Here is a 452,480-nt window from a genome sequence, read left to right as displayed (position 1 = left end):
TCACGCTGACGCTCTGCGGCATGGCCGGCCGGCCCTGCGACCAGCAGGAGCTGGACCTGGCCCGCAAGCTCGACGCCGAGCTGGGCCAGCCCGCCGAACGCGCCGGCTCCGCCCCCGCCTACCGCGACCTGCTGCGCTCGCGCGACCGGCTGGCCGGCCAGCTCACGGCGGCGATGGCCAGGATCGCCAGGCTGGAGACCAAGCTCAGCTACCGCGAGCGCGAGCTGGTCAGGGCCCGCTCCAAACTGCGCAGGACGCAGCGCAAGGCGACGGCCTACCGCAGGACGCTCGGCTACCGGCTGTCGCGCCGCCTGTCCCGCCCCCGCCGGATGGCCCGCCGGGTCATGCGGCTGCTGTCCGGCTGAGGAAGGGAGCATCCGTGCCGGTCCTATCCGTGATCGTGCCGTTCTACGACGTCGAGAAATACCTCACGCCGTGCCTCGACTCGCTGGAGGCGCAGACCCTGCGGGACATCGAGGTGATCTGCGTGGACGACGGCAGCCGCGACGGCGGCCCGGACCTCGTGGCCGCCCGCGCCGAGCGGGACGGCCGCTTCCGCCTGATCCGGCAGGACAACCTGGGCGTCGGCCGGGCCCGCAACATCGGGGTGAGCCAGGCGAGCGGCCGCTACCTGGCGTTCGTCGACGGCGACGACACCGTGCCGCGCGGGGCCTTCCAGCGCCTGGTGTCGTCGCTGGAGTCCACCGGCTCGGACCTGGCGTGCGGCAACGTCATGCGGCTGCACCGCAACCTGCTCGTCCCGTCGTGGGCGCACAAGGAGCCGTTCGCCGAACCGGCCGAACGCACCCACATCACCCGGCGCCCGCTGCTGGTGCGCGACCGCATGTTGTGGAACAAGGTCTACCGCCGCGCCGCCTGGGACCGCCTGGACCTGCGCTTCCCCGAGCGGATGTACGAGGACCAGCCGGTCGCCATGCGCGCCCACGTGGGCGCGCGCTCGGTCGACGTGCTGCACAAGGTCGTCTACCACTGGCGGCAGCGCGACGAGCCCGGCTCCTCCATCACCCAGCGCCGCCTGGAGCCGGACAACCTGCGCGACCGCCTGCTGTCGGTGCTGGAGACCGCCGCGCTGCTCGACGCGGAGGCGCCTCGGCTGCGGCCCGAGTTCGACCGCGACACGCTGGCCATCGACATGACCGTCGCGGTCGAGGCCATCGCCCGGCTGGGCCCCGCCGCCGACCCGTCCCTCGTGGAGCTGGCCGTACGGTATCTCGACGGGGTGTCGCGGGCCGCGCTGCGCGAGCTGCCGTTCGCCCACCGTCTCCAGGTGCACCTGCTGCACCGGCGCCGCCTGGACGAGCTGGCGGGCGTGGCCGCGCAGGCGCGCGACGGCCGCCTGCAACCGCGCGTCAGCTCCGCCGGGCTGCTGCGCAAGCGCTGGTACGGCCGGCACCCGGCGCTGCCCGGGCACCTGTCGGAGGTCTCCGGCGAGCTGGAGGCGACCGCCAGGCTGGTGGAGCTGGAGTGGCGCGACGGCGTGCTGCACGGCTCCGGCCGGGCCGGCATCGGCAGGTTCGACGCGGGCGAGCTGGGCCGGATGCGCGTGACGGTGTGGCTGGAGGAGCGCCGCACCGGCGACCGGGTGCCGCTGGCCGAGCAGAGCGCCGCGCCCGTCTGGGAGAGCGCGCCCCAGCCGGACGGCGGGTCGGTGCCGGAGCACGTCTTCCCGTTCCGGTTCGCCTTCGACCCGGCGGCGCTCAGCGCCGCGCAACTGCGCAGGCACGGACACTGGGACCTGTACGTGCGGCTCAAGGGCGCGGGGTTGCGCCTGGAGGGCAAGGTGCGCGGCGACCGCAGGCTCACCCCGTCGGCCCCGCCGCCCCGGCGCAGGTCAGGCGTGTGGCTGGTGCCGGTGCTCAGCTTCCGCGGCGCGTGGGGGCTGCGGCTGCGCGAGGCCGAGGCGGTGATCGGGGAGTGCCGCGTCGACGGCGGCGACCTGGTGTTCGCCGGGGAGCTGGCCGACGTCGGCGACGGCGAGCCGGTGATCAGGCTGGTGCGCAGGAGCGACGGCGAGGAGATGTACTTCCCGGTGACGCTGGCCGGGCGTGACTTCCGCGCCCGGGTGCCTCTCGCGGGCATCGACGAGGTCGTCGGTGACGTGACGTGGTGGGAGGTCGTCGTCGACCAGGGCCGGGCGATCCGCACGCTGGTGCGGACCCGGAGCCGCCCGCCGGCGGACGTGCCCGGCAGGCGCTTCCTGGTGGACCGGGGCGACGACGGCTGCCTGCTCCTGCTGGAGCACTAGGACAGGATGCCCGCCAGGCACTCCGCGACCCGGTCCTGGTCGGCGTCGCCCAGGCCCGGGAAGAGCGGCAGCGACAGCTCCTCGGCGTAGTAGGTCTCGGCGTTCGGGCACAGCCCGCGCCGGTAGCCGAGGTCGGCGAACACCGGGTGCCAGTAGGCCGGCAGGTAGTTGACCTGCACGCCGATCCCGGCCGCGCGCATCCGCTCGTACACCTCGCGCCTGCGCCCGTCGCCGACGCGCACCGGGTAGAGGTGCCAGCTCGGCGACACGTACGGGCGCTCGGCGGGCAGGGTGAGCCCCGGAACGCCGGCCAGCAGCCGGTTGTAGCGGGCGACCAGCTCGGCCCGCCGGGCGCGGAAGGTGCCCAGCCGGCCGAGCTGGCTGGTGCCGAGCGCGCACAGCACGTCGGGCAGCCGGTAGTTGAGCCCGAACGCGTGCACCTCCTGGTGCCAGCCGCCCTCGCCCGGGTCGCGCTGCTCGGCCGGGTCGCGGACGAGGCCGTGGTTGCGGAAGCGGGCGGCGGCGGCGAACAGCTCGGGGTCGGCCGCCGCGACGGCCCCGCCCTCGGCCGTCGTCACGGTCTTCGTCGGGAAGAACGAGAACGTCGTCAGATCGGCGAGCGAGCCCACCGGCCGGTCCTTGTAGGTGGAGCCGATGGAGTGGGCCGCGTCGCCGATGAGCACCGCCCCGGCCGCCGACGCCACCCCGCGCAGCTCGTCGTAGTCGGCCGGATGGCCCGCGTAGTCGACCGCGGTGATCGCCCTGGTGCGGCCCGTCACCAGGCTCGCGGCGGCGTCGGGGTCGAGGTTGCCGGTGTCGGGCTGCACGTCGGCGAAGCGCACCCGGGCGCCGCGCAGCGCGGCGGTGGCGGCCGTGGCCACGAACGTCAGCGGCGAGGTGACGACCTCGTCGCCCGGCCCGACGCCGGCGGCCGCGTAGGCCACGTGCAGGGCGGCGGTGCCCGACGTGACCGCCAGGCACGGCACCCCGCCCGTCCACCGGGCCAGCGCCGACTCGAAGCGCGCCACGGCCGGGCCGGTGGTCAGCCAGTCGCCGCGCAGCACCTCGGTCACCGCCAGGATGTCGGACTCGTCGACCGACTGCCGTCCGTAGGGGAGCATCAGGCCGACACCATCGCCCGCAGGTCGTCGACCGACAGCCAGCGGTCGTTGGCGTCGGAGCGGTAGGCGAACCCCTCAGGCAGCACCTCGCCGCCGACCGGCGGGACGTAGCCCCAGGTCGCGATCGTCGGCTGCACCACGTAGCGGTCGGCCAGGCGCAGCGCGCGGCGGCCGTCGTCGGGGCCGATCATCTCCTCGTGCAGCTTCTCGCCGGGCCTGATGCCGATCTCGTAGATCGGGCTGCCGGGCGCGAGCGCGTCGGCCAGGTCGACGATCCGCATGCTGGGGATGCGCGGCACGTAGAGCTCGCCGCCCTGCATCAGGTCGAAGGAGTCGACGACGAACTCCACGGCCTGGTCGAGCGTGATCCAGAACCGGGTCATCCGCTTGTCGGTGATCGGCAGGCTGGCGCCCTGGCGGGCCAGCTTCAGGAAGAACGGCACCACGGACCCGCGGCTGCCGACGACGTTGCCGTAGCGGACCACGGCGAAGCGGGTCTCGTGCCCGGCGGCGTAGTGGTTGGCCGACACGAACAGCTTGTCGGCGACCAGCTTCGTGGCGCCGTAGAGGTTGATGGGGCTGGACGCCTTGTCGGTGGACAGCGCCACGACCTTGCGCACGCCGCAGTCGATGGCCGCCTCCACGACGTTCTGCGAGCCGGCGACGTTGGTGCGGACGTATTCGAACGGGTTGTACTCGGCGGTGTCGACCTGTTTGAGCGCGGCCGCGTGGACCACGTACTCCACGCCGTGCATGGCGCGGGCCAGGCGCTCGCGGTCGCGCACGTCGCCGATGAAGTAGCGCAGCCGCTCGTCCTCGCCGAGCGCCTGGCGGAGCTCGTACTGCTTGAGCTCGTCGCGCGAGAACACCACCAGTCTGCGCACGCCGACGTGGCCGAGCGCGTGGCGGATGAAGGCCTTCCCGAACGAGCCCGTGCCTCCGGTGATCAACATTGACGATCCACTGAGAATGCTCAAGCGGTCCCCCTTACGTCGGCCGGTAGCATAGCGCGACCAGCAAGTCACCGACGGTAACAGGGGGAATCGTTGAGGATTGTCGGAATCATTCAGGCGCGGATGGGATCGACCCGGTTGCCGGGGAAGGTGCTGCGGGATCTCGGCGGGCGCACGGTGCTGGGCTGGGTGGTCCGGGCGGCGCGCGCGTCGTGCGCGGTCGACGACCTCGTGGTGGCGACCACGACGCTGGCCGAGGACGACGCCGTGGCGGCCGAGTGCGCGGCCCTCGGCGTGGCGTGCCACCGGGGGCCGGTGGACGACGTGCTCACCCGGTTCGCGCAGGCGCTGGAGGGGCGGGAAGGGGAGGCGGTCATGCGGTTCACCGCCGACTGCCCGCTGCTCGACCCGGCGGTGATCAGGGAGGCGGCGCTGGTCTACCGGGCGCTCGGCGGCGCGCTCGACTATCTCAGCACCGGGCTGTCCGGCACGCTACCGCGCGGCCTCGACGTGGAGATCGCCGGGCTGGCGGCGCTGCGCCGCGCCGACCGGGAGGCGACCGCCTACCACCGCACGCACGTGACGTCCTACATCTACGCGGAGCCGGGCGACTTCCGGCTGCTCGGCCTGGCCTACCCGCCGGGGGCGGGCGATCTGCGGGTCACGCTCGACACCGAGGACGACTGGCGGCTCATCGCGCGCGTGGTGGCCGCGCTGGGCGACCGGTGCGTGCCGTTCCGCGAGCTGGTCGGCTGGCTGCGCGAGCGGCCCGAGGTGTGCCGGCTCAACGCGCACGTGGAGCAGAAGGAGCTGCAGGACGCATGACGGCCGTCGGCGTTCGCTGTGATGCCGGCGCCGCGATCGGCGTCGGCCACCTGGTGCGGTGCGTGGCACTGGCCGAGGAGCTGCGCTCGCGCGGCGTGCCGGTGACGTTCCTGGGCGAGGTGACCGGGACGGAGTGGGCCGCGGCGCAACTGCGCGAGCGCGGGCTGCCGTCGGTGCCCGCGCTCCGCGAGCCGCACCGGCTGGCGGCCCAGGCGCGGGAGCTGGGGATCGACGTGATGGTCCTCGACTCGTACACGCTGCCGCCCGGCACCGGGGCGGCGCTGCGCGAGGCGGGGATGGCGGTGCTGGCGATCGTCGACGGCGACCCGCGCGGGCAGGAGGCCGACCTCTACCTGGACCAGAACCTGGGGGCCGAGCGCCACCCGTTCGACGGGGAGCGGCTGGCCGGGAGCGCGTACGTGCTGCTGCGCGACAGCGTGCGCCGCTGCCGCCGGACGCCCCGCGAGGGCGGGCCGCCCCGGGTGCTGTGCTTCTTCGGCGGGACCGACAGCGCGGGCGTCGCGCCGAGGTGGACGAAGGCGCTGCTGTCGACCGGGGCGCCGTTCGAGGCGACCGTGATCAGCCCGGAGCCGTTCGAGGCCGGCGAGTCGGTGGCCGTCGTGCCGCCCACCGACCGGCTGCCCGAGCTGATGGCGCGGGCCGACCTCGTGGTGACCGCCGCCGGGTCGGCCGCCTGGGAGCTGCTGCACCTGGGCGTGCCCACGGCGCTGACCTGGGTGGCGGCCAACCAGCTCATCGGTTACGAGGAACTGGTGGCGGGCGGGCTGGCCGCCGGGCTGGGGCCAGAGCCCGGCGCCGCCGCCGTCGACACGCTGGCCCGCCTGCTCACCGACCCCGAGCTGCGCGAGGAGTACGGGAGCCGGGGGCACGACCTGGTCGACGGGCGGGGCCGCGAGAGGGTCGCCGACGCGCTGCTGCGGCTCAGACCAGATCCCACGTGAGCGGCGTGCCGAGCGGCGCGTCGCGGGTGAAGCGGCGGCCCATCACCTGCGGCGCGAGCTCCGGGGGCAGCCCGCCGGCGGGCCGGATCGAGCGCACGTTCTGCTCGGTCACCGGCTCGCCCGCCCGCACGTCCCGCACCACGTACAGCGACCTGCGGAAGCGCAGCCCCTCGCGCTCGGAGGGGCGCGGGCCGATGACGGCGGCGCCGAGCGACTGCCAGGCCCGCTCGCTTTCCACCACCAGGGCTGCCAGTTCGTGCGGCTCCAGCGAGAACGCGGCGTCGACGCCGCCGCCCACCCGGCTCAGCGTGACGTGCTTCTCGATCAGGCACGCGCCGAGCGCGACCCCGGCCAGCGCGGCGCCCAGCCCCGGCGTGTGGTCGGAGACGCCGACGACCGTCCCGGTGATCGCGGCCAGCAGCGGCAGCGCCCGCAGGTTGCTGTCGGCGGGCGAGGCCGGGTAGGAGGCCGTGCACGACAGCACCGCGAGCTGGCCGCACCCGGCGTCGCGGGCCGCCTCGACGGCGTCGTGGATCTCGCCGATCGACGCCATCCCGGTCGAGATGATCAGCGGCTTGCCCGTCGAGGCGGCCAGCCTGATCAGCGGCAGGTCCACGATCTCCGACGAGGCGATCTTGTACGCGGGCGCGTCGAGCTTCTCCAGCAGCTCGATCGCCGTGCGGTCGAACGGCGAGGAGAACGGGATCAGCCCCCGCTCGCGCGCCCTGGTGAAGATCGGCTCGTGCCACTCCCACGGCGTGTGGGCGCGCTCGTAGAGCCGGTAGAGCCGCTCGCCGCCCCACAGCTCGTGGCCGGAGCCGATGCGGAAGGCCGGGCCGTCGGCGTCGACGGTGATCGTGTCGGGCCGGTAGGTCTGCAGCTTGAGCGCGTGGGCGCCGGCCCGCGCCACCGCGTCGACGATCGACAGCGCGCGCTCCAGGCTGCCGTCGTGGTTGCCGGACATCTCGGCGATGACGAACGGCGGCTCGCCCGGCCCGACGGCCCGCTCGGCGATCTTGATCATGCCTGGTCCTCCCTGGTCAGCTCGATGGCGATGACGTCGCGGCGCAGCCCCTCGGCCTCCAGCCCGAAGACGCCCACCTCGGCGAAGCCGAACCGCCGGTGCAGCCGCCTGACCGGCTCGTTGGAGGCCAGCACCTCGCCGCGCAGCCGGGTCAGGCCGAGCGGCCCGAAGGCGTGCGCGATGGCGGCCCGCTCCAGCCCGATCCAGGCGGCCAGCAGCGTGCCCGACCGCTCCAGCCCGTCGAGGTCGAGGTAGAAGGCCCAGCTCGCGGTGCGCGAACCGTCGCCGAGCCCCGAATAGGTCACCACTCCGGCGGGCTCGCCGTCGTGGTCGTAGACGAGCACCCGCCGCGCCGGGTCGTCCTTGACCCGGGCCCACCAGCGGGCGTGCTCGGCCGGGCTGATCTCGTGGGTGGTGAAGCTGGACGCCCGGACCTTCGGATGGTTGCGCCAGCGGCGCAGCACGGGCAGCTCGTGCTCGTGGACGCTCCTCAGCATCCTTCCCCCTACACAACGTGCCGGATCACTTGCACAACGTAGCGTAAAGACCCGATCAGGGCAGCGACAGCCCGGGCATGCTGCCCTCAGCCACCGAAAGGAGTGCTCGACAATGATCCCCCTGCTCAGCGTCGTCGTCCCGATCCACAACGTGGAGCCGTACCTGGCGGAGTGCCTGGAGTCGCTGGCCGCCCAGACGCTGACGGACTTCGAGGTCCTCTGCGTCGACGACGGCTCGCTCGACGGCAGCCGCCGGGTCGCCGAGGAGTTCGCCGCCCGCGATCCCCGGTTCGTGCTGCTGCGCCAGCCCAACCAGGGGCCGGGACCGGCCCGCAACCTCGGCGTGCGGCACGCCCGCGGCCCCTATCTGGCCTTCGCCGACGGTGACGACGTCGTGCCGCCGCGCGCGTACGAGCTGCTGGTCTCCTCGCTGCGGGAGACCGGCTCCGACCTGGCGTGCGGGGCGGTGCTGCGGCTGGCCGACGGCGAGCTGACGCCGTCGACGATGCACGAGAAGGTGTTCAGGCGGCGGGTGCTGTGCACGCACGTCATGGACCGGCGCTCGCTGGCCCGCGACCGCACGGTCTGGAACAAGGTCTACCGGACGGCGTTCTGGCGCGAGCGCGGGCTGGAGTTCCCCGCCGGGATCTACGAGGACGTGCCCGTGGCCATCCGCGCGCACGTGCTGGCCACCAGCGTCGACGTGCTCGACGACGTCGTCTACCACTGGCGCAGGCGCGACGGCGGCGAGGACTCGATCACCCAGCGGCGCACCGAGCTGCCCAACCTGACCGAGCGGCTGGGCGCCATCCGCTCGGTGCGTGCCTTCCTGGACGAGACCGCGCCGGAGCTGAAGGCCACCTTCGACGACCTGGTGCTGGAGAAGGACATCGTCTTCCTCTTCCAGGCGCTGGAGGACGCCGCCGACGGCGACAGCGGGCCGGCGCTGGAGGTGGCCAGGCAGTGGCTGGCCGAGCTGGGCCCCGACGTGATCGCGGCGGCGCCCTCGCTGCGGCGGCTCGAACTCCACCTGGTCGAGCGCGGGCTGGTCAAGGAGCTGCGGCAGGTGCGCGAGTTCAGGCGGGCCTCGGCCGAGGGCACCCGGGTGGTGCCGCGCGGCTGGCGCAACACCGGCTGGTACGGCGACTACCCGTACTTCCGCGACCGCAGGCTGGCGATCCCCGACGAGGTGTACGACGCGCGGCAGGAGCTCAAGCTGGTGGCGCGGGTCGACGAGTGCGGCTGGACCGGCCGGGAGTATCTGCTGCGCGGCCAGGTGGCCATCCACCGCGTCGAGCGCAAGCCGGGCCGCGTCAGCCTGGTGCTGAGCGACGGCCGCCGCAAGGTGCCGCTGACCGCCAAGCGCGTCGGCGGGCAGGGCCTGGTGGCCACGATCGACCCGCGCGCGCTGGAGGGCGGCGGGCCCACCTGGCGGCTCCAGGCGCGCACCGAGACGCGCGGGCTGGTGCTGAAGGGGTGGTTCCGCGAGGGGGAGAGCGGCCCCACCTGGCGCCTTTCGGTGGCGGAAGGGTCAAGAAGAGGCATGGACATTCCCCAGTAGTTCCAGAGAGTAATTGCTCAAACACGGCTCGTCGTCATGCTGTAGTCCATGAGGACCTATTCGCTCGATGACGTCCACGCGACACGCAAGCGGAGAGACTCCTGGTGGACCGTGTACTTCGTGGACCCGGTCGCCTGCCGGGTCGCGCTCGCGGTCGCCAACCGCACGCGGATCACGCCCAACGAACTCACCGTGACGTCGCTGGTCCTCGGCATGATCTCTGCCGCGTGCCTGGCGACGGACCGGCTGGTCGCCGGGGCGGTTCTGTTCTATCTGAGTTTCATGATCGACTGCGTCGACGGGAAGATCGCCAGGCTCAAGGGCACGGGGACGCCCTTCGGGCTCTGGCTCGACTACGTCGGCGACCGCGTCAGGGTGGTCTGCTGCGCCGCCGGACTCGCCTACGGGCAGTTCGCGCTCACGGGGGATGTGAGCTGGGTGGTGCTGGGCGCGGTGGTGGCCGTGCTCGACCTCTTCCGGTACGTCAACGCGCCGCAGATGAAGCGGGTCCGCGAGGTCATCAGGGAGGGGCGGGCCGATCTCCAGGCGGATCTCCAGGCTGAAGTGCAGCCTGGGCTGGTGCCGGCGCCCAGGGGAGGGCGGACCGGCGGCAGGATGCCGTACTCGCTGCGGCGGCTCAACAGGTTCCTGGCCCGGCGCCGGGTGCGGTCGCACCTCATCAGCGGCATCGAGTTTCACGCCGCGGTGTTCGTGATCGCGCCTCTCGCCGGGGCCGGGGCGCTGATCCCGGTGGCGGTGGTCGCCAGCGTCCTGCTTCTCGCCAACGAGATCTTCCTTGTCTACCGGATGTGGCTCTTCGCGCGCAGGCACCCCGTGCCCCAGGAGAGCCGAGAGCACGTTCTCGTCTAAATTTCGGGGGTTAGTACGAAATGTCAGACCGGCCAGTATTCGTGATCGGCTGCCCGCGCTCCGGCACCACGATGCTCCAGCTCATGCTCCACTCGCACCCGCGCCTCGCGGTGCCGCCGGAGACGCGCTTCGTCATGCCCGTCTACTACAAGCGGCGCGCGTTCGGCGACCTCCGGGACGCCGAGCGGCGGCGCGCGCTGGCCGAGTGGATCGCGAGCGACCGCAGCACCAAGTTCCGCGAGCTCAAGATCGACCGCGACGCCTTCGTCCGCCAGGTCGTGGACGGCCCCGGCTCGCTCGGCTCCGTGCTCGGCACCGCCTTCCGCATGTACGCCGAGCGGTTCGGCAAGGCCCGCTGGGGCGACAAGCGGCCCAGCTACGTCAAGCACACCGACCTGCTGCTCAGGCTCTTCCCCGACGCCCAGTTCATCCACCTGATCAGGGACGGCCGCGACTGCGTGGCCTCGCTGAAGGAGATGCCCTGGTACACGCTGGACTCCTTCCACGCGGTCTCCACCTGGGCCGAGGCCATCGACCACGGCGACAAGCTGCGCCGGACGCTGCCCGACGACAGCTACTTCGAGCTGCGTTACGAGGACCTCACCGACGACCCGGTGACCGAGCTGAAGAAGCTCTGCGCGTTCCTGGAGGAGGACTTCTCGCCCGCCATGGTGTCGCCGCGCGAGGCGGCCAGCGTGGCGGTGCCGGTGCACAAGGTGTGGCACAGCAACACGCACGGCGAGGTCACCAGGAGCCGGGTCGGGAGCTGGGCCAAGCGCCTGGACGGCTGGGAGATCTCGCTCTGCGAGCAGGTGCTCGGCGAGCGGCTGGAGGCCCAGGGCTACGAGCTGACCGGCGCCGCCCCGGCGGCCAAGGAGCACGTGTCGGCCTGCAACAAGACGATGCAGCGCCGCCGCAACAGCCGGATGCGCAAGGCCATGCGCGACCGCTTCAACCGGCTGCGCGAGCCCAGCCCGGTGGCCGCCCTGCTGACCACCGGCCAGCGCGCCCTGGCCGGCGTCCCGCAGCAGCGCAGCGAGTCGCCGGAGCTGGCCGAGCGCACCGGCTGACCGCCCGCGCCGCTGCTCACCGGCCGGATCTTCACCGGTCGATGGGGGTGAAGGCCGGCTGGACTTCACCGGTCGATGGGGGCGAAGGCTGGATCTTCACCGGTCGATGTGGGTGAAGAGCGCTTCCCAGCGGTCGAGCACCGGGTCGAGGCGGAAGTCCTCGGCCCGCTGCCGGGCGGCGGCGCCCAGCCGCCGCCGCTCCGGCGCCGAGCCGATGAGCCGGCCCAGCTCGGCCGCGAAGGCGTCCACGTCCGTCGGCGGGACCAGCGCCGACGCGACCGAGCGCACCCCGCCCGACACGTCGAACGCCACCGCCGGCACCCCGTGCGCGGCCGACTCCAGCAGCACGATCGGCAGCCCCTCGTGCTCGCTCGTGAGGGCGACCAGCGAGGCGTCCCGGTATTCGGCCGGCATCCGCGCGGCTGGCACCCGCCCGCGGAACACCACCCGGTCCGCCACCCCTTCCCGCGCCGCGTGCGCCCGCAGCCGCTCCAGCTCGCCCCCGTCGCCGATCAGGTGCAGCTCCCACGACGGCGGCGCCCCCGACCTGGCGAACGCGGTGATCAGCCGGTCGAACCGCTTGACCCCCTCCAGCCGCCCGACCCCCAGCACCCGGGGCGACGACAGCGGCGACACGGCGTCCGGCCAGGCGGCCAGCGGGTTCGGCAGCGTCCAGGTGTTGGGCAGCAGCGCGTTCTCCGCGAACAGCCACGCATCGTCGTCGCTCAGGAACACCGCCTGGTCCAGACGCGGGTAGTGCTTCCTGATCGAGCCCAGGTGCCAGCAGCCGCGGGCGTGCTCGTACGAGCCGTGATACTGGCCGATCGGACGCAGTGAGCCGGGCAGCAGCCGTGACAGCCGGGTCACCACGCCGGGCGAGGTGAGCACGGCGAAGCCGGGCCGCATCGGGCCGAGCAGCTCGCGCAGCCGGCGGTCGGCGCGCAGCCGGGCCAGGCGTCCCTGCGGCCCGACCGGGGTGCGGCTGATCAGGTGCTGCCGGTAGCGGGGGCGCTCGACGTAGCGGAACGGGGCGTCGGCCCGGTGCAGCCCGACGACGTGCACCTCGTGCCCGCGCCCGGCCAGGCCCTGGGCCAGCGTGTGCGTCACCTGCTGGATGCCGCCCAGCGTGTCGGCGTCCAGGCAGGCGAAGACGACGTTCACCGGGCACCCGCCGCGAAGAAGTCCGCGACGATCCGGGCGGAGGCGTCGCCGCGCTCGTCGGCGCACCACAGCTCGCGGAAGGCGGCGTAGCGGCCGGCGTGGGCGGCGTGCACGGCGGGCAGGTCGCGCAGCGCCGCGACGAGGTCCGCGGTCGTCGTCACGCACGGGCCGGGGGCGATCGACGGCAGGTCGTGGTAGACGCCGCGCTCCGACAGCCGGTAGTCGTCCCAGTCGTCGATGAAGAACAGCATCGGCTTGCCGGTCAGCGCGTAGTCGCACATCACCGACGAGTAGTCCGTCAGCAGGGCGTCGGAGGCCAGCATCAGGTCGTTGATCTCCGGGTACGAGCCGGCCGGGCGGACGAAGTGCCGCAGCCGCTCCGGCGGTTTGTAACGTTCCACCGGATGCGTCCGCAGGATCAGCACCCACTCGTCCGCCAGCTCCCTGGCCATCAGGTCCAGGTCCACCCGGACCGACCGGCCGCTGCCCTTGGCACGGTCGCGGTAGGTGGGCGCGTACAGCAGCACCTTCTTGCCGGGCGGGATCTCCAGCCGCTCGCGCACCCCGTCGGCGCACGCCCCGCGCACCAGCGCGTCGCAGCGCGGCGTGCCGCAGCGGTAGACGCGGCCGGTGTAGCCGTTGGAGGGCAGGAAGCAGCGCGAGAACTCGGCGCTCGGCGACACGAGCGCGTCCCACCGGGCGACCGCCCGCCGCCACTGGGCGCGCGGCCCGTCGAAGTCGCCGCGCAGGTCCGGCGCGTCGAAGCCGATCGACTTGATGCCCTGCCCGTGCCACGTCTGCAGGTAGCGGGTGCGGCGCGGCTTGGGATAATCGAGCGGGAAGCCGTGGCTGTCGACCCAGTAGCCGGCCCTGGCCATCGTCCAGACGTAGGCCCAGCTTCCGCGCCTGACCAGCCGCACGTCGGGCGGGAAGTTGCCGCGCCCCCTGGCCACCGACCACACCGCCTCGATCGGCAGGCCGCTGCGGCGCAGCTCCTCGTAGATGGCGCGCGGGCTGCCCGTGTAGCCCTTGCCGACGTCGGCCTCGAACAGCGCCAGGTCCCTGCGCTGCGGCACCACCTTGATCAGGGCCTTGTAGACGCGCAGCTTCAGCTTCGGCGTGCTCAGCCGCTTCAGCAGCCTGCGCCTGATCCGGCGCAGCAGCGACCGGGCGGAGACGGCCCGCACGCACAGGTACGCCGCGTAGCCCTCGGCCTTGACCGTGCCGCCGGGCAGCTCGATCGGCTTCATCGCCGGGTCGACCAGCAGCCGGTCGGTGGTGGTGTGGCCGTCGGCGACCCGGGTGAACCCGATGCGCGGCTCGCACCGGCCCCTGGGTGTGAAGACGATCTGGCTCACGTACGCGCACTCGCCCGACGGCTGCGGGCTGATCGGCACCTTCTCGCCGCCCAACCGCAGGAACGCCTTCCACTCCACCGGCAGCACGCCGAACGGGTCGTAGGTGTGCACGGTCATCCGGACCCGGTCGCCGTCCTGGCCGATCTCGGTCACCTCGTGCCGCAGCCGGCTGGCCGAGTACGGCAGCTCGGCCAGCCGCAGGTCCGTGATGTCCATGCCCGGCGTGGCCGTCGTGCCCCAGTACGTCCGGCCGCCGACCTGCACGGCGGCCCGCGGCGGCGCCCCCGCTCCGGTGAGCGACCCGGCGGCGATGCGCAGGTCGTCCACCCGGTCGTCGAGGATGAGCCGGCAGCAGACCCGGTCCATCGGCTCCACCCGGTCGAACACCTCGGGCGCGATCTCCTCCAGGTACGGCCGGACGACCGCGGCGAACTCCTTGACCCACACCCGGTCCATCGTGGGCAGCGGGTTCAGGTAGACGCGCAGGTCCTGGCGCAGGAACCGGTACTGGCGGGCGGGCACCAGGTCGGCGGCGCCGTGCTCGCGCAGGATGTCGTCGCTCAGCCGGGCGGCGACGACCCGGTGGCGCACGTTGTCCATGTCCTTGATGCTCAGCGAGATCGACGTGCCGCCGCGCGCCCGGTGCCAGTGGTAGACCACCCACGGCACGACGGCGAAGCGTCGCGCCAGCGCGTACAGCTCGGTGGCGAACACGTGGTCCTCGTAGTGGATGTCCTCCGGGAAGCGCAGCAGGTTGTCACGCAGGAAGCGCACGTCGTAGAGCTTGTTGGTGCTGAAGGAGTCCAGGAACAGCTCGGGCTCCTCGCGGATGCCCTCGACGACCCGCCGCCGGGCGAACAGCGTCGGATAGTACGGCTTGAGCCGGCCGCTGGACTCGTACAGCCGGGAGATCTGGCCGGACACGAAGTCGGCCCCGGTCCGCTCGATCTCGGTCAGCAGGCTCTTGCAGGCGTGCCGGGGCAGCTCGTCGTCGCTGTCGAGGAACATCACGTACGGCGCGGCGGCGGCGTCGAGGCCGTCGTTCCTGGGGGCGCCGCAGCCGCCGCTGTTGACCTCGCGGCGCAGGTAGCGGACGCGGGGATCGGCTCTCATCAGCTCGGCGGCCACGCGGGGCGTGCCGTCGGTGCTGGCGTCGTCGGAGATGATCACTTCCAGGTCGCGCAGCGACTGCCGCAGCACGGAACGCACCGCCCTGGGCAGGCGGGCCGCGTCGTTGTAGGTGATCACGACAACGGTGCAAGCCGGCATGCCATCCCCCCGAGTGTCACGACGTGGGGGTAGGCATGCCCGCAGGATTCTGGATGTGTCCGGACTTGATGGGGTTTTTGCCTAAAATCACCGCATAAGGCGACGAATCGCCCAGACGATCAGCGCCAGCACGGCCAGCGCGCCCAGGACCGGCGCCACCCGCTTGATCAGCGGCGCCCCGGCGACCTCCAGCAGGTCGAGCGCCTCCTCGTCCGCGCTCAGCGCCGTCCGCGCCGTCCCCGCGGGCCTGGCCGGGCTCTCCACCGCCTCCTCCGGGACGGCGGCCAGATGCCGCTCACCCGGCCCGGGAGCCTGAGGTTCCGGAGACTCGGCGATCTCCGGGGCCGCCGGCTCGGTGAGCAGGTCGGCCAGGTTGGCGGCGAACCGGTCGATGAGCTTGCCGCCCACCTCCGCCATCACGCCGCGCCCGAACTGCGCCGGCCGCCCCGTGACGTTGAACGACGTCTCCACCGCGACCGACGTCGAGCCGTCGCCCGGCGTCAGCCGCGCCTTGACCGTCGCCGACGCCGTGCCCGAGCCGCGCGCCTCCTTGCCCGACGCCCGCAGGGTCAGCGTGTGCGCGTCCTTGTCCACGTCCTCGAACCGGGCGGTGCCCCGGTAGGTGACGGTGATCGGCCCGACCTTGACCTTCATCCTGCCGGTGAACTCTTCGCCCTCGAAGATGTCCAGCGTCGCCCCCGGCAGGCACGGCGCGACCCGCTCGACGTCGAGCAGCACCGCCCACGCCTGCTCGACGGGGACCGGGACCGTGAACTCGTGCTCGAACCGCATCGCCATCGATCCGCTCCTTCCCGACTGGTTGCGAGCGTACGTCCCGTGGGGGCGACCCGGAAGGGCGTCGCCCCCACGGGACGCGGGCTCAGGGAGCCCCGGCGGCCGTGCGGACCGCGCGATGCGTCAGCACCCTGGCCAGGTGCCGCCGGTAGTCCGGCTGGGCGTGCAGGTCGGCCGGCGGCGCCGTGCCCTCCGCCGCCTCCCCGCACGCCTGCCGTACCTGGTCGCCCAGCTCGGCGCCCTGGAGCGCCGACTCGGCGGCGCGGGCCCGCAGCGGCGTCGGCGCCATGTTGGCCAGCCCGATCCTGGCCTCCTGGATCGCGCCGTTCGTGCGACGGACCGCGACGGCCACGCCGACGATCGGCCACGCCTGCGCCGTGCGATGGAACTTCTCGTAGTGGAAGCCCCACCCGTCACCCAGCTTGGGGATCTTCACGCCGGTCAGGATCTCGCCCGGCAGCAGCGCCGACTCCAGGTAGTCGACGAAGAACCGGGCCGCCGGGATCTCCCGCTCGCCGCCGGCCGAGCGCGCGACGAACACGCCGTCCAGCGCCAGCACCACGGCCGGCAGGTCGCCCGCCGGGTCCGCGTGCGCCAGCGAGCCGCCGAACGTCCCGCGGTGCCGCACCGCCGGATCGGCCACCGTGGCCGTCGCGAGCGCCACCAGCGGGCAGCCCTCGCGCACCACCGGCGAGCGCATGACCTCGTCGTGCGTGGTCATGGCGCCGACGAACACGTGGTCGCCCCGGTCGTGCGCGCCCGCCAGCTCCGGCAGCCGCGCCACGTCGACCAGCTTGGACGGGTACGCCAGCCGCAGCCGCAGCAACGGCAGCAGCGACTGCCCGCCGGCCAGGACCTTCGTGTCCTCGTCCGAGGCCAGCTCCCGGAACGCCTGGTCCAGCGAGTCCGGGCGGACGTAGTCGAACTGGGCCGGGATCATGACCGCGCTCCTTCCAGCGCCCGCCAGACGCGCTCGGGCGTGCACGGCATCGCCACGTCATGGATGCCGTGCGGGCGCAGCGCGTCCACGACGGCGTTGACCACGGCCGGGGTCGAGGCGATGCAGCCCGCCTCGCCCACGCCCTTGGCGCCCAGCGGGTTGCCGGTCGCCGGGGTCTCGGTCCGGTCGGTGACGAAGTCCGGCAGGTCGGCCGCCGACGGCAGCAGGTAGTCGGCCAGCGTGCTGGTCAGCAGGTTGCCGTCCGCGTCGTACACCGCCTCCTCGAACAGCGCCTGCCCGATCCCCTGGGCGATGCCGCCGTGCACCTGGCCCTCGACGATGAGCGGGTTCACCACCTTGCCGACGTCGTCCACGGCCACGTACGAGCGGATTCTCGTCAGGCCCGTCTCGGTGTCGACCTCGACCGCGCACAGGTGGGTGCCGTGCGGGAAGGAGTAGTTGTCCGGGTCGTAGGTCGCCTCGGAGTCCAGCCGCGCCTCCACCCCGTCGGGCAGGTCGTGCGCGGTGAACGCGGCGAAGGCCAGCTCCTGGATCGTCGCGCGCGCGTCGGTGCCGCGCACCGTGAACGCGCCCCCGGCGAACTCCAGGTCGTCCGGCGCGCACTCCAGCACGTGGGCGGCCAGCTTGCGGGCCTTCTCCCTGACCTTCTCGCACGCCTGGAGCACCGCCACGCCGCCGATCACCAGCGACCGCGAGCCGTAGGTGTCCATGCCCTTGTGCGCGATGGCCGTGTCGCCGTGGATGACCGTGATGTCGTCGAACGGCACGCCCAGCGCGTCGGCCGCGATCTGGCTCCATGCCGTCACGTGCCCCTGGCCGTGCGGCGACGTGCCCGTGATCACCTCCACCTTGCCGGTCGGCAGCATGCGTACCGCGCCGTGCTCCCAGCCGCCCGCCGCGTACCGCGCCTCCTTCAGCAGCCGCGACGGGGCCAGCCCGCACATCTCCGTGTACGTGCTGACGCCGATGCCTAGCTGCACCGGGTCCCCCCGGTCCCGCCGGTCGGCCTGTTCGGCGCGCAGCTTGTCGTAGCCGAACAGCGCCATCGCCTTGTCCGTGGCCGCCTCGTAGTTGCCGGAGTCGTAGGTCAGGCCGGAGATCGTCGTGTACGGGAACTCCTCGTGCCTGATCCAGTTGCGCCGCCGCACCTCCAGCGGGTCGGCCTTGAGCTCGGCGGCCAGCTCGTCCATGATCCGCTCGATGCCGAACGTCGCCTCGGGCCGGCCCGCGCCCCGGTAGGCGTCCGTGGGCATCTTCGTGGTGAACACGCCCGTGCAGCCGAACTCGTAGGCGTCCATCTTGTAGATCGCGTTGAACATCGACGCGCCCAGCAGCGGGACGCCGGGCGTGAGCAGCATCAGGTACGCGCCCATGTCGGCCAGCAGCTCCACGCGCAGGCCGCGGATCCGGCCGTCGGCGTCGGCCGCGAGCTTGACGCGCTGCACCTGGCCGCGGCCGTGATGCACGGTCAGGTTGCCCTCGGAGCGAGACTCGTTCCACTTGACCGGCCTGCCGAGCCGGCGGGTGAGCAGCAGGCAGAGCACCTCCTCGGCGGTGACCTGCAGCTTCGAGCCGAACCCGCCGCCCACGTCCGGGGCGATCACACGGATCTTGTGCTCCGGGATGCCGGTGGTCAGTGCCAGCATCACCCGCAGCACGTGCGGGATCTGCGTCGCCGTCCAGACCGTGTACGAGTCGCCGTCCGTGCTGGCCAGCACCGCCCTCGGCTCCATCGCCGCCGGGATGAGCCGCTGCTGGTGGTAGGTGCGCTCGATGACGATCGGGGCGTCGTGGAAGGCCGCGTCGACGTCGCCCGAGGTGACCTTCATCGTGTACGCCTGGTTGCCCGACTCGTGCACCTTCGGGCTGTCCGGCGCCAGCGCCTCCTCCAGGTCGACCACGGCCGGCAGCGGCTCGTAGTCGACCTCGATCGCCTCCAGCGCGTCGGCCGCCAGGTAGCGGTCGGTGGCGACCACGCACGCCACCGCCTCGCCCACGTAGCGGACCTCCGACACGGCCATCGGCGGATGGTCCGGGATCACGATGTCCTCGGTCACCGGCCACGCGCACGGCAGGCTGCCCTGCTCGGCCGCCAGGTCCTGGCCGCAGAACGCCGCCACCACCCCGGTCATCCCGCGCGCCCCGGACACGTCGACCCGGGTGATCCGCGCGTGCGCCATCGGGCTGCGCAGGAACGCCACGTGCAGCGTCCCCGGCGGGCGCAGGTTGTCGGTCCACTGGGTGCGGCCCGTCAGCAGCCGCGCGTCCTCCTTGCGCCTCCTGGCCCTGCCGACCTCGGTCATGACGTCCTCACCGCCCGCCCCATCTCCTGGGCGCCCCGCCTGACCGCGCGGACGATGTTGCAGTAGCCGGTGCACCGGCACAGGTTGCCCTCCAGGCCCTCCCGGATGGCCTCCTCCGACGGCTCGGGCGTCTCCCTGAGCAGGTCGATCGCCGCCATGACCATGCCGGGCGTGCAGTAGCCGCACTGCAGCGCGTGTTCCTCGTGGAAGGCCCGCTGCATCGGGTGCATCGACCCGTTCGCGCCCAGACCCTCGATCGTGACGACCTCACAGCCGTCGGCCTGCACGGCGAGCACCGAGCAGCTCTTGGCGCTCTTGCCGTCCAGCATCACGGTGCAGGCGCCGCAGTTGCTGGTGTCGCAGCCGACCGGCGTGCCGGTCCTGCCCAGCCGTTCTCGGAGCAGATGGACGAGGAGGAGCCGCGGCTCGACCTCCTCCTCGTACGTGATCCCGTCGACGGTGACGGTGATACGGGGCATACGTCCTCCCTCGGAGCAGGGGGAAAGGCGGACAACGCCAACGTACGCCCGGGTATGTCCCGGTCAAGGGTTACTTACCGCGAACCGCCCTCGCCACGATCGCCACCAGCCCCGCGAACGCCAGCCCCACCACCATCACCGGCAGCAGGACCAGCGAATCCGTGATCGAACCCGTCAGCACCAGGATGCCGAGCACCACGAACAACGACCCGCTCAGCAGCGCCATCCAGTCGGTCCGGTGCAGCCTGCGCGGCCTGTCGAGATCACGCCCCACGGCGCACCTCCAGGTCTCCCACGCCGCCCTTCAGGTTCAGCACGATCGTCGGCGCCTTGCCCTCCGGCTCCACCTCGGGCTCCAGCACCTTGTCGAACTGGACGTCCACGCCGCCACGCAGCGACTGGTCCAGCTTGATGTCACCGATCCGGTTGAACGCGCGCACCTCGACCCGTGCCGTCGGCGGCACGATCACCGCCAGCTCGCCCACCGCGATCGACGCGTCGAACGTCACCTTCGCCCCCGGCTCCAGCCGCAGCTCCGACAGGTCCAGCTTGCCGTCGCCCACTCCCGCGTCGTACACCCGGTTCGACTCCGCCGGGTTCGTCACATGCCATACGGACTCGCCGACCTTGGCCGGCAGGCCGCCGAACATCATGCCCACCCCGATCAGCAGCGTCACCAGCGTGCCCGCCGCCACCAGGCCCGCGCCCCGGCCCCACCAGGCCGCGATCAGCAGGCCGGCGCCGATGGTCACCAGCACCGCGCCCGCGACCAGCGTGGGCTGCACGCCCGAGGGTGATGCGGCCTGCACCGCCACGAGGATCCCTCCAATGATCGTTGCCAGCGCCATGGTGATGGCGCCGATGTACGACTTCGGCCGCCGCTCCCGCGGCACCGGCCGGCGGTACAGCGCCGGGTCGTAGGGCGAGTAGCCGCCGCCGCGCCGCGCCGGGTCGAGCGGCTGGTAGGAGCCGTAGCGCGACTCGTACGGGCCGTGCGGGGCGAACGGCTCCCCGTACGCGGGGTGCGCCGCCGTCCGCCGCCCCGGGTCGGTCGTGGGGTGCTCGGCTCGGGGTCGCGCCGCCGTCGGCACCGCGTACGCCGCCGTCTTGGCGAACGGCGCCTCGTCCTCCAGCAGCCGCCGCGCCTCCGGATCCCGCCGGGCCCGCCGCTCCTCGGTGTTCGCCGCGCGCTCCTCCCGAGCCTCCTCGGCGGGCGCGCTCTCCGTAGCGGGGGCGACCGGCGCGGCCGTCTCCTCGGGGAGGTCGGCCCGTACCGTCTCGGCGGCGGGCGCCTCCTGCTCGGACGGGACGTCCTCCTCGACGGCGGGCGCGCTCTTCACGGAGGGGGCGTCCGCCGGGGGAGCGGCGGCGGCCGGGCGGGGGGAGTCGTCGGACGTGGCGAGGCCGTCCGGGCGCGGACGGCGGTTGAGGCGCTCGGGCATGGAGCGGGCGAGCGCCAGCAGGTCGACGCCGCTGGTGTGCGCAGCCAGCAGGGCGATGGCCAGGAACAGCCCGACGACCAGCGTCCCGGCGCCGAGCCAGACGGTGGAGAGGTTGAGCACGAGCCCGAGCGCGAGCACGGCCGTCAGCAGCGCCAGCACCGTGTCGGCGTCGAAGTCGCGGCGGGTCCACTGCTCGATGATCCCCGGCTTCCCGTTGGGCTCCTTCATCAGCATGAACGCCGCAATGTACAGGATGAACCCGATCCCGGATCCGAACATCAGCACCGCGAAGCCGACCCGGAACACGACCGGGTCGACGCCGGTGTGCCGGCCCAGGCCGGCGCACACTCCCATGAGGAATCGTCCCTCGTTGCTGCGGCGCAGCGTGGCAGGGGGAGCGGCCGGTTCCCTGGGCGGTGCTTCTGTCATGCCACCATCGTCGCTCACCTGCGAAGGCGGTCGCATCGGGGAGACCCCTGACCCGACCCGGGGGTTGTTCCCTGATGCCCGCGATGCCCGCGACGTGTGACTATGGCGATGTTATGGCTGACCAGAAGACTCTCGCCGAGCCGGGCCCGGGCGCCGACGCGCCGTATCGCAGGATGACACGTCCCTTGGAGGGCCGTCTCGTCAGCGGTGTCGCCCACGGGCTCGCCACGCAGCTCAAGCTCGATCCCGTGGTGATCAGGCTGATGTTCGTGCTGCTCAGCGTCGTGGAGGGGGTCGGGGTGGTCGCGTACGCGGTGCTCTGGATGCTCACGCCGCAGCAGCCGAACGAGGGCCGCCCGGTGCCGGCCCGTGACTGGAGCCAGCTTGCCGCGTTCGCCGCGATCGGGGTGGCGTTGCTGGCGTTCGGCTGGTTGACGGGCGCGTCGCAGGGCGGGATCGGCATGCTGCCGTTCGCGGTGGGCGGCATCGGCACGATCATCCTGTGGCAGCAGGCCGATCCGGAGCGCCGCAAGCACTGGGTGAGCGGGGCGACCCGGAGCATCAGGAAGAACCGGGTGCGTACGCTGCTGGGCGTGCTGCTGGTGATCGTCGGCGCGATCGGGTTCCTGCTGGTGGAGGGGCAGTTCCAGCAGGCGCGGCCGGGGCTGATGTTCACGGCGGTGGTGGTCGGCGGGCTCGCGGTGATCGCGGCCCCGTGGCTGGCCGGGCTGTGGAAGGAGCTGCAGCTCGAACGGCGCGAGCGCATCCGGCAGGAGGAGCGCGCCGAGGTGGCGGCGATGGTGCACGACTCGGTGCTGCACACGCTGACGCTCATCCAGCGGGTCGCGCACGATCCGCGCGAGGTGGCCAGGCTGGCCCGCTCGCAGGAGCGCGAGCTGCGCAACTGGCTGTACCAGCCGGCCCAGGACGCGGACGCGACGCTGGCGGCGGCGGTGCGCCGGATCGCGGCCGAGGAGGAGGACGCGCACGGCGTGCCGATCGAGGTGGTGTGCGTGGGCGACATCGACCTCGACGCGCAGGGCAGGCTGGGCGCGATGCTCAAGGCGGCCAGGCAGGCGATGGTCAACGCGGCCAAATACTCTGAGAGTCCGTCCATTTCCGTCTATGCGGAGGTGGAGGGTGAAGAGACGACGATTTTCGTGAAGGATCGCGGTAAGGGGTTCGAGCTCGATGCGGTGCCGCTGGACCGGATGGGCATCAGGGAGTCCATCATCGGCAGAATGGAACGCCACGGCGGCACGGCGCGCGTTCGGACCGAGCCGGGTGAGGGCACGGAAGTGATGTTGACCATGAAGGTGGAAAAGCCATGACGCGCGTGCTGATCGTCGACGACCATCGGCTGTTCCGCTCGGGGGTGCGGGCCGAGCTGGGCGACTCGATCGAGGTCGTGGGCGAGGCCGAGGACGTCGACACGGCGGTCAAGGCGATCGCCGACCTGCAGCCGGACGTGGTGCTCCTGGACGTGCACATGCCCGGCGGGGGCGGCCAGGAGGTGCTGCGCCGGGTGCTGGGCGCGGGCTCCCAGGTGCGTTTCCTCGCCCTCTCGGTCTCCGACGCGGCCGAGGACGTGATCGGCGTGATCCGGGGCGGCGCCCGGGGTTACGTCACCAAGAACATCAGCGGCAAGGAGCTCACCGACGCGATCCGGCGGGTGGCCGACGGCGACGCGGTGTTCTCGCCGAGGCTGGCGGGCTTCGTGCTGGACGCCTTCGCCTCGTCGGAGGCGCCGTCCATCGACCCGGAGCTCGACTCGCTCACCCAGCGGGAGCGGGAGGTGCTGCGGCTCATCGCGCGCGGCTACGCGTACAAGGAGATCGCCAAGGAGCTGTTCATCTCCGTGAAGACGGTCGAGACGCACGTGTCGTCGGTGCTGCGCAAGCTGCAGCTGTCCAACCGTCACGAGCTCTCCCGCTGGGCGACGGCGCGCCGCCTGGTGTGACAGCCCGCCGCGACGCTGGTGTCGCGGCCCGCCGCGTGCGACATTGCCAAGTATGGGCAGGGACGTGCCGGTGGTGGTGTTCAGCCGGGAGGACCGGCGGGCGTACCGGGAGAAGGTGCGCCGATGCCTCGACGTGTTCGCGCAGCTGCTGCGCGAGTCGCGCTTCGAGGACGACCGGCCGCTGGCCGGGCTGGAGATCGAGCTCAACATCGTGGACGCCGACGGCGAGGCGGCCATGCGCAACGCCGAGGTGCTGGCGGCGATCGAGCGGCCCGACTGGGCCACGGAGCTGGGCCAGTTCAACGTCGAGATCAACGTCGAGCCGCAGGACCTGGGCGGTGACGGGGCGCGGCGGCTGGAGGACGACGTGCGCGCCCGGCTCAACCACGCCGAGGAGCGCGCCAGGTCGCGGGGCGGGCACCTGGTGCTGATCGGCATCCTGCCGACGCTGCGTGAGCAGGACATCGGCGAGGGCACGCTGTCGGCCAACCCGCGCTACCGGCTGCTGAACGAGCAGATCTTCGCGGCCCGGGGTGAGGATCTGCACCTGTGCATCGAGGGCGTCGAGCGGCTCGACACCCACGCCGACAGCCTGGCGCCCGAGGCGGCCTGCACGAGCGTGCAACTGCACCTCCAGGTGAGCCCGGCGGAGTTCGCGGCGCACTGGAACGCGGCCCAGGCGATCGCGGGCCCGCAGGTGGCGGTGGCGGCGAACGCGCCCTACCTGTTCGGCAGGGAGCTGCACCGCGAGACCAGGATCGCGCTGTTCGAGCAGGCCACCGACACCCGGCCGGACGAGCTGAAGGCGCAGGGGGTGCGGCCGCGCGTGTGGTTCGGCGAGCGGTGGATCACGAGCGTGTTCGACCTGTTCGAGGAGAACGTCCGCTACTACCCGGCGCTGCTGCCGCTGTGCGAGGAGGAGGACCCGCGCGCGGAGCTGGCGGCGGGCCGCGTCCCGGCGCTGCACGAGCTGACCCTGCACAACGGCACCGTCTACCGGTGGAACCGGCCGGTGTACGCGGTGGTGGACGGCACGCCGCACCTGCGGGTGGAGAACCGGGTGCTGCCCGCCGGGCCGACGGTGCTCGACATCGCGGCCAACGCCGCCTTCTACTACGGCCTGATGCGCGTCCTGCCGCACGCCGAGCGGCCGATCTGGAGCCGGATGTCGTTCGCCGCCGCCGAGGACAACCTGACCGCCGCCGCCCGCCACGGCCTGGACGCCCGCCTCTACTGGCCCGGCGTGGGCGAGGTCCCCGCGGCCGAGCTGATCCTGCGCAGGCTGCTGCCGATGGCCCGCGAGGGGCTGGCGCGGAGGGGCGTGGACGAGGCGGTGGCCGGCCGGCTGCTGGACGTCATCGAGGGCCGCTGCCTCACCGGCCGCACGGGCGCGACCTGGCAGGTGGACAAGGTGCGGGCGCTCGGCGGCGACCGGCACGAGGCGCTGCGCAGGATGACGCTGGAGTACATCGAGCGCATGCACACGAATGATCCCGTGCACACCTGGGCAGTCTGAGCGTCGTGACCTCCTCCCGCCGGCTGCTGCCCCTGGCGCTGATCGCCGTCCTGCTCACCGCCTGCGGCGTCCTCGACGTGCCCTCCCGTGACACGCGCGGCGCCGACTCCTTCGCCGACGACGTGCTCGGGGCCAGGACGCTGACCGAGGAGTTCTGGAAGCAGCAGTTCGCCGCCGCCGGGCGCACCTACAGGCCGGTGACCGGCTTCGTCCCCTACTCGGCGGGCGGCGGCCCGAGCTGCGGCGGCGAGCCCGCCGTGCCCGCCAACGCCTTCTACTGCCCGATCGGCCACTTCATCGCCTTCGACCAGGACTGGATGGCGGGCCTGTGGAGCGAGATGGGCGACGGCTCGGTCTACCTGATCATCCCGCACGAGTTCGGCCACGCCGTGCAGGCGCAGCTCCGCACCGAGTTCCAGCTCAACATCCAGGCCGAGCTGCAGGCCGACTGCTACGCGGGCGGCACGCTGAAAGCGCTGATCGACTCCGGCGCGCTGACGGCCGAGCCGGGTGACGAGGACGAGCTGCTGCTCAACCTGGCCGCCGCCGGCGACCCCACCGACGACTGGCTCGACCCGGCCGCCCACGGCACCGCCGAACAGCGCCAGCGCTCCTTCGCCACGGGTTACACGCGCGGCGTGGGGGCCTGCTGAGGTTGTACGCGCGTGTCAACCCAGAGGATGATGCGACCGATCATGCGCGCGGCATAGCGTTGGCCCATGCCATTGGAGGAGATCGGCTGGCTGCGCAGGGGCGCCTGCAAGTCCAGCGACCCCGAGCTGTTCTTCCCGCTCGCGCCCTCACCCGTCCAGGAGGCGCGGGCCAAGGCCGTCTGCGCGTCCTGCAAGGTCCTGGCCGAGTGCCGCTCCTATGCGCTGAAGGCCGGCGAGGCCGACGGCATCTGGGGCGGCATGACCCCGGAGGAGCGCCGCCGCACCCGCTTCCCGGCGGGCTGGCGCAACTCCGCGGCCTCCTGACGCCACGTAGCCTCTAAGGGTGCTGCTTCGCTCGATCGCCGTGCTCGCTGCGGCCAACGTCCTCAACAACAAGGTCGCGCCACGGCTGGGGCCGCTCACCTCGGCCGCCGCGACGGCCGCGTTAGTCGCGATGGCCCGCAGCTCCGGCGTGTCGTGGCGGGAGCTCGGCTTCGAGCGCGGCCGTCGCGGCGCGCTCGTCGGCGGCGCGCTCGCGGCCTCCGTCGTGGCGGTCTACTCGGCCGGCATCAGCATGCGCCGCACCCGCCCGTTCTTCCACGACGAGCGGGCGCTCTCGCTCTCCCGCGCCCGCGTCCTGGAGGAGGCGCTGGTCCAGGTGCCGTTCGGCACGGTCCTGCTGGAGGAGGTCGGCTTCCGCGGCGCCCTCTACGGGATGCTGCGCCGCTCTCACGGCACCGCCACGGCCACCGCGGTGTCGTCGGCGCTGTTCGGGCTCTGGCACATCCTGCCCGCGATCGACATGGCCCGCGCCAACCCGGCGCTCGGCGCGCTGGCCGCTGGGGAGTCGCCCGCCCACCTCGACACGGCCCGGGTGGTGGCGGGCAGCGTGCTGTCGACGGCCGTGGCCGGGGTGCTGTTCAGCGAGCTGCGGCGGCACAACGGCCTGCTCGCCCCCGCCATGCTGCACCTGGCGACCAACTCGCTGGGCTACCTGTTCGCCCGCCTCGCGGCCCACCGCACAGGCCACGGTGATCAGGGGTCGCTACCCTTCGCTCATGGTGACGCATGAGCGGGAGATCACGGCTCCCATCGACCTGTGCCTGCCGGACGGTCGGCTCGACCCGGCGGCGGTCGGCTGGACCCGGCGGCCGCTCCACCGGGCCAACCTGCGCGGCTGGGGCCGCACCAAACGCTGGGAATACTGGGGGATCGTCACTCCCACTCACGTGATCGGCGTGGTCGCCTCCTCGCTCGACTACGCGGGCGTGCACGGCCTGTACGTGCTCGACCGGGGCACCGGCCAGGAGACGGCCAAGGACGTGGTGGTGCCGCTGGCCCGCAACACCGCCATGCCGGAGTGCAGCGGCGAGGGCGTCGCGTCGGCGCGGGCGGCGGCGCTGCGGATCGACATCCGCCAGCGGCCCGACGGCACCTCGCTGCGCGGCGTGGCCCCGGGCATCGAGGTCGACCTGGAGATCCCGCTGCCCGACGGGCACGAGGCGCTCGGCGTGGTGGTGCCGTGGAGCCCCACGCGGTTCCAGTACACGCTCAAGGACGTGGGCAGGCCGGTGCGGGGGCGGCTGCGGCTGGTCTCCGGCGAGTACGAGGTGCGCGAGCAGGACTCGTTCGCGGTGCTCGACCACGGCCGGGGGCGCTGGCCGTACTCGGTGGTGTGGAACTGGGCGGCGGGCAGCGCGCCCGGGCGGGCGATCCAGCTCGGCGGCAAGTGGACCGACGGCACCGGCATGACGGAGAACGCGCTGTTCGTCGACGGCCGGCTGCACAAGATCGGCGAGGAGCTGGCCTGGCACTACGACCGCGACGACTGGATGCGGCCGTGGCGGATCACCGGGGCGCGGGTGGAGGCGGAGTTCACGCCGTTCCACGAGAAGGTCGCGCGCACCGAGCTGGGCGTCGTCGGGTCGGAGACGCACCAGTGCTTCGGCCACTTCAGCGGCCGGGCGCAGGCCGACGACGGCGCGTGGATCGAGCTCGACGGCCTGACCGGGTGGGCCGAGGAGGCCCGGCAGCGGTGGTGAGGCGCAGCGCGGCAGGCGCAGCGCCGCGCTGACCGCCCGCACCAGGTCCTCCGGCAGCACTAGCCCCGATTTCCGGGGCTGACCTGCGGCTACGGCGTCACGCCGTCGGCACCACCTGGAAGCCCTCCGCGTAGTGCCCCTCGGGGAACCCCGCCTCCTTCCCCCAGGCGGCGAAGCGGCTCTTCACGAAGTCGGCGAACCCCTCGACGTGCGCCACCTGGCTCACGTGCGACTGCAGCGCCGCCAGCTTGCGGTCGACGGTGGCCGTGATGTCCACGTAGTGGTTGGGCGTGGAGCCGCCCGTCAGCCACACCTCGCGCACCGTCCACGCCTCCAGGCCCTCCTCGGTGAACAGCTCGGGGAAGGCGTACGGGTTGCGCGCGTCGGGATAGACGGCGTCCAGCGTGGCGCCGCCGACCGCGCGATGGTCGGGGTGGCTCGGCGCGACGAACTGGTAGTTGCGGTCGGGGTGATGCGTGATGACCAGGTCGGGCCGCACCTGCCTGATGACGCGGGCGATGTCGCGGCGCAGCTCCAGCGACGGCACCACGGTGCCGTCGGCATAACCGAGAAAGCGCAGGTCCGTGACGCCGACGCACTTGGCCGCCGCCGTCTGCTCCGTGCGGCGGAGCTCGGCCATGCCCGAGTTGTCCAGCGTGCGCTCGTTGCCGCCCGCGTCACCGTCGGTGACCAGCAGGTACGTGACCTCCACCCCGGCGTCGGCGAACAGCGCCACGGTCCCGGCGGCCCCGAAGTCGGCGTCGTCCGGATGCGCGGACACGACGAGGATCCGGTCGATCTCGTTCTCGGCCAGCATGCGGTCCCCTTTCTGATCGTCGTACGGGACAACCGACGCCCGGCTACCCGCATTCCGTGCGCCGATTGTCGGTGGCGCGTCTTAACCTAGGTGGGTGCCGACCCACGTCTCTGTTGACCACCCCTTGCTCGATGGCCTCAACCCGCAGCAGCGCGAGGCCGTGATCCACCATGGCAGCCCCCTGCTGATCGTGGCGGGGGCGGGATCGGGAAAGACGCGGGTGCTCACCCACCGCATCGCCTACCTGCTGGCCGAGCGCGACGTCCATCCGGGCGAGATCCTGGCGATCACCTTCACCAACAAGGCCGCCAAGGAGATGAAGGAGCGCATCGACAAGCTCGTCGGGCCGCGCTCGCGGGCGATGTGGGTGATGACCTTCCACAGCGCGTGCATGCGCATCCTGCGGCGCGAGGCCAAGCGGCTCGGCTTCCCCTCCAGCTTCTCCATCTACGACCAGGCCGACTCCCAGCGCCTCATGGCCATGGTCTGCCGCGAGATGGAGCTCGACCCCAAGCGCTATCCGCCCCGCTCGTTCTCCGCCCAGGTCAGCAACTTCAAGAACGAGCTGATCGACTACGAGACCGCGATCGAGCGCGCCGGCTCCCACCTGGAGAAGACGCTCGCCCAGGCCTACAAGAGCTACCAGCTCAAGCTCACCGAGGCCGGCGCGATGGACTTCGACGACATCATCATGAACACGGTGACGCTCTTCCAGCTCTTCCCCGAGGTGGCCGAGCACTACCGGATGCGCTTCCGCCACGTCCTCGTCGACGAGTACCAGGACACCAACCACGCCCAGTACATCCTGATCAGGGAGCTGGTCGGCCACCCCGAGGTGCGCACCGCCGACGGCGACGTGGTGCGGGCCGGGGCCGACATGTCCGAGCTGTGCGTGGTCGGCGACGCCGACCAGTCGATCTACGCCTTCCGCGGCGCGACGATCCGCAACATCCTGGAGTTCGAGCGCGACTATCCGAACGCGCGCACCATCCTGCTGGAGCAGAACTACCGCTCCACCCAGAACATCCTGGCCGCCGCCAACGCGGTCATCTCGCGCAACGAGTCGCGCAAGCCCAAGAACCTCTGGTCCGACCAGGGCGACGGCCCCAAGATCGTCGGTTACGTGGCCGACAACGAGCACGACGAGGCCGTCTTCGTCGCCCAGGAGGTCGACCGGCTCAGCGACGAGGAGGGCGTCAAGGCCGGCGACGTCGCGGTCTTCTACCGCACCAACGCCGCCTCCCGCGTGTTCGAGGAGATCTTCATCCGCACCGGCCTGCCCTACAAGGTCGTCGGCGGCGTGCGCTTCTACGAGCGCAAGGAGGTCAAGGACCTGCTGGCCTACCTGCGGCTGCTGGCCAACCCGCTCGACGTGGTGTCGCTGCGGCGCATCCTCAACGTGCCCAAGCGCGGCATCGGCGATCGGGCCGAGGCCATGGTCGAGGCGTTCGCGGCCCGCGAGCGGATCCCGTTCTGGGACGCGCTGCGGCGGGCCGACGAGGCGCCGGGCATGGCGACCCGCTCACTCAACGCGATCAGGGAGTTCGTCGCGCTCGTCGAGGAGCTGATCGTCAAGGGCGAGGGCATGCCGCCGTCGGCGCTGGCCGAGGAGGTGCTGGTGGCCACCGGCTACCGCGCCGAGCTGGAGGCGTCCGAAGACCCGCAGGACGAGTCGCGGCTGGAGAACCTCAACGAGCTGATCTCCGTGGCCTCCGAGTTCGAGGAGGCCAACCCGGAGGGCACGCTGGTGGAGTTCCTGGAGCAGGTGTCGCTGGTGGCCGACGCCGACCAGATCCCCGACGCCGACGGCGGGCAGGGTGTCGTGACGCTCATGACCCTGCACACGGCCAAGGGCCTGGAGTTCCCCGTGGTGTTCCTGACGGCGATGGAGGACGGCGTCTTCCCGCACATCCGCTCGCTCGGCGAGCCGAAGGAGCTGGAGGAGGAGCGCCGCCTGGCCTACGTCGGCATCACCCGGGCCCAGCAGCGCCTCTACATCACCCGCGCCGCCGTGCGCAGTTCGTGGGGGGCGCCGTCGTTCAACCCGGCCTCCCGCTTCGTCAGCGAGGTGCCGGGCACGCTCATCGAGTGGCGTACGGATCCGAGCAAGTCGGCGTGGAGCGCGGCGACGCGCCGTGAGCCCACGCCCGCCGCCGCGCCGAAGAAGAGCGGCGGACGCGCGGTCCCGACGCTCAACCCCGGCGACCGGGTCACGCACGACGCCTTCGGGCTCGGCACGGTGGTGACGGTCGACGGGGTGGGCGACAGGACCAAGGTCAAGATCGACTTCGGCTCCGGCGGCGAGAAGACGCTGCTGCTGGCCTACGCGCCGCTGGAGAAGCTCTAGCCGAGACGGTCAGAGGGCGCTGCCCTGCTTCCACTGGGTCCAGTTGAGCTGCCAGTAGCTCCAGCCGTTGCGCCAGTCGAGCTTGCGCTTGGTGCCGGTGATCTTCACGACGTCACCGCGCTGGGCGATGTCGTAGAACCACTTGGCCCCGGCCGGGGTGGCGCGCACGCAGCCGTGGCTCTGGTTGGAGCGGCCGAGGAACTGGTAGTCGCCGTAGCTCTGGTGGACGTACTCGCCGCTGTCGGAGATGCGGACCGCCCACGGGATCTGCTCCTTGTAGTAGCGCGGGTCCTTGGGGTCGGTCACGCCCATCCACGACGAGGTCATGGTCTCCACGGCCTTCTTGCCCATGGTCAGGTGGACGCCGCTGGTGGTCAGGTAGACGTCGACGCCGTTCCTGATCAGCCCGCCCCGGCCGGCGCTGATCGGGATCTTCTTGGCCAGCCTGCCGTTGCGGTAGACCTTCATCACGTGCTTGCGGGTGTCGACGACGGAGATGTTCTGCGCGCCGACGGCGAAGCGGCGGCTGACGTTCCTGGCCGCCTGGTTGCCCGGGATCTCGCTGAGCAGGGCCTTGAAGAGCACCTTCTGGTTGGGCTTCCAGTAGGTCTTGGTGCGGTAGACGACCTTGTTGTCGGCGATCCACCGCCAGGCGCCCTCGACGGGCTTGTCGGCCTCGACCCGCAGCACCGACTCGGCCGCCGCGCGGTCGCGCACCTTGCGGTCGAAGGTCACGATGATGGGGAAGCCGACGCCCACCTTCTCCGACTTCTCGCCGAGCGGGGTGATGTCGGCGATGCCGAGCTTGACCTTCTTCGGCGCGGCGGCCTGGGCGGGCATCGCCGGCGCCACGCAGAGGGCCGCGGCGACCAGGGCGGTCACGGCCGGCATCCGGGGGAAGAGCTTCACAGGTCGTACTCCTGGACTATGTGCTTGACGCGTTCCGTAGGTGTGACAGCTGAGGCTCGTGTTTCGCCGTCCAGGAGGGCGTCACGATGTCATAACGGTTCAATTTTGTACATTCCGGTGGCCGGCCGTGGGGGTGCCACGGCCGGCCTCAGGACCTACTTGGTGGCGATGCCGTTGAGCTTGCCGAACTCCTCGACGGTCTCCTCGCCGCCCTCCTCCAGGTCCGTGGTGACCTGGTCGGCCGTCGGCGCCTTGATCGTGAGCTTGCCGCCCCAGCCGGTGAAGCGGGTGTCGACGCTCAGGCTCCCGCTGTCCATGGCCAGCGCGACCGCCGAGAACGTCGTCACCAGGCGCGTGGGCAGGCCCTTGGCGTCCACGGTGAGCCGCCAGTTGATCGGCGTCTTCAGCGTCTTGGCCGTGTCCTTCGCCCCCATCCTGGAAGCGCGGAACCACGCCGACGCCTTGCGCAGCTCACCGACGGTGATCTTGCCGGTGTAGCCGCCCGAGGTCGCCTTGGCGTTCTTGAACAGCGCCTTGAGCGTGGCCGGCTCCGCGATGTTCACGGGCTGGCCCAGCACGCCGAGAATGCCCGCGGGCGGGCCGTTCGGGGCCTTGTACCAGGTCTCGCCCTCCGGCAGCACGGTCGACCAGATGCCGCCCGACAGGTAGGACGTGGTGCCGATCCTGATCGTGCGCTCCGACTTGGTCATCGCCGCGATCAGCGAGTCCTCCTCGGCGTCCAGGTCACTGGCGTTGATGGCCAGCTTGCCGGTGATGTCGGACGCGGCGATGCCCGACCGGCCGAACGCGAAGCTGCCGTGACGCCTGAGGAAGACGGCGCGCTGGCCGTCCTCGATCACGGTGGTGCGCTCGGTGAACTTCACGCCCTTGCCCGGGGCGACGTGCTTCTTGACCGCCGTCACCGGGTTCTTGGGCGCAGCGGCCTGGGCGGGCGTCGCCGTCACGAGGGCGGCGGCCGACGCCAATGCCAGGCCGGTGATGATGCGCTTCATGCGGATTCCTCTCGATTCCTGTAATCGTTCGTGCAGGGGCCCGGCGGGTCTCAGTCCTTGGACTTGGGAGCGACCTTGCCGGCGGGCGGCGCCTTGATCGTCACCTTCGCGCCCCAGCCCCTGTAGGTGGTGTCCTGCTTGATCGTGATGTCCTGCCAGACACCGACCAGCCCCTCGCCGGAGTAGGAGGAGGTCAGGCGCTGCGGAACGCCGCTCCCGCTGACCGTCAGCCGCCACGACACCTTGGTGTCGCCCTCCATGTAGACCGGGATGCTGGTGCGGAACCAGGGCGAGACCTTCTTCAACTGGTCGAACGTGATCGTGCCCTGGTAGCCGTTCGACGTCCGCTTGGCCTTGGCGAGCAGCCTCTTCAGCGTGGCCGGCTCCACGGGGTTGATCGGCTGGGCGAACCAGCTGCTCACCGCCGCGTGGTCCGACTTGCGCCACGTCTTGCCTGCCGGCAGGTCCTCCTCGTACGGCCCGCCCGACACGTACGCCGTCTTGCCGACCACGATCGTGCGGTCGTTCTTGAACAACTCGCCCGGCTTCTTCGAGTCGTACGTCGTCGACAGGTCGGCTGCCGCGATCTTGCCCTTGCCGAACATGAACCGGCCCTTGCGCTTCATGAACGGCTCGGAGCCGTCTTCGCGTACGAGCGTGGTGGTGTCGGTGAAGCTGACGCCCTTGCCCGCGACGAGCTGCTTCTTGACCGCCGTGACGGGGTCCTTGGGCGCCGCCTGGGCGGGGGCGGCCACGGCGAGCGCGGCGGCCGAGGCCAGCGCGACGCCGGTGATGAGAGTTCTCATGAGGGTGCCGTTTCTTGGTGAGGGGTACGGGCGGGCCCTCTCGGGAAGGGCCCGCCGGACGTCACTCCGCCGCGACCGTGCCGGCGGGCGGAGCCTTGATCGACACCTTGGCGCCCCACCCTCGGTACGTGGTGTCCATCCTGAGCGTGCCGAGCATGCCCCTGACCATCCCGCCGGCCGGGTAGGAGGTGACCAGCCGCTTCGGCAGGCCGTCAGGCCCGACGGTGAGCTTCCAGGTCACCTCGGTCGCGCCCGCGCGCCACAGCGGGACGCTCTGGTTGAACCAGGGCGAGACCTTGCCCAGCTCGTCGAACGTGATCGTGCCCTGGTAGCCGCCCGCCGTGCGCTTGGCCTTGGCCAGCAGCTTCTTCAGCGTGGCGGGCTCGGCCGGGTTGATCGGCTGGGCCCAGTTGTTGCTCAGCGCCGCGCTGTCGGACCTGAGCCACTTCTTCCCCTCCGGCAGCTGCTTGTCGTAGTAGCGGCCGGACAGGTAGGCGGACTTGCCGATCAGGATCGTCCGATCGTTCTGGAAGGAGTCCAGCCCTCGCTGGAGGGTCTCCTTCGGGTACGTGGACGCCATGTCGGTCGCGGCCACCTTGCCCTTGCCGAACATGAAGCGGCCCGTGCGCTTCAGGTACGGCTCGGGGCCCTCGTCGCGCACGTACGTGGTGGTGTCGGTGAAGCTGACGCCCTTGCCCGCGACGAGCTGCTTCTTGACCGCCGTGACGGGGTCCTTGGGCGCCGCCTGCGCGGGGGCGGCCACGGCGAGCGCGGCGGCCGAGGCCAGCGCGACGCCGGTGATGAGGCCCTTCACGCGGTTTACCGCTGGTCCAGCGAGTGGAGGCCCTTGCCGGGTAGCTCCGACGGCAGTTCGGTGTCCTTGCCCAGGTCGTGGAGGTCGACCCACTGCGACTCCGGCGGCGCGACGACCTTGACCTTGCCGCCCCAGCCCGTGTAGCGGCTCTCGGTGACGGCCCTGGTCTTGCCGAGCAGGCCGAAGTCCAGCGTGTAGTCGCTGACGACGCGCTTGATCAGGCCCTTGGAGTCGACGTCCAGCAGGTAGGAGATCTTGATCTTGCCGACGTTGCCGGTGATCCTGGCGCCGGTGAGCTTGCCCAGCTCCTTGGCCGTCAGCGAGCCGGCGTAGTCGCCCTTGACGACCTTGGCCTTGGCGACCAGGGCCTTGAGCAGCTTGGCGTCGAAGACGTCGATGACCTGCTCGGTGCCCGCGGTCTGGACGCCCTCGTAGCGCACCCACTTCTTGCCCTCGGGCAGCTCCTCGCTGAAGAGCCCGCCCTGCATGTAGGTGTCGCCGCCGACGCTGATGGCGCGCGAGTTGGAGATGCCGCGCAGCATCTCGGCCATCTCCGCCGAGGCGCCCTTCGGGATCTTGACGCGGGTCGTGAGGTCGGAGGCGACCACTCCGGACTTGCCGAATTCGAGCACGCCGGTGGTCTTGCCGCTTCTGCTCTCTTTACCGTCGGTGAACGTCCGGTTCGTTTCTGAAACCCGAACGCCGTGGCCCGGCTTGAGCTGCTTCTGCAGCGCCTTGACCGGGTTGACGGGCGCGGCCTGCGCTGGTGCCGCCGTGACCAGCGTCGACATGGCGGCCACGGCCAGCCCGGCAATGATTCGCTTCATTGCGATCCTTTGACGTCGAGTTATTGAGGGGTATGGATCATGTCAATTGAAGATCACAGGTATATCTCGGCGAAACTGGTTATTTACGTCGAATCGGTGCACTTTCCGTGCAGCGTGCGCATCGGGGAAGTGAGATCACCGTCACATCGCGGGATATCTGCTACCCGATGACCTGGTCAGGTCAAGGTTGGGGCTAGGCTTCACTGGCGGAAAACGCCCGGCACGCACGGGGTGGACCGGGCCGTCGAACATCAGTCGGAAATGAGCAAGGACGGACCCTCGTGGACCTGTTCGAACATCAGGCGAAGGAGCTCTTCGCGGACTACGGCATCCCGGTGCCTCGCGGCATCGTCGCCCACACCGTGGAGGAAGTGCGGGCGGCAGCAGAGCAGCTGACCGGCCGTGTCGTCGTCAAGGCCCAGGTAAAGACCGGCGGACGCGGTAAGGCCGGCGGCGTGAAGGTGGCCGACGACGCCGCCGACGCCGTCGAGAAGGCCACCGCGATCCTCGGCATGGATATCAAGGGCCACACGGTCCACAAGGTGCTCGTGGAGGAGGCCAGCGCGATCGCGGAGGAGTACTACTTCTCGTTCCTGCTCGACCGCGCCAACCGCACCTTCCTCGCGATCTGCTCGGCCGCGGGCGGCATGGACATCGAGGAGGTCGCCCACAGCACGCCCGAGAAGGTCGCCAAGGTCCCCGTCTCGGCGCTGACCGGCGTCGACCGGGCCAAGGCGCGCGACATCGCGATCGCCGGCGGCCTGCCGGAGAAGGCCCTCGACGGCGCCGCCGAGCTCATCGAGAAGCTCTGGTGCGCGTTCGTCGACGAGGACGCCACGCTGGTCGAGGTCAACCCGATGATCCTCGCGGCCGACGGGCAGGTGAAGGCGCTCGACGGCAAGGTCACGCTCGACGACAACGCCACCTTCCGCCAGGCCGACCATGAGGCCTTCGCCGACAAGGCGGCCGAGGACCCCCTGGAGGCCAAGGCCAAGGAGAAGGACCTCAACTACGTCAAGCTCGACGGCGACGTCGGCATCATCGGCAACGGCGCCGGCCTGGTCATGTCCACGCTCGACGTGGTCGCCTACGCCGGTGAGGCGTTCCCGGGCAAGCCGTCCCCGGCCAACTTCCTCGACATCGGCGGCGGCGCGTCCGCCGAGGTCATGGCGGCCGGCCTGGAGATCATCATGTCCGACCCGTCGGTCAAGTCGATCTTCGTGAACGTCTTCGGCGGCATCACCGCCTGCGACGCCGTCGCCAACGGCATCGTGTCGGCGTTCAAGCTCCTCGAAAGCCGCGGCGAGGCCGTCACGCACCCGCTGGTGGTCCGCCTCGACGGCAACAACGCCCAGCTCGGGCGGCAGATCCTGGCCGACGCCGCACTCCCGCGCGTCGAGCTGGTAGACACGATGGACGACGCGGCCAAGCGGGCCGCCGAGCTCGCTGCGGCAGGTGTGTGACACATGGCTATCTGGCTGACCGAGAACAGCAAGATCATCGTTCAGGGCATGACCGGCGGCGAGGGCACCAAGCACACCCGCCGCATGCTCGCCTCCGGCGCCCGCGTCGTGGGCGGCGTCAACGCCCGCAAGGCCGGCACCACGCACGAGGGCCTGCCCGTGTTCGGCACGGTCAAGGAGGCCATCGAGAAGACCCGCGCCGACGTGTCGGTCGTCTTCGTGCCCCCGGCGTTCACCAAGGACGCCGTCAAGGAGGCCATCGACGCCGAGATCCCGCTCTGCGTCGTCATCACCGAGGGCGTGCCGGTCCACGACTCCACCGAGTTCTGGGCGTACGCGGTCGCCAAGGGCAACAAGACCCGCATCATCGGCCCCAACTGCCCCGGCATCGCCTCGCCCGGCGCCTCCAACGCCGGCATCATCCCGGCCGACATCACCACCTCGGGCCGCATCGGCCTGGTGTCCAAGTCCGGCACGCTGACCTACCAGCTCATGTACGAGCTGCGTGACTTCGGCTTCTCCACGGCCGTGGGCATCGGCGGCGACCCGGTCATCGGGACCACCCACATCGATGCCCTCCAGGCGTTCCAGGAGGACCCGGGCACCGACGCGATCGTCATGATCGGCGAGATCGGCGGCGACGCCGAGGAGCGCGCGGCGGCCTACATCGAGGAGCACGTCACCAAGCCGGTCGTCGCCTACGTCGCGGGCTTCACCGCCCCCGAGGGCAAGACCATGGGCCACGCGGGCGCCATCGTGTCCGGCTCCGCGGGCACCGCCCAGGCCAAGAAGGAGGCCCTGGAGAAGGTCGGCGTCCGCGTCGGCAAGACCCCCTCCGAGACCGCTCGGCTGATGCGGGAGATCATGCAGTCCCGCTGAACTGCTTTCACGGCCGAAGCCCCGCGCGGTTGAGCGCGGGGCTTCGGCTGTTCCGGGGCGCTCACGGCCGGTCGGTGACACGCCGGCCGGTCGGGCCCGCGAGGGCGCCCCGGCCGCCCTGTCCGGGGCTTTGGGGTCTCTTGATCTTGCCCTCGACGACTATTGATCTTGAAACGGCGCACAAACTGGGCGGGGGCGGCGCGTCAACCAAGCGCTGGTCGGGAAAGATTGAGAAAATCGCTTGTTGTGACGGCGATACTCGACCAGCTGCGGACCGCCCCCCGGTCGGTTCTCGGCAAGCTCCCCGGGGTCTCGAGTGACGATGACGAGACGCGCCGGCCACTGCCTGTGTCCGGGATGCTGGCCGCCGCGTGCACGCTGGGCGTCGGGCTGGCCGTGCTCACGACGCTCACGCTGGTCGGCTGGATCGCCGCGCCACGCGGCACGCTGGGCGACGGGCTGCCCGGGGTGTTCCGCACGGCGGCGCAGATCTGGCTGGCGGCCCACCATGCCGGGTTCGCCATCCCTGGCGGCCGGGTGGGGCTGCTGCCGATCGGCCTGATGGTGCTGCCCGCCGTGCTGCTGTACAAGGCGGGCCGGTGGATGGCCCGCGACGCCGACCTGCGGCTGCGGCTGCCGGCGCGGCTGCCGAAGAACAGCCCGCGCGAGAAGGCCGCGGCCCGGCGCCGTGCCCAGCTGCTGCTGGTGGCGCAGGCCGGTGTGTCGCTGGCGGCCCCGTACGCGCTGCTGGCGGGTCTGATCGCGCTCGTCACCAGCAACGAGATCACCCAGCCGTTCATCGGCGAGGCGCTGCTGAGCCACTTCCTGCTGGCGTTCGTGGTGGGCGCGGTGGCCACGGCGCGGACGATCGGGCCGTGGCGGGCGATGCTGCGGCTGCTGCCGGAGCGGGTGCGGGCGCTGACGGTCGGCACGGCGGTGGCCACGGCGCTGCTCGTGCTGTTCGGGCTGGGCCTGGTGCTGGTCGCCGTGGCCCTCAACTTCGACCAGGTGCGCCAGCTGTCGGACGTGCTGTCGCCGGGGGTCGTGGGCGGGCTGCTGCTCCTGCTGGTGCAGGCGCTCTACCTGTTCAACGTGGTCATCTGGGCGTCGTCGTACATCGCCGGGCCGGGCTTCGCCATCGGCGCCGACACGCTGGTGGCGCCCACGGGCGTGCAGCTCGGCACGGTGCCGAGCCTGCCGCTGCTGGGCGCGCTGCCGGAGAGCGGGCCGGTGCCCGCGTGGATGATGGCGGTGATCGCGCTGCCGTTCGCGGCGGGCGCGGTGGCGGGCGTGGTCGTGGCCAGGATGTCGCCTTCTCCCGCGTACGAGGCCGCGCCGCTGTGGGGTTTCCTGACGGGCGTCACGTCCGGGCTGGTGGCGGGGCTGCTGGCGGCGCTGTCCGGGGGCCCGATCGGCGGCGGCCGGCTGACGGCCGTCGGGCCGTCGCCGTGGGAGGTGGCGCTGTCGGTCGCGCTGGAGGTCGGCGTGGCGGCGGGCATCTCCGCCGGGGTGACGAACCTGCTGCTGCTCAACCGCAAGGCCCGCGCGCCGCTGGACAAGGCGGCGGCGCCGGTGCGCAAGGCGGGGGCGGCGATCGCCCGGGCGGCGAGCAAGGTGGGGCTGGCCGAGGCCGACGCCCGCCCGCTGCCCGGTCACTGGATGGACGCCACGGAGGCCGACACCCAGCCGATCCCGGTCATCCGTGACGACTGGCAGGACGAGCACGCCTCGGCCGCGGCCGAGACGCTCTCGCAGGCGCGCCCGCGCCCGCCGATGGACCAGGCGGCGCCGGCGCGTCAGGACATCGTGGACGAGTCCGACGACCGGGGCGGCCACGTCATCTACGTCGACCCCTACGCCTGGGACCGCGACTAGGGCGTCGTGCCCAGGATCTCCAGCACGTCGGAGGGCAGCTTCTTCTCCGCCGCCTCCCTGAACTGCACGTAGCACTCGCCCTGGGAGGACACGGTGCCCGCGCCCTTCAGGCATTCCTGGTAGGCGGAGTGCTCGTCCATCAGATAGAGCTGCATGGCCGTGGCTCCGGCCGACAGCAGCAGTGCGACGGTCGAGACGGCGATGCCGCCCGCTGCCGCGCCTGTGGGCTTGCCCGCGTTTCGCAGCAGCGGGAGTGCGCGAATCCCCGCCACGAGCGCGAACACCGCCAGAACCAGGCCCGCCGCGGGCAGCATGATCGTCATCGCCAGCGCGGCGATGGACAACCAGATCGCCCGGCGTCCCGCGGACTCCGCGGGCTGCTGACCGGCTGGTGCTTGCACCGGTGTCGACACCTGACCTCCTCTGCGTCACCGTGACCGGGAACAGATACGCTGGCAGCCCCAACCCGGAATCCTCATGGGAGTGTGCGTGTCCAAGGCTGCGCGGCTCGTCGTCCTCGTCTCCGGCTCTGGAACAAACCTACAGGCCCTCCTGGACGCTTCCGCCGATCCGTCTTACGGAGCCCGGGTCGTGGCCGTCGGTGCGGACCGGGATGGCATCGAAGGACTGGCTAGAGCATCTCGCGCAGGTATACCCACTTTTGTCCGAAAGTTGGGCGATTACCCGTCCCGGGCCGCGTGGGATGCCGCGCTCGCGGCGGAGATCGCCGCCCACAAGCCGGACCTGGTCGTCTCGGCCGGCTTCATGAAGATCGTCGGAGCTCCCACCCTGGAGGAGTTCCCGCTGCTCAACACCCACCCCGCGCTGCTGCCGGCCTTCCCCGGCGCCCACGGGGTGCGTGACGCGCTGGCCCACGGGGTCAAGGTGACGGGATGCACGGTGATGCTGGCCGACGCCGGCGTCGACACCGGGCCGATCGTCGCGCAGGAGGCCGTGCCCGTGCTGCCCGCCGACGACGAGGCGACCCTGCACGAGCGCATCAAGACCGCCGAGCGCCGCCTGCTCGTCGACGTCGTCGGCCGGATGGCCCGCGAGGGCTGGACGGTCAGCGGACGCAGCGTCCGCATCGGTAACCCATCAGGAGGGGAAAGCACGTGACTCGCATCGCCATCCGGCGCGCTCTCATCGCCGTCTACGACAAGTCGGGGCTGGAGGAGCTGGCCAGAGCCCTGGACGGGGCGGGGGTGGAGATCGTCTCGACGGGCGGCACGGCGGCGGCCATCGCCTCCTACGGGATTCCGGTCACCAAGGTCGAGCAGCTCACCGGCTTCCCCGAGTGCCTCGACGGGCGGGTCAAGACCCTGCACCCGCGCGTGCACGCCGGCATGCTGGCCGACCTCAACAAGCCGCACCACGTGGCGCAGCTCGACGAGCTGGAGATCGACCCGTTCCAGCTCGTGGTGGTCAACCTCTACCCGTTCCAGCAGACGGTCGCCTCGGGCGCGTCCGACGCGGAGTGCGTGGAGCAGATCGACATCGGCGGGCCCGCGATGATCCGCGGCGCGGCCAAGAACCACAGCACCTGCGCGGTCGTGGTCGACCCCGCCGCCTACGGCGACGTGCTGGCCGCGCTCGACCATGGCGGCTTCACACTCACCGAGCGCCGCCGGCTGGCGGGCGCCGCCTACGCCCACACCGCCGCCTACGACGTGGCCGTGGCGTCCTGGTTCGCCAACGGCTACGCCGAGCAGGAGACCTGGCCGCAGTTCATGGGCGCCACCTGGGAGCGCAAGAGCGCGCTGCGCTACGGCGAGAACCCGCACCAGGCCGCGGCCCTCTACAGCGCGGGCGGCGACGGCCTGGCCAACGCCGAGCAGCTGCACGGCAAGGAGATGTCCTACAACAACTACCTCGACGCCGACGCCGCCTGGCGCGCGGCCTGGGACTTCACCGGCCCGTGCGTCGCCATCATCAAGCACCAGAACCCGTGCGGCATCGCCGTCGGCGCCGACGTGGCCGAGGCCCACCGCAAGGCGCACGCCTGCGACCCCGTCTCCGCCTATGGCGGCGTGATCGCGGTCAACGGCGCGGTCACCGCCGAGCTGGCCAGGCAGATCGCCGAGGTGTTCACCGAGGTCGTGGTGGCGCCCTCCTACGAGCCCGAGGCGCTGGCCGTGCTGACGCAGAAGAAGAACATCCGCCTGCTGGTCTGCCCGAGCGGCCCGGTCAACCCGGCCGAGTTCCGCCGCATCGACGGCGGGCTGCTGGTGCAGCAGGTCGACCGGATCGACGCGGCCGGCGACGACCCGGCGACCTGGCAGCTCAAGGCGGGCGAGCCGGTGTCGCCGGCGGTGATGGCCGACCTGGTGTTCGCCTGGCGGGCGGCGCGTTCGGTCAAGTCCAACGCGATTCTGCTGGCCAGTGACCTGGCCACGGTGGGCGTCGGCATGGGCCAGGTCAACCGGGTCGACTCGTGCCGGCTGGCGGTGTCGCGCGCGGGGGAGCGGGCGGCGGGCTCGGTGGCCGCGTCCGACGCGTTCTTCCCGTTCGCCGACGGGCCGCAGGTGCTCATCGAGGCGGGCGTCAAGGCCATCGTCGAGCCGGGCGGCTCGGTGCGTGACCAGGAGGTCATCGAGGCCGTGGAGAAAGCGGGCGTGGCGCTCTACTTCACCGGCACGCGGCACTTCTTCCACTGATGCCGCAAGGGTGGCCCGCCGGGGCGGGTCACCCAAAAGCGGGTCAAGCATCCGCATGGTGCGGTTAATCTGAGGGCTTCCGCCGCGTGATTGCTCCCCGGAGTCCCTTATGACACTGCTCGACGCATCCCTGCAGGCCCTCATCGCCGTGAACGGGTTCGCGACCAGCCCCTTCGTGCTCATCCTGCTCGCGTTCATCGGCGCCTACCTGGGCGGGCGGGTCGTCGAGCTCATCCCGTTCACCCGCCGGATCATCGAGCGGCGTGAGGCTCAGCTCGCCGAGCGCGAGTAGTCCCAGGCCAGTTTGGCGGCGCCGGCCAGCCCGGCCCGCACTCCCAGGGTGGTCGGCCGGACCCGCACCGCCCTGACGAACGCCAGCCCGCCGACGTCGTCGAGGGCCCGCGCCAGCGGCTCGAACAGCACCGGCCCGGCGCCCGACACCCCGCCGCCGACGACCACGGTGCTCACCTCGGCGGCGGCGGCCGTGGAGGCGATCATCCCGGCCAGCGCCGCGGCCCCCCGCTCGAAGGCGGCCACGGCGACCGGATCGCCGTCCGCCGCGTCGCGGGCCAGCATCCGCGCGTCCGGGCGCGCCGCCTTTGGGTGCTCCGCGCCGGGGCGCCAGCCGTTCTCCAGGGCCCAGCGGGTCATGTTGGGGCCGCTGGCGTAGCGCTCGACGCAGCCGCGCCCGCCGCACTCGCAGCGCTCGCCGTACGGGTCGACCGTCATGTGGCCGACGTGCCCGGCGTTGCCGGTGGGGCCGAGCAGCGGCCGCCCGCCGATGACGAGGCCGCCGCCGATGCCGGTGGAGACGACCACGCCCAGCAGCGCCGAGCTGCCGCGCCCGGCGCCGAGCCAGTGCTCGCCGAGCGCCATGCACTGGGCGTCGCCGGCGAGCACGGTGGGCAGCCCGGTCAGCGCCCGCACCTCGTCGCGCAGCGGGAAGCGCCGCCAGCTCGGCATGTTCACCGGGCTGACGGTGCCGCGGTCGAGCGGCCCGGCGCAGCCGATCCCCACGGCGACCGGCGCGGGCCCGTCGCCGGTCACCTCGTCGACGAGCCCGCCGAGCGCGGCCATGACCTGCTCGCGGGGCGTGGGCCGGGTGGCGGAACGCAGCACGGCGCCCTCCTCGTCCACCAGCGCGGCGGCGAGCTTGGTGCCTCCGATGTCGATGGCGAGTACGTACGTCATCGGCGTGCGGGCGGGCGGGGGTGAGCGGACATGACCACCTCTCGGGGGAGCGCGCAATTCCGGCGAAGGTCACCATATGCCGTCCAAAGTCCGATGACAACGATGTCATTCGGGTCGTGGACGCCCGGCAGCCGGAGCGTGGAAGGATTGACCGCATGAGCGCAGTGAGACTCGACGGCAAGGCGACGGCAGCGAAGATCAAGGCGGACCTGGCGGCCCGGGTGACCGCGCTCAAGGAGCGTGGCATCACGCCCGGCCTCGGCACCGTGCTGGTCGGCGACGACCCCGGCAGCCAGATCTACGTGGCGGGCAAGCACCGCGACTGCGCCGAGGTCGGCATCTCCTCCATCCGTGTCGACCTGCCCGCGACCGCCACCCAGGCCGACGTCGAGGCCGCCATCGACGAGCTCAACGCCTCGCCCTCCTGCACCGGCTACATCGTCCAGCTCCCGCTGCCCAAGCACCTCGACACGATGGCGCTGCTGGAGCGGATGGACCCGGCCAAGGACGCCGACGGCCTCCACCCGGTCAACCTGGGCCGCCTGGTCCACATGGTCGACGCGCCGCTCCCGTGCACGCCCCACGGCATCGTCCTGCTCCTGCAGCAGTACGGGGTCCCGATCAAGGGTGCCGAGGTCGCCGTGGTCGGCCGCGGCATCACCGTGGGCCGCTCGCTCGGCCTGCTGCTGACCCGCCGCAGCGAGAACGCGACCGTGACCCTCTGCCACACCGGCACCCAGGACCTGGCCGCGCACGTGCGCCGCGCCGACATCGTGGTGGCCGCGGCCGGCGTGCCCGACCTCATCACCGCCGACATGGTCAAGCCGGGCGCCGCCGTGCTCGACGTCGGCGTCTCCCGCGTCAACGGCAAGATCGCCGGTGACGTGGCGGCCGACGTGGACGACGTCGCCGGCTTCCTCACGCCCAACCCGGGCGGGGTCGGCCCGATGACCCGCGCCCTCCTGCTGTCCAACGTGGTGGAGGCCGCCGAGCGCACATCCGTCATCTGACGGACGCCACGGGCCGCCCACCGGCCCAGGATGGTCCTCAAAGCTCCTACCAGGGCATACGCCGGTAGGGAGGGAGGACCATGGAGCTCGAAGGACTGGTCGCCGCCGTCACCGGCGGCGCCGCCGGTCTCGGCGCCGCCATCGTCGACGGCCTGCGCGCACGCGGCGCCCAGGTCGTCTACGGCGACCTTCGCGACGACCGCCCGCCGTCGGCCGGCGCCCTCTACCACCCCCTGGACGTACGCGACCGCGACTCCTGGGACGACTTCGCCGAGACCGTCCGCGCCACCCACGGCCGGCTCGACATCCTCGTCAACAACGCCGGCGTCAGCGCCCGCAGCGGCCTGCTCGACACCGCCGACGACGACTGGGACCGGGTCCTGCGCACCAACCTGTGGGCGCCGTGGACCGGCATCCGCGCCTTCGCCGCCGAGCTGACCGCCAGCCCGCACGCCAGCGTCGTCAACATCGGCTCCGTCTACGGCCAGGTGCCGCCGCCCGGCCCGCCCTCGCCGCCCTCCTCCGTGGCCTATCAGGTCAGCAAGGCCGGGCTGCACATGCTCACCAGGACCGCGGCCGTCGAGCTGGCCGGCCGCGGCATCCGCGTCAACGCCGTGCTGCCCGGCGTGTTCGTCACGCCGCTGCTGCGGCAGCTCTCCGACGACCAGCTCAGGCCCCGGATCGAACGCGCCCCGATGGCCCGCCCGGGCGACCCCGCCGACGTGGCCGAGGCGGTCGCCTACCTGGCCTCGCCCCGCGCGTCGTTCGTCACCGGCGTCCTGCTGCCGGTCGACGGCGGCTACACCGCCTCATGACCCCCCGAGAAGTGAGAGGTCGCGATGAGCGACAACAGCACCCTGAACCGGACCGGCGGCTCCATGCGCGCCGTCGTCGCCGGCTCCTTCGGCAACATCATGGAGAACTACGACAACCTGGTGTACGGCTACACCGCCGCCACACTGGGCAAGCTGTTCTTCCCCGAATCGGACGGCCTCGTCGGCACCCTCTACACGTTCGCGGTGTTCGCCGTCGGCTTCCTCATGCGCCCGCTCGGCGCGATCACGTTCGGGCACGTCGGCGACAAGTTCGGCCGCCGGATCGCGCTGGTGGTCAGCGTGCTCCTGATGGGCGCGGCCACCACGCTGATCGGCCTGCTGCCCACGTACGAGAGCATCGGCGTGCTCGCGCCGCTGCTGCTGGTGGTCCTGCGGATGGTGCAGGGCTTCTCGGTGGCGGGCGAGTGGGCGGGCTCGGCGGCCTTCCTCGTCGAGTACGCCCCGGCGCGGCGGCGCGGCTTCTTCGGCAGCTTCAACCAGGTCTCCACGGCGGCCGGCTTCCTGCTCGCCTCCGGCGTGGTGGCGCTCAACTCCACGATCTTCACCGAGGAGCAGGTGCTCGCCTGGGCGTGGCGGATCCCGTTCCTGCTGTCGGCGCTGACGGCCGTGGCCGCGCTCTGGCTCCGATACGGCCTGGACGAGACGCCGGCGTTCGCCGAGGAGCAGGAGAAGGGCGCGACGGCCAAGAGCCCGCTCAAGGAGGGGCTGCGCACCGAGTTCCCGAGCATCCTGCGCGGGTTCGGCTTCACCATGCTGTGGACGGTCGCGTACTTCTTCTTCCTCACCTACCTGCCGACCTGGCTGGCGGACGTGGCCGGGGTGGACCCGGGCGTGGCGCGGGCCTCCAACATCGTCGGGCTGGTCGTGCTGACCGTGTGCATCGCCTCGTTCGGCGCGCTGTCGGACCGGGTGGGGCGCAAGCCGCTGCTCATCGCGGCAGCCGCCGGGTTCCTGGTGCTGAGCTGGCCGGTCATGCTGCTGCTGCAGCACGGCGGCACGTTCGGCGTGTTCGCCGGGCAGATCGTCATCGCGGTCGTCCTGGCCATGTTCTCGGGACCCGGCCCGGCGGCGCTGTCGGAGATGTTCCCGACGAAGCTGCGGTATTCGACGATGTCCATCGGCTACAACTTCGCGGTCATGGCGTTCGGCGGCACGGCGCCGTTCGTGGCCACGGGCGCGATCCAGCTCACCGGGTCCGACATGTCGCCCGTGGTGCTGCCGATCGTCTCCGCGTTCGTCACGCTCCTCGTCGTGATCGGCATGCGGGAGACCGCCCACCGGCGCCTGCACTAGGAGGGAACCGACCATGAACCCACCCGTCGTCGCGGTCCAGGGCACCTACGAGGAGATGGGCGCCGAGCTAGGCCGCCGCACCGCCGGCCTGGTCGAACAGAGCCTCGGCACCTACCTGCGCCGCTTCCGCGACCAGGCCGGACTCGGCGACGCCGACGTGCGCCGCTGGGGCGCCACCTACCTGGAGGTCGCCAGGGACTACGACCCCCGCATCGCGCGGATGCTCGAAGGGCTCGCCGCCGGCGCGGGCCGGCCGGTCGAGCACATCACCGCGCTCAACGCGCGCACCGAGATGCTGTACGGGACCGGCTACCGGGACGAGGGATGCACCTCGGTCGCGGCCATCGGCAAGCACACACGCGACGGCCACACGCTGCTCGCGCAGAACTGGGACTGGCACCCGGAGCAGGGCCCGGTCACCTTCCTGCTGGCGACCCGCGACACCGACGGGTTCGCGGTGCTGACGCTGGCCGAGGCCGGGATGCTGGCCAAGTCGGGACTCAACTCGGCGGGGCTCGGCGTGTGCGCGAACCTGCTGGTCTCCGACCGCGACACCGGCGGCGCCGGGGTGCCGTACCACTATCTGCTGCGCGGCGTGCTGCAGTCGCGCACGATGAGCGAGGCGCACCGCAAGGCGCTGGACGTGACGCGGATCTCCTCCGGCAACCTGCTCATCGCCGACGCCGGAGGCGAGGCGATCGACCTGGAGGTGGCGCCGGGCGTGTTCGGCGCGCTGCTGCCGGAGGGCGGGCTGATCACGCACTCCAACCACTTCCAGTGCCCGCTGCCGCTGACCGACAGGAAGGCGGCCGCCTCGGCGCTCACGCTGCTGCGGCCGGCGCGGGCCCGTCACCTGCTGGAGGACGCCGCCGCCGCGCGCACGCTGGAACCGCGCGACCTCGTGGCGGCGCTGCGCGACCACTACTCCCACCCCGACAGCATCTGCCGGCACGCCGACCCGGACGTCTCGGCCGCCGAGGTGGTGACGACCGTCTACTCGGTGCTGATGGACCTGAACCGGCGGGAGCTCAGCATCGCGCCGGAGCCGCCCTGTTCGCACCCGTACGAGCGGTGGCGGCTGGACGACGTGTTCGAGCCCGGCGCCGTACCCGAGATCTGCTTCCCTGAGGAGGGCCATGCCTGAGAGCACGATCTGCCTGACGTTCGACTTCGACGCCATCTCGCTCTGGCTGGCGCGCGGGATGACGTCGCCGGGGCCGGTCTCGCGCGGCGAGTTCGGCGCGCACGCGATGCCGCGCATCCTCAAGGCGCTGGCCAGGCGCGGGATCACCGCGACGTTCTTCGTCCCCGGCCACACCGTCGACACCTATCCGGCCGAGTGCGCCGCCATCGCCGAGGCCGGGCACGAGATCGCCCTGCACGGCTACGCGCACGAGCCGGTGTCGAAGCTCGACCGGGCCGGCGAGCTCGCGGCGGCGGTGCGGGCCCGCGACTCCATCAGGAGGGTCACCGGCTACGAGCCCACCGGCAACCGGACGCCGAGCTGGGACTTCACCGCCTCGACCGTGGACGTGCTGCTGGAGCTGGGCTGCGAGTACGACTCCAGCCTGATGGGCACCGACTACACGCCCTACTACGCCAGGCGCGGCGACGTGGCCGACCCCGCCGGGCCGTACCGGTTCGGGGAGCCGACGCCGCTGGTCGAGCTGCCCGTTTCCTGGTCGCTGGACGACTACCCGCAGTTCGAGTATCTGCGGACGGACACGGCGATCATGCCGGGGCTGCGCGATCCGGGCACGGTGTTCGGCAACTTCCTGGACGACGTGGACTACATGATCCGGGAGGAGCCGGGCGGCGTGTGCGTGCTGACGTTCCACCCGCAGGTGATCGGCCGGGGGCACCGGATGATCGGGCTGGAGCGCTTCCTCGACGCCTGCCTGGAACGGCCGCTGGCCTTCCGCACCTGCCAGGAGGTCGCCCGCGCCTTCCGCGCCGGGGACGGCTCGTGAGGTTCGCCGGCCGTACGGTGCTCGTGCTGGGCGCGGCGGGCGGGATCGGCGCGGCGGCCTGCGCGGCGCTGTCGCGCGAGGGCGCGCGGGTCGTCACCGCCGACGCGCCCGGGGCCGGCGCCGCGCTGGCCGCCGACCTGGCCGAGCCGGGCGCCGCCGCGGCCGTGGTGCGGGAGGCGTGGCGGTCCCACGGCCCGCTGGACGCGCTGCTGCACGTGGCGGGGGTGTTCCCGGCGCGGCGGGCGCTGGAGTCGACCGAGGAGCTGTTCGACCGGATCATGGCCGTCAACACCCGCTCGGCGCTGATGGCCGCCACCACGCTGGCCGGCCTGTGCGCGGGCCGCCCGGCCGCCGTCGTGTTCACCAGCTCGGGCGGCGCGGGCCGCCCGCGCCCCGGCACCACCGTCTACGCCGCATCCAAGGCCGCGCTGGAGGCCGTGACCCGCGGCCTCGCGCTGGAGCTGGGCCCGCTGGGCGTCCGGGTCAACGCCGTCGCCCCGGGCTTCGTCGACGTGGGCTCCGCGCTGAACCCGGTCCCGGCCGCCTACGTCGAGGCCGTCGCCGCCGGCAGCCCGGCCGGCCGGGTCGCCGGGCCCGGCGACATCGTGCCCAGCCTGCTGTGGCTCTGCTCCGGCGAGTCGGCCTGGGTCAACGGGCACGTGCTGGCCGCCGACGGCGGCGCCGGGCTCGGCTCGCCCGCCGCGCCGTCATGGCTGAGCTGAGCCGGCGCTGTCATGGCCGGGCTGAGTCGGCGCGGAAGGCGTGCTGCGCCAGCTCCACCGGCGCGATCACCCGGCTGCGGCCGTCCTGCACCTGGTGGACGAGGTGCGCGTGGGCCAGCGAGGCGTCCCACGTGTCGTCCGGATAGGCCAGCGCCCGCTGGCCGCGCCCGCCGAAGTAGTACGGGCCCGCCGCACCCCGGTGCACGCCCTCGCGCAGCGAGCGCACCACCGCCCCGAAGTCCCACGGCCTGCCGACCTCCGACCAGGCCCCGGCCAGCATGTGGATCATGTCGTAGTGGATGGCCGCGCTGCCGCTGCCCGGCTCGTCCCCGTAGGCGTGCCGGTAGCGGCGCATGAACCTGGCGCTCACCGGGTCCCCGTACGTGCCGATGACCGTGGACCACAGCAGACCCTCGGCCAGCCCCTCCATCCGCTCCTCGAACCGGGGGATCGTCGGCGTCCACACCGTGTAGACCAGCGACCGGCTGCCCGACCCGCGCAGCTCCTCCAGGAACCGGCGCAGCTCGTCCTCCACGTACGTGCACACCAGCACGGCCGCCGGCTCGATCGCCTGGATGCCGGCCACCACCTCGGGCCACGGCACCCGCGTGTCGGCGATCGGCACCATCGCGGCCAGGTCCCAGCCGCGCGCCCCGGCCAGCTCGTCCAGCTCGGCGGCCCGGCGCGGGTCGTGGTCGTCCTCGCGCACCAGCGCCACCAGCCGCCGGTTGTCCGGCCGCCACTGCCCGGAGGTGTCGAGCAGATCCAACGTCCGGACGAACCCGGACAAGTACGCCGTCTCGGTGGCACACACCTGGAACGTCTGCCCGAGCATGCCGGGATTGTCGTGCACGTGCTCGGTGATCGACGGCGACACCATCGCGTGCATCAGCGGCGCCCGGTACTCGGCCGCCAGGGTGATCGCGCCCAGGTGGTAGCGCGGGCTCACGTTGCCCAGCGTGATGGCGTCCACGTCGTGCGAGCGCAGGTACTCCACCGCGCGCAGCAGGTCGCCGTCCGTGTCGCCGGACACCTCGATCGCCAGGTGGTCGATCCGCCGCCCGCCCACGCCGCCGCGCGCGTTGACCTCCTCCACGGCGATCGCCGCGCCCCGCCGCATCGCCAGCGCGTCGAACCGCCTCGGCCCGTCGAGCGGGTAGATCGCGCCCAGCCGGATCGGCCGCCTGACGGACCCGCCGCCCGGCCTTGGCGCCGGCTCGGCCTGGGCACACCCGCCGGTCACCCGGCCCACCGCCGTGACCGCGAACCCCTCCGGCCCGGAGAACGGCGCCAGCAGCGCCTCCTCGTCCACGGCCAGCGCCGCCGCCGCCGTCCGCGTCGGCGCGCCCAGCTTGACCAGGATCCGCTCGACATGCGTGGCCACGGTACGGGCTCCGCACCCGACGCGCTCGGCCGCCTCCGGGTTCGTCATGCCGACGGCCACGCAGGTCAGCACCTCGTGCTCGCGCTCCGTCAGCCCCCACGGCGCCTCGCACCGCCGCGCCTCCAGCCCGGTCACGGTGCCGCGCCCGGTGACGGACACCTCGACGCTCACCCGGTACAGTCGCCGGTCCGCGCCCCGCCAGTAGTAGCGCAGCACCCCCGGCCCCTCGTCGGCGGCCCGCATCGCATGCTGGACCAGAGGACGATTACGCGCGAAGAACCCGGCGGCGCCGGTCACGACCCGCTTCCCGGGTTCGACCACGAGCCTGGCCCGGAACTCCGGCTCCGCCTCCAGACGTCTCTCCATTTCGTGACGATACCGGCCAAATCCCACAAACCGCCACCGCCTGGGCTCAGGGGTGGAAGTCGGGGTCGACGCTCACCTGGATGTCCAGCAGCAGAGGGTCGGGGCGGGTGCGCAGGGCCGGGATCACCTCGTCCAGCGTCGCCGTCAGCGCGGCGTGGTCGTCGATCCGCCTGGCCTCGCAGCCGAGCGCCCTGGCCAGGCCGCTCACGCTCACCTCGTCGAAGGCCGGCCAGGGGGCCTTGCCGCCCTGCTTGTCGGCCAGCCGGTCCATGATCGCGTATCGGCCGTTGGCGAGCACCACGAACAGCGCGCCCACCCGGTAGTGGGCGGCACTCCACAGGGCCTGCACGCCGTAGAGGGCCGAGCCGTCGCCGGCGACCGCCACGACCGGCCGGTCCGGCAGCGCCATCCGCAGCCCGACGGCGGCGGGCAGCGCGAACCCGAGCCCGCCCATCGCCGCCGACACGAACCCGAGCGGGTTGCGCGCCGGCATCAGCCGGTGCAGGTCGGGCCGAGACGACGGGGTCTCCTCGACGAGCACCACGTCCCAGGGCAGCCGGGCGGCGAGCTCCGCCAGCACGTGGGCGGGCCGCAACGGCCGCCCGCCCGGGGGCGGACCGGGCGCGTCGGCGCGCGGGCGGCGGACGGCCGTCACGGGCCGGGCGGGCACCAGGCCGAGCAGGGCGGCGCAGGCGGCGGCCGGTGCGGCCAGGCAGGCCAGGTCGGCCGGGCTGCGGTGCGCCTCCTCGGGGTCGTCGGTGACGAGCGCGACCAGGGTGCCCGGCTCCACCAGGGGCCCGGGCGCGTACGGGTACTGCCGGAACACCGGCGCCCCCACGGCGAGCACCACGTCGTGCCCGGCGAGCGCGGCCCGCAGGCGCGGCCGGTCGGCCGGCAGCACGCCCGCGTACTGCGGATGGTCCTGCGGGAACCCGGCCCGCGCGCCGAACGACTCCTGCCACACCGGGCACCCGAGCCGCTCCGCCAGCGCGACCAGCGGCTCCCACGCGCGCACCCCCGCCCCTGCCACGATCGCGGGGGAGCGCGCCCCGGCCAGCAGCGCGGCCAGCGGCCCCACGTCACCGGCCGCCTCCGCCCGCACCAGCCGCGCGGGCGCCGCGGGGGTCTCGCTCTCGTACGGCGCCGCCCAGTCGTCCATCGGCACCACGACCAGCGCCGGCCCCCGGTACGTGACGGCCCGGTGGCAGGCGGCGGCCACGGCCCCGGGCACGTCCTGCGCCCGGACCGGCTGGTCGACGTGCACCGGGTAGTCGCCGGCCAGCCCCGCCAGCCGCCCGGCCAGGAACGGCTCCAGCGCCAGGTGCCGCCGGTCCTGCTGCCCGACGAGGATGACGAGCGGCACCCGGTTCACCCGGGCGGTGGCGATGGCGCCGACGGCGTTGCCCAGCCCGGCCGTGGTGTGCAGCACGGCCAGCGCGGGCGCGTCGTGCCCGATGGCCCAGCCGGTGGCCATCCCGACCACCGACCCCTCGTGCAGCGCGAGCGTGAAGGTGAGGTCGTCGGGCAGCCCGGTCAGCAGCGACACCTCGGTCGAGCCCGGATTGCAGAAGATCGTCGTCAGCCCGGTGCGGCGCAGCACCTCGAACGTGGCGTCCCTGACCGTCGTCATCCCCTGGCCGCCTGGATCCGCGCGTACACGTGCCCGCGCAGCTCGCCGAACCTGGGCAGCGACCGGGTGCTGAGCTGGTCCCGGTCGGGCGGCAGGTCGATCTTCAGGTCCTCGGTGACGACCGTCGGCGACGACGACAGCACGATCACCCGCTGTCCCAGGTAGACGGCCTCGTCGATGTCGTGCGTGACGAACAGCGTGGTCACCTCCAGGTCCCGCCACAGGCGCAGGATCAGGTCCTCCAGGTCCGCGCGGGTCTGCGCGTCGACGGCCGCGAACGGCTCGTCCATCAGCATCACCTGAGGCTCGTACGCCACCGCGCGGGCGATCGCCACCCGCTGCTGCATGCCGCCGGACAGCTGCCACGGGTGCGCCTGCGCGGCGTCGGCCAGCCCCACCGACTCCAGCGACTGCGTGACCAGCTCCCGGCGCCTCGGCGCGGGCACCTTCTTCTCCTTCAACGGCAACTCCACGTTCTGCCACACGGTCATCCACGGGAACAGGCTGCGGCCGTACTCCTGGAAGACCACCGCCATGCGCGGCGGCGGCCCGGTGACGGGCACCCCGTCCAGCCGCACCTCGCCGGTGCTCGCCGGGAGCAGCCCGGCGACCATGCGCAGCAGCGTCGTCTTGCCGCACCCGGACGGCCCCACCACGCACACCAGCTCCCCGGCCGCCACCTCGAACGTCAGCGACCGGATCGCCTCGACGCTGCGTCCCGGGCTCTCGTACGTCTTTCCCAGCCGGTCGATCTCAAGCACGCGCGGCTCCGCTGCCGTAGTACCAGGACAGGACCCACCGCTCCAGGCGGCGGAAGAGCAGCGAGAGGCCCAGCCCGAGCAGCCCGAGCAGCAGGATGCCGCTCCACATCTCGGCGATCTGGAACTGCCGCTGGAACAGCACGATCGTGAACCCGAGCCCGCTGGAGCTGGCGAACATCTCGCTGATGACCATGAGGATGATGCCGATCGACAGGGCCTGCCGCAGCCCGGCCATGATCTGCGGGCCGGCCCCGGGCAGCACGAACCGGCGCAGCCTCGACCCGCCGCGCACCCCGTACATCCGGCAGGTGTCGGCGAGCACCCCGTCCAGCGCGCGCACGCCCTCGACGGTGTTGAGCAGGACGGGCCACACGCAGCCGGAGACGATGACGAGCACCTTCATCGGCGTGTCGATGCCCGCCAGCAGCATGATCAACGGGACCAGCACCGGCGGCGGGATCGCCCGGAAGAACTCCAGCACCGGCTCCAGCGTGGCCCGCAGCCTCGGCGACAGCCCGATCGGCACGCCCAGCCCGATCCCCAGCAGCGCCGCCAGCGCGTAACCCGCCAGCAGCCGTCCCACACTGGGCAGCACGTCGCCGGTCAGCCGCTCGGAGAGCCACGTCTCGGCGAACGCCACCGCGACCCGGTCCGGGCTCGGCAGGTAGAACGACCCGCCGCTGACCGCCCACCAGACCAGCACCAGCAGCGCGGGCACCCCGAGCAGCCTGACGACCCTCACCCGGCCACCTCCCCGCGCACGGCCGGATGCCAGGCGAGCACCCGGCGTTCCAGCAGCCGTACGGCGGTGTTGACGCCGATGCCGATCAGCCCGGCGACGACGACGAGCGCGTACACGGTGGAGACCGCGCCGCTGCTCTGCGCCACCTGGATCTGCGCGCCCAGCCCGGGGCTGCCGATCACCAGCTCCGCGGTGACCGCCAGGATGAACGCCACCGCCGCCGCCAGCCTGAGCCCCGTCATCACGTACGGCAGCGCGGTCGGCCACACCAGGTGCCGCACCCGCGACCAGGCCGACAGCCCGTAGGCGCGCGCGGTGTCGTCGGCGACCGCATCGACCGCCGCGACCCCGTACAGCACCTGGATGAGCACCTGCCAGAACGACGCGTACACCACGAGCAGCAACGTCGACCCGAGCGACGGCCCGAACAGCAGCGTCGCCAGCGGCACCAGCGCCACCGACGGGATCGGCCGCAGGAACTCCACGGTCGAGCTCGTCGCCGCCCGCAGCCCAGGCACGACGCCGATCACCACCCCGGCCGCCACCGCCAGCGCGAACGCCAGCGCCAGCCCGGCCGCCCAGCCGCGCATCGTCTCGCCCAGCGCCACCCACAGCCCGGCCGTGGCCAGCTCGCCGGCGAGCGTGCGCAGAATCTCCGAAGCCGGAGGCAGGAACCGCTCGTCGACCAGCCCGAGCCGGGGCGCCGCCTCCAGCACGGCCAGCAGCCCGGCCGGCCCGAGCAGCCCGAGCAGCCCGTGGTGCGGTCGGCTCACGGCACCAGCTCCGAGACGTCGATCTCGGCGTTCAGCACGCCGTCGGCCAGCGCCAGGTCCGCGATCGTCTGCACCGACGCGCGGTTCACCTCGGCGGGCCACTTCGGCAGGTAGATCTTCTCGATCACCTCGGGCGCGATCTTCGTGTACGTCGACAGCACCTGTCGCACCTCGTCCGGATGCGTGTCGGCGTACTCCAGCGACTTGCGCATCGCCGCGGTGAACCGCTTGGTCAGGTCAGGGTCGGTCCGGCTCGTGGTGAAGTACATGGCCACGGTCAGCGCGTCGGCGGCGTCGGCGAAGTTCCACGCCACCGGGCGGGCGCCCTGGCTGATCGCCTGGCTCACGAACGGCTCCACCACCCAGATGGCGTCCACCCTGTCGTTCTCCAGCGCGGCCGGGGCGTCGGGGAAGGGCAGCTCGACGAACTCGATGCCGTTCGGGTCGCCGCCGTCCTTGCGCACCGAGGCGCGGATCGTGGTGTCGCCGATGTTCTTCAACTGGTTGACCGAGACCTTCTTGCCCGCCAGGTCCTTGGCCGACCTGATCGGACTGCCCGGCTTGACCAGCACCGCGCTGAAGTCCTTGCCCGGCTCGCCGGTCGAGGAGACGCCGTTGGCCACCACCCTGATGTCGAGCCCCTGCTGCTTGGCCGTCAGCAGCGAGGTGGTGTTGGCGAAGGCGAACTGGAACTGCCCGCTCACCGCGCCCGTGATGCTCGCCGCCCCGCCCTGGACCGGGGTGATCGTCAGGTCGATGTCCTGCTCGTCGAAGAACCCCTTGGCCCTGCCCAGGTGGATCGGCGCGGTGTCGACGATCGCGATGACCCCGGCGTTGACCTTGTCCTTGCCCGTGCCCTCGCCCGTGCCCTCGCCCGGCGGGGCCTGGGGTCCGCCGCACGCGGCGGCCAGTAACAGGACGAGGGGGACCGCGAGAGCGAGACGCACGATGTTCTCCCGATTGTCTGTTCGCTATGCGCACATTTATTCTCTGGTCGAACACCCCCCGCTACGCGGGAACATACGCGCTCACCGCCCCATGTCAAGGGATCTCCGATGGCTGATCACGTCCAGTCGCTGGCCCGTGGGCTCGCCGTCATCCGCGCCTTCAGCGCCGTCTCGCCCGCGCTGACCTTGAGCGACGTGGCGCGGGCCACCGGGCTCACGCGGGCGGCGGCCCGGCGCTTTTTGCTGACATTGACGGATTTGGGATACGTGCGGAACGACGGCCGGCTGTTCTCCCTCACCCCCCGCGTCCTGGAGCTCGGGTACGCGTACCTCTCCAGCCTGTCGCTCCCCGAAGTCGCCGCGCCCCACCTGGAACGCCTCGCCGCCGACGTCCACGAATCGGCGTCCGTGGCCGTGCTCGACGGCGAGGACGTCGTGTACGTGGCCCGCGTCGCCACCGCCCGCATCATGCGCGTCACCATCAGCATCGGAACCCGCTTCCCCGCCTACTGCACCTCGATGGGCCGCGTCCTCCTCGCCGCCCTGCCCCCGGCCGCCCTCGACGCCTACCTCACCCGCGCCCGCCTGCGACCCCTCACCGCCCGCACCATCACCCGGCCACCGGCCCTCCGCGCCGAGCTCGACCTCGTACGCGCCCAGGGCTGGGCCATGGTGGACCAGGAGCTGGAGGAAGGGCTCCGCTCCCTGGCCGTCCCCATCCGCGACCGATCGGGCACGACGGTGGCGGCGGTGAACGTGTCCACCCACGCCAGCCGGATGACCCTGGCCCAGGCCCGCCGCGACCTCCTGCCCCGCCTCCAGGCCACCGCCACCCACATCGAAGCCGACCTCACCCCGTCCTGACCCCCCTGACGGCAAGGTCCTCGCCCGGGAGCGCGCTTCGCGCGGGGGCGGCTCGGGCTGTGTCGCCGGGGGGAGCCGAGCGCCCCCCTTGCCGGTGGCCTCCGGCCCCCGGACCCCCGAGCGTGGCGCGGCGACCGAGCACGAGGGAGGCTGAAGGCCTACCTGACAGGTACATGCGCCGGCCTTGGCATCTCGCCGGGGATCGTGGTGGGCCGCCTCCAGCATGACGGCCTCTGGCCTGCGCGGCAGGGCAACGGGTTGAAGCGAAAAGTGAACCTGGAGAGCGACTTCTGAGCAGGTGACCCTGCTGACCGCGGGGGTGTCAGCTCCAGGTGGCCGTGTCCGGGTCGATGCCGCAGGCTCGTGCGTTGGCGTCGATGATGTCGCGCAGCCAGCAGGCCAGCCCCGGCTCGAGGTCGTCGTAGTAGTCCGCGAACCCCGGCTCCTCGGCCTGCTTCCTGCCCAGGCAGACCTGCATCGCGTGCGTGCAGTCGAAGTACGCGCCGATGGACGCCCGGTGCCGTTCGGCCAGGGCGTTGGCCTCGGCGCTTCCCGGCGTGACGCCGGCGCGTTTGGCGGCGGCCAGGTCGTGCTCCAGCGCCGCCTTGGAGTCGGCGACCCGTTGCCAGTCCTCGGGGGTCCTGCCGGCGGCGCGTTCGGCGTACTGGACCCATTGGGGTGTGTCGCCCCAGCGGTCGCGGGCGCCGGCGATCCAGGACGGCTCCCAGCGCCGGCCGAAGATCGCGACCTGCTCCTCCGCGGAGAGCAGGATGCCGGCGTTCGCGGCTTCGATCATGCGGTCGACCGCGTCGACCATCGTCCGGAGGCGGGAGATGCGGTCGAGGAGCTGGGCGCGCTGCTGTTTCAGCGGCACGGTCATGTCGGCCGAGGGGGCGTCGAGGAGTTCGCCGATGTCTTCGAGGGGCAGGCCGAGCTCGCGGTAGATGAGCACGCGGTGGATGCGGGCGATGTCGGCCGCCGAGTAGAGCCGGTAGCCGCCGGAGGTGCGCCCGGACGGGCTGACGAGCCCGATCGCGTCCCAGTGGTGCAGGGTGCGGACGGTGACTCCCGCGTGGGAGGCCGTGGCCCCGACGGTCAGCCCGCCGTCGCCCGCGGCTTCGTCCGTCGCGCTGCTGGTCACGCCGTCGAGTCTGCCATGCGTGCCCGGCCGGCGTGCCTCCCGGGGGCGCGCTCAGCGTTGCCCGGCGTTGCGGGCGCGCCACTGGTCCATGGCCTGCCGGTGGGCGTCGGTGACGAGGTGGAGGAAGTCCGCGGAGGCCTCGAACCGGGCGCCCGCCGGGGTGGTGGTCCCGAGAATCGCGCCGCCGCGCCGTGACGCGGCGATCAGGATCTCGTTCATCTCCAGGGCCGCCTGGATGGACCGCAGCCACATGTCCTCGTCCATGACGTAGCGCTCGCGCCGCCCGCCGGGGTCGCGTTCGCGCCTGAGCATGCCCTGCTGTTCGAGGAAGGTGACGGCGTGCGAGATCGACGCGGGGCTGACGCGCAGCCGCTGGACCAGGTCGGCGGCGGTGAGGCTGCCCGAGTCGGTGACGTACAGGCTGGCCAGCACCCTGGCCGCCATCTTCGGCAGCCCCTGCTGGGCGAGCAGGTCGGTGAAGGAGCGGGTGAAGTCCTCGACCGCCTGCGGGTCGCGTCCGTGGCCGCTTTCGGGGACGGGCGGCGGGGGAGGCTGGGTCCGCTTGCGCCGGCGGGCGCGCACCTGGGTGGCCTCCTGCGCCCGGTCGGCCCCGTAGCCGTCGGGGCCGCCGTTGCGGGTGACCTCCCGCATGATCGTCGAGGCGGGCCGCCCCAGCCGCCGGCCGATCTCCGCGTATCCGAGCCCTTCGGCCAGCCATGCGGCGATGTTCTCCCGGTCCTGGCCGGTCAGTCTGCCTCCGGGCATCGGTGCTCGGCTCCCCTCGGTCGGCGTGCGCGTGACTCTGCTGCACAGTATGCGTTCACCCGCACCTCATTGCAATACCAGCATACCTTCCTCCTTTGCGTTCAGTGTCATACTCATTGCAAAGAAGACTCAGTAACTCCCAAACTACCAGCGAGAAAGGCGCGACTTTGCATGTTGACGGAACTCTGAACGCAATGTACTGTCGCAGTCGTTCAGAGATTTCCGAACACAAACTGAGAGCGAGAACCCTCATGGAGAACGGCACCCGAGGCTTCACCAAGACGGGGCTGAGCAGGCTGCACGACGTGCTGGCGCGGCATGTCGAGTCCGGGCGGATCCCCGGCCTCGTCGCCCTCGTCAGCCGTGGTGACGAGACGCATGTCGAGACGATCGGGACGATGCGTCACGACGGCGGCGCGCCGATGCGCCGCGACACGATCTTCCGGATGGCGTCCACGTCCAAGCCGGTCTCGATGGCGGCGGCGATGATCCTGATCGACGAGTGCAGGCTGCGTTTCGACGACCCGGTGCAGGAGTGGCTGCCCGAGCTGGCCGACCGTCAGGTGCTGAGGCGCTACGACAGCCCGCTGGACGACACCGTGCCGGCGCGGCGGCCGATCACCGTACGGGACGTGCTGACGTCCACGTTCGGGCTCGGCATGGACATGACGTCGCTGGGCACGCCGATCATGAACGAGATCTTCGGTCGTGGCCTCACGCCCAACCTGCCGGAGCCGATGCCCGAGCCCGACGAGTTCATGCGCCGCCTGGGCGAGCTGCCGCTGATGCACCAGCCCGGCGAGCGCTGGCAGTACCACATCAGCAACGACCTGATCGGCGTGCTGGTGGCCAGGGTCACCGGTCAGCCGTTCGAGACGTTCCTGCGCGAGCGCCTCTTCGGGCCGCTGGGCATGACCGACACCGGGTTCCACGTCCCCGCCGACCAGATCGACCGCCTGCCCACCCTGTACGCGCCCGATCCCCAGTCGGGCGAGTTCCTGGTGTGGGACGAGGCCGAAGGCGGGCGCTGGAGCCAGTCGCCGGCGTTCCCGAGCGGCGGCGGCGGCCTCGTCTCGACCGTCGACGACTACCACGCCTACTTCCGCATGCTGCTCAACGGCGGCACCCACCGCGGCGAGCGGATCCTGTCGCGGCCCGCCGTGGAGCTGATGACCACCAACCGCCTCACGCCCGAGCAGCAGGCCGCCCGCCATGCCATGGCGACCGACAACGTCCACATCTCCCACGGCCAGGGCCAGCACGGCGGCTGGGGCCTCGGGATGGCGGTGCGCACCTTCCGCGGCGACTACGCGCCCGTCGGCCAGTTCGGCTGGGACGGCGGCAGCGGCACCTCCAGCTACGCCGACCCCGCCAACCAGCTCACCGGCCTGCTCCTCACCCAGGTCGGCGCGTCGGTCCCGGACCCGATGCGGCTCATGCACGACTTCTGGACCACGCTCTACCAGGCCCTCGACAACTGACCACCGGATCGGAGACGACCACCATGTCCATCACCCTCGCCGAACAGGACCAGCTCACCCTGCGCACCGCCGCCTACGGCGCCGTCTCGCTGATGGCCGCCGCCTCCGGCAAGCCGCACAAGGCCGCCACCCAGGGCTCCGTCGCCCTGTCCTCGGCCACCGGCCTGGTCGGCCACGTGCTCGCCGACACCTCCACGGCCGTCAACCTGTACGGCAAGTCCGTGGCCGCGCTCGCCGACCACGTGCTGCCCGCCCTGACGGAGGCCATGGCCCTGCTCAAGCGGCAGGCCCCGGCCGAGGCCGGCAACTTCCGCACCACCGTCCTCCTCGCCGTCGACACGGCCGCCCGCGCCCACAACGGCGACCCCAGCCCCATCAGCGCCGACATGGCCCGCAAGATCACCGAAGCCCTCGACGCCGAGTGACCTCGCGCCGGTCCGCGCGGCATCGGCGAAAGTACTGTGGAGATCGTGGTGTCCTTTACTACCTAACCGGATATGGGGGTAAGGATGAACGATCGTCACGATTGGCTGGGCAGCACCGCGCGCTACGTGGCGCCGCGCATGCCGGGGGAGCCTGACGCCTGGAGCGAGGAGCTGGCCGAGCACGGCCGGCGCGGCTCCCAGAGGCTCCGTGAAGCGGGCGAGGCCGAGCCTCCCGGCTTCGTGGCCGCCGCACTCGGCCTCGCCGACGGCGAGCGGGCAGTGGTACGGCGGCGCGTCATGCTGGAGGAGGACCGGCCGGTCGAGCTCACCGACTCCTATTACCCCCGGTCCGTCGCGGCGGGCACGGGGCTCGCGGAGCCCCGGAAGATCCGGGGCGGCGCCCCGACGCTGCTGGCCGAGCTCGGTTACGTGGCCGACGAGGTGGTCGAGGACCTTTCCGTGAGGCGGGCGGAGCCGGACGAGGCGCACGAGCTGGCGCTGCCGGCCGGCGCCCTGGTGATCCAGCTCGTCCGGGTCAGCTCGACCGCGGACGGCGTGCCGTACGACGTCTCCGTGATGACGATGCGGCCCGAGGGGCGTCACTTCCGCTACCGGCTGAAGGCGGGCTGAGCGGTGGCGACCAAGGAGGACGGGCGCCCGAGGCATCAGCAGATCGCGGCGGAGATCCGGGCGCGGGTCATGTCAGGGGACCTGGTGCCTGGCACCCGCCTGCCGACGACGCAACAGCTCATGTCCACCTACGACGTCACGAACCAGACGGTTCAGCGGGCGTTGGGCGTGCTCAAGGACGAGGGGTTCCTGATAGGTCGTGCCGGAGTCGGGGTGTACGTGCGGGACGATTCGGTCCTCGCCCTCGAACCCGCCGCCTACCACCGGCCGCCCGCCGACGGCATGCCGTACCCCTGGACGAGCGAGGCCGAGGCGCGAGGCCGGCGTGGCGCGATCCGGATCCTGGAGGTGGCGACCGTGCGGCCGCCGGTCGAGGTGGCCCGGCTGTGGGGCGAGCGGGTGTCGATGCGGCGCCTGCTGTTGCTGCTCGATCAGCAGCCGACCGAGCTGGCCTGGATCTACCATCCGCTGGAGATCGCCGACGGTACTCCCCTCGTCGGGCGGCGCAAGATCCCCGGGGGCACCGCACGGGTCCTCGCCGACCTGGGGCTGCCACCGGTCGAGTGGGCGGACCGGGTCTCGGCGCGGCTGCCCACGACCGAGGAGCTGGAGCTGCTGCACCTGCCCGACGACGTGCCCGTGCTGCGGACGTTCCGGACGGTGTACGCGGACGGCGGGCGGCCGGTCGAGGTGCAGGTGCTCGTCAAGGGCGGCCACCGGTACGAGCTGGCTTACCGAAATGCTTACCCCCTTAGGGAGTAAAGAAGTATGGTGGGGCTCCCCTGCGGATGATCGGAGAAGCGCCATGCGCCGTTCGTACGTCCCCTGGGGAGTGAGCCGGATGGCTCCCTTCCCAGTGATCGAGGCCGCCAAGCACGGGTCCAACGTCGAGCGGCCGACGGCCACCGCGCCGCCCATGCCCGACGGCGACGGGAGCGGCAGCGGTCACGGCAAGCAGGACTCCACGACCGACTGGGTGTCCGACTGATGCCGGTGCTGGTGGTGTCCTGCGTGGACGACCCCACGGCCGACCTGGTGCTGGCCGAGCTGCGCGACCGGGAGGTCCCGGTGGTGCGGTTCGACCCCGGCGCCGACTTCCCCCACGAGCTGACCCTGTCGGCCTCGGTCGGCGACACCGGCCTGGCCGGCTCGATCGAGACCGCGACGCGCAGGCTCGACCTGCTCGGCGTGCAGGCGGTCTACTGGCGTCACCCCACGCCCTACCGGCCGCCGCGACATCTGGACGAGCACACCGGCCGGTGGGTGGCCGACCAGTCACGCTTCGGGCTGGGCGGCGTCCTCGCCGCGCTGCCGGGGGCCCGCTACCTCAACCACCCCTGGCGCAACCGGGACGCCGAGCACAAGCCGGTCCAGCTCGCCACCGCCGTGACCGCCGGGCTCAGGGTGCCGCGGACGCTGGTGACCAACAGCCTCGACAGCGTCCGGTCGTTCGCGTCCGCGGTGGGCGACGTGGTCTACAAGCCGCTGTGGTCGACCCCGTACCAGAACGCGGATGGTGAGGCGCGGACCATCTGGGCGGACGTGATCGACCCCGGGACGCTCGACGAGCGGGTGGGCGGCGCCGCGCACCTGTTCCAGGAGCGGGTGCGCAAGGTCGCCGACGTCCGGGTGACGATGGTGGGCGAGCGGGCCTTCGCCGTCCGCATCGACGGCGCGCCCCGGCTCGACTGGCGGCAGGACTACCCGTCCCTGACCTACACGCCGGTGGACGCGCCGCCCACGATCGTGCGGGGGATGCGCGCCTACCTCGACGCGTTCCGGCTGGACTTCGGCGCGTTCGACTTCTCCCTGACGCCTGACGGCGACTGGGTGTTCCTGGAGTGCAATCCGAACGGCCAATGGGGCTGGTTCGGCCCGGACATCTCGCGGCCGATAGCTCACGCGATAGCCGATCACCTCACGACAGCGGAAGCGCGGCGATGAGCTCATCCGCGGCGCGGCACAGGCAGGCGCTGGCCGGACTCCTGGCCTCGGAGAAGGGCGTCGCGGATCGGCGCTGGATCGAGGCGGTCGCCGCCGTGCCGCGTGAGCTGTTCCTCGGCGACGCCGTCTTCCACCCGGACGACGGCGCGCAGGGCACGCTCTGGCGTCCGGTCCGGCGCGACCGGACGGATCCCGAGACCTGGTCGCGCATGGCCTACGCGGATCGGAGCTGGGTGACGCAGGTCGACGGCGTCCTGGCCGAGGACGCCACACTGGCGCTGCCCGGGGCGCCGACCTCCTCTTCGACGCTGCCCAGCCTGGTGGTGAAGATGCTGGAACGGGCCGAGATCGCCGAGGGGGACCGGGTGCTGGAGATCGGCACCGGCACGGGCTACTCCACCGGCCTGCTGTGTGAGCGCCTCGGCGCAGGTCAGGTGACGTCGGTCGAGTTCGACCCGGCGGTGGCGGCCCGTGCCAGGGCGGCCCTCGAATCCGCCGGGCACGCGCCGACCCTGATCGTCGGTGACGGGCTGACGGCCTACGACAGGGACGCCGTGTACGACCGCCTGATCGCCACCTGCTCGGTGCGCTACATCCCCGCGCCCTGGATCTGGCAGGTACGGGACGGCGGCACCATCACGACCCCGTTGTCCGGATGGCTGGGAGGCACGGTCCTGGCGCATCTCACGGTGGAGCCCGGCGGGGCCGGCGGGCGGTTCCTGCCTGATGAGCTGTCGTTCATGTTCGCCAGGCCGCACGACCGGCCCTCACGCGCCCACTACCTGCTCCGCCTCGGCGAGCAGTGCGAGACGCGGATCGCCCCGGCCGTGCTGGACGATCCGGCCGCCCGGTTCGTGGCCCAGCTGGGAGTTCCGTCCGCCGAACTGCTGGGCGCCGGGGACCACGTCGTGCTCCTGGACGTGGCCACCGGCTCCCAGGCCACGACCGAGCCCGCGCCCGGAGGCGGCTGGAGGGTGCGCCAGCACGGCCCCCTGCGCCTGTGGGACGCCGCCGAGGACGCGATCGAGACCTGGCGGGAGGCGGGGAGCCCGCCCGTCTCGGCGTTCGGGCTCACCGTCACCCCGCAGGGCCAGCGGGTGTGGCTCGGTGATCCGGGCGGGCCGTCGTGGAGCCTGCCGGCGTGAGCCGCCGGAAAATGCCCAAGCCGCTGTCCTTTACTCAGGGAGTCAGGTGAATATCAGGCGCCCGAATGGTGGGCGAGAAAGGTGCGGGCCGCCTGGCGGATGGCGGCGATGACCGGGCGGTCGCGTTCGGTCTGCAACCAGGCCAGCGCGGACGTACTCGGAGAAAGATCCACCACGTCGAGATAACGCACCCCGGGCCGTGGATAGAAATCGCGCGCGGCGGCGGGCAGAAAGCCGGCGGCCTCGCCGCGGGCGACGGCGAGAAGCAGCGCCTCCATGTCGGGGACGACGGGTCCGAAGCGCACCGGGCGGCCGTCCGGGCGCGGGTTCACCGCCCAGAAGTCGCGCCAGACGCGCGGCACCTCGGCCGGCATGTCGACGAAGGTGTGCTCGCCGAGCTGGGCGAGGGTGAGCCGGGGTTCGGCGGCCAGCGGGTCGTCGGCGGGCAGGCAGACCACGCGGGGTTCGGTGGCCAGGACCTGGAGGCCGATGCCGGGCGGCGCGGGCGGCCGGGAGAAGACGACGTCGACGTCGCCGCGGATGAGCGCGCCGAGGTGGTCGGCGAAGTTGAGGGTGGAAAGCCGCACGTCGATGCCCGGGTAGTGGTCGTGGAGCCGGTCGAGGATGGCGCGGGTGTGGGGCATCGCGGCCTCCGCGCCGACGGTGCCGATGGCCAGCCGCCCGGTGACGGCCACGGCGTGCTCGCCGGCCTCCCGGCGCAGCGCGTCCAGGGCGGTGACGGCGGCCCGGATCGCCGGCAGCAGGCTCCTCCCGGTGGTGGTGAGCTCGACGCTGCGGCTGGTGCGTTCGATCAGCCGGACTCGCAGCCGGTGTTCGAGGGCCTTGATCTGCTTGCTGAACGCGGGCTGTGTCATGAACAGCCGAGCCGCCGCCCTGCCGAAGTGCAGCTCTTCGGCGAGGACGAGCAGTAATCGCAGTTGGTGCGGGCTCGGGTCGCCGCCACTCGTTCCGGTGGACGGCTCCTTGTGCGCCTCTCTGGAACGGACAATCCCCCGGGGCTTCCCCCGGCACGGCGAAACCGCGCTCGGTAAAGAATCCATATACCGGATGCTATCAATGAAAATTCGATGGGAATCGAATTTTTCTTTGCCGTCAGGGCCCGCCGGACGAGCATGGAACCCGGCTCGTCCGGAGCCAGTTGTCAAACGATCGGCAAGGAGCACAATGAGGATCTGGAACAGGCTCGCCGTCGTGATCACCCTGCTGGCGGCGGGGCTCGTCGGCGCGCAGGGCGCGGCCCTGGCCACGCCCACGCCGGCCGACACGGGGAAGGCGGGGAAGACGCAATACTGCAACATCGTCGTGGGCAAGGCGCCCAAGGGGGAGCTGTCGCCGATCCTGTCGAGGTCGTGCGGCACCGACCCGGAGGCGGCCCGGACCGACGTCAGCATCCAGGCGCGCACGCTGCTGATGGAGTGGAACGAGCACGCCTTCAACGACCCGCCCACGACGGTCGGCCGCATCTACGGCGACTACGGCCCCTGTGACTCCGACGGCTACCGGGTGCGGGCGGAGGGCTTCTGGGCCAACCGCATCTCCGGGTTCGTCACCTGGAACCGGTGCAGCGTCGCCACTGGCTACGACCTGGTGAACGTCTCGGGTGACCAGCAGACCTGGAACGGCACCGCCAACGCCTGCGAGTGCGTGGACGTCGGCTTCGTCGGCTACTACATGAACGACCGCATCGAGTCGTTCTGGATCCGCCGGGGCTGACCCGACGGGCTCACCGGGGCGTCCGCCTGCCAGGCGGGCGCCCTAGGAGCGGTGGCGGTAGCGGTCCGTGGCTTCGCGGGTGGCGCGGATGGCCGCGTCGGCCCGGTCGTAGGTCCGCTGGGCCAGTCCCACGAAGATGCAGTCCACGATGAGGAGCTGGCTGATGCGGCTGGCCAGGGCGCCGGGCCGGAACGCCGTCTCGCGTCCGGCCGACACCAGCGTGTGGTCGGCCACCCCGGCCAGCGAGGAGCGCGGGTTGTTGGTGATCGCGACCACCAGCGCCCCCGCGTCGGCCGCCGTGCGGGCGGGCACGAGGACGTCGGGCGTCTCCCCGCTGCAACTGATGGCCACCACCACGTCGCCGCCGCGCAGCAGCGCGGCGCTGGTCAGCGCCAGGTGCGCGTCGCTGAACGGGTGGCTGGACAGCCCGATCCGCAGCAGCTTCTGCGACATGTCGGCGGCCACCAGCCCGGACGCGGCGACGCCGTACACGTCGACGCGGCGCGCGCCGGCGATGGCCGTGACGACCTCGCCGAGGCCGTCCGGGTCGAGCTGGGCGGCGGTGTCGGCGAGCGCCTCCGACTCGGCGCGGGCGACCTTGGCGATCACGTCGGTCAGCGGGTCGTCGGGGCCGAGATCGCCGGGGACGAGCCGTTCCGGCTCCTTGGCGACGGCGGCGGCCAGGGCGAAGCGCATCTGGGAGTAGCCGCTGAAGCCCAGGGCGCGGGCGGTCCGGACGATGGTGGCCTCGCTCGTCCCCGACACCACGCTGAACTCGGTGATCGTGCTCCTGACGACCAGGCCGGGGTCGTCGAGGATGATGCGGGCGATCGACTGGGCGGCGGGGGTGAGTGAGGGCAGCACGGCCCGTACGGCCGCGACCGGGCTGGCCGGCTCGCCGTCGACGGTGCCGGTCACGAGGTGAGCCATTCGGCCGCCGCCTGGGCCGAGACGCGGGAGATGCCGTGGGTGGCCAGGTGGACGGCGCCGGCGGGGGCGTCGGGGATGCCGGTGTCGACCACGATCACGTCGGGGCGCTCCTGGACGGCCTGGGCGATGCGGTCGCGGACCCACGGGTGGCGGGCGGCGTCGTGCACGACGAGGACGACGGGGCGCCGGTCGGCGCTGGAGCCGAGGCCGACCTTGGCGGCGAGCCCGGCGCCGAGGCGGGGGAGCGGGCCGTCGGGCTCCATCTGGACCCGGGTGGTGCCGGGGAGCAGGGCGGTCAGGGCGGCGGTGATGCCGGTGGGGGTGGCGGGGTCGACGGCCTGGTTGAAGCGCGTGTTGACCTCGACGACCAGGGGCGGGCTGGTGAGGGTGACGGTTCCGGTCGGGGTCAGCGCCGCCCGGGCGGCCTCCAGCCCGGCGTCGGTGGCCGGTTCGGCGAGCGCGGCCTGGCGGGCGGGGGCCTGGGCGGCGTACCAGTCGGACAGGGCGGCGACCCGGCCGGCGGCCTCGGCGAGCCGTTCCTCGGCCAGTTGCCCGGTCTTGACGGCCTCGACGATGGCGTCGCGGAGCTCGTACAGGCTGTCCTCGGTGACGTGGCCGGCGCAGATGGCGTCGACGCCGGCGGCGAGGGAGCGGACGGCGATCTCGCCGGCGGTGAAGCGCGCGGCCACGGCCTTCATCTCGATGGCGTCGGTGACGAGCAGGCCGTCGAAGCCGAGCTCGCCCCGCAGCAGGTCGGTGAGGACGGCGCGGCTGAGCGTGGCGGGCAGGTCGGGGTCGAGTGCGGGGATCAGCAGGTGGCCGCACATGATCGAGCGCACTCCGGCGGCCACGGCGGCGCGGAACGGCGGCAGGTCGCGTTCGGCGAGCTCGTCGCGCGTGGCGTGCACGGTGGGCAGGGCCAGGTGGGAGTCGGTGGTGGTGTCGCCGTGGCCGGGGAAGTGCTTGGCGCAGGCGGCGACGCCGGCGCCCTGGACGCCGTCGACGTAGGCGACGGTGTGGCGGGCGACCAGGTCGGGGTCGGGGCCGAAGGACCGGATGCCGATGACCGGATTGGCCGGGTTGGCGTTCACGTCGGCGGCGGGGGCGTAGTCGAGCGTGACGTCGGACCGGGCCAGCAGGCGGCCGATCTCGCGGCCGACCCGCTCGGTGAGCGCCACGTCGTCGGCGACGCCGAGCGCCCGGTTGCCGGGGAAGGAGCTGCCGGTGGCGACCTCGAACCGGGTCACGGCGCCGCCTTCCTCGTCGACGGCGACGACGGCGGCCGGGTTCGCGGCGCGGATCTCGGCGACGACCTGCGGTCGCGGATCGTTGCGCGCGAACAGCACGACGCCGCCGAGGCCCTGGCCCAGCGCTCGGCGCATCCAGTCGGGAACGGTGGTTCCCTCGTAGCCGGGCTGAAGCACTGCCATGGCCAGTCGGTACAGGTCAGCGGTCATGCGGCATTTTCCTTCACAGTTGTTGATCTGAAGGTAATTTTCTGTCATCGTCGCCCCAGACACAACCACTTCCGAGAGGCCACCCCCCATGCCCAGCAGACGGACTCTCCTGAAGGGCCTCGCCCTCGCCGCCGCCGCTTCCGCCGTGCCGCTGCCCGCGTTCGCGGCCACGGACTACGTGCCACCGCTGCGCCAGATGCGCGGCATGTGGATCGCCTCCGTGGTCAACATCAACTGGCCCTCCAAGCAGGGCCTGAGCGTCGAGGAGCAGAAGGCCGAATACCTCGCCTGGCTCGACCTGGCCGTCGAGCGCAAGCTCAACTCGGTGTTCGTGCAGATCAGGCCGACCGCCGACGCGTTCTGGCCGTCGCCGTTCGAGCCGTGGTCGCACTGGCTGACCGGCACCCAGGGACAGGACCCCGGCTACGACCCGCTCGGCTTCGCCGTAGAGGAGACCCACAAGCGCGGCCTGGCCTTCCACGCCTGGTTCAACCCGTACCGGGTGTCGATGCAGGCCGACCCGGCCAAGCTGCACCCCGACCACCCCGGCCGCAAGCACCCCGACTGGATCCTGCCGTTCGGCGGCAAGCTCTACTACAACCCGGGCATGCCCGAGGTGCGCAAGTTCTGCCAGGACGCGATGCTCGACGCGCTGGCCCGCTACGACATCGACGGCCTGCACTTCGACGACTACTTCTACCCGACCAACAGCACGGCCTTCGACGACAGCGCCGCGTTCGCCCAGTACGGCGGCGGCTTCCCCGACCTGGCGAGCTGGCGGCGGCACAACGTCGACCTCATGGTCTCGGAGATGCAGCAGCGGGTCCGCGAGGTCAAGCCGGAGGTCGCCTGGGGCATCAGCCCGTCGGGCATCTGGCGCAACAAGGGCACCGACCCGCTCGGCTCGGAGACCAACGGCGGCCAGTCGTACGACAACCTGCACGCCGACACCCGCGGCTGGGTGAAGAAGGGCTGGCTGGACTACATCGCGCCGCAGCTCTACTGGTACATCGGCCAGCCCCCGGCCGACTACTCCAAGCTGGTGCCGTGGTGGTCCGACGTGGCGAGCGGGACCGGCACGCTGCTGTGGATCGGCCAGGCCGCCTACAAGGCCGGCGACCCCGCGCAGGCGCCCGAGTGGCAGGACCCGAAGGAGCTGTCCGACCACCTCACGCTCAACCGGAACCACCCGGAGATCAGCGGCGACATCTGGTACAACGCCAACGACCTGCGCGCCGACCGGGTCACCTCGATCAGCACCGCCGTGACCGACCACTACACGCGCCCCGCGCTCGCCCCGGTCCTGCCGAGGCTGGCCGACGGCGCCGCGCCGCGCCGCCCGGTGGTGGCCTACGCGCTGCGCCGCCACGGCGGGGTCGAGGTGCGGGCGGTGGCGACGGGCCGGGACGAGCCGTTCCAGTTCGCCATCTTCCGGTTCCCGGAGCGGGCCTCCGCCTCGGCGTTCGGCGACGCCCGCCACCTGGTGGCCGTCGTGCCGGGCGACCGGCAGGTGCGCTGGGTCGACCCCGAGGGCAAGCGCGGCGACCACTACTACGCGGTGGCGGTCGACCGGGCCAACCGGACCAGCGAGCCCAGCCGCGGCTTCCGGGTGGTCTGACGCCATGCGGGTTCTCGGCCTCATCTCCGGCACGTCCCACGACGGCATCGACAGCGCCCTCGTGGACTGGTCGCTCGACGGCGGCGTGCTCACTGGCGCCCTCGTCGAGCTCGGGGAGAGGCCGTACCCGCCCGAACTGCGAGCGCGCATCGCGGCCGCGCTGCCGCCCGGCCGCGTCGACTTCGGCGAGGTCTGCGCGCTCGACACGCTCATCGGCCAGGCGTTCGCCGAGGTGGCCGCCGGCGCGCCGGCGGCCGACCTGGTCTGCTCGCACGGCCAGACGCTCTTCCACTGGGTGGAGGACGGCCGCGTGCGCGGCACGCTCCAGCTCGGCCAGCCCGCCTGGATCGCCGAGCGCACCGGCGTGCCGGTGGTCTCGGACGTACGGGCGCGCGACGTGGCGGCAGGCGGCCAGGGCGCGCCCCTGGTGTCGTACCTGGACCTGCTGCTCATGGCCGGGCTGCCGGGCCGCACCGGGGCGCTGAACCTGGGCGGCATCGCCAACCTGACCGTGCGCGACCCGGCCATCGCCTACGACACCGGCCCCGCCTGCGCGCTCATCGACGCCGCCGCGCCCCCGTACGACAGGGACGGGAAGCTGGGCGCGGCGGGCACGGTGGACGAGAACCTGCTGCGCGAGCTGCTCGCCGAGCCGTACTACCGGCTGGAACCGCCCAAGTCCACCGGCAAGGAGCTGTTCACTCCCGGCTACGTCAAGGCCGCGCTGCCGCAGGCGGACCTGGTGGCGACGCTGACCGCGCTGACCGCCGAGACGGTGGCGGCCGAGGTGCGCCGGCACCGGCTCGACACCGTGATCGTCTCCGGCGGCGGGGCGCGCAACCCCACGCTGATGGGCATGCTCCGCGCCCGCGCGTCGCAGGCCGAGTTCGTCACCAGCGACGAGCTCGGCGTGCCGGCCGACGGCAAGGAGGCGATCGCCTTCTCGCTGTTCGGCTGGCTCACCGCGCACGGCCTGCCCGCCACCGTGCCCAGCTGCACCGGCGCCACCGGCGCGCGGGTGCTGGGCACGATCACGCCGGGTTCCGATCCGCTGACGCTGCCGGAACCCCTCGCCGAAGCCCCGGTCGCGATCCGGTTCTCAGGAAGCCCTGCGCCCCGCCGCTGACGGCTCGGTGGCGGCGCCCGACCGCTGTGGTGGCACCACAGGGGTCGGCCGCACCAGGCCCAGCGCCACGACCTCGTTGGCGAGGCGGGTGCGCCGGTTGGTGCCTTCGGGGATCCTGAACTTCTGATACAGCCGCAGCAGGTGCTGCTTGACCGCGGCTTCGGTCACGACCAGGTCGTCGGCGATCTCCCGTGCGGTGGCCGGGGCGACGAACGCCTCGTCCGACAGCGCCGGCCGGCAGAGCGAGGTCAGCACGTCGACCTCGCGCCTGGTCAGCTCGGGCGCCGCGGCCCTGCGCAGCTCGACCTCGGGGGCGAAGTCCTCACGGGGGACTCCGCCGATGCGCCCGCGCGCCGCGCCGAAGGAGACGACGTCGCCGTCGTCGAGCACCCTCCGGGCGATCGGCCTGCCGTTCACCCGCGTGCCGTTGCGGGACAGGCCCAGGTCAACGACATACAGGTAGGGTCCTCGCCTGACGAACTCGGCATGGAGCCGAGACACGCTGGGGTCGCTGAGCCGGATGTCCACACCCCGGCCCCTCCCCACGGTCGTGATCTCGGGGCGCAACGGGACCACCTCGCCGGTGTCCTCGATGCGTATGAACGGCCCCTCCACGGCAGTTCCTCCCCAGGTAGCCCGCCGTAACTATTACTACAGCTCCGGCTTACCCATACGTGGCGATGCGGAATCTCCTTTGCCGAAAGGAGAATCGCGCGTGAAATTGGTCTGGACCTCTGCGGACGGTTTTGCCTGCTCACGGGTAGACTTCGAGCGGAGATAAGCGGAGGAAACACTCATGGCGGACAAGCCCACCAAAGGTCTTGCCGATGTCGTCGCCGCGTCCACAGCGCTCAGCGACATCGACGGGAAGGCCGGTCGCCTCTTCTATCGCGGATACGACATCCACGACCTGGCCGGCCGCGCGACGTTCGAAGAGACCGCACACCTGCTGCAACGCGGCAAGCTGCCCACCCGGGCCGAGCTCGACGCGTACACGGCGGAGCTGGTGCGGGGCCGCGAGCTGGGCGGCCTGGTCTCGGCGAACATCTCCGAGATCGCCGAGAAGCAGAAACCGATGGAGGCGCTGCGCACCCTCGTCTCGCTCGCCGGGGCCGACGACCCCGACAAGGACTCCAGCAGCCCCGAGGCGAACCTGCGCAAGGCCGCCCGCCTCACCGCGCAGCAGGGCCTGCTCATCGCCCGCTACCACGCGGCGCGCACCGGCGCCCAGGCGATCGAGGCCGATCCTTCGCTCAGCATCGCCGCGAACTTCCTGCTCCAGGTCACCGGCCGCACCCCCGACCAGCGCGCGGTCGAGATCTTCGACGAGTGCCTGGTGCTGCACGCCGACCACACCATGAACGCCTCGACGTTCGCCGCCCGGGTGTGCGCCGCGACGCTTTCGGACATGCACTCCGCCATCGTCGCCGCCATCGGCACGCTCAAGGGCCCGCTGCACGGCGGCGCCAACGAGCAGGTCATGAAGACGCTGGAGTCCATCGAGCCGTCCGGCGTCGCCCAGGCCGTCCGCGACAAGCTCGCCGCCGGCGAGAAGATCATGGGCTTCGGGCACCGCGTCTACAAGACGGAGGACCCGCGGGCGACCCACCTGCGGCGGATGTCGGAAGAACTGGCCGCCTCGACCGGCGACGACACTTACTATCGGATGTCCAAGGAGATGGAAGAGGTCGTCTTCGAGTCGAAGGGGCTCTACCCCAACGTCGACTTCTACGCCGCTTCGGTCTACCACTACCTTGGGATCCCGACCGACCTGTTCACCCCCGTCTTCTCGATCAGCCGCATGTCCGGCTGGACGGCGCACGTCATCGAGCAGCATGCCGACAACCGCCTGATCCGCCCGGACAGCGAATACATCGGCGAGACGGACCAGAAATGGAAGCCGATCGACGAGCGATGAGCGACGTCAGTTGAGCGACACGAGGCGCGAGAACTGGGGGCCGTACCCGCTGATCCTGGCGGGTGCGGCCGTCGGCGTGGGGCTGGTCTTCCTCGTGGACCCGCGGTGGGGCGGGTTCGCGCTGGGCGCCGTCGTCATGGTCGGCGCCGCGCTGCGGTTCGCCGGCTACGGCGGGCCGCTGGCCGTGCGCAGCAAGAAGACCGACGTGATCACGCTGGGACTGTTCGGGTTCGTCCTCGTGCTGACCTCGCTGTTGCTCTACAACAACGAGCTCAAAGCGTTGATCCTGTCCCTTTTCGCACGTTGACGAGGCCGTCCGATAGCCTCAACGCATCCATTCATTGAAGGGGAACCATTCGCATGCCCAAGATCAAGGTGGAGGGCCCCGTCGTCGAGCTTGACGGCGACGAGATGACCCGGATCATCTGGCAGTTCATCAAGGACCAGCTGATCCTTCCCTATCTCGATGTCGACCTGAAGTACTACGACCTCGGCATCGAGCACCGCGACGCCACGGACGACCAGGTCACGATCGACGCGGCCAACGCCATCAACAAGTACGGCGTCGGCGTGAAGTGCGCCACCATCACCCCCGACGAGGCTCGGGTGGAGGAGTTCGGGCTCAAGAAGATGTGGAAGTCCCCGAACGGGACCATCCGCAACATCCTCGGCGGCGTCATCTTCCGCGAGCCGATCATCATGTCCAACGTGCCGCGGCTCGTCCCCGGCTGGACCAAGCCGATCGTCGTCGGCCGTCACGCCTTCGGCGACCAGTATCGCGCCACCGACCTCAAGATCCCCGGCGAGGGCACGCTGACCCTCACCTACACGCCGAAGGACGGCTCCGAGCCGATCGAGCTCGACGTGTACGACTTCCCGGGCGGCGGCGTCGCCATGGCCATGTACAACCTGGACGAGTCGATCCGCGACTTCGCCCGCGCCTCCATGCGCTACGGCCTGGCCCGCAACTACCCGGTCTACCTGTCGACCAAGAACACCATCCTCAAGGCGTACGACGGCCGCTTCAAGGACATCTTCGCCGAGGTCTACGAGAGCGAGTTCAAGGCCGACTTCGAGAAGGCCGGGCTCACCTACGAGCACCGCCTCATCGACGACATGGTCGCCGCCTCGCTCAAGTGGGAGGGCGGCTACGTCTGGGCGTGCAAGAACTACGACGGCGACGTCCAGTCCGACACGGTCGCGCAGGGCTTCGGCTCGCTCGGCCTGATGACCTCGGTCCTGATGTCCCCCGACGGCCGCACCGTCGAGGCCGAGGCCGCCCACGGCACCGTCACCCGGCACTACCGCCAGCACCAGCAGGGCAAGCCCACCTCCACGAACCCGATCGCCTCGATCTTCGCGTGGACCCGTGGCCTGGCCCACCGCGGCAAGCTGGACAACACCCCGGCGGTGACGGAGTTCGCGAACAAGCTGGAGCAGGTCTGCATCGAGACCGTCGAGGGCGGCCAGATGACCAAGGACCTCGCGCTCCTCGTCGGCGGCGACGCCAAGTGGCTGACCACCCAGGACTTCCTGGCGGCGCTGGACGAGAACCTGAAGAAGAAGATGGCCTGACCATCGCACGTGAAGGGGCCGCCTCCGGGCGGCCCTTTTCGCATGTCGAGACCATCTCTTGGCGCAGTGCAGGGTACGAGCCTCCCGTAACAGTCGTGCACGCATCGGGGGGTTCGAATGCGACTGCGTTTCATCAGTGGCGTGGGTGTGGTCGCAGTCGCTGCGATCGTGGCCGGATGCGGCTCGGAGCCCGTCGCCCAGGTCAAGGACACCAAGGCGGAGGCCGCCGCCAAGCTGCAGAAGACCAAGGCGGCCAAGGTCGCCGCCGCCGCGAAGGCCAAGGCCAACGAGCTCGGCCAGATCCCGGTCCTCATGTGGCACCGCATCGTCGACAAGCCCGCCACCACCGACGACCGCACCCCGGCGCAGTTCCGCGCCGACCTCGAACGGCTGGTCAAGGACGGGTACGTGCCCATCACCGCGGCCGAGATGGTCACCGGGAAGATCGACATCCCGGCGGGCAAGCACCCGGTGGTGCTCACGTTCGACGACTCCTCGCCCTCCCAGCTCACGCTGGACGGCACCGGCGCGCCCAAGCCCGGCACCGCGGTCGCGATCCTCCAGGAGGTCGCCGCCAAGCACCCCGGCTTCCGCCCCGTCGCCACCTTCTACGTCACCCGCGACATGTTCGGCAAGACCGGCCGCGAGGAGCAGGCCCAGATGCTCCTGTGGCTGAAGAACAACGGCTTCGACATCGGCAACCACACCCGCGACCACCACAACCTGCGCGGGCGCACGCACAAGCAGGTCGAGGAGCAGATCGGCTCCATCGGCAAGGAGATCGCCGCGCTGGCGCAGGTCAAGCCGGTCACGATCGCCCTGCCGTACGGCAACCAGCCGAACAAGAAGGAGTGGGCCGCGCGCGGCGACGGCTACAAGCACGCGGGCGTCTTCCTGGCCGGCTACACGCCCTCCGCCTCGCCGTTCAGCCGCTCGTTCGAGCCGCTGGGCATCCCGCGCATCAGGGCCATGGACAAGAAGGGCGACTGCGCCCAGTTCTGCTCGACGGCCTGGCTCGACTGGCTCAAGGCCAACCCGGACATGCGTTACACCTCGGATGGCGACGTGTCGACCGTGGCGTACCCCAAGTTCAAGGCGCCGTTCCTGCGCCAGCTGTTCAAGACGTACGCCCTGCCGTACTGACGTCGCCGATCTCGACGATCAGGTTCGCCGGGTTCAGGAGCTCGTCGGTGACGCCCGGCACGGTGATGGAGAGGCGGCCGGCGTCACCGGTGGCCAGGTCGAGCACGTGGTAGGCGTCCTCGTTCCAGGGGCCGGTCGCCCGGAGGACGAGGGTGTCCTCGTCCTCCCAGCGCACGATCTCCTCGGCCCGCCATCCGGCGGGCAGGCGCGGCGTCACGGTCCTGGTGGCCGCGCGCGTCGCCGGATCGATCAGCACCACGGCGCGGGCGGCCCTGCCGTGCCGTGTCACCTCGTCCGGGACCACCGCCAGCGCGCGCCCGGACGGGGACGGCGCGGCGCCGTCCAGGTTGCCGGGCAGCTCGGCCCGCCGCACCGCCTCGCCTTCCGGCGAGTGGACGGTGTACGTGACGGCCGTGAGATGACCGGGCGCGCGGCTGTTCCTCGACGTGGCCAGCACGACGCCCTCGGCGGTCCAGCCGGCCACCCGGCCTGGGCCCTTCAGCCGGCGCGTTCTGCCGCGCTCGACGTCGACGATCAGTGAGGCGTCCCGGACGAGCAGGTGGCGGCCGTCGCGGAAGAAGGCAGGGTGGCCCTCCTTCCTGACCCGGATCCGCTTGACGGTCCCGGCGGTCAGATCCCTGAGGGTCAGGTGACGGTCCCGCAGGTACGCCAGCCGCCTGCCGTCCCGGCTGAGCGTGATCCCGTCGTCGCCGGCGCCGGCGCCGGGCACCCACCAGCGCTCGCCGGTCGTGGTCACCAGGGTCCAGTGCCGGCAGGCCGCCGTGGGCTCGTCGCAGACGGGCCGGTACGCGTACCGCACGGGCGCGGGCAGCGGGCCGCGCAGCTCCTGCACCGGACGGACGTCCTGCCCGGACTCCGGCCGGAGGAACGTGACGGGGCCTCGGGCCCACAGCGGCGTGAGCAGCCAGGCCACGGCCAGGACGGCGGCGGCGACCACCGCGGCGAGCCTCATGCGATCCTGCCCGGGACCGAGCCGGCGGGCAGGTCCTCGACGGGTTCGCTCCTGCCGGTGTCCAGGGCGACCAGGAAGTGGCCGGCGTCGGCGAGCTCGATCAGCAGGCGCCCGTCCTCGGCCCAGCCCAGCGGGACCGGCGGCTCCTCGTGCTCGGGGAGGCGCAGCGGGGCCCGGTCGCTGACCAGGCCGGTGCGCGGGTTCATGGTCAGCACCTCGTCGTCGGTCACGAGCGCCAGCCTCCGCCCGTCGGGGGAGGCCAGCGGCCGCAGCGTGGGGTCGAAGGCGGCCCGGGTGCGGACCTCGCCCCGCGGGCCGAGCGTCAGCAGCTCGGTGTCGGGGGCGACGGTGAACGCGCGGCGGCCGGTGGTGGCGATCATCCCGTAGGGGCCGAGCCCCAGCACGCGGCGGACCTCCGGCAGGTGGACCCGCTCTCCGGTGGCCGAGTCGACGACCTCCGTCCCGCCGCCGTCGGTCGTCAGGCTCACGTAGCGGCCGTCGCGGGACAGCGTCGGCTCCGGGAGGTCCGTCGGCGACACCGGCTCCGTGAGCGGGTGCAGCAGGTCGCCCCGCAGCCCGGCGAGCATCATCCGGCCGGTGTCGCGGTCCAGGTAGACGGCGCGGCTCCCGTCGCCGCTGAGCGCGAACGGCGCCCCCTCGTCGTCGCGCGCCTCGGGCAGCAGGATGCCGTAACCGGTCGCGTCGTACAGGTGCCAGCCGGGGGCGTCCTGCGCGGGGGTCGCGAAGACGGCGTGTGCGAGCACGTCCCGGGACCCTTTACCGGTGAACGGAACCGGCGGGCCGGGGTTCCCGTACGGCAGGAGGGCGAGGCCGCCGGCGAGCAGCAGCGCCGTCACCGCCGGCCAGGGGCGGGCGCGCGGGCGCGGCGCCGCCGCCGAGGTGTCCACCGCGGCCAGGATTACCGTCAGGAGCGGCAGGCCGTACATGATCGCGAGCCGCACCACCTCCGCCGAGCCGGACAGGCGGGGCAGGCCGCTGCCCGGCGCGGTCCACAGCGCCACGACGACGCCGGACGCGGCCAGGTGACGCGCCGCGCCGGCGCGCAGCGCCGCCCCGGCCCGGTCGCCGGGCCGCGCCCGCAGCCGCGTGAGGAGCGCGTGGACGGCGAGCACGACGGCGAGCGTGACGACCGCCCAGAACCGCTGCTCGATCGGCACCTCGTGCCGGAACGAGCGCAGCACGGCCGCCAGGGCGACCGCCGAGGCGATCACGGCGGCGGCCCGCCACATGAGCGTGAGCGACTGCGGCAGGACCTCCAGCACGCCGCCGCCGTCGCGCGCCAGGAACGCGGCGGCGGCGAGCATGCCGACGAACCAGCCGGCCGCCACCGAATGGAGAACGCTGAGAAAGGAGTTTTCGCCGGCGAAAGCGAAGACTATGCACGCGCCGATTCCCGCCACCGTGTAACGGTCGCGTACGGCGAGGTAATGGCAGATCCGGTCGAGGTCGGCCGGATTCGCCTCGATCGCGGCGTGACGTGCGAAGAATTCGGCCCGCTCCCCGGAAACGCGGGGATTCCGCATGGCCAGCGCGCCCCCGACCGCCGTCGCCAGAAGAAATGTCGTCAGCAACTGCCGTTCACCACCCGGGAAAAGTAGCAGAATGCACTTTCGGCTGACAGGGGGATCAATAATGGGAAAACGGGTCAGGTGGGCGGGAATCTGGGTGCCGCTCGCGGCGGTGGCGGTTGGCGCGATCTGGTTCAGCGGGCTGGTGACGCCGCTCCTGGTCCAGAAGGCGAGCAGCGTGAGCGAAGTGGGCAGCGCCTTGTCGACCCTCGACGACCACGGCCGGCGGTTCCGCTCCGGCATCGACGCGTCGCCGACCATCGTCAACGAGGGCTGGCTGCCCGTCACGATCACCGGCGTCGGGCTGCGGGGCCCCGGACTGGACCTCCTCGCGATCAAGGAAGGCGATGGCCGCCCGTTCCCGTACACCGTCCCGGGGCGCGGCAGCGTGCGGCTGGATCTCAAGCTGGAGGTGACCGACTGCGCGGCCGCCGTCATCGCCGAGGAGCCGGCCGCGATCGTGTTCCGGGTCGAGCACTGGTGGGCAAGCGTGACCACCGACGTGGTGCCGCCCGGGAACTCGCTCGGCGAACCCTGGCAACTCCGGGCCGTACATCGGGCCTGCTATGACTAGATGTAGTGGTATGAATACTATGGGCGACATGGAGTTGTTTCCGGCTATGCCGCTTGAGGAGTGGGCCGACACCAAGGAGACCATCCACCGCTTCGCCCAGATCGTGGGCAAGGTGCGGCTGGTCTCGGCGACCCGGCGTAACCACTGGTGGTCGATCCCGTTCCACCTCACCGGACGGGGGCTCACCACCCGGCCGATGGGCGGGATGGGGGAGCTGCCGCTGTTCTGCATCGACTTCGACTTCGTCAGGCACCGGCTCGTCGTGGACGTGCTCGACGGGCGCAGCGCCGAGTTCAGCCTGGTGGGGCAGTCCGTGGCGTCGTTCTACGAGGAGCTGTTCGCGACGCTGGACCGGTTCGGCATCCGGCCCGACATCCTGGCGGTGCCGTTCGACCTGGGCGACAGCACGCCGTTCGCCGAGGACACCGCGCACGCCTCCTACGACCCCGCGCTCGCCAACCGCTACTGGCGCGTCCTGTCACAGGTCGCGCAGGTGCTCGACCGCTTCGCCGCCGGGTTCTGCGGCAAGACCAGCCCGGTGCACCACTTCTGGCACACCTTCGACATCGCGGTCACCCGGTTCACCGGCAAGATCGTGGGCGCCTCCCCCGACGTCGACCCCGTCACCCGGGAGGCGTACAGCTGGGAGGTCATCAGCTCCGGCTTCTGGTTCGGCGACGACGAGCGGCCCTGGCCGGCGTTCTACTCCTACACCGCGCCCGAGCCCGACGGGCTGGAACGGGAGCCGCTGCGGCCGGAGCGGGCCGAATGGCTCCCGGCCCGGGGCAGCCACCTGGCGGTGCTGCGCTACGACGACGTCCGGGCCGCCGACGACCCGGTGTCGACCGTGCTGGACTTCTTCGAAAGCGCCTACCAGGCCGGGGCGAAGCTGACCCGCCTGCCCGAGGACGAGCTGGCCAGCCCCGGCGGCGTCACTGACCCGTGCCTCGACACACCGTGAGGATCTCCCGGCCCCGCTCCGGCGTGATCAGCGGCGCGATGCGCGGATCGGCCAGCAGGCTCACCGGGGCGACGTGGTCGTCCGTCAGCGGCCGCCACAGCGCCAGCGCCTCCTTCAGCCGGGGCCAGGCGTCCGCCGCCGACCAGTCGACGGCCCGCACCGCCGCGTCGAACTCCGGCACGCCGTAGCGGAGCGGGGCCTGGCCCGCCGCCCCGATCAGCTCCTTGACCGGGCCGGCGCCCCGCTGGCGGAGACCGTCGAGCGTGGAGCTCCGCCACTGCGGCGTCCGCGCGTGCTCGGCACGCAACAGCGGCAGGATCTCGCCGCTCAGCAGGACGGGGTCGGCCTCCCAGCCGGCCGGGCCCGCTCGACGCTGGCGTCCCACTCGCGCCGGGTCTCGCAGTCGGGCCGGTCCAGGCTGTGGAAGCCCGCGTAGAAGTCGTACATCTGCGCGTGGAAGGAGGCGTGCCGCACCGGGCCCATCGCCGTCCACGAGAACTCGTCGTAGGCCGCCCACTCGCCGTGCTCGTCGACGTCGTCCGGATCGAGGAAGACGACGCCGGCGTCGGCCTCCAGCGACACCAGCAGCGACCGGGCGAGCAGGTCGTCCTCGTCCTCGCCGATCAGGTGCGGCTCCAGGTCGCGCAGCCAGCCGATCTCCCCGGTGCCGCGCAGCCGCCACACGAACGGGCCCGCGTGCGTCCAGCCGTCGGTGACCAGAAGGAACTCCCGGTACGACGGCGGCAGCGTGCGCCCCAGCCGGGCCTCCAGGGCGGCCACCTCGGCCTCGGAGGCCGGATCGAACCCCAGCCAGGAGGGCGCGGCGGGGTCGGCGGGAGGGTTGGCGATCCGCCATTCGTCGCTCCACCGCTCCAGGAAGGGCTTCCAGCCGTGACGGTCCATGAGCGGCATCCCAGCAGATGGCGCCGACATTCCTGACGTCACGAAGCCTTAACAGTTCTCTGGAAACTTCCTGGGCGTCGTAAAGTTTGCGTCGTCGGGCTTTGTGCACACGTGGGGAAGACGAATGCCGCAGATGTCGCCGCTGGTCGCCGGTGATCCCACCCAGCTGGGATCGTTCCGGCTGTCCGGGCGCATCGGCGAGGGCGGCCAGGGCGTCGTCTACCTGGGCGTCAACGACGCGGGGGAGCAGGCGGCGGTCAAGCTGCTGCACGTGAAGTTCAGCGGCGACACGGTCGCCAGGTCGCGCTTCGCGCGGGAGCTGAAGGCGGCGCAGCGGGTGGCGTCGTTCTGCACGGCGCGGGTGATGGAGGCCGACCTCGACGGCGACACCCCGTACATCGCCAGCGAGTACATCGACGGGCGGCCGCTGCGCGAGCTCGTCGAGAGCGACGGGCCGCTGCGCGGGACCGTGCTGGACCGGCTGGCCATCGGCACCGCGACCGCGCTGGTCGCGATCCACCACGCCTCGATCGTGCACCGCGACCTCAAGCCCGACAACGTGCTGATCGCCTCCGACGGGCCGCGCGTGGTCGACTTCGGCATCGCCCGGATCATCGACTCGACGGGGACCATCACCAGCCGGGCCATCGGGACCCCCGCCTACATGGCGCCCGAGCAGATCGCCGGCGACGACGTCGGGCCTTACACGGACGTGTTCGCCTGGGGGGCGACGATCGCGTTCGCGGCCACCGGGCAGTCGGTGTTCGACGGCAACTCCATCGCGACGGTGCTCAACAAGATCCTCAACCACGAGGTGGACGTGGGGATGCTGCCCGAGCCGCTGCGCGGGGTGGTGCGGTCGGCGCTGGCCAAGTCGCCGGGCGAGCGGCCGTCGGCGGACCAGATCCTGCTGCGGCTGCTCGGGCAGCCGGAGCACGTGGGGGCGTCCACGGACGTGCTCAACCGGGGCGTGCAGGTGGCCAGCGACGACACGACGCCGTTCATGCGCGTGTCACGCACCACGGGCGTCACGGCCGCGCCGGCGAGCGCCGTGCGGACATCCGGTACGAGCCACGCCGGCGCGGCGCCGTCGGGGGAGGTCGCGTACCACGGGGCCGAAAGTGCTGGGGTGGCCGAGAGTCCGCCGCGCCCGGAGGGCGGGGGGACGGGCAGTGGCGCGTTCCAGCTCCCCGTGGACGGCGGGGCGCCGGCGCGGGGCAGGCGCGGGGCCCGGTGGGCGATGCTGGCCGGTGCGCTGGTGCTGGTGGCGGCGGCCGTCGCGGCGGTCGTGTGGAAGGGCTGGCCGGTGGCGCTGGGCGAGCTGGGCCCCGACCCGGCCGAGGGCAGCGGCAAGCCGCCGGAGGCGTACGCGTCGGTGATGGACAAGGTCGGCAGGACCGGCAAGATCGTGATCGGGGTGAAGGCCGACCTGCCGGGGATCGGGCTGCTGCGTGACGGCGGGTTCGAGGGGTTCGACGTGGACCTGGCCAGGGAGATCGCGGCCAAGCTCGGCGCGAAGCAGACGGAGTTCGTGGCGGTCTCGCGGGGGAGCAGGGCGCGGGAGCTGGCCGAGGGCGGCGTGGACCTGGTGGTGGCGACCTATTCGATCTCCGATGCCGACGACGTGACGTTCGCCGGACCGTACTACCTGGCCTACCAGGACGTGCTGGTGCGCAAGGGGCGGATCGCCGCCCTGTCCGACCTGAAGGGCAAGAGGGTCTGCGGGATCAACAGCCCGACGGTCGGCATGGTGCAGGACAAGGTGGAGGTCGAGTCGGTGCCGGCGGGCAACTACGCCGAGTGCATGGACCTGCTGCGCAGCGGCGCGATCGACGCGGTGCCCGGCGAGGACCTGATCCTGGCCGGGTTCGCCGCGCGCGAGAGCCAGCGCTACAAGGTGCTGGGCGCGAGGCTCGACGACCCGGAGCGCTACGCGGTCGGCCTCAGGAAGGGCGACGTCAGGACGTGCAAGGCGATCAACGGAGTGATCGCCGACCTGTACCGGACCAAGGCGATCCACAAGCTGCTGGGCCGCCATTTCGGCACCGTGGACTTCGCCACGCAGTCGAAGGTGCCCGCGATGAATGACTGCGGATGACGACCGGGTAGAGTCCGAAAGTCAATGAATCGACCCGGGAGTTAGGGGAAGGCCATGGCCACGCCCGTCAAGGTGACCGTAACCGGAGCAGCCGGTCAGATCGGCTACGCGCTGCTGTTCCGCATCGCGTCGGGCCAGCTGCTGGGCCCGGACGTCCCGGTGAAGCTGAGCCTGCTGGAGATCCCGCAGGCGGTCAAGGCGGCCGAGGGCACCGCCATGGAGCTCGACGACTGCGCGTTCCCGCTGCTGTCGGGGATCGAGATCAGCGACGACCCCAACGTGGCGTTCGCCGGCGCCAACATCGCGCTGCTGGTCGGCGCCATGCCGCGTAAGGCGGGCATGGAGCGCGGCGACCTGCTCGGCGCCAACGGCGGCATCTTCGGCCCGCAGGGCAAGGCGATCAACGACCACGCCGCCGACGACATCAAGGTGCTGGTGGTCGGCAACCCGGCCAACACCAACGCGCTCATCGCCCAGCAGAACGCTCCCGACGTGCCGGCCGAGCGCTTCACGGCGATGACCCGCCTCGACCACAACCGCGCGCTGTCGCAGCTCGCGGCCAAGCTGCAGGTGCCGGTCTCCGACATCCGCAACATGACGATCTGGGGCAACCACTCCGCGACGCAGTACCCCGACCTCTTCCACGCCGAGGTGGGCGGCAAGGTCGCGGCGGAGCAGGTCGACGGCGAGTGGCTGCGCGAGACGTTCATCCCGACAGTGGCCAAGCGCGGTGCGGCGATCATCGAGGCGCGCGGCGCCTCGTCGGCGGCGTCGGCCGCCAACGCCGCGATCGACCACGTGCACGACTGGGTCAACGGCACCGAGTGGACGTCGGCGGCCGTGGTGTCCGACGGCTCCTACGGGGTGCCGGAGGGGCTCATCTCGTCGTTCCCGGTGCGTTCGACGGGCGGGCGTTACGAGATCATCCAGGGGCTGGAGATCGACGCGTTCTCGCGTGAGCGGATCGACGCCTCGGTGCGCGAGCTGGCCGAGGAGCGCGACGCGGTGCGCGAGCTGGGCCTGATCTGAGCAGCCCGGCCTGACCTGATCTGTCGCGAAGGCGCGCGCCCCGGATGACGGGGTGCGCGCCTTTGTCGTGCTCGTGCCGGTCGTGCTCGTGCTCGTGCCGTCAGGGTGGCGCGTGACAGGGGGACGGCGAGCCGGCCTTGACGGGCTCGGGCGTGGCGAAGACCACGCCCGCGGCGGCGGCCAGGCTGCCCAGCATGACGAGGACGACCGCGAGCGCCTTCGTCACCCTTGGTGAAATGCTCCTCACATTTCGGTATCACAGCACATATTGCGCCGCGACAGGAGTCATTTGCCGGAAAGCGCCGCCCAGGCGTCGGCGACCATCTCGCGCAGCGTCGTGTGCTCGGGCTTCCAGCCCAGCTCGCCCTGGATCTTGTCCGACGAGGCGACCAGCACCGCCGGGTCGCCGGCCCGCCGCGGCCCGACGACGGCCGGGATCTCGTGGCCGGTGACCTCGCGGCAGACCTCGATCACCTCGTTCACCGTGAACCCGCTGCCGCTGCCCAGGTTGTAGATCTTGTGCTCGCCCTCCGCGCAGGCGTCGAGCGCCAGCAGGTGGGCCCGCGCCAGGTCGCGGACGTGCACGTAGTCGCGCACGCCGGTGCCGTCGGCCGTCGGGTAGTCGTCGCCGAACACGGTGATCGACTCGCGCTCGCCCGTCGCCACCTTGAGCACGTTGGGGATGAGGTGCGTCTCGATCGCGTGGCGCTCGCGGAAGCGGCCGTAGGCGCCGGCGACGTTGAAGTAGCGCAGGCTCACCGCGCCCAGCCCGCGCAGCGCGGCGAACGCGGTCAGCGTCGTGTCGACGGCCAGCTTGGAGGCCCCGTACGGGTTGGTGGGCCGCGTCGGCGCGCTCTCCACGATCGGCGAGCGCTCCGGCTCCCCGTAGGTCGCCGCCGTCGAGGAGAACACGATCTTGCGCACGTCACGCTCACGCATGGCCTCCAGCAGCGCCAGCGTGCCGCCCAGGTTGTGCGCCCAGTAGAGCCCCGGCTTCTCCACCGACTCGCCGACCAGCGACTTGGCGGCGAAGTGGAGCACCGCGTCCGCCCCGTCGAGCGCGTCGCCGGCCTCGGTGATCGACGCACGGACGAACCGCGCCCCGTCGGGCACCGCGTCCTCGTGCCCGGTGGACAGGTCGTCGAGCACGGTCACCTCGTGCCCCGCCTCGACGAGCTGGGCCGCGACGACGCTGCCGACGTATCCGGCGCCTCCGGTGACCAGCAGCCTCATGTTCACTCCCGTTGAAATATGTTTGATTTTGTACGGCTTGCCGTTCAGCATACGCGGGAAAGCCGCCGAGTACGCTGCCAAACACCATGTTTGACACCGTCGCGGCGAACATCGCCCTGGTCCTGCTCTTCATCCTGGTGGGCGGGTTCTTCGCCGCAGCCGAGATGGCCATGGTCTCCCTGCGCGAGAGCCAGGTCCGCAAGCTGTCGCACAAGGGCCGCCGCGGCGAGCGCGTCGCCAAGCTCGCCCGCGACCCCAACCGCTTCCTGTCCGCCGTGCAGATCGGCGTGACCGTCGCCACCATGCTGTCGGCCGCGTTCGGCGCCGACCGGCTCGGCATGCAGCTCACCCCCGTGCTCGAAGGCTGGGGCGTGCCCGCCGCCATCGCCCCCGTGCTCGCGCTGGTGCTGGTGACGCTGGCCATCTCGTACGTGTCCCTAGTGCTCGGAGAGCTGGCCCCCAAACGCCTGGCCCTGCAACGCGCCGAGGGCCTGTCGCTCGTCGTAGCGCCGTTCCTGGACCGCATCGCGGCGCTGTCGAGGCCCGTCATCTGGATGCTGTCGAAGTCCACCGACGGCGTCGTCCGGCTGCTCGGCGGCAACCCGAAGGCCGACCGGGAGGAGGTCACCACCGAGGAGCTGCGCGACATGGTGGTCGGGCACGCCGAGCTGACCCCCGACGAGCGCAAGCTGATCGCCGAGGTGTTCGCCGCGGGCAAGAGGCAGCTGCGCGAGGTCATGCTGCCGCGCACCGAGGTGGAGTTCATGGAGGCCGACACCCCGCTGGCCGAGGCCGCGGTGCTGGCCGCCGGGCTGCCGCACTCCCGCTTCCCGGTCTACCGCGAGTCCTACGACGAGGTCATCGGGTTCGTGCACGTCAGGGACCTGCTGGACCCGGTGCTGACCGGCCGCACCGAGCCGCTGAGCGAGCTGGTGCCGATCCGGCCGGCCAAGTTCGTGCCCGCCTCCAAGCGGCTGCTCACCACGCTGGGCGAGATGCGCGACGAGGGGCAGCACATGGTCATCGTGATCGACGAGTACGGCGGCACGGCGGGCATCGTCACGATGGAGGACCTGGTCGAGGAGCTGATCGGCGACATCAGGGACGAGTACGACGTCGAGGACGACACGGTCGTGCTGCCCGCCGGGGAGATCGAGATCGACGGCCTGACCAACCTGAACGACTTCGGCACCGAGACGGGCATCAGGCTGCCCGACGGCCCGTACGAGACGCTGGGCGGGTTCGTCATGGCGATGCTGGGCCACGTGCCGGAGCTGGGCGAGCGGGTCGAGGTGCACGGTTTCGAACTGACGGTCACGGAACTCGACGGCAGGCGTATCGCGCGGGTAAGGGTGAAGCGCCGCTCGCTGGTCGAGTCGCCGCCCGAACCTGATTCCTGACACAATTGCCTGCTATGGCCAGACCTCGTGTACTCTCCGGCATCCAGCCCACCGCGGACTCCTTCCACCTGGGCAACTACCTGGGTGCGGTCCGGCAGTGGGTCACCTTGCAGGAGACCCACGACGCCTTCTACTGCGTGGTTGACCTCCACGCCATCACCGTGCAGACCGAGCCCGCCGCGCTGCGCCGCCGCACCCGCGTCGCGGCCGCCCAGCTCCTCGCCGCCGGGCTCGACCCCGAGCGCGCCACGGTCTTCGTGCAGTCGCACGTCCGCGAGCACAGCGAGCTCGCCTGGATCCTCAACTGCCAGACGGGCATGGGCGAGGCCGCCCGCATGACGCAGTTCAAGGACAAGTCGGCCAAGTACGGCGAGAGCGCGGCCAGCGTCGGGCTGTTCACCTACCCGATCCTCCAGGCGGCCGACATCCTGCTCTACCAGGCCAACAGCGTGCCGGTGGGCGCCGACCAGAAGCAGCACCTGGAGCTCACCCGCGACCTGGGTCAGCGCTTCAACCACCGCTTCGGCGACACGTTCACGATCCCGGAGCCGTACATCCTCAAGGAGGTCGAGAAGATCACCGACCTCCAGGACCCGTCGGCGAAGATGTCGAAGTCCTCCTCCAGCCCGGCCGGCATCCTGGACGTGCTGGAGCAGCCGGGGCCGCTGCGCAAGAAGGTCATGCGCGCGGTCACCGACACCGGGTCGGAGGTGCTGTTCGACGAGGAGAACAAGCCGGGCATCTCCAACCTGCTGCGGATCCAGTCGGCGCTGACCGGCGTGCCGATCCCCGACCTGGTGGCCCGCTACGAGGGACAGGGCTACGGGACGTTCAAGAAGGACGTCGCCGAGGCCGTGGTCGAGGCGTTCACCCCGATCCGCGAGCGCACCGAGAAGCTGCTGGGCGACGAGGCCGAGCTGGACAAGCTGCTGGCGGCCGGCGCCGAGCGGGCCCGCGCGGTGGCCCGGCGGACGATGGCCGAGGTCCGCGACCGGGTGGGCTTCCTGCCGACGCTCTGAGCCGACGGCCGCGCCGAGGCCGTCCGCTCACCACGTTCACCACGCTCACCGGCTGAGCCGGGTCGCCGCGTAAGCGGGGGCCGCCTGGGCAGGAGTGCAGGGTGATCGTGAGTGAGCGGGTGGCGGCCGCCAAGGCGCGCGGGCGGCGCACGGTGGAGAGCTGGCGGGTGCGGCGGCCGTCGGTCGACCACCTGATCAGGACCGTCCAGCGCTACCAGGCCACGTTCGGCGACCGGCTGGCCGGGGCGGTGACGTACTTCGCGTTCCTGTCGTTCTTCCCGCTGATCGCGCTGGCGTTCGCGCTGCTCGGGTACGTGATGTCCGTCGACGAGGCGGTCACCCAGGCGCTGGAGGCGGCGATCGCCGAGCGGCTGCCCGGCGTGTCGGAGGAGCTCGACCTGTCGGGCATCGGGGAGGCCAGGGCGACCGCCGGGATCATCGGCCTGCTGGGCCTGCTCTATGCCGGGCTGGGGGCGGTGGACGCGCTGCGGGGGGCGCTGCGCGAGGTGACGATGGCGACCTCGCCGCCGCTGAACTTCTTCCTCGGCAAGCTGCGCGACCTGGTCTCGCTGCTCATGCTCGGGGTGACGCTGATCGTGTCGGTGCTGGCGGGCGGGCTGGCCACGCAGGCGACGCGGAACGTGGCCAACTTCCTGTTCGGCGACAGCTCGCCGGTGGTCACGGCGGCGACCGGCGTGGTGGGCGTGCTGGGCAGCGTGGCCGCCGACTGGGTGCTGTTCGTGATCGTGCTCGGCTGGGTGGCGCGGCCCGTCCAGCCGTTCCGGGTGATCGCCCGGGGCGCGCTGCTCGGCGCGATCGGGTTCGGCCTGCTCAAGCAGCTCGCCTCGCTGCTGCTCGCGCAGACGCTGAGCAACCCGCTGTACGGCGCGTTCGCGGTCATGGTCGGCTTGCTGATCTGGATCAACTTCTCGGCCCGGCTCGTCCTGTACGTGGCCGCGTGGACGGCCACGGCGGGAGGCGCCCCGCCGCCCGAGCCGACGCCGATGCCGTTCAGGACGGGCCGGACGTCACAGGCGTGAGCGCCGCCTGCGCCGGATGCCGTAGCCGAGCCAGAGCAGCCCGAACAGCAGCCCGCCGCCGATCACCAGCGAGCCGACCGTGCGCGTGGTGCCGGTCTGCTTGGCGGCGGCGTTGTCCAGCAGGGGCGGCGGTGGCGCGGCGCTGGGCGTGGCGCTCGGGGTGGTCACCGGGGCGGCCTGGGCCGGCGGCTGGTCGGGCAGCGGGTCGACGAGCTGCCCCACCGGGCTGACCTTGCCCCGGGCGGCGAACCCCCAGTCGAGCAGGGCGGCCACCTCATCCCAGAAGTAGCCCTTGTGCCGCATGACGACCACGATGATCGTGTGGCCGTCGCGGGTGGCCGCGCCGACGAAGCTGCCGTGGGCCTTGGAGGTCCAGCCGTTCTTGACGCCGATCATGCCCTTGTAGCGCCAGAGCAGCTTGTTGTGGTTGCTGATCTGGTAGGGCTTCTTCGGCGCGGGGAACGTGGCGGTCTTTGTGCTGATATATCGCCGGAAGTCAGCGTTCGCCAGCCCGGCCCGCGCGATGAGCGCCAGATCGTACGCCGAGCTGCTCTGCCCCGGCTTGTCCAGCCCGCTGGGCGTCATGGCGACCGTGTCGTTCGCCTGGAGGCGCTTGGCCTCGGCGTTCATGTCGGCCATGGTCTTGGCCAGGCCGCCGTTGGTCTCGGCCAGCGCCATCGCCGCGTCGTTGCCCGAGGACATCATCAGCGCCCTGAACAGGTCCTCGACCTCGTAGATCGGCTTGGGCTGCAGGCCGACCGCGCTGCCCTCCTGGTTGACGGCGTTGCGGCTGGGCTTGACCTTGAGGTTCTTGTCCAGCTTGGGGATGAGCGTGACCGCGGTGAGCATCTTGAGCGTGCTGGCCGGCAGGAAGCGGCCGTGGGCGTTCCTGGCCGCGAGCACCTGGCCGGTCTCCTGGTCGGCGATGAGGAACGAGGTCGCCTTGGTCTTGGGCGGCGCCCGGAAGTCGCCCGGCCTGACCAGCCCCTTGGCGCCCAGCGCGTCACCGCCCACCGGTGAGGTGGTCGGGTCGGCCTGGGCGGGACCTGCGAGGATGACCCCGAGACCGACCGCTGCGATGAGTGCCGTGACAGGCATCCGTTTCGTCCACATGGCAATCTCAGCGTAGCTTCGAGTTGTATCCCATGTGCCGACACATCCCCCGAAGATCGGCCCACGACGCTAGAGAGATGGTCATGTCACGAAAGATCGCCGGATTCCTCGTCGCGCTCGCCGCGTTCATGGTCTTCGAGTGGATCAACCTGGGATTCAACCTGCAGGACGGCCACGACACCGGCTTCTACGTGGTGCACGGCATCCTGATCGCGGTCAACATCATCCTGGCGGTCGTGCTGGGGATCATCGGCCTGCGGGGGCTCGGCAAAGCGCCGTCCTCGTGGCGGCGTGCAGCTCGTCGGCCTGACGACGGGAGCCGGCGATCGTCGTGAAGCCCATCTTGCCGTGCTCGGGGATGGCGCCGAGCAGGTGGAAGACGTTCCCGGTGCCGGTCGCGGCGTCGAAGCCGAGGCCGAGCCGTTCGGCGGTGCGCAGCACCTCGCCGGGGGTGCGGCCGCGCAGGCAGTCGGCCGAGCAGTTGTCGGTGGCCGTGTAGTACGTGGGCCGGCCGCCGGCCATCAGCAGGCCGGTGCCCGGGTCGTACCGGGCTCCGGTGACGAGCTGGGCCGCCCCGTACGGATGGGTGGTGCCGCCGATCCGCAGGTTGATCTCGCACAGCAGGGCCGCGTAGCCGGCGTCGGTCTTCATGGCGAAGAAGTCCATGCCGAACAGCCCGACCGCGCCCTTGCTGGCCAGGATGGCGGCGATCCGGTCGGCCGAGGCGCCCACCTCGGCGCGGTACTCCGGCGCGGCCGGGAACGTGCAGCCCTGGTAGACGTCGTTGTTGGCGCCGCCGAGCACCTGGTCGTGGGTGGCCAGCACCTCGTGGTGCCCGCCGGGCGAGATGCGGGCCAGCGCGCTGGGGAAGTACAGCGGCCGGTGCTCGATGAACTCCTCGACCACGGCGCCGCGCTCGGCGATCTTGGCGGTGAACGTCTCCCAGGTCTCGCCCGCGGCGGAGAAGCTGGTCGCGGCGCGGTCGCCTTTGGGCAGGATGGCGTTGCCGAGCCCTGAATAGCCGTCGTTCAGCTTGAGGATGACGCGCTCGCCGGGCAGCGACTCGATGGCGTCCTCCAGCTCGGCGAGCGTGTGCAGGTCGCCGAAGCCGCGCGCCATGGGCACGCCCGCCATCGAGCCGAGCTCGCGCGAGCCGCTCTTGGAGCCGTAGTAGGCCAGCGCCGTGGCCGGGCCGTAGAGGGGCACGTTGAGTGACGAGGCGAGCTCCTCCTCCAGCTCGCTCAGCACGAACGGAACGATGAAGGCGTCGTCGTCGATCGTGGACCGCAGCCGGTCCATGACGTCGGGACGCGACAGTAACGTCCTGGTGAGCGGTTGCGCGTGCGGCTCGTCGAGGGTGATGAGCTCCAGCCGCTTGGCGGCCTCCTCCGGGTCGGGCAGGAAGCCGAGGTAGTAGGCGACGATCTCCGGGTCGATCGGCGCGGACGACAGGTAGACCACCTTGACCCCGGGCTCGCGCAGGGTCAGCAGCAGGAAGAGCAGGCGCTCCTCGTAGCACCGCGCTCCCGTGATGCGGCGGAGCTCGTCCTGCGGCAGGGAGAGCGAGGGTACGACCACCAGGGTCCCCTCGCCCGGCTCGAAGATGCTCAACCTGGCATACTTCTCCCCGAACGGGATATTAGTGATCATATTGCGAGTGAAACACGCATTCTTCTCAAATGCAGCAATCGCCGGAGTGTCATGACCATGACAGAAGGTGACAGCATTCGTCATGGCGGAGCACGTTTGGGATGCCCGGCTCGGGGTCAGGATTTAATGATCCCTTGTGACTATTTTCGGGCCACGCCGGATGGTCACAGTCCGTGACGACCCGTGGTTACGGGCATGCAGGCGGCTAACTTTTGGTGTAGTTGTCGGCGCGAACGCTCACGAGAGCGATAAAGTCGAAGCATCGCCGGGCCCGTGGCTGACCGCCGTGTTCCCGGCTGAAGCCGCCCTCTTCGGGAGACGGCGGAGAGTCGCGCCCCCGTGTCGATGAGCTGCTCGGAACGGACAGCCGCCACTGAGGGACAAATGACGAAAGACGGCGCTATTAGGCCGTGCGGCGTTGGGCAGTGGTGATCGCACGGCATGGGACGGGATGGTGACTGATGCAGGGACGTGAGCTTCGAGGGGAACTCGACGCGTTCCTGGCGGGGATCGAGCAGGACCTGGTGGCCTTCCGCCGTGATCTGCACATGCACCCCGAGCTGGCCTTCGCCGAATACCGCACGACGCAGCGGATCGCCGAGCGGCTCAGCGCCGCCGGGCTGGTCCCCTCGGTGCTGCCCCGCGGCACCGGGCTGATCTGCGACGTGGGCCGGGGCGACGGCCCGACAGTGGCACTGCGCGCCGACATCGACGCGCTCCCGCTCCAGGACGAGAAGGAGCTGCCCTACCGCTCCACCGTGCCCGGCTCCTGCCACGCGTGCGGGCACGACGTGCACACCACGGTCCTGCTCGGCACCTCGCTCTTCCTGGCCCAGCAGGCCGCCGCCGGGCTGCTGCCCGGCCGGGTGCGCCTGATCTTCCAGCCCGCCGAGGAGCTGCCCGGCGGCGCCCTGGAGGTCATGGCGCAGGGCGGCATCAGCGGCGTCGACCGCATCTTCGGCCTGCACTGCGACCCGCGCGTGGACGTCGGCCAGATCGGCCTCAAGTCGGGCCCGATCACCTCGGCCTGCGACAAGCTGACGATCCGGGTCTCCGGCCCCGGCGGCCACACCGCCAGGCCGCACCTCACCGCCGACCTGGTCTTCGCGCTCGCCAAGATCCTCACCGAGCTGCCCGCCGCGCTGTCGCGCCGGGTCGACCCGCGCTCCTCGCTCAGCCTCGTGTGGGGCCGCGTGTCGGCGGGCTCGGCCGCCAACGCCATCCCCGACGACGGCGTGGCCGAGGGCACCGTGCGCTGCCTCGACGAGAACGCCTGGCACGCCGCCCCCGACCTGATCAAGTCGCTGCTGGAGTCGGTCGCCGGCGCCTACGGCGTCGAGGCGACGATGGACTACACGCGCGGCGTGCCGCCCGTGGTCAACGACGACGGCTGCGTGGAGATGCTGACCGAGGCGGCCCAGCGGGCGCTCGGCCAGGGCGCGGTGGTGCCCACCCAGCAGTCGCTCGGCGGCGAGGACTTCGCCTGGTACCTGGAGTCGATCCCCGGCGCGTTCGCCAGGCTCGGCACCCGCTCCCCGGAGTCCGGCATCACCTACGACATCCACCAGGGCACGTTCGACGTGGACGAGCGGGCCATCGCCATGGGCGTGCGCCTCATGGCGACGACCGCGCTCACCGCCCTGTTCGAGGGCACCCGCCTCCCGGCCGCGGACGAGATCACCTCAGCCCTGGCCTGAGGCGGGCCGTCACGGCAGCCGGCCGAAGACCACCGGCAGCTTCACCGACGAACGGCCCGGCGACACTGTGACCCTGGTGCCCGCCGGGTAACGCAGCGTGTAGTCGTGGTCCGTCGAGATGATCACCACGCCGATCCGGTGCCCCTTCTTGAACAGGTGGTCCTGCGGCTGGAGATCCCACGTGAAGCCGTACTCGCGGCCCGGCCTGACGGGCTCGCTGCGGTCCTCCCGGTGCCGGTTGCGCACGTCCAGCCACCCCCGCGTGACGATCTTGTACGGGGTCACCGCCGTGCCCAGTGTGCGCAGGGCGGTGCAGCCGGTGTCACCCGGGACGCCCTGGCCGTAGCAGAGCGTCTCCCCGGTCGGCACCAGCCTGCCGTCGGGCCGCGTGTCCGTCCCGTAGTCGACCAGCAGGGCGGTCAGGTACGGCGTGGCGCCGTCGCGCATCGAGGCCCGCACCGAGATCGTCGGCGTGCCCGAGATCCGCACGTCGGCGGGCAGCGGGGCCGTCAGGTAGGCCAGCCGGTTCGGGTCCGCCGCGGGCGCGGTCCCGGCCAGGTCCTCGGCCGTGCGGGTCTTCTGGTCGGTGTACGACTCGCGCGGCGACCAGGGGCGGGGCAGCAGGCCGAGCTTGCCGCCCGAGCCCATCCACAGCCGCACCGGGTGGGCGCCCGGCAGCGGCCAGGAGGCGTGCCGCCCCCACTGCCCGGCGGCGATCTCCACGTCGGCCTGCGGCTCCCGCATGACGCCGCTGTCGAGCCCGTACAGCCAGTGGTCGAACCAGCCGTGGAGCTGGCGCAGCCACTCGGCGGTGCGCAGGCTGAACGGGTTCATGTGGGTGCCCTGGTGCAGCCAGATCTTGCGCGGCACGTTCCGCTCGGCCAGGGCCTGCCACCACTGGGCGGCCTGCTTGGTCTTGACGTTCCAGTCGTTGAGCCCGTGCACCAGGAAGACGCTGGCCCGTACCTTGTCCACGTCGTTGAGGTAGTTGCGGGCGTCCCAGAACGGGCTGTAGTCGCCGCTGACGCGGTCCTGGGCCGCCGCCAGGCCGTCGATCACCGGGCCGCACACCGCCTGGCCGTCCTGCCTGGTCAGCACGAACTTGGCGAGCACGTCGGCGTCCTCGCCCTGGAAGCCGCCGGGGGCGAGCACGCCGCCGTTGGCCCGGTAGTAGTCGTACCAGGAGGAGATCGCGGCGATGGGCACGATCGTCTCCAGGCCCTCGACGCCGGTCGCGGCGACGGCGTTGGGCAGGGTGCCGTTGTAGGAGACGCCGATCATGCCGACCTTGCCGGTGGACCAGGTGGCCTCGACCGGGGCGCCGTTCGCGTCGAAGCCCTTGGCGCGGCCGTTGAGCCAGTCGATGGCGGCCTTCGGCCCGGCGGTCTCGTTGCGGTCTCCGGTGGTCGGGCAGCCGGTGGCCCGGCCGCTGCCCACGTTCTCGACCAGGGCTATGGCGTAGCCGCGGGGCAGGAAGTAGTTGTCGTAGTAGCCGGCGAACGGCTCACTGGCGAGCTTGTCCGCGTGCGAGCGCAGCGTGGGCAGCGGGTTGCCGTCCTCGTCCACGTCGACGGGGTGGTTGGGGACGTCGTTGACGCCGGAGAAGTACGGGCTGGCCTCCATGATCACGGGGACCTTGAGCCCCTGGTCGGTCTCCTTGGGACGCAGGATGTCGACGGCGACCCGGTCGGGCCGGCCGTCGTGGTCACTGTCGGTGCCTTCGACCTCGACGAAGACGGTCTGCTTGACGGCGTCCGCGCGGGAGAAGACCGGTTGGGTGGCGTTCCCCTCCACGCTGATGGCGGGGGTGTCCGCCGCGACGGGCCCGCTGGTCAGTCCCAGGACGAGGACCGCGGCCAGCGGCACGGCGATGGCCTTCCAAGGGTGCATGGCAGAGCTCCAGACGACTTTTCCGCCGGTTGGCGGGAATCCCTGCCATGATCGATCGGCGGTCACCGGCTGGCGAGGCCCAAAATTCGGCAAAGCTTGCCGGCCGCCACCTGAGCGGACGGGCCCGGAAATCAGGTCACGGACGCGCTTGATGTCGATAACGGAGCGGTTGCGACCCTGTGTGCTGGTTTGGTATGCCCTGGTCAACCAACTATCTTCCGTGCAGGGTTGCCGTACGTTTCTTCGCGCCTGCGATGAAGTTCGACGGCGGGGAAATGGAAGGGAGTCGCCTTGCTCAGCAAGCGATTCGGCAGGTTGGCGACCGGCACGCTGGCCGGTGCCATGCTCATGGCGGCCGCGGCTTGTGGTGGTGGCAGCACGGGCGGGGAGACCACGGCGAGCACGTCGCCCGGCACGGAGACCAACGCTCCGGCGGCGAGCGGCCTGAAGGTCGGCCTCGCGTTCGACATCGGCGGTCGCGGTGACAAGTCGTTCAACGACGCCGCCTACGCCGGCCTGGAGAAGGCCAAGGCCGAGCTCGGCGCCGACATCAAGGAACTGAGCCCCGCCGCCGACGGCTCCAACCGCGCCGAGCTGCTGACCCAGCTCGTCGACGCGGGCTACAACCCGATCATCGGCGTGGGCTTCGCCTACGGCGAGGACATCAAGAAGGCCGCCGAGGAGAACCCGGACGTGCAGTTCGCGGTCGTCGACTCGGCTTCGAACGCGGCCAACGTCACCGGCCTGCTGTTCGCCGAGGAGCAGGGCTCCTACCTGGCGGGCGTCGCCGCGGCGACCAAGGCCAAGAGCGGTCACGTCGGCTTCGTCGGCGGCGTCGAGAACGACCTGATCAAGAAGTTCGAGGCGGGCTTCGTGGCCGGCGTCAAGTCGGTCAAGGCCGACGCCAAGATCGACGTCAAGTACCTGACGCCCGACGGCGACTTCACCGGCTTCCGCGCCCCCGACAAGGGCAAGGTCGCGGCCGAGAAGATGTTCCAGGACGGCGCCGAGGTCGTCTACCACGCCGCCGGTGACTCCGGCCTGGGCGTGTTCCAGGCGGCGGCCGCGGCCAAGAAGAAGGCCATCGGCGTCGACTCCGACCAGCGCCAGACCGTCACCGAGCCCGAGCTGCAGGAGGTCATCATGACCTCCATGCTCAAGCGCGTGGACGTCGGCGTCTTCGAGTACATCAAGGCGTTCCAGGGCGGCGCCAAGGGCGGCACCGACATCGTCTACGACCTCAAGGTCGACGGCGTGGGCCTGTCCACCACCGGTGGCGAGATCGACGACATCCAGGACAAGATCGACGCTGCCAAGAAGGACATCGTCGACGGCAAGATCACGGTTCCGGCCAAGCCGTAACCTGGGTAGGAACCATCGACCGAGGGCCCGAGTCCCGAGACCCGGGCCCTCGGGCATATCTGCCAGGCTCTAGGAGAAACCGAATGAGCGGCCGATGAACGCCGAGACGCCCGCCGTACAACTGGAGGGCATCACCAAGCGCTTCCCCGGCGTGGTGGCCAACCACGACATCTGCATCACCGTCCAACCCGGCACGGTGCACGCGATCGTCGGGGAGAACGGCGCCGGCAAGTCGACCCTGATGAAGATCCTGTACGGGATGCAGAAGCCGGACGAGGGCACCATCAAGGTCAACGGCCGGGAGGTGGCCTTCCGCACCCCGAGCGACGCCATCGACGCCGGTATCGGCATGGTGCACCAGCACTTCATGCTGGCCGACAACTTCACCGTGCTGGAGAACATCGTCCTGGGCGCCGAGCCGCGCAAGGGCGGCGTCATGCTCGACACGGGCCGGGCGCGGGCGCGGATCAACCAGCTCGCCGAGAGCCACGGGCTGCGCGTCGACCCCGACCGGCTGGTCGAGGACCTCGGCGTCGGCGACCGCCAGCGGGTGGAGATCCTCAAGGTCCTCTACCGGGGCGCGCGCATCCTCATCCTCGACGAGCCGACCGCGGTGCTCGTGCCGCAGGAGGTCGAGGAGCTCTTCGAGAACCTGCGCGAGTTCACGGCCGGCGGCCTCACCGTCATCTTCATCTCCCACAAGCTCGACGAGGTGCTCAGCATCGCCGACGCGATCACCGTGATCCGGCGCGGCACCACCGTCGCCAGCGTCGACCCGGCCGACGTGACCGCCCGGCAGCTCGCCGAGCTCATGGTCGGCAGCGAGCTGCCCACGCCCGAGACCCGCGAGTCCACGGTGACCGACACGGTCGCGCTGCGCGTGTCCCACCTGACCCTGGAGGCCGACGGGCGGGCGCTCCTGGACGACGTGTCGTTCGACATCCGCAAGGGCGAGATCCTCGGCATCGCCGGGGTCGAGGGCAACGGCCAGTCCGAGCTCATCGAGGCCATCATGGGCATGCGCCCGGTGAGCGGCGCCGTCGAGCTCGCCGAGCAGGACATCTCCGCCTGGTCCACGCTCAGGCGGCGCGAGGCCGGCATCGGCTACATCCCGGAGGACCGCCACCGGCAGGGTCTGCTGCTGGAGGCGTCGCTCTGGGAGAACCGGGTGCTCGGCCACCAGACCAGGCGGCCGTCCCGCTCCGGCATCTGGATCAACCGGCGGGCCGCCAGGTCCGACACCCAGCGCATCGTCGACACGTACGACGTCCGCACGCCCGGCGTCGACACGCTGGCGCTCGCGCTGTCGGGCGGCAACCAGCAGAAGCTCATCGTCGGCCGCGAGATGAGCGGCGAGCCGAAGTTCCTCATCGCCGCCCACCCCACCCGCGGCGTCGACGTGGGCGCGCAGGCCGCCATCTGGGACCACCTGCGCGAGGCCCGCGCGGCCGGGCTGGCCGTGCTGCTCATCTCGGCGGACCTCGACGAGCTGATCGGGCTGTCCGACACGCTGCAGGTCATCTACCGGGGGCGGCTCGTGGCCCGCCTCGACCCGTCCGACGTGACCCCGGAACGGCTGGGCGGATACATGACCGGCGCCATCACCGGCACGAAGGAGACGTGATGCCCGCAGGGCTCTATCGGGCATTGCTCACCGTGGCGGGCGCGATCATCGCCATCCTGGTGGCCATCGGCATCAGCAGCGTGGCGATCGTCGCGGCCGGGGCGAACCCCGGCGACGCGCTCGCCGCGTTCTTCGACTTCGGCGCGCGGGAAAGCTCGGTGTCCAACAGCATCGCCCGGATGCTGAACCGGGCGGTGCCGCTGTTCCTGGCCGGTCTGGCGGTGGCCGTCGGCTTCCGCATGAACCTCTTCAACATCGGCGTCGAGGGCCAGTACCGGATCGCGGCCGTCTGCGCCGCCTACGTCGGCTCGACGTTCGTGGCTCCCGCCCCGATCCAGATCACGGTGATCATCGTGGTGGCGGCGGCCGTCGGCGGCTTCTACGCGCTGATCCCGGCCGTGATGAAGGTGACCCGGGGGGTGAACGAGGTCATCTCCACGATCATGCTGAACTACATCGCGATCAACCTGGCGGCCTTCCTCGTCCGCGGCCCCTTCGCCGGCGAGCGCGCCAAGGGGCAGCTCACCACGACCACCCCGGTCCTGCCCGAGTCGGCCTGGTTCCCGAACATGAACTGGCTGCTGGAGGCAATCGGGCTGCCCGCGCCACGCGGCGGCGGCGTGTGGGGCTTCCTGCTCGTGGCCGTCGTCGTCGGCGTGGCCCTCTGGGTGGTGCTGGAGCGGACCAAGTTCGGCTTCGACGTCAAGGCCAGCGGCCTGAACCCGACGGCCGCGTTCGCCTCCGGCATCGGCCCGAAGCGGATGGTCATCTCCGCGATGGTGCTCTCGGGCGGCATCGCCGGCCTGATCGGCCTGCCCGAGATCCTCGGCGACCAGCACGCCTTCGGCACCAACTTCACCCCCGGCCTCGGCTACCTCGGCATCGCGGTCGCGCTGCTGGGCCGTAACAGCCCCTGGGGCATCGCGGTGGCCGCGCTCCTGTTCGCCTTCCTGGACCGGGCCCAGGGGCCGCTGCAGTTCGCCGAGGTGCCGCCCTCCGTGATCACGATCATGCAGGGCACCATCGTGCTCCTCGTGGTCATCGCCAACGAGATCACCAGCAGGATCGCGCTGCGGCGCGAGGAACGGCGCGCGGCGCGAGAGCTCGGAAAGGTGAGCGCATGACCACCCTCGCCGGATCGAGCAGGATCCGCAAATACCACCTGGCGCTGATCGGCGTCGCGCTGCTGCTCATGCTGATGTCGCTGGTCCGGATCATCGCCGGGACCGACGACATCACCTCCTCCGGCGTGATCGGGGCGGCGCTGCTGTTCTCGGTGCCGATCGGGCTGGCCGGGCTCGGCGGGCTCTGGGCCGAGCGGGCGGGCGTGGTCAACATCGGCCTCGAAGGCATGATGGTGCTCGGCACCTGGTTCGCCGGCTGGGCCGGCTACCAGTGGGGTCCGGTGGCCGCGCTGCTGGCCGGGCTGATCGCGGGCGCGCTCGGCGGCCTGCTGCACGCCATCGCGACCGTCACGTTCGGCGTCGACCACATCATCAGCGGCGTCGCCATCAACCTGCTCGGGCCGGGCGTCACCCGCTTCCTGTCGGAGGTCCTCTACAAGGAGGGCTCCCCGGCCAACCAGGCGGGCGCCGGCATCACCACCTCGCCGCCGGTCTCGGGGGAGGCGTGGGAGTTCAGCCTGCCCCTGCTGTCCGACGGGCCCGACTGGCTGGGCTCGCTGGAGAAGACGCACTGGTTCCTGCTCTCCGACGTGGCCGGCATCCTGCGCGGGCTCACCCACGACGTCAACGTGCTGGTGATCCTGGCCGTGCTGATGCTGCCGCTGACGTTCTTCGTGCTCTGGCGCACCGCGTTCGGGCTCCGGCTGCGCTCGGCGGGCGAGAACCCGTGGGCGGCCGAGTCGCTGGGCGTGAACGTCCTGCGGATCAAGTACCTGGCCGTGGTCATCTCCGGCGCGTTCGCCGGGCTGGGCGGCGTGTTCCTGGTGTTCGTCAGCGACAAGTACGTCGAGGGGCAGTCGGCGGGCCGTGGCTTCATCGGCCTGGCCGCCATGATCTTCGGCAACTGGCGGCCGGGCGGGCTGGCCACGGGCGCGGCCCTGTTCGGCTACGCCGACGCCCTCCAGCTCCGCAGCCAGGGCGCGGTCACCTCGTTCCTGCTGTTCGGCGCGATCCTGCTGCTGATCTACCTGGTCGTCAGGGCCCGCCGGATGCTGACGGCCGGGCAGTCCGCCCGCGAGTACACGACGATGGCGGCCGCCGCGGCCGGCATGGTCGTGCTGATCTGGCTGTGGCTGACCGTCGACAGGCTGCCGAACGAGTTCGTGTTCATCACGCCGCACGTGCTCACCCTGCTCGTGCTCCTGGTGGCGTCGCAGCGGCTGCGCATGCCCAAGGCCGACGGCGTGATCTATCGACGGGGGGAGCAGCATTGAGCATCGACTGGGAGGCGCTGCGCGCGGAGGCCGCGGAGGCCATGCGCCACGCCTACGCGCCCTACTCCAAGTTCCCCGTGGGCGCCGCCGCCCTGGTGGACGACGGGCGGATCGTCACGGGCTGCAACGTGGAGAACGCCTCCTACGGGGTGGGCCTGTGCGCGGAGTGCGGGCTGGTGTCGGCGCTCCAGGCGTCCGGCGGGGGCAGGCTGGTGGCCTTCACCTGCGTGGACGGCCACGGCGAGCTGCTCATGCCGTGCGGGCGCTGCCGGCAGCTCCTGTACGAGTTCGGCGGTGACGACCTGCTGGTCGAGACCGTCGACGGGCCGCTGCCGATGGCGCGGATCCTGCCGTACGCGTTCGGCCCCGTCGACCTGTCCAGGATGGCGTGATGGACGCGATCGAGGTCATCGTCGCCAAGCGCGACGGCGGCGAGCTGAGCGCGGCCCAGATCGACTGGGTGATCGACGCCTACGTGCGCGGTGAGGTCGCCGACGAGCAGATGTCGGCGCTGGCCATGGCGATCCTGCTCAACGGCATGAACCGGCGCGAGATCGCCGGCTGGACGCAGGCCATGATCCGCTCCGGCGAGCGCATGGACTGGTCGGAGCTGGACCGGCCGACGGCCGACAAGCACTCCACGGGCGGCGTCGGCGACAAGATCACGCTGCCGCTGGCGCCGCTGGTCGCCGCCTGCGGCGCGTACGTCCCGCAGCTTTCGGGCCGCGGCCTCGGCCACACCGGCGGCACGCTGGACAAGCTGGAGTCGATCCCGGGCTGGCGGGCGTCGCTGTCCAACGACGAGATGCTCGGCGTGCTGCGCGCGGCCGGCGCGGTGATCTGCGCCGCCGGCTCCGGGCTGGCCCCCGCCGACAAGAAGCTGTACGCGCTGCGCGACGTCACCGGCACGGTCGAGTCCATCCCGCTCATCGCCTCGTCGATCATGTCGAAGAAGATCGCCGAGGGCACCGGGTCGCTGGTGCTCGACGTCAAGGTGGGCTCGGGCGCGTTCATGAAGACGCCGGAGCGGGCCCGCGAGCTGGCCGAGACCATGGTGGCGCTGGGCACCGACGCGGGCGTGCGCACGGTCGCGCTGCTGACCGCGATGGACCGGCCGCTGGGCCGGGCCGTGGGCAACGCCCTGGAGGTCGAGGAGTCGGTCGAGGTCCTGGCGGGCGGCGGGCCGTCCGACGTCGTGGAGCTGACCGTACGGCTGGCCAGGGAGATGCTGGAGGCCGCCGGGGTGTCGGGCAAGGACCCTGCCGACGCGCTGCGTGACGGGTCGGCCATGGACGCCTGGCGGACGATGATCGGCGCCCAGGGTGGCGACCCGGACGCGCTGCTGCCGCGCGCGGCCGAGACGATGACGGTGGACGCCCCGGAGTCGGGGGTGCTCACCCGGCTCGACGCCTACGCGGTCGGGCTGGCGGCCTGGCGGCTCGGCGCGGGCCGGGCGCGCAAGGAGGACCCGGTGTCGCCGGGTGCGGGCATCACGCTGCACGCCAAGCCGGGCGACCTGGTCAGGGCGGGGCAGCCGCTGCTCACGCTGCACGCCGACGAGACGAGCCGCTTCGAGCGGGCGCTGGAGGCGCTGCGCGGCGGCTACGAGGTCGGACCGGCCGCGGGGGAGACCCTGCCGCTGATCATCGACCGGATCACCGCCTAGACGGACACCACGGGCGCGTCGTCGAAGATCGAGGAGAGGACGGCGCGCTGGGTGGGGAGGGCTGCCGCGTGCCGGGCGCGGCCCTCCTCGGTGATGCACACGAACACGCCGCGCCGGTCGGAGTCGCACGCGCCGCGGCTGACGAGCGCGGACTTCTCCAGCCTGGCCACCACGCGAGAGAGCGCGCTCTGGCTCAGGTGGACCTCGTCGCACAGCTCCTGGATGCGCAGCTTTCTGTCGTGGTGGACCATCCGGTCGAGCACCTCGAACTCGCTGGGCCCCAGGCCGTGCTTGTCGCCCAGCTCCCGCTCCAGCATGCACATCGCCTTGGCGTGTTTCGCCAGGACGTAATGCCAGGTGCCGACCACGTGCGCCTCGTCCATGACGCGGAGATTACCACTAGGCGAAAAATGATGCAATGGAATTAAATGCGCTTGCATTAGATGCGAGTGCATGTAATCTTTCCGTCCATGTCCTCTTCCTCCACCCGGTGGAGCGCGCTCGCCGTGCTCTGCGCAGTGATCTTCCTTGACGCCCTGGACGTGTCGATGGTCGGCGTGGCGCTGCCCTCCATCCAGCACGAGCTGGGGCTCTCCACCTCTTCTCTGCAGTGGGTTGTCAGCGGCTACGTGCTCGGATACGGCGGTCTTCTTCTGCTCGGGGGCAGGACCGCCGATCTGCTGGGGCGGCGCAGGGTGTTCCTGGTCGCACTGGCGGTCTTCGCCGTGGCGTCGCTGCTGGGTGGCCTGGTGAACGACGGGGCGCTGCTCATCGCCGCCCGCTTCATCAAGGGCGTCGGCGCGGCCTTCACCGCCCCGGCCGCGTTGTCGATCATCACTACCACGTTCCCGGAAGGACCGCTGCGCAACAAGGCACTGAGCATCTTCACCGCCTGCGGCGCCAGCGGCTACTCGCTCGGCCTGGTGTTCTCCGGACTGCTCACCCAGCTCGACTGGCGCCTCACGATGCTGATGCCGGTGCCCGTCGCCGTCATCGCGCTGATCGCCGCGATCAAGGTGCTGCCGCGCAACGCCGAGGAGCGCGCCGACGGCGGGCACGACCTCATCGGCGCCGTGCTGATCACCGCCTCGATGCTGCTGCTCGTCTTCACCGTGGTCCAGGCGCCGGAAGCCGGCTGGTCCTCCGTCCGCACGATCGGCTCGCTCGTCGCCGTCGCCGCCCTGCTCGGCCTGTTCGTGCTCACCGAGCTCAGGCTCAAGCACCCGCTCGTCCGCCTCGGCATCCTCCGCTCCGGGCCGCTCGTGCGGGCCAACCTCGGCCTCGTCGTCCTCATGGGCTCGTACGTGGCCTTCCAGTTCGTCGCCATGCAGTACTTCCAGAACCTGCTCGGCTGGTCCGCGCTCGGCACCGCGCTGGCGTTCCTGCCGGCGGGCCTGCTCGTGGCCGTCACCTCGACCAAGATGGGCGACTTCGCCGACCGGTTCGGCACCGGCAAGCTCATCGTCGTCGGCGCGGCAGCGCTGGCCGGCGGCTACGCGATGTTCCTCGGCATCTCCCGCACGCCCGGCCTCTTCACCCTGGTCATCCCCGGCATGCTGCTGCTCGGCATCGCGTTCGCGCTGTCGTTCCCGGCGCTCAACATCCAGGCCACCAACGGCGTCTCCGACGACGAGCAGGGTCTCGCCTCCGGGCTGCTCAACACCTCCGGCCAGGTCGGCGGCGCGATCGTGCTGGCCGTGGTGACCGCGGTGCTCACCTCCGGCGGCGGCGAGATCTCCATCGGCTCGCTGCGCGCGGCCATCCTCGTGTCCCTGGTGCTCGCCGTCGCCGGACTGGCCCTTTCGGCCGCCGGACTGCGCGACCGCAAGCGGGCCGCCGCCGTGCCCGAGGCGAAAGCGTACGAGGTGGTGTGACCCGGACATTCGCCTGACGTCGGCCCATGCCGATCCGTTATCGGTGCGAGCTTCGCGTGGCCGTCCCCGGGAATCTTGGTGGCATGAACGCGTCACCGGGATTGAGGGCGGCCGCGGCGTGCGTGTGCGGGCTGATGCTCGTGGCGTGCGGCGCGCGGGGCACGGGGACGGCCACGGTGGAGCCGCCGTCGAGCCAGGGGAGCTCGGCGACGGCCACGTCCGCCACGGCCGACCTGCCGACCAGCACCTCCGAGGTGGCCGTCGACCGCGCCGGGGCCCAGCCCGCGCTCGTCACCGGGGTGCGCGCCGGGCGCCACGACGGGTTCGACCGGGTGGTCGTCGACTTCGCCGGCTCGCTGCCCGGCTACACCGCCCAGTGGGCCGACGAGCTCGTCCAGGACGGCTCCGGCACCCCCATCGACCTGGGCGGCGGGCTGGCCCTGCACCTGCTGCTCACCCCCGCCGACGCGCACACCGAGGACGGCACGCCCACCTGGATCGACGGGCCCGACGCCGGGTCGCTGGAGGCCGTCACCCGCATCGTCAAGACCGGCGACTTCGAAGGCCGCGTCGGCATCGCGCTGATCATGCCGGGGCGCACGGCGTTCCGCGTGAAGGAATACTCCGGGCCCAGCCGCCTGGTCGTGGACGTGCGACACTGACCTCGTGGTGAGAAAGATCGAAGGACCCACCCGGATCCCGGTGCCCGGCGGCAAGACCATCGACGAGCACGTCGGCCGCGTCAACAGCGGCGACGAGGCCGTCTCCATCGCGCACATGGTCGCCCCGCCCGGCTGGGACGAGCCCGCCCAGACGCCCGCCTTCACCGAATACACCGTCGTCCTGCGCGGCACCGTCCGCGTCGAGCACGACGGCGGCGTTACCGAGGTGACGGCCGGGCAGACGCTCGTGACCGAGCCGGGCGAGAGGATCCGCTACAGCACCGGCGACGAGGGCGCCGAATACATCGCGGTCTGTCTGCCCGCCTTCAGCCCCGAGTCCGTCAACCGCGACTCCTAGCCCCATATCATGGGCGGATGAGCCCCACGTACGAGGAGATCCGGCGCGCGCCCAAGGTGCTGCTGCACGACCATCTCGACGGTGGTCTCCGGGCTGAGACCATCGTGGAGCTGGCGCGCGAGAGCGGTTACGACCGGCTGCCGGCCGACGACCCTGACGAGCTGCGGCGCTGGTTCGAGGAGGCGGCCGACTCCGGGTCGCTGGAGCGCTACCTGGAGACGTTCGCCCACACCGTCGGCGTCATGCAGACCCGCGAGTCGCTGGTGCGGGTGGCCGCCGAGTGCGCGGCCGACCTGGCCGACGACGGCGTCGTCTACGCCGAGGTGCGCTTCGCGCCCGAGCAGCACACCACCCGCGGGCTGAGCCTCGACCAGGTCGTCCAGGCCGTCCTTGACGGGTTCCGGCAGGGCTCCGAAGGGCGCGGCATCCGCATCGGCACGCTGCTGACCGCGATGCGCCACCAGGCCCGCTCGATGGAGATCGCCGAGCTGGCCGTGCGCTACCGCGACGTGGGCGTGGCCGGGTTCGACATCGCCGGCGCCGAGGCGGGCTACCCGCCCACGCGCCACCTCGACGCGTTCGAATACCTCCAGCGGGAGAACGCGCACTTCACCATCCACGCCGGCGAGGCGTTCGGGCTGCCGTCGATCTGGCAGGCCATCCAGTGGTGCGGCGCCGACCGGCTCGGCCACGGCGTGCGCATCATCGACGACATCACCGTGGCCGGCGACGGCTCCGCCAAGCTCGGCAGGCTGGCCGCCTACGTGCGCGACAAGCGCATCCCGCTGGAGATGTGCCCCACCTCCAACCTGCAGACCGGGGCCGCCGACTCCATCGCCGAGCACCCGATCGGGCTGCTGCGCCGGCTCCACTTCCGCGTCACGGTCAACACCGACAACCGGCTGATGAGCTCCACGACCGTCTCGCGGGAGTTCGCCAAGCTGGTCGAGGCGTTCGACTACGGGTGGGACGACCTGCAGTGGTTCACGGTCAACGCGATGAAGTCCGCGTTCCTGCCGTTCGACGAGCGGCTGGCGCTGATCAACGGCGTGATCAAGCCCGGTTTCGCGCGGCTGAAGTGGCAGCCGTGAAAGAGGTCTTCCGGTCCAAGACCGCGTTCGTGCTCGGCTGGGTGTGGGTGGCGTTCGTCGCCTTCAACGTGTGGGACCTGACCGCCCGCTACAACGGCAAGGCGTCGATGGTGGCGCTGGCCGTGCTGGGCGTGCTCACCGCGCTCGTCTACGTCGTCGCCATCCGGCCCGCCACCGTGTTCACCGAGCAGGGGCTGGTCGGGCGCAACCCGCTGCGCACGACGGTGGTGCCGTGGGCGTCGGTGCGGGAGGTCACGGTCTCCCACTCGATCAACGTCGACCACGGCGAGGGCCGCGTGCTGCGGCTGTGGACCCCGATGAGCTCGGCCCGCGAGCGCGCCAGGGCCCAGCGCCGTGGCCAGGCGGTCAAGCAGCGCGGCCGGTTCAGGACCGAGCCGACGCTGACCAAGGGCGAGCAGGCCGCCGCCCAGGCGTTCTCCGGCAAGACGCACGCCGACTGGGTGGGCGAGCAGATCAGCGACCGCGCCGACAAGGCCAGGATCCGCAACGAGGAGCCCGGCCCCGCCCGCGCCACCTGGGCCTACGACTCGCTGGCGATCGGCGTCGTGGCCCTGGTGCTGGTCGTCGCCGCCCTGCTCGTGCCCTGACCGGCCGCGCTCACCGCCTGCGCCGGTTGACGAAGCGTTCCATGCCCGCCCGGGCGATCCCGGAGTCCTCGACCTGGCGGGCGGCCCGCGTCTCGGCGGTGTAGGCGCGCTCGACCTCCTCCAGCGACGGGCGCAGCAGCCTGAGGTGCACCTCGGTGGCCGTGCCGGGCAGAGTCCAGCGGTGCACCAGGCCGATCGCCGTGTCGACCAGCGTGTCCGCCTCGACGACCTCGTCCAGCAGGCCGAGCGAGTGGGCCTCGGCCGCGCTCAGCCGCGCCGAGCCGAGCACCAGCCCCAGCGCCCGGCCGCCGACCAGACGGCGCAGCAGATAGCTGGCGCCGTTGGAGATCGACAGCCCGATGTGGTTCTCCGGCAGGAAGAACTCGGCCGACGGCGTGCCCAGCCGGGCGTCGAAGCAGAGCGTCCACTCCGCCGCGCCGCCCACGGCCAGCCCGTTGACGGCCGCCACCACCGGCACCCTGGTCTCCAGCACGGCCCTGGTCAGGTCGTGGAAGAGCTCGACCTCGTCGATCAGCGACAGCCCGACGGCCTGGTCGATGTCCTCGCCCGCCGAGAACGCCCGCCCGGCGCCGGTGACGACGACGCCCCGGGCCGCCTTGCCGTCGCCGTGCTCGCGCACCGCCGCGGCGAGCTGCCGCCGCATGCCGGCGGTCAGCGCGTTGAGCTTCCCGGGCCGCTGGAGGGTGATCACCGCCACCTCGTCCCGTACGGTCACGTCGATCATGCTCGCTCCTTGTCCGACGGCAGGGTTACACGGAACGCGCCCGTCCGCTGGTCGGGGCGCATCAGGTGGCGCTTCTCGATCCGCGCCGAAGGGGTCAGCCGGAAGCCGTCGACGAACTCGACGAACGCCGGCACCTTGAACGGGGCCAGCCGCCGCGCGGCGTGCTCGGCCACGCTCGCCGCGGTCGGCCCGCTCGCCTCGTAGCCCGGCCTGAGCTGGACGAACGCCTTGGGCAGCTCGCCGAACAGCTCGTCGGGCACCGGCACCAGGGCGACGTTCAGCACCGCCGGGTGCTCGCCCAGCACCCGCTCGACCTCGGCGCAGGAGATGTTCTCGCCGCCCCGGCGCACCATGTCCTTCAGCCGCCCGGCGTGCCGGATCTGCCCGTCGGGGTTGCGCACGCCCAGGTCGCCGGTGTGGTACCAGCCGCCGCGGAAGGCGTGCGCGGTGGCCTCCGGGTGATTCCAGTAGCCGGTCATCATCGGCTCGCCGCGCACCAGGATCTCGCCCGTCTCCTCGTCGAGCGTGACCTCCTTGCCGGGCGGCGGCAGGCCCATCGAGCCGGTGCCGACCTGGTCGCGGGCGTCCGGGGCGGACAGCAGGTCAGGGCCGCTCTCGGTGGACCCGTACAGCTCCCGCCAGGGCGCCCCCCAGCGCTCCTCGAAGGCGGCGTGCAGGCGCGGGGCGATGCCCGAGCACAGCACGAGGCGCATCCTGTTGTGCCGGTCCAGCGGGTCGGGCGGCTGCTTGTACATGAGCAGGGGCATCGTGCCCAGCACGTACGTGAGCGTCGCGCCGTGCTCGCGGGCCGAGCGCCAGAAGCCGGAGGCGGAGAAGCGGGGGAGGACGACCTGCGGGATGCCGCCCATCAGGCACAGCAGCGTCGTCCACTGGGGGTCCATGTAGGAGTACGCCTGGGCGATCAGCATCACGTCGTCGTCGCGCAGGTCGACCAGGTCGGCGACGACCCGGGCGGTGCGTAACCAGTAGGCGTGGGTGAGCATGCAGGCCTTGGGGAAGCCGGTGGTCCCCGACGTGTACTGAAAATTCGCCACATCGTTCGGGCTGGGCGATATTTCGGGGGTGGGGTGGGAGCCGGTGAGCGCGTCCAGGGTGTGCACCACGTGGCCGCCGCGCGAGACGTGCCCGGCGTGCTCCGCGCTGGTCACGGTGGCGACGGCGCCCGAGTCACGCAGCACGTGCTCCAGGTCGGCCGCCCGGTAGCGGACGTTGACCGGGACGGTGACGGCCCCGGCCTTGAGGACGGCCAGCCAGCTCAGCGGCCAGCCCGGGACGTTGTCCAGCATGACGGCGACCCGGTCGCCGGGCCGTACGCCGGTGGCGGCCAGGGCCCCGGCCAGGCGGTCGCTCTCCGCGTCCACCTGGGCGAAGCTCAGCGAGACGTCGGGGAAGCGGAGGAACTCGCGGTCACCGAAGCGGGCGGCGGCCCACCGGACCAGGGCGGGGACGGTGTCGGGAACATCGGAGCGACGGTCAGCCATGCGGCGGCTCCCAGGGGAAGTCGGGCAGCAGGGAGAAGTCGGGCAGCAGGGACAGTCCGGGTGTGCGGACGGCGGCCAGGCCGATCGCCACGAACTCGGCGCACACCTGCTCCAGCGTGGAGTCGCCGTCGGGGCGGTACCACTCGCTGGTGCCGGTGCACATCGACATCAGGGCCAGGCGGGTCAGCTTCTGGTCGGCGACCCGGAACACGCCCGCCGCGACGCCGTCGGCCAGCGCCTGCCGCCAGAAGTCCTCGTACGCGTCGCGGAGGGCGATGATCTCGTCGTGGGCGGCGCCGCCGGGGGTGAGCGAGCGCAGTTCGCCGTCCATGACCCGGGTCGTCATGGGGTTGAGCGCGTGGATGGCGGTCAGGGAGCCGATGAGCAGCGCCAGCCGTTCGGCCGGGCCGCCGACGCCGGCCAGGAGGCGGCGGGTGGCGTCGATGAGGCCCCGGTGCCCGGCCTCCATCAGGCCGGCGAGCAGGGCTTCCTTGCTGGAGACGTGGTGGTAGACGCCGGCGTTGGTGAGGTTGACGGCCCTGGCCAGGTCCCTGACGCTCGTGGCGGCGTAGCCCTGCTCGGCGAACAGCCGCACGGCCGCCGCCCTGATCCGCAGGCCGGCGTCGACATCCCGGGCAGTCTTCATGGGACCTACCGAACGTTCGGTTACGGTGATATTTCGCAGCATAACCTGTAGGGGTGGACTCTGACACCGTGTGAGGTCGTATATCTGGAGAGGTCATGTTCAGCATCGGAGACTTCGCCAGGCTCGGGCTCGTGTCGGTGCGCATGCTGCGGCACTACGACGCGATCGGGCTGCTGCGGCCCGCCCACGTGGACCCGGCCACCGGATACCGCTCCTACCAGGCCGCCCAGCTCGCGCGGCTCAACCGGCTCGTCGCGCTCAAGGACCTCGGCTTCACGCTGGAGCAGGTCAAGGCGATCCTCGACGACAAGGTGAGCACCGAAGAACTGCACGGGATGGTCCGGCTGCGCCGCGCCGAGCTGGAGGCGCGCATCAGCGCCGACCTGGCCAGGCTGCGCGGCGTCGAGTCGAGACTGCGCAGCATCGAGACCGAGGGCCGCATGGGGAGCGTCGAGGTCATCGTCAAGGAGGTGGCCCCGGTCCGGGTCGCCCAGCTCAGCGGCGTGGCCGCCAGTTACGGGCCCGAGCATGTCGGGCCCGTCATCCAGCCGCTCTACCAGGAGCTCTGCGACCGGCTGGAGGCCGCCGGGCTGCCGATCGCCGGCCCGGGCATCGCCCACTACCAGGCCCGCGAGGACGGGACGGTGCTGACGCACGCCGCCTTCCCCGTCGCGGCCGGGCCCGGCGAGCACGACGGGCTCCAGGTCGTGGACCTGCCCCGGCTGCCGGCCGCCGCGACGGTCATCCATCATGGTTCGATGGACCAGGTCGGCACCACCTACCAGGAGCTGGCCCACTGGATCGAGGACAACGGCCACCGCGCGCTCGACCTGGGCCGCGAGGTCTACCTGCACAGCCCGGACGACCTGGCCGAGTGGGTGACGGAACTGCAGATCGGGATCGAACCACATGGACCTGGACGGCCACCGCGCTGAGCTGACCGGCTACTGCTACCGGATGCTCGGCTCGGTGTACGAGGCCGAGGACGCGGTGCAGGAGACGCTGGCCAAGGCGTGGCGCGGCCGTGACCGGTTCGACCCGCTCCGGGGGTCGCTGCGGGCATGGCTGTTCCGCATCGCCACGAACGTCTGCCTCGACATGCTGCGCGGCAGCCGTCGCCGGGCCCTCGCCGCCGGCCTCGGCCCGGCCGCCGAGCCCGGCGCGCCCCTGGGGGAGCCGCTGCCGATCGAGTCGTGGGTCTATCCGGTGCCCGACCGGCTGCTGGACCCGGCCGAGCTGGCGGTGTCGCGGGAGAGCGTGCGGCTGGCGTTCGTGGCGGCGTTGCAGCACCTGCCGCCCCGGCAGCGGGCCGTGCTGATCCTGCGCGACGTGCTGGGCTGGTCGGCGGCCGAGGTGTCCGGCCTGCTCGGCGCCGGCGTCGCGGCGGTCAACAGCGCCCTCCAGCGGGCCCGCGCCGCGCTGCCCCTCACCGCGCCGGGCGACGACGCCGTGGACGAGAAGCTGCTCGCCCGCTACGTCGACGCCTTCGAGCGCTACGACGTCGAGACGCTGGTCGCGCTGCTGCACGAGGACGCCACCTCGTCGATGCCGCCGTTCGCCTGGTGGCTGCGCGGGCGCGAGGACGTCCGCCGGGTGCTGGCCGCCGCCGGGGCGCCCTGCGAGGGCTCGCGCCTGGTGCGCACCGCCGCCAACGGGCGGCCCGCGTACGGGCAGTATCTGGAGGGCCGGCCGTTCGCGCTCGTGCTCGTCGAGACGTCGGGCGGCCTGATCACCGGCATCACCACGTACCTGGACCCTGGGCTGTTCCCCTTCTTCGGACTCGCCGATGAGTTCCGGGGCGCCGATTCGTAGTAATGGGTGAAGGAGGAAAACATGCCAGAGATCATCGAGTGTCCCGAGCGTCACTACCTCGGGATCCGCAAGACCATCACCATGACGACCTTCCACCTGGTCGCCGACCGGATCGGCGAGCTGTACGGCCGGCTGGCCGAGCGGGGCACGCCGCCCGCCGGCGGGCCGTTCTTCCGCTACCTGGTCATCGACCTGGACGGCGACCTGGTGGTGGAGGCCGGGGTGCCGGTGCACGAGCCGGTGGCGGGCGAGGGCGAGTTCGTCGCCGGGGTGCTCCCGGCGGGCCGTTACGTCCGTACCACCCACGTCGGCCACCCCGACGGCCTCATGGCCGTCACCGGCGAGCTGCTGGACTGGGCGCGTGAGCGGGGGCTGCGCTTCGCCATGAGCGAGGAGCCGGACGGCGAGCACTGGGACAGCCGCCTGGAGCTCTACCACACGAACCCGGAGGAGCAGCCCGACATGAACAAGTGGGAGACCGAGCTGCAGTTCAGACTGGCCTGACGGAAGGCCCTCCGGGGGTCGTTCACCAGTGCCGGTGCACGGCCGCCTTGGCGCCGGTCACCAGGGTGGCCGGTGGCACGTCGTCGGCCACGACGGCGCCGGCGGCCACCACGGCGTCGCGGCCGATGCTGACGCCGGGCAGGATGGTGGCGCCGGCGCCGATCCACACGTTGTCCGCCACGTGGATGGGGCCGCCGGTCAGCCAGTGCCGCCGCTCCTCGGGGTCGACGGGGTGGCCGACGGTGATGAGCGTGGCCCTGGGGCCGATCATCACGCCGTGGCCGAGCCGGATGCCGGCGTAGTCGAGGAACGTGCAGTTCTGGTTGATGAACACGCGTTCGGCGAGGTCGAGGTTGAGGCCGTGGTCGGTGTAGAAAGGCGGATAAATCGTGACCCGCTCCGGCAGGGGCTTGCCCAAGAGCCGTTCGAACAGCTCCGCCTTGCCGGCCTCGTCCTCGAAGGGCAGCACGTTCAGCCGGGAGGTCAGCTCGGTGGCGCACCGGACCCGCTCGGCCATCGCCAGGAACTCGGGGCTGTGGACGCGCATCAGCCGGTCACCGGGCACGGCGCACCTCCTCGTGCGTCGCAGCGGCCCAGGACGGCAGCCAGGCGGGCTCGGGCGGCCCCGGCAGGCTCGCGAGGTGGGCGATGATCCCGTGCAGTCCCGGGTGCGGATTGGCCCGGGGGAGGATGAGCGAGAGCGGGTACACGAGGGCCGGGCCGGCGATGGGGATGCGGCGCAGGTCGTGGCCCGCCGGCCACACGTACCGGTCGCGCACCCCGACGAGGGTGGCCACGTCGGCGGAGTCGGCGAGGGTGTCGAGCAGCACCTCGTCGCCGAAGTGCGGGCCCGCCGCGTCGATCCGCAGGTCGAACGCGGTGGCGAGCTCGTCGTAGAACTCCGACCACTCGCTGCGCGGCGCGATGCCGGGCATCCAGATCCGGTGCTTGCGCAGTTGCGCAGGCGTGAGCCGGCGGGCGGCGGCCAGCGGGTGACGCGGGCCGGTGAGGAGCTGCAGCGGCGAGGAGAACGCGTAGATCATGCGCAGGTCGCGCGGCAGCGCGGCCGGGTCGGTGACGGTGCGGAACGAGGCGTCCACCTCGCCGGCCTCGACGGCGGCGGCGGCCGCGCGCGGGTCGTCGACCCGGAGCGTCACCACGTCGAGGTCGGTCCCGGGGCGGGCGCGCCAGTAGTCGTGCAGGACGACGGCCTGCGCGCTGCGCCTGCCGAGGACGTCGATCCGCAGGGCGCGCGAGCCCGGCCTGACTGCGGCGACGGCGCGGTCGATCCCGGCGACGACGCCGCGCGCGTGCGGGAGGAACGCCTGGCCGTCGAGCGTCAGCTCGACCCCGCGCGGGGTGCGGGCGAACAGCCGGACCCCCAGCTCGCGCTCCAGGGCGGCGATCCGTTTGGAGACCGCCTGCTGGCTCACGCCCAGCTCGTCGGCGGCCTGCTGCACCTGCCCGAGCTCGGCCGCCCGGACGAACGATCGCCATGCCTCGGTGTCCACGCGGACACCCTAGGGGCGCACAACCGATGGTTGTGTCCGGCTGTGCACCGGTTGTGCGCGCCCGGGGTCACAGGCCCAGCGCCTCCGCCACGTCGGTCTTCAGGGCGGCGAGGTCGCGATCGGCCTCGGCGCGGGCCTCGGCGACCTCGCCGGTCACCGGGACCACCACCTCCAGGTAGCACTTGAGCTTCGGCTCGGTGCCCGACGGGCGGACCACCACGCGGGCGTCGCCTGACAGCGTGAACCGGAGCCCGTCCGTCGGCGGCAGCCCGCCGTCGCCCCGGCTCAGGTCGTCGACCCGCGTCACCGTACGGCCGCCGAGCTCGGACGGGGGCGCGGCGCGCAGGCGGGACATGGCGCCGGCGATCAGCGACAGGTCGTCCACCCGGACGGAGAGCTGCGAGGTGGCGTGCAGCCCGTAGCGGCGGGCCTGGTCGTCGAGCAGGTCCAGCAGCGTACGGCCGGCGCGCTTGGCCTCGGCGGCGACGGCGGCGACGGTGAGGGCGGCGCCGATGCCGTCCTTGTCGCGCACCGGCAGCCCCTCGGCCGAGCCGACGCTGTAGCCGATCGCCTCCTCGTAGCCGAAGACCAGGCCGGGACCCGCCTTGATGATCCACTTGAAGCCCGTCAGCGTCTCGCCGTAGCGGACGCCGTGGGCGTGGGCGATCTTGGACAGCAGGGTCGAGGAGACGATCGTGGTCGCCACCATGCGGTCGCCGGTGGTGTGGGTGATGACGTGCTCGGCGAGCAGGCCGCCCACCTCGTCGCCGGTCAGCATGCGGAACGCGCCGTCGCCGAGCGGCACGGCCACGGCGCAGCGGTCGGCGTCGGGGTCGTTGGCCAGCACCAGGTCGGAGCCCAGCTTTCGGGCCAGTGCGACGGCCAGGTCCATCGCGCCCGGCTCCTCCGGGTTGGGGAACGCCACGGTGGGGAAGTCCGGGTCGGGGTTGCGCTGCTCCTCGACGGCCATCGGGGTCTCGAACCCGGCCGCGAGGAAGGCGCCGGTCAGCGTGGCGGAGCCGACGCCGTGCAGCGGCGTGTAGGCCACGCGCAGGTCGCGGGCGTCGCCGAGGGGCAGCGCCACGACCGCGTCGATGTAGTCGTCGACGATGGAGTCGCCCAGCTCCGTCAGCGAGCCGGGGCCGTGCAGCGGCAGCTCGTCCACCGGGCCCACGGCGTCGATGGCGGCGGAGATCTCGCTGTCGATCGGCGGCACGATCTGGGAGCCGTCGCCCCAGTAGACCTTGTAGCCGTTGTCGCGCGGCGGGTTGTGGCTGGCGGTGACGGTGACGCCGGCGTCGGCGTCGAGGTGGCGCACGGCGAAGGCGAGCACCGGCGTGGGCAGCGGGCCGGGCAGCAGCGAGGCGTGCAGCCCGGCGCCGGTGAGCACGGCCGCCGTGTCGCGGGCGAACACGTCGGACTTGTGGCGGGCGTCGTAGCCGATCACCACGTGCTTGCCGGGGCCGAGCACCCGGGCGAGCCCGGCGGCGGCGCGCATGACCGTGACCCGGTTCATCCGGTTGGGGCCGGCGCCGAGCTCGCCGCGCAGCCCGGCGGTGCCGAACTCCAGCTTGGCGTCGAACCGGTCGCGCAGCGCCGCGGTGTCGCCGCGCTCCAGCAGGGCCGACAGCTCGGCGCGCGTGTCGGGGTCGGGGTCCTGCGCCAGCCAGGCGCGGGCCCGATCGGTGAGGCTCACAGCCGGTCGACCACCTTGGCCAGCAGCTCGCCCATCCGGGTGGCGGTGGCGCGGCCGACCTCCAGGACCTCCTCGTGGTCGAGCGGGTCGCCCGCCAGCCCGGCCCCGGGGTTGGTGACGAGGGAGACGCCGAGCACGTCCAGCCCGGCCTCGCGGGCCGCGATGGCCTCCAGCACGGTGGACATGCCGATCATGTCGCCGCCCAGCGTGCGCAGCATGCGGATCTCGGCGGGCGTCTCGTAGGTGGGGCCGCGGAAGGCCACGTAGACGCCCTCGTCGAGGCTCGGGTCGATCTCGCGGACCAGCTCGCGCAGCCGCTTGGAGTAGACCTCGGTCAGGTCGAGGAACGTGGTGCCGGTGATCGGGTTGACGCCGGTCAGGTTGATGTGGTCGCTGATCAGGACGGGGTCGCCGACCTTCTGCGTCTCGGGCCGCAGGCCGCCCGCCGCGTTGGTCAGCACGACCGTGCGCACCCCGGCCGCCGCGGCGGTGCGGACGCCGTGCACGACGGAGTCGACGCCGCGGCCCTCGTACAGGTGGCTGCGGCCGAGGAAGACCAGCGCGTGGCGGCCGCCGTCGGTGCGGATGACGCGGATCTTGCCGCCGTGCCCGGCCACGGCGGGCGCCGAGAAGCCGGGCAGGTCGGTGAACGGGATCTCGGCGACCGTCGCGCCGATCGCGTCGGCGGCCGGCACCCAGCCGGAGCCCATCACGAGGGCCACGTCGAAGGTGTCGAGACCGGCCGCGGCCTTCAGCGCCGCGGCGGCCTCCCCGGCCAGGGTGTACGGGTCGTTAGTCACCCTTAGTAGTTTAGGAGGAGCCTGTCCAGGACCCGCACCCCGAACTGCAGGGCCTCGACCGGGACCCGCTCGTCCACGCCGTGGAACATCGAGGCGAAGTCCATGTCCGCGGGCAGCCGCAGCGGCACGAACCCGAACCCGCGCACTCCCAGGTCGGCGAAGAACGTCTTGTTGTCGGTGCCGCCCGACATGCAGTAGGGCACCGCGCGGGCAGTCGGGTCCTCGGCCTTGAGCGCCTCGATCATCGACTCGACCAGGGCGCCGTCGAACGTGGTCTCCAGCGCGATGTCGTGGTGCACGAACTCGCGGCGCACCTTCGGCCCGATGAGCGTGTCGATGGTCTTGAAGAAGTCGTCCTCGTGGCCCGGCAGGAAGCGCCCGTCGACCACGGCGGTGGCCTGGCCGGGGATGACGTTCGACTTGTAGCCGGCGTCGAGCTGGGTCGGGTTGGCGGTGTGGTTGAGCGTGGCGCCGACGAACCGGACGAGCGGCCCGATCTTGTCCAGGATGGGCGCCGGGTCCGTCTCGTCGAACGGCAGCCCGAACGCGTCGGCGACCTCGGTGAGGAAGCGGCGCACGGTCGGCGTGAGCGTGATCGGCCAGTCGTGGGCGCCGATCCTGGCCACGGCCTTGGCGATCTCGGTGACCGCGTTGTCGGAGTTGAGCATGGAGCCGTGCCCGGCGGTGCCGTCGGCGATCAGCTTCATCCAGGCCAGGCCCTTCTGGGCGGTCTCGATGAGGTAGAGCCGCAGCGACGGGTCGACCTCCAGCGAGTAGCCGCCGACCTCGCTGATCGCCTCGGTGACGCCCTCGAACAGCTCGGGGTGGTGCTTCGTCAGGTGCTTGGCGCCGTAGACGCCGCCGGCCTCCTCGTCGGCGACCCAGGCGAACACCAGGTCGCGGCGCGGCTTGCGGCCCTCGCGCTTGAGCTGGCGCAGCACGGCCAGCATCATCGCGTCCATGTCCTTCATGTCGACCGCGCCCCGGCCCCAGATGTAGCCGTCGCGCATTTCGCCGGCGAACGGGTCGACGGTCCAGTCGGCCGCGTTGGCGGGCACCACGTCGAGGTGGCCATGCACGAGCAGGGCCGGGAGCGACGGGTCGGAGCCCTCGACGCGGGTGATCACGTTGCCCCGGCCGGGGGCGCTCTCGATGTAGGTGGCCTCGACGCCGACCTCGGCCAGCCTCGCCATCACCACCTCGGCCGCGGCCCGCTCGCCGGGGCCGGAGCCGTCCCCGTAGTTGCTGCTGTCGACGCGGATGAGCTCCACGCAGAGGTCGGCTACCTCGTGCTCGGCAGGGGTCATGGTGTTCTCTCCAAGGTGAGCAGGCCGGACTTGTGCAGATGCCCGCGCTTGTAGGCGCGGGTTATGAGAGTGACATTGACGTCGGTGACCTCGTCGAGCAACCCGACGACGCCCGACAGGAACCGGTACAGGTCGGCCTCGTGCGCGGTGGCGACCTGGACGATCAGCGCGTGCGTCCCGGTGGTGGCGGCGCAGTAGCGCACGTTGGGGTGCGCGGCCAGCGTCTGCCCGACCCGGTCCAGCCCGTACGGCCGGACCTTGAGCCAGAGCTGGGCCTCGACGGCCAGGCCGATCAGCGCGGGCTCGACCTCGGCCCGGGGGAGCAGCACCCGCCGTTCGAGCAGGGAGGCGACGCGGCGCCGGGCGGTGGGCACGGACAGGTCGAGCCGGTCGGCGATCGTGGTGAACGCGATCCGCCCGTCGGCGGCCAGCAGTTCGGCGATCTCCTGCTCCAGCGGGGACAGGCCGTCCTCGTCGGGCAGGCACTCGGCGGGCGGCGGGGGCCGCAGCTCGGCGACCTCCTGTTCGGTGAGGTAGGGCGCGTGCCATTCAGCGACGGTGCGGAAGGTGTGCAGGACGACCTGGGTCTGCGTCTGGGCGACGCCGTCGATGGCGCTGATCTGCGCGGACAGGATGTCGTGCAGGTCCTCGCGGGAGGGGGCGACGAGCTCGCTGCCGACGTCGGTGGCGCCGGTCAGGGAGTAGACGGACCGGGTGTCGGGCCGGGCGGCGAGGGCTTCGGCGACCTTGCGCGCCATGCCGGGGCGCACCTGGGCGTGCAGGTGGACGGGACGGCCGTGACCCGAGCGCAGGTCGTCGTAGATGGCGGTGACGCGCACCACGCCCTCGGCCAGGAGCCGTTGCAGGCGGCGGGCGACGGTCCGTTCGTGCTCGCCGATCGCCCGGCCGATCTCGCCCCAGGGGGCGCGGGGGCTGACCTGGAGTGCGGCGATCAGCCGCCGGTCGAGAACATCCACAGAGAGCCTTATCTGTGTCGGGTTCGTAAATATATGGCGAGATATTTGACTGTTTCGGTCGTCCGAATGCACAGTAGGCCATCTCCGCTCTGTTCAGCAAAGGAGCCCACGTGGCGACCTCCCCCCTTGCCTCATCGCCCATCGGCATTCCGAAGAGCCGCGTCCGCCAGTTGTTCGCCGCCAGCGTCGGCAACGTCGTCGAGTGGTACGACTGGTACGCGTACTCGTTCCTGGCGGTGTACTTCTCGCAACAGATCTTCCCCGACAGCGGCAACCCCCTGGTCCCGGTGCTCAGTGCGTTCGCCGTGTTCGCGGTCGGCTTCTTCATGCGCCCGCTGGGAGGCCTGCTGGTGGGCGCGTTCGCCGACCGGTTCGGCCGCAAGGCGGCGATGACGTTCACGATCATCCTGATGGGCGTCGGGTCGCTGATCCTGGCCGTGACGCCCACGTACGCGCAGGCCGGGGTGCTCGCGCCGATCATCCTCACGCTGGCGCGGCTGATCCAGGGCCTGTCGGTGGGCGGCGAGTTCGCCGCCGCCACCACGTTCCTCGTCGAGTCGGCGCCGCCCGGCCGCCGCGGCCTGTTCTCCAGCTTCCAGTACGTGAGCACCACGATCGGCCAGCTCCTCGCCTCCGGCCTGGCCGCGCTGCTCGCCACGCTGCTCGCCGAATCGGCCATGGACTCCTACGGCTGGCGCATCCCGTTCCTGTTCGGCGCGCTGATCAGCCTCGTCGGCCTGTGGATCCGCAAGGGCGCCGAGGAGACCAGCACCGTCGCCACCGACATCCAGGAAGGCCGGGCCGAGCGGCCCAAGCTCTTCGAGTTCCTGGTGCGCTACCCGAGCAAGGCCGCGCTCATCGTCGGCATCACGATCGCCGGCACCGTCGCCTACTACACGTGGACCACGTTCCTGCCGACCTACGCCCAGCAGAACGTGAACTTCGACAAGGCCGACTCGCTCACCGTGGGCACGATCTCGCTGGTCTTCTTCATGGTGCTGCAGCCGCTGCTCGGCATGCTGTCGGACAAGGTCGGGCGCAAGCCGATGCTGATCACCTTCGGCCTCGGGTTCACGATCCTGCCGGTGCCGCTGCTCGGCCTGCTGACCGACGAGTTCGCCAGCCTGCTGGTCATCCAGCTCATCGGCATGGTCTTCCTCGGCTGCTTCACCTCGATCTCGGCCGCGGTGAACTCCGAGCTGTTCCCGACCCGGGTCCGGGCGGCCGGCGCGGGCTTCCCGTACTCGCTGACCGTGGCGATCTTCGGCGGCACGGCGCCGCTGATCGGCACCGCGATGAAGGACGCCGACGCCTCCTACCTGTTCCCCTGGTACATGTCCGCGCTCGCGCTGATCTCCACGCTGGTGTACGTGTTCGCGCTGAAGGAGACGAAGGACCAGCCGCTCAGCTAGGCGAGCTCTTGCAGGGCCGGCCGCGCAGCTCTTTGACGTAGTCGTCGGGCGCGCCGGCCCGCTCGGCGGCGTCGGCCAGCACGCCGAGATAACGCGCCGACGGCAGGCCGCCCTCGTAGCCGTCGAGCACGTAGACCCAGGCCACGACCTCGCCGTCGAGCGTCTGCACCCGCAGCCGCACCTTGTGGAACAGGCCCCGCGAGGCGCCCTCCCACTGGTCGAGCGAGGTCTCGTCGAACTCCGGCACGTCATAGAGGACGACGAAGACGTGGTCTTCCGGGTCCTCCACGATGGTGGCGATCGCGCCTTCCCAGCCGAAGATCTCCCCGCCGAAGGTCAGACGCCAGCCGGGCAGCCAGCCCACGCCCCGCACCGGGGAGTGAGGGGCGCGCATGGCCATCTGCTCCGGGTCCATGTTGCTGCCGTAGGCGGCGTAAACAGGCACAGCAGCCAAGAGTAGCGCGCGGTGGCCCGCCCCGTTCGTCAGCAGCTCAGGCGATGCGGGACAATGGGAACGTGACGAGGATTGCGATCATCGGTGGCGGACCAGGCGGCTACGAGGCGGCGCTGGTGGCCGCGCAGCTAGGCGCGCAAGTCACGATGGTCGAGCAGGACGGCCCCGGCGGCGCCTGCGTGCTGACCGACTGCGTGCCCTCCAAGACGCTGATCGCCACCTCCGTCCGCAAGCAGGCGCTGCTCGACGCGCCGTCGCTGGGCGTCGCCTACACCGGCGGCGCCGACGGCGACATCGGCGCGGCGCACGTCGACCTGCCGCTGGTCAACAAACGCGTCAAGGAGCTCGCCCAGGCGCAGTCGGCCGACATCGCCACCCGCGTCCAGGCCGAGGGCGTCGAGATCATCAAGGCCCGCGGCCGGCTCGTCGACCCGCAGGTGGTCAAGGCCGGCGACCGCACCATCCGCGCCGACGTGGTCCTGATCGCCACCGGCGCCACCCCGCGCATCCTGCCGGGCGCCGAGCCCGACGGCGAGCGCATCCTCAACTGGCGCCAGCTCTACGACCTCGACAAGCTGCCCGAGCACCTGATCGTCATCGGGTCCGGCGTCACCGGGGCCGAGTTCGCCGGCGCCTACCGCTCGCTCGGGGCCGAGGTCACGCTGGTCTCCAGCCGCGACCGCATGATGCCCAACGAGGACGCCGACGGCGCCGAGGTGCTCGAAGAGGTCTACCGCCGCCGCGGCATGAACGTCATGGGCCGCACCCGCGCCTCCTCCGTCAAGCGCACCGCCGACGGCGTCGTCGTCACCCTGGAGGACGGCCGCACCGCCGAGGGCTCCCACGCGCTCATGACCGTCGGCATGGTGCCCAACACCGGCGGCATCGGCCTGGAGGAGGCCGGCGTCCAGCTCGACCGGGGCGGGTTCGTCAAGGTCGACAAGGTCTCGCGCACCTCCGCGCCCGGCGTCTACGCGGCCGGCGACTGCACCGGCGTGCTCATGCTCGCCTCCGTCGCCGCCATGCAGGGCCGCATCGCCGTGTGGCACGCGCTCGGCGAGGCCGTGCAGCCGCTCCGGCTGGCCACGGTGGCCTCCAACATCTTCACCGACCCTGAGATCGCCGCCGTCGGCGTCGCCCAGCGGGCGATCGAAGCCGGTGAGATCGAGGCGAACGTGGTCAAGCTGCCGCTGGCGACCAACGCGCGGGCCAAGATGTCGGGCTTCAACGACGGCTTCATCAAGCTGTTCTGCCGCCCGCACACCGGCATCGTGCTCGGCGGCGTCGTCGTGGCGCCCCGGGCCTCGGAGCTGATCCTGGCCGTGTCGGTGGCGGTGCAGCAGCGCCTGACGGTCGGGCAGCTCGCCCACACGTTCGCCGTCTACCCGTCGCTGTCGGGCTCGATCACCGAGGCGGCGCGCCGGCTCATGCAGCCCGAGGCGTCCATCGGCATCTGACCCCCGGCCCCCGAAGCCTGGATGAATGACGCCATAGGGGGGAATGTCCAGGTCACAGTCTCTGCGCAGGCAGGGGCGGAAGACTTCGGGGGGAGTCATGACTTATCAGAGCAGGCCCGTGACGGGCTGGGTGGGCTGGGTGTGGTTCGCCGGCCTTCTGATGATCATGTCGGGGGTGTTCAACATCATCGGCGGGCTGTCGGCGGTCATCAACGACGACGTCTACGTGCGCACGCCGCTGCGGCTGCTGCTGTTCGACGTGTCCACCTGGGGATGGCTGCACCTGCTCTTCGGCATCGTGCTGTTCTTCGCCGGGCTGGCGGTGACCGTCGGGCAGACGTGGGCGCGGGTGGTCGCCGTGGTGCTGGTCATGCTGAACGCGATGACCCAGCTCACCTGGATCGGCGTGAACCCGTGGTGGTCGCTGGCCGTCATCGCGGTCGACGTGCTGGTCATCTACGCGCTGATCGTGCACGGCCGCGAGGCCAAGGAGATCTGACCTGCGTGGTTCACGGCCATCGTAAGGCGCCCTGAAGGGAAGCGTAAGCGGCGTCCGGCAGACTTCAGGTGTCACAAGGAAACGCGACACGGACCTGGAGAACAGCCATCATGCGCAAGCTCATCAGCTCGACCTACATGTCCCTCGACGGCGCCATCGAGGACCCCTCCTTCACCATGCCGTACTTCGACGAGGAGGCCGGCGCGCTCGCCGGTGAGCAGACCGCGGCGGCTGACGCGTTGCTCATGGGCCGGCGCACCTACGAGGGCTTCGCCGCGACGTGGCCCGAGCGGGACGAGAGCGACCCGGAGACGGGCGCCGCCTACTTCAACAACGTCAAGAAGTACGTGGCCTCGACCACCCTCACCGACCCGGCCTGGAAGAACACCGAGGTGCTGCAGGGCGACCTGGTCGAGGCGGTCACCGCGCTGAAGGCCCAGGAGGGCGGCGACATCCTCATGTACGGCTACGGCGAGGTCACCCACGCCCTGGTCAAGGCCGGGCTGGTGGACGAGGTCCGGCTCTGGATCCACCCGGTGTTCGAGGGCGGGCCGTCGCTGTCCGCGCCGCTGAGCGACGTCCGCACGACGTTCGAGCTGATCGACACCAAGGTGATGAAGAGCGGTGTGATCGTCGCCACCTACCGGCCGGTCGCCAAGTAGCGTTTCAGCACCCCGGCCAGCGGCCGCTCGGCCAGCACGTGGATCGCGTACGCGACCAGGCCCATCAGCGCGATCGTGCCGCCCAGCAGGACGTACGGCGGCACGCGGTCACCGAGCCCGGTGAAGATCACGAAGCCGACGTGCGCGTGGACGAGGTAGAGCGGGTACGTCAGCGCGCCCGGCACGGCGAACCAGGGGCGGCCCAGCGGCCGGGTGACGCGCAGCGCGATCAGTGTCATCACCACGAAGATCGCGACGATGACGGTCACCACGACGACCGGCGCGATCTCCGTGCCGTAGCGTTCGCCGACCTTGCCGGCGAAGGCGACGCCCCGGTGGAGCGCGTTGCCCAGGCAGAGCCCGATGATCAGGCCGAGCTGCGGCGTCAGGCCGTCGCGGTAGACCAGGCACAGGGCCATGCCGGCGATGAAGTAGTGCGCGAACTCCGACTGCACCACCAGGTCGGCGACCCCGGGCAGCACGCCGGCCTGCACCAGGAACGTGAGCGCCAGCCAGCCCCACAGCATCGCCGTCACCCGGCCCCGCGTCACGCCGAACCAGGTCAGGGCGAGGATGAGCGCGTAGAACCTGATCTCGGCCCACAGCGTCCAGTAGACGACGTCGACGTTCGGGATGTCGGGCAGGGCGTTGAACATCGTCAGGTTGGCGGCGTACTGGACGAACGTGACGGGGAACTGCCCCTGGGAGAGGGTCGCCGAGACGACGGCGGTGATCGTGACGGCGACCCAGTAGGCGGGGTAGAGGCGGACGATCCGCGACACCAGGAACGCCCGGGGGCCGCGGTCCCAGGCGTTGAGCAGCACCACGAAGCCGCTGATCATGAAGAACAGGTCCACGCCGAGGTAGCCGTACCTGGCGACCTCGCCGGCGGCGGGGAACGCGAGCGGGCTGTCGCCGCTCTCCGGGCCGGAGAAGACGTAGTGGTAGACGACCACCGCGACGGCCGCGCTGATGCGCAGCGCGTCGATCTCGTACAGCCGGTCACGCCTGGCCTGCTCACGGTGGAGACGGTGACGTCCGTGACCGGCGGCCGGGTGGTTCGTGAGGGGCACGATGACCTCGTGGGGACGGGCGTGGGACGCCGGGTGGGCTGCCGGTGATCAAGCACACCAGCCGGCGCCCCCTCGGGTCTTTCCCGCACGCGCCCGGAACCGGGGTACAGCAGGTGGTAAGGCCGCCGGGCAGCCCGCACCACCGAGGTCGTCGCGTGCCTGGTCAGGCCCCCTGCGGCGAGCAGAGCTGGGCGCGCAGCGTGCGGGTGGCCCAGCGCTCCCAGCGCTCGCGCGGCCAGCCGCGCTCGCGCACGAGCAGCAGGTAGAGCTCCGGGCTGAGCAGCGCGTAGAGCACGTCGGCGGCCTCGTCCGCGGGCACGTCCGCCCGCGCTCCCGGCTTGCCGGTCAGCGCCTCGGCCGCCTTCCGGTGGACGGCGTGGCGGGGGTTCGCCTCGCCGGGCCAGAGGGCGGCGACCTCCGGATCGCTCGCGACCGCCCCGGCGAGGACCTTGCCGATCGGGGCGACCCGCTCCAGGATCGCGGTGGTGCCGGTGACGTAGGCGGCCAGCAGGTCGTCGGCGGTGGCGGCGGCCAGCGCCTCGGTGAACCACGGCCGGTCCATCGTGGTCACGGGCTCGTCGTCGCCCGCGATCGTCACGTCGACCAGCTCTTTCAGCAGGGTGCGCTTGTTGCCGAAGACGAAGTAGATCGTCTGCACCGCGACCCCGGCCAGGGCCGCGACGTCCTGGAGGTTCGTCGCGCCGTAGCCGTCCCGCGCGAACAGCTCCAGGGCGGCCTCCAGGATGCGCCGGCGCGTCTCCTGCGCCTTCTGCGTCCGCTTGCTCACGCGCTTGACATCGCTCATGGCTAGAGTTTATCTCTAGATTCAGTCACTAGAAGTCAACTCTAGAGAGAAGGTCCAGCCATGCCGGTCATCGCTGTCACCCGATTCCAGGCCGACCCCGCCGACGCCGAGCGGCTCCGGGCCCGGCACGCCGACCTCGTCGCCGCCACCCGGGCGGTCGTCCCCGGGCTCACCGAGGCGCGCCTCGGCCGGCTCGACGACGGGACGTGGGTCGGCGTCTGGCGCTGGGAGTCCGCCGAGAGCCTGCGGGCCGCCCGCGAGGCGGTGCCCAGCACCCCCGAGGCCGTCGCCGGCTTCGCGCTCACCCGCAACGTCACGGCGGAGGTGATCGAGATCCTGGACGAGCACTGACCCGCCCGGCCCCGCGCCCGGCGGGGGCGCGGTCAGAGGGCTGACAGGCTCGCGGCCAGGTATTCGCCCAGCTCTTCGATCCGGGTGTCGGGCAGCCGGCTGGACGGCCCGGAGATCCCGGCCGCGCCGATCAGGTTGCCCCGGATGCGGGCGGGCACCGCCACGCACCGCACCCCGTCGAAGGTCTCGTCCCGATCCACGGCGTAGCCGGCCTTGCGCGACTCCTCCACGCGGCGCCGCAGCTCGGCCGGGGTCTTCGAGGCCCATTCGGTCCCGCTGGCGTACGACAGCCGGGCCAGGTGGGCGTCGAGACGTTCAACCCGTGCGGGCCGTGGCTGCTCACGGCGGACGAGGCGGGCGACGTCAGCGGCCTGGGCATGTGGCTGGACGTCAACGGCGTCCGGCGGCAGACCGGCTCGACGTCGGACATGCTCTTCGACCCCGTCCACGTGGTCCGCTACCTGAGCCAGTTCATGGTCCTCGAACCCGGCGACCTCATCAACACGGGGACCCCGGCGGGCGTCGGCCTGGGCTTCGACCCGCCGGTCTACCTGCGGCCCGGCGACCGCATGGAGCTCGGCATCGACGGCCTCGGCCGCCAGACCCAGGCCGTCGTCGCCGCCCCCTGACCCCGCCCCCAGGAGCGGGCCTCATGTCTGCTCCTGGAGGCGGCGCCTGGTGAAGTGGGCGCGGCAGTGGGCGCAGCAGAAGCCGTACGTGGTCCCGTCGATCTCGGTGACGACGGCCTCCCCGGCCGGTACGCGGGCGCCGCAGACCGGGTCGACGAACATGCCCTCCGGCGCCTCCTCGGGGCGCCGGGACTTCGCCCGGTCGATCAGGTCCAGCAAGTCGGTGGAGCGGCGGACCTTCCCGGCCAATCCGTAGCCGCCGTCGGGCACCCCGATCACGTGGACCAGCGCACGCGGCTCCCGGAAGAGGCGTTCCGGGTCGCCCTCCGCCTCGCCCAGCCTGCGGGTGATCTCCCGTACGAGGTGCTCGCCGATCTCCTTGGCCCAGGCGGCGACGTACACGTTGACGACGTAGCAGGGCGGATCCGCCCGCGGCGCCGCCGCCTCGTGGACGACGACGTCGCTGAGCGACTCGTACAGCCTGATCACGCCGGGGTCGGCGCCGGGATCGCTGTCGTCGCCGGTGAGGATCTTGCGCGAGGTCAGCTGCTCGGCGAGGCGGCGGCGCTCGTCCGGGCCGAAGACCCCGCTGGGCACGAAGAGTTCGATGAACAGCATGGGAGCCTCGATTCCGCCGGTGCCCGGCGGTGGGTTCGGATGCGGGCGTGCCCGAGCATGCCGAGGCGTCCTGTCATCGGACGTGCAGATCCCTGTCAGCCCGGCACGCCGGTCACGCCCGCGTACGTGCCCCGGCGCGCCCGGCCGGTCGTCTCGTACTCCAGGAGCAGCAGCCCGCTCGGCGTGGCCTCGTGGTGGACCAGGCGCAGGCCCGACGTGGCGTCGTCCCGCGCCCCGGGGCCGCCCGCCAGGAGGCGGCGGCCGGTCCTGAGCACGGTGGGCGCGACCGCCAGTCGCAGCGCGTCGACCAGGCCCGCCGACAGCAGCGCGTCACCCAGGCGGGCGCTGCCGTGAATTTGGAGCTCCCGGCCGGGACGGGCCTTGAGCTCGGCGACCGTCCGTACGGGATCGCCTCTGAGCACGGTCGTGGGGTGCCAGGCGCCCTCGGCGAGGGTGCTGGACACGACGTACTTCGGCAGCGTGTTCATGCGCTCGGCGAACGGGTCGCCCGGGTCGGTGATCTTCGGCCAGTCGCGGACGAACGCCTCGTACGTACGCCGTCCGAGCAGCAGCCCGTCGGCCAGATCGAGCCGGTCGGAGGTGTAGCGGACGAACGCCGCGTCGAGATGGGGCACCAGCCAGCCGCCGAGGGTGAAACCGTCGCTGGTGTCCTCGTCGGGGGAGCCCGGCCCCTGGCTGACGCCGTCGAGCGTGACGAACTCCGTCAGGACGAGCCTCATCGCGGCCCCCCTGCCTCGGCGAAGCCCGCCAGCTGGGCCGTGACCGTGCCCCAGCCGTCGGCGAAGCCGAGCTTCTCGTGCAGGGCGCGGGCCTCGGGGTCGCGGTGGCGGACGAGCAGCCGGTAGGCCGTGCCGTCCGGGTGGTCGCCGAACGTGATTGTGGCGGTCATCGGGATCGGGTCGGGGTTCGCGGGGCGCCAGGTGCTGTCGATCGCGTTGGTGAACACGATCCGCTCGAGCTCGTCCACGGCGAGGAAGCAGGCGTCGAGATGCGGGACGAACTCGGCCCCGTCCTCGCTCAGCCGCGTCACGAACGCCCCCCCGGGCCGCACGTCCAGCCGGTGCACCCGGCAGCGGGCCGGAGCCGGGACCCACCACTGCTCAAGCTGGGACGGGTCGGTCCACGCCCGCCACACGGTCGCGCGGGGGGCGCGGATGACCCGCTCCAGGGCGAGGTCAAGATCGGGGTCGAGCTTCATCAGAGGTCCTCCTCTTGGTCGGTCCGGTCTGCTTGGTCCCGCACGAACCGTTCGAGGCGGTCGGTGTGCTCCTCCCAGATCCGGCGCTGCTCGGCGAGCCAGTCGTCGAGCAGGGAGAGCTGCCCGCGATTGAGCACGCAGGTGCGTACCCGGCCGGACTTGACCGTGCTGATCAGGCCGTTCGCCTCGAGTGTGCGGATGTGCTTCATGAACGAGGGGAGGGTCATCGGGAACGCGGCGGCGAGGTCGCCGACGCTCGCGGGCCCGCGCCCCAGCCGCCGGACGACGGCGCGCCGGGTCGGGTCGGCGAGCGCTACGAGCACCCCGTCCAACTGGGCCGAATACTGTGCCACACGGCTAAGTATTGCCCTGGTTCAATGGTTAGTGCAAGGGCTAAGTGTTGTGGCCGTCGCCCGGTTTGCCGGGTCGCATCGGGGGTGGTCAGGGCGTTCTGGTGGCGGGGGCTCCGTGGCGGAACCTGGCCTTCTTCATCTGGTTGCCGCAGTAGTTCATCGAGCACCAGCGCCGGCTGCGGCCCTGGCTCGTGTCGACATACAGGCCGCCGCAGTCCGGGTTCTCGCACGTCTTGACCCGGCCGCGCTCCTCGCCGCCGAGGATGACGACCGCGTCGGCGGCGACCAGGCCGAGACTCGCCTCGACGTGGTTGTCGGCGTCGCTGAGCCAGCGCATCCCCGTGCGTGTGAGCGCGGGGTAGGCCCGTGCCTCGCGGGCGAGGGTGTTGAGCAGGGTCAGGTCGGCCCGCTTGATCGCGGCTCCCCGGGCGACGTCGGTGCCGGCGCGGTGGATGGCCTCGCGCAGCCGCCGGGCCAGGGCCAGGTCCGACGGGGTGGCCCGGTGGCTGCTCAGCCGCAGGTCGTTCGCGGCGAGCCAGTCGTCCAGGCGCCCGGGGTCGGGAAGGCGCTCGACCGGCACGCCGCCGCGGTCGCTGAGCGTGGCAGTGAACCGGAACGCCAGGCGCTCGTTGTCCAGCCGGAACGCGGGCTCGCGCTTCCCTGTCGGCGTGCTCATGGAACCACCTTAGCCGGTTCGCGCTGTCCCGTCGGTGCGCGCCTGGAACTGTCTGAGCGAGTTCCTGCCTCCCTCGTCGGCGTGCTCTCCAGAACCAGATCAGCCGGTTCCACGAACGGTCGGAGCCTGTAGTGTGGAACCGGTTGAGATGGTTCCAGTCGGGAAGGTGATGGAGATGGCCGATGTGACAGTGGTGGGCACGGGAGGCATGGGCGCGGCGATCGCCCGCAACCTCATCGGGGCCGGGCACCGGGTGGCGGTGTGGAATCGCGACCGGCGCAGGACGGCCCCGCTGGTCGAGGCGGGCGCCGTCGAGGTGGGGCACCCGGGGCAGGTGTTGCTCTCCTCACCCGTGGTGTTCTCGGTGCTCGCCGACGACGCGGCCGTACGCGAGGTGTTCCTCGACAGCGGCGCGCTGGAGGCGGCTCCGGCGGGCGTGGTCCACGTGAACCTCGCCACGATCAGCCCCGCCCTCGCCGAGGACGCCGCCGGGCGGCACGACGAGCACGGCGTCGGGTACGTGGCGGCGCCGATGTTCGGCGGGGTCGCGGTCGCCGAGGCCGCCAGGCTCAACGTCGTCACCGCGGGCGACCCCGGCCTGATCGACCGGGTGCGGCCGCTGCTGGACGCGATCAGCGCCCGCGTGTGGCAGGTCGGGACCGAGCCGAGACAGGCGAACGTGGTCAAGGTCGCCGGCCAGGTGCTGATCGCCTCGGCGATCCAGTCGCTGTCCGAGGCGGTGGCGATCGCCGAACGGGGCGGGGTGGACGCTGCGACCGTGGTGGACCTGTTCACCGCCACGATCACGCCCGGTCCCGTCTACACGAACTACGGCCGGCTCATCGCCGCCGGGACGTTCCAGCCGGCCGGGTTCACCCCGGTGCTCGGCCGCAAGGACGTCGACCTCGCCCGCGCCCAGGCCGCCGCCACGGGGTTGCGCCTGCCGGTCGGCGACCTGCTCTCGGCGCTCCTGACCGAGGCGATCGAGGTCGGGCACGAGCGGGACGACTGGGCCTCACTGGCCGACGTGCAACGCCACCGCGACCTGCCAGAGCCCGCCGCCGCCCGCTGACCACACGGCCGGGCCGGGGTCCTTCGGGGTCCTTGGGGTTTTCCCGGCCCTCCGGTCCACCCGGCCCTCCGGTCCACCCGGCCCTCCGGTCCACCCGGCCCTCCGGTCCACCCGGTCTTCCCGGCCCTTCGGGTCTTTCGGGTCCTTCGGTCGCCGGGCGCTTGACCGGCGACCTCCCGTTGAGGCCCCCGAGGGACCCCGCCCGCGTCGGAGAGCTGACGATGACGTGGGCCGGAGCCTGCCACCACCAGGACCGAGACCCCTGGCTGGGGCCTGCGGCTTGGGTGTCTACGGCCGGGGATCTACGGCTGGAGGTCGCGCTGATACCAGGTGCCGGTCTTGCCGCTGAGATCGCCCGGTCCGGCCGGGCCGACCGGGACGAACCCCGCCTTGGTCAACACCCTCTGGGACGCAACGTTGTCGTGCGAGCTGGCCGCCCGCAGCGTGCGCAGCCCGTGCCGGGTTGCGGCGATCCGGCACAGCTCCCGGACGGTCGCGGTCGCCACGCCGCGACCGGCGACCTGCTGCGCGACCCGATAGCCGAGTGTGGCGGTGCCGTCCTCGAAGTCGTACAGGTTGAACCGGCCCAGCACCTGGCCGTCATCGGCGACGAGCACGTAGAAGGCGCTGATGCCGGCCTCCTGCTCGGCCAGCAAGGCGCTGTGCCGGTCGGCGAACCGGTCGAAGTACTCGTCGCCGCGATCCGGGACCGACAGGGCGAACCAGGCACGGTTCGCCAGCTCGAAGGCCAGGACCGCCGAGGCGTGATCGGCATGCAACTGCTCCAGCTCGGGCACCGCCCAACCCTACCCAGACCGTGCGGTACCAGCCCTGATCCCCGTATGTGCCGGTACGCCCGGGACGCGGCTCACACCGCAGGCAGGGACGGGTCGGGGGTCCAGGGGGCAGGTGCGGTGATGGACCACCGTTCGTGGTCGCGCCAGGCGCCGTCGATGTAGAGGTATTCGGGCGACAGCCCTTCATAACGGAAGCCCAGGCGCTGGGCGAGGGCCAGGGACGCCTTGTTGCCCGGCTGGATGTTGGCCTCCAGCCGGTGCAGTCGCAGCTCGGTGAAGGCGTACCGCAGCGCCGCCTTGAGCCCTTCGGTCATGTACCCCTTCCCGGCGTACGGAACAAAGGCCGCATACCCAAGGGATGCGCCCTGGTAGCGGCCCCGGATGATCGAGTTGATGTTGACCGTGCCGGCCGTCTCCCCGTTCTCCCGGACGCGGATCAGGAGGCCCACGTTCGTGCCGTCATCGAAGCGGCGCATCCACGTTTGGAAGTCCTCGGGGGTGGCGGGCAACTGCATGTAGGGCCCGTGCAGCTCGGCGCTGGCCTGCACGAGGGAGCAGAACTCGTCCTGGTCGGAGAGGGTGAGCGGGCGCAGTTCCACCCGCGATGGCATTTCGGACATGTGGCAACGTTAGGGCGTGCCCGGGGGTTTCCGCTCCCGGTTGCGCGCCCCTTCTGGCCATCCACCCTCGCCCTGGTGACCGGACCTCGCGCCTCCGGGGCTGTGCTTCGGCCCCGCGCTCCTGCGCGGTGCCCTCGACCCCGGCCCCCTGGCCCTCGGTCTCCTGTCTCCGGTCTCCGGCTCCCTGGTCTCCGGCTCCCTGGTCTCCGGCTCCCCGGTCTCCGGCTCCCCGGTCCCCGGTCTCCGGCTCCCCGGTCCCCGGTCCCCGGTCCCCGGTCCCCGGTGTCGGGCTTCCGGTCCCCGGCCCGCCTCCTCCGGCTTGCGCCTCCGGCTTGCGCCTCCGGCTTGCGCCTCCAGGGTCAAGCGCCCTCCGCCCGGCACTCCCCACCGCCCAACTCCCCGCCCTGCGCAACCCCCGGGGGGTGCAGGGGGCCGGAAGGCCCCTTGCCAGGGGGTGTGGGGGGCTGGGCCCCCCACTGAGAGGAGCCCGAGCAGGCGAACGCGCGGAGCGCGCCACGGGCGAGGCCCTTGCCGTGAGCGAGTTGGGATGGACAGTAAACGAATTACCCGTTGACCTTTGTTGGTATGGACAGCAAACTAATTCAGGAGTTTCGCACCCCTTGAAGGAGCATCCATGCCCTATCGCCCGCCCCTGGTCGCGCATGAGTACTTCGTGGCCGACCCGCCCGAGCTGCCGGTCCGCGCGCACGGCGAGGGAGGGCTGTCCGCGTTGACCGCCGCCGAGCTGGTGGCCGCCGACGGCGCGGGGGTGATGCTGAAGGCGGTCACCACGGCAGAGGAGACGCTGGTCGTGCAGGTGGGCGTGGCCGGTGAGGGCGTGATCCGGGTGCGGCTGAGCGAGGACGCCGATGCCCGGCCCCGGTCGGAGCGGGCGATCGCGCTGGTGCGGCCGGGCACGTTCGCGGGGGCGCGGGCGGAGAGCACGGCCGACGGGCGGATCGTGGTGGACGCGGGGTCGCTGCGGGCGGAGATCCGGTTGGCGCCGTGGGAGCTGCGGTTCACGGATGCCGCCGGGGTCACGCTGGTCGAGCAGGACCGGGGCCATGTGGACATCAGCGGACGGATGCGGACGCTGCCGTTCGGGCGGTCGTTGGCGGGCGGCGGGCCGGTGGCCTATCACGAGAGTTTCGTCGCCGCGCCCGATGAGGCGTTCGCCGGGTTCGGGGAGTCGTTCGCGCGGCTGGACAAGCGCGGGCAGCGGCCGGTGATGTGGAACTTCGACGCGTTCGGCGCCGAGTCGCAGCGCGCCTACAAGAACGTGCCGCTCTATCTGTCGAGCCGGGGCTACGGGGTGCTGGTGGACAGCGGCGCGCCGACGGAGTTCGACGTGTGCCAGTCGACGCACAGCGCGGTGCAGATCGTGGTGCCGGACGACGTGCTGGACTACTACGTGATCGCCGGGCCGACGCCACCGGAGGTGCTGGAGCGCTACGACCGGCTGACGTGCCGGCCGGAGCTGCCGCCGAAGTGGGCGTTCGGCACCTGGATCTCCTCGGGCTTCTGCGTCGACAGCCAGGAGCGGGTGCTGGCCAGGGCGCGGACGATCCGGGAGCGCGGGATCCCGTGTGACGTGCTGCATCTGGACACCTACTGGCAGGCCGACGGGCACTGGTCGGATCTGCGCTGGGACCCGGTGAACTTTCCGGATCCGGCGGCGATGCTGGCGGAGCTGGACGGGATGGGGTTCAAGGTCTGTCTGTGGATGAACCCGTACATCTCCCACCTGAGCCCCACGTTCGCAGAAGCCGCTAACGCGGGATATTTCCTGAAAAATGGGGCGGGGGAGGCGTACGTCGCCGACACCTGGCACGGGTCGTTCCCCGCCTGCGGCATCCTCGACCTGACCCGCCCCGCCGCGAAACGCTGGTTCCAGGACCGGCTCCGGGCGCTGTTGCGCCAGGGCGTGCAGGCGTTCAAGACGGACTTCGCCGAGGGCGTGCCCGCCGACGCCGTCGCCTACAACGGCATGACCGGCACCGACCTGCACAACGTCTACACGCTGCTGTTCAACGACGCGGTCGCCGAGGTGACCCGGGAGGTGCACGGGCACGGCCTGGTGTGGGCGCGCTCGTCGTTCCTGGGCGGGCAGCGGCACAGCGCCCAGTGGAGCGGTGACACGTACACGAGCTATGCGGCGATGGGCAGCACGATCCGGGGCGGGCTGGCGCACGGGCTGTCCGGGGTGCCGTTCTGGAGTCATGACGCGGGCGGGTTCACCGGGAGGCCGAGCGACGACCTGTTCGTGCGGTGGACGCAGTTCGGCGCGCTGTCACCGCTGGTGCGGCTGCACGGCACGACGACGCGGGAGCCGTGGGAGTTCCCGGCCGTCGAGGAGCAGGCGGTCGACGCGCTGAGGCTGCGTTACCGGCTGATGCCGTACCTCTACTCGGCGGCCGTCGAGGCGGCGCGGACGGGAGCGCCGATGATGCGCGCGCTCTGCGTCGACCACCCGGAGGACCCGGTCGCCTGGCAGGCCGATCTGGAGTACCTGCTGGGGCGGGACCTGCTGGTCGCGCCGATGACCTCGCCCGGCGGCACGCGGGACGTCTACCTGCCGGAGGGCGAGTGGGTGGACTACTGGACCGGCGAGACGCACGGCGGCGGGCGGTACGTGCGCGTGACCAAGCCGCTGGAGCAGATCCCGCTGTACGTGCGGCGCGGCGCGCTCGTCCCGGTCGCCGAACCGGGCGAGACCGTGACGACGCCGGACACGATCACGCTGGTCGCCTTCGGGGGCGGCGACTGCCGTATGCGGATCCACGACACCGACGGCGAGACCGCCGTCGTGGCCACCCGGGACGGCGACACGCTGCGCGTGACCGTCACCGGGCCGAAACAGGTCGCCGCCGTCGAGTTCGCCCCGGTGGCGGGTGCTCCCGGCCGGGCCGTCATCACCCAGGAGGGACCATGATCAGGAAGACTGGCGTGGCGGCGCTGGTGGCCGTGACGCTCGCGCTGTCGGCGTGCGGCGGCGGCGGTGAGCCGGCGGCCGAGCCGGGTCAGCCGCGCGTGCTCAAGCTCTGGCACTACGAGGCCGCCGAGAGCGCGATGGGCAAGGCGTGGGCCGAGGCGATCAAGAAGTTCGAGGCCACCCACCCGGGCGTGAAGGTGCGGTTCGAGGAGAAGAGCTTCGAGCAGATCCAGAAGACGGCGAGCATGGTGCTCAACTCCGACGAGGCGCCCGACCTCATGGAGTACAACAAGGGCAACGCCACCGCCGGCCTGCTGTCCAAGCAGGGCCTCATCGCCGACATGAGCGAGGAGGTGACCAAACGCGGCTGGGACAAGCTGCTGCCGGGCGGCCTGGCGACCACCGCCCGCTACGACGACCGGGGCGTGATGGGCTCCGGCAACTGGTACGGGCTGCCCAACTACGGCGAGTTCGTGATGGTCTACTACAACAAGGACCTGTTCGAGAAGCACAAGGTCGAGGTCCCGGCGACGTACGAGGAGTTCACGGCCGCGCTGGACGCCTTCGTCAAGGCCGGCGTGACCCCGGTGTCGCTGGCGGGCGCCGAGTACCCGGCCCAGCAGATCGTCTACCAGCTCGCCCTCAGCAAGGCGGACCGCGCCTGGGTCGACGCGTACCAGTCCTACCAGGGCAAGGTCGACTTCCAGGGCCCGGAGCTGACGTACGGGGCCACGACGTTCGCCGACTGGGTGAAGAAGGGGTACGTCGACGAGAAGGCGTCCGGGCTGAAGGCCGAGGACATGGGCGTGGCGTTCATGAAGGGCGACTTCCCGATCATGATCAGCGGGAGCTGGTGGTACGGCCGGGTCGCCGAGGAGGCCAAGGGGTTCGAGTGGGGCCACTTCCTGTTCCCCGGCTCGACGATGGCGCCCGGCTCCAGCGGCAACCTGTGGGTGGTGCCGGAGAAGTCGGAGAACAAGGACCTGGCCTACGACTTCATCGACATCACGATGAGCAAGGAGATCCAGAACCTGCTCGGCAACTCGGGCGGCGTCCCGGTCGCGGCCGACCCGGCGGCGATCACCGACCCGAAGAGCAAGGAGCTCATCGAGACGTTCAACAAGCTGACGGCGGCCGACGGGCTGGCCTTCTACCCGGACTGGCCCGCGCCCGGCTACTACGACGTCCTGGTCGCCGGCACGCAGCAGCTCATCAACGGCGCCAAGTCGCCGGCCGAGGTGCTGACCGAGATCGCCGGGCCGTACGAGGACAACCTCGCCGACCTCGGCAACTGAATGAGAAGAAGAGGCTACTGGCTCTACCTGGCGCCCAGCCTGCTGCTGTTCCTGGGCGTCATCGTGGTGCCGTTCCTGATGAACCTGGGCGTGAGCTTCACCCGCTGGTCGGGGGTGGGCACGCCCAGGTGGGTCGGCCTGGACAACTACGCCAGGCTGCTGGAGGACGAGCGCTTCTGGCTCTCGTTCCAGAACAACGTCGCGCTCATCGTCGCCATGGCGATCGTGCCCACGGTGATCGGCCTGGTGCTGGCCGCCGCGCTGTTCGACTACGTCGGCAAGCGGTTCGGGACGCGGACGGCGGCGGCGCTGCGGGCCATGTACTACCTGCCGCAGGTGCTGCCGGTCGCGGTGGCGGGCGTGGTGTGGGGCTGGATGCTGCACCCGTCGTACGGGGCGGTCAACCGGGCGTTCGGGCTGGAGCTCGACTGGCTGGGCGATCCCGATCTGGCGCTGGCGACGGTGATGGCGGTCATGGTCTGGTTCCAGCTCGGTTACCCGGTGGTGATCTTCATGGCGGGGTTGCAGCGCGTGGACCCGGCCTACTACGAGGCGGCCGAGCTCGACGGGGCGTCCTGGTGGCGCCGGGTGTGGCACATCACGGTGCCGCAGATCCGGCCGGAGATCTTCGTGGTGCTGCTGACGTGCACGATCGCCGCGCTGAAGGTGTTCGGGCCGATCTTCGTGCTCACGCGCGGCGGGCCGGGCAACGCCACGATGGTGCCGTCGTACTTCTCGTACCTGAACTTCTTCCAGAAGAGCAACGTCGGGTACGGGTCGGCCATCGCCACGGTGCTGGCGCTGATCATCGTCGTGGTGACGTTCCTGTTCCTGCGCGTGCAGGAGCGTGAGCGATGAGGGGGCCGGGGCGCTGGGCGGTGCTCGCGGCGCTGGTCGTGCTGGCCGTGGTCATGGTGTTCCCGTTCCTGGTCGTGGCGCTCAACGCGGTCAAGTCCCCGGAGGAGTACAGCTCGGAGGGGCCGCTGAGCCTGCCCGGCGGCCTGTACCTCCAGGGCGTCGTGGACTTCTGGGAGCGGGTGGACTTCGGCGAGAAGCTCGTCAACAGCCTGCTGATCAGCGGTTCGGTGGCGGTGCTGGCGGTGGTGCTGTCGGTGCTCAACGCGTACGCGCTCGGCATCGGGCGGGTGCGCGGCCGGCTGTCGATCCTGGTGCTGTTCCTGGTGGCGAACACGCTGCCGCAGGAGGCGCTCGCCTACCCGCTCTACTACCTGGCCAAGGAGCTCGGGCTCTACGACACCCGGCTGTCGATGATCATCATCTTCACCGTGATCCAGGCGGCCTTCGGGACGTACCTGCTCAGCGCGGTGCTGGGCCAGTTCCCGAAGGAGATCCTGGAGGCGGCGGAGATCGACGGCGCGGGGCGGTTCCGGGCTCTGACCCGGATCGTGGTGCCGATCAGCCGGCCGACGCTGAGCGTGCTGATGATCTTCTTCTTCATCTGGACGTGGAACGAGTTCTTCCTGCCGCTGATCTTCCTGATCTCCAACGACAACCAGACGGTGCCGGTGGCGCTCGGCGTGCTGCAGGGGGAGCGGTACATGGACGCGACCATGTCCAGCGCCTCGGCCCTGCTGGGCATCGTCCCGGCCGTCGCGTTCTTCCTGATCTTCCAGCGCACGCTCACCCGAGGCATCACGGTCGGCGCCGTGAAGTGAGCCTCCCTTTCCCGAGGAGACACCCTCCATGTCCTTACGGTTACTCACCGCGGCCGTGCTGGCCGCCTCGCTGCTCACCGCGCCGGCCGCGCACGCGACGGCCGAGCCCGCCTTCCGCGACCCGGGTCTGCCGCTGGAGCAGCGGGTGGCCGACCTGCTCGGCCGGCTCACGCTGCCGGAGAAACTCGGCATGCTGCACCAGTCGCAGCCGGCCATCCCCAGGCTGGGCATCCCGTACCACAAGAACGGGACCGAGGCGCTGCACGGCGTCGCCTGGTCCAACCACCGCGACGACAACTGGAACATGAAGCTCGCCAGCGGGACCGTGTTCCCGCAGGCCGTGGGCCTGGCCAGCACCTGGGACCCGGCGCTGGTCAAGCGGGTCGGCGACGCCGTGGGCGACGAGGCGCGCGGCCACAACGCGCTCGACCCGGTCCTGTGGGGGCTGCAACTGTGGGCGCCCGTCGTGGACCCGCTGCGCGACCCGCGCGCCGGCCGCAACGAGGAGGGCTATTCGGAGGACCCGCTGCTCAGCGGCACGATGGCCACCGCCTACGGCAAGGGCCTCCAGGGTGACGACCCGTTCTACCTCAAGACCGCGCCCGTGCTGAAGCACTACCTGGGCTACAACAACGAGACCGACCGCAGCCTGACCTCGTCCAACCTGACGCCCCGGCTCAAGCGCGAGTACTACGAGCAGCCGTTCAGGCAGGTGATCTCGGCCGACGCCGCGACCGGCGTGATGGCCTCCTACAACCTGGTCAACGGCCGCCCCAACCACGTCAACCGGGACCTGAACGAGGTCGTCCGCTCCTGGACGGACCGGACGCTCTACAACGTGAGCGACGCATGGGGGCCGCACGCGCTCACCGACCCGGAGAAGTACTTCGACGACAAGCCGGAGGCGTTCGCCGCCGTGCTCAAGTCGGGCCAGGACAGCTTCACCATCGACGGCGCCGACTCCGGGCCGCTGGTCGAGAACCTGACGATCGCGCTGGAGCGGGGCCTCATCACCGAGGCCGACGTGGACCGGGCGGTGGGGCACGCGCTGTCGGTGCGGTTCCGGCTCGGCCACTTCGACCCGGACGGCGGCCCGTACCGGGACATCGGTCCTGAGGTGATCGACAGCGCCGAGCACCGGCGGCTGAACCGGGAGGCCGCGGGCAAGGCGGCGGTGCTCCTGCGCAACTCCGGCGTGCTGCCGCTGCGCGACCCCGGCTCGGCGGCCGTGGTGGGCCCGCTGGCCGGCAAGCTGTACGGCGACTGGTACGCGGGCAGCATGCCGTACCAGGTGACGCCGCTCGACGGGATCAAGGAGCGCGTCAAGGACGTGACCACCGCCCAGGGCCTGGAGCGGATCGCCCTCAAGCACCTCGCCTCCGGCAAGTACGTCACCGCCACGGCGGGCAACACCGCGCTGGCCGACACCACGCCCACGGCCGCCTCGCAGTGGGACCTGACCGACTGGGTGAGCGGCGTCTCCACGCTGCGCAACGCGGGCAACGGCAAGCTGCTCGGCGGCAACTGGCGCTCGCTCGACACCGACGACGACGAGCCCAACGGCTGGTACGTCCAGCAGCAGTTCGCGCTGGAGAAGCAGGCCGACGGCAGCCATCTCGTCCGTTACGCCGGGTTCGAGAGTGTGGAGAGCTGGTACGGGCTGCGCGACCCGTACGTGACCGTCAACGCCGACGGGACGCTCGGCCTGGCCCCCAAGGCGCAGGCGGCGCGCTTCGCCAAGGAGGTCGTCTCCGACGGCGTCGCCGAGGCCGCCGAGCAGGCCCGCAAGGCCGACGTGGCCGTGGTGGTCGTCGGCAGCCACCCGTGGGTGCACGGCCGCGAGTTCCACGACCGCGACGACCTCCGGCTCGGCGAGGGGCAGCTCCGGCTCGTCAAGGCCGTGCGCGCGGCCAACCCGAGGACGGTCGTGGTGCTGGAGACCAGCTACCCGGTGATCGTGGACGCCCCGACGCTGCTGTGGACCACGCACGCCGGCGCCGAGACCGGGCACGCCGTGGCCGACGTGCTCTTCGGCGACGTCAACCCGGCCGGGCGGCTCACCCAGACCTGGTACGCCACCGACGACCTGCCGAGCATCCTGGACTACGACCTGGCCAAGACCGGCATGACGTACCTGTATCACCGGGGCGGCGAGCTCTACCCGTTCGGCCACGGCCTCAGCTACACCACGTTCGGCTACCAGGGGCTGCGGGTGCGCGGTGACGAGGTGAGCGTCAAGGTGACCAACACCGGCGACGTGGCGGGCGAGGAGGTCGTCCAGCTCTACACCCGCCAGCGCGTGTCGCGGTTCGACCAGCCGGTCAAGCGGCTGCGCGGCTTCGAGCGGATCGCGCTGGCGCCGGGCGAGTCGCGTACCGTCACCTTCCGGCTCGCGCGGGCGGACCTGGCCGTGTGGGATCACACGCGGGAGCGGTGGGCCGTCGAGTCCGCCACCCACGACGTGCTGGTCGGCTCCTCGTCCGACCGGATCCGCCAGCGGGCCACGCTGCGCGTCAAGGGGGAGACGATCCCGCCGAGGGACCTGTCGCGGACGACCCGGGCGATGAACTTCGACGACTACTCGGGCGTCGCGTTCGCCGACGAGAACAAGGTCGCCGGTGACGTCGTCGCGGGCTCCTCCGGCGACTGGATCTCCTTCACCGACGCCGTGTACGGGGGCGCGCTGACGGCCGGCGTCGCGTCGGTCGCGGGCGGCTCGATCGAGGTCCGGCGCGGCTCCCCGGCCGGCGCTCTGCTCGCCACCGTCACGGTCCCGGCGACGGGCGGCGTGTACGCGTGGGGCACGGCCACGGCGTCGCTCAAGGCGGGGAAGGGCGATCTGTACCTGGTGTTCCAGGGTGACGTCCGATTGCGGGACGTGGCGTTTAAGTTCGTTGATTAACCAAACTATTGACCTCGATCGCCGCCTGTGTGAGCCTCTGTGGTAGCTCATGCGCGCGAGGCGCGGCGACGGTCAGGGTCCTGCAACCTGGTTCGTGCATGGCGCTCTGTCTGTTCGTCCTCGGGTGCGCTTCCGGCGTGCCCGGAAAGGGAGAGCCGCTCATGCGAAAGGCACTGCTCAGCCTGATCGCGATCACCGCCGTGCTGATGGTCACGGCGGTGGTCCGGATGGCGCCGGTCTCCGCCGTCTCGGCGGACCCGTACACCTACAAGAACGTCAGGATCGACGGCGGCGGGTTCGTGCCCGGCGTCCTGTTCAACCCCGGCGAACGCGACCTGATCTACGCCCGCACCGACATCGGCGGCGCCTACCGCTGGAACCAGTCCACCAGGTCGTGGAAGCCGCTGCTCGACTGGGTCGGCTGGGACAGGTGGGGCTGGAACGGCGTGGTCAGCATGGCCGCCGACCCGGTCGACACCGACCGCGTCTACGCCGCCGTCGGCATGTACACCAACGACTGGGACCCCGGCAACGGGGCCGTCCTCCGCTCCACCGACAAGGGCGATTCCTGGCAGGCCGCCGAGCTGCCGTTCAAGCTCGGCGGCAACATGCCCGGGCGCGGCATGGGCGAGGCGCTGGCCGTCGACCCGAACAAGAACAGCGTCCTGTACCTCGGCACGCCCAACGGCAACGGCCTGTGGCGCAGCACCGACCACGGCGCGACCTGGGCGAAGGTGGCGAGCTTCCCCAACCCCGGCGACTACGCCCAGGACCCGGACGACCCCAACGGCTACCTCAGCCACCGGCCCGGCGTCGTCTGGGTGACCTACGACCCGCGCTCCTCGTCGCCGGGCAGCGCCACCCGGACGATCTACGTGGGCGTCGCCGACAAGGACAACACCGTCTACCGCACCACCGACGCCGGGGCCACCTGGGAGCGGCTGGCCGGGCAGCCGACCGGCTACATCGCGCACAAGGGCGTGCTCGACACCGAGAACGGCCACCTGTTCATCGCCACCAGCGACACCGGCGGCCCGTACGACGGCGCCAAGGGCGACGTGTGGCGGTACGCGACCGCGACCGGCACGTGGACGCAGGTCAGCCCGGTGCCGTCGGCGAGCGCCGACGACTACTTCGGCTACAGCGGCCTCACCCTCGACAGGCAGAACCCGGGCACGCTCATGGTCGCCACGCAGATCTCCTGGTGGCCCGACGTGATCTTTTTCAGGAGCACCGACTCGGGCGCCACCTGGACCCGCGTGTGGGACTGGACCTCGTACCCGAACCGCAGTTTCCGCTACAAGATGGACATCGCCGAGGTGCCGTGGCTGACGTTCGGCACCAACCCGCAGCCGCCGGAGGTCACGCCCAAGCTCGGCTGGATGACCGAATCGCTGGAGATCGACCCGTTCGACTCCGACAGGATGATGTACGGCACCGGCGCGACCATCTACGGCACCGAGGACCTCACCCGGTGGGACTCCGGCGGCCAGTTCACGATCAGGCCGATGGTCCGGGGCCTCGAGGAGACCGCGGTCCTCGACCTGGTCAGCCCGCCGACCGGCGCGCCGCTGGTCAGCGCGCTGGGCGACATCGGCGGCTTCCGCCACACGGACCTGGACGCGGTGCCGCCGATGATGTTCACCTCGCCCGGGTTCACCTCGACCACCAGCCTCGACTACGCCGAGAAGAACCCGGCCGTCATGGTCAGGGCCGGCAACTTCACCGACGCCGACCGGCCGAACGACAGCCACGTCGCCTTCTCGACCGACGGCGGCGCGAACTGGTTCCAGGGCGGCGAGCCGGGCGGGATCGACGAGGGCGGCACGGTCGCGGCGGCGGCCGACGGCTCCCGGTTCGTGTGGGCGCCCAAGGGCGTCGCCCCGCACTACTCCGTCGGCTACGGCACCTCCTGGCAGCAGGCGCGTGGCCTGCCGACGGGCGCGATCGTCGAGTCGGACCGGGTGAACCCGATGAAGTTCTACGGCTTCAGCGCCGGCCGCTTCTACGTCAGCACCGACGGCGGCGCGAGCTTCACCGCCACGGCCGCGACCGGGCTGCCCGCCGAGGGCAACACCCATTTCAAGGCGCTGCCGGGCAGGGAGGGCGACGTCTGGCTCGCCGGCGGGACGGGCCTGTTCCACTCGACCGACAGCGGCGCCTCGTTCACCAAGCTGCCCGGCATCACGTCGGCGGTGAACGTCGGCTTCGGCAAGGCCGCGCCCGGCGCCACCTACCAGGCCCTGTACGCGGTGGCGACCGTCAGCGGCGTCACGGGCCTCTACCGGTCCGACGACGCGGGCTCGTCCTGGGTGCGCATCAACGACGACGAGCACCAGTGGGGCAACATGGGCGAGGCCCTGACGGGCGACCCGCGCGTGTACGGGCGCGTCTACCTGGGCACCAACGGCCGGGGCATCATCTACGGCGACCGCACCGGCCCCGAGCCGACGATCACCCCCACGGCCACGGTCACCCCCACGGCCACGGTCACCCCCACGGCGACGGTCACCCCCACGGCGACGGTCACCCCCACGGCGACGGTCACCCCGACCACCGACAAGGCGTGCACCGCCACCTACCAGCCCGGCAACCAGTGGCCGGGCGGCTTCCAGGCGGGCGTGACGGTCAAGAACACCGGCGCCTCGGCCGTCTCCGGCTGGAAGGTCACCTGGACGTTCCCCGGCGACCAGCGCATCACCCAGCTCTGGAACGGCTCCCACACCCAGACGGGCGCCGCGGTGAGCGTGACCGACGCCGGTTACAACGGCGCCGTCCAGCCGGGCGCGAGCACGTCGTTCGGCTTCACCGGCGGCCACTCCGGGAGCAACACCCCGCCGGCCACGCTCACCTGCACGGCGAGCTGACCTGAGCGCGAGGGGGCGGTGCCCGGGCCGCCCCCTCGCACTCAGCCCTTGATCGCCCCCACGATCACGCCCTTGGTGAAGTGGCGCTGCACGAACGGGTAGATGACCAGCGCCGGGACCACCGCGATCACCACGATCGCCATCTTGATCGCCAGCGTCGGGGGAGCGTCGTGCCCCATGCCGCTCACGCCCAGCGTCGCGGTGGGCAGCGGGTTGGAGTCGACCACGTACTGCCGCAGGATGAGCGCCAGCGGCCACTTGCGCGTGTCGTCGATGTAGAGCATCGCGTTGAACCACGCGTTCCAGTAGCCGACCGCGTAGAACAGGCCGACGACCGCCGTGACCGCCTTGGACATGGGCAGCACGATCCGCCACAGGATGCGGAACTCGCCGGCCCCGTCGATCCGCGCGCTGTCCATGATCTCGCCGGGGATGTTCATGAAGAACGCCCGCAGCACCACGACGTTGAACGCGGACACGGCCGTCGGCAGGATGAGCGACCAGTAGCTGTCCTTCAGCCCGAGCCCGCTGACCATCAGGTAGACGGGGATGATGCCGGGGAAGAACACGAACATCAGCAGCACGCTGAACAGCAGCGGCCGGTGCGCGAACGAGCCGGGCCGCGACAGCGAGTACGCGCCCAGCACGCTGACGCCCAGGCTGATGGCGGTGCCGCCGACGGTCACGAGCGTGCTCACCAGGACGGCCCGGCTGACCACCGAGTCCGAAAATATTTGGATATAGGCGTCGAAATGGATGCCTTCGGGCACCAGGACCAGCCCGCCCACCCGGTTCACGGTCGCCGCCGAGCTCAGGCTCGTCAGCACGATCGTGTAGAGCGGGAACAGCACGGCCAGCACGATCAGCGTGAGCAGCGTGCCCTTGCCGACCCGGCCCGCGGGGGAGGGCGCCTCCTCCCACGCCGCCAGCCCGGCGGGCTTCCTGCGCCGCCTCGTCGCCAAGAGCGTCATGACTTCGAATACACCCCTCGCTCGCCGAACGCGTGGGCCACCCGGTTCGCCGCCAGGATCAGCAGCAGCCCGACCAGCCCCTTGAACAACCCGGCGGCCGCGCCGTACCCGAGGTCGCCGGTGCGCAGGCCGGACCAGTAGACGAAGGTGTCGAACACCTCCGACGCCTCGCTCCCGACGGCGCTGCGCTGCAGCATGAACTGCTCGAACCCGACGTTCAGCGCGTCGCCCAGGCGCAGGATCAGCAGCAGGATGATGACCGGGCGCAGCCCGGGCAGCGTGATGTGCCACATCCGGCGCCACCGCTTGGCGCCGTCGACCGCCGCGGCCTCGTACAGGCTCGGGCTGATCGTGCTGAGCGCGGCCAGGAAGATGATCGCGCCCCAGCCCGCGTCCTTCCAGATCGTCTGGGAGGTCAGCAGCAGGATGAACGTGTCGGAGTTCGTCATCCAGTCGACGCCCTCGTGGCCCCGCTCGCGCAGGAGCTGCGACAGCAGCCCGGCCCCGCCGAACATCTGCTGGAAGATGGCCACGACCAGCACCCAGGAGAAGAAGTACGGCATGTAGACGACGCCCTGCACGAACGCCCGCAGCCGGGCCGAGACCACGCTGTTGAGCAGCAGCGCCAGCATGATCGGCACCGGGAAGTAGAAAACGAGCTGGAACGCGGTGATCGCCAGCGTGTTCACCATCGCGCGCAGGAACTGCGGATCCTCGAAGAGCAGCGCGAAGTTCGTGAACCCGATGACCGGGCTGCCCAGGATGCCGTCGGTGTAGGGGTTGTAGTCCTGGAAGGCGATGACGTTGCCGAGCGCCGGGATCCACCAGAAGGCCAGGACGACCAGCAGCATCGGCAGGTTCATCAGGACCAGCGGCCAGTCCCTGCGCAGCTTGGCCCGCCAGGTCAGCTCCTTGCCGGGCTTGGCGGCCCGCCCCCGGCGCGGCGTGGCGGCGGTCGCGGAGATCACAGCCTGCCGTTCTCCCGGGCGACCTTGCTGTAGAACTCCCTGGCCTCGTTGCCGCCCTGGTCCTGCCATTCCTTCACGATCTGCTTCCACTCGGAGACCGGCCGCTTGCCTCGGTAGATCTCGTTGAGCTTGTCCTCGGTCGGCTGCGCGAGCGCGGCCATCTTCGACGGCACCTCGACGCGGATGCCGACGAACGGGTCGTTCTCCAGGTGCTTCGAGGCGGCGCTCTGCCACTCCCACATCGCCTGGACGTAGCCGGGGTACTGGCTCTGCGAGGTGGCGCCGGGCCGGCCCGACAGGAACAGGTAGGTGGGCGCGACCTCCTTGCGCCCGAGCGCGGTGGGCGCGACCTTGCCGTCCTTGACGTCGTAGTGCTTGCCCTCGACGCCGTTGTTGACCAGCTCGTACTCCTGCGTGCCGAACGGCGCCGAGCACCAGTTGGCCAGCGCGAGCAGCTCGCGGGTGCGCGCGTCGCCGAGGCCCTTCTTGATGAAGGTGAACATGCCGGCGGGCTCGTTGCGCCACACCATGACCTTGCCGCCCGGCTTGGCCGGGTAGGGGGCGACCGCCCGCATGTCGAACTTGGGGTTGTCCGGCAGGAAGCGGCCCAGCGCCTCGTGCCAGGAGCCGGGGCCGTCCTTGTAGATGACGAGCTGGCCGCTGCCGAAGGGCGCCTTCTGGTCGGCGTCCTTGTTGGCCACGACGTCCGGGTGCACCCAGCCGCTCTCGAAGAGCTTGGTGACGAACTCGACCGAGGCGGCGAACTCGTCGGTCTCGTACTTGTAGAGCAGTTTGCCGCCGACGTTGCGCCACTCGCGCGGGGAGTTGAAGGCGCGCTGGATCTCCTGGTCGACGGCGCCGAACGCCCAGCGCTTCTTCTTCGGGTCGGTCAGCTCCTTGCCGAGCACGAGCAGGTCGTCGGCGCTCTTGGGCTGCGCCAGGCCAAGCTCGTCGAGGATGTCCTGGCGGACGAACGTGGCGAGCGCGTACGGGTCGTTCTGCCACGGGATGCCCTGGAGGACGCCGCCGAACACGCCGTAGTGCCAGGCGGCGGTGTCGTAGTTGGCCAGCAGCGGGAACTCCTTGGCCTTGTCCCCGGCCAGGTAGGGCGACAGGTCGGCGAAGAGCTTGTTGGCGGCCTCGGTGAAGTGCGCGATCGTGATGAGGTTCCAGCCGGGGATCTGCATCATGTCGGGGACGTCGCCGCTGGCCAGGAGGGTGTTCAATTTCTGTACGTACGTGTTGCCGTCGGAGATGTTGAACCGGACGGTGCCGCCGAGCCGTTCGTTGACGGTCTCGTAGTAGGAGTTGTCGCCGAGCCCCGGAGGGACCGTGCCCCACAGCGGCGTCATCGCCGTCACCTCCTTGCCGCTGGTCAGCGGCGTGGCCGTGACCGCCCGCACCATCTGGGCCGGCCGGGTGAGGAAGCCTGGGTAGACGAACTCGGAGCCGGGCAGGTCGGGCGTGAGGCCGGGGATCTCGAACGGGATCCGGTTCGGCACCAGGCTCTTGAGCTTGTCCGCGGCCACGGCCGTGCCTTTGGACAGCTCGCGCTTCTCCGCGCAGCCGGTGGTCGCCGCCAGGACGCCCGCACCTACCAGGCCGAGAAACCCGCGACGGGTCGTCTGAGGTGACATGGCTCGGTCCCTTCTCTGAGTGGGGGATGGCCTCGAGAAAATTAGTTGGTATTTCGACCAAACAAATTAGTAGACTGTGACCGTACCCACAAGGGAGCGTCACGGTCACAGGTTGGTGAAGGGAGCCCGCGATGCGGCATGCTGGGGTCACTTCTCGGCGGGAACGGGGCTGATATTGATCACATCCACGACCGGCCCGCAGCCGGCCGACTTCGCGGACGTCCGGGCCACCAACCTCGCGGTCGTGCTGCGCTTCGTGCGCGAGCACGCGCCGTGCTCCCGGGCCGACATCGCGGCGTCGACGGGGCTGAACAAGGCCACCGTGTCCAGCCTGGTCGCCGACCTCATCGACCGGCGGCTGGTGCGCGAGACCGGCCTGACGGAGAACCGCGTGGGCAGGCCCGCCACGATGCTCGTGCTCGACGGCTCGCCCTACGCCGCGATCGGCGTCGAGATCAACGTCGACTACGTCACCGCCGTGGCCACCGGGCTGGCCGGGGAGCGGCTGCTCACCTGGCGGCGCTCGTTCGGCGCCGGTGACTCGGTCAACCAGGGCGTGGCCGCCGTCGCCGCGATCGTCCGGCGGGTGATCAACCGGATGGCCAAGGAGGAGCGGCAGGTCCTCGGGCTCGCCGTCGGCCTGCCCGGCCTCGTCGACGTGCAGGGCACCGTGCGCATCGCGCCCAACCTCGGCTGGTACGACGCCGACATCGGCGGCGACCTGGCCAAGGCGCTGCGCGATCCCGGGTTCGCCATCCAGGTCGACAACGACGCCAACCTGGCCGCCCTGGCCGAGCAGCGGTTCGGCGCCCACGCCGGGGCCGCCGACCTGATCTACCTGACCGGCGAGATCGGCGTCGGCGCGGGCGTCATCCTCGACGGCCGGCTGCGGCGCGGCGCGCTCGGCTACAGCGGCGAGCTCGGCCACGTCCAGCTCGACCCGGACGGCCCGGAGTGCCGCTGCGGGCGGCGCGGCTGCCTGGAGGCGGTGGCCGGCATCGGCGCCGTGCTGCGCCGGCGGGACCCCTCACCGGCCGAGATCGAGGTGGAGATCGAGGAGGTCGTGCGCTCGGCCCGCGCGGGCGACGACAGCACGCTGACCCTGCTCGCCTCCGTCGGCGCCGGGCTCGGCCGGGGCGTGTCGATCATCGCCAACCTGCTCAACCCGGAGGTCGTCATCCTCGGCGGCTACTACGTGCCGCTCGCGCCGTGGCTGCTGCCCGCCGTGCACGCCGAGGTCGCCGACCGGGCGATCGCGCCGCAGGCCGGCGGCGTGCGGGTGGTGGCCTCGACGCTCGGGCACGACGCCGCCGCGCTGGGCGGCGCCGCCCGCGTGCTCGACTCGGTGGATTCGGGAAGATTGCCCGGAGGAATCTCGCGAAACTCTTGACCCGGGTTCGCGGCGACGTGCACCCTTCATGAAACTCCACGAAACATCTCCGAAACGCCCCCGGCCGGTCATCGAAGCGCTTCGACACCCCCTCAGAGGATGGCCATGCACGAACCCTTCCGCGACCCCGAGCTCCCCCTCCCCGACCGGATCGCCGACCTGTCGAGCAGGCTCACTCCGGCCGAGAAGGTGGGCCTGCTGCACCAGTACCAGGCGCCCGTCGAGCGGCTGGGCGTCGGCCCGTTCCGCACCGGCACCGAGGCGCTGCACGGCCTGGCCTGGCTCGGGCCCGCCACCGTGTTCCCGCAGGCGATCGGGCTGGCCTCCACCTGGGACCCGGAGCTGGTCCGCCGGGTCGGCGAGGCGACCGGCGACGAGGTGCTGGCCTTCCACCACAAGGACCCGACCGGCGCCGGGCGCAACGTGTGGGCCCCGGTCGTCAACCCGCTGCGCGACCCGCGCTGGGGGCGCAACGAGGAGGGCTACTCCGAGGACCCCTGGCTGACCGGTCTCATGGGCGCGGCGTACGCCCACGGCCTTCGTGGGAGCGCTCCCGTACTGAAGACGGCGCCCACGCTCAAGCACTTCCTCGCCTACAACAACGAGACCGACCGCTGCGAGACCTCCAGCAACCTCCCGCCCCGCGTGCTGCACGAGTACGAGCTGCCCGCCTTCCGCCCCGCGCTCGAACAGGGCGCCGCCGTCGCCGTCATGCCCTCCTACAACCTCGTCAACGGCCGCCCCGCCCACCTCAGCCCGCTGATCAACGAACTGCTGCGCGCCTGGGCGCCCGACGACCTGCTCGTCGTCAGCGACGCCTACGCCCCCGGCAACCTGTACGGCCTCCAGGGCTACCACGACACCCCCGCCGAGGCGTACGCGCACGCCGTCCGCGCCGGGCTCGACAGCTTCACCCAGGACGACGACCGCGCCGAGGCCACCCTCGGCCACCTGCGCGACGCCCTCGACCAGGGGCTGCTCACCGAGGACGACATCGACACCGCCGTGCGGCACGCCCTGTCGATCCGGTTCCGGCTCGGCGAGTTCGACCCCGCGACCCCGTACGACGACATCACCGAAGAGGTCGTCAACTGCCCCGCGCACCAGGAGCTCGCCCGCGAGGCGGCCCGGCGCTCGATCGTGCTGCTCGACAACGACGGGCTGCTGCCGCTGCGCGACGTCACCACCGTCGCCGTCATCGGGCAGCTCGGCGACACCGTCCTGGAGGACTGGTACAGCGGCACCCTCCCGTACGCCGTCACCGCCCGGGGCGGGGTCGCCGAACGGTGCACGACCGTGTTCTGCGAAGGCGTCGACCGGGTCACGCTCACCGCCGAGGCCGGGCCCGTGACCGCCGACCCCGCCGGCGGGCCGCTCAGCCTCGGCAGCGCGGAGGCCGACACGTTCGACGTGTTCGACTGGGGCGGCGGCGCCTACGCCCTGCGCGCCGTGGCCACCGGCCGGTTCGTGTCCGTGGCCGACGGCGTGCTCGTCAACGACCAGCCGGGGCCCAACGGGTGGGAGGTGCGCCAGACGTTCCGCATGGAGGAGCGCCCGCGCGGCTCGCTCGCCCTGCGCCACATCTCCACCGGCTGCTACGTCGGCGCCGCCGACGACGGCACCCTGCGCCTCGTCGACGACGCCGACCAGGCCGTCTGGCTCGTCATGGACGTCATCAGGGACGGCGCCCGGCAGGCCGCCGACCTGGCCGCCGCCGCCGACGTGGCCGTCGTCGTCGTGGGCGACCACCCCCTCGTCAACGGCCGCGAGACCGAGGACCGCACCACCCTCGCCCTCGCCCCAGCCCAGGACGCCGTCGTCCGCGCCGTGCGCGCCGCCAACCCGCGCACCGTCATGGTCGTCACCAGCGGCTACCCGCTCACCTGGACCGCCACCGGGCTGCCCGCCGTCCTCTGGTCCGCCCACGGCGGCCAGGAGTACGGCCATGCCCTCGCCGACGTGCTCTTCGGCGACGCCGACCCCGAAGGCCGGCTCACCCAGACCTGGTACCGCTCCGAACAGGAGCTCCCCGACCTGCTCGACTACGACATCATCACCGCCGACGCCACCTACCTCTACTTCCGCGGCACCCCCCGCTACCCCTTCGGCCACGGCCTCAGCTACGCCGCCTTCGACTACAGCGGCCTGCGCGTCACCCTGACGGAAGACACGGTCACCGGCGAGGTCACCGTCACCAACACCGGCGACCGGCCCGGCGCCGAAGTCGTCCAGTTCTACACCCACCAGCAGCGCTCCCGCGTCAAGCAGCCGCTGCGCCGCCTGCGCGGCTTCGAACGCGTCCGCCTCGCCCCCGGCGAGAGCCGCACCGTCCGCCTCACCCTGCCCGTGACCGAGCTCGCCTTCTGGGACGTCACCCGCAGCCGCTTCGTCGTCGAGACCGCCCCGCACCAGCTCATGGTCGGCCGCAGCGCCACCGACCTGCGGCTCAGCGCCCGCTTCGAGGTCACCGGCGAGAGCGTCCCGCCCCGCCGCGGCCTCCTGCGCGCCGTCGACCACGACTCCTACGACGCCGTCACCTTCACCGACGCCGCCCGCGAGAACGGCGAAGCCGTACGCGCCGAGACCGAAGGCGCCTGGATCCTCTTCCGCCAGGTCGACCTCACCGGCGCCGCCTCCTGCCTCGCCGTCGCCGGCAGCACCGAAGGCGGCGTCATCACCCTGCGCCTCGGCGACCCCCTCTACGGCAAGTCCCTCGCCACCTTCCCCGTGCCCCGCACCGGCCGCCACGACCAGCACGCCATCGCCGCCTCCCTTGCGGGCGTGCGCGGCGTGCACGATCTTTATGTCGTGTTCGAGAACGACGGCATCACGCTGGCCCAGCTCGACCTCGGAGCCGGCGCTTGAGCGGGCGCACGGTCACGATCGCCGAAGTCGCCCGGCACGCCGGCGTGGCCGTCAGCACCGTCTCCTACGTGCTCAGCGGCAAACGCACCATCTCCGCCGACACCCGGCGCCGCGTCCTCGACAGCATCAACGCCCTCGGCTACCACCCCCACGCCGGAGCCCGCGCCCTCGCCAGCAAACGCGCCAACGTGATCGCCCTCGTCCTGCCGCTGCGCGCCGGCATGCACGTGCCCGTCCTCATGCGCTTCGCCAGCGCCGTCGTCACCGCCGCCCGCGGCTACGACCACGACGTGCTCCTCCTCACCGCCGACGAAGGCACCGACGGCATCCGCCGCGTCGCCGCCAGCGCCCTCGTCGACGCCTTCGTCCTCATGGACGTCGAACTCGACGACCGCCGCGTCCCCCTCCTGCGCGACCTCGCCGAACCCAGCGTCCTCATCGGCTTCCCCGCCTCACCCGCCGGCCTCACCTGCGTCGACCTCGACTTCGCCGCCGCCGGCGAACGCTGCGTCGCCCACCTCGCCGAACGCGGCCACACCCAGATCGCCCTCCTCGGCGCCCCCGCCGTCGTCTACGAACGCGGCACCGGCTTCGCCCGCCGCACCCGCGAAGGCTTCCTCGCCGCCCTCACCGTCCACCACGTCACCGGCGTCGCCCTGCCCTGCGAGGAGACCTTCGACGAGGTGTACGAGACCGTCCGCACGCTCCTGACCGACCGGCCCGGCCTCTCCGGCCTCGTCGTCCACAACGAAGCCGCCGTCGGCCACGTCCTCAGCGCCCTGCGCCAGCTCGGCAAACGCGTCCCCCACGACGTCGCCGTGGTCGCCATCTGCCCCGACGACGTCGCCGAACGCGCCAGCCCGCCGCTCACCTCCGTCCTCATCCCCGCCGAGGAGGTCGGCCGCGAAGCGGTGCGCCTCGTCATGGACAAACTCACCGGCAAGCCCGCCCCCCAAGCCACCCTCCTCCCCCCACACCTGGCCCTCCGCGCCAGCACCTAGCCCCCAGGCCCCCTCCCTTTGAGACGCCCGCCGTAGCGGGACCTCGCCTTCCGGGGGCGTGCGCCGTCATGGGCGCGGCCCTTCCGGGACGGGCCTTGGCTGTCTCGACCCCGCCGTACGCCGCTTTCCTCCCACCGCCTCCCTCCCCGAAAGGAAATCCGCCGTAGCGGGACCTCGCCTTCTCGGGGGCGTGCGCCGTCCCCTCCTCGGAGAGGTTGCGCCTCCCTCCCCGAAAGGACGCCCGCCGTAGCGGGGCCTCCGGAGAGGCGGTGGGGTCGCTTCCTGTGGAGGGAGTGCGCCGTTGTCGGGGCTCGTGGGGCCGTTAAAGGATCAAAAAAGCCCCGAAAGCTCCCAGCAACACGGCGGGCACCGCTGGGGACAGCCAGGTGTGCCAGGCGGGGGGCCGGGAGGCGAGGGGCAGGGTGGGCCAGTGGGTGAGGGTGGCGGCCGTGGCGGCGGCGAGGGTGGCGGCGCCGAGGGCCCAGGTGAACGGGGGGACGGGACCCCAGGCGCCGGCGCGGTGGCCGAGCCAGAGGAACAGGGCCGCCCAGAGGATGCGGCTGACGGCGGAGACCCGGTCGAGGGCGGGGTTGCGGAAGGCGGAGTAGAGCAGCCCGAGCCCGATGAAGGGGAAGACGAGGGCGAAGAGGAGTTCGCGGATCGGGGGCCCGTCGCCGCCGTCGGGCGGGGTGACGCCGAGGAGGCGCCGGCCGAGGTCGTCGACGTCCTTGCTGGTGTTGCCGAGGACGACCACGCCGCGCCCGCTCGCGGGGTCGAAGCCCGCGTAGGTGCTGTGCCCGCCGGTGGCGCCGTTGTGCCAGGTGATCTGGCGGTCGCCGTAGGCGGTGGTGAACCAGCCGTAGCCGATGCGCCGGTGCTCGCCGGCGGGGAAGCGGGGCTTGGCGGCGTCGGCGCCGGGGGCGGTGCCCGCCATGACGGCCTGGACGAGGCGGGCGATGTCGTGGGAGGTGGACCAGACGGCTCCGCCCGCGCCGGCGTGGCCGTGGTCGCGCCAGGGGTCCATCGGCTGGCCGTACTGGCTCCGGCCGTGCGCGTGCCCGGCGGGGAGCGGTTCGCCGGGCTGGAGGACGACGGTGGAGGTCATGCCGAGCGGCCGGAGGAGCCGGTCGCGCAGCAGGGTCTCGTAGTCGGTGCGGGCGTGTTCGGCGAGGGCGAGGCCGAGGAGCGAGACGCCGAGGTTGGAGTAGGACACCTCGCCCCGGCCGGAGGCGGAGACGGCGGCGGCGTCGGCGAGTGCCTGCTGGGGCCCGGCGGCCGCGTAGGGGTCGGCGCCGCCGAAGACGTACAGGTAGGAGCGGAGGAAGCCGGCCGGGGTGGTGCGCACGCTGGGCACTCCGGCGCGGTGGGAGGACAGTTCGGCGAGGGTGGCGGAGCCGACGGCGGGGTCGGAGAACGGGACGGCGGGCAGCAGGTCGCGGACGGGGGTGTCGGGGGAGAGGCCGAGGTCGGCGAGCAGCATCCCGGTCATGGTCTTGGTGATGGAGCCCAGTTCGTAGGCGGTGCCGGGGCCGACGGGGCGGGGGTCGGGGCCGCCGGTGTCGCCGACTCCGGCGTGGCGGACGCGGCCGTTCTCGATGAGGGCCACCGACAGGCCCTGGTATCCGGCGTCGCCGGCGGCGCGGCGTACCTGCTGGGCGAGGGCGGGATCGCCGGTCGTGGCGGGGCTCAGGGCGGGCGGGCGGGGGGCGATGAGCAGGGCGAGCGCGGCCACGACCAGGGCGGAGAGGACAGCTACTCGCTTCATATTTCCGATAATACGTAATTCCGAAGTTCGGTGCGAAGGCGCCGGAAACGCGAAGGGCGCGCCCCCCGAAGGGGACGCGCCCGGAAAGGGTCGTGCGGGCTGTTACCAGTCGCCTCCGCCGAAGTCTCCGCCACCGAAGTCTCCGCCGAAGTCGCTCCAGCCGCCACCGCCCATGTCGCCGCCGAAGTCGCCGCCGCCCGCGTCGGCCATGCCCTCGGCATAGCCGGCGCCGTAGCCGCCCATGCCCCAGCCGCCCATCATGCTGCCCATCATGGTGCCGATGAACATGCCGGTCATGATGTCGCCGAAGCCGCCGTAGTAGCCGTAGGCGTAGGGCTGGTAGGCCGGGCCCGCGTCGTAGTAGGGGCGGCGCTGGCCGTTGACCATGACCTCGCGCATCTGCGGGTCGAAGCCGCGCTCGACGGCCTCGGCGTCGGCGGCGCAGGCGGGCACGTCACGCGCCACCCCGCCCTGCGGCGCCCAGCGCACGTCGCGCACCGACGGGCCGTGCTGCGGGTTGAAGAAGCAGGGCGCCCGGCGCTCGGGCACCGGCTGGTTGTTGACCCGGGCCTTCACCACGGCCAGCGCGTAGCGGCCGTCCTCCAGCGTCTGGGTCACCTCGCGCACCTGGTCGGGCCGCTCCACCGCGTTGAGCTGCGTCTTGGCCTTCTCGTAGGAGTCGAGAGCCTGCTGCCACTCCTGGATGTGGCTGCCGCCCTGGCCGGCGAGCGTGACGTCGGTGTCGAGCGCGGTGATCTCCTCGCCGAGCTTGGTGACGTCCTCCTCGACGGTCTGCTTGACCGCGGCCAGGTCCTTGGCGTCCTGGATGGCCTGCTTCTTCTTCTTGTTGCGCGAGTAGAGGAAGTAGCCGCCGCCGCCGGCGAGCGCGAGCACGCCCAGCGTGGCGAGCACGCCGGTGCCGCCGCCGCTGCCGCCGACCGGGCCGGAGGTGAGCGCGGAGGAGCGCTTGTTGGTGGCCAGCAGGTTGACCCGCTCGACGAAGTCCTTCATGCCGTCGGACAGGTTGTCGTGGTTGCGGGTGGACAGGTTGGCGGCCTGCCCGGTGTAGCGGCTGAAGTTGGACGCGGCGAACAGCGACTTGCCGTCGAGCACCGCGATCGTCACCTCGCCGCTCTTGGCCGCGGACACGGCCTCGCCGAGCTGCTTCAGATAAGGGCCGGCGGCGGCGTTGGAGGCCAGCGTGCCGTCGGGCAGGGCGGCCACGTAGATGCTGCTCTTGGAGTCCTTCAGCGCCTCGCGGATCGCCGACTGCTCGTCGGAGGTCAGCGGTGAGCCGGACTGCACGAAGAGCGGATCTTTCTGGTCCTTCCAGTGGGCCAGCACGGATTGGGCGTCAGGGGGCGCGGCGGCCGCGTTGGCGGCAGGGGACAGCGCGAGAACAACGAGTAGACCGGCGATCAGAGCCGCGATCGCGGCCCCTGCACGGCGCAGCGAATGGGTCATTGGCAGCAAGCCTCCTTCGCCCATGAGGACGAACGGGCGGTCGGCAAAGTTCCTCACTGCGCACGTTACCCGCCCGGCGCGCTCCGGGCGCGCCCCGGTGCGGGCATCCTGGCGGGTCCGGACGCCCGCGCCGCGAATCTTTGCCCTCGATCTCGGCGCCGGTGACGCTCAGGCGTCCTTGATCTCGCAGATGACGGCCCCGGAGGTGATCGTCTGGCCGACGGCGGCGGAGAGCCCGGTGATGACGCCGGATTTGTGCGCGGTCAGCGGCTGCTCCATCTTCATGGCCTCCAGCACCACCACGGTGTCGCCCTCGGCCACGGTGTCGCCGTCGGCGGCCACGACCTTGACGATCGTGCCCTGCATCGGCGTGACGAGGGAGTCGCCGCCGGCGGCGGCCGTGCGGGCGCCGCCCCCGGCCCGCCTGGGCTTCTTGTTCGCCGAGGGCGTAGCGACGCCCGCGCCGAGCCCGGCCGGCAGCACGACCTCCAGGCGCTTGCCGCCGACCTCGACCGTCACCGTCTCCCGCGACACCGGCTCGGCCGTCTCGGGGGCGCCGGCGTAGGGCGGGATCGTGTTGTCGAACTCGGTCTCGATCCACCGGGTGTGGACGGCGAACGGCTCGCCCGTGAAGGCCGGGTCGGTCACGACCGCCCGGTGGAACGGCAGCACGGTCGGCATCCCGTCGATCTCGAACTCGGCCAGCGCCCGGCGCGCGCGCTCCAGCGCCTCCCGGCGGGTGCGGCCGGTCACGATCAGCTTGGCCACCAGCGAGTCGAACGTCTGGGGCACGGTCATCCCGGCCTCGTAGCCGGAGTCGAGCCGTACGCCGGGACCCGACGGCGCGCGCATCGCGGTGAGCGTGCCGGGCGTCGGCAGGAAGTTGCGGCCCGCGTCCTCGGCGTTGACGCGGAACTCGATGGAGTGGCCGCGCAGCTCCGGGTCGCCGTAGCCGATCGGCTCGCCGTCGGCGATGCGGAACATCTCGCGCACCAGGTCGATGCCCGCGACCTCTTCCGACACCGGGTGCTCGACCTGGAGCCGGGTGTTGATCTCCAGGAACGAGATCGTGCCGTCCTCGCCGACGAGGAACTCGCAGGTGCCGGCCCCGACGTAGCCGGCCTCCTTGAGGATGGCCTTGGAGCTGGAGTAGAGGATGTCGACCTGCTCCTGGGTGAGGAACGGCGCGGGGGCCTCCTCCACCAGCTTCTGGTGGCGGCGCTGCAGGGAGCAGTCGCGGGTGCTGACCACGACCACGTTGCCCTCGCGGTCGGCCAGGCACTGGGTCTCGACGTGGCGCGGCCGGTCGAGGTAGCGCTCGACGAAGCACTCGCCCCGGCCGAAGGACGCCACGGCCTCGCGGACGGCCGACTCGTACAGCTCGGCCACCTCCTCCAGGCGGCGGGCGACCTTGATGCCGCGCCCGCCGCCGCCGTAGGCGGCCTTGATGGCGATCGGCAGCCCGTGCTCCTCGGCGAACGCGACGACCTCGGCGGCCCCCGAGACCGGGTCCTTGGTGCCGGCGACGAGCGGCGCGCCGACCTTCTGGGCGATGTGCCTGGCCTGCACCTTGTCGCCGAGCGCGGCGATGGCGGCGGGCGGCGGCCCGATCCAGGTGAGCCCGGCGTCGATGACCGCCTGGGCGAAGTCGGCGTTCTCGGCCAGGAAGCCGTAGCCGGGGTGCACGGCGTCGGCGCCGGAGCGCTCGGCGACCGCCAGCAGCTTGCCGATGTCGAGGTAGGTCTCGGCGGGGGACGCGCTGCCCAGGGAGTAGGCCTCGTCGGCGACCCTGACGTGCAGGGAGTCGAGGTCCTGGTCGGCGTAGACGGCCACGCTCCCGATGCCGGAGTCCTTGCATGCCCGTGCCACTCGTACGGCGATCTCGCCGCGGTTGGCGATCAGAACCTTGTGCACCGACGTCCGTCCTTCCTGGCTCGTACTCATCGGAGTTTAAAGCGCCCATCCCGGACGGACCCCCGCTGCCCCGGACGGGCCGAACAATCCTCCGGACGACCATAGCCGCTCGGCATAACCGGGGCGATCAGCGATTCACGCGTCTATGGTGAGGGCGCTTCCATGTCGATCCAGGAGGTACGCATGAGCCAGAGCATGCTCGGGGGCGATCCTGCGGAAATGCAGGCCATGGCCACCCAGTTCACGCAGCAGGCGGAGGCCGTCCGCGCCACGATGACGGCGCTGGACCGCGAGGCGTCCAAGGTCGGCACCGCCTGGACCGGCCCCGGCGCCCAGCGGTTCCAGGGCGCCTGGCAGAACTACCGTGCCGCCTTCCAGCGCATGTCCGAAGAGCTCAACGAGGCGTCCCGGGTCATCAACACCTACCGGGGCAACATCGAGTCGGCGACCCGCTGACGGGGGGAGCCCCGGTCCGGGCCGGGGCTTCTGCCTGATCGACAGGGCAGGCTACTCTTTTCGGACATGATTGCCCGCGCCTTTCTGGCCTGCCTGCTGGCCCTTCAGCTCGGCGTGGCTCCCGCGGCGGCGGCGACCGCCGACGAGTGCCGGCCGAAGCGGGGCACCCAGCAGCTTCCCGGCGCCGAGCCCTGGGCGCAGAAGCGGCTCGACCCCAAGCGCGTGTGGCCGCTGTCGACCGGCGCGGGCGTCCGGGTGGCGATCATCGACAGCGGCGTCGAGCTGAACCATCCGCAGCTCCGCCTGGCGGGCCGGGCCGACCTCACCAACACCGGCATCCGCGACTGCATCGGGCACGGCACCGCGGTCGCGGGCATCATCGGCGCCGTGTACGTCGAGGGTGTGCCCTTCCACGGCATGGCGCCGGCCGCGCAACTGCTGTCGTACAAGCAGACCAACACCGAGCGCGACGGCGACCCCGACCTGATGGTCAAGGCGATCAGGTCGGCCGCCGACGAGGGCGCCGACGTCATCAACATCTCCTCGGCCACCACCGACTTCCCCGCGCTGCGGGACGCGGTGGCGTACGCGCTGGCCAAGGACGTGGTGATCGTGGCGGCGGCCGGCAACAAGCGGGCCGAGGACGGCACCCCGATCCCGGCCTATCCGGCGTCGTACGAGGGCGTGCTGGCCGTCGGGGCGGCCGGGCAGTCGGGGGCGCTGTCGGAGTTCTCCAACGACAAGACGCCGGTCTCCGTGCTGGGTCCGGGCGAGAGCATCACCTCCACCTGGCCGGGCAAGGCCTACAACCTGGAGCTGGAGGGCACCAGCTACGCGGTGCCGTACGTGGCGGGGGTGGTGGCGCTGGTGCGGGCCAGGTTCCCGACGCTCGACCAGGACCAGGTGCGGCGGCGCGTCATCGCCACGGCCGACCTGGGCACGGGCACCACGACGGCGGGGATGGTCAACCCCATACAGGCGGTCAGCGCCGTGCTGCCGTTCGAGCCGGCCAACGCGCCCGTGGTGGCGCCGCCGCCGCCCGCGCCGCTCCCGCCGGGCGCGGTGGCCGCGGTGCCGCCCGTCGACCACGCCGCGCGGAGCCTCGGGCTGATCGTCGCGGGGTCGGCGCTGGGTCTCGTGCTGCTCGTCGCGGTCGCGCGGGCGCTCGTCCCGATGGGCCGCCGCCGGGGCTGGCGCCCCGGCCGCACCGACTGACGCAGGCCCCGCCGCGGCTCCTACTGCGTCAGCAAGGAAACAAGACCATGAATTGTTGGGTACGGCCCGAAACCTATGTGGCGTATGTGACCAATCTGGTTGAATATAACTAGATCTTGCTTTTTGCCGTGGAAAGGTTTGGGCATGCACCCATTGCGCCCTGGTGATCCCGAGCGGATCGGTGATTACAGCATCCTCGGGCTGCTGGGAGAGGGGCCGCGCGGGGAGACCTTCCTCGGGCGGGAATCCGATGACGCCCCCATCCGGGCCATCAAGCTGCTCCCCGGCGTGCCCGAACCGGCACCCGACGCCCTCGCGCCCTACCTGGCCGCCCAGCGGGTCTCCAGCTCGTACGTGGCGCGGGTGCTCGACGCCGGTTACCTGGCGGACCGCCCGTACATCGTCCGCGAGCACGTCGAGGGCAAGAGCCTGGCCGAGACCGTCGAGGCCGATGGGCCGCTGGCCGGCGACGCGCTGGAGCGGGTGGCCGTCGGCGTGCTGACCGCGCTGTCGGCCGTGCACCTGGCGGGGCTGACCCACCGCTCGCTCAGGCCGCACAACGTGATCCTCGCAGCCGAGGGGCCGAGGGTGACCGACGTGACCGTGGGCGACCCCGTGGGCGAGCCCGGCTACCAGGCCCCCGAGCAGCTCACCGGCCTGCAGTACGGGCCGTACGCCGACGTGTTCGCCTGGGCCGCGACGATGACGTTCGCGGCCACCGGCAAGCCGCCGTTCGCCGACCGCGACGCCGTGCTGACCGGCGAGCCCGAGGTGGGCGTCGGGGACGAGGCGCTGCGCCGCGTCCTGCTGTCGGCGCTGGCCAAGGACGTCAGCCAGCGGCCGACCACGTACAGCGCGCTCATGCAGGTGCTCGGCGACCCCGGCGCGGGCCGCCAGCAGGCGCCGGACCAGACCGCCATCGAGGGCGTGCCCGTCCCCGGGGTGGCGCTCCAGGGCGTCCCGATCCCGGCCGTGCCGCTCCCGGGCATGCAGCCGATGGTGCCCCCGCAGGGCGGCCCCGGCCAGCCGGTGCAGGGCCCGCCCATGCAGCACCCGACCATGCAGGGGCCCCCGATGCAGGGCTCGCCCGTGCCGGGCGTCCAGCAGGCGGAGCCGATGTGGGGCCCGCCCGAGCCGGGCGGTCAGCCGCAGCAGCCGCCCCAGCCGCAGCAGATCCGGCTGGAGGCCGTGCAGCCCAGGGGCTCGCAGGGGCCGCGCAGGAAGTTCCCGATGGGCCTGGTCGCCGGGGTGGGCGCGGTCGCGCTCGTCTCCGCGATCGGCCTGTGGGGCGCCAACCGGTACGTCGAGTACCAGCAGGTCGGCACCACCGTGGCCGCCCAGGCGAACGCCGACGGCATCCCGGTGCCCAACAGCGCGTCCGCGGCCCCGGTTCCGCAGGGCACCGCGCCTGACGGCGGCCCGGTCCCGCAGCAGCCGCAGCCGACGGTCACCGTGCCGTGGGGCGCCACGCCCGACGTGGACGAGGCCGGGGTGGCCCCGCTGGTGCTGCCGACCGAGTGGCCGACGACCACCGCGGGCGTGCCCGAGCTGACCTCGGTGCCGACGACGCCCACGGCGATGCCGACGCAGCCGGTCGTGGTGCCCACGGTCACGCAGCAGCCGACGGCGGCCCCGACCGCCGAGGCCGAGCCGACGCCGACCAAGAGGAAGAAGAAGCCGCAGCCGACGGCGACCGTCACCAAGACGGAGAAGCCGACGGAGCAGCCCTCGGAGCAGCCGACGGAGAAGCCGTCCGAGAAGCCGACCGAGCAGCCCTCGGAGCAGCCGACCGAGAAGCCGACCGAGAAGCCGACCGAGAAGCCGACGGAGAAGCCCTCCGAGAAGCCCACGGAGAAGCCGACGCAGGCCCCGGAGCCGAAGCCCACGCCGACCAAGCCGAAGCCGACGCCCACCCAGCCGAAGCCCACCCCGACCCAGCCCAAGCCCACGCCGACGCAGCCCAAGGCGACGGCCAAGCAGGCGGCCCCGGTGAAGAACCCGTACACGCCCACCCAGGTGTGCGGCTCGGGCTTCGTCGTCCAGCGCTCCAGCTCCTTCTCCGGCGGCGCCACGTACCAGCTCTGGAACAACAGCACCGGCCAGAACTGCGTGGTCACCATGAAGACGGTGGACGTGGGCAAGTCCACCCCCGTGAGCGCCACCCTGGAGGTCCAGAACGGCCCCAGCAAGACCGACTCGGGCAGCTTCGAGTACTACGCGGGACCGGTGAAGCTGCCGGCCGCCGGGAAGTGCGTGCGCTACTCCGGCAGCGTGGGCTCCGGCTCGACGAGCGCGGGCTGGGCCAACTGCGGCTGACGACGCCTTGACGAAAGGGCCCGGACGATCACGTCCGGGCCCTTTTCGCTGTCCGTTCCCTAGTAGCCGACGTACCCGCTGCCGTTCTTGGTGCCGACGACGCCGGGCACGTTCGACACCGACCCGTAGCGCGAGATCGCGTAGCGGACGCCCGCGATGATGTTGTCCACCGGGTCGTAGATGTTGCCGTGCCCCGGCAGCTTGTAGGCGTTGAACGTCGGGTCGATGGTCTGCATCAGGCCCTTGGACGGGGTGCCCTTGTCCGCGTTCGAGTCCCAGTTGTTGATCGCGTGGGGGTTGCCGCCGGACTCGTGCCGGATGATCATCCAGATGTCGCTGGCGTTCATCTTCGACACCGGCACGCCGTGCTGCTTGAGGATGGCGATGGCCTCCTCGATCCACTGCTTGACCTGGCCCGTCGGGGCCGGGCCGCCGCCGGGGGGAGGCGGGCCGCTCGGTCCGTAGCCGCCGAAGCCGCCGCCCCCGCCGCCGCCACCGTTGCCGCCGCCCTGCAGGGCCGTGCGGTCCTGCCGCGGGTTGTAGCCGGGCTCGGGCTGCCAGTCGATCTTCCTGCCGTCCTGCGGCGTGAACTCCTGGGTGACGATCTCGGGGATGCCGCGGAAGGTCTGGGCGCGGTCGCCCAGGAAGGCGTCGATGTCGGTCTTCGCCTTGGTCAGCGCCGTGTTGGCCGAGGTCACGTGCGGCCGCGCGTCGGTGATCGCCTGGTTCACCAGCCCGCGCAGCGCCGTGTCCTTGGCCTGCTCGGTGGCGTCCGGGTTCTCCTTCGTGTACGTGGACGCGCTGGCTGACAGGTCGCGGATGACGGCGGCGATCTCCGTACGCGCCTCGCGCAGCGCCGTGGCGGCCGCGTCCAGCGACCCGGCGGCGTTGGCCAGGGCCGTCTGCAGCTCGTGGGCCGCCCGGCCGTACTTGCGCATGTAGGTGTCGAACTGGTCGGCCGAGCGGCCCCGCCAGGCGTTGTCGACGACCTGGACGGCGCCGCCGAGCGCTCCGCCGAACTCGTTGATGTCGCCGGCCAGGGCCCGCCACTTCTCGGCCACCTTGTTGATCGCCGCGGGGTCGCCGGTGACCTTGGTGAGCATGGCGTCGAGCTCCTCGCCGCCCGGCAGGTGGGAGACGCTCATGAGGTGGCCCGGTGTGCCTTGGCGATGTTGGTCTCCACGTTGCTCAGCCCGGCCTCGGTGTCGCGCAGCTTCCTGCGGGCCTGGTCCATCTCGTCGAGCAGCGTGGACCAGACGCCGTTGGCGCAGCCGGCCAGCGCGGCGGAGCCCTCCAGGTCGCCGAAGGCGCTCGCGCTGATCGGCGTGCGGTTGTTGCGGACCCGGCCGTCCTCCTCGTAGGTGACCTCGCCGGGATTGTTCTCGGTCAAGGTCTCCCGGTAGTGGCTGGTGGCCGTGCTGATGGCCGTGCGGCACCGGTCGAGCGCGGAGAAGTGCATCTCCAGGTCGGTCATGATCCCCCTTCTCGGATGGCCTGCTCGTCGCCCAGGAACGCGGTCTGCATCAGGCGCGCGCCCAGGCGGCGGTCCACGAAATGGCCGCGGCCGGGCGGGAGCGTCTGCGGCCGGACGTTGCCGAACAGGTAGCCCTCGTCCTTGTTGCCCGACAGCAGCAGCGCCGGCGTGGCCATGTCCTTCATGCGCTGGATGACCGGGTCGAACATGGCCCGGCCGGCGCCGCCCATCTGGCGCGACAGCACCACGTGCAGGCCGATGTCGCGGGCCTGGGGCAGCAGGTCGACCAGGGGCGCCAGCGGGTTGGCCGAGGTGGCGACCAGGTCGTAGTCGTCGACGAACACGTACAGGTCGGAGCCCTGCCACCAGCTGCGGTCGCGCAGTTGCTGCGGCGTCAGGTCGGCCGGGGGCAGGCGGCTCATCAGCGCTTCCCTGGCGTCCTTGATGAGGTCGGCGGCGGCGGCGCTGGAGGCGGCGTAGCCGATGCGGTGCGGGGTCGCCGCCGAGTCCAGCAGGGCCCTGCGGTAGTCGATGACGATCATCATGGCCTGGCTGGGCTGCTTCCTGCTCACCAGTCCTTCGGCGATCAGGCGCAGCAGGTTCGACTTGCCGCTCTCGTTCTCGCCGAACACGACGAAGTGCGGGTCGGCGTCGAAGTCGAGCGTGACCGGCATGAGCGTGGCCTCGTCGATGCCGATGGGGATGCGCTCCTCGTCGGCGGGCAGCGCGGCCAGCGGCAGCACGGCGGGCAGCAGCCGCACCCGGGGCGCCACCGGGCCCTTCCAGGAGTCGCGCACGGCCTGGACGAGCCCGCGCGCGCCATCGGCGAGCGACGCGGGGTCCTGCACGGCGTCGATCCTGGGCAGCGCCGACAGGAAGTGGAAGCCGTCCTTGGTCAGGCCGCGTCCCGGCGCCCCCTCGGGCACGGCGAGCGCCTTCTTCCTGCTGACCTCCGACTCGTACGCGTCGCCGAGGCGGAGCTCGACCTTGGTGCCGAACAGGTCGCGGATGCCGGGCCGGAACTCCGACCACTTGTTGGAGGCGGCGATCACGTGGATGCCGTAGCCGAGCCCGCGCGCCGCGATGTCGGTGATGACCGGTTCGAGCGAGTCGAACTCCTGGCGGAGCGTCAGCCAGCCGTCGACGACGAGGAAGACGTCGCCCCAGCCGTCGCCCTCGATCGTGCCTTCGGCGCACAGCTGGCGGTAGGCGGCGATGGACTCGATGCCGTGCTCGCCGAAGTCGCGCTCGCGCTGTTCCAGGATGGAGCCGACCTCCGCCACGGTACGGCGCACCCGGTCGCCGTCGAGACGGGCGGCGACGCCGCCGACGTGCGGCAGGCCCTCCAGCGACGACAGCGAGCCGCCGCCGAAGTCCAGGCAGTAGAACTGCACCTCGCGCGGCGTGTGCATGAGCGCCATGCTCGACACCAGGGTGCGCAGCACGGTGCTCTTGCCGCTGCGGGTGCCGCCGGCGACGCCGACGTGCCCGGCGCCGCCGGACAGGTCCAGCCAGAACGGGTCGCGGCGCTGCTCGAACGGCTTGTCCACGATGCCGACGACGGCGTGCAGCTTGCCCCGGCCCTGCCAGCCGGCCGTGGTCAGGCCGTGGTCGGCGGTGACGGACAGCGGCGGCAGCAGGTGGGCCAGCGTGGGCGGCTCCGCCAGCGGCGGCAGCCAGATGCGGTGGGCGGCGGGCCCGTGGCCGGTGAGCCGGCCGACCACGACGTCGAGCAGGCTGCGCTGGTTGCCGGCGGCCGGTTCGTCGTCCGGCTCGGGCTCGCCCGTCTGGACGGGCGTGGTGACCTCGGGCAGCGGGACGTGGGCGGGGCCGTACTCGACGACCTCGCGCACCGGCACCTGGCCGTCGGCGGTGGCCGCCTGGACGGGGTCGGCGTGGTGCGCGCCCGACACGTACGCGGCCTTGAACCTGGTCATGCCGGTGGTGTCGTACTTGAGGTAGCCGTTGCCCGGCGCGGACGGCAGCTCGTAGGCGTCGGCGACGCCCAGCACGACGCGGCTCTCCATGGCCGAGAACGTGCGCAGGCCGATCCGGTACGACAGGTGGGTGTCGAGGCCGCGCAGCCGTCCCTCCTCCAGCCGCTGGGAGGCCAGGAGGAGGTGCACGCCGAGCGAGCGGCCGAGCCGGCCGATCATCACGAACAGGTCGATGAACTCGGGCTTGGCGGCCAGCAGCTCGCTGAACTCGTCGAGCACGATGAACAGCGTCGGCATCGGCCGCAGGTCGGCGCCCTGTTCGCGGGCGCGCTCGTAGTCGCGCAGCGAGGCGTAGTTGCCGGCCGCGCGCAGCAGCTCCTGGCGGCGCACCATCTCGCCGTGGAGCGCGTCGTACATGCGGTCGACGAGCGGGAGCTCGTCCTCCAGGTTGGTGATGACGGCCGAGACGTGCGAGAGCGTGTCGAGGCCGAGGAACGTGGCGCCGCCCTTGAAGTCGACGAGCACGAAGTTGAGGATCTCCGACGAGTGCGTGATCGCCAGGCCGAGCACCATGGTGCGGAGCAGCTCCGACTTGCCGGAGCCGGTCGCGCCGATGACCAGGCCGTGCGGGCCCATGCCGCCCTGCGCCGACTCCTTGATGTCGAGCTCGACCACGCGGCCGTCGACGCCGAGGCCGATCGGCACCCGCAGCCGGTTGCGGCCCGCCCTGGGCTGCCAGGTGACGGCCGGCTGCAGATGGGCGGGGTCGCCGACGCCGAGCAGGTCGGTCAGCGTGGTGTTGGTGCTCAGCAGGTCCTGCGTCTCGCCGCCGGAGGCCGTCGAGGCGCGCAGCGGCGCGAGCTGCCTGGCCAGGCCCTCGGCGCGGGCGTAGTCGAGGCTGTCGGGGTCGCCGAGCCGGTTCGTGGACCGCTTGCCCGCGTGGTCGATCTTGACCATGTGGAAGCCGTCGGGCTGGACGTCCAGGCGCAGCGTGTTGCTCTCGCCCGCCGGGCCCGCCGACTCGGACAGGTCGATGACCGTGACGCCCTGGATGGCGTCGACGCCGAGCTGGGAGTCGTGCGGCACGTGCCCGCCGTCGACGATCACCACGTGGTACGGCAGCGCGTCCGAGGCGGCGCCGGGCCGGAAGCGGGCGCGCTCCTTCAGCTCGTCGCCGACGAGCTGGTCCAGCCGTTCCATGCTCTCGGCCATCAGCCGGACGTGCCCGGCGGCGTCCACCTCCTCCGGGTGCAGCGCGTGCGGCAGCCACTTCACCCAGTCCCAGTGCGGCATCCACTCGCGGCTGGCGCACACCATCACCCGCATGTCGTCGGGGGAGTGGAAGGTGGCGAGCTGGGCGATCACCGCCCGGACCATGGCGCGCACGGCCCTGGGGTCGCCGGTGAGGTTGATCCTGGCGAACGAGTGGAGGGCGACGGCGACCGGGAGTCCCGACACCGTGGAGTGGGCGCGGACGAAGCGGCGCAGCGCGCCCGCCGTCAGCGCGTCGAGGTCCTCGACCGGCGCGGAGTCGGGCGGCACGAGCTGGACGGCGAGCTTCTGCACGCCGGTGCCGAGCCGGACCGTGCCGAAGTCGTCGTCGCGCGGCCTGCGCTCCCACAGGCGCGGCCCCATCGCCACCCACCACAGCGTGTCGGGGGCCGGGCCGCTCCACTCCAGCGCCTCGCGCTGTTGCAGCGCGGCCTTGCGGACCTTCTTGCGGACCTGGGCGAGGTAGCGGAAGTAGTCGCGGCGCAGGCCGTTGAGCCGGTTCTTGCGCTCTCCGGCGTTGCGGCCGAACTGGCCGAGCGTCATGCCCAGCATCGAGACGGCGAACAGGCCGCTGGCCACGTACATGAGAGGGCTGGAGTTGCCTCCGGCGGTGAACATCAGGGCCATGGCCGCGCCGCCGGCGAGCATGGGGACGTACATGAGCACGCCCATCAGCCCCGCCGGCTGCACCTCGGGGATCTCAGGCGGCGACTCCAGCAGGATCTCCCCGCGGGGTGGCTGGGGAGTGGGGCGGCGCTCAGGACGCCTGACAACGACGATGCTCATTGACGGCTCACTCGCGAGACAACCCTCCTGTCACCTGAAACACTTTCTTACCAGAAGCATTGTCCCTATATGTTCGGCATGTCAGGACTTGCCGGTTAAACCCTGGAGTACGGCCTGTGACATCGCTCGCCCCTCAGCCGGCCTCGCACGCGCCGCGGCAGCAGCACCAGCCCATGCCGCACGCGCCACTGCCGCCGCTGTGCCATGTGACGATCATCGCGCCGCGCCGCCGGGTCGATCTGGCGCTGCCCGCCGACATCCCGCTGCCCCACGTGCTGCCCGGGCTGCTCCGCGCGGTCGGCGAGGGCGGCGGCGAGGTGGTCGGCGGTCCCGGCTGGGTGCTCCAGCGGCTCGGCGGCACCCCGTTCGACCTCGGACAGACGCTCGCCGCGCTCGGCGTGCTCAACGGCGAGGTGCTCTACCTGCGGCCCCGCGAGTCGACGCTGCCGCCCGCGCTGTACGACGACGTGGCCGACGTGGTCGCCACCGGCGTCAAGGGCAGCAGCGGCCGGTGGGAGGCGAGCCACACCCGGGCCATGGGCGCGGGCGCGGCGGCCGTCCTGCTCGCGCTCGGCGCGCCCGCGCTCGTCCTGGCCGGCGGCCCGCCGCTCGGCCTGACCGTGGTCGCGGGCATGCTCGCGGTGCTCCTGATCGGCGTCAGCGCGGCCCTGTCGCGCGCTGTCGGCGACTCCGGCGCCGGCGCTTGGATCGGCTACGCCGCCCTGCCGTACGCCTTCCTCGCGGGCCTGTACGGCCTCGCGAGCGGCTCCACGCTGGCCGGGCTCGGCGCGCCGCACCTGCTGGCGGCGTTCGCCTGCACCGCGCTGGTGGCCACGATCGGCGGCGCCGTCGTGTCGGACGGCGTGGCGGGCTTCCTCGGCACGGCCGTGGCGGCGGTCGCGGGCACGGCCGCCGCGGCGGTGGTCATGGTGTTCGAGCTGCCCGCAGCGGGCGTCGCGGCGATGACCGTGACGATCCTGATGTCGCTCAGCCCGCTCATCCCCACCCTGTCGTTCCGCATCGCCCGGGTGCCGCTGCCCGCCCTGCCGACGAACTCCGAGGAGCTGCGCGCCGACAACCAGCGGCTCGACAGCGACGGCGTGCTCGCCCGCACCGCCCAGGCGGGCCGGTACGCCACCGGCATGGTCATCGGCATCACCATGACCGCCATCGGCGCGCTGATCCCGCTGGCGGCCACGCCGGGCTGGCTGGCCACCTCGATGGCCGCCGTGCTCTGCCTGGTGCTGCTGCTGCGCGCCCGCGTCTTCCACGGCCTCGGCCAGCGGCTCTGGCTGCTGGGCGCCGGGCTCGGCGGGCTGGTGCTGGGCGCCGTCTCGCTGAGCGCCGGGGCCGGCACGGTGGCCGCCGCCGCGGTGGTGATGGGGCTGCTCTGGCTCGCCCTGCTCGTCGTCGGGCTCGGCGTGTGGCTGCCGTCCGGAAGGCTCTCGCCGTTCTGGGCCCGGGCCGGGGACGTGGTGGACGTCATTCTGCTGATCGCGATGTTCCCGCTGTCGCTCGGCGTGCTGGACGTCTACACATGGATTCGCGGCCTGGCCGGTTAGTAGTCTTTCGCCGTTAAGTGGGGCTCTTGTGACGTATGGGGTGCACGGATGAGCGAGCTGAACTTCGACAGCCTGGACGTCGACCAGGTCATCAGGAACGCGGACCTGCAGATGGCCCGCGTGGCCGAGCTCCAGCAGGAGATGGCCAAGGTGGTCGGCCGCGCCGAGGACGAGGACGGCCTGGTCAAGGTGGAGATCGGCGGCCCCGGCCTGCAGGAGCTGCACCTGCACCCGAAGGCCATGCGCCTCACGTCGGGCGAGCTCGCCGAGCGCATCAAGGAGACCATCGCCGCGGCCACCGCCGACCACCGGCGCCAGATGACCGAGGCGATGGAGGCGCTCTTCGGCGCGGAGAACCCCCTGCGCTTCGCCGACGACCCCGAAGGCGCCCTGGAGCAGGCTCGGCAGGCCGAAGCCGTCTACAACAAGACCTTCGAGGACGTCATGGGCGAGCTCGCCAGGATCCACCAGCGCGTCGAGGAATGACCCCCGGGGCAGGGGGTCAGCCCAGTCTCTCCGGCCCCGCCTCCTGGGCGGGGGCGAAGACGTGGCCCTCGGGCTCGTAGAACTCCCGGTTGCGCTCCTGGCCCTCGTTGCCGCCCGCTCCGGCCATCCCGCCGGGCGGGAAGCCCATGAAGCCGTGACCCGTGGCCGCCGGGCCGCCGCGCAGCACGGCCGGGCTCGCCGTCGCCGCCGAACCGCCCGTGCCGTACCACATGCCGGGGCCCTGCTGGCTGCCGATCGGGTTGACGGTGGCGGTCGGCGTCGGCGTGGTGGGCGTGTGCGTGAGCAGGTTCGGCGTGGTGGTGCCGTGCGGGGACGGCGTGGTGGGGGTCTCGGCCAGCTCGGTCCGGGGCTCGCCGCCGATCACCGGGGGAGCGGGCTCCTGCTCGCCCTCCTGGCCCTGGGGATCGGTGGGCTGCTGCTGTTCCGGCTGCTGCTGCCCAGGGGTGTCGCCGGGGCCCGGCTGCTGGCCGTCGGGGCCGCCCGAGCCCTGGTCGCCGTCCGGGCCCGGGCCCTTGCCCGGGTCGGTGGGGCCGGCGCCGTCGCCGGGGCCGGTCGTGTCCCGCGGGGACGTGGGGGAGCCGCCCGGCTGGTCGCCACCCTGCGGGCCGCCGCCGGACGAGGACCCCTGGCCGCTCCCGGAGCCCGAACCGAAATTGCCGCCGCCACCGTCGTTGCCGCCGCCGCCGTTCCAGTGCACGGTCGTGCCGGACGGGGTACGGGTCCCGCTGCCGGGGTCCAGAGGCGCCTGCTTGGTGAGGTTCACCTCCAGCGGGGTGATCTCCGGAAGCTCGAAGGCCAGGCCCTCGGCGATGCTTGAGTTGACCTCGGTGATCTTCCGGTTGAGCTCGGCGAGCTGCCTTCTGGCTTCCTCGTCCGGGTCGAAGTTGTTGCGGTTCTGCGACGGGTCGCCGGTCATCCCGCCGCCGGCGCCCTCGTTGAACGACGAGCCGCCGGTCCCGCCGCTGCTGCCACCGCCGTCGCCGGTCCCGCCGCTCGACCCGCCGCTGCTGCCGCCGCTCGACCCGCCGGTGCTGGAGCCGCCCGTCCCGGCGTTCTGCTCGGCGGTGGCCGGCAGCGCGGTGACGCTGGCCTGGTACTCCCTGATGTGCTGGGCGTAGACGCGCATCGGGCCGCCGGTGTCGTTCATGGCCTTGCCCAGCGCGCCCGCGCTCGCGTGCAGCAGGCGCAGCGCGCCCAGGACGGTCTGGCTGGCGTTGTCGCCGTGCCACACCTCGTTCAGCTCCTCGGCGGCCTTCAGGATGGCGCTCTGCACGCCGGCCTCGCCCAGCAGGAGCTTGCCCGCCTCGATGTAGCTCTCCCCGGCCCGGTCGACGGCCTCGGGATCGGCCTTGCTCAGCCAGCCCGCGACCGTGTCCCTGCTGACCTCGGAGCCGGGCTCGACCGGACCGAGGTCAGCCTTGACCCGGATCGGCTTCCACGCATCGCCCATCGATCATCCCTGCCGATTCTCACGCACTGCTGTCGAGGTGACCGCGCTCGTAGTTGTCAATGGCCTTCTCGACGGCCAACGCCCACTCCTCGATGCAGTCGAGGAAATCGGAGTAGCTGCCGCTGAAGACCTCGTACGCCTTGGCGGTGTTGACGCCGAAGCCGGAGGCCACCTCCCACGGGCCGGTCTCGGCGGACCCGACGTTGCTCAGCCCGGCCACGTTGCCGATCGTGCCCGGCCCGCTCCAGGTGGCGCTCATCGAGGCCGGCGCGTTGCCGCGCAGCGTCTCCAGCTGCCTGCGCAGCCGCGAGAGCACGGACCTGACCTCGTCGTGCTTGATGTCCGGACCCCGCCCGTCGGGCTCCATGCCGGGGAAGTTGGGGGCGAGCTCCAGCGACGGCGACTGCCCGCCATCCGGATCACTCATGCCTTCGCCTTGCCTTTCCCGTCGATGAGGTGGTTCGTCGTGGGCACGTCACTGCGGAAGTCGTCCTCGTCCCCGAGCAGGTACGTGGTCCGCTCGCGCTCCTGGCGGTCCTGGCCCGCGGCGGCGCCGCCGGGCGGGATCATCGGGAACATCGGGGAGCCGTTGCCGAGGCCGCGCATCCCGGCCGTGCTCGCGGCGCCGGCCGGGGCGGCGCCGCCTCCGTAGGCGGAGCCGATGCCGCCGTTCTGGCCGGACGGGTAGCCGGTGCCGGGCAGGCCGTTGACGTTGTTCGGGTAGCCGGGCAGGTTCCGGTCGCCGATGCCGGCCAGCGAGGTGGTCGCGTCGTTCGCGCCCAGGCCGTTGCCGTCGCCGACGTCGGCGCCGGGGATCTGAGGGCCGTTCGGGAGCCCGGCGTTCACGGTCGAGGACCCGGAGTTCACGCCGCTGCCGGGCAGGCCGGGGCCGCCGGGCAGGCCGGAGCCGTCGCCGGGGAAGCCGGGAGCGCCAGGCACGGATCCGCCGGGGAAGGATTCGCCCGGCAGGTTGTCGCCGATCCCGGGGATCTGGTGCTGCCCCGGGTCGAACAGGCCGTCCTGGCCGGGGCCCCCCAGCCCGTCCGGGCCCAGCCCCGACGGGTCGAAGGGCTGGTTCATCCCGTTGGGCAGGCCGCCGCCCGGCAGCCTGGCCTGGTTGAACGGGATGACCGGCGCGTCCGTGGTCAGCCTGTCGAACTGCGGGATCTCGGTCCGCAGGTGTGCCGGGAAGACGTTGTTGTTGATCGCGGTGGCCTCGGTCAGCTCGCGCAGATGCTTCTTGGCCCGCTTCATGTTCTTCTCCGCCTCGGACTCGCCGAACAGCTTCTCGCCGAGGCCGTAGACCAGTCCGCCGCCGGTGCCGATGATGCCGCCCTGGGGGCCGCCGAACTTCAGGCCGATCTGGCCGCCCTGGACACCCCGTTCGAGGATCGACGGGTTGTCGGCGTTGTCCGGGATGGCCTCGCCCCGGAACCGCTCCAGCGTGGCCGCGTGCATGTTCAGCGCGGGCGCGATGCCGGACGGGTTGACGGGGCAGAGCTGCTGCGGGTGCTCGCTGATCGTGCGCGACACGTCGGCGGCCGACTCGCGCAGCCGGCGCAGCGCCGTGCGCACCACCTTGGAGTCCTCGCTGTCGGTCCAGCTCGTCTCCAGCGTGCGCATGTGCTTGTCGAGCACGCCGACCAGGTTGTCCAGCCGATCCTTGGCCGTGTAGAACTCGGTGGCCGCCTCGCGCAGCAGCTCCGGCTTGTTGCCGTTGAGCGCCTCGCGCAGCGCCTCCAGCGTGGTGATCTCCTCCTCGGAGGGCACGAACTGGTACTGGATCTCGCTCTGGTAGTCGACCATCAGGCCTCGGCCGTCCGCTTCGCGCCCTCACCGGCCTGTTCGGCGTTGTCGTAGCCGCGCAACGCCTGGGTGAGCAGCTCGATCATGCTCTCCACCTGCGTCGTGATGTTGTCGTACGACAGCTTGACGGCGCCGATGCCCCGGGTCGTGCTGTTCTGGAATGCCATGGCCGCCGTCCACGGTCCGGTGAGGGCCTTGTCGTCGGAACTGAGCCTGACGACCGCCCCGCCCTCGGCCAGCACGGGCTGGACCTCGCCTTTTCCGCGTTCGGGACGCAACAGTGCGAGGGCTTCGATCAGGTCGGTCCTGGCGGCCTTGATCGCACTTCTACTCAGGTTCACGCCACCGCGGTCGGTGCCCATGCTTTCCCTCCGGTGTCAGCCAGCGGCCGTCGGCTCCTACCTGCCGTCGAAGATCTTGGAGTTGATCATGTCGACCTCGTGCATGTTCATCTTCGTGATGTCGATGTTGGTCTTCAGCAGGTCCACGAACTGCGACATGTCGTTCGCCTCGCGGTTCCACACCTGCCGGACCTCGTCGAACACGGTCTTGGCCGCACCCTGCCAGATCGCGCTCTTCTGCAGCAGCGCGGTCTCCAGCTCGTCGAGCACGGTGACCATCTCGTTGTGCGCCTTGGCGAAGGCCTCCTCGCCGCGGCCGAGGCCCGCGTAGTTGACAAGGGTCCTGTCGAAAGCGTCTTCTGCGGCCATCGCGGCCTCCAGTTCTGTGAGTAGGGGGTCAGCGGGGCGGCTGAGCGCTGATGAGGTTGGCGATGTGGTTCATCGCCTGCTGGCGCTCTTCGTTGAAGGCGGCGACGTTCTTGTTGGTCGTCCCGATGTTCGCGGCCAGCCGCTGCAGGCTCTGGAGGACGACGTCCATCCGCTCGTGCCACTTGATGAGGACGGCGGAAAAGGCGGCCTCCGACTGTCCGGCCCAGGAGACCTTGAGCTCGGCGCCCGCCGTGTCGAGGTTCCGCTGGACGGTGCGCAGCCGGGTGGCGGCCTCCTCGATGAGGTTGACGGCCGCGATGAGGTCGGACGCGCTTACTTGGGTCTGCGGCTCGGCGCCCACAGTGTCCCTCCCTTACCAGTTCGGCTGACTTGGGGCGTCAATCTGCTGTCGGCCCCTTGGTCACATTAGAGAACTATCGTCCCTAGAGTCGCACATGATCAAGTGAAAATCCCATATCCGTCAGGTGGATTCGTGGTGTATTCGCAGGACGTGCACGTTTGGGGCCATGACTGGGGAGATGGGGCTCTTGCCCGAAAAGCTGTACGGACCTGCGGGGCTGGCGTAGCGTATGGGGGCGATGTGACAAGGGGGGCTTGTGGCTGAACCGGATTCCTTCTCGGAGACTCTGCAAGGGCTGGGTGGCGCGGGGCTCCACCCCAGGACCAACGACCCCAAGTTCGTCATGCAGTACACCCGTGTCCGGGACATGGGCACCAACGTGGCGAGCTTCGGTCAGGACCTGACCGAGATGAGCAGCAAGACGCGGGCCATCGACATCACGGAGTTCTCCTTCGGGGTCATCGGCGGCGGGCTCAACGTCGCGCACCGCGCGGTTCGCGACCACGCCGCGGACGCCCTCAAGCAGGGCAAAGAGGTCCTGGAGTCGTGGCGGACCGCGATCAACACCGCCGCCGACAACGGCGAGACGGCCGACAAGGCCAGCAAGCCGCCCAAGCCGAAGGACGACGAGTTCAAGCTGCCCGGCGGGGGCATGAAGCCCATGGGCGGGGCCGGCGAGCTGCCGTCGGGCCTCGGCCCCGGCGGCATGGATCCCCTGGACGGCCTGAAGCCGGACGACCTGAACAAGGACGCTCTCGACGGCCTGGACAAGGACGCTCTCGACGACCTGAACAAGGATGCCCTCGACGGCCTGGACAAGGACGGCCTCGACGACATCAAGAAGCCGGACGACGTCCTGAAGCCCGACGACCTGGACGACCTCGAACGGCCGGGCCCCGACATGCCGGACCGGCCCGACATGAACCTCCCGCAGCAGCCCGACCCCGGCGGTGGCAACCCGCCCGACCTGAACGGGCTGAACCAGCCCACGGGCACCGACCTGGCCGGCGCCGACCCGCGCGTGCCCGGCCTGCCCAACTCCGGCCTCCCCAACTCCGGCCTGCCGAACCTGTCCGGCGGCCCCGACCCGCGCGCCGCGATGCCGCGCACGGGCTCCGGCTTTCCGGAGGGCTTCAGCTCGGGCATGTCCTCGGGCGGCTCTGGCGGGCTCCCGGGCGGGCCGGGCAGCATCGCCCGCGCGCTCAACACCGGGATGCCCCTCTACCCGCCGCCCATGGGAGGCGGCGCCGCGCCGTCCCGCGACGAGCAGGACCGCGAGAAGGGCCCGCTGCTCCCCGAGGACGAGGGCGTCTGGGGAGACGACGAGGACATCGCGCCGGCAGTGATCGGTGGAGAAGGGTAGCTGAGCTGATGGCCTACGAAAACGATCACAGGCTCATGATCTCGGCCGTGGCCGCCGTGGGCGCCGCCTCGGTGGTCCTGCCGTACGCCCGCCCGATCGGGATGTTGATGTCCCTGCTCATCTCCGATCCCGCCGAGCAGGATCGAGGGGGCGACCAGTGGCTCGACAAGACCCCTGTGGACGTGGGGCCGGCGGTGGTGGGGCCCGTGGCAGCCGGCAGCAAGCAGGTCCCCGACGGGCGGAGCGCGCACGCGAACGGGGTCACCGACCTCGCCTACGTGCGGGCCGAGCTGAAGCGGCTGGGCAAGGAGATCGGCGAGAACGAGGGCTGGGAGGGCCGGGCGTACACGTCGTTCACCGAGAAGATCAACGTGCTCGACGGGCACCTGGCCAAGCTGGACCAGAACCGGGTGTCCGCCGGCAACGCGCTCAAGTGCTCGGCCGCGTGCTACCACGTCCTGACGCTGGTCTGTGACGCCATCGGCCTGATCCTGCTGGCGCTGGCGGGCTACGTGGCGATCATGCGGCCGACGCCGCCCCCGGCCAACGCGACGGCGGAGGCGACCGCGATCAGCATCGTCGCGCGGTTGCACTTCATGCTGCAGGGGATCATGACCAAGCACCGGAAGCTCATCTACAAGGCCACGCTCATCTTCGGCGCCCTGGCCGTCGGCTACAACCAGTTCTCCCAGGACCTGCCCGGCCTGCAGGCCCTTCCCTCGGAGAAGCCGAACCTGATGGAGGCCAGCGTCCTCTGGGACGCGTCCAAGTCCGACCTGATCGACAACCCGCAGGCGGAGTTCGACCCGAACAAGATCGAGTCGCCCATGCCGGACTTCGGCTTCTGATCAGCCCGCAGCCGTGCCCACGGGCGTGAGCGCGGCCGCCGGGTCCAGCGGCGGTCCCTGGGGGATGCCGTGCATGAGGCTCGCCGGCACCGGCGCCACGTCGGCCGCGTCGTAGCCGAGCCTGCCGAGCACCTCGGCCGACGGCACCGGGTAGCGGATGCCCTGGTCGGTGATCAGCGACAGCGAGGCGTTCACCGCGCCGAGCTGCCCCTCGCCGGGCAGCAGCCCGGCGACCACCGCGCTGCCCGGCGGGAGCAGGACCTGGTCGAAGCGGTCCTGGTTGCCGGGGGTCGGCGGCGCCGGGATCGTCATCGTGCTGCCGACCGTCACCTTCGCCTTCACCGAGCCGGCCTGCGTGTCGGCGTGGACGAGGCAGAGCGGCACCGAGGCGGGCACGTTGATCGCGCGCGGCATGGTCGCGGGCAGGGTCGGGTCGAGCACGGTCTTCTTCGACGGTGACGCGTTGGCCGACGCGGCGTCGATGGGGATCTCCCTGGCGGCCCTGTTCCCGTACGCCTTCTTGCTGGCCGGGTCCTCCAGCAGGAGCCTGGCCTGCACGGCGGAGATCTGCGCCAGCCCGTCGGGGTACAGCACGTACCAGCGTGCGGCCGTGCCCTGCGCGGCCGGGACCGTGAACACCTGCCCGACCGCGGCGGTGACCTTGCCGCCCGAGCGCACCTTCCGGCCGCGGTAGGGCACGTCGGGGCCGTCGAAGTCGCGGCCGACGGGCAGCGCGTTGAGCCAGGCCGGGGGCACCTTCCTGGGCTGGGCGTCGAGCGCGCGCACGCCGTGCGCGGCCACCCGCATGCGGCGGTTGTTCCAGATCACCCAGTTCTGCCGGCCGTCGGTGACGACCAGGGCGTCGCCGCCGACCGGCCGCCCGCCGACGTCCTTGCCGCCCACGAGCGTCGTGTACGACTTCTGCCCGCCCGAGCCGGCGGGGCCGTCGACCACGCACACCGACCAGGGCGCCTTGACGAGCTTCTCCCGCACCGGCAGCGAGTCGGGGGCGCCCGAGATGCCGACCATCGGCCCGCGCGCGAAGTCGGCCAGCGAGGCCGAGGTCACGCTGCGGGTGGTGACCTCGCCGGAGCCGAGGATGAGCCGGGCCGAGGCGTAGTTCGCCACCGGCAGCAGCCGCCGCTGCTGCTGGCTGTAGACGTACGCGGCGCCGCTCTCCTCCTCGATGAGGAGCTGTCCCGGGTCGGTGAGCTTGGTGGCGTTGCCCGGGCTCACCAGCCCCCAGATCCCGAACACGGCCAGCACCAGCACGCCCACGAGGATGCCGCTGAACGTGGCCACGTTCTGGCGGCGCATGGGGGACTCCGGAACGTCAGGCTCGCCCTGCAGCAGCGCCATGCCGAGCCGCTGCTGCATCAGCCGGTGAGCTTGGTGGAGATCCTTGTTGGTCTGCATGCTGGGCCCGCGTATCCCCTCATCGGTACCTTTGGTCTCCAATATCCCAGCTTGCACACAGGCGTCGCACCTCACTCCCGCCGATTACTGTGACCTCCGTGGAACCAGCCAGCCCCTTCGAGGAACAGCTCTGGGCGGCGCACGAGGCCGGCCGGATCGACCTGTGCCTGAGCCTCCTGCGCGACGCCGACTTCGCGATGCCGATCTCCGCCGCCGCGGCGGCCGGCGCCGAACCGCCCCGGTGGGCCACCTACACCGGCCCCGACCGCGTGTGGATGCTCGCCTACACCTCCGTCGAGGCCATGCGGGCGGCCGGCGTCGCCACCGAGCACTGGCGGGTCAGTTCGCTCCCCGAGATGGCCGCCGCCTGGCCCGACCCGCGCTGGGGGCTGGCGGTCAACGCGGGCCTGCCGGTGTGGTTCCCGCTGGAGTCGGGCACCGTGGCCCGGCTGGCCGTGCCCACGCTCGCCCAGGACCTCCTGATCGCGCCGGGGTCGGGCGTGCCCGTCATGCAGAAGGTCCTCGGCCCGGGCGACCTGGACGACCTGCTGAGCGGCAACAGCGCGCGGGTGTCGGGCTACTGCCACCACGCCCTGGACGTCTCGCACATCGCCACGCCCACCGTGCTCGCCGAAGCGCTCGGCGCGACGGACAAGCTGACGCCCGAGGGCTCGCTCAACCTGCTGCGCTGGCGTCCGGCCGGCCTCAACCTCTACCGCACCCCGTACGGCGGCCTCGACGAGGAGGGACGTGACGCGGTGGCGGGCTGGGTCGTCGAGGAGCCGCCGTTCGCCGGGATGGGCCTGGTGCCCAATCCCGCGCTGCTCGTGCGCGAGTACAAGATCTACGGGGTCGGGCTGCCGCACGGGGCGGAGATCTGGGAGCTGACCGACGCCGGCACCGAGCACCGGCGCGCGCTCTACCACGGCGACCTGCGGCGCTGGCTGCTGACGGTGGCGGTGACGCCGTGAGCTGGCACCACTACCGCGCGCGCTGGCAGGGCGAGGACTTCGAGGCCAGCCCGGAGCCGCACTCGCTCGAACTGTGGATCAGGCTGCGCAGCGCCGAGCCGCGTGAGGGGTTCGAGGAGGTGGAGCCCGGCTGCCACGTGCTGCCGGTGCCGGCGGAGGAGTGCGAGGCGCTGCACTTCGTCATCACCGTGTGCGAGTGGCGCGGCGAGCCGTTCCACGTGCACGCCGAACGCGACGGCGAGCTGCTGCTGGAGTACGCGGGCGCGTCCGCGCCCCGGGCCGTCGAGCTGGGGCTGGACCGGATCGAACGCGGCGTCTACCGCCGCTGGGTGCCGCGCGCCGAGGCGGCCGATCTTCGTGAGGAGGCCGTGCCCCTCGACGAGATTGTCTAGCCGGGCTCTTGTTACTTGGTATTCATGTGACAGAAACTATCCATACAGTGCGATGTGTCGCATGTGGCGCTATTGGGTGGGAGTGTCATGGAGGCAGCGAGCCGCTCGGCTGCGGGGATGCAGGCATACGCCGACGAACTCAGGACGATGTTCATGCGCTTGCAGGACGAGGGCATGGAGCTGCACACGCGGGCCAAGGAGCTGCGCGTGACCGAGAAGTCGCCCGACGGCCTCGTCAGCGTGACCGTCGGCTCCCGGGGTGAGCTCGTCGGCCTCGACCTCGACCCGCGCGTCTACCGCCGCCCCGACGCCCGCCACCTGGCCGACACCATCGTGGAGACCACCCGCCGGGCCGAGGCGCGGCTGCGCGACAGCATCGTGGAGATCTTCGCGCCCGTCGTGCCGCCCGAGCAGATGCGGGCCCACATCGACGGCGACGTCGAGGCGATCTTCCAGGTGTTCGCGGGTGAGGAGGGAGAGGCCCGATGAACATGTGGGACGAGTCCTCCGTCGTCAAGTCCGTCGTCGACCGCGGCATCACCGAGTGGAAGACGATGGCCGGCGAGCAGGAGCGCGAGTGCGCCGACCTGATCGCCGAGGTGCAGAAGTGCCTGGACGCCCAGCCGTGGGGCACCGGCACCGAAGGCAAGGCCTTCCTCACCTCCCACGTGGGCGTCAACGGCGGACCCGAGACGATCAGCAAGTGCAAGAAGCTCCTCAAGGAGATCGCCGACGCCGGTGACGCCGTCCGCATCGTCGTCGACAACACCCTCCAGGCGCACGCCGACATGGCGGCCGACCTGCGCCGCCAAAAAGCGATGATCGCGGAGGTGTGAGGGCGACGGACTGAACGGGAACATCCGTGACGACTGGTGGCAATGTCCACGTCCAGGGGCCCAGCGGCCTGCCCGCCCAGCACATCGCGGTGCGGATCGACCGGGACACCGAGCCCGTGTGGGAGACCGAGGTCTTCCCCGACTGGCTGAACTACTTCCTGCTGCCCATGCTGTCGGCCGGCCAGATGTGGCCGAGGGCCAGCGAGAAGGGCATGTCGGCGCTGGCCGTCGCGTACGAGAAGCTGGCCGAGGGCACCGACAAGCACGCCGTCGCCGCCGGCACCGCCGCGCGCACCATCGTCGACGGCATGTACGCGCCGCCGACCGCCGAGTTCGTCAACCGGGCCAAGTTCCTGTACGGCGAGAGCGCCGGGCTGGCCGGCGTGCACAAGAACTGCTGCGGCCACGCCTCACACGCGAGCGACTTCGCCGTCGAGACCCAGTACTCCAAGATCTCGATCAACGTCGCCTTCTGGATCACGGTCGTCGCCATCGCCATCGCGGTCTACGTCTCGTTCTTCACCGCAGGGTCCGGCGCCCGGCTGATCGGGCCGTACTCGGCGGCCTGCCGCGCGGCCGTCAGCCGCATCCTGGCCCGCCTGGCCGCCGTCGGCGGGCGCAAGGCCGCCGCCGGACAGCTCGGCCGGGTCACGACGCTCAGCGGGGCCACCGGCAAGATCGTGCTCGCCCGGCTGCTGGCCAGCCCCCTCGGCCGCGAGCTCACCGAGGAGATGGGCGAAGAGGGCTTCATCGACTGGCTCACCCAGCGGATCCAGATCGACAAGGGCACCCGCAAGTTCTTCGACTGGGCGCGGTTCAAGGCCTCGCTGATCGGCGCCGGAGCCGGCGCGTGGATCGGCACGAAGGTCGCCGGGCCCCTCTCCCGCGTCACCCGGCGCGTGGGCGGCTTCGCCGGGAGGGCGCTCAACACCGGCCTCAACAACATGATCGCCTCGCCGCTCGGCAGCTTCGTCGCCAACGCCGCCGTCTACGGGCGGATGGAGAACCCGTTCACCGCCGAGGCGATGGTGGGCGGGTTCCTCGGCGGCGTCGGCCGCACCGGCACCATCAGCCCGTTCAACCCGGACGTCCTGTCCGCCCTGACCCACCCGACCAGCGCCCTGGCCTCCGCGCAGGACGCCGCCGCCCGCTCCGACGCGGCCCGCTCCGGCGGCACCCCGCCCGGGGGCGACCCCGGCAGCAACACCACGTCGTCCAACGGTCCCGCCAACGGCCCCGCCGGCCCCGCCCCGGCCGGGCCCGCGCCCTCGGCGCCGAACTCCACCACCACGCGGGGCGGCGCCCCGGCCGGGTCGTCCGCCGCGGACGGCGCCCGCTCCTCCGGCTCCGACACCGACACGCGGACCAACCGCTCGCAGGACGACAACGTGGCGGGCCGCCGCGGGCCCGCCACGCCCGACGCCGACTCCCGTACCCGCTCCTCGCAGCCCGCCCCCGACGAGGACCGGGAGGAGGAGCGGCAGCAGGAGCCCGCCGCGAACACGGCCCCGGCGCCCACCGCGACCCCGGCCTCCACCACCTCGACCACCTCCACAGCGGCTCCGGCGTCCACCGACGACACGACCCCCGCCCCTGACGAGGCCCCCGCTCCCGACGCGGCGCCCACCCCCGACGAGGCCCCCGCCCCGGACCCCGCCTCCGCCCCCGAGGCTGCCTCCGCCCCCGAGGCTGCCTCCGCCCCCGAGGCTGCCTCCACCCCCGAGGCCGCCTCCACCCCCGAGGCCGCGCCCGCCGCCGAGGAGCGGGTGCCGGTCAAGGACGCGATCCCGGCCCCCGCCAACGCGCCCGCGCACGTCACCGGCGCGCACACCGCCCTACTCGACGCGGCCGAGACGAGCTTCCCCACCATGCTCGCCACCCGAGGCGGCGACCTGGTCCTCAGCAGGGACAACGGCGAGCTGGTGATCCCCGCCTCCACGGTGAACGCCGTGCGGACCATCCTGGAGGAGCGCGCCGCGCAGGGCGTCGACCAGGCCCGCCTGCGCATGGACGCGACCCTGCTCCTGGTCCAGGCCGCGAGCAGGCCCAGCATCGACACCGCCCCGCAAGCCCGGACGAACGAGGACGGACCCCAGGCGGCACGCCCCACCCGGAGCAAGCCCGGCACCGTCACCTCGCGCGCCCTGCCCGGCACCCGCTTCGTCCCGGACGGCCGCACGGACGGCACCACGCTGACCGACGCCGAGGTGAAGGCGGGCGTGGACGCGCTGCGCCCCCACCATTTCCGCACCGAGGGCGTCACGGGCTGGAGCTGGTCCGCCGACGGCTCCACGCTGCTCGTGCGCACCCGCCAGGGCATCCACCACTTCCGCCCGGTGATCGGCCGCCTCGACTCGTCCCTCATGGGCCGCACCGAGGTCAACGCCGGAACCAGCAGCGCCGAGGCGCACGTCGTCCACCTCGCCCGCGGCATGGCCGCCGACCAGGTGGCGCGCACCATGCTGCACGAGATCACCGACACCCTGCACCACCTGCATGCCCCGGAGAAGCAGGGCGTGGTGCGCCGGATGCTGACACGCGGCAGGATGCGCGAGACGCAGGACCTGTGCGTGGCCGCCCGGATGAACGAGCTCGGCTACCTCGTCGAGCAGTGGCAGCAGGCCACCAACCCCCGAGAGCAGCGGAGGCTCGTCGCCGACATCGACGGGGTGATGGCCGACCTGGCCACGCGCGGCCACGCCGCGCCCCCGCTGCCCTTCACGCCCACCCCGGCCGAGCAGCCGCCGCGTGTGCCCGGCGTCCCCGACGGCACCCCCGACCTCCTGGAGATCCGCCGCCTGGTCGACTTCTTCCACCAGGCGGAGGACAACCTGACGCAGCAGGTCGCGTCCAAGAAGAAGACCGCCCAGGAGGCGCGGAACAAGGCCAAGGAGTCCGCCGAGGCGGCGAAGAAGGCCCGCAAGCAGCGCGACCAGGGCAAGCAGGTGCGCGTGCGCAAGGCCCTGGCCGAGGCGCAGAGCCACCGGGCCAAGGAGGCCAGGCACCTGCGGATGGCCGAGCGTTACGAGAGGACGCTGACCGCCGCCCAGGCGGCCGAGCGCGCGTACCGTACGCTGCGGGTGGACCCCAGCCAGGAGAACCTGGCGAAGGCCAGGCAGGCCCACCGGGCCTACCTGGTCGCCCGCGCCGCCACCCAGCCGGCCGCCGCCAGCCGGACCACCGCGATGCCCACGTCCCGGATCGCTCACCTGACCAAGCTCACCGAGGCGGTCAACGAGCTGCTGGAGGGCAAGGGCGTCAGCCACCGCTACTCCACCAACGAGCTCGAGACCGCGATCCGGCAGAACTTCCACAAGGTGCTGAGCGAGGACGGCCTCGTGCTGCGGCCCGGTGTCGGCAAGGACGCGGCCGAGGTGCGGCTCAAGCTCACGCTCAGCGACCTCGTCGAGGTGTTCGAGCCGTCCGTGATCGCCTCGGAGATCATGGTCGGCATGTTCGTCCTGGGCGGCCGGACGATCAACGGCACCGCGGCCAACAGCGGCGGCCTGGCGCCGAACTTCGACACCGGCATCCTGACGCCGATGCTGCCCGAGGACTCGTTCCTGCAGACGGCCAACCAGTTCCTGGGTGCGGGATTCGGCGTCAGCGCCGGCCGCAGCGCGAGCGTCACCGGCGGCGCCGGCCCCGCCTTCCAGTCGGGCTCCGTCGTCGACAACCGCAGCGAGTCGATGCTGTACGAGGGCACGGCCACCTGGACGGCGGAGATCCGCGTGCCCGGCTCGCGCACCTGGGAGGGCCGCGTCACCGTGAGCTCCGGCGCTTCCGCCGACGCCGCCGGCCAGCGGGTGTGGTTCACGCACCCGCACGTCGAGCCGCCGCCCCGGAACGTCACCAGGATCGACCCCGACAAGCGCGACCCCGAGCTCCCGAACGTCACCGTCACCGGCATGACCGGTCTCGAAGGCGCCCTCGACATGGTCGCCGACCACCTCGGCGGCGACTACGCCACGGTCGGCTCCATCGCGCACCACAACCTGCGCACGACCCTCGTCGACGAGCTGCCGATGGCGCTGCGCGAGGCGGTCAACGGCGGGTTCAGCCGGCCCCTCACCGTCGGGGGACGCACCGACGTGCGCATCAGGGTCGACACCAGGATCGTCCAGGTCCCCGACAGCCCGCTGGTGGGCCAGCCCAGCTCGGACGAGTGGGAGGAGGAGGTGCTCATCGACTTCGCCAACGTCCCCGGCGGGGCTTCGGCGGGCGGCTCCACCGGCCTCAGCGCCTCCGCCAAGCTCAAGATCCACCGGCTTGAGGACCTGGACGTCCTGGGGCCCCTGGGCGAGTTCGAGCCTTCCATCAACCCCAAGGCCGAAACCGGAAGATCGGCCTCGCACTCCCACTCGTCTACCGCCAACCAGCAGGCCATCCACCCGAGCGTGCACCGCAAGAAGGGCCCGCGGCAGTCGTACAAGCTCATGCTGGTCCACTCGATCACCGTCGAGCGCCCCGGCCAGGCCCCCGTCACCCTCCCGGACGTCGACAGCACCGCGCTGGTCGCCATGCAGGAGTCGGCCGCCTACCGGTTCGGCCTGCCCGTCGACGAGGGCGCGCTCCTCCGCAAGGACGGCAAGGTGGTGATCGGGGTCGACGGCATCCCGGTGCTGCGCGGCGACCCCATCCCCGAGGTGCCCGAAGGCCGCACGGCCGGGCTGCCCCCCACGATGGGCGACCAGCCCGGCCAGCTCCGCGGCGCCGGTCCGGCCCTCGTCCAGGAGGTCCTCGGGATGGACGAGGTCGCCCAGGACGTCCTGAGCGACCTCGGCGAGCGCGGCGTGGTGCCGAAGATCGTGAACGGCGAGTTCGTGTTCTCGGACAACGAGCTGGAGCTCGCGAGCCAGATCCACAACCTGCGCGAGGTCCTCACCCAGCTGTCGGCCCGGCGCATGCAGGCCGGCTACGACCAGGCGGCGCAGGACGGCCTGCACTTCGACCTGGTACGGCACCGCCCCAACCGCACCTCCGAGCACTACACCGTCCACATCCAGCTCAAGCAGGACTTCAACGACTTCACCTACATCGGCTACACCGACGCGGAGGCGGTGGTCTACCTCGACATCGGCTCCGACACCTCCGGGCGCGGCTTCAACCGGTCCAGGACGTACCCCGGCAAGGTCGGGCTCGCCGAGAGCGACGCGCCCGGGGAGGGCCAGAACGGCTTCGGCCACGAGGTCAACGGCAGCTACAGCCGTGGATACAACCGGAACGTCGGCTCCAGCCACGGCGGCACGCAGAACATCGTGACGCTGGGCGAGAGCGGCGACATCGTCGGCGTGTACACCATGCGGCACCGCGTGATCGTCGAGCTGGAGCACAACGGCAAGCGCGAGCAGATCTCCTCCCGCAAGGGCGAGGCCAAGCTCGTCATCGCCGCCGACCTCATGCCCGCGAAGAACGCGAAGACGGCGCCGGTGGGCAAGCTGTCCGCCAAGGTGCTGGCGCGGACCAAGATGCTGCACCTCGACCCCGGCAACGCGCTGGCCGCCGCCCGGGAGGCGCTGCCGAGGGCCATGCGCAGCGACTCGCCCGCCTTCCACCACTTCGCGGGCCTGGTCAACATGCGCAACCTCGCCGGGCACCGCGAGTGGGAGGCCGACGCGTACGGCAGCGAGACCGGCATCCGCACCCGCGGCATCACCACCCGCTCCTCCCTGTCCGTGAAGGGCGAGTACGGCGACGCCGAGGTGGTCGGCGTCGTCGACCACGTCAGCGGCGACATCAAGTTCGGCATGGGCAGCGCGGGCGTCAGCTACGGCGGATCCGTGAGCCGGAACACGAGCCTGTCCGCGAGCGGGACCGACCACGACGACGGCGGCACCACCAACGACGGCGGCAAGCTGTCGCTCCCCTCCGTCTCCAAGTCGACGTCCACCTCGATCTCGCAGCTCGACATCTGGGGCACCGAGGAACTCACGATCGAGACCGGCCGGCACTACGTCATCCGCGCCGACGTCGACTTCACGTACACCGGCAACGAGACCGTCCCCGACGGGGTCGCGCTCGGAGTCACCCGCCCGGCCCACAGCCGCGGCGCCGCCCTGCTGACGATCCCCGAGTACGACGCCCTGCTCCTGTACTCCGACGACGACCTCGACCTGCCGCTGCACCTCGTGGCCGACGCGGTCGAGCGGTTCATCAACGGCAGCCTCACCCTGGACCGGACCCTCGCCACCGCGCTCCTCACGCGCTACACCAAGGCCCTGGCCGACGCCCGCGCCGCCGGGGAGGACCTCGGCCTGGCCGAACAGCACACCTCACACGCCCTCCTCACGGCGCTCAGGAAAGTCGTCGAACCGCAGCAGCCGGCCAAGCAGCGGCGCAAGGGCAAGGGGCAGACGGCGCAGAGCGGGCCCAGCGGGAGCCAGTCCGCGCAGAACCAGAGCACGCCGCAGCGTGAGCGGCGCATGCCCATGCACAAGCAGCTCGCCCGCATGCTGTCGCGAGCCAGGGAGCTCATCCAGCAGAGCCGCGAAGTCGTGCTGGCCCGGCCGTACCAGAACGGGATGGGACTCAGCCTCATGGAGTCCCTCACCGCCGAGGACAAGAGCGGCAAACGCGTACAGCTCCGCGACGAAGTCCTCAACATGCTCGAAGAGGTCGCGCCCGAGGTGCTGAAGGCCGCCCCCACCCTGCGCAGGGAAGTGGCGGTCGACTTCGCCCGCACCCGCACCGAGATCCGCGTCAACGACATGTGGAGCCGGAACGGCTACAGCAAGACCTACAACGCGCTCGGCGACCTGGCCAGCGGGGTCGCCGAGGAGGTCACGGTCAGGGTGCGGATGGTGCCCAAGCACGGCGCCGACCGCGCCGAGCTGATCGGCCACACCGACGCCGCCGGCGCCATCAAGCAGTACTACCGCTACACCGACGTCACCGAGTCCGAAGGGTTCAACGGCTCCCACGCCTTCGGCGCCGACGTCAGCGGCAAGGAGGAGACCGACGCCGGCGGCGTCAGCGTCTCGACCGACCTCACGCGATCCTTCGGCGGGACGCGCGGCCGGCAGACCGTGCGGCTCCAGCGCATCTCCCTGTTCCGCGGCCTCGACCGGGTGCGGCAGGAGATGGACCTCGTCGTCGAGATCGAACGCAGACCGCTGCCCGGCGGCAAGGCCCGCTCGGTCGCCCAGAAGGCGAGCGGCGCCGTCAGCCGCAAGACCCGCAAGGTGGAGCGCACGTACAAGGCGGTCGTGGTGCGCCGCATCCCCACCGGCATGATCCGCCCCGCCGACGCGACGGTGACGGAGGCCCCGCCGGTCATCGACCCCCGCCGCGCCGAACTGCCCCTCGGGTACTTCCCGGAGTCGCTGTTCACCGACGCCGGCAAGCCGACGCTGCTGGAGGTCGTCAGGGGCCAGCTGGAGAAGATGGTCGGCCGCGCCACCGTGGCCGCGCGCATGGGCGAACTGACCAGCCGCCTGTCCGTGGACGCGCTGATCAGCGTGTTCGAGCGCATGTCCAGGCCCGGCGGCGAGGTCGTCGTGCCCCTGGGCCGGCAGGGCGCCCGCAACCAGGGCGTCGACGTGACCATCGAGGCGCACACCTCCGACATGCAGGTCTACAGCGGCCCGTTCACGGGCGAGAAGGGCGAGGTCGACCGCGAGGCGACCAGCATGAGCGTGACCGTGGGCCGCGGCCGCTTCGCCCCCATGAGCGGAGGCGCCAACGGCGGCATCGTCCCCGAGGCGGGGATCGGCCTCGGCGCGTCCCTGGGCGAGCAGTCCGCGGAGAGCGTCACCGACAGCAGCGGCGGCCGCGTCGAACGCAGCGAGTTCCGCAACGGGGAGCTCTACACCGTCCGCCTCCGCGTCGACTACGACCTCACCTTCCAGCACGTACGCCGCCTGCCCGGCGGCCCGCCCACCCCCATCGGCGACGCCGTCACCATGCGGCACGCCACCGGCGGCGAGATCTTCGTGACCCTCTTCGGCGAGGAGATCAACGAGATGCGGGCGCGCATGGAAGCGGGCATCCGCGTCGCCCCGCCGTCCTCCGTCCGCGAGACGTTCCGCGCCACGGGCACCCGCCAGGGGCTGATCCCGCAGCTCACCGACGCCCGCCTGGAAGCGCGCGACCGCGGCGCCGTCGCCGTCGTCACCGTGACCGAGAACGGGGTCCCGCGCCGCTACTACGCCCACCCCGACGGCACCGTACGCAGCGAGACCTTCGACGGCGGGTTCGCCGAGGCGTTCGCCACCCTGCCCCCCGACGTGCTCGCCCTCGCCGAGAGCACCGGCCTCGACCTGCGCGCCGTCTTCGACACCTCGCAGGACCCGGGCACGTTCACCGACCAGGTGCTCAAGGCCCTGGAGAACGACGGACACAAACGCCCCGCCGAGCCCAAGCCCGTCTACCCCTACGAGGCGTCCGCCGCCGCGGAGAACCCGGCCGCCGCGGCCGGCACGCCCGGCGGCGGCTCCGCCACCTCACCCTCGTCCGGCAGCACGCCCTCCACCGGCTCCGGCACCTCTGTGACCTCGCCCGAGCTCCCCGCCACGCCCCTCGACGCCGCCGCCCGGCCCGACGGGACCGAGGACCTCTCCCTGACCGAGATCCAGGCCCAGAACGTGTCGCTGACCGACTTCGGCGGCGCCGTCCGCAGCCTCACCTGGTCCGGCGACACGCTCCAGGTCGAACTGCCGTCCGGCGCCGTCCACCACGTGCGCGTGACCGTCGGCGACCCCGGCCAGGGCCTGACCGGCCGTACGCACCTCCGCGCCGGCACCACCGCCGACGAAGCGCACGTCATGGTCCTCGCCCCGCGCCTCCACCCGGACGTCGTGTCGTCCGTCCTGGTGCACGAGATCACCCACCTCGCCCAGGACGGCGCCGCCCGCGCCGCCGGCCGGCCCCAGGGCGTCGTCCGCTCCTTCCTCGCCGCCCTCTCCTCTAGTGGCGAGCCGGTCGTCGACCACTGCCTGACGCCGCGCCTCAACGAGCACGCCCACCTGTCCCGCAAGTGGCACGCCGCCACCGACACGCCGACCCGAGACCGCCTCGCCCAGGCGATCGACGCCGTCGCCGCCGACCTCACCCGCCGCGGCCACACCCCGCCCCCGGCGCCCTGGGCCGGCGCCCCCCAACCCCGCAGCCGGATAGCGAGCCTCCTCAACTGGGGCGCCACCACCGCGTCCGCCCCCGCCCCCGCCAGCCTGGCGACGCTTCCGCTGACGGCCGTCGTCCGCGCGGTCGAGCGAGGCGCGGCGATCGCCGGCGCCCGCGCCCGCCACCACGGCGACGGCCGGATCACCCTGGAGATCCCCGGCCGCCCCCCGACCGACCTCCAGATCCGCCCCGCGACCCCGACCCCCCACATCCCCGGCGCCCCCACCCCGAACGGCACCCGGGGCCCTGCAACCGCCCCGAACGCCTCCCAGGACCCTGCAACCGCCCCGAACGGCTCCCGAACCCCCGGAGCCGACTCGAACGGCACCCAGGCCCCCGCAGCCTCCCCGAACGACACCCGGACCTCCGGAGCCAGCACGAACGGCACCCAGGTCCCCGGAGTCGGTACGAACGGCTCCCAAGCCCCCGCAACCGCCCAGAACGGCTCCCGGACCCCCGGGGACATGTCGAGCAACCCCTTGGTCATCGAGCTCGACCCGTACGCCACGGTGGACGTCAGCGAGCGCGCCGCGGCAGCCATCGCGGCCGGGGCGGCGGCCCGGGCCGCCGGCGACCCTCGGATGGCCGCCCACTTCCAGGCCGTCGCCCAGCTCGCCGAAGCCGCACGCCAGGTCCGCACCTCCATCCCCGCCGAGCGCTCAGCCCGTATCGACACCCTGCTCACCCTCGCCGCACGCGCCGACATCAGCTACGCGATCCCGCCCAGCCTCTCCGCCGAGCTGATCGCCCTGATGAAGGACACGCCCAAACGCCACCGCAGCGAGAAGTGGCGCCCCTACCGCAAGCTCACGAACGTCACCGGCTGGTACCCCGACTGGGAGGAATGCGACTGCCGCGACGACGAGCCGTGCCAGTGTGCCCCCACCCCCGTGGCGACGGCATGATGGGACCCCGGGATCTCCGAGACTTCCGGGACCGGGACCTCGGGGATCGGGACTTCCGGGACCGGGACCCCCGGGATCGGGACTTCCGGGATCGGGACCTCGGGGATCAGGACCTCCGGGACCGGGACCTCCGGGACCGTGGCCCCCGGAACCCGCGGGACGAAAGGACGGCGATGGCATTCGCGGTGGCACGCACCAGGGACGAGGCGCACCTCTACCTCGACCTGCACCCGTGCGAGACGTGCGGTTCTGCGGAAACCACCTGGGACAGCGGCCTGACCACGGTCGACGGCACGCTGGTCAGCCGCTACGCCGGTGACTGCGGCGAGTGCGGCACGAGCCGCGAGTTCCTCTTCGGCCTGCCGGAACGCCCGATCCCGCCCGACGGCTATCCGACGTTCGGCGCGGCCGAGCCCTCCGAACTCCTAGACGCCGGCGAATGGCTCTGGGTCGCCGACCTCACGGCCGGCCACGTGCCCGCCGACGACCGGGCCGAAGCCCACCGCGCCCTGTCCATCGCGGCCGCCGCCGTCGGCGAGGCCATCAAGTTCGTCCCGCCCGGCCAGGACGAGGTGCCCGACGACGCGTTCTGGTCCGAGCGCGGCCTGGAGATGCGCGCCGCCGAACCCGGCCGCTTCCACCTCGACCGCCTCCTCATCGTCCGCGACACCTACCGCGACCTGGCGGCCCAGCATGCCTGACTACGCCCGCTCCCTGGTTGAGGCATACGTCTACCTCGACATCACCAGCCCCGGAGCCGAACGCGCCGTCACCGAGCAGGACGACGACTGGCTCGTCCGCGCGGGCGACGCCGAGGTCGTCGTCCCCTTCGTCTCGGAAGAAGAGGCCCGCCTCGAGGACGCCACCTTCGGTCTGGGCCTCTCCGAGCTGATCGACCTGGGCCAATGGGTCCTCATCGCCGCCACGTACGCGGACCGCGCACTGGAAGGCGGCCTCCTCTACTCCGCCGACACCACCGTCGACGAGCGCTACCACGATGTCGTCGCCGACTGGCGCTTCGCCGCCGACGCCGTCGCCGAGGCGCTCAAGTTCGTCCGCTCCGACGGCACTCCGCCCCCGCCGGAGGCGTTCTGGACCGACATGGGCAGAGCGGCGTACGAGGACAACCCCGAACGCTTCACGTACGAGGCCCTGGCGGACGACCTCGCCTACTACCGCGACAGCCTGACCAACTTCCAACGCCTCCACCAACCCCCCGACCAGTAACCCGCCCCCCACCTCCCCACCGCCCGACCTCCGCCTTGGGCCCTGCTACGGTTCTTCGCCTTGGGCCTCCGCCTCGGGCCGTGCTGCGGTTCTTCGCCTTGGGCCGTGCTGCGGTTCTTCGCCTTGGGCCTCCGCCTCGGGCCGTGCTGCGGTCCTTCGCCACGGCCCTTTGCCCCTGCCCCCCTGTCACGGGCCCGCCACCGGACACGCTGTCACTGGACGCCCTGCCAGCGGGTGTGGCCTTCTGGCGGGACGCTGCCATTGGCCGAGCTTCCCGTGCGCTGGCCGCGCCCCGGCCCCTTGACCGACGCCCCGTCAGTGGACGGGCCTGCGCCGCCACGCGGCCCATGGGGGTGGGCCTCCACCACGCGGCCCACGGGGTGGGCCTCCACCACGCGGCCCACGGGGTGGGCCTCCACCACGCGGCCCACGGGGTGGGCCTCCACCACGCGGCCCACGGGGTGAGCCTCCACCACGCGGCCCACAGGGTGAGCCCCCACCACGCCGCCAACGGGGTAAGCCCCGACCGGGCGGCTGCCAACGTGGCGGCAACGGGCGCGCTGCCGCGGCTGGCCGGCAAGCGGCCTCAGCCCCAAGCCGACCGCAGCGAAGCGGAGCCCTGACGGCAGGGACCCGCCGCAACCTACGCCCCGTCCGGGACCGCGGCCTGGATGGGGGTGACGGTGCCCGTTGTGACGAGAAGCCCGCGCCCCGGCGGGCCGCCCGATACGCCACGCGGCAGGCGGATCGTGAACAGGTCACCGTCAGCCTGACTCTGCACCGACAGGAGAAGACCGGTCCGCCCCTTGCGAGCTTCGGCGGCGAAACCGCGATAGGCCACGGTCAGGTCACTGGTGGTGCCCGCTATGAGGAGACCGTGGTCCCCGTCCCTGCCGGACCGGAGCTGATCCTCCAGGGCAGTGCCCAGCGGGCTGTCCGGGTTGATCAGCTCGGCATCGTCGACCAGGAGAACGTAGTGACGCAGATCGGCGACCAGCTCCTGGAGGTCGGTGGCGTTGCCGTCCAGGATGGCCACGGCGGCGTCGAGGTCACGCAGAGGGCTGCGCCTCGGCGCGACGGCGATCACCGGCGTCCCCGCACGGATCAGCGACTGAGCCGCCGTCACCAGGACTGACGATCGCCCTGACCGCGCGGGCCCGGCGATCACCGCCGCCGGCCCGTACGCCATCAGGTCGAGGCCCAGGGGCGCGAGCGCGTCACCGCCTGCTCCCATCAGCGCCCAGAGCGGCGACGGCGGGCTGAACGCCGGATCCAGCGCCAGCGCCTGGCCGGCGGTGATGCGCAGTGGCAGGGCGTCCACCCGCAGAGGCGGCTCGCCTTCCCAATGCCATGTTGCCGGCCCCGCCGGCCCGCCGCGCTTGTGAGCCGGACTGGAACGCCGCGAACCTTCCGACCGCCTCGGTGAGGACGGCCCGGATGAGGAAGTGCCCCCGTGCACCGAAGTCTCGTCGGGGTCGTGCTGGTCCGCGGAGTGGGTGGGTGCGGGGGCGTCGCTCTGAGCCGCAGGGTGCGGCGTCGTGCCGAGGCCAGGGTCGGCTGAGGGGTGCGCTGGTGTGCCGAGGCCGGGCTGGAGGGTCGCGTACCGATCGGGCGGGGGCGAGGTGCCGAAAGGGGAGCCCATGACCGAATCGGCGGTCGGGATGGGGGTGGAGCGGGCGAGGGACTGGAGGGTGGCCACCTGGGCGGGGCCCGCGGGGTCGGGAGTGAGGAGGGCGATCTGGTGCTCGACGATGCCGTGTTCGCCCATGGACAGGGCTCGGCCCGGAGGCATGGACGAGGGCAGGCCCTTCAGGGGGAAGCCCGCCAGGCCGTAGTCGGAGGGATCGGAGAGGCGCAGGAGAAGGCGGTCGTCGAAGACCGTCGACACCTGGCCGAGCAGGGACGAACGGTCACCGGTGACCACGCCGCGCAGGCCCACCGCCGGGCCCTCGCGGAGAAGCTGGAGGAGGGACTCGAGGAGGCGGCCGTAGTCGTAGTTCTCGAACGCCGCAACGTAGCCCTCCCAGCGGTCCAGCATGAGCACCAGCCACGGCAGCCGATGTCCGGCTTGCCGGTATTCGGCCAGCGAGGCGTGACCCGCCTCGGCGAGGAGCTGCTGGCGGCGGCCCACTTCCGTACGCAGGCGCGTGAGCAGGCGTTCGACCCGATCCAGTTGGTCACGGGTGACGACGGCGCCGCAGTGTGGCATCGCGACCAGGGGGAGCAGGGCGCCGGAGCCGCAGTCGACGGCGTGGACGTGGACGTCCGACGGGAGGGTGTAGGCGGCGATGGCGCCCGCGATGGTGCGCAGGGCCGTCGATCTGCCGCTGCGCGGTGCGCCCGCGATGAGCAGGTGGCCGCCGTGCGCCAGGTCGAGCGTGAGCGGGCATCGGTCCTGTGCCCAGGGACGGTCCGTCATGCCGAAGGGCAGCGGCTCGACCTCACCGGCCGGCAGGCTGCCCGGCGAGCGGGACCCGTACGGCTCCACGAAGGTGACCGGGGGAGCGTCGGGTGACCCGTTCGACGGGGTCCCGCCGGGTGCTCCCCCGGGTGTGGCCTGGCTGGACGGGATGCCGCCGGCCGGGTCGGCAACCGGGTACGCCGTGGCCGGGCCGTCGTTCGTGGTCCCGTTCGGCGGGGTGGCGGTGCCGTACGGCATTCCGCGTGCAGGAGCGTTGCCCGGCGGACGCACGTTCGGGGACGGGGTGGGGAGGGCAGCTTCGGCACCGGGCACGGCAGCCTGGCCGTCGAGTGCGGCGGCGGGAGACCCGCCTGGTCCATGGGGGGAGTCGGGCTGCGCGGAGGGGAGGTCGGGGACCGGGGTCAGGTGGGGGCCGGCGGTCGGCAGGGTGAGGACGATCTGGGCGGGCAGGGGCTCCAGCCAGGGGCGGGGCTGCTCCGGCACGCCTGCCAGGCGGGCGGCCTCGATCATGGCGTCGGCCAGGATCGACAGGTCCGTGACCGCCGACTCCTCCGTGGGCTGCGGAGGAGCGGGCAGGGCGCGGCCCAGGGAACGCCAGTCGACGTCCACGACCCTGACGCGGGCGGGGGTGCGCTGCGGCGCCCAGGTGGGGCCGGTGAGGCCGGGATGCGAGGGAGGGCCCGGCACGCCGGTGTGCGGGCCGGTTGAGGGGGCGGGGAGAGGCTCGGGGGCGCGGCCGCCTACGCGAGCCGTCTGGACGGCCGTGGCGGGGCCCGCGCCGGACTTCACGTAGCAGCGGCCGGGGGTGGACTTGGAGATGTGGGCCGCGTCGGGCAGGTCGATCACGTCGGACGACTCCGCGGGCTCCGTGACGCGCAGGGCGATGCGGAGGGAGGTGTTGGCCTGGATGTCGGCCGTCACCACGCCGGCCGGGCGCTGCGTGGCCAGGATCAGGTGGATGCCCAGCGAACGCCCTCTGCGCGCGATGTCAACCAATCCCGTGACGAAGTCGGGCAACTCCGACACCAGGGCCGCGAACTCGTCGATGATGAGCACCAGCCGGGGCAGCGGATGGCCGGTGTAGTCCTCGATGTCCTTGGCCCCGGCGGCGAGGAGCAGGCGCTCGCGGCGGCGGATCTCGGCGCCGAGCGACTCCAGGGCCCGCTGGGTGAGGTGGCCGTCGAGGTCGCTGACCATGCCGACCGTGTGGGGCAGCCGGGTGCACTCCTTGAACGCGGCGCCGCCCTTGTAGTCGATGAGCACGAACGTCAGCTGGTCGGGGCGGTTGGCGACGGCCAGCGAGCAGATGAGGGACTGCAGGAGCTCCGACTTGCCCGCGCCGGTGGTGCCCGCGACGAGGCCGTGCGGGCCGTCGAGGCTGAGGTCGATCGCGAACGGGCCGTCGGGGCCGGTGCCGATCAGCGCGCGGGTGGTGCCCTGGTCGAGCCAGCGGCTGCTCACCTCGCGGCCGGTGGGGGCGCGCAGGCCGAGCAGGTCGAGCAGGCGTACGGACTGCGGGAGCTGGGCGGCGCCGTCTTCCCTGCTCACGTCGCGGATCGGCGCCAGCGCCCTGGCCAGGCGGTCGCACCAGGAGGGTGAGACCCGGTCGGCCAGGACGGGGCCGATCACGTCGAGGCCGCCGCCGCGCAGGTGCACGCGGCCGTCCGGAGCGCACGCGGCGACCGTGGCGCACTCCTCCGGCAGCAGCCGCTCGTCGTCGTCGAGAGCCAGCGTGTAGACGCCCGCCCGGGGGCCCTGGCGCAGGACCTGCGGCATGCTGGGCAGGCCGCGCAGGGCCTGCGCGCCGTCGAGGACGACCAGCACGTCGTACGGGCGCACGTCGTAGGTGGAGAAGGCCGGGGGCTCCGGGCCGCCCAGGTCGTCCCAGCCGGTGGGGATCTTGCCGAGCTCCGGGATGGCGGTGTTCTGGCGTTCGTCGATGAGCGCGGCCAGCTCGCTGACGCGGTGGGCGGCGGACTCGGGGTCGGCGCCGATCAGCGCCACGCAGTCCTCGCCGCCGCGCGGCGCGCAGTGGGGCAGCCAGCGCGCCCAGCCCCAGCGGCGCTCGCCATCGGCATGCGCGGAGATGATCACGATGGCCAGGTCGCGCGGGCTGTGCAGGGTGGCGGCCTGGCCGATGAGCCATCCGGCCAGGCCGGTGGCCGTGTCGCGGGGGCCGGTGACCCCGGCGACGCCGAGCCGCCGCATGGCCAGCGCCACCGGCACCGCGCGGCAGATCGGCGGCTCGATCGGGCCGCCCTGCTCCTCGGCGAGGTCGAGGTTGGCCGGGAGGTCGGCGAGGCCGACCCTGAGCCGGAGCGCGTCGTCGTCGTGGACGCGGCGCTCCCACAGCCGCCGCCGTGGGCCGATGGCGGTGAGCAGCACCTGAGCCGGATCCGGGGCGTCGGACCTGCGCAGCAGCTCGTCCTCGGCTCTGGCCCGCTCGACGGCCTCGTCGTAGGCGTCCAGGCGCTCCTTGTACTCCTTGATCGCCTGGCGGTGCTGCTTCTTGCCGTGGCGGCGGTCGCTCCACCACTGGCCGACCATGATGACCGGGGTCATCAGGGCGAACAGCAGGAAATACCACTGCTTGAGGACGTAGGCCAGCGTCAGGCCGATGACCATCGGGAGGAACGCGGCCAGCAACTGCAGGCGCATGCCCTCGGTGCGCGACGGCTCCTTCGGGCGCTTGAACGTACGGCGGAGCTCGGGACGGGTCAGGCGGGGCGGCCGGTTGTAGGCCACGCCGCCTTCGAGCCGGGGGGTGAGATGGGCGTCGCGGGGCTCGATGGCGGTCAGCGTGAACAGCGACGAGCCGCACGACAGCAGCGCGTCCTCCGGCCACTCGACGGCGTCGGTGAGCGGACGGGAGGCCAGCTCGGGGGAGTCGTCGAACGATTCGGCGGCGAGCTCGGCCGCCTCGCGTTCGGCGACCCGGGCGGTGAGCTCGGCGACCTCGTCGGCCCAGCGGCCCTTGAGCTTGAGGCGCGGCGCCTGGCCGGGAGTGGCGCGGGGCGCGCGCTCGGCGGTGATGGCGTCGGGGGTGACGCGGATCGTCACCGACTCGGGGGCCAGCGCCGGGTCGGCCACCGTGATCGCGCACAGGGGATCGGAGCCGATGACGTGCACGCCGAGGCCCAGGCGGTGCACCGCGCCGGCGGCCGGGCCGCCCACCACGCGCACCTCTGCCACGCCACCCGGCTCCTCGACGATCGTGGCGCGGGCGAGGAGGGGGTCGAGGGTGACCTTGTCGCCGTCGTGCAGCACCGCCTTGGCGGGGGCGCGCGGGTCGAGCGGGCGGCCGTTGCGCCACAGGGTGAGGGCCTGGCCACGCGGCTGGGTGGTGCCGTGCACGCTGCGGGGCGGGGAGGCGCGGACGTCCCAGGCGACGCCGTCCTCGGGGTGGGGCGTGCCGGGGGCCGGGGAGCCGTGGCCTCCGGCGGGACGCTCGCGGTCTGGTGACGCCCAGTCGTCGCCCTGGCCGGTGAGCCCCTGAGCGTCGCCGTGATCGTCCGAAGCGGCCCACCGCCCCTGACCGGTGCCGCCGCCGGAGCCGGACGGCCGCCACCCGGAACCGCCGCCGGAGCCGGACGGCCGCCACCCGGAACCGCCGCCGGAGGCGGACGGCCGCCACCCGGAGCCGTCGCGACCCGAGCGACGCCCCGCAGGCCCGTCGCCGGACGCTATGGGAGCGCCGAACGGCGGGCCGCCCGAAGGGGACGGCCCGGGCCCGGAGGGACGGTGGCGGCCATCGGACCCGTTGCCCGGGGCGGACCCGTCGCCGAAGGGGGGACCGGCGGGCCCGTCGAGGCCGGACGGTCCTGGGTCGGGAGGACGGCGGCGTTGGGAGGGGACGCGGGCGACGGGGCTGGGAGGCCCGGCCGATGACATGCCGTAGGGAGCCCGGGCACGGGGCAGCCGGACCACCTGGGCAAGCGGCTGATGATCGGCGAGCGCCTCGCTCACTCCGGCCACGGTGGTGTCGTCGTCGCCGTCGATCACGACGTCACGGTCGCCCTGCTCGCCGAGCACGGTGAGCATGATCCGCATGGTTGCCGTCTCCTCGGTCGGACCTCGGCGCCAACGTAGCGCCCGCAGCGAGGCTAGGCCCGCAGGTTGACGGCAATGGCATGGAACGCGGTTCTGTGGAAAACCCCGAAGGGATGCACGGAACCTGTGGATGACCAGGGAAAACACCTGCGCGGCGGCCAGCGGAGAAAGATGCCCGAATATGCGCGGAAGATCCCGATCGAATCACCCCCGACATGCCCAACTATTAGGGGATAAATCCCAAAAACCAAGTGAATAATGTGCCGCATGTTACTCATGTGACTCTTATCCATAAAAAGCAGCCACCGTCAACTCGCTAGAAACAATAAGCATCGATTACCCGGAGTTGACACAACGCCCCCTGCGAATCAAGCATGGTTCCTCGCATTCCACCCACGCCCTTGACCAAGGGCTGCACATAATGGCGTGAATTCCCTCAAATCATCATGGGAGCCGCATGAGGACCAGTGAAAAACCCGCCGTCAACGCGGCCGGGTTGTCGGGCCCGGCCTCGCGCAAGCTTCCGGTGCCTCCTCGCGAGCGCAAGCCCGCGCTGGCGGCTCTCGCCCTGCTCCTCATCCTGGGCGGAGCGCTCGCCACGACGCTGCTCGTGCTGCGCAGCGGCGACCGGGTGTCGGCGATCAGGGTCGTGCAACAGATAGGCGCCGGCCAGCGGTTCACCCCGCAGGCCCTTGAGGAGGTCCAGATCGCCGACACCGGCATCGCGTACGTGAGCTGGTCACAACGGCAGAAGGTGCTCGAGTCCTTCGCGGCCGTGACGATCCTGCCCGGCACGCTGCTGACCAGCGACATGGGCATGGAGGCCAGCGACGAGCTCGGCCCCGGCAAGGCCCTGGTCGGCCTGGCGCTCAAGCCCGGTCAGATGCCACAGGGCCTGGAGAAGGGCGACCGGGTCCAGGTCGTCCACGTGCCGGGCGACGAGGGCGAGGCCCGGGTCCTGGCGCAGAACGCGCTGGTCCAGAACGTGGGCGAGAAGGGCGGCGTCACGGTGATCGTCGAGACCGGGGTCTCGCCGGCGGTCCTCCAGTACGCCTCCACCGGCCAGATCGCGGTCGCCGAGTTGCCGGGGGCACGCTGACGTGGCGCTGATCGTGCTGGCCGCCGACAAGGGCGCGCCGGGGGTGACCACCGCGGCCACGGCCCTGGCCGCGGTGTGGCCCCGTCCCGTGCTGCTGGCCGAGTGCGACCCGGCCGGCGGTGACCTGGCCTATCGGCTGCCCGCCGCCGACGGGGGCGTGCTCAACCCGGGCCGCGGCCTGCTCACGCTGGGCGCGACGGCCCGGCGCGGCCTGGAGCCCGCGCAGATCCACGCCCACACGCAGAAGATCATTGGAGGGCTCGACGTGCTGGTCGGCATCACCCACGGCGAGCAGGCGGCCGGTCTCACCTGGCTGTGGGGGCCGCTGGGCCGGACACTGGCCGCGATCCCCAACGCCGACGTGATCGCCGACTGCGGCCGGCTGGGCGCGCACCCGCAGCTCGGCGACCTGCTGGCCGAGGCCGACCAGGTCGTGCTGCTCACCAGAGCCACCCTCGACCACGTCGCCCACCTGCGCGAACGCCTGTCGATCAGCAAGGCGCACGGCGTCGTGGTGATCGCCGATCCGCGCAGCTACCGTTCCTCCATCGACGACGTACGCCGGATCGTGGGCCCGTACGTCGGCTTCGTCCACGGCCTGGCGTACGACCCGAAGGGCGCCGAGCTGCTGCGCGGCCAGTGGGGCGGCAGGCTCGACCGCTCGCTGCTCGTCCGCACGGCCCGCGACCTCGCGGGACGGCTGGTGAGCCGATGATCGACCACGCCCTCGTCAAGAGGTTCCGCCAGGAGGTCGGCGACCGGCTCGCCCACCAGCGCAGGCTCGACCAGGCCAACGGCCTGCCGGCGATGACCGGCGAGGACGAGCGCCAGTTCGCCAGGGCGCTGATCTCGCAGGTGCTGGAGGAGCACGCGCGCAGCGAGATCGGCCTCGGCCGCACCCCGCCCACGGTCGAGGAGGAGGAGGGTCTGGCGGCCGGAATCCATGCCGCGCTGTTCGGCGTGGGCCGCCTGCAGCCGCTGCTCGACGACCCCGAGGTCGAGAACATCGACATCAACGGCTGCGACAAGGTCTTCGTCGGTTATGCCGACGGCCAGGAGGTCGCGCACGAGCCGGTGGCCGAGTCGGACGAGGAGCTGATCGAGCTCATCCAGATCCTGGCCGCCTACTCGGGCCTGTCGAGCCGCCCGTTCGACACCGCCAACCCGCAGCTCGACCTGCGCCTGCCCGACGGGTCCCGGTTGAGCGCGGTGATGGACGTGACAGTACGGCCGGCGGTGTCGATCCGCCGTGCGCGTTTGGGCAAAGTCTTTCTTTCGGATTTGGTCGGAAATAACACCATAAGCCCAGAAGTAGGCCGTTTTCTGACTGCGGCGGTGCGCGCCCGTAAGAACATCATGATCGCCGGTTCGACCAATGCCGGAAAGACGACGCTCCTGCGCGCCCTCGCCAACGAGATCCCGCCCGCCGAACGCCTCGTCACCGTCGAACGCGCCCTGGAGCTCGGCCTCGACCAGTTCCCCGACCTCCACCCGAACGTCGTCGCCTGCGAGCAGCGCCTGCCCAACTCCGAGGGCCAGGGCGAGATCAGCATGGCCGAGCTCGTCCGCCGCTCCCTCCGCATGAACCCCAGCCGCGTCATCGTCGGCGAGGTCCTCGGCGACGAGATCGTCACCATGCTCAACGCCATGACGCAGGGCAACGACGGCTCCCTGTCGACCATCCACGCCAACTCCAGCATGGAGGTCTTCAACCGCATCGCCACCTACGCGCTCCAGGCCAGCGAACGGCTGCCCATCGACGCCACCCACATGCTCATCGCGGGCGCCATCGACTTCGTCGTCTTCATCGAGAAGCGCAACGACTATCACCGCGGCGGCAGCCTGCGCCGCTACGTCTCCAGCATCCGCGAGGTCAACGGTTGCGACGGACGCGTACTGTCCAGCGAGATCTTCGTGCCCGGCCCGGACGGGGCGGCCGTCCCGCACGCCCCCGTCTCGTGCCTGGAGGAGCTCGCCGCCCACGGCTACCAACCGGGAGGCTGGTGACGCGTGCTCACCTTCGACCCGCTCGCCCTCCTGTCCGGCGCGCTCGCCGGCGGCGGCCTGTTCCTGCTGTTCCTCTCCCTGTACGGGATGCGGCCCCGGCCCTCGCAGCCCAGACGCCGCCTGATCCAGGTGCTGACCACCCGTGCGGCCGTCGCCGCCATCGCCGCGGCGCTGGTCATGGTGGTCACCGGCTGGGTGGTCGTCGCGGTCGGCGCGGTGCTGCTGGTGTTCGCCTGGCGCGGGCTGTCCGGCGGCGCGGCCGAGGAACGGGCCGCCATGCGCCGCCTGGAGGGCCTGGCCGCCTGGACCGAGTCGCTGCGCGACACCATCGCCGGCGCGGCGGGCCTGGAGCAGGCCATCCCCTCGTCCATCAGGGCCGCCGCCCCGACGCTCCGCCCCCACCTGCGCGCGCTGGTCGACCGCCTGCACACCCGGATGGCGCTGCCCGAGGCGCTCGGCCTGTTCGCCGACGAGCTCGACGACCCGTCGGCCGACCTCGTGGTCGCGGCCCTCATCCTCAACTCCCGGCTGCGCGGCCCCGGCCTGCGCGACGTGCTCGGCGCGCTCGCCGTCTCCGCCCGCGAGGAGCTCGACATGCGCCGCCGCGTCGAGGCCGAACGCCGCGCCACCCGCCGCAGCGTCCAGATCGTGGTGATCACCGCGCTCGTCTTCGCGGGCCTGCTGGTGGTCTTCAACCCGTCGTACGTGGGCGAGTACGACAGCTACCTGGGCCAGGCGGTGCTCGTCGTCGTCGCCGGGCTGTTCGGCGCCGGGTTCGCCTGGATGCGGCGGCTGGCCAGGTTCGACAAGCCGACGCGGCTGCTCATGGGAGGCGACCATGCCTGAGGCGCTGCCGATCCGAGGGGTGGCTGGGGGCGGTCATGGTTGAGACCGTGCTGGCCGGGGGTGTCGCGGGGCTGGGCCTGTTCGTGCTGCTGCGGGCGCTGTTCCCGGCCCGGCCCGGGCTGGTGGCGCGGCTGCTGGCGCTCGACGCCGTCCGCGAGGACGCCGAGTCGCCGCGCATCCAGCTCGTGCTGCCCGACGAGGAGGTCAGCGCCTTCCGCCGGGGGCTCGGCGTCCGGCTCGCCCGCCTCTACGGGGCGCGCGGCTGGGAGGTCCGCTCGATCAGGGCCGACCTGGCGCTGGTCGGGCGCTCGTTCGAAGGCTTCCTGGCGACCAAGGCGCTGCTGGCGGTCAGCGGGCTGCTGGCGTTCCCGGTGCTGTTCGGCTGGCTGGTGCTGATGGGCTGGGGCGCCTCGCCGGCGATCCCGTTCTGGGTGGCGCTGATCGCGGCCGTGGTCTTCTTCTTCCTGCCCGATCTGCAGATCCGGCGGGACGCCGCGGCCCGGCGGCGCGACTTCCGGCACGTCGTCGGCGCGTTCCTGGATCTGGTCTCGATGAACCTGGCCGGCGGCCGGGGCGTCCCCGAGGCGCTCATGATGGCCGTATCGGTCAGCGGCGAGCAACCCAACTGGGCGATCGGCCGCATCCGTGACGCGCTGAGCGGCGCCAGGATCGTCGGCATCACCCCGTGGCAGGCGCTCGGCCAGCTCGGCGAGGAGATCAACATCGACGAGCTGCGCGACCTGTCGGCGGCCCTCGGGCTGGTGGCCGACGACGGGGCCAAGGTGCGCGCCTCCCTGACGGCCCGCGCCGCCACCCTGCGCCGCCGCGAGCTCGCGGAGATCGAAGGGCGGGCGGGGGAGCGCTCGCAGTCGATGCTCGTCGCCCAACTCCTGCTCTGCGCGGGGTTCGTGATCTTTCTCAGTTTTCCGGCCGCTATGAAGATGTTGGGGTCCTGAATGAAGAATCATCCGTGGATCGTCTATCTGGTGGCGCTCCTCAGCGTGCGGATCCACCGGGCACGCACCGCCCCCAGTCGTGGCGCCTCCGCCGTCGAGTGGGTCATCATCACCGCGATCATCGCCGGGGTCGCCCTCGGCCTGGCGACCCTGATCAGGCAACTGGTCGAGAGCAAGCAGAGCGAGATCCAGGGCTCCTTCGGCGGCGGCGAAGGAGACACATGACCGGCCCGCCCGCTCCCGGACGCCGGCCCGCCCCGCCCTCCAGGTGGCGGCGGCGCATGGCGTCCGGTGGGCGGGAGCGGGGGGCTTCGGTGGTGGAGCTGGCGCTGCTGATGCCGGTGGTGCTCGCCGTCGTGCTGCTCATCGTGCAGGTGGCGCTCTGGTTTCACGGGCGGCAGGTGGCGGAGGCGGCGGCCAGGGAGGGGGCCCGCGTGGCCCGTTCCGCGCCCGCCGACTCCGGCGGGTGGGAGGCCGAGGCGCAGGCGAAGGCTCGCGAGGTGGTGGCGGCGATCGGGCCGCGGCTGCTGAGCGGCGCGCAGGCGACCACGGCCGAACGGCAGCCGGACGAGCGCCACGTGACCGTGACCGGCAGCGCCGTCCAGGTCATCCCGCTGCTGCCGGAGCTGGCGTTCACGATCACCGCCACGTCGGGCGGTCCGATCGAGTGCTTCCGTCCCGACGACGGCGGAGATGACTGCGGTTGACCCTCTCCCGGCGGACGGAAGCGGGCTCCCGTGGGCCGGGACCCCCTGGCTGTGCGTCACGCCGGGTCCAGCCCGTACGAGGTCGTCCGGAACACCCGCTGAAGGAGGAGGCCGTGCCGCGAAACCCGCAGGGGCGGAGGTCCCTGGTGCGCGAGCGTGGGTCGATGGCCGTCGAGACCGTGATGCTGGCGCCGGTCTTCCTGCTGTTCCTGCTGTTCCTGGCGGGCGCGGGGCGGCTGGTGGAGGCGCAGGGCGAGGTGAACGGCGCGGCCAGGGACGCCGCCCGGGCCGCGTCGGTGCAGCGCACCCTCCAGGGGGCCGAGTCGGCGGCCGAGGCGGTCGTCACCCAGGCGTTGCGCGACGGCTGCACCGGTCCGGCCGTCTCGCTCGACGGCTCGCGGTGGGAGGAGGGCGGGCAGGTGGTCGCCGAGGTGACGTGCGAGCTCGACCTGGCGTTCCTCGGCTTCGGCGGGAGCCAGCGGATGACCGGCACGTCGGTGGTGCCGCTGGAGCAGTTCAGGAGGGTCGAGTGAGGGACGGGGAGCGCGGCTCGATGTCGGTGTTCACGGTGCTGTTCTCGGTGGTGGTGTTCCTGCTCGCCGGGCTGCTCGTGGACGGCGGGGCGGCGATCAACGCCCGGCTGCGCGCCGCCGACGTCGCCGAGCAGGCCGCGCGGGCCGGGGCGGACCGGATCGACGTCGAGCACCTGCGTTCCACCGGCCAGGTGCGGTTGCTGGGCGAGGCGGAGGTGTGCGGGCGGGCCGACGAGGTGATCGGCGCGCACGGCGGCACCGGGGTGACCTCGGGGAGCTGCGCCGTCGGGCAGGGGCAGGCCGACGTGACGGTGACCGTACGGGTCCGGTGGACGGCCTTCTTCCTGGGGGCGATCGGGTTCCCGGGGTCGGATATGGAGGCCGAGGCGACGGCCGCCCCCGAGGCGCGGTGAGCCAGACCGAATCACGCCGGTCGGTGGATGCGGGGCCGGAGAGACGTGACGCTGGAATGGAGAAGGGAGAGGCGATGCCCAGGCGAGGCCCCGCACGACCGGCGCACCCCACCGGCGGGCCCCACCAGCCCGGCGGCGGCCACCAACCGCCCACGGGCGGGTCACGGCCGGCCGGAGGCGGGTACCCGCCGCCCGAGGCCGGGTCGCGCCAGCCCGGTGGGCAGTACGCGCCGTACGAAGGTGGGTCGCGCCAGCCCGGTGGAGAGTACGGGCCGTACGAGGGCGGGTCGCGCCAGCCCGGTGGGCAGTACGGGCAGCCCGAGGCCGGGTCGCGCCAACCTCGTGGAGAGTACGCGCCGCCCACGGGTGGGTATCCGCCGCATGGCGGGGGGCGGCAGTACTTGGCGCCCAATGACGGGGCCCCGGAGGACAGGCAGCGCCAGGCGGCGACCACGGGCCGGGCAGGGCAAGGGCAGGCGGGGCGGATTCACGCGCGGCGCAGCGCCGGTGACGTGCTCGCCGGGCTCGGGGCGTTGCTGGTGCTGCTGGCGCTCGTCGGCGGGGTGCCGTACGCGCTGCTGACGTTCGTGGGCCCGCCGATCGCGCCCGAGCTGCTCGATCTCGACCTGCTGACCAGCCGGGTGGGGCCGAGCACGGTGATGGCGCTGCTGGTGGCGTTCGTCTGGCTGGCCTGGCTGCAGCTGTTCGTGTGCGTCGTGGTCGAGGTGTACGCGGGCGTGCGGCGTGTGGGGATGCCGGCCCGGGTGCCGCTGTCAGGAGGCACGCAGGCGCTGGCGAACAAGCTGGTGTCGGCGGTGCTGCTGCTGTTCACGGCGGGGGCGGTGGTGGTGCCGATCGCCAGGATGGCCGCGCCGCCGCCGGTCCCGCAGCCGATGACCACGGTGGCCTACACCGCGCCGGTCGTGGAGAAGGAGGTGGTCGACACGCAGCGGACGAAGAAGGTGTACGTGGTGCAGCCGCCGCACGGCCGCCATCACGAGAGCCTGTGGGAGATCGCCGAGAAGTGCCTGGGCGACGGCCGCCGCTACCCGGAGATCTTCCGGCTGAACCAGCACAAGGAGCAGCCCGACGGCGCCAAGCTGCGGATGGCCGATCTGATCAGGCCGGGCTGGGTGCTGGACATGCCGGACGACGCGAAGAACACCCATGTGGTCCCGGCGAGCCAGGCCAGGGCGCAGACGCTCAAGGAGCATCCTGCCAAGCCCGGCGGTGACGGCGGCGACCGGGAGGTGGTGCGGGACCGCGTCGAACGGGAGAGCACCCAGGAGCAGGCCCCCAGGAACGCCCAGCCGCCGACCGAGGAGCGCGACGCGGAGACCCAGCCCCAGCAGGAGCAGGGCCTGGAGCTGGTCGATTTTCTCGCCGGGTCGTCGCTGGCCGCGGCCGGGCTGCTGATGGTGCTGGCCAGGCGGCGGCGGGAGCAGCTCTGGCGGCGCCTGTTCGGCCGCCGCCTGGCCCGGCCGCGTGGTGACGCCGCCGAGGCCGAGATGGCGCTGCGGCTGGGCGCCGACGCGCCGGGGGCGCGCATCCTCGACGTGGGCCTGCGCCTGCTGGGCGCCGAGCTGGCCGCGCAGGGGCGGACGCCGCCGACGGTGTACGCCGCCCACCTGTCCGCGCGGTCGCTCGACCTGTGGATCCACCCGCCGGACGCCGACCCGCCGGAGCCCTGGACGGCCGACGACGGCGGTCAGGTGTGGCGGCTGGCGGCGCACGAGGGCCGCCTGCTGGACGATCATCCGGGCGGAGCTCCGTACCCGGGGCTGGTGTCGATCGGCACGGACGGGAGCGGCCGGGTGCTGGTCGACCTGGAGGCGGCGCAGGGTCTGATCAACGTGCGGGGCCCGCATACGACGGCGGCGCTGGCGGCGCTGGCCGTGGAGCTGGCGACCAACCGGTGGTCCGACCGGATGCGGATCACGCTCGTCGGGTTCGGCGAGGAGCTGACGGCGATCGCGCCCGACCGGATCAGGGCGGTGGGCGGGCTGGCGGAGGTGCTGCCGGAGCTGGAGGCGACGGCGGCGCCGCGCCGGGAGGTGCTGACGGGCCGGGTCTCGGGCCGCCCGCGTGACGCCCACTACCTGCTGTCGGCGGTGGCGCCGACGCACGAGGAGGCGCGCAGGCTGGCGCTGCTGGCCCGCGACGACACGGCCGGCTACGTGGTGACCGGCGACGTGCCGCATGCCACCTGGACCTGGGAGATCACCGAGGACGGCCGGGCCAAGCTGCCCGAGCTGGGCTTCGAGGTGACGGCGCAACTTCTGCCGCGCCGCCACTACCGGGCGCTGGTGGAGCTGTTCCGCACCGCCGACCGGTTCGACGGCGAGGCGATCCCGGAGGCGGAGCCGCTGGACGACCTGCGCCCGCCGGCGGTGGAGATCAGGATGCTCGGCCCGCTGGAGATCGTCGGCCCGGAGCCGCTGGAGGAGGGCCGGATGGCGCTCGCCGCGGAGTTGCTCGTCTACCTGGCGACGCATCCGGGCGGGGTGCATCCCGTGGTGCTCGGCGGCGTGCTGTGGCCGCGCGGCGTGCAGTCCATGGTCCGGGACGCGACGATCGCCCGGGTGATGAGCTGGCTGGGCCCGGAGCACCTGCGTGCCGACGAGTCGGGCAGGCTCACGCTGGGGCCGGGCGTGCGGACGGACTGGGCGGTCTTCCGCGAGCTGGTGCGCCGCTCCCACCACGATCCGGCGGCCCGCGCCGTGCTGCTCGAACGGGCGCTGAGCCTGGTCAGGGGACCGCTGCTGAGCGGGCGGGCGCACGGCCGCTATGCCTGGCTGGCGGGCGACGAGCTGGAGTACGACGTGGCGGCCGAGGTGGCCGACGCGGCGCACCGGCTCTGCGAGCTGCGGCTGGCCGACGGCAAGGCCGACGCGGCGATCGCCGCCGTGCGGGCCGCGCTGCTGCTGGCGGCCGATGACGAGGGCCTCTGGCGTGACCTGCTGCGGGCCACGCATGCCACCGGTGACCTGTCGCGGCTGCGGGCCGTGGTCGAGGGGCTGACCAGGCGGTCGGCGTTCCATCCGCACGGTGGCGGGATGGCCCCGGAAACCGAGGCGCTGATCGACGAGCTGTTGCCGTCGTGGCGCCTCCGCGTCGTCAGGGAGTCGACGGCATGAGACGTATCGCGATCCTTCTGGCACTGGCGGCGGCGGCCGGGTGCGGCCAGGCCGAGCGGCCCTACACGCCGCGGCAGGCGCCGGTGCAGGCGACGGGCGAGGCCACGGAGCAGGCCACCCCCAGTGGGAGCGAGCCGCCCGCGACGGTCGGCGTGGGCGACGAGCTGGAGGTGCGGGTGGCGTGGCCGGACAAGGTCGACCAGCTCGTCCGGCTCTTCCCGGAGTTCTACGCCGACTCGTGGGCGGCCGTCGTGTCCGGCGGTGACCGCTACCTGCGGCACGTCGAGCCGGCGCTGATCCCCGACTCGGTCGAGTGGGTGGCGGGGTTCACCGGCAAGGGCCAGTCGGTGAAGGGCGTCGTGCGGCTGTACGACCTGAAGACGACCGTCATGGGCAAGGGCGCGCAGGTCGACGTGTGCGTGGACGAGACGCGGATGACGATCGTCTCGGCCGGCACGGGCAAGGCGATCTCGCCGCAGCCCGACTCCAGCCGCGCCCCCTACCTGCAGACCATGCTCGCCCACCGGGGCGACGACGGCGTGTGGCGCATCAGGCAGTTCAGCAACAGCAAGGAAGGGTGCAGCCCATGAAAGGCCTGCTCTCGGTGATCGTCGCCGGATCGCTGCTGTTCGCCGGCAGCGCCGATCCGCCGCGCGACAACACGAAAGCCGAAGGATTCCAGAAGGGCAAAACGGCCGGAGTCGTCCTGGAACACTCCAAGATCCACATCACCGGCGACGTGAAGGGCGGCAAGAGCGACGGCTACCAGCTCAAGAGCCCGTGCTGGTACGAGCCGGGCATGAACGCGGAGGAGATGTACGCGTTCATGAAGGACGCCGAGGCCAATTTGTCCAGGATCAAGGAGGACGAGGCGGGCTTCAACGCCTTCGTCAAGCAGTTCAAGGACAAGGTCGGCCAGCCGGGGCTGTGGTGGTCGCCGGCCTACAACGCGGCCGATCCCCGGGGCGCGGCGTGCTGGGCGGGGCTGGAGCTGTTCGTGTTCGTGCCGCCGGACACGACGCCGCCGAGCGGCATCACGTTCCGGGAGCTGGCGGAGATCGCGCGGGCGGCGCTGACGGTGCCGGAGGGCAAGGTCGAGCTGAGCCCCGACGCGAAGAGCTACGTGAACCTGCCCACGTTCGTCTGGCTCGAGGGCGTCGGTGAGCCGCGCCGCTCGGTCACGGCGACGCTGCCCGGCGTGATGAGCGCGACCGTGGTGGCCACGCTGGACGACATCAAGATCGACGCCGGTACGGGCTCGGACCGGGCGGAGGTGCGCCAGTCGGGCTGCGGCGCCGCGGGCAGGCCCTACACCGAGGGCGCGGAGTTCACCTGCGGCGTGCGGTATCTGCGTGCCTCGATCGACCGGCCGCGTGAGGTGTACGAGCTGACCGTGACCAGCGTGTGGCCGGTCGAGGTGAGCGGCGGCGTGGCGGTCCAGTTCGACCCGATCGAGGTGTCGGCGAGCAGGGACGTGCCGGTGGGCGAGGTGCAGAGCAACGTCAGGCCCTAGGCGATGACGGCGGCGAGCGGCGCCAGCTCGGGCTGCTCGGCCGCCTCGGCCAGCACCTCCTTGAGCACGGTGTCGTGGGTGGGCCCGGCCGTGGCCAGCAGGTCGCGGCCGGCCTGGGTGACCTCGGTGTAGATGCCCCGGCGGTCGTCCTCGCACAGGTAGCGCGACAGCAGGCCCCGGTTCTCCAGGCGGGTCACCAGGCGGGTGGTGGCGCTCTGGCTGAGCACGACGGCGCGGGCGAGCTGCTGCATGCGCATGTGCCAGCCGTCCTGGCGGGCGAGCACGTCGAGCACCGTGTACTCGCTCACGCTCAGCCCGTGCTCCTTCTGCAGCGCCTTCTCCAGCCGGTCCTCGATCTTGGCGTGCAGCGCGGCCAGGGTGCGCCAGCCCTGGGCGCGTGCCTCCACGGCGTCGTCGGCGATGGGCATGTGACACCCTCCTCGGCATTCTTGTATGGTCAGTTAGTCGGCGTGTGCAAATAATGCCTACGCTCACTAACGTCGTCTGAGGAGAATTCTATGCCTCTCGCCCTGTTCGCCCTCGCGATCAGCGCCTTCGGCATCGGCACCACCGAGTTCATCATCAACGGCCTGCTCCCCGAGCTGGCCGGGGACTTCGGCGTGACGATCCCGGCCGCCGGGCTGCTCGTGTCCGGTTACGCGCTGGGCGTGGCCGTGGGCGGGCCGCCGCTGACCATGCTCGGCGGCCGGTTGTCACGCAAGACCATGCTGCTGGCGCTGATGGTGCTGTTCATCGCCGGCAACCTGCTGTCCGCGCTCGCGCCCTCGTACGGGACGCTCATGGTGGGCCGGTTCCTGGCGGCCTTCGCCCACGGCGCGTACTTCGGGGTCGGGTCCGTGGTGGCCGCCGACCTGGTCGCGCCGCGCAAGCGGGCCAGCGCGATCGCGCTGATGTTCACCGGGCTCACGCTGGCCAACGTGCTCGGGGTGCCGCTCGGCACCTGGATCGGGCAGGCGTTCGGCTGGCGGGCCACGTTCTGGGTCGTGGTCGTGATCGGCGTCGTCGGGCTGGCCGGGGTGCTCGCCCTGGTGCCTGCCCAGCCGAGGCCCACCGGCGGGGTGCTCAGGGAGCTGGCGACCTTCCGCAAGGGCGGGGTGTGGCTGGCGCTGGCGATGACCGTGTTCGGGTTCGCGCCGGTGTTCGCGGTGATCACGTTCATCTCGCCGATCATGACCGGGGTGGGCGGGTTCTCCCCGGGCGCCGTGCCGATCGTGATGGCGCTGTTCGGCGTCGGCCTGGTGATCGGCAACCTCATCGGCGGGCGGCTCGCCGACCGGGCCGTCATGCCCAGCATCTACGGCTCGGTGGCGCTGCTCACGCTGCTGGCCGTGGTCGTGGCGCTGGTGGCGGGCCACCAGGTCGCCTTCGTCGTGGCGATCACGCTGTTCGGCGTGGCGGCCTTCGCCACCGTGCCGCCGCTGCAGACGCGCGTCCTCGACGCGGCGGCCGGCGCGCCGACGCTGGCCTCGGCGGCCAACATCGGCGCGTTCAACCTGGGCAACGCGATCGGCTCGTTCGCGGCCGGGCTCACGATCGACGCCGGTCTCGGCTACACCGCCCCCGCCTGGACCGCGGCGGGGCTCGGTGTCGTGGGGCTCGGCGTGGCCGCGCTGGCGGGGCTGCAGGCGCGTCAGCGGGCGGCGGACTCGTGGGCGAGCAGCCACTCCTTGACGGGCACCCCGTAGTAGTAGCCGCCGAACCCGCCCGTCGACGGCAGCACCCGGTGGCACGGCACGAACGGCGCGATCAGGTTCTGCGCGCACGCCCCGCCCGCCGCGCGGGCCGCCGTGCGCGGCAGCCCGGCCCGCTCGGCCAGCTCCGCGTACGACACCGTGGTACCCGCCTTGACCTCGCGCAGCGCCCGGTGCAGCTCCTTGCGCCGGGGCGAGCCCGGCTGCTCGACCGGGACGTCGTCCAGCGCGTCGAGGTCGCCGGCGAAGTAGGCGCGCACGGCCTGGGAGATCGGGCCCAGGTCGTCCACCACGTCCAGGCCCTCCGCCTGGAGCTCGGGCTTGAGCCGGACGAACATCTCCTTGGGGTCGGCGGTGAAGCCGGCGGCGACCACGACGCCCTCGCGGGCCAGCACGGACAGCTCGCCGGTCGGGGTGGGCAGGATCTGAGCGTTGATCATGAGTGACTCCAGAGGTGCAGGGCGGCGTAGGCCCGCCAGGGCCGCCACCGTTCGAGATGGTCCTTGGGGATGCCGAGGGCGGCCATGCGCTTGTCGAGCACGAGGTCGCCGGTCGGCCACGCGTCGGGGTCGCGCAGCGCCCGCAGCGCCACGTAGCTGGCGGTCCACGGGCCGATGCCGGGCACGGCGAGCAGTTCCTTGACCGCCTCGGCCGGCTCCTGGCCGCCGTCGAGGTCGATCAGGCCGTCGTCCACGCGGGCGGCGAGCTCGGTCAGCGTGGTGATGCGCCGCCCGGTCAGCCCGAGCCCGGTCAGATCGGCGCCGCGCAGCTCGGCCGGGCCGGGGAAGAGGCGGCCGTCCCCCGCGCGGGCGACGATCCGGCCGAGCAGGGTACGGGCGCCCGCCACGGAGATCTGCTGGCCCACGACCGCGCGCACGGCCAGCTCGAACCCGTCGAACGCGCCCGGCACCCGCAGCCCCGGCCGCGCCGCGACGAGCGGGGCCAGCGACGTCTGGCCGAGCGCCCCGGCGATGGCGTCGGGGTCGGCGTCGAGGTCGAGCAGCCGCCGGCACCGCGCCACCAGCCTGGCGAGCTGCCGGGTGTCGTCCACGGCCACGTCGAGGGCGAAGTGGCCGTCCTCCGGGGTGAGCGTGACCGTGCCCCCGGGCACGTTGCGCGTGTAGGAGGCGGCGTCGGCCACCTCCAGGCCGGGGATCGCCCGGGAGGCCAGGAACGCGAACACCCCGTCCACGTCGTACGGTTCGCGCCGGTGCAGCCGCAGCCGGAGCGAGGCGTCCTTCGGCACGCCCCGGCCCGCCGCCGTGGCGCGAAGCTCGCTCGGCGTGAACCCGTACGTCTCCCGCATCGTCGCGTTGAACTGGCGGACGCTGCCGAACCCGGCGGCGAACGCCACCTCGGTCACCGGCAGCGCCGTCTCGGTGAGCAGCTGCTTGGCCAGCAGCAGCCGCTTGGTCCTGGCGACCGCCAGCGGCCCGGCGCCGAGCTCGGCGACGAACAGCCGGTGCAGGTGCCGCTCGGTGATGTGCAGCCGCCTGGCCAGCCCGGCCACGCCGTCCTCGTCGGCGGCCCCGTCGTCGATCAGCCGCAGTGCCCGCCCGATCAGGTCGCCCCGCAGGTCCCAGCCGGGGTCGCCGGGCGACAGCTCCGGCCGGCACCGCTTGCACGGCCGGAACCCCGCCGCCTCGGCGGACGCGGCGTGCCGGTAGAACCGCACGTTCCGCGACGCGGGCGTGCGGGCCGGGCAGATCGGCCGGCAGTACACGCCGGTCGTCTTCACCGCCGTGTAGAACCGTCCGTCGAACCGGGCGTCCCTGGCGGAGACGGCCCGGTAGCAGGAGTCGAAGTCGAGCTCTGGTGCTGACATGCCTCCGAGGCTATGCGCTGGTCACAGGTGTCGACTGGCGGAAATCAGACGTTACCGTGAACGCCCAGGTCAGCGCCGGGGCCGATGCGGCGCAACGGCGAGAGCATGATCGGCAGCCAGCTCAGCGCCATGACGATCCCGCCCGTCCAGAGCGCCGCCCGCACCCCCCACAGCTCGCCGATCAGGCCGGCGAGCAGCCCGCCGAGGCCGAGCGCGCCCATGAGCAGCAGCCGGACCGTGGCCGTCATGCGGCCCAGCATGCCGTCCGGCGTGACCTGCTGGCGCAGGCTGACCAGCAGCACGTTGTTCACCCCGGTGCGGAACGTCAGGACGAACCAGGCGGCCGCCGCCGCCCACAGCCACGGGCCCCGGTCGAGCAGCGGGACGACGAGCGCGGCCGGGGCGGTGGCCAGGCTGACGAGCCAGGCGCCCCGGCCGGTGCCGAGGCGGCGGCCGACGAGATGCGCCGAGGACGAGCCCGCCAGCACCCCGGCCCCGCCCACCGCCAGGAACGCGCCGAGCACCCACTCGGGCTGAGCCAGCCGGTCCACGATCAGCACCGGGAGCAGCACCGAGCAGAGCGGGAAGGCCACGTTCACCATCGCGCCCTGCGCCACCACGCCGACGAGCACCGGACTGCCGAACAGGAACCGCACCCCTTCGGCGATCTGCGGCACGAGCGGCTGCCGCGCCGGGGGAGCGGCCGGGGCCGGTTCGGGGACGCGGCGCAGCCACAGGGCCGACCACAGGTAGGACAGCGCGTCGAGCAGGATCGCCACGGGCGCGCCCGCCGCCTGGACCAGCACCCCCGCGACGCCGCGACCGGCGACGTCCATGCCCGCCGAGGTGCCGACCAGCATCGAGTTGGCCGCCGTCAGCCGCTCGCGCCCCACCAGGGCGGGCACCAGGCTGAACGAGGCCACGTCGAAGGCCAGCGACCCGGCCCCCACCAGGGCGGCGACCGCGTAGAGCTGGCCCATGCCGAGCCACCCGGCCCACCAGGCGACGGGCACCGACAGCAGGACGCAGGCGCGGGCCAGGTCGGCGGCGACCATCACCGGCCGCCGCCGCACCCGGTCCACCCAGGCGCCCGCGGGCAGTCCCAGCACCAGCACGGTCAGCGTGCCCACCGCGCTGAGCAGCCCGACCTCACCGGCGCCCGCGCCCAGCACGGTGACGGCGAGCAGCGGCAGCGCCACGTAGGTGATCTGGCTGCCGAACTGGCTGACCGCCGCTGCCACGTAGAGCCCGCGGAACCCCGGCTCGTTCAGCACACTTGTCGTCATGCCGGTCAACATGCTGAAATTTCGCCCGATGTCGCCACGGATTAAGTGAGCAGCGAATCCACCATGACCCTCGACCTCACGTTCACCGCCCGCGACCTGGCGAACATCCGCTTCGCCGTGTCCCCGCTGGGCGAGGCCGTGGCCAGCGTCCGCGTGGTGAAGAACCCGGCCGCCCACTCCCTGCTGCGCCCCTGGGCCGAGGAGGTGCGCGGCAGGCTGGCCGGGGTGGACTGGGGCCTGCTGTCCGATCTGGTGCCCGTGCCGACGATCGCGATCCCGGGCTTCACCTGCACTCCGCCGTCGACCTCGGTCCCCGCCCTGGAGGTGGAGCTGGCCACGATGCGGGCCGCCGCGGCGCGCGTACGGTCGGATCTCGACAGCGTGCCGGTGCCGCGCACCGGGCGGATCGCCGCGCTGTACGCCGACCCGGAGCGCGGGCTGGAGCGCCTGGCGGGCGAGGTGGCCGCCTACTGGGAGGCCGCGATCGCGCCGTACTGGCCGAGGATCAGGGCGCTGCTGGAGGGCGAGATCCTCTACCGGGCCGGGCAGCTCGCCGAAGGCGGCGCCCGCCGCATGCTCGCCGACCTGGACGAGGCCGTGGCGTGGCGCGACGGCACGCTGGCGCTGGCCCACCGCCACGTGTCGGGGCCGAGGTCACTGCGGGGACTGGGGCTGCTGCTGGTGCCGTGCGTGTTCGCCTGGCCGAGAGTCCTGTCGGTCACCACGCCGCCCTACCAGCCGACCGTCCGTTACGCGCCGCGCGGCATCGCCACGCTGTGGGAGCGCCGCACGCCGGAGCCGCCCGAGGCGCTGGCGGCCGTGCTCGGCCGCACGCGCGCCCGCCTGCTCGCCGAGCTCGACCGGCCGGCGTCCACCCGCGACCTCGCGCTGCGGACCGGGCTCTCCGAGCCCGGCGCCAACCAGCACCTCACGGCCCTGCGCCGCGCGGGCCTGTGCACCGCGCACCGCACCGGCCGGTACGTGCTGTACGCGCGGACGGAGATCGGCGAGGCGCTCCTCGGTCACTTGGACGAGACGCCGACCCCCAGGTCGAACTCGCGGTAGACGCGCGCCCAGAAGCCGTCGCGCAGCCACACGCGCGCCTCCGGGTAGGGCCGCAGCGAGTGGCCGAGCTCCTTCTCCGCCTCGATGAGCAGCTCGGTGTCGATCACCGTCGGCAGGATGGGGCCGGGGAGCAGGTCGCGGATGTTGTCGCGGCCCCGGGTGAGGATCCACTTCTGCGCCACGTGCTCGCCCACGTCCTCCACGCGCGGGCGGCTGGGCCCGAGCTTGGCCACCTGGCCGGGTTTGACGTGCGGCTTGACCGGCGCGCGGCCGGCGAACACCTGGGCGGGCGAGGGCGCGGCCGCCGGCGGGGTGACCGCGACGGGCTGGGGAGCACGGCTGAAAAAGGGCCTCAGGAAATCAGCGCTGATCACTTCCACGGTGTCGGACTCCCAGACCAGGCGCTCGGCCTGGTTGGTCCCATAAGGCGGCTCGACCCCCCATAGGTGGATCCGCACGCCGTACGCCTGGGCGGCCTCCACCGCGGGCACCATGTCCTCGTCGCCGGCCAGCAGGATGGTGTCGGTCACCGCGTGGTGCCTGGCCAGCGCCTCCAGATCGCTCCTGATCTGCGCGTCGACGCCTTTCTGCTGGCCACGGGCGTTCAGGTTGCCAAGCCGCACCTTGACCCAGGGGAGCTGGGCGATGACCCGCTGGTCGACCGTGGGAACCCGGTCGCGGGCCGCGTCATACCAATAGATCCGCAGAAGCTCCCCGGAAATACGTTCCTCTGCATGTTTCTGTAGACTCTGGATGAGCTCATCGGCCGCCACTCGATATTCCTTGCGCTCCTTGGCGCCGAGCAGCACTTCACCTGCGGCAGCGTAGAGATAACCGACATCCACAAGGACGGCGTACTTGGCTGCCACAGGATGCGGCATGAGGTCTGGGATGGCCATGATGTCCTCCAGGCCGCGGCGTTAGTTGATCGGCTGACTATATACGCCTACTTTCTCTAGATAGTCCCAACTCCCGGAGAACTTGACACCCGATTCCCGGGATCTATCTAGGGTTGGGCGCTCATCCGCCAAGCCGACTTCCCCGGCGCCGGGGGGTTACGCATGCTTCTCGCGGGGTTGCGCCAGGATTGTGCTGCCGGGGTCACGGAGGGTGCCGGCCGGGCGTGGCGGGTGGCGAGGACGGCCACGAGCGCGGCGATCTCCTCGGGCGTGGCGTCGCCGCGCACGACGCGCAGGTGGCCGCTCACAGCGGGATGTTCCCGTGCTTCTTGGGCGGCAGGCTGGCGCGCTTGTTGCGCAGCGCCCGCAGCGCCCTGACGATGTGCGCCCGGGTCTCCGACGGCCGGATGACGGCGTCCACGTAGCCGCGTTCGGCGGCGATGTACGGGTTGGCCAGCGTGTCCTCGTACTCGGTGACCCGCCGGGCCCGTTCGGCGTCGGCGTCGTCGGAGGCGGCCAGCTCGCGCCGGTAGAGGATGTTGACGGCGCCCTGCGCGCCCATGACCGCGATCTGCGCGGTGGGCCAGGCCAGATTGACGTCGGCGCCCAGGTGCTTGGAGCCCATGACGTCGTACGCGCCGCCGTAGGCCTTGCGGGTGATGACGGTGACCAGGGGGACGGTGGCCTCGGCGTAGGCGAACAGGAGCTTGGCGCCGCGGCGGATGATTCCGTTCCATTCCTGATCGGTTCCGGGGAGGAAACCCGGTACATCAACAAAAGTCAGGATCGGAATATTGAAAGCATCACATGTTCGAATAAATCGTGCGGCCTTCTCGGATGCGTTGATATCCAGGCATCCGGCGAAATGCATGGGCTGGTTGGCCACCACGCCCACCGGCCGCCCGTCGACGCGCCCGTACCCGACCACCACGTTCGGCGCGAACAGCTCGTGGACCTCCAGGAACTCCCCGTCGTCCAGCACGTGCTCGATGACCCGGCGCATGTCGTACGGCTGGTTCGCGGAGTCGGGGATGATGACGTCCAGCTCCGGATCGGGGTCCAGGTCCTCGGCCGCCTCGAAGCCCGGCGCCTCGTCGAGGTTGTTGGAGGGCAGGTAGGACAGCAGCGCCTTGACGTAGTCCAGCGCGTCGTGCTCGTCCGCCGCCTGGTAGTGGGCCACGCCCGACTTGGTGTTGTGCGCGTGGGCGCCGCCGAGCTCCTCGAACGTGACCTCCTCCCCGGTGACCGTCTTGATGACGTCCGGCCCGGTGATGAACATGTGCGAGGTCTGGTCCACCATGACCACGAAGTCCGTCAGCGCGGGGGAGTAGACGTGGCCCCCGGCCGCGGCGCCCATGATGAGCGAGATCTGCGGGATCACCCCGGAGGCGTGCACGTTGCGCTTGAAGATCTCCGCGTAGAGGCCGAGCGCGACCACGCCCTCCTGGATGCGCGCGCCGCCGCCCTCGTTGATGCCGATGATCGGGCAGCCGATCTTGAGCGCCAGGTCCAGCACCTTGACGATCTTCTCGCCGTACACCTCGCCGAGCGAGCCGCCGAACACGGTCACGTCCTGCGAGAAGACGCACACCTGCCGCCCGTCGATCGTGCCGTGCCCGGTGATGACGCCGTCGCCGTAGGGCCGGCGCTTCTCCAGGCCGAACATCGTCGAGCGGTGCCTGGCGAACTCGTCGAACTCCACGAACGAGCCCTCGTCCAGCAGCGCCAGCACCCGTTCGCGGGCCGTCATCTTGCCCTTGGCGTGCTGCTTGTCGACCGCTGCCGCGGACCCGGCGTGCACGGCCTCGTCCAGCCGTCGCTCCAGGTCGGCGATCTTCCCAGCGGTGGTGTGAATATCCGGCATGTCTGGCAAGGGTTCGGCAGCTGTCATGCGCGCAAGATTAATCCCTGCTCATAGAGTGGATCCATGTCGGACGCGGTACGCACCACGGCCCTGTTCAAGCGCTACGGCCCTCAGGTGGCGGTGGCCGGGGTCGATCTGGTCGTTCCCGCCGGCAGTTTCGCCGGGCTCGTCGGGCCCAACGGCGCGGGCAAGACGACGACGCTCAGCATGATCACCGGGCTGCTCCGCCCCGACGGCGGCGAGGCGCACGTTGACGGACACCACGTGTGGCGCGACCCGCTCCAGGTCAAGGCCCGCATCGGCGTGCTCCCCGAGGGGCTGCGGCTGTTCGAGCGGCTGTCCGGCCGCGAGCTGCTCCTCTACAACGGCCGCCTACGGGGCATCCCCAAGGCCGAGGTCGAGCGCCGCGCCGACGAGCTCCTCCAGGTGATGGACCTGACCGCCGCCGCGGGCAAGCTCGTTGTCGACTACTCCACCGGCATGCGCAAGAAGATCGGCCTGGCCGCCGCGCTGCTGCACAACCCGTCGGTGCTCTTCCTGGACGAGCCGTTCGAGGGCGTCGACCCGGTCAGCGCCAACACGCTCACCGAGGTGCTGCGCCGCTTCACCGCCTCCGGCTCCACCGTCATCTTCTCCAGCCACGTGATGGACCTGGTCGAGCGGCTGTGCGACTGGGTCTCGGTGATGAGCGGCGGCCACATCGTCGCCCAGGGCCCGATCGGCGACGTGCGCGCCGGGCGCAGCCTCAACCAGGCGTTCCTCGACCTGGTCGGCGGGCCGCAGGCGGCCGCGGGCGAGGGCCTGGGCTGGCTCGGCTCAGGAGAGCGCCGGTGAGCCTCACCCACACCGTCGCGCTGTTCGCCGGGCTCAAGCTGCGCCTCATCACCGGCAACCTGCGCGGCGACACCGCCCGCCAGGTCGGCTTCGCGTTCACGCTCATCCTCGCCCTGGGCGCCGCGGCAGGCGGCTTCGCCCTGGTCAGCCTGCTGCGGCTGGCCTCTCCCGACCTCGCGGTCGCGGTCGTCACGCTGCTCTACACCGCACTGCTCTTCGGCTGGATGGTCGTGCCGCTGCTGGCGTTCGGGCTGGACGACACGCTCGACCCGGCGCGGCTGTCGCTGTTCCCGCTGCGCACCCGCGAGCTGGCCGTGGGCATGTTCACCGCCTCGGCGACCGGCGTGTGGCCGGCCGCCACGCTGATCGTGACCGCCGGGGCGCTGGTGGGGCTGGCCGGCGGCGTCGGCGGCGTGCTCGTCGGCCTGCTCGCGGTGCTCGCCCACTTCGCGCTCTGCCTGGTCGCCTCCCGGCTGGTCACCACCGCGCTGTCGGGCGCGCTGCGCTCCCGGCGCGGCCGTGACGCGCTCGCCGTCGCCGCCATCGCCGTCGTCCTGCTCTTCCAGCTTCCCAACCTGCTGATGAACCGCGGCTTCGGCGACCCGCAGGGGATGCTCCTCGACATGGCGGGCGCGCTGCGGTGGACCCCGTCGGGGCTGGCCGCCCACGCCATCGCCGGCGGCGGGCTCGCCGGGCTCGCCGAGGTGGCCGTCCTGGCCGCCCTGACCGTGGCCGCCGGCTGGCTGTGGATCAAGGCGCTGGGCCGCGCGCTCGTCACCGCCGACTCCTCGACCCAGGCCGCCTCGGTGCGCCGCGACAGCGGGCTCGCCGACCGGTTCCTGCCCGACGGGCCGCTCGCCGCCGTCGTGACCAAGGAGCTGAAGTACGTCCGCCGCGACCCGCGCTACCGCATCCTCTGGTTCGCCGCCGTCGCGGTCGTCCTGGTGATGGCGTTCTCCTTCACCGGCCAGGGCATGAGCGGCCCCGCGCTGCCCATCGGCATGACCGCGTTCTGCGGCATGATGATCGCCGTCCAGCTCGGCAACGCCTACGGGATCGACGGCCGCTCGCTGTGGATGAACACGGTGGCCTTCGGCGCGCAACGCCAGTTCGACCTCGACCTGGCGGGCCGTCACCTGGCCAACGCGCTGATCGCGGTGCCGGTGCTGGCGCTCGTCGCCGTCGCCGCCGCGCTGTTCGCCGGGGAGCCGGGGACGATCGGCTGGGCGCTGGCGGCCGGCGCCGGCGTGCTCGGCGTCGGGTTCGGCGTCGGCTCGGTGACCAGCGTGCTCATCCCCTACACGGTGCCCGAGCGGATGAACGCCTTCACCGGCGCCGCGCCCGGGCAGGGCGGCCAGGCGTTCGGCTGCGCCCTGCTCGCCTTCGCCGGCGTGGGCCTGCTGTCGGCGCCGTTCGCCGTCGCCGTCGCGTTCGCCGGCCCGTGGGTGCTCGCCTTCGCCCCGGCGTACGGGCTCGCGATCGAGACGCTCGGCCGCCGCCTCGGCGCCAAGATCGGGTTCGCCCGGATGCCCGAGCTGCTGGCCGCCGTGTCCCGTCCCACGTGAGCAGTGGTCTAGTCCATTAAGTGAGACCGGTCTGCGCGTGTTCAGAGCGACTCGATACCCTTCGAAGCATGATTGACCAGGGGCTTGAGCACCGCAGCGCCGCCGTGACCGAGATGCCGGACGAGCTGCGCCGCGATGTGCGGCTGCTCGGCAAGCTGCTCGGCCAGGTGATCGCCGAGCAGGGCGGCGAGGACCTGCTGGCCGACGTCGAACGCCTGCGCAAGGCTGTCATCGCCGCCCGCCGCGGCGAGGTGTCCGGCGACGAGATCGCCGCCTTGGCGGCGGGATGGGAGATCGACCGCGCGGTCCAGGTCGCCCGCGCCTTCACCTGCTACTTCCACCTGGCCAACCTGGCCGAGGAGCACTACCGCATCCGCATCCTGCGCCAGCGCGACACCGAGGACGCGGTGCAGCGCGAATCGCTGGCCCAGGCCGTGGCGGAGCTCGGCCGCGACCGGGTCGCCGAGCTGGTCGAGGGCCTGGAGCTGCATCCTGTCCTGACCGCCCACCCGACCGAGGCGCGCCGCCGCGCCGTCGTCACCGCCATCCAGCGCGTCAGCGGCCAGCTCACCGAGTACAACGCGCCCGGCCGCGGCGCCTCCGAGCGCGCGGAGCTGGAGCGCCGCCTGCTGGAGGAGATCGACCTGCTGTGGCGCACCGCCCAGCTCCGCAACACCAAGCTCGACCCGCTCGACGAGGTGCGCACCGCGATGGCCGCCTTCGACGAGACCCTGTTCCGCATGGTGCCGCAGGTCTACCGCTCGCTCGACGCCGCGCTGAGCGAGGCCACCGGCACCGAGCCGCCGCTGGCGAGGCCCTTCATCCGCTACGGGAGCTGGATCGGCGGCGACCGCGACGGCAACCCGAACGTCACCTCCAAGGTCACCCGCGACACCATCCAGATCCAGTCGGAGCACGTGCTCAACGCGCTGGAGACGGCCTGCACGCGCATCGCGCGCACGCTGACCGCCTCCGCCCAGTTCGCCCCGGCCTCGGCCGGCTTGCGCGCCGGGCTGGCCGCCGCCGTCGACGCGCACCCCGAGCTCGTCTCCGAGCTGGCGACCCGGTCGCCGTCGGAGCCGCACCGGCAGTGGCTGCTGTTCGTCGCCGCGCGCATCGCCGCGACCCGCCGCCGTGACCTGGATCTGGCCTACCGCACCCCCGCCGAGCTGCTGGCCGACCTCCGGCTGGCCCAGGAGTCGCTGGCCGAGCACGCCGTACGGCAGGCGTACGGGGAGTTGCAGCACCTGATCTGGCAGGTCGAGACGTTCGGCTTCCACCTGGCCGAGCTGGAGGTGCGCCAGCACTCCCAGGTGCACGCGGCCGCGCTGGAGGAGCTGCGGGCGGGCGGCGAGCTGTCGGAGCGCACCGAGGAGGTGCTGGCCACGATCCGGGTCATCGCCTGGATCCAGGAGCGGTTCGGCGTCACGGCGTGCTCGCGCTACGTCGTGTCGTTCACCCGCTCGGCCGACGACATCGCCGCCGTGCACGAGCTCGCCTCCTACGCGCTGGGCGGGCGGTCCGTGGTGCTGGACGTGGTGCCGCTGTTCGAGTCGGGCCAGGACCTGGCCAACTCGCCTGCCGTGCTGGCGGGCATGCTGGAGATCCCGCAGGTCCAGGAGCGGCTGGCGGCCACCGGGCGGCGCATGGAGATCATGCTCGGCTACTCCGACTCGGCCAAGGAGCTCGGCCCGGCCGCCGCGACCCTGCGCCTGTACGAGGCGCAGGAGCAGCTCACCGCGTGGGCGGCGGCCAACGACGTCAAGCTGCGGATGTTCCACGGCCGGGGCGGCGCGCTCGGCCGGGGCGGCGGCCCCGCCAACCGGGCGGTGCTGGCCCAGGCGCCGGGCTCGGTCGCGGGCCGGTTCAAGGTGACGGAGCAGGGCGAGGTCATCTTCGCCCGCTACGGCCACATCGCGATCGCCCGCCGCCACATGGAGCAGGTCGCCAACGCCGTCATCATGGCCTCCTCGCCGTCGGTCGGCTCGCGCACCGCCGCCGCGGCCGACCGGTTCCGGCCGCTCGCCGAGCGGGTCGCCACCGCCTCCGAGCAGGCCTACCGCGCGCTCACCGAGGCGCCGGGCTTCCCCGAGTGGTTCGCGCTGGTCAGCCCGCTGGAGGAAATCGGCTCGCTGCGGCTCGGCTCGCGTCCGGCCCGCCGGGGGCTGGGCGCGCCGCGCTCGCTCGACGACCTTCGGGCCATCCCGTGGGTGTTCGCCTGGGCGCAGACGCGGGTCAACCTGCCCGGCTGGTACGGGCTCGGCACCGGCCTGGCCGCGGCCGACTCCCTGTCCGACCTCCAGGCCGCCTACGCCGAATGGCCGCTGTTCAACGCGATGCTGGACAACGCCGAGATGTCGCTGGCCAAGACCGACAGGTCCATCGCCGCCCGCTACCTGGCCCTGGGCGGGCGCAAGGACTTCGCCGACCAGGTCCTGGAGGAGTACGACCGGACCAGGGAGCTGGTGCTGAAGGTCACCGGCCACACCCGGCTGCTGGAGAACCGCAAGGTGCTCTCCCGGGCCGTGCAGCTCCGCGACCCGTACGTGGACGCCCTGTCGCACCTGCAGTTGCGGGCGCTGACGGCGCTGCGCACCGGCAACCCGACCGACCGCGAGCGCGAGCGGCTGTCAACGCTGCTGCTGCTCTCGGTCAACGGCGTCGCCGCCGGGCTGCAGAACACGGGCTGACCCCAGCACGCCCAGCACGATGAGGAGCTGGCCCAAAATGTAGGTGGTCATCAGCACGGTGCTCCGGCCGGGAAAGCCCATCCCGGCCACACCGAGCCCGACGAGGAAGTCGGAGAAGGCGAACAGCGCCCCGCCGAGCCCGGCGACGAGGCCGAGCCCGCCGGCGAAGGCCGCCATCGTCATCAGGGCCAGCCCGTAGCCGAGCACGGGCGCGGCCAGGGCGCCCAGCGGCTCCCACAGCACCATCGCGGCGGCCACCCACACCAGCAGGTAGGCCGCCGCTCCCCAGCGCGGGCGCGACCCCTCGCGGACGAACACCACGATGTAGCAGATCTGCATCACCAGGAACGCCGTCATCCCGGCGATGAAGGCGGCCTGCCCCTCGATGAGCAGGGCGACGTCGCCGGCCGCGGCGAACAGCAGCCCGACGGCAAGCAGCCGGCGTCCCGGCGCCCGCCGGATGACGTACGCGGCCAGCACCGGGCAGAGCAGCGGCTTGGTCGCCCACTCCAGCCATTCGATCCCCAGGGTCACGGAGAACACGTTGGCCACGGCCAGCACGCCGAAGATAATGAGCACGCCTCACCTTAGCGCCCGGCGCAACGCCTGGTCAGGCGGCGATCGGGGCGGGCGGCTCGAAGGCCACGGCGTCACGCACCGCGGCGTACAGACGCCAGTTGAGCGATCCCCGGCGGGACACCACGGTCACCCCGACCCCCTGCGTGAGCAGCCAGACCGCCAGCTCGGTGAAGAACCCGTCGCCCGAGCCGATCACCACCCGGTCGAATCGCTGCCCGAGACGGTCCACGTACGCGGTCTCGACCAGGGCCCGGTCGGCGCCGTCGGGGCCGGATCTGACGAGCAGTTGCACGCCGCGGAACGCGATCCCGGCCTGGACCAGCGCCTTGTGGTTGACCGCCACGATGAACTGGTCCATCGGCCCGATCGGCACGATCGACCGGTACAGCGCCATCACGGCGGCGACCTCGGCGGTGGTCGGCAGGCTCGTCGCGGTCAGGTTCTCTATGTCCAGCAGGTGCACCGCCCTGCCTCGACACCACGTGGTGGGCTTCACGGCATCTGGCCCTTCCGTTACGTATGTCCAGTGAAGCATGTGTTGATGGAATCGACCAGCATTGGTTCTGACGTTGTGTGACATGGGTAGGTTTTTGCCACGTCGTCGTTGAGGAGAGCTTGTGGACAGGGACGTCCAGGTGACCGCGGCGGACATCGCCAGGCTGGGCGACGTCGGCCGCGCCGCCGTGAGCAACTGGCGCCGCCGCCACGACGACTTCCCGCAGCCCGTCGGCGGCACCACCGCCAGCCCCACCTTCTCCCTGAAGGAGATCAAGGACTGGCTGCGCGCCCACACCGAGGCCAGGCCGCTGCCCAGGCGCGAGTGGTTCTGGCAGGAGCTGCGCGCCGGCGTCGCCGAGGACGAGCTGCCCGCCCTGATCGCCGACCTCGGCTCGTTCCTGCTGCGCGCCCGCCGGGGCGAGGCCCGCCCCGAGAACGACGCCCAGCGCGGGCTGGCCGAGCTCGCCGCGGTGACCGGCCCCGAGGAGACCTTCCAGTTCCTGTACGAGCGCTACGCCGAGTCGCAGCGCGCCAGCCTCACGCCCAAACCGGTCGCCGATCTGATCGCGGCACTTCTGCCCGCCTCCGCCCGCCGCGTCCTCGACCCGGCCTGCGGCTGGGGCATGCTGCTGCGCGCCGTGCGCGAGCGGTCCGCCGGGCAGCTCCTCGGCCAGGACCTGAGCGAGGCCACGGCCCGCCTGACGGCGATCTCGCTGGCCTTCGGCCCCGGCGACGCCGACATCCGGGCGGGCGACTCGCTGCGCGCCGACGCGTTCCCCGGCGCCGCTGTCGACGCCGTCGTCTGCAACCCGCCCTTCAACGACCGCAACTGGGGCTACGAGGAGCTCACCGCCGACGCCCGCTGGGAGTACGGCCTGCCGCCGCGCACCGAGCCCGAGCTCGCCTGGGTCCAGCACGCGCTGGCCCACCTGGTGCCGGGCGGGTTCGCGGTGCTGCTCATGCCGCCCGCGGCGGCCGGTCGCCGGTCGGGCCGGCGCATCAGGGCGCAGCTTTTGCGCCGGGGCGCGCTCCGCGCGGTGATCGCCCTGCCCGTGGGCAGCGTGCCGAACATGTCCGTCGGCCTCACGCTCTGGGTGCTGTGCCGGCCCGGCGGATCGGCGCCGCCCGGGGCCGTCCTGATGGTCGACACCTCCGCCCGGCAGGGCGACTTCGCCACGACGGCGCTGGCCGCCTGGGAACGCTTCCGCCACGGTGACGGCGGCGACGAGCCCGGCGTGAGCCGCGCCGTGCCGGTCATCGACCTGCTCAACGACGAGGTCGACCTGCTGCCCGGCCGCTACCTGCCTGCCACGCCGTCCGGCCTGTCGCCGGAGCGGATCGTGCGCAGCCGCGACCGCCTGCACGAGACGCTCGCCGACACGCTCGCGCTGCTCCCCGGCATCGAGCCGGCCCCCTCAGGCCGCGACCGCCCGCTCGTCCCGGTGGCCGAGCTCGAACGCCGCAACCTGCTCACCGTCCACCAGCAGGCCCCCGCCCGCCCCGGCGAGACCCCCGCCGTCCCCGCCGAGGCCCCCGTCCTCACGGCCGAGGACGTCGTACGCCGCCGCGCCGCCACCGGCCCGCCCGGCTCGGTGCGCAAGGAGCTCCGCACCCGCCCCGGCGACGTGCTCGTGCCGCAGGTCGTCAGGACGCCGGTGGCGGTCGTGGTCTCCGGCGGCGGCGACGTCATCGGCACCCAGCTCCACCTGCTGCGCCCCGACCCGGAGCGGCTGGACCCGCACTTCCTGGCCGGGTTCCTCACCGCCCAGGGCAACCTGCGCCACTACGCCTCGATGTCCTCGACCCACCGGGTGGACGTCCGGCGCGCCGAGATCCCGCTGCTCCCCATCGAGGAGCAGCGGGCGTACGGCAGGGCGTTCCGGCACCTGCAGACGCTGACCGCGTCGCTCAGGCAGCTCGCCGAGCACGGCGCCGACCTGGTGCAGGACACCCTCGACGGGCTGACCGGCGGCCTGGTGCTGCTGTCGGCCGACGACCCGGCCTGGCGCGAGCCGGACTGATCAGCCGGACTGATCACAGGGCTTCGAAGAAGGCCCGGATGTCGTCCGTCAGGGCCTCGGTCGCGGTGTGGGCCGTGTAGTGGCCGTGCGCGGGGGCGGGCAGCGTCTTCCAGGAGACGATGTTCGCGTGGTCGCGCTCGGCGAAGCGCCGGATCGACTTGAAGTCGCCCTCGGCCATGGCCAGGCCGAGCGGCACGGTGGTGGGCTCCGTGACGGGCTCCATGCGGGCGTTCTCCCAGTACAGGCGCAGGGCGGAGGCCGCGGTGCCGGTGAACCAGTGGATGGCGGCGTTCGTCAGCACGAAGTCGTCGTCCAGGTCCTCGTCGAAGAGCTGGGCGAGCCAGCCGACCAGGCCGGCGGGGGAGTCGGTGACGGCGTGGGCCAGCGTCTGCGGCTGCTGCGACTGCAGGACGTTGAAGGCGCCCTTCTCCTTCCAGAACCAGTCGAGGACGGCCAGCCCGGCCTGGTCCTCCTCCGACAGGTCGGCGAACTCGGCGGGGTCGCCGGAGGGGAAGGAGAAGACCTGCGTGACGTGCACGCCGACGACGTGCTCCGGGTCGACGCGGCCGACCTCGGGGGAGATCATCGAGCCGGCGTCGTTGCCGGCCGCGCCGTAGCGGGTGTAGCCGAGGCGGGCCATCAGCTCGGCCCAGGCGGCGGCGATGCGCCGGTTGTTCCAGCCGAGCTCCTTGGTCGGGCCGGAGAAGCCGTAGCCGGGCAGCGACGGGATGACCAGGTGGAAGTGGCGCGACAGCGGCTCGACGGCGTCGAGGTATTCGGCGATCGAGCCCGGCCAGCCGTGGGTGAGGATCAGCGGCAGCGCGTCGGGGTTGCCGGAGCGCACGTGCAGGAAGTGGATGTCCTGGCCGTCGATCTCGGTGACGTACTGGGGGAGGGCGTTGAGCCTGGCCTCGACGGCGCGCCAGTCGAAGCCGTCGCGCCAGCGGGTGACCAGGCGCCGGACGCGCTCGACGGCGACGCCCTGCTCGGCGCCGGGGATCTCGTCGGCGAAGCGGGTCAGCCGCAGCCGGGCGGCCAGGTCGTCGAGGTCGGCCTGGGGGATCTCGATGCGGTAGGGGTGGATCACGGCGACCTCCAGAGCGGGAACGGTTCGTTCTGTTCCAACTATAGCAGAACGGAACAGTTCATTCCACTCTGTTGGCGTCCGCGTAGACGTTGCACCGCTCGCCGCGCAGGAACCCGACCAGCGTCATGCCGAACTCCCTGGCCAGGTCCACCGCCAGCGACGAGGGCGCCGACACCGCGCACACCGCCGGCAGGCCCGCGGCCAGGGCCTTCTGCATGATCTCGTAGCTGGCCCGGCCGCTCACCATGAGGACGTGGCCGGACAGCGGCAGCCGCCCGTTCATCGCCGCCCAGCCCACCAGCTTGTCCACCGCGTTGTGCCGGCCCACGTCCTCGCGCACCACGACCGTCTCGCCCTCGGCGGTGAACAGCCCGGCCGCGTGCAGGCCGCCCGTCTTGCCGAACACCCCCTGCCCGGCCCGCAACGCGCCCGGCAGCCCGTACAGGACCTCGGGAGTGAGCCGCAGGTCGCCGAGCGGGAGCGGGCGGCAACGGCCGCGCAGCGCGTCGAGGCTCGCCGAGCCGCACACGCCGCACGCGCTGGAGGTGAGGAAGTGGCGCTCCAGCGCGGGCAGCTCGGGCATCGGCCCGCGCAGCCGCACGGTGACCGTGTTGTAGCGGGCCTCGGGCGGCAGGTCCTCGTCGGTGCAGTAGGCGATCGAGGCGATGCCGTCGTCGTGCGCCAGCCCCTCGCCGTGCAGGAACCCGGCGGCCAGCTCGAAGTCGTGGCCCGGCGTGCGCATGGTGATGGCGATCGTCCGGCGCGTGCCGCCCGCGGCCGTCAGGCGGATCTCCAGCGGCTCCTCGGTCGCCAGGTCGTCGCGCCGCTCCACCGCCGAGCCGCCCGTCAGCTCGCGCACGCGCACCCGCCTGCTCGGGCCCGGCCGGGTCACAGCGGGCGCACCGTGACGAGCGCGTTGTAGTCGGGGATGCGGGCCTGCGGGGAGCGCCGCGCCTCGTCCAGCAGCACGTTGCCCTCCGGCCAGTGGACCTGGAGGTTGCCCGGCATCAGCGGCGCCCGCAGCACCTTGCCCCGGTAGGCGCGCTCGCCCGAGCGCAGCTCGACGGGCGCGCCGTCGGGCAGGCCGAGCCGGTCGGCGTCGTACTCGCTCATCAGCACAGCTTCGCGCATCGCGCCGTTGAAGCCGTCGAGGCGCTCGTGGACCATGCTGTTGAACTGCTTGCCGCGCCGCGTCGCCACCATGAACGCGCCGTCGGGGCGCTGCAGCGCGGGCGGCTCGACGGGGGAGAAGCGGGCCAGGCCGTCGGGCGTGGGGAAGCGGCCGCCGGGGCACAGGTGGGCGCCGCCGTACTGGACGCTGTCGCCGAAGCGCTTGAGGCCGGCGATGCCCTCGTAGAACGGGACGGCCCGCTCGATCTCGGCGCGGATCTGCGGGGTGCCGGTGAAGCGCACGTTCGCCGCGATGCCGGGCCGGGTGCGGGCGGCCAGCTCGGTGAAGATCTTCCACTCCGGCCACGCCTCGCCGATCCGCGGCCCCTCCACCTCCGGCGAGAAGATGATCCGCCGCTCGGTCGAGGTCTCCGTCACGCCGCCCGTCATCTCGTAGCGGGTCTGCGCGGGCAGCAGCAGCACGTCGCCCTCGGCGGGCACCAGCATCTGCGACGACAGCACGATGTCGACGTGCACCCGCAGCTTGAGCCGCGCCAGGGCCTCCCGGCAGTAGGCGGGGTCGGGCAGCACCTCCAGGAAGTTGCCGCCGGAGGAGACGAGCGCGTCCAGCTCGCCCGCGTGGGCCGCGTCGATCATGTCGGTCGCGGTCAGTCCCGGCGTGGCGGGCACCTCGAACCCCCACATGCCGGTGAACTTGGCGGCGTTGGCCTCGGTGATCGGCAGCCCGCCCGGCAGCCCGGTCGCGTACGCCCCCATCTCGGCCCCGCCCTGCACCCCGCTGTGGCCGCGGATCGGCATCAGCCCGCACCCCTCACGCCCGACGAACCCGCGCGCCAGCGCCAGGTTGACGATCGCGCGCACGTTGTCCTCGCCGTAGGAGTGCTGCGTGATGCCCATCGACCACACCAGCACCGCCGACCTGGCCTCGGCCAGCAGCTCGGCCATGCGCCGCATGTCGGCGCGGGTCGAGCCGGACAGCGCCTCCAGCGTCTCCCACGACTGCCCGGCCACCGCCTCCCGCACGGCCTCGAACCCGGTGGTGTGCCGCGCCACGAACTCCTCGTCCACCGCGCCGGCCTCGATCAGATGCTTGAGCACCCCGTTGAGGAACCCGATGTCGCCGCCCACGTTCACGCCGAAGAAGTCATCGGTGATCTTCGTCCCGAACACCGCCGACTCGGCGTTGGACGGCACCCAGTAGCGTTCCATCCCCGGCTCGCGGTAGGCGTTGACCATCGCGATCCGGGTGCCGGCCTTCTTGGCGTGGTAGAGGTACTTCATCGCCACGGGCTGGTTGTTCGACGGGTTGGAGCCGATGAAGACGATCAGGTCGGAGCCGATCCAGTCCGTGTAGGAGCAGGTCGTGGCCGCCGCCCCGATCGCCTCCTTGAGCGCCACGGTCGAGGGCGAGTGGCAGATGCGGGCGGCGTTGTCGATGTTGTTGGTGCCGAGCGCCCGCACCGCCTTCTGGGCCGCGTAGTAGTTCTCGTTCGGCATGCCGCGGCTGGTCAGGTAGGCGCCGAAGCGGGCGTCGCGCAGCCCGCCGGCGGCCACGCGCAGCGCCTCGTCCCAGGAGACGCGGGTGAAGCCGGGCTCGCCGGCGCGCCGCAGCATCGGGTAGGGGAGCCGGCCCAGCTCGCGCAGCTCGGCGCTCTTCCTGCCGCTGAGCTCCGAGACGTCGCGCAGGAGCGACACGTCCAGCGCGGGCATCGTGTTGAGCGGCAGCAGCCGCAGCCTGATGTTGCACAGGTGGATCTCCGGCATGGTCCAGTCGCGCATGCCCTTGGTGCCCAGGGCGCAGCCGTCGCAGGTGCCCTGGTTGAGGATCCGCCACGCGTAGCGCCGGTTGCCCTTGACCGCCCGGAACGCCTTGACCAGCTCAAGGTAGTTGTTCGGCTTGCGCAGCCCCAGCCCGAACGGCCGCCACGAGGCCCAGTTGCGCGGATCCAGTCTCCTCATGCCCCCATCTTCTCCCCGGCACGGCCATGCCCCCGACCACGGCAAGATGGACGGGTGTCTCGTTACTCCGACCTCGACCGGCCGCCGCTCTCCGAGCAGGCGCTCAACCGAGCCCTGCTGCGGCCCGGCTCCCTGTGGACCGGCGTCACCGTCGTCGACAGCACCGGCTCCACCAACGCCGACCTGGCCAGGGCCGCCCGGGATGGCGCCGAGGAGGGGCGGGTGCTGGTCGCCGAGGAGCAGACCGCCGGGCGGGGCAGGCTCGGCCGCGCCTGGGGCGCCCCGGCCCGCGCGGGCCTGACCTTCTCCATCCTGCTCAGGCCCACCGTGCCGGTCGCCGCCTTCGGCTGGCTGCCGCTGCTGTTCGGGGTGGCCGCCGCGTCGGCGGTGCGCCGCCTGGCCGAGGTCGACGTGCGCCTGAAGTGGCCCAACGACCTGCTCATCGGCGAGCGCAAGCTGGCCGGGGTGCTCGCCGAGCGGTCCGGTGACGCCGTCGTCATCGGCATGGGCCTGAACGTCCTGCTCACACGGGACGAGCTGCCCGTGGAGACGGGCACGTCGCTGGCCGTCGAGGAGGCCGCCTGCCTCGACCGCGACCCGCTGCTGCGGGCGACGCTCCGGGAGATCGACGTCCACTACCGCGAGTGGACCGAGGCGGGCGGCGACGCCGACGCGTGCGGGCTGCGCGCCGCCTACCAGGCGTCCTGCGCGACGATCGGCCGCCGCGTGCGCGTCGAGCTGCCCGGCGGCGGCGCGCTCACCGGCCTGGCCACCGGCGTCGACACCGCCGGGCAGCTCCAGGTCGACACCGGCGCCGAGACCGCCGCGCTGAGCGCCGGCGACGTCGTGCACGTTCGGCCCGCGGCATAGCCGCCGGGGGCGGGGTGGTGGCAGCATGTCCGCATGACCATCCCCGACCATCACCTGACACAGGGTGAGCGGCGCGTGCGGTCCTTCCACCCTCACTGGAAGCGGCTGATCGTGCCTTTTGTCGCGCTCGTGCTCATCGCCGCGGCCACGGGCGCGGCGCTGTACTTCATCCCGGGCACCTGGGAGTACGCCTTCCACGCCCGCGTCGCGGTCGGCGTCATCGCCCTCCTCCTGCTGGTGATCTGGTCGTTCGTGCCCTACCTGCAGTGGAAGAACACCGGTTACGTGCTCACCACGCACCGCTTCTCGATCAGCACCGGCGTGCTGAACAAGTCGACGGACGAGATCCCCATGGCCAAGGTCAACACGGTCAGCTCCGACCAGACGTTCGCCGAGCGGCTGCTCGGCTGCGGCACGCTGGTCGTCGAGTCGGCCGGTGACCGGGGCCAGATCGTGCTGCGTGACATCCCGCGCATCCAGGACGTCCGCATGGATCTGTTCCGCCTGGTGGAGGACGCCTCCGACGGTGAGGTCGACGAGCGTTAGCCTCCTGGGCGCGCATCCCTTGCGGAGATCATCCTCCTGACACAAGATGGCTGCCATGCCGTACGAAGTGCAGGGCGTCATCGCCACAGGCAAGGGCCGGGAAGTGGCCATCGAAACGGTGCTGGTGCCGGACCCGGGGCCCGGCGAGGCGGTGGTGAACGTGCAGGCGTGCGGCGTCTGCCACACCGACCTCCACTATCGGGAGGGCGGCATCAGCGACGACTTCCCGTTCCTGCTGGGCCATGAGGCGGCGGGCGTGGTCGAGGCCGTCGGCGAGGGCGTCACCGGGCTGGAGCCGGGCGACTTCGTGATCCTCAACTGGCGTGCCGTGTGCGGCCAGTGCCGGGCGTGCCTGCGCGGCAGGCCGTGGTACTGCTTCAACACGCACAACGCCGCGCAGAAGATGACGCTCACCGACGGCACCGAGCTGTCCCCCGCGCTGGGCATCGGCGCGTTCCTGGAGAAGACGCTGGTGGCCGCCGGGCAGTGCACCAAGGTCTCCGCCGAGGCGCCCGCGTCGGTGGCCGGGCTGCTGGGCTGCGGCGTGATGGCCGGCATCGGCGCGGCGATCAACACCGGCGGCGTGACCCGCGGCGACAGCGTGGCCGTGATCGGCTGCGGCGGGGTCGGCGACGCGGCCGTGCTCGGCGCCTCGCTGGCCGGCGCCGCCAAGATCATCGCGGTGGACGTGGACGACCGCAAGCTGGAGTGGGCGCGCGGCTTCGGTGCCACCGACACGGTCAACTCGCGCGAGAGCGACCCGGTCGAGGCGATCCGCGACCTGACCGGCGGGTTCGGCGCCGACGTGGTGATCGAGGCGGTCGGCCGCCCCGAGACCTACAAGCAGGCGTTCTACGCCCGCGACCTGGCCGGCACCGTGGTGCTCGTCGGCGTGCCGACGCCGGAGATGACGCTGGAGCTGCCGCTGCTCGACGTGTTCGGCCGGGGCGGGGCGCTGAAGTCCTCCTGGTACGGCGACTGCCTGCCGAGCCGCGACTTCCCGATGCTCATCGACCTGTTCCTGCAGCACCGGCTGCCGCTCGACCGGTTCGTCACCGAGACCATCGGCCTCGACCAGGTCGAGGAGGCGTTCGCCAAGATGCACCGCGGCGACGTGCTGCGCTCGGTGGTGATCCTCTAGATGCTCGACAGGGTCATCACCTCAGGCACGTTCTCGCTCGACGGCGGCACCTGGGACGTCGACAACAACGTCTGGCTGGTCGGCGACGCCCGCGAGGTCGTCGTCATCGACGCCGCTCACGACGCCAGGGCCATCGCCGACCGGGTCGGCGACCGGACGGTCCGGGCCATCGTCTGCACCCACGCGCACAACGACCACGTCAACGCCGCCAAGGAGCTGAGCGACCTCACGGGCGCGCCGATCCGGCTGCACCCGGCCGATCAGGTCCTGTGGTCGCAGGTCTACGGGGACGAGGTCACGTACACGCCGCTGGGCGACGGCGAGAAGATCGAGGCCGGCGGGATCGCGCTGCAGGTCGTCCACACGCCGGGGCACGCGCCCGGCGCGGTCTGCCTGTACGCGCCCGAGCTGTGCGTGCTGTTCAGCGGCGACACGCTGTTCAAGGGCGGGCCGGGGGCGACCGGGCGTTCGCACTCGTCGTTCGGCACGATCATCGAGTCGATCCGCGACCGCCTGCTGACGCTGCCGCCCGAGACCGTCGTCCACACCGGGCACGGCGACTCCACCTCGATCGGCGTCGAGGCCCCTCACCTGCAGGAATGGATCACGCGGGGCCACTGAGGTGTGGCTTACCTAACATAGGCAAGCCTTACCGCGGTGGGCTATCTTAGGTGTGCCTTACCTACCCACCCCTGAGAGGCTCCCCGCGGATGTACGTGTGTGTTTGTCGTGCTGTGACCGAAAACGAGGTCCACGACTGCATCGCCGCGGGCGCGCGGAGTGCGAAACAGGTTCGCGACACCACGGGCGCCGGGGGCGACTGTGCCTCTTGCGTACGGAAGATCTGTGCGATCCTGAAGCGGTCTGAGGAACTGACCACCGCATAGCACAAGGGGCCCGTTCATGCAGGGCGACAAGCAGATCATCGAGCTGCTCAACGAGCAGCTCACGGCGGAGCTCACGGCGATCAACCAGTATTTCCTGCACGCCAAGATGCAGGAGAACTGGGGATACACCAAGCTCGCCGAGCACACCCGCGAAGAGTCGATCGACGAGATGCGCCACGCCGAGCGCCTCACCGACCGCATCCTCTTCCTCGAAGGACTGCCCAACTACCAGCGGCTCGGCACGCTGCACATCGGGCAGACCGTCCGCGAGCAGTTGCAGGCGGACCTGGAGGTCGAGCTGTCGGTGGTGCAGCGGCTGCGGCCGGCCATCCAGCTCATGCGCGAGAAGGGCGACATCACCTCGGCGCGGATCTTCGAGGACATCCTCGCCGACGAGGAGCAGCACATCGACTACCTCGAAACCGAGCTCGGCCTGATGCAGACCCTGGGCGACCAGCTCTACCTGGCCCGCTACGCCGAGCCGCCGTCCGTCGACGACTGAGCCCGCCGCGTCCGATCGCCCGCCGCGCCGACGGCGGGCGCGCGCGTTTCTGGCCGCCAACTTTCGCCGCGGGGAACCACGGGGGCGTAACCCTTTTACCCACGGCAATCGCGGTAATTTAATCATGACTAACCGATATTTAGCCGCGTTTGCCCAGGTCAATGGATAGGTCAACGACGAGTCAAACCGCGCGCTGTGCCCGGGAAACGATCGCTTAAGGTCCTACGATCGCTCCATGACCTGCGTACTTCTCGCCGAGGATGACACCTCGATTTCCGAGCCGCTCGCGCGCGCCCTGCGCCGCGAGGGCTATCAGGTTGAGGTGAGCCCCGACGGCCCGCAGGCCCTGGAGAGGGCTCTGTCGGGGGGCATCGACCTCATCGTTCTCGACCTTGGCCTGCCCGAGATGGACGGCCTGGAGGTGGCCCGGCGGATCCGTGCCGAAGGGCACGGCACCCCGGTGCTGATCCTCACCGCCCGCGTCGACGAGGTCGACACCGTCGTCGGCCTCGACGCCGGCGCCGACGACTACGTCACCAAGCCGTTCCGGCTCGCCGAGCTGCTCGCCCGGGTGCGGGCGCTGCTGCGCCGCGGCACCTCCGAGACCCCGGTCGTGCAGGGCGTCCGCATCGACGCCGACTCCCGCCGCGCCTGGATGGGCGAGAAGGAGCTGCACCTGACCACGAAGGAGTTCGACCTGCTCAGGGTTCTGGTCCGCGACGCCGGAAAGGTGGTGACGCGCGAGCAGATCATGCGCGAGGTATGGGACACCAACTGGTGGGGCTCCACCAAGACACTCGACATGCACATCTCGTGGCTGCGCCGCAAGCTCGGCGACGACGCGGCCAAGCCCCGCTACATCACCACCGTCCGGGGAGTCGGCTTCCGCTTCGAACGCGAGTAGGCATGCGCCGACGCCTGCTCACCTCAACCCTGGTGGTGGCGGTCATCGCCGTCCTGCTGCTAGGGGTTCCCCTCGGCATCGTGGTCAGCCGGCTGATCGTCGACGAGGCGGCCCAGCAGCTCAGGTCGGAGGCGACCCGTCTGGTCGGGGAGGTCGAATACGCCCGTATCCAAGAGACCCCGCTCGACCCCAAGCAGCTGGAGCAGAAATACCCCGACCGCTACATCCAGATATTCGAGCGCGGAAATCCGCCCAAGGCCACGATCGTCGGCTCGCAGCCGTCGTCCGGGGAGCAGATGACCGAGGACGCGGAGTCCGACAGCGGCATCTTCGTCCGGGTGAGCCGCGACCGCGCCCAGGTCGAGCAGGACGTCTACGCCCGCCTGCTGCTGATCGTGGCGCTGGCCGTCGCGGCTCTCGCCGTGGCCGTGGGCCTGGCCATCGTGCAGTCACGCCGCCTCACGCTGCCGCTGCAGGACCTGGCCAAGATCGCCGAACGGCTCGGCTCGGGTGACGCCCGGCCGAGCAAGCACCGCTACGGCATCCCCGAGCTCGACCAGGTGGCCCAGGTGCTCGACCGCAGCGCCACGCGCATCTCCGACCTGCTCACCCGCGAACGCGAGTTCGCCACCGACGCCTCCCACCAGCTCCGCACCCCGCTCACCGGCCTCACCATGCGCCTGGAGGAGATCGTCGCCGCCTCCGACCAGCCCGAGGTGGTGCGCGAGGAGGGCGAGGCCGCCATCGTGCAGGCCGAGCGCCTCACGGCGGTCATCGACGAGCTGCTGGCAGCCGCGCGCCGCCAGCGGCACGCCCAGGCCGAGCCGATCTCCATCGACGAGGTGCTCATCCAGCAGGTGACCGAGTGGCAGCCGGTCTTCCGCGGCGTGGGCCGCACGCTCGTCCTCGCCGGCTCGCGCGACCTCAAGGCGCTGGCCACGACCGGCGGTTTCGGCCAGGTCATCGCGACCCTGCTGGAGAACTCCCTGCGCCACGGCGGCGGCACCGTAACGGTCACCACGACCAGTGGTGACAGCTCCGTGGTGGTCGAGGTGGCCGACGAGGGGCCCGGCATCTCCGACGAGATCGCACCCAAGATCTTCGAGCGCAACGTGAGCGGCGGCGGGGGCACCGGCCTCGGCCTGACGCTCGCCCGCGCGCTGGCCGCCGCCGACGGCGGCCGGCTGGAGCTGGTGCGGCGTCGCCCGGCGGCCTTCGCCGTCTTCCTGCGGCTGGCCGAGGACAACGGCCGCAACCGCGTCGTCAGCGGTCCTGCCTGAGTCGGTGGTCCCGCCCTGAGTCAGCGGTCCTGCCTGATCCCCGTGTCGGGCAGCTCCGCGGGGATCGGCTCGGTGGCCTCCAGGAACACCCACTTCTTGTACGACCAGTAGCGGAACAGCGTGCCCAGGCCGACGCCGATGATGTTGGCGATGTTGGCGCTGACCGGGTCGTCCAGGTGCAGCGTGTAGGTGGTGAAGCCGATCACCAGCACGCCGAACAGCAGCGCGATGCCGTTGAGCAGGAAGAACAGGAAGTATTCGCGCCCCAGCCCGCTCTGCTCGCGGTGGCGGAACGTCCAGAACCGGTTGCCCAGATAGGCGAACGAGGTGGAGATCGCCGTGGCGAACACCTTGGACGTCATCGGCCCGAGGTCGATCGCCAGCAGGAACAGGTTGTACATGCCCGTGTCGATCACGAAGGCGGCGGCACCGACGGTGCCGAACTTGGTCAGCTCATGGACCAGGGCGGCGAAACGCTGGTACAGGCCTTTGGCGAACTGCAGCACGCTCCTGCTCGCCCTTCCTTTTCGGCAGGCATGACGACTTCAGCGTACCGGTTGTCACAACGCCGGACGCGCCGCCCGGCAGGCGAGCTGGAGCGCCAACCTTTGCTGGGGATCGTCCAGGTCCGCGTGGAGCAGAGCTTCTATGCGGCGGATGTTGCGGCTCACGGCGTTTCGGTGCATGTGCAATTCCTCGGCGGCGCGGGCCGGGGAGCCGTGATGGTCCAGGTAGGCGCGCAGGATGCCGATCAGGTGGGCCGGGCGGTCGCCCTTGAGGTCGAGGATGGGCTGCAGCAGCTCCCTGACGGCCTGGTGGGCGGCGTCGGAGGCGTACCACTCCTCCAGCATGCGGTCCAGCCCGGCCAGGTCGTACACGGCGAGCGGGGCCGGGCTGCGCCTGAGCGCCGTGCGCGCCTCGGCGGCCGAGGTGCGCAGGCCGAGCAGGCCCCGGTGCGCGGTGCTCACGCCGCAGCGCAGCTCGGCGCCCGCCGGGCGGACCCGCTCCAGCAGGCGGGCCGCGTCGCGGGCGGCCTCGCGCAGGCCCGCCCGGCCCTGGTCGCGGGGGAGCGAGCGGACGACGACCAGCGCGTCACCGGCCAGCGCGCCGTTCCACTCCGGGCCGACGATCTCGCGGGCCGCCCGCACGGCCCTGGCCGCCACCGCGTCGAGCAGGGCGTAGCGTTGCGGGCCCTCCTCCATCATCGGTTCGAGGCGCAGCACCACGTGCCAGTCGTCGACCGGCAGCCCCAGCGCGCGGGCGCGTGGGGCCAGCTCCTGGGCCTGCTTCTCCGGCGCGACCAGCAGCTCGGTGAGCAGTTGCGCCCGCGACCTGCCCGCCGGCTCGTCGGCAGGTCCGGCGGCGGCCGCCAGCTCGGCGAAGCGCGCCACGACCTCCACTGCCGTGCCCAGGTGGCCGCCGGGGGCGTCGGCGCCCTCCTCCGGGAGCGGGACGCCGAGGGCCCCGGTCGCCGCCTCGGCGATGCGCTCCGGGGCGCCGCCCGCCCGCAGGATGGCGCGTACGGCGGTGACGGTCCTGGCCAGAGCGTCGGAGGCGTCGCCCGCGACGGCGCGCTCCAGGCCGACGACCAGCGCGGCCAGGTCGCCTCCGGCGGCGTACACCCCGATCCCGCTCCGCTCGGCCAGCGTGGCGGCGCTGCGGCCGGCTTCCGCGACGTCCGGCCCGGTGAGCACCAGCGCGGCGGCGCGGGCGGCGGCGGCGTCGCGCAGCGCGACGTCGAGGCGGTAGGAGCCCGCCTCGCGGGAGGCGGCGGCGGTGAGGACGGCGATCGACCCGGCGGGCAGGCGGGCCACCTCGCGCAGGTCCTCCACGAGCCGCACCCCGGAGAAGGGACCGGCCGGGACAGGCCCGGCCAACCTCTGCAAATCCTCCAGTACGTGTGCCACCCGCACACGATAGCCCCATAAAGGTGCCCCCAGCACACCACTGCTGACCTGCGATTTCGTACCGTGAACAGGTGGACATCGGAACCGGGCTGCTGCCCGCGTTCGCCAGAGGGTGCGCCGTGCTCGGCTCGGGCGGCGGCGGCCCCGTCGCGATCGCGCGGGCGGCGGCCATGCAGGCGCTGGAGGACCACGGCCCCGTCGCCGTCGTGCGGCCCGGCGACCTGGCCCCGGACACGCTCGTCATGCCCGTCGGCACGGCCGGCTCGTCGGCGGTGATGTCGGAGCGGATCTGCGGCGTCAACGAGCCCGTCCACCTGCGGGCCAAGGTCGAGGAGCTGTTCGGCGCGCCCGTCGGCGCCGTCATGGCCAGCGAGATCGGCGGCGCCAACGGCTGCCTGGCCGTCGCCTGGGCCGCCGTCACCGGGCTGCCGCTGGTCGACGCCGACGGCATGAGCCGCGCCTTCCCCGGCATGGACCAGACGGTCATGGAGCTGCACGGCGTCCCGCCCACGCCCGCCGTGGTGTGCGACGAGCGCGGGCGCACCGTCGTCATCGAGAACGTGACGGGCCGCTGGCTGGAACGGCTGGTCAGGGCCTCGCTGGAGGCGTTCGGCGGCCAGGTCGCCACCAGCGAGTACATCCTGCGCGGCGGCCAGGTCGCCGCCTGCACGGCCGTCGGCTCCGTCACCCGCGCGCTGCGGCTCGGGACCTCCCTCCCCGAGCCGCTCATCACCGGCAAGGTGGCGGAGACGTCCGGGACCATCCTCATCGAGGGCCTGGGCCGCGACCTGGGCCGGCTCGCCAGGATCGAGGCGGGCAGCGAGTTCCACGCGGTCATCGAGGACGGCGCGCCGCTGGCCCTGGTCCCCGACGTGATCGCGCTGCTCGACACCCGCACCGAGGAGGTGCTGCGGGTCGAGCAGATCCGCTACGGCCTGCGCGTCAGCGTCGTCACCGTCCCCTGCGACCCGATCTGGCACACCCCCGCCGGCCTGCGCCTCGCGGGCCCCGCGGCCTTCGGCCTGGCGGGGCTGACCGGCGAGGGGAGGCCGTCATGAGCCCCGGGGTCGAGCGGCGGCAGGTCGGCATGGTGCGGGCCGGGGTGGACGTCGGGCCGACCAACACCGACGCCGCCCTGCTCGACGACGCCGGGCGCGTGCTCGCCACCGCCAAGGTGGCCTCCGTCCCCGACGACCCGGTGGCCTGTGTACGCGCCGCGCTCGGGGCGCTGCCTCCGCACGAGTCCGCCCAGGTCGCGGTGGGCCTGCGCGGCGCGGCCACCGCCGTGACCCGGCGGCGCGGCCTGCGCCGGGTGGCGGTGCTGCGCATCAGCGGCGAGTCCGGCCGGGCCGTACGTCCCCTGTCGGGCTGGCCGGAGGACCTGCGCGCGGCCGTCAGCGCCGGGACGGCCACCGTCGCCGGAGGCGGCGGCCTGGACCGCGAGGACTGGACCCCGCTGGACCGCGACGCCGTGGCCCGCTTCGCCGCCTCGGCGGCGGGCGCCGCCGAGGCCGTCGCAGTCACCGGCCTGTTCTCCCCGCTGGACGGCCGCCAGGAGCGGGAGGCCGCCGAGATCATCCGGGCCGAGGCCGGCGACCTGCCGATCTCGCTCTCCGCCGAGCTCGGCTCGATCGGCCTGCTGGAACGCGAGAACGCCACCGTGCTGGACGCCGCCCTCTCGGGCTTCGCCGGGGCCGTCGCCGAGGGGCTGGCCGAGACCCTGTCGGGCCTGTGCCCCGGCGCGGCGGTGTTCGTGACGCGCGGCGACGGCACGCTGATGAGCCTGGAGCACCTGGCCAGGCATCCCGGACTGAGCCTGGGCAGCGGCCCCGCCAGCGTGCTGCGCGGCGCGGGCGTGCTCGCCGGCCTGCACGACGCCGTGGTCGCCGACGTGGGCGCGGCCCGCGTCCGCGTCGGCGTGCTGGCCGGCGGCTTCCCCGAGGAGGCGGTGCGCGGGGCCGGGATCGGCGGCGTGCCCGTGGGCCTGCGCATCCCCGGCCTGATCCGGGTGCCGCGCCCGATCGACCCCCCCGAGCTGGCCGAGGCCGTCGACCGGCTGCAGCCCGGCCCGGCGCGGCTCCCGCTCGTCGTGGTCGGCGGCGGCGCGCACGCCGTCCCCGGCGGCCTGCACCCCGCGCACGGGCTGTGCGCCGGCGCCATCGGCGCGGCCGTCAGCCCCGTCGGCGGCCAGTACGAGCGGATCGTCCGGCTGCCCGGCGCCGCCGCTCGTGAGGCCGTCGCCGAGGAGGCCAGGGCCGCCGCCGTGCGCGCCGGGGCCGACCCGCGCGACGTGGCGCTGGTCGAGGTGGACGAGACCCCGCTCGACTACCTGCCCGGCTCCTTCGTCAGGCTCCGCGCCCGCGCGGCCGGCCGCCCCTCGCATCTGTGAACCCCCCTGAGAAAGGCGAGCACGTGACCACCGACTCCGACTATCCCCTTGAGCGGGTGCCGCAGAGCGCGCGTTACCCGTGGTTCAACGTGGCCGTGCAGCGGTTCGGCCAGCTCTCCGACCTGACGCAGTTCCTGCTCGGCGCGACCCTCGGCGCCGGCCTGTCGTTCTGGGGGGCGTTCTGGGCGTTCACCCTCGGGTCGGTCATCCTGGAGGTCGTCTGCATCTTCGTCGGCATCGCCGGCATGCGCGAGGGCCTGTCGACGTCCATGCTGGCCCGGTGGACCGGCTTCGGCCGCTACGGGTCCACGCTGATCGGGATCGTCATCACGCTGAGCCTGTTCGGCTGGTTCGGCGTGCAGACCGCGGTGTTCGCGGCCGGGCTGCACTCGATCATGTCGTGGCTGCCGCTGTGGGCGTGGTCGCTGATCGCCGGGATCGGCGTGACGCTGCTGGTCATCCGCGGGTTCAAGGCCATGGGGATGACCGCGTTCATCACCGTGCCGGCGTTCCTCGGGCTGGCCGGGTGGGCGATGTGGGTGGAGATCTCCCGCCACGACCTGGGCACGCTGGTGGCCTCCCCGCCGTTCGGCGAGCCCATCAGCATCGCCACCGGCGCCACCATCGTGGCCGGCTCGTACATCGTCGGCGCCGTCACCACGCCCGACATGACCAGGTTCAACCGCAACACCGGCGACGTGGTCAAGCAGACGCTCGTCGGCATCTCGCTCGGCGAGTACGTGCTCGGCCTCGCGGGCGTGCTGCTGGCCTACGCGGTCAAGACGTCGGACGTGATCGCGATCATCACGGCGTCGTCCGGCGTGGTCGGCGTCATCGTGCTCATCTCCGCCACCGTCAAGATCAACAACTGGAACCTGTACTCCTCCACGCTCGGCCTGCTCAACGCCGTCGAGACCACGACCGGCGTGCGGCTGAACCGGGTCACGGTCACGATCGGCGTCGGCGTCCTCGGCAGCGTGCTCGCCGCCCTCGGCATCCTGGAGCGGTTCACCGACTTCCTGCTGATCCTCGGCGTCATCACGCCGCCGATCGCCGGGATCATGGTCGCCGAGTACTTCGCGGTGCGCCGCTGGCGGCCGGTGCTCGACGCCTCACGCGCCGCCGGGCGGCTGCCCGACACCGAGCCCGCCTGGGTGCCCGCCACGCTCGTCATCTGGGCCGCCGCCGCGCTGTTCGGCTGGCTCAGCGAGCACTACCAGTGGATCGGCATCCCCGCGCTCAACTCCCTCCTGCTCGCCGGACTGGCCTACGTCGTCGCCGGCCGGCTCGGCCTGGTCCGCGCCAGCCGTGAACAGCCCGTCCTCGCCTAGAAAGTCCCGTACATGCGCATCGGCATCGACGTCGGCGGCACCAACACCGACGCCGCCCTCATCGGCGACGGCGGCCAGGTGCTCGCCACCGTCAAGTCCCCCACCACCGAAGACGTCACCGGCGGCGTCGCCGCGGCCATCGCCGGGCTCGGCGCCACCGAGGCGTCGGCCGTGATGATCGGCACCACCCACTTCGTCAACGCCCTCGTCGAGGCCGCCCGGCTGGAGCCCGTCGCCGCCGTCCGGCTCGGCCTGCCCGCCACGGCCGCGCTCCCGCCCCTGGTCGACTGGCCCGACCGGCTGCGCGAGGCCGTCGAGGGCGCCGTCTACCTGTGCCACGGCGGCCACGAGTACGACGGCACGCCCATCTCCGCCCTCGACCCCGGCGAGCTCCGGCGGGTCGCCGCCGACATCCGGGCCCGCGGCCTGCGCACGGTCGCGATCTCCTCGGTGTTCTCCCCGGTCAGCGCCGACTCCGAGCGGCAGGCCGCCGACATCCTGGCCGCCGAGCTGGGCCCCGGAGTGCACCTGTCGCTGTCCCACGAGATCGGCAGGGTCGGCCTGCTGGCCAGGGAGAACGCCACCATCGTGAACGCCGCCCTGCGCCCGCTCGCCGGCCGTACGGTCGCGGCGTTCGCCGAGGCGCTGGCGGTGGCGGGCATCCGGGCGCCGCTGTTCCTGTCGCAGAACGACGGCACGCTCATGGACGTGGACCACGCCCGCCGCTACCCGGTGGCCACGTTCGCCTCCGGGCCGACGAACTCCATGCGCGGAGCCGCGTACCTCTCGGGGCTGACCGACTGCGCGGTCGTCGACATCGGCGGCACCACCACGGACGTCGGCATCCTGAACGGCGGGTTCCCGCGCGAGGCCGCGGGCGAGGCGCTGGTCGCCGAGGTGCGCACCAACTTCCGCATCCCGGACGTGCTGTCCATCGGCATCGGCGGCGGCTCGATCGTCGCCCCCGACGGCAGCGTGGGCCCGCGCAGCGTCGGCTACCGGCTCACCGCCGAGGCGCTGGTGTTCGGCGGCGGCACGCTGACCGCGACCGACCTGGCCGTGGCCGCCGGGCAGGCCGTCGTCGGCGACCCCGCCCGCGTCACCGGCGTGGACCACGAACGCCCGCTGAAGAGCATCGCCGAGCGCGTCGCCGAAGCGGTGGACCGCATGCGCACCAGCGCCGCCCCGCTGCCCGTCGTCCTCGTGGGCGGCGGCAGCATCCTCGTCGGCGAGCTGCCCGGCTTCGCCGACGTGCGCCGCCCCGACCACTACGAGGTGGCCAACGCCGTCGGCGCGGCCATCGCCCAGGTCGGCGGCGAGGTCGACCGGGTGTTCTCGGGCCCGCGCGAGAGCGTGCTGGCCGAGGCCAAGAACGAGGCGGTCGCGCGGGCGGAGCGCGCCGGGGCGCGTGCGGGCAGCGTGCGGATCGTGGACGTGGAAGAGCTGCCGCTCGCCTACCTGCCGGGTGACGCCACCCGGGTCAGGATCAAGGCCGTCGGCGACCTGGACCTGGAGAAGATCGATGCGTGAGATCGGGATCGACCGGCTCGACGACCTGGCGCGCGGCGCCGGCATCCTCGGCACCGGCGGCGGCGGCGACCCGTACGTGGGCAAGCTGCTGGCCCGCGAGGCCATCCGCAGGCACGGCCCGGTGACCGTGTACGACATCGACGAGGTGCCCGCCGACGCCACCGTCGTCGCCGTGTCCGGGATGGGCGCACCGACCGTGCTGCTGGAGAAGCTGCCCGCCGGCACCGAGGAGCTGACCGCGCTGCGCGCCCTCGAAGCCGTGCTCGGCCGCCCCGCCACGCACATCGTGCCCATCGAGATCGGCGGCGTGAACTCGATGATCCCCATCGCGGCCGCCGCCCAGGCCGGGCTGCCGCTCGTCGACGGCGACGCGATGGGCCGGGCCTTCCCCGAGGCCCAGATGGTGCTGCCCACCCTCATGGGCGTGCCCAACACGCCGATGGCCGTCGCCGACGACAAGGGCAACACGCTCGTCGTCGACACCGTGTCCAACCAGTGGGCCGAACGCATCACCCGGGCCGCCTGCGTGCAGATGGGCTGCCAGGTCTCCTGCGCCGACACCGTGCTGCGCGGCGACCAGCTCCGCGACGGCCTGGTCCCCGCCACGCTGACGCTCGCCGAGAACCTCGGCAAGGCCGTGCGAAGGGCCCGCGCCGCCAACGCCGACCCGGTGCGCGCCGCCCTGGACGTGCTCGGCGGCGTCAAGCTGTTCACCGGCAAGGTCGTCGACGTCGAACGCCGCACCACCGGCGGCTTCGCCCGGGGCAACGCCCGCCTGGAGGGCACGGGCACGCTGGAGCTCAGCTTCCAGAACGAGCACCTGCTCGCCCGCCGCGACGGCGAGATCGTGGCGACCACCCCGGACCTGATCTGCGTCCTCGACACCGACTCCGGCGAGCCCGTCACGACCGAGGCCATGCGCTACGGGTTGCGCGTCACGGTCATCGCCGCGCCGTGCGACCCGCGCTGGGCCTCGCCCGCCGGGCTGGAGCTCGCGGGCCCCCGCTACTTCGGCTACGACTGCGACTACCTGCCCCTTCGGGGTAGGTATGCTCAAGTCACGTGAACGCATACAGTCCCATCGGCCCCGTGGTCGGCATCGTCGGCGCGGGACAGCTCGCCAGGATGACCCAGCAGGCCGCCATCGCGCTCGGGGTGGAGCTCCGGGTGCTGGCCAACGCCCCCGGCGAGAGCGCCGCCCGGGTCATCGTCGACACCCGCATCGGCGACTACCGTGACCTGGCCGACCTGCGGGAGTTCGGCAAGGGCTGCGACGCGATCACGTTCGACCACGAGCACGTGCCCACCGAGCACATCCGGGCGCTGGCCGCCGGCGGCCTCCAGGTCCACCCCGGCGCCGACGCGCTCGTCCACGCCCAGGACAAGGCCGTCATGCGCGAGCGGCTGACCGCCGTCGGCGCGCCCTGCCCGGCGTGGGCCCGCGTGTCCGACGCCGCCGAGGCCGTCGCGTTCGCCCAGGAGCACGGCTGGCCGTTCGTGCTCAAGGCGATCCGGGGCGGCTACGACGGGCGCGGCGTGTGGGTGTGCCGCACCGAGGCCGACGTGACCGAGGCGTTCGCGGCCGGGGTGCCGCTGATGGCCGAGGCGTTCGTCCCGTTCGAGCGGGAGCTGGCCGTGCTCGTCGCCCGCTCCCCGCACGGGCAGGGCGTCAGCTACCCGGTCGTCGAGACCGTGCAGCAGGACGGCATCTGCGTCGAGGTGCTCGCTCCCGCCCCCGGGCTCGACCCGGAGGAGGCCGCCCAGGCGCAGCGGGTCGCGCTCAACATCGCCCACGAGCTCGGCGTGACCGGGCTGCTGGCCGTCGAGATGTTCCAGACGGCCGGCGGGCTGGTCGTCAACGAGCTGGCCATGCGGCCGCACAACAGCGGCCACTGGACCATCGAGGGCGCCCGCACGTCGCAGTTCGAGCAGCACCTGCGGGCGGTGCTGGACCTGCCGCTCGGCTCGCCGTCGATGACCGCGCCCGTGGTCGTGATGGCCAACCTGCTCGGCGGCGACGACCCCGACCTGTTCAAGCGGTACGAGCACGTCATGGCGCACGACCCCGGCGTGAAGGTGCACTTCTACGGCAAGGAAGTGCGTCCCGGGCGCAAGATCGGGCACGTCACGGTCACGGGCGACGACCTCGACTCCTGCCGCGCCCGCGCCCGCCACGCCGCCGTCCACCTCACCACCGGGGAGTACGCATGATCGGCATCGTCATGGGAAGCGACTCCGACTGGCCGGTGATGAAGCTGGCCGCGGAGGCCGTCGCCGAGTTCGGGGTGCCGTTCGAGGCCGACGTCGTGTCGGCCCACCGGATGCCCGCGGAGATGATCGACTACGGCACGCAGGCGGCGTCCCGCGGCATCCAGGTGATCATCGCCGGGGCCGGCGGGGCCGCCCACCTGCCCGGCATGCTCGCCTCCGTGACGCCGCTGCCCGTCATCGGGGTGCCGGTGCCGCTGAAGTACCTCGACGGGATGGACTCGCTGCTGTCCATCGTGCAGATGCCCGCCGGGGTGCCCGTCGCCACCGTGGCGGTCGGCGGCGCCCGCAACGCCGGGCTGCTGGCCGTACGCATCCTGGCCGCCTCCGACGCGGGGCTGCGGGAGCGGATGGTGACCTTCCAGGAGACGCTGAAGGAGCAGGCGCACGCCAAGGGCGCGCGGCTGCGCGCCGAGGCGGCGTCGCTCGCAGAGACGCGGCCGCTCTCGTAGGGCCGCGTCACACCACGTGTCCGGCGCGCTGCGTGAGTGGCGCGCCGGAGGTCTCAGGGGCGGCCGAGAGCCCGGTAGTGCCAGCCCGCCGAGCGCCACGCCTCGGCGTTGAGCGCGTTGCGCCCGTCGACGATCCTGCGCGTGGCCACGACCGAGCCGAGCTCCTCCGGGTCGAGGGCCACGAACTCGTCCCACTCGGTCAGCAACAGCACGACGTGCGCCCCGCGCACCGCCTCCACCGCCGACGCGCCGTAGTTGAGCTCCGGGTGCGCCTTGCGCGCGTTGTCCAGCGCGATCGGGTCGTAGACCGTGACCTGGCCGCCCTGGTGCCCGATCGTCACGGCGACGTCCAGCGCCGGTGAGTCGCGGATGTCGTCGGAGTTCGGCTTGAAGGCCGCGCCGAGCACACCCACCGTGCAGCCCCGGAACGAGCCGCCGGCCAGCTCCCTGGCCAGGTCCACCATCCGAGCCCGGCGGCGCATGTTGATCGCGTCGACCTCGCGCAGGAACGTCAGCGCCTGGTCCGCGCCCAGCTCGCCGGCCCGCGCCATGAACGCCCTGATGTCCTTGGGCAGGCAGCCGCCGCCGAAGCCGAGCCCCGGGTTGAGGTAGCGCCCGCCGATGCGGTCGTCGTACGACAGGGCCAGCGAGAGCTGCTGCACGTCGGCGTGGGCGGCCTCGCACACCTCGGCCATCGCGTTGATGAAGGAGATCTTGGTGGCCAGGAAGGAGTTGGCCGCCGTCTTGACGAGCTCGGCCGTGGGGAAGTCGGTGACGACCATCGGCACCTCGCCCAGCGGCTCGTACACCTCGCGCAGCATCTTCTCGGCCCGCTCGCTGCGTACGCCGATCACGATCCGGTCGGGGTGGAGCGTGTCCTGGACCGCGAAGCCCTCGCGCAGGAACTCGGGGTTCCAGGCCAGCTCGGCCTGGGTCCCGGCCGGGGCCAGCAGGGCGAGCTTGTCGGCCAGCCGTCCCGCGGTGCCCACCGGCACGGTCGACTTGCCGACCACCAGGCACTCACGGTCGAGGTAGGGGGCCAGCGACTCGATCGCGGCGTCCGTGTAGGACACGTCGGCGGCGTACTCGCCGCGTTTCTGCGGGGTGCCGACGCACACGAAGTGCACGTCGCCGAAAGCGCCCACCTCCTCGTAGGAGGTGGTGAACCGAAGCCGGCCGGATTCGAGCCCCCGGCGCAGCACCGGCTCCAGGCCGGGCTCGTGGATCGGGAGCTCACCGTTGTTGAGACGGCGGATCTTGTCGGCGTCGATGTCGAGGCCGAGGACGTCGTATCCGAGATCAGCCATGCAGGCCGCATGGGTGATGCCCAGGTAACCGGTCCCGATCACCGTGAGGCGATATGGCACGAGTGAACTCCTTTCGATCGCCGTGGCATGCTACCGGCTCTTGGCTACCCCCTTCGTGCCACCTGGGCATACCCCGCAAACCGTACCGACTGGTAACAAGATGCTCGGACGTCCTAGTATCTCTGTATGGACTTTCCTCTGTACGCGCCCGCCGAAGAGCACGACATGCTCAGGGACACGGTCAGGGCCCTCGCCGACGAGAAGATCGCCCCGCGTGCCGCCGAGGCGGACGAGAACGAGGAGTTCCCCTGGGACGTCTACAAAGCCCTGGTCGCCGCCGACCTGCACGCCGTCCACGTACCTGAGTCCTACGGCGGAGCCGGGGCCGACGCCCTCGCCGCGGTCATCGTCATCGAGGAGGTCGCCCGCGCGTGCGCCTCCTCCTCGCTGATCCCCGCCGTCAACAAGCTCGGCACCGTCCCGCTGCTGCTGTCGGCGTCGGAGGAACTGAAGTCCGCCTACCTCCGCCCCGTCGCCACCGGCGAGGCGATGTTCTCGTACGCGCTCTCCGAGCCGGAAGCCGGATCCGACGCCGCCGCCATGAAGACCCGCGCCGTCAAGGACGGTGACCACTACGTCCTCAACGGCACCAAGATGTGGATCACCAATGCCGGCGTGTCCGAGTACTACACCGTCATGGCCGTGACCGACCCGTCCGCCGGGGCGCGCGGAATCTCCGCCTTCGTCGTGGAGAAGTCCGACGAAGGCGTCTCCTTCGGTCCGAAGGAGCGCAAGCTCGGCATCAAGGCGTCACCCACCCGCCAGGTCATCCTCGAGAACGTCCGCATCCCCGAATCCCGCATGATCGACGAGCCCGGGACCGGCTTCAAGACCGCACTGGCCACCCTCGACCACACGCGCGTCACCATCGCCGCCCAGGCGCTCGGCATCGCCCAGGGAGCCCTCGACTACGCCGTGGGGTACGTCAAGGAGCGCAAGCAGTTCGGCCGGCCCGTGGCGGACTTCCAGGGGCTGCAGTTCATGCTGGCCGACATGGCGATGAAGCTGGAGGCCGCCCGGCAGCTCACCTACCACGCGGCGGCCAAGTCCGAGCTCGCCATGCACGGCAAGCCGCAGAAGGACCTCACGTTCCTGTCCAGCGCCGCCAAGTGCGCGGCCTCGGACGCCGCCATGGAGATCACCACCGACGCGGTGCAGATGCTGGGCGGGTACGGGTACACGAAGGACTTCCCGGTGGAACGCATGATGCGCGACGCCAAGATCACCCAGATCTACGAGGGGACGAACCAGATCCAGCGCATGGTCATGGCTCGGCAGCTTCTGAAGTAGGCGCCCAAAGGCAGGGCCTTCGTCGGCGAGGCGCTTCGCGCCCCTGGCCTCAGCCGTTCACATTGGGGGGTACGGCCCCCCCAACCCCAGGCCGCCGATGCGTCACGCGGGGCGGTCCCTTTGGCGTTCGCCCGTGCCGCGGAATCAGGTGCTTGTGAGGTCCCAAGCGCGGGGTGCGCCTTCTCTGCGGACTCGCGCTGGTGGCTGGCGACGTAGGCATCCAGGTGCGCATCGGCGGCGGCCTGCCGCTGGGGGTCGGCCAGCTCGGGGTACAGCCGGTGCGCTTCCGCCTTGACCTCACGCCAGTCGCGTCCTGGGCTCATCGGTTGTCCTTTCTCGTACCAGCGCGATCATCCCGAAGCGTGGCGGATTCGGGGCCGCTCTCGCAGGTTTTGAGGAGCCATCACGACGACTGGCCCCGACGTTCTGGCTGCGTGGTGCTGGTTTAGGTTGGGCGGGTGGGGACTTATGGGGATCTGCCGGCTGAGCTGGTGACCGAGCGGTTGCGGTTGCGGGCCTGGGCGCCGTCGGATGCCGAGGGCTACCACGGGTTGTGGCTGGAGCGGGATCCCCGGGTGCCGCCGGCGCGGCGGGTCGACGACGAGGGGCGGCCGACGGTCGAGGACCTCCGCGGCCGGATCGTGGACGATCCGCGGGGAGCGGAGCCCGGGCTAGGGCTGTTCCCGGTCGAGCTGCGGGACACCGGGGAGTTCATCGGGTACTGCGGGCTGATCGTCGGCCAGGCGTCCTTCGACGAACCCGAGATCGCGTACGAGCTGGCGCGGCGGGCGCACGGTCATGGGTACGCGACGGAAGCCGCCCGTGCGGTCCTGGAAGTCGCGGTCCGGACGGGGCGGCGACGGCTCTGGGCGACCGTGCGGGAGTGGAACGCGCCCTCGTTCCGCGTCCTTGAGAAGCTCGGGTTCCACCCCAGTGGCCGCGTCACCGAGGACGCCGAGCACGGCGACTCGATCTGGATGACGCGCGCACTCGACCCGAGCGTCTCAGGCCTTCCGGCGGCGCCGTGGAGGCGCGGAAGACGGTTCCGGGTTGCGGCGCAGGACGGTTGACCGTTGACCACCCTGTGAAAGGCACGCTGCCGGCCCGGCGGAGGTCCGGTCCGCGGCGGTCAAGGCGCTCGCCACGCTGCCGGGAGGGCCGCAGCCTGGCGCCGGTACGTCGGCGAGCAGCGTCAGGAGCCGGTGCGGCGTCGGCCCGTGCCCGTGTCGTCGCGGGTTCCGCGCCTGCCCGCCGTCTTCCTCGGGAGGGACGGCCGGCGGGCCGGTGGGGGCGGCGGGCCGGCGCCGGGAACCGGAGGCGGGACGGAGTCGCGCGTGGCCGTCCTGGGCTGGATGACCCGGCGTCGCTGCGGCGCCGTCCTGTGTCCCCTCGGGGGTCCCGGCCTGGGCGCCGGCCGCAGGGAGTGGGGCAGTGATGGGTCGCCACGGCCGGCCTTGCCGCGATCGGGCGGGGGCGGCAGGGCCGCCGGCCTGGCAGTGGCCCGGGCGTGGCCGAGCCGGGCGGCCTCTTCGGTGGGCCAGTCCCAGTGGTGCCCGGCGATCAGCGTGTCGCCCCGGTAGTCCCCGGCGATCGTCCGGAAGATCAGCGGCGGCTCCTGGTAGGGGTCGACGACCAGGCCGAGCCAGGTGGTGATGACGATGCGCCTGGCGTCGTCGTCGCCGAGCTCGGTGAAGGCGATGTGGCAGTAGTCCGGCCTGAGGCGGAGCCGCTCCCATTCCTCCCGCTCGATGCGGCGGCCGTCGCGGTCGTAGTAGCGCATGCCGATCACCTTCCGTCCGGCTCCCATCTCTCGGGATCTTCCCGGCCTCTACATATGCTTATAGCTAACGTGAAAATCAAATTGCAAGTTGGCGGCCGAGGGCAGGCATGGGGGCGCTTCGCGGGTCGGGTTGCCGAATGCGGATCGGCCTGTTAAATAAGGCTTAGCACTCTCACCTGAAGAGTGCTAAGCAGTCGCCCGGCTCGACAGCCGTGGTCGCCGTGAACGCGAAGGAGACAAGGCAGGCGCTCAGCCGAGGAGGGGGTGGTCTCATGGACGGGAAAGGGGCCCGCCGGCCGGGCCGGCGTCCGCATGGCGCTCGGCGCGGGTGCAGACCCGCCGCTCGCTGACGCACTCGTCTGATGCGTCCTCCTGACGCGCCCGGCTGAGACGGCCGTCGGGGGACGCCCGGCGCACGGCGCCGTCCCGGGCCCCGCAAGCTCCGCGAGCTCCGCAAGCTCCGCAAGCTCCGCGGGTTCCGCAAGCTCCGCGGGTTCCGCAAGCTCCGCGGGTTCCGCAAGCTCCGCGGGCTCCGCAAGCTCCGCAGGTTCCGCAAGCTCCGCGAGCTCGGGACTTCTCTTCGTCCGCAGAGGCACACAACTTCCGGGGGCAGGTTCCTCATGCCGTCATTTCTCGGTCTCCTCGGTCGTGACATGGCAGTCGACCTGGGCACGGCCAACACGCTCGTCTACGTCCGCGACCGGGGCATCGTCCTCGACGAGCCGTCGGTGGTGGCGCTGAACACCAGAACCGGGAAGATCGCCGCGGTGGGCAGCGAGGCGAAACGGATGATCGGCCGCACGCCCGGCCACATCATCGCCATCCGCCCGCTCGCCGACGGGGTCATCACCGAGCTCGAAGTGACCGAGCAGATGCTCCGCTACTTCATCAAGAAGGTGCACCGCCGCCGCTACCTCACCCAGCCCCGCCTGGTCGTCGCCGTGCCCAGCGGCGTCACCGGCGTCGAGCAGCGCGCCGTCAAGGAGGCCGGCTACCAGGCGGGCGCCAGGAGCGTCTACATCATCGAGGAGCCGATGGCCGCGGCCATCGGCGCGGGGCTTCCGGTGCACGAGGCCAGCGGCAGCATGGTCGTCGACATCGGCGGCGGCACCACCGAGGTCGCCGTGATCTCGCTGGGCGGCATCGTCACCGCGCGCTCGCTGCGCGTCGGCGGCGACGAGCTCGACGAGGCGATCAGCGCGCATGTCAAGAAGGTCCACGCGCTGCTGCTCGGCGCCCGCACGGCCGAGGAGGTCAAGACCGCGATCGGGTCGGCCTGCCTGCCCGAGGCGGAGAGCCGGTTCACCGTCAGGGGCCGCGACCTGGTCACCGGGCTGCCCAAGTCGATCGAGGTCACCGGCAAGGAGATCTACGAGGCGATCGACGAGCCGGTGCACATGATCATCGATGCTGTCCAGGCCACGCTGGACGAGTGCCCGCCCGAGCTCGCCGGCGACCTGGTGACGAACGGCATCGTGCTGACCGGGGGCGGCGCCCTGCTGCGCGGCCTGACGCGGCGGCTGGCCGAGGCCACCGGCATGCCCGTCCGGGTGGCCGACAACCCCCTCCACTCGGTCGCGCTGGGCTCGGGCCGGTGCGTGGAGGACTTCGACCGCCTCCAGAGCGTCCTGATCCCCGAGCCCCGGCACTAGGGAGGAAGCATGCGAGCCGTCCGTCGTACGCGCGTCGTCCTGGCCCTGCTGCTGGCCGCCGGGTCGGGGCTGATGACGCTTGACGTCCGCGGCGGGGCGGGGGCGCTGCGCGAATGGGCCGCGTCCGTGGCCGGACCGGCCGAACGGCTGCTCACCCCGTCAGGATCGGCCGCCGAGGGGGCGGCGAGCCTGCGCCTGACCGCGCGGCAGTGGTCGGAGCGCGCGCTCGGCGACAGGAGGATCGCGGCCGGCGCGGTGCGGAACGCCTGGCCCGGGTTGCGGCTCGCCACCGGGCAGGTCATCGCGTACGGCACGCACGGCGACAACGTCACCGTCGACGTGGGCACCAGGGACGGCGTCCGGGCGGGTCAGATGGTCCTCAACGCCGACGGCCTGGTCGGCCGGGTGCTGCGGGCCGGGCACGCGGCGTCCACCGTACGGCTGGCCGTCGACCCCACCACCAGCGTGGGCGTGCGGGTCGCCGGCTCGCGGGAGGCCGGGATCGTCACCGGCCAGGCGGGCAGGAACGGCCCGCTCCGGTTGAAGCTGCTCGCGGCGGACGCCACGCTGCGGCCGGGACAGCGGGTCGAGACGCTCGGCTCGGCCGGGTCCGGGCCGTACCTGGCGGGCGTCCCCGTCGGCACGGTCCTGCGCGTGGGCCCCCGCACCGACCCGCTCGTCACGACGGCCGAGGTGCGGCCGTCGGTCAGGTTCACCGCGCTCGACGTGGTGGGCGTGGTGACCGGAGGCGGCCGTGCGGACTAGCCCCGCCGCCGTCCTCGCCGTTGCCGTCGCCGTCGTCGCCGCGCCGCTGGTGCAGGTGAGCGTGGTGCAGCGGCTGCCGCTGCCCGGGCAGGCCGTGCCCGACCTGGTCCTGGCCGCCGTCGTGGTGGTGGCCGTGGCCCGCGGGCGGCTGCCCGGCCTGCTCGCCGGGTTCGGCGCCGGGCTGGTGGCCGATCTGGTGCCGCCCGCCGACGGCGTGGCCGGCCGGTCGGCGCTCGTGCTGTGCCTGGTCGGTCACGCCTGCGGCCGGACCGGGCGGCTGCCCGTACCGGCCGTGCTCTGCCTGGGCGTGGCGGGCGGCTCGCTCGCCACCGCCGGCCTGAACGTGCTGCTGCGCGACCCGAGGGCCTGGCCCGAGGCGGCCGAGCTGCCGTTCGCCCTCCCGTACACCCTGCTGTCCGCCCTGCTCGCCTGGCTCGCCGTCACCTGGTGGCGCGCGGCCGCCGCGTCACGGAGATCGACCCATGCGCTCCCGGCTCGTCTTGGTGCACCTGCTCGTGACCTCTCTGTTCTGCGTCCTGCTCGGCCGGTTGTGGCAGGTGCAGGTCGTCGACGGCCACCGCTACGCCCGCGCCGCGGCGGCGGATCACGAGCGCCACGTGGTCGTCCCGGCGGTGCGTGGACGCATCGTCGATGACCGGGGCCGGCCGCTCGTGCGCAACCGCACCGCCCTGCGGGTGTCGGTGGACAGAACCGTCCTGGACGGCCTGCCCGACGACGGCCGCGAGGTGCTGCGGCGGCTGGCCCGCCTGCTCGGCGTGCCGCGCGAGGAGCTGGCCGCCAGGCTCAGGCTCTGCGGCGACAGCCCGGTCAAGGGCTGCTGGGGAGGCTCCCCGTACGAGCCGGTCCCGGTGACCGGGAGCGTGAGCGAGAAGCTGGCGCTGCGGATCGCCGAGCGGGCCGACGAGTTCCCCGGGGTCGTCGCCGAGCCGCTGCCGGCCAGGGACTACCCGAACGGCACGCTGGCCGCGCACGTCCTCGGCTACGTGGGGGCCGGCGACCGCTCGCCCGCCGCCTCCGCCCCGGCCGGCAAGGACGGACTGGAGGCCGTCTACGACGCGGAGCTGCGCGGTACGCCGGGCCGCCGCGAGATCGTCGTCGACAGCGCGGGCCGGGTCGTGCGGACGCTGCGCGAGCGGCCGGCCGTCCCCGGGGCGACGCTCGTGACCAGCATCGACGCGCGGGTGCAGGGCGTGACCGAGCGGGCGTTGCGCCGCGCGGTCGAGGGCGCGAGGAAGCGGGGGCGGGTGGCCGACTCCGCGGCGGCGGTGGTGCTGGAGGCCCGTACCGGGCGCGTCGTCGCGCTGGCGAGCCTGCCCGGCTACGATCCGGCGGTCTGGGTGGGCGGCATCGAGCCCCGCGACTACACGCGGCTGACCGCCGAAGATCGCGGCAGCCCGCTGCTGTCGCGGGCCGTACAGGGGCAGTGGGCGCCGGCGTCCACCTGGAAGGTCGTCTCCACGGCGGCGGCCGTCAAGGCGGGCCGCCCGCTGCGGGGGACCTACGACTGCCCCGGCTCCTACCGGGTCGGCGACCGGGACTTCCGCAACTACCAGGGCGTCGACCACGGCCGGATCGACCTGCACCGGGCGCTCGTGGTGTCGTGCGACACGATCTACTACCGCTTCGCCGACGAGATGTGGCGCGGGAGCCGGGGCGAGCACCCGATGCGGCGCATGGCCCGCGCGTTCGGGTTCGGCAGGGAAACCGGGATCGACCTGCCGGGCGAGGCAGCGGGACAGCTGGGGGAGGCCGTTTGGAGCCGTCCTGGCGACGCCGCCAACTTCTCCATCGGGCAGGGCCAGGTGCTGGTCACCCCGCTCCAGCTCGCCCGCGCCTACGCCGCCCTGGCCAACGGCGGCACCCTGTTCAGTCCCCGGGTCGGGAAGCAGGTCGTGGCCGGCGACGGCCGGGTGCTGCGCGAGATCGTCCCGCCGGTCGAGGGCCGCCTGCCCCTCGACCGCGCCACGCTCGCCTACCTGCGCGATGCGCTGGCGGGCGTGCCGAGGTCGGGGACGGCGGCCGCCGCGTTCGCCGGATTCCCGCTGGACCGGCGGCCGATCGCCGGCAAGACCGGCACCGCCGAGGTGTTCGGCAGGCAGGACACCTCGTGGTTCGCCTCCTTCGACCGCCGCTACGCGGTCGTCGTCATGGTCTCCCAGGGCGGCAACGGCGGAGAGACCGCCGCCCCGGCCGCCCGGGAGATCTGGTCGGGCATCTACCGATTGGACCGGGAATGAAGTGGTTGCGCGCCCTCGACTGGCGGATCTGCCTGCCCGCGGTGGCCCTGTGCGCGATCGGGGTGCTGCTGGTGTGGTCCTCGACCCGCGCGGCGTTCCCCGCCGACCCTCACGGCCATCTCGTGCGCCAGATCGGCTACGGCTGCTTCGGGCTGGCGCTGATGGCGGCCCTGGCGGGCGCCGGCCCGTGGACCCTGCGGGCCTGGACCTGGCCGGTCTTCCTCGCCTCCTGCCTCGCCCTGGCCGCCGTGCTCAGCCCGCTCGGCGTCACGGTCAACGGATCGCGCTCGTGGCTGGGCCTCGGCGCCCTCCAGTTCCAGCCCTCCGAGGCGGCCAAGCCGGCGCTGGTCCTGGCGCTGGCGGCGCTGCTCGCCCTGCCGCCGGAGGCGGACCGGCGCGCACGTGACCTGCGGCTGCCCGCGGCGCTCGGCGTGACCGCGATCCCGCTCGGGCTCGTCATGCTCCAGCCCGACCTCGGCACCGCGCTGATCATGGCCGCGACCGCGCTGGGCATGCTCGTCATCGCCGGGTTCCGGTGGCGCTGGATCGCCCTGCTCGTGCTCGGCGCGGTCACCGCCGCGGCGCTGGCCTGGTGGCTCGACCTGCTCAAACCTCACCAGGTGCGGCGGCTGCTGGTCTTCGCCGACCCGGGGGCCGACCCGCAGGGCGCCGGCTACAACGTCATCCAGGCGCTGGAGACCGTCGGCTCCGGCGGGCTGCTCGGGCGCGGCCTCTTCCACGGCGACCAGACCGGCGGGCGCTTCGTGCCCGAGCAGCACACCGACTTCATCTTCACCGTCGCCGGAGAGGAGCTCGGCTTCGCCGGGGCGGCGCTGGTCCTGGTGCTGCTGTGGGCCGTCCTGTGGCGGGGGCTGCGCCTGGCCGCGCAGGCGGCCACGCCGTACGACCGGCTGGTGGCCGGGGGGATCGTGTGCTGGCTGGCCGTCCAGACGGGGGTGAACGTCGCGATGGTGCTCGGGCTGGCGCCGGTCGTCGGCGTTCCGCTGCCGCTGGTGTCCTACGGAGGGTCGTCGGTCGTGGCCTGCCTGGCCGCGCTCGGCATCCTCATGGCGGTCACCTCCGGCACGCCGGCCGTCTCGGGCGCGTCGCCCGCCTCCGGCGCGCCGGCGGTCCTGGACGCGCCCGCCGTCACGGCCAGGAGACCGGCGGGCGCGCGGCCGTCGCCGTGGCCCGCGCCGCGCCCCTACCGCCGGCCCGCCACGCGGACGGCCAGGCCCAGAGCCCGGCTCCGGTCGCGCACCGACTGAACGGGAGCGCCCGGGGCGACGTGACAGATGTCATCTCGAGGCGTGACATCCCCATGCGCTCACCTGCGGTTCCGGCACTACTGACACCTGTGCGGCTCCTTCAGAGTGGTCCTCATGGATACCCCCACTCCGTACCGACGGAGCTCACCCGTGCACGGCGCCCCGAAGTGGATCTCCTGGCTGTTGCGGCGCTGGCCGACGGCGCTGGCGCTGGCGGCGACCGCGCTGACGTTCGGCGGGTCGTCGACCGGCGACGGCATCGCCGGTCTCGCCCACGCCCTCATGCTCCTCCCGCTGCTCTACCTGGTGGTGGCCAAGCTGCGACGGCGCGCGGCGACCTGGCCCGGGCTGGGGATCGGCATCGTCGGCGTCGTCGGGCTGCGGGCGCTGGACGTGATCCAGCCCGCCGCCGTCATCACCGCGATCGCGCTGGTCGTGCTGGTGTGGGGCGCGGTGGACGGGCAGCTCCGGCGCGACGGGACGTTCCAGGTCCAGGCGCTGGGCATGCTGGTGTTCGGCGGGCTGGCGCTGGCCGGGCTCGCGGTCGACCCGGATCTGGGCCGCTACCTCGTGGCCGCCGGCTGGCTCTTCCACGGGGTCTGGGACTTCGTCCACCTGAAGATGGACAAGGTCGTGGCCCGCTCGTTCGCCGAGTGGTGCGGGGTGGTGGACGTGGCCATCGCGGCCCAGCTCGTCCTGATGTTGTGACCGGGCGGAATAGCGCCGCCCCAAGCGGGGGATGCCACGGGGCATGGGTCGAACCTTGATCATCCTGCGACGGGCGGCGTGCGTCGCCACGCTCGCCCTCCTGTTCCTCCCGGCCGTCGCCGCCCTCCCGGCGTCGGCCGAGCCCCGTAAGCGCTCGACCGCCGAGGCGTCTGCCCGGCGGATGCTGGCCCAGCTCAAGGTCGCCCGGCCGTTATCCATCCGCGGCTACAGCCGCAAGCGGTTCCAGCCCCGGTGGGCCCACCACAAGGGCACGTGCAGCGTACGGGAGACGGTCCTGGCCCGTGACGGGCGACGCGTCCGCCGCAACGCCGCCTGTCACCCGGTCAAGGGCCGCTGGTACAGCCCGTACGACGGCAAGTGGCTCAAGAGCGAGAAGTACGTGGACGTCGACCACGTCGTGCCGCTCTCCTACGCCTGGCGCTCCGGGGCCAAGCGGTGGAGCCAGGCCAAGCGCCGCGCCTTCGCCAACGACCTGCGCCGCCCCGAACTGCTCACGGTCAGCCACTCCTCCAACATCGCCAAGGGCGGCCAGGGCCCGCAGAGCTGGCGCCCGCCGCGGCGCGCGTACTGGTGCCGGTACGCGACCTCGTGGATCACCGTGAAGCGGCACTACCGGCTCTTCGTGACCCGCAACGAGCGCACGGCCCTGCTCAACATGCTCCGCACCTGCTGAGCCGCGCAAAATACAGAAGCACAGTTCTCAGAACTGTGCTTCTGTATGTGTGAGGGGCGGGGCTCCGGCTTCACGGATGGGCTCGTCGTGGCCGCCCAGGGCATTCGGTCAGGGGCCGCGGTGGCGGGTGACGGCGGCGGTGGTGCGGTCGACGTCGCCGGCCGCGATCGCCTCGACCAGCTCGGCGTGGATCTCGGCCCGTTCGTCCAGGTAGCCGTCGGGGTGGGTGGCTCCGGCGCCGGTGGACAGGTCGGCGATGCACCGCGTCATGCTCTGGTAGACGGCCTTGGCCAGCGGGTTCGGGCTGATCTGGGCGATGCGCTCGTGCAGGGCCCAGTTGGCGCGCAGGAAGCGTTCGGCGTCGCCTGTCGACTTCCTGAGCCGCGCCACGAGCCGGCGCAGCGCCGTGACGTCGGCGGACGTGCGGTGGCGGGCGGCGTCGGCGGCGATCAGGGGCTCCAGCGACTCGCGTACGGCGATCGCGTCGGCCACGGTGGTGGGCTCGCGGCGGACGGTGAGCAGGGTGTGCCGGAGCCGGACGACGGGGTTGGGTTCGGCGACGAACAGGCCGCCGCCCCGGCCGGGGCGGATGTGGACGCTGCCTCGGTCGCTGAGGAGGCGCACCGCCTCGCTGATGGTGGCGCGGCCGAACCCGGAGCGGTCGCGGAACTCCTCCATGGTGCCGATCAGGTCACCGGGCCCGAGACCCCGTTCGGTGATCATGGCTTCGATGTCGGCGGCGAGGGCTTCGGCCCGCGTCAATGGGGAAACCACCGGACAAAAGTAGCAGATCGCGCTACGCTCCAGCGTTGACAAACCTTCGAAAGGTACGGGTGTTTTGATGCCGAGCGATCCGTTACTCCAGCAGGTGCTGAACGGCGTCGACGGGACCGACGATCGGGTCAACGAGATCGTCTCGTCGCTGATCTCCCACCTGCACGCCTTCGTCGCCGAGGTGCGCCCCACCGAGCGGGAATGGCTCGCCGGGCTGGACTTCCTGGCCGAGACCGGGCAGCGGTGGTGCGGGCCGCACCGCAACGAGTTCATCCTGCTGTCGGACATGCTGGGCCTGACCACCGCCGTCGACGACGTGAACCACGCCGGCCCCGAGGGCATGACGCCCTCCTCGGTGCAGGGCCCGTTCCACTCGCCGGCCCCGGTGCGCGAGCTCGGCGACTGGATCGCCACCGGCCCGGAGCGCGAGCGCGGCACCCCGGCCGTGGTGCACGGCCGGGTGCTCGGCACCGACGGCACGCCCGTGCCGGGCGCGCTCGTGGACGTCTGGCAGGCCGATGACGCCGGCCTGTACGACAGCCAGGACGAGGAGCAGGAGCTGGGCAACCTGCGCGCCCTGCTGACCGCCGGCCCCGACGGCGGCTACTGGTTCCGCACGATCCGGCCCAGCAGCTACCCGGTGCCGGTCGACGGCACCGCGGGCCGGCTGCTCCGGGCGATCGGACGGCACCCGATGCGCCCCGCGCACGTGCACCTCCAGGTGTCGGCGCCCGGCTATCGGACGCTGACCACGCACGTGTTCCTGGCGGGCGACCCGTACCTCGACTCCGACGCCGCCTACGCGGTCAAGCCCGAGCTGGTCCGTGAGCCGGTGCGGCGGGAGGGCCCGGACGAGCGGTGGGGGATGGACACGCCGTTCGAGGAGCTGGAGTTCGACGTGCGGCTGGTGCGCGAGGAGGCGCGGTGAAACTCGCCGGAGTGATCATCAACGGGCGGCCGTGGGTGGCCCGCCTGGACGGCGACCTGGACAAGGGCCTCGACGGCGCCGAGGTGCGGCCGATCGACGAGGTGGACGCGTTCTGGGCCGACACCGCGCGCTCGCTCGCCGCCGAGCCCGGCGCGCCCGTGGCGGCCGGTGAGGTGGAGTTCGTCCCGCCGGTGCCGGCCGGCGCCCGGGTCATCTGCGTCGGGCTGAACTACCGGGCCCACGCCGCCGAGGGCGCGTTCGCCGTACCGGAGCACCCGACGCTGTTCGGGCGCTGGACCGCGTCGCTGAGCGTCGGCGGGGTGCCCGCGCCGGTGCCCGCCGACGAGGCCGGGCTCGACTGGGAGGGCGAGATCGCCGCGTACGTCGGCGCGCCCCTGCGCGAGGCCGACGCCGACACCGCGCGGGCAGCCGTCCTCGGCTACTCGGCCTTCAACGACCTCACCGCCCGGCGCGCCCAGAAGCTGACCACGCAGTGGACGCTCGGCAAGAACGGCGACCGCACCGGCCCGCTCGGCCCGCTGGTCACCGCCGACGAGGTCGGCGACCTGCGTGACGGGCTGCGGCTGCGCACCCGCGTCAACGGCACGCTGGTGCAGGACGGCAACACCAAGGACATGATCTTCGAGGTGGGCGAGGTGCTGTCGCTGATCAGCCGCACCCTCACCCTCCGCCCCGGCGACGTGCTCGCGACCGGCACCCCCGAGGGCGTCGGTTACGTACGCACGCCGCCCTGGCTGCTCGGCCCCGGCGACGTCGTCGAGGTCGACGTCGAGCGCCTGGGGGTCCTGCGCACGCCCATCGTCGGCTCCTCAGCGAAGGAAACCCCGTGACGGAAACCGAGGTCGTCATCGCGGGCGGCGGGCTCGTCGGCCTGACGCTCGCCCACGAGCTGGGCTCGCGCGGCATCGGCTGCGTGCTCGTGGAGCCGCGTACGGAGGCCGGGAACGGCTCGCCGCGCTGCAAGCAGATCAACCCGAGGTCGATGGAGATCTTCCGCAGGCTCGGCGTGGCGGCGGACATCCGGGACAACGCGCGGCTGCCGTTCGGCTGGGCGGACTCGGCGGTGTTCTGCGCCAGCCTGACCGGGCACCGTATCGAGCGCTTCGACGGCATCTTCGGCCTGACGGACGTGCGGCGCGACGAGCTGGCCGAGCCGGCGCAGTGGTGCGGGCAGAACCGGGTGGAGGAGGCGCTGCGCGCCACCCTGGCCCGCCGCCCCACGGTCGAGGCCCGCTGGGGCCGCAGCGTGACCCGGGTCGAACAGGAGGCGGGCGGCGTCACCGCCGAGACCGTCGACGAGCACGGCCGCCGCGAGCTGGTCCGGGGCCGCTACCTGGTCGGCGCCGACGGCGGGCGCGGCGTCGTCCGGGGCGAGCTGGGCATCCGGCTGTCCGGCGAGACCCACGCCGTGCGCAACGTGCAGGCGGTCTTCCACGCGCCAGGGCTGACCGAGGCGCACCCGCACGGTCGCGCCGTGCAGTACTGGGTGGTCAATCCCGAGGTCAGCGGCCTGATGGGCCCGCTCGACACCGAGGGCGCCTGGTGGGCGATCATCATCGGCGCCCCGGAGGACCCGGACCCGGCGTGGGTGGAGCGGGCGCTGCACACGATGATCGGCCGCGAGCATCCCGTGGACGTGCGCCTTCTCGACCCCTGGACGGCCCGCATGCTGGTGGCCGACCGCTACCGGGAGGGCCGCTGCTTCCTGGCCGGTGACGCCGCCCACCTCAACCCGCCGTGGGGCGGCTTCGGCGCCAACACCGGCATCGGCGACGCCGTCGACCTCGGCTGGAAGCTGGCCGCCGAGCTGCGCGGCTGGGCCGGAGCCGGGCTGCTCGACAGCTACGAGGCCGAGCGCCGCCCGATGGCCGAGCGCACGATCGCCGAGGCCGCCGCGAACATGCGCGTCCTCACCGGCGAGCTGGCCAGGCCCGGCCTCGACGACGACTCCGACGAGGGCGCGCAGGCCAGGCTCAAGGCCGCCGAGCTCATCAGGCAGACCAAGGCCAACGAGACGTACACGCTCGGCTTCGTGCTCGGCGCCCGCTACGCGGGCTCGCCGCTGATCGCCGCCGATGACGGGCCCGCCCCCGTGTCGAGCACGTCCGTCTACCGCCCGTCCGGCGCGCCCGGCTCGCGGCTGCCGCACTTCTGGCAGTCCCGCGACCGGTCGCTGTACGACGCGCTCGGCCCCGGCTTCACGCTGCTGGAGATCGCCACCGACCCCGCGGACGCCGCCTGGGAGGAGGCCGCCGCCGCGCGCGGCATTCCCTTCACCCGCCACCACCTGCACCGCCCCGACCTCCTGGAGCTGTACGGCGCCCGCTATGTCCTGGTCCGGCCGGATCACCACATCGCCTGGCGCGGCGACACCCCTCCCGACCCCGGAACCCTCCTGGATCACGCCCGAGGTGCCTGAGAGAGGTTAGATCGTCTTCGCCCGGGATAAAGGAACGCCCGACAACCGGCATGGAGGTGTGCATGAGGAGCAGACGCAACGCGGTGGCGGCCGCCGCTCTGGCCGCCGTCGTGGGCCTGACCGGGGCGTGCGGCAACGGTGACGGGGACGGCGACGACGATCCGGACATCGTCAACACTCAGGTCCCGGACGACGGCAACGATCAGGAGGGCGACGGCGACTGAGCGTCCCATGACCGCGGGAATCGCCGGAGTGGGGGTTCGGGACGTGGGGCCCGGCTGTTAGGGTCGGTCCCCTTCCCCCCATGAACGAGTAAAGATTCCTGCATCGGAGGGTCATGAGGACTGTAGGAAAGGCCGCCGTCGTGGTGTCCGCCCTGGCCACGGCGGTGGCGCTCGCCCCCGTGGCGCAGGCCCAGGCCGCGCCCGCGTTCGTCGCCTACCACGGCGCGACGCCGAGCCAGCAGACGGCGAACTTCACCAAGCTGCGCGACCAGGGCTACCACCCGGTGACGGTGAACGTCTCCGAGGGGCCCCGCTACGCGGCCGTGTGGCAGAAGGGCTCGTCGCCGGGCTGGCTGATGTACCAGGGGATGTCGGCGAGCGGCCTCCAGTCGCGCTTCGACGCGGCGCTGGCGAAGGGCTACCAGCCCATCTCGATCTCCGGCACCGGTTCGGGGAGCGACGCGGTGTTCGCCGCCGTCTTCGAGAAGAAGGGCGGAAAGTTCTTCGCCAGGCACGGGCTGGACGACGCGCAGTTCGCCGCCGCCAACCGCAAGGCCGCCGACGACGGCTACGTGCTGTCGTCCGTCGACGTGTACGGCACCGCCGGCGACCGGCGTTACGTGGCGGTGTGGACGGTCAACCCGGGCGGGAGCTGGTACTTCAGCTACGGCAAGTCGGCCGCGGCGCACCGGGCCGAGTTCGACAAGCGGGTCGGCGCGGGCTACCGGCCGACCAGCGTGGCCGTGGGCCCCGACGGCACCTACGCGGCAGCGTGGCGCAAGGACGGGCTGAAGTCGTGGGCCCACTACATCGGGATGACCGCCTCCGGCTATCAGTCGCGCTTCGACCAGCTCAACGCCAAGGGCCTCTACCCCGTCCAGGTCAACGCCGAGAACGGCGTCTACACGGCCGTCTGGATCAAGAACTGATCAACCGTACGTCGCCGGTCGAGCTCCTGGCCACGATGGTGTGCCGGGAGCCGCCGGCGCTCTTGAGCTCGGACCGGACCCGGCCGTGGGTGCTGCTGGCGGTCACGGCGTAGTCGCCGCGCGGCACGGTCGCCGTCACCCGCCCGTGCTGTGACCTGACGTCCAGCCCGGCGGGCCGCTCGGCGAACGTCAGGTTGATCGTGCCCGTGGTGGTGCGCGCCTCGACGTCCGCCGAGCGCAGGCGGGTGCCGGCGATCACCTCGTGGTCGCCCCGCAGCTTCAGCCGCCCCGAGGCGTCGTAGACCCTGATCGGCCCCGAGGTGGACACGTCCACGTCCTGCGGCAGGTCGCGCAGGATCACGCCGTCGTCGCCGCCCCGGACGACCAGCCGCACCCCGGGCGGCACCCGTACGTGATAGCGGGCGCCGCAGTCGCCGAACACCACCGTGCAGTCGACGTCGAGGCGCAGGGTGCCGTCGGCGAGCCGCCAGGAGTTGTTGCCGTCGTCGGCGGCCTTGCCGCGCAGCCACCGGTCGACCTGGACGCCGGTGCCGGCGGCCGGCAGGACGCGCAGGCCGCCGATCGGCGCCTCGATCGTGAGCGTGGTCCCGGAGTGGGGGAAGGCGCGTGCGGAGTGGACCTCGTCCGCGTCCAGGCTCACGCCGCATCCCGTCAGACCGGTGAGCACGAGCGCCGCCGCTGCCGTGATTCGCTTCATGGCTCGATCGTGGCGTGGCCGCCCTGGCGGGGAGATCGGCCTTTCGGCCGATGGCCGTCGGTCAAAGAGCCGAAAGTGCCGGGGGAGGGGCGGTCAGGCTCTCCAGTAGTAGCGGTGGAGGCGGCCGACCTCGGCGTAGCCGGCCCGGAGGAAGGCGGCGGCCGTCGGGGCGTTGGCCACGTCGGTGGCGGCGACGACGCGCTCGACGCCGGCTTCGGCGAGCGTGCGGGTGCCGTGGGCGAGCAGGTCGTCGACGTAGCCGTGGCCCCGGTGCTCGGGCACGACGCCGATGTAGGCGATGGAGTGGTCGTCCGGCGCCACCAGCCCCACGGGCGAGTCGCCGGCGTAGCCGATCACGAACCAGCCGGGCTTGGCCTTGCGGCTCATCAGGTCGTCGTACATCCACCGGGCCTCGTGCTCGGCGCCGGAGGTGGCCAGCTCGACCCGGGTGTCATGGTCGAGCGAGCCTTCGGAGATGCGGATCAGCACGTCGAGCACCTCGGCTTCGCCGAGGTCGCGCGCGGGGCGGTAGCGCAGCCTGCCGGGCTCCTCGGGCAGGTCGCTGCCGGCCCGCCATTCGAGCATCAGCCGCTCGACCTCCAGTGCGAACCCGGCCCCGAGCAGCGCCTCGTGCTCTACGGCCCGGTCGACGACGGGGGTGAGGCCGGGCGGCAGCGCGATGTCGTGAATGATCTTGTTCAGCTTGAGGGCCGCCAGCCCGCGCCGCAGCAGCCGGGAGGCCGCCTCCGGGTCGGGGCCCGGCTCGAACTGCCAGGTGATCACCGGCTCGGCGCCGGGGAACGGCGCCCAGAACGCCAGGCGCGCGCGCCCGTCCACGAAGCACCACTCCGGCCTGGTCCTGCCCTCCTCGAAAGCGGAGACGAGCTGGGAACGAGCAGGCTCGGGGAAATCGTCGAACAAGTGCCGGCCTCCACACCGCGGGAACGATGCGGACATCGTCTCGCACCGGCGCGTCCCGCCGTCACGCGGCGGTGGTCAACGCCGCCTGCGCCTCTTCCCGGGACGGGCTCGTCTCGAAGTGCCGGTCCAGGTTGGTGATCGTGAGCAGGTGGCTGATCATCCCGGGGGCCAGCACCAGGATCATCCGCCCGCGCGTGCGCCGTACGTGGTTGTGCGTGGCCACCAGCACCCCGAGCCCCACCGAGTCGCAGAACGGGACCGAGGTCAGATCGATGACGAGCTTGACCGGCTCGGAGCCGGACAGTGCCTGTTCGAGCTCGGCCCGCACCCGTGGAGCGCCGTAGACGTCGAGGTCACCGGCGATGTGCAGCACAGTGCAGGGTTCCTCCCGCCAACTCCTGACCACCATGGGGCTAGCGTGCCCCGATTAGAGGTTGTTATTACTATTTCTTGCATATGTTCTGAGTAGCGGTCTCCGTGACAGGGGTTGCGCTGGGCTTCGCCGAAGGCTTGGCCGTGGACTTGGGCTTGGCCACCTTGAGCTGATCGCGCCCCAGGATGACCTCGATGCCCTTGATGTCCACCTGGCGCAGCTCCGCCCCCGGGATCGCCGCCGCGACCGTGCGCGCCGCCTCCGCCTGATCCGCGCCGTGGCGCACGACCGTCTTCTCGTGGTCCTTGCGCGTCGTGTTGCCCGCCGCGTCGGGGACCTTGAAGCCGTACGCGATCAGCGCCGTCCGGGTGCGCGCGCCGATGCCGGAGATCAGCGTGCCGTTGAGCACCTTGAGCGAGATCTGCTGCGGCGGGACCGACGCCTTCGCCGACGGCTTGGCGGACGGCTTGGCCGACGGCGTCGGCTCGCCGGGGTCACGGTCGGCCTCGATGTTGCGGAACAGGTCGCGGGCCGCCGCCTTGTCCCACAGCACCGCCGACTCCCCGGTGGGCGTCTTGAAGTCGACGTCGTCCAGCGGCACGTCCACGAACTGCACGTTGTCCAGCTTGACGTCACGCAGCTGGGTGGCCAGCCCCAGCAGGCCGTCGTCCGGGTCGACCTTGATGGTGCCGAGCGTGGTGTTGACGAACGTGGCCAGCTTGGCCGGGTTGGCCAGCGTGCCCGCGCTCAGCGCCCGGTCGAGCAGCGCCGAGATGACCTGCTGCTGGCGGTCGATGCGGTCGAGGTCGGACCGGGCGGTGGCCCGGGTGCGCGCGTAGCCGAGCGCCTGCGCGCCCTTGAGCTCGTGGGTGCCCGCCGCCAGGTTGAGGCCCGTCTTCGGGTCGTTGATCGGCACCGGCGTGCACACGGTCACGCCGCCGAGCGAGTCGACCACGTCCACGAAGCCGAGCACGTTGACCTCGATGTAGCGGTGGATCTCCAGGCCGGTGGCCTGCCGCACGGTCTGCAGCGCCAGCTTCGGGCCGCCGAACTGGTAGGCCGAGTTGATCTTGTGTTCGCCCTTGCCGGGAATCGTCGTCCAGGTGTCGCGCGGCAGGCTCACCACCGTGACCTTGCTGTGGTCCTCCGACAGGTGGATGAGCATCATCGTGTCGGTGCGCTGACCGGACTCGCGGCCCAGCTTGAGCTCGTTCTGCTTCTTGCGGGTCAGGTCGTCGCGCTTGTCGACGCCGACCAGCAGGATGTTCTCGGCCCCGCGCGGCGCGGTCTGCGTGACGCCCGCGTCGACCGAGCCGATCGTGCGCGGCGTCGCCCACACCACCCCGGTGCCGACCAGCACTCCCGTCGACAGCAGCCCGGCGATGATCGCGTTGCGCCGCCGCGCTCTGGCGCTCTTGCGCGGCCTGCGCGGGCGGCCGGGTGCGAGCCTGACGCCGCCGTAGGCGTCGCCGCCCACGTGCACACCGGCGTCCTCCTCGCTCGGGTCGCGCATTGCCGTCCCCCTCTGTGGCGCACGGAGGATCGGGCCATCGATTGCCCTCCTCCCCTGCCCGTACAGTAGCGTGAGCCCCGCCATGAAGCAGTTCCCCGACTCGCCGCACGCGCCAGCGGAGACGCGTGGCTGGCCGCCCATCTCCGTCGTCATGCCGGTCCTCAACGAGGAACGGCACCTACGCGAAGCCGTCCACCAGGTGCTCGCCCAGCACTACCCGGGTGAGATCGAGGTCGTCCTCGCCGTAGGCCCCTCCCACGACCGGACCCAGGAGGTCGCCGACGCCATCGCCGCGTCCGACCGCCGGGTCACCGTCGTGCCCAACCCCACAGGCCGCACCCCCAACGCGCTCAACGCCGCCATCGGAGCCTCGCGCAACGGCATCATCGCCAGAGTCGACGGGCACGCCATGCTGCCCCCCGACTACCTGCGTGTCGCCGTCGAGACGCTGGCCGAGACGGGCGCCGACAACGTCGGCGGCGTCATGGCCGCCGAGGGCGTCAGCCCGTTCGAGCAGGCGGTCGCCTGCGCCATGACCTCCAAGATCGGTGTCGGCGCCGCCGCCTTCCACGTGGGCGGCACGGCGGGTCCCGCCGACACCGTCTACCTGGGAGTCTTCCGGCGCAGCGCGCTCGACCGGGTCGGCGGCTACGACGAGCACTTCCAGCGGGCCCAGGACTGGGAGATGAACCACCGCATCCGCCAGACCGGCGGCCTGGTGTGGTTCCAGCCGCGGATGCGCGTCTCCTACCGGCCCAGGCCCAACGTCAAGGCGCTGGCCAAGCAGTACTTCCACTACGGCCGATGGCGCCGGGTCGTCGCCCGCACCCACGAGGGCACGATCAACCTGCGCTACCTGGCGCCCCCGGCCGCCGTGCTGGCGATGCTGCTCGGGCTCGTCGTCTCGCCGTTCTTCCCGCTCGGGCTCGTCATCCCGGGCGGCTACGTGCTGGCGATCGTGGCCGGGTCGGTGCTGACCGGCAGCGGGCTGCCCGCGGCGGCCAAGCTCAGGCTCCCGATCGTCTACGCGACCATGCACCTGTCGTGGGGCTGGGGTTTCCTCACCAGCCCACGCAAACTGGCCCGCCCGCCCCGCTGACCGCCGCCGCCCGCCCCGCTCAGGGGCGGGCGCCCGACACCAGCGCGTCGAGCAGCGCGCCCTCGTCCTGGGAGCTCACGCAGGCGACCCGGACCCCGGCCCACTCCGCGGCCAGCGACCTGGCCAGCTCGGCGGTGGCCGCGCGCACCGGCGCGTGCAGGGGCCCCGCGCCCGGGGCGGTCCGCAGCACCAGCCGGCCGCCGCTCTCGCGCAGCGCCGGATAGGCGGCCCGCGCCACGTTCCACGGACCCAGGTAGGCGGCGGCCTCGTCGCCGTCGCGCGCCGGCACGCCCAGATGCACGACGGCGTCCACGGCCGCCACGTCCGCCAGCGCCTTGGCGACCGACTCCGGGTCGGCGACCCGTACCTCCTCGCGCGGGAAGGACCGCACCCGCGCGCCGTACTCGGCCGCCAGCGGGAGGTCGCCGCCGAAGACCACCACCGACAGCCCCACCAGGCCGTCGCGGCGGCCCGGCACGGCCGCGGGCGGCGCCGACGGCGCCAGCAGCCGCTCGGCGATGGCCAGGTCGATCGGGTGGGTGACCTTCATGTTCCGCTCGCTGCCCGCCACCAGGAAGATCGGCACGTCCGGCAGGTAGCGCAGCACCACGCCGCAGTCGTCGGTCGCCGGCCGGTCGCCGAAGCCCGGGTCGGCGAACGCCAGCTCGTACGCCTTCCTGATCACCGACAGGCGGAACCCCTGGGGCGTCTGCGCCCGCCGCAGCCGCGAGCGGTCCAGCACGTCGCCGACCACCTCGCCGCCGTCGCCAGGCGTGGCCACGAGCACCGTGTCGGAGCTCGGGATGACCACCTCCACGGCCTCGCGCGTCTCCAGGGCCCTGACACAGTCGGTGATGATCCGGGGCTCCAGCAGCGGGCGCACGGCGTCGTGCAGGAGCACGTTGCACTCCTGGGTCCCCAGCGCCTGGAGTGCCCGCCAGGTGCTCTCGGTGCGGCTCGCCCCGCCGTCGACGACCTGGGTCACCTTGCCGAACCCGGCGCGCCGCACCAGCTCGCGCACCTGCCCGCCGAACCCGGGCGTCATCAGCACCACGACCTCGTCGACCTCGGCCGACGCGTCGAACACCGCGATCGTGTGCTCCAGGATCGTCCGCCCGGCGAGCTCGATGAGCTGTTTGGGCGTGTCGCGCCCCACCCGCTGTCCGACGCCGCCCGCCAGCACCACCGCGACAGTGCGCAGCCGAGAATTCATACTTCGAGGGTAACGGTCCTGTTCCGTGATATCACGTTGCGCGATCGCTACGCTGAGTCCACGCACTCCCTCTGAGAACGGGAGGACCTGCGCTTTGCCCGACTCACTGACCCGAGTGAGCACCACCACCTCCGTGGTGCTGCTCGCCACGACACCGGCGTGCAGGCTCTCCTGCGACGGCGGCACCCTGCTCGACCGGCTGCACGACCAGCTCGCCACGCTTCCCGTGCGCGAGGTCCAGGTCGTCACCGCCGGCGGCGGGCTCGGCGCCGACCTGCGAGGCGTGGCGAAGATCGCCCGCGTCTCGTCCGGCGCCCTCGCCGTCGTGCCCGCCGACCTCGTCGCCCACACCGAGTCGCTGGCCCTGCTGCTGGAGCATCCCGCGCGCGACACCCGCGCGCTCGTCTCCCACGGCGCGGCCGGCGGCCCCATGCGGCCTCCCGTACGGATGGAGGGCGGCCGCATCGTGGCCGCCGGCAGCTCCTTCCACACGGTCCCCGAGGCCAACGCCACGTTCGCCGGCGTGCTCCAGGCGGGCGAGGCCGACCTGGCCACGCTCGCCGACCTGGCCGAGGAGCTGGCCGAGCTGGCCGACGCCGGCCGGCTCGGCCCCGTCACCCCGGTGGAGGCCGTCGACCTGCTGCTCGTCGGCCTCGTCCGGTCGGGCGTCGCCGTGCGCGGGGCCACGCTCGGCGAGCTGCACTGCGACCGCGTCACCGGCCAGGGCTCCGCCGACGCCGCCGTCCAGCGGCTGGCCGAGGTGGACGAGGCCAAGGTCAGGCTCGACACCTCGGTCAAGGGCGACGACGGCTTCTTCACCACGTTCTTCGTCTCGTCGTGGACCCGCCACCTGATCAAGCCGGCCGCCGCCGCCAAGCTCACCCCCAACGCCGTCACGGGCATCTCGGTCGGCCTGGCGGTGCTGGCGGCGATCTGGTTCTCGGCGGGCTCGCCGGGCGGGCGGCTGGCCGGGGCGGTGCTGGTCTACCTGTCGTTCGCGCTCGACTGCCTCGACGGGCAGCTGGCCCGCTACACGCGCGGCTTCACGCCGCTCGGCGCGTGGGCCGACGGGATGGCCGACCGCCTCAAGGAGTACGTCGTCTACGTCGGCCTGGCCTTCGGCTACGTCGCCGCCCAGCCGTTCCCGAGCGGCAACCCCGGCGGGATCTGGTTCCTCGCCGTGGGGGCGATGATCCTGCAGTCGGTACGGCACGCCATCCACTACTCCTACGCCGGGGCGGTGGCCGACGCCCGCCGGGTCGGCGCGCTGTGGGCCAGACCGGTGCGCTCGCTGCTGGAGCCCGCCGACGCGGGCCGCAGGCGCGAGCCCCGGCAGGGCGTGCTCAAGATGGCCAAGCGGATGGAACGCGAGAGCGTCCTCCACTGGCTCCGGAAGATGATCGTGCTGCCGATCGGCGAGCGGATGGCGCTCATCGCCGTCACCGCGGCGCTGTTCGACGCCCGGGTGACGTTCGTGGCGCTGATCGGCTGGGGGAGCGTCGCGGCGCTCTACCAGCTGGCCGGCCGGATGGTGAGGTCGGCGGAATGATCGCGGTGCACATGACCCCGGTGCCGGGCAGCAAGGTCGTCACCTACCGGGACGACGGGCCCCTCTCGCGCGGCATGGGCCTGCTCGTGGCCGGGCAGCTCCCGCCGCTGCCGCCGCTGATCGCCGGGGCGTTCGTCACCGGCGTGCTGCTGCTCATCGGCGTGGCGGCCTCCGACGGGCTCGCGGTGTTCGCGCCCGCCGTGACGCTGCTGCTGGCCGGGCCGGGCAGCTCCCACCCGCACGACGGCAGGCTCGACTGGCTCGCGCCGCCCATCCTGCGGGCCATCGAATACTCCTTCATCGCCGCCTGCGGGTTCTCCCACGGGGTGCCGCCGGTGCTGATCTTTCTGCTGCTCGGCGCCATCGCCTTCCACCACTACGACCTGGTCTACCGGCTGCGGCAGCACGTCTACCCGCCGCCGTGGCTGTCGAGCCTGGGGCTGGGCTGGGAGGGCCGCACGCTGCTGATCGGGCTGGCCGCGCTGGCCGGGTGGGTGCCCGCCGGGTTCGCGCTGCTCGCGCTCTATCTGTGGGGGGCGTTCGGGTGGGAGAGTCTCACGTGCTGGCTCGCCGCGCCGCGATCCGGGGTGGAAGCCGCGGATGCGGGAACGCAAGACTAACGGCGGATTACCCGCACAGGGCCTAAAGCCAACTAACCTTTGGGCCTAGTAGTCATGCTCGACTGAGGAGTGCACGTTGCTGGGAATGGTGCTGGCCGCTGGAGCCGGACGTCGCCTGCGGCCGTACACCGACACGCTGCCGAAGGCGCTCGTGCCGGTCGACGGTGAGACCACGATCATGGACATCTCGCTGCGCAACCTCGCCGAGGTGGGGCTGCGCGAGGTCGTGGTCGTCATCGGTTACGCCGCGCAGGCCGTCCACGATCGCAAGCGTGAGCTGGAGGAGCGCCACGGCGTCGAGCTCACCCTCGTGCACAACGACAAGGCCGAGGAGTGGAACAACGCCTACTCCCTGTGGTGCGCCCGCGATTACTTCAAGCAGGGCGCGCTGCTGGTCAACGGCGACACCGTGCACCCCGTCTCGGTGGAGAAGACGCTGCTGGCCGCGCCGGAGACCAGCGAGATCCTGCTGGCCGTCGACGACGTCAAGAAGCTCGCCGACGAGGAGATGAAGGTGACGCTCTCCCCGGAGGGCTCGCTGCGCCGCATCACCAAGCTGATGGACCCGTCCGACGCCTACGGCGAGTACATCGGCGCCACCCTGATCCGCCCGGGCGCCGCCGCCAAGCTGGCCGACGCGCTCCAGGCCACCTTCGAGCGCGACCCGCAGCTCTACTACGAGGACGGCTACCAGGAGATGGTCGAGCGGGGCGAGCAGATCCACGTCGCCCCGATCGGCGAGGTCGACTGGGTCGAGGTGGACAACCACGACGACCTGGCCAAGGCCCGCACCATAGCCACCCGCTACTGAGGGGGCCGGATGCCGCTTCTCGCGAGGATGCTGCCCGCGCCGCTGACCATGGACGTCCGGCGCGGTGCGGTGGCGCAGCTCGGCGCGCTGCTCGCCGACAGCCGGGTGGCCACCTCCGGCCGGGTCGCGGTCGCCGTCGGCCCCGGCCAGGGCGACCACATCGAAAGCCTGATAGCGCCGACGCTGGACGAGGCCGAGGTGTTCCGCGTCTCCGACGGGAGCGTCGACGCCGCCGTCTCACTCGGCGCCGACCTGCGCAAGGGCGCCTACGAGGTGGTCGTGGGCGTCGGCGGCGGCAAGACCATCGACACGACGAAGTACGCCGCCTCGCTGGCCGGCATCCCGATGGTCGCCGTCGCCACCAACCTCTCCCACGACGGCATCTGCTCGCCGACGGCGTCGCTGCTGTACGAGGGCGGCAAGGGCACGTTCGGCGTGCCGATGCCGCTGGCGATCCTGGTCGACCTGGACTTCGTGCACAGCGCGCCGAAGTCGCTGGTGCGGGCGGGCGTGGGCGACGTGGTGAGCAACCTGTCGGCGATCGAGGACTGGCAGCTCGGCAACGTCGAGCGGGGCGAGCCTCTCGACGGGCTGGCCTGCTCGATGGCGCGCACGGCCGCCGAGGCGCTGATCGGGCGGACGGACTCCATCGAGTCGGACGCGTTCCTGACCGTTCTGGCCGAATCGCTGATTCTGTCGGGCATGTCGATGGTGGTCGCGGGCTCATCTCGGCCCGCGAGCGGTGGAGACCATGAAATCATGCATGCCGTGGACCAGCTCTTCCCCGGCACCTCCAACCACGGCGAGCTCGCCGGGATCGGCACGGCCTTCTGCTATTTCCTGCGGGAGGACGAGGCGCGGCTCCGGCAGGTCACCGAGTGCCTGCGCCGGCACGAGCTGCCGGTCTCGCCCGGCGACATCGGGCTGACCAACGAGCAGTTCGTCCAGGCCGTGGTGCTGGCCCCGGCCACCCGCCCCGGCCGTTACACGATCCTGGAGCACCTGCGCCTGCCCGAGTCCGAGATTCGCGATCGAGTGGAGGACTATGTCCGGGCCTTCGGTAGCTGAGCTGCGGCGGGTCGCTCAGCCCGCGGGCCATCTGGAGCGCCGCAACGGCGAGCACTGGGCCGGCGTGCTCTACATGCGCCGGCTGTCGATCTACGCCACCTGGGCGCTGAGCAAGACGCCGGTCACGCCCAACCAGCTCACCTGGGTGATGACGGTGGCCGGGGTCGTGGCGGGCGTGGTGCTGGCCCTGCCCGGGCTGTGGGCGGCCGTGTTCGCCGCCCTGCTCGTGCAGGTCTACCTGCTGCTCGACTGCTCCGACGGCGAGCTGGCCCGCTGGACCGGCAAGACCTCGCTGGCGGGCGTCTACCTCGACCGGGTGGGCGCCTACTTCACCGAGGCCGCGCTGCTGGCGGGGCTGGGCTGGCGGGCGTCGCAGGTGCTGCCCGACTGGTACACGGTGATGGGGTTCGCGGCCGCGCTGGGCGCGATCCTCATCAAGGCCGAGACCGATCTGGTGGAGGTGGCGCGGGCCAAGGGCGGGCTGCCGGCGGCGAGCGACGCCTCCGGCACGCAGTTCCGCTCGGGGCTGCTGGGGCTGGGCCGCAGGGTGCTGGCGGCCACGAAGTTCCACCGGATCGTGCAGCCGATCGAGCTGTCGCTGCTCGCGCTGGCCACCGCGGTGGTCGACGTGGTGACCGGCGACCTGACCGCCACCCGGGTGCTCGTCGTGGCCTGTGTGGTGGCGGCCGCGCTCCAGACCGTGCTCCATCTGATCAGCATCATGGCGTCGAGGCGGCTGGCGTGATCACATCCCGGAACCGGCAAGGCTCCCCGTCCGTCGTATTGATCGGACGTCCGCGGTTCGGTGGGGGTTCACTACCGGTTCCGATACGCTTAGCTCCACCAATATCAGGAAATAGGCAGACCAGCAGACTCGGTGATCATGAAAGAATGCTCCGCTCGTGCTCTCAACGCGTCAGGACGATGATTCGTTGAAGATCTCGTGCGTCATCCTCACCATGGGCAACCGGGTCGCGGAGCTGAACCGGGCGGTCGAGTCCGCGCTCAACCAGGTCGACGGCGACGTCGAGGTGGTGATCGTGGGCAACGGCGCCGACGTGCCCGAGGTGTCGGCGACGCCACCCGTTGGCTCGTCCGCGACCGTGAAGACGATCCGGCTCGACCAGAACACCGGCATCCCGGCAGGCCGTAACCGCGGCGTCGAGGAGTGCTCCGGCGACGTGGTGCTGTTCCTCGACGACGACGGCTGGTACGCCAGCCAGAAAGTCGTGGCGCACGTGCGCGACCGCTTCGCCACCGAGCCCGACCTGGCCGTGATCTCCTTCCGGGTGATGGACCCGGACGGCGGCATCGGCCAGCGCCGGCACGTGCCCAGGCTGCGGGCCGGCGACCCCGAGCGGTCCTCGCCGGTCACCACGTTCCTGGGCGGCGCCTCGGCGATCAGGCGCTCGGCCTTCCTCCAGGTGGGCGGGCTGCCCGAGCGCTTCTTCTACGCGCACGAGGAGACCGACCTGGCCTGGCGGCTGCTCGGCGAGGGCTACCGGATCGAGTACGACGCCGACACGGTCATGTATCACCCGCAGGTGCCGCCGACGCGCCACGCCGACTTCTACCGGCTCAACGCGCGCAACCGGGTGTGGCTGGCCCGGCGCAACCTGCCGTGGCCGCTGGCGGTCCTCTACCTGCTCGACTGGATCGTGCTGACGCTGATCCGCGAGCGGCGCTCGACGGTCGCGCTCAAAGCGTGGTTCACCGGCTTCTTCGAGGGGCTGCGCACCTCGGCGGGCGAGCGCCGGCCGATGGCCTGGCGCACCGCCTGGCGCATGGTCAAGCTCGGCCGCCCGCCGATCGTCTGACGCCCAGGCCCGCCCACGGGCCTGACGCCCGGCCTGCCGGTCGGCCGTGCGGTCACGGCAGGGCTTGGGCGTCGTCCAGGCTGACCGTGGCGTGCGCGGCCGTCGCGGTCAGCAGCGGGCGCCTGGGCAGCCCCAGCTCGCTGAGCTCCTTGGCGATGGGGTGGTTGCCGAGCCGGATGAGCGCCCCGCCCGGCCTGACCCGCACGCCCCGCGCCCGGAACCGCCACGGCACCCGCCGGGTGACGCCGTCGCGGTGCGTGAAGGCGTCCAGCGCGAGCCCGGGGCCGAGCACCGGGACCCCCGGCCGCACCAGCAGGTCCAGCACGAGCCTGCCGTCCTTGCGCAGGATGCAGCGCTTGTAGGGGGAGGACAGGCGCAGGTCGATCTCGGCCAGCTCCTTCGGGAAGCCCCACAGCGCCCGCCCGGCCTCCAGCGTGAAGCGCCCGTCGACCGGCAGCCAGTGCACGAACAGCCCCGCCCGCCCGGTGTCGGGCCGCCGGATCACGAACGCCATGCCGAACTCGTGATAGGCGTCGAGATCCCCGTCGCGGTAGTCGGCGAACAGCAGCACGCACACGGCCTTGCCGGGCAGGACCTCGGCCGCGTCCAGCCCGGAGTACGCGATCACCGCCCGGGCCGCGTCGGCCCGCACGGCGTAGGCGGCGGCGCACACCGCCACGTCGCGGATCCGGACAGGCATGCCCACCGTCCGGCCCTGGATCAGATGCGATGCCATGCTCCCCAGTCAATCAACAGCCGGCTGTCGGCACCATTCGGCGTACGCGTTTCTAGACGGCGGGGGAGGGCTTCTCCCCGGAGGCGGCGGCCAGCGGGCGGGAGCGCACGGCCACGCCCGCCCAGCCCTCCATCCGGGCCACGAACGCGGCGGCGTGGTCGGGCCAGTGGTGGCGGGCCAGCGCCCGCGCGTGCCCGGCCGCGCCGAGGGCCAGCCGCCGCACCGGGTCCTCCTTGAGGTCGAGGACGGCGTCCAGGACGGCCTCCACGTCCAGCGGTACGACGAAGCCGCACCCGGTCTCCTCGACCGGCCCCGCCCCCGGCGAGGTCGTGATGACGGGCAGCCCGCGGCCCATGTAGTCGAGGATCTTCGTCGGCGTCACGCCGGGCCCCGCGGACAGGGACAGGCCCGCCAGGGCGCCCTCGGCCATCCGCAGCGCGTGGCGGTTGGGCACGTACCCGAACCAGTCGAGCAGGCCGACCCGCTGCGCGTCACGCAGCAGCGGCCGCACGCCCGGGGCGGCGGCGCCGATCAGGTCCAGCCGGATGCCGTGCGGGACGAGCCGCTCGGCCAGCGCGACGAGCTCGCTGACGCCGCGGTCCGCCGCGAGCAGGCCGAGGTGCACCACCCTGGTGTCGCCGGGAGGGGGAGGGCTGGGCGACACCAGGGTGGCTTCGGGCACCACGGCGGAGGTGACGACGTGGTGCCGGCGGCCGGCCCGCGCGAGCCGCGCGCCGGAGACCTCCTCGCGCACGTCCCAGACGACGGGCGGGCGGCGGTACGGCAACGCGCGCAGCAGCCGCTGCTCGTGGACGATCAGCAGGTCCGCGCCCCTTACGCCGCGTCTGAGCGCGGCGCGCGCCCGGCCGTAGGCGGCGTGGCGTGCCACGTCGAGCGCGGTGAGCCCGGCGGCCGGCGTCACGTTGTAGTACGTGAACGGCGCGACGTAGGTCACCTCGTGGCCCGCGTCGAGCAGCGCCCGGATCTGCCGGTGCATGATCCGGGCGTCCTCGGGATGGTGGACGGTCGTGGCAACGCATACCCGCATGCGTCGATGCTCAATGCCTACCAGGGCATTGGCGTAAATGCGGGTGAAACGGTCGCTTAACTCCTGGACCTGGATGGGCGGCGGTAGAGCCAGGTGAGGCGCGGCTCCAGCACCCACTTGAAGACCGTGCGGGTCTCCGGCAGGCAGAGCACGATCGCCAGCGCGAAGCAGCTGAAGCTGATCGCCAGCACGCCCAGCGGCCCGTGCAGCCACGGGAACTCCAGCCAGCCCATCTCCTTGGCGATGAGCACCGGGATGCCGTGGAGCAGGTAGCAGTAGAGGGTGCGGGTGCCGAGGTCGGTGTACCAGGTCTCGCGGCGCGGCACCAGCGCCAGCACCGCCAGGCACAGCGCCAGCGCGCACAGCAGCAGCCCGGTGCGCACCCCCAGGCCCATGTACCAGGACAGGTCCATCTTCTCGTAGCTGTTCTTGTAGTAGAACGGCGCGAGCGGCGCCTTCGGCGCGATGTAGATGGCCACGGCGGCGGCAGCGGCGATCACGAACCCGGACAGGATCTTGATCCAGCGGCGGTTGAGCAGCTCGAAGTGCTCCGGCTGCATGACGAGCCCGATGACGAAGAACGGCATCAGGCCGAAGAACCGGTCCATGCTGAAGTCGCCCGAGATCTCCGAGAACCCGGCGAACAGGTAGATGGCGATCGCCACCGGCACGGGATACTTCATCCGCTTCCACACCGGTGTGGACAGCCGCCAGAACAGCAGCGCCAGCAGGTACCAGTTGAGCCAGGCCGGATCGATGATCGTCAGGCTCCACTTCTGGCCCAGTGCGAAGCGCAGTGCGGCATAGCCGACCTCGACGATCACGTACGGCACCAGGAAGGTGTCGACGAGCTTGTTCGTCTTCGCGTTGGAGTTCCAGAAGTTTCTGGACAGGTAGCCGCTGATGACCACGAACAGCGGCATGTGGAAGGTGTAGATGAAGATGTACGCGGCGCGGGCCGAGTCGGCGCTGAGCGTCGGCACCAGGGAGTGACCGATGGGCACCAGCGCGATCAGGATGAACTTGACGTTGTCCAGATAGGGATCGCGCTTGCGCTTGGGCTGCTCCTCGGGAGCGGGCTCCGCGGCGACCTCCCGGAGACTCTGCGGCGGCTCGCCGCGAGGGTCGGTCCGCTCACTCCAGAAGGCCTCCTCCGGCAGCGGCCATCGGGCGCCTGTGTTGGCGGGCCCGTCGTTCGCGGCCGTGACCGGGGGAGAGTGCTTGGTGTCAGACACAGGGGAGTCGCTCAGCTTCGCTCGGGGCCGGGGAACACGACAGACGACACGCGTGACGCGCCTTCACGGCGCGGGCGAGCCCAGTCGCCGACCCGAACCACGATATCCCGGTCCGGACGGTCCTGTCCTCCGGCGAGCCGGGTACACAGGCAACTTGGAGGGTCACACACAGACGTTCTTCTGCTCCGATGCCTTGATCGTGGAGTTCTCCACGCTCTCGGAAAGCTTGGTCACCTTGACCGCCTTGAAGTCGGCTCCCACGATCAGCTGGACGACCGGGGCCCGCTTGGCCGTGGGCGTCGCCGCGCCGGTGGTCTGGGCCCCGGTGTAGGGCTCGGTGGTGGTCGCCCTGACCTTGCCCGCCTTGGCCTGGGGCGCGGGCGTGAGCTCGTCCGCCAGCGCGTCGGCGTAGTCCGCTCCGGTGGCCGCCGTCTTCGGGTAGTGCACCTCGGTCTTGGCCAGGCTCTGGCCGTCGGGCGACTGGTAGTTGCCGAGCTGGACGACCTTGAAGCCCTGCTTGGTGAGCTGGTCGGCGACCTCGCGGGCCTTGCCCGGCGTGGTGGTGCCGTTGAGCACCTGGACCTGCACCTGCTCGGGCTTGAGCGCGAGCTTGGGCTTGGCGCTGACCGTCGGCTTGGGCTCGGCCTCCTCGATCTGCGTGTCGTTGATGATCGACTGGAACAGCTCGTTGGCGTCGGGCTGCTTCCACACCACGCGGTTCTCGTCCTCGGGGTCGGGGATCCACGGGATCGTGGTGAACTTGACGTCCTTGGCGGTCAGCTCCCTGGCGCTCATCGCGATGTCGATGAGCTTCTGCGGGTTGTTGGCCAGCTCGGGGTCCATCGTGACCGACTTGGCCGCCGCAGTGACGAACGAGGTGAGCTTGCCCGGGTCGGTGAGCAGGTCACCGCTCGTGGCCTTGGCGACGACCTTGCTGAGGAAGATCTGCTGGCGCTTGATGCGCTGGATGTCGCTGTTGTCGCCGTACTTGCGCAGCCGTACGTAACCCAGCGCTTGCTCGCCCATGAGCAGGCTCTTGCCGGGCGGCAGCTTCAGCTTGGAGTCCCTGTCGTCGACGCCGGACTTGAGGCAGATCTCGATGCCGCCCAGCGCGTCGACGATGTTCTTGAACCCGCTGAAGTCGACCTCGACGAAGTGGTTGATGCGGATGCCGGTGAGGGTCTCCAGCGTGGCGATCGTGCAGGCGATGCCGCCGGAGTTGTAAGCCGAGTTGATCATCGCCCGCTGGGGCGGCATCTCCTGCTTGGTCGTCTCGTTCTTGCACTTGGGGATCGTCACCATCGAGTCGCGCGGGAAGCTGATCAACCGCGCGGCGTCCCGGTTGGGGGAGATGTGCATGACGATGATGGTGTCGGTGCGCTTGCCGCCGGCGTCGGCGGTGCGGGCCAGCTCCTGGCCGTATCGGGCGTTGCCCTCGCCGGCGCGGGTGTCGGAGCCGACGAGCAGGACGTTCAGCGCGCCGGTGTCGCGGGGGCGCTCGGTGAGGATGTCGTCCTTGACGGCCTTCTGGTTGATGCTGCCGAAGGCGTCGCGGTAGACGGTGTAGCCGGTCAGGGAGCCGGCCACCATGACCGTGGTGGCGGCGATGCTCACCCAGGCGAGCATCCGCATCTTGTTGCCGCCGTTGCCGCGCCCCCTGCCCCGGTGGCCGCGCGGCGGATCCTCGGGCGGCGGCGGTGGGGCCGCCGCGGCCTGCCTGCGGGCCATGCGGCTTCCGGGCTGCGTCGAGGCGACCCTGCGGTCCTGCACGGACGCGCTCCTGTAGTCACTCATGCGCCCCCTAGCCTCGTCCTGGCTTGGTCGTACTGCGCCACGAGACTAGGTCACGTTCGGCGTGCCCGGGGCCATGACCGCGCGAAACGGCCGTGACACGGGCGTGATGTTTACCGGCCAAAGCATACTCAGAGGTGGACATTTCGGGGAATATTCTTTAGGAACTCTGAGGATTCCTCCAGGTTAGCGCCGCCGCCAAACAGGCGAGCGGCACGACCGGCAACACGTAGCGGTAGTCGAACTCCGCCACGGCCGGCGGTGTGACCAACAACACAACCGCTGCCGCCCACGGGGCAAGCCAAGGCGCCGGGCGCGTCGCGGCGCACGCCCCCGACCACCTCCTGCGCGCCGCCACGGCAGGCGGGACCAGCAGGATCACCAGCAGCGCGGTGCCGGGCAGCCGGGCCACGTCCTGGTAGGCGCGCATCCAGCCCGCGTACGGCTCGGCGACCCGGGTGCCGATCTCGCCCCCCTCGTAACGCCGGGCGAGCTCCGCGCCGTGCCGCGCCGGATAGCGGCCGGGCGGAGGCGGCGAGACCGACGGGAACTGGTAGTAGCCGTAGATCTCCTGGTCGGGGTAGACCGGGCGGCCCCACACGAACGAGCGGCCCAGCTCCGACAGCACCGAGCCCGCGTAGTCGAGCGGCTGCGAGCGGACGGCCAGCAGCGCGAACCTGCCCGCCAGCGCGTCCGTCTCCCGCGCGAACGTGATGCCAGGCAGCCTGACCAGCGGCGCGTCCTTGGCCCAGATGTACTCCTGCGACGGCGGCCGCTGCTCCGGCGGCCGGGGATCGCACAGCACCCGCAGGTCCGGCGGCGGGTCCATCCGCTCGCAGTCGGCGAACGACATCGTCCGGGCATAGAGGAAGACGCCGTTCGCCCCCACGATGCCGATCCGCTGGTAGGTGGCGTAGAACCAGGCCCCGTACGCCACGACCGGCACCAGCGCCGCCGCCAGCATCACCACGGCCGGGCGGACCTGCCGCCGCAGCAGGAGCCAGCCCGCCAGCAGCGCGATCAGCGGCAGCCCGACGGTCCTGGTCAGCGTCGCCGCGGCCAGCAGCAGGCCGATCGTGACCACCTTCGGCCGGTCGGCCAGCGCCAGCACGACCGCGAGCACGACGAGGAACATGAACAGCGTGTCGGAGACCAGCAGGTGCTCCAGCTCCACCTGGTAGGCGTCGAGCAGCACCGGCGCCGAGGCCAGCACCGCTGCCCACCGCCGCACCCGCCGCGCCGCCGCCCAGTAGACCAGCGCGCCCGTCGCCAGCCCCAGCAGGTGCTGCACCGCGACCACCGCGCCGAAGGAGTGGAACGGCTCCAGCAGCTTGACGAACATCGAGTAACCGGCGGGACGCACCAGGTCCGGGCGCGGATGGAAGACGGTGACGATGTAGGTGTAGGAGTCGGGGAACCACAGCGCCGGGCGGAAGCCCAGCATCGCGACCACCCTGAGCAGCGCCCCGGCGGCCAGCACCGCGAGGAACCACCGGTGACGCCGCACGAACCGCCCCGCCACCCGCACGACCTCCCGCATGTCCGGCACGCCGGTACGCTACCGGGCTTCCACCTGCGGGGCGTCATCGTGATGCCGTCGAGGTGATGCCGTCGTGATGTTGGATACGCTCGCTGGTCGATGGAACTCGCCCGGACGCGCGCCCCGGCGGCGGGCCGGGTGCTCGCCGTGGTCACCGTGCTGCCCGCGCTCGCCGTGGCCGGGTGGCTGCTGGCCGGACTGGGGCTGCTCCTCGCTGACGGCTACCGGCCGCTGCCCGCGTTCCTGATCGGGCTGCCGGTCGCCGCGGCGCTGTGCTGGGCAGGGGCGCGACGGGCGGCGCCGCTCACCGCCACCGCCGGGCAGACGGCCGCCGTGCTCGCCGTGGCGCTCGGGTCCGGGGTGTTCAACGCCGTCCTGCACAGTGAGCAGCTGCTCGTCCGGCGCGACCCGGCCACCTACGCGCAGTACGCCGTGTGGCTGGCCCGGCACGGCTCGCTGCCCATCGACCCGCGGGCGGAGGCGTTCGGCGGGCCGGACCCGGCGCTGGTGTTCGACAGCATCGGCTTCTACCGCGGCGACGGGACGGTGGTGCCGCAGTTCATGCCGGGGCCGCCGCTGCTGTACGCGCTGGGGGAGTGGCTGGGCGGCATGCTGCTGACGCCCGCCGTGCTGGGGGCGCTGGCGGTGCTCGTGGTCGGCGGGCTGGCCGCGCGCCTGGTCGGCGGCTGGTGGGCGCCCGTGGCGGCGCTCGCGTTCGCGGTCAGCATGCCGGTGCTCTACACGTCGCGGGCCACGTTCAGCGAGATCCCGTCGGTGATCCTGCTGTTCGGCGGGCTGGCGCTGGTGCACGACGCGCTGGAGCGGGAGCGGCGGGCGCTCGCGGCGCTGGCCGGGCTGGTGTTCGGGCTGAGCGTGCTGGTCCGGGTCGACGGGCTGCGCGACGTGCTGCCCGCGCTCGCGTTCGCCGGGCTGCTCATCGCGCTGCGGCGGCTTCCCGGCCGCACCGGGCGGCTCGCCCGCGGCTCGGGGGCGGGGCTGCCGCTGCTCGCCGGGCTGCTGGCCGGGGCCGGCGCCGGGCTGCTCGCCGCCTACGTGCTGTCCCGCCCCTACCTGAACTATCTGTCGCGTTCGGTCGAGCCGCTGCTGCTGATCTGCGCCGCCGTGCTGCTGCTCACCGCCGCCGCGACGGCCGCCGCGCCCGCCCTGGCCCGGGTACGGCTGCCGCGCCGGCTGCCGGAGGCCGGGGCCGCGCTGGTCGTGCTGGTCATGGCGGGCCTGGCCGTACGCCCCTGGGTGCAGACCGTGCGCCGCGAGCCCGACAACGTCGACGACCGGCGGACCTTCGTCTTCATCGAGCAGATCCAGAAGGCCAACGGCCTGCCGCCCGACGGCTCCCGCCTCTACTTCGAGAACTCGCTGCACTGGGTGGGGTGGTACATCGGCGTCCCGGCGGTCGTGCTGGCCACGCTGGCCGCGGCGGTGCTGCTGCGCCGGCTGCTGCGCGGCCGGGAGACCGCCTGGCTGCTGCCGCTGGCGGTGATCGGCTGGACGACCCTGACGACGCTGCTGCGGCCGGAGATCACCCCCGACCACCCGTGGGCGGCCCGCCGCCTGGTGCCCGTGGTGATCCCCGGCCTGGTCCTGCTGGCCGTGTGGGGCGCCCCATGGCTGGCCCGGCGCTTCCCCCGGCGCTTCCCCCGACGCTGGGCCGCCCCGGTGCTCGCGCTGCTGGTGCTCGCGCCGCCGGTCTTCACGTCGATCGGCACCGCGTTCACCCCGGTCGAGCGCGGCGAGGCGGCGGCTGTGGCGCGGATGTGCGCGCGCATCCCGGACGACGCCTCCGTGGTGATCGTGGAGCGGGTCACCGGCGACCGGTTCACCCAGGTCGTGCGCGGCATGTGCGGGGCGCCCGCCGCCAAGGCGGACGAGGCGTCCGAGGACGACGTGCGCCGCGTGCTCGCCCGGGTGCGCGCGGCCGGCCGCACCCCCGTCGTGCTGGCCGCCGAGGCCGGCCAGGTCGCGCCCTACGGCACGCCCGAGCAGGTCATGGCCCTGGTGACGCGGCAGGACGAGCGCTCGCTGACCAGCCGCCCGGACGGCACCTGGTCGCTCCGCGTCAACGTCTGGATGGCGATCCCTTGACCTGATGTGGACCCGCGTTTCTGCGGGGCAGAGTACCCTCGACGCACGTGAGCACGCCTGAGACCCCCCAGAGTGGAAACGCCGTGGAAGAAGCGCCATACGTCACGATCGTCCTGCCCTGCTACAACGAGCAGGACCACGTCATCGACGAGGTCGAGCGCATCACCAAGGCCATGGACTCCAGCGGCTACACCTATGAGCTCGTCGCCGTCGACGACTGCTCGACCGACGAGACGCTGGCCAGGCTGCGTGAGGCCGCGCCCGGCTACCCGCACCTGCGCATCCGCGCCTTCCACCGCAACGGCGGCTCCGGCACCGTGCGGCGGATCGGCACGCAGGAGGCCAGGGGCGAGATCGTCGTCTGGACCGACGCCGACATGACCTACCCCAACGAGCGCATCCCCGAGCTGGTGCAGCTCCTGGAGAAGGACCAGACGATCGACCAGGTGGTCGGCGCGCGCACCAGCGAGGAAGGCTCGCACAAGCTGCTGCGCGTCCCGGCCAAATGGGTGATCCGCAAGGTGGCCGAGATGCTCGCCGGGCAGAAGATCCCCGACCTCAACTCCGGGCTGCGCGCCTTCCGCAAGTCGGTGGCCAGGCCCTACCTGCGGCTGCTGCCGCCCGGGTTCTCCTGCGTCACGACGATCACGCTGTCGTTCCTGATGAACCAGCACGACGTCCACTACGTGCCGATCGACTACGCCAAGCGGGCGGGCAAGTCGAAGTTCAGCTTCGTGTCCGACGCCTACCGCTACATCCTCCAGGTGCTGCGGATGATCATGTACTTCAACCCGCTCAAGGTGCTCATGCCGCCCGCGCTCTGGCTGGTCGGCATCGGCATCGCCAAGGGCGTGTGGGACATGATCGACACTCCCTTCTACCTGCCGTCCAACACGGTGATGATCTTTCTGTCCGGCCTGCTCATCGGCTCGGTGGCACTGCTGGCCGACCTGATCGTGCGGTCGCGGGGCGACTAGCGTGCGCATCGCGATCGTCGGCCCCACCTACCCGTACAAGGGCGGCGGGGCCCAGCACACCACCGAGCTGGCCCACCGGCTCGCGGCGCTCGGCCACGACGTGGTCATCGAGTCGTGGCGGGCGCAGTACCCGTCGTTCCTCTACCCGGGGCAGCAGACGATCTCCGCCCCCGAGGGCGTCCCGTACCCGAACACGCGGCGTGACCTCGACTGGCGGCGGCCGGACGGGTGGGTCGCCGCCGGGCGGCGGCTCCGCTCGGCCGACCTGGTGATCCTCGCCGTGCTCAGCCCGGTGCAGGTCCCCGCCTACCTCGGGATCCTGTACGGCATCCGCCGCAAGGCCCGGACCGTCGCGCTCTGCCACAACGTGCTGCCGCACGAGCGCAAGCCGTACGACCAGCCGCTGATGAAGGCGCTGCTCAAGCGGGTCGACGGGGTGCTGACGCACTCCGAGGAGCAGGCGGGGCTGGCCCGCGGGCTCACCGGCGGCCCGGTGCGCGTGGCCGCGCTGCCGCCGCACCTGCCCTCCACCCACGCCGGGCGCTCCGACGAGGTGCACCGGCGGCTGCTGTTCTTCGGCATCGTCCGCCCGTACAAGGGGCTCGACCTGCTGCTGCGGGCGCTGCCCGAGGGGATCGGGCTGACCGTCGCCGGGGAGTTCTGGAGCGGGCTCGACGACACCCGGGCGCTGATCGACGAGCTGGGCCTGGCCGACCGGGTCGACCTGCGGCCCGGTTACGTGGCCGCCGACGACGTGCCGAAGCTGTTCGCCGAGGCGGACGCGCTCGTGCTGCCCTACCGCAACGCGACGGCCAGCCAGAACGTGTGGCTCGGGCACGAGCACGGCGTGCCCGTGATCGCCACCCGGGTCGGCGCGCTGGCCGACCACGTGACCGACGGCGTCGACGGGCTGCTGGTCGAGCCGGGCGACGTCGGGGCGCTGCGGGCGGCGATCGAGCGCTTCTACGCCTCCGGCGAGCCCGAAAGGTTGCGGTCGGGGGTCAAGGCCGTCGACCCGGCGCCGTTCTGGTCGGCGTACACCGCGACGCTCCTCGACGCCTGACGGCCCAGCAGGAATGCCAGCCCGGCCGCCGTCGCGTCGGCCAGCGTGAACGCCAGCCGCGACACCACGGCCACCGCTAGCGCCGCGCCGGTGCCGATGATCGGCTGCAGCACGAGCACCAGCGCGCCCTCGCGCACCCCGACCCCGGCCGGCACCACGAACGTGAGCAGCCCGGTCGCCCAGGCGAACGCGTAGGCGCCGGTCGCGATCACGTAGAGGTCCCACCGGCCCGCGAGCAGCCAGGTGTGAAGCCCGTACACCAGCCAGCCCAGCGTGGTCCACGCCACCGCGACCAGCACCGTGCGACCGGGCAGCACGCTGTCGAGCGTGTCGCGGCGCGCCACCCGCAACGCCAGGTTGAGCCCCCACGTCAGCACCTTCGGGTGCAGGCACACGACGATGACCGGCACGAGCAGCAACAGGTACCACGCCTGGCGCACCGCCTCCTGCGACGCCAGCGTGGCCGCCGCGATCGCCAGGCCCACCCCCAGGTTGATCACCAGCGCCAGCGAGATGCACGCGAACGTCCGGCGCGGCGGGCTCCCGTGGTCACGGCCGAGCTCCATCATCGCCGCGTACGCCCACACCGCGCCCGGGATGTACTTGCCGAGCTGCCCGACGAACATGATCCGCCCCGCCACCCGCACCGGCAGCGGCGACCCCAGCCCGGCCAGCACCTGCCGCCAGGCCAGCAGCATGCAGAACTGCCCGGCCAGCACCGCGCCGAACGCCCCCGCCACCGCCCACGGCGAGATCCCCGCCACGGCGTCACGGGTCGCGTCCCAGTTGCTCGCCAGGCCGTAGCCGAGAAAGCCGAGTGCGACCAGGGCCAGCACAACGCGCAGCAGTCGGCGGATCACCCGCCCAAGGCTACTTCAGCAACGGTGCCCGAGATAGAGCCCACGACCGCCGTGACCAGCACGTCCTCGAAGCGCCCCGGCCGGCGATTCCCCGGCGGGCCGCCGTACCGAAGCCCGTTCGACGGCCGGGGGCGGCGAGCGCGGGTACTGTTGGGCGGCGTGGGAAAGCAACGGGTCGCGCAGCTGGAATACTCCGAGTTCCAGTCCGCGATGCTCGACGAGGCGAAGCGCAGGCGCAAGGCCGCGAAGATCATCGCGGTGCTTGAGCACTTCCACGGACCGCTCGGCGGGCTGACCGTGGGCGACGTGGGCTGCTCGGCCGGGTTCATCGCCGACGAACTCGCCGCGGCAGGGGCCGGGCACACGCTCGGCATCGACATCGACGTGCCGGGGCTGCGCAAGGCCGCCGACCGGTTCGGCGAACGGGTCGCCTTCGTGTGCGGCGACGGCACCGCGCTGCCGTTCCCCGACGGGTCGCTCGACGTGCTCGTGTTCAACCACATCTACGAACACGTGGTCGACCCCGACGCCGTGGTCGCCGAGATGCACCGGGTGCTCTCCGACGACGGCGTCCTCTACCTGGGGCTGGGCAACCGGCTCGGCATCATGGAGCCGCACTACAAGCTGCCGTTCCTGTCCTACCTGCCGCCCGCGCTCGCCGACCGCTACGTGCGCGCCTTCGGGAAGGCCGACCACTACTACGAGCGCTTCCGCACCCGGCGCGGGCTGCGCCGCATGCTGCGCGCCTTCCACGTGTGGGACTACACGTTCCCGGTGCTGGCCACGCCCGGCCGCTTCGCCGGAGGTGAGCTGTTCCCCGGCGCCCTGGGGCGTCTCGCCCAGACCGTGCTGGCCCGTACGCCCCGGGCGGTGCTGCGGCTGCTGCTGCCGCTCGTGCCCACCTACCTCTGGGTCGCCACCAAGCGCCCCCGCCTCCCGGCCGGCGCCCCCCTCCCGCAGCCCCCGGAGCGGATCCCCCCACTGTGACCCGCCCCAACGACCCCACCCCCGCTCCCCGGCCCGTCCCCCCCACCACGGGCACCCGTTCGGGAGAGGGCGCCCCTTCGGGTGAAGCACGACCCCTCACGGATGCGAAATCCCCCGAGGACGCGACGCCCCCTGCGGGCACCCGCCCCTCGGGGGAGGCGGAGGCGCGGCCCCGCCCGGATGCGGACCCCCTCCGGGACGGAGAGCCCTCCACGGGCGCTCGCCCTCTCGGGGAAGCGCGGCCCCGCGCCGACGTGGGACCCAGCGGGGATGCGGAGCCCCCTGCGGGCACCCGCCGCCTTGGCGGGGGCGCTGTCTTCTCGGAGGGCCGTCCCCTCGGGGAGGGGAAGCCCTGCCCCGAGGAGGAGCCCTCCCGGGCCCTGGGGGAGGCGGGATCGTCCTCGGACGAGCGCCCCCTTGAGGAGGCGGAGCCCTCCGGGGACACCCCGTCCCTTGGAGAGAGCGTGCCCTCCCCGGAGGGGCGCCGCGTGGGGAAGGGGCGGCCGTCCGGCGAGGGCCAGTCCCGTTGGGAGGGGGAGCCCTCTGCGGGCGCCCGCCCCCTCGGGGAGGCGCGGCCTCGCGCCGAGGCGGGACCTGGCGGAGAGGCGGAGCCCTCCGGGACTGCCCCGTCCCCCGGAGAGGGCGCGTCCTCCCCGAAGGGCCAGTCAGGTTGGGAGGGGGAGCTCTCCGGGGAGGGGTCAGGGCGTCCGGGCCGGAAGGGGCGGGGGCTCAAGAGGGCGGTGCGGCTGGGGTTCCTGGGGGTGGCGCTCGGGTTCGGCGGATGGGCCGTGGCGTCGCAGTGGGACGCCGTGGCGGCGGGGTTCGCCGCGCTGAGCTGGCCGATGCTGGGCGGGGCGCTGGTGGCCGTGGTGGGCGCGCTCGTGGGGGCGATGCTGACGTGGCGGACGCTGCTGGCCGACCTGGGGTCGAGGCTGCCGCTGCGCCCGGCGGCGAAGGTGTTCTTCGTGGGCCAGCTGGGCAAGTACATCCCCGGCGCGGTGTGGCCGATGCTGGCGCAGATGGAGATGGGCCGCGACCTGGGGGTGCCGAGGGCGCGCAGCGCGGCGGCGTTCTTCCTGATGATGCCGATCCAGCTGGCGACGGGCCTGCTGGTGACGCTGGTGACGCTCGGGTGGGACCGGTTCGGGTGGCTGCTGCTCCTGGTGCCGGTGCTGCTGGTGCTGCTGGAGCCCCGGGTGATCAACGGGGTGATCGGCTTCGGGCTGCGGAGGTTGCGGCGGGAGCCGTTGGAGCGGCCGTTGACTCGGCGGGGGATGCTGGCGGCGCTGGGCTGGGCGGTGGCGGGGTGGACCTGCTACGGGGTGCACCTGTATTTCATCACTCCGGATGTCGGCCTGGTGTTCGCCGTCGGGGCGTTCGCGTTGTCGTGGTGCCTGGGCATCATGACGTTCGTGGTGCCGGCGGGGGCGGGGGTGCGGGAGGCCGCGATGGTGGTGGCGCTGGCTCCGGTGATGGACAGCGGGCGGGCGATCGCGGTGGCGCTGTGCTCGCGCGTGGTGATCGTTCTGGGCGATCTGATCTGTGCCGGGCTGGCGGGAATCGCTGCACGGCGGGACTCAGTGTGATTTGGGCCACGATTTAGGGGACGCTGGTCATAAGCTGAACGAAGAGGGGGACGTGGAGTCCCGACGTTGATCTTGAGGGGAGAAGATCTACGTAATGCCTCGAGTGCTCGTCGACGCGGCGGCGGTCCCGGCCGACCGTGGCGCGCTGATCAGGTACGTGGACGGTCTGGTGTCGGCTCTCGACCGGGCGGGAGCCGATCTTGCGGTGGTCTGTCAGCGGGCCGACGCCGAACGCTACACCCGGCTCGCGCCTTCCGCCCGGATCATCCCGGGCCCGGTCTCCATCACCAACAGGGCCGCGCGGCTCGCGTGGGAGCAGACGGGCCTGCCGCTGCTGGCCCGCCAGGCGGGGGCCGAGGTGATCCACGCTCCTTATTACTCGATACCGCTCCGGTCGGGCCTGCGGACGGTCGTCACGGTGCACGACGTCTCCTGGTTCACCGAGCCCGACCAGCACAGCGCGGTGAAGGCGTCGTTCTTCCGGTCGGCGACGCGCACCGCCGTGCGGCACGCCAACCGGGTGATCGTGCCGTCGAAGGCGACGCGGGACGAGCTGGTGCGGGTGCTGGCCGCCGACCCGACACGCATCGACGTCGCCTACCACGGGGTCGACCAGGCGCTGTTCCATCCTCCGACGGAAGCGGAGGTGCGGCGGGCGGCCAGCCGGTTCGGCCTGCACGGCCAGTCGTACGTGGCGTTCCTGGGGGCGCTCGACCCGCGCAAGAACGTGCCGAACCTGGTGCGGGGCTTCGCCGCCGCGGTGGCGGGCCTGGCGGATCCACCGGCGCTGGTGCTGGGCGGCGGCGTGCACGAGGACGACGTCGACGCCGCCTGCCGGGAGGTGGAGGCCACGGTCAAGGTGGTGCGGCCGGGCTTCCTGCGGGCGCCCGACCTGCCGGGGTTCCTCGGCGGGGCGCTCGTGGTGGCGTTCCCGTCCAGCAGTGAGGGGTTCGGGCTGCCGGTGCTGGAGGCGATGGCCTGCGGCGCGCCGGTGCTGACCACCCAGCGCACCTCGCTGCCCGAGGTCGGCGGCGACGCGGTCGCCTACACTGAGCCGGACGCCGACAGCATCGCCTCCGCGCTGGCCCAGCTCCTGGCCGCGCCGGAGCGGCGAGCGCAGCTTCGGGAGGCGGGTCTGGCCAGGGCCAGGGAGTTCACCTGGGAGGCCTCCGCGGAGGCGCACCTCAGCTCTTATCAACGCGCAGTCGAATAGTTGGGTACCCTCGCACAGTTATGGAGAGCTCTTTGCCAGATCTAGAGGCGATCCTCCTGGTCGGGGGACAGGGCACGCGCCTGCGTCCGCTCACGCTGGGCACGCCGAAGCCGCTGCTGCCGACCGCCGGAGTGCCGTTCCTGGCCCACCAGCTGGCGCGGGCGCGCTCGTTCGGGGTGCGCCGGATCGTCTTCGCGACCTCGTACAAGGCGTCGATGTTCGAGCCGGTGTTCGGCGACGGGTCGGCCCTGGGGCTCTCGCTGGAGTACATGACGGAGGAGACGCCGCTGGGCACGGGCGGCGCGATCCGCAACGCCGCCGAGGCGCTGTCGTCACCGCCCGACGCGCCGGTGCTCATCCTCAACGGCGACATCCTGTCCGGCCATGACATCGGCGACCAGGTGCGGGCGCATCTGGCGCGGGAGGCGGCCGTGACGCTCCACCTGACCGAGGTGGAGGATCCGACGAGGTTCGGCTGCGTGCCCACGGACGGCGACGGGCGGGTGACCGCGTTCCTGGAGAAGACTCCCAACCCGGTCACCAACCGGATCAACGCGGGCTGTTACGTGTTCACCCGGTCGGTGATCGACCAGATCCCGCGTGACGAGGTGGTGTCGGTCGAGCGGGAGACGTTCCCGGGGCTCATCGAGTCGGGGCGGCTCGTGCTGGGTTACGCCGACCGCACATACTGGCTCGACGTGGGCACGCCGAGCGCGTACGTGCAGGGGTCGCGTGACCTGGTGCTCGGCAGGCTGGCGTCGCCGGCGCTGCCGGGGCCGGCGGGCGAGTGGCTGGCGCTCGACGGCGCGCTGGTGTCGCCGGAGGCGAAGGTGCAGGGCGGCACCGCGGTCGGCGCCCGCACGGTGGTCGAGGCGGGCGCGACGGTCGTCGGGTCGGTGCTGGCCGACGACTGCGTGGTCGAGGCGGGCGCGATCGTGACCGACTCGGTGCTGGGGCAGGGCGCGCGGGTGTGCGCCGGCACGGTGGTGCGTGACGCCGTCATCGGCGACGGGGCCGTGGTGGGGCCGGGCAACGAGCTGCAGGCCGGGGTGCGCATCTGGCCGGGCATCGAGCTGCCGGAGCGCGCGGTCCGCTATTCGAGTGACGTCTGACCTGCTCGTTCCGTGCCGCAGACTGGATGGGTGAGGGAGCGTAGCTGGGCGCCCGCCGGGCCGCTCGACGTGGGCCTGGCGCTGGCGGCGCACAAGCGCGGCGGGGGCGACCCGGCCTGGTGCCGGACCCCCGACGGGGCCGTGTGGCGCACCTCCCGCACCCCTGACGGGCCGGTCACGCTGCGGGTGACGGTGGCTGGGGGCCAGGTGCACGGGCGGGCGTGGGGGCCGGGCACGGAGTGGGCGCTGGAGTCGCTGCCCGGCCTCGTGGGCGCCGACGACGACCTGTCGGGTTTCACCGCGCGGCATCCGGTCCTGGTCGAGGCCATGCGCGCGCACGCGGGCGTGCGCATCGGCCGTACGGGCCGCGTCATGGAGGCGCTGGTCCCGGCGGTGCTGGAGCAGAAGGTCGTCGGCCAGGAGGCGTGGCGCGCCTGGCGCTACCTGCTGCGCCACTTCGGCGAACCGGCCCCGGGCCCCGCGCCCGACGGGATGCGGGTGGCGCCCGAGCCGCAGGTGTGGCGCGAGATCCCGTCCTGGCACTGGCACCGGGCCGGGGCCGAGGCGGTGCGCGCCCGCACGATCGCCACCGCCGCCTGGCACGCCGCCAAGCTGGAGGCCGCCGCCACCAGCGAGGAGCTCGACCGGCTGCTGCGCGCACTGCCGGGCATCGGCGTGTGGACCTCCGCCGAGGTGCGCCAGCGGGTGTTCGGCGACCCGGACGCCGTCAGCGTGGGCGACTTCCACCTGGCCAAGATCGTGGGCTACGCGCTGACCGGGGAGAAGACGGACGACCCGGGCATGCTGCGGCTGCTGGAGCCCTACCGGGGCCACCGGCACCGGGCGGCGATGCTCATCACGCTCACCGGCCGCCGCCCGCCGGCCCGCGGCCCGAGGATGGCCGCGCGCGACTATCGGTCCTTCTAGAAGCCCTGGGTGCGGTACGAGAACTCAGCGCGTCGTAGTGTGCCGCTATGAGTCTTGTCAGTGATTCCGCGTTCCGCCGCGCGCTCGCCCGTGCCCGTGACGGCAAGGCGCTCGACGCCGCCGAGGCCACCGTGCTGCTGCAGGCACGCGGCGACCACCTGGACACCCTGCTCGACCACGCCGCCCGCGTACGGGACGCGGGGCTCGCCGCCGCCGGCCGCCCGGGGGTGATCACGTACAGCAGGAAGGTGTTCATCCCGCTGACCAGACTGTGCCGGGACCGGTGCGGCTACTGCACGTTCGCCACCGCGCCGCACAAGCTGGAGGCGCCGTTCCTCAGCCCGGACGAGGTGCTGGAGATCTCCCGGCAGGGCGCGGCGATGGGCTGCAAGGAGGCGTTGTTCACGCTCGGCGACCGGCCGGAGGACCGGTGGCACCAGGCGCGCGAGTGGCTCGACGCGCACGGCTACGACGACACGCTGTCGTACGTGCGCGCGATGGCGGTGCGGGTGCTGGAGGAGACCGGGCTGCTGCCGCACCTGAACCCGGGCGTGCTGAGCTGGCGTGACCTGCAACGGCTCAAGCCGGTGGCGCCGTCGATGGGCATGATGCTGGAGACGACCTCGCGGCGGCTGTTCGAGGAGAAGGGGCAGCCGCACTACGGCTCGCCCGACAAGGACCCGGCGGTGCGGCTGCGGGTGCTGGAGGACGCCGGGCGCAGCAACGTGCCGTTCACCACCGGCATCCTGATCGGCATCGGCGAGACCGTCGAGGACCGGGCCGAGTCGCTGTTCGCGATCCGGAAGGTGGCGCGCGAGTACGGCGGCGTCCAGGAGGTCATCGTGCAGAACTTCCGCGCCAAGCCGGACACGGCGATGCGCGGGCTGCCGGACGCCGACCTGGAGGAGCTGGCCGCGACCATCGCCGTCGCCCGGCTCGTGCTGGGCCCGCGGGCGCGGGTGCAGGCGCCGCCGAACCTGGTCGACGCCGAGTACGCGCTGATGATCCGCGCGGGCATCGACGACTGGGGCGGCGTGTCGCCGCTCACCCCCGACCACGTCAACCCCGAGCGCCCCTGGCCGCAGATCGACGAGCTGGCCGCCAGGACCGCCGAGGCGGGGTTCCGGCTGCGCGAGCGGCTGACGGTCTACCCGGAGTACGTCAGGGCCGGGGAGCCGTGGCTGGACCCCCGCGTCATGGCGCACGTGGCCGCGCTGGCCGACCCGGAGACCGGCCTGGCCAGGCAGGACGCGGTGCCACGCGGGCTGCCGTGGCAGGAGCCCGACGGCGGGTTCGCCCCCACGGGCCGGGTGGACCTGCACGTCGAGGTGGACACCACGGGCCGGACCGGCGACCGGCGCGACGACTTCGACCACGTCTACGGCGACTGGGAGGCGCTGCGCGAGCGGCTGCCGGCCGCCGCCGGGCGCGGCGCCGTGCCGGGCGACGTCAGGGAGGCGCTGCGGGCCGCCGAGCGCGACCCGGCGGGGCTGACCGACGAGCAGGCGGTGGCGCTGCTGTCGGCCGACGGCGACGCGCTGGAGGAACTGGCCGGGATCGCCGACGAGCTGCGCCGCCAGGCCGTGGGCGACGACGTGACGTACGTGGTCAACCGCAACATCAACTTCACGAACGTGTGTTACACCGGCTGCCGGTTCTGCGCGTTCGCCCAGCGCCGCACCGACGCCGACGCCTACACGCTGAGCCTGGAGCAGGTCGCCGACCGGGCCGAGGAAGGCTGGCTGGCCGGGGCCACCGAGGTGTGCATGCAGGGCGGCATCCACCCCGACCTGCCCGGCACCGCGTACTTCGACCTGGCCAGGGCGGTCAAGGAGCGCACGCCCGGCATGCACGTGCACGCGTTCTCCCCGATGGAGGTCATCAACGGCGCAAGCCGGACGAACCTCTCCATCGAGGACTGGCTGCACGCCGCCAAGGAGGCCGGGGTCGACTCCCTGCCCGGGACCGCCGCCGAGATCCTCGACGACGACGTGCGCTGGGTGCTGACCAAGGGCAAGCTGCCCGCCAAGGAGTGGATCGAGGTCATCACCACCGCGCACCGCGTCGGCATCCCGACGACCTCGACCATGATGTACGGGCACGTGGACGACCACCTGCACTGGGTCAGGCACATCAAGCTGATCCGGCGGCTGCAGGAGGAGACCGGGGGGTTCTCCGAGTTCGTGCTGCTGCCGTTCGTGCACACCAGCGCGCCGATCTACCTGGCCGGGGTCGCCAGGCCCGGCCCGACCGCCCGCGAGAACCGGGCCGTGCACGCCCTGGCCAGGATCCTGCTGCACGGCGCCATCGCCAACATCCAGTGCTCGTGGGTCAAGCTCCAGGACGACCTGTGCCGCCAGGTGCTCCAGGGCGGCGTGAACGACCTCGGCGGCACCCTCATGGAGGAGACGATCAGCCGGATGGCCGGCTCGGAGAACGGCTCGTACAAGACCATCAGCGAGCTGCGCGCGATGGCGGAGGTCACCGGCCGGCCGGTCAGGCAGCGCACCACCGAGTACGGCGTGCCGAGCGCGGAGCGGCTGGCCGCCTCGGCCGCCAGCGACGGCGTGTGCCAGAGCGTCAGGCGGGTCCTGCCGCTGGCCTAGATATAACAAGTTCTATCGCCTCTTGCGCCGGTCGTGGGAGGCGCTGGGACAATCGACACCCCCCTTCAAGTGAGGTGCACCGTGCGGTTAGGGCGACACCGCGCCGCGCTGTCTCCCAGGCAGAGACGGAGGAAGGCGCTCCAACGCGGCATGCTGGCCGGCCTGGCGGCCGTGGCCGTGCTGGCCGGCGGAATCGTCCTGGTGTCCGGCGGCACGGGCGCGCTGTGCACCGCGCGAGAGCCTGTTCTGGTCGACGTGGCGGCGGCGGTGGACGTGGCGCCCGCCGTGATGGAGGCGGCGGGGCGGTTCAACGGCACGCGGGCGAGCGTGGGCGGGCGCTGCGTGCTGGTCCAGGTGACCGAGCAGCCGCCCGCCACCGTGCTGCGCACGCTGATCGGCGACCGGGCGGGCGTGCTGCGCGAGCGGCCCGACGGCTGGATCACCGACTCGTCGGCGTGGATCCGGCTGGCCCGCAAGCAGGGCGCGCGGTCGCTGCCGGCGGGCGAGCGGGTGGTGGCGACCTCGCCGCTGGTGTTCGCCACCCGGTCGTCGCTGGCCGAGCGCTTCGCGGTGGGCAACACCGAGATGAACTGGCGGATGGTGTTCCCGCCGACGCTGCGCGGCCGGCTGACGCCGACCGAGGAGGAGCCCGACGTCGTACGGGTGCCGGACCCGTCGCTGGCCGGGGCCGGGATCGCCACGGTGGCGGCGGCCCGCGACGTCGTCGGCGCCGGGCCGGAGGCCGACAAGGCGCTGACGGCGTTCGTGCGGTGGGCCCAGGCCGGGTCCGCGCCCGACTACCGCAGCATGCTGGAGGCCGTCGACGACCGCACGTTCTGGAAGCGGCCGGTCGTCATCGTGCCGGAGCAGTCGGTGCGCGAGCACACAGGCCGGGGCCCGTCCGCCGACCCGGTCGTCGCCCTGCACCCGCGCGAGGGCACGATCACGCTCGACTACCCGTACGTGGTGACCGCGACCGACCCGGCCGTCGCGGAGGCGTCCGCCGCCTTCGCCGCCTGGCTGGGCGAGCCGCAGGCGCAGGAGATCGTCCGGCGGGCCGGGTTCCGCTCGGGCGACGGCTCGCAGGGGCCGCTCGCGCCCGGCCCGGACGCCACGCCCCGGGTGCGGCCGTCGGTGTCGCCGGAGGACATCGACGAGGCGCTGCTGGCCTGGAGCAGGCTGGCCCCGCCGACGAACATCCTCGTGCTCAGCGACACCTCCAAGCACATGGCCGAGCCCCTGGGCGACACCACCCGCGTCGAGGTGGCGCTGGCCGCCGCCAGGACCGGCCTGGCGCTCTTCCCGAACTCGACGCACATGGGCCTGTGGGAGTTCGCCGACCGGCTCGGCGGCAGCGAGGACCACCGGGAGCTGGTGAGCCTGGGGCCGATCGACCGGCCCGAGAGCGGCCAGGTGGTCAGGCGCAGCCGGCTGAACGAGCTCACCGGCACGATCACCGCCCACCCCAAGCGCGGCAGCTCGCTGTACGAGGCGATCCTGGACGGCTTCCGCGAGGTGGGCGAGGCGTACCGGGAGGACATGAACAACACGCTGCTGGTGATCACCGCGGGCAGGGACGACGGCGGCGGGGTCTCCCAGGCGGAGCTGCTGGCCGAGCTGCGCGAGGAGTGGGACGCGGACCGGCCGGTGCAGATCGTCGTCATCGCCTTCGGCAAGGACGTCGACCGCGCCGGGCTGACGGCCGTCACCTCGGCCACCAACGGCTCCCTGCACGTGGCCCAGGAGCCGGGCGAGATCATCGACGTGTTCCTCGCCGCCCTGGCCCGGCGCCTGTGCCACCCGACCTGCCGGCCGGGGGCGTGACGAACCCGGGGCATGGAGAAGGGGGCGCCCAGGTGGGCGGGCGCCCCCTTCGGTCATTTCAGGTCAGACCCTGCCCCATAGGGCGGGGACGTTGGGCGGCTCCCAGCCGTTGATCGCGGTGTGCGGCTGGAGGCAGCGGTAGGTGGCGCCGCCGTAGGTGACGGTCGAGCCTGCGGTGTACGCGGTGCCCGCGGTCCAGGTGCCGCCCGGAGGGTTGGTGGGCGTGTCGGTCGGCGTCGGGGTCGGGGTCGGGGTGGGCGTGGGCGTCGGGGTGCCGGGGCCGCCGCCGCCGACCTGGAGGTCGATGCAGGCGTAGAAGGCCATGGCGGTGTCGGCGATGTTCCAGATGGCCAGCACCTTCTGCCGGCCGGGGAACTGGCTCAGGTTCACAGTGTGTGACACCTGCGCCGGGGGACGCCGGCCGCCGTCGTTGAAGACGGCCACCCGGGTGCCACCGACGTAGTACTCCCACGTGCTGGTGGCGTGCTGGACGGTGAGCCGCCAGTTGAAGTTGACGCTGGTGCCCACCGAGGTGACGGGCCACGGCTTGCTCTCATCGCTGAGCTGGGCGAACCGCCCGACTCCGCCGTGGCAGTTGCGCTGGCCCTTGGGGCCTTCGACGCTCTGCGGCTCGTAGATGATGTCGCCGCAGTTGGCGACGCGCCCCTGGGCGCAGTGGGCCTGGCGGCTGGGCGGCGAGTTGACGTACCCGTGGGCCAGGGCCGGTGAGGTGTTGAAGACCACCGTGGCGACCGCAATCGCCACGACGGAGAGTAACTGGAGCAACCTCTTCATCTAGTGGCTCCTCTACTTGGGGGGATGGCCCAAATGTAAAGGAAAGTTTCCTAACGGTAAACCGTTACGTGACTGGGGCACGAAATATCAGTCAGCGGGACACGATGAAGTCCAGCGCGTCACGCGGCGCCCGGTCCCGCGGTGGCGCGGCGGCATGGCCCACCGCCACACAGCCCATCGGGTCCCACTCCTCCGGCAGATCCAGCACCTTCCGCACCACCGGACGGCAGAACATCGTCGACGACACCCACGCCGACCCCAGCCCCTCCACCGCGAGCTGGACCAGGAAGTTCTCCACGCCCGCGCCCATCGCCACCACGAACATCTCCCGCTCCGCGGCGTTGCGCCGCTCGTCGCGGTAGGTGTGCGAGCCCTCCATCACCAGACACGGCACCACCAGATAAGGGGCGTTGCGCAACACGTCACCCCGCCTGATCCGCTTGGCGATCGACTGCTCGGAGAAGCCGTCGCCGCGCAGGTCCTCGATCCACGCCTCCCGCATCGCGTCCACCAGCCGCAGCCGCGTCTGCGCCGACTCCACCAGCACGAACCGCCACGGCGTCGTGTGATGCGGCGCCGGCGCCGCGATCCCCGCGGCCACCGCCCGCCGCACCGCCTCCGGATCCACCGGCCGGTCACCGAACTCCCGGATCGTCCGGCGCGCGAACACCACGTCCCGCGACCCGTACCGGAACAGGTCCTCGTCCGCCGGACGCACCAGCGGGCGCACCCCCGGCCCGTCCTCCTCCGTCACCAGATGCCCCAGCCCCCGCACGATCGCCACCGGGACGCCGTCCAGCTTGCCCTTGACCAGCTCCGCGGCGGCCGCGATCTCGTCCACCAGCGCCGTCACCGTCGCACTCAGCGGATTTCCGTACGCGTCCCGCGAACCCCGGAAGTCGGCCGTCGTCACCACGCCCGCCGACCCGATCGCCACGTCCGTCAGCCCCTGCCGCCACGGCCTGCCGAACGTGTCGGACACGATCACCCCGACCCGGCCGCCCAGCCCCGCCCGGATCCGCCGCGCCGACGCGTCCGGATCCTCCGGCAGCAGCAGCACCGTCCCCGGGTCGGTGTTGGACGCGTCCACCCCGGCGGCGGCCATCACGAAACCGTGGCGCGTCTGGGAGATCACCGTGTCGCCGCGCCTCGCGACGACCCGGTCCGTCTCGTCCTCGATCGCCTTCGCCCGGTCCGGCGCCTCCCTGACCCTTCCCTCGGCCTTGCTCACGATCTTGGACGTGACGACGACGATGTCCCCGTCCCGCACCCCGGGGACGAGCGCCGCGATGTCGTCCCCCGGCCGCACCTCCCCGATCCCCACCACAGGCACCACCTCGACCCGCCCGCCCGCGGCCCCCTCCCAAGAGGAAGGCGCATTCTCTACGGCGGGTGCGGGGCCGCCCGTCCCGGAAGCAGCCACACCCCCTGCGGTGGGTGCGGGGGAGGCGCCCTGTGCTCCTTCTTCCGGAGAGAGCGTGCCCGGTGCGGGGGTTGCCTGGGGCTGCGTGGGGTGGGTCATGAGGTGAGCTCCTGGGCGAGGTCGAGGGCGGCGCGGGCGAGGGCGGCCGTGGCCGCGGGGTCGGACATGAGCAGGGGCCGGGCCTCGACGCGTACGCCGTCGAGGGCGACGCCGGCGTCCTCCGGCGCGACCAGCCAGCCGTCGAGCAGGTCGGACCCGTACAGGGAGAGGACCGCCTGGGCGCTGGTCTCGACGCCGATGGCGGTCAGGCAGGCGTCGGCCATGCCGCGCACGGGGGCGCCGCCGATGATGGGGGAGACGCCCACGACGGTCTTGGGGAGCAGGGCGTCGCGGATGCCCGGCACCTGGAGGATGGTGCCGATGCTGACGACGGGGTTGGACGGCGGCAGGATGACCACGTCGGCGTCGGCGATCGCCTCGAGGACGCCGGGGGCGGGCTTGGCCGACTCGACGCCGACGAGGGCGATCGACTCGGCGGGGACGGAGGCGCGTAGGCGCACCCACCATTCCTGGAAGTGGACGGCGCGCCGGCCGCGCTCGTCGTCGATGACCACGTGGGTCTCGCACCGGTCGTCGGTCATGGGCAGCAGCCGTACGCCGGGCTGCCAGCGGGCGCACAGCGCCTCGGTGATCTGGGAGAGCGGGTAGCCGGCTTCGAGCATCTGGGAGCGCACGATGTGGGTGGCGAAGTCGCGGTCGCCCAGCCCGAACCATTGGGGCTCGACCCCGTAGGCGGCCAGCTCCTCCTTGACGACGTGGGTCTCGTCGGCGCGTCCCCAGCCTTGTTGCTCGTCGATGCCGCCGCCGAGGGTGTACATGACGGTGTCGAGGTCGGGGCAGACGCGCAGGCCGAAAAGGGTGATGTCGTCGCCGGTGTTGCCGATGACGGTGATCTGGTCGGCGGGCGCGGTCGCGCGGAGTCCGCGCAGGAAGCGGGCGCCGCCGATGCCGCCGGCGAGGGTCACGATGTGCATGCGGAACAGTCTTCCACCCCCCGTCCCGGGACCGTTTTTCCCCTTTTCTTGACGGCCCGCAAAACCCTGATATGCGGGGAAAAGAGCGACTATTGAGATCTACGAGCTTCCTGGGACTCCCGCCGGACAAGTCGGTGATGTGGCAAACTCCCTTCGGGCTAAAGGGTCCGATGGGGGTACTTGTGAGCAACTTTGACGTCGCCAGGCTGAAGGAGCCGGCCGCCTGGATCATGCTGGCCGCCGGTGGCCTGGACATCCTGCTGACCATCGGCCGGATTCTGATCGGCTCGACCAGCGCGGACTTCACCGAGCGCGCCTACATGCACTTCTCCGGCCTGACCAGCCCGGTGATCACGGCCTTGCTGCTCGGCGCGGTGCTGCTGCTGACCAAGGTCGGCCCGCCGTCGGCCAAGGCCAAGCCCGTCGCGTACATCGCGGCCGGGGCGCTGGCCGCGGCGGCGGTGTTCGGCGCGCTGTCGCTGCTGCTCGGCCTGTTCGCGGGCAACACCGCGCGTTCGACCGTGGAGTTCCTGCTGACGGGCGTGCCGATGCTGGCGCTGACGGCCCTCGCGCTGGTGTACCTGCTGCCGCAGGTCATGCCGGAGCGCCGCCCGGCGGCCCCGTACGGTCAGGGCTTCCCCCAGCAGGGGTACGGCCAGCAGGGCCAGTTCCCGCAGGGCCAGTTCCAGCAGCCCGGTTACGGCCAGCAGGGCTTCCCGCAGCAGGGTTACGCCCAGCAGCCTCCGTCGCAGGGCGGCCAGGAGTACGGCCAGCCGGACTACGGCCAGCAGCCCGCCCCCCAGCAGGCCCAGGCGGACTACGCGCAGCCCCAGCAGGCGATGCCGCAGCCCAACCAGCAGCCCGCCCCGCAGCCCAACCAGCAGCCCGCGCCGCAGCAGGGGTACGGGCAGCAGCCGCCGAGCTACGGCGGCCAGCCGGAGCAGCCCCCGTACCAGCAGCAGTCCTACAGCCCGCAGCCGCCGTCCGGCGCGCAGGAGCAGCCGCAGCAGGACGCCTACCAGCCGCCGGTCCAGCAGCCCCAGCCCCAGCAGGCCGCCCAGCAGTATCCCCAGCCCCGGGCGGCCCTGCCCGCGGCCCCGTCCGACCAGCAGCAGGACTCCGGCGGCTACGGCCAGCCCGCCCAGGACCCGTACAGCCCCCAGTACGCCCAGGACGCGCCCCAGTACGCCCAGGAGACCCCGCAGTACGGCCAGGACCAGCACTACAGCCAGGACCCCTACGCCGCGCAGGCGCAGGAGGCGCCGCAGTACAGCCAGGACCCGTACAGCCCGCCCGCCCAGGACCAGCAGTACGCCACCCCGGCCGCGGACCCGTACGCCCAGCCCGCCCAGGAGCAGTACGCCCCGCCCCCCACCGAGGCGTTCCCCCCGGCGCAGAACCCGTACGCCCCGCAGCAGCCCGCGCACGCGGCCTACACGCCGTCGGAGACGATGCCGGACTCGGGCTACCAGCCCCCGTCGGAGTATCAGCCGGCCCCGTACGTGCCGGCCGACAGCCAGCCGAACGTGCACAACCAGCCCAACCCGTACGCCCCGTCGTACCCGTCGGGCGAGACCGCGCCCAGCGTGCCGTACCCGGACCAGCAGCAGCCCTACTACGACCGCCAGTCGGCGTTCGACCAGCAGAACCAGCAGGCCCAGCAGAGCCCGGGCCAGCAGCACGGCCAGGGCGGCCAGCCGTTCACCGGCTATTCGGGCCACGAGTTCGGGGCGCCGCAGCACGAGCCGGACCCGCCGGTGGACCCGCGCTCCCAGCAGCTCCTGGACGCCTACCAGCAGGCCGATTCCTACCAGTCGGGCGTGGGCACCGCGCCTGACCTGCGCGTCCCGGAGTACGGCCAGCCGCAGCGGCACGACGACGTGTTCGGCCACCCGCAGCAGCCGCAGGCCGCCTACGAGCCGCAGCAGGGCCAGTATCAGCAGCCCGGCTGGGGCCAGCAGCCGGCGGATTCGACGATCCGCCTGGACCAGCAGGCGATCCGCGGTGACGCGCTGGGGGACCAGCCGCGCCAGGGTGACGATCCGATCGACCCGACCGCCATATACACCCCGAATGAGCCACGCAGGTAAGGAACCGGCAAACGACGGCTAGAGAAGAGGTGGCCCGGAGGGCGGGGCTCATCCCGCCCTGATACGGTTCCGACCGCTGACAGCGTTGAACACGCCCGGCGCAAACCGGGCGCGAACATCTGATGCCAGGCACGACCGGGGCGAGAGCTGGTCTTCCCCCGGATACCGGCATGCCGCTTGACGCCACGTACGGCACACGCGTGTAATTACAACCATGTTGTTACGCCTTCCCGTGGGTGGGTACAAGGAAGGCGTTCCATGGGGGGCTCCATTGCGGGCGGGCGGCAGGGAGGTGTGCAGTGACCGATCTGGTCATCGCACAGGATCAGCTTGACGCTGAAGAACTCGGCTGGCAGGAGCGCGCACTCTGCGCGCAGACGGATCCAGAGGCGTTCTTCCCGGAAAAGGGCGGCTCCACCCGAGAGGCCAAGAAGGTGTGCCGATCGTGCGAAGTGCGTGCGGAGTGCCTGGAATACGCACTCGAGCACGACGAGCGCTTCGGCATCTGGGGTGGGCTGTCCGAGCGGGAGCGCAGACGGATCAAGCGCCAGGCCGTTTAGGGATAGATGTGGAAAGGGTCACGCGGTCACCCGTGTGACCCTTTTCCGTATCCGTGGGCGGTGCGACCGGTAAGGTGGCGGCGTTTGATCACCGCCCAATGGAGCCGCATGTCCCGTCCCTTCGTCACCGTGATCGTCGTCGCACACGACGGCGGGCGCTGGCTCGGGGAGACCTTGAAGGCCCTGGCGAGCCAGAGCTACCGCCCGGACCGGGTGGTGGGCGCCGACAACGGCAGCCGCGACGGCTCGGCCGACCTGCTCACGCAGGCGCTCGGCTCCGCCAACGTGCTCAGGCTGCCCCGTTCGGCGAGCTTCGGCGACGCCGTGGCCGAGGTGCTCGGCAAGCTGCCCCCGGGCGTCGACGGCGAGTGGCTGTGGCTGCTGCACGACGACTGCGCCCCCGACCGCCGCGCCCTGGAGGCGCTGCTGCGCGCCGCCGACGAGGACCGCAAGGCGGCGGTGCTCGGCCCGAAGCTGCGTGACTGGCTGGACCGGCGGCTGCTGCTGGAGATCGGCGTGACCGTCGGCCGCACCGGCCGCCGCGACACCGGGCTGGAGGCCCGCGAGTTCGACCAGGGCCAGCACGACGGCACCCGCGAGGTCATGGCGGTGTCCACCGCCGGCATGCTGATCAGGCGCGACGTGTGGGAGGCGACCGGCGGGCTGGACCCGTTCCTGCCGATCTTCCGCGACGACCTCGACCTGTGCTGGCGGGTGCGCAACGCCGGGCACCGGGTGCTGGCCGTCACCGAGGCCGTGGCCTGGCACGCCGAGGCGTCGGCCCGCCGCAGACGGCGCATGACGGTCAGCGGCGACCACCCGCGCAGGCTCGACCGGCGCAACGGCATCTTCGTCGTGATGGCGAACCTGCCGTTCCTGGCGATGCTGTGGGCGCTGCTGCGCAACGTGGCGGGCTCGCTGACGCGCACGGTGCTGTTCGTGCTGGGCAAGCAGCCGGCGAACGCCCTGGACGAGCTGGTCGCGCTCGGCTCGGTCCTGGCGCACCCGATGCGGCTGGCCAAGGCTCGGCGGGCCAGGCGCGAAGGCCGCAAGAAGGGCTACAAACGCATCGGCCGCCTGCTCACGCCGCGCGGCGCGGGCCTGCGCCGCCTCACCGACATGGTGCAGAGCTTCCTGGCGGGCGAGGGGCCGGTCGACTCGGCGGGCCGGCACCACCACGCCGCCCCGGAGGAGGAGGTGATCGCGCCCGCGCCGGCGCCGCAGGGCAACCCGGTCAAGCGCTTCCTCGGCCGGCCCGGCGTGCTGCTGGTGTTCGGGCTCACGCTGGTCGCGCTGGTGGCCGAGCGGTCGCTGCTGGGGGCCGGACGGCTCGGCGGCGGCGCGCTCGTGCCGGTGACCGGCGGCGCGGGCGACCTGTGGGCGTTCTACACGGGCGGCTTCCACGACCTCGGGCCCGGCTCGGCCGACTGGGCGCCGCCGTACGTGGCGGTGCTCGCGGCGCTGTCCACGCTCGCCTTCGGGCAGACCTCGACGGCCGTGTCGGTGCTGCTGCTCGGCTCGGTGCCGCTGGCGGGCGCCTCGGCCTACCTGGCGTCGCGGCGGCTGGTGCCGGACGCCACCGAGTCGGGCGTCGGCGTCCGCGTGTGGGTGGCCGCCACGTACGCGCTGCTGCCGGTCGCGACCGGCGCGGTCGCGTCGGGACGGCTGGGCACGGCGGCGGTGCTGGTGCTGCTGCCGGCCTGCGCGGTGCTCGCCGCCCACCTGCTCGGCCCCGACGCGCGCCGATCGCGCCGGGCGGCGTGGGGGTTCGGGCTGGTGCTGGCGGTGGGCGCGGCGTTCGTGCCGCTGCTGCTGCCGATGGCCCTGGTGCTCGGTGTGCTCGCCGTGGTGCTCTTCCGCACGGTACGGCCCGGCGTCCTCGTGCCGGTGGCCATCGCGCTGGGCGTGCCGGTGGCGCTGCTGCTGCCCTGGCTGGGCGGGATGGTGCTGGACCCGGGCAGGTTCCTGCTGGAGGCCGGGCTGCACGACCCGGCACTGGTGAGCCCGGCGCTCGGCGCCCGCGACCTGCTGACGCTCAGCCCCGGCGGGCCCGGCCTGCCGCCGTTCTGGGTGACGGGCGGGCTGCTGGCGGTGGCGTTGGGCGCGCTGTTCGTCCACCGCGCCCGCGCCGGGCGGCGGGCGAAGCCGGACCCCCAGGCCGAGCGCGGCCGGATCGTCGTGCTGTCCGGCTGGGGGATCGCGCTGTTCGCGCTGGTGATCGCCCTGGTCGCGGGCCGGGTCGGCGTGGCGGGCGCGCCCGCGTGGCCGGGCGTGCCGCTGGCCGTCGCCGGGGCCGCGCTGATCGTGCTCGCCGCGCTCAGCGCCCCCCGCCTGGACGCCGCCCGCGCCCGGGGCGGCCCGCGCAGGATCGCCGCCTGGCTGGTGGCGGCGGTGGCGTTCAGCACGCCGCTGCTGGCCGCCGGGCACTGGATCGTCCAGGGCGTACGCGGGCCGCTCGACGGCGACGCGCGCGATCCGCTGCCCGCCCTGGCCGTCATGAACTCCCGCCACGGCGAGCGCACCCTGCTCATCCGGGGCGCCGAGTTCACCGTGCTGCGCGGGCGCACCCCGCTGATCGGCGAGGCGGAGCTGCCCGTCGCCTCCCCCGAGCGCGCCAAGGTGGCGGCCGCGGCGCAGGGCCTCGCGGGCGGGCGCGGCGGCAACGACGCCGAGGTCCTGGCCCAGCACGGCGTGGCGATGGTGGCGGTGGCGCCGCCGGTCGAGCCCGGGCTCGTCAGGACCCTCGACTCGCAGCCCTCGCTCCAGCGCATGAGCCTGTCCGACAGCGGCGGCCTGTGGCGGATCGCCGAACCCCTCACGCCGGTTCCCGCCCGGCCCGCGCACTTCATGCACACGCCCTGGCTGTGGCTCCAGGGCGCGCTGGTGCTGGTCGCGGTCGTGATGGCCGCGCCCGGCCGGCGCGAGCCCGCCGAGGAAGCCGCCCGCACCCCCGACCCGGCCCTGGCGGGCGTCTCATGACGGCGATCCTGCGCCACCGGTTCGCGCCGCTCGCCGCCGTCCTGGCCGCCCTCCTGGCCCTGTACGGGATCGCGTACGTGACCGAGCCCGCCCCGGCCGGACGCGCGGCTGCCAAGCCCGAGCGGGTGGGCGTCGAGTCGGCGACCGCGGTCTGCCCCGGCGTCAAGGGCGCCGACGTGGCGGTCTACCTGCCCGGGACGATGTCACGCGAGACCATGAAGGACGCCGAGCCGTACACCGTGACCGGGCCCGGCGGCCTGGAGGCGGGCTTCGTCACCCGCGCGCTCTCGGGCGCCCGGCGCGGGCTGGCCGGGGTGCGGTGCGCCGAGCCGGCCGCCGAGACCTGGCTGGTCGGGCCGGGCCCGGCCAACGCCGAGGTCACGCTGCACCTGACGAACGCCGCCAAGACGCCCGCCATGGCCGACGTCCAGGTGTGGGCGGCCGAAGGGCTGGTGTCCGGCGAGGCGGGCCTCGGCCTGGAGGTCGCGCCCGGCAAGAGCCGGAAGATCGACCTGCGCGACCTGGCGCCGTCCGCCGACGTGATGGCGGTCAGCGTGACCTCCCTGGTGGGCCGGGTGGCCGTGGCCGCGAGCGCCGCGCCGGAGACGGGCGGCGCCGACTGGCTGCCGGCCGCCGCCGCGCCCGCCACGAAGGTCGTCGTGCCCGGCATCCCCGGCGGAGGCGGCCGGAGGGAGCTGCTGGTCGCGGCACCCGGCGAGGCCGACGCGACCGTGCGCATCACCGCCGTGACCGAGGGCTCCCGCTACGCGATGAAGGGCCGCGAGAGCGTCGACGTGCCCGCGGGCGGGGTGCTGGCGATCGACGTCACCACCGGCATCGGCGGCGAGTCGGCCGGGCTGGTGCTCGACTCGACCGCCCCCGTCGTCGCCGGCGTGGTGATCACCGGGACCGGCGGGCGGCAGGACGTCGCCTACACCGCCGGGACGCCGCCGCTCGACCTGGGCAGCGCCGTCGCGGCCAACGGCACGGGCTCGCGGCTGCTGCTGACCGCGCCGGGCGCGGCCGGCCGGGTGCGGGTGCAGATCGTGCCGGCACGCGGCGAGCCGGGCAGCCCCGCCGAGGTCGAGGTCCCCGCCGGGCGCACCACGAGCGTGCCGCTGAAGGTCAAGGGCGTGTTCGGCGTCGTCGTGACCCCGGTCTCCGGGCAGGTCTACGGCGGCCGGGTCATCGAGGAGCGGCAGCGCGCCGGCCTGCTCGTCACCGCCCAGCCGCTGGCCCAGGCCCGGACGTGGACGATGCTGCCGCCCCTCGCCGACACCCCGCTCGCCGTGCTGCCCTGACCGGGCTCAGCGCTCGTCGTAGCCCGGGTCGACCGTCTCGGGCGACAGCCCGAGCAGCGTCGCCACCTGCTCGACCACGGTGTCGTGCACCAGCGCGCCGAGCGTCTCGCGGTCGCGGGCCCGCGCCTCCAGCGGACGCCGGTAGACCACCACCGAGGCCGGGTCCTGGCCCTTGGCCGTGTCGGCCCGGCCGAACGGGATCGGACCGCCGCCGAACCCCGGCCCGTCGCTCAGCTCGCTCAGCGGCGGCACGTCCTCCACCGCGAACTCCACCGCCGCGAGCTGCCTGCCCCACTTGGGCCGCAACCGGTCGACGGCGTCGAGCACCAGGTCGTCGAAGCGTTCGGAACGGGCCCGGGACATGGGCACGTACGAGGGCGCGAGCGGCCCGCGCAGACCACGACCGTGCCGGTCACGACGCCTGGGACCGCGCTTGAGAGTCACACGGCAAGTCTAAAGGCAGGCCCCATCGGGGCATGTGGGTGGAAAGGCTGCGACAGGTGTCCGAATTGTGGCGACACGCTCGTTAAGAGCGCTCAGGTAGTGGCGCCTCGCACTCTTACCAGATACGGTCCCTCCGTGAGCCCCGTCCGCCGCTGTTCCCGCACTGCTTGCAGTCAGCCTGCCGTCTTCACGCTCACGTACGTATACGCCGACTCGACCGCTGTACTAGGCCCTCTGGCGACGTACGCCGAGCCACACTGTTATGACCTGTGCGCCGAACACGCCGAGCGGCTGACCGCCCCCCGAGGCTGGGAGGTCGTGCGGCTGCCGACCGACGGCGCTTCCCCCAGCTCCGACGACCTTGAAGCGCTGGCCAACGCGGTGCGTGAGGCGGCCAGGCCCAGTGCCGCGCGCGGCGTCGAGCCGGTCGGCGACGCCGTCGAGGTCGGCCGGCGGGGCCACCTCCGCATCCTGCGCTCCACCCAGCCCAACCGCGATCGCTGACGCGCCGCCTGCCGTCGCGCCGGGTACAGTCGAGGCACCTGTCCGCGGCCGATTCGTAGGAGCTCCGATTAATCGCAAGTTCTCCCTGGTCGCCTTCGACCTGGACGACACGCTGGCGGTGTCCAAGTCCCGCATCGACGACCGCATGGCGGGGCTGCTGGCCCGGCTGCTCGACCTGGTCGACGTGTGCGTGATCTCGGGCGGGCAATATTCCCAGTTCCAGGCGCAGGTGCTGCGCCACCTGCCGATCGACGACGCCCAGCGCGCCAGGCTGCACCTGATGCCGACCTGCGGCACGCGCTACTACCGCTGGCAGAACTCCGACTGGCAGCTCGTCTACGCCGAGGACTTCACCGCCCCCCAGAAGGCGGAGATCATCGAGGCGCTCACCCGCAGCGCCAAGGAGCTGGGCCTGTGGGCCGATGACCCCTGGGGGGAGATCATCGAGGACCGCGGCAGCCAGATCACCTTCTCCGCGCTCGGCCAGCAGGCCCCGCCCGCCGCCAAGTACGCCTGGGACCCCGACGGCGCCAAGCGCCGCCTGCTGTGCGCGCACGTGTCGGAGCGGCTGCCCGGCCTGGAGGTGCGCAGCGGCGGCTCGACCTCCGTCGACATCACCCACAAGGGCGTCGACAAGGCCTACGGCATCGGCCGGCTCCTCGACGCCCTGGGGCTGACGATCGACGACGTGCTGTTCGTCGGCGACCGGCTCGACGAGGGCGGCAACGACTACCCGGTCAAGGCGATGGGCGTGGAGTGCGTGGCGGTCGAGGGCTGGGAGCAGACGGCGGCGTTCGTCGAGGACTATCTCGGCATCGAGACTCGATGAACCGGCGGCCGAAAGGCCGCGCAATCCACCGGACCAGTGGTGCCGTGATGTTACGGTCGGTTTTGGCGATGGCGAGCGAGATAGGTGAACGAGTGAAGATCGACGACTGGCTGCTGGAGATCCTGGCCTGCCCGGCGTGCAAGTCACCGTTGCGTGTCGAGAGCGACTCCGAAGAGCTCGGCTGCACCGGCTGCGGCCTGATCTATCCGGTCCGGGATGACATCCCCGTGCTGCTCGTCGACGAGGCCAGGAAGCCGTGACCTGGGAGCCGGAGCGGCTCGACGACCAGCGGCACCTGAGCGAGGGCGACCCGGGCGGCATGCTGCTCGCGGTGGCCGCCTCGGCGGCGCAGGTGCGCACCGGGCTCCGGTGCGCCGTCGAGTCCGGCGTCGACCGGCTGGCCGGTGACCTCAGGCCGCGCGCGGTCGTGGTCACGGGCATGGGCAGCTCCGCGCTCGCGGGCGACATGCTGGCCGCGGTCTGCGGCAACAGCGCCCCGCTGCCCGTCGTGACGCTGCGCTCCTACCAGCTGCCCGGCTGGGTGGGGGCCACCGACCTGGTGGTCGCGATCTCCTGGTCGGGCGAGACGGAGGAGACGCTCTCGGTGGCCGCCGAGGCGGTGCGCCGGGGCTGCGCGCTGCTGGCGCTGGGCGCGCCGGGGTCGCCGCTGGAGGCGCTGGCCACGCAGGCGGGCGCTGTCTACGTGCCGCTGCCGGTGGCCGGGCGCGACCGGGCCGACCTGTGGCTGGTGACGATCCCGCTGGTCGTGGCCGCCGCCGCGCTGGGGCTGGCGCGGGCCGACGAGGAGCTGTACGAGCGGGTGGCGGTGATGCTGGAGGGCATCTCGCACCGGTGCCGGCCGTCGAGCGAGTCGTTCATCAACCCGGGCAAGTCGCTGGCCCTCGACCTGGCCGAGAGCGTGCCGGTGATCTGGGGCTCGTCGCGGCCGGCCGCCGTGGCCGCCTACCGGCTGGCCTGCCGGCTCAACACCGACGCCGGTTATCCGGCGATCTCCGGCGAGCTGCCGGAGGCCGCGCACAACCAGGTGGCCGTTCTCGACGGGCCGCTGGCCGGGCGCGACATCTTCTCCGACGACGACACCGGCCGTACGGTCCGGCTGGTCGTGCTGCGCGACACCGAGGAGCACCCTCGGGTGGCCGAGACGCGGGAGGCGGTGCTGCGGCTCGCGCAGGACCGGGGCGTGCCGGTGAGCGAGCTGGCCGCCGAGGGCGCGCACCCGCTGGAGCGGATGGCCTCGCTGGTCGGGCTGGCCGATTACGCGGCCACGTACCTGGCGCTCGGTTATGGAATCGATCCGACTACTGTTGCACCCATTGCCGAGCTGAAGTCCAGGATCACCCAATAGGATCCCGGTTCGGGATATGTAGTGATCGTATGACTGGAGAAGACCGGTGAGTGCAGGCGGCGGGACGAAAGCGATTGTTGCGGCCTTGGTCGCGAACCTCTCCATCGCGACGGCGAAGTTCGTGGCAGCGGTGTTCACCGGTTCGTCGTCGATGCTGGCCGAGGGCATTCACTCGGTGGCCGACTCGGGCAACCAGGCGTTGCTGCTGCTGGGCGGCAAGCGGGCGCAGCGGGAGAGGGACCAGAAGCACCCGTTCGGCTACGGCCGCGAGCGCTATTTCTACGCGTTCGTGGTGGCCGTGGTGCTGTTCGCGATCGGCGCGCTGTTCTCGCTGTACGAGGGTTTCCACAAGCTGTCCGACCCGCACGCGGTGGAGTCGCCGCAGTGGGCGTTCGGCGTGCTGATCTTCGCGATCATCGCCGAGGCGTTCTCGTTCCGCACCGCGATCAAGGAGTCCAACGCGGTGCGCGGCAACCAGTCGTGGATGGCGTTCATCCGCCGGTCCAAGTCGCCGGAGCTGCCGGTCATCGTGCTGGAGGACCTCGGCGCGCTGCTCGGCCTGATCTTCGCGCTGTTCGGCGTCACCATGGCGGTCATCACGGGCGACGGGCGCTGGGACGCCGTCGGCACGCTGATGATCGGTGTGCTGCTCGCCGTCATCTCGGTCGTGCTGGCCATCGAGACCAAGTCGCTGCTGGTCGGCGAGGGCGCCGCGCCGGAGATGGAGACCCAGATCCGGGCCGCCCTGGACGCCACGCCCCAGGTCGACCGCGTGATCCACATGCGGACGCTGCACATCGGCCCGGAGGAGCTGCTGGTGGCCGCGAAGATCGCGGTCACCCACAACGACACGGCGGCCGAGGTCGCCGCGGGCATCGACGAGGCCGAGCGGCGCATCCGCGAGGCCGTGCCGATCGCCCGGGTCATCTACCTGGAGCCCGACCTGGACCGGGCGCCGAGCAACGCCTGACCGGGCTCACTCGTGGCCGGTGCGGCAGGACGTGCCGGCGTCGGACATGTCGAACAGGCAGCGGCCCTTCTTGTCCAGCGTGACGACCTTCTTCACGCTCCGGAACTGCTTGAGCGTCGCGTCGATCGTGCGCAGGATGCGCGCGTCGCCGCCGACGCCGTTGCCCCAGACGGTCCGGCAGAAGCGGAGGGTCGCCGTACCCCTCTTGATCGTGAGAGAGAAGTCGGCGCCGCAGTCGGAGCGGCCGCGGATCTGCTTGCCCAGCTCGGAGCGGAGGCCGCGGCGGTGCTCGGCGGCGGTCGGGCCCTTGATGAGCTGCTCGACGGCGAACCGGGCGACGCCCGAGTGGGGCGCGATCCGCTTGACCGCGACGACCTTGCCGGGGAAGCCGTGCCCCGTGGAGAAGTAGACCTTGACGGTGGTGCCGGGCGCCTGCACCGGCGACAACGCGAGCACGGTGGCCATCAGGAGCTCTTTCATGTCCTCTATGACGTCCGCCCGGAGCCCGGGGTTCGCAGCAGCCGCAGGGCCTTCTCCTTCTCGAAGTCCAGCGCCCGGCGCGGCACCTGGATGCGGCCGATCCGTACGCCGAGGTCGCGGACGGCGGCGGCGACGGCGGGCTCGCTGAGCGCGCGCAGGGCGAAGGCCAGCTCGGCGGGGGAGACGTCGAAGCGTTTCTCCAGCTCCACGCCCTGGGCGACGGCGGCGAGCTCCTCGGGGCCGAAGCGGCGGTGCGCGCCCTGCTCGCGCACGGGAGGCAGCAGGCCGAGCGCCTCCCGGTAGCGGAGCATCCTGGGAGACATGCCGAGCCGTCTCGCGGCTTCCGTGATGCGCATCCTTACATTCTTACGTCAGGTTAGCTCTCTGTGAGATGCGATCGGGGCGGGGAGACGCCTAAACTCGTCGCGACAACATTGTGATGCGAGGGGAACCCCGATGGACTTCAAGGTCGCCGACCTTTCACTTGCCGACTTCGGCCGCAAGGAGATCCGGCTCGCCGAGCACGAGATGCCCGGCCTCATGGCGATCCGCAAGGAATACTCGGCCTCCCAGCCCCTTCGCGGCGCGAAGATCATGGGCTCGCTGCACATGACGATCCAGACCGCCGTCCTCATCGAGACCCTGGTCGCGCTCGGCGCCGAGGTCCGCTGGGTGAGCTGCAACATCTTCTCCACCCAGGACCACGCCGCCGCGGCCGTCGTCGTCGGCCCCGACGGCACGCCCGAGGACCCCAAGGGCGTCCCGGTCTTCGCCTGGAAGGGCGAGACGCTGGAGGAGTACTGGTGGTGCACCGAGCAGGCGCTCACCTGGCCCGGCGGTGACACGCCCAACATGATCCTCGACGACGGCGGCGACGCCACGCTCCTCGTCCACAAGGGCGCCGAGTACGAGAAGGCCGGCGCCGTTCCCCCCGCCACCGCCGACGACCCGGAGGAGTGGCACGTCATCATCGACCTGCTCACCCGCACGGTCGGCGACGACAAGCGCTGGACGAAGATCGCCGAGAGCATCAAGGGCGTCACCGAGGAGACCACCACCGGCGTGCACCGCCTGTACGAGATGCACAAGAACGGCCAGCTGCTGTTCCCGGCGATCAACGTCAACGACTCGGTCACCAAGTCCAAGTTCGACAACAAGTACGGCTGCCGCCACTCGGTCATCGACGGCCTCAACCGCGCCACCGACGTGCTCATCGGCGGCAAGGTCGCGGTGGTCTGCGGCTACGGCGACGTCGGCAAGGGCTGCGCGGACGCGCTGCGCGGCCAGGGCGCCCGCGTCATCGTCACCGAGATCGACCCGATCTGCGCCCTTCAGGCGGCGATGGACGGCTTCCAGGTCACCACGCTGGAGGAGGTCGTCGGCATCGCCGACATCTTCGTCACCACCACCGGCAACTTCAACATCATCCGGGCCGACCACATGGCCCAGATGAAGCACCAGGCCATCGTGTCCAACATCGGCCACTTCGACAACGAGATCGACATGGCCGGCCTGGCCAAGACCCCCGGCATCGAGAAGCGCAACATCAAGCCGCAGGTCGACGAGTGGGTGTTCGCCGACGGCCACTCGATCATCGTGCTGGCCGAGGGCCGCCTGATGAACCTGGGCTGCGCCACCGGCCACCCCTCGTTCGTCATGTCCAACTCCTTCACCAACCAGGTGATCGCGCAGATCGAGCTGTTCACCAAGACGGCCGAATACCCGATCGGCGTCTACACGCTGCCCAAGCACCTCGACGAGAAGGTGGCCCGGCTGCACCTCGACGCGCTGGGTGTCAAGCTCACCGAGCTGACCAAGGAGCAGGCCGCCTACATCGGCGTCCACGTGGAGGGCCCGTACAAGAGCGACCACTACCGCTACTGACAGCAAGCCCCGGAGGAGCCGGTGCGCGGTGCGCGCCGGCTCCTCCGTCGTAAGGAGAGTCGATGGACCTGGGGGAGAGCGGGGAGCGGCAGATCAGCTGGGCCGCCCGCGCGATGCCGGTGCTGACCGCCATCGGGGAGCGGTTCGCGGCCGAGCGGCCGCTCGCCGGGCTGCGGATCGCGGCCTGCCTGCACGTCACCGCCGAGACGGCGGTGCTGATGGGGGCGCTCAAGGCGGGCGGGGCCGAGATCGCGCTGGCCGCCTCCAACCCGCTGTCGACGCAGGACGACGTGGCCGAGGCGCTGCGCTCCTACGGCGTGGCCGTGCACGCGCGGGCGGGCGTCGACAGGGCCGCCTACTACCGGCACATCCACCGGGCCCTCGACCTCGCCCCCGACCTGGTGCTCGACGACGGCTGCGACCTGGTCAACATCCTGCACACCGAGCGGACCGACCTGCTCGACGGGGTGAGCGGCGGCTGCGAGGAGACCACCACCGGGATCATCAGGCTCCGGCAGATGGCCGCCGAGCAGGCGTTGCGGTTCCCGGTCGTGGCGGTGAACGACACCCGCACCAAGCGCATGTTCGACAATCGGTACGGCACCGGGCAGTCGACGCTCGACGGGATCATGCGGGCCACCAACACCATGCTGGCCGGGCGCACGGTCGTGGTGGCCGGGTTCGGCTACTGCGGGCGCGGCGTGGCGGAGCGGGCCAAGGGGCTCGGCGCGCGGGTGATCGTGACGGAGATCGACGCGGTCAAGGCCCTCGACGCCACCCTCCAGGGGTACGAGGTGCGCCCGATGGAGCAGGCGGCCGTGACGGGCGACCTGTTCATCACCGTGACGGGCAACCGCGACGTGATCCGGGCCGAGCACCTGGCGGCGATGAAGGACGGCGCGATCCTGGCCAACGCCGGGCACTTCGACGTGGAGATCGACGTGCGGGCGCTGGACGAGCTGGCCGAGGAGGTGCACCGGGCGGTGCGCCCCAACACCGACGAGTACGTGCTGCCCGGCGGGCGCAGGCTGCTGCTGCTGGCCGAGGGCCGGCTGGTCAACCTGACCGCCGCCGAGGGGCATCCGGCCGCCGTGATGGACATGTCGTTCTCCGCGCAGGCCCTGGCCGTCGCCTGGCTCGCCCGGGAGCGGGCCGGGCTCCCGCCGGGCGTGTACGACGTGCCGGAGGACATCGACCAGGAGGTGGCGCGGCTCAAGCTGGCGGCGGCCGGGATCGCCATCGACGAGCTGACCGGTGACCAGGAGACCTACCTGCACTCCTGGCGCTCGGGCTCCTAGCCGGCCTGCATCTCCCGCATCCGGCCGATCTCGGCCGTCTGGGTGACGGCGACGTCGTTGGCCAGCTCCTCGATCTTGATGTGCGAGCCGCCGGTCAGCACGCGCTCGGACATCTGGATCGCGCCCTGGTGGTGAGCGATCATCAGCCGCAGGAACAGGGCGTCGAACTCCTTGCCGGTGGCCGCCTTGAGCTGGTCGAGCTGCTCGGGCGTGGCCATGCCGGGCATGCCCGCGTGGGCCGCGTGGTGGTCGGGGACGCGCTGGCCCTGCTCCTGGAGCCAGGTGCGCATCCACTGGATCTCCGGGCCCTGGGTGTCGGCAATGCGCGAGGCCAGGCTCTTGAGCTTGGCCGACTCCGCCCGGCTGGGGGCCAGGACCGCCATGTCGAGCGCCTGCTGGTGGTGGACGATCATGTCCTGGACGTAGGTGACGTCGGGGGCGTTCGCGCTCGGCGCGGGGACGGCGGTGGCGGCCTCGGAGGGGGACAGGGTCCTGGCCTCCTCGCCGGGACGGCCCGGCGCGATCACGGGGGCGGTGGAGTCCGCCCGGGGCGGCTGCGGCTCGGCGCCGGAGGTGCAGCCCGACAGGGCGATCCCCGACAGGACGATCAGCGTGCCCGTGGCGACGACGTTGAGCGCGGCGCGCACCCAGCCTCCTGACTGATTTCGGTCGGAACTGCGGATTCTAGATCGTAAGAATGATCGTTATAAGAGGGCAAACCGGCATATCTTTTGACATCTTGCGCGCTGGTCGGCGCGGCCGTCAGGGGTGACGATTTCATTCATTTATGTCCCCTTTATAGGAGGATAGGTGTTGGCATCCCGACGAGCCCTCACACTGGTGGGAGCGGTGATCGCGTTGGCGATGGCCGGCCTTCCCGCGCAGGCGGCTGACATCCCGGCTCCCGGCGAGATCGTCATGAGCCCCAACATCGCGCACGTCACGAACGTGCCCAAGCCCGAAGCCCTGGCTGACATCAACACCGACATGGCCTTCCAGGGCGACTACGCCTACGTCGGCAACTACTACGGCTTCTCCATCTACGACATCCGCAAGCCGAAGCGGACCTCGCTGGTCAGCTCCGTGGTCTGCCCCGGCGGCCAGATGGACGTGTCGGTCCACGGTAACCTGCTCTTCGGCTCCGTCGACTCCTCGCGCAGCGACGACTCCTGCAGCAGCACGGGCCAGAGCGCCTCGATCAAGGAGTCGTGGGAGGGCGTCCGGATCTTCGACATCAGCGACAAGGCCAACCCGCGCTACATCAAGTCGGTCGAGACCAACTGCGGCTCCCACACGCACACGCTGGTGCCCGACCGCCGGGGCCGCAACGTCTACATCTACGTCTCCTCCTACAGCCCGAACGCGAACTTCCCCGACTGCCAGCCGCCGCACGACCTGATCTCGATCATCAAGGTGCCGCTGCGCGACCCGGCCGCCGCGTCGGTCATCTCGGCGCCGAACCTGTTCCCCGACGGCGGCTTCCCCGGCGTGCCCGGCCAGTACCCCGACGGCAAGTCCGCCACCACCGGCTGCCACGACATCACCGCCTATCCGGAGAAGGGCATCGCCGCCGGAGCCTGCATGGGCGAGGGCATCCTGATGGACATCCGCGACCCCGAACGCCCCCGCGTGACCGCCACCGTCAGGGACGAGACGAACTTCGCCTTCTGGCACTCGGCCACGTTCAACAACAGCGGCACCAAGGTCGTCTTCACCGACGAGCTCGGCGGCGGCTCCCGCGCCACCTGCAACCCGGAGATCGGCCCGACCCGCGGCGCCAACGCCTACTACGACATCGTCCGAGGCCAGCTCGTGTTCAAGAGCTACTTCAAGATCGCCAGGCACCAGGACGCGACCGAGAACTGCGTGGCGCACAACGGCTCGCTGATCCCGGTCAAGGGCAAGGACATCATGGTCCAGGCCTGGTACCAGGGCGGCATCTCGGTGGTCGACTTCACCGACTCGGCCAACCCGCAGGAGATCGCCTTCTTCGAGCGCGGGCCTGACAACACCGCGCCGCCGCTGTCCGGCGGGTTCTGGTCGGCGTACTACTACAACGGCTACATCTACGGCTCCGACTTCAACCTGGGCCTCGACGTGCTCAAGATCAACGACCCGCGGACCAACCGGGCGAACGGCGTACGGTTCGACGACCTGAACGCGCAGACGCAGGAGTCGTACCGGGAGCGGGGGCACCACCACTAGCCCTGACATTTCCTGACATAGTGGGGGACCTCTCGATCATCGTGCACCTGGGAGGTCCCTCCGTGACGTCCAGACCCGTCCGCGCCCTGGCGCTGGCAGGAGCGGCGCTGATCTTGACGTCGTCACCGGTCCACGCGGCCGACGACGTCCGGACCAGCGCCAACGTCGAACACGTGGCCAACGTGCCCAAACAGGCCCCGTTCGCGTCACGGCAGGCGAAGCAGAGCGACCTCGCCTTCCAGGGCCACTACGCCTACCAGGGCAACTATCACGGCTTCACCGTCTACGACATCGCGAACCCGGCCAAGCCGAAGGTCGTCAGCCGGGTCTCCTGCTACGGCGCCCAGGGCGACATCACGGTCAAGGACGACCTGCTCTTCCTGTCGGTGGACGAATCGGTCGCCGGCGATTCCTGCCGCACCACCGGCGCCTCCGCCACCGAGAAGGGCGCCTGGGAAGGCATCCGCATCTTCGACATCAGCTCCAAGAAGCGGCCGAAGTACATCAAGTCCATCGAGACCGCCTGCGGCTCCCACACCCACACGCTGGTGCCGGGAACGTCCGAGGACACCGTCTACCTGTACGTCTCCTCGTACGGGCCCGGCGACATCTTCCCCGACTGCAAGCCGCCCCACGACCGGATCTCCATCGTCAAGGTGCCGCTCAAGAAGCCCGAATCCGCCAGGATCGTCGCCAGGCCGGTGCTGTTCCCCGACGGCGGCAACGAGCGCGGCGACGGCGCCACCACCAGCGGCTGCCACGACATCACCGTCTACCCGTCCAGGAACCTGGCCACCGGGGCCTGCATGGGCGACGGCGTGCTGATGGACATCTCCGACCGCGAACGCCCGAAGGTCACCGCCCGGGTCACCGACGCGAACTTCGCCTTCTGGCACTCGGCCACCTTCAACAACAGCGGCACCAAGGTCGTCTTCACCGACGAGCTCGGCGGCGGCTCGACGGCCACCTGCCTCAAGAGCACCGGGCCGGAGCGCGGGGCCAACGCCGTCTACGACATCACCGGCGGCAAGCTCGTCCACCGCAGCTACTACAAGATCCCGCGCGAGCAGGGCAGGTCCGAGAACTGCGTCGCCCACAACGGCTCGCTCGTCCCCGTCAAGGGCCGGGACATCATGGTCCAGGGCTGGTACCAGGGCGGCGTGTCCGTCTGGGACTTCACCGACTCGGCCCGGCCGCAGGAGATCGGCTACTTCGACCGGGGCCCGTTCAAGCCGCGCGACATGGCGGGCTCCTGGTCGGCGTACTACTACAACGGGCACGTCTACAGCAGCGACATCCAGCTCGGCCTGGACGTGCTGCGCATCCGCGACCCGCGCACCGACCCGGCAGCCGGGGTCCGGCTCACGTCGCTCAACGCCCAGACGCAGTACGCCTACTGAGTAGGCCTACTGGGCACGCCTACTGAGGCGGGACGAACCCGCCCGGCGTGCTCCCGGGCGGCTCCCCGGCGCCCGCTGGGGGCGGGTAGGGCGCGGGCGGGCCCGTGGGAGGTGCCGGGGGCCGGGCGGGCGGGAACGGCGCGTACGGGGCCGTACCGGGCTGCCATGCCGGGACCGGCGGGCTCTGGGGGCCGAGACGCTGGGCGAGCCGGGCCTGGTCGCGGCGGCGGCGCTCGGCCAGGACGGCGCTGAGGTAGGCGTGCGGCGGGACGCCCGCCGGCGCCGCCGGCGAGACGTACGCGGCCGTCTGGGTCGCGATCCGCACCCCCATCTCGTGCTGCACCTGCGGCGACAGCTCGTGCCAGCGCATCAGGTACTGCCGGGCGGCGGCGGCCACCTCCACGGGAAGCTGCGACAGCTCCAGGGAGGCCGCCCACGCGGCCAGCGGCGGCGGCATGACGATGGCCTGGCTCGCGTCACGCGGCCCGCGCTCGGAGATCACGATGGTGCCCGCGAACAGGTCGCCCAGCCGTTTGCCCCGCTGCGAGATCAGCGAGGTGATCAGCGCCGGGGCGCCGGAGAACATCCAGAACTCCATCACGCCCGCCAGCCCGCGGAACAGCGCCTGCCGGAACCGCTCGGGGCTGCCGTCGTCGCTCACCACGCGCAGCCCGAGCGCCAGCTTGCCCAGGCTGCGCCCCCGGCTGACGGTCTCGAAGATCACCGGATAGCCGACCAGGACCAGCACCAGCATCGCGATCGCCACGGCGCCGAACATCGCCGGGTCGGAGACGATCGCGAACGCCTCCAGCAGCACGAACGCGACGACCAGCACGGTGACCTGGACGAGCATGTCGATGAGCAGCGCCAGGAACCGCGAGGGCATCTGCGCCACCCGCACTTCGAGGACGACGGCGTCACCGGTCACAACCTCCGACATATGTGGAGCCTAACGGCAATGGGCAGCCGCCAGACCAGCCACAATGGTCGGGTGGACATCGACGCCTTCGTCACCGCGCACCGCCCGGTCTGGGAGCGGCTCGATCAGCTGATCAAGCGCCGCTCCTCGCTGACAGGGGCGGAGGTCGACGAGCTGGTGGACCTCTACCAGCGGGTGTCGACCCACCTGTCGATCGTCCGCTCGTCCACGCCCGACGCGATGCTGGCCGGGCGGCTGTCGGCGCTGGTGGCGCGGGCGCGCTCGGCCGTCACGGGCACCCGCACCCCGGCCTGGCGGGAGCTGGTCCGCTTCTTCACCGTGTCGTTCCCGGTGGTCGCCTACCGGACGCGCTGGTGGTGGCTGGGCACGTCGCTGGCGTTCCTGGCGGTCTCGTGGGTGATCGGCGCCTGGGTGGCGGCCAACTTCGACGTGCAGGCCGCGATCGCCTCCCCGGAGGAGATCACGCAGCTCGTCGAGCACGACTTCGCCGACTACTACTCGGAGCACCCGGCCGCGTCGTTCGCCAGCCGCGTGTGGATCAACAACGCGTGGGTGTCGCTCCAGGTCATCGTGTACGCGATCTTCCTCGGCATCCCGATCCCGCTGGTGCTGTTCCAGAACGCGGCCAACGTCGCCATCTCCGGCGGCCTCATGGCCTCGCGCGACAAGCTGGACATCTTCTTCGGCCTGATCACCCCGCACGGCCTGCTGGAGCTGACCGCGGTGTTCCTCGCGGCGGCGGCCGGCATGCGGCTGGGCTGGGCCGTCATCGACCCGGGCCACCGCAGGCGGGCCGAGGTCATGGCCGAGCAGGGCCGCGCCGTGATGGCGGTGGCGCTCGGCCTGGTGGCGGTGCTGTTCGTGTCGGGGCTGATCGAGGCGTTCGTCACCCCGTCCGGGCTGCCGACCGCCGCCCGCGTCGGCATCGGGGTGCTCGCCGAGCTCGTCTTCCTCGCGTACGTGATCTTCTTCGGCAGGCGGGCGGCCCGCGAGGGCGAGACGGGCGACCTCGAACGGGCCCCGGACGTGGCCCCGAGCGCCTGACCTCCTCCTACAGGCGTCCGGCGGCCTTCAGCGCGAGGTAGTGGTCGGCCAGGGCCGGGGCGATGTCGTCGGGCAGCGCGTCGACCACCTCGACGCCGTGGCGGCGCAGCCGGGCCGTGATGCGGCGCCGTTCGAGCAGGGCGCGCTCGGCCGCCGCCGCGTCGTACGCCTCCTCGGCGGTGCCGCGCCGGGCGGCCATGGCGGCGACCAGCGGGTCGGAGACGCCGGCCACCAGCACCAGGTGGCGCGAGGAGAGCTGCGGCAGCACCGGCATCAGCCCCTCGTCCAGCGCGGCCGAGTTGAGGTCGGTGAGCAGCACCACCAGGCAGCGGCGCTTGGCCCGCGCCAGGATCGCGGCCACCATGCCCTGCGAGTCGGCCTCGATGAGCTCGGCCTCGATCGGCGCCATCGCGTTGACCAGCGACGACAGCAGCTCGGTGCGGGACGCGCCGGTCACCCAGGAGCGCACCGCCCGGTCGTAGGCCAGGAAGTCCACCTGGTCACCGGCCCGGGCGGCGAGCGCGGCCAGGAGCAGCGCGGCGTCCATCGACCAGTCGAGGCGCGGCCAGCCGGGCGCCGGGCGCGGGTCGGGCCGCGCCAGCAGGCCGCCGCCCTCGGTGGCGGCTCCGGCCAGCGGGATCGGCGCCTCGCCCACGCGGCCGGCGGAGGTGCGGCCGGTGTCGAGCACGATCAGCACGCGGCGGTCGCGTTCGGGACGCCAGGTGCGCACGACCACGTCGTGGCGGCGCGCGGTGGCCCGCCAGTCGATCGAGCGCACGTCGTCGCCCACCACGTACTCGCGCAGCGAGTCGAACTCGGTGCCCTGCCCGCGCACCAGCGCGGGGTGCCGGCCGTCGAGCTCGCGCAGCCTGGCCAGGCGCGACGGCAGGTGCTTGCGCGACAGGAACGGCGGCAGCACCCGCACCGACCAGGGCGAGCTGTGACTGGCCTGCCGGGCGGCCAGCCCGAGCGGGCCGAGCGAGCGCACGGTCACCGAGACCGACTCGCGGTCGCCGCGCCTGGCCGGGTCGAGCGTCACGACGAGCCTGCGCCGCTCGCCCGGCGGCACGTCCAGCTTGAGCACGCGCGGCGTCGCCCCGGCGGAGGGCGGCCAGGCGTCACGCAGCACGCCGCGCACCCGCCTGCGGCCCGGGTTCTCCACGACCAGCTCGACCGTGGCCCGCGCGCCCAGCCGTACCAGCCGCTCGCCCGAACGGTGCAGGCGCAGCGGACGCACCGCGCCCGCCAGCGCCAGGTCCGCGACGATCGCGGCGGCCAGCAGCAGGCACACCCCGGCCACGGCGGGCCCCGGCGACGGCGCCAGCAGCACCGCCACGATCCCGAGCGCCGCGAGCAGGCCGGCGCGCCCCGTGAGAGCCATCAGCGCGGGACCGGCACCGACGCCAGGATGCCGTCGAGCAGGCCGTCGGCGGTCGCGCCCTCCAGCTCGGCCTCGGGCCGGAGCTGCACGCGGTGCCGCAGCGCGGGCCTGGCCAGCGCCTTGACGTCGTCGGGCGTCACGTACGCGCGCCCCGACAGCCACGCCCACGCCCGCGAGGCCGCCAGCAGCGCGGTCGCGCCACGAGGCGAGACGCCGAGCTGCAGCGACGGCGAGTTACGGGTGGCACGGGCCACGTCGACGATGTAGCCGAGCACCTCGGGCGCCACGTGCACGGCCGAGACCGCCTCGCGGCCCGCCGCCAGGTCGGCCGCCGTCGCCACCGGCTTGACGTGCGACAGGTCGCGCGGGTCGAAGCCGAGCGCGTGCCGCTCCAGCACCGCGATCTCCTGCTCGCGCGGCGGCAGCGGCACCGTCAGCTTCACCAGGAACCGGTCGAGCTGCGCCTCGGGAAGCTGGTAGGTGCCCTCGTACTCGACCGGGTTCTGCGTCGCGCACACCACGAACGGGTCGGGCAGCGGCCGGGCCGTGCCCTCCACGCTCACCTGGCGCTCCTCCATCGCCTCCAGCAGCGCCGCCTGCGTCTTGGGCGGCGTGCGGTTGATCTCGTCGGCGAGCAGCAGGTTCGTGAACACCGGCCCCTCGCGGAACTCGAACTCCGCCGTCTTCGTGTCGTAGATCAGCGAACCCGTCACGTCGCCCGGCATCAGGTCCGGCGTGAACTGCACCCGCTTGAAGTCCAGCGACAGCGCCGCCGACAGCGTGCGCACCATGAGCGTCTTGGCCACGCCCGGCACGCCTTCCAGCAGCACGTGCCCCCGGCACAGCAGCGCGATGACCATCCCGGTCACCACCGCGTCCTGCCCGACCACGGCCTTGGACACCTCGGCGCGCAGCGCCCCCAGCGCCTCCCTGGCCGAGTCCGCGGAACCGGTCACGCGGGCGGTCTCCTCAAAGTTCACGGACCTTCCTTTCGATGGAATCCAAGTATCCGGCCAGCGCGACCAGCTCCGCGTCGCCGGTGGGCGGCGGCCCGTACAGCGCGCCGCCGACCTCCCGCGCGTCCAGCCCGGTCCGTACGGCCAGCGCGGCGACGACCTCCTGCGGCCCGGCCCCCGAGGCCAGCCCGAGCCGGGGCGTCAGCCGGTCGATCGTGCCCGCACGCAGCGAGTCGGCGGCCCTGGCCCTGGCCCGCCTGGCGCGGTAGAGGCGCCCGCGGCCCTCGACCGTCTCCGACGCGCGCACCACCACGGGCAGCCGCTCGGTCACGACCGGGCCGAGCCGCCTGCCCCGCCAGAACGCCACCACCAGCACCGTGAGGCAGGCCATCAGCACGGCCCACGGGATGCTCGGCGGCATCAGGTCGTACACCGAGTCGCCCTCGGGCCCGGCCAGGTCGCCCGTGCCGGGGTCGTCCGGGGGGACCAGCCAGGTGACGGGCTTGCCGGTGGCGAGCAGGTTGAGCGCCAGGGCGGCGTTGCCGTCCTCGGCCAGGCGCTGGTTGGTCATGAACTCGCCGCTGCCGACGACCGTGGTGGTGCCGCTGCCGTTGGGGAAGCTGATCAGCGTCCAGCCGTCGCCCGCCGGGTAGCAGCCGGTGGTGCCGCGCGGGGCGGAGTAGGCGATGCCGCCGAGGTGGACGCTGCCCGCGGCCACGGCGGCCGGCAGCGAGCACTCGGGCTCGCGCGAGCGCTGCCTGGCCGCGCCGACCGGCTTCACGCCGGCCATCTCCGCCGCCCCGAACGGGTCGCCGACGATCAGGCGGTCGCCCCGGAAGACGGCGAGGTCGTCCGGAGACGTGCGCAGGCGGTCGGTGACGACCAGCGTGCGGTCGCCGCCCAGGGCTGCGGCGGCCTCGACGGAGTCGACCCGGTCGACGGTGACGCCGCGCCCGCGCAGCAGCTCGGCCAGGGCCTTGGAGCCCTGCAGCGACGTGTCGGCGGGGTCGAGCGGCCGGGCGGCCTCCTGCTCGGGACCGAGCAGGACGGTGCCGGCGGCGACGAGCACGATGAGCGCCCCGAGCAGCGCGACCCAGCGCCCGCCACGCCACCGGGCCTTCGCGGTGGGCGTGGTGGGGCGCGACTCCACCGCCTGCGCGGTCATGACAGGCCGCCCAGCGGCACCGGACGGGCGGCGCGCAGCCGCTCGTCGAGGCTCGTCATCGTGTCGTAGGTCTCCCGGACGCCCGGGACGCCGCCGTAGGTGACGTCGTCGAAGGAACGCGCCGCCGCGGCCAGCTCGCCGGCGAAGGCGGGCATGGCCCGGCCGGCCTCGGCCGCGAGCTCGTCCGCCGTGCGGCCGGGCATGCCGTCGACCAGCGCCCGCTCCTCCAGGTCACGGGCGATGGCGCGCAGCCGCTCCTGGATGGCGGCGGTCCACTCGCCCTCGGCGGCCAGCCGCTCCGCGGCCGTGCGGTGCTCGGCGGCGGTGAGCGCCTGCTCGCCGAACAGCGCGCCGGGGGCCTGCGCGTTGCGCCTGCTGGTGCGGCGCAGGTGGTAGGCGACCAGCGCGGCCACCGCGACCAGGATCAGGCCGATCAGCACGGCCGCGATGACGCCGCCGGCCGAGCCGCCGCCCGCTGCCGCGTCCATCAGGTCGCCGACGAACTGCATGAAGTAGCGGTAGAGCCGGTCGAGCAGCGGCTCGTCGGCGTACTGCGGATCGAGGAGCTCGCGCGCCGCCTCCCCGGCGGCCTCCTCCCGGCCGACCGGGCTCACGGCCTGGCGGAGTGGGACGGGTGCCAGAGGTCGTCGGCGGAGTCGTGCACCCAGCCCTGGCGCTGCTGCTCGATCGCGGCCGTCTGCAGCACGAGGTCGAACGCCTCGGCGCGCATCCGCCGGTCGGCGTAGAGCAGGCCGGCCACGCCCGCCTCGAACGGGTAGGTGATCATGGCGCCGACGGTGGCGCCGACGGCGATCAGCACGGCGGCGGCCACGACGGTCCACACCCCGCCGCCGCCCAGCATGCCGAGCACGGTGCCGACCAGGGTGAACGGGATGTTGAGCACCGTCGCCACCATGCCGACCACGAACGTGGTGAGCAGCAGGATGCCGAAGACCCGCCAGAAGTCGCCGGTCACCAGGCCCCACGAGCGCCGCATCGCCTCGACCGGGCCCCGGCCCTCCAGCACCACGGCGGCCGGCGCGAAGGCGAAGCGGGTGCGGAAGAACAGCGCGTAGCCGAGGTAGAGCAGGAGCAGCAGGAGGAAGAGCAGGATGAGGCCGCCGGCCGATTCGGGCGTGCCGCCGAAGCCGCCGGCGACGAGCGCCACGACCAGGAGCACGATCAGCGCCAGCGGCGCGAGCATGATCAGGGTCATCAGGCCGACCACGCCGAACAGGGCGGGCATCCGGCTCCTGGTCGCCTGCCAGGCCTCTCCGGCGGTCATCTTGCCGCCGAAGACGGCCCGGCCGAGGATGCGGGTGAGCACGCCGGTCAGCACGGTGACGACGACGAAGCTGACCAGGTAGGAGACGATCGTGCCGCCGTACTGGCCGACGAAGCCGCCAGTGATGTCGGCGGGGCCGGTCACCGACCGGGGGTCCTGGATGGCCGCGCCCATGCTCTCGAGCATGATCGCCTGGCCCACGGCCAGCGGCACCGAGCCCACCAGCGCGCCGATCGCCGACAGGCCGAGCACCGCCTTGGGGTTGGACCTGATCAGCTTGATCGTGCCGTCGTAGAGGTCGCCCAGGCGCAGCGGGCGCAGCGGGATGATGCCGGGGCGCATCGCCTGCGGGTGGGGCCCGTAAGGGGCGTAGGGTGCCTGACCGTAACCTTGGGGAGGCGGCGGGAACGGGGCGCCGGGAGGCGGAGGGATCTGTTGCTGTCCGGGGGCGGTCCACGGAGAAGCCGGAGGCGCGCCGTAGGGCGGGGGCTGCTCCGCGGCCCAGCCTCGGGGCGTCTCGGGAGTGGGACCGTGACCGTCTGACATATCCCAATCCTGGCATGCTGGGCGGGTCGGTGGTGTCGGGGCGTCGATTCGTGCCACGGATATCGCGCAGGGATGGCCGAAGGACGCTCCGTTACCGCAGACTGAAGATTGCGGTCGCGGGGGCGAGCTTGAAACATCGCCTTAACCGGTGTCATGTCCCACACATGAGCCGACCAAGGGTAACCTTCAGCGATCGTGCTGATATGTCCCAGAATGCGTAGAACGAATGAGGGGCCATGAAAGGTCGCGTGCTGGTCGTCGACGACGATGCCGCTCTCGCCGAGATGCTGGGCATCGTGTTGCGCGGTGAGGGCTTCGAACCATCCTTTGTCAGCGACGGCGACAAGGCGCTGGACGCGTTCCGCGACACGCGCCCTGACCTCGTCCTGCTCGACCTGATGCTGCCCGGGGCCGACGGCATCGACGTCGCGCGCAGGATCAGGGCGGAGTCCGGGGTGCCGATCGTCATGCTCACCGCCAAGAGCGACACGATCGACGTCGTGCTCGGCCTGGAGTCCGGCGCCGACGACTACATCGTCAAGCCGTTCAAGCCGAAGGAGCTGGTGGCCCGGGTCCGCGCGCGGCTGCGCCGCACCGACGAGCCGACGCCGGAGATCCTCCAGATCGGCGACATCACCATCGACGTGGCCGGCCACTCGGTCAAGCGCGGCGACGAGACCATCAACCTGACCCCGCTGGAGTTCGACCTGCTGGTCGCCCTGGCCCGCAAGCCGCGCCAGGTCTTCACCCGCGAGGTGCTGCTGGAGCAGGTCTGGGGCTACCGCCACGCCGCCGACACGCGGCTGGTCAACGTGCACGTGCAGCGGCTCCGGGCCAAGATCGAGAAGGACCCCGAGCACCCCGAGATCGTGGTGACGGTTCGCGGCGTCGGCTACAAAGCCGGCCCCGCCTGACCTGCCCTGACGCCCCCGCCATGCCCCCGACGACGACCAGGCGCACGCGCCGCCGGACACTCCGCCAGATCCTCGGCGGAGTCCGCCGGCGGGCCAGGCGTGCGGCGGGCAGGGCGCGGCGGATCTGGCGCCGCTCCCTGCAGCTCCAGGTCGTCACCAGCACGCTCGTCATCTCGGTGATCGTGGTGGTGGTCCTCGGCACGTTCCTGTCGGACCAGATCAACAACTCGGTGATCGAACGCCGCCAGCAGTCGGCCGCCAGCGACGCCTCGGCCGACCGGCTGCGCATCGCCGACGCGCTCAGCCGGCACGAGGACGACCAGTCCAAGCCCGCCGAAGCCGGCAAGACCGTGCCGCCCGACCCGCTCGACGAGGTGATGGACGCCATCATCGGCTCCGGCGGCGACGGCTCGAAGAAGCGCTACGAGGTGCTGATCCTCAACGTCGCCGAGCCCGGCCAGTCACGCGCCTCCGGCAACGTCACGCCCGCCGACGTGCCCCCGGCGCTGCGCCAGAAGCTGCAGCGGCAGGTGGAGAAGTTCATCGACACGCCGCAGCGCTTCACCGACCGCATCCAGTTCGCCGGCGAGACCCAGCCCCGCCAGACGCTCGTCATCGGCGCCGTCATCAGCGCCTACGGCGGCTACGAGGTCTACCACTTCTTCCCGTTCACCGACGAAGAGCAGATGCTGTCCAACGTCCGGCTGGCCATCGTCGTGGTCGGCTTCGGGCTGGTGCTGCTGCTGGCCGCGATCGCATACCTGGTCACCAGGCAGGTCGTCAGCCCGGTCCGGCTGGCCCGCCAGGCCGCCGAGCGGCTGGCCGCCGGCAAGCTCGACGAGCGGCTCAAGGTGCGCGGCGAGGACGACCTGGCCCGGCTGGCGACCTCGTTCAACGAGATGGCCGCCAACCTGGCGCTCAAGATCCACCAGCTTGAGGAGCTCTCGCAGGTCCAGCGGCAGTTCGTCTCCGACGTCTCGCACGAGCTGCGCACCCCGCTGACCACCGTCCGGATGGCCGCCGACCTGCTGTACGACGCCCGCGAGGACTTCGAGCCGATGGCCTCACGCTCGGCCGAGCTCATGCAGGCCCAGCTCGAACGCTTCGAGTCGATGCTCGCCGACCTGCTGGAGATCAGCCGCTACGACGCCGGCGCCGCCACCCTCGACCTCGACTCCGTCGACCTGCGCGACGTGGTGCTGCGCGCCATCGCCGACTCCGAGGCGCTCGCCGAACGCCACAGCACCCGCTTCGAGCTGCGGCTGCCCAACGAGCCGTGCATGGCCGAGATCGACAACCGCCGGGTCGAGCGCATCCTGCGCAACCTGCTGTTCAACGCCATCGAGCACGGCGAGGGCCGCGACATCGTCGTCACCGTCGGCGCCGACCGCGACGCCGTGGCCGTCGCCGTGCGCGACCACGGCATCGGGCTGAAGGGCGGCGAGGACACGCTGGTCTTCGACCGCTTCTGGCGGGCCGACCCGTCCCGGGCCAGGACCATCGGCGGCACCGGGCTCGGCCTGGCCATCTCCCGCGAGGACGCCACGCTGCACGGCGGCTGGCTCCAGGCGTGGGGACAGCCGGGCGAGGGCTCGCAGTTCCGGCTCACGCTGCCGCGCCGCGCCGGGATCGACCTGAAGGGCTCACCGCTGCCGCTCGTGCCGCCCGAGATCGAGATGCGCCGCACCTGGCGGGGCCAGATGACCCCCGTGCTGCTGCCCGCGACCGGCGACGGGGGCGCGCATGGCGAGAGCTAACCGGCTGTGCGCCGCGGCCGCCGCCGCGGTGCTGGCCCTGTCGGGCTGCGCCGTCATCCCCGTGGGCGGGCCGTTCCCCATCGAGGAGGCGGGCAGCGGCGACTCCGTGACCGTGCCCTTCCAGCGCCTCGTCGCCGTCGAGCCCCAGCGCGGCTGGAGCGCCCAGCAGGTCGTCGAGGGGCTCCAGGCCGCCATGGCCGCCTACGCCGACGACCCCGGCATCCTGCCCAAGTACCTGACCGAGGAGGCCCGGCGGGTCTGGAAGGCCGACGGCCCCGTGACGGTGGTCGACAACGGCTTCCGCTTCGACGACGTCGTCGAGAACAAGGAGAAGAAGGAGACCATCGTCACGATCCTCGGCACCAAGATCGCCCAGATCAACGAGGACGACACGTACGTGCCCGTCGACCCCGCCGACGACAACAAGGTCAGCCGGGCGATCACCCTGGTCAAGGACCGCAACGGCGACTACCGGGTCAACCTGCTCCCCCAGGGCCTCCTGCTCACCGACGCCGACGTGCGGCGCGCGTACCGGCCGACGAACCTCTACTACCTCAACGGCACCGCCGCCGGCACGCACGAGCCCGACCGGCTCGTGGCCGACCGCGTACGGCTGCGCATCAAGGCGACGGAGAGCTTCGCCGAGACCGTCGTCGAACGCGTCATCCAGGGCCCCACCAGCGCGTTGCAGGGCGCGGTCGGCAACGAGTTCCCCGCCGGGGCGCGGGTGCTGTCGATCAGGTCCAGCGAGGACCGCGTGATCATCAACCTGGCCGGCCCGTTCCGGCCCTCCGACACCTTCCGCGAGGGCCTGGAGGCCCAGCTCAGGGCCAGCCTCAGCGTCAACGGCCTGGCCAACGGCCGCAGCCTGGAGATCCAGGTCGAGGGCGAGCCGTTCTTCTCCACCGGGCCGCTCATCGTGCCCGCCAACCTGCCCGAGCGCTGGCTGGCGGTCGAGGACCGGCAGGTCTTCTACACCAGCAAGGGCGCCGTCCACCTGCTCGGCAACGACGGCGAGGGCCGCCCGCTCGCCGGGCCGGCCGGGCAGCCGGGGGAGACCTACTCCGGGTTCGCCGTGTCCAAGGACCGCGACCGCGTCGCCGCCCGCTCCACCGAGGGCGGCATCTGGGTCACCCGGCACGCCGCCGACGGCCGCTGGCAGCAGTCCATCCCCGGCGAGAAGCTGACCGACCCGTCCTGGCACCGCGACGGCTCGCTGTGGACGTACGACCAGCAGAGCGGCAGCGTGCTGCGCTCCTACCCTTCCGTCAGCCGCGGCCCCGAGCACGTCGCCGCCCCCGCACTCCAGGGGCTCGACGTCACCTCGCTGCGGATGTCGCGCGACGGCGTACGGGTCGCCGTGCTGGTCGGCAAGAAGCAGGTCCAGGTCGGCGCGCTGGCCGGCGGCGGCGCGGGCGCGATGCTGAGCAACTTCCAGACGCTCATCTCGGCCGAGGGCGAGGACGAGATCCGCGACATCGCCTGGAGCGACGGCGAGCACCTGCTCGTGCTCGTGCGCACCAAGGCCGGGCAGGTCGTCAAGGAGATCAACGTGGGCGACGGCGAGACCCTCCAGCTCCCCACGACCAGCAAGCCCCTCGAACACCTCGCCGCCCAGGGCGACGTCATCCTGGCCACCACCGAGGACGGCAACGAGATCCTGGAGTACGGGCGCGACAAGCAGACCTGGGCGCCCAAGCCCGCCACCGCCGTCGAGAAGCCGATCTTCGCCCTGGGCTGACCCCGGCCGGGTTGTCGGCGCCGCCCGGCATCATGGCGGCGTGCCCGGTCCTGTGCTCGGTCCTGTGCTTGATCTCGTCCTGCCCCGCCCGTGCCTGGGGTGCGGCGCCGCCGGGGCGCGGCTGTGCGAGGGCTGCCTCGGCCGCCTGGCCGACCCCGCCCGCCGCACGCCCGACCCCGCCCCGGCCGGGCTGCCCGCCTGCTGGTCGGCGGGCCCTTACACGGGGGTGCTGCGGACGGCGCTCGTCGCCTGCAAGGAACGCGGCGAGGCGTCCCTGGCGGGCGCCCTGGCGGACCTGCTGGCCTTCACCGCTCTCACCGCTCTTACCGCGTCGGGCGACGCGGCCGTCACGGTGGTGCCGGTGCCCAGCGCGCGGCGGGCGGTCAAGGGGAGGGGGCACGACGTGGTGGGGGCGCTCGCCGCGCCCGTCGTGCGGCAGTTGCGCGCTCACGGGGTCGCCGCCACGCTGTGGCCGGGGCTCGGGCAGGTCCGGCGCGTGGCCGATCAGGCGGGCCTGAGCTCCACGGAGCGGGCCGCCAACCTCGCGGCCTCACTGGGTGTCCGGCGCGCCGCCGGGACGCCGCCAGCGGCGCCTGTGCTGCTCGTGGACGACATCGTCACCACCGGGGCCACCCTCGCCGAGGCCGCCAGGGCGCTGCGGGCCGCCGGGCTCCGGGCGCCGCTCGCCGTCACCGTCGGCGCGACACGCCGTTCTACCCGCCCTCACATGGCGACACGCCGAAGAGTTTCGGAATGACTACGATTACCGTCGGTAAAGAAAGATCCAAGTCTGCCGCCTGCCCCGGGGGCCACATGTCCGTAACCCTCCGCGCGAGGTAGGCAGCTCAGGCGCCCGATGTCCCAGACCCGCAAGGGCTGCCGGGAGCCCTAACCGGCCATCCGTCACGCCCGTAACACCGTACGAAAATCACAGAAAGTGATCATTTGCCCGAGCCTCCGGCTGACATTCGCCGCCGATCCGGATAGCGTCTGAACATGGCACCCGTTCGGGTCCGTGGTTGCGCAGAGCCGGGAGTCCCGGCTCTGCTAGCCGATGCCAGCCGCAGGCAAAACGGTCCACGTAAGGCGACTCTTTGTCGACCGATCACGGTGCGGCTTAGGGGTAAGTCCTGCCTCCCCGGGGGTCCAGATGTCCCCCGTCAGGAGAGAAGGGCAGTAGTGGCGACAGAGCTGCGAAATCCTCAGCAGGCGAATGTGGGGTCGAAGACCAGGTCGGCCGGGCGGGTGCCGCCCGAGTTCCCGGTGACGAGTCGGCGGAAGAGGGTAACGGTGACAGAGAGGCAGACAGAAGACCCCGCCCGGCAAGCACGTCGTCGTCGGGCGCTCTTTCTCAGTCGTTAGACCGAAGGGGGGCTGTTGCATGGACATCATCGTCAAGGGCCGGCACACAGGAGTGAGTGAGCGGTTCCGCGACCACGTGACGACCAAGCTGGCCAGGATCGAGCGTCTGGACAACAAACTCATCCGAGTCGATGTGGAGGTGTCGAAGGAGCGCAACCCGCGCCTCGCCGACCAGCGTGAGCGCGTCGAGCTCACCATTCACTCGCGAGGGCCCGCCATCCGCGCCGAGGCCTCCGCCGACGACCGATTCGCCGCCCTCGACCTCGCCATGGACAAGCTGGAAGGCCGCCTCCGGCGCCTCGCCGACCGGCGCAAGGTGCACCACGGCAACCACGCCCAGCCCTCCGTGGCGGAGATCACCGCGACGCTGCCCGACCTGCCCGCCCCACCGCGGCAGCAGCCTGCCGCCCCCGCGCAACCCGAGCCCGAGGAAGACCGGCTGCCCGACGACGAGCAGTACGACGACATCGTCCCCATCGAGATGGACGGCGACGGGCCGCTCATCGTGAGGGAGAAGTTCCACAAGGCGGAACCCATGACCATCGATCAGGCTCTGCTGGAGATGGAGCTGGTCGGCCACGACTTCTACCTGTTCCGTGACAAGGAGAGCGGCCAGCCGTGCGTCGTCTACAACCGGCGCGGCTACAACTACGGCGTGTTGCGGCTCGTAGAACCCTGATCGCGGGCCGAAAGATCTTCTCGACCACCCGAGGACCGCGGGACCCGTGTCATCATGGCGGTCCGACGGCTCTGGCCCCCCGACGAGGAGGAGACGTGAGCGAGCTCAGTCAGGCGCAGGTGAGCGAGCGAAACGCGCGCACAGCGGTCGCGAGGCGGATCAGGGAGGCTTCGTGACGGAGTCCGGCGAGGCCCGCCCCGCAGACGGCGAGCCGATCCGCGTGCTGATCGTGGACGACCACGAGCTGATCCGGCGGAGCCTGGCCCTCGCGCTGGCCGCGGAGCCCGACATCGAGGTGGTCGGCGAAGCGAGCGACGGGCAGGAGGCGGTCGAACTGGCCGACCGTCTCATGCCCGACGTGGCGCTGATGGACGTCCGCATGCCCCGCCAGGACGGCATCGAGGCCACCAAGGGCATCAAGGCCTCGGTGCCGAGCACCCGCATCATCATGCTGACCGTCAGCGACGAGGAGGAGGACCTCTTCGAGGCCATCAAGGCCGGCGCGACGGGCTACCTGCTCAAGGACGTCCAGATCAACGACGTCCCGGCGGCGGTGCGCGGCGTGCACGAAGGACAGTCGTTAATCAACCCGGCGATGGCGGCCAAGCTCATCAGCGAGTTCGCGAACATGAGCCGCAAGGAGACCGAACGGCCGCCCCAGCTCCCGGTGCCCCGGCTGACCGAGCGCGAGATGGAAGTCCTGCGCCTGGTGGCCAAGGGCATGAACAACCGCGAGATCGCCAAGCAGCTGTTCATCTCCGAAAACACCGTGAAGAACCACGTACGCAACATCCTGGACAAACTGCAGCTGCACTCGCGCATGGAAGCCGTCGTCTACGCGGTGCGCGAGCGCATGCTGGAGATCACCTGAGGCATCCGGGCCGCCTCCACCCGGGCGGGAAGCAGGGCCCCAGGCGGGCGCACCCCCTGACGGCCGGGCACGACACCGGTGGAGGCGCCCGGGCCGCACGCGACCCGGGCCCCTCCACCCGCGCCCCGGCCTGAGGAGCCCCATGCCCGCCTGCCCCCGCCCCGCCGCTTCCCTGAGGTCCGAGGTTTCGGCCTGTGGAGCCGCCGTTGCGCCCGTGCCGGGCCTTCCCGGCCGAGCCGCGGCAGCCGCCCTGGTGGTTCCTGTGGCGGCCGCTCTGGTGGCGCTCACCGCCTGCTCCGCCGCCAACCCTCCGTCCCCGGTGGGGACCTCGGAGTCGGCGGGGTCGTCCGGTGCCACCGTGCCGGGTGGCGGCCCCGTCCGTTCCCCTGGGGAGGGCCGCAGCCTGTCCGGTACGGCCGCGGACGGGACGGAGCTGGCCGCCTGCCGGGACGGGGAGTGCGAGGTCGTGGTGAAGGCCGGGGACGCCCTCGACCTGGACGGGCGGCACGGCGTGGACCGGCTCACCGTCGCATCCCTGGACGGAGACGGAGACGGAGACGGCGACGGCCGCGGAGACGGCAACGGGGGCGGCGACGGCGACGGCGGGGTGCGGATCGAGTTGCGGGGGTCGTCGGGGTCGCTGAGCGTGCAGGGCGCGGGCGTCAGCCTGAGCAGCGTCTGCGACGGCGGCCAGTGCCGCGACGTGGGCGCGCTGACCGTACGGCCGGACGCGCCCGCCAGGATCAACGGCCTGCGGCTGCGCCTGGGCGCCCGGACCGCCGACGGCGCGGTCCTCGTGCTGTCGCCGCGCTGACGGCCGCCGTCACGGCAGGATCGGAAAGCGGCCCGAGAGGCCGGAGACGCGCAGCAGCCGCGTCATGAACGGGCGCAGCCCGGTCAGGGTGAGCGTGATGCCACGGGCCTTGGCGCGGCTCTGCGTGCCGATGAGCACGGCGAGCCCGCCGGCGTCGCAGAAAGTCACCTGGGACATGTCGAGAACGAGCACGCCGGTGCTGTGGTCGAGCGCGTTGAACAGGCGCTGACGCAGCGCCGGGCTGGTGAACAGGTCGATCTCACCGGACAGGCGCAGGACGGTGGGAGCGGACGAGCCGGCGCCGGCAATGGGGGCCGTGTTGATGGGGGCTGTGTTGATCGATGCTGTGTTGATCGATGCCGTGTTGATCGATGTTGTGTCGAGAAGCTGCATGGTGTCTCCGTTCGGAGATGCGAGATGGGATGAGCTGCCGGGAGCCGGAGAGCGGTTCGTCGCCCGGTCGGGCGATGCGCTCCATCCGGCTCTGAGGACGGCGCGGGCCTTCGTGGTGGCCCCTCAGCGGACGGGCCGGTGGAACCCTGGTCTGCCGCAGCGCGTGGGACGGTCGTGGCGGCGGCGTGCGCCGAGGTCCGGCGCGGGATGAGAAGTGAGCGTCGGCGTCATGCTCGCCTGCCCTGTCCGGTCCCGCGGGGCGGGACCGATCGCGGTGCTTCGCCGGGGGCGTCGCCGACCTGGGTGCCAGCGCGCGAGATGTCCTCGGTGCCTCCAGACTATCCCACGGTTCGGGAACCGGCCGTTTCCGGGCGCCGGCGGCCCCGATCAGGCGCCGCCGGTCATCGTCAGCAGCGGGGCGAGCTCCGGGGGGTCGGTGCGCTCGACGCGGACGGCGTCGCAGCCCACCCATTCGGCCGCCGACCACAGGGCGTCGCGCAGCGCGTCGACCCACTTGGCGCTGGTCAGGCCGGGCTCCAGGCTGAGCTGGCGGGCGACCAGGGTGGAGCCTTCGCGGGCCGGGTCGACCCGGCCGATCAGGCGGCCCCCGGCCAGCACCGGCATGGTGAAGTAGCCGTGCACCCGCTTGTGCTTGGGCACGTACAGCTCCAGCTGGTAGTTGAAGCCGAAGACGCGCTCGGTGCGGCCCCGGTGCCAGATGAGCGAGTCGAACGGCGACACGAGCGTGGTGCGGTGGCGGCCACGGGTCTCGGACTCCAGGAGGGCGGGGTCGGCCCAGGCGTTGGGGGACCCGGCGGCGGCCTTGGGGGCGGCGGGCCAGCCCGCGACGCGTACGGGGACCAGGCCGGCGGCGCCGCTGCGCAGGGCCTCGTCGAGGATGGCGCTGTGGCGGCCGGTGAGGCGGAGGAAGTCGATCAGGTCGCCGCGGGTCGCGACGCCGAGCGAGCGGCCGGCGACGGCGGCCAGGCGGGTGATGCACTCCTCGTCGGTGAGGTCCTGGTCGAGGAGCTCGGCGGGGACGACGCGCTCGGCGACGTCGTAGACGCGGCGCCAGCCGACCCGGCGGGCGCAGACGAGCTCGCCGATGTCGAGCAGCCACTCCAGGCCGATCTTGGACTCGGACCAGTCCCACCAGGGGCCGCCGTTCTTGGCGCCGCCGACGTCGCTGGTGGTCAGCGGGCCGGAGTCGCGGGCCTGCTGGAGCAGCTTGTCGACGTGGTCGGGCACCTCGTGCCAGCGGAAGCGGCGCTCACGGTAGGCGCGGCGGCGGAACGCGAACAGCGGCCAGTGCTCGATGGGCAGGATGCACGCGGCATGGCACCAGTATTCGAAGCTCTGGGCGGGATTGTGCCAGTATGCCCGCTCGACGGTCTGCCGGCCGACCGCGCCGAGGCGGGCGTAGGCGACCAGTTCGTGGGAGCGGGCGAGCACCGAGATCGTGTCGAGCTGGATGGCGCCGAGCCGCCGCAGCATCGCGTGCGGTCCGCCCCGGCGCGCGTCCGCGCCCACGAAGCCCTGGGCACGCAGGATGAGCCGGCGCGCCTCGTCGGGGGTCAAGGCGGTCATCGGGGCGATTCCGTACGGCGAAGCATGCCGGAATGCTAGCGAGGGGCACCGACAGAACGTTCGATGCCCGGTGCGGGGGCGGATCGGCCCGAGGGAGGGGCCTCGGGCGTCAGCGGTGGTCTTCGGCGCGCATGCCCACCCGGGGGGCGTCGATCACGACGTCGGTGAAGATGTCGAACACCAGGGCGAGGATGCCTCCCACCACGAAGAGCCCGACGCCGACCCACACGATCGGCCAGTTGGCGGCGGTGAGACCGAAGCCGCCCACGATGGTGCCCACGAGCATCACCGTCACGGCGAGCCACGAGGACGCGCGGCCGCCGTGGCTGCCGAGGTTCTCCGTGTGCTCCGACTTCTTCCCCTCAACCATGACAAATCCTTCCTTTGCCGGAAATCCCGTTAATCGGTGCGAACCGGCTGTCAACCGGCATACTCTCTGCCTGACCCCCATTCTCCCAGACGTGGTCCGCGCCCTTGTCGTCACGGTGGCTGTGTCTGGTTGCAGAACCGCCTACGATGGCAACCGGGGAAGTTTGTCTCGGCCTCTCCTCCTGGCGGCGCCGCCGGGGTAGACCTGCGAGGAGCTTTACATAAAGTGGCAGCCATTCTCGACAAGATCCTACGTGCCGGCGAGGGCAAGACTCTGCGCAAGCTCAAGCGGATCGCAGACCAGGTCAACTCCATCGAGGACGACTTCACGAGCCTGTCCGACGCGGAGTTGCGCGCGATGACGGACGAGTTCAAGCAGCGCTACGCCGAGGGCGAGTCCCTTGACGATCTGCTTCCCGAAGCGTTCGCGACCGTACGCGAGGCGGCCCGCCGCGTGCTCGGTCAGCGGCACTTCGACGTGCAGATCATGGGCGGCGCTGCCCTGCACATGGGCAACATCTCCGAGATGAAGACGGGTGAGGGCAAGACCCTGACCTGTACTCTGCCCGCCTATCTCAACGCCATCTCCGGCAAAGGCGTGCACGTCATCACGGTCAACGACTACCTGGTCAAGGTCGGCGCCGAGAACATGGGGCGCGTCTACCGCTTCCTCGGCCTCGAGGTCGGCATGATCCTCTCCGGCCAGCAGCCCGACGAGCGCCGCAAGCAGTACCAGGCGGACATCACGTACGGCACCAACAACGAGTTCGGCTTCGACTACCTGCGCGACAACATGGCCTGGTCGCTCGACGAGTGCGTCCAGCGCGGCCACAACTACGCGATCGTCGACGAGGTCGACTCCATCCTCATCGACGAGGCCCGTACACCGCTGATCATCTCCGGCCCCGGCGAGCAGTCCGGCAAGTGGTACGCCGAGTTTGCCAAGATCGTTCCGCGCCTCCGCAAGGGCGTCGAGGCCAAGAACCCCGGCGAGGAGAGCACCGGCGACTACATCGTCGACGAGAAGAAGCGCACCGTCGGCGTGCTGGAGGACGGCGTCGCCAAGGTCGAGGACTGGCTCGGCATCGACAACCTCTACAAGCCCGAGCACACCCACCTCGTCGGCTTCCTCAACAACGCGCTCAAGGCCAAGGAGCTCTTCAAGAAGGACAAGGACTACATCGTCTCCGACGGCGAGGTCCTGATCGTCGACGAGTTCACCGGCCGCATCCTGCACGGCCGCCGCTACAACGAGGGCATGCACCAGGCCATCGAGGCCAAGGAAGGCGTCAAGGTCAAGGACGAGAACCAGACCCTGGCGACCGTCACCCTGCAGAACTACTTCCGCCTGTACGACAAGCTCGCCGGCATGACGGGCACCGCCGTCACCGAGGCCAACGAGTTCCACCAGACGTACAAGCTCGGCGTGGTGCCCATCCCCACCAACCGGCCGATGATCCGCAAGGACCAGCCGGACGTCGTCTACAAGACCGAGGACGCCAAGTTCAACGCGGTCGTCGACGACATCAAGGAGCGCCACGAGGCCGGCCAGCCCGTCCTCGTCGGCACCACCTCCGTCGAGAAGTCCGAGCGGCTGTCCAAGGCGCTCAAGCGCCGCGGCGTCCCGCACGAGGTCCTCAACGCCAAGAACCACGCGCGTGAGGCCGCGATCGTCGCCGAGGCCGGCCGCAAGGGCGCCGTCACCGTCGCCACCAACATGGCCGGTCGAGGCACCGACATCATGCTCGGCGGCAACCCCGAGTTCCGCGCCGACGCCGAGCTGCGCCAGCGCGGCCTCGACCCGCTCGAGACCCCCGAGGAATACGAGAAGGCCTGGCCCGAGGCGCTGGAGAAGGCCAAGGCCCAGGTCAAGGCCGAACACGACGAGGTCAGCGAGCTCGGCGGCCTGTACGTGCTCGGCACCGAACGCCACGAGTCGCGCCGCATCGACAACCAGCTCCGCGGCCGCTCCGGCCGCCAGGGCGACCCCGGCGAGTCGCGCTTCTACCTGTCGCTCGGCGACGACCTGATGCGCCTGTTCAACTCGGCCCGGGTCGAGATGATCATGACGCGCCTCAACATCCCCGACGACCAGCCGATCGAGTCCGGCATCGTCTCCAAGGCCATCGCCTCCGCCCAGCACCAGGTCGAGCAGCAGAACTTCGAGATCCGCAAGGAAGTTCTCAAGTACGACGAGGTGATGAACCGGCAGCGCAAGGTCATCTACGCCGAGCGCCACCGCGTCCTCGAAGGCGCCGACCTGCACGAGCAGGTGCGCGGCTTCATCGGCGACGTCATCGACGGCTACGTCGCCGGCGCCACCGCCGAGGGCTTCGCCGAGGAGTGGGACCTCGACAAGCTGTGGAAGGCCTTCGCCGGCCTCTACCCGGTCTCGCTCAAGCTCGAGGACCTGGTCGAGGAGGTCGGCTCCCGCGAGGAGCTCACCGCCGACATCATCAGCGAGCGGATCAAGGCCGACGCGCTGGAGGCGTACGCCAGGCGCGAGGAGGAGTGGGGCGCCGAGGCGACCCGCGACCTGGAGCGCCGCGTCATCCTCTCCGTCCTCGACCGCAAGTGGCGCGAGCACCTCTACGAGATGGACTACCTGCGCGAAGGCATCGGCATGCGGGCCTACGCGCAGAAGGACCCGCAGATCGAGTATCAGCGCGAGGGCTTCGAGATGTTCGCCGCGATGCTCGAAGGCATCAAGGAGGACTCGGTCGGGTTCCTGTTCAACCTTGAGGTGGAGGTTCAGGAGAACCCCATCGTCGAGGAGGTCGAGGACCCGATGATGACCGAGACCCGGTCCATCATCGCCCGCGGGCTCCGCGGCCCCGAGCGTCCGGCCGAGCTGGAGTACACGGCGCCGGGCGAGCAGGGTGACGTCGAGCGCACCCGGGTCAGCACCGCCGCCGAGCGCGCCGCCTACGGCAACGTCGAGCGCAACGCGCCGTGCCCCTGCGGGTCCGGCAAGAAGTACAAGCGCTGCCACGGCGACCCGAAGAACGCCGCCTGACCCACGACCCCGAGCAGCCCCCGCCCCTCCCGGGCGGGGGCTGCTCCGCGTCCGGGCCACCCCGAAGGCCCGACGCCACCCCGGCCCCCGCCACCGGGCGTCCCGCGCGCCCCAGGCGTCAGGGGCCCAAGGCCCCGGCCCTCCGGCCCCGGCCCCCGGGCGTCCCGCGCGCCCAGGGGTCAGCCGCCCAAGGCCCCGGCCCTCCGGCCTCGGCCTCCCAGCCCTCCGCCCCCGCCCCCGCCCCCGGCCGCCCGGCCCCACGGGCTCCAAGGCCCCAGGTGCCCGGTCGGCCGGGTGTCAGGGCCCCCGGTGACCGGGTGCCGAGCCGCCCCGAGCCCCGAGCGTCCGGCCCTGGGCGTCCAGGGTCCCGGCCTCTGGGGGCCGGGTGTTGAGCGTTCGGGGCCCCGAGCGCCCGGGCCCGTGTTCGGGCTCCCGAGCGTCCGGTTTCCGAGCGTCCAGGCCGCGTGTCCCGGCCCCCGGGGGCGGGTTCCGGGCGGTGAGGCTCCCTGGGGTCGGGTTCCCACGGGCGGACCCTGCGGTGGCTCCCCTTCGGGCGCCACCTGCGGGCCGGGCCCTCGCGGGGTCGGGTCCTGCGGGGGGTCGGGTCCTGCGGGGTCGGATCCTGTGGGCCGGGCCCCGCAGGCCCTCCCCCCGTGGGCCGGGCCCGGAGGGGAGCGCCCGCCTCTGGTTCGGAGAGGTGGGGCCGCGGCAGGGGGTGGCTCAGGGGCGGTGCGGTCGCAAGCTGCCCCGGGGCGCCGGGTGGGGTCAGGCGGTTTCGAAGTCGGTGCAGAGCCATTGGACGCCGCGCCGTTCCAGGCGGAGGGCGAGGACGCGGGCGCGGTCGCCGCAGTGGACGAGCAGGCACATCTCGATGGCCCCGTCCCGGGGCTCCTTGACGTGGGGGACGCCGACGAACGGCGGCCGGGGGGAGTCGATCATGCGGCCGGCCCGGACCAGTTCGCGGTAGGCGCGGTCGGTGAGGCGGTCGATGAGGGTCTCGGGCGGCCGGCGGCCGGCGAGGACCTCGGCGAGGGCCTGGCCGAGCTGCCGGAGCCGCCGCTCGTCGGGCAGGGCGCCGGGGGCGCCCCAGACCAGGGTGGTGAGGGCGAGCGATCCGTGGGTGTCGTGCGAGGGCATGGGTCCTCCATCAAGGGGGGCGACAGATCGGTACTAGGAGGTTTCGGCGCGGCCGGCAGATACATCGGCCGCCAACTTGTCCGGAGCGTGTCCGGGTATGGGGCGGCGGGCGTAGAAGGTCGCGGGAAGCTGGAGCGGTGCCGCAGCCTTTTCGGGTCAGGCCGGGGGCCGGTCGGGGGTGTCCTCAACTTCGCGGCCGGGGGTGGGGAGCGACAGGGCGCGGATGAGGAAGGTGAACAGCGCGTAGTAGACGACGGCGTAGGCGAGCCCGGCCAGGATGATCAGGTCGATCCGGTGCGTGTTGGACTTGCTGGCGTTGAGGAGCAGGTCGATGGCGCCGCCGGAGAAGGTGAAGCCGAGGCGGGCGCCGAGCTCGGCCATGAGGGCCATCGACAGGCCGGTGAGCACGGCATGCACGGCGAACAGGGCGGGCGCGACGAAGATGAACGCGAATTCCAAGGGTTCGGTGATGCCGGTGATGAACGAGGTGAGCCCGGCGGAGAGCATGATGCCGCCGACGGCCGCGCGGCGGTGGGGGAGGGCGGCGCGCCACATGGCGACGGCGGCGCCGAGCAGGCCGAACATCATGATGGGGAAGAAGCCGGTCATGAAGATGCCGGCGCCCTGCTCCCCGGCGAAGTAGCAGTTCAGGTCGCCTGCCGCGTCGCGGGTGGCGCCGTGCTGGCCCGCGCGGCATTCGGGGAGCGTGAACCAGACGATGGTGTTGAGCACGTGGTGCAGGCCGAAGGGGATGAGCAGCCGGTTGGCGAGGCCGTAGATGCCGGCTCCGGCGGTGCCGTGGGCGGAGAGCCAGTCGCCGGCGACGGCCAGCCAGTCGGCGACGGGCCGCCACAGGATGCCGAGGACGACGCCGAGCAGGAGGGCGGCGACGGCGGTGATGATGGGGACGAACCGCCGCCCGCCGAAGAAGGCCAGCCAGGATGGGAGCTTGATGCGGTAGAACCGCTCCCACAGGAGGGCGGCGGCCAGGCCGATGAGGATGCCGCCGAGGACGCCGGTGGGGTTGGCGGCGGCCAGGTCGAGGGCGGGGGCGGTGGCGCCGTCGCGCACGGTGGTGATCATGACCCGGTCGTAGACGGCGCCGCTGCCCGCCTGGAAGAACAGGGTCTTGGTGACGCGGTCGAAGACGAGGTAGCCGACGAGGGCGGCCAGGGCGGTGGAGCCGTCGGCCTTGCGGGCGAAGCCGATCGCGACGCCGATGGCGAACAGCAGCGGCAGGTTGTCGAAGAGCGCGCCGCCCGCCGCGGCGAGCACGTTCGCGACGGGGAGCAGCCAGGGCCAGGCGCCGCCGAGCCCGTCCTTGCCGAGCAGGTCGTCCTGGCCGAAGCGGAACAGCAGGCCGGCGGCGGGCAGGACGGCGATGGGCATCATGAGCGAGCGGCCGACGCGTTGCAGCACCGCGAACGCCGAGCCGCCCTTGCTGGTCATGCATCCCCCCGCACGTCACGGGGGTCGGTCGGTTCCTACCACATGGGAGGGCCGGGAAAACGGCGCCAGGGGGCGCGGGGAAACGGAGCCAGGGGGCGCGCGGAGATCGCCGCTAGGGGGCGCGGGGCTCGCCGGAGTCGACGTCGGGTTCCGGCTCGCGGCCGGGGGTCATGATGTCGAGTTTGCGGATGAGGAAGCTGAACACGACGTAGTAGACGACGCCGTAGACGACGCCGAGCAGGAGGATGCCGGGCACGTTCTGGGTGTTGGACTTGCTGGCGTTGAGCAGCATGTCGAGCAGCCCCGCGGAGAAGCCGAAGCCGAGCTGCCCGCCGATGAGCGTGGTGAGGGCCATGGCGAGGCCGGTGAGCACGGCGTGCACGACGAGCAGCACGGGGGCGACGAAGATGAACGCGAACTCGATGGGCTCGGTGATGCCGGTGACGAACGAGGCGAGGGCGGCGGTCAGCATGATGCCGCCCACGGCCGTGCGCCGGTGCGCCGGAGCGGCCCGCCACATGGCGAGCGCGGCGGCGGGCAGCGCGAACATCATGACGGGGAAGAACCCGGCCATGAACTCCCCGGCGGTGGGGTCGCCGGCGAAGTAGCAGTTCCAGTCGCCGCCGAGGGCGCGCCCGCCGACGTCGCACTGGGGCACCACGTGCCAGACGATGGAGTTGGCGAAGTGGTGCAGCCCGAGCGGGATGAGCAGCCGGTTGATCAGCCCGTAGATGCCGGTGCCGAGCGGCCCGAGCGTGGTGAGCGCCTCGCCGGCGTGGCCGATCCACTCGCCGAGTATGGGCCACACCCAGCCGATGACCACGCCGAGCACCAGCGCGGCCAGCGTGGTGATGATGGGGACGAAGCGCCGCCCGCCGAAGAAGGCGAGCCAGGAGGGCAGCTTGATCCGGTGGAAGCGCTGCCACAGCAGGGCGGTGACCAGGCCCATGAGGATGCCGCCGAGCACCTTGGTGGGGTTCTGCAGGCCGAAGTTGATGACCTCGGCGACGCCCTGGTCCTGGGCCTCCCGGATGATCACGGTGTCGCGGATGCCGGAGCCGGCGAACATCACCTTGGTGACCCGGTCGAAGACCAGGTAGCCGACGACGGCGGCCAGGCCAGTGGTGCCGTCGGCCTTGCGGGCGAAGCCGATGGCCACGCCGACGGCGAAGAGCATCGGCAGGTTCTCCAGCAGGGCGTCGCCGGCGGCCTCCATGACGAGGGCGACGTCGTTCATCCAGGCGAGCCCGGCGACGTCGGCCAGGCCGCCGGGTTCGGCGCCGTTGGAGCCCAGCATGTCGGACTGGCCGAAGCGGACCATCAGCGCGGCCACGGGGAGGGCGGCGATGGGCAGCATGAGCGAACGGCCCATCCGCTGGAGCACGTTCATCACGCGTGCTAACGGCGAAGGCCGGGCGGCGGTGGTCTCGTTCACCGGGCGTCCCTCCGGGTCGGGCCCTCAACCCCGTCTTGCGGGCATTTCCAGAATGGTGCGGAGCTGGTAGCGGTCGGCGCGGTAGGTGGAGACGCCGAGCTCGGCGCAGACGCCGCCGGAGAACGAGCGCCGTTGCAGCAGCAGGACGGCGCCGCCGCGGGCCAGCTTGAGCAGGTCGGCGTCGCTCGGGTCGGCGATGCCGCCGTCGATGGTGAGCTCGCCGGCGTCCATGACGAGGCCGTAGCGGCTCTCCAGCAGCTCGTAGAGCGAGCGGCCGGACAGGTCGTGCTCGGCGAGGTCGGGGGCGAGCTTGACCGGGATGTGCGCCCGTTCGATGGACAGCGGCTCGCCGTCGGCGGTGCGCAGCCGTTCGATGAAGTGGACCTCCTCGCCCGGCTGGATGCCGAGCTCCTTGGCCAGGTGGGCGCTGGCGCGCACGACGCGCCGGTCGAGGTCGCGCGAGCCGGGCACCATGCCGCGGGCGCGCATGTCCTCGGTGAAGGAGGTGAGCTGGAGCGCCAGCTCGATCTTGGGCCGGGCGACGAACGTGCCCTTGCCCGGCACCCGGTGCAGGCGCCCTTCGGACACGAGATGGTCGACGGCCTGCCGCACGGTCATGCGGGACAGGCCGAACCGCTGGCAGAGCTCGCGCTCGGACGGGATCGCGGCGCCGATGCTGAGCTCGTCGCTGTCGATGAGGTCGAGCAGGATCTCGCGCAGCTGGAAGTACTTGGGCACCGGGCTGTCCGGATCGATGTGTGCCACGGATCCTCCCCTCGATCTGACCTGGGTCATGGGCTATGGTTCGTACTGGTCTAGTCCGGACTAGACCACCACATGACGCAAAACAGGGTCAAGTCCGAACGGTAACAGTTGAGGGATGAACACGAGATGACCACCAAGATGCGCAGCGAGATCGCCGAGCAGCCCGAGGCGCTGCGGGCCACGCTCGACTCCCTGCTCCCCAGGGTCGGCGAGGTGAAGGCGCTGGGCGAGCAGACCCGCCAGCTGCTGTTCATCGCGCGTGGCACCTCCGACAACGCCGCCGTCTACGGCCGCTACCTGGTCGAGTCGCACGCCGGCAGGCTGTCCGCGCTCGCGGCGCCGTCGATCGCGACGACGTACAAGCGCAAGCTCGACCTCGACGGCGTGCTGGCCGTCGCCATCTCCCAGTCGGGGCGCACCGAGGAGATCGTCGAGACGCTGGCCTGGGCGAAGGACTGCGGCGCCCGTACCGTCGGGGTCACGAACGGCGGCGAGGACAGCCCGCTGGCGCAGGCGGCCGACCTGGCGCTGTGCACGCTCGCGGGCGAGGAGAAGGCCGTTCCGGCGACCAAGACCTACACCACGCAGCTCGCCGCGCTGGCCGTGCTGGCGCTGGGCCTGGGCGCCGAGGTGGACGCCGACGAACTGCGGCGGGTGCCGGAGGCGGTGGAGAAGCTGATCTCCGAGCCGGGCGACCTGGACGCGGTCGTGGAGGGGCTGGCGGACAAGCCCGGCGTGGTGGTGTCGGGGCGCGGCATGGCGTTCTCGACGGCGCTGGAGACCGCGCTCAAGCTCAAGGAGGCCTGCTACCTGCACGCGATGGGCCTGTCGTACGCCGACCTGCTGCACGGGCCGATCGCGGTGGTCGACGCCGACACCCCGGCGCTGCTGGTGGCGGCGGAGAACAGCCCGACGCTGCAGGGCACGGTGGCGCTGGCCGAGCGCGTCGTGGCGGCGGGCGCGGCGGCGTTCACGATCGGCGGCGGCGAGGGCCTGGCGCGGGCGGGCACGGCCGCGCTGAACGGCCCCGACCTGCCGGAGTGGCTGGCGCCGATGGGTCTCATCGTTCCCGGGCAGCTGCTGACCGAGGCGCTGGCCAGGCGGCTGGGCATCGACCCCGACGCGCCGCGCGGGCTCAACAAGGTGACCCAGACGGACTGATCACGCAGCGTCGTTTAGCCTGGTCGCAGAGTCATGACGAGGAGGGCCGGATGGCGGCGGACGTGAACGCGATCATCGCCGGTCTAGGCGGTGCCGACAACATCATCGAGATCGAGCCCTGCATCACCCGGCTGCGCACGGAGGTCGCCGACGCCACGAAGGTGGACCAGGCCGCGCTCAGGGCGGCCGGCGTCCACGGTGTCATGGCCGCCGGCAACGTGGTGCAGGTCGTCGTAGGGCCGGAGGCCGACACCATCGCCAGCGACATCGAGGACATCATCGGCTAAGAGGGCGAGACCATGACGACTGTTCTCGCCCCGGTCGAGGGGGCGGCTGTGGGACTGGCGGCGGTGCCGGACCCCGTCTTCTCGGCAGGCATGGTGGGGCCGGGAACGGCGATCGACCCGTTGCGGGGCCCGGGGAAGGCTGTTGCCCCCATAGCTGGGAAAATCATGAAACTGCACCCGCATGCGTACGTCATCGTAGGAGATGACGGCAAAGGCGTGCTGGTGCATCTGGGCATCGACACGGTGCAGCTCAAGGGAAAGGGATTCCAGTTGCTGGCCGCCGAAGGCGACAGGGTGAGCGCCGGGCAGCCCGTGGTGTCCTGGGATCCGGCCGCCGTCGAGGCGGGCGGGCGTTCGCCCGTCTGCCCGGTGGTGGCTCTCGACGCGGTCGCCGGAGCGGTGACGGACGTGGCACGGGGCGCCGTGCACGCGGGCGACGAGCTTTTTCGATGGACGTAGCAAGAGGGAAGGAAGGGTTCATGGGCGAGCGCAAGGCGACCGTGGCGGCGGAGGTGGGGCTGCATGCCCGGCCCGCGGCCACGTTCGTGCAGACGGCGATGAAAGCCCCGATGGACATCCGCGTCGCCAAGGTCACGGGCGGCGAGCCGGTCAACGGCAAGAGCATCCTGCAGATCATGGCGCTGGACGTCCGGCAGGGGGAGACCATCGTGATCACGGCCGAGGGCGAGGGTGCCGAGGAGGTTCTCGACCAGCTCGCCAGCATCGCCTCCACGCCGTGAACCTGCGGGGGGTGGGGGTCAGCCCGGGCATCGGGCACGGCCCCGCGTACCTCCTGACCGCCCGTGTGCCCGAACCCCCCGAGGGCGCCACACACGCGGGAGACGCGGATCAGGAGAAGGAGCGCGCGGTCATGGCGCTCGCGCAGGTCGCGGGCGAGCTTGAGGCGCGCGGTGACCGGGCGGGCGGCGAGGCCCGCGAGATCCTCAAGGCACAGGCCCTGATGGCGGAGGACCCCGGGCTGGTCGTGAAGATCAGGTCGCTGATCGACCGGGGTACGGCCGCCCCCAGGGCCGTGCACGAGGCTTTCACCAAATATCGGGACGTGCTGGAGGGGGTCGGCGGCTACCTGGGTGAGCGGGCGGCCGACCTCGACGACCTCAGGGACCGGGTGATCGCCCAGCTCACCGGCCAGGAGCTGCCCGGCCTGCCGCCGCCGGGCGACACGCCGTACGTGCTGGTCGCGCATGATCTGGCGCCCGCCGACACCGCGCTGCTGTCCGGCCACGCGGTGGCCGCGTTCGTCACCGAGGAGGGCGGGCCGACCAGCCACACCGCGATCATGGCCAGGGCGCTGGGCGTGCCCGCCGTCGTGGCCTGCGCGGGCGCGACGACCCTGCGTCCCGGCGTCGAGGTGCTGGTCGACGGCACCTCAGGAGAGGTACGGGCGCGGCCGACGGAGTCCGACGTGGCCAGGGCGGAGAGCGTCGACACCGCCAGGCAGGCCGCCATCGACCGGGTCACCGGCCCCGGGCGGACGAAGGACGGCCACCCGGTGCCGCTCCTGGCGAACGTCGGCGGTCCGGCCGACCTCGAAGCGGCGCGCTCCTGCGGCGCCGAGGGCGTCGGCCTCTACCGCACCGAGTTCCTCTTCCTGGGCCGCGCCGAGCCCCCGGGCGCCGAGGAGCAGGAGCGCGCCTACCGGGCGGCGCTGGAGGCGTTCCCCGGCGGGCCGGTGATCGTGCGGACGCTCGACGCGGGCGCCGACAAGCCGCTGGCGTTCCTGCCGCCCGGCTCGGCCGAGCCGAACCCGGCGCTGGGCGAGCGCGGGCTGCGCCTGCTGCGGGCCCACCCGGAGGTGCTGGAGACGCAGCTCGACGCGCTGGCCACGGCGGGCGCGGGAAGCGGTGGGCGGCTGCGGGTGATGGCGCCGATGGTGACGACGGCCGAGGAGGCCCGGTGGTTCGCCGCCGCGTGCCGGGCCGCCGACCTGCCGGAGGCGGGCGTCATGATCGAGGTCCCGGCGGCGGCGCTGCGCGCCCGCGACCTGGTGGCCGAGGTGGACTTCGTCTCGGCCGGGACCAACGACCTGGCCCAGTACGCCTTCGCCGCCGACCGCGAGCTCGGCGCGCTGAGCGAGCTGCACGACCCGTGGCAGCCGGCGCTGCTCGACCTGCTCGCCGGCATCCTGGCCGCCGCGGCGCAGGCGGGCAAGCCGGGCGGCGTGTGCGGCGAGGCGGCGGCCGACCCGGGGCTGGCCTGCGTGCTGGCGGGGCTCGGCGCGGCGTCCCTGTCGATGGGGCCCGCCGCGCTGCCCGCCGTACGGGCCGCGCTGGCGTACCACACGCTGGAGCAGTGCCGTGCGGCGGCGGAGTCGGCCAGGGCGGCGACGACGGCGGCCGGGGCGCGAGCGGCGGCCCGCGCCCACCTGACGGAGCTGGAGGCGCTGGGGCTGTAGCAACTTTTGGCCGTCGTCCGGCACGGGCACGTCGCCGCGTGGATACGGTGGTGTTCATGGTTCGACGGATCGGTGCGGCAAGCGTCCTGACGATCGCCCTGGCGGCGTGCAGCGGCGGCGGCGGGGCGGCGACCGCGGCGTCGCCGGCCCAGCAGCCCGCCCAGGAGTCCGCCAAGCCGCCCGCGACCGGCGGCGAGCCCGCCACCTCCGCGCCGCCGTCCGCCCAGGACCCGGTCAAGCGGGTCCTGGCGGGCCTGAGCACCGAGCAGAAGGTCGGCCAGCTCTTCATGCCCGTCCTGTACGGCACCGCCGCCGACACCGTCTCCGGCGAGAACCAGGCCCGCTACGGCGCCCAGACGCCCGCCAAGGTGATCCGCAAATACCATCTCGGCGGCGTCATCCTGTTCCCCGCCAACGTCAGGAGCACGGCCCAGGTCGTCGAGCTGACCAACGGCATGCAGCGCGCGTCCGGGCTGCCGCTGCTCGTCGGCACCGACCAGGAGAACGGCCTGGTGTCGCGGATGTCGGCGCTGATGACGCGCTTCCCCGGGGCCTCGCAGATCGGCGCGACCGGCGACACCAGCCTGTCGCGGGCCGTGGCCAGGGCCACCGGCGAGGAGCTGCGCGCCCTCGGCGTCAACCTCGACTTCGCGCCCGTCGCCGACGTCAACATCGACCCGAAGAACCCGGTCATCGGCCCGCGCGCCTTCGGCGACGACCCGGCGAAGGTGGCCAAGATGGTCGGCGCCGCCGTCAAAGGGTTCGGCGACGCGAAGGTGGCCTCCACCGCCAAGCACTTCCCTGGCCACGGCGACACCCGGATCGACAGCCACACCGGCCTGCCGGTGATCAAGCACACCCGCGCGCAGTGGGAGCGCCTGGACGCGCCGCCGTTCCGGGCGGCCATCGCGGCCGGGGTCGACGCGGTGATGAGCGCGCACATCGTCTTCCCCAAGCTCGACCCGTCGGGCGACCCGGCGACGCTGTCCAAGCCGATCCTGACCGGGCTGCTCAGGAAGGAGCTCGGCTTCAAGGGCGTCATCTCCACCGACGCGCTCAACATGGAGGGCGTGCGCAAGAAGTACGGCGACGGGGAGGTGGCGGTCCGCGCCGTCCTGGCCGGCGCCGACCTGCTGCTGATGCCGTACGACCTGCCGAAGGCCTACGGCGCCGTGCTGGCGGCGGTCAAGGACGGGCGGATCTCGCAGCAGCGGCTCGACCAGTCGGTCACCCGGCTGCTCAAGCTCAAGCAGGCCCGCGGCCTGCTCCAGGAGGCGCCGGTGGCGTCGGCGAAGCGGGCGGCCCAGGTGCTGCGTTCGCCGGAGCACCGCAAGCTGGCCGCCCGCGTCATCCGTTAGTGCTCGCCGTGCAGGCCGCTCGCCACGTACATGGCGGCGAGCATGGCGAACAGGTAGGCCTGCAGGAACTGGATGAACATCTCGAACGCGGTCAGCAGGATCGTCATGAGCACGCCGACCACGCCGATCCCGGCGCCGAGCGGCGTGAGCCTCTCGAACAGGAACCAGAAGCCCACGGCGCTGAAGAACGCCAGCAGGATGTGGCCGGCGAACATGTTCGCGAACAGCCGGATGAGGTGCGTGAACAGTGACAGGAAGAACACCTCGGCGAGGATGAGCGGCGCGTACAGCGGATAGGCCCAGCCGGGCAGCCCCGGCAGGATCACGATGCCCTTGAGGTAGCCGATCAGGCCGTGGTGCCGGACGCCGAGGTAGATCTTGATGCCGTACACGAGCAGCGCCAGCGTCGCCGGGAACGCGATGTGCGCGGCGACGGGGAACTGGACGAACGGGATGACGCCCATGAGGTTCCAGGCCATCACGGTCAGGAACAGGCTGAGCAGGAAGCCCATCCACCGGTCGGCGTCCTTGCCCAGGTTGGGCCGGGCCACCTGGTCGCGGACGAACTCGTAGACGTACTCGCCGTAGCTCTGCCAGCCGCGTGGCACGAGTTTGGGCCGGGCGAAGGCGGCCCATGACAGGGCGATGACGAGGACCGAGCAGAGCAGGGCGACCAGGACGGGTTTGGTGAGCCAGGCCGGTCCGCCGGCGAAGATCGGCGGGAGGTCGAAGAGCTCGGGTCCGGGAGCTCTGAACCGGTCGGGGGAGGTGATCAGGATCGTCGTTCGCAACGGCGGTCCCTTCAGGGATCGGACAGGAATCTCACGATAAACAGGTGATTTGGTGATCCCTAACAGGGGGTTTATAACCGGCGAAACGCCCTGTGCGAGGCTCTACGCTGGAGTGCCGGACTGCCACGAGGAGGCGAATGTGGTCGCAGGTGTGCTGATCGACTGGGGCGGGGTGCTCACGACCAGCCTGACCGACTCCATCGCCAGGTGGATCGAGGCCGACCGCATCGACGGCGACCACTACCGTCAGGTCATGCGCGAGCTCGTCGAGGCCGCCTACGACGGCCAGGAGGAGAACGTCATCCACGCCCTGGAGCGCGGCGAGCTCGACGGATCGGCGTTCGAGCGCGACCTGGCGGCCCGGCTGCTGACCCTCGACGGCGCGCCGCCGGAGGCCGAGGGCCTGCTGGAGCGCATGTTCGCGGGCTTCGAACGCGTCGAGGCCATGTACGACATGCTGGCCGAGGTCAGGAAGGCCGGGCTGAAGACCTGCCTGCTGTCCAACTCGTGGTCCAACACCTACCCGCGCGACGGCTGGGACGAGGTGTTCGACGCGATCGTGATCTCCGGCGAGGTCGGCATGCGCAAGCCCGAGCCGCGCATCTTCGAGCACGCGCTCGGCGCGATCGGCCTGCCGGGGGAGTCGTGCGTGTTCATCGACGACATCGAGGCCAACATCGCGGCGGCGCGTACCCTGGGGATCACCGGAATCCACCACCGCGACGCGGACACGACCATCCGGGAACTCGAGTCCCTCCTCCGGCTGCCTCTGCGGCGGGCATGATGGGACCCTCGCACGCTGTGAAAGGTTCGTGATGCGCGTCTACCTGCCGTGCACCCTGCCCGCGCTGGCCAGGGCCGCCGAGGCCGGGGAGCTGGCCCCGGCCCCGCTGACCGGCTACGCGGTGACCCCCGCGCTGACCGAGTGGTACGCCTCGGGCGACACCGAGGAGCTCGAGTACGTGGCGCTCACCGAGGCGGCCCGCGCCTCGCTGCGCATGCTGGCCGCCGACCACGCCGACGGCGTGGCCGTCCCGGCGCGGCGGGTGGTCGTCGCGGCCGAGGTCGACGGGCCCGTGCCGCACAACGGCGCCGACCTCCAGGAGAAGGCCCGGGTCCGGCTGACCGAGCCGATCCCGCTGGCCAAGGTGGCCGCCGTGCACATCGACGACCTGTACGCGGTGCCCGACATCGAGGCGGCGATCGCCGCGCTGCCGGCGGCCGACAAGGGCGACGACGACGCCCGTTTCACGGTCGACGGCGCGGAGGCGCACGAGCTCATGTGGTACGCCACGCAGGAGATCCCGGACCTGCTGGCCGGATAAGCTGGACATGATGACCAAGCACATTGTCTGGGACTGGAACGGCACGCTCTTCCACGACATCGACGCCGTCGTCGGCGCGACCAACGAGCTCTTCCGGCCGTACGAGCTTCCCCCGCTGACGGCCGACGGGTTCCGCGCCGTCTACACCCGGCCCATCTGGGTGGCCTACGAGCGGATGCTCGGCCGCCCGCTGTCGGAGGGCGAGTGGGAGCGGCTCGACGTCGGCTTCCACGACCACTACTTCCGGCTGGCCGCGGAGTGCGGGCTGGCCGAGGGCGCGGAGCTGGCGCTGAGCGGCTGGACGGGCACGCAGTCGCTGTGCTCGATGGCCCCGCACGACCACCTGGTGCCGAAGGTCGACTCGTTCGGCATCAGCCGCCACTTCACCCGCATCGACGGCCTGATCGGGGTGACCGGAGGGGAGAAGGCGGCGCACATGGCCGCCCACATCCGGTCGGCCGGGGTCGACCCGCGCGAGGTGCTGGTGATCGGCGACAGCGTCGACGACGGCGTGGCCGCCCGCCACGTGGGCGCCCGCGCGGTGCTCTACACCGGCGGCATGTCCACCAGGGCCGAGCTGGAGTCGACCGGGTTCCCGGTCGTCGACACGCTCGCCGAAGCCATGGATCATGCCTGATTCGACCGGTCACCCGCCGCCCGAGGGGGCGGTGGCCCTACTCTGGGGGCGGTTCGCAGTCAGGAGGCCGCCATCAACCGCCTAGTTCTCTGGAACGTCGACCTGACCCTGGTCGACGTCGCGATCGTGACGCGCGACGCCTACGCCGAGGCGTTCCGCGCGGTCACCGGGCGTCCGCTGGTCAAGCTGGTGCCGCCGATGGGCCGGCCCGACTCCGAGATCGTCTTCGAGACGCTCGCGGTCAACGGCGTCGAGGCCGAGGACGACCACCTGCCGCGCTTCCTGGCCGCGCTGGCCTCGGCCTTCGCCGACCGGCGCAAGCGGCTGCCCAAGGAGGGCAAGGTGATGCCCGGGGCCAAGGACGCGCTCAGGTCCGTGGCCCGGCTCGACGGGGTGATCCAGACCGTGCTCACCGGCACGATCAAGAGCAACGCGGTGCTCAAGCTCCAGGCGTTCGGCCTGGACCGCTACGTGGACTTCGAGCTCGGCGGCTACGGCGAGGAGGTCTACCCCAAGGCGTCCCTGCTGCAGGTCGCGCAAGGCCGGGCCAAGCAGCGGCTCGGCGTCCCGTTCACGCCGGCCAACACGGTGCTGATCGGCGACTCGGCCCGGGACGTGCAGGCGGCCAGGATCGGCGGGGCCGCGATGATCGCGGTGGCGTCGGGCCGGTCGACGGCCGCCGAGCTGCGCGAGGCCGGGGCCGACGTGGTGCTGCCAGACCTGTCCGACGCCGCCGAGGTGGTGGCCGCCGTGGCGGCGCTCACCACCCCGCTCGACCGCAAGGCGGGCTGATCAGCCCAGCTCGGCGAGGAAGCGGGCCGCGACAGGGGCCGCCACCGCCGAGCCGGCGCCGCCGCCCTCCACGATGACGGCGAAGGCCAGGTCGTCCTTGTAGCCGATGAACCACGAGTGCGCGGGCGGCTCCTTGCCCGACCCGTACTCGGCGGTGCCGGTCTTGCCGGCGGTCCCGCCGGGGAAGCGCACGGCGTGGGCGGTGCCCTCGGTGACGACGGCGGGCATGAGCGTGCGCAGCGCGCTCACCACGTCGGCGTCGAGCTTGCGGGGCCGCAGGTCGCCGGGCGCGATGTCGGCGCCGACCAGCCGAGGCGGGCGCCAGGCGCCGTCGGCGACGGCGGCGGCGACCGAGGCCATGTTGAGCGGGCTGGCCAGCACCCGGCCCTGCCCGATGGAGGCGGAGGCCAGGTCGGTGGCGTCCTTGGGGGTGGGGAAGTCGGCCTTGACCGCCGGGACGCCCGGCTTGATGGGGGCGCCGAAGCCGAAGCTGGCGGCGACCTCGGCGAGCCGTTCGGCGCCCAGGTCGCCGACGACCATCGCGCCGAACGTGGTGTTGCACGAGTGCGCGAAGGCGTCGCGGAAGGCGAGCGTGCCGTAGTCCTTGAAGCCGGCGTTGTGGAAGGGGAAGCCGCCGATGTTCTGCTCGGCCGGGCAGCTCACCCGCTCGCCCGGCCGGACCCCGTCGGCGACCAGCGCGGAGGCGGTGACGACCTTGAACGTCGAGCCCGGCGGGTACTTGCCGAGCAGCGCCCGGTTGAACCCGCCCGGCTTGTTGACCGCGGCCAGGATCTCGCCGGTCGAGGCGCGCACGGCCACCAGCGAGGCGGGCTTGTCCACGCCTTCCAGGGCGTCGGCGCCGGCCCGGTGCACCTTCAGGTCGAGGGTGGTCCTGATCGGCTTCCACGTGGGCGGGTCGAGCAGGTTCTTGACGACCTCGCCGTTCTCGACCAGCTCGATCCGGTCGCTGTCGCGCTCGGCGAACCAGTCGGGGTAGGTCTGCGCCAGGCCCGCGACGAGTTGCTGCACCGAGCCCGGCGCGTCCGGGGTGTCGATGCGGGTGCCGTCGGCGGCCTGCACCTCCAGGCCCTTGACCCGCTCGGTGACCAGCCGCACCGCGCGGTCGCGGGTCAGCGAGGGGTGCAGGGTGGCCGGGGTCCAGTCGATCTTCCAGGTGCGGTCGCGCTCGACGAACTTCAGGTCGCCGAAGTACTTCCAGTCGACGGCGCCGCTGAAGGTGGCGCCGAAGCTGACCTCGCCGGTGTCGGCGCCGTCGGCGGCGAAGACCCCGCCGGTCGTGATCCGGTGGAAGGTCTGCCGCTCGGCCTTGACGGCGGCGCTGAACTGCCGGTGCCGCTGCTCGAAGTCGGCCGGCGGGTCGGCGACCAGCTCGCGCATGGCCCGGTAGTCCCCCGCGGACCAGGCCGACAGGTAGGCGTCGGCGACCTGCTCCGGCGATCCGGTCGTGCGCAGGACCCAGAACGTGCCGGTCGCCGCGACGACCGGGACGAGCGCCCCGGCGACCCAGGGCCAGCGCCGCCTCCGTCTGGGCGGGTTCTCCGGCCGGAGATGTGCGTACATTGCCCCCGTTTGTGAAGCCATGCGTCAGAGGACAGCAGAGCCCCGGCCTGGCTGTCCAATACTGATATGACCGGTTCATCGATATGGATTTGGCTATAGTCACTGCTCATGGACCTGGTCCGGCACTTGCGTTACTTCACCGTGGTCGCGGAGGAGCTGCACTTCGGCAACGCCGCGATCCGGCTCGGCATGGCCCAGCCCCCGCTCAGCCAGCGGATCAAGCGACTGGAGGAGGAGCTCGGCGTGCGGCTGTTCGACCGCTCGGCCCGGCAGGTCAGGCTCACCGAGGCGGGCCGGCTGCTGCTCGGCGAGGCCAGGGAGATCGTCGCCCGCGTCGACCGGCTGCACGAGGTGGTCCGCCACGGCCAGGCCGCCGTCCTCAAGGTCGGCGTCCCGCCCGACCTGGCCGCCGCCGTCCTGGCCGCCCTCGTCGAGGGCTTCCGCGAGAGCAACCCGGAGGTACGCCTCGCGCCCGCCGAGATCTGGACCGCCGACCAGGTCGGCGCGCTGGCCGAAGGCGTGATCGACGTGGGCGTGGTCCGCCACCCGGTCACCGCCCCCGGCCTGCACTTCGGCCAGACGCTGGTGCAGGCGCAGGGCGTGCTGCTGGCCGCCGGCGACCCGCTCGCCGGATCGGGCGAGCTGCACCTGGCCGACCTGGCCGGCCGCGAGCTGCTCATGCCGCCCCGGGAGGGCGAGCCCGGCGCCCACGCCGAGCTGCTGGCCGAGTGCCGCCGCCACGGCTACGTGCCCGCGCAGGTCCACCAGGGCGCCGGGCTCGGCCTGGTGATGGCCGGGGCCGCCGTCGCGTTCGGGCCCAAGGCGGACGTGGCGGGGCTGGCCTGGCGTCCGCTGCTAGGCTCGCCCATCGCCTACCGGGTCTCCACCGCCTGGCGGGCGGCCACGGCGACGGTGACCGACTTCTCCGCCGTGGCCGTACGGATCTTGAAGGAGCGCGCCGGGATGACCGACGAGGACGCCACGCCCGTGCGGCGGGTCAGCCGCAGGCCGGGGATGCTGGCATGAGCGGTCCGGACCTGGAGGCGGTGTTCCGCGCGGCGGGCGTGCGCGGCTGGCTGCTGGCCACCGACGTCGACACCGGCCGGGAGATCGGTCACGGGGCCGACGAGCCGGTGCCCACCGCGTCGATCTTCAAGGTGCCGCTCATGGTGGAGTTCTGCCGGCAGGCCGACGCGGGGCTGCTCGACCCGGCCGGCCGCGTCACCGTGACCGGCCGCGACCGCGTCTCCGGGCCCACCGGACTGTCCGCGATGCTCGACGACGTCACGATCTCGCTGCGCGACCTGGCCTACCTGATGATCGCCGTCAGCGACAACACCGCCGCCGACGCGCTGCTCGCCCGGGTCGGCAGGGAGGCGGTCAACGCCATGCTCGACGGGTTCGGCCTGACCGGCACCCGGGTGCTGCAGAGCGCCGGGGAGATCAACACGAGCATGGCCGACGACGCCGGGCACGGCTGGCCGTACCTCGAACCCGACGACCTGGCCCGGCTGCGCGTGCTCGACCCGGCCCGCACCAACCGCAGCACCGCGCGCGAGCTGACCCGGCTGTTCGGGCTGATCTGGAGGGACGAGGCGGCCTCGCCCGGCTCCTGCGCGTGGATGCGCGGCGTGCTCAACCTCCAGGTGTGGCCGCACCGGCTGGCGTCCGGGTTCCCGTACGACGACGTGGCGGTCAGCGGCAAGACCGGGACGCTGCCGACGCTGCGCGGCGAGGCGGGCGTGGTCGAGTACCCCGACGGCGGGCGCTACGCGGTGGCCGTGATCACCCGCTCCTACTCCACCGCGCTCAACCAGCCGCGCGCCGACGCGGTGATCGGCACGGCCGCGCGTATGGCGGTGGACCACCTGAGGAGATAGCAAGTTATGTGGGAGGTCGGGTATGACTTTCCGCCTACCGGCCGACAGGATGGGGCACATGGTTGCTGAAGGTGCACTGCTCTGGGAACCCACCGACGAGACCACCGGGCGGGCGCGGCTGACGCGCTATCTGGAGTCGGTGGGCCGCGCCGGTGAGCCCTACGAGGACGTGTGGCGCTGGTCGGTCGAGCGGCCGGAGGAGTTCTGGACGTCGATCTGGGACTACTTCGAGGTCATCGGGGAGCGTGGCGACGGGCCCGTCATCTCCGGAACGATGCCCGGCGCCGAATGGTTCACCGGAAGCACGCTCAACTACGCCGAGAACGCGCTGCGCCGCACCGACGGCGTGGCCGTGGTGTTCGTCTCCGAGGACGGCGCCCGGCAGGAGATCAGCTACGCCGAGCTGCGCGAGGAGGTGGCGCGGGTGCGCGCCGGGCTGGTCCGGCTCGGCGTCGGGCGCGGCGACCGGGTGGCCGGCTACCTGCCGAACATCCCGCAGGCGCTGATCGCGTTCCTGGCCACCGCCTCGCTGGGGGCGATCTGGTCGGCCGGGTCGCCCGACTTCGGCGTGCCCAGCGTGGTCGACCGGTTCAAGCAGATCGAGCCCAAGGTGCTCATCGCGGTCGACGGCTACCACTACAACGGCAAGACCTACGACCGCTCGGCCGCCGTCAACGAGATCGCCGCCGCGCTGCCCGGCCTGCGCGCCACCGTGTGGATCCCGTACCTGGCCGCCGTGGACGAGGGGCGCGCGCCGCAGCAGGCCGAGCCCGCGCCCGGCCACGACGAGGAGCTGCCGCGCGGCGAGGTGATCGGCTGGGAGGGGCTGCGCGCGCAGAGCGCGCCGCTGGAGTTCGAGCGCGTGCCGTTCGGCCACCCGCTGTGGATCCTCTACTCCAGCGGCACCACCGGGCTGCCCAAGCCGATCGTGCACGGGCACGGCGGCGTGGTGCTGGAGCACCTGAAGTCGCTCACCTTCCACCAGGACCTGGGGGAGGGCGACGTGTTCTTCTGGTACACCACCACGGGCTGGATGATGTGGAACTACCTCATCGGCGCCCTGCTGGTCGGGGCCACGCCGGTGCTCTACGACGGCGCGGCCACGCATCCCTCGCCCGCCGCGCTGTGGCGCATCGCCGCCACCGAAGGGGTGACCTACTTCGGCGTGGGCGCGCCGTACATCATGGCCTCGCTGAAGGCGGGCCTGACGCCCGAAGGGCTGGAGCGGCTGCGTGGCATCGGCTCGACCGGGTCGCCGCTGCCGCCCGAAGGGTTCGCCTGGGTGGCGGAGAAGCTGCCCGGGGTGCCGCTCGGGTCGTTCTCCGGCGGCACCGACGTGTGCACCGGGTTCGTCGGCGCGACCGTGCTGCACCCGATCCGGGCGGGCGTCATCCCGTGCCGGTCGCTGGGCGCCCGGGTCGAGTCCTTCGACCCCTCGGGCAAGCCGGTCTTCGGCGAGGTCGGGGAGCTGGTGCTGACCGCGCCGATGCCGTCGATGCCGGTGATGTTCTGGAACGACCCGACCGGCGAGCGCTACCGCGACAGCTACTTCGACGTCTACCCCGGCGTGTGGCGCCACGGCGACTGGATCAAGCTGGAGCGTGACGGGAGCTGCGTCATCTACGGCCGCTCCGACTCCACCCTCAACCGGGGCGGCGTCCGGATGGGCACCAGCGAGTTCTACCGGGTCGTCGAGCGCTTCGACCGGATCGTCGACAGCCTCGTCATCGACACCGGCCAGCTCGGCCGCGAGGGCCGGCTGCTCCTGTACGTGACCCTCGCCGAGGGCGCCGAGCTGACCCCCGACTTCGAGCAGGAGCTGCGCACGACGCTGCGCCGCGAGCTGTCGCCCCGGCACGTGCCCGACGAGATCCACGCGGTGCCCGGCATCCCCCGCACCCTGTCGGGCAAGAAGCTGGAGGTCCCGGTGCGCAAGATCCTGCTCGGCACCCCGGTCGAGGAGGCCGCCAACCCGGACGCGATGGCCAACCCGGAGGTGCTGCGCTACTTCACGCCCTGAGCGGGCGCAGCGCCCGGCTCCAGGAGACGAGCTGGTCCAGCATGACGGTGACGCGCTCCTCCTGGTGGGCCGCGGGCCTGAACTCGGAGAGGTTCTCGAAGTCGGCGAACAGCGAGAGCGTCACCTGGGCCTGGACGGTGGCGACCTGGAGCTGGCCGAGCACCTGCCGCAGGTGCTCGGCCGCCCGCACGCCCCCGTCGACGCCGTAGCTGACGAACGCCGCCGCCTTGTCGGCCCACTCGGCATAGAGGAAGTCGATCGCGTTCTTCAGCACGCCGCTGGTCGAGCGGTTGTATTCAGGCGTCACGAAGACGAAGCCGTCGAAGCGGGCGATCCGCTCCGACCACGCCAGCGTGTGCGGGTTCTCGTAGCTGCCCGCCGCTGCGGGCTGCGGCTCGTCCAGGTGCGGCAGCGCGTGCTCGTGCAGGTCGACGAGCTCGAACCGGGCGTCGTCACGCTTGGCGGCCAGGTCGTGCACCCAGCGGGCGACGTTCTCGCCGTTGCGTCCGGGACGGGTGCTGCCGATCACGATGCCGATGTCGATCATGAGTTCTCCAGGGTGATGAGGATCTTGCCACGGGTGCGACCGGCCTCGGCCCTGCGGTGCAGCTCGGTCAGGCCGGTCAGGGGATGGGTCTCGGCGATCTCGACGACGAGCTCGCCCTTGTCGATCAGGCCGGCGAGCTCGGTGAGCTGACCGGCGTCGGCGCGGCCGATGAAGTGGCGCGCGTTCGGCGCGTCGACCGGGGTGGCGATCGTGATGACGGTCCGGCCCAGCGGCGCCAGCGCCGCGGCCTGCTCCGGCGGCACGGCGGCCAGGTTGAGCACCACGTCCATGCCGCCGGGCAGCGGCGTGGTGGTGTAGTCGACCACCTCGTCGGCGCCCAGCCGGCGAACGGCCTCGGCGCTGCGCGGGCTCGCGGTGGCGATCACGGTCGCGCCCGCGAGCTTGGCGAGCTGGACGGCGAACAGGCCGACCCCGCCGCCCGCGCCGTTGACCAGCACGCGGGCGCCGCTTCCCGCCTGCCCGGCTCCCGCCTGTCCGATGCCCGCCTGCTCGTGGATCGCCTGCCACGCCGTCAGCCCGGCCACCGGGATCGCCGCCGCGTGCGCGAGCGGGATCGAGCGCGGCGCCGGGGCCAGCAGGTCCGCGGGGGCGACCACGTACTCGGCGGCGGCCCCCGCGACCAGCCCGATGACCGGGTCACCCACCTCCAGGGCGGTGACGCCGGGGCCGAGCGCGGCCACGGTGCCCGCCACGTCCCAGCCCAGCGTGTGCGGCAGCGTGATGCCCAGCGCCTCGTGCAGGTACCCGGACCGCAGGCCCGCGTCCGACGGGTTGAACGAGGTCGCGACCTGCCGCACGAGCACCTCGCCCGGGCCGGGCGACGGCACGGGGAGCTCGTCGTAGCGGATGACGTCCGGGCCGCCGTAGGCGTGCACCCGGGCGGCCCGCATGGTTCGGCTCACGTGGAGCTCCTTTCGGTTGATGCAACCGTAGGAGGCTCAGACGCGACATCCAATGCGTGAGTGACTGGCTTTTATACGCGATCGTCTCGCGGGGTAGACTCCGCTCATGGACGTGCTCAGTGACGTGATCGCCGGCATGCGGGTCGGGCTGCCCAACTCCACGCGGATCGCCTGGCACGCGCCGTGGGGCCAGCGCTTCGCCTCCGGGCCCGGCTCGGCCGGGTTCCACGTGATCCTGGAGGGCTCCTGCTGGGTGATCCCCGACAAGGGCGAGCCCTTCCCTCTGGGCGTCGGCGACGTGATCTTCTTCCCGCGCGGCGACGGCTACGCGCTGGCCGACTCGCCCACCACGCCCATCACCCACACCGCCTGCGACCCGGGCGACGAGGCCCAGCTCTACGCCTCGGCCTCCGTCGGCGGGCCCGGGGCGGTCACGGTGACGCTCTGCGGCGGCTACCGGCTCGACGAGTCGCGCTCCCACCCGATCCTGCTCAACCTGCCCGGCCTGATCCACCTGCCCGCCCGGCTGGGCCACCATCCCGAGCTGCGCACCGCCGTCAGCCTGCTGGCCAGCGAGGTCGCCGATCCGCGCCTGGGCGCCGACACCGTCGTGGCGTCCCTGCTCGACATGCTGCTGCTCTACATCCTGCGCGCGCACATCGAGGCCGACCCCGAGCGGTGCGAGTCCCACGGCTGGGCGGCGGCGCTCGCCGACCCCGCCGTCAGCGTCGCGCTCGACGCCATCCACCGCGACCCGGCCCACCCGTGGACCGTGCAGTCGCTGGCCGCGCGGGCCGGGCTGTCGCGGGCCGCCTTCTCACGCCGCTTCTCCATGCTGGTCGGGCAGCCGCCGCTGGGCTATCTCACCTGGTGGCGGCTCTCCACCGCCGCCCGGCTGCTCCGCTCGTCCGACGCGCCGCTGAGCGAGGTGGCCACCCGGGTCGGGTACGGGTCCGAATTCGCCTTTGCGAACGCGTTCAAAAGGGAGCACGGCATGGCCCCGGGAAAGTACCGCCGCCTGAGTTGCCCGCTCCCGCAATCCCGATAATGGGGTGTTCTTCAGTTTGATCGCGGAAGTGGGAAAATATGCGTAATTGGCCGTTCTTCAATCTTTCAGTCACCACCCCCAGGATCGAACTGCGCTTCCCATCGCTCGAGGATCTCGACGAACTCGCCGAGCGCGCCGCCGAGGGCGTCCACGAGGCCGGCGTCATGCCGTTCGTCCACCCGTGGAGCGAGGCCGCGCCCGCCGACCGGGCCCGCTCCACCGTCCAGTACCACTTCCGCCAGTGGGCCGCGCTCACCCCCGACGACTGGTCGCTCAACTTCGTGGCCGTGTACGAAGGCCAGGTCGTCGGCACGCAGGGCATCATGGGCGCCGACTTCCCCGTCCTGCGCGAGGTGAAGTCCGGCTCCTGGCTCGGCCACCGCTTCCAGGGCATGGGCATCGGCACCGAGATGCGCGCCGCGATCCTGCACCTGGCCTTCGAAGGGCTCGGCGCCGCCCACGCCACCACCGAGGCGTTCGCCGACAACCCGTCGTCCCTGGCCGTGACCGGCAAGCTGGGCTACCACGACGACGGCGTCACCCTCTACAAGCGGCAGGGCAAGCCGGTCGTCTCCCGCAGGTTCCGGCTCCCCAGGGCCGACTGGACCCCGGTGCCCGGCATCGAGATCCACCACCTGGAGCCCTGCCTGCCCCTGCTCGGCCTCTAACCGGCGCGGGCCAGCCGCAGCGCGAGCGCCGGGCACATGCCGACCGCGCGGCTGGCCTCCTTCACCATCCAGCCCGGCACCGTCCGGAACGACGGGAAGCCGTAGTCGTCCAGCTCCACGAACTCCGGCAGCAGGTGCGCGCACAGGCCGTGGCCCTGGCAGCGGGTCCAGTCCACGTCCAGGCGATACTCGGGCTCGTCCTCCGGCTCCGGCAGCGGCAGCACGCCACGCACCGGCCGGCCGCACGAACCGTGCTCCAGGTGCAGGGCGATGTCGCTCTCGAACGCGTCCAGCGACGACAGCACGAACCTGGCCGTGCCGTCCGGATGGAAGCACGCGCCCCGCCTCTCGACCGAGCGCACCGAACGCCGTACCGCGTCGATCGAGCCCGTGCCCTCCACCAGGGCGCCGAGCGCCCGCGCCACGTCCGGGAGGCCGAGCCGGCACGGGCCGCACTGGCCCGACGACTGCGCGGCCAGGTACGCGGCGACCCGGGCGGCCTCGCCGACCGGGCAGGTCGACTCGCCGAGCGGCACCACGATGCCGGCGCCGAGGCTGCCGCCCGCCAGCTTCATGCCCTCGCGCGAGACGACGGCGGAGACCGCGGTCTCCGCGTCCAGCCAGGCGCCGTGGTAGCCGCCGATCAGCACCCCGTCGCCGATCTCCGCCTCGCACAGGTCGAGCACGTCGATCAGCGGCGTGCCGGTCGGCGCCTCCACGACCGCCGCCGTCGCCGCCCCGCCGCTCACGCTGAGCAGCACGGTGCCTGGCTCCCTGCTGGTGCCCGTCTTGGCGTACTGCTCGGGGCCGAGCTCGGCGAGCACGGCGAGCTGGGCGAACGTCTCGGTGTTGGACAGCAGCGTGGGCAGCCCGTCGACGCCGCTCTCGCTGGCCCGCCGCTTGCGGCCGGGCGGCACCGGGTCCATGCCGTTGACCGCCCGCACCAGCGCGCCGCCCTCGCCGGAGATGAACCGCTCCCGCAGGCCGACGACCCTGATGCCGATGCGGCTCTCGGCCGCGCCCGCCACGTTGGCGGCGCGCCGCTCGGCGACGGCGGCCGTGATCGACGCCTCCGCGACCTCGCCCTCGACCGTGGCGACCACCACCTCGCGGGCGTTCAGCGCCTCGGCCGCGAGCACCGCGCCGTCGAGCACCAGGTGCGGGTTGCGGACCAGCAGCATCGCGTCCTTGGAGCTGGCGGGCTCGCCCTCGGCGCCGTTGACCAGCACCACGCTCTCCCGCCCGCGGCGGGCGTCGGCGACCGCCCGCAGCTTGCGCGCGAACGGGAACGCCGCGCCGCCCCGCCCGCGCATGTCCACCTCCTCCACCTGGGCGATGATGTCGTCGAGGGTGCGCGGCACCTGGTCGCCGTGGAGCGTGCGGTGCGCCGGCAGGTCGAGCCGCCGGGTGTGGTCGAGGCCGGCGGTGAGCCGGGCCGGTCCCATGCGCAGCACGCGCGGCACCGAATGCGGGATCAAGGCCACTCCTGCTCTGTCCTGTGCGGGTTCATCCCGCTTCCCGGTACTTCCGCCGGGCCTCGGCGAGGCTCACCGGCGCGTCCATCCGCTCGGCCGGCTCGGCCGGAGCGGCACTGACCGCGGGCGCGTCCACCTGCTCGGCCATCAGCGGCGGCCGCAGCATGGTGGCCAGCAGCCGCACGAGCAGGGCCGACGCCACGGCCGCCAGGCTGGCCATGTACGACCAGGCCACCCAGCTCGCCGCCCACCGGCCCGCCGTCAGCCCGTGCAGGATGGCGACCGGCCACGACACGTACGCCGTGGCGTGCATCAGCCGCCACATCCACGGCCTGCCGGTCACCGCGAACCGGCCCCGGGCGATCCCCGTCACCACGACGACGATCATCAGGTCGAAGGCCAGCGTGCCCAGGCCCACCCAGATCCCCGCCATCGGGATCAGCAGCGCGGCCGGCGGCACGTGCCCCAGCGAGACCATCAGCGCCACGTGCGTGAGCAGGAACGCCGTGCCTGCGAACGCCGCCGCCCGGTGGGCGAGCTGTGCGCGGACCCGGTTCGCCGGCGACAGGAACACGCGCTCGGTGGTGAGCAGCCCGAGCGCCACCGTCGCCGTCAGCGACACCAGCGCGAACACGCCGGCGAAGTACTCAAGGAAGGCCACCCCGCGGCCGAGCAGCTCGATCCCGCGTTCCGTCATGGTCAGGGCGATCCCCGACAGCAGGACGGCGGCGATCGACGCGCTCACCCCGAGCCGGACGTTCCTGGCGTCCAGGCCGCCCGGGGCGTGCCGCGGCTGTCTTCTGTGGAGCATCGGTTCCCTCCAAGGTCGGGTGAGGGTGCGACTCGGGAGGGTCGCCGGGTCAGCAGCGCCGGCCGCGGTTGATGCAGTTGACGGCGAACGACATCAGGCGGTCGGGCATCACGTTCACGAAGTCCGCGTGGTCCGTGACCGGGTTGTGCAACTGTTCGGGGAAGGCGTCCACGGCGAACGAGCGGCCCGGCGGCACCGAGTACGTCAGCGTCATCCGCAACTGCGGGACCGCCCTGGTGCCCTGCGGGCAGGCGCCGCCCTGGTCGGGGAAGACGATGTGGTCGCGATGGTTGGCGCTGTCGGTGTTCTGGCCGTCCCAGCAGCTCGGGAAGTCCAGGATGCGGGCCACCTGGCTGCCGCGCGGGCACAGCGGGTACTTGTCCGGGCTGATCCGGTTGGTGAAGCCGGTGCAGCTCCAGCCTGCGCGGGCGTTGGCGCCGCCGTTCGTCGCAGCCTTGGCGTCGCCCATGATGATCCGCAGGAAGCGGGGCATGGCCGTCACGCGGGAGGTCGCGTTGCCGCGGAACTGCAGCGTCACCGAGCGCGGCCGCAGCACCTGGCCCACGTTGCCGTCCGGGTCGTCGGCGTTGGTGTCCACCTGGCGGTTGCGGAGCACCGGCCAGTAGTAGGTGGACTTGTCGCCCAGGCGGCAGGTGGTGCCGGACGCCTCCAGGCTCTCGTCGGTCGAGAAGGCGTCGGCCGACAGGTTGCCCACGTAGTCGTGCAGGTGGTGGGCGCCGTTGCGGACTCCGGGGGCGACGATGAAGTTGTCCGGGTTGTGGTGACCTTCGCCGTTTGTCCCGCAGCGGGAGACGAACGAGCCTCGCGAGCCGGTCCGGCCGATGCGCGCGTCGCCCTGGGACGGCGGGACCTGCCGGATGTCGACGAAGTCGGCGGGGAAGGGGCCGACGTCGGTGCAGCCGCTCTCCTCACCGGTGGGGGAGGGGGAGGGCGACGGGGACTCGGTGGGCTCCTCGGTGGGCTGGCCGGTGGGCTGCTGGGTGGGGGTGCGGGTGGGGCGGCCCCGGCGGCCGAAGGTCTCGGCGGTGGGCTCCTCGACGGGCTCCAGAGCCGGCGCGACGCCCCCGCCCTGGACGAACACGTCGCCGTCGTCCTGCTGCTGCCCCCGGTCCTGGTCCCGGTCCTGGTCCCGGTCCTGGTTCTGGTCCTGGTCCTGAGGGGCTTGCGGGTCCTGGGGTTCCTGCGGGTCCTGGGGGGCCTGGTCGTCGGGGTCCTGCGGCACCTGCTCCTCGGGTTCCTGCGGGTCCTGGTCCTGGCGCTGGTCCGGGGGTCGCTGATTGTCGACCTCGCACTGGTCCGCGCTGGCTGGTGGCGCGCTGCCGATGACGGCCGCGGACACCAGCCCGCCGGCCACCATGGCCAGGGCGGACATGGCCGCGGCCATGCGTCTGGATCTCAAGGTTGTCTCCTTGGGTCGGCCGCCGCGGGGGCGGGTGCTGCGGGTACGGGCGTCGGGGGTTCGGGCAGCTCGTCGAAGTCGACGAGCCCGGTGGACTCCAGCAGCGTCATGTGGCGCATGACCACCGTCACCGCCGTCTGGGCGAACTTCCTGATCTCCGTGTTGCGGGTGCCGGCTCGGACGTCCGCCACGACGGCGAACACCTTGCCGTGCGCGGCGCGCAGCAGCCTGGCGAAGTCCCGGTCGAACGCCGGACCGGTCTCGGCGGCCAGTTGCGCCATCCACCGTTGCTGGTCCGGGCTCGGCCGGTCGGGCAGCGGCACGGCGAGCCGTGCCGCCAACCGGCGGACCTGGGCGTCGAGCTTCTTGTGGTCCTCCACGAGGTGCGCTCCGACGTCCTTGACCCGCGCGGAGTCGCCTCGTTGCTGGGCCCACTGCCCGACGGGGATCTCCCAGAGACCCGCCTGCCGTACCTTGACCAGGAAGTCGCGGTCGGCCGGCCCGAGGGGGCCGGCGGCCGTCTGGGTGACCTCGGTCAGGACGGCGGTGTTCGCCTGCGGCATGATCAGCAGAATCGTGAGCGATGCCGCGAGTGCGAAGCCGCCGAACATCACTACTTCGCCGCGCAAAAGCCTGTGCATGGTCGAAGGTACGCGGTCTTTTCCCGACTGGTTCAGCTATGCCCAGAGATAGTTAGAAATGACTGGAGTTATCGGAGTGGCTGCCACGGTGATAACGAAGGTGTAAAGATGTGCCCCGTGCTAGGTCACCTCGACGGCAGGTTCGAGAGTGCGGATGCCGAGGCCGAGCACCGCATCGCGGTGCTTTACCAAGAGTTCGGCGGCCCTCTACTGCGCCACGTACGCAAGTCGACCGGTAACGATCTTCAATGGGCCGAGGACGTGGTGCAGGAGACGATCGTCCGAGCTTGGCGTAACTCGGCAAGACTGCAATGGGAACCGGGCCTCATCTGGGCGTGGCTGCTGACAGTAGCCCGCAGAATCGTCATCGACGGACGTCGGCGCAGGAGCGTGAGACCTCACGAGGTCGAGCCGCCTGAGGTCGACATGCTCGCGGTGCCGGACGGCTCCGAGCGCGCGTTGTCGGCCATCGTGGTCGCCGATGCGCTCCGTAGCCTTTCGGACGAACACCGTGAAGTCATTGAACAGACCTACCTTCGGGACCGTACGATAAGTGAAGCGGCGGAGATTCTGGGGATCCCGCCGGGCACGGTGAAGTCCCGGCTCTACTACGGCATCCGGGCGCTCCGTGAACTTTTGCGGGACAAGGGGGTAGCCGGCTGATGCATGACGGGGTGGCCGCCTACGTTCTCGGCGTCCTCGACGACGAGGAGCACGAGGCGTTCGAGCGTCACCTCGACGTGTGCGCACGGTGCCAGGCCGAGCTGGTCGAGCTCGCCGGGGTTCCCGACCGGCTCGACGAGCTCAAACGCGAGCCCTCCGCCTCATCCGGAGACGATCCGCCGATGTCGATGTCGCGTTGACGTATTTCCCCTTTTCGGGTGATATCGGTACGGCGAGGCGTACGCCCGGTCACCCAGGACCGGGCGGTCAGGGGAGGTGTTCGGTGGGCATCGGCGAAGATGCGGCCGCCCCTCGCGACCGCCAGTTCGGTGAGGAGGGCGGCCGCCTGTCCTACGGCGGCTACCTGCGCCTGCCCGAGCTGCTCGACCAGCAGCGCCCCGAGTCGCAGGCGCCCGACGAGCTGCTGTTCATCACCATCCACCAGGTCTACGAGCTGTGGTTCAAGCTGCTCCTGCACGAGCTGGAGGTGGCCAGGACCGCCATGTTCGACGGTGAGCTGTGGCGGGCTCGGCACCAGTTCAAGCGGGTGCACGCGGTGGAACGGGTGCTGATCGAGCAGGTCGAGGTCCTGGAGACGATGACGCCCCAGGACTTCCTGGCGTTCCGGTCCAAGCTGGCGCCGGCCAGCGGGTTCCAGTCCGTGCAGTTCCGCGAGCTGGAGTTCCTGTCAGGCGCCAAGGACGCCCGCTACCTCGCGCGGCTCCGCGACGCCGACGACACCGAAATCGCCCGGCTGAGACGGCGACTGGAGGAGCCCACGCTGTGGGATGCTTATCTGACCGCCCTCTCCCAGCGTGGCCTGCCGGTCTCCGACGATGACGAGATCATGGGCTCGCTGCTGGCCGTGGCGAGGGACCGCCGGTCGTACGACGACCTGTGGCAACTGGCCGAAGACCTGCTGACGCATGACGAGACCACCGCACAGTGGCGCATGCGTCACGTGCAGATGGTCGAACGGCAGATCGGCACGAAATCGGGCACCGGCGGCTCGACGGGCGCACCCTACCTGCGGGGACGCGTCCGACTGCACTACTTCCCGCAGCTGTGGGAACTCAGAGCCTGGCTGTGAGAAGTCCAGGCGAACCCTCACAAAGGAGTGAGAGCGAAATGCCGCTCGACGAGGCCAAGGATGAGCTGCTCCAAAGAGCCGCGCAACGGTGCGCGGTGAGCAGCGATCATGTGAGCCCCGATGAGGCACTGTCCTTCCTGCGCGTCTACTACCGGCACGTCGCGCCGGAGGACCTGCTCGATCGCAACCCCGTCGACGTGTACGGCCCGGCGATGTCCCAGCGCCAGCTCGCCGAGACGCGCCCCCAGGGCAGAGCCGTCGTCCGTGCCTACACCCCCACCCTGGACGAGAACGGGTGGGACCCGGGCCACTCCGTCGTGGAGGTCGTCACCGACGACATGCCGTTCCTCGTCGACTCCGTGACCATGGAGCTCGACCGGCACGGCATCGGCATGCATCTGGTGGTCCACCCGCAGATGCGGGTGCGCCGCGACATGACGGGCAGGATGCTCGGCCGCGGCCAGGAGGACGTCACCGGCCAGATGCTGGTCGAGTCCTGGATGCACATCGAGATCGACAGGCAGCCGGACCCCGAGGTCCTGCGGAGCCTGGAGGCCGACCTGCAGCGGGTGCTCACCGACGTGCGCCACGCGGTCGAGGACTTCGCCAAGATGCGCGCGCTGGCCGTGCAGACCGCCGAGGACCTGAGCGTCAACCCGCCGCCGCTGGAGCCCGCCGAGGTCGAGGACAGCCTCGACCTGCTGCGCTGGCTCGCCGACGGGCACTTCACCTTCCTCGGCTACCGCGAGTACCGGCTGGAGGAGACCGAGCAGGGCGAGGCGCTGCGCGCGCTGCCCGGCGCCGCGCTCGGCATCCTGCGCCACGACAAGATCGGCTCGGAGAGCTTCTCGGTGCTGCCGCCCGAGGTGCGCGCCAAGGCCCGCGAGAAGCAGCTCCTGATCATCACCAAGGCCAACTCGCGCGCCACCGTCCACCGCGCCGCCTACCTGGACTACATCGGCGTCAAGCTGTTCTCGCCCGACGGCGAGGTGATCGGCGAGCGCCGCTTCCTCGGCCTGTTCACGCACGTCGCCTACAACGAGTCGATCTCGCGCATCCCGGTGCTGCGCCGCAAGCTCGCCGACGTGCTGCAACTGGCCGGGCTGACCCCCGACAGCCACGACGGCAAGGACCTCATCGAGATCCTGGAGACGTTCCCGCGTGACGAGCTGTTCCAGACCTCGATCGACCAGCTCCTGCCGATCGCGATGGGCGTGCTGCGGCTGCGCGAGCGCAAGCAGGTCAAGCTGTTCCTGCGCCGCGACGACTACGGGCGCTACATCTCCTGCCTGATCTACCTGCCGCGCGACCGCTACACCACGGACGTGCGGCTGCGGATGCAGGAGGTGCTGCTCAAGGCGCTGGGCGGGCGGACGCTGGACTACAGCGCGATGATCGGCGAGTCGGCGCTGGCCCGGCTGCACGTGGTGATCCGCGGCGAGCGCGGCAAGCAGCTCCCGCCGCCGGGCGTGGACGTGGAGGAGCTGGAGGCGCGGCTGGCCGCGATCACCCGCTCGTGGACCGACGACCTGGGCTCGGCGCTGCTGGAGCTGACCTCCGAGGAGGAGGCCCCGGCCCTCCTGAAGCGCTACCAGTCCGCCTTCCCCGAGGGTTACAAGGCCGACTTCCCGCCCAAGATGGCGGTCAACGACCTGCGCCGCCTGGAGCAGGTCGCCGCCGACGGCGAGATCGAGATCAACCTGTACGAGCCGTACGATGCGGCCGAGGGCGAGCGGCGCCTGAAGATCTACAAGGTCGGCTCGCCGATCTCCCTGTCCCAGGTGCTGCCGCTCATCCAGCGCCTCGGCGTCGAGGTCGTCGACGAGCGGCCGTACGAGATCGACCGCGACAACGACCCGCGCACCAAGAACGCCTGGATCTACGACTTCGGGCTGCGCTACACGCCCTCTCCCGAGGTCGACCGCGACGCGTTCAAGCAGCTCTTCCAGGACGGGCTCATGGCCCTGTGGCGGGGCGACGTGCAGGCCGACAACTTCAACGCGCTCATCCTGAAGGCCGGGCTGACCTGGGAGCAGGTCGAGATCCTGCGCGTCTACGCGCAGTACCTGCGCCAGGCGGGCAGCACCTTCTCCCAGCGCTACATGGAGCGGGTGGTGCTGGGCAACATCCGGCTGGCCCGGCTGCTGGTCAAGCTGTTCGAGGCCCGGCTGGACCCGCGGCGCACCGACGAGTCCCGGTTCGACCTGGCCGAGGCGCTGCACGAGGAGATCCTGGGCGCGCTCGACGAGGTCGCCTCGCTCGACGAGGACCGGATCCTGCGCGCGTACCTGGAGATGATCCAGGCGACGCTGCGCACCAACTACTTCCAGACGGTCGACGGGCGGCGCAAGCCGTACATCTCGCTGAAGGTCGACCCGCAGGCGATCAGCGTGCTGCCGCTGCCCCGGCCGAAGTTCGAGATCTTCGTCTACTCGCCCCGCGTGGAGGGCGTGCACCTGCGGTTCGGGAAGGTGGCCCGGGGCGGGCTGCGCTGGTCGGACCGGATGGAGGACTTCCGGACGGAGATCCTCGGCCTGGTCAAGGCCCAGATGGTGAAGAACACCGTGATCGTCCCGACCGGCTCCAAGGGCGGCTTCGTCGTCAAGCGGCCGCCCGTGGGCGGGTCGCGCGAGGAGCTGCTCGCCGAGGGCGTCGCCTGCTACCGGATGTTCATCTCCGGCCTGCTCGACGTCACCGACAACCTCGTCGACGGCAAGGTCGTGCCCCCGCCGGACGTCGTCCGGCACGACGGCGACGACACCTACCTGGTCGTGGCCGCCGACAAGGGCACCGCGACGTTCTCCGACATCGCCAACGGCGTCGCCAAGGAGTACGGCTTCTGGCTCGGCGACGCCTTCGCCTCCGGCGGCTCGATCGGCTACGACCACAAGGCCATGGGCATCACCGCCCGGGGCGCCTGGGAATCGGTCAAGTACCACTTCCGCACCACCGGCGTGGACGTGCAGACGACCGACTTCACCGTGGCCGGCATCGGCGACATGTCGGGCGACGTGTTCGGCAACGGCATGCTGCTGTCGCAGCACATCCGGCTGGTGGCCGCCTTCGACCACCGCCACGTCTTCGTCGACCCCGACCCCGACGCCGCCCGCTCCTACGCCGAGCGGCGCCGCCTGTTCGAGCTGCCCCGCAGCTCCTGGGCCGACTACGACCCCGAGCTGATCTCGGCGGGCGGCGGCGTCTTCCCGCGCACCGCCAAGTCCGTCCAGATCACCCCGCAGATGCGCGAGGCGCTCGGCATCCCCGCCGACGTCACCTCGCTGGCGCCCAACGACCTCATCAGCGCCATCCTGCGCGCCCCCGTCGACCTGCTGTGGAACGGCGGCATCGGCACGTACGTCAAGGCGTCGTCCGAGTCGAACGCCGACGTCGGCGACAAGGCCAACGACCCGCTGCGCGTCGACGCCGCCGACCTGCGCTGCAAGGTCATCGGCGAGGGCGGCAACCTGGGCTTCACCCAGCTCGCCCGCATAGAGTTCGCGCTCAACGGCGGCCTGGTCAACACCGACTTCATCGACAACTCTGCCGGGGTCGACACCTCCGACCACGAGGTCAACATCAAGATCCTGCTCGACCAGGTCGTCCGCGACGGCGAGCTGACCGACAAGCAGCGCAACCAGGTGTTCACGTCCATGACGGACGAGGTCGCCGAGCTGGTGCTGCGCGACAACCACGCGCAGAACGTGGTGCTGGCCGCCGCCCGCGCCCAGTCGGTCGAGATGCTCCACATCCACGCCCGCTACCTGCGCCGCCTGGAGCGGGACGGGCTGGTCAACCGGGAGCTGGAGTTCCTGCCGTCGGACAAGGTGCTCGCCGAGCGCCGCCAGGCCAGGGAGGGGCTGACCGCTCCCGAGTTCTCGGTGCTGCTCGCCTACACCAAACTGGTGGCCGACGCCGAGCTGCTCGGCAGCGACCTGCCGGACGACCCGTATCTCGCCTCCTGGCTCGTGTCGTACTTCCCGTCGGCGCTGCGCGACCGGTTCAGGACGTACATGGACGTGCACCCGCTGCGGCGCGAGATCATCACCACCGGCGTGGTGAACGAGCTCGTCAACTCGATGGGCACCACGTTCATGTTCCGCGTCGGGGAGGAGACGGGCGCGTCCACGCCGGACATCGCCCGCGCCTACCTGGTCGCCCGCGAGGTCTTCGACTTCGCCAGCTTCTACCGGCAGATCGACGCCCTGGACAACCAGGTCGACAACGCCACCCAGCTCGCCATGCTCCTGGAGGCGCGCAAGCTCGCCGAGCGCGGCACCCGGTGGCTGCTCACCAACCGGCGGCCCCCGCTGGACCTGGCGGGCTCGATCGGCTTCTTCGTCAAGGGCGTCAACGGGCTGCTCACCCACATGCCCAAGCTGCTGACCGGGCCCGACCTGGCCGCCTTCGAGGAGCGCCGCGACTCGTTCGTGGCGCGGGGCGTCCCGGCCGACCTCGCCGAGCGGGTCGCGGCCATGGTGCCCGCCTACTCGACGTTCGACCTGGTCGAGGTCGCGTCCGTGACCGGGCGGCCGGTCAACGAGGTGGCCGAGGTCTACTGGGACCTGGCCGACCGCCTCCAGCTCGCCCGGCTGCGCGAGCGGGTCATCGCGCTGCCCCGCGACAACCGGTGGAACGCGATGGCGCGGGCCGCCCTGCGCGACGACCTGTACGCGGCGCACGCCTCGCTCACCCGTGACGTGCTGGCCCACAGCACGCCGGGGCTGCCTCCGGAAGAGCGGCTGGCCCGCTGGTCGGAGGCCAACTCGGCGGCGGTCGGACGCTCGCGGCAGACGCTGTCGGAGATCTGGGAGAGCGACAACTTCGACCTGGCCACCCTGTCGGTCGCGCTGCGCGCCATCCGCACGCTCGTCTCGGCCAGCAGCCTGCCCCGCGCGGAGGCGTAGCCCGGCGACCCGGCGTGGGCGTCTCCTCCGGGGGCGCCTGCGCCGGCGTCAGCCTGCCTGCTGGATGCGCACCAGGTTGCCCGCCGGGTCGCGGAAGGCGCAGTCGCGCATCCCGTACGGCTGGTCGGTCGGCTCCTGCACCACCTCGGCCCCGCCGGCGGCCACCCGCTCGAACGTGCCGTCCAGGTCGGGCGTGGCCAGCAGGATCCACCCGTACGTGCCCTTGGCCATCATCTCCGCGATCGTGCGGCGCTCGTCCTCGGTCACGCCAGGATCGGCGGCCGGCGGCGCCAGCAGGATGGACGTGCCCGGCTGCCCGGCCGGCCCCACCGTGATCCAGCGCATCCGCCCCTGCCCGACGTCGGAACGCACCTCGAAGCCGAGCGCGTCACGCCAGAAGGCCAGCGAGGCGTCCGGATCGTCATGCGGCAGGAAACTGGAGTGAATCGTGATGTCCATGACGGTTACGGTAGTTGCGGCTCGGTCATCGACGCCCCCCGATTCCTGACCGGTCTGGTCACCTGTTTCGCCACGCACGACGGCATGCCCTCCGTCGCGCCCCCCGCCTGCCGCCTGTAGACGCTTGGCGGCACGCCCACGAGCTGGGCGAAGTGGCTGCTGAACGTGCCCAGCGACGAGCAGCCGACCGCGAAGCACACCTCCGTGACGCTCAGCTCGCCGCGCCGAAGCAGGGCCATCGCCCGCTCGATCCGGCGCGTCATCAGGTAGGAGTACGGAGACTCGCCGTACGCCTGGCGGAACCGGCGGCTCAGGTGCCCGGCCGACATGTGCGCGCCCCTGGCCAGCGCCTCCACGTTCAGCGGCTGGGCGTACTCGCGGTCGATCCGGTCCTTGACCCGGCGCAGCCGCGTCAGGTCGTCCTGGACCCGCACCGGGGCGGCGAGGTCGGCGCGCCCCCAGCCGGGGCGGCACACTACGCCGTCTCCCACAGGTAGCCGTCCGGGTCGGCGAAGGCACCCGCGTCGGCGCCGACCACGAGCCGGTGCGAACCGGAGCCGTCGGGGGACACGCCGGCGACCTTCGCCAGCCCCTTGCGCTTGTACAGCGCCAGCTTGACCGGGCTCGAACCGGCGGCGAACTCGACGTACTTGCTGCCGAAGCTCTTGCCCACGGTGAGGCCGCGCTCCACGTAGAACCGCTTGCTCTCGGCCATGTCGGCCACGCCCAGCAGCAGCACGAACTCGTCGACCTGCCGGGCGGCCGGGCCGGTGTCCTTCTTCGACGACGACGCCACCTGCCAGACCGTCCCGTCGGGGGCCCGCAGCACGCCGCCGTAGCCCCACAGCGACTTGGCCGCCGGCTTCAGGGCCGTCGCTCCCGCCTCCACGGCGGCGTCGAAGAAGGCGTTCACGTTGGCGGGCTGGGAGACGACGAGCGACAGCGTGAAGCCGCGGAAGCCGGTCGCCGGCGCCTCCGAGGGCCGCAGGCGAAGCTGCTCGCACGGGCCGAAGGCGGCGGAGTAGAACTTCTCGGCGGCGGCGAGGTCGTCCACCTCAAGGGTGACGGAGTCGATGGATGTCATGTCGCCGACGCTAGTGGCGGGCCCCGCCCGGAGGCTTCTCGATTCCTGACCGGTACGGGGACCGCGCCGCGTCAGTCGCCGCCGGCGCGGACCAGGGAGCCGTCGTGGGCGATGACCTCGGCGGCCTTGCGGGTCGTGGAGGCCGGGACGGAGGTGACGTACTGGTGCACCTCGGAGAGGCGGAGGGTGCGGCGGACGACGGGGGCGGAGATGGCCCAGCGGGCGGAGGACGGGACCGGGATGTAGTCGTCCTCGGCCGTCTTCGTGGTCGTCGTGGTGGTGCGCGAGAGCGCGTACTGGATCAGGGCGCCGCCGTCGGCGGTGCGCAGGCCGTAGACGGGGAAGTCGTTGGCCGTGAAGATCGAGTCGTAGCTGAAGCCGTTCTTCTTGGCCTTCTCGCGGTCGGCGGTGATCTGGGCGGCGACCTCGGTGGTGTGGGGGCCCGCGGCGATGAGGCCGGCGGCCACGCCGTCGCCGCCCGTCTCGGCGACGGTGGCGTGCAGGGGGCCCAGGTATTGCGGGCTGACGGTGATGGCCTTGTCGTCGGCGGGGATCGCCGTGGCGTAGCCGTCGGGGTCGAGCGCGACGGGCGGCAGCTCCCGGCCGGGCAGGAGCCGGGCGGCGGCGCCGAGCCGCCAGTCGCCGGCCTTGGCGAAGGTCAGCATCGTGGGGTGGCCGTCGCGGGTGGCCACCACACTGAACCAGGGCGCCCGCTCGCCTGCCGGGAAGCGGGGCACGTACAGCGTGGGGGAGCCCCAGGCGCGGGTCGGCGGCTTGCCGGAGGTCGACAGGAACGCGGCGGCGGTGAGCCGCGCCTCGGCGTCGCGGGTCAGCTCCATGTCGAGCCGCTGGTCACCGGCGGCGCGCAGCAGGTTGTCGGTGGCGGTGAAGGTGGCGAACACCTCGGCCGCCTCCTCCGGCGTCACGGCGGTGACGGGCGCCGTCGGGGACGCCGTGGGCGAGGGCGTGGGCGTGGCGCCGCGGGGCGTGGCCGCCGGGCCGGGAGCCGGGGCGGCAGCGCTGGAACAGCCGGCCGCCCCCGTCAGCAAGGCGACGGTGAGTGCCAGCGCCTTCAGCCGACCGTGTACACGCACCTCGCCATGTTATTCGGGCACGCGAGGGTCGCGTACCCTAGGGAGACGTGGCAGTCATCGATCCGGCAGAAGAGATCAACGAGCTCGCGGGCACGCTGCGCAGCATCCAGGACGTGCTCGACCTCGACGGCATGCGCAAGCAGATCGAGGAGCTGGAGGAGCAGGTGGCCGCCCCCGACCTGTGGGACGAGCCCGACAAGGCGCAGAAGGTCACCAGCCGGCTCTCCCACATGCAGGGCGAGCTCAACCGCGTCGAGGGGCTGGTGCGCCGCCTCGACGACCTGTCGGTGCTCTTCGAGCTGGCGGCCGAGGAGAGCGACGACGACACGCGGGCCGAGGCCGACCGCGAGCTCGCCTCGCTGCGCTCCGACATCGGCGCGCTGGAGGTGCGCACGCTGCTGTCGGGCGAGTACGACGCGCGTGAGGCCCTGGTGACGATCAACTCCCAGGCCGGCGGCGTCGACGCGGCCGACTGGGCCGAGATGCTGCTGCGCATGTACCTGCGCTGGGCCGAGCGGAAGAACTACTCCACCGAGGTCTACGAGACCTCCTACGCCGAAGAGGCCGGGATCAAGTCGGCCACGTTCGCCGTCAAGGCCCCCTACGCCTACGGCACGCTGCGCGGCGAGCACGGCACCCACCGGCTGGTGCGCATCAGCCCGTTCGACAACCAGGGCCGCCGGCAGACGTCGTTCGCCGGCGTGGACGTGGTGCCGGTCGTGGAGCAGACCGACCACATCGACATCAACGAGGACGAGATCCGCGTCGACGTCTACCGCTCGTCGGGCCCCGGCGGCCAGGGCGTCAACACGACCGACTCGGCCGTCCGCATCACCCACCTGCCGTCCGGCATCGTGGTCTCCTGCCAGAACGAGCGTTCGCAGCTCCAGAACCGCGCCACGGCGATGAACGTGCTGCAGGCCAAGCTGCTGGAGCGCAAGCGCCAGGAGGAGGCCGAGAAGATGTCGGAGCTGCGCGGCGCCACGACCACGTCATGGGGCACCCAGATCCGCAACTACGTGCTGCACCCGTACCAGATCGTGAAGGACCTGCGCACGGGCACGGAGGCGGGAAACCCGTCGGCGGTGCTCGACGGCGACCTCGACGGCTTCATCGAGTCGGAGATCCGCTGGATGCGCCGCCAGGAGTCAGAGCCCGCCTAGGTGGCGCAGGGCCAGGGCCGCGAACAGCAGCACGACCAGCAGCGTGACGATGAGGGCGGGTGACAGCCCGGCGAAGCCGTGGCCGTGCATCCGCTCCCGGTTGGCGCGGCACAGAGCGCACCGGCCCTCGATGACTGGGTGGGCGCACTGCGCGCATACGAGGTGTTGGCAACTCATGTCAGCCCCAAGTCTAGCCGCACAATCGTTTTGTTTCCGTTATGGACGTTCCATGCCAGTCTTCCCCCTAGACTGTGCTCTGGCCAATCGGAACGTCGATCATCGGTAAAGATGGGCGTCCCCGATCGGCGTGCGGCGGGAAGTGGGCATGTGCCACCCTCGCTCCGTCCTGACCCCTAGACTGGCATGCCGTGATGCTCTCGTGATCCATTTCGATAATGTCACCAAGGTCTACGCGAACCAGAACCGGCCCGCTCTCGACCACGTCTCCGTCGACGTGGACAAGGGCGAGTTCGTGTTCCTCGTCGGCCCTTCGGGGTCAGGCAAGTCCACGTTCCTGCGACTGATCCTCAAGGAGGAGCGGCCCAACTCCGGCGCGATCCACGTCGCCGGCAAGGACCTGGCCCGCCTCTCCAACTTCAAGGTGCCGCACCTGCGCCGCCGCATCGGCTGCGTCTTCCAGGACTTCAGGCTGCTGCCCAACAAGAACGTCTACGAGAACGTGGCGTTCGCCCTCGAGGTCATCGGCAAGCCCCGGCGGTTCATCCGCAAGGTCGTGCCGGAGGTCATCGAGCTCGTCGGCCTGGAGGGCAAGGCCCACCGGATGCCCGACGAGCTCTCCGGTGGCGAGCAGCAGCGCGTCGCCATGGCCCGCGCGTTCGTCAACCGCCCGATGATCCTGCTGGCGGACGAGCCCACGGGCAACATCGACCCCGCGACGAGCATCGGCATCATGAAGGTGCTCGACCGGATCAACAGGACCGGCACCACGGTCGTCATGGCCACGCACGACGCGGCCATCGTCGACTCCATGCGCAAGCGTGTCGTGGAGCTGGAGGACGGCAAGATCGTCCGCGACCAGTCGCGTGGCGTCTACGGCCAGGCGTACTGAGCAGGGAGCAGCTGACACATCATGCGGGCGAACTTCATCTTCTCCGAGGTCTGGATCGGCCTCCGTCGCAATCTGACCATGACGATCGCGGTCATCATCACCGTGGCTGTCGGCATGGCGATGCTGGGCGTCGGCTTGATGATCAACGCCCAGGTCACGATGATGCAGGGCTACTGGTACGACAAGGTCGAGGTGTCGGTCTTCCTCTGCGCCAAGAACAGCCAGATACCCGCCTGCAACGGCAAGGCCATCACCGACGCCCAGACGAAGGCGCTGGAGCAGCAGATCAAGGCCATGCCCGGCGTCGAGAAGGTCTACTTCGAGGACCAGGCCAAGGCCTACGAGAACTTCCAGGACTCCGCCGCCAACAACCCGCTGATCAACGCGACCAAGGTCGAGGACATGCCGACCTCGTTCCGCGTCAAGCTGGCCGATCCCGACAAGTATCAACCGGTGATCGACGCCTTGAACGGCCAGCCGGGCGTCGCCCAGGCGATGAACCAGAAAGAGCTGATCGAGAAGTTCTTCGTGATGCTCGACAAACTACGTGGCGGCGCGCTGGCGGTCGCCATCATCCTGGTACTCGCGGCGGCCCTGCTGATCGGCAACACGGTGCGGCTGTCGGCGTTCAACCGGCGGCGCGAAACGGGCATCATGCGGCTGGTCGGCGCCTCCAACCTCTACATCCAGCTCCCCTTCGTCATGGAGGGCATGATCGCCGGCCTGGTCGGCGGCGTGTTCGCGGCCGTGATGCTGATCGTGGCCAAGGTCTTCCTGTTCGAGGAGATCGGCCGCTACCTGGCGCTCGGGGCGCAGATCGGCTGGAACGACGTCGCCTCCGTGATCACCCTGACCATGGTCATCGGCGTGCTGATCTGTGTGCTGGCGTCGTTCGTCACGCTCCGCCGCTACCTCAGGGTCTGACGAAACGCCGGTAAGGTCGAAGCATGCCACGTGAGACCGGGCGGAAGGTCATCGCCCAGAACAAGCGTGCCCGGCACGACTACCACGTCGAGGACACCTTCGAGGCGGGGCTCGTGCTGCAGGGCACCGAGGTGAAGTCGCTGCGTGAGGGCCGCGCCTCGCTCGTCGACGGCTACGCCACGATCGACAACGGCGAAGCGTGGCTGATGAACGTCCACATCCCCGAATACACCCAGGGGACGTGGACCAACCACGCCGCCCGCCGCAAGCGCAAGCTGCTGCTGCACCGCAAGGAGATCGACAAGCTCGCCGCCAAGACCAAGGAGGGCGGGCTCACGATCGTGCCGCTGTCGCTGTACTTCAAGGACGGCCGCGCCAAGATCGAGATCGGCCTGGCGCGCGGAAAGAAGGACTGGGACAAGCGGCAGACGCTGGCCGAGCAGCAGGCCAAGCGGGAGATGGCCCGGGCGCTCCGGCACCGCAACCGATGAGCCGAGCCCGCCGTACACTCGCCGCGACCGTCACGCTGGCGGTCGCGAGCATGACGCTGACCGGCTGTTTCGAGGAGGCGTCACCGCACGACGCGGTGCGCGACTTCCTGGTGGGCTGGCAGGCCGGCGACTACGAGCTGGCCGCCGGCCGCACCGACGCCGATCCGGCCGCGGTGAGCAAGGCGCTGTCCGAGGTCAAGCTGCAGCTCGACGCCGCCTCGTTCCGGTTCAGGATCAAGAGCGTGAAGGTGACCGGCGAGGAGTCGCAGGCCGACTTCGCCGCGGAGGTCGACCTGGGCGACAACAACCCGCTGTGGACCTACGACGGCGTGCTGCCGCTGCACCTCGTCGACGGGGCCTGGAAGGTGCGCTGGTCGCCGTCCGTGCTGCACCCGCAGCTCCAGGAGGGGCAGCGGTTCGCGGTCAAGACCGAGCCGCGCTCGCGCCAGCCCGTCCTCGACCGGGACGGCAACGCGCTGCAGGAGCAGACCTTCCTGTACGTGGCGGGCGTGGTGCCGTCGCAGCTCGGCGACCGCGCCGAAGAGGTCGTCAAGCAGCTCTCCCAGGTCACCGGCTACGCCGAGGACCGGCTGCTGAGCCGGATCCGCTCGGCGCCGCCGAACGTGACCGTGCCGCTCGTGACGTTCGGCCGCACCCGCTACCTGTCGATCAAGGCCAAGCTCGACGCGATCCCCGAGATCTCGACCGTGCCGCAGGAGCAGCCGGTCGACCCGGACGATCCCAAGCAGATCGTCGGCAAGGTCAGCGCGCTCACCCCGGAGACCGAGCAGAAGCTCGGCGGCCCGCAGCGGGCCGGCGACTCCATCGGGCAGAGCGGCCTCCAGCAGGCCTACCAGGCCTACCTCACCGGCTCCACCAGCACCCGGGTCATCACGCTCGACCTCAAGTCCGGCCGGGAGATGGCCTCGCTGAAGGAGTGGCCGGGCAGGCAGAACGTCTCCGTCGAAACCACGATCGACAGCTCCGTGCAGGCCGCGGCCGAGCACGCGGTGTCGGCCACCCGGACGAGCGCGATCGTGGCGGTCAACTCGCGCACCGGCGAGATCCTCGCGGTCGGCGCCAAGGGCATGCACCAGGAGAAGGACGCGCTGGCGGGCCGGTTCCCGGCGGGCACCGCGTTCTCCATCGTGGCCGCCGACGCGCTCGTCAACGCCGGCGTGCGCACCACGCAGCGGCTGCCGTGCCCGCCCGAGCGGTCGGTCGGCGGGGCGCGGTTCGCCAACACCAGCCAGATGACCGGGGCCACGCCGACGTTCCAGGAGAACTTCGCCAAGGGCTGCGTCACCGCGCTCGCCTCGCTGGCCCGCCGGGTGAACGCCACCGACCTGGCCAAGAGCGCCGAGGACTTCGGCATCGGCCGGCCCTGGCAGCTTCCGCTCAAGTCGTTCAGCGGTGAGCTGCCCAAGCTGGCCAGCGACGCCGACAAGGCCAGGGCCATCGCCGGGCAGAGCGTGCTCGTGAGCCCGCTCAGCATGGCGCTGGTCGCGGGCGCGGTCGCCTCCGGCACCTGGCATCCGCCGGTCCTGGTCACCAAGCCCAGCTCGCCCGACCCCACGGCCGAGATGACGCCGCAGCCGCCGCTCCAGCCGGTGCCCGTCGACCCGGCCGTGCGCAAGGCGCTGGTGTCGATGATGAAGGCGGGAGCCCAGGGCACCCCGGCGCAGGCGGGACGCGGCCGCGTCTACGGGGTCCGCGCGACGGCCGCCGACAAGGACAAGCAACTGGGCTGGTTCGTCGGCTGGCAGGGCGAGATCGCCATCGCGGCGCTGACCAGGAACTACGACCCGTCGGCCGTGGCCGGCAGCTTCTTCGCAGCACTCAATGACTCTCCGTGATTTGTTGTGACACAGAGCAACCATTGGGCGGTGCGGCTGCGTCTTACAGGATGACTGTGCCCGCTCGGGGGGTTGCGGGTTCAGTCGCCGTGATGGGACAGGACTTCATCTCGGGGGAAGTCCTGCCGTCCGGACCGGCTCGACCCTGCCGGTCGACCCCCGGGAACGCGAGCAGCTGTGCCACGTTCCCGGGGGTTTCGGCATGCCGGGAATTGAGTTGGCATCCTCGGTGTTGTGAGAGGTATCGTCGTCATGCGCGATCTCCTCGGGTTCCATCCGAGGGCTCGTGTTGACAACTGCACAGGGGGTGACTGGCTTCGACTTCGACTTTGCAAGTCAGGTGAAGCGGGCCGAGGACTGCGGACATAACCTCGTTAATCCTGTGACCGCAAACAACAAGTGCCAATTCCAAGCGCACTGAGGTCAGCCAGGGTTCCCTGGCTCTCGCTGCCTAAGTAGCGAAACCTCTGTCAGCCCGGGAGCGCCTTCGGCCCGGGATCTGGCATCGCTAGAAGGCTCAACCGATCAACCCGGCCACGGGGGTGATCGGGAAACCAAACAGTGGCTGAGCCCGTCGGCGACTCGCCTGCGTGATCGCCGGGGCTGAGAAAAGCACAGCAGGCTGCGCCCGGAGAAGCCCTGCCTTGGGGTTGAAGGACGCGGGTTCGATTCCCGCCACCTCCACATCTGTGGTCTCGCCCTCCGCGCCTTCGGGCGCGGGGGGCGAGTCTGTTGTGACGGCTCCCGCTTCGGCGGGGGCCGTTTTTTCGTTGGTACGGGTGCCGCTTTTGTCGGGTGTTTGCCTGACATGCCATGCGCGCGGTGGGTCGTAGGCTCGCGGACTGCCATGCCTGGAGAACGGGCGCGTGCCGAGCCCTGCGAGAGGTCGTCGAGTGTCCACCCCCTTCCCGCCACCTCCCGGACCGATGCCCGCCCGGCCGCCGGGGCCGTCCGGGTGGCAGCCCGGCGGTCCGCAGCCGAACCCGCAGGGGCCGCCGTACGGGCCGGCCGGGCCTGGGGGACCGTGGCCGCCTCGGGCGCCCCGGCGCAAGGGCGGTGGGCCGGGGCCGCTGGTCGTGGTGCTGGCCGTGGTGGGGGTCGTGGTCGTGGTCGGCGGGCTGGCCGGGGGGTGGCTGCTGCTCAACCAGGACGGCGGCGAGCCGCGGGGCAGGGTGGGGGCCGTGGACGACGACCGGCGGGAGCGGACCCGGTCGCCGTCGCCCGTGGCCGAGGCGGTGAAGCTGCGGGCGGTCACCGGGGACCAGGTCTGCGCCTTCGTCCCGGACGCCCTGCGCAAGAGCCTGGTCGCCGACGGCAGGTACGCGAGCGAGGACGCCTCGACGCAGGCGGCCACCGAACACGAGAAGCGGGCCGCGTGCGCGTGGCGCAACAGCAAGATGGACGTCGGCGGCGGCGTCATCGGCTACCGCCACCTGAGCATCACCGTGGCAGCCCGCGCCGCCGACGGCCGCGACGCGCTCGCGTACGCCAAGGAGCGCTTCGGCAAGGACAAGGAGGCCGCCGGGCGGCGGGTGAACGTCCGCGACGGCAAGCGGGTCGACGGCCGGACGTCCGGCTCGGCGTTCGGCGAGATCAAGGAGCTGACGTACGGCGACGCCTCCTACAGCCAGTCGTCCATCGGGCACGGCGGGCTGAAGGCCGAGGTGTTCGTCCGGCAGGGGCCGTGGCTGATCGAGGTCGAGTACGGCGGCGACAACCGGACCGGGGACAAGTACCCCGAAGGCGACGAGGTGCGCGCGGCGGCGAACAAGGTCGCCGGGCTGGTCGCCGCCGAGATGGCCAAGGACGCCGGCCGGGTGAAGCTCACCGGCCCGTGCGCGATCCTGGCCGCCCGCGACCTGGAGGCCGCGTTCTTCCCGGCCGCCGAGGGCCCGGCCGTCGGCGGGAGCGACGGCAGGATCAAGCAGACCACCTGTACGTGGACCGTCGCCGAGCGGGTCGAGCACGAGCCCGGCCAGGAGTACGCCGCCCGGGGCGGCCGGTTGGGCGTCCACGTGACCGAGTGGGGCGGCGGCGACACGGGGGCGGCGTTCCAGTTCGACAGGGACGCCAGGAAGTACGACCGCTACCGGGCCAAGGGCGGCATCGGCGACGACGTCACCCACACCACCTACGAGCCCCGGCAGCAGGTCGCCGGGCTCGGCGACCGGGCGTTCGCGGTGGTCTCCGCGACGACCGACCCGAAGGACCCGGAGAAGCCGCCCCGGATGGAGCTGCTGATCAAGGTGCTGGCCGGTGATCGTACGGTCGAGTTCACGTTCCGGGGGACGACGACGGGCGGCGGCGTGGTCGACGCGGACGGCTACCGGGAGCCGGTCTTCGACCCGGCGGTGGCGCGCAAGGGGCTGGAGAAGCTGGCCAGGTCGTTCATGGCCGGTGCCGGATGATGCCCGCGACCCCGGGCATCGCCTGCACCGTGCGCCTGACCTGCTCGGCGACGGCGGGATCGGTGAGGACGACATGGAAGAACTCAGGGTGGGTGAGGTCCAGGTCCCTGAGGAGCACCCGGTCGGCGTTCTTGGTCGCGTGTTCGCTGCTCTCCAGGTAAATGGCGCCCACGCCGTCGATGGCCCGGAGAGCTTGGTAGACGGCGGTCCTTTCCTGAACGGTGGTGTCGCGATCCTTGCACGCGTCCTCCCCGGAGAGCGCCAGGCAGAGGCGGATGCCGAGGTCGGCCTTGTCGGCCCAGAAGCTTGCCCCGTTCACGTGCACGCTGGTCACTCCGGGGAGCGCTTCCAGGCGGTCCGTCCGGACGCCGGGTGTGGTGAGGTTCGCGCGGTACGACTCCGGCATGTCATCCACGCGAATCTCGGCGGTCCAGGCATCGCCGCTCTCCTTGAGCCTCTGATACATCTCCGGCTGGGATTCGAAGCGCACGTCTGACACTTCCGGCATGTCGCGGAGAGCCTGTTCGATCACGCGGCGCTCGGCCTCGGTGGGGGCGCCCTTCTCGCACGGTTCGGCGGTGGGGATGGACGAGCACAGGAAGACCGCGATGGTGCCCGTCGTCGGCCAGGGGCCGGCCGGGGGCGGGAGGGGGCCGTCCGGCGGGCGGAGGAGGGCCCAGGTTCCGATGCCGAGCCCGGCCGTGAGGAGGGCGAGGCCGGCCACGATAGCGGGAAGTTTCCGGCGGGACATGGCGAGATCATTGCAGACTTGACTTATCCGTGTATTGGGCGAAACGTCACTCCTGTCACACTTTGCTGATCTACGGTGTGTCGCATCTCTGGTTCCGGATGTGTGAGGAGATGTGATGTTCCGTCGAGCTCTGGGGGCTCTGGTCGCCGCGGGGGCACTGGTCCTGATGGCGGCTCCCGCGTCGGCGGCCGGGGCACAGCCGCTGCCACGGGCGCACGCGCACAACGACTACGAGCACGAGCGCCCCCTGCTGGACGCCCTCGACCACGGGTTCACCAGTGTCGAGGCGGACATCTACCTGGTGGACGGGGAACTGCTCGTCGGGCACGACCCGGAGGACCTGCGTCCCGGCCGCACCCTCCAGGCGCTCTACCTCGACCCGCTGGCCCGGCGCGTACGGGACAACCACGGGCACGTCTACCCGCGCAGCCGGCAGCAGCTCCAGCTCCTCGTGGACATCAAGAACAACGGCGCCGCCACCTACACCGAGCTCGACCAGGTGCTGCGCTCCTACCGCAAGATGCTGACCACCTACCACAAGGGCAAGGTGAAGCCCGGCGCGGTGACGGTCGTGATCAGCGGGGACCGGCCGCGTGAGCTGATGGCGGGCCAGGAGCGGCGGTCGGCGTTCTACGACGGCCGCCTGTCGGACCTGGGCCAGGGCGGCGCGTCGCTGGTCCCGCTGATCAGCGACAACTGGACCAACCACTTCACCTGGCGCGGCGAGGGCCCGATGCCGGAGGCGGAGCGGGCCAAGCTGCGTGACATCGTGGCGACGGCCCACCGGGACGGGCAGCGGGTCCGCTTCTGGGCGACGCCGGACGTGGCCGGTCCCGCCAGGGACGCGCTCTGGCGCGAGCTGATCGCGGCGGACGTGGACCACGTCAACACCGACGACCTGGCCGGGCTGCAGCGGTTCCTGCTGGAGCACGACGGCGAGCGCGCGGCGGCCTGACGAGGCGGTTAATTCGTCGCGTAGGTGTGGATGATCCGGTAAGTTCCGGATCAGGCTGACCGCGGGACTCCGGTGCGACTTCCGGAAACCGCCTTTACCGCGATGCTTCGCAGCTCGTGCCCTCATTCCCCGGTCAGCCCCACCGTCATCCGGGGGCCTCATGGACACCTATGCCGACCTGATCGAGTGCGAGGACGTGCTGCTCTTCGCCAACGCGGCGATCACCGCCACCGGGCAGCGCGAGTTCCACGGCGGGGCGGGCGAGCAGCGGCTCTCGCTCGACTTCCTGCACCGCTACGTGCACGGCAACTATCCCGGCCTCTACGCGGCCACGCTGGCGCTCGACGTCAACGACCACAACGCCGCCCTGATCATCGCCACCGTGCTCAGGGAGCGCAGCGCCGCCGACGGGCGGCTGATCGCCCGGCGGCTGGCCCGGATGAGCCCGCCCCGCGTCTACCGGCTGTTCAGGCAGCTCCAGCGCGACGGCGTGAACAACCGGCGCACCAGGGCCATCGTGCGCGACTGGCTGCTCGCCCGCCCCGACCTGGCCTTCGACGCGGTCAAGTACCGCTCGGCGGTCAAGGCGGCGGTGCGGCACGCGCACCTGACGCCGCCGGGCGAGCTGGGCGACTTCCTGTTCGCGCCGCGCCGCCGCGCCCGCTTCCAGACGCCGGTGCTGGAGGCGTGGCGGCGGGCGCACTACGACAAGAACGCCCTGTACGAGCTGCCGTACACGGTCGCGGAGGGCTTCGCCGCCCGGCACGGGATCAGCCGGGCGGTGTTCCTGGAGCGGATCGCGCCCCGGCTGACGAGGCTGGAGCGGCTGCGGCTGACCGGCGCGGCACGCGGGAGCGGCGTCGAGACCGGCGCCGACCTGGCCGCGCTGCCGCTGGTCCGCGCGGCCTCGTACGTGCTGTCGCTGCCCGTGGACGAGCGGCGGCAGCACGTCGCGGCGCTGCGCGCGGGCGCGCGGCGGGTCGCGGGGGCGCGGGCGGGCACGTGGGGGAGCGTCACGGCGGTGCTGGACGACAGCTTCTCCTCCTACGGCTCGCCGGTGAAGCGGCGCCGGCCGCTCGCGGTCGCGCTGGCCTGCCACTACCTGCTGGAGGCGCTGGCCTCCCGCTACACCGGGCTGTGGCTGTCGGAGCGGGCCGAGCCCGTGGCCGCGCGGCCGGCCGGGGCGACGCCGCTGGGGCTGCGCGTCCTCGACGCGCTGGAGACGCGGCCCGACCGGCTGGTGATCGTCTCCGACGGCTGGGACAACGCGCCGCCCGGGCTGGCCGCCGAGGTGCTGCGCGTGTGGCGGCGCAAGCTCGACCCCGCGGGCGAGGTACGGGTCGCGCACCTCAACCCGGTGTACGACGCCGACCGGTTCGACGTGCGGCGGCTCTCGCCCCTGGTGCCGACGGCCGGGATCCGCGACGCCGAGGACCTGCCCGCGCTGGTCGAGCTGGCCCGCTTCGCCGAGGGGCGCACCGGGCTGGGCGAGCTGCGGGCGTACCTGGAGGAGCGGGCATGCTCGATCTGACCGGGCTGGTCACCATGCCCGCCCAGACCTGGGGCAGCGTGCGGCTGGTGCCGCTGGTGCGGCCCGAGCCGATCGTGGACCTGCGGCTGCACGCCCGGGTGTACGGCGACGAGCTGTCCATGGCGCTCCTGCCGGATCGGACCGTCTACACCGCGTACGTGCCGCACGCGTTCGTGGCGTCGTGGACCGGCGACGGCACGCCCGCCGCGGCCTACGGGACGCAGCTCGGCGAGCCGCTGCGGCACGTGCCCATCAGGACGCACCGCCGCCTGGTCCAGCGGGAGGCGAAGAACCGGCTGCGCATCCTGCCTCTGCACCTGGCCCTGGAGGGTTACCTCGCGCTGCACTACGACCTGCCGGGGATCGCCTGGGAGGAGTGGACCCGGGCGGCGGTCGCCGGCGGGCTCTCGCCGCGCGTCGAGGCCGCCTATTCCGGGGCGCACGTGCGCGGGCTGGACGACGCGCTGCGGGTCTTCGAGTTCCACGCGGGGCAGTGCGGGCTGCTCCTGTACGTGGGCGACACGCTGGCCAGCGCGTTCGTGACGCCGCACCCGGAGGACTACCGGGCGCTGCACCCGACGCTGATCCGCGACCTGTACGGCGAGTTGATCTACGAGTACGCCCTGCACTACCCGGTGCGCGACTTCCGCGCGGCCATCGACGACAGCCGGGTGGACACGCTCGCCGACCTGCGGCGGGAGGCCGAGCGGCAGGGGGAGGAGTGGGCCGCGTTCCACGACTCCGTCATGGCCGGGGGCCTGCGGGCGCCGAACGTGCAGGACGTCTACCGGCTGGGGCGCTTCACGCTCCAGCGGTTCCTGCCCGTCTTCGACCGGTTCGCCGAGAACCACATCGGCGAGATGATCACCGACGACCAGGGCCGGACGGCGTACCTGAAGACGTTCCGGCTCTCGCAGGCGCAGGTCAGGCGGGGCTACCTGCTGAGCAGACTGGCCGAGAACCAGTGGAGCCTGCCGGGCACCGCCGCCGTGCTCGGCGTCACGACCGGTGAGCTGCGCGCGCGGATGGACAGGGCGGGGTTCGGCCACCTGCTGCGACCGGAGTCCAGAGTCGGCGGACATATCCGGACCTGACTACTCTGTCTGCGGTGAGCGGCGATCGGGTCATCGGCGGGTACACGCTGCGGCGCGTGCTGGGCCGGGGCGGCATGGGTGAGGTGCACTTGGCCGTCACGCCCACCGGCGGCTTGGCGGCCGTGAAGCTGATCCACCCCTCGCTGGCCGGGGACCCGGCCTTCCGCCGCAGGTTCGAGCGGGAGGTCGCCGCCGCCCGGCGGGTGGCGCGGTTCTGCACGGCTCCGGTGCTCGACGCGGGCATCGACGGGGACGTCGCCTATCTCGTCACCGAATACGTCAAGGGCCCCGACCTGGCCCGGGCCGTACGGGAACAGGGGCCGCTGTCCGGCGGCAACCTCGACGCGCTGGCCGTGGGCATCGCGACCGCGCTCAGCGCCATCCACGCCGCCGGGGTCGTCCACCGCGACCTCAAGCCGTCCAACGTGCTGCTCTCGCCGCTCGGGCCCAAGGTGATCGACTTCGGCATCGCGCAGCTCGCCGGCTCCGACGGCCAGGCCAGCCAGGCGATCCTCGGGACGCCCGCGTACATGGCCCCCGAGCAGGCGCGCGGCGAGCCGGTCACGCCCGCCACCGACGTGTACGCGTGGGGCGGCGTGATCGCGTTCGCCGGGACGGGACGGGCCCCGTTCGGCGAGGGCGCGCCCGGCGAGGTGCTGTACCGGATCGTCGCCGAGGAGCCCCGGCTCGACGGACTGGACGAGGGCATCCGCGACCTGGTGGCGCGGGCGCTGGCCAAGGACCCGCGCGAGCGGCCCACCGTCCAGGGGCTCCTCGCGGGGCTCCTCGGCGGCACGGACGTCAGCGCCGCCTCGGCCACCCAGGTCGTCGAACGCACCTGGACGAACCCGGCGCCCCACGTCCCCGAGCGGGGACGGCGCCGATGGGGCTGGGCGGTCGCGGGGGTTGCCGGGATCGCCGTGCTGGCCGTCGCCGCGGTGCTCGGGCTGCGGGGGACGCAGGCCGCGACCTGGCCGTACGAGGCGGGCTTCGGCTCGTGGGAGGTCGGCGCGTCCGAGGGCGGGAACGTGCGCCTCGACGGCTCCGCGTACGAGCTGACCGTCAAGGACGGGTGGCGGCTGTGGAAGTCGGCGCCCAGGCCCGAGCCGGACGGCGGCGTGGTCGTGAGCGCGAAGGCGGCCCTGGAGGAGGGACGCGGCGAGTACGGCGTGTGGTGCCGCGGCGACGGCGGCGACCGCTACGAGTTCGCCGTGAGCGGGTCGGGCGAGGTCGCCATCGTCAAGCGCCGCGCCGGGCGGGAGGGCGCCGTCCTGTACGGTCCCCTGCGGGTGAGGACGGGCCAGGCGAACCGCGTCGTGGCCGAGTGCGCCGGAAGCGGGGACGAGGTGAAGCTGCGCATGTGGCTGAACGAGAGCCTCGTCGCCGAGGCCGCCGACGCCGACGACCCCTACGGGCCGGGCAGCGCCGGGGTGCACGCGGCGCCCGGCGCGGGGGCGGCGGTGCGGGTGCGGTTCGAGTCGTTCGCGCTGCGGCCCGCGCAGGGGTGAGCGGCGTGCGGTTCCGGGTGCTGGGCCCGCTGCGGGTCGAGGACGGGCAGGGGCCTGGCCCGGCCAAGCACCGGGCGCTGCTGGCGGCCCTGCTGCTGTCGGCGGGCCGGGCGGTGCCGGTCGAGCGGCTGGTGAGCGTGCTGTGGGGCGATCAGCCGCCGCAGTCGGCGGACCCGGTGCTCAGGGTGTACGTCAGCGCGCTGCGCAAGATCGTCGACGGGATCACCACGGTGCCCGGCGGCTACCTGATCGCGGCGGATCCGGACGAGGTGGACTGCCACCGGTTCGAGCGGCTGGTCGGGCAGGCCAGGAAGGCGCGTGACGCGGGCGCCGTCGCCGAGGCGGCCGGCACGTTCCGGGAGGCGCTCGGGCTGTGGCGGGGGCAGGCGCTCGCGGACGTCGACAGCGCCGAGCTGCGCCGGGCGCACGGGGTGCCGCTCGAGGAGCTGCGGCTGACCGCCGTGGAGGAACGGGTCGAGCTGGACCTGCGGCTCGGGCGGGGCGCCGAGGTCGTCGGCGAGCTGCGGGCGCTGGTCAACGCGCATCCGCTGCGCGAGCGGGCCTGGGCGCATCTGCTGGCGGCGCTGCACCAGGCGGGCCGCCGTTCGGAGGCGCTGGCCGCCTACCAGGAGGCGCGCCGGATCCTGGTGGACGACCTGGGGCTGGAGCCGGGGGCCGAGCTGCGGGAGGCGCACGAGCGGGTGCTGCGGGGGGAGGTGGCCGCCGTTCCGGTGGCGGAGCGGCGGGTCCCGCTCAACGAGACGCCGCCCGATATTTCGGACTTTACGGGGAGAGCGGACGTACTCGCCTGGATTCTCCGCGCCGCCACCCCGGAAGGCGGCGGCGGGGCGCCCGTGCTGCTGGTGGTGCACGGGCCGCCCGGGTCCGGGAAGTCGGCGGTGGCGGTGCGGGCCGCGTCCCGCATGGACCTGCCCGACGGGCGGCTGTACGCCGTGCTGGGCGGCCGCGCGCCCGGCGCCGTGCTGGAGGACCTGCTGCGGTCCCTCGGCTGCCCCGACGGGAGCGTGCCGCCCACCCTCGGCGAACGGGTGCGGCTCTACCGGCGGCTCACCTCCGGGCGGCGGCTGCTGCTCGTGCTCGACGACGCCGCCGACGAGACCCAGGTACGTCCCCTGCTCCCCACCGGGGCGGGCAGCGTGACCCTGGTGACGAGCCGGTCGCCGCTCGCCGGGCTGGAGGCCGCCAGGGCGTACGAGCTGGGGGTGCTGGCCCCGGACGAGGCGCTGGACATGCTCGCCGGGGTGGCCGGGCGCGACCGGGTGGCCGCCGAGCCCGAGGCGGCGCGGGAGATCGTCCGGCTGTGCGGCGGGCTGCCGCTGGCGCTGCGGATCGCCGGGTCGCGGCTGGCCAGGAAGACCGGGTGGACGGTGGCGCACCTGGCCGGGCGGCTCGGGGACGAACGGCGCAGACTGGACGAGCTCAGCGCCGGTGACCTCGCCGTGCGGGGCAGCCTGGCGGTGGGGTATCGCGGGCTGGCCGAGCCGGAGCGGCGGCTGCTGCGGGAGCTGGGGGCGTGGACGGGGCCGGACTTCGCGGACTGGGCTCCGGGGGCCGATCTGGAGCCGCTGGCCGAGGCCGGGCTGCTGCAGTCGCTCGGGCTGGACGAGGCCGGGCAGGAGCGTTACGGGTGGCACGACCTGACCCGGCTCTACGCCGTGGAGCGGCTGGCCGAGGCGGGCGGGCCCGGCCCGGTGCTGCGCGCCCGCGCCGCCGAGGTGCTCGACCGCGCCAGGCGTGCCCGGTCCGCCCTCCTCCCCGCCGAACCGGGGTCCGGCCGGACCCTGGTCTCCACCCCCGACGACCCGCCCACCCCGAGACCCGCGCCCGCCTCCGGCGACCCACTCACCCCAAGACCTCCGTCGGCCCCCCGCGACCCATTCACCCCAAGACCCGCGTCCGCCCCCGACGACCCATTCACCCCAAGACCCGCGTCCGCCCCCGACGACCCATTCACCCCAAGACCTGCGTCCGCCCGTGATGAGCAGGCGAGCCGGGGGCCGGTGGCCGCCCCGTACGGGGTGTTCCCCCTCAGCGGGGAGGGGGCGCGGTGGGAGGAGGCCGGGGCCGGGTGGGGGCCGGTGGCCGCCCCGTACGCGCCCTCCGGGGCGTTTCCCCTCAGCGGAGAGGGGGCGCGGCGGGAGGAGACGGCGCGGGGGACGGCGTGGTTGCGGCGGGAGGCGCGGTGGCTGGCGGCGGAACGGCGGTTCCTGGCCGCGGCCGTGGGGGACTTTCACCGGGCCGGGCTGCACGAGGCGGCGTGGCGGCTGGCCTTCTATCTGACGCCGCTGTTCGAGCTGGGCGGGCACCACGACGACTGGCACGCCACCACCGCGACCGGGCTGGACGCGGCGCGGGCGGCGGGGCACCGGCAGGGCGAGGCGCTGCTGCTGCGCGGCCTGGCGGACCTGCACCGGGTGGAGGGCAGGGCCGATGCCGCGGCGGCGGCGCTGAGGGCGGCGCAGCCGCTGGTGGAGGGGCTGGAGCTGGCCCGCGTGACGCTCCGGCTCGGCCTGGTGGAGCCGCGCAGGCCCGAGGCCGAGGGGGTGCTGCGCCGCGCGCTGACGGTGTTCGAGCAGGCGGGCGACCTGCGCGGCCGGGCCGACGCGCTGCGCGGGCTGGGCGCGCTGCTGGACGATCAGGCCATGCTGGAGCGGAGCCTGGCCGGCTACGAGGAGCTGGGCGACCCGCGCGGGGCGGCCGAGGCGCGGCTGGACCTGGCCAGGCTGCACCTGAAGGCGGGCCGCTACGCGGAGGCGCGCGAGCACGCGGAGCTGCGCATCGCGGCGAACCGGCGGCTCGGCGACCGCCTGCCGGAGGCCGCCGGGCTGCTCGTGCTGGCAGCGGTCGCGAGGGCGGCGGGCGTGCCGGAGTCGGCGGCCGAGCCGGCCAGGCAGGCGGCGGAGACGTACACGGCGTACGGGGACCGGCGCAACGCCGCGGCGGCCCTGCTCGTCCTGGCGCGCACGTACCTGGAACTCGACCGCAACGACAGGGCGGTTGATGCGTTGATGCGTGCTATGGGAGAGTTTGACGTTCTCGGCGACCGGCAGGGCCGCGCCGAGGCCGAACACTTGGCGCGGGAGGCGCGCCGGCGCCTATAGCGGGCTATGCGGATCCTGAAGGTCGCAACGTTAGCTTGTCGAGCCAAGAGTCGAACCCCCGAAAGGTGACCATGGACATGCGCAGGACGATCGCGCTCGTGGCGGCGGCCGTCGCGCTGGCGGGCTGCGGGATGCTCCCGGCCCAGCCGGGCAGCGGCGGCGGTGGCGAGGAGAAGCAGCAGACGGCCGCCACCGCGCAGCAGGAGGGCGCCGCGCCCGCCGAGGAGCCCACCCCCGAGCAGCCCGGCGAGCAGCCCGCCGACCAGCCCGCCGACCAGCAGAGCGCGCCGCCGCAGAGCGGGAAGGCCATCGCCACCCACGAGACCGACGTGTCCGGCGCGGGCGACACCGGCCGGGCCCGCGTCGAGATCACCGCGCTCAAGCGTCAGGGCAGGACGGTCACGCTCAACTGGACCGTCACCGCCGTCGAGGGCAAGGTCAACATGCACAACGGCATGGCCGAGACCCCGTCGGAGTTCTCGGTCTCCGGCGTGTCGCTCATCGACCCGGTCAACGCCAAGCGCTACCGCGTCGCCCGCAACAACTCCGGCCCCGGCGCGGAGTGCGTCTGCTCCGAGACCCAGGGCGGCTTCCTGAAGGCGGGCGACAAGACCTCCCTGTACGCGGTCTTCGCCGCGCCGCCCGCCGACGTGACGAAGGTCAACGTCGAGATGCCGATGATCGGCGTGCTGACCGATGTTCCGATCTCTTAGCCTGGCGCTCGCCCTGGCGCTGTCGCCCACGCCGCCACCCGAGTCGGCGGTCGGCGCCGTGGAGGACCTGGTGATGCCGGTGGAGGACATCATCGGCGCCGTGGAGTCGCTCGACGGCACCGAGAGCGAGACCCAGCAGGGCACCCAGGTCACGGTGGCGCTGACCAGCGACGTGCTGTTCGCGCTGGACAAGTGGGCGCTGACCGGCAAGGCCAGGCAGCGGCTCAAGCAGGTCGCCGAGCAGATCAACGCCGAGGGCGCGGGCGGCGTCGTCAAGATCGAGGGGCACACGGACGACCAGGGCTCCGACTCCTACAACCGGACGCTCTCCACCCGCCGTGCCCAGGCCGTCCAGCAGGCCATGCGCGGGCTGCTCACCGGCACGGGCGTGTCGCTCCAGGCGCAGGGCTTCGGCGAGAGCCGCCCCAAGCTGCCGAACCTCGTCGACGGCGAGCCCGTACCGGCGAACCGCGCCAAGAACCGCCGCGTCGAGATCGTCTACGACGTCAAGGAATCTGGATGAGCGCGTCGCCGAGCGGCGTGCGGCTGTAGAGGACGGACCGGCCGCTGCGGGTGCGGCCGACCAGCCCGGCCCGGCGCAGGACCGCCAGGTGGTCGCCGACGCCGCCGAGCGTCATCGAGAGCTGGGCGACGAGCTGGCTGGTGCTCGCCGGGCTGTCGAGCGCGGTGAGCACCGCCGCCCGGCCCCGCCCCAGCAGCCCGGCCAGGCCGTCGGAGGCGGGCTCGGGGCTCTCCCACAGCGCCGCCGCGCCGAGCGCCGGGTAGGTGAGCCCGTACGCGCGCGGCGGGTCGAGGTAGACGTACGTGGCTCCGAACGCGCTGGGGATCAGCACGAGCCCGACGCCGCTCGGCCGGTGCTGGGCGCCGCCGCGCCGGCCGAGCAGGACGCGCCCGTCCTTGGTCACCATCTCGATGCCGAGCCGGTCGAACACGCCTGCCCAGCCGTATACGGCGAGCCTGCCCGCGCGCTGGACGACGTCGCGTTCGAGCAGGGCGCGCAGCCGGGGCCATTCGGGGGCGAGCAGACCCTGCCAGAGGGCGTCGAGCGCGTCGGCGACCCGTGCGGCCACGTCCGGGACGTCCAGCGCGGGGTCCAGAGGCCGGCCCCGGTGGCTGAGCCGCAGGTCGGCGGCGGCCCGTTCGTCCGGCGTGCGGCGGACGGCCCGCAGCTCGTCGGCGAAGGCGGTGCCGAGCCCGTCGGGCGGCCGGCAGTAGAAGTCCGGGATGTAGTCGGTCATCCCGTGCAGCCTGGCCAGGGCGCGCAGCACCGGGTCGGCCGCCAGCAGCCGCTCGTAGCGGTCGCGGACCCGCGTCGTCCACAGGGAGATGCCCGGCTGCGACGGATGCCCGGCGAACACCCCGAGCACGCCGACGACCTGCGCCATCGGCGACAGCCCGAACCGGACCCTGGCCAGGTCCTCGGGGGTGCATTCGAGGTAGCCCATGAATGGTTTCGCCTCCTGGCGAAACAGTAGCCCGCCCGTCCCGTACCGGCCAAGGTCTGCGGTCATGCAGACCTATCGGGACGTGTTCGCCGTGCGCGAGTTCAGGACCCTGTTCGCGGGGTCCACGCTGGGGGTGGCGGGCGGCACGGTGACCATGCTGGCCGTGTCCACGCTCGTCTACGCGCACACCGGGTCGCCGTTCCTGGCGGCGGTGGCCTACCTGGCGGGGTTCCTGCCGCAGGCCGTGGGGGCGCTCACGCTCGGCCGGCTGGCCGACCGGCTGCCGCCCCGGCCGCTGCTGGCCGGGTGGGAGCTGGTGCGGGCCTGCGGGCTGGCCGTGGTGGCGCTGGGCGCGCTGCCCGTGTGGGCGACGCTGGGGCTGCTCATGGCGATGGGGCTGTTCGACGCCGTGCGCTCGGCGGCGTCCAACGCGCTGGTCGCCGACCTGCTGCCGGGCAACGGGTACGTGCTGGGCCGGTCGGTCATGAACATCGCCGTCGGCGCCATGCAGATCGCCGGGTTCGGCGGCGGGGCGCTGCTGCTCACGCTGATCGGGCCGCACGGGGCCGTCTGGACCGGCGCGGCGACGTCGCTGGCCGCTGTGGCGCTCTACCGGTTCGGGCTGCGGGCCAGGCCGGCGCGGGCCGGGGCCCGGCGGTCCGTCGCCGGGGCGCGGCGGCTGCTCGGCGACCGGGACGTGCGCGGGCTGCTGCTGGCCCAGTGGGTGCCGAACGGGCTGATCGTCGGCGCCGAGGCGCTGTTCGTGCCGTACGCGGGGGAGTCGGCCGGCGTGCTGTTCGTGGCGGCGGCGGGCGGGATGCTGGCCGGCGACGTGGTGGTGGGCCGCTGGACCACGCCGGCGTCCCGGCTGCGGCTGGGGGTGCCGCTGTACGTGCTGCTGGCCGTGCCGTACCTGTTCCTCGCGCTGCGGCCGGCGGTGTGGGTGGCGGCGGGGCTGGTGGCGGTGGCGTCGTTCGGGTTCGCCGGGCACCTCGGCACGCAGGAGCGCTACCTGACGGCGCTGCCCGAGGAGATGCGCGGGCAGGGGCTCGGGCTGGCCGGGAGCGGCATGCAGACCGGGCAGGCCCTCGCCGCGTCGCTCACCGGCACGGTCGCCGAAGGGGTGCCGGTGCCGGTCACCATGGCGCTGGCGGGCGTGGCGTCGCTGGCGGCGACCGGCCTGCTGGCGCGCCACCTCGGGGCGCGCGGGTTCAGTCGGCTGCGAGCTCGCCGAGCGTCACCGTGACCGTCTGCGGGGCGCCGCCGCCCCTGGTCAGCTCGATCCGTACCTTGTCGCCCGGCTTGTAGGTGGTGAGCGCCTCGGTGAGGGCCGCCATCGTGGGCGTCTCGGTGTCGTTGACGCCGGTGATCACGTCCCCCTCCTGGATGCCGGCCTTCTCCGCGCCGCTGTTCCTGACCAGCGACACGACGCCCACACCCGCGGGCCGGCCGTTCTCGCCGATGACCGTGCTGCCACGGACGCCGAGCGCCGCCCGATGGCTGTTGATCACCTTGCCGTGCTTGATGATCTGGGCGGCGATGTCCGTGGCGGTGTTGCTCGGGATGGCGAACCCGATGCCCGGCGCCGCCCCGCCGCCCAGGCTCGGATCGGTGGCCGCCAGCGTCGGGATGCCGATCACCTGGCCCGACAGGTCCACCAGCGCGCCGCCGCTGTTGCCCGGGTTGATCGCCGCCGACGTCTGGACCGCCCCGGCGATCGTGGCGCCCGGCGAGCCCGGGTTCTCCGGCTCGCTGACGGTACGGCCCAGCGCCGACACGATGCCGTTCGTCACGCTGCCCGACAGGCCCAGCGGGTTGCCCATGGCAAGCACGAGCTGCCCCACCCGGAGCTTGGCCGAGTCGCCGAACCTGGCCGGCTGCAGCCCCTGCGGATCGTCCACCTTGATCACCGCCAGGTCGCCGGCCGGGAACGCCTTGACCAGCCTGGCCCGCCGGGTCGCGCCGCCGGTGGCGAGCGTGACGTCCATCTGCTTGGCGTCGCCCACGACGTGGGCGTTGGTGACGATGTGGCCCTCGGCGTCGTAGACGACGCCGGAGCCGAGGCCGGTGCTCGTGTTGATCTGCACGATCGACGGCAGCACCTCCGCGATGACGCGCTCGTACGCGGTCTCCAGCGACTGCGCGTGCGAGGTGGGCGACGCGGGCGGTGGATGCGAAGCGGTGTCCGTGTGCGTGGCCGACGGCGGCGCCGGGGTGCCCGGCGACTGCGCGCCCGGCGGAGGTATCTGGCCACAGCCCGCGACCAGCGTCAACGCGGTGAGTGCCGGCAAGATCCGCTGCATGGAGCACTACTGCCCGGCTCAGCCGGAAAGATACGCCTCCCGGACATTTCGCCTGCTCAGCTTGCCTGTGGGCGTACGCGGCAGCGACTCCCGGTACTCGACCGCGCGCGGGTGCTTCAGCCTGGCCAGCCGGGGGCCGCAGTGGCGCAGCAGCTCCGCCGTCAGCTCGCCGTCGCAGGTGACGCCCGGCGCCGGCTGCACCAGCGCCACCACCTTCTGCCCCCACTCCGGGTCGGGCACCCCGATGACCGCCACGTCCGCCACCGCCGGATGCTCCAGCAGCGCCGCCTCCACCTCCGCCGGATAGATGTTGACGCCGCCCGAGATGATCAGATCCGTCCTGCGGTCCAGCAGGAACAGGTAGCCCTCCTCGTCCACGTAGCCGATGTCGCCCGGCGTGTAGTCGCGACCCCGCATCGCCTGCGCCGTCTTGCCCGGATCGCCGTGATACTCGAACCGGTTGATGCCGCCGATGTACACCAGGCCCGGCTGCCCCGGCGGCACCTCCTCGCCGTCCTCGCCGACGATCGTGAACGCCATCCCGTCCAGCGCCCGGCCCACCGTGCCCGGCCTGGCCAGCCACTCCTGCGACGACACCATCGTGGCCACCGCCGCCTCCGTCGAGCCGTAGTACTCCCACAGCACCGGGCCCAGCCAGTCGATCATCGCCTGCTTGGTCGCGGGCGGGCACGGGGCGGCGCCGTGGTACAGATGCGTGAGCGACGACAGGTCGTACGACTCCCGGTCCGGCACGGCCAGCAGCCGGTGGAACATCGTCGGCACCATGAACGCGTTCGTCACCCGGTGCCGCTCGATCAGCCGCAGCGCCTGCGCCGCCTCGAACCGCTCCGGCGCCACGATCGCGTGCCCGAACTGCAGCGCCATCATCGCCTGGCCGTACGGGGCCGAATGGTAGAGCTGCGAGCAGACCAGGTGCACGCCGTCCTGCGGCAGGCCGAAATGCCGCCAGCTCTTGCGCATGAGGATCGGGTACAGGTCCTCCGGCGTCAGATCCAGCAGCCTGCGGCGCACGCCCTTCGGCCTGCCGGTCGTGCCGGACGTGTAGAGCATCATCGACCCGGCGCGGCGGTGCGCCGGAGGCTCGGCCGGGCGGCCCTCGGCCAGGTCGTCCACCGTGAGCCGGTCCGGTGCGACCACGACCTTGGCCCGGGAGTCGGCCACGATGTAGGCGATCTCGTCGTCGGTGTAATGCCAGTTGACCGGGACCAGGTAGGCGCCCGTCTGGTACGTGGCGAGCATCATGGTCAGCGCGTCGAGCCCGTTCTTCAGCACGGTCACCACCGCGTCGCCGTGGCCCACGCCCTTGTCCACCAGGCCGTGCGAGGCCCGGTTCACCCGGGCATGCAACTCTCCGTACGTGACGGTCCCGTGGCCGGTGCTGTCGCTGTCGCCGAGTAGGGCGGGCCGTCCTGGGTCGTTCGCCGCGATCTCATAGAAGCCCCTCATATCTGGCGACATTACAGAATTTAGTTCTGCAAACGGAATAGCGGAAATTTCGGCTTCCGGGGTGACGTAGCCTCGTCCCATGGCGGACGTCGGCGACCAGGACCACACCAACGATGCTCCCACCGCTCCCTTCCGCAAGATCGTCGTCCCCCCGCCGGACGACCCCGCGGCGGACGACACGATCATCACCACGGACTGGCGCGCCCTCTCGCCCACCCCCGGCCCCGTCCAGCGAGCCCTGACCCAACCCCCACCCGACCAGGCGCACCCCCCGGCACCGGGCCCCCACGGCGCCCCGGCCCCCCAAGGAGCCCCGGGAACCGTTCCCCCCGTACACCCCGGAGGGCCCGCCCCCACGCCCGGCGCGCCCGTGCCCGGAGGGGTCGCGCCCGCTGGGGGCGCGCGCGTGCCTGGGGGGATGGCCGCCACACCGGGTGAAGGCGCCACCGGTGGAGGCCCCGCCGCCTCGGGCGAGCGGGCGCCCGCGCCCGGGGAACCTATGCCCGGGTGGTCCGGCCCCGCGCCCGTACCTGGGGGCCCCGCGTCCCTGCCCGGAGGGGCCGCGTCCCTGCCCGGAGGGGCCGCGCCCCTGCCCGGAGGGGGTGCTCCTGGAGGGGGCTTTCCCCTGCAGGGCCCACCGCGGGTGGGGTTGCCGCCGGAGCCCAAGGGTGGGCTGGTGAGCCGGATCGGGGATGTGCCGATCAAGGTGATCTACCTGGTCGCCGCCGTGGTGGCGACCGTGGCGGCGGTGTTGCTGGTGTTCGTGGTGTTCTCGGGCGATGTGCCGGAGGAGCCGGCGGTCGAGGAGGTGGTGCCGGTCGTGCCGGTGCCGTCCGCGAGCGGGAGCGTGAGCGGGTCCCCGACGGCGACCGGGACCACGGCGGGGGCGGCGGTGCCGGCGAGGCGGGCATTCCCGAAGCTGGGCGGGAAGGCGAGCGGGACGATCATCGACCGGAGCGGCGGCATCGGCTACCCCCGCCTGGGCGGGCCGTGGGGCGCGCGGGATTTCCCGCCGTTCGCGGTGGCGCAGCGGGTGGGGAAGGCGACGGTGCCGCAGACGCTGGTCGCGTCGATTCCGGAGCCGGAAAGGCGTACTGGGCGGATATGAAGACGTTGGCGGCGAAAGTTCGTCCACTCTAGGCCAGAAGCATCCTCTAGAATATGGTTCTGGCATCGATGGGACCTGCCTGGAGGATGAGCACATGGCGATCGGGTTGAGCGAGGAGCACGAGGCGCTCCGCGAGTCGGTGACCGGCTGGGCCGAGCGGAACATTCCGGCCGAGCTGCTGCGCGCCGGGGGCGAGGGGCGGCCCGCGTTCTGGCCGGGGCTCGCCGAGCAGGGGCTGCTCGGCCTGCACCTGCCCGAGGAGGCCGGCGGCTCCGGCTACGGCCTGCTGGAGGCCGCCGTGGCCGTGGAGGCGCTGGCCGAGCGGATGGCGCCCGGCCCGTACGTGCCGACGGTGCTGGCGAGCGCGGTGATCCACGCCTCGAAGCGGCACGAGCTGCTGCCGGGGCTGGCCGACGGCACGCTGACCGGCGCGCTCGCCCTGGGCGGGCAGCTGACGGGGACGCCGTCGGACGACGGCACGCTGGTCGTCGGCGGCACGGCCGAGCCGGTGCTCGGCGGTTCGCTGGCGGACGTGCTGGTGCTGCCGGTGTCGACGGCCGACGGCGAGGTGTGGGTGGCGCTCGACGCCGCCTCGGCCACGGTGACCGAGGTCAAGTCGCTGGACCTGACCCGCCCGGTGGCGAAGGTGGAGCTGGACGGCGTGAGCGTGCCCGCCGACCGCGTGCTGGAGGGCGTGTCGGGCTCGGACGTGCGCGACCTGGCCGCCGTCCTGCTGGGCGCGGAGGCCGCCGGCGTGGCGTCCTGGTGCGTCACGGCCGCCGCCGACTACGCCAAGGTGCGCGTCCAGTTCGGCAGGCCGATCGGCCAGTTCCAGGGCATCAAGCACAAGCTGTCGCGGATGCTGGTCGCGCTGGAGCAGGCCCGCGCCACCGTGTGGGACGCGACGCGCGCCACCGGCAAGGAGCTGGAGTACGCGGCCGCGATCGCCGGGGTGATGGCCCCGGACGCCGCCGTGCAGTGCGCCAAGGACGCGATCCAGACGTTCGGCGGCATCGGCTACACCTTCGAGCACGACGCCCACCTCTACTACCGCCGCGCGCTCACCCTGCGCGCCCTGCTGGGCCCGTCGGCCGAGTGGGCGGCCCGGGTGACGGACCTGGCGCTGCAGGGCGTCTCGCGGGAGATGGAGATCGACCTGCCGGAGGACGCCGAGCCGATGCGCGAGGCGATCCGGGCGGAGATCGCGGAGATCGCCGCACTGGAGGGCCAGGAGCAGAAGCGGGCGCTGGCCGACCGCGGGTTCGTCATGTCGCACCTGCCGAGGCCGTGGGGCCGGGGCGCCTCGCCGCTGGAGCAGGTGCTGATCGCGCAGGAGCTCAAGGCCGCCAAGGTCAGGCTGCCCGCGATGATCATCGGCGCCTGGGTGGTGCCGTCGGTGGCCGCGTACGGCACGCCGGAGCAGCAGCAGCGCTTCCTGCCCAAGACGCTCAGCGGCGAGATGATCTGGTGCCAGCTCTTCTCCGAGCCGGGCGCGGGCTCCGACCTGGCGGCGCTGCAGATGAAGGCCGAGCAGGTCGAGGGCGGCTGGAAGCTGAACGGCCAGAAGATCTGGACGTCGGTCGCGCACGTCGCCGAGTGGGGCATCTGCATCGCCCGCAACTCCTCGGAGGGCACCAAGCACGAGGGCATCACGTACTTCCTGGTGGACATGAAGTCGCCGGGCGTCACGGTGCGCCCGCTGACGGAGATGACCGGCGAGAACCTGTTCAACGAGGTCTTCCTGGACGACGTGTTCGTGCCGGACGACCTGGTCGTGGGCGAGGTCGGCGACGGCTGGAAGGTGGCGCGCAACACGCTGTCGAACGAGCGCGTCTCGCTCTCGTCGGGCTCCGGCGGCACCGGCGCGTCCGTGCCGGACCTGCTGGGCCTGGCCGGGCGGCTGGGCCGCGAGCTCACGCCGGTCGAGCGGCACGAGCTGGCCGGGGTGATCTGCGAGGGCCACTCGATCAACGCGCTGTCGCTGCGGGTGACGCTCAAGCAGCTCGCCGGGTCGGAGCCGGGGGCCGACGCGTCGGTGCGCAAGCTGCTGTCGACCTCGCACGCCCAGCACGTCTCCGAGGCGGCGGTGAGCCTGCTCGGCGCTCAGGCGGTGACGGCGGCCGACATGAAGCTCGGCGACGCCGGCTACTGGAACCGCGCGGTGCTGGCCACCCGGGCGATGACGATCTACGGCGGCACGACCGAGGTGCAGCTCAACATCATCGGTGAGCGCATGCTGGGCCTGCCTCGGGATCCCGAGCCCGGCAAGTAACCGGCTACCCTCCCTCCTCGTGGGGAGGCTCGAACGGATGGGACCCGCGCTCCTGGGCGCGGGTCTCGCCGTGCTGGCGCTGGGGCCGGCGCTCGGGTGGGGGTTCGTGCTCCGGTACGACCTGGTGTTCGTGCCGGATCCGCCGCTGCTGCCCGACTCCGGGGGGTTCCCCCGGGCGGTGCCGAGCGATCTCGTGGCGGCGCTGCTGTCGCGGGTCCTGCCCGCGGAGCTGGTCCAGAAGGGGCTGCTGGTCGCGATCTTCGTGCTGGCGGCGAGCGGCGCGGCGGCGCTGGTGCCGCCGGAGCGCCGGATCGGGCGGCTGGTCGCGGCCGTCTTCTACGCGTGGAACGTCTACCTGGCCCAGCGGCTCCTGCTCGGCCAGTGGGCGCTGCTGCTGGGGGTGGCGGCGCTGCCCTGGGCGGTCCGGGCCGTCGGCGCCACCGCGGGCGAGCGGTGGCACGGACGCGGGCGCGGGTGGTGGCGCGGAGGGTGGCGCCAGTGGTGGCGGCTCGTCGGGGCGCTGGTGCCGGCGGCGGTGGGCGGGTTCCAGGCGATGCTGGTGACCGCGCTGACGCTGGCGCCGATCGCGGTCGCGCGGCGGCGGGCGGCCGTGACGGGGGTGGCGCTCGGCGTGCTCAGCCTGCCGTGGCTGGTGCCCGCGCTGACCTCGGGCGCGGTGACGGACCCGGCGGGGGTCGACGCGTTCGCGGCGCGGGCCGACGGGCCGTTCGGGGTGCTGGGGAGCCTGCTGTCGCTCGGCGGCATCTGGAACGCCGAGGCCGGGGTGCCGGGCCAGGAGTCGTGGTGGCTCGCCGCCGGACGGCTGGCGCTCGCGCTGACCGGCCTGTACGGGTACGCCAGGATGCGCGCGGAGGAACGGCCGCAGTGGTGGGGCGGGCTGGCCGTGGCCGCCGGGGCGGGGTTCGGGGTCGCGTGCCTGGGGGCGTTCGCGCCGGGGGTGCTGAAGTGGCTGATCGGGGCGTGGGCGGGGTTCGGGCCGCTGCGTGACGGCCAGGCGTACCTGGCGCCGCTGGTCCTGGTGGCGGCCGTGGGCCTGGGCTCGCTGCTGCGGTCGGGCGCCCCGGCCGTGGTCGGGCTGCTGGCGCCGGTGCTGGTGCTGCCGACGTTCGCGTGGGGGGCGTCGGGCCGGATGGAGGCGGTGGCGTACCCGCAGGAGTGGCGGGCGGTGCAGCGGATCGTGAACGCCGACCCGGCGCCGGGCGCGCTGCTGTCGCTGCCGTGGGGCGCGCACCGGGCGTTCGCCTGGAACGGCGGGCGGGTGATGCTCGACCCGGCCGCCAAGATGTTCGCGCGCCGGGTGGTCCGGGACGACACGCTGCTGGTCGGACTGCCGGACGGGAGGCGGTTGCGGGTGCGGGGCGAGGACCCGCGCAACAGGCTGTCGCCCGCCGGTGTCAGGTACGTGCTCGTGGCCGGGACCGAGAACCGGTTCCCCTTCGATCGGCGCGGCTGGACGCCCGTGCACCAGGGCCGGGAGCTGACGCTATGGCGCCGCTGACCGGCTCATTCACGTCTTACTTGAGGGTAACTTATTACATCACGGTTTGACGATACCTATGGATTCGTCCCGTAACACGTTCTAGTGTCGGCACACATCGTACCGATGTGGAGGGAGCGCTCTGTGTTGCGAATTCTCGCGGCATTGGCCATTGGAGCCCTGCTGGCGGTCGGCGCGTCGGTCGCGGTGGTCAACGTAGCGTCGCCGGCCCCGACCCCGCCGAACCAGCCGCTCTACAACTACGGCACCAGGTAGTCCTTCCCGCCTGACAAGGCCTTACCAGCGGAGCACCGGGCGTGGCTTCGCCATGCCCGCATGCCCGCCGTCGAGGAGTGATGGTGGTCTTCACCGGTGAGGACGCCGACCAGGCACATGCGGTCGTCCGCGGCGAGGGGCCGCTCGCCGGGGTGCGGATCGCCATGCTCAACTTCCGCGAGCCCCGGCAGACGACCGCGGGCGGCGCGGAGGAGTACGCCTGGCAGGTCAGCCGCCACCTGCTGACCCAGGGCGCCTCGGTGGTGTTCGTGACCGGACGGCAGCGCGGCCAGCGCCGGGCCGAGACGCGCGAGGGCATCGCGCTGCGCCGGATGGGCAACCCGTACCTGGTCTACCTGCTGGTGCCGCTCTGGCTGCTGCTGCACCGGCGGCGCTTCGACGCGGTGATCGACTCGATGAACGGCATCCCGTTCTTCGCCCCGCTCGTGATGCCGCGCCGCACGCCGGTGGTGTGCCTGGTGCACCACGTGCACGACCGGCAGTTCGCCGCGTTCCTGCCCCGCTGGCTGGCGGTGATCGGCTGTTTCGTCGAGGGGCCCGTCGCCCGGCTCGTCTACCGGCGCTGCATGACGGTCACGGTGTCGGAGTCGTCCCGGCGGGAGCTGGTGGGCAAGCTGCGCTGGCTGGGCCCGATCGTCGTCGTGCCGAACGGGTGCGCGCACCCCGAGCCGCCGCCGGTCCGGGAGCCCGGCCCCGACCCGGTGATCGTGTACGCGGGCCGGCTGGTCGGGCACAAGCGCATCGACCGGGTGGTGGACCTGGCCGCGGAGCTGTCGGGGATGTGGCCGGGCCTGACCGTGCACATCGCCGGGCGCGGCCCGGAGTCGGGCCCGCTGGCCGGGCACGTGGCCGCCCGGGGGCTGGGCGACCGGGTCCGGCTGCACGGGTTCGTGCCGGAGGCGCGCAAGGTCGCGCTGCTGGCCGGGGCGACGCTGAACGTGACGGCCTCGGAGTTCGAGGGCTGGGGGCTGACCGTGATCGAGGCGGCGGCGCTCGGCGTGCCGACGGTCGCCTACGACGTGGCCGGGCTGCGCGACTCGGTGCGTCACGGCGTCACCGGCTGGCTCGTGCGGGACGGCGAGAGCCTGGCCGACGTGACCGCCCGCGCGCTCAAGGAGCTGGCCGATCCGCGCCGCCGCGCCGAGGTGTCCAAAGCATGTCGGGCCTGGGCAAAGGAGTTCACGTGGTCCCGAACTGGGGCTAACATGACTGAACTTATCGTGGCGGAACTCCAAGATCGCGGCGGAGCCCATCAGTGACCCATGCCTCGCCTGGACGACGGGACGAGCTCCCCGACTCCGAAGCCGAGAGCTATGACAAGCGGATCGGGCACCGGCTGCGCCTGCTGGCCGGCTGCCTCCTGCTGGTCGCGATCGCGTTCAACACCTCGACCGAGAAGATCATCCCCGAGACGAAGCTCGACATGGCGGTCAACCCGCTCGGCTTCCTCGGCAGGGCCCTGCACCTGTGGGACGGCGCCTACTTCGGCCACCTGCAGAACCAGGCGTACGGCTACCTGTTCCCGATGGGCCCCTTCTACGCGCTCGGCCTCAACCTGGGCATGGAAGCCTGGACGGTGCAGCGGCTGTGGATGTCGCTGGTGCTGTGCACCGCCTTCCTCGGCACCGTGCAGCTCGCCCGCGCCCTGCGGATCGGCGGCCCGGCATCGCGGATCGTCGCCGGGTTCGCCTACGCGCTCGCGCCGCACGCGCAGGCGCTGATCGGCATCAACTCCTCGGAGTTCCTGCCCAGCGCCGTGCTGCCGTGGATCGTGCTCCCGCTGGTCCTGGGGGCCCGGCGGGCGCTGTCGCCGCGCCGGGCCGCCGCGCTGTCGGCGCTCGCCTTCCTGTGCTGCGGCGGCGTCAACGCCGTGGCCGAGCTGGCCGTCCTCGTCGTCCCCATGCTCTACCTGCTGACCCGGGGGCGCGGCCCGGTCAAACGCCGGCTGATCGCCTGGTGGCTGCCGCTGATCGCGCTCGCCTCGCTGTGGTGGGCCGTGCCGCTGCTCACGCTGGGCCGCTACATCTTCTCCTTCCTGCCCTACATCGAGACGGCGGGCGCGACGACCAGCGTCACGTCCCTGGTCAACGCGCTGCGCGGGACGTCGAGCTGGCTCAGCTTCCTCACCGTGGACGGGCAGGTGTGGCTGCCGGACGCCCACCAGCAGTCGACCGTCCCCTGGCTGATCCTCGTCACCTCGGCCGTCGCCGCGCTGGGCTTCGCCGGGCTGGCCCTGCGCGCCCTCCCGGAGCGGACGTTCCTGCTGGTCAGCCTGCTGGCGGGGGTCGTCATCGTGACGACCGGGCACCCTGGCACCCCGCACGCCGCCTTCATGGCCGAGCTGCTGGACGGCCCGCTGTCGGCCTTCCGCAACCTGCACAAGTTCGACGCGCTGATCCGGCTGCCCGCCGCCCTCGGCGTCGCCGGCCTCATCACCCTCGTACGGCCGGACCTGCGCAGGCACCTGACCGTCGCGGCGGCCGGGCTGGTCGCCCTGTCGGGCCTGCCCATCCTGTACGCGGGACTCGCCCCCGCAGGCGGCTTCACCGCGATCCCCGACTACTGGAAGCAGGCCGTCTCCTGGCTGGGCCGCAACGCCGGCGACGGCATGGTGCTGGCCGTGCCCGGGGCCAAACGCGGCGAGTACCTGTGGGGCCGCCCGCTGGACGAGCCGCTGCAGCCGCTCGCGCGGACCCGGTGGGCCACGCACACGATCGTGCCGTGGGGGTCGGCGGGCGGGTCGCGGCTGATGGCGGCCATCGACGACCGCCTGTCGTCGGGCAAGGGCTCGGCCGGGCTGGCCGCCACGCTGCGCCGCATCGGCGTGAGCCACCTGGTGGTCCGCAACGACCTGGACCGGGCCACGATCGGCACCGCCTGGCCGGCCCGCGTGCACCAGGCGCTGGAGGACTCGCCCGGCATCTCGCTGGAGGCCAGGTTCGGGCCCGGCGTGGGCGTCGGCAGGCACGGCCAGGCGGCGTCCTGGCTGGACCAGCCGTACCCGGCGGTCGAGGTCTACAAGGTGGCCGGGGCCGCGCCGCTCGTCGGCACCGTCCCCGCCGACCGGGCGCTGCGCGTCGGCGGCGCGCCCGAGGCCGTGCTGGCGCTGGCCGAGGAGGGGCTCCTCGACGGCGACCGGCCGGTGCTGCTCAACGACGACGACGGCGTGCTGCCCGCCGCCGAGTCGGTGCTCACCGACACGCTGCGCCGCCGCGAGGTGGCCTACGCCGACCTGCGGCGCAACGCCAGCGCGACACTCACGGCCGACGAGGAGCGGCGCGGCAGCTCGCCGGCCGCCGACCTGCTCGACCCCGGCTGGGAGCGGTACCTGGCCACGGCCGGGTTCAGCGGGATCGCCGGGGTGAGCGCGTCCTCGGCGGAGTCGGACGTCACGGCGTTCGGCGAGGCGCGGGAGCCGGGACACCAGCCGTTCGCCGCGCTCGACGGCGACCCGCGCACGAGCTGGCGCTCCACCGGCTGGACGGGCGCGACCGGCGAGTGGCTGGAGGTCGCGCTCGCCGGCCCCCGGCGGCTCGACGCGATCACGGTGGCGTTCGAGACCGCGCCGATCGGGCCGCCGCCCGCCGAGGTCGTGGTCGAGACCGACGCCGGCGAGCTGCGCCAGGACGTCAGGGCCGGCGCCGGGCCGCAGGAGCTGGCCGTGCCCGAAGGGCCGACCTCCAGGGTGCGCGTCACCGTCACCCGCACCGCCTACGAGCCGGAGAGCGCGCTGGGCAGCCGCGTCGGCATCACCGAGCTGACGATCCCCGGCGTCCAGGCCGGCCGCTCGATCGTCGTGCCCGACCCGGGCGAGCAGCCGGGGGAGCCCGCGATCGCGCTCAGCAGGCAGGGCGACGTGCCCGGCTGCCTGCGCGGCTCGATGGTGTGGAGCTGCTCCGAGGGCCACGAGGTGCTCGGCGACGACGGCCACGGCTTCGACCGCCTCTTCACGACCAGGAAGGACGGCGACTACACCGTCACCGGCCGGGCCGTGCTGCGCGACCGCGTCGCCGTGGAGAAGCTGAGCACGCTCCCGGACGACGCGCTGACCGTCACCGCGTCCTCGACCTCCGTGGCGCACGGCGCGGCGGCCGGCCGGTGGGCGTTCGACGACGACCCGAGAACCGTGTGGTTCGCCGACCCGCTCGACCCCAGGCCGACGCTCACCGTCGAGCTGGCCCGCCCCACCACGCTGACGGAGCTGCGCGTCACCACGCCCGACTCCTACCTCGGCGCCCCGCCCCTCCGGGTGACGGTCCGCGCGGACGGCGGCGTCCGGCAGAGCTGGATCGGCAAGGACGGCCTCGTCGAGTTCCCCGCCCTGTCGGCCAGGAAGATCGAGCTGGAGTTCGGCGCGTCCGGCGGCCGGCCCGTCGAGATCAGCGACATCGCGATCCCCGGCACCAGCCCGCTCGGCGCGCTGACCGGCTTCCCCCTGCGGCTGCCGTGCGGCTACGGCCCGACCTTCACCGTGAACGGCAGGACCGTCCACACCGAGGTCACCGAGGGCACGCTGCACGACGTCGTCACCGGGCGGCCGGTGCGGTTCGAGACCTGCGAGCGGCTGCTCATGGTGGCCGGGCGCACCAGGCTGGCGCTGCGGCCCGGCGACTCCTACCGGGTCGAGTCCGCAGTGGTCCGCCGCCTCGACGAGGACGCGCGGCGGGCCGGGCCGCAGCGCATGCGCGAGACGCCCGTGCGAAGCTGGGAGGCGGGCGAGCGGGTGGTCCAGGTGGACGTCACCGCCGACTCCTACCTGGTCGTCAACGAGAACTTCAACGCCGGGTGGAAGGCCACGCTGGGAGTCGCCGAGCTCAAGCCGGTGCGGCTCGACGGCTGGCGGCAGGCCTGGTTCGTGCCCGCGTACACGTCCGGGACCGTGACGCTCACGTACGTCCCCGACGAGCCGTACCGGGCCGGGCTGGCGGCGGGCGGCGCGCTCGCGCTGCTGGTCGTGGCGCTGGCGCTGACGCCCGGCCGGGGGCGGCTGCGGCGGCTGCCGCCGTGCCGGCCGGCCGCGCCGCGCGCGGGCCTGATGCTGCCGGTGGCCGTCGCGGTCGGCTACTGGGTGGGCGGGCCGGCGGGCGCGGTGGTCGCGGCGGTCACGTTCCTGCCGGGCCTGTGGCTGCGCCCGCTGCGCGACGCCGAGCACCTGCGCGCGGGACCGCGGGCCCGGCTGCTGCGCCCGCTGTCGGGGCCGTACGCGGGCATCGCGCTGTATCTGGTCGCCGCCGCCGGGGTCGCGGCCGGCGTGGGCGGGCTGTGGACGCAGCTCCTGTGCGTGCCGCTGCTGGCGCAGCTCTGCGTCGAGGCCGCCGCCAGGACGCGGCCCGCGCCCAGGACCCGAGCCCCCGTCCCCGTCGCCGCGGGCGGCCCGACCATGACGAGCGTGCCATGACGACGACGGAGCAGCGCGGCCGGATCGTGATCGCGGTGCCCGGGCCGCTGGTCAGGACGGTGCGCCGGCACGGCGTGGTGCTGACCGGGGTCGTGATGGTCGCCGCCGCGCTGGCGTGGAAGGCGGTGCTCCTCCAGCACGCCTACTTCAAGGAGGACGACTACGAGTTCGTGGCCAGGGCGGTGGAGAACGGGCTCTCCTTCGACTACCTGACCCGGATCCACTTCGGCCAGTTCATGCCCGGCGGGTTCCTGCTGGCCTGGGTCTCGGCCCGGCTGGAGCCGTACGGGTGGGGGGTGGCGGCGGGCGGCGTGCTCGTGCTGCACGCGGCCGCCGGGCTCGCCGTGCTGCGCATGCTGCGGGTCGTGTTCGGCGCGCGGCCGGCGATCCTGGCGCCGCTGCTGGTGTTCCTGCTGGCGCCGATCACGTTCCCGGCGCTCGCCTGGTGGGCGGCGGCGCTCAACACGGTGTTCCTGCAGCTCGCGCTGCCGATGGCGGTGGCCTCGCACTGGCATCACCTGCGCACCGGGCGGCTGCGCCACGCGGTGGCGGCGGCGGCGTGGGTGCTGGTCGGGCTGCTCGGCTTCGTCAAGGGCTTCGCCGTGCCGCTGGTGCTGCTCGCGCTGACGGCGATCTACTTCGGCGGGCTGCGCAGACGCCTGGCGGCCTGGCTGATGTACGCGGGCGTGCTGGCCGCGTTCGGCGCCCTGTACGCGCAGCGGTCGCTGGCCGCGCCGGACACCGGCGGCCTGCCCCTCTTCGACCAGGCCGCCGGCTTCCTGTGGGAGCTGCTCGGCAGGACGTTCGCGACGACCGTGCTGGGCGGGCCGTGGAAGTGGTTCGCCGGCGGCGACTGGGGCGTCGCCGCGCCGCCCACCGCGCTGGTGGTGCTCTCGCTGCTGGTCCTCGCGCTGCTGGTCGTGGTGACCGGCTACTACCGGCGGCGGGCGTACCTGGCCTGGGGGCTGCTGCTCGGCTACGCCGTCGTGGCCGACGCGCTGCCCGTCCTGTGGGGGCGGGTGCACCTGCTCGGCTCGTTCGCCGGTACGGACACCCGCTACGTGGCCGACGCCGCGCCGCTGCTCGCGCTCGTCGTCGGGCTCGTGCTGCTGCCGCTGCCCGGTGAGGCCGAGCCGTACCGCAGGCCGCTGCCCGCCAGGGAACGGGTGAGCGGGCTGTGCGGCGCGGCCCTCGGCGTGTTCGCGGGCGCGTCGCTCGTCTCGGTGACGATCTTCGCCGGCTACCTGGGCGCGGACCGGCGGCACGGCTACATCGAGACCGCCCGCGCCGAGCTGGCGAAGGCCGCTCCCGGCGCCGTCGTCTACGACCGGCTGGTGCCCGCCGACGTGGTGCCGGGCGGCTACCGCACCTACAGCCTCACCTCCAGGGTGCTGGGCGCGATGGCGTCGCCGCGGCTCCGGGCCCGCATGCAGGACCCGCCGGCGGCGCTGGACGGCCTGGTCTTCGACGACCTGGGCCGGCTGCGGCCGGTGGAGGTCGCCGGGACCGAGCTCGCGCCGCGCACGCCCGACGGCTGCTGGCCCGCGACGGGAGGGACCGTGCAGGTGCCGCTGGCCGCCTCGCCGCCGCGCGTCGAGGGCACGCTGATCAAGCTCGGCTACTCCGCCCGCGCCGACACCGAGGTCACGCTGTGGATGGCCGACCGGCCCGTCGACGTGAAGCTGCGCGCCGGGCTCGGCAAGGTGTTCATGGTCGCCGAGCCGGGCGCGGACCGCATCGTGCTGCCCGACCTGCCGCCCGGCGTGTGCGTCGGCGCGGTCACCCCCGGTCAGGCGGTGCCCGTCCCGTGAACGTGAGCCGTACGACCCTCGCGCTGGTCCTGGCCGCGGCCGGGGCGTTCCTGCTGACGATGGTCCCGCTGATGCGCTGGCACGTCTCCGCGCGGGTGTTCGTGGCGCCGCTGGAGCAGCAGACGATGACCAGGTCGGTGGCCGAGTCCGCGACCTACCTGGACCCGGCCACGATGAAGCCGCAGCGGGGCCCGCTGGTGCTGACCCGCTGGCTGATCGGCGACGTGCTGGCCGGGGACGAGCGGCGGGCGGTGTGGACCGAGTCGGTCTCGCTGGCCACCCGCGACGACCGGCGGCTCGACTACCACGAGCGGCGGCTGGCCTTCGACCGGCGGACCGGCGTGATCGTCAACTGCTGCGGCGAGTATCTGGACGAGGACGCCCGTATCAAGCAGTCGGGCCAGGCGTACCGGTGGCCGTTCCGGGCGCAGCCGCGCGACTACACGCTGTTCGACCTGCGGCTGCGCCGGGCGGTGCCGGTCACGTACGAAGGGGTCGAGCGGGTGCGCGGCGTCGAGACGCACCGCTACGCGCAGCGCACGCCGAGGCAGCTCGTGCCGGGGGAACAGCCGCCGGTGCCGCGCCGGCTGCTCGGGCTCAAGGGCGCGGGCGACGTGGGCGTGGCCCGCTACGCGGAGATCCGCCGGACCTTCTGGGTCGAACCGGTCAGCGGGCTGCCCGTGAAGACCGCGGACCGGGTGACGGAGACGCTCGTCACGGCCGACGGGAGCGGCAGGCTGGTGGCGCTGGACGCCGACTTCACCACGGCGGCGGGCGACGTGCGGGCGGCGCTGGAGACGGCGGCCTTCTACCGGCGCTGGGAGCTGGTCGCCGGGACGGTCGCGCCGGTCGGCGGCGGGCTGCTCGGCGCGGGCTGCGTGGCCGCCGCGCTGTGGCTGGCGCGGCGGCGCTCACCTGCGGCGCAGGACCAGCAGCAGGTTCCAGGTGACGAGCTCGCGGACGCCAGGTAGGTGGACGACATGCCGGGCCCAGCGCGGGTGGTAGCGGGGGATCGCGTCGAGCACGTCCACGTCGCGGTGGCGGCGCGCCCACGCCAGCGGCCCCGCCACGCCGACGGCGAACATGCTCTCCCCGTAGACGTTCTTGGGCGGCCTGCCGTGCGTGCGCTCGTAGCGGCGGGCGGCCCGGTGGCCGCCGAGGTAGTGCCACGGCGAGGTCTCGTGGCCGCCCCAGGGCGACAGCCAGATCGTGTAGGACAGGTAGACGACGCCGCCCGGCCGGGTGACGCGGACCATCTCGTCGGCCATGCGGCGCGGGTCCGGCACGTGCTCCAGCACGTTGGAGGAGAAGCACACGTCGACCGAGCCGGTGGCCAGCGGCAGGTCCAGCGCGCTGCCCAGCACCGCGTCGCGCGGCGGCGCGCCGTCGCGCAGCCGCATCTCGCCGGCGTCGCAGTCGACGCACACCGGGCGCGCCCCCGCCGCGCGCAGCGCGTCGGCGAAGTAGCCGGGCCCGCCGCCCACGTCGGCCACCGTCGCGCCGCCGAGATCCGTGTACGTGCCGAGCTGCGCCACCGTGTCGGCGGCCAGCGTGCCGTAGAAGAAGTCGGGATCGCTCTGTTCGAGGCGGAAGGCGCGCAGCAGCCGGACGGACCTCGCCAGATCCGCCCGGAACGGTGCAGGGGTGTCCACGGCGCGGAGCATACTCCAGAGGAGGGAACGCGTTGACGGTCCAGGACGAACGCCCCGCCGGCTTCCAGATCACCCTGCCCTCCCTCGGCACCGGCCCGGTCGTCGGCGCCGGTCTGCTGCTCATCGCGATCTCGCTGGCCTTCAGGGCGAGCGTGCTGGGCCGGGCGTACTTCGTCGAGGACGACTTCCTGTTCGTCGCCGCGGCCAGTGACAGCGGCCTGACCTGGGACTATCTGACCCGGGTGCACAAGGGGCACTTCATGCCGGGCGCGCTCGCGCTGGTGTGGGTGCTCTCGGCGGTCGCGCCCTACAGCTGGGCGCTGGTCTCGTTCGTGACGATCGCGCTCCAGGCGGCGGCGTCGGTCATGTTCCTGGTGCTGCTGCGGCGGCTGTTCGGCGACCGGCCCTGGGTGCTCGCGCCGCTGGCCGTGTACGCGTTCGCGCCGCTGACCGTGCCCGCGATGAGCTGGTGGTCGGCGGCGCTCAACGCGGTCCCGCTCCAGCTCGCGCTGGCGGGCGCGCTGGCCGCGCACGTCCGGTACGCCAGGACCGGGCAGGGCAGGTGGCACGCGCTGATCTGGACGGCCGCCGGCATGGCCTTCTCCACCAAGGGGGTGTTCATCCCCTTCGTGATCCTCGGCGTGTCCAGCGCCTTCCTCGGCAGGGGGCTGTGGGCCCGCTCGATCGTGGCGGAGCTGCGCCGGCCGGGCTGGTGGGCGCAGGGGGCGCTGCTGGCCGGGTACGCGGTGCTCTACCTGCTGCGCCGCGACAGCGCCGGGCCCGACGCGCTGACCGGGCCGAAGGCCGAGCTGGTGCCGGGGGTGGTGCGCCGGCTGCTGGGCGAGACGTTCCCGACAGGAGCCGTGGGCGGGCCGCTGCGCTGGAGCGGCGTCACCGCCACCGGGGGCCTCGCGGACCCGGAGACGGTCACGGTGGTGGCCGCGTGGGCGCTGATCGCGCTGCTGGTGGCGCTCACCTGCGTGTACCGGCGGCGGGCCTGGCGGGCGTGGGCGATCCTGGCCGCCTACGTCGTGGTGGCCGACGCGGTCCCCACGGTGATCGCCCGCGCCACGCTGTGGGACATGGTGGGGGCCGAGACGCGCTACGTCGCCGACGCCGCCGTGCTGTTCGCCCTCTGCCTGGCCCTGGCCGCGCTGCCGGTCGCCGGCGAGGAGGACGCCGTGCGGCGGCGGACGCCCGGCGGCCTGCCCGCCGCGGCGGGCGCGCTCACGGCCGCCTTCGTGGTCACGGCGCTGGTCTCCACCAACGCCTACGCCGACACCCTCACCGGCGACCGCGTCAGGACCTACCTGGACGCCGCCCGGCAGTCGCTGGCCGAGGCCCCGGACCTCGACGTGTACGACCGGCCGGTGCCGCCGCACATCGTGCTGCCGTGGAACGGCTCCCGGCGGCTCACCTCGAACGTGCTGGGCCCGCTGGCCGACCCGGAGACGCGGCGGCGGATGCGCGACCCGCGCCCGTCGGCCAGGCCGTACGTGTTCGACGACGCCGGGAAGCTGGTGCCGGTGGGCCGGGTGGTGCCGTTCTTCGACGAGGTGGCCGGGGCCGAGTGCTATCCGGCGGGCGCGGTGTTCCCCGTCGAGTCGATGGGCGGGCCCGGCATGGTCGTCGCGCTGGCCTACGTCAGCGACGTGCCGGTGCGGGTGGTGGCCGACCTGGGCGGCACGGAACGGGCGGCGAGCCTGCCCGCCACGCCCGCCGACGGCGGCCTGTTCTACGTCCCGCACGACGGCGCGGGCGCCGGGCTGCGCGTCACCGTGGCGGGCGCCGGGGCTCAGGGCTTCTGTCTCAGGGCGGTCGCGTTCGGCGAGCCGGGGCCCGCCCTGTGAGGCACGAACCGGATCAGCGCCCTGGCCGGCTCCTCGACCCAGCGGTAGGTGAGCGCCGACAGCCCGACCGTGATGGCGCCGATCGCGACCAGGTTGACCAGCAGGTTGCCGCTCCACGGCTGCTGCCCGGTGAAGTCGTACCAGAGATAGGTCACCACGAACTGCCACAGGAACACGCCGTAGGAGATCTCGCCCAGCCGGCTCATCACCCGCCCGCCGATCACCCGCCGCACCCGCGTGACCCCCTCGGGCTCCAGCGCGGCGGGCGCCACCAGGCAGAAGGCGATGACCGTGTAGAGGAGCTGCTCGGAGAACGCGGTCCAGATGCCGCCCAGGCCGACGAAGCGCGGCCCGGTGAGCGGCGTGGCCGCGATGGCGTACGCCAGGCCGGCGATGACCCACAGCGTGCCCCACGAGGCCGCCAGGGCCGCGCCCAGCCGCCGTGCCGGGCCGTCCTCGGCCCTGGCCCAGACGGTCAGCACCGCCAGGGCCATGCCGGGCACGAAGAACGTCCACGAGCGCGGCAGCCACACGTTCATCCACGGCCGGTACTCGGGGAAGTACTCGAAGATCGTGTACACGTACGAGAGCGCGCCGAAGACGGCCAGGCCGATCAGCAGGCGCTTGGCGCGGGCGGCGACGCCGGGCCCGGCCCGCAGCGCGAAGGCGCGCAGGGCGGCGGCCATGAGCGGCAGCGTGAGGTAGAAGGCCGCCTCGACCGCGAGGCTCCACATCTGGCCGAGTCCCTTGGGCCCGAGGCCGAACCACCACGGGTCGAGGTCGTAGATGTGCACCAGGAACAGCATCTTCGCCCACGTCCACACGTCGCCGCGGTGCGCGCCGCCCCACAGCAGCAGCGCGACGGCGACGACCAGCCAGTAGGCGGGGACGATCCGGAAGAAGCGCCGCCACAGGTAGCGGCCGGCGGCGGGCTCGGGGTCGCCGGTCAGCAGGGCGGCCGCCCACGGCCGGTAGAGCAGCAGGCCGGAGAGCGTGAAGAAGATCGGCACGCCGATCTCGCCGCGCGACAGCAGCCCGCCGAGGAAGCCGGGCTGGAGCGCCGTGCCCGCCTCCATGGAGACGTGGAAGAGCAGGACCGCGAGGGCGGCGACGGCGCGGATGCCGTCGAGCGCGGGCTGGCGGCCGGACACCACGGGTCTGCCCGCCGATGTAGAACCTGTTTCGGTCACGTTTCCGCATCCCTGGTGACGTCGCTCACTGGCGGCAATAACATACCGGCAAGTAGAACTCGTTTTCAGTACGTAATCGCCCAAAACCGGCATCCGTGCACCTGTCCCATGGAGGTTCCATGAACCGGGTCGTTGGAAGCGTTCTGATCGCCATCGGTGCCTTTCTCGTCGTGCTGTCCCCCCTGACGCACTTCCAGGTGGCCTCGGCGCTGATCGCCGCCAAGGCCGACCAGTATGGGATCAGCAACCTCCGGGCCACGGGCGCACAGTACTTCAGCGCCGCCGACGGCAAGGTGCTGACCGCCGACCTCGACATCACCGTCACCACCCGGGGCGACGTCAAGGGAGCCGAGGGCGACACGGTCGTCTGGGACGAGTTCACCTACGTCAACGACGTCACCCACAGCAAGCCGATCGACTACACCGAGCGGCGCAGCGCCTTCGACAAGCGCTCCGGCGTCGGCCTCAACTGCTGCGGCGTCAGCATCGACAAGGAGCCCGTCCAGCTCCAGGGTCAGATCTACAAGTTCCCCTTCGACGTGGAGAAGAAGAGCTACCAGGTCTTCAACTCCACGGCCGGCAAGGCGTTCGAGGCCAAGTTCGTCGCCGAGGAGCAGGTCAACGGCCTGACCGTGTACAAGTTCGAGCAGACGGTCCCGGAGACCAAGACGGAGACCAGGACCGCCCCCGCCGCCTGGTTCGGCATGGGCGAGTCGGGTGACGTCCAGCTCGACCGCGTCTACTCCGGCGTCAACACCTACTGGATCGAGCCGGTCACCGGCGCGCCCGTCAAGCAGGAGCAGCAGCGCAACGAGGTGCTGCGCAGCCAGGACGGCGTCGAGCGGTCCAAGGCGTTCGTCGCCCACGCCAAGATGACGGACGAGACGGTCAAGAAGCTCGTCGACAGCGCCGCCGACAGCAAGAGCCAGATCACGCTGATCAGGACCACGATCCCGCTCGTGCTGGCGATCGTCGGCGTCGTGCTGCTGGCCGTGGGGATCTTCGCGGTGAGCCGCAAGCGCGCATGAGCCAGGACGGGGTGGCGGCGCGGCCGGTCGCCGCGCCCGTCCTCGGGCTGATCAGGGCGGCCCGGCCGCGCCAGTGGCTGAAGAACGTGCTGGTGCTGGCCGCGCCCATGGCCGCCGGGGTGATCGGCGAGCCGCGCAGCCTGCTGGCGGCGATGCTCGTGTTCGCCGCGTTCTGCCTGGCCGCCAGCGGGTCCTACCTGCTCAACGACGCCGCCGACGTGGCCGCCGACCGGCTGCACCCGCGCAAGAGCAAGCGGGCGGTCGCCTCCGGCGTGGTCCCGGTGCCGGTGGCGCGCTGGACCGGCGTGGCGCTCATGGCGCTCGCCCCGGGCGTCGCCGCGCTCACCGGCGACTGGCGTCCGGCCGCCGTCGTGGCCGGCTACCTGGCCCTGACGCTCGCGTACACGCTGTGGCTCAAGCACGTCGAGGTCGTGGACCTGATCGCGGTCGCCGGCTGCCACGTGGTCCGCGCCTACGCCGGGGCCGTCGCCGTGGACGTGCCGGTGACCGGCTGGTTCCTCGTCGTGGTGTCGCTGGCCGCGCTGCAGCTCGTCGCGGGCAAGCGGGAGACCGAGCTGCGCGCCCAGGGCGTGAGCGGCACCCGCGCCACGCTGGCCGCCTACACGCCGGCCTACCTGTCCCAGGTGCGCGTCATGTGCTCGGGCGCGATGATCGTGACCTACTGCCTGTGGGCGCTCAACGCGCACGCGAACCTGTTCTACGGGCTCAGCATCGTGCCCTTCGTGCTGCTCGTCCTGCGGCACAATCTCCTGGTGGACCGGGGGATCGGAGAAGAGCCCGAGGAGCTTGCCGTGCGCGACCCGCAGATCAGGATCTTCGCCGCGCTGCTGATCGCGCTGGCGGGGCTGGGGATCTACACATGACGACGTTCCTGACCGGGTGGGGCCGCACGTCGCCCTCCCCGGCGACCGTGGTCAGGCCGCGCGACGCCGCCGAGGTGGCCGCGCTGGTCGCCGCCGCCCCCGGCCGCGGCCTCGTGGCCCGCGGCCTCGGCAGGGCGTACGGCGACGCCGCCCAGAACTCCGGCGGCCTGGTCCTCGACTGCACCGGGCTGGGCGGCTGGAGCTTCGACGAGGCGACCGGGCTGGTGACCGCCTCGGCCGGGGTGAGCCTGCACGAGCTCATGACGGCCCTGGTGCCGCGCGGCTGGTTCGTGCCCGTCAGCCCCGGCACCCGCCACGTCACCGTCGGCGGCGCCGTCGCGGCCGACGTGCACGGCAAGAACCACCACCGCGACTCCTCCTTCGGCGCCCACCTGCGCTCGCTCACGCTGGTCACGGCCGACGGCGCGGTGCGCACGCTCACCCCCGACGAGCCGCTGTTCCACGCCACCGTGGGCGGCATGGGGCTGACCGGCGTGGTGTGCGAGGCGACGTTCGGCTGCGTGCCCGTGGCGAGCTCCCTCATGCGGGTGGACGTGCGGCGCACCGGAGACCTGGACGAGACGCTGGCCGCCATGGCCGACGACGACGACCGCCACCGCTACACGGTCGCCTGGATCGACCTGCTGGCGCGCGGGCGCCGGATGGGGCGCGGCGTGCTGACCAGCGGCGACCACGCCGAGCGGGGCGCCCGCGACTTCGCGCCCCGCACCCTGCTGCGCGCCCCGCGCCGGGCACCCGGCGGGCTGCTCAACGGCGTGAGCGTGCGGGCCTTCAACGAGGCGTGGTATCGCCGGGCGCCCCGGCGGGCGAGCGTCGTGCAGGGGATCGCGCCGTTCTTCCACCCGCTCGACGCCGTCGAGGGCTGGAACCGCGTCTACGGCCCGCGGGGCTTCGTCCAATACCAGTTCGTGGTGCCGTTCGGAGCCGAGAAGACGCTGCGGGAGATCGTCGGGCGGCTGTCGTCGACCGGGACCGTGTCGTTCCTGACCGTGCTCAAGCGGTTCGGGGCCGGGTCGAGCGGGCTGCTGTCGTTCCCGATGCCGGGCTGGACGCTGGCCCTCGACATCCCGGCCGGGCAGCGCGGGCTGGGCCGGCTGCTGCGCGGCTTCGACGAGCGGGTCGCCGAGGCGGGCGGGCGCGTCTACCTGGCCAAGGACTCGCGGCTGCGAGCTGACATGATGGCCCGCATGTATCCCGGGCTGGACCGGTGGCGGCGGATCAGGGACGAGGCCGACCCCGCCGGGCTGTTCCGCTCCGACCTGGCCAGGAGGCTCGGCCTGTGAAGAACGCTCTGGGCGCGGTCGACACCGTGCTGCTGCTCGGCGGACGCAGCGAGATCGGGCTGGAGATCGTCCGGCTGCTGGTGGGGCTGGGCGCGAGCCGGATCGTGCTGGCGATGCGCGAGCCCGGCGGCCCGCCGCCCGCCGTGACGCCGAACGTCGAGCGGCCCGCCGGGGCGGCGCCGCCCGAGGTGCACGTGCTGCCCTTCGACGCGCTCGACGCGGCCTCCCACGGCGAGGTCTTCGACAAGGCGGTGGAGCTGGTCGGCGACCTCGACGTGGTGATCTCCGCGTTCGGCGTGCTGGGCAGCCAGGACGCCTACGACGCCGACCCGGAGGCGGCCATGACCGACGTGGCCGTCAACTACGGCGCGCACGTGTCGGCGGGCCTGCACGCGGCCCGGGTGCTGCGCCGCCAGGGCCACGGCACGCTCGTGGTGCTGTCGTCGGTGGCGGGGGCGCGGGTGCGCCGGGCCAACTTCGTGTACGGGTCGGCCAAGGCCGGGCTCGACGGGTTCGCGCAGGGGCTCGGCGACGCGCTGCACGGCACCGGGGCCCGGGTGCTGATCGTGCGGCCGGGGTTCGTGATCGGGCGGATGACCGAGGGGCTGACGCCGGCGCCGCTGTCGTCGACGCCCCGGCAGGTGGCGCTGGCCACGGTGCGGGCGCTGCGTGAGGGCCGGGCGAGCGTGTGGGTGCCTCCGGCGCTCGGGCCGGCGTTCGGCCTGATGCGGCTGCTGCCCCGCGCGCTCTGGCGCCGGATGCCGCGTTAGAACCCGTTCCACAGAACCGGCGGGGCCTAGCCGCAGAATAGAACACGTTGCAGTTGGCGGGGTCGCGGCTTATCGTCGAGCCATGCGGACCCGGGTCACGGACATGTTCGGAATCGACCTCCCGATCTTCGCTTTCAGCCACTGCCGGGACGTGGTGGCGGCCGTCAGCCGCGCCGGAGGGATGGGCGTGCTCGGCGCGCTCTACTTCACCCCGGAAGAGCTCGAACAGGAGCTCAAGTGGATCGACGACCACGTGGACGGCAAGCCGTACGGCGTCGACGTGGTCATGCCCGCCTCCTACGAGGGCGCCGACTTCGCGCCCGAGGAGCTCGTCGGCCGCCTCCAGGGGATGATCCCGCAGGGGCACCGGGAGTTCGTCGACGGCCTGCTGGCCGCCCACGGCGTGCCGCCGCTCGGCGAGGACGCCGACGCCGGCCGGGTGCTGCTCGGCTGGACAGACGCCACCGCCCGCCCGCAGGTCGAGGTCGCGCTGCGGCACCCGATCGCGCTGCTGGCCAACGCGCTCGGCCCGCCGCCCGCCGACATCGTCGAGCTGGCCCACGCGCACGGCGTCAAGGTCGCCGCCCTGGCCTCCACGCCCCGCCACGCGCTCAAGCAGGTCGAGGTCGGCGTGGACGTGGTCGTCGCGCAGGGCACCGAGGCCGGCGGCCACACCGGCGAGATCTCCACCATGGTCCTCATCCCGCAGGTGGTCGACGCGGTCGACGTGCCGGTGCTGGCGGCGGGCGGGATCGGCAACGGCCGCCAGATGGCCGCCGGGCTGGCGCTCGGCGCGGAAGGCGTGTGGACCGGCTCGCTCTGGCTCACGGTCGAGGAGGCCGACACGCCGGAGATGGCCAAGCGGCGCATCCTGGAGGCCACCTCCCGCGACACGGTCCGCTCCCGGAGCTGGACGGGCAAGCCCGCCCGCCTGCTCAGGAACGAGTGGACCGACGCCTGGGAGTCGGCCGGGTCGCCGGGCACGCTGCCGATGCCGCTGCAGTTCATGCTGGTGTCGGACGCGCTGCGGCGCATCGGCCGCTCCGACGCCGTCGAGCTGGCCACGTTCCCGGCGGGCCAGATCATCGGCATCACCAACCAGGTCCGCTCCACCAAGGACGTCGTCTTCTCCCTCGTCGAGGAGTACGCCGACGCCCTGGAGCGGCTGGAGCGCATCACCCGCGACTGAGCGGCGCGTCAGCGGCCCCGGTAGACGGGCGGGCGCTTCTCGCGGAAGGCGAGCGTGCCCTCCTTGGCGTCCTCGGAGCCGATGACCGGCCAGCCGAGCTCGTCGGAGACCTTGAGCGCCTCGGGCTCCGGCAGTCCGAGCGTGTCGCGGTAGGCGCGCAGGATGGCCTGGACGGCCAGCGGGCCGCCGGCGGCGACGTCGGCAGCCAGCTTCAGCGCCTCGGGCAGCGCCTGCCCGTCGGGGACGACGCGGTTGACCAGCCCCATCGACAGGGCCTCGGCGGCGGTGACCGCCCGCCCGGTCAGCAGGAGGTCCATGGCGTGACAGTACGGGATCTGCCGGGGCAGCCGGATCGCGCTGCCGCCCATCGGGAACAGCGCGCGCCTGGCCTCGAACAGGCCGAGCGTGGCCGACTCGGCGACGACGCGCAGGTCGGTGCCGACCAGCAGCTCGGTGCCCCCGGCCACGGCGTGGCCCTCGACGGCGCTGATGATCGGCTTGGTGGGCAGGTCGGCGCGCAGCAGGCCCTTCCAGTGGTAGTCGGCGATCTTCGCGCCGCGCGCCTGGACCTCGGGGTCCTGCGGCGGCCGGCCCATGGCCTTGAGGTCGGCGCCCGCGCAGAACGTGCCCTGCGCGCCGGTCAGGACGGCGACGCGGACGGACGGCTCGGCCGACACGTACGCCCACGCGCTCGCCAGGCCGATCAGCATGTCCGACGACAGCGCGTTGCGGGCCTCGGGGCGGTCCATGGTGACGACGACCACGTGGCCGTCCCGTTCGACGCGGCAGTGGGGGGTGCTGATCGGCAGCGATTCCACGGACACCTCCTGAAATCAAGCGCTTGCTCCCACATTAGCGGCGGGTTACGCTCCCGGAAAGAAACGAGAACAGGTTCTCGTTTGTCTGCGCCCGGGTGAGGAGTTCCGATGGGCACGCTCGGTTTCTGGAGACTGGCGCAGGCGGACCCCGGCTGGGTCGCCGCCGTGGACCCCGACGGCACGGAACATCGCGCCGGTGACCTGCTGGCCAGGGCGAACCGGCTGGTGCACGGCCTGCGCGAGCTCGGGCTGCGGCCCGGCGACGGCTTCTGCGGGCTGGTGCCCAACGGGGCCGACGGCCTGGTGCTCTACCTGGCCGCGTTACAGGCGGGCTGGTACTACACGCCGATCAACTGGCACCTGACCGGCCCGGAGATCGCCTACATCCTGGCCGACAGCGAGGCCAGCGCGTTCTTCGCGCACCCGCGCTACGCGGCCGAGGCCGCCCGCGCCGCCGAGGCCGTCGACCCCGGCAGGTGCTTCGGCGTCCCGGAGCTCCCCGGCTTCCGCCCGCTGAGCGACCTGACCGACGGCAGGCCGGACACCCTGCCCGGCGACCGGACGGCCGGCGCCACCATGCACTACACTTCCGGCACCACCGGCTGGCCCAAGGGCGTGCGCCGCCCGCTCAGCGGCCTCGACCCCGACGACGCGGCCGAGCTGATGACGTTCCTGCCCGGCCTGTTCGGCATCACGCCCGGCCGCCCCAACGCCCACCTGGTCACCTCGCCCGGCTATCACACGGCCGTCACCCAGTTCGGCGGCACCGCCCTGCACATGGGCCACACCCTCGTCCACATGGACCGGTGGGACGCCGAGGAGATGCTGAGGCTCTGCGAGCGCCACCGGGTGACGAACTCGCACATGGTCCCCACGCACTTCAAACGCCTGCTGTCGCTGCCCGAGGAGACCCGGGGCCGCTACGACCTGTCGTCGCTGAAGTGGATGATCCACGCCGCCGCGCCCTGCCCGGTGCCGGTCAAGCGGGCGATGCTGGACTGGTGGGGCGACTGCGTCTACGAGTACTACGCGGCCACCGAGGGCGGCGGCACCCTGGCCACCCCCGCCGACTGGAAGGCGCACCCCGGCACCGTCGGCCGGGCCTGGCCGATCAGCGAACTGCTCGTCGTCGACGACGCGGGCGACCCGGTGCCCACCGGCACCCCCGGGACCATCTACATGAAGATGATGGGCGCCTCCTTCGAGTACAAGGGCGACCCGGCCAAGACCGAGGCGAACCGGCTCAAGGACTACTTCACCGTCGGCGACATCGGCTACCTGGACGAGGACGGTTTCCTGTTCCTGTGCGACCGCAAGGCCGACATGATCATCTCGGGCGGGACCAACATCTACCCCGCCGAGATCGAGAACGAGATCATCGTCCACCCCAAGGTCGCCGACGTGGCCGTCTTCGGCATCCCGGACGAGGAGTGGGGCGAGCAGATCAAGGCCGTCGTCGAGCCCGCCCCCGGCGCCGAGCCCGGGCCCGAGCTGGCCCGGGAGATCCTGGCCTCGCTGGAGGGCCGGCTGTCGCGGATGAAGTGGCCCAGGACCGTCGACTTCATCGCCGAGATGCCCCGCGAGCCCAACGGCAAGCTGCTCAAACGCAAGCTCCGGGCGCCCTACTGGGAGGGACACGAGCGTGCCATCTGACGAGCCGCTGACGGCCGAGCACGTGCTGGAGTTCCCCGGCGGCTACACGCGCACCACCGGGCCGGTGATCGGCCGGTTCCTGACCGAGCTGCGCGCCGGGCGGCTCGTCGGCGTGCGCACCGCCGAGGGCCGGGTGCTGGTGCCGCCGCTGGAGTACGACCCCGCGACCGGCGAACCGGTCACCGGCGAGTACGTCGAGGTCGGGCCCGCCGGGACCGTCACCGCCTGCGCCTGGGTGCCCGAGCCGCTGGACGGCCACCCGCTGGACCGGCCGTTCGCCTGGGCGCTGATCAAGCTGGACGGGGCCGACACGGCGCTCGTGCACGCCGTGGACGCGGGCAACCCCAAGGCCGTCACCGCCGGGACCCGGGTGTGGCCGGTGTGGCGCGGCGAACGCACCGGCCACATCACCGACCTCTCCTGCTTCGCCCCGGAGGTGACGAAGATCGTCTCACCGGTGCGGAGCGCGTACACGCTCAGGGCGGGCGGGGCGCTCGGCGTCTTCCTGGAGGGCATCGGGCGCGGCGTGTTCGTCGGCGGGCGATGCGGCGGCTGCGGCAAGGTGTACGTCCCGTACCGGCTGTCGTGCCCGGAGTGCGGCCTGCGGATCGCCGAGCGGACCGAGCTGCCCGGCACCGGCACCGTCACCACCTTCGCGATCAACAACCTGCCCGACCCGCGCGCCCCCGAGGTGCCGTTCGTGTCCGCGTACATCCTGCTCGACGGCGCGGACGTGCCGATGATCGCGCTCGTCGGCGGGGTGCCCGCGCACGAGGTGCGCCACGGCATGCGGGTGCGCGCCGTATGGGTCCCCGAGGACGAGCGGACGCCGTCGATGGCCGGCGTGCGGTGGTTCGCCCCCACCGGCGAGCCGGATGTGGAGCTGTCATGAGAAGGGTGGCGATCGTCGCCTTCGCCCAGACCGAGCACACCGACCACGACACCGGCCTGGCCGAGCCGGAGCTGATCCTGCCCGTGATCGACGCGGTCAAGGCGGCCACCGGGCTCAGCCGGTTCGGCTTCACCTGCTCCGGGAGCTGCGACTACCTGGCGGGCGCGCCGTTCTCGTTCGTCTCGGCGCTCGACGCGCTCGGCGCCTGGCCGCCCATCTCCGAGAGCCACGTCGAGATGGACGGCGCCTGGGCGCTGTACGAGGCGTGGGTGCGGCTCCAGCACGGGGACGTGGACAGCGCGCTGGTGTACGGCTTCGGCAAGTCCACGCCCGGCGATCCGCGCACGCTCATGACCCTGCAGCTCGACCCGTACTACCTGGCGCCGCTCGGGCTCGACCAGGTGTCCTACGCGGGGCTGCAGGCGTCGGCGGCGGGCGTGCCGCGCGCGGAGCTGGACGCGATCGTCCGGCGCAGCCGGGCCGACGGGCGGCGCAACCCGTACGCGCTCGACCTGCCCGACGAACTGGCCGCCGAGCCCGTCGCAGGGCCGGTGCTGGCCTGCGACGTGGCGCCCGTGACCGACGGCGCGGCCGCGGTCGTGCTCGCCGCCGGCGACCTGGCCGCCGAGCTGTGCGAGCGGCCCGCGTACGTGACCGGCATCGCGCACCGCATCGAGCCGCACTACCTCGGCCTGCGCGACCTGGCCAGGTCCGCGTCCGCCGCCGACGCCGCGCGGGCCGCCGGGGTCGGCAAGGGGCCCGTCGAGGTGGCCGAGCTGCACGCGCAGTTCGCGCACGAGGAGCCCATCCTGCGCCGCGCCCTGGAACTGCCGGACGACACGGTGATCAACCCGTCGGGCGGCCCGCTCGCCGCCAACCCCGTCATGGCCACCGGCCTGATCCGCATCGGCGAGGCCGCCCGCCGCGTCCACGACGGCACCGCCCGGCGCGTCGTCGGCCACGCCGCCGGCGGGCCCTGCCTGCAGCACAACCTCGTCACCGTCCTGGAGGCATGATGGCGCAGCGCTGCGCGGTGATCGGCGTCGGGCAGACGCACTACACGACCAAGCGCCGGGACGTGTCCATGGCCGGGCTGGTGCGCGAGGCCGCGCTGCGCGCGCTCGAGGACGCCGGACTGACGTTCAAGGACATCGACGCGGTCGTCATCGGCAAGGCCCCCGACCTGTTCGAGGGCGTCATGATGCCCGAGGCGTACCTGGCCGACGCGCTCGGCGCCGCCGGCAAGCCGATGATGCGCGTGCACACCGCCGGCAGCGTCGGCGGCTCCACCGCCCTCGTCGGCGCCGGGCTCGTCCAGGGCGGCGTGCACGAGCGGGTGCTCGTCGTCGCCTACGAGAAGCAGTCCGAGTCCAACGCCACCTGGGCGCTGTCCACGCACCTGCCGTTCAGCTCCTCCCTCGTCGTCGGCGCGGGCGGCTACTTCGCCCCGCACATCCGCGAGTACCTGCGCCGCACCGGAGCCCCCGGCCACATCGGCACGCTCGTGGCCGTCAAGGACCGGCTCAACGCGCTGCGCAACCCGTACGCGCACCTGAAGATCCCCGGCATCGACCGGGCGATGGTCGAGTCCACCCCCATGCTGTGGGAGCCGATCCGCTACCTGGAGACCTGCCCGTCCAGCGACGGCGCCTGCGCGCTCGTGCTGTCGTCCGAGCGCGCCGCCACCGGCAACCCCGCCTGGGTGCACGGCGGCGCCATGCGCTCCGAGCCGATCTTCCGCGCCGGGCGCGACACCGTCAGCCCGCAGGCGGGCAAGGACTGCGCCGCCGACGTCTACCGGCAGGCCGGCGTCACCGACCCCCGGCGGCAGATCGACGTCGCCGAGGTGTACGTGCCCTTCTCCTGGTACGAGCCGATGTGGCTGGAGAACCTGGGATTCGCCGCCGAGGGCGAGGGCTGGAAGCTGACCGAGTCGGGCGCCACCGCGCTCGACGGCGACACCCCGTGGAACCCCTCGGGCGGCGTCCTGTCCAGCAATCCGATCGGCGCGTCCGGGCTGATCAGGTTCGCCGAGGCGGCGCTCCAGGTGCGCGGCGCGGCGGGGGAGCACCAGGTGGACGGCGCGCGGCTGGCGCTCGGCCACGCCTACGGCGGAGGAGCCCAGTTCTTCGCGATGTGGATCGTCGGACGGGAGAAGCCCTGATGGAGTTCAACCACGCTGACCTGTACGAAGGGCTCGCGGACGCGATCGGGGACCGGGTCGCCGTGGTCTGCGGCGCCGAACGCCGCACCTACGCCGAACTAGACGCCGAGGCCAACCGGCTCGCCCACCACCTGAAGGACCTCGGCGTCCGGCCCGGCGAGCACGTCGGCATCCACCTGTGCAACGGCGTCGAGTACGTCGCCGGGCTGCTGGCCGCCCTCAAGATCCGGGCGGTGCCCGTCAACGTCAACTACCGCTACGTCGAGGCCGAGCTGCTCTACCTCTACCGCGACTCCGACATCCGGGCGCTGCTCTACGACGTGGAGTTCGACGCCCGGGTGGCCGCCGTCGCCGGCGACGCGCCCCGGCTGGAGCACCTGATCGCCGTCGGCGGGTCGTCGGCCGTCCCGCACGCGGTCCCGTACGAGGAGGCCTTACGCGCCGGCCGGCCCGAGCGCGGGTTCGGGCCGCGCTCCGGGCAGGACGTGTACATCATCTACACCGGCGGCACCACCGGCCTGCCCAAGGGCGCCATGTGGCACGTCGAGGACCTGTTCATGGCCTTCGGCGGCGGCAACCCGTACGGCGAGCCGCGCGCCACGCCCCGCGAGGTGGTGGAGGAGGCCACCAGGACCGCCCCGATGATCATGATGGCGGCGCCGCCCCTCATGCACGGCGCCGCCCAGATGGCCACGTTCATCACCTGGTGGATGGGCTCCACCATGGTGTACGTGCGCAAGTTCCACGCCGCCGAAGTGTGGCGGACCGTCGAACGCGAGCGCGTCTTCACCCTCAACATCACCGGCGACGCCATGGCCAGGCCGCTCGCCGAAGCCCTGGAGGCCGGCTCGTACGACGTGTCCTCGCTGTGCGTCGTCAGCTCCACCGGCGCCATCCTCAGCGGGGCGGTGCGCGACCGGCTCCAGGAACTGCTGCCCAACGTGATCATCCTCGACAACTTCGGCTCCACCGAGTCCGGCTACACCGCCTCCGGCGTCGCCGGCTCCTCGCCCGAGACCGGGCTGCGCTACCGGCCGAACGCCACCGCCGGGCTGGCCGTGCTCGACGACAAGCTGCGCCCCGTCACGCCCGGCTCCGGCGAGCTCGGCACCGTGGCCAAGGCCGGGCGGATCGCGTTCGGCTACTACAACGACCCGGGCAAGACCGCCCGCACCTTCGTCACCGACTCCGCGGGCACCCGCTGGCTGCTGACCGGCGACCTGGCCAGCGTCGAGCCCGACGGCACCGTCAACGTGTTCGGGCGCGGGTCGCAGTGCGTCAACACCGGGGGCGAGAAGGTCTTCCCCGAGGAGGTGGAGGCCGTGCTCAAGGGGCATCCCGCCGTCTTCGACGCCGTCGTCACCGGCGTGCCCGACGAGCGGTGGGGCAGCAGGGTCGCCGCCGTGATCGAGCCCCGGCCCGGCCTGCACGTCACCGAGGCCGAGCTCGACGCCCACTGCCGGCGGCTGCTGGCCGGCTACAAGGTGCCGCGCGCGTGGGCGTTCGTCGCCGAGATGATCCGCTCCCCGGCCGGCAAGGCCGACTACCGGTGGGCCAAGCAGGTGCTCACCGGCGGGTGATCACTGGGCACCGGTAGCGCGCAGCACCGTCTCGCGCACCCCGGCGGCCATGGCACGCAGCGGCGCCACGCGGTCCGCCTGCTCCGGGGGCACCCGCTCCTGCTCCGCCAGGGACCAGCCCGCCGCGTCCAGCGCCGCCCTCGGCCGGTCGAGCGCCACCAGCCCCGCCGCCAGATACGCGTACGTCAGCGCCGACGTCACCGGGTCGTCCGGCTCGTCGCACAGATCGGCCGCCCGCTCCAGCAGCGCCACCGCCTCCGCCGTCCGGCCCGCCTCCAGCAGCGTGATCCCGTACAGCGCCGTCGCCCGGCCGCCGCCCGGCACGTCCGCCGCCCGCGCCAGCACCGTCAGATCCGGCCGGCCCAGCTCGTGCAGCAGCCCGCCCAGCCGCCCCAGCGCCGCGCCCAGCTCCGCGCCGTAACGGGCCGGATCGCACGCGGCCAGGCACTCCAGCACCCGCACCGCCAGCTCAGCCCCGTCCGCCGCCGTCTCCGGATCGCCGACGACCTCCGCCACCGCCGCGTACGTCTCCAGGCAGCGCCCCAGCAGCTCGTACGCCTCCGCGCCCGCCCGCACCGGGACGTCACGCTCCAGCGCGGCGGCGTGGTCCGTCAACGGCGGCAGCAGCTCGGCCATCGCCTCCGCCAGCCGCGCCCGCTCCCCGGGGCCGCCGCGCGAGGCGGCCTCGAACGCCACCCCGAGATAATCGGCCAGCTCGCCCAGCACCTCCAGGCCGCCCGCCGGACCCTCCAGCGCCCGCCCGTAGAACGCCGCCGCCTCGGCCGGCTCGCCCTGGTCCACGTACCGCCCGCCCAGCCGCAGCAACGCCAGCCGGTGCGTCGCCGCGACCTCGGGAGCCACCGGGACCTGCTCGTCGAACAGCCCCGACAGCAGCGTCGTCCCACGCACCAGCTCCACCGCCGCCCGCTCACCGTCGCCGAGCAGGCTCCGGCACAGGCCGCTGAGCTGCAGGCACGTACCGGCCAGCACCTCACGGCCCACCGGCGGGAGCACCGCCAGCGCCGCACCGGCCGCCTCCAGCGCCCCCTCCAGATCGCCCCTGGCCAGCCGGATCCCGCCGCGCAACCGCAACGCCCCGGCCAGCGCCGCCACCCCCACCCCGGCGGGCACGCCCCACTGCCTCGACTCCCGCGACGGCTGCTCCACCTGGGCGCGCAGCAGCTCGACCAGCCGGTCCGCGGCGGCCTCCGCCTCCGCGTCGCGGCGCGTCCTGGACAGCGCCGTGGCCGCCAGCACCAGGCGCTCCACCAGCTCCAGCCGCACCTCCGGCCCGCACGCCGCCACCGCCGCCGTCAGGTGCGGCACCGCCTCCTCGTCCCGGCCCAGCGCCACCAGCGACCGGCCCAGCGCCGCCGCCACGTCCCCGGCCAGTCCCGTACGCGCTTCCGCAGGGACGTACCGGTCGAGCAGCTCGGCGGCCTGCTCCGCCAGCACCACGCCGTCCGCCGGGCGGCCCGTCGCCGCCCACGTCCAGGCGAGCCTGGCCTGCACCGCGACATGCTCGCGCACGTCGCCGTCGCCGCGCCGGTGGTCGGCCAGCTCCCGCTCAGCCTTGGTCACGTCCTCCTCGGGGCGCACGCTCGGCACCAGGTTGATCAGCGCCGGCGGAGGCGGCGCCGCCTCCGCCTCCCGGCCCCGCTCCACGGCGGCGAGCACGTCCACCCGCCGCTCGCCCCGCTCCCGGTACAGCTCCGCGGCCCGCTCCAGGTACGCCGTGCCGTCGACGTTCCGGCCCAGCTCCAGCAGGCACATGCCGAGCAGCCGCGCCCCCCTCGCCGACAGGCTGCCGCCGGTCGCCGCCTCGCGCAACGGCTCCAGCGCCTCCTCCGCCCGCCCGTCACCCAGCAGGCACTCGCCCAGGTCGAGCAGTCGCCGTACGAGCTCGGGCCGATGCCCGTCCGGCTCCGTCACCACCAGCGCCCGCAGGCACGCCACGGCCTCGGCCGCGCTCGCGGCCGCCTCGCCGTAGCGGCCCCGGTCCGCGTACAGCCCGGCCAGCTCCCCGGCCGCCGACGCCAGCTCCGCGCCCAGGCCCGGCTCCCGCACGACCGCCCCGCGCAGCCTCGCCACCGCCTCGGCCGCCGGGACCACGGCCCCGTCCGCCTTCCCCAGCCGCCCGGCCACCCGCCGCAACGCCCGCCACACACCCTCGTCCGCCGTCTCCGGCAGGGCCCGCGTGGCGGCGACCGCCAGCGCCGTCCCGAGCTCCCTCAGCCTGCCCTCGTCCAGCGCCATCCCGGGCCCCAGCGGCGCCGGCCCGCCCGTCATGTCCCCGGCCCGGCCCGCGCCGGTGCCTGCGAGCAGCACGTCCCCGACGGCCCCGGCCAGCTCCACGTCCCCGCCCGCAGCCGCGAACGCCGCCACCGCCTCCCCGAGCCGTCCCTGCCCGAGCAGCGCACACGCCAGGTTGTACTGCGCCCCGGCGGCCTGCCCGGCATACCCGGCCTCCACCTCGGCCAGCCGCCGGAACCGTCCCGCCGCCTCCCGCGCCACATCCACCGGGTTCGGCGTGCCCACCGCTTCCCGCGCTGCGGCCTCCGGGGGCGGCGGGTTCGTTGCCTCGGGCGCTCGCTCGTGCGGCGCTCTCTCCCGGGGTGCGGCCGGTGGGTGGCCGGTGGCCGTCTCTCGTGCTCGTCCGTGTGGTGCGGGCTCGCGTGACGGCGTCTCCTCGGGCGGGGCAGTGAGGAGGAGGCAGGCGGCGTGGTTGAAGAGGGCCTGGGCGGCCGGGTGGGTGTCCGGGGATGTGGTGGCGAAGGTCTCGACGGCCTCCGCCGCGGCGGCCGTCGCCTCCGGGAGCCTGCCCAGGGCCGCGAGCCGGACGGACAGGTCCGACAGGGCGGCGGCCAGCTCGGCGGGGTCGCCGCCGGCGCGCAGCGACTCGGCGCGCAACTCCGCCAGCGTGGCCTCCAGCGCCCGGAGCCCGAGGTGCCCGGGCGGGCCCGGCGGCACCGCCATCGCCGCCCGGGCCAGCGCGGGCTCGTCGCGCAACGCCCGCACGGCCGCGTCCAGCAGGTCGCCGAGCTGCTCCCCGGGGTCGGTGGCCGCCTCGCCCGCCATCCGGTCGAGCCGGCCGGCCAGCAGAGCCAGCAGCGCCTCCCGGACCCGCGCGTCGCCGCACGCCGCCCGCAGCACCGCGAGCATCCGCGCCAGGTGCCCGGCCGTGCGCGCCGGGTGGTCGTGCAGGGCGAGCACCAGGTCGGTGAGCCCGTCGACGCCGCCGAGCAGCCGTTCGGCCACGACCGCCGAGGCGGGCCCGTCGTCGTCGAACCCCGCCGCGCCCGGCACCACGGACAGCAGCGCCCGCCGCTCGCCGGGGGCCGGTGCGGTCAGCGTGACGACCGCCGCGGCCTGACGCCAGGCCGGGTCGCCGTGCCTGGCCTGCTCGTGTTCGAGGAGCCGCGCGATCGGGTCGCCGCCGGGCTCGGGGGCCAGTCCCCGTACGCGCATCAGCGCGGCGACGTGCACCTGGAGCGGCCGGTCCGGCTCGTCCTCGCGCGCCTGCGGGTGCCGGTGGGCGGGCCGCTCGTCGCCCACGACGAAGAACCGGCCCGGGGCGCGCTCGTCCTGCCGGGGCGCGGGCGGGGCGCTCACCTGGGCGGAGTGCAGGGTGAAGGCGTGGGTGGCGGCGGTGGCGTGGGCGGTGCGTTCGACCGGGCTGAGCGGCCGGGCGTCGAGGTGGATGGCGGTGCGGGTGAGGTGCTTGAGCAGCCCGCCGGCCGCCGCGTCGAAGCGCTGCCACCAGTCGGGCCCGGCGTGGGCCCGTGCCACGAGGAGGACGCGTACGCGAGGGTTGTGCGGGTGGGCGGCCAGCCGCCGGATCAGCTCGCCGGGCAGGGCGGCCGACGGCTCCGGGAGGTCGACGACCAGGAGCGTCGGGCCCAGGGCGTCCAGCGGGACGGCCGGGCCGGACAGGGAAGGGAAGCGGAGGAAGCCGGTGTCCCAGCCGATGGAGCCGAGCTCGTCGCAGAGCTCGGCGGCCAGGCGGGTCTTGCCGGTGCCGCCCGCGCCGGTCAGGACCGCGATGGAGAGGCGGTCGGGGCTCGCGGCCCAGCTGCGCAGCGTGGCCAGCTCGTGGGTACGGCCGAGGAACGGGACGACGGCGTGGCGCGGGGCGAGCAGCGCCCAGTCGGGGGAGCCGGGCGGCAGCTCGTCGAGGGCGGGCAGCAGCAGGTCGGGCAGGAGGAGGCCGGGCTCGCCGGTCAGCTCCTCGACCTGCTCGGGTCGTACGCCTGCCAGCTCGCGGAACCCGGCGTCGGCGAGCAGCGCGGCGACGGGCACGACGTCCAGCCGGCGGTGGGCGTGCCCGGAGCGGCCGGCGCGCACGACGCCGAGCACCTGCCGGCCGTGGGCGCCGACGAGCGCGGCTCCCGACAGCCCGAGCCAGTCCGGCAGCGCCACGTCCACGCCGCCGGGCGCCTCGGCGGCGGGCACGGCGGGGGGCACGGCAGCGGGCACGGTCCAGCCGGTCACGGTGGCGGAGGGCAGGCCCCAGCCGGGGATGCCGTCGAGGCAGCCGGTTGCCGTGATCAGGGGGCGGCGGCCGTTCGGGTGGGTGGGGTGGTCGCCGTTGGGGTGGGCGCGCGGGTGGTCGTCGCGGCTGTGGGCGAGGGCGTAGCCGTGCACGACGCAGGGCAGGCCGGCCTGCCGGGTGGCGGCCCAGCGGACGTGGTCGATGCCTGGCACGTTCCGCCAGGGCGCGTCGGGGACGCGGAGGAGGGCGGCGTCGGTGCTGCCGCGCCCGCGCCACACCTGCTCGGCCTCGGCCCACCAGGGCCAGCGCGAGGAGCGCACCTGGAAGGGGGACTCGGGGTCGCGCGCCGAGGTCAGCACGAGGTCGGGGCCGATCACGTACCCGGATCCGGTCGCGCCGACGAGGTCGTCGTGACCGGAGTAGACCTCGACGACCCGCTGGAGCCCGAGGCTGTGGGGTGGCCTGTGCATGGGGCCCGCCTCTTCGCTACATGCCGTCCGAAGTGTCGTCCATGACGAGGGTGTCACCCTTTCCGGCCGCTGCGAAGGCGGTGGCGGGGTGACATGGGGTTCGCCGATGGCGGGTGCCGCGCAGAAACGCCTGGAGCCCCCGCCACCCGCTCACTATGGCACTAGAGACACGAAATTTCCGGCTTGTCGCTCTTCTTCGCCGCCTGGCGATCATTCGGGAAGAGGCATGTCACCCGGCGGCTACATCCGCTACGCCTTCTCGCCGGTGAGCCAGGCCGCCAGCCCGAGGTAGACCAGCCCGCTGCCCACGTCGAGCCGCCGCCGCGCCCGGGCCGAGCCGCGCACGTAACCGGCCAGGGCAGACGACAGCAGCGCGTACGTGCCGTCGCTGGCCATGCCGAGCACCATCCAGATCAGCCCCAGCACCAGCATCTGCGGCGCGACCGGCCCGGCGGACGGGTCGGTGAACTGCGGCAGGAACGCCAGGAAGAAGATCGCCGTCTTCGGGTTGAGCACGTTGACCACGAACCCCTCCCAGAACATCCGCCGCCTCGACTGCTCCGGCACCGCCACGGCCTCCTCGCCGCCGCCCCGACGCACCAGCTTGCGCAGCCCGAGCCAGACCAGGTAGGCGACGCCCGCGTACTTGACGACGGTGAAGGCCGTCGCCGAGGCCGCCAGCAGGGCGCTGACCCCGAGCGTGGCGGCGACGACGTGCACCACGGACCCGGCGTGCACGCCCAGGACGGAGACGAGCCCCGCGGACCTGCCCTGGGCGACGCTGCGCGTGACGATGAAGAGCACCGCGGGCCCGGGGACCAGCAGCAGCGCGAGCGTGGCCGCGCAGAAGAGGGCGAGTGTCGTCAGATCCGGCATGCGGCCATCGTAGGAGGGCGCGTCAAAGGGTTTCCCGCAGCGCCGACCCCAGCGCCGACCGTAGCGCCGCCAGCAGCGCCTCGGTGGCCGGCGGGTGCGGCGGCTCGCCGTAGACGGCGGCGTAGACGTGCCTGGTCGAGCCCGGGATCAGGGTCGCCGACACCTCCGGGTGGCGGTGCGCGCGCAACGCCAGCCCCGGCAGGACGGTGACGCCCATCCCGGCGGCCACCAGCGCCTGCACGGCCACGATGTCGTCGCTGGTGAACGTGATGTCCGGGGCGAATCCCGCCTTGTCGCACAGGTCGAGCAGATGGCTGCGGCACCGGTCGCACCCGGCGATCCACGCCGATCCGGCATGCCCTTCCAGCGTCCGGTCCGGGCCGGGCGAGACCAGGTAGCTCGGGTCGTCGAGCAGGTGGACCATCTGGATGCCGTTGTCCTCCGGCGCGGTGTCGTCGTAGCGGAAGATGACCGCGACGTCGACCCGCCCGGCCCGCAGCAGCTTGAGCGCCTCGGGCGGCTCGGTCTCGGTCAGGTGCAGCCGCAGCCCCGGGTGCTCGCGCCCGAGCAGCCCGGCGGCCTCGGGGACGAACGTGCCGAGCGCCGACGGGAACGCCGCCAGCCGCACCCGCCCCGACCGCAGCCCGACGTGCGCGGCCAGGTCGTCCTCGGCGGCGTCGAGCCGGCTCACGATGTCGGCGGCGCGCTCGGCCAGCAGCCGCCCCGCCTCGGTCAGCCGGATGCCGCGCCCGGCCCGCTGGATCAGCTTGGCCCCGGTCTCCGCCTCCAGCCTGGCCAGGTGATGGCTGACGGACGGCTGCGCGTAGTGCAGCTCCTTGGCCGCGGCCGTGAGCGATCCCTTCCGGGCGACCGCCAGCAGGACGCGAAGCCGCACGACATCAAGCATCCATCAACCGTACCTATGAATGAGCCTCATTACTTCTGTTGGACCTATCGATGCCGCCGTAGGACCGTGGAGGAAAGGAGGCAAGCCATGAAGACGACCCTGCGTCCCGGGCTCGGCGAGCTGGTGCCGGGCATCCGCGCGATCACCGACCGCGGCCTCGGCCGCCGCGAGACCGCGTTCGCGGTCGCCGACCTGCTGCGCGACGGGCTCCCCCCGCTGGACATCCTCACCGAGGAGGAGCGCGCCGGCTCACCCGACGGGTACGTGTCCCGCGTGCTGCACGCGCAGGACGCGTTCTCGGTCGTGGCGGTGGTCTGGCGGCCCGGCCAGGACACCGTCATCCACGACCACGTCTCGTGGTGCGCGTTCGGCGTCCTCAGCGGCGTCGAGCACGAGACCCTCTACCGGGACATGGGCGACCACCTGCTGGAGATCGGGCGCGCCGACAACCGGCCCGGCGAGGTCAGCGGCTTCGCGCCGCCCGGCGACCTCCACAAGGTGCGCAACACCAGCGCCGAGGTCGGGGTCTCGATCCACGTGTACGGGGCCGACGTGAGCAGGCTGGGCAGCAGCGTCCGCCGCGTCTACGACCTGCCGGTCCGCGCGTCCTCGGCGGCCTCCCGGTCGTAGGCTTCGAGCCGGTCGGCCAGCGCGGCGGGCCGCGACAGCATGACGCTGTGGCTGCCGTCGATCTCGTCGGCCGTCACCCCGAGCCGCGCCCGGGCCATCTCCCGCATGAACGACGCCGGGAACCAGCGGTCGTCCCGGCAGAGCAGGAAGCGGGTCGGCACGTCCGGCCACCGCTCCAGCGGCCACGGCTCGACGAGCGCCTTGTCCGCGTGCCCCCGGTTGTGCCGCGACGCCTCGGCGGCCAGCTCGGGCGGCACGTCGTGCATGAACAGCGCCACCTCGTCGTCGATGTCCTTGTCGCCGAAGCCGGTGTTGGCCCACCAGTCGCCGGGCGCCTCCCCGGGCACGGGCACCATCGCGGCCAGCATCACCAGCAGGTCGGCCCCGGCCCGGTCGCACACCAGCGGGCCGACGAAGCCGCCCCACGAGTGCGCCACCACGGCCAGCCGCCCGGCGCTCTCGCCTGTGCGCTCCCCTGTGCCCTCCCCGCCGGCCTTCGGCGCGGCCCGCCGGACCGCATCGGCCACGGTGTCCGCGTAGTCGCCGAGCCCGGCGTCCGGGTCCTCGATGGGCAGGTCGACGGCCACCGTGGCGTGGCCGCGCCGGCGCAGCTCGTCCTCCAGCAGGTGCCAGTACCAGGCGCTGCCGCCGCCGCCGTGGATCAGTGCGAACGTCGTCACGCTCACTCCCGGCCGGCGATCGGCGCGGGCAGGCGGGTCTGGAAGTCCAGCACCCCCACCCAGGCGGGCCGGACCGCGATGCGGGCCATGCGCACGCCGGGCCGGTCCGCCTCGGCCACGTTCCTGGCGCCCTGCTCCGGGCCGGCGTAGCGGTGGTGGGCCAGGGCGTACTCCGGGACGATGCCCTCCCAGTCGGTCACCTCGGCCCGGCCCCGGATGAGCAGCACGTCGGGCGGCATCGTGTTGGCGTCGATGGTGATGGCGACGTCGGGCCTGGCGCGCAGCGCGGTGATCTTGGCCGCGCCGGCGAACGTGGCCATGACCAGCTCCTCGCCGTTCCAGTGGAACATCGTCGGGTAGACGCGGGGCGTGCCGTCGGCGGCGACGTAGGCGACCCTGGCCAGCTCCGTCGAGACGAGCAGCCTGCGGGCCACCTCGTGCTCCAGCAGCCTGAGGTCGCCCTGCGGCAGTGTGTTCAGGTCGGTCTCCATAGTCCTAAACTAGGACTATCTGGTGCGAGTTGGCAAGGAGCCTGATGAGAACGTACGACGACCCCTGTGGCATCGCCCGCGCCCTCGACCACGTCGGCGAGCGGTGGGCGCTGCTGATCGTCCGCGAGCTGCTGCTCGGCCCCAAGCGCTTCACCGACCTGCGCGCGGGCCTGCCCGGCGCGAGCCAGAACGTGCTCTCCCAGCGCCTGCGCGAGCTGGAGGAGTCGGAGGTGGTGCGCCGCCGCAAGCTGCCGCCGCCCGCCGCGAGCCAGGTCTACGAGCTGACCGGCCTCGGCCGCGACCTGGAGCCCGTCGTGCTCGCGCTGGCCCGCTGGGGCAGCCGCACGCCGCTGCGCTCCGACCGGCCGCTCAGCCCCGACGCGCTCATGTACGCCCTGAAGTCCACTTTCGACCCCCGGGCCGCCGAAGGCTTCACCGGCAGCGTCGAGCTGCGCCTCGGCGAGCAGCGCTTCCTGGCCGCGGTGGACGGCGGTCGGCTCACGCTGACCCGGGCGGCCGACGGGCAGGCCCCGGCCCAGGCCGTCCTCGACAGCGACCCCGGCACGCTGCGCGCCGTCGTGTTCATGGGCGAGCCCTGCGACAGGATGGCCGTCGAGGGGGACAAGCAGGTCGCCGAGCGGTTCGTCCGGCTCTTCCCGCGCCCGGCGACGAATTCCTGACCCCGCCGGAGTCCATCCCCCCGAACCGACACGGGAAGGACCCCGCCATGGAGACCCATCTCGACGAGCGCTTCAGCGCGCCGGGCGCCACCGCCACGCCGTGGGAGCAGGCTCGCGACGAGCTGGCCCGCGCGCAGACGTACTGGCTGTCGACCGTGCGGGCGGACGGCCGCCCGCACGTCACGCCGCTGATCGCCGTCTGGCACGAGCGCGCGCTCTACTTCTGCACCGGCCCCGGCGAGCAGAAGGCCCGCAACCTGGAGACCAACCAGCGGTGCGCGCTCACGACCGGCGCCAGCGCCCTGCGCGAGGGCCTCGACCTGGTCGTCGAGGGCGTCGCCGCCCAGGTGTCCGACCCCGGCCTGCTCCACGCGCTCGCCGCCGCCTACGTGGCCAAGTACGGCGAGGAGTGGCGCTTCGAGGTGCGCGACGGCGCCTTCCACAGCGAGGAGGGCGGCCGGGCGCTGGTCTTCGAGGTCGCCCCGGACAAGGTGCTCGGCTTCCGCAAGGGCGACTACGCCCAGACCCGCTGGCGCCCCTGACCCACGACCGGCCGGGACCCGGACAGGCGAAAGGGCGGCGAAGGCGCTGCCGCGCTTCGCCGCCCTTGGGCCCTTGGCTTTCCCTAGACGCCGAGCGCCGAGGGGAGGCTGAGCTCGCGCAGGAACAGCGCCTCGGTGGTGGCCACCCGGCGCAGCTCCTCCAGGTCGAGCCGCTCGTTGGGCGCGTGGATGGCCGCGTCCTCGTCCTCGGCGCCGAACAGCAGGATCTCCGCCGCCGGGAACTGCTTGAGCAGCGTGTTGACCAGCGGGATGGAGCCGCCGGCGCCGACGTCGCGCGGCGGGCGGCCGAAGGCGCGCTCCATGGCGCGGTTGAGCGCCGAGCGTGCCTTGCCGCCGGAGTCGGCCTGGAAGCCGGAGCCCACGGTGAAGTCGCCGAACGACACCTTGACGCCCCACGGCGCCACCTGGCGCAGGAACTCCACGACCGCGTTGACCGTGGTCTTGGGGTCGCCCGCCGGGGGGACGCGGACGGTGACGCGGGCCCGCGCGACCGGCTGGACGGCGTTGACCGCGCCCGAGACGCTGGGCACGTCGAGGCCGGTCACGGTGATCGCGTAGGAGGCCCAGAGGCGGTCGGCGAGCGAGCCGGACCCGACCAGCGAGACGCCGTCGACGACGCCGGCCGTCTTGCGGAACTCCTCCTCGGAGGGGCCCTGGCCGAGGAAGCTGCCGCGCGGCAGGCCGGGCACGCGGATGTCGCCGTTCTCGTCGTGGAGCGCGCTCACCATGCGCATCAGGGCGGCGAGCGCGTCGGGGGCGGCGCCGCCGAACGAGCCGCTGTGCACGGGCTCGCGCAGGGTGCGCACCTCCATCGTGAAGGCCGCCATGCCGCGCAGCGACGTGGTCACCGCGGGGTCGCCGACGCGCGGGTTGCCGGTGTCGGCGACCACGATGGCGTCGGCGCGCAGCAGGTCGGGGTTGCGCTCGACGAACGCCTCCAGCCGCTCGCCGGCGTACTCCTCCTGGCCCTCGATGATGACCTTGATGCCGACGGGGAAGCGGCCCTGGAAGGCGCGCAGGGCGGTGACGTGGGAGATGATGCCGGACTTGTCGTCGGCCACGCCCCGGCCGAAGAGCTGCCCGTCGATGAGGGTGGGCTCGAAGGGCGGGGTGCGCCAGGCGGCCGGGTCGCCGGCGGGCTGCACGTCGTAGTGGGCGTACAGCAGGACCGTGGGCATGCCGGGCGGGGCCGGCGATTCGCCGTAGACGGCGGGGAAGCTGCCCTCGACGGGGATCTGCTGCACGCGGGCCAGGCCGGTGCTGCGCAGCAGCTCCTCCACCGCCGCTGCCGCCGCCAGCACGGGCTCCTCGGGGTGCCCCGGGAAGGCCACGGAGGGGATGGCGGCCAGGCGCCTCAGTTCCTCGACGGACTGGGGCATGGCTGCCGCGACGGCGCTCTCGATCTGGTCAGGAGTCACGGGTGGGTCCCCCGGGGTCGTTCTCGATAGTTAACGTCTCATTGCATCACACAAGGCTTCACTGTGCGTGAAACCGGATGCTGCATCGGCTAATCTACCTGCGGATTTCGTAGTTGTTACATACCGGTTCTGCGGATCTCGGTTTTCTTGCAGAGTGTCGCGACGCATTCGCTTGGCAAAGCGTAGGTGAAGATGCAGACTGTGGGGAGGTCAGACACAAGGGAAGATAGCTATGACGCAGCCGGAAAACGACGTCCTGAAGGCCGCTCAGGACAACCTGTGGTTGCACTTCACGAGGCACAGCGCCTACCAGCAGTCCGAGGTCCCGACCATCGTCCGCGGTGAGGGCTCCTACATCTACGACATCAACGGCAAACGCTACCTCGACGGGCTGGCGGGACTCTTCGTGGTCCAGGTCGGCCACGGGCGCGGCGAGCTGGCCGAGGCCGCCGCCAAGCAGGCCCAGGAGCTGGCGTTCTTCCCCCTGTGGTCCTACGCGCACCCGAAGGCCGCCGAGCTGGCCCAGCGCCTGGCGGCGATGACGCCGGGCGACCTCAACCGCGTGTTCTTCACCACAGGCGGCGGCGAGGCCGTCGAGACCGCGTGGAAGCTGGCCAAGCAGTATTACAAGCTCGTCGGCAAGCCGCTCAAGCACAAGGTCATCAGCCGCCAGATCGCCTACCACGGCACCCCGCAGGGCGCGCTGTCGATCACCGGCATCCCGGCGTTCAAGCAGATGTTCGAGCCGCTGGTGCCCGGCTCGGTGCGGGTGCCCAACACCAACCACTACCGCGCCGACGAGATCACCGGCGTGCCGGGCATGACGCCCGAGCAGTACGGGATCTGGGCGGCCGACCGGGTGGCCAGGGCGATCGAGATGGAGGGCCCCGACACGGTGGCCGCCGTGTTCGCCGAGCCCGTGCAGAACGCCGGCGGCTGCTTCCCGCCGCCTCCCGGCTACTTCCAGCGGCTGCGCGAGATCTGCGACGAGTACGACGTGCTGCTCGTCTCCGACGAGGTCATCTGCGCCTTCGGCCGGCTCGGCACCATGTTCGGCGGCGAGAAGTTCGACTACGTGCCCGACATCATCACCTGCGCCAAGGGCATGACCAGCGGCTACTCGCCGATCGGCGCCATGATCGCGCACGAGCGGCTGTTCGAGCCGTTCAAGAACGGCGACCAGATGTTCGCCCACGGCTACACCTTCGGCGGCCACCCCGTCTCCGCCGCCGTCGCGCTGGCCAACCTGGACATCTTCGAGCGCGAGGACCTGCTCGGCCACGTCACCAGGAACGAGCCCGTGTTCCAGGCCACGCTCGACGGCCTGAAGGACCTGCCGATCGTCGGCGACGTCCGCGGCTCCGGCTACTTCTGGGGCATCGAGCTGGTCAAGGACAAGGCCACCAAGGAGACGTTCGACGCCGACGAGTCGGAGCGGCTGCTGCGCGGCTACCTGTCGCACGCGCTGTACGACGCCGGCCTCTACTGCCGGGCCGACGATCGCGGCGACCCGGTCATCCAGCTCGCGCCACCGCTGATCGCAGGACCGAAGGAGTTCGACGAGATCGGGTCGATACTCCGCTCGGTGCTCACGGAAGCGTGGGCGCGATTGTAGAAACCCCCCATCCGGTACGGCTCGCCGTACCGGATTTTTTGTTCCCGAAAGGAGCATCGCCCATGAAGATCGGCGTGCCGACCGAGGTCAAGAACCACGAATACCGCGTCGCGGTCACCCCTGCTGGCGTCCACGAGCTGGTCAACCACGGCCACAGCGTGACGGTCCAGCGCGGCGCGGGGCTCGGCTCGCACATCACTGACGAGGAGTACCTGTCGGCGGGCGCGAAGATCCGCGAGGGCGCCGACGCGGTCTGGGAAGAGGCCGACCTCGTCCTCAAGGTCAAGGAACCGATCGCGGAGGAGTACCACCGCCTGCGCGAGGGCCAGGTGCTGTTCACCTACCTCCATCTGGCGGCGTCGCGGCCGTGCACCGACGCGCTGCTGGCGGCGCGCACCACCGCGATCGCGTACGAGACGGTCCAGGAGGGCCGGGCGCTGCCGCTGCTCGCCCCCATGTCGGAGGTGGCGGGCAGGCTGGCGCCGCAGGTCGGCGCGTACAACCTGATGCGCTCCAACGGCGGGCGCGGCGTGCTGCCGGGCGGCGTGCCCGGCGTGGCCCCGGCCAAGGTCGTGGTGATCGGCGGCGGCGTCTCGGGGCTGAACGCGGCCCAGATCGCCGTCGGCATGGGCGCCGAGGTGACCGTCCTCGACACGAACGTCGACCGGCTGCGCTTCATCGACGCCGTCTACCAGGGCCGGCTGCGCACGCTGGTGTCGACGGCGTACGCGATCGAGCAGGAGGTGCTGCGGGCCGACCTGGTGATCGGCGCGGTCCTCATCCCCGGCGCGAAGGCTCCCACGCTGGTCAGCAACGAGCTGGTCTCGCGGATGAAGCCCGGCTCGGTGCTCGTCGACATCGCGATCGACCAGGGCGGCTGCTTCGAGGACTCCCGGCCGACCACCCACGCCAACCCCACCTACACGGTGCACGGCTCGGTCTTCTACTGCGTGGGCAACATGCCGGGCTCGGTGCCCAACACCTCCACGAACGCGCTGACCAACGCCACCCTCCCGTACGCGGTCAAGCTGGCGGACCTGGGCTGGCAGGAGGCGCTCGCCGCGGACGCGACGCTGGCGGGGGGCCTCAACACGCACGCCGGCACGCTCACCAACGAGCCGGTCGCCCAGGCGCTCCAGCTTCCGTACACGCCGGTGGCCGAGGTGCTGGCCGCCTGACCGAGCCGCGGGGCCGGTCGGCGGTGTTCACCGGCGGCGTGGCGAACCGCCTCCGTCGCGGGCGGCGCCGGCCGTCCCGAGGCGGCGGCGCAGCTCGCGGGCCGTGGCCAGCACGTGCTCGATCTCGCCCGGGCTCGGCCACGGCCCGCTGCCGGGCCGCAGCAGCGTGCCGCGCACCGAGGCCAGGTGCTCGACCGCGCTGGCGTGCAGCCCGCTGCGGCTCACCAGCCAGCCGATCACGTCGGCGTGGTCGAGCAGCGGCCTGGTCATCAGGTCCCAGGTGCCGAGGATCTCCGTCAGCTCCGTCACCGACAGCCCGTGGCCGCCCCGGCGGCCGGTGGCGGCGGCGGCCAGCTCGGCGCGGGCCACCAGCTCCGGCTCGGCGGGCCGGTCCCAGGCGGGCGGCGGCGGGTCGGCCAGCCACTCCTCGGCCTCGGCCGTCTTGCCCGCGGCCGTCAGCAGGCCGCCCAGCTCCACGGCCGCCCGGTGGTGCCCGGCGAGCGCCGCCTGGCGGAACCAGTGCTGGCCGCCGCCCAGGTCGCCGAACTCGGCGATGAGCAGCAGCGCGAAGTTGAACGCCGACTCGGCGTCGCCGCCCGCCGCGCCCCTGCCGAACCAGTGGCTGGCGCCCTGCGCGTCGTTCAGCTCCACGCAGACGAACCCGGCCATCCGCTGGTCCTCCAGCCGCCCCGCCCCGGCGGCCTGCTCGTACCAGCCGCGCGCGGTGCGCAGGTCGCGGCGCGACAGCGCGATGGCGCCGAGCTGCGAGGCGGCGCCCGGGTGCTCGCTCTTGGCGGCCAGCCGGTAGTAGCCCTCCGCGCCCTCGGGGTCGCGGCTGGCCTGGAGGAACAGGCCCAGGCAGTAGGCCGACTCGGCGTGCCCGGCCCGGGAGGCGGTCTCCCACCAGCGCACGGTCTCCTCCTCGTCGCCGCCCGAGTAGGCGAGGAACCCGGCGTCGTGCGCGGAGGGCGCGTCACCGGCGGCGGCGGCGTGCCGGTGCCACTCCCGCGCCGCCTGGATCTCGCCCGCGTCCTCGCACATCAGAGCCAGCCTGCGCGCCGCGGCCCGCGACCCGGCCCGCGCGGCGTTCTCGTACCAGCTCCGCGCCATCGCGTAGTCGCCGCGCTGCTCCAGCAGCAGCGTGGCCAGGTTGACGGCGGCCTCCGCGTCGCCGGTGCCGGCGGCCAGCTCGTACCAGGTGACGGCCTCGTCGAGGCTGCCGTGCTTCTCGTGCCAGATGCCGAGGTTGTAGGCGCTGTCGATGTTGCCGCCGGCGGCGGCGCGCTCCCACCACTGCCTGGCCGACAGGCGGTCGCCGCGCTGCGCGTAGAGCCTGCCCAGCCGGTGCGCGGCCTGCGCGTCGCCCGCCTGCGCCGCCATCAGCAGCTCGGCCTCGTCCCCCACCCGTGGCGCCGGCACGGCCGGCAGCGCCACGTCACCTTGCCTCCACGCCATGGCCCACAGGGTGGCACGTGATCGCCCGATCGCGAACGGTAATCGCCGAGCCTGTCAGGAGAACTTGATGAAGCCTGTGAACATGCCCATCCCGCAGGCGTAACGCAGCTCTCCCGGCGGCTGCGGCGGCAGCTTCACCGTCGCCGGCACGGCCAGGTCGCGCCCGGCGAACGCCACGGTCTGCGCGCATCCCCGGTCGACCAGCTTGAACACCACCTCGACGGGCACCCCGGCCGGCGCCTCCACGGCCGCGGGCCGGTAGCCGTCGTGGGTGGCGTAGATGGTGACGGTCCTGCTCAGCGGCCGATCCGGTCCGGCGCTCGCGCCAGCGGGCAGCCAGCCGCCCAGGTTGACGCCCGCCCCGATCGTCCACAGCCCCGCCGCGACCGCCAGCGCCGCCGTCACCTTGGACAGCCGGGTACGGGACACGCGCCGCAGCACGTAACCCAGGAGCGCCAGCGCGGGCGAGCTGCCGAGCACGAACCCGGCCATCACCGCCGCGCCCGGCAGCGGTGAGCCGCTGGAGACCGCGACCAGCTCCATGCCGATCGTCACCCCGCACGGCACCAGGATCGTGGCGGCCCCGAGCAGCGGCGCGGCCATCGGGGGCAGCTCCCGCCCGCCCGGCGCGCAGCCGGTGCGGCGCAGCGCCCGCACGGCGAAGACGATCACCAGCACGCCCGCGGCGACCAGCAGGACCGCCCGGGCGGCGGGCGGCGGCTTGACGGCGGCGCCGATCAGCCCGAGCAGCACGCCGGCCGCCGAGTAGGAGGCGAGCCGGCCGGCCAGGAACCAGGCCACCGCCCGGCCGCGCCCCTCGGCCAGCCCGACCATCAGGCCGCCGTGCACGGCGGTGCACGAGGCGGTGCCCGCCAGCAGCCCGGCGGCCAGGCCGCTGCCGAGCAGCGTGAGCGCCTGTGCCGTGGTGCTCAGTGGACCAGCGCCAGCTCGTCCAGCGATCCGGCCTTGGCCGCCTCCACGATCGAGGCGAACTGGTCGTGGCTCATCTCCACCCGCTGGCCGAAGTCGTCCGTGATGACCACCTGGCGATCCTCGGGCGCCGTCGGGTCGACGAACAGCTCCGGGCAGCCGCAGCTGCACTGGCCGCAGAACCTGGCGATTGACCGCATCTCATCCCCACTTCTGGAAGAGGTCCTGTAGGGAAAGTAACCTTGCGTGCCGAATGCGGCCAGTGACAGTTGTTTCACCCTGCGTACCGTTTATCAGGCCCCGCCTCTGAGCACGGACATCCTTTCGAGGTATTCGTCGTCGCTCATCTCGCCGCGGGCGTACCTCTCGGCGAGGATCTGCTCGGCGGGCGCGGTGGGCCTGGTCTCCGCGGGGCGTCCCCGCCGGCCCCAGACGCCCCGGCGCCAGGTCCAGACGGCGAGCGCGACGACGGCGATCCAGAACAGGCCCCAGATCATCGGGATGACGGGCCAGAAGCCCGCGTGCGCGAACGTGTTCATGTTCTCCTCCTTCGGCGTACCTCCAGGGTCGCCGCCGGAGGGCCGCGGCGAATCGGACGGCGGGCGCGTCCTGGGGTCCGCCCGGGGGAGTACGCGCTGCCCGGTGGCCGTACGCCTCAGGGGGAGAGGCGGGCGCGCGCGGCGGCGCGGTCGACGCCGAGGGCGTCGATGAGCTCGGCCACCGGGTCGGGGTGGCGCTGGTCGAGCAGGGCCAGCAGGAGCCGGCCCGGACCTTCCTGGTCGCGGTTCTTCCTGGTGGTGGCCTTGGCCGCCTGGACGATCGCGGCGCGGGCGCTGGAGGACAGCGCGGTGCCGGGGAGCGGCGGATGCTTGCGCGGCCTGGCCTCCGGGGCGTCGCCGACGTCGATGCCGATCGCGCGCAGGGCGGCCCGGTCGAGGGTGTCGAGCGCGCCCCGGGCCGTCGCGGCGTCGACGCCGAGCGCCCGCGCCGGGGCGCCGGACGGGTCGCGGAGCAGGCCGAGCAGCAGGTGCTCGGTGCCCAGGCGGCGGTCGCCGCGCTGCCGGGCCTCGTCCTGGGCGGCCTTGATCGCCTGACCGAACGGGCTCTTGTCCATGCCGAACATGGCGGGCCTCACTTTCCGTACTTGGCGTGCACCGACTGGCGCGACATCCCGAGGGCGTCGCCGATCTGCTCCCACGTCCAGCCCTGCTCGCGGGCGAGCCCGACCGAGACGGCCTCGACCTGCTCGGCGAGCCGGTGCAGTGCGCCGACAGCGCGCAGGCCCACGGCGGGGTCGTGGGACTTGATGCGTTCAGACAGTTCTCCCATGTCCACGCTGTCAGGCTAGATTGACAGCCGGAGATTTGTCAATCTAGCCTGACAGCATGAACGATGTCGTGATCGTGGGAGCCGGGCCCGTCGGGCTGATGCTGGCGGGCGAGCTGGCGCTGGCCGGAGTGCGGCCGCTCGTGCTGGACAAGAGGCCGGAGCCGAGCGAGCTGCCGCGCGCCAACGGCGTCATCGGCCAGGCCGTCGACCTGCTCGACCAGCGCGGACTGCTGAAGGGGGCACGCAGGCCGCCGCGCTTCCCGTTCGGGCCGGTGACGCTGCCGCTGGCCCGGCTGGACGTGCCGTTCCGGACGGTGGTCATCCAGCAGCCGCGCCTGGAGAGACTGCTGGCCGGGCGCGCCGCCGAGCTGGGGGCGGAGATCCGGCGCGGCCGGGAGGTGCGCTCGCTCACCCAGGACGAGCAGGGCGTGACGCTGCACGTGGCGGGCGAGCGGCCGGTGCGGGCCAGGTTCGCCGTCGGCTGCGACGGCGGCCGCAGCCTGGTCCGCGAGCAGGCGGGGATCGGCTTCCTAGGCACCACCGACGACGAGGTGCTGCGGCTCGGCCACTTCCGGGGCAGGCCGAGGCTCGGCGGGCTGGCGCGGGGCTGGAACGAGTTCCCCGGCGGGCGCGTCCTGCTGACCTCGCTGCGGCCCGGCGTCCACATCGTCGCCGTACGCGAGAAGGGCAGCCTGGGGGAGAAGGGCGAGGCCGGGGGCGTCACCGTCGGTGACCTGCGGGCCGCCCTGCGCCGGGTCACCGGCCGCGACCTGCCGCTGGGCGAGCCGATCTGGCTGACCGCCACCGTCGCCCAGGCCCGGCTCGCCGAGCGCTACCGGGCCGGGCGGGTGTTCCTCGCGGGCGACGCCGCCCACCTGTTCCCGGCGGGCGGGTCGGCGCTGAACGTCGGCCTCGTCGACGCCGCCGAGCTCGCCGCCAAGCTCGCCGCCCACCTGGCCGGCGCCCCCGCCCGGGTGCTCGACGCGTACGAGGCCGAGCGCCGCCCGCAGGCCGAGCGGACGCTCGCGCACACCCGCGCCCAGCGGGCGCTGGAACGGCTGTCCGGCGAGGAGGGCGCGGCTCTGCGCGACCTGCTCGGCGAGGTGTTCGCCCACCCGGAGCCCGCCCGCCACCTGGCCGCGCTGCTGCACGGCTCGACCGGCCCGTACACGCCCCCGGGCGCGCCGGCCCGCCGGCGGCGGCGCCGGCCGGGGCTCAGAGCCAGCCGGGCTTGACCAGGCCGGACTCGTAGGCGATCACGACGAGCTGGGCCCGGTCGCGGGCGTGCAGCTTCATCATCGCCCGGCTCACGTGCGTCTTGGCCGTCGCCGGCGACATGAACAGCCGGGCGGCGATCTCGTCGTTCGTCATGCCGGAGCCGACCAGCGTCAGCACCTCCCGCTCGCGCTCGGTGAGCTGGTCCAGGCCCCCGGCGGCCAGCGGCTCCTTGGCGCGGGAGGCGTACTCGGCGATCAGGCGGCGGGTCACGCTGGGCGACAGCAGCGCCTCCCCGGCCGCCACCACCCGCACGGCCTGGATCAGCTCGGCCGGCTCGGTGTCCTTGACCAGGAAGCCGCTCGCGCCGCCGCGCAGCGCCTCGAACACGTACTCGTCCAGCTCGAACGTCGTCAGGATGACGATGCGCGGCCCCTCCGGCATCTGCCGGGTCGCGGTGAGGCCGTCGGTGCCCGGCATCCGGATGTCCATCAGCACCACGTCGGGGTGGTGCTCGGCGGCCAGGCGGACCGCCTCGGCCCCGTCGGCCGCCTCGGCCACCACCGACATGTCCGGCTGGGCGTCCAGCAGCGCCTTGAACCCGGCCCGCACGAGCGCCTGGTCGTCGGCGAGCAACAGCTTGATCATCGATCCTCCTGGGGTAGGGGCAGCCGGGCCGAGACCTGGAAGCCGTCGCCCGACGGGCCGGCCACCAGCGTGCCGCCCAGGGCCGAGGCCCGCTCGCGCATGCCGGGGATGCCGTTGCCGCTGCCCTCCTCGGACAGCGCGCCCGGCGCCGTCGCGCCGGAGTCGGTCACCCGGACGGCCAGCTCGTCCGCGCCGTACTCCAGCCGCACCGTCACCCGCGAGCCGGGCGCGTGGCGGGCGGCGTTCGTCAGCGACTCCTGGACGATCCGGTACGCGGCCCGCTCGACCGGCAGCGGCAGCGGGCGCGAGCCCACCCGCTTGATCGTCACGTCCAGGCCGCTGCGCTCGGCCAGGTCGTCCAGCCGGTCGAGCCCCGCCGTGGGGGCGCGCGGGGCGCCCTCGCGCAGCACGTTCAGCACCGAGCGCATCTCGCCCAGCACCTCCTTGGAGGCGGCCTTGATCGTGGTCAGCGCGGTGCGGGCCTGCTCGGGCTGGTCGTCGATCAGGTGCAGCGCGGTCGACGCCTGCACGTGGATGAGCGAGATGTTGTGCGCCAGCACGTCGTGCAGCTCCTGCGCCATCGTCAGCCGCTCCTCGCTGGCCTGCCGCCTGGTCTCCTCCTCGGCGGCCCGCTGCTGCTGGGCGCGGCGCTCGCGCCAGATCCGGGTGAGCTCCGCGACCACCATGATGAGCAGGATGAACGCGGTGACGGCCAGGTCGTGGAAGAGCCCGAGCGACAGCTCGCTGCCGATGTAGCCGTACGCGACGAAGACCGCGAGCGTGACCCCCGCCATGATCCAGCCGGCCAGCCGCCGCCCCTGGGTGATCAGGCAGAACAGCAGGATCGCCGGGGCGAAGTAGACGGGCCCGAGCGGGTAGCCGAGCCAGGTGTAGGCGTACGTGGCCAGCAGCGCCACGACGGACGAGGCGACCGGGAACTTGCGGCGGAACACGATCGCCGCCGGGCCGATCAGCAGCAGCACGTACGCCACCGCGTCGAGCGGCCGCCTGAACTCACGCTGCCCCCAGGCCGCCCCCTGGGACAGCACGACCTGGGCGACCGCCATGATCAAAGCGAGGTAGGGATCGAACCCGGTCTTCTTGCCCACACCCCCACGCTAGGCCCCGCGCATGACCATCGCATCCTCCGGTTGTGGCAGGGGGCCCTACCACGACAGGCGTAGCTGGGTCATCGTGGACACCATGCGCCGAGTGATCGTTCCCGCAGCAGCAGTCCTCGTCTCACTGGCCCCCGCCGCCCCGGCCGTGGCCGCGCACCACCCGCCCCCGCAGAAGGTCCCCGTCGCCGAAGGCCACGGCGGCGCCGTCGCCACCGTCGACCTCGACGCCAGCCGGGCGGCCGTCGCCGTGCTCAGGCGCGGCGGCAACGCCATGGACGCCGCCGTCGCCGCCGGCGCCGTGCTCGGCGTCACCGAGCCCTACTCCGCCGGGCTGGCCGGTGGCGGCTTCATGGTCTACTACGACGCCAGGAGACGCCAGGTCCACACCATCGACGGCCGCGAGACCGCCCCGCGCGCCATGACCTCGACCAGCCTCGAAGGCATCCCGTTCGAGGAGGCCGTCACCAGCGGCCTGTCGGCGGGCGTCCCCGGCGCCGTCGCCCAGTGGGACCTCGCCCTGCGCCGGTTCGGCACGCTGTCGCTGCGCCAGGCGCTCCAGCCCGCGATCGAGGTCGCGTCCAAGGGCTTCGTCGTCGACCAGACCTTCCACGACCAGACCGCCCAGAACGCCGCCCGGTTCAAGGACTTCACCTCCACCGCCGCCCTCTACCTGCCCGGCGGCGCGCCACCGGCGGTCGGCTCCGTCTTCCGCAACCCCGACCTCGCCGCCACCTACCGCGAGCTGGCCCGGCGCGGTCCCGAGTGGCTGTACGGCGGGCGGCTCGGCAGCGAGATCGTGGAAACGGTCAAACGGCCCCCCGTGACCCCCGGCTCGACGCGCAACGTCCGGCCCGGCCTGATGGAGCTCGGCGACCTGCGCGCCTACCGGGCCCTCCTGCGGGAGCCCACGCGCGTCGGCTACCGCGGCCTGACCGTCTACGGCATGGCGCCCCCGTCGTCCGGCGGCTCGACCGTGGGGGAGGCGCTCAACATCCTCGACGCGCTGCCCCGCGTCGGCGTGCACGAATACCTGGAGGCGTCCCGGCTCGCCTTCGCCGACCGCAACGCCTACGTCGGTGACATCCCCGGCGTCCCGCTGCGCGAGCTCCTGTCGGACGGCTTCGCCAAGGAACGCGCCTGCCTGATCGGCGAGCGCGCCATCGCGCACCCGGCCCCGCCCGGCGCCCCCGACGGCGACTACGGGCCCTGCGCCCCGCCCTCGGACACCGCGCCCGCCACCCCCACCGCCGCCGAAGGCCCCGAGACCACCCACCTCGTCGTCGCCGACCGGTGGGGCAACGTCGTCGCCTACAACCTCACGATCGAGTCCATGGGCGGCAACGGCATCGTCGTCCCCGGCCGGGGCTTCCTGCTCAACAACGAGCTGACCGACTTCACCTTCGGCCCCGCCCCCGGCGACCCGAACCTGCCCGCCCCCGGCAAGCGGCCCCGCTCGTCGATGGCGCCGACCCTCGTGTTCGACGACGGCAGGCCCGTGATGGCGCTCGGCTCGCCCGGCGGTTCCACGATCATCACGACCGTGCTGCAGATCCTGGTCAACCGGTACGAGCTCGGCATGCGGCTGCCGGAAGCGCTCGCCGCGCCGCGCGCCACCCAGCGCAACACCGCCCAGACGCAGGCCGAGCAGGCGTTCCTCGACGCGTACGAGACCGAACTGGAGGCGAGAGGGCACGACCTGGTGCTGAACCCGGAGATCGGGGCGGCCACGGCGCTGGAGTTCCTCGGCCGAGGCCGGATCCAGGCGGTCGCCGAGCCGGTCAGGCGCGGCGGCGGCAGCGCGATGGTGGCCGGCTCACACCGCTGAGCGGCGCGGCCCCGGGGCACGACGAGAACCCGCCACGGCGTGTGGCGGGGGAGGGTCCGGCCCCGGGGCGCTAGCGCAGGAGCAGGAACGCGGCGACGCCGATGGCGGCGACCACCACGACGACGGCGACGATCGGCAGGACCGGCGACTTCTTCACCGTCTTGGACTCCTGCTCGGACCGCTGCGCGAACGCGCGGAACTGCTGAGTGTTGCCCGCAGGGTCGATATGCTGGTCAGACATGCGCAGCAGCCTAGCGGGATCGCCTGCCGCTTTTGCGCCTTTTCGCGTGATCCACGGGTGGGTTGGTTACGAGACCGGCCCCCCGGGCGGATAGCTTGGAACCATGCTCAAGACCCTGTTCTCGCTGCGCGTCATGGGGTTGCACCTGCTCACGATCGCGGTCGTCACCGCGTTCATCCTGCTCGGGCGCTGGCAGCTCGGCGTGTTCCAGGACTCGGGCAAGCCGCAGGCCACCACCGACCCCGCGCCGGTGAGCGTCACCACGCTCTCCGACGTCGGCGGCCACATGCTCACCGCAGCGGTCGGGCGCAGGGTCACCGCCGAAGGCGTCTACGACGCCGACCGGCAGCTCCTCGTCGCCGACCGGCCGCCGCACGTCGACGCGCCCGGCGGCAACGTCTCACGCGGCGAGGGCTACTGGGTCCTCACACCGCTCCGGCTCGACGACGGCACCCTCATGCCCGTCGTCCGGGGCTGGGTCGCCCAGGCCGGCGACCCCGGCACCGCCGTGCCCGCCGGACGCGCCACCGTCGAAGGCAGGCTGCGCCCCCCGCAGGGCACCGACAGCGTCCAGCGCCGCCCCGAAGGCGTGCCCGCGGGCCAGGTGCAGACCGTGTCGACCGGTGAGCTGATCAACCTGTGGAGCGGGCAGAAGGTGCGCAACGGCTTCGTCGTCGCCCAGCCCGCCGCCGGCGCCGCCCTCACCCCCGTCGAGGTGTCACCGCCCGTGGTCGGAGGCACGCTCACGTGGCGTAACCTGGCTTACGCCGCCAACTGGTGGATCTTCGCCGGATTCGCCGTGTTCATGTGGTTCCACTTCGTACGCGACGCCGTACGGAGTGACCGGGACCGGACAGCCGGGTCCCCCGAGATGGTTCTGGAAGGTTAACGGTGGAATCGGCTCTCAAGCCCTTCCGGGTGCTCGCCTACATTGTCGGCGTCATGCTCCTGATCCTCTGCGTCGCCATGGTGATGCGCTACGGCTTCGGCGTCGACGGGCTGTCGAAGGTCATCGCGCCCATCCACGGCGGCCTCTACATGCTCTACCTCGTCGCCGTGATGAACCTGGGCATGAAAGCCCGCTGGTCCTGGCCGTACATGCTGGGCGTGATGCTCGGCGGCACCGTGCCGTTCCTGTCGTTCTACGTCGAGCGCCGCGTCACCGTGCGCGTCGCCGGGCAGGTGGACGGGCAGACGGCGGAGGCCTGACGCCCCCGCCGCCCGCCGCGCTCGTCAACGGCCGATGCCGCGCCTGCGCGCCCGCTTCAACCGCTCACGCTGCGACGGGTCCAGCATCATGTAGCCGACCACCGGGGCCGCGACCACGCCGAGGATGACGAGCAGGGTGATGAACCCGGGGCCGAAGAACCACAGCGAGAGCAAGACGGCGGCGCCTGCGCCGATGGCGTACTTCGTGATTGGCGACATCCTCAGCTTCCTCCGAACGCGGGGCCCACGCCCCGCCTCTCCCACATTGTGCGTCGCCCGTCCAACGATTGGAGCCACCGGCGTGGTTCCAATTCGCGACCTATCTCAACCGGCGTGCGCCAGCGCGGCCAGCAACTCCCGCCGCAGCACCCCGTGCGCCGGGCGCCGCGCCGGGTCCCCGGACAGCAACCCCACCAGGACCGGCGCCATCACCCCCGCCCTGGCCAGCGCCGCCCCCGGCACCGGCGGACGCCCCTCCACGGCCGCGAACAGCACCGCCCCGAGCGACCACAGGTCCCCCGCGGCACTCACCACCCCTTCCGGCGGCGCGTACACACTGCCCTGAAACCCGCCGTACGGGGGCGCCCCCTGGGTTGGGGTGTGCCCGTCACCCCGCCCCGCGGGCGCGCCTTCCCGGAGGGAGGCCGGGGGCGCCTGGGACGCGGCTTCCCCGAGGGCGCGGCTGCCGGCCCACCCGGGCGGGGCGGCTCCCGGCGGTACGGCCACCCCGCCGTACGGGGGTGCGCTCTCGCGGGGAGTCCCCTGCGCGGGGTCCCGCCCGTTGGGGATGGCCCCGCTGCCGTACGGGGGTGCGCCTTCCTGGAGGGAGGGCGAAGGGCCCTGGAGGGGCGTGCGCCCGTCCGGCGGGGTGGGCTGGGGCCAGTCCGGGGGTGCGGCGCCGGGGGGCGGGGCGGTGGGGCCGGACGGCGGGGCGGGGGGCGGGAGGGCGTGGCGGCCTCGGGCCGGGCCCGGGGGGAGTGAGGCGCGGGCGGGGGCGAGGCTGGGCATGAGCGTCGCCCGGCCGGCCGCGTCGAGGAGGATGGCGCCCGGGTGGACGGCCCCGTGGCAGGCGCCGCCGGTGTGCAGGGCGGTGAGCTGGTCGAGGACGGCGAGCCCGATGGCGGCGACCTCGCCGGGCGGCAGCGGCCCCCGGGCGGCGAGGACGTGGTCGAGCGGGGTGTCGACGGCCAGCCGGGCGAGCGTGGCGGCGACGAGCGGCGTGGGCGGTGTCCCGGCGGGCCGCAGCATGGCCCGGATGAGCGTCCGCAGCGGGTCGGCGCCGGTGGCGGGCGCCTGCCCGGGCGGGCGGCCCTCGACGGCGAAGTGCAGGGTGGCGGCGAGTGACCACAGGTCGGCCGACTCCCGCATGCCGGGCGCGGGCATCCCGAACCCGGTGAGCAGCGCCCGCCCGGTCCCGGTCAGCAGCACGTTGGCCGGGTTGACCCGCCCGTGCACGATCCCGGCCGCGTGCGCCGCCTCCAGCGCCGACAGGACGCACACCCCGACCCGCGCCGCCTGCTGGACGGCCAGCGGACGCCGCGCCCGTACGCTCTGCTCCAGCGACGCCCCGGAGACGAACTCCATGACCAGCCACGCCTCGCCGGAGTCGACGAGCACGTCGAGCAGCGGCACCGCCGAGGGGTGGGCGAACCCGGCGGCCCGCCGCGCCTCGATCACGGCGAGCTCGCGGGACTCGGCGGGGACGCGCAGCATCCGCACGACGACGTCGCGGTGCTCGTGCTCGTCGAACGCCAGCAGCAGCGTTCCGCCGCCGAGGGGGTTCAGCAGCCGGTAGCGCCCGCCGAGCTTCCTGGTCTGTGTCATGGCCGGCTTCTCGCCTCCGGGACCGGGGGGCCGTTGCAGGGGATGGTGTACCCGGTCAGGTGCTCGTCAGCCACGCCTCGTGCGCCGCGTGCACCTTGATCCAGAGCTTGTCCTTCTCGGCCGCGCTCACGTCGTCGAGGGGCAGCTCGAAGATGTCGGCCAGGGCGGCGTAGTAGTCGCGGGCCGAGTCGAGCGTCACGGTGAGCACCTTGCCGCCGGTGCGCGACAGCACCAGCCCGCGCAGCGTGTCGACGCCGAGCGCGTCGCGCCGCTGCACGACGGCCGTCCGCACGAACCCGGAGTCGGGCGAGGTGGTCAGATGCCGGTGCATCGCCTCGAAGGCGCTCATCTCCGCCGGGGCCAGGCCGAAGTCCATGCCGATGAACGAACCGGCCGGGTCATGGTCGAACCGCCACCCGCCGGGCGCGACCTGCGACGGACGCAGCCCGTACGTGAAGGGTCCTTGCCGGTACGTGCCCGCGACCAGCGGGAGCGGCTCGTGCAGGCCGTCGCCGAGCCCGGCGTCGACCAGCCACGCGCCGCCGGGGTTGTCCGGCGCGGGGAGGCCGCGCACGGTGAGGACGAGGTGGTTGGCGGTGATGCCGGCCTCGCCGCCCCGGTTCTGGACGCCGCCCACGTGGCGGGTGACGTCGTAGCCGAGCGCCGCGAGCAGCGCCGCGAACGCGCCGTTGAGGTGGTAGCAGTAGCCGCCGCGCCCGGCCGCGATGCGCGCCGCCGACTCGTCCGGGTCGATCGTGGTCGGCCGGCCCAGCCAGACCTCCAGAGCCTCGTACGCGACCCGTTCGACGTGGGCGGCGTGCAGCGCGCGCAGGGCGTCGGCGGAGGGCGGGGCGGCGGGCTGGCGGAGGCGGTTCAGGTACGCGGGCACGTTCACCTGCCCAAGTCTGCACCGGATGTGCACGAATTGGGGAGTGCCCTCTGCACAGCCCCCTTCTAGGCTTTCCGGCGTGACAGAGCAGCGACGCATCCTCGTCGTCGAGGACGACGCCACCATCGCCCGCGCCGTGCGCGACCGGCTCGCCGCCGAGGGGTTCGACGTGCGGGTCGCCGCCGACGGGCACGCCGCGCTGGCCGAGTACGGCAGGGCGGAGCCGGAGCTGGTCATCCTGGACCGGCTGCTGCCGGGGCTCGACGGGCTGGAGGTGTGCCGCCGGATGCAGGCGGCCCGCCCGGTGCCGGTGCTCATGCTGACCGCGCTGGGCGAGGAGACCGACGTGCTCGTGGGGCTCGGCGTCGGCGCGGACGACTACCTGGCCAAGCCGTTCAGCATGCGGGAGCTGGTCGCCCGCATCCACGCGCTGCTGCGGCGGGTGGAGCGCGCCGGGCAGCTCGCCACCACCGAGGACGCCGTGGTCCGGGTCGGCGAGGTGGAGATCGACACGGCGGCGCGGCGGGTGTTCGTGGGCGGCACGGAGGCGCAGCTCACGCGGACCGAGTTCGACCTGCTGCGCCGGCTGGCGGAGCGGCCGGGCCAGGTGTTCGAGCGGGAGCGGCTGCTGTCGGACGTGTGGGGGTTCTCGGAGGCTGCCGCCACCAGGACCGTCGACAGTCACGTACGGGCGCTGCGCCGCAAGCTCGGCCCGGACGTGGTGCGCACCGTCCACGGCGTCGGCTATGCGCTGGTGCGCCGATGAGGCCGCTGGACTTCCTCGGCCGGATCAAGGTGAAGCTCGGCATCGTCATCGTGCTGGCCGTCGGCACGGCGTTCGTGGTGAACGAGGTCGGCATCAACGCCGGTTTCTCCAGGGACGTCCGGATCGCGGTCGCCGTGGTGCTCGCCCTGATCATGGTGCAGCTCCTGGCGATGGGCATGACCAAGCCGTTGCGCGAGATGGCCAGGGCGGCCCAGACGATCGCCCAGGGCCGCTACACGCTGCGCGTGCGGGCCACCTCCCGCGACGAGGTGGGCGAGCTGGCCAGGGCGTTCAACGCGATGGCCGACGACCTGGGCGAGGTCGACAGGCAGCGCCGCGAGCTCGTCGCCAACGTCAGCCACGAGCTGCGCACCCCCATCACCGGCCTGCGCGCCGTCCTGGAGAACGTCGTCGACGGCGTCTCCACGCCCGACCCCGTCACCATGCGCACCGCGCTCGCCCAGACCGAGCGGCTCGGGCGGC

General features: G+C 72.5%; 408 protein-coding genes, 1 other RNA gene and 1 pseudogene (2 of these 410 cut by a window edge). 245 read left to right on the top strand and 165 right to left on the bottom strand.

Translation table 11 applies throughout. From position 1 onward, the window contains the following. On the top strand, positions 1-365 hold the 3' end of the coding sequence (locus ACWDXC_RS04405; protein WP_449977956.1) for a hypothetical protein. Its footprint begins 1,243 nt before the window's first position; only the last 365 of its 1,608 coding nucleotides appear in the window; the start codon falls outside the window, past its left edge; its stop codon occupies positions 363-365. A gap of 14 nt (positions 366-379) precedes the next feature. Further along, positions 380-2,266 (top strand): glycosyltransferase family 2 protein, encoded by a 1,887-nt coding sequence (locus tag ACWDXC_RS04400; RefSeq protein WP_449977954.1) that lies wholly within the window; start codon positions 380-382, stop codon positions 2,264-2,266. On the opposite strand, the gene ACWDXC_RS04395 is transcribed toward ACWDXC_RS04400, so the two are convergent. Both ACWDXC_RS04395 and pseB read right to left on the bottom strand, forming a co-directional pair. Then, positions 2,263-3,387: a DegT/DnrJ/EryC1/StrS family aminotransferase gene (locus ACWDXC_RS04395; protein WP_219500586.1), complete on the bottom strand. Its 1,125-nt coding sequence runs from the start codon at positions 3,385-3,387 to the stop codon at positions 2,263-2,265. The genes ACWDXC_RS04400 and ACWDXC_RS04395 overlap by 4 nt on opposite strands. Further along, positions 3,387-4,412 carry a UDP-N-acetylglucosamine 4,6-dehydratase (inverting) gene (gene pseB / locus ACWDXC_RS04390; protein WP_308125615.1) on the bottom strand — a complete coding sequence of 342 codons (1,026 nt, stop codon included), beginning with the start codon at positions 4,410-4,412 and terminating at the stop codon, positions 3,387-3,389. The genes ACWDXC_RS04395 and pseB overlap by 1 nt, the downstream gene beginning before the upstream one ends. Positions 4,413-4,433: 21 nt before the next feature. On the opposite strand from pseB, the gene ACWDXC_RS04385 reads away from it, so the two are divergent. After that, a complete protein-coding gene (locus ACWDXC_RS04385) occupies positions 4,434-5,165 on the top strand; it encodes a cytidylyltransferase domain-containing protein (protein ID WP_449977950.1) in 732 nt (243 codons plus the stop codon). Continuing rightward, the gene (locus ACWDXC_RS04380; RefSeq protein WP_449977947.1) at positions 5,162-6,127 is read left to right on the top strand and encodes a PseG/SpsG family protein; all 966 of its coding nucleotides are present in this window, start codon (positions 5,162-5,164) and stop codon (positions 6,125-6,127) included. The genes ACWDXC_RS04385 and ACWDXC_RS04380 overlap by 4 nt, the downstream gene beginning before the upstream one ends. Here the strand turns inward: ACWDXC_RS04380 and pseI are convergent. Together pseI and ACWDXC_RS04370 are read right to left on the bottom strand one after the other, a co-directional pair. Further along, entirely contained in the window at positions 6,108-7,151 is a 1,044-nt protein-coding gene (gene pseI, locus ACWDXC_RS04375; protein WP_449977944.1) for a pseudaminic acid synthase, read from the bottom strand. The two genes, ACWDXC_RS04380 and pseI, sit on opposite strands and share 20 nt — an antisense overlap. Then, positions 7,148-7,648: a GNAT family N-acetyltransferase gene (locus tag ACWDXC_RS04370; RefSeq protein WP_449977941.1), complete on the bottom strand. Its 501-nt coding sequence runs from the start codon at positions 7,646-7,648 to the stop codon at positions 7,148-7,150. Before ACWDXC_RS04370 ends, pseI begins: the two co-directional genes overlap by 4 nt. A gap of 112 nt (positions 7,649-7,760) precedes the next feature. Here ACWDXC_RS04370 and ACWDXC_RS04365 point away from each other — a divergent pair, with 112 nt between their 5' ends. The 3 genes from ACWDXC_RS04365 to ACWDXC_RS04355 are packed head-to-tail and all read left to right on the top strand — an operon-like array spanning position 7,761 to position 11,149. After that, complete coding sequence (locus tag ACWDXC_RS04365; protein ID WP_449977939.1) at positions 7,761-9,209, top strand: glycosyltransferase family 2 protein; 1,449 nt, start codon at positions 7,761-7,763, stop codon at positions 9,207-9,209. 48 nt (positions 9,210-9,257) lie between these two features. Beyond that, complete coding sequence (locus ACWDXC_RS04360) at positions 9,258-10,079, top strand: CDP-alcohol phosphatidyltransferase family protein (protein WP_246644003.1); 822 nt, start codon at positions 9,258-9,260, stop codon at positions 10,077-10,079. A gap of 20 nt (positions 10,080-10,099) precedes the next feature. Then, positions 10,100-11,149: a sulfotransferase family protein gene (locus ACWDXC_RS04355; protein ID WP_449977934.1), complete on the top strand. Its 1,050-nt coding sequence runs from the start codon at positions 10,100-10,102 to the stop codon at positions 11,147-11,149. Positions 11,150-11,245: 96 nt separating this feature from the next. On the opposite strand, the gene ACWDXC_RS04350 is transcribed toward ACWDXC_RS04355, so the two are convergent. From ACWDXC_RS04350 to ACWDXC_RS04315, 8 genes are all read right to left on the bottom strand, one after another. After that, positions 11,246-12,310, bottom strand: a complete 1,065-nt coding sequence (locus ACWDXC_RS04350) for a glycosyltransferase (protein ID WP_449977932.1) — start codon at positions 12,308-12,310, stop codon at positions 11,246-11,248. After that, a complete protein-coding gene (locus ACWDXC_RS04345; protein WP_449977929.1) occupies positions 12,307-14,916 on the bottom strand; it encodes a bifunctional glycosyltransferase/CDP-glycerol:glycerophosphate glycerophosphotransferase in 2,610 nt (869 codons plus the stop codon). The genes ACWDXC_RS04350 and ACWDXC_RS04345 overlap by 4 nt, the downstream gene beginning before the upstream one ends. Before the next feature lie 108 nt (positions 14,917-15,024). Next, positions 15,025-15,735 carry an SRPBCC family protein gene (locus ACWDXC_RS04340; protein WP_219500601.1) on the bottom strand — a complete coding sequence of 237 codons (711 nt, stop codon included), beginning with the start codon at positions 15,733-15,735 and terminating at the stop codon, positions 15,025-15,027. Between the two features lie 82 nt (positions 15,736-15,817). Then, positions 15,818-16,672, bottom strand: a complete 855-nt coding sequence (locus ACWDXC_RS04335) for an FAD binding domain-containing protein (RefSeq protein WP_219500603.1) — start codon at positions 16,670-16,672, stop codon at positions 15,818-15,820. Next, the gene (locus ACWDXC_RS04330) at positions 16,669-18,996 is read right to left on the bottom strand and encodes a xanthine dehydrogenase family protein molybdopterin-binding subunit (protein WP_449977925.1); all 2,328 of its coding nucleotides are present in this window, start codon (positions 18,994-18,996) and stop codon (positions 16,669-16,671) included. Before ACWDXC_RS04330 ends, ACWDXC_RS04335 begins: the two co-directional genes overlap by 4 nt. Beyond that, positions 18,993-19,475, bottom strand: coding sequence for a (2Fe-2S)-binding protein (locus tag ACWDXC_RS04325; protein WP_219500606.1), 483 nt, complete (start codon positions 19,473-19,475; stop codon positions 18,993-18,995). Before ACWDXC_RS04325 ends, ACWDXC_RS04330 begins: the two co-directional genes overlap by 4 nt. A gap of 70 nt (positions 19,476-19,545) precedes the next feature. Further along, entirely contained in the window at positions 19,546-19,749 is a 204-nt protein-coding gene (locus ACWDXC_RS04320; protein WP_449977923.1) for a hypothetical protein, read from the bottom strand. Continuing rightward, positions 19,739-21,346, bottom strand: coding sequence for a PspC domain-containing protein (locus tag ACWDXC_RS04315; RefSeq protein ID WP_449977920.1), 1,608 nt, complete (start codon positions 21,344-21,346; stop codon positions 19,739-19,741). Before ACWDXC_RS04315 ends, ACWDXC_RS04320 begins: the two co-directional genes overlap by 11 nt. Before the next feature lie 113 nt (positions 21,347-21,459). Between ACWDXC_RS04315 and ACWDXC_RS04310 the strand changes: the two genes are divergently transcribed. The 7 genes from ACWDXC_RS04310 to ACWDXC_RS04280 all read left to right on the top strand — a co-directional run bounded on the left by ACWDXC_RS04310 (position 21,460) and on the right by ACWDXC_RS04280 (position 27,517). Then, entirely contained in the window at positions 21,460-22,677 is a 1,218-nt protein-coding gene (locus ACWDXC_RS04310; protein ID WP_449978174.1) for an ATP-binding protein, read from the top strand. Next, complete coding sequence (locus ACWDXC_RS04305; RefSeq protein WP_219500609.1) at positions 22,674-23,306, top strand: response regulator; 633 nt, start codon at positions 22,674-22,676, stop codon at positions 23,304-23,306. Before ACWDXC_RS04310 ends, ACWDXC_RS04305 begins: the two co-directional genes overlap by 4 nt. Before the next feature lie 52 nt (positions 23,307-23,358). Next, positions 23,359-24,822 (top strand): glutamate--cysteine ligase, encoded by a 1,464-nt coding sequence (locus ACWDXC_RS04300; RefSeq protein WP_357584310.1) that lies wholly within the window; start codon positions 23,359-23,361, stop codon positions 24,820-24,822. 5 nt (positions 24,823-24,827) lie between these two features. Then, entirely contained in the window at positions 24,828-25,475 is a 648-nt protein-coding gene (locus tag ACWDXC_RS04295; protein ID WP_219500611.1) for a neutral zinc metallopeptidase, read from the top strand. Positions 25,476-25,541: 66 nt separating this feature from the next. Continuing rightward, positions 25,542-25,799, top strand: a complete 258-nt coding sequence (locus ACWDXC_RS04290) for a WhiB family transcriptional regulator (protein ID WP_219500612.1) — start codon at positions 25,542-25,544, stop codon at positions 25,797-25,799. Positions 25,800-25,818: 19 nt separating this feature from the next. Next, positions 25,819-26,547, top strand: a complete 729-nt coding sequence (locus ACWDXC_RS04285; protein ID WP_219500613.1) for a CPBP family intramembrane glutamic endopeptidase — start codon at positions 25,819-25,821, stop codon at positions 26,545-26,547. After that, positions 26,534-27,517: a DUF2804 domain-containing protein gene (locus tag ACWDXC_RS04280; RefSeq protein ID WP_449977915.1), complete on the top strand. Its 984-nt coding sequence runs from the start codon at positions 26,534-26,536 to the stop codon at positions 27,515-27,517. Before ACWDXC_RS04285 ends, ACWDXC_RS04280 begins: the two co-directional genes overlap by 14 nt. 97 nt (positions 27,518-27,614) lie before the next feature. On the opposite strand, the gene ACWDXC_RS04275 is transcribed toward ACWDXC_RS04280, so the two are convergent. Further along, positions 27,615-28,334, bottom strand: a complete 720-nt coding sequence (locus ACWDXC_RS04275) for a PIG-L deacetylase family protein (protein WP_449977913.1) — start codon at positions 28,332-28,334, stop codon at positions 27,615-27,617. A gap of 94 nt (positions 28,335-28,428) precedes the next feature. Between ACWDXC_RS04275 and pcrA the strand changes: the two genes are divergently transcribed. After that, on the top strand, positions 28,429-30,681 hold the full coding sequence (gene pcrA, locus ACWDXC_RS04270; protein ID WP_449977910.1) for a DNA helicase PcrA: 2,253 nt from the start codon (positions 28,429-28,431) through the stop codon (positions 30,679-30,681). A gap of 9 nt (positions 30,682-30,690) precedes the next feature. Here the strand turns inward: pcrA and ACWDXC_RS04265 are convergent, their stop codons facing one another. The 5 genes from ACWDXC_RS04265 to ACWDXC_RS04245 form a co-directional block, all read right to left on the bottom strand. Then, positions 30,691-31,590: a L,D-transpeptidase gene (locus tag ACWDXC_RS04265; protein ID WP_449977908.1), complete on the bottom strand. Its 900-nt coding sequence runs from the start codon at positions 31,588-31,590 to the stop codon at positions 30,691-30,693. Positions 31,591-31,745: 155 nt separating this feature from the next. Next, on the bottom strand, positions 31,746-32,603 hold the full coding sequence (locus ACWDXC_RS04260; protein WP_219500621.1) for a hypothetical protein: 858 nt from the start codon (positions 32,601-32,603) through the stop codon (positions 31,746-31,748). Positions 32,604-32,653: 50 nt separating this feature from the next. Then, on the bottom strand, positions 32,654-33,409 hold the full coding sequence (locus tag ACWDXC_RS04255) for a hypothetical protein (protein ID WP_449977906.1): 756 nt from the start codon (positions 33,407-33,409) through the stop codon (positions 32,654-32,656). 61 nt (positions 33,410-33,470) lie between these two features. After that, on the bottom strand, positions 33,471-34,223 hold the full coding sequence (locus ACWDXC_RS04250) for a hypothetical protein (RefSeq protein WP_449977903.1): 753 nt from the start codon (positions 34,221-34,223) through the stop codon (positions 33,471-33,473). Positions 34,224-34,228: 5 nt separating this feature from the next. Then, on the bottom strand, positions 34,229-35,050 hold the full coding sequence (locus tag ACWDXC_RS04245) for a hypothetical protein (protein ID WP_449977900.1): 822 nt from the start codon (positions 35,048-35,050) through the stop codon (positions 34,229-34,231). A 281-nt stretch (positions 35,051-35,331) separates the two neighbouring features. Between ACWDXC_RS04245 and sucC the strand changes: the two genes are divergently transcribed. The 3 genes from sucC to ACWDXC_RS04230 all read left to right on the top strand — a co-directional run bounded on the left by sucC (position 35,332) and on the right by ACWDXC_RS04230 (position 39,267). Beyond that, positions 35,332-36,513, top strand: coding sequence for an ADP-forming succinate--CoA ligase subunit beta (gene sucC / locus ACWDXC_RS04240; RefSeq protein WP_449977898.1), 1,182 nt, complete (start codon positions 35,332-35,334; stop codon positions 36,511-36,513). 3 nt (positions 36,514-36,516) lie between these two features. Beyond that, positions 36,517-37,392, top strand: a complete 876-nt coding sequence (sucD, locus tag ACWDXC_RS04235; RefSeq protein ID WP_357584297.1) for a succinate--CoA ligase subunit alpha — start codon at positions 36,517-36,519, stop codon at positions 37,390-37,392. A 357-nt stretch (positions 37,393-37,749) separates the two neighbouring features. Beyond that, complete coding sequence (locus ACWDXC_RS04230) at positions 37,750-39,267, top strand: cell division protein PerM (RefSeq protein ID WP_449978172.1); 1,518 nt, start codon at positions 37,750-37,752, stop codon at positions 39,265-39,267. Here the strand turns inward: ACWDXC_RS04230 and ACWDXC_RS04225 are convergent. Next, complete coding sequence (locus ACWDXC_RS04225; protein WP_308125616.1) at positions 39,264-39,680, bottom strand: hypothetical protein; 417 nt, start codon at positions 39,678-39,680, stop codon at positions 39,264-39,266. The two genes, ACWDXC_RS04230 and ACWDXC_RS04225, sit on opposite strands and share 4 nt — an antisense overlap. A 64-nt stretch (positions 39,681-39,744) precedes the next feature. On the opposite strand from ACWDXC_RS04225, the gene purN reads away from it, so the two are divergent. From purN to ACWDXC_RS04210, 3 genes are all read left to right on the top strand, one after another. Then, on the top strand, positions 39,745-40,386 hold the full coding sequence (gene purN, locus ACWDXC_RS04220; protein ID WP_449977895.1) for a phosphoribosylglycinamide formyltransferase: 642 nt from the start codon (positions 39,745-39,747) through the stop codon (positions 40,384-40,386). After that, a complete protein-coding gene (gene purH, locus ACWDXC_RS04215; protein ID WP_449977892.1) occupies positions 40,383-41,924 on the top strand; it encodes a bifunctional phosphoribosylaminoimidazolecarboxamide formyltransferase/IMP cyclohydrolase in 1,542 nt (513 codons plus the stop codon). The genes purN and purH overlap by 4 nt, the downstream gene beginning before the upstream one ends. 109 nt (positions 41,925-42,033) lie before the next feature. After that, complete coding sequence (locus ACWDXC_RS04210; RefSeq protein WP_364173547.1) at positions 42,034-42,216, top strand: hypothetical protein; 183 nt, start codon at positions 42,034-42,036, stop codon at positions 42,214-42,216. Here the strand turns inward: ACWDXC_RS04210 and ACWDXC_RS04205 are convergent. Continuing rightward, positions 42,195-43,115 carry an ROK family protein gene (locus tag ACWDXC_RS04205; RefSeq protein ID WP_449977890.1) on the bottom strand — a complete coding sequence of 307 codons (921 nt, stop codon included), beginning with the start codon at positions 43,113-43,115 and terminating at the stop codon, positions 42,195-42,197. The two genes, ACWDXC_RS04210 and ACWDXC_RS04205, sit on opposite strands and share 22 nt — an antisense overlap. Before the next feature lie 155 nt (positions 43,116-43,270). On the opposite strand from ACWDXC_RS04205, the gene ACWDXC_RS04200 reads away from it, so the two are divergent. The 6 genes from ACWDXC_RS04200 to ACWDXC_RS04175 all read left to right on the top strand — a co-directional run bounded on the left by ACWDXC_RS04200 (position 43,271) and on the right by ACWDXC_RS04175 (position 48,946). Beyond that, positions 43,271-44,125 (top strand): bifunctional methylenetetrahydrofolate dehydrogenase/methenyltetrahydrofolate cyclohydrolase, encoded by an 855-nt coding sequence (locus ACWDXC_RS04200; protein WP_357584293.1) that lies wholly within the window; start codon positions 43,271-43,273, stop codon positions 44,123-44,125. A gap of 80 nt (positions 44,126-44,205) precedes the next feature. After that, entirely contained in the window at positions 44,206-44,940 is a 735-nt protein-coding gene (locus ACWDXC_RS04195) for an SDR family NAD(P)-dependent oxidoreductase (RefSeq protein ID WP_449977887.1), read from the top strand. A gap of 24 nt (positions 44,941-44,964) precedes the next feature. Next, on the top strand, positions 44,965-46,254 hold the full coding sequence (locus ACWDXC_RS04190; protein ID WP_219500636.1) for an MFS transporter: 1,290 nt from the start codon (positions 44,965-44,967) through the stop codon (positions 46,252-46,254). Between the two features lie 13 nt (positions 46,255-46,267). Then, positions 46,268-47,398 (top strand): C45 family autoproteolytic acyltransferase/hydolase, encoded by a 1,131-nt coding sequence (locus ACWDXC_RS04185; protein ID WP_449977884.1) that lies wholly within the window; start codon positions 46,268-46,270, stop codon positions 47,396-47,398. Continuing rightward, positions 47,391-48,224 carry a polysaccharide deacetylase family protein gene (locus ACWDXC_RS04180; protein WP_449977882.1) on the top strand — a complete coding sequence of 278 codons (834 nt, stop codon included), beginning with the start codon at positions 47,391-47,393 and terminating at the stop codon, positions 48,222-48,224. The genes ACWDXC_RS04185 and ACWDXC_RS04180 overlap by 8 nt, the downstream gene beginning before the upstream one ends. After that, on the top strand, positions 48,221-48,946 hold the full coding sequence (locus ACWDXC_RS04175) for an SDR family NAD(P)-dependent oxidoreductase (protein WP_449977880.1): 726 nt from the start codon (positions 48,221-48,223) through the stop codon (positions 48,944-48,946). The genes ACWDXC_RS04180 and ACWDXC_RS04175 overlap by 4 nt, the downstream gene beginning before the upstream one ends. Positions 48,947-48,956: 10 nt before the next feature. Here ACWDXC_RS04175 and ACWDXC_RS04170 read toward each other — a convergent pair whose 3' ends face one another. The 6 genes from ACWDXC_RS04170 to ACWDXC_RS04145 are packed head-to-tail and all read right to left on the bottom strand — an operon-like array spanning position 48,957 to position 55,549. Continuing rightward, positions 48,957-50,696, bottom strand: coding sequence for an ABC transporter substrate-binding protein (locus ACWDXC_RS04170; RefSeq protein WP_449977877.1), 1,740 nt, complete (start codon positions 50,694-50,696; stop codon positions 48,957-48,959). 46 nt (positions 50,697-50,742) lie between these two features. Further along, on the bottom strand, positions 50,743-52,326 hold the full coding sequence (locus ACWDXC_RS04165) for a thiamine pyrophosphate-dependent enzyme (protein ID WP_449977875.1): 1,584 nt from the start codon (positions 52,324-52,326) through the stop codon (positions 50,743-50,745). Next, the gene (locus tag ACWDXC_RS04160) at positions 52,323-53,087 is read right to left on the bottom strand and encodes an ABC transporter ATP-binding protein (protein WP_449977873.1); all 765 of its coding nucleotides are present in this window, start codon (positions 53,085-53,087) and stop codon (positions 52,323-52,325) included. Before ACWDXC_RS04160 ends, ACWDXC_RS04165 begins: the two co-directional genes overlap by 4 nt. Next, on the bottom strand, positions 53,080-53,829 hold the full coding sequence (locus ACWDXC_RS04155) for an ABC transporter permease (RefSeq protein ID WP_308125617.1): 750 nt from the start codon (positions 53,827-53,829) through the stop codon (positions 53,080-53,082). Before ACWDXC_RS04155 ends, ACWDXC_RS04160 begins: the two co-directional genes overlap by 8 nt. Continuing rightward, a complete protein-coding gene (locus ACWDXC_RS04150; protein WP_449977870.1) occupies positions 53,826-54,602 on the bottom strand; it encodes an ABC transporter permease in 777 nt (258 codons plus the stop codon). Before ACWDXC_RS04150 ends, ACWDXC_RS04155 begins: the two co-directional genes overlap by 4 nt. After that, positions 54,599-55,549: an ABC transporter substrate-binding protein gene (locus ACWDXC_RS04145; protein ID WP_449977868.1), complete on the bottom strand. Its 951-nt coding sequence runs from the start codon at positions 55,547-55,549 to the stop codon at positions 54,599-54,601. The genes ACWDXC_RS04150 and ACWDXC_RS04145 overlap by 4 nt, the downstream gene beginning before the upstream one ends. 108 nt (positions 55,550-55,657) lie before the next feature. Here ACWDXC_RS04145 and ACWDXC_RS04140 point away from each other — a divergent pair, with 108 nt between their 5' ends. Beyond that, positions 55,658-56,413: an IclR family transcriptional regulator domain-containing protein gene (locus tag ACWDXC_RS04140; RefSeq protein ID WP_449977865.1), complete on the top strand. Its 756-nt coding sequence runs from the start codon at positions 55,658-55,660 to the stop codon at positions 56,411-56,413. Between the two features lie 322 nt (positions 56,414-56,735). Here ACWDXC_RS04140 and ACWDXC_RS04135 read toward each other — a convergent pair whose 3' ends face one another. Together ACWDXC_RS04135 and ACWDXC_RS04130 are read right to left on the bottom strand one after the other, a co-directional pair. Then, on the bottom strand, positions 56,736-57,554 hold the full coding sequence (locus ACWDXC_RS04135) for a MerR family transcriptional regulator (protein WP_449977863.1): 819 nt from the start codon (positions 57,552-57,554) through the stop codon (positions 56,736-56,738). A 51-nt stretch (positions 57,555-57,605) separates the two neighbouring features. After that, a complete protein-coding gene (locus ACWDXC_RS04130; RefSeq protein WP_219500658.1) occupies positions 57,606-58,319 on the bottom strand; it encodes a GbsR/MarR family transcriptional regulator in 714 nt (237 codons plus the stop codon). 251 nt (positions 58,320-58,570) lie between these two features. Between ACWDXC_RS04130 and ACWDXC_RS04125 the strand changes: the two genes are divergently transcribed. From ACWDXC_RS04125 to tgmC, 7 genes are all read left to right on the top strand, one after another. Next, complete coding sequence (locus ACWDXC_RS04125; protein ID WP_449977859.1) at positions 58,571-59,800, top strand: serine hydrolase domain-containing protein; 1,230 nt, start codon at positions 58,571-58,573, stop codon at positions 59,798-59,800. A gap of 23 nt (positions 59,801-59,823) precedes the next feature. Then, the gene (locus tag ACWDXC_RS04120) at positions 59,824-60,225 is read left to right on the top strand and encodes a hypothetical protein (protein WP_449977856.1); all 402 of its coding nucleotides are present in this window, start codon (positions 59,824-59,826) and stop codon (positions 60,223-60,225) included. Between the two features lie 84 nt (positions 60,226-60,309). Then, entirely contained in the window at positions 60,310-60,855 is a 546-nt protein-coding gene (locus tag ACWDXC_RS04115; protein ID WP_449977853.1) for a GntR family transcriptional regulator, read from the top strand. A gap of 3 nt (positions 60,856-60,858) precedes the next feature. Beyond that, positions 60,859-61,617 (top strand): GntR family transcriptional regulator, encoded by a 759-nt coding sequence (locus tag ACWDXC_RS04110; protein ID WP_449977851.1) that lies wholly within the window; start codon positions 60,859-60,861, stop codon positions 61,615-61,617. Positions 61,618-61,696: 79 nt separating this feature from the next. Beyond that, entirely contained in the window at positions 61,697-61,843 is a 147-nt protein-coding gene (locus ACWDXC_RS04105; RefSeq protein WP_219500671.1) for a hypothetical protein, read from the top strand. Further along, a complete protein-coding gene (tgmB, locus tag ACWDXC_RS04100) occupies positions 61,843-62,799 on the top strand; it encodes an ATP-grasp ribosomal peptide maturase (RefSeq protein ID WP_449977849.1) in 957 nt (318 codons plus the stop codon). The genes ACWDXC_RS04105 and tgmB overlap by 1 nt, the downstream gene beginning before the upstream one ends. Beyond that, positions 62,796-63,944, top strand: a complete 1,149-nt coding sequence (tgmC, locus tag ACWDXC_RS04095) for an ATP-grasp peptide maturase system methyltransferase (RefSeq protein ID WP_449977847.1) — start codon at positions 62,796-62,798, stop codon at positions 63,942-63,944. The genes tgmB and tgmC overlap by 4 nt, the downstream gene beginning before the upstream one ends. A gap of 53 nt (positions 63,945-63,997) precedes the next feature. Here the strand turns inward: tgmC and ACWDXC_RS04090 are convergent, their stop codons facing one another. Continuing rightward, complete coding sequence (locus ACWDXC_RS04090) at positions 63,998-65,005, bottom strand: LysR family transcriptional regulator (protein WP_449977845.1); 1,008 nt, start codon at positions 65,003-65,005, stop codon at positions 63,998-64,000. Positions 65,006-65,129: 124 nt separating this feature from the next. Here ACWDXC_RS04090 and ACWDXC_RS04085 point away from each other — a divergent pair, with 124 nt between their 5' ends. Continuing rightward, a complete protein-coding gene (locus ACWDXC_RS04085) occupies positions 65,130-65,678 on the top strand; it encodes a hypothetical protein (RefSeq protein WP_364173482.1) in 549 nt (182 codons plus the stop codon). Positions 65,679-65,720: 42 nt separating this feature from the next. On the opposite strand, the gene ACWDXC_RS04080 is transcribed toward ACWDXC_RS04085, so the two are convergent. After that, complete coding sequence (locus tag ACWDXC_RS04080; protein ID WP_357584251.1) at positions 65,721-66,608, bottom strand: MurR/RpiR family transcriptional regulator; 888 nt, start codon at positions 66,606-66,608, stop codon at positions 65,721-65,723. Then, positions 66,593-68,065: a glycoside hydrolase family 3 protein gene (locus ACWDXC_RS04075; RefSeq protein ID WP_449977843.1), complete on the bottom strand. Its 1,473-nt coding sequence runs from the start codon at positions 68,063-68,065 to the stop codon at positions 66,593-66,595. Before ACWDXC_RS04075 ends, ACWDXC_RS04080 begins: the two co-directional genes overlap by 16 nt. 88 nt (positions 68,066-68,153) lie before the next feature. On the opposite strand from ACWDXC_RS04075, the gene ACWDXC_RS04070 reads away from it, so the two are divergent. Further along, positions 68,154-69,683 carry a glycoside hydrolase family 10 protein gene (locus tag ACWDXC_RS04070; protein WP_219500682.1) on the top strand — a complete coding sequence of 510 codons (1,530 nt, stop codon included), beginning with the start codon at positions 68,154-68,156 and terminating at the stop codon, positions 69,681-69,683. A 4-nt stretch (positions 69,684-69,687) separates the two neighbouring features. Then, positions 69,688-70,809: an anhydro-N-acetylmuramic acid kinase gene (locus ACWDXC_RS04065; RefSeq protein WP_449977840.1), complete on the top strand. Its 1,122-nt coding sequence runs from the start codon at positions 69,688-69,690 to the stop codon at positions 70,807-70,809. Here the strand turns inward: ACWDXC_RS04065 and ACWDXC_RS04060 are convergent. Then, the gene (locus ACWDXC_RS04060; RefSeq protein ID WP_219500688.1) at positions 70,783-71,424 is read right to left on the bottom strand and encodes an FHA domain-containing protein; all 642 of its coding nucleotides are present in this window, start codon (positions 71,422-71,424) and stop codon (positions 70,783-70,785) included. The genes ACWDXC_RS04065 and ACWDXC_RS04060 overlap by 27 nt on opposite strands. 181 nt (positions 71,425-71,605) lie before the next feature. Between ACWDXC_RS04060 and ACWDXC_RS04055 the strand changes: the two genes are divergently transcribed. From ACWDXC_RS04055 to ACWDXC_RS04040, 4 genes are all read left to right on the top strand, one after another. Further along, on the top strand, positions 71,606-72,727 hold the full coding sequence (locus ACWDXC_RS04055) for a citrate/2-methylcitrate synthase (RefSeq protein ID WP_357584245.1): 1,122 nt from the start codon (positions 71,606-71,608) through the stop codon (positions 72,725-72,727). 10 nt (positions 72,728-72,737) lie between these two features. Further along, the gene (locus tag ACWDXC_RS04050) at positions 72,738-73,034 is read left to right on the top strand and encodes a DUF3017 domain-containing protein (RefSeq protein ID WP_219500691.1); all 297 of its coding nucleotides are present in this window, start codon (positions 72,738-72,740) and stop codon (positions 73,032-73,034) included. Between the two features lie 53 nt (positions 73,035-73,087). Further along, positions 73,088-74,302, top strand: a complete 1,215-nt coding sequence (locus ACWDXC_RS04045) for an NADP-dependent isocitrate dehydrogenase (protein WP_364173467.1) — start codon at positions 73,088-73,090, stop codon at positions 74,300-74,302. A 141-nt stretch (positions 74,303-74,443) separates the two neighbouring features. Continuing rightward, positions 74,444-75,445 (top strand): polysaccharide deacetylase family protein, encoded by a 1,002-nt coding sequence (locus ACWDXC_RS04040; protein WP_449977835.1) that lies wholly within the window; start codon positions 74,444-74,446, stop codon positions 75,443-75,445. On the opposite strand, the gene ACWDXC_RS04035 is transcribed toward ACWDXC_RS04040, so the two are convergent. Next, on the bottom strand, positions 75,420-76,418 hold the full coding sequence (locus tag ACWDXC_RS04035) for a hypothetical protein (protein WP_449977832.1): 999 nt from the start codon (positions 76,416-76,418) through the stop codon (positions 75,420-75,422). The two genes, ACWDXC_RS04040 and ACWDXC_RS04035, sit on opposite strands and share 26 nt — an antisense overlap. Next, on the bottom strand, positions 76,415-77,767 hold the full coding sequence (locus tag ACWDXC_RS04030; protein ID WP_449977829.1) for a hypothetical protein: 1,353 nt from the start codon (positions 77,765-77,767) through the stop codon (positions 76,415-76,417). The genes ACWDXC_RS04035 and ACWDXC_RS04030 overlap by 4 nt, the downstream gene beginning before the upstream one ends. A gap of 3 nt (positions 77,768-77,770) precedes the next feature. Between ACWDXC_RS04030 and ACWDXC_RS04025 the strand changes: the two genes are divergently transcribed. The 3 genes from ACWDXC_RS04025 (at position 77,771) to ACWDXC_RS04015 (ending at position 79,542) form a co-directional block, all read left to right on the top strand. Then, on the top strand, positions 77,771-78,037 hold the full coding sequence (locus ACWDXC_RS04025; protein ID WP_449977826.1) for a hypothetical protein: 267 nt from the start codon (positions 77,771-77,773) through the stop codon (positions 78,035-78,037). A 67-nt stretch (positions 78,038-78,104) separates the two neighbouring features. Continuing rightward, a complete protein-coding gene (locus ACWDXC_RS04020; protein ID WP_449977824.1) occupies positions 78,105-78,581 on the top strand; it encodes a hypothetical protein in 477 nt (158 codons plus the stop codon). Positions 78,582-78,609: 28 nt separating this feature from the next. Next, the gene (locus ACWDXC_RS04015) at positions 78,610-79,542 is read left to right on the top strand and encodes a DUF5996 family protein (RefSeq protein WP_449977822.1); all 933 of its coding nucleotides are present in this window, start codon (positions 78,610-78,612) and stop codon (positions 79,540-79,542) included. Here the strand turns inward: ACWDXC_RS04015 and ACWDXC_RS04010 are convergent. Beyond that, positions 79,514-79,927, bottom strand: a complete 414-nt coding sequence (locus ACWDXC_RS04010) for a hypothetical protein (RefSeq protein ID WP_449977820.1) — start codon at positions 79,925-79,927, stop codon at positions 79,514-79,516. The two genes, ACWDXC_RS04015 and ACWDXC_RS04010, sit on opposite strands and share 29 nt — an antisense overlap. Then, positions 79,870-80,445 (bottom strand): SMI1/KNR4 family protein, encoded by a 576-nt coding sequence (locus tag ACWDXC_RS04005; protein WP_449977817.1) that lies wholly within the window; start codon positions 80,443-80,445, stop codon positions 79,870-79,872. The genes ACWDXC_RS04010 and ACWDXC_RS04005 overlap by 58 nt, the downstream gene beginning before the upstream one ends. Before the next feature lie 124 nt (positions 80,446-80,569). On the opposite strand from ACWDXC_RS04005, the gene ACWDXC_RS04000 reads away from it, so the two are divergent. Then, positions 80,570-82,543, top strand: a complete 1,974-nt coding sequence (locus ACWDXC_RS04000; protein WP_449977814.1) for a protein kinase domain-containing protein — start codon at positions 80,570-80,572, stop codon at positions 82,541-82,543. Between the two features lie 54 nt (positions 82,544-82,597). Then, complete coding sequence (locus tag ACWDXC_RS03995) at positions 82,598-83,572, top strand: malate dehydrogenase (protein WP_449977812.1); 975 nt, start codon at positions 82,598-82,600, stop codon at positions 83,570-83,572. A gap of 100 nt (positions 83,573-83,672) precedes the next feature. On the opposite strand, the gene ACWDXC_RS03990 is transcribed toward ACWDXC_RS03995, so the two are convergent. Both ACWDXC_RS03990 and galE read right to left on the bottom strand, forming a co-directional pair. Next, a complete protein-coding gene (locus ACWDXC_RS03990; protein ID WP_281426784.1) occupies positions 83,673-83,798 on the bottom strand; it encodes a hypothetical protein in 126 nt (41 codons plus the stop codon). A gap of 59 nt (positions 83,799-83,857) precedes the next feature. Then, entirely contained in the window at positions 83,858-84,805 is a 948-nt protein-coding gene (gene galE / locus ACWDXC_RS03985) for a UDP-glucose 4-epimerase GalE (protein ID WP_449977810.1), read from the bottom strand. A gap of 86 nt (positions 84,806-84,891) precedes the next feature. On the opposite strand from galE, the gene ACWDXC_RS03980 reads away from it, so the two are divergent. From ACWDXC_RS03980 to ACWDXC_RS03970, 3 genes are all read left to right on the top strand, one after another. After that, a complete protein-coding gene (locus ACWDXC_RS03980) occupies positions 84,892-86,205 on the top strand; it encodes a hemolysin family protein (protein WP_219500708.1) in 1,314 nt (437 codons plus the stop codon). Between the two features lie 14 nt (positions 86,206-86,219). Beyond that, entirely contained in the window at positions 86,220-87,224 is a 1,005-nt protein-coding gene (gene trpS / locus ACWDXC_RS03975) for a tryptophan--tRNA ligase (protein WP_357584224.1), read from the top strand. 101 nt (positions 87,225-87,325) lie between these two features. Then, the gene (locus tag ACWDXC_RS03970) at positions 87,326-88,264 is read left to right on the top strand and encodes a YihY/virulence factor BrkB family protein (protein WP_364173437.1); all 939 of its coding nucleotides are present in this window, start codon (positions 87,326-87,328) and stop codon (positions 88,262-88,264) included. On the opposite strand, the gene ACWDXC_RS03965 is transcribed toward ACWDXC_RS03970, so the two are convergent. Beyond that, entirely contained in the window at positions 88,253-89,362 is a 1,110-nt protein-coding gene (locus ACWDXC_RS03965) for a D-alanyl-D-alanine carboxypeptidase family protein (RefSeq protein ID WP_449977806.1), read from the bottom strand. The two genes, ACWDXC_RS03970 and ACWDXC_RS03965, sit on opposite strands and share 12 nt — an antisense overlap. Positions 89,363-89,460: 98 nt before the next feature. Between ACWDXC_RS03965 and ACWDXC_RS03960 the strand changes: the two genes are divergently transcribed. Continuing rightward, positions 89,461-89,712 (top strand): SCO4848 family membrane protein, encoded by a 252-nt coding sequence (locus ACWDXC_RS03960; RefSeq protein WP_449977803.1) that lies wholly within the window; start codon positions 89,461-89,463, stop codon positions 89,710-89,712. On the opposite strand, the gene ACWDXC_RS03955 is transcribed toward ACWDXC_RS03960, so the two are convergent. Further along, a complete protein-coding gene (locus ACWDXC_RS03955; RefSeq protein WP_449977801.1) occupies positions 89,624-91,027 on the bottom strand; it encodes a peptide ligase PGM1-related protein in 1,404 nt (467 codons plus the stop codon). The two genes, ACWDXC_RS03960 and ACWDXC_RS03955, sit on opposite strands and share 89 nt — an antisense overlap. Positions 91,028-91,488: 461 nt before the next feature. Here ACWDXC_RS03955 and ACWDXC_RS03950 point away from each other — a divergent pair, with 461 nt between their 5' ends. Continuing rightward, positions 91,489-92,724 carry a M20 family metallopeptidase gene (locus ACWDXC_RS03950; protein ID WP_449977798.1) on the top strand — a complete coding sequence of 412 codons (1,236 nt, stop codon included), beginning with the start codon at positions 91,489-91,491 and terminating at the stop codon, positions 92,722-92,724. Positions 92,725-92,733: 9 nt separating this feature from the next. Here ACWDXC_RS03950 and ACWDXC_RS03945 read toward each other — a convergent pair whose 3' ends face one another. After that, positions 92,734-94,614 carry a Xaa-Pro dipeptidyl-peptidase gene (locus tag ACWDXC_RS03945; RefSeq protein WP_449977796.1) on the bottom strand — a complete coding sequence of 627 codons (1,881 nt, stop codon included), beginning with the start codon at positions 94,612-94,614 and terminating at the stop codon, positions 92,734-92,736. A 291-nt stretch (positions 94,615-94,905) separates the two neighbouring features. On the opposite strand from ACWDXC_RS03945, the gene ACWDXC_RS03940 reads away from it, so the two are divergent. From ACWDXC_RS03940 to ACWDXC_RS03915, 6 genes are all read left to right on the top strand, one after another. Then, positions 94,906-95,976: a BMP family lipoprotein gene (locus ACWDXC_RS03940; RefSeq protein ID WP_449977794.1), complete on the top strand. Its 1,071-nt coding sequence runs from the start codon at positions 94,906-94,908 to the stop codon at positions 95,974-95,976. A 94-nt stretch (positions 95,977-96,070) separates the two neighbouring features. Further along, positions 96,071-97,600 (top strand): ABC transporter ATP-binding protein, encoded by a 1,530-nt coding sequence (locus ACWDXC_RS03935; protein WP_449977791.1) that lies wholly within the window; start codon positions 96,071-96,073, stop codon positions 97,598-97,600. Beyond that, the gene (locus ACWDXC_RS03930) at positions 97,600-98,724 is read left to right on the top strand and encodes an ABC transporter permease (protein WP_364173422.1); all 1,125 of its coding nucleotides are present in this window, start codon (positions 97,600-97,602) and stop codon (positions 98,722-98,724) included. The genes ACWDXC_RS03935 and ACWDXC_RS03930 overlap by 1 nt, the downstream gene beginning before the upstream one ends. Continuing rightward, positions 98,721-99,998 (top strand): ABC transporter permease, encoded by a 1,278-nt coding sequence (locus ACWDXC_RS03925; RefSeq protein WP_449977787.1) that lies wholly within the window; start codon positions 98,721-98,723, stop codon positions 99,996-99,998. The genes ACWDXC_RS03930 and ACWDXC_RS03925 overlap by 4 nt, the downstream gene beginning before the upstream one ends. Continuing rightward, positions 99,995-100,390 (top strand): cytidine deaminase, encoded by a 396-nt coding sequence (locus ACWDXC_RS03920; protein WP_219500729.1) that lies wholly within the window; start codon positions 99,995-99,997, stop codon positions 100,388-100,390. The genes ACWDXC_RS03925 and ACWDXC_RS03920 overlap by 4 nt, the downstream gene beginning before the upstream one ends. Beyond that, on the top strand, positions 100,390-101,664 hold the full coding sequence (locus ACWDXC_RS03915; protein ID WP_449977783.1) for a thymidine phosphorylase: 1,275 nt from the start codon (positions 100,390-100,392) through the stop codon (positions 101,662-101,664). The genes ACWDXC_RS03920 and ACWDXC_RS03915 overlap by 1 nt, the downstream gene beginning before the upstream one ends. Here the strand turns inward: ACWDXC_RS03915 and ACWDXC_RS03910 are convergent. Beyond that, positions 101,661-102,047, bottom strand: coding sequence for a MarR family winged helix-turn-helix transcriptional regulator (locus ACWDXC_RS03910; RefSeq protein WP_449977780.1), 387 nt, complete (start codon positions 102,045-102,047; stop codon positions 101,661-101,663). The two genes, ACWDXC_RS03915 and ACWDXC_RS03910, sit on opposite strands and share 4 nt — an antisense overlap. 87 nt (positions 102,048-102,134) lie before the next feature. Between ACWDXC_RS03910 and ACWDXC_RS03905 the strand changes: the two genes are divergently transcribed. The 5 genes from ACWDXC_RS03905 (at position 102,135) to ACWDXC_RS03885 (ending at position 106,257) form a co-directional block, all read left to right on the top strand. Next, positions 102,135-103,538 carry an MFS transporter gene (locus ACWDXC_RS03905; RefSeq protein ID WP_357584215.1) on the top strand — a complete coding sequence of 468 codons (1,404 nt, stop codon included), beginning with the start codon at positions 102,135-102,137 and terminating at the stop codon, positions 103,536-103,538. Between the two features lie 83 nt (positions 103,539-103,621). Beyond that, complete coding sequence (locus tag ACWDXC_RS03900; RefSeq protein ID WP_449977775.1) at positions 103,622-104,200, top strand: AMIN-like domain-containing (lipo)protein; 579 nt, start codon at positions 103,622-103,624, stop codon at positions 104,198-104,200. Between the two features lie 4 nt (positions 104,201-104,204). After that, a complete protein-coding gene (locus ACWDXC_RS03895) occupies positions 104,205-104,558 on the top strand; it encodes a cupin domain-containing protein (RefSeq protein ID WP_449977773.1) in 354 nt (117 codons plus the stop codon). A 17-nt stretch (positions 104,559-104,575) separates the two neighbouring features. Next, complete coding sequence (locus ACWDXC_RS03890) at positions 104,576-105,649, top strand: adenosine deaminase (protein WP_364173406.1); 1,074 nt, start codon at positions 104,576-104,578, stop codon at positions 105,647-105,649. After that, complete coding sequence (locus ACWDXC_RS03885; protein WP_219500750.1) at positions 105,646-106,257, top strand: PH domain-containing protein; 612 nt, start codon at positions 105,646-105,648, stop codon at positions 106,255-106,257. Before ACWDXC_RS03890 ends, ACWDXC_RS03885 begins: the two co-directional genes overlap by 4 nt. Before the next feature lie 10 nt (positions 106,258-106,267). Here the strand turns inward: ACWDXC_RS03885 and ACWDXC_RS03880 are convergent, their stop codons facing one another. From ACWDXC_RS03880 to ACWDXC_RS03870, 3 genes are read right to left on the bottom strand one after another with little or no spacing between them, the layout of a single operon-like run. Continuing rightward, positions 106,268-107,002, bottom strand: a complete 735-nt coding sequence (locus tag ACWDXC_RS03880) for an enoyl-CoA hydratase/isomerase family protein (protein ID WP_449977770.1) — start codon at positions 107,000-107,002, stop codon at positions 106,268-106,270. After that, positions 106,999-108,504: an AMP-binding protein gene (locus ACWDXC_RS03875; RefSeq protein WP_449977767.1), complete on the bottom strand. Its 1,506-nt coding sequence runs from the start codon at positions 108,502-108,504 to the stop codon at positions 106,999-107,001. The genes ACWDXC_RS03880 and ACWDXC_RS03875 overlap by 4 nt, the downstream gene beginning before the upstream one ends. Next, entirely contained in the window at positions 108,497-109,150 is a 654-nt protein-coding gene (locus ACWDXC_RS03870) for a TetR/AcrR family transcriptional regulator (protein WP_449977765.1), read from the bottom strand. Before ACWDXC_RS03870 ends, ACWDXC_RS03875 begins: the two co-directional genes overlap by 8 nt. A 95-nt stretch (positions 109,151-109,245) precedes the next feature. Here ACWDXC_RS03870 and ACWDXC_RS03865 point away from each other — a divergent pair, with 95 nt between their 5' ends. Genes ACWDXC_RS03865 through ACWDXC_RS03855 form a run of 3 tightly spaced genes read left to right on the top strand, consistent with a single transcriptional unit; the run spans position 109,246 to position 111,466 of the window. Further along, positions 109,246-110,085: a MerR family transcriptional regulator gene (locus ACWDXC_RS03865; protein ID WP_449977762.1), complete on the top strand. Its 840-nt coding sequence runs from the start codon at positions 109,246-109,248 to the stop codon at positions 110,083-110,085. Then, positions 110,060-110,962 (top strand): sigma-70 family RNA polymerase sigma factor, encoded by a 903-nt coding sequence (locus ACWDXC_RS03860; protein ID WP_449977759.1) that lies wholly within the window; start codon positions 110,060-110,062, stop codon positions 110,960-110,962. The genes ACWDXC_RS03865 and ACWDXC_RS03860 overlap by 26 nt, the downstream gene beginning before the upstream one ends. A gap of 21 nt (positions 110,963-110,983) precedes the next feature. Then, complete coding sequence (locus ACWDXC_RS03855; protein WP_449977756.1) at positions 110,984-111,466, top strand: GyrI-like domain-containing protein; 483 nt, start codon at positions 110,984-110,986, stop codon at positions 111,464-111,466. A gap of 22 nt (positions 111,467-111,488) precedes the next feature. On the opposite strand, the gene ACWDXC_RS03850 is transcribed toward ACWDXC_RS03855, so the two are convergent. From ACWDXC_RS03850 to ACWDXC_RS03825, 6 genes are all read right to left on the bottom strand, one after another. Then, a complete protein-coding gene (locus ACWDXC_RS03850; protein ID WP_449977754.1) occupies positions 111,489-112,031 on the bottom strand; it encodes a DapH/DapD/GlmU-related protein in 543 nt (180 codons plus the stop codon). Then, positions 112,021-112,977: a LysR family transcriptional regulator gene (locus tag ACWDXC_RS03845; protein WP_449977751.1), complete on the bottom strand. Its 957-nt coding sequence runs from the start codon at positions 112,975-112,977 to the stop codon at positions 112,021-112,023. Before ACWDXC_RS03845 ends, ACWDXC_RS03850 begins: the two co-directional genes overlap by 11 nt. A gap of 67 nt (positions 112,978-113,044) precedes the next feature. Further along, positions 113,045-114,673: a phospho-sugar mutase gene (locus ACWDXC_RS03840; protein ID WP_219499928.1), complete on the bottom strand. Its 1,629-nt coding sequence runs from the start codon at positions 114,671-114,673 to the stop codon at positions 113,045-113,047. Next, entirely contained in the window at positions 114,670-115,473 is an 804-nt protein-coding gene (locus ACWDXC_RS03835) for a purine-nucleoside phosphorylase (protein WP_219499926.1), read from the bottom strand. The genes ACWDXC_RS03840 and ACWDXC_RS03835 overlap by 4 nt, the downstream gene beginning before the upstream one ends. Before the next feature lie 2 nt (positions 115,474-115,475). Further along, on the bottom strand, positions 115,476-116,780 hold the full coding sequence (locus ACWDXC_RS03830) for a M20/M25/M40 family metallo-hydrolase (RefSeq protein ID WP_449977747.1): 1,305 nt from the start codon (positions 116,778-116,780) through the stop codon (positions 115,476-115,478). Next, positions 116,777-117,757, bottom strand: a complete 981-nt coding sequence (locus ACWDXC_RS03825) for an Lrp/AsnC family transcriptional regulator (protein ID WP_219499924.1) — start codon at positions 117,755-117,757, stop codon at positions 116,777-116,779. The genes ACWDXC_RS03830 and ACWDXC_RS03825 overlap by 4 nt, the downstream gene beginning before the upstream one ends. Before the next feature lie 110 nt (positions 117,758-117,867). Between ACWDXC_RS03825 and ACWDXC_RS03820 the strand changes: the two genes are divergently transcribed. Further along, complete coding sequence (locus tag ACWDXC_RS03820; protein WP_449977743.1) at positions 117,868-119,169, top strand: MFS transporter; 1,302 nt, start codon at positions 117,868-117,870, stop codon at positions 119,167-119,169. On the opposite strand, the gene ACWDXC_RS03815 is transcribed toward ACWDXC_RS03820, so the two are convergent. Then, the gene (locus ACWDXC_RS03815; RefSeq protein WP_219499922.1) at positions 119,162-119,614 is read right to left on the bottom strand and encodes a gamma-glutamylcyclotransferase; all 453 of its coding nucleotides are present in this window, start codon (positions 119,612-119,614) and stop codon (positions 119,162-119,164) included. The two genes, ACWDXC_RS03820 and ACWDXC_RS03815, sit on opposite strands and share 8 nt — an antisense overlap. Positions 119,615-119,685: 71 nt before the next feature. Here ACWDXC_RS03815 and ACWDXC_RS03810 point away from each other — a divergent pair, with 71 nt between their 5' ends. The 3 genes from ACWDXC_RS03810 to ACWDXC_RS03800 all read left to right on the top strand — a co-directional run bounded on the left by ACWDXC_RS03810 (position 119,686) and on the right by ACWDXC_RS03800 (position 122,241). After that, positions 119,686-121,080 carry an NAD(P)H-quinone dehydrogenase gene (locus ACWDXC_RS03810; protein WP_449977739.1) on the top strand — a complete coding sequence of 465 codons (1,395 nt, stop codon included), beginning with the start codon at positions 119,686-119,688 and terminating at the stop codon, positions 121,078-121,080. Between the two features lie 97 nt (positions 121,081-121,177). Next, complete coding sequence (locus ACWDXC_RS03805) at positions 121,178-121,579, top strand: DUF7144 family membrane protein (protein WP_246643787.1); 402 nt, start codon at positions 121,178-121,180, stop codon at positions 121,577-121,579. A gap of 110 nt (positions 121,580-121,689) precedes the next feature. Beyond that, positions 121,690-122,241, top strand: a complete 552-nt coding sequence (locus ACWDXC_RS03800; RefSeq protein ID WP_449977736.1) for a dihydrofolate reductase family protein — start codon at positions 121,690-121,692, stop codon at positions 122,239-122,241. On the opposite strand, the gene ACWDXC_RS03795 is transcribed toward ACWDXC_RS03800, so the two are convergent. Next, positions 122,220-123,314 (bottom strand): acyltransferase family protein, encoded by a 1,095-nt coding sequence (locus ACWDXC_RS03795; protein WP_449977734.1) that lies wholly within the window; start codon positions 123,312-123,314, stop codon positions 122,220-122,222. The genes ACWDXC_RS03800 and ACWDXC_RS03795 overlap by 22 nt on opposite strands. Positions 123,315-123,477: 163 nt before the next feature. After that, entirely contained in the window at positions 123,478-124,119 is a 642-nt protein-coding gene (locus tag ACWDXC_RS03790) for a TetR/AcrR family transcriptional regulator (protein WP_449977731.1), read from the bottom strand. Between the two features lie 60 nt (positions 124,120-124,179). Between ACWDXC_RS03790 and ACWDXC_RS03785 the strand changes: the two genes are divergently transcribed. Then, positions 124,180-124,470 carry an antibiotic biosynthesis monooxygenase gene (locus tag ACWDXC_RS03785; RefSeq protein ID WP_449977728.1) on the top strand — a complete coding sequence of 97 codons (291 nt, stop codon included), beginning with the start codon at positions 124,180-124,182 and terminating at the stop codon, positions 124,468-124,470. 32 nt (positions 124,471-124,502) lie between these two features. Here the strand turns inward: ACWDXC_RS03785 and ACWDXC_RS03780 are convergent, their stop codons facing one another. Next, positions 124,503-124,760: an IclR family transcriptional regulator domain-containing protein gene (locus ACWDXC_RS03780; RefSeq protein WP_449978169.1), complete on the bottom strand. Its 258-nt coding sequence runs from the start codon at positions 124,758-124,760 to the stop codon at positions 124,503-124,505. Positions 124,761-124,769: 9 nt separating this feature from the next. Between ACWDXC_RS03780 and ACWDXC_RS03775 the strand changes: the two genes are divergently transcribed. Then, positions 124,770-125,099 (top strand): fumarylacetoacetate hydrolase family protein, encoded by a 330-nt coding sequence (locus ACWDXC_RS03775; protein WP_449977726.1) that lies wholly within the window; start codon positions 124,770-124,772, stop codon positions 125,097-125,099. 21 nt (positions 125,100-125,120) lie between these two features. Here the strand turns inward: ACWDXC_RS03775 and ACWDXC_RS03770 are convergent, their stop codons facing one another. The 5 genes from ACWDXC_RS03770 to ACWDXC_RS03750 form a co-directional block, all read right to left on the bottom strand. Beyond that, positions 125,121-125,717, bottom strand: a complete 597-nt coding sequence (locus ACWDXC_RS03770; RefSeq protein ID WP_449977723.1) for a YHS domain protein — start codon at positions 125,715-125,717, stop codon at positions 125,121-125,123. 95 nt (positions 125,718-125,812) lie between these two features. Continuing rightward, positions 125,813-126,457 (bottom strand): dihydrofolate reductase family protein, encoded by a 645-nt coding sequence (locus ACWDXC_RS03765; protein ID WP_449977720.1) that lies wholly within the window; start codon positions 126,455-126,457, stop codon positions 125,813-125,815. Further along, positions 126,454-126,936 (bottom strand): SRPBCC domain-containing protein, encoded by a 483-nt coding sequence (locus ACWDXC_RS03760; RefSeq protein WP_449977717.1) that lies wholly within the window; start codon positions 126,934-126,936, stop codon positions 126,454-126,456. Before ACWDXC_RS03760 ends, ACWDXC_RS03765 begins: the two co-directional genes overlap by 4 nt. Beyond that, complete coding sequence (locus tag ACWDXC_RS03755; RefSeq protein ID WP_449977714.1) at positions 126,936-127,289, bottom strand: ArsR/SmtB family transcription factor; 354 nt, start codon at positions 127,287-127,289, stop codon at positions 126,936-126,938. The genes ACWDXC_RS03760 and ACWDXC_RS03755 overlap by 1 nt, the downstream gene beginning before the upstream one ends. Before the next feature lie 88 nt (positions 127,290-127,377). Next, positions 127,378-127,965 (bottom strand): CGNR zinc finger domain-containing protein, encoded by a 588-nt coding sequence (locus ACWDXC_RS03750; protein WP_449977711.1) that lies wholly within the window; start codon positions 127,963-127,965, stop codon positions 127,378-127,380. A gap of 175 nt (positions 127,966-128,140) precedes the next feature. Here ACWDXC_RS03750 and ACWDXC_RS03745 point away from each other — a divergent pair, with 175 nt between their 5' ends. Continuing rightward, positions 128,141-129,037 (top strand): NAD(P)-dependent oxidoreductase, encoded by an 897-nt coding sequence (locus tag ACWDXC_RS03745; protein WP_449977708.1) that lies wholly within the window; start codon positions 128,141-128,143, stop codon positions 129,035-129,037. 302 nt (positions 129,038-129,339) lie between these two features. Here ACWDXC_RS03745 and ACWDXC_RS03740 read toward each other — a convergent pair whose 3' ends face one another. After that, complete coding sequence (locus ACWDXC_RS03740; RefSeq protein ID WP_449977705.1) at positions 129,340-129,834, bottom strand: GNAT family N-acetyltransferase; 495 nt, start codon at positions 129,832-129,834, stop codon at positions 129,340-129,342. A gap of 71 nt (positions 129,835-129,905) precedes the next feature. Then, complete coding sequence (locus tag ACWDXC_RS03735) at positions 129,906-130,454, bottom strand: GNAT family N-acetyltransferase (protein ID WP_449977702.1); 549 nt, start codon at positions 130,452-130,454, stop codon at positions 129,906-129,908. Between the two features lie 634 nt (positions 130,455-131,088). Between ACWDXC_RS03735 and ACWDXC_RS03730 the strand changes: the two genes are divergently transcribed. The 6 genes from ACWDXC_RS03730 to ACWDXC_RS03705 all read left to right on the top strand — a co-directional run bounded on the left by ACWDXC_RS03730 (position 131,089) and on the right by ACWDXC_RS03705 (position 142,126). Beyond that, positions 131,089-133,386 (top strand): TIM-barrel domain-containing protein, encoded by a 2,298-nt coding sequence (locus ACWDXC_RS03730; protein WP_449977699.1) that lies wholly within the window; start codon positions 131,089-131,091, stop codon positions 133,384-133,386. Next, entirely contained in the window at positions 133,383-134,681 is a 1,299-nt protein-coding gene (locus ACWDXC_RS03725; RefSeq protein ID WP_449977696.1) for an ABC transporter substrate-binding protein, read from the top strand. The genes ACWDXC_RS03730 and ACWDXC_RS03725 overlap by 4 nt, the downstream gene beginning before the upstream one ends. Beyond that, positions 134,682-135,539, top strand: coding sequence for a carbohydrate ABC transporter permease (locus tag ACWDXC_RS03720; RefSeq protein ID WP_219499898.1), 858 nt, complete (start codon positions 134,682-134,684; stop codon positions 135,537-135,539). Beyond that, on the top strand, positions 135,536-136,357 hold the full coding sequence (locus ACWDXC_RS03715) for a carbohydrate ABC transporter permease (protein WP_449977691.1): 822 nt from the start codon (positions 135,536-135,538) through the stop codon (positions 136,355-136,357). The genes ACWDXC_RS03720 and ACWDXC_RS03715 overlap by 4 nt, the downstream gene beginning before the upstream one ends. Positions 136,358-136,385: 28 nt before the next feature. After that, on the top strand, positions 136,386-139,259 hold the full coding sequence (locus ACWDXC_RS03710; protein WP_449977688.1) for a glycoside hydrolase family 3 C-terminal domain-containing protein: 2,874 nt from the start codon (positions 136,386-136,388) through the stop codon (positions 139,257-139,259). A gap of 161 nt (positions 139,260-139,420) precedes the next feature. Then, on the top strand, positions 139,421-142,126 hold the full coding sequence (locus ACWDXC_RS03705; RefSeq protein WP_449977685.1) for a cellulose binding domain-containing protein: 2,706 nt from the start codon (positions 139,421-139,423) through the stop codon (positions 142,124-142,126). Between the two features lie 41 nt (positions 142,127-142,167). On the opposite strand, the gene ACWDXC_RS03700 is transcribed toward ACWDXC_RS03705, so the two are convergent. From ACWDXC_RS03700 to ACWDXC_RS03690, 3 genes are read right to left on the bottom strand one after another with little or no spacing between them, the layout of a single operon-like run. Further along, positions 142,168-143,097: a carbohydrate ABC transporter permease gene (locus ACWDXC_RS03700; protein ID WP_449977682.1), complete on the bottom strand. Its 930-nt coding sequence runs from the start codon at positions 143,095-143,097 to the stop codon at positions 142,168-142,170. After that, positions 143,094-144,065, bottom strand: coding sequence for an ABC transporter permease (locus tag ACWDXC_RS03695; RefSeq protein ID WP_364173293.1), 972 nt, complete (start codon positions 144,063-144,065; stop codon positions 143,094-143,096). Before ACWDXC_RS03695 ends, ACWDXC_RS03700 begins: the two co-directional genes overlap by 4 nt. After that, complete coding sequence (locus ACWDXC_RS03690) at positions 144,062-145,702, bottom strand: extracellular solute-binding protein (RefSeq protein WP_449977678.1); 1,641 nt, start codon at positions 145,700-145,702, stop codon at positions 144,062-144,064. Before ACWDXC_RS03690 ends, ACWDXC_RS03695 begins: the two co-directional genes overlap by 4 nt. Positions 145,703-145,877: 175 nt before the next feature. On the opposite strand from ACWDXC_RS03690, the gene ACWDXC_RS03685 reads away from it, so the two are divergent. The 3 genes from ACWDXC_RS03685 (at position 145,878) to ACWDXC_RS03675 (ending at position 150,958) form a co-directional block, all read left to right on the top strand. Beyond that, complete coding sequence (locus ACWDXC_RS03685) at positions 145,878-147,092, top strand: ROK family protein (protein ID WP_449977675.1); 1,215 nt, start codon at positions 145,878-145,880, stop codon at positions 147,090-147,092. Between the two features lie 105 nt (positions 147,093-147,197). Further along, positions 147,198-149,957, top strand: coding sequence for a glycoside hydrolase family 3 C-terminal domain-containing protein (locus tag ACWDXC_RS03680; protein WP_449977672.1), 2,760 nt, complete (start codon positions 147,198-147,200; stop codon positions 149,955-149,957). Next, positions 149,954-150,958 (top strand): LacI family DNA-binding transcriptional regulator, encoded by a 1,005-nt coding sequence (locus ACWDXC_RS03675; RefSeq protein ID WP_449977669.1) that lies wholly within the window; start codon positions 149,954-149,956, stop codon positions 150,956-150,958. Before ACWDXC_RS03680 ends, ACWDXC_RS03675 begins: the two co-directional genes overlap by 4 nt. A 322-nt stretch (positions 150,959-151,280) precedes the next feature. Here the strand turns inward: ACWDXC_RS03675 and ACWDXC_RS03670 are convergent, their stop codons facing one another. The 3 genes from ACWDXC_RS03670 to ACWDXC_RS03660 all read right to left on the bottom strand — a co-directional run bounded on the left by ACWDXC_RS03670 (position 151,281) and on the right by ACWDXC_RS03660 (position 156,101). Further along, positions 151,281-152,723 carry a serine hydrolase domain-containing protein gene (locus ACWDXC_RS03670; RefSeq protein WP_449977666.1) on the bottom strand — a complete coding sequence of 481 codons (1,443 nt, stop codon included), beginning with the start codon at positions 152,721-152,723 and terminating at the stop codon, positions 151,281-151,283. 102 nt (positions 152,724-152,825) lie between these two features. Beyond that, positions 152,826-154,187: a hypothetical protein gene (locus tag ACWDXC_RS03665; RefSeq protein WP_449977664.1), complete on the bottom strand. Its 1,362-nt coding sequence runs from the start codon at positions 154,185-154,187 to the stop codon at positions 152,826-152,828. 168 nt (positions 154,188-154,355) lie between these two features. Continuing rightward, complete coding sequence (locus tag ACWDXC_RS03660; protein ID WP_449977661.1) at positions 154,356-156,101, bottom strand: acetyl/propionyl/methylcrotonyl-CoA carboxylase subunit alpha; 1,746 nt, start codon at positions 156,099-156,101, stop codon at positions 154,356-154,358. Between the two features lie 183 nt (positions 156,102-156,284). Here ACWDXC_RS03660 and ACWDXC_RS03655 point away from each other — a divergent pair, with 183 nt between their 5' ends. From ACWDXC_RS03655 to ACWDXC_RS03645, 3 genes are all read left to right on the top strand, one after another. Further along, positions 156,285-156,557 (top strand): WXG100 family type VII secretion target, encoded by a 273-nt coding sequence (locus ACWDXC_RS03655; RefSeq protein ID WP_219499876.1) that lies wholly within the window; start codon positions 156,285-156,287, stop codon positions 156,555-156,557. Positions 156,558-156,623: 66 nt separating this feature from the next. Beyond that, positions 156,624-157,772, top strand: coding sequence for a S8 family serine peptidase (locus ACWDXC_RS03650; protein WP_449977658.1), 1,149 nt, complete (start codon positions 156,624-156,626; stop codon positions 157,770-157,772). A 144-nt stretch (positions 157,773-157,916) separates the two neighbouring features. Further along, positions 157,917-160,088 carry a protein kinase domain-containing protein gene (locus ACWDXC_RS03645; RefSeq protein ID WP_449977655.1) on the top strand — a complete coding sequence of 724 codons (2,172 nt, stop codon included), beginning with the start codon at positions 157,917-157,919 and terminating at the stop codon, positions 160,086-160,088. A 59-nt stretch (positions 160,089-160,147) separates the two neighbouring features. On the opposite strand, the gene ACWDXC_RS03640 is transcribed toward ACWDXC_RS03645, so the two are convergent. The 3 genes from ACWDXC_RS03640 to eccCa are packed head-to-tail and all read right to left on the bottom strand — an operon-like array spanning position 160,148 to position 165,557. Next, positions 160,148-161,233: a transglycosylase SLT domain-containing protein gene (locus tag ACWDXC_RS03640; protein WP_449977652.1), complete on the bottom strand. Its 1,086-nt coding sequence runs from the start codon at positions 161,231-161,233 to the stop codon at positions 160,148-160,150. Next, the gene (locus tag ACWDXC_RS03635; protein ID WP_449977649.1) at positions 161,230-161,562 is read right to left on the bottom strand and encodes a hypothetical protein; all 333 of its coding nucleotides are present in this window, start codon (positions 161,560-161,562) and stop codon (positions 161,230-161,232) included. Before ACWDXC_RS03635 ends, ACWDXC_RS03640 begins: the two co-directional genes overlap by 4 nt. Beyond that, positions 161,559-165,557, bottom strand: coding sequence for a type VII secretion protein EccCa (gene eccCa, locus ACWDXC_RS03630; RefSeq protein ID WP_449977646.1), 3,999 nt, complete (start codon positions 165,555-165,557; stop codon positions 161,559-161,561). The genes ACWDXC_RS03635 and eccCa overlap by 4 nt, the downstream gene beginning before the upstream one ends. A gap of 173 nt (positions 165,558-165,730) precedes the next feature. On the opposite strand from eccCa, the gene eccD reads away from it, so the two are divergent. Next, entirely contained in the window at positions 165,731-167,119 is a 1,389-nt protein-coding gene (gene eccD, locus ACWDXC_RS03625) for a type VII secretion integral membrane protein EccD (protein ID WP_449977644.1), read from the top strand. Positions 167,120-167,167: 48 nt separating this feature from the next. Continuing rightward, positions 167,168-167,605 carry a YbaB/EbfC family nucleoid-associated protein gene (locus tag ACWDXC_RS03620; protein WP_449977641.1) on the top strand — a complete coding sequence of 146 codons (438 nt, stop codon included), beginning with the start codon at positions 167,168-167,170 and terminating at the stop codon, positions 167,603-167,605. Between the two features lie 16 nt (positions 167,606-167,621). Here the strand turns inward: ACWDXC_RS03620 and ACWDXC_RS03615 are convergent, their stop codons facing one another. From ACWDXC_RS03615 to ACWDXC_RS03590, 6 genes are read right to left on the bottom strand one after another with little or no spacing between them, the layout of a single operon-like run. Beyond that, a complete protein-coding gene (locus tag ACWDXC_RS03615; protein WP_449977638.1) occupies positions 167,622-169,076 on the bottom strand; it encodes a hypothetical protein in 1,455 nt (484 codons plus the stop codon). 19 nt (positions 169,077-169,095) lie between these two features. Then, entirely contained in the window at positions 169,096-169,503 is a 408-nt protein-coding gene (locus tag ACWDXC_RS03610; protein WP_364173254.1) for a hypothetical protein, read from the bottom strand. Further along, on the bottom strand, positions 169,500-170,882 hold the full coding sequence (locus tag ACWDXC_RS03605; RefSeq protein ID WP_449977634.1) for a WXG100 family type VII secretion target: 1,383 nt from the start codon (positions 170,880-170,882) through the stop codon (positions 169,500-169,502). Before ACWDXC_RS03605 ends, ACWDXC_RS03610 begins: the two co-directional genes overlap by 4 nt. After that, positions 170,882-171,244, bottom strand: coding sequence for a hypothetical protein (locus ACWDXC_RS03600; RefSeq protein WP_219499856.1), 363 nt, complete (start codon positions 171,242-171,244; stop codon positions 170,882-170,884). Before ACWDXC_RS03600 ends, ACWDXC_RS03605 begins: the two co-directional genes overlap by 1 nt. 36 nt (positions 171,245-171,280) lie before the next feature. Further along, positions 171,281-171,592: a WXG100 family type VII secretion target gene (locus ACWDXC_RS03595; protein WP_449977631.1), complete on the bottom strand. Its 312-nt coding sequence runs from the start codon at positions 171,590-171,592 to the stop codon at positions 171,281-171,283. Between the two features lie 28 nt (positions 171,593-171,620). After that, positions 171,621-171,953 (bottom strand): WXG100 family type VII secretion target, encoded by a 333-nt coding sequence (locus ACWDXC_RS03590; protein WP_219499852.1) that lies wholly within the window; start codon positions 171,951-171,953, stop codon positions 171,621-171,623. Positions 171,954-172,209: 256 nt separating this feature from the next. Here ACWDXC_RS03590 and ACWDXC_RS03585 point away from each other — a divergent pair, with 256 nt between their 5' ends. Further along, entirely contained in the window at positions 172,210-173,316 is a 1,107-nt protein-coding gene (locus ACWDXC_RS03585) for a hypothetical protein (RefSeq protein ID WP_449977627.1), read from the top strand. Between the two features lie 35 nt (positions 173,317-173,351). Further along, positions 173,352-174,164: a hypothetical protein gene (locus ACWDXC_RS03580; RefSeq protein WP_449977625.1), complete on the top strand. Its 813-nt coding sequence runs from the start codon at positions 173,352-173,354 to the stop codon at positions 174,162-174,164. Here ACWDXC_RS03580 and eccB read toward each other — a convergent pair whose 3' ends face one another. Beyond that, positions 174,165-175,580: a type VII secretion protein EccB gene (gene eccB / locus ACWDXC_RS03575; RefSeq protein WP_449977622.1), complete on the bottom strand. Its 1,416-nt coding sequence runs from the start codon at positions 175,578-175,580 to the stop codon at positions 174,165-174,167. 98 nt (positions 175,581-175,678) lie between these two features. Here eccB and ACWDXC_RS03570 point away from each other — a divergent pair, with 98 nt between their 5' ends. From ACWDXC_RS03570 to ACWDXC_RS03540, 7 genes are all read left to right on the top strand, one after another. Continuing rightward, positions 175,679-176,551 (top strand): SseB family protein, encoded by an 873-nt coding sequence (locus tag ACWDXC_RS03570; RefSeq protein WP_449977619.1) that lies wholly within the window; start codon positions 175,679-175,681, stop codon positions 176,549-176,551. After that, positions 176,548-176,943 (top strand): hypothetical protein, encoded by a 396-nt coding sequence (locus ACWDXC_RS03565; protein ID WP_219499842.1) that lies wholly within the window; start codon positions 176,548-176,550, stop codon positions 176,941-176,943. Before ACWDXC_RS03570 ends, ACWDXC_RS03565 begins: the two co-directional genes overlap by 4 nt. Positions 176,944-177,096: 153 nt before the next feature. Next, entirely contained in the window at positions 177,097-177,432 is a 336-nt protein-coding gene (locus ACWDXC_RS03560; protein ID WP_449977616.1) for a YbaB/EbfC family nucleoid-associated protein, read from the top strand. After that, a complete protein-coding gene (locus ACWDXC_RS03555) occupies positions 177,429-177,779 on the top strand; it encodes a hypothetical protein (protein WP_449977613.1) in 351 nt (116 codons plus the stop codon). The genes ACWDXC_RS03560 and ACWDXC_RS03555 overlap by 4 nt, the downstream gene beginning before the upstream one ends. Positions 177,780-177,805: 26 nt before the next feature. Further along, positions 177,806-187,804 carry a WXG100-like domain-containing protein gene (locus ACWDXC_RS03550; protein WP_449977610.1) on the top strand — a complete coding sequence of 3,333 codons (9,999 nt, stop codon included), beginning with the start codon at positions 177,806-177,808 and terminating at the stop codon, positions 187,802-187,804. A 173-nt stretch (positions 187,805-187,977) separates the two neighbouring features. Further along, on the top strand, positions 187,978-188,505 hold the full coding sequence (locus ACWDXC_RS03545; RefSeq protein WP_219499835.1) for a hypothetical protein: 528 nt from the start codon (positions 187,978-187,980) through the stop codon (positions 188,503-188,505). Then, entirely contained in the window at positions 188,498-189,031 is a 534-nt protein-coding gene (locus ACWDXC_RS03540; RefSeq protein WP_449977607.1) for a hypothetical protein, read from the top strand. Before ACWDXC_RS03545 ends, ACWDXC_RS03540 begins: the two co-directional genes overlap by 8 nt. Before the next feature lie 643 nt (positions 189,032-189,674). On the opposite strand, the gene ACWDXC_RS03535 is transcribed toward ACWDXC_RS03540, so the two are convergent. Further along, positions 189,675-195,503 (bottom strand): FtsK/SpoIIIE domain-containing protein, encoded by a 5,829-nt coding sequence (locus ACWDXC_RS03535; protein WP_449977604.1) that lies wholly within the window; start codon positions 195,501-195,503, stop codon positions 189,675-189,677. A 457-nt stretch (positions 195,504-195,960) separates the two neighbouring features. On the opposite strand from ACWDXC_RS03535, the gene ACWDXC_RS03530 reads away from it, so the two are divergent. From ACWDXC_RS03530 to ACWDXC_RS03475, 12 genes are all read left to right on the top strand, one after another. After that, positions 195,961-196,602, top strand: a complete 642-nt coding sequence (locus ACWDXC_RS03530) for a hypothetical protein (protein ID WP_219499832.1) — start codon at positions 195,961-195,963, stop codon at positions 196,600-196,602. 1 nt (position 196,603) lies between these two features. Continuing rightward, on the top strand, positions 196,604-197,317 hold the full coding sequence (locus tag ACWDXC_RS03525; RefSeq protein ID WP_219499830.1) for a hypothetical protein: 714 nt from the start codon (positions 196,604-196,606) through the stop codon (positions 197,315-197,317). Further along, on the top strand, positions 197,314-198,609 hold the full coding sequence (locus ACWDXC_RS03520) for a CpaF family protein (protein ID WP_449977600.1): 1,296 nt from the start codon (positions 197,314-197,316) through the stop codon (positions 198,607-198,609). The genes ACWDXC_RS03525 and ACWDXC_RS03520 overlap by 4 nt, the downstream gene beginning before the upstream one ends. 3 nt (positions 198,610-198,612) lie before the next feature. After that, on the top strand, positions 198,613-199,455 hold the full coding sequence (locus ACWDXC_RS03515; RefSeq protein ID WP_219499826.1) for a type II secretion system F family protein: 843 nt from the start codon (positions 198,613-198,615) through the stop codon (positions 199,453-199,455). A 35-nt stretch (positions 199,456-199,490) separates the two neighbouring features. Beyond that, on the top strand, positions 199,491-200,411 hold the full coding sequence (locus tag ACWDXC_RS03510; RefSeq protein WP_219499824.1) for a type II secretion system protein: 921 nt from the start codon (positions 199,491-199,493) through the stop codon (positions 200,409-200,411). Next, positions 200,412-200,636, top strand: a complete 225-nt coding sequence (locus tag ACWDXC_RS03505) for a hypothetical protein (RefSeq protein ID WP_219499822.1) — start codon at positions 200,412-200,414, stop codon at positions 200,634-200,636. Further along, positions 200,633-201,118 carry a TadE/TadG family type IV pilus assembly protein gene (locus ACWDXC_RS03500; protein ID WP_449977594.1) on the top strand — a complete coding sequence of 162 codons (486 nt, stop codon included), beginning with the start codon at positions 200,633-200,635 and terminating at the stop codon, positions 201,116-201,118. The genes ACWDXC_RS03505 and ACWDXC_RS03500 overlap by 4 nt, the downstream gene beginning before the upstream one ends. Positions 201,119-201,231: 113 nt before the next feature. Continuing rightward, complete coding sequence (locus ACWDXC_RS03495) at positions 201,232-201,651, top strand: TadE/TadG family type IV pilus assembly protein (RefSeq protein WP_219499819.1); 420 nt, start codon at positions 201,232-201,234, stop codon at positions 201,649-201,651. Then, entirely contained in the window at positions 201,648-202,064 is a 417-nt protein-coding gene (locus ACWDXC_RS03490; protein ID WP_449977590.1) for a flp pilus-assembly TadE/G-like family protein, read from the top strand. The genes ACWDXC_RS03495 and ACWDXC_RS03490 overlap by 4 nt, the downstream gene beginning before the upstream one ends. Before the next feature lie 401 nt (positions 202,065-202,465). After that, positions 202,466-205,201, top strand: a complete 2,736-nt coding sequence (locus ACWDXC_RS03485; protein ID WP_449977587.1) for a BTAD domain-containing putative transcriptional regulator — start codon at positions 202,466-202,468, stop codon at positions 205,199-205,201. Next, positions 205,198-205,791: a hypothetical protein gene (locus ACWDXC_RS03480; protein WP_449977584.1), complete on the top strand. Its 594-nt coding sequence runs from the start codon at positions 205,198-205,200 to the stop codon at positions 205,789-205,791. The genes ACWDXC_RS03485 and ACWDXC_RS03480 overlap by 4 nt, the downstream gene beginning before the upstream one ends. After that, the gene (locus ACWDXC_RS03475) at positions 205,788-206,714 is read left to right on the top strand and encodes a hypothetical protein (RefSeq protein ID WP_449977581.1); all 927 of its coding nucleotides are present in this window, start codon (positions 205,788-205,790) and stop codon (positions 206,712-206,714) included. The genes ACWDXC_RS03480 and ACWDXC_RS03475 overlap by 4 nt, the downstream gene beginning before the upstream one ends. On the opposite strand, the gene ACWDXC_RS03470 is transcribed toward ACWDXC_RS03475, so the two are convergent. Beyond that, positions 206,711-207,142 carry a MarR family winged helix-turn-helix transcriptional regulator gene (locus ACWDXC_RS03470; RefSeq protein ID WP_219499807.1) on the bottom strand — a complete coding sequence of 144 codons (432 nt, stop codon included), beginning with the start codon at positions 207,140-207,142 and terminating at the stop codon, positions 206,711-206,713. The two genes, ACWDXC_RS03475 and ACWDXC_RS03470, sit on opposite strands and share 4 nt — an antisense overlap. Before the next feature lie 90 nt (positions 207,143-207,232). Between ACWDXC_RS03470 and ACWDXC_RS03465 the strand changes: the two genes are divergently transcribed. Continuing rightward, positions 207,233-208,420, top strand: a complete 1,188-nt coding sequence (locus tag ACWDXC_RS03465; RefSeq protein ID WP_449977577.1) for an MFS transporter — start codon at positions 207,233-207,235, stop codon at positions 208,418-208,420. Here ACWDXC_RS03465 and ACWDXC_RS03460 read toward each other — a convergent pair. From ACWDXC_RS03460 to ACWDXC_RS03450, 3 genes are read right to left on the bottom strand one after another with little or no spacing between them, the layout of a single operon-like run. Then, on the bottom strand, positions 208,366-208,866 hold the full coding sequence (locus ACWDXC_RS03460) for a methylated-DNA--[protein]-cysteine S-methyltransferase (RefSeq protein ID WP_449977574.1): 501 nt from the start codon (positions 208,864-208,866) through the stop codon (positions 208,366-208,368). The genes ACWDXC_RS03465 and ACWDXC_RS03460 overlap by 55 nt on opposite strands. After that, positions 208,863-210,251, bottom strand: a complete 1,389-nt coding sequence (locus tag ACWDXC_RS03455; RefSeq protein ID WP_449977571.1) for a DNA-3-methyladenine glycosylase 2 family protein — start codon at positions 210,249-210,251, stop codon at positions 208,863-208,865. Before ACWDXC_RS03455 ends, ACWDXC_RS03460 begins: the two co-directional genes overlap by 4 nt. Before the next feature lie 44 nt (positions 210,252-210,295). Further along, positions 210,296-211,537, bottom strand: a complete 1,242-nt coding sequence (locus ACWDXC_RS03450) for an MFS transporter (RefSeq protein WP_449977568.1) — start codon at positions 211,535-211,537, stop codon at positions 210,296-210,298. A gap of 63 nt (positions 211,538-211,600) precedes the next feature. Between ACWDXC_RS03450 and ACWDXC_RS03445 the strand changes: the two genes are divergently transcribed. Next, positions 211,601-212,602, top strand: a complete 1,002-nt coding sequence (locus ACWDXC_RS03445) for an ArsR family transcriptional regulator (RefSeq protein ID WP_449977565.1) — start codon at positions 211,601-211,603, stop codon at positions 212,600-212,602. Here the strand turns inward: ACWDXC_RS03445 and ACWDXC_RS03440 are convergent. From ACWDXC_RS03440 to ACWDXC_RS03430, 3 genes are all read right to left on the bottom strand, one after another. Continuing rightward, positions 212,560-213,501 (bottom strand): NYN domain-containing protein, encoded by a 942-nt coding sequence (locus ACWDXC_RS03440; protein ID WP_049568418.1) that lies wholly within the window; start codon positions 213,499-213,501, stop codon positions 212,560-212,562. The genes ACWDXC_RS03445 and ACWDXC_RS03440 overlap by 43 nt on opposite strands. A gap of 107 nt (positions 213,502-213,608) precedes the next feature. Beyond that, the gene (locus ACWDXC_RS03435; RefSeq protein ID WP_308125595.1) at positions 213,609-213,788 is read right to left on the bottom strand and encodes an acyl-CoA carboxylase subunit epsilon; all 180 of its coding nucleotides are present in this window, start codon (positions 213,786-213,788) and stop codon (positions 213,609-213,611) included. A gap of 17 nt (positions 213,789-213,805) precedes the next feature. After that, entirely contained in the window at positions 213,806-215,392 is a 1,587-nt protein-coding gene (locus ACWDXC_RS03430) for an acyl-CoA carboxylase subunit beta (RefSeq protein ID WP_449977561.1), read from the bottom strand. A 36-nt stretch (positions 215,393-215,428) separates the two neighbouring features. Between ACWDXC_RS03430 and ACWDXC_RS03425 the strand changes: the two genes are divergently transcribed. The 3 genes from ACWDXC_RS03425 (at position 215,429) to ACWDXC_RS03415 (ending at position 220,454) form a co-directional block, all read left to right on the top strand. Further along, positions 215,429-216,199: an ABC transporter ATP-binding protein gene (locus tag ACWDXC_RS03425; protein WP_375072314.1), complete on the top strand. Its 771-nt coding sequence runs from the start codon at positions 215,429-215,431 to the stop codon at positions 216,197-216,199. Continuing rightward, entirely contained in the window at positions 216,196-217,764 is a 1,569-nt protein-coding gene (locus tag ACWDXC_RS03420; RefSeq protein WP_449977557.1) for a hypothetical protein, read from the top strand. Before ACWDXC_RS03425 ends, ACWDXC_RS03420 begins: the two co-directional genes overlap by 4 nt. 68 nt (positions 217,765-217,832) lie before the next feature. After that, positions 217,833-220,454 (top strand): phosphoenolpyruvate carboxylase, encoded by a 2,622-nt coding sequence (locus ACWDXC_RS03415; protein WP_449977554.1) that lies wholly within the window; start codon positions 217,833-217,835, stop codon positions 220,452-220,454. Here the strand turns inward: ACWDXC_RS03415 and ACWDXC_RS03410 are convergent. Both ACWDXC_RS03410 and ACWDXC_RS03405 read right to left on the bottom strand, forming a co-directional pair. After that, positions 220,395-221,033 (bottom strand): lysoplasmalogenase, encoded by a 639-nt coding sequence (locus ACWDXC_RS03410; RefSeq protein WP_449977551.1) that lies wholly within the window; start codon positions 221,031-221,033, stop codon positions 220,395-220,397. The genes ACWDXC_RS03415 and ACWDXC_RS03410 overlap by 60 nt on opposite strands. Positions 221,034-221,064: 31 nt before the next feature. After that, entirely contained in the window at positions 221,065-221,529 is a 465-nt protein-coding gene (locus ACWDXC_RS03405) for a PIN domain-containing protein (protein ID WP_219499784.1), read from the bottom strand. A 121-nt stretch (positions 221,530-221,650) separates the two neighbouring features. Here ACWDXC_RS03405 and ACWDXC_RS03400 point away from each other — a divergent pair, with 121 nt between their 5' ends. Then, entirely contained in the window at positions 221,651-223,552 is a 1,902-nt protein-coding gene (locus tag ACWDXC_RS03400; protein WP_449977548.1) for an N-6 DNA methylase, read from the top strand. Between the two features lie 13 nt (positions 223,553-223,565). Here the strand turns inward: ACWDXC_RS03400 and ACWDXC_RS03395 are convergent, their stop codons facing one another. From ACWDXC_RS03395 to ACWDXC_RS03385, 3 genes are read right to left on the bottom strand one after another with little or no spacing between them, the layout of a single operon-like run. Continuing rightward, a complete protein-coding gene (locus ACWDXC_RS03395) occupies positions 223,566-224,639 on the bottom strand; it encodes an epoxide hydrolase family protein (RefSeq protein ID WP_449977545.1) in 1,074 nt (357 codons plus the stop codon). Between the two features lie 58 nt (positions 224,640-224,697). Then, positions 224,698-225,531 carry a formate dehydrogenase accessory sulfurtransferase FdhD gene (gene fdhD, locus ACWDXC_RS03390; protein WP_449977542.1) on the bottom strand — a complete coding sequence of 278 codons (834 nt, stop codon included), beginning with the start codon at positions 225,529-225,531 and terminating at the stop codon, positions 224,698-224,700. Next, positions 225,528-227,729 (bottom strand): FdhF/YdeP family oxidoreductase, encoded by a 2,202-nt coding sequence (locus ACWDXC_RS03385; protein ID WP_449977539.1) that lies wholly within the window; start codon positions 227,727-227,729, stop codon positions 225,528-225,530. The genes fdhD and ACWDXC_RS03385 overlap by 4 nt, the downstream gene beginning before the upstream one ends. Before the next feature lie 54 nt (positions 227,730-227,783). On the opposite strand from ACWDXC_RS03385, the gene ACWDXC_RS03380 reads away from it, so the two are divergent. From ACWDXC_RS03380 to ACWDXC_RS03345, 8 genes are all read left to right on the top strand, one after another. After that, positions 227,784-228,599, top strand: a complete 816-nt coding sequence (locus ACWDXC_RS03380) for a biotin--[acetyl-CoA-carboxylase] ligase (RefSeq protein WP_219499780.1) — start codon at positions 227,784-227,786, stop codon at positions 228,597-228,599. A 33-nt stretch (positions 228,600-228,632) separates the two neighbouring features. Then, positions 228,633-229,145: a PH domain-containing protein gene (locus ACWDXC_RS03375; RefSeq protein ID WP_219499775.1), complete on the top strand. Its 513-nt coding sequence runs from the start codon at positions 228,633-228,635 to the stop codon at positions 229,143-229,145. Between the two features lie 55 nt (positions 229,146-229,200). Further along, complete coding sequence (locus ACWDXC_RS03370) at positions 229,201-230,286, top strand: S-(hydroxymethyl)mycothiol dehydrogenase (protein WP_219499773.1); 1,086 nt, start codon at positions 229,201-229,203, stop codon at positions 230,284-230,286. After that, on the top strand, positions 230,287-230,907 hold the full coding sequence (locus ACWDXC_RS03365; RefSeq protein ID WP_449977534.1) for an MBL fold metallo-hydrolase: 621 nt from the start codon (positions 230,287-230,289) through the stop codon (positions 230,905-230,907). Between the two features lie 89 nt (positions 230,908-230,996). Further along, positions 230,997-231,173, top strand: coding sequence for a (2Fe-2S)-binding protein (locus ACWDXC_RS03360; protein ID WP_082310492.1), 177 nt, complete (start codon positions 230,997-230,999; stop codon positions 231,171-231,173). 16 nt (positions 231,174-231,189) lie between these two features. Beyond that, entirely contained in the window at positions 231,190-231,675 is a 486-nt protein-coding gene (gene bfr / locus ACWDXC_RS03355) for a bacterioferritin (RefSeq protein ID WP_219499769.1), read from the top strand. Between the two features lie 235 nt (positions 231,676-231,910). Beyond that, positions 231,911-232,579, top strand: a complete 669-nt coding sequence (locus tag ACWDXC_RS03350) for a response regulator transcription factor (protein WP_043620820.1) — start codon at positions 231,911-231,913, stop codon at positions 232,577-232,579. A 2-nt stretch (positions 232,580-232,581) separates the two neighbouring features. Continuing rightward, a complete protein-coding gene (locus ACWDXC_RS03345; protein ID WP_449977530.1) occupies positions 232,582-233,859 on the top strand; it encodes an ATP-binding protein in 1,278 nt (425 codons plus the stop codon). 20 nt (positions 233,860-233,879) lie between these two features. Here the strand turns inward: ACWDXC_RS03345 and ACWDXC_RS03340 are convergent, their stop codons facing one another. Further along, positions 233,880-234,365, bottom strand: a complete 486-nt coding sequence (locus ACWDXC_RS03340) for a GtrA family protein (protein WP_308125589.1) — start codon at positions 234,363-234,365, stop codon at positions 233,880-233,882. A gap of 54 nt (positions 234,366-234,419) precedes the next feature. Next, positions 234,420-235,766, bottom strand: a complete 1,347-nt coding sequence (locus tag ACWDXC_RS03335) for a PucR family transcriptional regulator (RefSeq protein WP_449977527.1) — start codon at positions 235,764-235,766, stop codon at positions 234,420-234,422. A gap of 71 nt (positions 235,767-235,837) precedes the next feature. On the opposite strand from ACWDXC_RS03335, the gene ACWDXC_RS03330 reads away from it, so the two are divergent. Genes ACWDXC_RS03330 through purE form a run of 7 tightly spaced genes read left to right on the top strand, consistent with a single transcriptional unit; the run spans position 235,838 to position 243,736 of the window. Then, positions 235,838-236,824 carry a DUF917 domain-containing protein gene (locus ACWDXC_RS03330; protein WP_364173161.1) on the top strand — a complete coding sequence of 329 codons (987 nt, stop codon included), beginning with the start codon at positions 235,838-235,840 and terminating at the stop codon, positions 236,822-236,824. After that, the gene (locus ACWDXC_RS03325; protein WP_449977524.1) at positions 236,821-238,155 is read left to right on the top strand and encodes a hydantoinase/oxoprolinase N-terminal domain-containing protein; all 1,335 of its coding nucleotides are present in this window, start codon (positions 236,821-236,823) and stop codon (positions 238,153-238,155) included. The genes ACWDXC_RS03330 and ACWDXC_RS03325 overlap by 4 nt, the downstream gene beginning before the upstream one ends. Before the next feature lie 23 nt (positions 238,156-238,178). Further along, entirely contained in the window at positions 238,179-239,486 is a 1,308-nt protein-coding gene (locus ACWDXC_RS03320) for a purine-cytosine permease family protein (RefSeq protein WP_449977521.1), read from the top strand. Between the two features lie 12 nt (positions 239,487-239,498). Next, a complete protein-coding gene (locus tag ACWDXC_RS03315) occupies positions 239,499-241,016 on the top strand; it encodes a hydantoinase/oxoprolinase N-terminal domain-containing protein (protein ID WP_364173155.1) in 1,518 nt (505 codons plus the stop codon). Next, a complete protein-coding gene (locus ACWDXC_RS03310) occupies positions 241,009-242,082 on the top strand; it encodes a DUF917 domain-containing protein (RefSeq protein ID WP_219499750.1) in 1,074 nt (357 codons plus the stop codon). The genes ACWDXC_RS03315 and ACWDXC_RS03310 overlap by 8 nt, the downstream gene beginning before the upstream one ends. Further along, positions 242,079-243,227 (top strand): 5-(carboxyamino)imidazole ribonucleotide synthase, encoded by a 1,149-nt coding sequence (locus tag ACWDXC_RS03305; protein WP_449977517.1) that lies wholly within the window; start codon positions 242,079-242,081, stop codon positions 243,225-243,227. Before ACWDXC_RS03310 ends, ACWDXC_RS03305 begins: the two co-directional genes overlap by 4 nt. Then, entirely contained in the window at positions 243,224-243,736 is a 513-nt protein-coding gene (gene purE / locus ACWDXC_RS03300) for a 5-(carboxyamino)imidazole ribonucleotide mutase (RefSeq protein WP_219499746.1), read from the top strand. The genes ACWDXC_RS03305 and purE overlap by 4 nt, the downstream gene beginning before the upstream one ends. Positions 243,737-243,789: 53 nt before the next feature. On the opposite strand, the gene ACWDXC_RS03295 is transcribed toward purE, so the two are convergent. Next, positions 243,790-245,103 (bottom strand): UDP-glucose dehydrogenase family protein, encoded by a 1,314-nt coding sequence (locus ACWDXC_RS03295; protein ID WP_219499744.1) that lies wholly within the window; start codon positions 245,101-245,103, stop codon positions 243,790-243,792. A gap of 126 nt (positions 245,104-245,229) precedes the next feature. On the opposite strand from ACWDXC_RS03295, the gene ACWDXC_RS03290 reads away from it, so the two are divergent. Both ACWDXC_RS03290 and ACWDXC_RS03285 read left to right on the top strand, forming a co-directional pair. Then, positions 245,230-246,393: an acyl-CoA dehydrogenase family protein gene (locus ACWDXC_RS03290; protein ID WP_449977514.1), complete on the top strand. Its 1,164-nt coding sequence runs from the start codon at positions 245,230-245,232 to the stop codon at positions 246,391-246,393. 458 nt (positions 246,394-246,851) lie between these two features. Then, positions 246,852-247,463, top strand: coding sequence for a GNAT family N-acetyltransferase (locus tag ACWDXC_RS03285; RefSeq protein WP_449977512.1), 612 nt, complete (start codon positions 246,852-246,854; stop codon positions 247,461-247,463). A 122-nt stretch (positions 247,464-247,585) separates the two neighbouring features. On the opposite strand, the gene ACWDXC_RS03280 is transcribed toward ACWDXC_RS03285, so the two are convergent. Then, positions 247,586-248,173, bottom strand: coding sequence for a hypothetical protein (locus ACWDXC_RS03280; RefSeq protein WP_449977509.1), 588 nt, complete (start codon positions 248,171-248,173; stop codon positions 247,586-247,588). 620 nt (positions 248,174-248,793) lie between these two features. Here ACWDXC_RS03280 and ACWDXC_RS03275 point away from each other — a divergent pair. The 7 genes from ACWDXC_RS03275 (at position 248,794) to ACWDXC_RS03245 (ending at position 255,518) form a co-directional block, all read left to right on the top strand. Next, positions 248,794-249,825 (top strand): rod shape-determining protein, encoded by a 1,032-nt coding sequence (locus ACWDXC_RS03275; RefSeq protein ID WP_449977506.1) that lies wholly within the window; start codon positions 248,794-248,796, stop codon positions 249,823-249,825. A 9-nt stretch (positions 249,826-249,834) separates the two neighbouring features. Next, positions 249,835-250,590 (top strand): rod shape-determining protein MreC, encoded by a 756-nt coding sequence (mreC, locus tag ACWDXC_RS03270; protein ID WP_449977504.1) that lies wholly within the window; start codon positions 249,835-249,837, stop codon positions 250,588-250,590. Further along, positions 250,580-251,245, top strand: coding sequence for a rod shape-determining protein MreD (gene mreD, locus ACWDXC_RS03265; RefSeq protein ID WP_449977501.1), 666 nt, complete (start codon positions 250,580-250,582; stop codon positions 251,243-251,245). Before mreC ends, mreD begins: the two co-directional genes overlap by 11 nt. Next, positions 251,139-252,848 (top strand): penicillin-binding protein 2, encoded by a 1,710-nt coding sequence (mrdA, locus tag ACWDXC_RS03260; RefSeq protein WP_449978166.1) that lies wholly within the window; start codon positions 251,139-251,141, stop codon positions 252,846-252,848. Before mreD ends, mrdA begins: the two co-directional genes overlap by 107 nt. Further along, on the top strand, positions 252,845-254,116 hold the full coding sequence (gene rodA, locus ACWDXC_RS03255; RefSeq protein WP_449977499.1) for a rod shape-determining protein RodA: 1,272 nt from the start codon (positions 252,845-252,847) through the stop codon (positions 254,114-254,116). Before mrdA ends, rodA begins: the two co-directional genes overlap by 4 nt. Before the next feature lie 150 nt (positions 254,117-254,266). Continuing rightward, positions 254,267-254,824 (top strand): hypothetical protein, encoded by a 558-nt coding sequence (locus ACWDXC_RS03250; protein ID WP_449977496.1) that lies wholly within the window; start codon positions 254,267-254,269, stop codon positions 254,822-254,824. Positions 254,825-254,879: 55 nt separating this feature from the next. Next, complete coding sequence (locus ACWDXC_RS03245; RefSeq protein WP_449977493.1) at positions 254,880-255,518, top strand: HNH endonuclease family protein; 639 nt, start codon at positions 254,880-254,882, stop codon at positions 255,516-255,518. A gap of 108 nt (positions 255,519-255,626) precedes the next feature. Here the strand turns inward: ACWDXC_RS03245 and ACWDXC_RS03240 are convergent, their stop codons facing one another. Continuing rightward, the gene (locus ACWDXC_RS03240; protein WP_449977490.1) at positions 255,627-256,292 is read right to left on the bottom strand and encodes a FadR/GntR family transcriptional regulator; all 666 of its coding nucleotides are present in this window, start codon (positions 256,290-256,292) and stop codon (positions 255,627-255,629) included. A gap of 67 nt (positions 256,293-256,359) precedes the next feature. Here ACWDXC_RS03240 and ACWDXC_RS03235 point away from each other — a divergent pair, with 67 nt between their 5' ends. From ACWDXC_RS03235 to ACWDXC_RS03215, 5 genes are all read left to right on the top strand, one after another. Next, positions 256,360-257,220 carry a dioxygenase family protein gene (locus ACWDXC_RS03235; RefSeq protein ID WP_449977487.1) on the top strand — a complete coding sequence of 287 codons (861 nt, stop codon included), beginning with the start codon at positions 256,360-256,362 and terminating at the stop codon, positions 257,218-257,220. Next, positions 257,217-258,071, top strand: a complete 855-nt coding sequence (locus ACWDXC_RS03230) for a fumarylacetoacetate hydrolase family protein (protein ID WP_449977485.1) — start codon at positions 257,217-257,219, stop codon at positions 258,069-258,071. Before ACWDXC_RS03235 ends, ACWDXC_RS03230 begins: the two co-directional genes overlap by 4 nt. Further along, entirely contained in the window at positions 258,068-259,660 is a 1,593-nt protein-coding gene (locus tag ACWDXC_RS03225) for an FAD-dependent monooxygenase (RefSeq protein WP_449977482.1), read from the top strand. The genes ACWDXC_RS03230 and ACWDXC_RS03225 overlap by 4 nt, the downstream gene beginning before the upstream one ends. Positions 259,661-259,722: 62 nt before the next feature. Continuing rightward, complete coding sequence (locus tag ACWDXC_RS03220) at positions 259,723-259,884, top strand: hypothetical protein (protein ID WP_357584078.1); 162 nt, start codon at positions 259,723-259,725, stop codon at positions 259,882-259,884. Between the two features lie 113 nt (positions 259,885-259,997). Then, the gene (locus ACWDXC_RS03215) at positions 259,998-260,813 is read left to right on the top strand and encodes a hypothetical protein (protein ID WP_449977480.1); all 816 of its coding nucleotides are present in this window, start codon (positions 259,998-260,000) and stop codon (positions 260,811-260,813) included. Here the strand turns inward: ACWDXC_RS03215 and ACWDXC_RS03210 are convergent. The 4 genes from ACWDXC_RS03210 to ACWDXC_RS03195 all read right to left on the bottom strand — a co-directional run bounded on the left by ACWDXC_RS03210 (position 260,803) and on the right by ACWDXC_RS03195 (position 264,338). After that, complete coding sequence (locus ACWDXC_RS03210; RefSeq protein WP_449977477.1) at positions 260,803-261,531, bottom strand: hypothetical protein; 729 nt, start codon at positions 261,529-261,531, stop codon at positions 260,803-260,805. The two genes, ACWDXC_RS03215 and ACWDXC_RS03210, sit on opposite strands and share 11 nt — an antisense overlap. A 93-nt stretch (positions 261,532-261,624) precedes the next feature. Then, the gene (locus tag ACWDXC_RS03205; RefSeq protein WP_449977474.1) at positions 261,625-262,452 is read right to left on the bottom strand and encodes a GNAT family N-acetyltransferase; all 828 of its coding nucleotides are present in this window, start codon (positions 262,450-262,452) and stop codon (positions 261,625-261,627) included. A 61-nt stretch (positions 262,453-262,513) separates the two neighbouring features. Beyond that, positions 262,514-262,861: an STAS domain-containing protein gene (locus ACWDXC_RS03200; protein WP_219499721.1), complete on the bottom strand. Its 348-nt coding sequence runs from the start codon at positions 262,859-262,861 to the stop codon at positions 262,514-262,516. A gap of 34 nt (positions 262,862-262,895) precedes the next feature. After that, complete coding sequence (locus ACWDXC_RS03195) at positions 262,896-264,338, bottom strand: LCP family protein (protein WP_449977472.1); 1,443 nt, start codon at positions 264,336-264,338, stop codon at positions 262,896-262,898. An 82-nt stretch (positions 264,339-264,420) separates the two neighbouring features. Between ACWDXC_RS03195 and ACWDXC_RS03190 the strand changes: the two genes are divergently transcribed. Then, a complete protein-coding gene (locus ACWDXC_RS03190; protein ID WP_219499961.1) occupies positions 264,421-265,437 on the top strand; it encodes a glycosyltransferase family 2 protein in 1,017 nt (338 codons plus the stop codon). 19 nt (positions 265,438-265,456) lie between these two features. Here ACWDXC_RS03190 and ACWDXC_RS03185 read toward each other — a convergent pair whose 3' ends face one another. Then, on the bottom strand, positions 265,457-266,650 hold the full coding sequence (locus ACWDXC_RS03185; RefSeq protein WP_449977469.1) for a 2-C-methyl-D-erythritol 4-phosphate cytidylyltransferase: 1,194 nt from the start codon (positions 266,648-266,650) through the stop codon (positions 265,457-265,459). 115 nt (positions 266,651-266,765) lie between these two features. Between ACWDXC_RS03185 and ACWDXC_RS03180 the strand changes: the two genes are divergently transcribed. The 6 genes from ACWDXC_RS03180 to ACWDXC_RS03155 all read left to right on the top strand — a co-directional run bounded on the left by ACWDXC_RS03180 (position 266,766) and on the right by ACWDXC_RS03155 (position 272,515). Next, a complete protein-coding gene (locus ACWDXC_RS03180) occupies positions 266,766-268,199 on the top strand; it encodes a CDP-alcohol phosphatidyltransferase family protein (RefSeq protein ID WP_449977466.1) in 1,434 nt (477 codons plus the stop codon). After that, the gene (locus tag ACWDXC_RS03175) at positions 268,196-268,819 is read left to right on the top strand and encodes a DUF5941 domain-containing protein (protein WP_219499712.1); all 624 of its coding nucleotides are present in this window, start codon (positions 268,196-268,198) and stop codon (positions 268,817-268,819) included. Before ACWDXC_RS03180 ends, ACWDXC_RS03175 begins: the two co-directional genes overlap by 4 nt. A 76-nt stretch (positions 268,820-268,895) precedes the next feature. Further along, entirely contained in the window at positions 268,896-269,630 is a 735-nt protein-coding gene (locus ACWDXC_RS03170) for a phosphocholine cytidylyltransferase family protein (RefSeq protein ID WP_219499710.1), read from the top strand. A 27-nt stretch (positions 269,631-269,657) separates the two neighbouring features. Next, positions 269,658-270,698, top strand: coding sequence for an iron-containing alcohol dehydrogenase family protein (locus ACWDXC_RS03165; RefSeq protein ID WP_219499958.1), 1,041 nt, complete (start codon positions 269,658-269,660; stop codon positions 270,696-270,698). Further along, a complete protein-coding gene (locus ACWDXC_RS03160) occupies positions 270,676-271,443 on the top strand; it encodes a CDP-alcohol phosphatidyltransferase family protein (protein WP_219499708.1) in 768 nt (255 codons plus the stop codon). The genes ACWDXC_RS03165 and ACWDXC_RS03160 overlap by 23 nt, the downstream gene beginning before the upstream one ends. Positions 271,444-271,630: 187 nt before the next feature. Next, entirely contained in the window at positions 271,631-272,515 is an 885-nt protein-coding gene (locus ACWDXC_RS03155) for a glycosyltransferase family 2 protein (RefSeq protein ID WP_219499706.1), read from the top strand. Between the two features lie 52 nt (positions 272,516-272,567). Here ACWDXC_RS03155 and ACWDXC_RS03150 read toward each other — a convergent pair whose 3' ends face one another. The 5 genes from ACWDXC_RS03150 to ACWDXC_RS03130 all read right to left on the bottom strand — a co-directional run bounded on the left by ACWDXC_RS03150 (position 272,568) and on the right by ACWDXC_RS03130 (position 278,865). Further along, the gene (locus tag ACWDXC_RS03150; protein WP_449977461.1) at positions 272,568-273,251 is read right to left on the bottom strand and encodes an acetoacetate decarboxylase family protein; all 684 of its coding nucleotides are present in this window, start codon (positions 273,249-273,251) and stop codon (positions 272,568-272,570) included. Between the two features lie 52 nt (positions 273,252-273,303). Continuing rightward, positions 273,304-274,299: a glycosyltransferase gene (locus ACWDXC_RS03145; RefSeq protein ID WP_449977459.1), complete on the bottom strand. Its 996-nt coding sequence runs from the start codon at positions 274,297-274,299 to the stop codon at positions 273,304-273,306. 56 nt (positions 274,300-274,355) lie between these two features. Continuing rightward, on the bottom strand, positions 274,356-275,534 hold the full coding sequence (locus tag ACWDXC_RS03140) for an acyltransferase family protein (RefSeq protein ID WP_449977457.1): 1,179 nt from the start codon (positions 275,532-275,534) through the stop codon (positions 274,356-274,358). Positions 275,535-275,696: 162 nt separating this feature from the next. Beyond that, the gene (locus ACWDXC_RS03135; RefSeq protein WP_449977454.1) at positions 275,697-277,328 is read right to left on the bottom strand and encodes an LCP family protein; all 1,632 of its coding nucleotides are present in this window, start codon (positions 277,326-277,328) and stop codon (positions 275,697-275,699) included. Positions 277,329-277,485: 157 nt separating this feature from the next. Beyond that, complete coding sequence (locus ACWDXC_RS03130) at positions 277,486-278,865, bottom strand: hypothetical protein (RefSeq protein ID WP_449978163.1); 1,380 nt, start codon at positions 278,863-278,865, stop codon at positions 277,486-277,488. Between the two features lie 99 nt (positions 278,866-278,964). Here ACWDXC_RS03130 and ACWDXC_RS03125 point away from each other — a divergent pair, with 99 nt between their 5' ends. The 3 genes from ACWDXC_RS03125 to ACWDXC_RS03115 all read left to right on the top strand — a co-directional run bounded on the left by ACWDXC_RS03125 (position 278,965) and on the right by ACWDXC_RS03115 (position 283,008). Continuing rightward, complete coding sequence (locus tag ACWDXC_RS03125; protein ID WP_449977451.1) at positions 278,965-280,968, top strand: ArnT family glycosyltransferase; 2,004 nt, start codon at positions 278,965-278,967, stop codon at positions 280,966-280,968. Positions 280,969-281,051: 83 nt separating this feature from the next. Continuing rightward, on the top strand, positions 281,052-281,945 hold the full coding sequence (locus ACWDXC_RS03120) for a glycosyltransferase family 2 protein (RefSeq protein WP_308125584.1): 894 nt from the start codon (positions 281,052-281,054) through the stop codon (positions 281,943-281,945). A 1-nt stretch (position 281,946) separates the two neighbouring features. Then, positions 281,947-283,008 carry a glycosyltransferase family 4 protein gene (locus ACWDXC_RS03115; protein WP_449977449.1) on the top strand — a complete coding sequence of 354 codons (1,062 nt, stop codon included), beginning with the start codon at positions 281,947-281,949 and terminating at the stop codon, positions 283,006-283,008. Here ACWDXC_RS03115 and ACWDXC_RS03110 read toward each other — a convergent pair. Further along, positions 282,909-283,868 (bottom strand): lysylphosphatidylglycerol synthase domain-containing protein, encoded by a 960-nt coding sequence (locus ACWDXC_RS03110; RefSeq protein ID WP_449977446.1) that lies wholly within the window; start codon positions 283,866-283,868, stop codon positions 282,909-282,911. The two genes, ACWDXC_RS03115 and ACWDXC_RS03110, sit on opposite strands and share 100 nt — an antisense overlap. A 159-nt stretch (positions 283,869-284,027) precedes the next feature. Here ACWDXC_RS03110 and ACWDXC_RS03105 point away from each other — a divergent pair, with 159 nt between their 5' ends. The 7 genes from ACWDXC_RS03105 to ACWDXC_RS03075 all read left to right on the top strand — a co-directional run bounded on the left by ACWDXC_RS03105 (position 284,028) and on the right by ACWDXC_RS03075 (position 294,123). Next, the gene (locus ACWDXC_RS03105; RefSeq protein WP_449977444.1) at positions 284,028-284,855 is read left to right on the top strand and encodes a methyltransferase domain-containing protein; all 828 of its coding nucleotides are present in this window, start codon (positions 284,028-284,030) and stop codon (positions 284,853-284,855) included. 740 nt (positions 284,856-285,595) lie between these two features. Beyond that, positions 285,596-286,441 carry a lysylphosphatidylglycerol synthase domain-containing protein gene (locus tag ACWDXC_RS03100; RefSeq protein WP_449977442.1) on the top strand — a complete coding sequence of 282 codons (846 nt, stop codon included), beginning with the start codon at positions 285,596-285,598 and terminating at the stop codon, positions 286,439-286,441. A gap of 94 nt (positions 286,442-286,535) precedes the next feature. Continuing rightward, positions 286,536-287,654 (top strand): glycosyltransferase family 4 protein, encoded by a 1,119-nt coding sequence (locus ACWDXC_RS03095; RefSeq protein ID WP_364173087.1) that lies wholly within the window; start codon positions 286,536-286,538, stop codon positions 287,652-287,654. Between the two features lie 32 nt (positions 287,655-287,686). Further along, positions 287,687-288,766, top strand: a complete 1,080-nt coding sequence (locus ACWDXC_RS03090; protein WP_246643762.1) for a mannose-1-phosphate guanylyltransferase — start codon at positions 287,687-287,689, stop codon at positions 288,764-288,766. A 30-nt stretch (positions 288,767-288,796) separates the two neighbouring features. Next, positions 288,797-289,693 (top strand): DNA-3-methyladenine glycosylase family protein, encoded by an 897-nt coding sequence (locus ACWDXC_RS03085; RefSeq protein ID WP_449977437.1) that lies wholly within the window; start codon positions 288,797-288,799, stop codon positions 289,691-289,693. A 47-nt stretch (positions 289,694-289,740) separates the two neighbouring features. Beyond that, a complete protein-coding gene (locus ACWDXC_RS03080; RefSeq protein WP_449977434.1) occupies positions 289,741-292,299 on the top strand; it encodes a bifunctional FO biosynthesis protein CofGH in 2,559 nt (852 codons plus the stop codon). Positions 292,300-292,449: 150 nt separating this feature from the next. Continuing rightward, positions 292,450-294,123 (top strand): substrate-binding domain-containing protein, encoded by a 1,674-nt coding sequence (locus tag ACWDXC_RS03075; RefSeq protein WP_449977431.1) that lies wholly within the window; start codon positions 292,450-292,452, stop codon positions 294,121-294,123. A gap of 63 nt (positions 294,124-294,186) precedes the next feature. Here ACWDXC_RS03075 and ACWDXC_RS03070 read toward each other — a convergent pair whose 3' ends face one another. The 3 genes and pseudogenes from ACWDXC_RS03070 to cofD form a co-directional block, all read right to left on the bottom strand. Further along, positions 294,187-294,918: a lytic polysaccharide monooxygenase gene (locus ACWDXC_RS03070; RefSeq protein WP_449977428.1), complete on the bottom strand. Its 732-nt coding sequence runs from the start codon at positions 294,916-294,918 to the stop codon at positions 294,187-294,189. Between the two features lie 91 nt (positions 294,919-295,009). Then, positions 295,010-296,266 (bottom strand): annotated as a pseudogene (locus tag ACWDXC_RS03065) (coenzyme F420-0:L-glutamate ligase); the annotation flags it as partial. A gap of 170 nt (positions 296,267-296,436) precedes the next feature. Continuing rightward, positions 296,437-297,375 carry a 2-phospho-L-lactate transferase gene (gene cofD, locus ACWDXC_RS03060; RefSeq protein WP_357584053.1) on the bottom strand — a complete coding sequence of 313 codons (939 nt, stop codon included), beginning with the start codon at positions 297,373-297,375 and terminating at the stop codon, positions 296,437-296,439. A gap of 182 nt (positions 297,376-297,557) precedes the next feature. Between cofD and ACWDXC_RS03055 the strand changes: the two genes are divergently transcribed. From ACWDXC_RS03055 to ACWDXC_RS03040, 4 genes are all read left to right on the top strand, one after another. Next, positions 297,558-299,465 (top strand): hypothetical protein, encoded by a 1,908-nt coding sequence (locus ACWDXC_RS03055; protein ID WP_449977424.1) that lies wholly within the window; start codon positions 297,558-297,560, stop codon positions 299,463-299,465. Positions 299,466-299,764: 299 nt separating this feature from the next. Further along, positions 299,765-300,025, top strand: a complete 261-nt coding sequence (locus ACWDXC_RS03050) for a WhiB family transcriptional regulator (protein ID WP_049564653.1) — start codon at positions 299,765-299,767, stop codon at positions 300,023-300,025. Between the two features lie 108 nt (positions 300,026-300,133). Beyond that, on the top strand, positions 300,134-303,004 hold the full coding sequence (locus ACWDXC_RS03045; protein WP_449977421.1) for a glycosyltransferase: 2,871 nt from the start codon (positions 300,134-300,136) through the stop codon (positions 303,002-303,004). Then, positions 303,001-304,305 carry a DUF5719 family protein gene (locus ACWDXC_RS03040; RefSeq protein WP_449977418.1) on the top strand — a complete coding sequence of 435 codons (1,305 nt, stop codon included), beginning with the start codon at positions 303,001-303,003 and terminating at the stop codon, positions 304,303-304,305. Before ACWDXC_RS03045 ends, ACWDXC_RS03040 begins: the two co-directional genes overlap by 4 nt. 6 nt (positions 304,306-304,311) lie before the next feature. Here the strand turns inward: ACWDXC_RS03040 and ACWDXC_RS03035 are convergent, their stop codons facing one another. Beyond that, entirely contained in the window at positions 304,312-304,749 is a 438-nt protein-coding gene (locus tag ACWDXC_RS03035; protein ID WP_308125583.1) for a metallopeptidase family protein, read from the bottom strand. A gap of 135 nt (positions 304,750-304,884) precedes the next feature. On the opposite strand from ACWDXC_RS03035, the gene ACWDXC_RS03030 reads away from it, so the two are divergent. The 5 genes from ACWDXC_RS03030 (at position 304,885) to ACWDXC_RS03010 (ending at position 308,418) form a co-directional block, all read left to right on the top strand. Further along, positions 304,885-305,253, top strand: a complete 369-nt coding sequence (locus tag ACWDXC_RS03030; protein WP_219499649.1) for a DUF3499 domain-containing protein — start codon at positions 304,885-304,887, stop codon at positions 305,251-305,253. Next, the gene (locus tag ACWDXC_RS03025) at positions 305,135-306,082 is read left to right on the top strand and encodes an HAD-IIB family hydrolase (RefSeq protein ID WP_449977413.1); all 948 of its coding nucleotides are present in this window, start codon (positions 305,135-305,137) and stop codon (positions 306,080-306,082) included. The genes ACWDXC_RS03030 and ACWDXC_RS03025 overlap by 119 nt, the downstream gene beginning before the upstream one ends. Before the next feature lie 92 nt (positions 306,083-306,174). Beyond that, positions 306,175-306,342, top strand: coding sequence for a Trm112 family protein (locus ACWDXC_RS03020; protein ID WP_449977410.1), 168 nt, complete (start codon positions 306,175-306,177; stop codon positions 306,340-306,342). Next, on the top strand, positions 306,339-307,448 hold the full coding sequence (locus ACWDXC_RS03015) for an SIS domain-containing protein (protein ID WP_449977407.1): 1,110 nt from the start codon (positions 306,339-306,341) through the stop codon (positions 307,446-307,448). Before ACWDXC_RS03020 ends, ACWDXC_RS03015 begins: the two co-directional genes overlap by 4 nt. Positions 307,449-307,494: 46 nt before the next feature. Then, entirely contained in the window at positions 307,495-308,418 is a 924-nt protein-coding gene (locus ACWDXC_RS03010) for a cation diffusion facilitator family transporter (RefSeq protein WP_449977405.1), read from the top strand. Positions 308,419-308,424: 6 nt separating this feature from the next. Here ACWDXC_RS03010 and ACWDXC_RS03005 read toward each other — a convergent pair whose 3' ends face one another. Continuing rightward, entirely contained in the window at positions 308,425-308,898 is a 474-nt protein-coding gene (locus tag ACWDXC_RS03005) for a GerMN domain-containing protein (protein WP_449977402.1), read from the bottom strand. Between the two features lie 5 nt (positions 308,899-308,903). Next, positions 308,904-309,254 (bottom strand): MerR family DNA-binding transcriptional regulator, encoded by a 351-nt coding sequence (locus ACWDXC_RS03000; protein WP_219499638.1) that lies wholly within the window; start codon positions 309,252-309,254, stop codon positions 308,904-308,906. Between the two features lie 100 nt (positions 309,255-309,354). On the opposite strand from ACWDXC_RS03000, the gene ahcY reads away from it, so the two are divergent. After that, on the top strand, positions 309,355-310,782 hold the full coding sequence (gene ahcY, locus ACWDXC_RS02995; protein WP_357584045.1) for an adenosylhomocysteinase: 1,428 nt from the start codon (positions 309,355-309,357) through the stop codon (positions 310,780-310,782). Positions 310,783-310,844: 62 nt separating this feature from the next. Then, on the top strand, positions 310,845-312,080 hold the full coding sequence (locus ACWDXC_RS02990; protein ID WP_364173053.1) for an adenosylhomocysteinase: 1,236 nt from the start codon (positions 310,845-310,847) through the stop codon (positions 312,078-312,080). Here the strand turns inward: ACWDXC_RS02990 and ACWDXC_RS02985 are convergent. After that, on the bottom strand, positions 312,077-312,727 hold the full coding sequence (locus ACWDXC_RS02985) for a DUF305 domain-containing protein (RefSeq protein WP_364173050.1): 651 nt from the start codon (positions 312,725-312,727) through the stop codon (positions 312,077-312,079). The two genes, ACWDXC_RS02990 and ACWDXC_RS02985, sit on opposite strands and share 4 nt — an antisense overlap. Before the next feature lie 217 nt (positions 312,728-312,944). Here ACWDXC_RS02985 and ACWDXC_RS02980 point away from each other — a divergent pair, with 217 nt between their 5' ends. Together ACWDXC_RS02980 and ACWDXC_RS02975 are read left to right on the top strand one after the other, a co-directional pair. Then, complete coding sequence (locus tag ACWDXC_RS02980) at positions 312,945-314,285, top strand: LVIVD repeat-containing protein (RefSeq protein WP_246643818.1); 1,341 nt, start codon at positions 312,945-312,947, stop codon at positions 314,283-314,285. Positions 314,286-314,347: 62 nt separating this feature from the next. Then, complete coding sequence (locus tag ACWDXC_RS02975; protein WP_449977398.1) at positions 314,348-315,685, top strand: LVIVD repeat-containing protein; 1,338 nt, start codon at positions 314,348-314,350, stop codon at positions 315,683-315,685. A gap of 19 nt (positions 315,686-315,704) precedes the next feature. On the opposite strand, the gene ACWDXC_RS02970 is transcribed toward ACWDXC_RS02975, so the two are convergent. Further along, complete coding sequence (locus ACWDXC_RS02970; RefSeq protein ID WP_449977396.1) at positions 315,705-316,625, bottom strand: RDD family protein; 921 nt, start codon at positions 316,623-316,625, stop codon at positions 315,705-315,707. 51 nt (positions 316,626-316,676) lie between these two features. Between ACWDXC_RS02970 and ACWDXC_RS02965 the strand changes: the two genes are divergently transcribed. Then, entirely contained in the window at positions 316,677-317,669 is a 993-nt protein-coding gene (locus ACWDXC_RS02965) for a stage II sporulation protein M (protein ID WP_449977394.1), read from the top strand. Between the two features lie 7 nt (positions 317,670-317,676). On the opposite strand, the gene ACWDXC_RS02960 is transcribed toward ACWDXC_RS02965, so the two are convergent. From ACWDXC_RS02960 to ACWDXC_RS02940, 5 genes are read right to left on the bottom strand one after another with little or no spacing between them, the layout of a single operon-like run. Beyond that, on the bottom strand, positions 317,677-319,050 hold the full coding sequence (locus tag ACWDXC_RS02960) for a DUF58 domain-containing protein (RefSeq protein WP_449977391.1): 1,374 nt from the start codon (positions 319,048-319,050) through the stop codon (positions 317,677-317,679). Beyond that, positions 319,050-320,006, bottom strand: a complete 957-nt coding sequence (locus ACWDXC_RS02955; RefSeq protein WP_449977388.1) for an AAA family ATPase — start codon at positions 320,004-320,006, stop codon at positions 319,050-319,052. The genes ACWDXC_RS02960 and ACWDXC_RS02955 overlap by 1 nt, the downstream gene beginning before the upstream one ends. Positions 320,007-320,019: 13 nt before the next feature. Then, positions 320,020-321,171 (bottom strand): DUF4350 domain-containing protein, encoded by a 1,152-nt coding sequence (locus tag ACWDXC_RS02950; RefSeq protein WP_449977386.1) that lies wholly within the window; start codon positions 321,169-321,171, stop codon positions 320,020-320,022. Beyond that, positions 321,168-321,785 carry a DUF4129 domain-containing protein gene (locus ACWDXC_RS02945; RefSeq protein ID WP_449977383.1) on the bottom strand — a complete coding sequence of 206 codons (618 nt, stop codon included), beginning with the start codon at positions 321,783-321,785 and terminating at the stop codon, positions 321,168-321,170. The genes ACWDXC_RS02950 and ACWDXC_RS02945 overlap by 4 nt, the downstream gene beginning before the upstream one ends. Next, entirely contained in the window at positions 321,782-322,798 is a 1,017-nt protein-coding gene (locus ACWDXC_RS02940) for a hypothetical protein (RefSeq protein ID WP_449977381.1), read from the bottom strand. Before ACWDXC_RS02940 ends, ACWDXC_RS02945 begins: the two co-directional genes overlap by 4 nt. A 440-nt stretch (positions 322,799-323,238) precedes the next feature. Between ACWDXC_RS02940 and mtrA the strand changes: the two genes are divergently transcribed. The 7 genes from mtrA to ACWDXC_RS02905 all read left to right on the top strand — a co-directional run bounded on the left by mtrA (position 323,239) and on the right by ACWDXC_RS02905 (position 331,140). Next, positions 323,239-323,916, top strand: a complete 678-nt coding sequence (gene mtrA, locus ACWDXC_RS02935; protein ID WP_090763607.1) for an MtrAB system response regulator MtrA — start codon at positions 323,239-323,241, stop codon at positions 323,914-323,916. 20 nt (positions 323,917-323,936) lie between these two features. Further along, on the top strand, positions 323,937-325,673 hold the full coding sequence (gene mtrB / locus ACWDXC_RS02930; RefSeq protein ID WP_219499615.1) for an MtrAB system histidine kinase MtrB: 1,737 nt from the start codon (positions 323,937-323,939) through the stop codon (positions 325,671-325,673). Next, a complete protein-coding gene (locus ACWDXC_RS02925) occupies positions 325,660-327,414 on the top strand; it encodes an LpqB family beta-propeller domain-containing protein (protein WP_449977378.1) in 1,755 nt (584 codons plus the stop codon). Before mtrB ends, ACWDXC_RS02925 begins: the two co-directional genes overlap by 14 nt. 64 nt (positions 327,415-327,478) lie before the next feature. Beyond that, positions 327,479-328,171: a ComF family protein gene (locus ACWDXC_RS02920; RefSeq protein ID WP_449977375.1), complete on the top strand. Its 693-nt coding sequence runs from the start codon at positions 327,479-327,481 to the stop codon at positions 328,169-328,171. 624 nt (positions 328,172-328,795) lie between these two features. Then, a complete protein-coding gene (gene hpf / locus ACWDXC_RS02915; protein ID WP_219499608.1) occupies positions 328,796-329,455 on the top strand; it encodes a ribosome hibernation-promoting factor, HPF/YfiA family in 660 nt (219 codons plus the stop codon). 172 nt (positions 329,456-329,627) lie between these two features. Further along, positions 329,628-330,326, top strand: a complete 699-nt coding sequence (locus ACWDXC_RS02910) for a response regulator (protein WP_219499605.1) — start codon at positions 329,628-329,630, stop codon at positions 330,324-330,326. Positions 330,327-330,588: 262 nt separating this feature from the next. Next, a complete protein-coding gene (locus tag ACWDXC_RS02905; RefSeq protein WP_449977370.1) occupies positions 330,589-331,140 on the top strand; it encodes a hypothetical protein in 552 nt (183 codons plus the stop codon). Positions 331,141-331,149: 9 nt separating this feature from the next. Here the strand turns inward: ACWDXC_RS02905 and ACWDXC_RS02900 are convergent, their stop codons facing one another. The 3 genes from ACWDXC_RS02900 to ACWDXC_RS02890 form a co-directional block, all read right to left on the bottom strand. Then, positions 331,150-331,533: an STAS domain-containing protein gene (locus ACWDXC_RS02900; RefSeq protein WP_449977367.1), complete on the bottom strand. Its 384-nt coding sequence runs from the start codon at positions 331,531-331,533 to the stop codon at positions 331,150-331,152. Positions 331,534-331,920: 387 nt separating this feature from the next. Beyond that, positions 331,921-333,120, bottom strand: coding sequence for a winged helix-turn-helix domain-containing protein (locus ACWDXC_RS02895; protein ID WP_449977365.1), 1,200 nt, complete (start codon positions 333,118-333,120; stop codon positions 331,921-331,923). A 109-nt stretch (positions 333,121-333,229) separates the two neighbouring features. Continuing rightward, positions 333,230-333,490 carry an HGxxPAAW family protein gene (locus ACWDXC_RS02890; protein ID WP_219499584.1) on the bottom strand — a complete coding sequence of 87 codons (261 nt, stop codon included), beginning with the start codon at positions 333,488-333,490 and terminating at the stop codon, positions 333,230-333,232. Positions 333,491-333,715: 225 nt separating this feature from the next. Between ACWDXC_RS02890 and secA the strand changes: the two genes are divergently transcribed. Further along, a complete protein-coding gene (secA, locus tag ACWDXC_RS02885; RefSeq protein ID WP_357584022.1) occupies positions 333,716-336,505 on the top strand; it encodes a preprotein translocase subunit SecA in 2,790 nt (929 codons plus the stop codon). A gap of 765 nt (positions 336,506-337,270) precedes the next feature. Here secA and ACWDXC_RS02880 read toward each other — a convergent pair. From ACWDXC_RS02880 to ACWDXC_RS02865, 4 genes are all read right to left on the bottom strand, one after another. Further along, on the bottom strand, positions 337,271-337,642 hold the full coding sequence (locus ACWDXC_RS02880) for an Rv3235 family protein (protein ID WP_219499580.1): 372 nt from the start codon (positions 337,640-337,642) through the stop codon (positions 337,271-337,273). 156 nt (positions 337,643-337,798) lie between these two features. Continuing rightward, positions 337,799-339,091: a PTS transporter subunit EIIC gene (locus tag ACWDXC_RS02875; protein WP_449977360.1), complete on the bottom strand. Its 1,293-nt coding sequence runs from the start codon at positions 339,089-339,091 to the stop codon at positions 337,799-337,801. A gap of 112 nt (positions 339,092-339,203) precedes the next feature. After that, complete coding sequence (locus tag ACWDXC_RS02870) at positions 339,204-340,481, bottom strand: PTS transporter subunit EIIC (protein ID WP_449977357.1); 1,278 nt, start codon at positions 340,479-340,481, stop codon at positions 339,204-339,206. 69 nt (positions 340,482-340,550) lie between these two features. After that, positions 340,551-341,291, bottom strand: a complete 741-nt coding sequence (locus ACWDXC_RS02865; RefSeq protein ID WP_308125580.1) for a GntR family transcriptional regulator — start codon at positions 341,289-341,291, stop codon at positions 340,551-340,553. 126 nt (positions 341,292-341,417) lie between these two features. On the opposite strand from ACWDXC_RS02865, the gene ACWDXC_RS02860 reads away from it, so the two are divergent. From ACWDXC_RS02860 to nagZ, 6 genes are read left to right on the top strand one after another with little or no spacing between them, the layout of a single operon-like run. Next, entirely contained in the window at positions 341,418-342,452 is a 1,035-nt protein-coding gene (locus ACWDXC_RS02860) for an SIS domain-containing protein (protein ID WP_219499574.1), read from the top strand. A 50-nt stretch (positions 342,453-342,502) separates the two neighbouring features. After that, a complete protein-coding gene (locus tag ACWDXC_RS02855) occupies positions 342,503-342,739 on the top strand; it encodes a glucose PTS transporter subunit EIIB (RefSeq protein WP_049564709.1) in 237 nt (78 codons plus the stop codon). A 12-nt stretch (positions 342,740-342,751) separates the two neighbouring features. Continuing rightward, positions 342,752-343,198 (top strand): PTS sugar transporter subunit IIA, encoded by a 447-nt coding sequence (locus ACWDXC_RS02850; protein ID WP_219499572.1) that lies wholly within the window; start codon positions 342,752-342,754, stop codon positions 343,196-343,198. A gap of 20 nt (positions 343,199-343,218) precedes the next feature. Further along, entirely contained in the window at positions 343,219-343,479 is a 261-nt protein-coding gene (locus tag ACWDXC_RS02845) for an HPr family phosphocarrier protein (protein WP_219499565.1), read from the top strand. Between the two features lie 11 nt (positions 343,480-343,490). Then, positions 343,491-345,155: a phosphoenolpyruvate--protein phosphotransferase gene (gene ptsP, locus ACWDXC_RS02840; RefSeq protein ID WP_449978161.1), complete on the top strand. Its 1,665-nt coding sequence runs from the start codon at positions 343,491-343,493 to the stop codon at positions 345,153-345,155. A gap of 56 nt (positions 345,156-345,211) precedes the next feature. Further along, positions 345,212-346,513 carry a beta-N-acetylhexosaminidase gene (gene nagZ / locus ACWDXC_RS02835; protein WP_449977354.1) on the top strand — a complete coding sequence of 434 codons (1,302 nt, stop codon included), beginning with the start codon at positions 345,212-345,214 and terminating at the stop codon, positions 346,511-346,513. Here nagZ and atpB read toward each other — a convergent pair. Then, positions 346,510-347,304: a F0F1 ATP synthase subunit A gene (atpB, locus tag ACWDXC_RS02830; protein WP_449977352.1), complete on the bottom strand. Its 795-nt coding sequence runs from the start codon at positions 347,302-347,304 to the stop codon at positions 346,510-346,512. The two genes, nagZ and atpB, sit on opposite strands and share 4 nt — an antisense overlap. Positions 347,305-347,443: 139 nt before the next feature. Here atpB and ACWDXC_RS02825 point away from each other — a divergent pair, with 139 nt between their 5' ends. The 4 genes from ACWDXC_RS02825 to ACWDXC_RS02810 all read left to right on the top strand — a co-directional run bounded on the left by ACWDXC_RS02825 (position 347,444) and on the right by ACWDXC_RS02810 (position 350,058). Next, the gene (locus ACWDXC_RS02825; RefSeq protein ID WP_219499559.1) at positions 347,444-348,088 is read left to right on the top strand and encodes an HAD family hydrolase; all 645 of its coding nucleotides are present in this window, start codon (positions 347,444-347,446) and stop codon (positions 348,086-348,088) included. Positions 348,089-348,119: 31 nt separating this feature from the next. Then, positions 348,120-348,629 carry a DUF6912 family protein gene (locus ACWDXC_RS02820; protein WP_219499557.1) on the top strand — a complete coding sequence of 170 codons (510 nt, stop codon included), beginning with the start codon at positions 348,120-348,122 and terminating at the stop codon, positions 348,627-348,629. Between the two features lie 10 nt (positions 348,630-348,639). Further along, complete coding sequence (locus tag ACWDXC_RS02815; RefSeq protein WP_449977349.1) at positions 348,640-349,266, top strand: HAD family hydrolase; 627 nt, start codon at positions 348,640-348,642, stop codon at positions 349,264-349,266. A 72-nt stretch (positions 349,267-349,338) separates the two neighbouring features. Beyond that, entirely contained in the window at positions 349,339-350,058 is a 720-nt protein-coding gene (locus ACWDXC_RS02810; protein WP_219499944.1) for an HAD family hydrolase, read from the top strand. Here the strand turns inward: ACWDXC_RS02810 and ACWDXC_RS02805 are convergent, their stop codons facing one another. Next, on the bottom strand, positions 350,059-351,639 hold the full coding sequence (locus tag ACWDXC_RS02805; RefSeq protein ID WP_449977347.1) for a penicillin-binding transpeptidase domain-containing protein: 1,581 nt from the start codon (positions 351,637-351,639) through the stop codon (positions 350,059-350,061). A gap of 108 nt (positions 351,640-351,747) precedes the next feature. Here ACWDXC_RS02805 and ACWDXC_RS02800 point away from each other — a divergent pair, with 108 nt between their 5' ends. The 3 genes from ACWDXC_RS02800 to ACWDXC_RS02790 are packed head-to-tail and all read left to right on the top strand — an operon-like array spanning position 351,748 to position 355,539. Next, complete coding sequence (locus ACWDXC_RS02800; protein ID WP_449977345.1) at positions 351,748-352,665, top strand: LysR family transcriptional regulator; 918 nt, start codon at positions 351,748-351,750, stop codon at positions 352,663-352,665. Beyond that, positions 352,662-353,519 carry a serine hydrolase gene (locus ACWDXC_RS02795; protein WP_364172989.1) on the top strand — a complete coding sequence of 286 codons (858 nt, stop codon included), beginning with the start codon at positions 352,662-352,664 and terminating at the stop codon, positions 353,517-353,519. Before ACWDXC_RS02800 ends, ACWDXC_RS02795 begins: the two co-directional genes overlap by 4 nt. Before the next feature lie 58 nt (positions 353,520-353,577). After that, positions 353,578-355,539 (top strand): acetoacetate--CoA ligase, encoded by a 1,962-nt coding sequence (locus tag ACWDXC_RS02790; protein ID WP_449977343.1) that lies wholly within the window; start codon positions 353,578-353,580, stop codon positions 355,537-355,539. On the opposite strand, the gene ACWDXC_RS02785 is transcribed toward ACWDXC_RS02790, so the two are convergent. Next, the gene (locus ACWDXC_RS02785) at positions 355,529-356,086 is read right to left on the bottom strand and encodes an NADPH-dependent FMN reductase (protein ID WP_449977340.1); all 558 of its coding nucleotides are present in this window, start codon (positions 356,084-356,086) and stop codon (positions 355,529-355,531) included. The two genes, ACWDXC_RS02790 and ACWDXC_RS02785, sit on opposite strands and share 11 nt — an antisense overlap. Then, the gene (locus ACWDXC_RS02780; RefSeq protein ID WP_449977337.1) at positions 356,083-357,009 is read right to left on the bottom strand and encodes an NADP-dependent oxidoreductase; all 927 of its coding nucleotides are present in this window, start codon (positions 357,007-357,009) and stop codon (positions 356,083-356,085) included. The genes ACWDXC_RS02785 and ACWDXC_RS02780 overlap by 4 nt, the downstream gene beginning before the upstream one ends. A 106-nt stretch (positions 357,010-357,115) precedes the next feature. Here ACWDXC_RS02780 and ACWDXC_RS02775 point away from each other — a divergent pair, with 106 nt between their 5' ends. Together ACWDXC_RS02775 and ACWDXC_RS02770 are read left to right on the top strand one after the other, a co-directional pair. After that, entirely contained in the window at positions 357,116-358,057 is a 942-nt protein-coding gene (locus ACWDXC_RS02775; RefSeq protein WP_219499544.1) for an AraC family transcriptional regulator, read from the top strand. Positions 358,058-358,095: 38 nt separating this feature from the next. After that, positions 358,096-358,725, top strand: coding sequence for a GNAT family N-acetyltransferase (locus ACWDXC_RS02770; RefSeq protein WP_364172976.1), 630 nt, complete (start codon positions 358,096-358,098; stop codon positions 358,723-358,725). Here the strand turns inward: ACWDXC_RS02770 and ACWDXC_RS02765 are convergent. The 4 genes from ACWDXC_RS02765 to ACWDXC_RS02750 are packed head-to-tail and all read right to left on the bottom strand — an operon-like array spanning position 358,722 to position 363,072. Further along, the gene (locus ACWDXC_RS02765; RefSeq protein ID WP_308125577.1) at positions 358,722-360,203 is read right to left on the bottom strand and encodes an NADH-quinone oxidoreductase subunit NuoF family protein; all 1,482 of its coding nucleotides are present in this window, start codon (positions 360,201-360,203) and stop codon (positions 358,722-358,724) included. The two genes, ACWDXC_RS02770 and ACWDXC_RS02765, sit on opposite strands and share 4 nt — an antisense overlap. A 28-nt stretch (positions 360,204-360,231) precedes the next feature. Further along, the gene (locus ACWDXC_RS02760; protein ID WP_219499541.1) at positions 360,232-361,011 is read right to left on the bottom strand and encodes a hypothetical protein; all 780 of its coding nucleotides are present in this window, start codon (positions 361,009-361,011) and stop codon (positions 360,232-360,234) included. Between the two features lie 49 nt (positions 361,012-361,060). Further along, positions 361,061-362,431: a DUF1996 domain-containing protein gene (locus ACWDXC_RS02755; protein WP_449977332.1), complete on the bottom strand. Its 1,371-nt coding sequence runs from the start codon at positions 362,429-362,431 to the stop codon at positions 361,061-361,063. Then, the gene (locus tag ACWDXC_RS02750; protein ID WP_449977330.1) at positions 362,428-363,072 is read right to left on the bottom strand and encodes a DUF4142 domain-containing protein; all 645 of its coding nucleotides are present in this window, start codon (positions 363,070-363,072) and stop codon (positions 362,428-362,430) included. The genes ACWDXC_RS02755 and ACWDXC_RS02750 overlap by 4 nt, the downstream gene beginning before the upstream one ends. Before the next feature lie 117 nt (positions 363,073-363,189). Between ACWDXC_RS02750 and ACWDXC_RS02745 the strand changes: the two genes are divergently transcribed. The 4 genes from ACWDXC_RS02745 (at position 363,190) to ACWDXC_RS02730 (ending at position 369,729) form a co-directional block, all read left to right on the top strand. Continuing rightward, the gene (locus tag ACWDXC_RS02745; RefSeq protein WP_219499940.1) at positions 363,190-363,735 is read left to right on the top strand and encodes a sigma-70 family RNA polymerase sigma factor; all 546 of its coding nucleotides are present in this window, start codon (positions 363,190-363,192) and stop codon (positions 363,733-363,735) included. After that, the gene (locus tag ACWDXC_RS02740; RefSeq protein WP_219499537.1) at positions 363,735-363,935 is read left to right on the top strand and encodes a zf-HC2 domain-containing protein; all 201 of its coding nucleotides are present in this window, start codon (positions 363,735-363,737) and stop codon (positions 363,933-363,935) included. The genes ACWDXC_RS02745 and ACWDXC_RS02740 overlap by 1 nt, the downstream gene beginning before the upstream one ends. 83 nt (positions 363,936-364,018) lie before the next feature. Then, positions 364,019-364,825 (top strand): tryptophan 2,3-dioxygenase, encoded by an 807-nt coding sequence (locus ACWDXC_RS02735; RefSeq protein ID WP_219499535.1) that lies wholly within the window; start codon positions 364,019-364,021, stop codon positions 364,823-364,825. 38 nt (positions 364,826-364,863) lie between these two features. Continuing rightward, positions 364,864-369,729 (top strand): NAD-glutamate dehydrogenase, encoded by a 4,866-nt coding sequence (locus ACWDXC_RS02730; RefSeq protein ID WP_449977325.1) that lies wholly within the window; start codon positions 364,864-364,866, stop codon positions 369,727-369,729. Positions 369,730-369,777: 48 nt separating this feature from the next. Here ACWDXC_RS02730 and ACWDXC_RS02725 read toward each other — a convergent pair whose 3' ends face one another. From ACWDXC_RS02725 to ACWDXC_RS02710, 4 genes are all read right to left on the bottom strand, one after another. Further along, positions 369,778-370,188 carry a VOC family protein gene (locus ACWDXC_RS02725; RefSeq protein WP_364172963.1) on the bottom strand — a complete coding sequence of 137 codons (411 nt, stop codon included), beginning with the start codon at positions 370,186-370,188 and terminating at the stop codon, positions 369,778-369,780. Between the two features lie 5 nt (positions 370,189-370,193). Further along, positions 370,194-370,664: a helix-turn-helix transcriptional regulator gene (locus tag ACWDXC_RS02720; protein ID WP_449978158.1), complete on the bottom strand. Its 471-nt coding sequence runs from the start codon at positions 370,662-370,664 to the stop codon at positions 370,194-370,196. Then, positions 370,664-371,272 carry a VOC family protein gene (locus ACWDXC_RS02715; RefSeq protein WP_219499528.1) on the bottom strand — a complete coding sequence of 203 codons (609 nt, stop codon included), beginning with the start codon at positions 371,270-371,272 and terminating at the stop codon, positions 370,664-370,666. The genes ACWDXC_RS02720 and ACWDXC_RS02715 overlap by 1 nt, the downstream gene beginning before the upstream one ends. Before the next feature lie 71 nt (positions 371,273-371,343). Next, positions 371,344-372,366: a hypothetical protein gene (locus ACWDXC_RS02710; RefSeq protein WP_449977321.1), complete on the bottom strand. Its 1,023-nt coding sequence runs from the start codon at positions 372,364-372,366 to the stop codon at positions 371,344-371,346. Positions 372,367-372,413: 47 nt separating this feature from the next. Here ACWDXC_RS02710 and prfB point away from each other — a divergent pair, with 47 nt between their 5' ends. Further along, complete coding sequence (prfB, locus tag ACWDXC_RS02705; RefSeq protein ID WP_357583999.1) at positions 372,414-373,529, top strand: peptide chain release factor 2; 1,116 nt, start codon at positions 372,414-372,416, stop codon at positions 373,527-373,529. On the opposite strand, the gene ACWDXC_RS02700 is transcribed toward prfB, so the two are convergent. Further along, a complete protein-coding gene (locus ACWDXC_RS02700) occupies positions 373,515-373,706 on the bottom strand; it encodes a hypothetical protein (RefSeq protein WP_219499522.1) in 192 nt (63 codons plus the stop codon). The genes prfB and ACWDXC_RS02700 overlap by 15 nt on opposite strands. Positions 373,707-373,908: 202 nt before the next feature. Here ACWDXC_RS02700 and ftsE point away from each other — a divergent pair, with 202 nt between their 5' ends. The 6 genes from ftsE (at position 373,909) to ACWDXC_RS02670 (ending at position 380,277) form a co-directional block, all read left to right on the top strand. Then, complete coding sequence (ftsE, locus tag ACWDXC_RS02695) at positions 373,909-374,598, top strand: cell division ATP-binding protein FtsE (protein WP_091079803.1); 690 nt, start codon at positions 373,909-373,911, stop codon at positions 374,596-374,598. 21 nt (positions 374,599-374,619) lie between these two features. Further along, positions 374,620-375,522, top strand: coding sequence for a permease-like cell division protein FtsX (ftsX, locus tag ACWDXC_RS02690; RefSeq protein WP_449977317.1), 903 nt, complete (start codon positions 374,620-374,622; stop codon positions 375,520-375,522). Positions 375,523-375,545: 23 nt separating this feature from the next. Further along, positions 375,546-376,013, top strand: coding sequence for an SsrA-binding protein SmpB (gene smpB, locus ACWDXC_RS02685; protein ID WP_449977314.1), 468 nt, complete (start codon positions 375,546-375,548; stop codon positions 376,011-376,013). Then, complete coding sequence (locus tag ACWDXC_RS02680) at positions 376,010-377,869, top strand: penicillin-binding transpeptidase domain-containing protein (protein ID WP_449977311.1); 1,860 nt, start codon at positions 376,010-376,012, stop codon at positions 377,867-377,869. Before smpB ends, ACWDXC_RS02680 begins: the two co-directional genes overlap by 4 nt. A 303-nt stretch (positions 377,870-378,172) precedes the next feature. Further along, positions 378,173-378,556, top strand: a transfer-messenger RNA (tmRNA) gene (gene ssrA, locus ACWDXC_RS02675). Between the two features lie 206 nt (positions 378,557-378,762). Next, the gene (locus ACWDXC_RS02670; protein WP_449977309.1) at positions 378,763-380,277 is read left to right on the top strand and encodes a hypothetical protein; all 1,515 of its coding nucleotides are present in this window, start codon (positions 378,763-378,765) and stop codon (positions 380,275-380,277) included. Here ACWDXC_RS02670 and ACWDXC_RS02665 read toward each other — a convergent pair. After that, entirely contained in the window at positions 380,258-381,028 is a 771-nt protein-coding gene (locus ACWDXC_RS02665) for a permease-like cell division protein FtsX (protein ID WP_449977307.1), read from the bottom strand. The two genes, ACWDXC_RS02670 and ACWDXC_RS02665, sit on opposite strands and share 20 nt — an antisense overlap. A 115-nt stretch (positions 381,029-381,143) precedes the next feature. Between ACWDXC_RS02665 and ACWDXC_RS02660 the strand changes: the two genes are divergently transcribed. The 7 genes from ACWDXC_RS02660 (at position 381,144) to ACWDXC_RS02630 (ending at position 390,474) form a co-directional block, all read left to right on the top strand. After that, positions 381,144-381,983: a phosphatidylinositol-specific phospholipase C/glycerophosphodiester phosphodiesterase family protein gene (locus ACWDXC_RS02660; RefSeq protein ID WP_449977304.1), complete on the top strand. Its 840-nt coding sequence runs from the start codon at positions 381,144-381,146 to the stop codon at positions 381,981-381,983. Between the two features lie 160 nt (positions 381,984-382,143). Continuing rightward, on the top strand, positions 382,144-383,514 hold the full coding sequence (locus ACWDXC_RS02655) for a hypothetical protein (protein ID WP_449977301.1): 1,371 nt from the start codon (positions 382,144-382,146) through the stop codon (positions 383,512-383,514). After that, a complete protein-coding gene (locus ACWDXC_RS02650; protein WP_449977298.1) occupies positions 383,502-384,608 on the top strand; it encodes an ARPP-2 domain-containing protein in 1,107 nt (368 codons plus the stop codon). Before ACWDXC_RS02655 ends, ACWDXC_RS02650 begins: the two co-directional genes overlap by 13 nt. Before the next feature lie 14 nt (positions 384,609-384,622). After that, positions 384,623-386,116: a protein kinase domain-containing protein gene (locus ACWDXC_RS02645; RefSeq protein WP_449977295.1), complete on the top strand. Its 1,494-nt coding sequence runs from the start codon at positions 384,623-384,625 to the stop codon at positions 386,114-386,116. A gap of 5 nt (positions 386,117-386,121) precedes the next feature. Then, positions 386,122-389,238: a BTAD domain-containing putative transcriptional regulator gene (locus tag ACWDXC_RS02640; protein ID WP_449977293.1), complete on the top strand. Its 3,117-nt coding sequence runs from the start codon at positions 386,122-386,124 to the stop codon at positions 389,236-389,238. A 77-nt stretch (positions 389,239-389,315) separates the two neighbouring features. After that, positions 389,316-389,951: a hypothetical protein gene (locus ACWDXC_RS02635; protein WP_449977290.1), complete on the top strand. Its 636-nt coding sequence runs from the start codon at positions 389,316-389,318 to the stop codon at positions 389,949-389,951. Next, on the top strand, positions 389,935-390,474 hold the full coding sequence (locus ACWDXC_RS02630) for an OmpA family protein (RefSeq protein ID WP_449977288.1): 540 nt from the start codon (positions 389,935-389,937) through the stop codon (positions 390,472-390,474). The genes ACWDXC_RS02635 and ACWDXC_RS02630 overlap by 17 nt, the downstream gene beginning before the upstream one ends. On the opposite strand, the gene ACWDXC_RS02625 is transcribed toward ACWDXC_RS02630, so the two are convergent. After that, positions 390,458-391,417, bottom strand: coding sequence for an ArsR family transcriptional regulator (locus ACWDXC_RS02625; RefSeq protein WP_449977286.1), 960 nt, complete (start codon positions 391,415-391,417; stop codon positions 390,458-390,460). The two genes, ACWDXC_RS02630 and ACWDXC_RS02625, sit on opposite strands and share 17 nt — an antisense overlap. A 64-nt stretch (positions 391,418-391,481) precedes the next feature. On the opposite strand from ACWDXC_RS02625, the gene ACWDXC_RS02620 reads away from it, so the two are divergent. Beyond that, positions 391,482-392,663 (top strand): MFS transporter, encoded by a 1,182-nt coding sequence (locus ACWDXC_RS02620; protein WP_449977283.1) that lies wholly within the window; start codon positions 391,482-391,484, stop codon positions 392,661-392,663. Here the strand turns inward: ACWDXC_RS02620 and ACWDXC_RS02615 are convergent. Together ACWDXC_RS02615 and ACWDXC_RS02610 are read right to left on the bottom strand one after the other, a co-directional pair. After that, complete coding sequence (locus ACWDXC_RS02615; protein ID WP_449977280.1) at positions 392,629-393,720, bottom strand: S1C family serine protease; 1,092 nt, start codon at positions 393,718-393,720, stop codon at positions 392,629-392,631. The two genes, ACWDXC_RS02620 and ACWDXC_RS02615, sit on opposite strands and share 35 nt — an antisense overlap. Positions 393,721-393,738: 18 nt before the next feature. Then, positions 393,739-395,187 (bottom strand): AMP-binding protein, encoded by a 1,449-nt coding sequence (locus ACWDXC_RS02610; RefSeq protein WP_449977277.1) that lies wholly within the window; start codon positions 395,185-395,187, stop codon positions 393,739-393,741. A gap of 676 nt (positions 395,188-395,863) precedes the next feature. Here ACWDXC_RS02610 and ACWDXC_RS02605 point away from each other — a divergent pair. From ACWDXC_RS02605 to ACWDXC_RS02575, 7 genes are all read left to right on the top strand, one after another. Further along, on the top strand, positions 395,864-396,295 hold the full coding sequence (locus ACWDXC_RS02605) for a hypothetical protein (RefSeq protein ID WP_449977275.1): 432 nt from the start codon (positions 395,864-395,866) through the stop codon (positions 396,293-396,295). A gap of 94 nt (positions 396,296-396,389) precedes the next feature. Continuing rightward, positions 396,390-398,567 carry an acyl-CoA dehydrogenase gene (locus tag ACWDXC_RS02600; RefSeq protein WP_449977272.1) on the top strand — a complete coding sequence of 726 codons (2,178 nt, stop codon included), beginning with the start codon at positions 396,390-396,392 and terminating at the stop codon, positions 398,565-398,567. A 37-nt stretch (positions 398,568-398,604) separates the two neighbouring features. Then, complete coding sequence (locus tag ACWDXC_RS02595; protein ID WP_449977270.1) at positions 398,605-400,086, top strand: hypothetical protein; 1,482 nt, start codon at positions 398,605-398,607, stop codon at positions 400,084-400,086. A gap of 335 nt (positions 400,087-400,421) precedes the next feature. Continuing rightward, positions 400,422-401,621, top strand: a complete 1,200-nt coding sequence (locus ACWDXC_RS02590; RefSeq protein ID WP_449977268.1) for a glycosyltransferase family 4 protein — start codon at positions 400,422-400,424, stop codon at positions 401,619-401,621. After that, a complete protein-coding gene (locus tag ACWDXC_RS02585; protein ID WP_449977265.1) occupies positions 401,618-405,760 on the top strand; it encodes an alpha-(1->3)-arabinofuranosyltransferase in 4,143 nt (1,380 codons plus the stop codon). Before ACWDXC_RS02590 ends, ACWDXC_RS02585 begins: the two co-directional genes overlap by 4 nt. Beyond that, positions 405,757-407,571, top strand: coding sequence for a hypothetical protein (locus tag ACWDXC_RS02580; RefSeq protein ID WP_449977263.1), 1,815 nt, complete (start codon positions 405,757-405,759; stop codon positions 407,569-407,571). The genes ACWDXC_RS02585 and ACWDXC_RS02580 overlap by 4 nt, the downstream gene beginning before the upstream one ends. Beyond that, entirely contained in the window at positions 407,568-408,542 is a 975-nt protein-coding gene (locus ACWDXC_RS02575; RefSeq protein WP_449977261.1) for a DUF3068 domain-containing protein, read from the top strand. Before ACWDXC_RS02580 ends, ACWDXC_RS02575 begins: the two co-directional genes overlap by 4 nt. Here the strand turns inward: ACWDXC_RS02575 and ACWDXC_RS02570 are convergent. Further along, positions 408,483-409,235, bottom strand: a complete 753-nt coding sequence (locus ACWDXC_RS02570) for a class I SAM-dependent methyltransferase (RefSeq protein ID WP_449977258.1) — start codon at positions 409,233-409,235, stop codon at positions 408,483-408,485. The genes ACWDXC_RS02575 and ACWDXC_RS02570 overlap by 60 nt on opposite strands. 20 nt (positions 409,236-409,255) lie before the next feature. On the opposite strand from ACWDXC_RS02570, the gene ACWDXC_RS02565 reads away from it, so the two are divergent. Then, a complete protein-coding gene (locus tag ACWDXC_RS02565) occupies positions 409,256-411,073 on the top strand; it encodes a hypothetical protein (RefSeq protein WP_449977255.1) in 1,818 nt (605 codons plus the stop codon). Here ACWDXC_RS02565 and ACWDXC_RS02560 read toward each other — a convergent pair. Then, entirely contained in the window at positions 411,019-412,224 is a 1,206-nt protein-coding gene (locus ACWDXC_RS02560) for an acyltransferase family protein (protein WP_449977253.1), read from the bottom strand. The two genes, ACWDXC_RS02565 and ACWDXC_RS02560, sit on opposite strands and share 55 nt — an antisense overlap. Before the next feature lie 158 nt (positions 412,225-412,382). Here ACWDXC_RS02560 and ACWDXC_RS02555 point away from each other — a divergent pair, with 158 nt between their 5' ends. The 5 genes from ACWDXC_RS02555 (at position 412,383) to ACWDXC_RS02535 (ending at position 417,438) form a co-directional block, all read left to right on the top strand. Further along, the gene (locus tag ACWDXC_RS02555; protein ID WP_219511290.1) at positions 412,383-413,291 is read left to right on the top strand and encodes a DUF3068 domain-containing protein; all 909 of its coding nucleotides are present in this window, start codon (positions 412,383-412,385) and stop codon (positions 413,289-413,291) included. Next, positions 413,288-414,175 carry a decaprenyl-phosphate phosphoribosyltransferase gene (locus ACWDXC_RS02550; RefSeq protein ID WP_449977249.1) on the top strand — a complete coding sequence of 296 codons (888 nt, stop codon included), beginning with the start codon at positions 413,288-413,290 and terminating at the stop codon, positions 414,173-414,175. Before ACWDXC_RS02555 ends, ACWDXC_RS02550 begins: the two co-directional genes overlap by 4 nt. Beyond that, a complete protein-coding gene (locus ACWDXC_RS02545; protein WP_449977246.1) occupies positions 414,172-415,479 on the top strand; it encodes an FAD-binding protein in 1,308 nt (435 codons plus the stop codon). Before ACWDXC_RS02550 ends, ACWDXC_RS02545 begins: the two co-directional genes overlap by 4 nt. Beyond that, positions 415,476-416,249 carry an SDR family NAD(P)-dependent oxidoreductase gene (locus ACWDXC_RS02540; protein ID WP_449977243.1) on the top strand — a complete coding sequence of 258 codons (774 nt, stop codon included), beginning with the start codon at positions 415,476-415,478 and terminating at the stop codon, positions 416,247-416,249. The genes ACWDXC_RS02545 and ACWDXC_RS02540 overlap by 4 nt, the downstream gene beginning before the upstream one ends. 82 nt (positions 416,250-416,331) lie before the next feature. Further along, on the top strand, positions 416,332-417,438 hold the full coding sequence (locus ACWDXC_RS02535; protein ID WP_449977240.1) for an NAD(P)H-dependent flavin oxidoreductase: 1,107 nt from the start codon (positions 416,332-416,334) through the stop codon (positions 417,436-417,438). 8 nt (positions 417,439-417,446) lie between these two features. On the opposite strand, the gene ACWDXC_RS02530 is transcribed toward ACWDXC_RS02535, so the two are convergent. Beyond that, positions 417,447-418,256 (bottom strand): crotonase/enoyl-CoA hydratase family protein, encoded by an 810-nt coding sequence (locus tag ACWDXC_RS02530; RefSeq protein ID WP_449977238.1) that lies wholly within the window; start codon positions 418,254-418,256, stop codon positions 417,447-417,449. Between the two features lie 108 nt (positions 418,257-418,364). Here ACWDXC_RS02530 and ACWDXC_RS02525 point away from each other — a divergent pair, with 108 nt between their 5' ends. From ACWDXC_RS02525 to ACWDXC_RS02505, 5 genes are read left to right on the top strand one after another with little or no spacing between them, the layout of a single operon-like run. Further along, positions 418,365-419,909: an acyl-CoA synthetase gene (locus ACWDXC_RS02525; protein ID WP_449977235.1), complete on the top strand. Its 1,545-nt coding sequence runs from the start codon at positions 418,365-418,367 to the stop codon at positions 419,907-419,909. After that, a complete protein-coding gene (locus tag ACWDXC_RS02520) occupies positions 419,899-420,801 on the top strand; it encodes a Zn-ribbon domain-containing OB-fold protein (protein ID WP_449977232.1) in 903 nt (300 codons plus the stop codon). The genes ACWDXC_RS02525 and ACWDXC_RS02520 overlap by 11 nt, the downstream gene beginning before the upstream one ends. Continuing rightward, complete coding sequence (locus ACWDXC_RS02515; protein WP_449977229.1) at positions 420,798-421,817, top strand: lipid-transfer protein; 1,020 nt, start codon at positions 420,798-420,800, stop codon at positions 421,815-421,817. The genes ACWDXC_RS02520 and ACWDXC_RS02515 overlap by 4 nt, the downstream gene beginning before the upstream one ends. After that, positions 421,817-422,965, top strand: coding sequence for a thiolase domain-containing protein (locus ACWDXC_RS02510; RefSeq protein ID WP_449978156.1), 1,149 nt, complete (start codon positions 421,817-421,819; stop codon positions 422,963-422,965). Before ACWDXC_RS02515 ends, ACWDXC_RS02510 begins: the two co-directional genes overlap by 1 nt. Then, the gene (locus tag ACWDXC_RS02505) at positions 422,965-424,545 is read left to right on the top strand and encodes an acyl-CoA synthetase (protein ID WP_449977227.1); all 1,581 of its coding nucleotides are present in this window, start codon (positions 422,965-422,967) and stop codon (positions 424,543-424,545) included. Before ACWDXC_RS02510 ends, ACWDXC_RS02505 begins: the two co-directional genes overlap by 1 nt. Here the strand turns inward: ACWDXC_RS02505 and ACWDXC_RS02500 are convergent, their stop codons facing one another. The 3 genes from ACWDXC_RS02500 to ACWDXC_RS02490 all read right to left on the bottom strand — a co-directional run bounded on the left by ACWDXC_RS02500 (position 424,546) and on the right by ACWDXC_RS02490 (position 431,290). Further along, the gene (locus ACWDXC_RS02500; protein WP_449977224.1) at positions 424,546-429,507 is read right to left on the bottom strand and encodes a hypothetical protein; all 4,962 of its coding nucleotides are present in this window, start codon (positions 429,505-429,507) and stop codon (positions 424,546-424,548) included. A gap of 249 nt (positions 429,508-429,756) precedes the next feature. After that, positions 429,757-430,383, bottom strand: a complete 627-nt coding sequence (locus ACWDXC_RS02495) for a LysE family translocator (protein WP_219511272.1) — start codon at positions 430,381-430,383, stop codon at positions 429,757-429,759. 22 nt (positions 430,384-430,405) lie between these two features. After that, the gene (locus ACWDXC_RS02490; protein ID WP_449977221.1) at positions 430,406-431,290 is read right to left on the bottom strand and encodes a LysR family transcriptional regulator; all 885 of its coding nucleotides are present in this window, start codon (positions 431,288-431,290) and stop codon (positions 430,406-430,408) included. A gap of 87 nt (positions 431,291-431,377) precedes the next feature. On the opposite strand from ACWDXC_RS02490, the gene ACWDXC_RS02485 reads away from it, so the two are divergent. Further along, the gene (locus ACWDXC_RS02485; protein WP_449977218.1) at positions 431,378-431,920 is read left to right on the top strand and encodes a cysteine dioxygenase; all 543 of its coding nucleotides are present in this window, start codon (positions 431,378-431,380) and stop codon (positions 431,918-431,920) included. On the opposite strand, the gene ACWDXC_RS02480 is transcribed toward ACWDXC_RS02485, so the two are convergent. Together ACWDXC_RS02480 and ACWDXC_RS02475 are read right to left on the bottom strand one after the other, a co-directional pair. Further along, positions 431,875-432,600 carry an alpha/beta fold hydrolase gene (locus tag ACWDXC_RS02480; RefSeq protein WP_449977215.1) on the bottom strand — a complete coding sequence of 242 codons (726 nt, stop codon included), beginning with the start codon at positions 432,598-432,600 and terminating at the stop codon, positions 431,875-431,877. The two genes, ACWDXC_RS02485 and ACWDXC_RS02480, sit on opposite strands and share 46 nt — an antisense overlap. Before the next feature lie 2 nt (positions 432,601-432,602). Next, positions 432,603-433,091, bottom strand: coding sequence for a pyridoxamine 5'-phosphate oxidase family protein (locus ACWDXC_RS02475; RefSeq protein ID WP_364182242.1), 489 nt, complete (start codon positions 433,089-433,091; stop codon positions 432,603-432,605). A 44-nt stretch (positions 433,092-433,135) separates the two neighbouring features. Here ACWDXC_RS02475 and ACWDXC_RS02470 point away from each other — a divergent pair, with 44 nt between their 5' ends. Beyond that, on the top strand, positions 433,136-433,771 hold the full coding sequence (locus ACWDXC_RS02470; RefSeq protein WP_449977210.1) for a winged helix-turn-helix transcriptional regulator: 636 nt from the start codon (positions 433,136-433,138) through the stop codon (positions 433,769-433,771). Between the two features lie 47 nt (positions 433,772-433,818). Then, positions 433,819-434,313, top strand: coding sequence for a pyridoxamine 5'-phosphate oxidase family protein (locus ACWDXC_RS02465; protein WP_449977207.1), 495 nt, complete (start codon positions 433,819-433,821; stop codon positions 434,311-434,313). Between the two features lie 83 nt (positions 434,314-434,396). Here ACWDXC_RS02465 and ACWDXC_RS02460 read toward each other — a convergent pair whose 3' ends face one another. Continuing rightward, positions 434,397-435,752, bottom strand: a complete 1,356-nt coding sequence (locus tag ACWDXC_RS02460) for a M20/M25/M40 family metallo-hydrolase (RefSeq protein WP_219511258.1) — start codon at positions 435,750-435,752, stop codon at positions 434,397-434,399. A gap of 232 nt (positions 435,753-435,984) precedes the next feature. Between ACWDXC_RS02460 and ACWDXC_RS02455 the strand changes: the two genes are divergently transcribed. Both ACWDXC_RS02455 and ald read left to right on the top strand, forming a co-directional pair. Continuing rightward, positions 435,985-437,367, top strand: coding sequence for an aspartate aminotransferase family protein (locus ACWDXC_RS02455; RefSeq protein WP_219511257.1), 1,383 nt, complete (start codon positions 435,985-435,987; stop codon positions 437,365-437,367). A 62-nt stretch (positions 437,368-437,429) separates the two neighbouring features. Further along, a complete protein-coding gene (gene ald, locus ACWDXC_RS02450; RefSeq protein WP_357583938.1) occupies positions 437,430-438,545 on the top strand; it encodes an alanine dehydrogenase in 1,116 nt (371 codons plus the stop codon). 27 nt (positions 438,546-438,572) lie between these two features. Here the strand turns inward: ald and ACWDXC_RS02445 are convergent, their stop codons facing one another. The 6 genes from ACWDXC_RS02445 to ACWDXC_RS02420 all read right to left on the bottom strand — a co-directional run bounded on the left by ACWDXC_RS02445 (position 438,573) and on the right by ACWDXC_RS02420 (position 442,259). After that, on the bottom strand, positions 438,573-440,000 hold the full coding sequence (locus ACWDXC_RS02445) for a tetratricopeptide repeat protein (protein WP_449977202.1): 1,428 nt from the start codon (positions 439,998-440,000) through the stop codon (positions 438,573-438,575). A 54-nt stretch (positions 440,001-440,054) separates the two neighbouring features. Continuing rightward, positions 440,055-440,879, bottom strand: coding sequence for an urease accessory protein UreH domain-containing protein (locus ACWDXC_RS02440; protein WP_449978154.1), 825 nt, complete (start codon positions 440,877-440,879; stop codon positions 440,055-440,057). Between the two features lie 50 nt (positions 440,880-440,929). Continuing rightward, the gene (locus tag ACWDXC_RS02435) at positions 440,930-441,130 is read right to left on the bottom strand and encodes a hypothetical protein (RefSeq protein ID WP_219511251.1); all 201 of its coding nucleotides are present in this window, start codon (positions 441,128-441,130) and stop codon (positions 440,930-440,932) included. Positions 441,131-441,223: 93 nt separating this feature from the next. Next, positions 441,224-441,469: an SHOCT domain-containing protein gene (locus ACWDXC_RS02430; protein WP_449977199.1), complete on the bottom strand. Its 246-nt coding sequence runs from the start codon at positions 441,467-441,469 to the stop codon at positions 441,224-441,226. A 116-nt stretch (positions 441,470-441,585) separates the two neighbouring features. After that, positions 441,586-442,044: a Clp protease N-terminal domain-containing protein gene (locus ACWDXC_RS02425; RefSeq protein ID WP_449977197.1), complete on the bottom strand. Its 459-nt coding sequence runs from the start codon at positions 442,042-442,044 to the stop codon at positions 441,586-441,588. 17 nt (positions 442,045-442,061) lie between these two features. Further along, positions 442,062-442,259, bottom strand: a complete 198-nt coding sequence (locus ACWDXC_RS02420; protein ID WP_197094079.1) for a hypothetical protein — start codon at positions 442,257-442,259, stop codon at positions 442,062-442,064. A 56-nt stretch (positions 442,260-442,315) separates the two neighbouring features. Here ACWDXC_RS02420 and ACWDXC_RS02415 point away from each other — a divergent pair, with 56 nt between their 5' ends. Continuing rightward, positions 442,316-443,494, top strand: coding sequence for an FAD-dependent monooxygenase (locus ACWDXC_RS02415; RefSeq protein WP_449977194.1), 1,179 nt, complete (start codon positions 442,316-442,318; stop codon positions 443,492-443,494). On the opposite strand, the gene ACWDXC_RS02410 is transcribed toward ACWDXC_RS02415, so the two are convergent. Both ACWDXC_RS02410 and ACWDXC_RS02405 read right to left on the bottom strand, forming a co-directional pair. Further along, complete coding sequence (locus ACWDXC_RS02410) at positions 443,475-444,122, bottom strand: response regulator (RefSeq protein ID WP_449977192.1); 648 nt, start codon at positions 444,120-444,122, stop codon at positions 443,475-443,477. The genes ACWDXC_RS02415 and ACWDXC_RS02410 overlap by 20 nt on opposite strands. After that, a complete protein-coding gene (locus ACWDXC_RS02405) occupies positions 444,119-445,231 on the bottom strand; it encodes a histidine kinase (RefSeq protein ID WP_449977189.1) in 1,113 nt (370 codons plus the stop codon). The genes ACWDXC_RS02410 and ACWDXC_RS02405 overlap by 4 nt, the downstream gene beginning before the upstream one ends. Positions 445,232-445,325: 94 nt before the next feature. Here ACWDXC_RS02405 and ACWDXC_RS02400 point away from each other — a divergent pair, with 94 nt between their 5' ends. Further along, positions 445,326-447,068, top strand: a complete 1,743-nt coding sequence (locus tag ACWDXC_RS02400; protein WP_449977187.1) for a gamma-glutamyltransferase family protein — start codon at positions 445,326-445,328, stop codon at positions 447,066-447,068. Positions 447,069-447,138: 70 nt separating this feature from the next. Here ACWDXC_RS02400 and ACWDXC_RS02395 read toward each other — a convergent pair whose 3' ends face one another. Beyond that, positions 447,139-447,309, bottom strand: coding sequence for a hypothetical protein (locus ACWDXC_RS02395; RefSeq protein WP_219511226.1), 171 nt, complete (start codon positions 447,307-447,309; stop codon positions 447,139-447,141). Positions 447,310-447,412: 103 nt separating this feature from the next. On the opposite strand from ACWDXC_RS02395, the gene ACWDXC_RS02390 reads away from it, so the two are divergent. Then, positions 447,413-448,198 carry an SURF1 family protein gene (locus ACWDXC_RS02390; protein WP_449977183.1) on the top strand — a complete coding sequence of 262 codons (786 nt, stop codon included), beginning with the start codon at positions 447,413-447,415 and terminating at the stop codon, positions 448,196-448,198. 2 nt (positions 448,199-448,200) lie between these two features. Next, the gene (locus ACWDXC_RS02385; protein WP_449977180.1) at positions 448,201-448,518 is read left to right on the top strand and encodes a DUF3817 domain-containing protein; all 318 of its coding nucleotides are present in this window, start codon (positions 448,201-448,203) and stop codon (positions 448,516-448,518) included. 24 nt (positions 448,519-448,542) lie between these two features. Here ACWDXC_RS02385 and ACWDXC_RS02380 read toward each other — a convergent pair whose 3' ends face one another. From ACWDXC_RS02380 to ACWDXC_RS02370, 3 genes are all read right to left on the bottom strand, one after another. Then, positions 448,543-448,737, bottom strand: a complete 195-nt coding sequence (locus ACWDXC_RS02380) for a hypothetical protein (protein ID WP_219511221.1) — start codon at positions 448,735-448,737, stop codon at positions 448,543-448,545. A gap of 105 nt (positions 448,738-448,842) precedes the next feature. Continuing rightward, positions 448,843-450,342 carry a protein kinase domain-containing protein gene (locus ACWDXC_RS02375; protein ID WP_449977177.1) on the bottom strand — a complete coding sequence of 500 codons (1,500 nt, stop codon included), beginning with the start codon at positions 450,340-450,342 and terminating at the stop codon, positions 448,843-448,845. A gap of 55 nt (positions 450,343-450,397) precedes the next feature. Next, on the bottom strand, positions 450,398-451,237 hold the full coding sequence (locus ACWDXC_RS02370) for an arylamine N-acetyltransferase family protein (protein WP_449977174.1): 840 nt from the start codon (positions 451,235-451,237) through the stop codon (positions 450,398-450,400). 73 nt (positions 451,238-451,310) lie between these two features. On the opposite strand from ACWDXC_RS02370, the gene ACWDXC_RS02365 reads away from it, so the two are divergent. Together ACWDXC_RS02365 and ACWDXC_RS02360 are read left to right on the top strand one after the other, a co-directional pair. Then, positions 451,311-451,997, top strand: coding sequence for a response regulator transcription factor (locus ACWDXC_RS02365; RefSeq protein WP_219508354.1), 687 nt, complete (start codon positions 451,311-451,313; stop codon positions 451,995-451,997). Further along, on the top strand, positions 451,994-452,480 hold the start of the coding sequence (locus ACWDXC_RS02360) for a DUF4153 domain-containing protein (RefSeq protein ID WP_449977172.1). The gene runs 2,489 nt beyond the window's last position; the window shows 487 of its 2,976 coding nt (coding positions 1-487); it begins with the start codon at positions 451,994-451,996; its stop codon lies off the right edge, out of view. The genes ACWDXC_RS02365 and ACWDXC_RS02360 overlap by 4 nt, the downstream gene beginning before the upstream one ends.

Source organism: Nonomuraea sp. NPDC003214 (assembly GCF_053590035.1).
The sequence above is the reverse complement of the archived record's forward strand: the minus strand, read 5'-3'. Positions and strand labels throughout refer to the sequence as shown.

Bases quoted from the DNA above. Each gene is read 5' to 3' on its own strand.
- ACWDXC_RS04395 (WP_219500586.1), bottom strand. From the start codon at position 3,387: ATGCTCCCCTACGGACGGCAGTCGGTCGACGAGTCCGACATCCTGGCG.
- ACWDXC_RS04380 (WP_449977947.1), top strand. From the start codon at position 5,162: ATGACGGCCGTCGGCGTTCGCTGTGATGCCGGCGCCGCGATCGGCGTC.
- pseI (WP_449977944.1), bottom strand. From the start codon at position 7,151: ATGATCAAGATCGCCGAGCGGGCCGTCGGGCCGGGCGAGCCGCCGTTC.
- ACWDXC_RS04370 (WP_449977941.1), bottom strand. From the start codon at position 7,648: ATGCTGAGGAGCGTCCACGAGCACGAGCTGCCCGTGCTGCGCCGCTGG.
- ACWDXC_RS04365 (WP_449977939.1), top strand. From the start codon at position 7,761: ATGATCCCCCTGCTCAGCGTCGTCGTCCCGATCCACAACGTGGAGCCG.
- ACWDXC_RS04360 (WP_246644003.1), top strand. From the start codon at position 9,258: ATGAGGACCTATTCGCTCGATGACGTCCACGCGACACGCAAGCGGAGA.
- ACWDXC_RS04355 (WP_449977934.1), top strand. From the start codon at position 10,100: ATGTCAGACCGGCCAGTATTCGTGATCGGCTGCCCGCGCTCCGGCACC.
- ACWDXC_RS04340 (WP_219500601.1), bottom strand. From the start codon at position 15,735: ATGGCGATGCGGTTCGAGCACGAGTTCACGGTCCCGGTCCCCGTCGAG.
- ACWDXC_RS04335 (WP_219500603.1), bottom strand. From the start codon at position 16,672: ATGATCCCGGCCCAGTTCGACTACGTCCGCCCGGACTCGCTGGACCAG.
- ACWDXC_RS04330 (WP_449977925.1), bottom strand. From the start codon at position 18,996: ATGACCGAGGTCGGCAGGGCCAGGAGGCGCAAGGAGGACGCGCGGCTG.
- ACWDXC_RS04325 (WP_219500606.1), bottom strand. From the start codon at position 19,475: ATGCCCCGTATCACCGTCACCGTCGACGGGATCACGTACGAGGAGGAG.
- ACWDXC_RS04315 (WP_449977920.1), bottom strand. From the start codon at position 21,346: ATGACAGAAGCACCGCCCAGGGAACCGGCCGCTCCCCCTGCCACGCTG.
- ACWDXC_RS04310 (WP_449978174.1), top strand. From the start codon at position 21,460: ATGGCTGACCAGAAGACTCTCGCCGAGCCGGGCCCGGGCGCCGACGCG.
- ACWDXC_RS04305 (WP_219500609.1), top strand. From the start codon at position 22,674: ATGACGCGCGTGCTGATCGTCGACGACCATCGGCTGTTCCGCTCGGGG.
- ACWDXC_RS04300 (WP_357584310.1), top strand. From the start codon at position 23,359: ATGGGCAGGGACGTGCCGGTGGTGGTGTTCAGCCGGGAGGACCGGCGG.
- ACWDXC_RS04290 (WP_219500612.1), top strand. From the start codon at position 25,542: ATGCCATTGGAGGAGATCGGCTGGCTGCGCAGGGGCGCCTGCAAGTCC.
- ACWDXC_RS04280 (WP_449977915.1), top strand. From the start codon at position 26,534: ATGGTGACGCATGAGCGGGAGATCACGGCTCCCATCGACCTGTGCCTG.
- ACWDXC_RS04275 (WP_449977913.1), bottom strand. From the start codon at position 28,334: ATGCTGGCCGAGAACGAGATCGACCGGATCCTCGTCGTGTCCGCGCAT.
- ACWDXC_RS04260 (WP_219500621.1), bottom strand. From the start codon at position 32,603: ATGAAGCGCATCATCACCGGCCTGGCATTGGCGTCGGCCGCCGCCCTC.
- ACWDXC_RS04255 (WP_449977906.1), bottom strand. From the start codon at position 33,409: ATGAGAACTCTCATCACCGGCGTCGCGCTGGCCTCGGCCGCCGCGCTC.
- ACWDXC_RS04245 (WP_449977900.1), bottom strand. From the start codon at position 35,050: ATGAAGCGAATCATTGCCGGGCTGGCCGTGGCCGCCATGTCGACGCTG.
- sucD (WP_357584297.1), top strand. From the start codon at position 36,517: ATGGCTATCTGGCTGACCGAGAACAGCAAGATCATCGTTCAGGGCATG.
- ACWDXC_RS04230 (WP_449978172.1), top strand. From the start codon at position 37,750: ATGCTGGCCGCCGCGTGCACGCTGGGCGTCGGGCTGGCCGTGCTCACG.
- purN (WP_449977895.1), top strand. From the start codon at position 39,745: ATGGGAGTGTGCGTGTCCAAGGCTGCGCGGCTCGTCGTCCTCGTCTCC.
- ACWDXC_RS04210 (WP_364173547.1), top strand. From the start codon at position 42,034: ATGACACTGCTCGACGCATCCCTGCAGGCCCTCATCGCCGTGAACGGG.
- ACWDXC_RS04205 (WP_449977890.1), bottom strand. From the start codon at position 43,115: ATGACGTACGTACTCGCCATCGACATCGGAGGCACCAAGCTCGCCGCC.
- ACWDXC_RS04200 (WP_357584293.1), top strand. From the start codon at position 43,271: ATGAGCGCAGTGAGACTCGACGGCAAGGCGACGGCAGCGAAGATCAAG.
- ACWDXC_RS04195 (WP_449977887.1), top strand. From the start codon at position 44,206: ATGGAGCTCGAAGGACTGGTCGCCGCCGTCACCGGCGGCGCCGCCGGT.
- ACWDXC_RS04190 (WP_219500636.1), top strand. From the start codon at position 44,965: ATGAGCGACAACAGCACCCTGAACCGGACCGGCGGCTCCATGCGCGCC.
- ACWDXC_RS04185 (WP_449977884.1), top strand. From the start codon at position 46,268: ATGAACCCACCCGTCGTCGCGGTCCAGGGCACCTACGAGGAGATGGGC.
- ACWDXC_RS04180 (WP_449977882.1), top strand. From the start codon at position 47,391: ATGCCTGAGAGCACGATCTGCCTGACGTTCGACTTCGACGCCATCTCG.
- ACWDXC_RS04170 (WP_449977877.1), bottom strand. From the start codon at position 50,696: ATGGAGAGACGTCTGGAGGCGGAGCCGGAGTTCCGGGCCAGGCTCGTG.
- ACWDXC_RS04165 (WP_449977875.1), bottom strand. From the start codon at position 52,326: ATGACGACGGTCAGGGACGCCACGTTCGAGGTGCTGCGCCGCACCGGG.
- ACWDXC_RS04140 (WP_449977865.1), top strand. From the start codon at position 55,658: ATGGCTGATCACGTCCAGTCGCTGGCCCGTGGGCTCGCCGTCATCCGC.
- ACWDXC_RS04130 (WP_219500658.1), bottom strand. From the start codon at position 58,319: ATGCCCGGAGGCAGACTGACCGGCCAGGACCGGGAGAACATCGCCGCA.
- ACWDXC_RS04125 (WP_449977859.1), top strand. From the start codon at position 58,571: ATGGAGAACGGCACCCGAGGCTTCACCAAGACGGGGCTGAGCAGGCTG.
- ACWDXC_RS04120 (WP_449977856.1), top strand. From the start codon at position 59,824: ATGTCCATCACCCTCGCCGAACAGGACCAGCTCACCCTGCGCACCGCC.
- ACWDXC_RS04115 (WP_449977853.1), top strand. From the start codon at position 60,310: ATGAACGATCGTCACGATTGGCTGGGCAGCACCGCGCGCTACGTGGCG.
- ACWDXC_RS04105 (WP_219500671.1), top strand. From the start codon at position 61,697: ATGGCTCCCTTCCCAGTGATCGAGGCCGCCAAGCACGGGTCCAACGTC.
- tgmB (WP_449977849.1), top strand. From the start codon at position 61,843: ATGCCGGTGCTGGTGGTGTCCTGCGTGGACGACCCCACGGCCGACCTG.
- tgmC (WP_449977847.1), top strand. From the start codon at position 62,796: ATGAGCTCATCCGCGGCGCGGCACAGGCAGGCGCTGGCCGGACTCCTG.
- ACWDXC_RS04090 (WP_449977845.1), bottom strand. From the start codon at position 65,005: ATGGATTCTTTACCGAGCGCGGTTTCGCCGTGCCGGGGGAAGCCCCGG.
- ACWDXC_RS04085 (WP_364173482.1), top strand. From the start codon at position 65,130: ATGAGGATCTGGAACAGGCTCGCCGTCGTGATCACCCTGCTGGCGGCG.
- ACWDXC_RS04080 (WP_357584251.1), bottom strand. From the start codon at position 66,608: ATGGCTCACCTCGTGACCGGCACCGTCGACGGCGAGCCGGCCAGCCCG.
- ACWDXC_RS04075 (WP_449977843.1), bottom strand. From the start codon at position 68,065: ATGACCGCTGACCTGTACCGACTGGCCATGGCAGTGCTTCAGCCCGGC.
- ACWDXC_RS04070 (WP_219500682.1), top strand. From the start codon at position 68,154: ATGCCCAGCAGACGGACTCTCCTGAAGGGCCTCGCCCTCGCCGCCGCC.
- ACWDXC_RS04065 (WP_449977840.1), top strand. From the start codon at position 69,688: ATGCGGGTTCTCGGCCTCATCTCCGGCACGTCCCACGACGGCATCGAC.
- ACWDXC_RS04055 (WP_357584245.1), top strand. From the start codon at position 71,606: ATGGCGGACAAGCCCACCAAAGGTCTTGCCGATGTCGTCGCCGCGTCC.
- ACWDXC_RS04045 (WP_364173467.1), top strand. From the start codon at position 73,088: ATGCCCAAGATCAAGGTGGAGGGCCCCGTCGTCGAGCTTGACGGCGAC.
- ACWDXC_RS04035 (WP_449977832.1), bottom strand. From the start codon at position 76,418: ATGAGGCTCGCCGCGGTGGTCGCCGCCGCCGTCCTGGCCGTGGCCTGG.
- ACWDXC_RS04025 (WP_449977826.1), top strand. From the start codon at position 77,771: ATGGAGAACGCTGAGAAAGGAGTTTTCGCCGGCGAAAGCGAAGACTAT.
- ACWDXC_RS04015 (WP_449977822.1), top strand. From the start codon at position 78,610: ATGGAGTTGTTTCCGGCTATGCCGCTTGAGGAGTGGGCCGACACCAAG.
- ACWDXC_RS04005 (WP_449977817.1), bottom strand. From the start codon at position 80,445: ATGGACCGTCACGGCTGGAAGCCCTTCCTGGAGCGGTGGAGCGACGAA.
- ACWDXC_RS04000 (WP_449977814.1), top strand. From the start codon at position 80,570: ATGCCGCAGATGTCGCCGCTGGTCGCCGGTGATCCCACCCAGCTGGGA.
- ACWDXC_RS03995 (WP_449977812.1), top strand. From the start codon at position 82,598: ATGGCCACGCCCGTCAAGGTGACCGTAACCGGAGCAGCCGGTCAGATC.
- galE (WP_449977810.1), bottom strand. From the start codon at position 84,805: ATGAGGCTGCTGGTCACCGGAGGCGCCGGATACGTCGGCAGCGTCGTC.
- ACWDXC_RS03980 (WP_219500708.1), top strand. From the start codon at position 84,892: ATGTTTGACACCGTCGCGGCGAACATCGCCCTGGTCCTGCTCTTCATC.
- trpS (WP_357584224.1), top strand. From the start codon at position 86,220: ATGGCCAGACCTCGTGTACTCTCCGGCATCCAGCCCACCGCGGACTCC.
- ACWDXC_RS03965 (WP_449977806.1), bottom strand. From the start codon at position 89,362: ATGCCTGTCACGGCACTCATCGCAGCGGTCGGTCTCGGGGTCATCCTC.
- ACWDXC_RS03960 (WP_449977803.1), top strand. From the start codon at position 89,461: ATGTCACGAAAGATCGCCGGATTCCTCGTCGCGCTCGCCGCGTTCATG.
- ACWDXC_RS03955 (WP_449977801.1), bottom strand. From the start codon at position 91,027: ATGATCACTAATATCCCGTTCGGGGAGAAGTATGCCAGGTTGAGCATC.
- ACWDXC_RS03950 (WP_449977798.1), top strand. From the start codon at position 91,489: ATGCAGGGACGTGAGCTTCGAGGGGAACTCGACGCGTTCCTGGCGGGG.
- ACWDXC_RS03945 (WP_449977796.1), bottom strand. From the start codon at position 94,614: ATGCACCCTTGGAAGGCCATCGCCGTGCCGCTGGCCGCGGTCCTCGTC.
- ACWDXC_RS03935 (WP_449977791.1), top strand. From the start codon at position 96,071: ATGAACGCCGAGACGCCCGCCGTACAACTGGAGGGCATCACCAAGCGC.
- ACWDXC_RS03930 (WP_364173422.1), top strand. From the start codon at position 97,600: ATGCCCGCAGGGCTCTATCGGGCATTGCTCACCGTGGCGGGCGCGATC.
- ACWDXC_RS03925 (WP_449977787.1), top strand. From the start codon at position 98,721: ATGACCACCCTCGCCGGATCGAGCAGGATCCGCAAATACCACCTGGCG.
- ACWDXC_RS03915 (WP_449977783.1), top strand. From the start codon at position 100,390: ATGGACGCGATCGAGGTCATCGTCGCCAAGCGCGACGGCGGCGAGCTG.
- ACWDXC_RS03910 (WP_449977780.1), bottom strand. From the start codon at position 102,047: ATGGACGAGGCGCACGTGGTCGGCACCTGGCATTACGTCCTGGCGAAA.
- ACWDXC_RS03905 (WP_357584215.1), top strand. From the start codon at position 102,135: ATGTCCTCTTCCTCCACCCGGTGGAGCGCGCTCGCCGTGCTCTGCGCA.
- ACWDXC_RS03900 (WP_449977775.1), top strand. From the start codon at position 103,622: ATGAACGCGTCACCGGGATTGAGGGCGGCCGCGGCGTGCGTGTGCGGG.
- ACWDXC_RS03890 (WP_364173406.1), top strand. From the start codon at position 104,576: ATGAGCCCCACGTACGAGGAGATCCGGCGCGCGCCCAAGGTGCTGCTG.
- ACWDXC_RS03880 (WP_449977770.1), bottom strand. From the start codon at position 107,002: ATGATCGACGTGACCGTACGGGACGAGGTGGCGGTGATCACCCTCCAG.
- ACWDXC_RS03875 (WP_449977767.1), bottom strand. From the start codon at position 108,504: ATGGCTGACCGTCGCTCCGATGTTCCCGACACCGTCCCCGCCCTGGTC.
- ACWDXC_RS03870 (WP_449977765.1), bottom strand. From the start codon at position 109,150: ATGAAGACTGCCCGGGATGTCGACGCCGGCCTGCGGATCAGGGCGGCG.
- ACWDXC_RS03865 (WP_449977762.1), top strand. From the start codon at position 109,246: ATGTTCAGCATCGGAGACTTCGCCAGGCTCGGGCTCGTGTCGGTGCGC.
- ACWDXC_RS03860 (WP_449977759.1), top strand. From the start codon at position 110,060: ATGGACCTGGACGGCCACCGCGCTGAGCTGACCGGCTACTGCTACCGG.
- ACWDXC_RS03855 (WP_449977756.1), top strand. From the start codon at position 110,984: ATGCCAGAGATCATCGAGTGTCCCGAGCGTCACTACCTCGGGATCCGC.
- ACWDXC_RS03830 (WP_449977747.1), bottom strand. From the start codon at position 116,780: ATGACCCCTGCCGAGCACGAGGTAGCCGACCTCTGCGTGGAGCTCATC.
- ACWDXC_RS03805 (WP_246643787.1), top strand. From the start codon at position 121,178: ATGACTTATCAGAGCAGGCCCGTGACGGGCTGGGTGGGCTGGGTGTGG.
- ACWDXC_RS03800 (WP_449977736.1), top strand. From the start codon at position 121,690: ATGCGCAAGCTCATCAGCTCGACCTACATGTCCCTCGACGGCGCCATC.
- ACWDXC_RS03790 (WP_449977731.1), bottom strand. From the start codon at position 124,119: ATGAGCGATGTCAAGCGCGTGAGCAAGCGGACGCAGAAGGCGCAGGAG.
- ACWDXC_RS03785 (WP_449977728.1), top strand. From the start codon at position 124,180: ATGCCGGTCATCGCTGTCACCCGATTCCAGGCCGACCCCGCCGACGCC.
- ACWDXC_RS03770 (WP_449977723.1), bottom strand. From the start codon at position 125,717: ATGCTGTTCATCGAACTCTTCGTGCCCAGCGGGGTCTTCGGCCCGGAC.
- ACWDXC_RS03765 (WP_449977720.1), bottom strand. From the start codon at position 126,457: ATGAGGCTCGTCCTGACGGAGTTCGTCACGCTCGACGGCGTCAGCCAG.
- ACWDXC_RS03760 (WP_449977717.1), bottom strand. From the start codon at position 126,936: ATGAAGCTCGACCCCGATCTTGACCTCGCCCTGGAGCGGGTCATCCGC.
- ACWDXC_RS03750 (WP_449977711.1), bottom strand. From the start codon at position 127,965: ATGAGCACGCCGACAGGGAAGCGCGAGCCCGCGTTCCGGCTGGACAAC.
- ACWDXC_RS03745 (WP_449977708.1), top strand. From the start codon at position 128,141: ATGGCCGATGTGACAGTGGTGGGCACGGGAGGCATGGGCGCGGCGATC.
- ACWDXC_RS03735 (WP_449977702.1), bottom strand. From the start codon at position 130,454: ATGTCCGAAATGCCATCGCGGGTGGAACTGCGCCCGCTCACCCTCTCC.
- ACWDXC_RS03730 (WP_449977699.1), top strand. From the start codon at position 131,089: ATGCCCTATCGCCCGCCCCTGGTCGCGCATGAGTACTTCGTGGCCGAC.
- ACWDXC_RS03725 (WP_449977696.1), top strand. From the start codon at position 133,383: ATGATCAGGAAGACTGGCGTGGCGGCGCTGGTGGCCGTGACGCTCGCG.
- ACWDXC_RS03720 (WP_219499898.1), top strand. From the start codon at position 134,682: ATGAGAAGAAGAGGCTACTGGCTCTACCTGGCGCCCAGCCTGCTGCTG.
- ACWDXC_RS03715 (WP_449977691.1), top strand. From the start codon at position 135,536: ATGAGGGGGCCGGGGCGCTGGGCGGTGCTCGCGGCGCTGGTCGTGCTG.
- ACWDXC_RS03710 (WP_449977688.1), top strand. From the start codon at position 136,386: ATGTCCTTACGGTTACTCACCGCGGCCGTGCTGGCCGCCTCGCTGCTC.
- ACWDXC_RS03705 (WP_449977685.1), top strand. From the start codon at position 139,421: ATGCGAAAGGCACTGCTCAGCCTGATCGCGATCACCGCCGTGCTGATG.
- ACWDXC_RS03700 (WP_449977682.1), bottom strand. From the start codon at position 143,097: ATGACGCTCTTGGCGACGAGGCGGCGCAGGAAGCCCGCCGGGCTGGCG.
- ACWDXC_RS03690 (WP_449977678.1), bottom strand. From the start codon at position 145,702: ATGTCACCTCAGACGACCCGTCGCGGGTTTCTCGGCCTGGTAGGTGCG.
- ACWDXC_RS03680 (WP_449977672.1), top strand. From the start codon at position 147,198: ATGCACGAACCCTTCCGCGACCCCGAGCTCCCCCTCCCCGACCGGATC.
- ACWDXC_RS03670 (WP_449977666.1), bottom strand. From the start codon at position 152,723: ATGAAGCGAGTAGCTGTCCTCTCCGCCCTGGTCGTGGCCGCGCTCGCC.
- ACWDXC_RS03665 (WP_449977664.1), bottom strand. From the start codon at position 154,187: ATGACCCATTCGCTGCGCCGTGCAGGGGCCGCGATCGCGGCTCTGATC.
- ACWDXC_RS03655 (WP_219499876.1), top strand. From the start codon at position 156,285: ATGAGCCAGAGCATGCTCGGGGGCGATCCTGCGGAAATGCAGGCCATG.
- ACWDXC_RS03650 (WP_449977658.1), top strand. From the start codon at position 156,624: ATGATTGCCCGCGCCTTTCTGGCCTGCCTGCTGGCCCTTCAGCTCGGC.
- ACWDXC_RS03645 (WP_449977655.1), top strand. From the start codon at position 157,917: ATGCACCCATTGCGCCCTGGTGATCCCGAGCGGATCGGTGATTACAGC.
- ACWDXC_RS03640 (WP_449977652.1), bottom strand. From the start codon at position 161,233: ATGAGCGTCTCCCACCTGCCGGGCGGCGAGGAGCTCGACGCCATGCTC.
- ACWDXC_RS03635 (WP_449977649.1), bottom strand. From the start codon at position 161,562: ATGACCGACCTGGAGATGCACTTCTCCGCGCTCGACCGGTGCCGCACG.
- eccCa (WP_449977646.1), bottom strand. From the start codon at position 165,557: ATGAGCATCGTCGTTGTCAGGCGTCCTGAGCGCCGCCCCACTCCCCAG.
- eccD (WP_449977644.1), top strand. From the start codon at position 165,731: ATGCCGCACGCGCCACTGCCGCCGCTGTGCCATGTGACGATCATCGCG.
- ACWDXC_RS03620 (WP_449977641.1), top strand. From the start codon at position 167,168: ATGAGCGAGCTGAACTTCGACAGCCTGGACGTCGACCAGGTCATCAGG.
- ACWDXC_RS03615 (WP_449977638.1), bottom strand. From the start codon at position 169,076: ATGGGCGATGCGTGGAAGCCGATCCGGGTCAAGGCTGACCTCGGTCCG.
- ACWDXC_RS03610 (WP_364173254.1), bottom strand. From the start codon at position 169,503: ATGAGTGATCCGGATGGCGGGCAGTCGCCGTCGCTGGAGCTCGCCCCC.
- ACWDXC_RS03605 (WP_449977634.1), bottom strand. From the start codon at position 170,882: ATGGTCGACTACCAGAGCGAGATCCAGTACCAGTTCGTGCCCTCCGAG.
- ACWDXC_RS03600 (WP_219499856.1), bottom strand. From the start codon at position 171,244: ATGGGCACCGACCGCGGTGGCGTGAACCTGAGTAGAAGTGCGATCAAG.
- ACWDXC_RS03595 (WP_449977631.1), bottom strand. From the start codon at position 171,592: ATGGCCGCAGAAGACGCTTTCGACAGGACCCTTGTCAACTACGCGGGC.
- ACWDXC_RS03580 (WP_449977625.1), top strand. From the start codon at position 173,352: ATGATCTCGGCCGTGGCCGCCGTGGGCGCCGCCTCGGTGGTCCTGCCG.
- eccB (WP_449977622.1), bottom strand. From the start codon at position 175,580: ATGCAGACCAACAAGGATCTCCACCAAGCTCACCGGCTGATGCAGCAG.
- ACWDXC_RS03560 (WP_449977616.1), top strand. From the start codon at position 177,097: ATGCGCTTGCAGGACGAGGGCATGGAGCTGCACACGCGGGCCAAGGAG.
- ACWDXC_RS03555 (WP_449977613.1), top strand. From the start codon at position 177,429: ATGAACATGTGGGACGAGTCCTCCGTCGTCAAGTCCGTCGTCGACCGC.
- ACWDXC_RS03545 (WP_219499835.1), top strand. From the start codon at position 187,978: ATGGCATTCGCGGTGGCACGCACCAGGGACGAGGCGCACCTCTACCTC.
- ACWDXC_RS03540 (WP_449977607.1), top strand. From the start codon at position 188,498: ATGCCTGACTACGCCCGCTCCCTGGTTGAGGCATACGTCTACCTCGAC.
- ACWDXC_RS03535 (WP_449977604.1), bottom strand. From the start codon at position 195,503: ATGCGGATCATGCTCACCGTGCTCGGCGAGCAGGGCGACCGTGACGTC.
- ACWDXC_RS03530 (WP_219499832.1), top strand. From the start codon at position 195,961: ATGAGGACCAGTGAAAAACCCGCCGTCAACGCGGCCGGGTTGTCGGGC.
- ACWDXC_RS03520 (WP_449977600.1), top strand. From the start codon at position 197,314: ATGATCGACCACGCCCTCGTCAAGAGGTTCCGCCAGGAGGTCGGCGAC.
- ACWDXC_RS03510 (WP_219499824.1), top strand. From the start codon at position 199,491: ATGGTTGAGACCGTGCTGGCCGGGGGTGTCGCGGGGCTGGGCCTGTTC.
- ACWDXC_RS03505 (WP_219499822.1), top strand. From the start codon at position 200,412: ATGAAGAATCATCCGTGGATCGTCTATCTGGTGGCGCTCCTCAGCGTG.
- ACWDXC_RS03500 (WP_449977594.1), top strand. From the start codon at position 200,633: ATGACCGGCCCGCCCGCTCCCGGACGCCGGCCCGCCCCGCCCTCCAGG.
- ACWDXC_RS03480 (WP_449977584.1), top strand. From the start codon at position 205,198: ATGAGACGTATCGCGATCCTTCTGGCACTGGCGGCGGCGGCCGGGTGC.
- ACWDXC_RS03475 (WP_449977581.1), top strand. From the start codon at position 205,788: ATGAAAGGCCTGCTCTCGGTGATCGTCGCCGGATCGCTGCTGTTCGCC.
- ACWDXC_RS03470 (WP_219499807.1), bottom strand. From the start codon at position 207,142: ATGCCCATCGCCGACGACGCCGTGGAGGCACGCGCCCAGGGCTGGCGC.
- ACWDXC_RS03465 (WP_449977577.1), top strand. From the start codon at position 207,233: ATGCCTCTCGCCCTGTTCGCCCTCGCGATCAGCGCCTTCGGCATCGGC.
- ACWDXC_RS03460 (WP_449977574.1), bottom strand. From the start codon at position 208,866: ATGATCAACGCTCAGATCCTGCCCACCCCGACCGGCGAGCTGTCCGTG.
- ACWDXC_RS03455 (WP_449977571.1), bottom strand. From the start codon at position 210,251: ATGTCAGCACCAGAGCTCGACTTCGACTCCTGCTACCGGGCCGTCTCC.
- ACWDXC_RS03450 (WP_449977568.1), bottom strand. From the start codon at position 211,537: ATGACGACAAGTGTGCTGAACGAGCCGGGGTTCCGCGGGCTCTACGTG.
- ACWDXC_RS03445 (WP_449977565.1), top strand. From the start codon at position 211,601: ATGACCCTCGACCTCACGTTCACCGCCCGCGACCTGGCGAACATCCGC.
- ACWDXC_RS03440 (WP_049568418.1), bottom strand. From the start codon at position 213,501: ATGGCCATCCCAGACCTCATGCCGCATCCTGTGGCAGCCAAGTACGCC.
- ACWDXC_RS03430 (WP_449977561.1), bottom strand. From the start codon at position 215,392: ATGACAGCTGCCGAACCCTTGCCAGACATGCCGGATATTCACACCACC.
- ACWDXC_RS03425 (WP_375072314.1), top strand. From the start codon at position 215,429: ATGTCGGACGCGGTACGCACCACGGCCCTGTTCAAGCGCTACGGCCCT.
- ACWDXC_RS03415 (WP_449977554.1), top strand. From the start codon at position 217,833: ATGATTGACCAGGGGCTTGAGCACCGCAGCGCCGCCGTGACCGAGATG.
- ACWDXC_RS03385 (WP_449977539.1), bottom strand. From the start codon at position 227,729: ATGAGGAGACTGGATCCGCGCAACTGGGCCTCGTGGCGGCCGTTCGGG.
- ACWDXC_RS03375 (WP_219499775.1), top strand. From the start codon at position 228,633: ATGACCATCCCCGACCATCACCTGACACAGGGTGAGCGGCGCGTGCGG.
- ACWDXC_RS03370 (WP_219499773.1), top strand. From the start codon at position 229,201: ATGCCGTACGAAGTGCAGGGCGTCATCGCCACAGGCAAGGGCCGGGAA.
- ACWDXC_RS03365 (WP_449977534.1), top strand. From the start codon at position 230,287: ATGCTCGACAGGGTCATCACCTCAGGCACGTTCTCGCTCGACGGCGGC.
- ACWDXC_RS03360 (WP_082310492.1), top strand. From the start codon at position 230,997: ATGTACGTGTGTGTTTGTCGTGCTGTGACCGAAAACGAGGTCCACGAC.
- bfr (WP_219499769.1), top strand. From the start codon at position 231,190: ATGCAGGGCGACAAGCAGATCATCGAGCTGCTCAACGAGCAGCTCACG.
- ACWDXC_RS03350 (WP_043620820.1), top strand. From the start codon at position 231,911: ATGACCTGCGTACTTCTCGCCGAGGATGACACCTCGATTTCCGAGCCG.
- ACWDXC_RS03345 (WP_449977530.1), top strand. From the start codon at position 232,582: ATGCGCCGACGCCTGCTCACCTCAACCCTGGTGGTGGCGGTCATCGCC.
- ACWDXC_RS03325 (WP_449977524.1), top strand. From the start codon at position 236,821: ATGAGCCCCGGGGTCGAGCGGCGGCAGGTCGGCATGGTGCGGGCCGGG.
- ACWDXC_RS03315 (WP_364173155.1), top strand. From the start codon at position 239,499: ATGCGCATCGGCATCGACGTCGGCGGCACCAACACCGACGCCGCCCTC.
- ACWDXC_RS03310 (WP_219499750.1), top strand. From the start codon at position 241,009: ATGCGTGAGATCGGGATCGACCGGCTCGACGACCTGGCGCGCGGCGCC.
- purE (WP_219499746.1), top strand. From the start codon at position 243,224: ATGATCGGCATCGTCATGGGAAGCGACTCCGACTGGCCGGTGATGAAG.
- ACWDXC_RS03290 (WP_449977514.1), top strand. From the start codon at position 245,230: ATGGACTTTCCTCTGTACGCGCCCGCCGAAGAGCACGACATGCTCAGG.
- ACWDXC_RS03280 (WP_449977509.1), bottom strand. From the start codon at position 248,173: ATGCGCTACTACGACCGCGACGGCCGCCGCATCGAGCGGGAGGAATGG.
- ACWDXC_RS03275 (WP_449977506.1), top strand. From the start codon at position 248,794: ATGCCGTCATTTCTCGGTCTCCTCGGTCGTGACATGGCAGTCGACCTG.
- mreC (WP_449977504.1), top strand. From the start codon at position 249,835: ATGCGAGCCGTCCGTCGTACGCGCGTCGTCCTGGCCCTGCTGCTGGCC.
- rodA (WP_449977499.1), top strand. From the start codon at position 252,845: ATGAAGTGGTTGCGCGCCCTCGACTGGCGGATCTGCCTGCCCGCGGTG.
- ACWDXC_RS03235 (WP_449977487.1), top strand. From the start codon at position 256,360: ATGCCGAGCGATCCGTTACTCCAGCAGGTGCTGAACGGCGTCGACGGG.
- ACWDXC_RS03220 (WP_357584078.1), top strand. From the start codon at position 259,723: ATGAGGAGCAGACGCAACGCGGTGGCGGCCGCCGCTCTGGCCGCCGTC.
- ACWDXC_RS03215 (WP_449977480.1), top strand. From the start codon at position 259,998: ATGAGGACTGTAGGAAAGGCCGCCGTCGTGGTGTCCGCCCTGGCCACG.
- ACWDXC_RS03210 (WP_449977477.1), bottom strand. From the start codon at position 261,531: ATGAAGCGAATCACGGCAGCGGCGGCGCTCGTGCTCACCGGTCTGACG.
- ACWDXC_RS03200 (WP_219499721.1), bottom strand. From the start codon at position 262,861: ATGGTGGTCAGGAGTTGGCGGGAGGAACCCTGCACTGTGCTGCACATC.
- ACWDXC_RS03195 (WP_449977472.1), bottom strand. From the start codon at position 264,338: ATGCGCGACCCGAGCGAGGAGGACGCCGGTGTGCACGTGGGCGGCGAC.
- ACWDXC_RS03190 (WP_219499961.1), top strand. From the start codon at position 264,421: ATGAAGCAGTTCCCCGACTCGCCGCACGCGCCAGCGGAGACGCGTGGC.
- ACWDXC_RS03185 (WP_449977469.1), bottom strand. From the start codon at position 266,650: ATGAATTCTCGGCTGCGCACTGTCGCGGTGGTGCTGGCGGGCGGCGTC.
- ACWDXC_RS03175 (WP_219499712.1), top strand. From the start codon at position 268,196: ATGATCGCGGTGCACATGACCCCGGTGCCGGGCAGCAAGGTCGTCACC.
- ACWDXC_RS03165 (WP_219499958.1), top strand. From the start codon at position 269,658: ATGCTGCCCGCGCCGCTGACCATGGACGTCCGGCGCGGTGCGGTGGCG.
- ACWDXC_RS03160 (WP_219499708.1), top strand. From the start codon at position 270,676: ATGTCCGGGCCTTCGGTAGCTGAGCTGCGGCGGGTCGCTCAGCCCGCG.
- ACWDXC_RS03150 (WP_449977461.1), bottom strand. From the start codon at position 273,251: ATGGCATCGCATCTGATCCAGGGCCGGACGGTGGGCATGCCTGTCCGG.
- ACWDXC_RS03145 (WP_449977459.1), bottom strand. From the start codon at position 274,299: ATGCGGGTATGCGTTGCCACGACCGTCCACCATCCCGAGGACGCCCGG.
- ACWDXC_RS03135 (WP_449977454.1), bottom strand. From the start codon at position 277,328: ATGAGTGACTACAGGAGCGCGTCCGTGCAGGACCGCAGGGTCGCCTCG.
- ACWDXC_RS03130 (WP_449978163.1), bottom strand. From the start codon at position 278,865: ATGCGGGAGGTCGTGCGGGTGGCGGGGCGGTTCGTGCGGCGTCACCGG.
- ACWDXC_RS03125 (WP_449977451.1), top strand. From the start codon at position 278,965: ATGGAACTCGCCCGGACGCGCGCCCCGGCGGCGGGCCGGGTGCTCGCC.
- ACWDXC_RS03095 (WP_364173087.1), top strand. From the start codon at position 286,536: ATGCCTCGAGTGCTCGTCGACGCGGCGGCGGTCCCGGCCGACCGTGGC.
- ACWDXC_RS03080 (WP_449977434.1), top strand. From the start codon at position 289,741: ATGAGTCTTGTCAGTGATTCCGCGTTCCGCCGCGCGCTCGCCCGTGCC.
- ACWDXC_RS03075 (WP_449977431.1), top strand. From the start codon at position 292,450: ATGCTGGCCGGCCTGGCGGCCGTGGCCGTGCTGGCCGGCGGAATCGTC.
- ACWDXC_RS03070 (WP_449977428.1), bottom strand. From the start codon at position 294,918: ATGAAGAGGTTGCTCCAGTTACTCTCCGTCGTGGCGATTGCGGTCGCC.
- cofD (WP_357584053.1), bottom strand. From the start codon at position 297,375: ATGCACATCGTGACCCTCGCCGGCGGCATCGGCGGCGCCCGCTTCCTG.
- ACWDXC_RS03045 (WP_449977421.1), top strand. From the start codon at position 300,134: ATGTCCCGTCCCTTCGTCACCGTGATCGTCGTCGCACACGACGGCGGG.
- ACWDXC_RS03040 (WP_449977418.1), top strand. From the start codon at position 303,001: ATGACGGCGATCCTGCGCCACCGGTTCGCGCCGCTCGCCGCCGTCCTG.
- ACWDXC_RS03005 (WP_449977402.1), bottom strand. From the start codon at position 308,898: ATGAAAGAGCTCCTGATGGCCACCGTGCTCGCGTTGTCGCCGGTGCAG.
- ACWDXC_RS03000 (WP_219499638.1), bottom strand. From the start codon at position 309,254: ATGCGCATCACGGAAGCCGCGAGACGGCTCGGCATGTCTCCCAGGATG.
- ahcY (WP_357584045.1), top strand. From the start codon at position 309,355: ATGGACTTCAAGGTCGCCGACCTTTCACTTGCCGACTTCGGCCGCAAG.
- ACWDXC_RS02990 (WP_364173053.1), top strand. From the start codon at position 310,845: ATGGACCTGGGGGAGAGCGGGGAGCGGCAGATCAGCTGGGCCGCCCGC.
- ACWDXC_RS02980 (WP_246643818.1), top strand. From the start codon at position 312,945: ATGGCCGGCCTTCCCGCGCAGGCGGCTGACATCCCGGCTCCCGGCGAG.
- ACWDXC_RS02970 (WP_449977396.1), bottom strand. From the start codon at position 316,625: ATGTCGGAGGTTGTGACCGGTGACGCCGTCGTCCTCGAAGTGCGGGTG.
- ACWDXC_RS02960 (WP_449977391.1), bottom strand. From the start codon at position 319,050: ATGGCTCTCACGGGGCGCGCCGGCCTGCTCGCGGCGCTCGGGATCGTG.
- ACWDXC_RS02950 (WP_449977386.1), bottom strand. From the start codon at position 321,171: ATGACCGCGCAGGCGGTGGAGTCGCGCCCCACCACGCCCACCGCGAAG.
- ACWDXC_RS02940 (WP_449977381.1), bottom strand. From the start codon at position 322,798: ATGCGCCCCGGCATCATCCCGCTGCGCCCGCTGCGCCTGGGCGACCTC.
- mtrA (WP_090763607.1), top strand. From the start codon at position 323,239: ATGAAAGGTCGCGTGCTGGTCGTCGACGACGATGCCGCTCTCGCCGAG.
- mtrB (WP_219499615.1), top strand. From the start codon at position 323,937: ATGCCCCCGACGACGACCAGGCGCACGCGCCGCCGGACACTCCGCCAG.
- ACWDXC_RS02925 (WP_449977378.1), top strand. From the start codon at position 325,660: ATGGCGAGAGCTAACCGGCTGTGCGCCGCGGCCGCCGCCGCGGTGCTG.
- hpf (WP_219499608.1), top strand. From the start codon at position 328,796: ATGGACATCATCGTCAAGGGCCGGCACACAGGAGTGAGTGAGCGGTTC.
- ACWDXC_RS02900 (WP_449977367.1), bottom strand. From the start codon at position 331,533: ATGCAGCTTCTCGACACAACATCGATCAACACGGCATCGATCAACACA.
- ACWDXC_RS02895 (WP_449977365.1), bottom strand. From the start codon at position 333,120: ATGACCGCCTTGACCCCCGACGAGGCGCGCCGGCTCATCCTGCGTGCC.
- ACWDXC_RS02890 (WP_219499584.1), bottom strand. From the start codon at position 333,490: ATGGTTGAGGGGAAGAAGTCGGAGCACACGGAGAACCTCGGCAGCCAC.
- ACWDXC_RS02880 (WP_219499580.1), bottom strand. From the start codon at position 337,642: ATGCCCTCGCACGACACCCACGGATCGCTCGCCCTCACCACCCTGGTC.
- ACWDXC_RS02875 (WP_449977360.1), bottom strand. From the start codon at position 339,091: ATGACCAGCAAGGGCGGCTCGGCGTTCGCGGTGCTGCAACGCGTCGGC.
- ACWDXC_RS02870 (WP_449977357.1), bottom strand. From the start codon at position 340,481: ATGAACGTGCTCCAGCGGATGGGCCGTTCGCTCATGCTGCCCATCGCC.
- ACWDXC_RS02860 (WP_219499574.1), top strand. From the start codon at position 341,418: ATGACCACCAAGATGCGCAGCGAGATCGCCGAGCAGCCCGAGGCGCTG.
- ACWDXC_RS02855 (WP_049564709.1), top strand. From the start codon at position 342,503: ATGGCGGCGGACGTGAACGCGATCATCGCCGGTCTAGGCGGTGCCGAC.
- ACWDXC_RS02850 (WP_219499572.1), top strand. From the start codon at position 342,752: ATGACGACTGTTCTCGCCCCGGTCGAGGGGGCGGCTGTGGGACTGGCG.
- ACWDXC_RS02845 (WP_219499565.1), top strand. From the start codon at position 343,219: ATGGGCGAGCGCAAGGCGACCGTGGCGGCGGAGGTGGGGCTGCATGCC.
- nagZ (WP_449977354.1), top strand. From the start codon at position 345,212: ATGGTTCGACGGATCGGTGCGGCAAGCGTCCTGACGATCGCCCTGGCG.
- ACWDXC_RS02820 (WP_219499557.1), top strand. From the start codon at position 348,120: ATGCGCGTCTACCTGCCGTGCACCCTGCCCGCGCTGGCCAGGGCCGCC.
- ACWDXC_RS02815 (WP_449977349.1), top strand. From the start codon at position 348,640: ATGACCAAGCACATTGTCTGGGACTGGAACGGCACGCTCTTCCACGAC.
- ACWDXC_RS02805 (WP_449977347.1), bottom strand. From the start codon at position 351,639: ATGTACGCACATCTCCGGCCGGAGAACCCGCCCAGACGGAGGCGGCGC.
- ACWDXC_RS02800 (WP_449977345.1), top strand. From the start codon at position 351,748: ATGGACCTGGTCCGGCACTTGCGTTACTTCACCGTGGTCGCGGAGGAG.
- ACWDXC_RS02795 (WP_364172989.1), top strand. From the start codon at position 352,662: ATGAGCGGTCCGGACCTGGAGGCGGTGTTCCGCGCGGCGGGCGTGCGC.
- ACWDXC_RS02790 (WP_449977343.1), top strand. From the start codon at position 353,578: ATGGTTGCTGAAGGTGCACTGCTCTGGGAACCCACCGACGAGACCACC.
- ACWDXC_RS02785 (WP_449977340.1), bottom strand. From the start codon at position 356,086: ATGATCGACATCGGCATCGTGATCGGCAGCACCCGTCCCGGACGCAAC.
- ACWDXC_RS02775 (WP_219499544.1), top strand. From the start codon at position 357,116: ATGGACGTGCTCAGTGACGTGATCGCCGGCATGCGGGTCGGGCTGCCC.
- ACWDXC_RS02770 (WP_364172976.1), top strand. From the start codon at position 358,096: ATGCGTAATTGGCCGTTCTTCAATCTTTCAGTCACCACCCCCAGGATC.
- ACWDXC_RS02760 (WP_219499541.1), bottom strand. From the start codon at position 361,011: ATGCTCCACAGAAGACAGCCGCGGCACGCCCCGGGCGGCCTGGACGCC.
- ACWDXC_RS02750 (WP_449977330.1), bottom strand. From the start codon at position 363,072: ATGCACAGGCTTTTGCGCGGCGAAGTAGTGATGTTCGGCGGCTTCGCA.
- ACWDXC_RS02740 (WP_219499537.1), top strand. From the start codon at position 363,735: ATGCATGACGGGGTGGCCGCCTACGTTCTCGGCGTCCTCGACGACGAG.
- ACWDXC_RS02730 (WP_449977325.1), top strand. From the start codon at position 364,864: ATGCCGCTCGACGAGGCCAAGGATGAGCTGCTCCAAAGAGCCGCGCAA.
- ACWDXC_RS02725 (WP_364172963.1), bottom strand. From the start codon at position 370,188: ATGGACATCACGATTCACTCCAGTTTCCTGCCGCATGACGATCCGGAC.
- ACWDXC_RS02715 (WP_219499528.1), bottom strand. From the start codon at position 371,272: ATGACATCCATCGACTCCGTCACCCTTGAGGTGGACGACCTCGCCGCC.
- ACWDXC_RS02700 (WP_219499522.1), bottom strand. From the start codon at position 373,706: ATGAGTTGCCAACACCTCGTATGCGCGCAGTGCGCCCACCCAGTCATC.
- ftsX (WP_449977317.1), top strand. From the start codon at position 374,620: ATGCGGGCGAACTTCATCTTCTCCGAGGTCTGGATCGGCCTCCGTCGC.
- smpB (WP_449977314.1), top strand. From the start codon at position 375,546: ATGCCACGTGAGACCGGGCGGAAGGTCATCGCCCAGAACAAGCGTGCC.
- ACWDXC_RS02680 (WP_449977311.1), top strand. From the start codon at position 376,010: ATGAGCCGAGCCCGCCGTACACTCGCCGCGACCGTCACGCTGGCGGTC.
- ACWDXC_RS02665 (WP_449977307.1), bottom strand. From the start codon at position 381,028: ATGTCCCGCCGGAAACTTCCCGCTATCGTGGCCGGCCTCGCCCTCCTC.
- ACWDXC_RS02660 (WP_449977304.1), top strand. From the start codon at position 381,144: ATGTTCCGTCGAGCTCTGGGGGCTCTGGTCGCCGCGGGGGCACTGGTC.
- ACWDXC_RS02655 (WP_449977301.1), top strand. From the start codon at position 382,144: ATGGACACCTATGCCGACCTGATCGAGTGCGAGGACGTGCTGCTCTTC.
- ACWDXC_RS02650 (WP_449977298.1), top strand. From the start codon at position 383,502: ATGCTCGATCTGACCGGGCTGGTCACCATGCCCGCCCAGACCTGGGGC.
- ACWDXC_RS02635 (WP_449977290.1), top strand. From the start codon at position 389,316: ATGCGCAGGACGATCGCGCTCGTGGCGGCGGCCGTCGCGCTGGCGGGC.
- ACWDXC_RS02630 (WP_449977288.1), top strand. From the start codon at position 389,935: ATGTTCCGATCTCTTAGCCTGGCGCTCGCCCTGGCGCTGTCGCCCACG.
- ACWDXC_RS02625 (WP_449977286.1), bottom strand. From the start codon at position 391,417: ATGGGCTACCTCGAATGCACCCCCGAGGACCTGGCCAGGGTCCGGTTC.
- ACWDXC_RS02620 (WP_449977283.1), top strand. From the start codon at position 391,482: ATGCAGACCTATCGGGACGTGTTCGCCGTGCGCGAGTTCAGGACCCTG.
- ACWDXC_RS02615 (WP_449977280.1), bottom strand. From the start codon at position 393,720: ATGCAGCGGATCTTGCCGGCACTCACCGCGTTGACGCTGGTCGCGGGC.
- ACWDXC_RS02610 (WP_449977277.1), bottom strand. From the start codon at position 395,187: ATGAGGGGCTTCTATGAGATCGCGGCGAACGACCCAGGACGGCCCGCC.
- ACWDXC_RS02600 (WP_449977272.1), top strand. From the start codon at position 396,390: ATGGCGATCGGGTTGAGCGAGGAGCACGAGGCGCTCCGCGAGTCGGTG.
- ACWDXC_RS02595 (WP_449977270.1), top strand. From the start codon at position 398,605: ATGGGACCCGCGCTCCTGGGCGCGGGTCTCGCCGTGCTGGCGCTGGGG.
- ACWDXC_RS02590 (WP_449977268.1), top strand. From the start codon at position 400,422: ATGGTGGTCTTCACCGGTGAGGACGCCGACCAGGCACATGCGGTCGTC.
- ACWDXC_RS02580 (WP_449977263.1), top strand. From the start codon at position 405,757: ATGACGACGACGGAGCAGCGCGGCCGGATCGTGATCGCGGTGCCCGGG.
- ACWDXC_RS02570 (WP_449977258.1), bottom strand. From the start codon at position 409,235: ATGCTCCGCGCCGTGGACACCCCTGCACCGTTCCGGGCGGATCTGGCG.
- ACWDXC_RS02555 (WP_219511290.1), top strand. From the start codon at position 412,383: ATGAACCGGGTCGTTGGAAGCGTTCTGATCGCCATCGGTGCCTTTCTC.
- ACWDXC_RS02550 (WP_449977249.1), top strand. From the start codon at position 413,288: ATGAGCCAGGACGGGGTGGCGGCGCGGCCGGTCGCCGCGCCCGTCCTC.
- ACWDXC_RS02545 (WP_449977246.1), top strand. From the start codon at position 414,172: ATGACGACGTTCCTGACCGGGTGGGGCCGCACGTCGCCCTCCCCGGCG.
- ACWDXC_RS02535 (WP_449977240.1), top strand. From the start codon at position 416,332: ATGCGGACCCGGGTCACGGACATGTTCGGAATCGACCTCCCGATCTTC.
- ACWDXC_RS02525 (WP_449977235.1), top strand. From the start codon at position 418,365: ATGGGCACGCTCGGTTTCTGGAGACTGGCGCAGGCGGACCCCGGCTGG.
- ACWDXC_RS02515 (WP_449977229.1), top strand. From the start codon at position 420,798: ATGAGAAGGGTGGCGATCGTCGCCTTCGCCCAGACCGAGCACACCGAC.
- ACWDXC_RS02510 (WP_449978156.1), top strand. From the start codon at position 421,817: ATGGCGCAGCGCTGCGCGGTGATCGGCGTCGGGCAGACGCACTACACG.
- ACWDXC_RS02505 (WP_449977227.1), top strand. From the start codon at position 422,965: ATGGAGTTCAACCACGCTGACCTGTACGAAGGGCTCGCGGACGCGATC.
- ACWDXC_RS02500 (WP_449977224.1), bottom strand. From the start codon at position 429,507: ATGCACAGGCCACCCCACAGCCTCGGGCTCCAGCGGGTCGTCGAGGTC.
- ACWDXC_RS02495 (WP_219511272.1), bottom strand. From the start codon at position 430,383: ATGCCGGATCTGACGACACTCGCCCTCTTCTGCGCGGCCACGCTCGCG.
- ACWDXC_RS02490 (WP_449977221.1), bottom strand. From the start codon at position 431,290: ATGCTTGATGTCGTGCGGCTTCGCGTCCTGCTGGCGGTCGCCCGGAAG.
- ACWDXC_RS02485 (WP_449977218.1), top strand. From the start codon at position 431,378: ATGAAGACGACCCTGCGTCCCGGGCTCGGCGAGCTGGTGCCGGGCATC.
- ACWDXC_RS02475 (WP_364182242.1), bottom strand. From the start codon at position 433,091: ATGGAGACCGACCTGAACACACTGCCGCAGGGCGACCTCAGGCTGCTG.
- ACWDXC_RS02470 (WP_449977210.1), top strand. From the start codon at position 433,136: ATGAGAACGTACGACGACCCCTGTGGCATCGCCCGCGCCCTCGACCAC.
- ACWDXC_RS02465 (WP_449977207.1), top strand. From the start codon at position 433,819: ATGGAGACCCATCTCGACGAGCGCTTCAGCGCGCCGGGCGCCACCGCC.
- ACWDXC_RS02455 (WP_219511257.1), top strand. From the start codon at position 435,985: ATGACGCAGCCGGAAAACGACGTCCTGAAGGCCGCTCAGGACAACCTG.
- ald (WP_357583938.1), top strand. From the start codon at position 437,430: ATGAAGATCGGCGTGCCGACCGAGGTCAAGAACCACGAATACCGCGTC.
- ACWDXC_RS02445 (WP_449977202.1), bottom strand. From the start codon at position 440,000: ATGGCGTGGAGGCAAGGTGACGTGGCGCTGCCGGCCGTGCCGGCGCCA.
- ACWDXC_RS02435 (WP_219511251.1), bottom strand. From the start codon at position 441,130: ATGCGGTCAATCGCCAGGTTCTGCGGCCAGTGCAGCTGCGGCTGCCCG.
- ACWDXC_RS02430 (WP_449977199.1), bottom strand. From the start codon at position 441,469: ATGAACACGTTCGCGCACGCGGGCTTCTGGCCCGTCATCCCGATGATC.
- ACWDXC_RS02425 (WP_449977197.1), bottom strand. From the start codon at position 442,044: ATGGACAAGAGCCCGTTCGGTCAGGCGATCAAGGCCGCCCAGGACGAG.
- ACWDXC_RS02420 (WP_197094079.1), bottom strand. From the start codon at position 442,259: ATGGGAGAACTGTCTGAACGCATCAAGTCCCACGACCCCGCCGTGGGC.
- ACWDXC_RS02415 (WP_449977194.1), top strand. From the start codon at position 442,316: ATGAACGATGTCGTGATCGTGGGAGCCGGGCCCGTCGGGCTGATGCTG.
- ACWDXC_RS02410 (WP_449977192.1), bottom strand. From the start codon at position 444,122: ATGATCAAGCTGTTGCTCGCCGACGACCAGGCGCTCGTGCGGGCCGGG.
- ACWDXC_RS02400 (WP_449977187.1), top strand. From the start codon at position 445,326: ATGCGCCGAGTGATCGTTCCCGCAGCAGCAGTCCTCGTCTCACTGGCC.
- ACWDXC_RS02395 (WP_219511226.1), bottom strand. From the start codon at position 447,309: ATGTCTGACCAGCATATCGACCCTGCGGGCAACACTCAGCAGTTCCGC.
- ACWDXC_RS02390 (WP_449977183.1), top strand. From the start codon at position 447,413: ATGCTCAAGACCCTGTTCTCGCTGCGCGTCATGGGGTTGCACCTGCTC.
- ACWDXC_RS02380 (WP_219511221.1), bottom strand. From the start codon at position 448,737: ATGTCGCCAATCACGAAGTACGCCATCGGCGCAGGCGCCGCCGTCTTG.
- ACWDXC_RS02375 (WP_449977177.1), bottom strand. From the start codon at position 450,342: ATGACACAGACCAGGAAGCTCGGCGGGCGCTACCGGCTGCTGAACCCC.